Annotated in this window: 379 protein-coding genes, 3 rRNA genes, 28 pseudogenes and 3 riboswitches (1 of these 413 only partly in view); of the genes and pseudogenes, 225 read left to right on the forward strand and 185 right to left on the reverse strand. The window is 70.4% G+C overall.

All coding sequences use genetic code 11. From position 1 onward, the window contains the following. The 3 genes in view from K9S39_RS37090 to K9S39_RS37100 are tightly spaced (at most 27 nt apart) and all read left to right on the forward strand, a layout consistent with a single transcriptional unit that may run on beyond the window. Positions 1–350, forward strand: the end of a protein-coding gene (locus tag K9S39_RS37090; protein WP_248867694.1) for an acyl-CoA dehydrogenase family protein. Its footprint begins 850 nt before the window's first position; only the last 350 of its 1,200 coding nucleotides appear in the window; its start codon lies beyond the left edge, outside the window; it ends in the stop codon at positions 348–350. Positions 351–370: 20 nt separating this feature from the next. Next, entirely contained in the window at positions 371–1,285 is a 915-nt protein-coding gene (locus K9S39_RS37095; RefSeq protein WP_248867695.1) for an oxygenase MpaB family protein, read from the forward strand. Between the two features lie 27 nt (positions 1,286–1,312). Next, on the forward strand, positions 1,313–3,289 hold the full coding sequence (locus K9S39_RS37100) for a serine/threonine-protein kinase (RefSeq protein WP_248867696.1): 1,977 nt from the start codon (positions 1,313–1,315) through the stop codon (positions 3,287–3,289). A gap of 58 nt (positions 3,290–3,347) precedes the next feature. Here K9S39_RS37100 and K9S39_RS37105 read toward each other — a convergent pair whose 3' ends face one another. Next, a complete protein-coding gene (locus K9S39_RS37105) occupies positions 3,348–4,655 on the reverse strand; it encodes a glycoside hydrolase family 27 protein (RefSeq protein ID WP_248867697.1) in 1,308 nt (435 codons plus the stop codon). Positions 4,656–4,833: 178 nt separating this feature from the next. On the opposite strand from K9S39_RS37105, the gene K9S39_RS37110 reads away from it, so the two are divergent. From K9S39_RS37110 to K9S39_RS37125, 4 genes are all read left to right on the forward strand, one after another. Continuing rightward, complete coding sequence (locus K9S39_RS37110) at positions 4,834–6,423, forward strand: phytoene desaturase family protein (RefSeq protein ID WP_248867698.1); 1,590 nt, start codon at positions 4,834–4,836, stop codon at positions 6,421–6,423. A gap of 198 nt (positions 6,424–6,621) precedes the next feature. Next, positions 6,622–7,731, forward strand: coding sequence for an NAD(P)H-dependent flavin oxidoreductase (locus K9S39_RS37115; protein ID WP_248867699.1), 1,110 nt, complete (start codon positions 6,622–6,624; stop codon positions 7,729–7,731). Next, complete coding sequence (locus K9S39_RS37120; protein ID WP_248867700.1) at positions 7,728–9,278, forward strand: acyl-CoA synthetase; 1,551 nt, start codon at positions 7,728–7,730, stop codon at positions 9,276–9,278. Before K9S39_RS37115 ends, K9S39_RS37120 begins: the two co-directional genes overlap by 4 nt. 329 nt (positions 9,279–9,607) lie before the next feature. Beyond that, the gene (locus K9S39_RS37125; protein WP_248867701.1) at positions 9,608–10,408 is read left to right on the forward strand and encodes a VOC family protein; all 801 of its coding nucleotides are present in this window, start codon (positions 9,608–9,610) and stop codon (positions 10,406–10,408) included. Between the two features lie 129 nt (positions 10,409–10,537). Here the strand turns inward: K9S39_RS37125 and K9S39_RS37130 are convergent, their stop codons facing one another. The 3 genes from K9S39_RS37130 to paaK form a co-directional block, all read right to left on the reverse strand. After that, positions 10,538–11,155 (reverse strand): class F sortase, encoded by a 618-nt coding sequence (locus K9S39_RS37130; protein WP_248869126.1) that lies wholly within the window; start codon positions 11,153–11,155, stop codon positions 10,538–10,540. 47 nt (positions 11,156–11,202) lie between these two features. Then, positions 11,203–12,027 (reverse strand): hypothetical protein, encoded by an 825-nt coding sequence (locus K9S39_RS37135; RefSeq protein ID WP_248867702.1) that lies wholly within the window; start codon positions 12,025–12,027, stop codon positions 11,203–11,205. Positions 12,028–12,376: 349 nt separating this feature from the next. Then, positions 12,377–13,693, reverse strand: coding sequence for a phenylacetate--CoA ligase PaaK (paaK, locus tag K9S39_RS37140; protein ID WP_248867703.1), 1,317 nt, complete (start codon positions 13,691–13,693; stop codon positions 12,377–12,379). A 230-nt stretch (positions 13,694–13,923) separates the two neighbouring features. On the opposite strand from paaK, the gene aroQ reads away from it, so the two are divergent. Beyond that, complete coding sequence (gene aroQ, locus K9S39_RS37145; RefSeq protein WP_248867704.1) at positions 13,924–14,556, forward strand: gamma subclass chorismate mutase AroQ; 633 nt, start codon at positions 13,924–13,926, stop codon at positions 14,554–14,556. 49 nt (positions 14,557–14,605) lie between these two features. Here the strand turns inward: aroQ and K9S39_RS37150 are convergent, their stop codons facing one another. Then, positions 14,606–16,234, reverse strand: coding sequence for an acyl-CoA synthetase (locus K9S39_RS37150; protein ID WP_248867705.1), 1,629 nt, complete (start codon positions 16,232–16,234; stop codon positions 14,606–14,608). A gap of 163 nt (positions 16,235–16,397) precedes the next feature. On the opposite strand from K9S39_RS37150, the gene K9S39_RS37155 reads away from it, so the two are divergent. From K9S39_RS37155 to K9S39_RS37185, 7 genes are all read left to right on the forward strand, one after another. After that, on the forward strand, positions 16,398–17,228 hold the full coding sequence (locus K9S39_RS37155) for a crotonase/enoyl-CoA hydratase family protein (protein WP_248867706.1): 831 nt from the start codon (positions 16,398–16,400) through the stop codon (positions 17,226–17,228). A gap of 82 nt (positions 17,229–17,310) precedes the next feature. Then, complete coding sequence (locus tag K9S39_RS37160) at positions 17,311–18,291, forward strand: Zn-ribbon domain-containing OB-fold protein (protein ID WP_248869127.1); 981 nt, start codon at positions 17,311–17,313, stop codon at positions 18,289–18,291. Then, positions 18,291–19,415, forward strand: coding sequence for a thiolase domain-containing protein (locus tag K9S39_RS37165; RefSeq protein WP_406708079.1), 1,125 nt, complete (start codon positions 18,291–18,293; stop codon positions 19,413–19,415). Before K9S39_RS37160 ends, K9S39_RS37165 begins: the two co-directional genes overlap by 1 nt. After that, positions 19,408–20,595 carry a thiolase domain-containing protein gene (locus K9S39_RS37170; protein ID WP_248867707.1) on the forward strand — a complete coding sequence of 396 codons (1,188 nt, stop codon included), beginning with the start codon at positions 19,408–19,410 and terminating at the stop codon, positions 20,593–20,595. The genes K9S39_RS37165 and K9S39_RS37170 overlap by 8 nt, the downstream gene beginning before the upstream one ends. 79 nt (positions 20,596–20,674) lie before the next feature. Further along, positions 20,675–20,914 (forward strand): DUF397 domain-containing protein, encoded by a 240-nt coding sequence (locus K9S39_RS37175; RefSeq protein ID WP_248867708.1) that lies wholly within the window; start codon positions 20,675–20,677, stop codon positions 20,912–20,914. Positions 20,915–21,568: 654 nt separating this feature from the next. Then, the gene (locus K9S39_RS37180; RefSeq protein ID WP_248867709.1) at positions 21,569–21,964 is read left to right on the forward strand and encodes an ACT domain-containing protein; all 396 of its coding nucleotides are present in this window, start codon (positions 21,569–21,571) and stop codon (positions 21,962–21,964) included. 118 nt (positions 21,965–22,082) lie between these two features. Then, positions 22,083–22,583, forward strand: coding sequence for a hypothetical protein (locus tag K9S39_RS37185; RefSeq protein ID WP_248867710.1), 501 nt, complete (start codon positions 22,083–22,085; stop codon positions 22,581–22,583). Between the two features lie 119 nt (positions 22,584–22,702). Here K9S39_RS37185 and K9S39_RS37190 read toward each other — a convergent pair whose 3' ends face one another. Continuing rightward, positions 22,703–24,718, reverse strand: coding sequence for an N-acetylmuramoyl-L-alanine amidase (locus K9S39_RS37190; protein WP_248867711.1), 2,016 nt, complete (start codon positions 24,716–24,718; stop codon positions 22,703–22,705). A 367-nt stretch (positions 24,719–25,085) separates the two neighbouring features. After that, positions 25,086–26,219, reverse strand: a complete 1,134-nt coding sequence (locus K9S39_RS37195; RefSeq protein ID WP_248867712.1) for an aminoglycoside phosphotransferase family protein — start codon at positions 26,217–26,219, stop codon at positions 25,086–25,088. Positions 26,220–26,504: 285 nt separating this feature from the next. Between K9S39_RS37195 and K9S39_RS37200 the strand changes: the two genes are divergently transcribed. Further along, a complete protein-coding gene (locus K9S39_RS37200; protein WP_248867713.1) occupies positions 26,505–28,022 on the forward strand; it encodes a DNA-binding protein NsdB in 1,518 nt (505 codons plus the stop codon). A gap of 297 nt (positions 28,023–28,319) precedes the next feature. Here the strand turns inward: K9S39_RS37200 and K9S39_RS37205 are convergent, their stop codons facing one another. Beyond that, entirely contained in the window at positions 28,320–29,810 is a 1,491-nt protein-coding gene (locus tag K9S39_RS37205) for a PP2C family protein-serine/threonine phosphatase (RefSeq protein ID WP_248867714.1), read from the reverse strand. A 336-nt stretch (positions 29,811–30,146) separates the two neighbouring features. Here K9S39_RS37205 and K9S39_RS37210 point away from each other — a divergent pair, with 336 nt between their 5' ends. The 6 genes from K9S39_RS37210 to K9S39_RS37235 all read left to right on the forward strand — a co-directional run bounded on the left by K9S39_RS37210 (position 30,147) and on the right by K9S39_RS37235 (position 39,691). Next, complete coding sequence (locus K9S39_RS37210; RefSeq protein ID WP_248867715.1) at positions 30,147–31,571, forward strand: HEAT repeat domain-containing protein; 1,425 nt, start codon at positions 30,147–30,149, stop codon at positions 31,569–31,571. A 246-nt stretch (positions 31,572–31,817) separates the two neighbouring features. Then, positions 31,818–32,945: a glycosyltransferase family 4 protein gene (locus K9S39_RS37215; protein WP_248867716.1), complete on the forward strand. Its 1,128-nt coding sequence runs from the start codon at positions 31,818–31,820 to the stop codon at positions 32,943–32,945. Further along, a complete protein-coding gene (locus K9S39_RS37220; RefSeq protein WP_248867717.1) occupies positions 32,942–34,291 on the forward strand; it encodes a glycosyltransferase in 1,350 nt (449 codons plus the stop codon). Before K9S39_RS37215 ends, K9S39_RS37220 begins: the two co-directional genes overlap by 4 nt. Further along, a complete protein-coding gene (locus K9S39_RS37225; RefSeq protein WP_406708185.1) occupies positions 34,288–35,298 on the forward strand; it encodes an SGNH/GDSL hydrolase family protein in 1,011 nt (336 codons plus the stop codon). Before K9S39_RS37220 ends, K9S39_RS37225 begins: the two co-directional genes overlap by 4 nt. Then, entirely contained in the window at positions 35,295–38,933 is a 3,639-nt protein-coding gene (locus K9S39_RS37230) for a hydantoinase B/oxoprolinase family protein (protein WP_248867719.1), read from the forward strand. Before K9S39_RS37225 ends, K9S39_RS37230 begins: the two co-directional genes overlap by 4 nt. Before the next feature lie 200 nt (positions 38,934–39,133). Continuing rightward, entirely contained in the window at positions 39,134–39,691 is a 558-nt protein-coding gene (locus K9S39_RS37235) for a hemerythrin domain-containing protein (RefSeq protein ID WP_248867720.1), read from the forward strand. Positions 39,692–39,740: 49 nt separating this feature from the next. On the opposite strand, the gene K9S39_RS37240 is transcribed toward K9S39_RS37235, so the two are convergent. From K9S39_RS37240 to K9S39_RS37250, 3 genes are all read right to left on the reverse strand, one after another. Further along, positions 39,741–40,067, reverse strand: coding sequence for a plasmid stabilization protein (locus K9S39_RS37240; RefSeq protein ID WP_248867721.1), 327 nt, complete (start codon positions 40,065–40,067; stop codon positions 39,741–39,743). Between the two features lie 240 nt (positions 40,068–40,307). Beyond that, entirely contained in the window at positions 40,308–41,180 is an 873-nt protein-coding gene (locus K9S39_RS37245) for an isocitrate lyase/PEP mutase family protein (protein WP_248867722.1), read from the reverse strand. Positions 41,181–41,408: 228 nt separating this feature from the next. Further along, entirely contained in the window at positions 41,409–42,071 is a 663-nt protein-coding gene (locus K9S39_RS37250; protein ID WP_248867723.1) for a LuxR C-terminal-related transcriptional regulator, read from the reverse strand. A 572-nt stretch (positions 42,072–42,643) separates the two neighbouring features. Here K9S39_RS37250 and K9S39_RS37255 point away from each other — a divergent pair. Further along, a pseudogene (locus tag K9S39_RS37255) lies at positions 42,644–43,102 on the forward strand (DJ-1/PfpI family protein); the annotation flags it as partial. A 105-nt stretch (positions 43,103–43,207) separates the two neighbouring features. On the opposite strand, the gene K9S39_RS37260 reads toward K9S39_RS37255, so the two are convergent. Next, entirely contained in the window at positions 43,208–43,510 is a 303-nt protein-coding gene (locus tag K9S39_RS37260) for a hypothetical protein (RefSeq protein WP_248867724.1), read from the reverse strand. 444 nt (positions 43,511–43,954) lie between these two features. On the opposite strand from K9S39_RS37260, the gene K9S39_RS37265 reads away from it, so the two are divergent. Continuing rightward, positions 43,955–45,073, forward strand: a complete 1,119-nt coding sequence (locus K9S39_RS37265) for a ligand-gated ion channel (RefSeq protein ID WP_248867725.1) — start codon at positions 43,955–43,957, stop codon at positions 45,071–45,073. Positions 45,074–45,344: 271 nt separating this feature from the next. Here the strand turns inward: K9S39_RS37265 and K9S39_RS37270 are convergent, their stop codons facing one another. Both K9S39_RS37270 and K9S39_RS37275 read right to left on the reverse strand, forming a co-directional pair. Continuing rightward, on the reverse strand, positions 45,345–46,466 hold the full coding sequence (locus tag K9S39_RS37270) for an amidinotransferase (RefSeq protein WP_248869132.1): 1,122 nt from the start codon (positions 46,464–46,466) through the stop codon (positions 45,345–45,347). Between the two features lie 236 nt (positions 46,467–46,702). Next, entirely contained in the window at positions 46,703–47,461 is a 759-nt protein-coding gene (locus K9S39_RS37275) for a macrolide family glycosyltransferase (protein WP_319949609.1), read from the reverse strand. 80 nt (positions 47,462–47,541) lie between these two features. On the opposite strand from K9S39_RS37275, the gene K9S39_RS42550 reads away from it, so the two are divergent. Then, on the forward strand, positions 47,542–47,694 hold the full coding sequence (locus K9S39_RS42550; RefSeq protein WP_319949610.1) for a hypothetical protein: 153 nt from the start codon (positions 47,542–47,544) through the stop codon (positions 47,692–47,694). A 418-nt stretch (positions 47,695–48,112) separates the two neighbouring features. Here the strand turns inward: K9S39_RS42550 and K9S39_RS37285 are convergent, their stop codons facing one another. The 3 genes from K9S39_RS37285 to aceA all read right to left on the reverse strand — a co-directional run bounded on the left by K9S39_RS37285 (position 48,113) and on the right by aceA (position 51,992). Further along, a complete protein-coding gene (locus K9S39_RS37285) occupies positions 48,113–48,982 on the reverse strand; it encodes a 3-hydroxybutyryl-CoA dehydrogenase (RefSeq protein ID WP_248867727.1) in 870 nt (289 codons plus the stop codon). Then, positions 48,979–50,574 carry a malate synthase A gene (aceB, locus tag K9S39_RS37290; RefSeq protein ID WP_248867728.1) on the reverse strand — a complete coding sequence of 532 codons (1,596 nt, stop codon included), beginning with the start codon at positions 50,572–50,574 and terminating at the stop codon, positions 48,979–48,981. Before aceB ends, K9S39_RS37285 begins: the two co-directional genes overlap by 4 nt. 134 nt (positions 50,575–50,708) lie before the next feature. Further along, complete coding sequence (aceA, locus tag K9S39_RS37295; protein ID WP_248867729.1) at positions 50,709–51,992, reverse strand: isocitrate lyase; 1,284 nt, start codon at positions 51,990–51,992, stop codon at positions 50,709–50,711. Positions 51,993–52,357: 365 nt separating this feature from the next. On the opposite strand from aceA, the gene K9S39_RS37300 reads away from it, so the two are divergent. Next, a complete protein-coding gene (locus K9S39_RS37300; RefSeq protein ID WP_248867730.1) occupies positions 52,358–53,770 on the forward strand; it encodes a short-chain fatty acyl-CoA regulator family protein in 1,413 nt (470 codons plus the stop codon). Between the two features lie 75 nt (positions 53,771–53,845). Here K9S39_RS37300 and K9S39_RS37305 read toward each other — a convergent pair whose 3' ends face one another. Next, positions 53,846–54,742 (reverse strand): 5-oxoprolinase subunit C family protein, encoded by an 897-nt coding sequence (locus K9S39_RS37305; protein ID WP_248867731.1) that lies wholly within the window; start codon positions 54,740–54,742, stop codon positions 53,846–53,848. Between the two features lie 43 nt (positions 54,743–54,785). Between K9S39_RS37305 and K9S39_RS37310 the strand changes: the two genes are divergently transcribed. After that, a complete protein-coding gene (locus K9S39_RS37310; RefSeq protein ID WP_283113178.1) occupies positions 54,786–56,156 on the forward strand; it encodes an IS110 family RNA-guided transposase in 1,371 nt (456 codons plus the stop codon). Here the strand turns inward: K9S39_RS37310 and pxpB are convergent. Beyond that, positions 56,140–56,898: a 5-oxoprolinase subunit PxpB gene (gene pxpB / locus K9S39_RS37315; RefSeq protein WP_248867732.1), complete on the reverse strand. Its 759-nt coding sequence runs from the start codon at positions 56,896–56,898 to the stop codon at positions 56,140–56,142. The genes K9S39_RS37310 and pxpB overlap by 17 nt on opposite strands. 146 nt (positions 56,899–57,044) lie before the next feature. Beyond that, positions 57,045–57,845, reverse strand: a complete 801-nt coding sequence (locus K9S39_RS37320) for a LamB/YcsF family protein (RefSeq protein ID WP_248867733.1) — start codon at positions 57,843–57,845, stop codon at positions 57,045–57,047. Between the two features lie 313 nt (positions 57,846–58,158). Between K9S39_RS37320 and K9S39_RS37325 the strand changes: the two genes are divergently transcribed. From K9S39_RS37325 to K9S39_RS37355, 7 genes are all read left to right on the forward strand, one after another. Next, positions 58,159–58,902, forward strand: a complete 744-nt coding sequence (locus K9S39_RS37325) for a GntR family transcriptional regulator (RefSeq protein WP_248867734.1) — start codon at positions 58,159–58,161, stop codon at positions 58,900–58,902. Between the two features lie 269 nt (positions 58,903–59,171). Next, positions 59,172–59,879, forward strand: a complete 708-nt coding sequence (locus K9S39_RS37330; protein ID WP_248867735.1) for a DUF969 domain-containing protein — start codon at positions 59,172–59,174, stop codon at positions 59,877–59,879. Next, positions 59,876–60,844, forward strand: coding sequence for a DUF979 domain-containing protein (locus tag K9S39_RS37335; protein WP_248867736.1), 969 nt, complete (start codon positions 59,876–59,878; stop codon positions 60,842–60,844). The genes K9S39_RS37330 and K9S39_RS37335 overlap by 4 nt, the downstream gene beginning before the upstream one ends. A gap of 75 nt (positions 60,845–60,919) precedes the next feature. Next, positions 60,920–61,564 carry a pyroglutamyl-peptidase I gene (pcp, locus tag K9S39_RS37340; RefSeq protein ID WP_248867737.1) on the forward strand — a complete coding sequence of 215 codons (645 nt, stop codon included), beginning with the start codon at positions 60,920–60,922 and terminating at the stop codon, positions 61,562–61,564. 254 nt (positions 61,565–61,818) lie between these two features. After that, the gene (locus K9S39_RS37345) at positions 61,819–63,357 is read left to right on the forward strand and encodes a hypothetical protein (protein WP_248867738.1); all 1,539 of its coding nucleotides are present in this window, start codon (positions 61,819–61,821) and stop codon (positions 63,355–63,357) included. A gap of 361 nt (positions 63,358–63,718) precedes the next feature. Beyond that, entirely contained in the window at positions 63,719–64,657 is a 939-nt protein-coding gene (locus K9S39_RS37350; protein WP_248867739.1) for a hypothetical protein, read from the forward strand. 67 nt (positions 64,658–64,724) lie between these two features. Next, positions 64,725–69,560 (forward strand): coiled-coil domain-containing protein, encoded by a 4,836-nt coding sequence (locus K9S39_RS37355; RefSeq protein WP_248867740.1) that lies wholly within the window; start codon positions 64,725–64,727, stop codon positions 69,558–69,560. Here the strand turns inward: K9S39_RS37355 and K9S39_RS37360 are convergent. From K9S39_RS37360 to K9S39_RS37380, 5 genes and pseudogenes are all read right to left on the reverse strand, one after another. Continuing rightward, a pseudogene (locus K9S39_RS37360) lies at positions 69,547–70,659 on the reverse strand (aromatic ring-hydroxylating oxygenase subunit alpha); the annotation flags it as partial. The gene K9S39_RS37355 and the pseudogene K9S39_RS37360 overlap by 14 nt on opposite strands. Continuing rightward, positions 70,656–71,879 (reverse strand): N-methyl-L-tryptophan oxidase, encoded by a 1,224-nt coding sequence (gene solA, locus K9S39_RS37365; protein ID WP_248867741.1) that lies wholly within the window; start codon positions 71,877–71,879, stop codon positions 70,656–70,658. The gene solA and the pseudogene K9S39_RS37360, both read right to left, overlap by 4 nt. A gap of 9 nt (positions 71,880–71,888) precedes the next feature. Then, positions 71,889–74,396, reverse strand: coding sequence for a GcvT family protein (locus K9S39_RS37370; RefSeq protein WP_248867742.1), 2,508 nt, complete (start codon positions 74,394–74,396; stop codon positions 71,889–71,891). After that, on the reverse strand, positions 74,393–75,481 hold the full coding sequence (locus tag K9S39_RS37375; RefSeq protein WP_248867743.1) for an S-(hydroxymethyl)mycothiol dehydrogenase: 1,089 nt from the start codon (positions 75,479–75,481) through the stop codon (positions 74,393–74,395). Before K9S39_RS37375 ends, K9S39_RS37370 begins: the two co-directional genes overlap by 4 nt. Before the next feature lie 265 nt (positions 75,482–75,746). After that, entirely contained in the window at positions 75,747–76,553 is an 807-nt protein-coding gene (locus K9S39_RS37380; protein WP_248867744.1) for an IclR family transcriptional regulator, read from the reverse strand. A 162-nt stretch (positions 76,554–76,715) separates the two neighbouring features. Here K9S39_RS37380 and K9S39_RS37385 point away from each other — a divergent pair, with 162 nt between their 5' ends. After that, positions 76,716–77,048, forward strand: a complete 333-nt coding sequence (locus tag K9S39_RS37385; RefSeq protein WP_248867745.1) for a bifunctional 3-phenylpropionate/cinnamic acid dioxygenase ferredoxin subunit — start codon at positions 76,716–76,718, stop codon at positions 77,046–77,048. Further along, on the forward strand, positions 77,045–78,397 hold the full coding sequence (locus tag K9S39_RS37390; RefSeq protein WP_248867746.1) for an NAD(P)/FAD-dependent oxidoreductase: 1,353 nt from the start codon (positions 77,045–77,047) through the stop codon (positions 78,395–78,397). The genes K9S39_RS37385 and K9S39_RS37390 overlap by 4 nt, the downstream gene beginning before the upstream one ends. On the opposite strand, the gene K9S39_RS37395 is transcribed toward K9S39_RS37390, so the two are convergent. Next, positions 78,303–78,755: a hypothetical protein gene (locus K9S39_RS37395; protein WP_248867747.1), complete on the reverse strand. Its 453-nt coding sequence runs from the start codon at positions 78,753–78,755 to the stop codon at positions 78,303–78,305. The two genes, K9S39_RS37390 and K9S39_RS37395, sit on opposite strands and share 95 nt — an antisense overlap. 384 nt (positions 78,756–79,139) lie before the next feature. Between K9S39_RS37395 and K9S39_RS37400 the strand changes: the two genes are divergently transcribed. The 4 genes from K9S39_RS37400 to K9S39_RS37415 all read left to right on the forward strand — a co-directional run bounded on the left by K9S39_RS37400 (position 79,140) and on the right by K9S39_RS37415 (position 83,797). Beyond that, positions 79,140–82,109 carry a nitrate- and nitrite sensing domain-containing protein gene (locus K9S39_RS37400; RefSeq protein WP_248867748.1) on the forward strand — a complete coding sequence of 990 codons (2,970 nt, stop codon included), beginning with the start codon at positions 79,140–79,142 and terminating at the stop codon, positions 82,107–82,109. Beyond that, the gene (locus tag K9S39_RS37405; RefSeq protein ID WP_248867749.1) at positions 82,106–82,558 is read left to right on the forward strand and encodes a roadblock/LC7 domain-containing protein; all 453 of its coding nucleotides are present in this window, start codon (positions 82,106–82,108) and stop codon (positions 82,556–82,558) included. Before K9S39_RS37400 ends, K9S39_RS37405 begins: the two co-directional genes overlap by 4 nt. A 19-nt stretch (positions 82,559–82,577) precedes the next feature. Next, a complete protein-coding gene (locus tag K9S39_RS37410) occupies positions 82,578–82,994 on the forward strand; it encodes a DUF742 domain-containing protein (RefSeq protein WP_248867750.1) in 417 nt (138 codons plus the stop codon). Positions 82,995–83,185: 191 nt separating this feature from the next. Next, positions 83,186–83,797, forward strand: a complete 612-nt coding sequence (locus tag K9S39_RS37415; RefSeq protein ID WP_248867751.1) for a GTP-binding protein — start codon at positions 83,186–83,188, stop codon at positions 83,795–83,797. Between the two features lie 79 nt (positions 83,798–83,876). Here the strand turns inward: K9S39_RS37415 and glpK are convergent, their stop codons facing one another. The 7 genes from glpK to K9S39_RS37450 all read right to left on the reverse strand — a co-directional run bounded on the left by glpK (position 83,877) and on the right by K9S39_RS37450 (position 93,644). Beyond that, on the reverse strand, positions 83,877–85,406 hold the full coding sequence (glpK, locus tag K9S39_RS37420) for a glycerol kinase GlpK (RefSeq protein WP_248867752.1): 1,530 nt from the start codon (positions 85,404–85,406) through the stop codon (positions 83,877–83,879). A gap of 73 nt (positions 85,407–85,479) precedes the next feature. Beyond that, positions 85,480–86,247 (reverse strand): MIP/aquaporin family protein, encoded by a 768-nt coding sequence (locus K9S39_RS37425; protein WP_248867753.1) that lies wholly within the window; start codon positions 86,245–86,247, stop codon positions 85,480–85,482. Positions 86,248–86,547: 300 nt separating this feature from the next. Further along, positions 86,548–88,263, reverse strand: a complete 1,716-nt coding sequence (locus K9S39_RS37430) for a GGDEF domain-containing protein (RefSeq protein ID WP_248867754.1) — start codon at positions 88,261–88,263, stop codon at positions 86,548–86,550. A gap of 133 nt (positions 88,264–88,396) precedes the next feature. Further along, positions 88,397–89,587, reverse strand: a complete 1,191-nt coding sequence (locus K9S39_RS37435) for a lipid-transfer protein (RefSeq protein WP_248867755.1) — start codon at positions 89,585–89,587, stop codon at positions 88,397–88,399. A gap of 16 nt (positions 89,588–89,603) precedes the next feature. Next, positions 89,604–90,068: a Zn-ribbon domain-containing OB-fold protein gene (locus K9S39_RS37440; protein WP_248867756.1), complete on the reverse strand. Its 465-nt coding sequence runs from the start codon at positions 90,066–90,068 to the stop codon at positions 89,604–89,606. A gap of 328 nt (positions 90,069–90,396) precedes the next feature. Continuing rightward, a complete protein-coding gene (locus tag K9S39_RS37445; RefSeq protein ID WP_248867757.1) occupies positions 90,397–91,200 on the reverse strand; it encodes a M15 family metallopeptidase in 804 nt (267 codons plus the stop codon). Positions 91,201–91,259: 59 nt separating this feature from the next. Beyond that, positions 91,260–93,644, reverse strand: coding sequence for a glycoside hydrolase family 31 protein (locus K9S39_RS37450; RefSeq protein ID WP_248867758.1), 2,385 nt, complete (start codon positions 93,642–93,644; stop codon positions 91,260–91,262). A 303-nt stretch (positions 93,645–93,947) separates the two neighbouring features. Here K9S39_RS37450 and K9S39_RS37455 point away from each other — a divergent pair, with 303 nt between their 5' ends. Next, positions 93,948–95,978, forward strand: a complete 2,031-nt coding sequence (locus tag K9S39_RS37455; protein ID WP_248867759.1) for an acetoacetate--CoA ligase — start codon at positions 93,948–93,950, stop codon at positions 95,976–95,978. Between the two features lie 82 nt (positions 95,979–96,060). After that, positions 96,061–97,032, forward strand: a complete 972-nt coding sequence (locus K9S39_RS37460; protein WP_248867760.1) for a hypothetical protein — start codon at positions 96,061–96,063, stop codon at positions 97,030–97,032. Between the two features lie 95 nt (positions 97,033–97,127). On the opposite strand, the gene ptsP is transcribed toward K9S39_RS37460, so the two are convergent. Next, on the reverse strand, positions 97,128–98,798 hold the full coding sequence (gene ptsP, locus K9S39_RS37465) for a phosphoenolpyruvate--protein phosphotransferase (RefSeq protein WP_248867761.1): 1,671 nt from the start codon (positions 98,796–98,798) through the stop codon (positions 97,128–97,130). 77 nt (positions 98,799–98,875) lie between these two features. Continuing rightward, a complete protein-coding gene (locus K9S39_RS37470; RefSeq protein ID WP_248867762.1) occupies positions 98,876–99,325 on the reverse strand; it encodes a PTS sugar transporter subunit IIA in 450 nt (149 codons plus the stop codon). Positions 99,326–99,916: 591 nt separating this feature from the next. On the opposite strand from K9S39_RS37470, the gene K9S39_RS37475 reads away from it, so the two are divergent. From K9S39_RS37475 to K9S39_RS37535, 13 genes are all read left to right on the forward strand, one after another. Next, a 16S ribosomal RNA gene (locus K9S39_RS37475) occupies positions 99,917–101,445 on the forward strand. Positions 101,446–101,745: 300 nt separating this feature from the next. Further along, positions 101,746–104,866, forward strand: a 23S ribosomal RNA gene (locus K9S39_RS37480). Positions 104,867–104,943: 77 nt separating this feature from the next. Beyond that, positions 104,944–105,060, forward strand: a 5S ribosomal RNA gene (rrf, locus tag K9S39_RS37485). Together the 16S, 23S and 5S rRNA genes form the textbook arrangement of a ribosomal RNA operon. 157 nt (positions 105,061–105,217) lie before the next feature. Next, positions 105,218–105,826: a CDP-alcohol phosphatidyltransferase family protein gene (locus K9S39_RS37490; RefSeq protein ID WP_248867763.1), complete on the forward strand. Its 609-nt coding sequence runs from the start codon at positions 105,218–105,220 to the stop codon at positions 105,824–105,826. Between the two features lie 115 nt (positions 105,827–105,941). After that, the gene (locus K9S39_RS37495; RefSeq protein ID WP_248867764.1) at positions 105,942–108,437 is read left to right on the forward strand and encodes a mannose-1-phosphate guanyltransferase; all 2,496 of its coding nucleotides are present in this window, start codon (positions 105,942–105,944) and stop codon (positions 108,435–108,437) included. A gap of 76 nt (positions 108,438–108,513) precedes the next feature. Then, the gene (locus K9S39_RS37500) at positions 108,514–109,449 is read left to right on the forward strand and encodes a DUF881 domain-containing protein (RefSeq protein ID WP_248869136.1); all 936 of its coding nucleotides are present in this window, start codon (positions 108,514–108,516) and stop codon (positions 109,447–109,449) included. Continuing rightward, on the forward strand, positions 109,446–109,778 hold the full coding sequence (locus K9S39_RS37505; protein ID WP_003984969.1) for a small basic family protein: 333 nt from the start codon (positions 109,446–109,448) through the stop codon (positions 109,776–109,778). Before K9S39_RS37500 ends, K9S39_RS37505 begins: the two co-directional genes overlap by 4 nt. Before the next feature lie 5 nt (positions 109,779–109,783). Beyond that, complete coding sequence (locus K9S39_RS37510; RefSeq protein ID WP_248867765.1) at positions 109,784–110,728, forward strand: DUF881 domain-containing protein; 945 nt, start codon at positions 109,784–109,786, stop codon at positions 110,726–110,728. Between the two features lie 118 nt (positions 110,729–110,846). Then, complete coding sequence (locus tag K9S39_RS37515) at positions 110,847–111,692, forward strand: FHA domain-containing protein (RefSeq protein ID WP_406708186.1); 846 nt, start codon at positions 110,847–110,849, stop codon at positions 111,690–111,692. 17 nt (positions 111,693–111,709) lie between these two features. Further along, positions 111,710–112,459, forward strand: coding sequence for a transcriptional regulator FtsR (gene ftsR, locus K9S39_RS37520; protein ID WP_248867767.1), 750 nt, complete (start codon positions 111,710–111,712; stop codon positions 112,457–112,459). A gap of 53 nt (positions 112,460–112,512) precedes the next feature. Next, positions 112,513–112,986: a bifunctional nuclease family protein gene (locus tag K9S39_RS37525; protein WP_006606439.1), complete on the forward strand. Its 474-nt coding sequence runs from the start codon at positions 112,513–112,515 to the stop codon at positions 112,984–112,986. Between the two features lie 183 nt (positions 112,987–113,169). Then, positions 113,170–113,772: a MerR family transcriptional regulator gene (locus K9S39_RS37530; protein ID WP_248867768.1), complete on the forward strand. Its 603-nt coding sequence runs from the start codon at positions 113,170–113,172 to the stop codon at positions 113,770–113,772. A 128-nt stretch (positions 113,773–113,900) separates the two neighbouring features. Next, positions 113,901–115,361 (forward strand): DNA polymerase IV, encoded by a 1,461-nt coding sequence (locus tag K9S39_RS37535; RefSeq protein WP_248867769.1) that lies wholly within the window; start codon positions 113,901–113,903, stop codon positions 115,359–115,361. Here K9S39_RS37535 and K9S39_RS37540 read toward each other — a convergent pair. Next, the gene (locus tag K9S39_RS37540; protein ID WP_248867770.1) at positions 115,265–115,654 is read right to left on the reverse strand and encodes a PRC-barrel domain-containing protein; all 390 of its coding nucleotides are present in this window, start codon (positions 115,652–115,654) and stop codon (positions 115,265–115,267) included. The genes K9S39_RS37535 and K9S39_RS37540 overlap by 97 nt on opposite strands. Positions 115,655–115,769: 115 nt before the next feature. Continuing rightward, positions 115,770–115,867: riboswitch (glycine riboswitch) on the forward strand. A 191-nt stretch (positions 115,868–116,058) separates the two neighbouring features. Between K9S39_RS37540 and gcvP the strand changes: the two genes are divergently transcribed. Beyond that, complete coding sequence (gene gcvP / locus K9S39_RS37545) at positions 116,059–118,944, forward strand: aminomethyl-transferring glycine dehydrogenase (RefSeq protein WP_248867771.1); 2,886 nt, start codon at positions 116,059–116,061, stop codon at positions 118,942–118,944. 90 nt (positions 118,945–119,034) lie between these two features. Here gcvP and K9S39_RS37550 read toward each other — a convergent pair whose 3' ends face one another. Next, positions 119,035–119,241, reverse strand: coding sequence for a DUF5999 family protein (locus K9S39_RS37550; RefSeq protein WP_283113597.1), 207 nt, complete (start codon positions 119,239–119,241; stop codon positions 119,035–119,037). Between the two features lie 342 nt (positions 119,242–119,583). Beyond that, a complete protein-coding gene (locus K9S39_RS37555; protein ID WP_248867773.1) occupies positions 119,584–120,177 on the reverse strand; it encodes a hypothetical protein in 594 nt (197 codons plus the stop codon). 564 nt (positions 120,178–120,741) lie between these two features. On the opposite strand from K9S39_RS37555, the gene K9S39_RS37560 reads away from it, so the two are divergent. The 3 genes from K9S39_RS37560 (at position 120,742) to K9S39_RS37570 (ending at position 123,649) form a co-directional block, all read left to right on the forward strand. Then, complete coding sequence (locus K9S39_RS37560; protein WP_248867774.1) at positions 120,742–122,289, forward strand: glutamate--cysteine ligase; 1,548 nt, start codon at positions 120,742–120,744, stop codon at positions 122,287–122,289. Positions 122,290–122,500: 211 nt separating this feature from the next. Beyond that, positions 122,501–122,773: a hypothetical protein gene (locus K9S39_RS37565; protein WP_248867775.1), complete on the forward strand. Its 273-nt coding sequence runs from the start codon at positions 122,501–122,503 to the stop codon at positions 122,771–122,773. 108 nt (positions 122,774–122,881) lie between these two features. Continuing rightward, complete coding sequence (locus tag K9S39_RS37570; protein WP_406708080.1) at positions 122,882–123,649, forward strand: CPBP family intramembrane glutamic endopeptidase; 768 nt, start codon at positions 122,882–122,884, stop codon at positions 123,647–123,649. 68 nt (positions 123,650–123,717) lie between these two features. On the opposite strand, the gene K9S39_RS37575 is transcribed toward K9S39_RS37570, so the two are convergent. After that, entirely contained in the window at positions 123,718–124,539 is an 822-nt protein-coding gene (locus K9S39_RS37575; RefSeq protein ID WP_248867777.1) for a PhzF family phenazine biosynthesis protein, read from the reverse strand. Positions 124,540–124,797: 258 nt separating this feature from the next. Between K9S39_RS37575 and K9S39_RS37580 the strand changes: the two genes are divergently transcribed. The 4 genes and pseudogenes from K9S39_RS37580 to K9S39_RS37595 all read left to right on the forward strand — a co-directional run bounded on the left by K9S39_RS37580 (position 124,798) and on the right by K9S39_RS37595 (position 128,139). Next, the gene (locus tag K9S39_RS37580; protein WP_248867778.1) at positions 124,798–125,421 is read left to right on the forward strand and encodes a PadR family transcriptional regulator; all 624 of its coding nucleotides are present in this window, start codon (positions 124,798–124,800) and stop codon (positions 125,419–125,421) included. A gap of 189 nt (positions 125,422–125,610) precedes the next feature. Beyond that, positions 125,611–126,138 carry a Clp protease N-terminal domain-containing protein gene (locus K9S39_RS37585; RefSeq protein WP_248867779.1) on the forward strand — a complete coding sequence of 176 codons (528 nt, stop codon included), beginning with the start codon at positions 125,611–125,613 and terminating at the stop codon, positions 126,136–126,138. A 49-nt stretch (positions 126,139–126,187) separates the two neighbouring features. After that, a complete protein-coding gene (locus K9S39_RS37590; RefSeq protein ID WP_248867780.1) occupies positions 126,188–127,357 on the forward strand; it encodes an EamA family transporter in 1,170 nt (389 codons plus the stop codon). A gap of 214 nt (positions 127,358–127,571) precedes the next feature. After that, a pseudogene (locus K9S39_RS37595) lies at positions 127,572–128,139 on the forward strand (EamA family transporter). 149 nt (positions 128,140–128,288) lie between these two features. On the opposite strand, the gene K9S39_RS37600 reads toward K9S39_RS37595, so the two are convergent. From K9S39_RS37600 to K9S39_RS37610, 3 genes and pseudogenes are all read right to left on the reverse strand, one after another. After that, complete coding sequence (locus K9S39_RS37600; protein WP_248867781.1) at positions 128,289–129,062, reverse strand: maleylpyruvate isomerase family mycothiol-dependent enzyme; 774 nt, start codon at positions 129,060–129,062, stop codon at positions 128,289–128,291. 37 nt (positions 129,063–129,099) lie between these two features. Next, positions 129,100–130,431 carry an aldehyde dehydrogenase family protein gene (locus K9S39_RS37605; protein WP_406708187.1) on the reverse strand — a complete coding sequence of 444 codons (1,332 nt, stop codon included), beginning with the start codon at positions 130,429–130,431 and terminating at the stop codon, positions 129,100–129,102. Next, positions 130,405–131,091, reverse strand: a pseudogene (locus tag K9S39_RS37610) (type 1 glutamine amidotransferase domain-containing protein); the annotation flags it as partial. The gene K9S39_RS37605 and the pseudogene K9S39_RS37610, both read right to left, overlap by 27 nt. 267 nt (positions 131,092–131,358) lie before the next feature. Here K9S39_RS37610 and K9S39_RS37615 point away from each other — a divergent pair. Both K9S39_RS37615 and K9S39_RS37620 read left to right on the forward strand, forming a co-directional pair. Then, on the forward strand, positions 131,359–131,826 hold the full coding sequence (locus K9S39_RS37615; RefSeq protein WP_248867782.1) for a MarR family winged helix-turn-helix transcriptional regulator: 468 nt from the start codon (positions 131,359–131,361) through the stop codon (positions 131,824–131,826). A gap of 326 nt (positions 131,827–132,152) precedes the next feature. Next, positions 132,153–133,280 (forward strand): NADH:flavin oxidoreductase, encoded by a 1,128-nt coding sequence (locus K9S39_RS37620; RefSeq protein ID WP_248867783.1) that lies wholly within the window; start codon positions 132,153–132,155, stop codon positions 133,278–133,280. 304 nt (positions 133,281–133,584) lie between these two features. Here the strand turns inward: K9S39_RS37620 and K9S39_RS37625 are convergent, their stop codons facing one another. Then, positions 133,585–134,445 carry a pyridoxamine 5'-phosphate oxidase family protein gene (locus K9S39_RS37625; RefSeq protein ID WP_248867784.1) on the reverse strand — a complete coding sequence of 287 codons (861 nt, stop codon included), beginning with the start codon at positions 134,443–134,445 and terminating at the stop codon, positions 133,585–133,587. A 207-nt stretch (positions 134,446–134,652) separates the two neighbouring features. On the opposite strand from K9S39_RS37625, the gene K9S39_RS37630 reads away from it, so the two are divergent. Further along, complete coding sequence (locus tag K9S39_RS37630; RefSeq protein WP_248867785.1) at positions 134,653–135,984, forward strand: aminotransferase class I/II-fold pyridoxal phosphate-dependent enzyme; 1,332 nt, start codon at positions 134,653–134,655, stop codon at positions 135,982–135,984. Between the two features lie 245 nt (positions 135,985–136,229). Here the strand turns inward: K9S39_RS37630 and K9S39_RS37635 are convergent, their stop codons facing one another. Further along, positions 136,230–137,426: a DMT family transporter gene (locus K9S39_RS37635; protein WP_406708081.1), complete on the reverse strand. Its 1,197-nt coding sequence runs from the start codon at positions 137,424–137,426 to the stop codon at positions 136,230–136,232. A 74-nt stretch (positions 137,427–137,500) separates the two neighbouring features. On the opposite strand from K9S39_RS37635, the gene K9S39_RS37640 reads away from it, so the two are divergent. After that, positions 137,501–138,412: a LysR family transcriptional regulator gene (locus K9S39_RS37640; protein ID WP_248867786.1), complete on the forward strand. Its 912-nt coding sequence runs from the start codon at positions 137,501–137,503 to the stop codon at positions 138,410–138,412. 178 nt (positions 138,413–138,590) lie between these two features. Here the strand turns inward: K9S39_RS37640 and K9S39_RS37645 are convergent, their stop codons facing one another. From K9S39_RS37645 to K9S39_RS37655, 3 genes are all read right to left on the reverse strand, one after another. Next, on the reverse strand, positions 138,591–140,129 hold the full coding sequence (locus K9S39_RS37645) for a carboxyl transferase domain-containing protein (RefSeq protein ID WP_248867787.1): 1,539 nt from the start codon (positions 140,127–140,129) through the stop codon (positions 138,591–138,593). Beyond that, a complete protein-coding gene (locus tag K9S39_RS37650; RefSeq protein ID WP_248867788.1) occupies positions 140,122–141,582 on the reverse strand; it encodes an acyl-CoA synthetase in 1,461 nt (486 codons plus the stop codon). Before K9S39_RS37650 ends, K9S39_RS37645 begins: the two co-directional genes overlap by 8 nt. A gap of 298 nt (positions 141,583–141,880) precedes the next feature. Further along, the gene (locus K9S39_RS37655) at positions 141,881–142,360 is read right to left on the reverse strand and encodes a pyridoxamine 5'-phosphate oxidase family protein (protein ID WP_248867789.1); all 480 of its coding nucleotides are present in this window, start codon (positions 142,358–142,360) and stop codon (positions 141,881–141,883) included. 228 nt (positions 142,361–142,588) lie between these two features. Here K9S39_RS37655 and K9S39_RS37660 point away from each other — a divergent pair, with 228 nt between their 5' ends. Further along, positions 142,589–143,233: a cysteine hydrolase gene (locus K9S39_RS37660; RefSeq protein ID WP_248867790.1), complete on the forward strand. Its 645-nt coding sequence runs from the start codon at positions 142,589–142,591 to the stop codon at positions 143,231–143,233. 92 nt (positions 143,234–143,325) lie between these two features. On the opposite strand, the gene K9S39_RS37665 is transcribed toward K9S39_RS37660, so the two are convergent. Together K9S39_RS37665 and K9S39_RS37670 are read right to left on the reverse strand one after the other, a co-directional pair. After that, positions 143,326–143,862, reverse strand: coding sequence for a Rieske (2Fe-2S) protein (locus K9S39_RS37665; RefSeq protein ID WP_248867791.1), 537 nt, complete (start codon positions 143,860–143,862; stop codon positions 143,326–143,328). Positions 143,863–144,022: 160 nt separating this feature from the next. Then, positions 144,023–146,200 (reverse strand): prolyl oligopeptidase family serine peptidase, encoded by a 2,178-nt coding sequence (locus K9S39_RS37670; RefSeq protein WP_248867792.1) that lies wholly within the window; start codon positions 146,198–146,200, stop codon positions 144,023–144,025. A 154-nt stretch (positions 146,201–146,354) separates the two neighbouring features. Between K9S39_RS37670 and K9S39_RS37675 the strand changes: the two are divergent. The 6 genes and pseudogenes from K9S39_RS37675 to K9S39_RS37700 all read left to right on the forward strand — a co-directional run bounded on the left by K9S39_RS37675 (position 146,355) and on the right by K9S39_RS37700 (position 151,956). Beyond that, positions 146,355–147,178: pseudogene (locus tag K9S39_RS37675) on the forward strand (HipA family kinase). A gap of 151 nt (positions 147,179–147,329) precedes the next feature. After that, complete coding sequence (locus K9S39_RS37680; protein ID WP_248867793.1) at positions 147,330–147,725, forward strand: DUF3037 domain-containing protein; 396 nt, start codon at positions 147,330–147,332, stop codon at positions 147,723–147,725. 313 nt (positions 147,726–148,038) lie between these two features. After that, entirely contained in the window at positions 148,039–148,800 is a 762-nt protein-coding gene (gene fabG / locus K9S39_RS37685) for a 3-oxoacyl-ACP reductase FabG (protein ID WP_248867794.1), read from the forward strand. 29 nt (positions 148,801–148,829) lie between these two features. After that, complete coding sequence (locus K9S39_RS37690) at positions 148,830–149,600, forward strand: SDR family oxidoreductase (RefSeq protein ID WP_248867795.1); 771 nt, start codon at positions 148,830–148,832, stop codon at positions 149,598–149,600. A gap of 980 nt (positions 149,601–150,580) precedes the next feature. Beyond that, positions 150,581–151,249, forward strand: coding sequence for a uracil-DNA glycosylase (locus K9S39_RS37695; RefSeq protein ID WP_248869141.1), 669 nt, complete (start codon positions 150,581–150,583; stop codon positions 151,247–151,249). A 134-nt stretch (positions 151,250–151,383) separates the two neighbouring features. Beyond that, entirely contained in the window at positions 151,384–151,956 is a 573-nt protein-coding gene (locus K9S39_RS37700; RefSeq protein ID WP_406708082.1) for a hypothetical protein, read from the forward strand. A gap of 751 nt (positions 151,957–152,707) precedes the next feature. Here K9S39_RS37700 and K9S39_RS37705 read toward each other — a convergent pair. Continuing rightward, positions 152,708–153,313 (reverse strand): TetR/AcrR family transcriptional regulator, encoded by a 606-nt coding sequence (locus K9S39_RS37705; RefSeq protein ID WP_248867796.1) that lies wholly within the window; start codon positions 153,311–153,313, stop codon positions 152,708–152,710. A gap of 98 nt (positions 153,314–153,411) precedes the next feature. On the opposite strand from K9S39_RS37705, the gene K9S39_RS37710 reads away from it, so the two are divergent. Together K9S39_RS37710 and K9S39_RS37715 are read left to right on the forward strand one after the other, a co-directional pair. After that, complete coding sequence (locus tag K9S39_RS37710; RefSeq protein WP_248867797.1) at positions 153,412–154,653, forward strand: FAD-dependent monooxygenase; 1,242 nt, start codon at positions 153,412–153,414, stop codon at positions 154,651–154,653. A 3-nt stretch (positions 154,654–154,656) separates the two neighbouring features. Continuing rightward, positions 154,657–155,562 (forward strand): Gfo/Idh/MocA family protein, encoded by a 906-nt coding sequence (locus K9S39_RS37715; RefSeq protein ID WP_248867798.1) that lies wholly within the window; start codon positions 154,657–154,659, stop codon positions 155,560–155,562. Here the strand turns inward: K9S39_RS37715 and lnt are convergent. Both lnt and K9S39_RS37725 read right to left on the reverse strand, forming a co-directional pair. Beyond that, on the reverse strand, positions 155,534–157,183 hold the full coding sequence (gene lnt, locus K9S39_RS37720) for an apolipoprotein N-acyltransferase (protein WP_248867799.1): 1,650 nt from the start codon (positions 157,181–157,183) through the stop codon (positions 155,534–155,536). The two genes, K9S39_RS37715 and lnt, sit on opposite strands and share 29 nt — an antisense overlap. Before the next feature lie 205 nt (positions 157,184–157,388). Further along, positions 157,389–159,371 carry an ABC transporter ATP-binding protein gene (locus K9S39_RS37725; protein ID WP_248867800.1) on the reverse strand — a complete coding sequence of 661 codons (1,983 nt, stop codon included), beginning with the start codon at positions 159,369–159,371 and terminating at the stop codon, positions 157,389–157,391. 613 nt (positions 159,372–159,984) lie between these two features. On the opposite strand from K9S39_RS37725, the gene K9S39_RS37730 reads away from it, so the two are divergent. Continuing rightward, entirely contained in the window at positions 159,985–160,530 is a 546-nt protein-coding gene (locus K9S39_RS37730) for an STAS domain-containing protein (protein ID WP_319949611.1), read from the forward strand. Positions 160,531–160,648: 118 nt separating this feature from the next. Here the strand turns inward: K9S39_RS37730 and K9S39_RS37735 are convergent, their stop codons facing one another. Both K9S39_RS37735 and K9S39_RS37740 read right to left on the reverse strand, forming a co-directional pair. Further along, complete coding sequence (locus K9S39_RS37735) at positions 160,649–161,137, reverse strand: glutathione peroxidase (protein ID WP_248869148.1); 489 nt, start codon at positions 161,135–161,137, stop codon at positions 160,649–160,651. A 445-nt stretch (positions 161,138–161,582) separates the two neighbouring features. Continuing rightward, entirely contained in the window at positions 161,583–162,395 is an 813-nt protein-coding gene (locus K9S39_RS37740; RefSeq protein ID WP_248867801.1) for a TetR/AcrR family transcriptional regulator, read from the reverse strand. A 75-nt stretch (positions 162,396–162,470) separates the two neighbouring features. Here K9S39_RS37740 and K9S39_RS37745 point away from each other — a divergent pair. Beyond that, positions 162,471–163,656 (forward strand): annotated as a pseudogene (locus K9S39_RS37745) (excinuclease ABC subunit UvrA); the annotation flags it as partial. A 109-nt stretch (positions 163,657–163,765) separates the two neighbouring features. Further along, positions 163,766–164,674, forward strand: a complete 909-nt coding sequence (locus tag K9S39_RS37750; RefSeq protein WP_248867802.1) for a siderophore-interacting protein — start codon at positions 163,766–163,768, stop codon at positions 164,672–164,674. Positions 164,675–164,902: 228 nt separating this feature from the next. On the opposite strand, the gene K9S39_RS37755 is transcribed toward K9S39_RS37750, so the two are convergent. Then, positions 164,903–165,955 (reverse strand): SMP-30/gluconolactonase/LRE family protein, encoded by a 1,053-nt coding sequence (locus K9S39_RS37755; protein ID WP_248867803.1) that lies wholly within the window; start codon positions 165,953–165,955, stop codon positions 164,903–164,905. A 177-nt stretch (positions 165,956–166,132) separates the two neighbouring features. Between K9S39_RS37755 and K9S39_RS37760 the strand changes: the two genes are divergently transcribed. The 3 genes and pseudogenes from K9S39_RS37760 to K9S39_RS37770 all read left to right on the forward strand — a co-directional run. After that, positions 166,133–166,576 (forward strand): MarR family winged helix-turn-helix transcriptional regulator, encoded by a 444-nt coding sequence (locus K9S39_RS37760; protein WP_248867804.1) that lies wholly within the window; start codon positions 166,133–166,135, stop codon positions 166,574–166,576. An 839-nt stretch (positions 166,577–167,415) separates the two neighbouring features. Further along, a pseudogene (locus tag K9S39_RS37765) lies at positions 167,416–167,767 on the forward strand (thiolase family protein); the annotation flags it as partial. Positions 167,768–167,956: 189 nt separating this feature from the next. Continuing rightward, positions 167,957–168,459: pseudogene (locus K9S39_RS37770) on the forward strand (dioxygenase family protein); the annotation flags it as partial. Positions 168,460–168,720: 261 nt separating this feature from the next. On the opposite strand, the gene K9S39_RS37775 reads toward K9S39_RS37770, so the two are convergent. Continuing rightward, a complete protein-coding gene (locus tag K9S39_RS37775) occupies positions 168,721–169,170 on the reverse strand; it encodes a hypothetical protein (RefSeq protein ID WP_248867805.1) in 450 nt (149 codons plus the stop codon). Position 169,171: 1 nt separating this feature from the next. After that, positions 169,172–169,525, reverse strand: a complete 354-nt coding sequence (locus K9S39_RS37780; RefSeq protein ID WP_248867806.1) for a hypothetical protein — start codon at positions 169,523–169,525, stop codon at positions 169,172–169,174. Between the two features lie 668 nt (positions 169,526–170,193). Here K9S39_RS37780 and K9S39_RS37785 point away from each other — a divergent pair. After that, positions 170,194–172,590 (forward strand): Orn/Lys/Arg family decarboxylase, encoded by a 2,397-nt coding sequence (locus K9S39_RS37785; protein WP_248867807.1) that lies wholly within the window; start codon positions 170,194–170,196, stop codon positions 172,588–172,590. Positions 172,591–172,869: 279 nt separating this feature from the next. Here the strand turns inward: K9S39_RS37785 and K9S39_RS37790 are convergent, their stop codons facing one another. Continuing rightward, positions 172,870–173,286 carry a VOC family protein gene (locus K9S39_RS37790; RefSeq protein WP_248867808.1) on the reverse strand — a complete coding sequence of 139 codons (417 nt, stop codon included), beginning with the start codon at positions 173,284–173,286 and terminating at the stop codon, positions 172,870–172,872. Between the two features lie 289 nt (positions 173,287–173,575). After that, a riboswitch (cobalamin riboswitch) is annotated at positions 173,576–173,823 on the forward strand. Between the two features lie 198 nt (positions 173,824–174,021). On the opposite strand from K9S39_RS37790, the pseudogene K9S39_RS37795 reads away from it, so the two are divergent. The 5 genes and pseudogenes from K9S39_RS37795 to K9S39_RS37815 all read left to right on the forward strand — a co-directional run. Beyond that, positions 174,022–174,354: pseudogene (locus K9S39_RS37795) on the forward strand (acyl-CoA thioesterase); the annotation flags it as partial. Between the two features lie 654 nt (positions 174,355–175,008). Continuing rightward, positions 175,009–175,887, forward strand: coding sequence for a hypothetical protein (locus K9S39_RS37800; protein ID WP_248867809.1), 879 nt, complete (start codon positions 175,009–175,011; stop codon positions 175,885–175,887). Positions 175,888–175,905: 18 nt separating this feature from the next. After that, on the forward strand, positions 175,906–176,586 hold the full coding sequence (locus K9S39_RS37805; protein ID WP_248867810.1) for a hypothetical protein: 681 nt from the start codon (positions 175,906–175,908) through the stop codon (positions 176,584–176,586). A gap of 160 nt (positions 176,587–176,746) precedes the next feature. After that, positions 176,747–177,142 (forward strand): Rv0361 family membrane protein, encoded by a 396-nt coding sequence (locus K9S39_RS37810; protein WP_248867811.1) that lies wholly within the window; start codon positions 176,747–176,749, stop codon positions 177,140–177,142. A gap of 455 nt (positions 177,143–177,597) precedes the next feature. Then, on the forward strand, positions 177,598–178,713 hold the full coding sequence (locus K9S39_RS37815) for a M20 family metallopeptidase (protein ID WP_248869150.1): 1,116 nt from the start codon (positions 177,598–177,600) through the stop codon (positions 178,711–178,713). 389 nt (positions 178,714–179,102) lie between these two features. Here the strand turns inward: K9S39_RS37815 and K9S39_RS37820 are convergent, their stop codons facing one another. After that, positions 179,103–180,002 carry an aminoglycoside phosphotransferase family protein gene (locus K9S39_RS37820; protein WP_248867812.1) on the reverse strand — a complete coding sequence of 300 codons (900 nt, stop codon included), beginning with the start codon at positions 180,000–180,002 and terminating at the stop codon, positions 179,103–179,105. 508 nt (positions 180,003–180,510) lie between these two features. On the opposite strand from K9S39_RS37820, the gene K9S39_RS37825 reads away from it, so the two are divergent. Continuing rightward, on the forward strand, positions 180,511–181,167 hold the full coding sequence (locus K9S39_RS37825; RefSeq protein WP_248867813.1) for a maleylpyruvate isomerase N-terminal domain-containing protein: 657 nt from the start codon (positions 180,511–180,513) through the stop codon (positions 181,165–181,167). Positions 181,168–181,656: 489 nt separating this feature from the next. On the opposite strand, the gene K9S39_RS37830 is transcribed toward K9S39_RS37825, so the two are convergent. The 3 genes from K9S39_RS37830 to K9S39_RS37840 all read right to left on the reverse strand — a co-directional run bounded on the left by K9S39_RS37830 (position 181,657) and on the right by K9S39_RS37840 (position 185,414). Beyond that, positions 181,657–183,864, reverse strand: a complete 2,208-nt coding sequence (locus tag K9S39_RS37830; RefSeq protein WP_248867814.1) for a DUF6114 domain-containing protein — start codon at positions 183,862–183,864, stop codon at positions 181,657–181,659. Between the two features lie 40 nt (positions 183,865–183,904). Further along, complete coding sequence (locus tag K9S39_RS37835) at positions 183,905–184,564, reverse strand: DUF6230 family protein (protein ID WP_248867815.1); 660 nt, start codon at positions 184,562–184,564, stop codon at positions 183,905–183,907. 217 nt (positions 184,565–184,781) lie between these two features. After that, complete coding sequence (locus tag K9S39_RS37840; protein ID WP_248867816.1) at positions 184,782–185,414, reverse strand: DUF6230 family protein; 633 nt, start codon at positions 185,412–185,414, stop codon at positions 184,782–184,784. A 203-nt stretch (positions 185,415–185,617) separates the two neighbouring features. Between K9S39_RS37840 and K9S39_RS37845 the strand changes: the two genes are divergently transcribed. Further along, positions 185,618–186,199 carry an anti-sigma factor antagonist gene (locus tag K9S39_RS37845; RefSeq protein ID WP_248867817.1) on the forward strand — a complete coding sequence of 194 codons (582 nt, stop codon included), beginning with the start codon at positions 185,618–185,620 and terminating at the stop codon, positions 186,197–186,199. Between the two features lie 116 nt (positions 186,200–186,315). Here K9S39_RS37845 and K9S39_RS37850 read toward each other — a convergent pair whose 3' ends face one another. The 3 genes from K9S39_RS37850 to K9S39_RS37860 form a co-directional block, all read right to left on the reverse strand. Next, positions 186,316–188,118, reverse strand: a complete 1,803-nt coding sequence (locus K9S39_RS37850) for a serine/threonine-protein kinase (RefSeq protein WP_248867818.1) — start codon at positions 188,116–188,118, stop codon at positions 186,316–186,318. 264 nt (positions 188,119–188,382) lie between these two features. Next, on the reverse strand, positions 188,383–188,982 hold the full coding sequence (locus K9S39_RS37855) for a hypothetical protein (RefSeq protein ID WP_248867819.1): 600 nt from the start codon (positions 188,980–188,982) through the stop codon (positions 188,383–188,385). Between the two features lie 399 nt (positions 188,983–189,381). Then, positions 189,382–189,984 (reverse strand): CGNR zinc finger domain-containing protein, encoded by a 603-nt coding sequence (locus K9S39_RS37860; RefSeq protein WP_248867820.1) that lies wholly within the window; start codon positions 189,982–189,984, stop codon positions 189,382–189,384. A gap of 21 nt (positions 189,985–190,005) precedes the next feature. On the opposite strand from K9S39_RS37860, the gene K9S39_RS37865 reads away from it, so the two are divergent. After that, positions 190,006–190,458 carry a VOC family protein gene (locus K9S39_RS37865; protein ID WP_248867821.1) on the forward strand — a complete coding sequence of 151 codons (453 nt, stop codon included), beginning with the start codon at positions 190,006–190,008 and terminating at the stop codon, positions 190,456–190,458. 75 nt (positions 190,459–190,533) lie between these two features. Beyond that, positions 190,534–191,049, forward strand: a complete 516-nt coding sequence (locus K9S39_RS37870) for a LysR substrate-binding domain-containing protein (protein WP_248869155.1) — start codon at positions 190,534–190,536, stop codon at positions 191,047–191,049. Here the strand turns inward: K9S39_RS37870 and K9S39_RS37875 are convergent. Next, entirely contained in the window at positions 190,985–191,473 is a 489-nt protein-coding gene (locus tag K9S39_RS37875) for an Lrp/AsnC family transcriptional regulator (protein ID WP_248867822.1), read from the reverse strand. The two genes, K9S39_RS37870 and K9S39_RS37875, sit on opposite strands and share 65 nt — an antisense overlap. A gap of 161 nt (positions 191,474–191,634) precedes the next feature. Here K9S39_RS37875 and K9S39_RS37880 point away from each other — a divergent pair, with 161 nt between their 5' ends. The 3 genes from K9S39_RS37880 to K9S39_RS37890 all read left to right on the forward strand — a co-directional run bounded on the left by K9S39_RS37880 (position 191,635) and on the right by K9S39_RS37890 (position 195,028). Next, positions 191,635–192,606, forward strand: coding sequence for a DMT family transporter (locus K9S39_RS37880; protein WP_248867823.1), 972 nt, complete (start codon positions 191,635–191,637; stop codon positions 192,604–192,606). Then, complete coding sequence (locus K9S39_RS37885; RefSeq protein WP_248867824.1) at positions 192,599–193,804, forward strand: amino acid aminotransferase; 1,206 nt, start codon at positions 192,599–192,601, stop codon at positions 193,802–193,804. The genes K9S39_RS37880 and K9S39_RS37885 overlap by 8 nt, the downstream gene beginning before the upstream one ends. A 600-nt stretch (positions 193,805–194,404) precedes the next feature. Continuing rightward, entirely contained in the window at positions 194,405–195,028 is a 624-nt protein-coding gene (locus tag K9S39_RS37890; protein ID WP_248867825.1) for a GNAT family N-acetyltransferase, read from the forward strand. Here K9S39_RS37890 and K9S39_RS37895 read toward each other — a convergent pair. The 5 genes from K9S39_RS37895 to K9S39_RS37915 are packed head-to-tail and all read right to left on the reverse strand — an operon-like array spanning position 194,977 to position 200,220. Beyond that, complete coding sequence (locus tag K9S39_RS37895; RefSeq protein WP_248867826.1) at positions 194,977–196,836, reverse strand: TIM barrel protein; 1,860 nt, start codon at positions 196,834–196,836, stop codon at positions 194,977–194,979. The genes K9S39_RS37890 and K9S39_RS37895 overlap by 52 nt on opposite strands. Before the next feature lie 29 nt (positions 196,837–196,865). Then, complete coding sequence (locus K9S39_RS37900; protein WP_248867827.1) at positions 196,866–197,198, reverse strand: hypothetical protein; 333 nt, start codon at positions 197,196–197,198, stop codon at positions 196,866–196,868. Then, positions 197,195–198,010: an ABC transporter ATP-binding protein gene (locus K9S39_RS37905; RefSeq protein ID WP_248867828.1), complete on the reverse strand. Its 816-nt coding sequence runs from the start codon at positions 198,008–198,010 to the stop codon at positions 197,195–197,197. Before K9S39_RS37905 ends, K9S39_RS37900 begins: the two co-directional genes overlap by 4 nt. Then, positions 198,003–199,103 (reverse strand): FecCD family ABC transporter permease, encoded by a 1,101-nt coding sequence (locus K9S39_RS37910; protein ID WP_248867829.1) that lies wholly within the window; start codon positions 199,101–199,103, stop codon positions 198,003–198,005. The genes K9S39_RS37905 and K9S39_RS37910 overlap by 8 nt, the downstream gene beginning before the upstream one ends. Beyond that, complete coding sequence (locus tag K9S39_RS37915; protein ID WP_248867830.1) at positions 199,084–200,220, reverse strand: ABC transporter substrate-binding protein; 1,137 nt, start codon at positions 200,218–200,220, stop codon at positions 199,084–199,086. The genes K9S39_RS37910 and K9S39_RS37915 overlap by 20 nt, the downstream gene beginning before the upstream one ends. 176 nt (positions 200,221–200,396) lie before the next feature. Further along, positions 200,397–200,599: riboswitch (cobalamin riboswitch) on the reverse strand. A 291-nt stretch (positions 200,600–200,890) separates the two neighbouring features. Between K9S39_RS37915 and K9S39_RS37920 the strand changes: the two genes are divergently transcribed. From K9S39_RS37920 to K9S39_RS37935, 4 genes are all read left to right on the forward strand, one after another. Next, a complete protein-coding gene (locus K9S39_RS37920; RefSeq protein ID WP_248867831.1) occupies positions 200,891–202,009 on the forward strand; it encodes a serine hydrolase domain-containing protein in 1,119 nt (372 codons plus the stop codon). A gap of 289 nt (positions 202,010–202,298) precedes the next feature. Continuing rightward, on the forward strand, positions 202,299–205,028 hold the full coding sequence (locus K9S39_RS37925; RefSeq protein WP_248867832.1) for a heavy metal translocating P-type ATPase: 2,730 nt from the start codon (positions 202,299–202,301) through the stop codon (positions 205,026–205,028). Continuing rightward, positions 205,025–205,384, forward strand: coding sequence for a metal-sensitive transcriptional regulator (locus tag K9S39_RS37930; RefSeq protein ID WP_248867833.1), 360 nt, complete (start codon positions 205,025–205,027; stop codon positions 205,382–205,384). The genes K9S39_RS37925 and K9S39_RS37930 overlap by 4 nt, the downstream gene beginning before the upstream one ends. 235 nt (positions 205,385–205,619) lie before the next feature. After that, on the forward strand, positions 205,620–206,018 hold the full coding sequence (locus K9S39_RS37935; RefSeq protein ID WP_248867834.1) for a DUF4345 domain-containing protein: 399 nt from the start codon (positions 205,620–205,622) through the stop codon (positions 206,016–206,018). A 167-nt stretch (positions 206,019–206,185) separates the two neighbouring features. Here the strand turns inward: K9S39_RS37935 and K9S39_RS37940 are convergent. Continuing rightward, positions 206,186–206,368, reverse strand: a pseudogene (locus K9S39_RS37940) (RidA family protein); the annotation flags it as partial. A gap of 113 nt (positions 206,369–206,481) precedes the next feature. Between K9S39_RS37940 and K9S39_RS37945 the strand changes: the two are divergent. Next, complete coding sequence (locus K9S39_RS37945) at positions 206,482–207,711, forward strand: serine hydrolase domain-containing protein (protein ID WP_248867835.1); 1,230 nt, start codon at positions 206,482–206,484, stop codon at positions 207,709–207,711. On the opposite strand, the gene K9S39_RS43205 is transcribed toward K9S39_RS37945, so the two are convergent. After that, a complete protein-coding gene (locus K9S39_RS43205) occupies positions 207,705–207,839 on the reverse strand; it encodes a hypothetical protein (RefSeq protein WP_406708083.1) in 135 nt (44 codons plus the stop codon). The two genes, K9S39_RS37945 and K9S39_RS43205, sit on opposite strands and share 7 nt — an antisense overlap. Positions 207,840–208,233: 394 nt before the next feature. On the opposite strand from K9S39_RS43205, the gene K9S39_RS37955 reads away from it, so the two are divergent. The 3 genes from K9S39_RS37955 (at position 208,234) to K9S39_RS37965 (ending at position 211,160) form a co-directional block, all read left to right on the forward strand. After that, positions 208,234–208,824, forward strand: a complete 591-nt coding sequence (locus tag K9S39_RS37955; protein ID WP_248867836.1) for a toxin — start codon at positions 208,234–208,236, stop codon at positions 208,822–208,824. Positions 208,825–208,929: 105 nt separating this feature from the next. Beyond that, on the forward strand, positions 208,930–210,150 hold the full coding sequence (locus tag K9S39_RS37960) for an MAB_1171c family putative transporter (RefSeq protein WP_248867837.1): 1,221 nt from the start codon (positions 208,930–208,932) through the stop codon (positions 210,148–210,150). Between the two features lie 8 nt (positions 210,151–210,158). Next, the gene (locus K9S39_RS37965) at positions 210,159–211,160 is read left to right on the forward strand and encodes an aldo/keto reductase (RefSeq protein WP_248869156.1); all 1,002 of its coding nucleotides are present in this window, start codon (positions 210,159–210,161) and stop codon (positions 211,158–211,160) included. Positions 211,161–211,368: 208 nt separating this feature from the next. Here K9S39_RS37965 and K9S39_RS37970 read toward each other — a convergent pair whose 3' ends face one another. Both K9S39_RS37970 and K9S39_RS37975 read right to left on the reverse strand, forming a co-directional pair. Continuing rightward, entirely contained in the window at positions 211,369–212,265 is an 897-nt protein-coding gene (locus tag K9S39_RS37970; RefSeq protein ID WP_248867838.1) for a sulfatase-like hydrolase/transferase, read from the reverse strand. Positions 212,266–212,508: 243 nt separating this feature from the next. Then, the gene (locus tag K9S39_RS37975) at positions 212,509–213,708 is read right to left on the reverse strand and encodes a polysaccharide deacetylase family protein (RefSeq protein WP_248867839.1); all 1,200 of its coding nucleotides are present in this window, start codon (positions 213,706–213,708) and stop codon (positions 212,509–212,511) included. A 232-nt stretch (positions 213,709–213,940) separates the two neighbouring features. On the opposite strand from K9S39_RS37975, the gene K9S39_RS37980 reads away from it, so the two are divergent. Beyond that, positions 213,941–214,126, forward strand: coding sequence for a hypothetical protein (locus K9S39_RS37980; protein WP_248867840.1), 186 nt, complete (start codon positions 213,941–213,943; stop codon positions 214,124–214,126). Positions 214,127–214,624: 498 nt separating this feature from the next. Here K9S39_RS37980 and K9S39_RS37985 read toward each other — a convergent pair. Continuing rightward, positions 214,625–215,062, reverse strand: a pseudogene (locus K9S39_RS37985) (sensor histidine kinase); the annotation flags it as partial. Between the two features lie 601 nt (positions 215,063–215,663). Next, positions 215,664–218,081 (reverse strand): collagenase, encoded by a 2,418-nt coding sequence (locus K9S39_RS37990; protein ID WP_248867841.1) that lies wholly within the window; start codon positions 218,079–218,081, stop codon positions 215,664–215,666. A gap of 341 nt (positions 218,082–218,422) precedes the next feature. Between K9S39_RS37990 and K9S39_RS37995 the strand changes: the two genes are divergently transcribed. The 9 genes from K9S39_RS37995 (at position 218,423) to K9S39_RS38035 (ending at position 227,926) form a co-directional block, all read left to right on the forward strand. After that, positions 218,423–219,838 carry a cellulase family glycosylhydrolase gene (locus K9S39_RS37995; RefSeq protein ID WP_406708084.1) on the forward strand — a complete coding sequence of 472 codons (1,416 nt, stop codon included), beginning with the start codon at positions 218,423–218,425 and terminating at the stop codon, positions 219,836–219,838. A 107-nt stretch (positions 219,839–219,945) separates the two neighbouring features. Beyond that, a complete protein-coding gene (locus K9S39_RS38000) occupies positions 219,946–221,124 on the forward strand; it encodes an NAD(P)/FAD-dependent oxidoreductase (RefSeq protein WP_406708085.1) in 1,179 nt (392 codons plus the stop codon). 154 nt (positions 221,125–221,278) lie between these two features. Beyond that, positions 221,279–221,593: a (2Fe-2S)-binding protein gene (locus K9S39_RS38005; RefSeq protein ID WP_248867843.1), complete on the forward strand. Its 315-nt coding sequence runs from the start codon at positions 221,279–221,281 to the stop codon at positions 221,591–221,593. Beyond that, the gene (locus K9S39_RS38010) at positions 221,574–223,133 is read left to right on the forward strand and encodes an FAD/NAD(P)-dependent oxidoreductase (RefSeq protein WP_248867844.1); all 1,560 of its coding nucleotides are present in this window, start codon (positions 221,574–221,576) and stop codon (positions 223,131–223,133) included. The genes K9S39_RS38005 and K9S39_RS38010 overlap by 20 nt, the downstream gene beginning before the upstream one ends. Positions 223,134–223,204: 71 nt before the next feature. Then, positions 223,205–224,113, forward strand: a complete 909-nt coding sequence (locus K9S39_RS38015; RefSeq protein ID WP_248867845.1) for a dihydrodipicolinate synthase family protein — start codon at positions 223,205–223,207, stop codon at positions 224,111–224,113. 78 nt (positions 224,114–224,191) lie between these two features. Next, positions 224,192–225,196: a proline racemase family protein gene (locus K9S39_RS38020; RefSeq protein ID WP_248867846.1), complete on the forward strand. Its 1,005-nt coding sequence runs from the start codon at positions 224,192–224,194 to the stop codon at positions 225,194–225,196. 161 nt (positions 225,197–225,357) lie between these two features. Beyond that, entirely contained in the window at positions 225,358–226,080 is a 723-nt protein-coding gene (locus K9S39_RS38025) for a GntR family transcriptional regulator (protein ID WP_248867847.1), read from the forward strand. Positions 226,081–226,285: 205 nt separating this feature from the next. Beyond that, positions 226,286–227,557, forward strand: a complete 1,272-nt coding sequence (locus K9S39_RS38030) for an alpha/beta fold hydrolase (protein ID WP_248867848.1) — start codon at positions 226,286–226,288, stop codon at positions 227,555–227,557. Between the two features lie 78 nt (positions 227,558–227,635). Then, on the forward strand, positions 227,636–227,926 hold the full coding sequence (locus tag K9S39_RS38035; protein ID WP_248867849.1) for a hypothetical protein: 291 nt from the start codon (positions 227,636–227,638) through the stop codon (positions 227,924–227,926). A 345-nt stretch (positions 227,927–228,271) separates the two neighbouring features. Here K9S39_RS38035 and K9S39_RS38040 read toward each other — a convergent pair whose 3' ends face one another. From K9S39_RS38040 to K9S39_RS38050, 3 genes are all read right to left on the reverse strand, one after another. Continuing rightward, positions 228,272–228,583: a hypothetical protein gene (locus tag K9S39_RS38040; RefSeq protein ID WP_248867850.1), complete on the reverse strand. Its 312-nt coding sequence runs from the start codon at positions 228,581–228,583 to the stop codon at positions 228,272–228,274. Between the two features lie 424 nt (positions 228,584–229,007). Then, a complete protein-coding gene (locus K9S39_RS38045; protein WP_248867851.1) occupies positions 229,008–229,436 on the reverse strand; it encodes a VOC family protein in 429 nt (142 codons plus the stop codon). Between the two features lie 219 nt (positions 229,437–229,655). Next, positions 229,656–230,624, reverse strand: coding sequence for a LysR family transcriptional regulator (locus tag K9S39_RS38050; RefSeq protein ID WP_248867852.1), 969 nt, complete (start codon positions 230,622–230,624; stop codon positions 229,656–229,658). A 72-nt stretch (positions 230,625–230,696) separates the two neighbouring features. On the opposite strand from K9S39_RS38050, the gene K9S39_RS38055 reads away from it, so the two are divergent. Beyond that, positions 230,697–231,626 carry a dihydrodipicolinate synthase family protein gene (locus K9S39_RS38055; RefSeq protein WP_248867853.1) on the forward strand — a complete coding sequence of 310 codons (930 nt, stop codon included), beginning with the start codon at positions 230,697–230,699 and terminating at the stop codon, positions 231,624–231,626. A gap of 154 nt (positions 231,627–231,780) precedes the next feature. Here K9S39_RS38055 and K9S39_RS38060 read toward each other — a convergent pair whose 3' ends face one another. Next, positions 231,781–232,977, reverse strand: a complete 1,197-nt coding sequence (locus tag K9S39_RS38060; protein WP_248867854.1) for a baeRF2 domain-containing protein — start codon at positions 232,975–232,977, stop codon at positions 231,781–231,783. 41 nt (positions 232,978–233,018) lie between these two features. Beyond that, positions 233,019–234,764, reverse strand: coding sequence for a DNA polymerase/3'-5' exonuclease PolX (gene polX / locus K9S39_RS38065; RefSeq protein ID WP_248867855.1), 1,746 nt, complete (start codon positions 234,762–234,764; stop codon positions 233,019–233,021). Between the two features lie 588 nt (positions 234,765–235,352). Here polX and K9S39_RS38070 point away from each other — a divergent pair. Beyond that, positions 235,353–235,505 carry a hypothetical protein gene (locus tag K9S39_RS38070; RefSeq protein WP_248869250.1) on the forward strand — a complete coding sequence of 51 codons (153 nt, stop codon included), beginning with the start codon at positions 235,353–235,355 and terminating at the stop codon, positions 235,503–235,505. A gap of 414 nt (positions 235,506–235,919) precedes the next feature. Here the strand turns inward: K9S39_RS38070 and K9S39_RS38075 are convergent. Continuing rightward, positions 235,920–236,693: pseudogene (locus K9S39_RS38075) on the reverse strand (CDP-alcohol phosphatidyltransferase family protein); the annotation flags it as partial. 109 nt (positions 236,694–236,802) lie between these two features. Here K9S39_RS38075 and K9S39_RS38080 point away from each other — a divergent pair. The 5 genes from K9S39_RS38080 (at position 236,803) to K9S39_RS38100 (ending at position 241,414) form a co-directional block, all read left to right on the forward strand. Further along, positions 236,803–237,786: a zinc-dependent alcohol dehydrogenase gene (locus K9S39_RS38080; RefSeq protein ID WP_248867856.1), complete on the forward strand. Its 984-nt coding sequence runs from the start codon at positions 236,803–236,805 to the stop codon at positions 237,784–237,786. 184 nt (positions 237,787–237,970) lie between these two features. Then, entirely contained in the window at positions 237,971–238,369 is a 399-nt protein-coding gene (locus K9S39_RS38085; protein ID WP_248867857.1) for a 6-pyruvoyl trahydropterin synthase family protein, read from the forward strand. Continuing rightward, positions 238,366–239,481 carry a glycosyltransferase family 4 protein gene (locus tag K9S39_RS38090; protein WP_248867858.1) on the forward strand — a complete coding sequence of 372 codons (1,116 nt, stop codon included), beginning with the start codon at positions 238,366–238,368 and terminating at the stop codon, positions 239,479–239,481. The genes K9S39_RS38085 and K9S39_RS38090 overlap by 4 nt, the downstream gene beginning before the upstream one ends. Before the next feature lie 14 nt (positions 239,482–239,495). Beyond that, positions 239,496–240,404, forward strand: coding sequence for a class I SAM-dependent methyltransferase (locus K9S39_RS38095; RefSeq protein WP_406708086.1), 909 nt, complete (start codon positions 239,496–239,498; stop codon positions 240,402–240,404). Then, positions 240,404–241,414: a lysylphosphatidylglycerol synthase transmembrane domain-containing protein gene (locus K9S39_RS38100; protein WP_248867859.1), complete on the forward strand. Its 1,011-nt coding sequence runs from the start codon at positions 240,404–240,406 to the stop codon at positions 241,412–241,414. The genes K9S39_RS38095 and K9S39_RS38100 overlap by 1 nt, the downstream gene beginning before the upstream one ends. Positions 241,415–241,516: 102 nt before the next feature. Here the strand turns inward: K9S39_RS38100 and K9S39_RS38105 are convergent. From K9S39_RS38105 to K9S39_RS38115, 3 genes and pseudogenes are all read right to left on the reverse strand, one after another. After that, positions 241,517–242,185 (reverse strand): annotated as a pseudogene (locus tag K9S39_RS38105) (RibD family protein); the annotation flags it as partial. A gap of 81 nt (positions 242,186–242,266) precedes the next feature. Further along, positions 242,267–242,455: pseudogene (locus K9S39_RS38110) on the reverse strand (ATP-binding protein); the annotation flags it as partial. A 135-nt stretch (positions 242,456–242,590) separates the two neighbouring features. After that, the gene (locus K9S39_RS38115; protein WP_248867860.1) at positions 242,591–243,334 is read right to left on the reverse strand and encodes a creatininase family protein; all 744 of its coding nucleotides are present in this window, start codon (positions 243,332–243,334) and stop codon (positions 242,591–242,593) included. A gap of 135 nt (positions 243,335–243,469) precedes the next feature. Between K9S39_RS38115 and ribA the strand changes: the two genes are divergently transcribed. After that, complete coding sequence (ribA, locus tag K9S39_RS38120; protein WP_248867861.1) at positions 243,470–244,213, forward strand: GTP cyclohydrolase II; 744 nt, start codon at positions 243,470–243,472, stop codon at positions 244,211–244,213. A 114-nt stretch (positions 244,214–244,327) separates the two neighbouring features. Here the strand turns inward: ribA and K9S39_RS38125 are convergent, their stop codons facing one another. Both K9S39_RS38125 and K9S39_RS38130 read right to left on the reverse strand, forming a co-directional pair. Next, positions 244,328–245,092, reverse strand: a complete 765-nt coding sequence (locus K9S39_RS38125) for a CbtA family protein (RefSeq protein WP_248867862.1) — start codon at positions 245,090–245,092, stop codon at positions 244,328–244,330. 15 nt (positions 245,093–245,107) lie between these two features. After that, on the reverse strand, positions 245,108–245,323 hold the full coding sequence (locus K9S39_RS38130; RefSeq protein WP_248867863.1) for a CbtB domain-containing protein: 216 nt from the start codon (positions 245,321–245,323) through the stop codon (positions 245,108–245,110). Positions 245,324–245,633: 310 nt separating this feature from the next. Between K9S39_RS38130 and K9S39_RS38135 the strand changes: the two genes are divergently transcribed. Further along, positions 245,634–246,218 carry a histidine phosphatase family protein gene (locus tag K9S39_RS38135; protein ID WP_248867864.1) on the forward strand — a complete coding sequence of 195 codons (585 nt, stop codon included), beginning with the start codon at positions 245,634–245,636 and terminating at the stop codon, positions 246,216–246,218. 205 nt (positions 246,219–246,423) lie between these two features. Beyond that, complete coding sequence (locus K9S39_RS38140) at positions 246,424–246,867, forward strand: SPW repeat protein (protein WP_248867865.1); 444 nt, start codon at positions 246,424–246,426, stop codon at positions 246,865–246,867. Between the two features lie 139 nt (positions 246,868–247,006). Here the strand turns inward: K9S39_RS38140 and K9S39_RS38145 are convergent, their stop codons facing one another. Then, positions 247,007–247,324, reverse strand: a complete 318-nt coding sequence (locus K9S39_RS38145) for a hypothetical protein (RefSeq protein WP_248867866.1) — start codon at positions 247,322–247,324, stop codon at positions 247,007–247,009. A 216-nt stretch (positions 247,325–247,540) separates the two neighbouring features. On the opposite strand from K9S39_RS38145, the gene K9S39_RS38150 reads away from it, so the two are divergent. Beyond that, positions 247,541–248,626 carry a methyltransferase gene (locus K9S39_RS38150; protein WP_406708088.1) on the forward strand — a complete coding sequence of 362 codons (1,086 nt, stop codon included), beginning with the start codon at positions 247,541–247,543 and terminating at the stop codon, positions 248,624–248,626. Between the two features lie 271 nt (positions 248,627–248,897). Here the strand turns inward: K9S39_RS38150 and K9S39_RS38155 are convergent, their stop codons facing one another. Beyond that, positions 248,898–251,312 (reverse strand): ATP-binding cassette domain-containing protein, encoded by a 2,415-nt coding sequence (locus tag K9S39_RS38155; RefSeq protein ID WP_248867867.1) that lies wholly within the window; start codon positions 251,310–251,312, stop codon positions 248,898–248,900. A 122-nt stretch (positions 251,313–251,434) separates the two neighbouring features. Continuing rightward, positions 251,435–251,557, reverse strand: a pseudogene (locus K9S39_RS38160) (VOC family protein); the annotation flags it as partial. 272 nt (positions 251,558–251,829) lie between these two features. Here K9S39_RS38160 and K9S39_RS38165 point away from each other — a divergent pair. From K9S39_RS38165 to fes, 5 genes are all read left to right on the forward strand, one after another. Then, the gene (locus K9S39_RS38165; protein ID WP_248867868.1) at positions 251,830–253,653 is read left to right on the forward strand and encodes an alkyl/aryl-sulfatase; all 1,824 of its coding nucleotides are present in this window, start codon (positions 251,830–251,832) and stop codon (positions 253,651–253,653) included. A gap of 85 nt (positions 253,654–253,738) precedes the next feature. Continuing rightward, complete coding sequence (locus K9S39_RS38170) at positions 253,739–254,569, forward strand: 2,3-dihydro-2,3-dihydroxybenzoate dehydrogenase (RefSeq protein WP_248867869.1); 831 nt, start codon at positions 253,739–253,741, stop codon at positions 254,567–254,569. A gap of 66 nt (positions 254,570–254,635) precedes the next feature. Next, on the forward strand, positions 254,636–255,319 hold the full coding sequence (locus tag K9S39_RS38175) for an isochorismatase family protein (protein ID WP_248867870.1): 684 nt from the start codon (positions 254,636–254,638) through the stop codon (positions 255,317–255,319). Continuing rightward, the gene (locus K9S39_RS38180; RefSeq protein WP_319949612.1) at positions 255,316–256,662 is read left to right on the forward strand and encodes a condensation domain-containing protein; all 1,347 of its coding nucleotides are present in this window, start codon (positions 255,316–255,318) and stop codon (positions 256,660–256,662) included. The genes K9S39_RS38175 and K9S39_RS38180 overlap by 4 nt, the downstream gene beginning before the upstream one ends. A 200-nt stretch (positions 256,663–256,862) precedes the next feature. After that, entirely contained in the window at positions 256,863–258,179 is a 1,317-nt protein-coding gene (fes, locus tag K9S39_RS38185) for an enterochelin esterase (protein WP_248867871.1), read from the forward strand. A 19-nt stretch (positions 258,180–258,198) separates the two neighbouring features. Here fes and K9S39_RS38190 read toward each other — a convergent pair whose 3' ends face one another. The 6 genes from K9S39_RS38190 to K9S39_RS38215 all read right to left on the reverse strand — a co-directional run bounded on the left by K9S39_RS38190 (position 258,199) and on the right by K9S39_RS38215 (position 263,100). Continuing rightward, positions 258,199–259,230: a serine hydrolase domain-containing protein gene (locus tag K9S39_RS38190; protein ID WP_248867872.1), complete on the reverse strand. Its 1,032-nt coding sequence runs from the start codon at positions 259,228–259,230 to the stop codon at positions 258,199–258,201. Beyond that, entirely contained in the window at positions 259,230–260,150 is a 921-nt protein-coding gene (locus K9S39_RS38195) for a DUF6895 family protein (protein WP_248867873.1), read from the reverse strand. The genes K9S39_RS38190 and K9S39_RS38195 overlap by 1 nt, the downstream gene beginning before the upstream one ends. A gap of 53 nt (positions 260,151–260,203) precedes the next feature. Beyond that, the gene (locus K9S39_RS38200) at positions 260,204–261,148 is read right to left on the reverse strand and encodes a DUF6895 family protein (RefSeq protein ID WP_248867874.1); all 945 of its coding nucleotides are present in this window, start codon (positions 261,146–261,148) and stop codon (positions 260,204–260,206) included. After that, positions 261,145–261,843, reverse strand: a complete 699-nt coding sequence (locus tag K9S39_RS38205; RefSeq protein WP_248867875.1) for a hypothetical protein — start codon at positions 261,841–261,843, stop codon at positions 261,145–261,147. The genes K9S39_RS38200 and K9S39_RS38205 overlap by 4 nt, the downstream gene beginning before the upstream one ends. 11 nt (positions 261,844–261,854) lie before the next feature. Further along, a complete protein-coding gene (locus K9S39_RS38210; RefSeq protein WP_248867876.1) occupies positions 261,855–262,040 on the reverse strand; it encodes a hypothetical protein in 186 nt (61 codons plus the stop codon). Between the two features lie 637 nt (positions 262,041–262,677). Continuing rightward, positions 262,678–263,100, reverse strand: coding sequence for a TOBE domain-containing protein (locus tag K9S39_RS38215; protein ID WP_248867877.1), 423 nt, complete (start codon positions 263,098–263,100; stop codon positions 262,678–262,680). Positions 263,101–263,349: 249 nt separating this feature from the next. On the opposite strand from K9S39_RS38215, the gene K9S39_RS38220 reads away from it, so the two are divergent. The 3 genes from K9S39_RS38220 (at position 263,350) to K9S39_RS38230 (ending at position 266,831) form a co-directional block, all read left to right on the forward strand. Next, complete coding sequence (locus K9S39_RS38220; protein ID WP_248867878.1) at positions 263,350–263,745, forward strand: TOBE domain-containing protein; 396 nt, start codon at positions 263,350–263,352, stop codon at positions 263,743–263,745. Positions 263,746–263,893: 148 nt separating this feature from the next. Next, complete coding sequence (gene modA, locus K9S39_RS38225; protein ID WP_248867879.1) at positions 263,894–264,703, forward strand: molybdate ABC transporter substrate-binding protein; 810 nt, start codon at positions 263,894–263,896, stop codon at positions 264,701–264,703. A 145-nt stretch (positions 264,704–264,848) separates the two neighbouring features. Next, positions 264,849–266,831, forward strand: a complete 1,983-nt coding sequence (locus tag K9S39_RS38230; protein ID WP_248867880.1) for an ABC transporter permease — start codon at positions 264,849–264,851, stop codon at positions 266,829–266,831. A gap of 82 nt (positions 266,832–266,913) precedes the next feature. On the opposite strand, the gene K9S39_RS38235 is transcribed toward K9S39_RS38230, so the two are convergent. The 10 genes from K9S39_RS38235 to K9S39_RS38280 all read right to left on the reverse strand — a co-directional run bounded on the left by K9S39_RS38235 (position 266,914) and on the right by K9S39_RS38280 (position 276,183). After that, a complete protein-coding gene (locus K9S39_RS38235; protein ID WP_248867881.1) occupies positions 266,914–267,381 on the reverse strand; it encodes a nitroreductase family deazaflavin-dependent oxidoreductase in 468 nt (155 codons plus the stop codon). 170 nt (positions 267,382–267,551) lie between these two features. After that, positions 267,552–268,034: a hypothetical protein gene (locus tag K9S39_RS38240; RefSeq protein ID WP_248867882.1), complete on the reverse strand. Its 483-nt coding sequence runs from the start codon at positions 268,032–268,034 to the stop codon at positions 267,552–267,554. A 212-nt stretch (positions 268,035–268,246) separates the two neighbouring features. Then, on the reverse strand, positions 268,247–269,701 hold the full coding sequence (locus tag K9S39_RS38245; protein WP_248867883.1) for a SulP family inorganic anion transporter: 1,455 nt from the start codon (positions 269,699–269,701) through the stop codon (positions 268,247–268,249). A 16-nt stretch (positions 269,702–269,717) separates the two neighbouring features. Next, entirely contained in the window at positions 269,718–270,320 is a 603-nt protein-coding gene (locus K9S39_RS38250) for a carbonic anhydrase (protein WP_248867884.1), read from the reverse strand. A 134-nt stretch (positions 270,321–270,454) separates the two neighbouring features. Beyond that, positions 270,455–270,853: a hypothetical protein gene (locus K9S39_RS38255; RefSeq protein ID WP_248867885.1), complete on the reverse strand. Its 399-nt coding sequence runs from the start codon at positions 270,851–270,853 to the stop codon at positions 270,455–270,457. 244 nt (positions 270,854–271,097) lie between these two features. Next, positions 271,098–272,411, reverse strand: coding sequence for an MFS transporter (locus K9S39_RS38260; protein ID WP_248867886.1), 1,314 nt, complete (start codon positions 272,409–272,411; stop codon positions 271,098–271,100). 82 nt (positions 272,412–272,493) lie between these two features. Next, complete coding sequence (locus tag K9S39_RS38265; RefSeq protein WP_248867887.1) at positions 272,494–273,003, reverse strand: glycine-rich domain-containing protein; 510 nt, start codon at positions 273,001–273,003, stop codon at positions 272,494–272,496. 32 nt (positions 273,004–273,035) lie between these two features. Continuing rightward, a complete protein-coding gene (locus tag K9S39_RS38270; protein WP_248867888.1) occupies positions 273,036–274,274 on the reverse strand; it encodes a phenylacetate--CoA ligase family protein in 1,239 nt (412 codons plus the stop codon). A 151-nt stretch (positions 274,275–274,425) separates the two neighbouring features. After that, positions 274,426–274,581 carry a hypothetical protein gene (locus tag K9S39_RS38275; RefSeq protein WP_248867889.1) on the reverse strand — a complete coding sequence of 52 codons (156 nt, stop codon included), beginning with the start codon at positions 274,579–274,581 and terminating at the stop codon, positions 274,426–274,428. 546 nt (positions 274,582–275,127) lie between these two features. Next, on the reverse strand, positions 275,128–276,183 hold the full coding sequence (locus K9S39_RS38280) for a UbiA family prenyltransferase (RefSeq protein ID WP_248867890.1): 1,056 nt from the start codon (positions 276,181–276,183) through the stop codon (positions 275,128–275,130). 142 nt (positions 276,184–276,325) lie between these two features. On the opposite strand from K9S39_RS38280, the gene K9S39_RS38285 reads away from it, so the two are divergent. The 3 genes from K9S39_RS38285 to K9S39_RS38295 all read left to right on the forward strand — a co-directional run bounded on the left by K9S39_RS38285 (position 276,326) and on the right by K9S39_RS38295 (position 279,290). Further along, the gene (locus K9S39_RS38285) at positions 276,326–277,420 is read left to right on the forward strand and encodes a type III polyketide synthase (RefSeq protein ID WP_248867891.1); all 1,095 of its coding nucleotides are present in this window, start codon (positions 276,326–276,328) and stop codon (positions 277,418–277,420) included. A gap of 197 nt (positions 277,421–277,617) precedes the next feature. Further along, positions 277,618–278,175 (forward strand): isoprenylcysteine carboxyl methyltransferase family protein, encoded by a 558-nt coding sequence (locus tag K9S39_RS38290; protein ID WP_248867892.1) that lies wholly within the window; start codon positions 277,618–277,620, stop codon positions 278,173–278,175. Next, positions 278,172–279,290 (forward strand): NAD(P)/FAD-dependent oxidoreductase, encoded by a 1,119-nt coding sequence (locus K9S39_RS38295; RefSeq protein WP_248867893.1) that lies wholly within the window; start codon positions 278,172–278,174, stop codon positions 279,288–279,290. Before K9S39_RS38290 ends, K9S39_RS38295 begins: the two co-directional genes overlap by 4 nt. Before the next feature lie 102 nt (positions 279,291–279,392). On the opposite strand, the gene K9S39_RS38300 is transcribed toward K9S39_RS38295, so the two are convergent. The 5 genes from K9S39_RS38300 to K9S39_RS38320 all read right to left on the reverse strand — a co-directional run bounded on the left by K9S39_RS38300 (position 279,393) and on the right by K9S39_RS38320 (position 286,496). Further along, a complete protein-coding gene (locus K9S39_RS38300; RefSeq protein WP_248867894.1) occupies positions 279,393–280,892 on the reverse strand; it encodes a SulP family inorganic anion transporter in 1,500 nt (499 codons plus the stop codon). Positions 280,893–281,422: 530 nt separating this feature from the next. Further along, positions 281,423–281,965 carry a winged helix-turn-helix domain-containing protein gene (locus K9S39_RS38305; RefSeq protein WP_319949613.1) on the reverse strand — a complete coding sequence of 181 codons (543 nt, stop codon included), beginning with the start codon at positions 281,963–281,965 and terminating at the stop codon, positions 281,423–281,425. A 613-nt stretch (positions 281,966–282,578) separates the two neighbouring features. Further along, positions 282,579–283,403 carry a polysaccharide deacetylase family protein gene (locus K9S39_RS38310; protein ID WP_248867895.1) on the reverse strand — a complete coding sequence of 275 codons (825 nt, stop codon included), beginning with the start codon at positions 283,401–283,403 and terminating at the stop codon, positions 282,579–282,581. A 284-nt stretch (positions 283,404–283,687) separates the two neighbouring features. Beyond that, positions 283,688–283,891, reverse strand: a complete 204-nt coding sequence (locus K9S39_RS38315; RefSeq protein WP_248867896.1) for a hypothetical protein — start codon at positions 283,889–283,891, stop codon at positions 283,688–283,690. A gap of 163 nt (positions 283,892–284,054) precedes the next feature. Beyond that, positions 284,055–286,496, reverse strand: coding sequence for a SpoIIE family protein phosphatase (locus K9S39_RS38320; protein ID WP_248867897.1), 2,442 nt, complete (start codon positions 286,494–286,496; stop codon positions 284,055–284,057). A 142-nt stretch (positions 286,497–286,638) separates the two neighbouring features. Between K9S39_RS38320 and K9S39_RS38325 the strand changes: the two genes are divergently transcribed. After that, positions 286,639–287,448 carry a VOC family protein gene (locus K9S39_RS38325; RefSeq protein ID WP_248867898.1) on the forward strand — a complete coding sequence of 270 codons (810 nt, stop codon included), beginning with the start codon at positions 286,639–286,641 and terminating at the stop codon, positions 287,446–287,448. Between the two features lie 232 nt (positions 287,449–287,680). Here K9S39_RS38325 and K9S39_RS38330 read toward each other — a convergent pair whose 3' ends face one another. Further along, positions 287,681–289,216, reverse strand: coding sequence for a S1 family peptidase (locus K9S39_RS38330; protein WP_248867899.1), 1,536 nt, complete (start codon positions 289,214–289,216; stop codon positions 287,681–287,683). Between the two features lie 464 nt (positions 289,217–289,680). Between K9S39_RS38330 and tdh the strand changes: the two genes are divergently transcribed. The 3 genes from tdh (at position 289,681) to K9S39_RS38345 (ending at position 292,959) form a co-directional block, all read left to right on the forward strand. Beyond that, a complete protein-coding gene (gene tdh, locus K9S39_RS38335) occupies positions 289,681–290,709 on the forward strand; it encodes an L-threonine 3-dehydrogenase (RefSeq protein ID WP_248869166.1) in 1,029 nt (342 codons plus the stop codon). A 94-nt stretch (positions 290,710–290,803) separates the two neighbouring features. After that, positions 290,804–291,997 carry a glycine C-acetyltransferase gene (locus K9S39_RS38340; protein ID WP_248867900.1) on the forward strand — a complete coding sequence of 398 codons (1,194 nt, stop codon included), beginning with the start codon at positions 290,804–290,806 and terminating at the stop codon, positions 291,995–291,997. A 50-nt stretch (positions 291,998–292,047) separates the two neighbouring features. Continuing rightward, complete coding sequence (locus K9S39_RS38345; RefSeq protein WP_248867901.1) at positions 292,048–292,959, forward strand: LysR family transcriptional regulator; 912 nt, start codon at positions 292,048–292,050, stop codon at positions 292,957–292,959. A 14-nt stretch (positions 292,960–292,973) separates the two neighbouring features. Here the strand turns inward: K9S39_RS38345 and K9S39_RS38350 are convergent, their stop codons facing one another. Next, positions 292,974–294,011: a PHP domain-containing protein gene (locus K9S39_RS38350; protein ID WP_248867902.1), complete on the reverse strand. Its 1,038-nt coding sequence runs from the start codon at positions 294,009–294,011 to the stop codon at positions 292,974–292,976. Between the two features lie 812 nt (positions 294,012–294,823). On the opposite strand from K9S39_RS38350, the gene K9S39_RS38355 reads away from it, so the two are divergent. From K9S39_RS38355 to K9S39_RS38385, 7 genes are all read left to right on the forward strand, one after another. After that, complete coding sequence (locus K9S39_RS38355; protein ID WP_248867903.1) at positions 294,824–295,045, forward strand: type A2 lantipeptide; 222 nt, start codon at positions 294,824–294,826, stop codon at positions 295,043–295,045. Between the two features lie 235 nt (positions 295,046–295,280). Continuing rightward, positions 295,281–296,090, forward strand: a complete 810-nt coding sequence (locus tag K9S39_RS38360; protein WP_248867904.1) for an HlyD family efflux transporter periplasmic adaptor subunit — start codon at positions 295,281–295,283, stop codon at positions 296,088–296,090. Then, positions 296,075–298,441 (forward strand): NHLP family bacteriocin export ABC transporter peptidase/permease/ATPase subunit, encoded by a 2,367-nt coding sequence (locus tag K9S39_RS38365; RefSeq protein WP_406708089.1) that lies wholly within the window; start codon positions 296,075–296,077, stop codon positions 298,439–298,441. Before K9S39_RS38360 ends, K9S39_RS38365 begins: the two co-directional genes overlap by 16 nt. A gap of 1 nt (position 298,442) precedes the next feature. Next, positions 298,443–301,364: an NHLP bacteriocin export ABC transporter permease/ATPase subunit gene (locus K9S39_RS38370; RefSeq protein WP_248867905.1), complete on the forward strand. Its 2,922-nt coding sequence runs from the start codon at positions 298,443–298,445 to the stop codon at positions 301,362–301,364. A 141-nt stretch (positions 301,365–301,505) separates the two neighbouring features. Beyond that, positions 301,506–302,570 carry an ABC transporter substrate-binding protein gene (locus K9S39_RS38375; RefSeq protein WP_248867906.1) on the forward strand — a complete coding sequence of 355 codons (1,065 nt, stop codon included), beginning with the start codon at positions 301,506–301,508 and terminating at the stop codon, positions 302,568–302,570. 53 nt (positions 302,571–302,623) lie between these two features. Then, positions 302,624–303,670 (forward strand): FecCD family ABC transporter permease, encoded by a 1,047-nt coding sequence (locus K9S39_RS38380; protein WP_248869168.1) that lies wholly within the window; start codon positions 302,624–302,626, stop codon positions 303,668–303,670. 106 nt (positions 303,671–303,776) lie between these two features. Beyond that, positions 303,777–304,607, forward strand: coding sequence for an ABC transporter ATP-binding protein (locus K9S39_RS38385; RefSeq protein ID WP_248869169.1), 831 nt, complete (start codon positions 303,777–303,779; stop codon positions 304,605–304,607). A gap of 18 nt (positions 304,608–304,625) precedes the next feature. Here the strand turns inward: K9S39_RS38385 and K9S39_RS42555 are convergent, their stop codons facing one another. The 3 genes from K9S39_RS42555 to K9S39_RS38395 are packed head-to-tail and all read right to left on the reverse strand — an operon-like array spanning position 304,626 to position 306,990. Next, positions 304,626–305,108: an L-tyrosine/L-tryptophan isonitrile synthase family protein gene (locus K9S39_RS42555; RefSeq protein ID WP_319949614.1), complete on the reverse strand. Its 483-nt coding sequence runs from the start codon at positions 305,106–305,108 to the stop codon at positions 304,626–304,628. Between the two features lie 47 nt (positions 305,109–305,155). Further along, a complete protein-coding gene (locus tag K9S39_RS42560) occupies positions 305,156–305,668 on the reverse strand; it encodes an L-tyrosine/L-tryptophan isonitrile synthase family protein (RefSeq protein ID WP_319949615.1) in 513 nt (170 codons plus the stop codon). Further along, positions 305,665–306,990: a cytochrome P450 family protein gene (locus tag K9S39_RS38395; protein ID WP_248867907.1), complete on the reverse strand. Its 1,326-nt coding sequence runs from the start codon at positions 306,988–306,990 to the stop codon at positions 305,665–305,667. Before K9S39_RS38395 ends, K9S39_RS42560 begins: the two co-directional genes overlap by 4 nt. Positions 306,991–307,145: 155 nt before the next feature. On the opposite strand from K9S39_RS38395, the gene K9S39_RS38400 reads away from it, so the two are divergent. The 3 genes and pseudogenes from K9S39_RS38400 to K9S39_RS38410 all read left to right on the forward strand — a co-directional run bounded on the left by K9S39_RS38400 (position 307,146) and on the right by K9S39_RS38410 (position 310,385). After that, the gene (locus K9S39_RS38400; protein ID WP_248867908.1) at positions 307,146–307,397 is read left to right on the forward strand and encodes a hypothetical protein; all 252 of its coding nucleotides are present in this window, start codon (positions 307,146–307,148) and stop codon (positions 307,395–307,397) included. Next, positions 307,394–309,906: pseudogene (locus tag K9S39_RS38405) on the forward strand (heavy metal translocating P-type ATPase). The gene K9S39_RS38400 and the pseudogene K9S39_RS38405 overlap by 4 nt, the downstream one beginning before the upstream one ends. Before the next feature lie 8 nt (positions 309,907–309,914). After that, entirely contained in the window at positions 309,915–310,385 is a 471-nt protein-coding gene (locus K9S39_RS38410; protein WP_248867909.1) for a copper chaperone PCu(A)C, read from the forward strand. Between the two features lie 188 nt (positions 310,386–310,573). On the opposite strand, the gene K9S39_RS38415 is transcribed toward K9S39_RS38410, so the two are convergent. Further along, positions 310,574–311,203, reverse strand: a complete 630-nt coding sequence (locus K9S39_RS38415; RefSeq protein ID WP_248867910.1) for a sigma-70 family RNA polymerase sigma factor — start codon at positions 311,201–311,203, stop codon at positions 310,574–310,576. A gap of 49 nt (positions 311,204–311,252) precedes the next feature. Between K9S39_RS38415 and K9S39_RS38420 the strand changes: the two genes are divergently transcribed. Beyond that, on the forward strand, positions 311,253–311,519 hold the full coding sequence (locus K9S39_RS38420; RefSeq protein ID WP_248867911.1) for a zf-HC2 domain-containing protein: 267 nt from the start codon (positions 311,253–311,255) through the stop codon (positions 311,517–311,519). A gap of 248 nt (positions 311,520–311,767) precedes the next feature. Here K9S39_RS38420 and K9S39_RS38425 read toward each other — a convergent pair whose 3' ends face one another. Beyond that, positions 311,768–312,487 carry a PE-PGRS family protein gene (locus K9S39_RS38425; RefSeq protein WP_248867912.1) on the reverse strand — a complete coding sequence of 240 codons (720 nt, stop codon included), beginning with the start codon at positions 312,485–312,487 and terminating at the stop codon, positions 311,768–311,770. Positions 312,488–312,825: 338 nt separating this feature from the next. Between K9S39_RS38425 and K9S39_RS38430 the strand changes: the two genes are divergently transcribed. Beyond that, entirely contained in the window at positions 312,826–313,161 is a 336-nt protein-coding gene (locus tag K9S39_RS38430) for a YciI family protein (protein ID WP_248867913.1), read from the forward strand. After that, complete coding sequence (locus K9S39_RS38435) at positions 313,158–314,459, forward strand: RNA polymerase sigma factor (protein WP_248867914.1); 1,302 nt, start codon at positions 313,158–313,160, stop codon at positions 314,457–314,459. Before K9S39_RS38430 ends, K9S39_RS38435 begins: the two co-directional genes overlap by 4 nt. 155 nt (positions 314,460–314,614) lie before the next feature. Here K9S39_RS38435 and K9S39_RS38440 read toward each other — a convergent pair whose 3' ends face one another. From K9S39_RS38440 to K9S39_RS38455, 4 genes are all read right to left on the reverse strand, one after another. Further along, the gene (locus K9S39_RS38440) at positions 314,615–315,280 is read right to left on the reverse strand and encodes a hypothetical protein (RefSeq protein ID WP_248867915.1); all 666 of its coding nucleotides are present in this window, start codon (positions 315,278–315,280) and stop codon (positions 314,615–314,617) included. A 273-nt stretch (positions 315,281–315,553) separates the two neighbouring features. Then, complete coding sequence (locus K9S39_RS38445) at positions 315,554–317,959, reverse strand: glycoside hydrolase family 65 protein (RefSeq protein ID WP_248867916.1); 2,406 nt, start codon at positions 317,957–317,959, stop codon at positions 315,554–315,556. Positions 317,960–317,961: 2 nt separating this feature from the next. Beyond that, positions 317,962–318,720 (reverse strand): HAD family hydrolase, encoded by a 759-nt coding sequence (locus K9S39_RS38450; RefSeq protein WP_248867917.1) that lies wholly within the window; start codon positions 318,718–318,720, stop codon positions 317,962–317,964. A gap of 613 nt (positions 318,721–319,333) precedes the next feature. Further along, complete coding sequence (locus K9S39_RS38455) at positions 319,334–319,912, reverse strand: Rv1733c family protein (RefSeq protein WP_248867918.1); 579 nt, start codon at positions 319,910–319,912, stop codon at positions 319,334–319,336. Between the two features lie 218 nt (positions 319,913–320,130). On the opposite strand from K9S39_RS38455, the gene K9S39_RS38460 reads away from it, so the two are divergent. Continuing rightward, positions 320,131–320,835 (forward strand): response regulator, encoded by a 705-nt coding sequence (locus tag K9S39_RS38460; RefSeq protein WP_248867919.1) that lies wholly within the window; start codon positions 320,131–320,133, stop codon positions 320,833–320,835. A gap of 125 nt (positions 320,836–320,960) precedes the next feature. Here the strand turns inward: K9S39_RS38460 and K9S39_RS38465 are convergent, their stop codons facing one another. Further along, on the reverse strand, positions 320,961–322,679 hold the full coding sequence (locus K9S39_RS38465) for a sensor histidine kinase (protein WP_406708090.1): 1,719 nt from the start codon (positions 322,677–322,679) through the stop codon (positions 320,961–320,963). A 255-nt stretch (positions 322,680–322,934) separates the two neighbouring features. On the opposite strand from K9S39_RS38465, the gene K9S39_RS38470 reads away from it, so the two are divergent. The 3 genes from K9S39_RS38470 to K9S39_RS38480 are packed head-to-tail and all read left to right on the forward strand — an operon-like array spanning position 322,935 to position 324,853. Further along, positions 322,935–323,399, forward strand: coding sequence for a cyclic nucleotide-binding domain-containing protein (locus K9S39_RS38470; protein ID WP_248867921.1), 465 nt, complete (start codon positions 322,935–322,937; stop codon positions 323,397–323,399). Between the two features lie 54 nt (positions 323,400–323,453). Beyond that, a complete protein-coding gene (locus K9S39_RS38475; RefSeq protein ID WP_248867922.1) occupies positions 323,454–324,329 on the forward strand; it encodes a universal stress protein in 876 nt (291 codons plus the stop codon). A 44-nt stretch (positions 324,330–324,373) separates the two neighbouring features. Next, positions 324,374–324,853 carry a CBS domain-containing protein gene (locus K9S39_RS38480; protein ID WP_248867923.1) on the forward strand — a complete coding sequence of 160 codons (480 nt, stop codon included), beginning with the start codon at positions 324,374–324,376 and terminating at the stop codon, positions 324,851–324,853. 48 nt (positions 324,854–324,901) lie between these two features. On the opposite strand, the gene K9S39_RS38485 is transcribed toward K9S39_RS38480, so the two are convergent. The 4 genes from K9S39_RS38485 to K9S39_RS38500 form a co-directional block, all read right to left on the reverse strand. Then, positions 324,902–325,201 (reverse strand): DUF1876 domain-containing protein, encoded by a 300-nt coding sequence (locus tag K9S39_RS38485; RefSeq protein ID WP_248867924.1) that lies wholly within the window; start codon positions 325,199–325,201, stop codon positions 324,902–324,904. Between the two features lie 185 nt (positions 325,202–325,386). After that, a complete protein-coding gene (locus K9S39_RS38490; protein ID WP_248867925.1) occupies positions 325,387–326,067 on the reverse strand; it encodes a helix-turn-helix domain-containing protein in 681 nt (226 codons plus the stop codon). 103 nt (positions 326,068–326,170) lie between these two features. Then, positions 326,171–327,061, reverse strand: a complete 891-nt coding sequence (locus tag K9S39_RS38495) for a universal stress protein (RefSeq protein WP_248867926.1) — start codon at positions 327,059–327,061, stop codon at positions 326,171–326,173. Between the two features lie 392 nt (positions 327,062–327,453). Further along, the gene (locus K9S39_RS38500; RefSeq protein WP_248867927.1) at positions 327,454–328,305 is read right to left on the reverse strand and encodes an SDR family NAD(P)-dependent oxidoreductase; all 852 of its coding nucleotides are present in this window, start codon (positions 328,303–328,305) and stop codon (positions 327,454–327,456) included. Positions 328,306–329,038: 733 nt separating this feature from the next. Here K9S39_RS38500 and K9S39_RS38505 point away from each other — a divergent pair. Further along, the gene (locus tag K9S39_RS38505; protein WP_248867928.1) at positions 329,039–329,830 is read left to right on the forward strand and encodes a VOC family protein; all 792 of its coding nucleotides are present in this window, start codon (positions 329,039–329,041) and stop codon (positions 329,828–329,830) included. A 49-nt stretch (positions 329,831–329,879) separates the two neighbouring features. On the opposite strand, the gene K9S39_RS38510 is transcribed toward K9S39_RS38505, so the two are convergent. Beyond that, positions 329,880–330,341, reverse strand: coding sequence for a DUF5709 domain-containing protein (locus K9S39_RS38510; RefSeq protein ID WP_248867929.1), 462 nt, complete (start codon positions 330,339–330,341; stop codon positions 329,880–329,882). A 295-nt stretch (positions 330,342–330,636) separates the two neighbouring features. After that, the gene (locus tag K9S39_RS38515) at positions 330,637–331,047 is read right to left on the reverse strand and encodes a DUF2795 domain-containing protein (RefSeq protein ID WP_248867930.1); all 411 of its coding nucleotides are present in this window, start codon (positions 331,045–331,047) and stop codon (positions 330,637–330,639) included. A 417-nt stretch (positions 331,048–331,464) separates the two neighbouring features. Here K9S39_RS38515 and crcB (K9S39_RS38520) point away from each other — a divergent pair, with 417 nt between their 5' ends. Genes crcB (K9S39_RS38520) through crcB (K9S39_RS38530) form a run of 3 tightly spaced genes read left to right on the forward strand, consistent with a single transcriptional unit; the run spans position 331,465 to position 332,602 of the window. After that, positions 331,465–331,866, forward strand: coding sequence for a fluoride efflux transporter CrcB (gene crcB, locus K9S39_RS38520; protein ID WP_248867931.1), 402 nt, complete (start codon positions 331,465–331,467; stop codon positions 331,864–331,866). After that, on the forward strand, positions 331,863–332,231 hold the full coding sequence (locus tag K9S39_RS38525; RefSeq protein WP_248867932.1) for a DUF190 domain-containing protein: 369 nt from the start codon (positions 331,863–331,865) through the stop codon (positions 332,229–332,231). The genes crcB (K9S39_RS38520) and K9S39_RS38525 overlap by 4 nt, the downstream gene beginning before the upstream one ends. Next, positions 332,228–332,602, forward strand: a complete 375-nt coding sequence (gene crcB, locus K9S39_RS38530) for a fluoride efflux transporter CrcB (protein ID WP_248867933.1) — start codon at positions 332,228–332,230, stop codon at positions 332,600–332,602. The genes K9S39_RS38525 and crcB (K9S39_RS38530) overlap by 4 nt, the downstream gene beginning before the upstream one ends. 378 nt (positions 332,603–332,980) lie before the next feature. Here crcB (K9S39_RS38530) and helR read toward each other — a convergent pair whose 3' ends face one another. Then, entirely contained in the window at positions 332,981–335,152 is a 2,172-nt protein-coding gene (gene helR, locus K9S39_RS38535; protein WP_248867934.1) for an RNA polymerase recycling motor ATPase HelR, read from the reverse strand. Between the two features lie 497 nt (positions 335,153–335,649). Here helR and K9S39_RS38540 point away from each other — a divergent pair, with 497 nt between their 5' ends. Both K9S39_RS38540 and K9S39_RS38545 read left to right on the forward strand, forming a co-directional pair. Then, on the forward strand, positions 335,650–335,778 hold the full coding sequence (locus tag K9S39_RS38540; protein WP_248867935.1) for a helix-turn-helix domain-containing protein: 129 nt from the start codon (positions 335,650–335,652) through the stop codon (positions 335,776–335,778). Between the two features lie 53 nt (positions 335,779–335,831). Beyond that, positions 335,832–336,353: pseudogene (locus K9S39_RS38545) on the forward strand (IS630 family transposase); the annotation flags it as partial. On the opposite strand, the gene K9S39_RS38550 reads toward K9S39_RS38545, so the two are convergent. From K9S39_RS38550 to K9S39_RS38560, 3 genes are all read right to left on the reverse strand, one after another. Continuing rightward, positions 336,336–336,656, reverse strand: a complete 321-nt coding sequence (locus K9S39_RS38550) for a hypothetical protein (RefSeq protein ID WP_248867936.1) — start codon at positions 336,654–336,656, stop codon at positions 336,336–336,338. The pseudogene K9S39_RS38545 and the gene K9S39_RS38550 sit on opposite strands and share 18 nt — an antisense overlap. A gap of 338 nt (positions 336,657–336,994) precedes the next feature. After that, positions 336,995–337,504 (reverse strand): mycothiol transferase, encoded by a 510-nt coding sequence (locus tag K9S39_RS38555; protein WP_248869170.1) that lies wholly within the window; start codon positions 337,502–337,504, stop codon positions 336,995–336,997. A 13-nt stretch (positions 337,505–337,517) separates the two neighbouring features. Then, on the reverse strand, positions 337,518–337,706 hold the full coding sequence (locus tag K9S39_RS38560) for a DUF6381 family protein (protein WP_248867937.1): 189 nt from the start codon (positions 337,704–337,706) through the stop codon (positions 337,518–337,520). 336 nt (positions 337,707–338,042) lie between these two features. Between K9S39_RS38560 and K9S39_RS38565 the strand changes: the two genes are divergently transcribed. Beyond that, positions 338,043–338,681: a molybdopterin-dependent oxidoreductase gene (locus K9S39_RS38565; RefSeq protein WP_283113246.1), complete on the forward strand. Its 639-nt coding sequence runs from the start codon at positions 338,043–338,045 to the stop codon at positions 338,679–338,681. Between the two features lie 334 nt (positions 338,682–339,015). Further along, the gene (locus tag K9S39_RS38570) at positions 339,016–339,642 is read left to right on the forward strand and encodes a DNA polymerase ligase N-terminal domain-containing protein (protein ID WP_248867939.1); all 627 of its coding nucleotides are present in this window, start codon (positions 339,016–339,018) and stop codon (positions 339,640–339,642) included. A 50-nt stretch (positions 339,643–339,692) separates the two neighbouring features. On the opposite strand, the gene K9S39_RS38575 is transcribed toward K9S39_RS38570, so the two are convergent. Beyond that, complete coding sequence (locus K9S39_RS38575) at positions 339,693–340,043, reverse strand: PRC-barrel domain-containing protein (protein WP_248867940.1); 351 nt, start codon at positions 340,041–340,043, stop codon at positions 339,693–339,695. Between the two features lie 443 nt (positions 340,044–340,486). Here K9S39_RS38575 and K9S39_RS38580 point away from each other — a divergent pair, with 443 nt between their 5' ends. The 3 genes from K9S39_RS38580 (at position 340,487) to K9S39_RS38590 (ending at position 343,453) form a co-directional block, all read left to right on the forward strand. Next, on the forward strand, positions 340,487–341,608 hold the full coding sequence (locus K9S39_RS38580) for an Orn/Lys/Arg family decarboxylase (protein ID WP_248867941.1): 1,122 nt from the start codon (positions 340,487–340,489) through the stop codon (positions 341,606–341,608). Next, positions 341,601–342,389 (forward strand): Fpg/Nei family DNA glycosylase, encoded by a 789-nt coding sequence (locus K9S39_RS38585; protein ID WP_248867942.1) that lies wholly within the window; start codon positions 341,601–341,603, stop codon positions 342,387–342,389. Before K9S39_RS38580 ends, K9S39_RS38585 begins: the two co-directional genes overlap by 8 nt. Positions 342,390–342,739: 350 nt before the next feature. After that, positions 342,740–343,453 carry a UdgX family uracil-DNA binding protein gene (locus K9S39_RS38590; protein ID WP_248867943.1) on the forward strand — a complete coding sequence of 238 codons (714 nt, stop codon included), beginning with the start codon at positions 342,740–342,742 and terminating at the stop codon, positions 343,451–343,453. Between the two features lie 104 nt (positions 343,454–343,557). Here the strand turns inward: K9S39_RS38590 and K9S39_RS38595 are convergent, their stop codons facing one another. The 7 genes from K9S39_RS38595 to tgmA form a co-directional block, all read right to left on the reverse strand. Further along, positions 343,558–344,367, reverse strand: a complete 810-nt coding sequence (locus K9S39_RS38595) for a uracil-DNA glycosylase (protein WP_248867944.1) — start codon at positions 344,365–344,367, stop codon at positions 343,558–343,560. 305 nt (positions 344,368–344,672) lie between these two features. Then, on the reverse strand, positions 344,673–345,104 hold the full coding sequence (locus tag K9S39_RS38600; RefSeq protein WP_248867945.1) for an SRPBCC family protein: 432 nt from the start codon (positions 345,102–345,104) through the stop codon (positions 344,673–344,675). Between the two features lie 265 nt (positions 345,105–345,369). Then, positions 345,370–347,034: an FAD-dependent oxidoreductase gene (locus K9S39_RS38605; RefSeq protein WP_248867946.1), complete on the reverse strand. Its 1,665-nt coding sequence runs from the start codon at positions 347,032–347,034 to the stop codon at positions 345,370–345,372. 268 nt (positions 347,035–347,302) lie between these two features. After that, complete coding sequence (locus K9S39_RS38610) at positions 347,303–348,601, reverse strand: acyl-CoA dehydrogenase family protein (RefSeq protein ID WP_248867947.1); 1,299 nt, start codon at positions 348,599–348,601, stop codon at positions 347,303–347,305. A 221-nt stretch (positions 348,602–348,822) separates the two neighbouring features. Then, positions 348,823–349,281 (reverse strand): RrF2 family transcriptional regulator, encoded by a 459-nt coding sequence (locus K9S39_RS38615; RefSeq protein ID WP_248867948.1) that lies wholly within the window; start codon positions 349,279–349,281, stop codon positions 348,823–348,825. Positions 349,282–349,349: 68 nt separating this feature from the next. After that, the gene (gene tgmB, locus K9S39_RS38620) at positions 349,350–350,282 is read right to left on the reverse strand and encodes an ATP-grasp ribosomal peptide maturase (protein ID WP_248867949.1); all 933 of its coding nucleotides are present in this window, start codon (positions 350,280–350,282) and stop codon (positions 349,350–349,352) included. 6 nt (positions 350,283–350,288) lie between these two features. Further along, positions 350,289–350,483: a putative ATP-grasp-modified RiPP gene (gene tgmA / locus K9S39_RS38625; protein ID WP_248867950.1), complete on the reverse strand. Its 195-nt coding sequence runs from the start codon at positions 350,481–350,483 to the stop codon at positions 350,289–350,291. Positions 350,484–350,933: 450 nt separating this feature from the next. On the opposite strand from tgmA, the gene K9S39_RS38630 reads away from it, so the two are divergent. Both K9S39_RS38630 and K9S39_RS38635 read left to right on the forward strand, forming a co-directional pair. Then, on the forward strand, positions 350,934–351,785 hold the full coding sequence (locus K9S39_RS38630) for a CAP domain-containing protein (protein ID WP_248867951.1): 852 nt from the start codon (positions 350,934–350,936) through the stop codon (positions 351,783–351,785). A gap of 32 nt (positions 351,786–351,817) precedes the next feature. Continuing rightward, the gene (locus K9S39_RS38635; RefSeq protein ID WP_248867952.1) at positions 351,818–353,335 is read left to right on the forward strand and encodes a sigma-70 family RNA polymerase sigma factor; all 1,518 of its coding nucleotides are present in this window, start codon (positions 351,818–351,820) and stop codon (positions 353,333–353,335) included. 329 nt (positions 353,336–353,664) lie between these two features. On the opposite strand, the gene K9S39_RS38640 is transcribed toward K9S39_RS38635, so the two are convergent. The 4 genes from K9S39_RS38640 to K9S39_RS38655 form a co-directional block, all read right to left on the reverse strand. Continuing rightward, positions 353,665–354,366, reverse strand: coding sequence for a bleomycin resistance protein (locus K9S39_RS38640; protein ID WP_248867953.1), 702 nt, complete (start codon positions 354,364–354,366; stop codon positions 353,665–353,667). Positions 354,367–354,524: 158 nt separating this feature from the next. Beyond that, positions 354,525–356,765 (reverse strand): xanthine dehydrogenase family protein molybdopterin-binding subunit, encoded by a 2,241-nt coding sequence (locus tag K9S39_RS38645; protein ID WP_248867954.1) that lies wholly within the window; start codon positions 356,763–356,765, stop codon positions 354,525–354,527. Further along, positions 356,762–357,757 (reverse strand): FAD binding domain-containing protein, encoded by a 996-nt coding sequence (locus K9S39_RS38650; RefSeq protein WP_248867955.1) that lies wholly within the window; start codon positions 357,755–357,757, stop codon positions 356,762–356,764. Before K9S39_RS38650 ends, K9S39_RS38645 begins: the two co-directional genes overlap by 4 nt. A 23-nt stretch (positions 357,758–357,780) precedes the next feature. Beyond that, positions 357,781–358,308, reverse strand: a complete 528-nt coding sequence (locus tag K9S39_RS38655) for a (2Fe-2S)-binding protein (protein ID WP_248867956.1) — start codon at positions 358,306–358,308, stop codon at positions 357,781–357,783. A gap of 543 nt (positions 358,309–358,851) precedes the next feature. On the opposite strand from K9S39_RS38655, the pseudogene K9S39_RS42565 reads away from it, so the two are divergent. The 10 genes and pseudogenes from K9S39_RS42565 to K9S39_RS38705 form a co-directional block, all read left to right on the forward strand. Continuing rightward, a pseudogene (locus tag K9S39_RS42565) lies at positions 358,852–359,046 on the forward strand (LodA/GoxA family CTQ-dependent oxidase); the annotation flags it as partial. A gap of 52 nt (positions 359,047–359,098) precedes the next feature. Continuing rightward, positions 359,099–359,515 carry a LodA/GoxA family CTQ-dependent oxidase gene (locus K9S39_RS42570; protein WP_319949651.1) on the forward strand — a complete coding sequence of 139 codons (417 nt, stop codon included), beginning with the start codon at positions 359,099–359,101 and terminating at the stop codon, positions 359,513–359,515. Between the two features lie 701 nt (positions 359,516–360,216). Beyond that, positions 360,217–360,516, forward strand: coding sequence for a DUF6480 family protein (locus K9S39_RS38670; protein ID WP_319949616.1), 300 nt, complete (start codon positions 360,217–360,219; stop codon positions 360,514–360,516). Positions 360,517–360,717: 201 nt separating this feature from the next. After that, entirely contained in the window at positions 360,718–361,338 is a 621-nt protein-coding gene (locus tag K9S39_RS38675) for an L-threonylcarbamoyladenylate synthase (protein ID WP_248867958.1), read from the forward strand. Positions 361,339–361,419: 81 nt separating this feature from the next. Beyond that, the gene (locus tag K9S39_RS38680) at positions 361,420–361,995 is read left to right on the forward strand and encodes a hypothetical protein (protein ID WP_248867959.1); all 576 of its coding nucleotides are present in this window, start codon (positions 361,420–361,422) and stop codon (positions 361,993–361,995) included. Next, the gene (locus K9S39_RS38685; protein ID WP_248867960.1) at positions 361,992–364,880 is read left to right on the forward strand and encodes a M48 family metalloprotease; all 2,889 of its coding nucleotides are present in this window, start codon (positions 361,992–361,994) and stop codon (positions 364,878–364,880) included. The genes K9S39_RS38680 and K9S39_RS38685 overlap by 4 nt, the downstream gene beginning before the upstream one ends. A 105-nt stretch (positions 364,881–364,985) precedes the next feature. After that, positions 364,986–366,161: an NAD(P)/FAD-dependent oxidoreductase gene (locus tag K9S39_RS38690; protein ID WP_248867961.1), complete on the forward strand. Its 1,176-nt coding sequence runs from the start codon at positions 364,986–364,988 to the stop codon at positions 366,159–366,161. A gap of 30 nt (positions 366,162–366,191) precedes the next feature. After that, the gene (hglS, locus tag K9S39_RS38695; protein ID WP_248867962.1) at positions 366,192–367,580 is read left to right on the forward strand and encodes a 2-oxoadipate dioxygenase/decarboxylase; all 1,389 of its coding nucleotides are present in this window, start codon (positions 366,192–366,194) and stop codon (positions 367,578–367,580) included. 25 nt (positions 367,581–367,605) lie between these two features. After that, positions 367,606–369,132 (forward strand): L-piperidine-6-carboxylate dehydrogenase, encoded by a 1,527-nt coding sequence (gene amaB / locus K9S39_RS38700; RefSeq protein WP_248867963.1) that lies wholly within the window; start codon positions 367,606–367,608, stop codon positions 369,130–369,132. A gap of 508 nt (positions 369,133–369,640) precedes the next feature. Beyond that, on the forward strand, positions 369,641–370,537 hold the full coding sequence (locus K9S39_RS38705; protein WP_248867964.1) for a YVTN family beta-propeller repeat protein: 897 nt from the start codon (positions 369,641–369,643) through the stop codon (positions 370,535–370,537). Between the two features lie 367 nt (positions 370,538–370,904). On the opposite strand, the gene K9S39_RS43210 is transcribed toward K9S39_RS38705, so the two are convergent. Further along, on the reverse strand, positions 370,905–371,258 hold the full coding sequence (locus tag K9S39_RS43210; RefSeq protein WP_406708188.1) for a beta-ketoacyl synthase N-terminal-like domain-containing protein: 354 nt from the start codon (positions 371,256–371,258) through the stop codon (positions 370,905–370,907). 128 nt (positions 371,259–371,386) lie between these two features. Further along, positions 371,387–371,995: a hypothetical protein gene (locus K9S39_RS38710; RefSeq protein WP_248867965.1), complete on the reverse strand. Its 609-nt coding sequence runs from the start codon at positions 371,993–371,995 to the stop codon at positions 371,387–371,389. Between the two features lie 196 nt (positions 371,996–372,191). Here K9S39_RS38710 and K9S39_RS38715 point away from each other — a divergent pair, with 196 nt between their 5' ends. Then, entirely contained in the window at positions 372,192–372,560 is a 369-nt protein-coding gene (locus K9S39_RS38715) for a hypothetical protein (protein ID WP_248867966.1), read from the forward strand. Positions 372,561–372,818: 258 nt separating this feature from the next. Here the strand turns inward: K9S39_RS38715 and K9S39_RS38720 are convergent, their stop codons facing one another. The 4 genes from K9S39_RS38720 to K9S39_RS38735 form a co-directional block, all read right to left on the reverse strand. Continuing rightward, entirely contained in the window at positions 372,819–373,547 is a 729-nt protein-coding gene (locus K9S39_RS38720; protein ID WP_248867967.1) for a universal stress protein, read from the reverse strand. A gap of 707 nt (positions 373,548–374,254) precedes the next feature. After that, a complete protein-coding gene (locus tag K9S39_RS38725) occupies positions 374,255–374,686 on the reverse strand; it encodes an Hsp20/alpha crystallin family protein (RefSeq protein WP_248867968.1) in 432 nt (143 codons plus the stop codon). 180 nt (positions 374,687–374,866) lie between these two features. Further along, positions 374,867–375,325 carry a pyridoxamine 5'-phosphate oxidase family protein gene (locus K9S39_RS38730; protein ID WP_248867969.1) on the reverse strand — a complete coding sequence of 153 codons (459 nt, stop codon included), beginning with the start codon at positions 375,323–375,325 and terminating at the stop codon, positions 374,867–374,869. Positions 375,326–375,329: 4 nt separating this feature from the next. Continuing rightward, positions 375,330–375,500: a hypothetical protein gene (locus K9S39_RS38735; protein WP_248867970.1), complete on the reverse strand. Its 171-nt coding sequence runs from the start codon at positions 375,498–375,500 to the stop codon at positions 375,330–375,332. Positions 375,501–375,777: 277 nt separating this feature from the next. On the opposite strand from K9S39_RS38735, the pseudogene K9S39_RS38740 reads away from it, so the two are divergent. Then, positions 375,778–375,873: pseudogene (locus K9S39_RS38740) on the forward strand (polyphosphate kinase 2); the annotation flags it as partial. A 28-nt stretch (positions 375,874–375,901) separates the two neighbouring features. Here the strand turns inward: K9S39_RS38740 and K9S39_RS38745 are convergent. Beyond that, complete coding sequence (locus K9S39_RS38745) at positions 375,902–376,603, reverse strand: CBS domain-containing protein (RefSeq protein WP_248867971.1); 702 nt, start codon at positions 376,601–376,603, stop codon at positions 375,902–375,904. Positions 376,604–376,811: 208 nt separating this feature from the next. Here K9S39_RS38745 and K9S39_RS38750 point away from each other — a divergent pair, with 208 nt between their 5' ends. Beyond that, the gene (locus K9S39_RS38750) at positions 376,812–377,714 is read left to right on the forward strand and encodes a universal stress protein (protein ID WP_248867972.1); all 903 of its coding nucleotides are present in this window, start codon (positions 376,812–376,814) and stop codon (positions 377,712–377,714) included. A 79-nt stretch (positions 377,715–377,793) separates the two neighbouring features. After that, entirely contained in the window at positions 377,794–377,988 is a 195-nt protein-coding gene (locus K9S39_RS38755; protein ID WP_248867973.1) for a CBS domain-containing protein, read from the forward strand. On the opposite strand, the gene K9S39_RS38760 is transcribed toward K9S39_RS38755, so the two are convergent. After that, positions 377,978–378,868, reverse strand: coding sequence for a DUF1918 domain-containing protein (locus K9S39_RS38760; RefSeq protein WP_248869172.1), 891 nt, complete (start codon positions 378,866–378,868; stop codon positions 377,978–377,980). The genes K9S39_RS38755 and K9S39_RS38760 overlap by 11 nt on opposite strands. 245 nt (positions 378,869–379,113) lie before the next feature. Here K9S39_RS38760 and K9S39_RS38765 point away from each other — a divergent pair. After that, a pseudogene (locus K9S39_RS38765) lies at positions 379,114–379,332 on the forward strand (BON domain-containing protein); the annotation flags it as partial. A 36-nt stretch (positions 379,333–379,368) separates the two neighbouring features. Here the strand turns inward: K9S39_RS38765 and K9S39_RS38770 are convergent. Then, the gene (locus tag K9S39_RS38770; RefSeq protein WP_248867974.1) at positions 379,369–379,668 is read right to left on the reverse strand and encodes a DUF427 domain-containing protein; all 300 of its coding nucleotides are present in this window, start codon (positions 379,666–379,668) and stop codon (positions 379,369–379,371) included. A 183-nt stretch (positions 379,669–379,851) separates the two neighbouring features. On the opposite strand from K9S39_RS38770, the gene K9S39_RS38775 reads away from it, so the two are divergent. Continuing rightward, positions 379,852–380,400, forward strand: coding sequence for an RNA polymerase sigma factor (locus K9S39_RS38775; RefSeq protein ID WP_248867975.1), 549 nt, complete (start codon positions 379,852–379,854; stop codon positions 380,398–380,400). Then, positions 380,397–380,702 (forward strand): anti-sigma factor family protein, encoded by a 306-nt coding sequence (locus K9S39_RS38780; RefSeq protein WP_248867976.1) that lies wholly within the window; start codon positions 380,397–380,399, stop codon positions 380,700–380,702. The genes K9S39_RS38775 and K9S39_RS38780 overlap by 4 nt, the downstream gene beginning before the upstream one ends. Before the next feature lie 181 nt (positions 380,703–380,883). Here K9S39_RS38780 and K9S39_RS38785 read toward each other — a convergent pair whose 3' ends face one another. The 6 genes from K9S39_RS38785 to K9S39_RS38810 form a co-directional block, all read right to left on the reverse strand. Next, positions 380,884–381,351 (reverse strand): hypothetical protein, encoded by a 468-nt coding sequence (locus tag K9S39_RS38785; RefSeq protein ID WP_248867977.1) that lies wholly within the window; start codon positions 381,349–381,351, stop codon positions 380,884–380,886. A 135-nt stretch (positions 381,352–381,486) separates the two neighbouring features. Further along, entirely contained in the window at positions 381,487–381,678 is a 192-nt protein-coding gene (locus tag K9S39_RS38790) for a hypothetical protein (RefSeq protein WP_248867978.1), read from the reverse strand. Then, positions 381,671–382,432, reverse strand: a complete 762-nt coding sequence (locus tag K9S39_RS38795) for a TIGR04283 family arsenosugar biosynthesis glycosyltransferase (RefSeq protein WP_248867979.1) — start codon at positions 382,430–382,432, stop codon at positions 381,671–381,673. The genes K9S39_RS38790 and K9S39_RS38795 overlap by 8 nt, the downstream gene beginning before the upstream one ends. Before the next feature lie 199 nt (positions 382,433–382,631). After that, positions 382,632–384,122 carry a radical SAM domain-containing protein gene (locus K9S39_RS38800; protein WP_248867980.1) on the reverse strand — a complete coding sequence of 497 codons (1,491 nt, stop codon included), beginning with the start codon at positions 384,120–384,122 and terminating at the stop codon, positions 382,632–382,634. Positions 384,123–384,153: 31 nt separating this feature from the next. Continuing rightward, entirely contained in the window at positions 384,154–384,363 is a 210-nt protein-coding gene (locus K9S39_RS38805; protein WP_248867981.1) for a hypothetical protein, read from the reverse strand. After that, complete coding sequence (locus K9S39_RS38810; protein ID WP_248867982.1) at positions 384,360–385,769, reverse strand: dihydrolipoyl dehydrogenase family protein; 1,410 nt, start codon at positions 385,767–385,769, stop codon at positions 384,360–384,362. Before K9S39_RS38810 ends, K9S39_RS38805 begins: the two co-directional genes overlap by 4 nt. A 291-nt stretch (positions 385,770–386,060) precedes the next feature. Between K9S39_RS38810 and K9S39_RS38815 the strand changes: the two genes are divergently transcribed. Next, complete coding sequence (locus K9S39_RS38815) at positions 386,061–386,954, forward strand: class I SAM-dependent methyltransferase (protein WP_248867983.1); 894 nt, start codon at positions 386,061–386,063, stop codon at positions 386,952–386,954. Between the two features lie 303 nt (positions 386,955–387,257). Further along, the gene (locus K9S39_RS38820; RefSeq protein WP_248867984.1) at positions 387,258–388,349 is read left to right on the forward strand and encodes a methyltransferase domain-containing protein; all 1,092 of its coding nucleotides are present in this window, start codon (positions 387,258–387,260) and stop codon (positions 388,347–388,349) included. A 460-nt stretch (positions 388,350–388,809) separates the two neighbouring features. Here the strand turns inward: K9S39_RS38820 and K9S39_RS38825 are convergent, their stop codons facing one another. Then, the gene (locus K9S39_RS38825; RefSeq protein WP_248867985.1) at positions 388,810–389,109 is read right to left on the reverse strand and encodes an anti-sigma factor family protein; all 300 of its coding nucleotides are present in this window, start codon (positions 389,107–389,109) and stop codon (positions 388,810–388,812) included. 149 nt (positions 389,110–389,258) lie between these two features. Here K9S39_RS38825 and K9S39_RS38830 point away from each other — a divergent pair, with 149 nt between their 5' ends. The 4 genes from K9S39_RS38830 to K9S39_RS38840 all read left to right on the forward strand — a co-directional run bounded on the left by K9S39_RS38830 (position 389,259) and on the right by K9S39_RS38840 (position 392,476). Beyond that, complete coding sequence (locus tag K9S39_RS38830; RefSeq protein ID WP_248867986.1) at positions 389,259–389,816, forward strand: RNA polymerase sigma factor; 558 nt, start codon at positions 389,259–389,261, stop codon at positions 389,814–389,816. Beyond that, on the forward strand, positions 389,813–390,124 hold the full coding sequence (locus K9S39_RS38835) for an anti-sigma factor family protein (RefSeq protein ID WP_248867987.1): 312 nt from the start codon (positions 389,813–389,815) through the stop codon (positions 390,122–390,124). The genes K9S39_RS38830 and K9S39_RS38835 overlap by 4 nt, the downstream gene beginning before the upstream one ends. A gap of 117 nt (positions 390,125–390,241) precedes the next feature. Continuing rightward, positions 390,242–390,517 (forward strand): DUF1707 SHOCT-like domain-containing protein, encoded by a 276-nt coding sequence (locus tag K9S39_RS43215; protein ID WP_406708091.1) that lies wholly within the window; start codon positions 390,242–390,244, stop codon positions 390,515–390,517. 594 nt (positions 390,518–391,111) lie between these two features. Further along, a complete protein-coding gene (locus tag K9S39_RS38840) occupies positions 391,112–392,476 on the forward strand; it encodes a dihydrolipoyl dehydrogenase family protein (RefSeq protein ID WP_248867988.1) in 1,365 nt (454 codons plus the stop codon). A 320-nt stretch (positions 392,477–392,796) separates the two neighbouring features. Here K9S39_RS38840 and K9S39_RS38845 read toward each other — a convergent pair whose 3' ends face one another. The 4 genes from K9S39_RS38845 to K9S39_RS38860 form a co-directional block, all read right to left on the reverse strand. Beyond that, positions 392,797–393,510: a Crp/Fnr family transcriptional regulator gene (locus K9S39_RS38845; protein ID WP_248867989.1), complete on the reverse strand. Its 714-nt coding sequence runs from the start codon at positions 393,508–393,510 to the stop codon at positions 392,797–392,799. Between the two features lie 118 nt (positions 393,511–393,628). Then, the gene (locus K9S39_RS38850; protein ID WP_248867990.1) at positions 393,629–393,862 is read right to left on the reverse strand and encodes a hypothetical protein; all 234 of its coding nucleotides are present in this window, start codon (positions 393,860–393,862) and stop codon (positions 393,629–393,631) included. A 424-nt stretch (positions 393,863–394,286) separates the two neighbouring features. Continuing rightward, entirely contained in the window at positions 394,287–394,916 is a 630-nt protein-coding gene (locus tag K9S39_RS38855) for a hypothetical protein (RefSeq protein WP_248867991.1), read from the reverse strand. Between the two features lie 31 nt (positions 394,917–394,947). Next, positions 394,948–396,663: a multicopper oxidase family protein gene (locus K9S39_RS38860; protein ID WP_248867992.1), complete on the reverse strand. Its 1,716-nt coding sequence runs from the start codon at positions 396,661–396,663 to the stop codon at positions 394,948–394,950. Positions 396,664–397,064: 401 nt separating this feature from the next. Between K9S39_RS38860 and K9S39_RS38865 the strand changes: the two genes are divergently transcribed. From K9S39_RS38865 to K9S39_RS38885, 5 genes are all read left to right on the forward strand, one after another. Further along, complete coding sequence (locus tag K9S39_RS38865) at positions 397,065–397,652, forward strand: DUF302 domain-containing protein (protein WP_248867993.1); 588 nt, start codon at positions 397,065–397,067, stop codon at positions 397,650–397,652. Further along, positions 397,649–398,410 carry a hypothetical protein gene (locus K9S39_RS38870; protein ID WP_248867994.1) on the forward strand — a complete coding sequence of 254 codons (762 nt, stop codon included), beginning with the start codon at positions 397,649–397,651 and terminating at the stop codon, positions 398,408–398,410. The genes K9S39_RS38865 and K9S39_RS38870 overlap by 4 nt, the downstream gene beginning before the upstream one ends. A 683-nt stretch (positions 398,411–399,093) precedes the next feature. Then, the gene (merB, locus tag K9S39_RS38875; RefSeq protein WP_248867995.1) at positions 399,094–399,735 is read left to right on the forward strand and encodes an organomercurial lyase MerB; all 642 of its coding nucleotides are present in this window, start codon (positions 399,094–399,096) and stop codon (positions 399,733–399,735) included. Between the two features lie 207 nt (positions 399,736–399,942). Beyond that, on the forward strand, positions 399,943–400,563 hold the full coding sequence (locus tag K9S39_RS38880) for a flavin reductase family protein (protein ID WP_248869173.1): 621 nt from the start codon (positions 399,943–399,945) through the stop codon (positions 400,561–400,563). Between the two features lie 285 nt (positions 400,564–400,848). Continuing rightward, positions 400,849–401,724 (forward strand): endonuclease/exonuclease/phosphatase family protein, encoded by an 876-nt coding sequence (locus tag K9S39_RS38885; RefSeq protein WP_319949617.1) that lies wholly within the window; start codon positions 400,849–400,851, stop codon positions 401,722–401,724. Positions 401,725–401,834: 110 nt separating this feature from the next. Here K9S39_RS38885 and K9S39_RS38890 read toward each other — a convergent pair whose 3' ends face one another. Together K9S39_RS38890 and K9S39_RS38895 are read right to left on the reverse strand one after the other, a co-directional pair. Next, on the reverse strand, positions 401,835–402,068 hold the full coding sequence (locus K9S39_RS38890; RefSeq protein WP_248869175.1) for a DUF2277 domain-containing protein: 234 nt from the start codon (positions 402,066–402,068) through the stop codon (positions 401,835–401,837). Positions 402,069–402,542: 474 nt separating this feature from the next. Continuing rightward, positions 402,543–403,159, reverse strand: a pseudogene (locus K9S39_RS38895) (transposase); the annotation flags it as partial. Positions 403,160–403,363: 204 nt separating this feature from the next. On the opposite strand from K9S39_RS38895, the gene K9S39_RS38900 reads away from it, so the two are divergent. Then, complete coding sequence (locus tag K9S39_RS38900; protein ID WP_248862330.1) at positions 403,364–404,566, forward strand: IS110 family RNA-guided transposase; 1,203 nt, start codon at positions 403,364–403,366, stop codon at positions 404,564–404,566. Positions 404,567–404,577: 11 nt separating this feature from the next. Here K9S39_RS38900 and K9S39_RS38905 read toward each other — a convergent pair. From K9S39_RS38905 to K9S39_RS38920, 4 genes and pseudogenes are all read right to left on the reverse strand, one after another. Then, a pseudogene (locus K9S39_RS38905) lies at positions 404,578–405,045 on the reverse strand (winged helix-turn-helix domain-containing protein); the annotation flags it as partial. A gap of 159 nt (positions 405,046–405,204) precedes the next feature. Beyond that, positions 405,205–405,633: a hypothetical protein gene (locus K9S39_RS38910; RefSeq protein WP_248867997.1), complete on the reverse strand. Its 429-nt coding sequence runs from the start codon at positions 405,631–405,633 to the stop codon at positions 405,205–405,207. A gap of 8 nt (positions 405,634–405,641) precedes the next feature. After that, positions 405,642–412,094 (reverse strand): RHS repeat-associated core domain-containing protein, encoded by a 6,453-nt coding sequence (locus tag K9S39_RS38915; RefSeq protein ID WP_406708189.1) that lies wholly within the window; start codon positions 412,092–412,094, stop codon positions 405,642–405,644. 255 nt (positions 412,095–412,349) lie between these two features. Further along, positions 412,350–416,651 (reverse strand): LamG domain-containing protein, encoded by a 4,302-nt coding sequence (locus K9S39_RS38920; RefSeq protein ID WP_248867999.1) that lies wholly within the window; start codon positions 416,649–416,651, stop codon positions 412,350–412,352. 261 nt (positions 416,652–416,912) lie between these two features. Between K9S39_RS38920 and K9S39_RS38925 the strand changes: the two are divergent. The 5 genes and pseudogenes from K9S39_RS38925 (at position 416,913) to ltrA (K9S39_RS38945) (ending at position 424,880) form a co-directional block, all read left to right on the forward strand. Beyond that, positions 416,913–417,722: pseudogene (locus K9S39_RS38925) on the forward strand (IS5 family transposase). 147 nt (positions 417,723–417,869) lie between these two features. After that, positions 417,870–418,184 (forward strand): annotated as a pseudogene (locus K9S39_RS38930) (transposase); the annotation flags it as partial. A gap of 602 nt (positions 418,185–418,786) precedes the next feature. Continuing rightward, positions 418,787–420,205: a group II intron reverse transcriptase/maturase gene (ltrA, locus tag K9S39_RS38935; RefSeq protein WP_248867575.1), complete on the forward strand. Its 1,419-nt coding sequence runs from the start codon at positions 418,787–418,789 to the stop codon at positions 420,203–420,205. Between the two features lie 1,204 nt (positions 420,206–421,409). Beyond that, positions 421,410–423,233 (forward strand): reverse transcriptase/maturase family protein, encoded by a 1,824-nt coding sequence (locus tag K9S39_RS38940; RefSeq protein ID WP_248861435.1) that lies wholly within the window; start codon positions 421,410–421,412, stop codon positions 423,231–423,233. 123 nt (positions 423,234–423,356) lie between these two features. Then, positions 423,357–424,880, forward strand: coding sequence for a group II intron reverse transcriptase/maturase (gene ltrA / locus K9S39_RS38945; protein ID WP_319949534.1), 1,524 nt, complete (start codon positions 423,357–423,359; stop codon positions 424,878–424,880). A gap of 174 nt (positions 424,881–425,054) precedes the next feature. On the opposite strand, the pseudogene K9S39_RS38950 reads toward ltrA (K9S39_RS38945), so the two are convergent. Beyond that, a pseudogene (locus K9S39_RS38950) lies at positions 425,055–426,736 on the reverse strand (ISAzo13 family transposase); the annotation flags it as partial. Positions 426,737–426,792: 56 nt separating this feature from the next. Here K9S39_RS38950 and K9S39_RS38955 point away from each other — a divergent pair. Then, positions 426,793–427,677: pseudogene (locus K9S39_RS38955) on the forward strand (IS701 family transposase); the annotation flags it as partial. A gap of 221 nt (positions 427,678–427,898) precedes the next feature. On the opposite strand, the gene K9S39_RS38960 reads toward K9S39_RS38955, so the two are convergent. Further along, positions 427,899–428,210 (reverse strand): DUF7660 family protein, encoded by a 312-nt coding sequence (locus K9S39_RS38960; RefSeq protein ID WP_248868000.1) that lies wholly within the window; start codon positions 428,208–428,210, stop codon positions 427,899–427,901. Between the two features lie 645 nt (positions 428,211–428,855). Continuing rightward, positions 428,856–432,701: a TreTu family toxin gene (locus K9S39_RS38965; RefSeq protein ID WP_248868001.1), complete on the reverse strand. Its 3,846-nt coding sequence runs from the start codon at positions 432,699–432,701 to the stop codon at positions 428,856–428,858. Between the two features lie 550 nt (positions 432,702–433,251). On the opposite strand from K9S39_RS38965, the gene K9S39_RS38970 reads away from it, so the two are divergent. The 12 genes and pseudogenes from K9S39_RS38970 to K9S39_RS43225 all read left to right on the forward strand — a co-directional run bounded on the left by K9S39_RS38970 (position 433,252) and on the right by K9S39_RS43225 (position 444,313). Beyond that, entirely contained in the window at positions 433,252–433,698 is a 447-nt protein-coding gene (locus tag K9S39_RS38970) for a hypothetical protein (protein ID WP_248868002.1), read from the forward strand. A 144-nt stretch (positions 433,699–433,842) separates the two neighbouring features. Then, the gene (locus K9S39_RS38975) at positions 433,843–434,439 is read left to right on the forward strand and encodes a trypsin-like serine protease (protein WP_248868003.1); all 597 of its coding nucleotides are present in this window, start codon (positions 433,843–433,845) and stop codon (positions 434,437–434,439) included. Positions 434,440–434,556: 117 nt separating this feature from the next. Next, complete coding sequence (locus tag K9S39_RS38980) at positions 434,557–436,692, forward strand: FG-GAP-like repeat-containing protein (protein WP_248868004.1); 2,136 nt, start codon at positions 434,557–434,559, stop codon at positions 436,690–436,692. Between the two features lie 253 nt (positions 436,693–436,945). Then, complete coding sequence (locus K9S39_RS38985) at positions 436,946–437,893, forward strand: hypothetical protein (protein WP_248868005.1); 948 nt, start codon at positions 436,946–436,948, stop codon at positions 437,891–437,893. After that, positions 437,883–438,659, forward strand: a pseudogene (locus K9S39_RS38990) (phosphotransferase enzyme family protein); the annotation flags it as partial. The gene K9S39_RS38985 and the pseudogene K9S39_RS38990, both read left to right, overlap by 11 nt. 111 nt (positions 438,660–438,770) lie before the next feature. Further along, positions 438,771–439,535, forward strand: a pseudogene (locus K9S39_RS38995) (transposase); the annotation flags it as partial. 268 nt (positions 439,536–439,803) lie between these two features. Further along, positions 439,804–440,019: a hypothetical protein gene (locus K9S39_RS39000; RefSeq protein ID WP_248868006.1), complete on the forward strand. Its 216-nt coding sequence runs from the start codon at positions 439,804–439,806 to the stop codon at positions 440,017–440,019. Positions 440,020–440,066: 47 nt separating this feature from the next. Continuing rightward, positions 440,067–440,777, forward strand: a complete 711-nt coding sequence (locus K9S39_RS39005; protein ID WP_248868007.1) for a hypothetical protein — start codon at positions 440,067–440,069, stop codon at positions 440,775–440,777. Between the two features lie 21 nt (positions 440,778–440,798). Then, the gene (locus K9S39_RS39010) at positions 440,799–442,130 is read left to right on the forward strand and encodes a putative T7SS-secreted protein (RefSeq protein WP_248868008.1); all 1,332 of its coding nucleotides are present in this window, start codon (positions 440,799–440,801) and stop codon (positions 442,128–442,130) included. A 138-nt stretch (positions 442,131–442,268) separates the two neighbouring features. Then, positions 442,269–442,745, forward strand: a complete 477-nt coding sequence (locus K9S39_RS39015; protein ID WP_248868009.1) for a hypothetical protein — start codon at positions 442,269–442,271, stop codon at positions 442,743–442,745. A 1,113-nt stretch (positions 442,746–443,858) separates the two neighbouring features. Next, the gene (locus K9S39_RS43220; RefSeq protein WP_248868010.1) at positions 443,859–444,056 is read left to right on the forward strand and encodes a hypothetical protein; all 198 of its coding nucleotides are present in this window, start codon (positions 443,859–443,861) and stop codon (positions 444,054–444,056) included. 89 nt (positions 444,057–444,145) lie between these two features. Continuing rightward, complete coding sequence (locus K9S39_RS43225; protein WP_248868011.1) at positions 444,146–444,313, forward strand: hypothetical protein; 168 nt, start codon at positions 444,146–444,148, stop codon at positions 444,311–444,313. A 147-nt stretch (positions 444,314–444,460) separates the two neighbouring features. Here the strand turns inward: K9S39_RS43225 and K9S39_RS39030 are convergent, their stop codons facing one another. The 3 genes from K9S39_RS39030 to K9S39_RS39040 all read right to left on the reverse strand — a co-directional run bounded on the left by K9S39_RS39030 (position 444,461) and on the right by K9S39_RS39040 (position 445,716). Continuing rightward, the gene (locus K9S39_RS39030; protein ID WP_248868012.1) at positions 444,461–444,898 is read right to left on the reverse strand and encodes an RNA polymerase sigma factor; all 438 of its coding nucleotides are present in this window, start codon (positions 444,896–444,898) and stop codon (positions 444,461–444,463) included. A gap of 412 nt (positions 444,899–445,310) precedes the next feature. Continuing rightward, positions 445,311–445,535: a CDGSH iron-sulfur domain-containing protein gene (locus tag K9S39_RS39035; protein ID WP_248861517.1), complete on the reverse strand. Its 225-nt coding sequence runs from the start codon at positions 445,533–445,535 to the stop codon at positions 445,311–445,313. Further along, the gene (locus K9S39_RS39040; RefSeq protein WP_406707858.1) at positions 445,519–445,716 is read right to left on the reverse strand and encodes a hypothetical protein; all 198 of its coding nucleotides are present in this window, start codon (positions 445,714–445,716) and stop codon (positions 445,519–445,521) included. The genes K9S39_RS39035 and K9S39_RS39040 overlap by 17 nt, the downstream gene beginning before the upstream one ends. Before the next feature lie 320 nt (positions 445,717–446,036). Here K9S39_RS39040 and K9S39_RS39045 point away from each other — a divergent pair, with 320 nt between their 5' ends. Then, the gene (locus K9S39_RS39045) at positions 446,037–447,572 is read left to right on the forward strand and encodes a bifunctional phosphatase PAP2/diacylglycerol kinase family protein (protein WP_248861516.1); all 1,536 of its coding nucleotides are present in this window, start codon (positions 446,037–446,039) and stop codon (positions 447,570–447,572) included. A gap of 240 nt (positions 447,573–447,812) precedes the next feature. Here the strand turns inward: K9S39_RS39045 and K9S39_RS42215 are convergent, their stop codons facing one another. Then, positions 447,813–447,935, reverse strand: a complete 123-nt coding sequence (locus K9S39_RS42215) for a hypothetical protein (protein WP_283113266.1) — start codon at positions 447,933–447,935, stop codon at positions 447,813–447,815. Positions 447,936–448,049: 114 nt separating this feature from the next. Between K9S39_RS42215 and K9S39_RS39050 the strand changes: the two genes are divergently transcribed. Beyond that, the gene (locus K9S39_RS39050; protein ID WP_248868013.1) at positions 448,050–448,613 is read left to right on the forward strand and encodes an HAD family hydrolase; all 564 of its coding nucleotides are present in this window, start codon (positions 448,050–448,052) and stop codon (positions 448,611–448,613) included. A 458-nt stretch (positions 448,614–449,071) separates the two neighbouring features. Here K9S39_RS39050 and K9S39_RS39055 read toward each other — a convergent pair whose 3' ends face one another. The 3 genes from K9S39_RS39055 to K9S39_RS43230 all read right to left on the reverse strand — a co-directional run bounded on the left by K9S39_RS39055 (position 449,072) and on the right by K9S39_RS43230 (position 451,692). Continuing rightward, the gene (locus K9S39_RS39055) at positions 449,072–449,938 is read right to left on the reverse strand and encodes a family 1 encapsulin nanocompartment shell protein (protein ID WP_248868014.1); all 867 of its coding nucleotides are present in this window, start codon (positions 449,936–449,938) and stop codon (positions 449,072–449,074) included. 5 nt (positions 449,939–449,943) lie between these two features. Beyond that, positions 449,944–450,708, reverse strand: coding sequence for a hypothetical protein (locus K9S39_RS39060; RefSeq protein WP_248869251.1), 765 nt, complete (start codon positions 450,706–450,708; stop codon positions 449,944–449,946). A gap of 87 nt (positions 450,709–450,795) precedes the next feature. After that, complete coding sequence (locus K9S39_RS43230; RefSeq protein ID WP_406708093.1) at positions 450,796–451,692, reverse strand: hypothetical protein; 897 nt, start codon at positions 451,690–451,692, stop codon at positions 450,796–450,798. Between the two features lie 970 nt (positions 451,693–452,662). On the opposite strand from K9S39_RS43230, the gene K9S39_RS39080 reads away from it, so the two are divergent. Together K9S39_RS39080 and K9S39_RS39085 are read left to right on the forward strand one after the other, a co-directional pair. Next, positions 452,663–453,514, forward strand: coding sequence for an endonuclease/exonuclease/phosphatase family protein (locus K9S39_RS39080; protein ID WP_248868016.1), 852 nt, complete (start codon positions 452,663–452,665; stop codon positions 453,512–453,514). Next, positions 453,514–453,963, forward strand: a complete 450-nt coding sequence (locus K9S39_RS39085; RefSeq protein WP_248868017.1) for a hypothetical protein — start codon at positions 453,514–453,516, stop codon at positions 453,961–453,963. Before K9S39_RS39080 ends, K9S39_RS39085 begins: the two co-directional genes overlap by 1 nt. Positions 453,964–454,456: 493 nt before the next feature. Here K9S39_RS39085 and K9S39_RS39090 read toward each other — a convergent pair whose 3' ends face one another. Further along, a complete protein-coding gene (locus tag K9S39_RS39090) occupies positions 454,457–454,894 on the reverse strand; it encodes a hypothetical protein (RefSeq protein WP_248868018.1) in 438 nt (145 codons plus the stop codon). A 407-nt stretch (positions 454,895–455,301) separates the two neighbouring features. Between K9S39_RS39090 and K9S39_RS39095 the strand changes: the two genes are divergently transcribed. From K9S39_RS39095 to K9S39_RS39110, 4 genes are all read left to right on the forward strand, one after another. Continuing rightward, positions 455,302–455,628 carry a plasmid stabilization protein gene (locus tag K9S39_RS39095; protein ID WP_248868019.1) on the forward strand — a complete coding sequence of 109 codons (327 nt, stop codon included), beginning with the start codon at positions 455,302–455,304 and terminating at the stop codon, positions 455,626–455,628. Positions 455,629–455,693: 65 nt separating this feature from the next. After that, on the forward strand, positions 455,694–456,473 hold the full coding sequence (locus K9S39_RS39100; protein WP_248868020.1) for an alpha/beta fold hydrolase: 780 nt from the start codon (positions 455,694–455,696) through the stop codon (positions 456,471–456,473). Continuing rightward, positions 456,470–457,864, forward strand: a complete 1,395-nt coding sequence (locus K9S39_RS39105) for a hypothetical protein (RefSeq protein WP_248868021.1) — start codon at positions 456,470–456,472, stop codon at positions 457,862–457,864. Before K9S39_RS39100 ends, K9S39_RS39105 begins: the two co-directional genes overlap by 4 nt. Positions 457,865–457,922: 58 nt before the next feature. Then, entirely contained in the window at positions 457,923–458,297 is a 375-nt protein-coding gene (locus K9S39_RS39110; RefSeq protein ID WP_248868022.1) for a DUF6221 family protein, read from the forward strand. 45 nt (positions 458,298–458,342) lie between these two features. On the opposite strand, the gene K9S39_RS39115 is transcribed toward K9S39_RS39110, so the two are convergent. Next, entirely contained in the window at positions 458,343–458,912 is a 570-nt protein-coding gene (locus tag K9S39_RS39115; protein ID WP_248868023.1) for a hypothetical protein, read from the reverse strand. An 89-nt stretch (positions 458,913–459,001) separates the two neighbouring features. On the opposite strand from K9S39_RS39115, the gene K9S39_RS39120 reads away from it, so the two are divergent. Continuing rightward, positions 459,002–459,766 carry an Fpg/Nei family DNA glycosylase gene (locus K9S39_RS39120; RefSeq protein WP_248861300.1) on the forward strand — a complete coding sequence of 255 codons (765 nt, stop codon included), beginning with the start codon at positions 459,002–459,004 and terminating at the stop codon, positions 459,764–459,766. A 201-nt stretch (positions 459,767–459,967) separates the two neighbouring features. Here K9S39_RS39120 and K9S39_RS39125 read toward each other — a convergent pair whose 3' ends face one another. Beyond that, positions 459,968–461,263, reverse strand: coding sequence for an alcohol dehydrogenase catalytic domain-containing protein (locus K9S39_RS39125; RefSeq protein WP_248868024.1), 1,296 nt, complete (start codon positions 461,261–461,263; stop codon positions 459,968–459,970). Positions 461,264–461,373: the final 110 nt, after the last annotated feature.

Consider the following 461,373-nt stretch of genomic DNA (forward strand, 5'->3'; position numbering starts at 1 on the left):
TGGGCTGGGTCCGTGGACGGCTGGCCCGTACCCACACCAGACTGGACGCCATGAAGCTGCTGAACTGGCAGATGGTCGACGCGCTCCAGCGCGGCACGCTCACCCCGCAGGACGCCTCCGCGGTCAAGGTCTACGGCTCCGAGGCCCGCAGGGACGCCTATGCCTGGCTGATGGAGATCGTCGGCTCGGCCGGCCCGCTCAAGGAGGGCTCCGCGGGGGCCGTACTCCACGGCGAACTGGAGCGCGGCTACCGCTCGGCCGTCATCTTCACCTTCGGCGGCGGCAACAACGAGATCCAGCGCGAGATCATCTCGTGGATCGGCCTCGGGATGCCCCGCGTACGGCGCTGAGACTTTCGGGAGGTGTGGTGATGGCAGGCGACCGAGGGCTCTTCGGCCCCCGCTCGGTGACCTGGCAGATGCACGGCGACCCGATGATGTGGATCGCGGGCGTCCGTGCGCTGTATCTCCAGGCGCTGCATCCGAGGGCGGTACGCGGAGTGCTGCAGAATTCGGCCGCTTTCCAGAAGAACAAGGGGGGACGACGGGATGCCTGGGGCCGGCTGATGCGGACCGCCGACTTCGTCGGCACCGTCACCTACGGTACGACCGAGGCCGCCGAACGGGCCGGTGCCACCGTCCGCGGCATCCACCGCCGGCTGTCCGCCACCGACCCGGCCACCGGCGAACGCTACGGCGTGGACGAACCGGCGCTGCTGCTCTGGGTGCACTGCGCAGAGGTGGACTCCTACCTGCACGTACTGCGCCGCTCCGGCTACCCCGTCAGCGACGCCCAGGCCGACGCGTACCTCCACGAGCACCGCGAGAGCGCCCGCCTCGTCGGCCTCGACCCGGACACGGTCCCCGGCGACCGGGACGCGCTCGCCGCCTACTTCGCGGACGTACGGCCCCACCTCGCGCTCACCCCCGAGGCCCGCCAGGTCGACGACTTCCTCCGCCGGCCGCCCACACCCACCGCGCTCGTCCCCGCACGGGAGCTGCTGTGGACACCTGTGGCGGAGCTCGCCTACGGCGCACTGCCCCCGTACGCGCACGAGCTGTACGGCCGTCCGGCACCGCGGCCCGCCACCGTCACCCGCAGACTGCGCGTCACCGGCGGTCTCCTCCGGGCCGTTCCGCCCGCACTCCGGTGGCGGCTGCCGCCCCGGCACATCCTGCGCGCGGTGGCGCGACTCGGCCCCGGCGCCCGCCCAGCGCCCTACAAGCTGTGCCGTTCCGCCGCCATACTGGGCCCACAGGACACGCAGGGGGAGCTGCGCGACTGAACGCGGGGACGGGGGCGGCGATACGCGATGGCGGACGACAGGTTGGTGCAAGGGCGCTACCGGCTGCTCGACACCATCGGACGTGGTGGCATGGGCGAGGTGTGGCGGGCCCTCGACGAATCACTGGGCCGCCAGGTCGCCGTCAAATGCCTCAAGCCGATGGGGCCGCGCCACGAACCCGGCTTCCTGCGGGTGCTGCGCGAACGCTTCCGCCGCGAGGCCCGGGTCGCGGCCGCGCTCCAGCACCGCGGCATCACCGTCGTCCACGACTTCGGCGAGGACGACGGCACCCTGTTCCTCGTCATGGAGCTGCTCACCGGCCGTAACCTCAGCCAGCTGATGGACGACAACCGGCATGCGCCGCTGCCCGTCCCCGACGTCATCGAGATCGCCGAACAGCTCACCGCCGCGCTCGCCTACACCCACGAACAAGACATCGTGCACCGCGACCTCAAGCCCGCGAACATCGTGCGGACCACCGACGGCACGGTCAAGATCTGCGACTTCGGCATCGCCCGCCTCAATCACGACATAGGCTTCACCGCCCGGCTGACCGGCAGCGGCGTCGCGATGGGCACCCCGCACTACATGTCGCCCGAACAGATCGGCGCCGGCACCGTCGACCATCGCAGCGACCTCTACTCCCTCGGCTGTGTGCTGTACGAAATCGCCACCGGCGCCCCGCCGTTCAACCAGGACGACCCCTGGTCGGTGCTCGTCGGACACCGCGACACCGCCCCGGACCCCCCGCGCACCCGGCGCCCCGACCTGCCCGAGCCCTACCAGCGGATCATGCTCGACCTGCTGGCCAAGGACCCCGACGACCGGCCCCCGGACGCGGATGAGCTCGGCAAACGCCTCGCCGACGCCCGGCATCGGCAGGGCGTCCGGGGCCCGGGCGACGCCACGGCGCCCACCGAGCGGCTGCCGCCCTGGACCCGGGGAATGACCCACGGGTCCCCGGCGAGCGGCGCCCGGCCGCCCCGCCGGACCGTGTTGGACCGGTCCGCCGCCGTCCTCACCGCCGCCTGGACCGGCGGCCAGGGCGCACCGCGACGCGAGGCGTCCCCGGCCGCGGGAACCGCCCAGCCGGCGCCGTCCGACGACGCCCCCGACTCCGTCGCCGCCCTCACCGCCCGCCTGGAGCGCAGCCACACACTGGCCAGGGCCGGCCGTCACTTCGAGGCGCACCAGATCGCCGCCGAGGTGCTGGCCGGACGCGAGCGGGTCCTGGGCCCGGACCACCCCGACACCCTGAGCTGCCGTCACCATCTCGCCTTCGGCCTCGCCCGGCTGGGCCGGCTGGAGGACTGCTGCGCCATGGCCCGTCAGGTGGCCGAGGCGCGCGCCCGGGTGCTCGGCCCGCACCACCCCGACACCCTCGCCACCCGCTATGAACTCGCCTACGTCCAGGGGCAGCTGGGGAAGTGGACGGAGGCGCTGTGGTCGTACCACGAGGTGGCGGCGGCACGTACCGAGACGTTCGGCGCGGATCACCCTGACACCCTCGCCGCCCGTTACGAGGTCGGCATCAGCCTCGGCCGGCTGGGACGCGGCGCCGAGGCCCTGACGGTCTACCGCGACCTGGTGGCGGCCCGTACCCGCGCCCAGGGCGCCGACGCCCCCGAGACGCTGCGCGCCCGGCACGGCCTGGGGGTGAGCCTCGGCCGGCTGGGCCGCTGGGAGGAGGCGCTCGCCGAGGCCCGCGAGGTGGCCACGGCGCGCGAGCGGGTGCTGGGGGCCGACCATCCCGACACCCTCGTCAGCCGTCGCGAGATCGCCGTGGCGCTCGGCTGGCTGGGCCGCTGGGCCGACGCCCTGAGCATCTACCGCCAGGTCGCCGACGCCCGCGAACGAGTCCTGGGCGCGGCCCATCTCGACGCCCTCGCCAGCCGCAGCGACCAGGCGCAGTGCCTGGACCAGCTCGGCCGCACGGCCGAAGCGGCCGCCCTCTACCGCCGGGTCGCGGCGCTACGGCGGGAGTATGCGGCGGGGCGGCGGTAGACGCCCGCATCCGGGCGGGGCGTCCACCCACCCCCTGCCTCCGATCAGCCCGCCCCGATCAGTAAGCCGCACTCACCCGATACAGCACCGTGGCATGCGGTGGCACGTCCTTCGCGACGATGTCCCCGCCGCTGTGGTGCGCGCGGCCGGTCACCAGATCGCGCACCAGGTAGGGACCGGCGTCCGGCAGACCGGCTGCCTCGGCCGTCGTGGACAGGGTGCGCGGTGTGTCGCCCGAGTTGAACAGGGCGATCACCCGGTCCCCGTTCGCCAGCGGTTTGGACAGCACCGCGAAGCCGTCACCCTTCCGTACGACCTCCCCCTGTACGCCGAGCGGGTCCTGGTCGACGGCGATGACCCGCTTGTTGCCCAGCACCTCGCGTGCCGCGGGGGAGAGGTCGCTCAGATCCGTACTGGAGATCAGCGGCGCGGCCATCACCGCCCACAGCGACATCTGGCTCTGCATCTCGTCCCGGGTCAGCCCGGTGCCGCCGGCGAGCAGGAAGTCCGGGTCGTTCCAGCGGCCGGGCCGCTGCAGGCCGGCCAGCCCCGCGTTGTAGCCGAAGTTGGTGACGATCGAGGACCACTTCTTGGCGGGTGAATCCGTCTCCAGTGCGATGTCCCGGCCGCTCCGCCACAGGTTGCCGAGCTCGGCGGACCAGCGGATGACCTTGTGCCAGACGCGGTCACCGGCGAACTGGAAGTAGGCCGGCGCGGACACCGAGAAGGTGATGTCCCGGCCGCTGGCCTCCAGGGCCCGGCTCTGCTGCCGGTACAGGTCGTGGAAGGTCTCTTCTTTCGTGCTCCCCGGGGGGACGGGCACATTGCAGCCGTCGGCCTTGAGGTAGTCCACCTTCCAGCGCGCGAACAGGTCGGCGTCCTGCTGGAAGTGCCCGAGGCTGCCCGGGTATTTCCCGCAGGTGAGGGTGCCGACGTCCTCATAGATCCCGAATTTCAGCCCCATCTTGTGCAGCTTTCGGCCGATGTACGCCATGCCGTGCGGGAACTTCTCCGGGTCCGGCACCAGTTCGCCGTCCGGACCGCGCTTCTTGGCCATCCAGCAGTCGTCGACGGTGACGGTGTCATAGCCCTTGTCCGCCAGGCCGGTGCGCACCAGCGCCCGCGCGTTGTCCAGAAGGACCTTCTCGTTGATGTCGCATCTGTAGTACGACCAGTTGTTCCAGCCCATCGGGGGTGTCGGGGCCAGATTCGGATACGTTGCGGCGCGCTTGGCGCCGGCTGCCCGGGCCGTATCGGGGACGGCGGAAGCGGGGCCGGTGAGCGCCAGCAGCGCCGCCGAGCCGGCGGCGACGGCGGTGATTCCGGCGAAGGTGCGGCCGATGCGGGGTACCGACGGGTGGGACACGGGTCACCTCACGGAGAAGCGGGACGGCCTGAGCGCCGTACCACGGGCGGTGCCGGGACGACGCACCGGCCGGACGCTAGAATCCGGCCCCGCCCCGATCAAGAAGCCCCACCGGCCGCGCCGGAGGATTCAGCCGCCTGCGCCTGGCACGGACGATCACCGCGTGCTACGAAGAGGCATGCCGGAACGGACTTCGTACGACGTGGTCATCGTCGGCGGCGGGCACAACGGACTGGTCGCCGCCGCCTATCTCGCACGCGCCGGACGCAGCGTGCTGGTGCTGGAGCGGCTGGACCACACCGGTGGTGCCGCCGTGTCGACCCGGGCGTTCGCGGGGGTCGACGCCCGGCTGTCCCGCTACTCCTACCTCGTCAGCCTGCTGCCGTCGAAGATCGTGCGGGACCTCGGGCTGCGCTTCGCGGTCCGTAAACGCACCGTCTCCTCGTACACCCCGGCCGTCCGCGAGGGCCGTCCCACCGGACTGCTGGTGGGCGGCGGCCCGCACCGCACCCGCCAGGCGTTCGCCGAACTCACCGGCTCCGACCGGGAGTTCACCGCCTGGCAGCGCTTCTACGGCAGTACGCACCGACTGGCGGAACGCGTCTTCCCGACGCTCACCGAGCCGCTGCCCACCCGTGACGCGCTGCGCGCCCGGATCGACGACGACGCCACCTGGCACGCGTTCTTCGAACGCCCCCTGGGCGAGGCGATCGAGGCGGCCTTCACCGACGACCTGGTACGCGGAGTGGTCCTCACCGACGCCCTGATCGGCACCTTCGCCGCCGCCCACGACCCCTCGCTGCGGCAGAACCGCTGCTTCCTCTACCACGTCATCGGCGGCGGCACCGGCGACTGGGACGTCCCGATCGGCGGCATGGGCGCGCTCACCGACGCGCTGGCCGACGCCGCCCGCCGGGCCGGCGCCGAGATCGTCACCCGGTGCGCGGTGACCGCTCTCGCGACCGACGGCAATACCGCCGAGGTGACCTGCGAACAGGGCACGGTCGGCGCCCGCCGGGTCCTGGTCAACGCCGCGCCACGGGAGCTGGCCCGACTGCTCGGCGAGGACCCGCCACCGTCCGCGGAGGGAGCCCAGCTCAAGGTCAATATGCTGCTCACCCGGCTGCCACGGCTACGGGACACCCGGGTGGACCCGCGCGAGGCGTTCTCCGGGACCTTCCATATCGCCGAGGGATACGGGCAGTTGGCGGCCGCCTACGAGCAGGCGGCCGCCGGTGAGCTGCCCGCCGCCCCGCCCTCCGAGATCTACTGCCACTCGCTGACCGACCCCTCCGTCCTCGGCCCGGACCTGGTCCGTGCGGGCTACCAGACGCTCACCCTCTTCGGGCTGCACACCCCGGCCCGGCTGTTCGCCGGCGACACCCCGGAGCACCCGGCCACCCGCGACCGGCTGCTGGCCGCCACGCTCACCCAGCTGGACGCGCACCTCGCCGAACCGCTCGCCGGCTGCCTCGCCGAGGACGCCGACGGCCGTCCGTGCATCGAGGCCCGGAGCCCGCTGGACCTGGACCGGGAGCTGGGACTGCCGGGCGGCAACATCTTCCACCGCGAGCTGGCCTTCCCGTATGCGGACCCGGAGGCGGGCGGTGCCGGTCTCCGGGACACGGCGCCCGGCCGCTGGGGCGTGGCGACCGGGCATGCCAATGTCCTGCTGTGCGGGGCGGGCGCGGTGCGCGGCGGGGGAGTGAGCGGGATCCCCGGGCACAACGCGGCGATGGCGGTGCTGGAGGAGCGGGAAGGCGGGTAGGGATCGGCTTGGGGGGCCGGCGGACCCTTAAGGGAAACCCCTTAGGGGAGCCCTTAAGGGTCCGCCGGCCCCCAGACCGATCCCTACCCGTCACGGGACTCACTCAACTGGCGCAGTTTGGGGCCTCGGGCCTCCCTTAACTGACGTGGCATCAGAAAATCTCTTCCCTCGTACGGCGCGCTGCGGCATCCTGCGCCCATGCAGACGGAGCTGAGCAACACGCTGGGAGTCGAGCACGCCGTCTTCGGGTTCACGCCCTTCCCGGCGGTCGCCGCGGCGATCACCCGGGCGGGCGGCTTCGGGGTGCTCGGCGCGGTCCGCTACAACGCGCCCGACGAGCTGGCCCGCGACCTCGACTGGATGCAGGAACACACCGAGGGGCTGCCCTACGGCCTCGATGTGGTGATGCCCGCCAAGAAGGTGGAAGGCGTCACCGAGGCCGACGTCGAGGCGATGATCCCCGAGAGCCACCGTCAGTTCGTCGCGGATCTGCTCGCCAAGTACGAGGTGCCACAGCTCGCCGAGGGCGAGGCGACCGGCTGGCGGATCACCGGCTGGATGGAACAGGTGGCCCGCAGCCAACTCGACGTGGCCTTCGACTACCCGATCAAGCTGCTCGCCAGCGCTCTCGGGGCACCGCCCCCGGACGTCATCCAGCGCGCACACAACCACGACATCCTCGTCGCCGCGCTGGCCGGGAGCCCCCGCCACGCCCTGCACCACAAGGCGGCCGGCATCGATATCGTCGTCGCCCAGGGCTACGAGGCCGGAGGACACACCGGCGAGATCGCCACCATGGTCCTCACCCCGGAAGTCGTGGCGGCCGTCGACCCGTTGCCGGTGCTTGCCGCGGGCGGCATCGGCACCGGCGCACAGATCGCCGCCGGGCTCGCCCTCGGCGCACAGGGCGTCTGGCTCGGCTCGATCTGGCTGACCACCGAGGAGGCCGAGCTGCACTCCCGCCGGCTGACCGCGAAACTGCTCGCCGCCGGCCCCGGCGACACCGTCCGCTCCCGCGCCCTGACCGGCAAACCCGCCCGCCAGCTGCGCACCGCATGGACCGACGCCTGGGACGACCCGAGCGGCCTCGGGCCCCTCCCGATGCCACTCCAGGGACTGCTGGTCGCCGAGGCCAACTCCCGTATCCAGCGCTATGAGACCGAGCCGCTGCTCGGCACCCCGGTCGGCCAGATCGTCGGCCGGATGAACCGCGAACGGAGCGTGCAGGCCGTCTTCGACGATCTCATCCGGGGTTTCGAGCGGGCCATCGACCGCATCGACCGCATCGCCGGAAGGAGCCAGCAGTGAGCCAGCCCCCCAACGGCTTCTGGGCCCAGGCCGCCGCCGACCCCGACCGCCGGGTGCTGATCGCCCCGGACGGCGAGGAGTGGACCGCGGGCCGGCTGCACGCCGCGGCCAACCAGCTGGTCCACGGGCTGCGCGCGGCGGGCCTGGAACGTGGCGACGCGTTCGCCGTGGTCCTCCCCAACGGCGTCGAGTTCTGCACCGCCTACCTCGCCGCCTCCCAGGCAGGTTTCTATCTCGTACCCGTCAACCATCACCTGGTCGGCCCGGAGATCGCCTGGATCGTCGCCGACTCCGGCGCCAAGGTCCTGATCGCCCACGAGCGGTACCAGGACGCCGCCCGGCACGCCGCCGACGAGGCGGAACTGCCGGCCACCCAGCGCTATGCGGTCGGTGCGGCCGACGGCTTCCGTCCGTACGGTGAACTCCTGGCCGGCAAACCGGTGTCCGCGCCCGCCGGCCGCACTCTCGGCTGGGTCATGAACTACACCTCGGGCACCACCGGACGCCCACGCGGCATCCGCCGCCCCCTGCCCGGCATTCCGCCCGAGGAGACCTACCTCGGCGGTTTCCTCGGCATCTTCGGCATCCGGCCCTTCGACGACAACGTCCACCTGGTCTGCTCGCCGCTCTACCACACCGCCGTACTGCAATTCGCCGGCGCCTCACTGCACATAGGGCACCGCCTCGTCCTGATGGACAAGTGGACGCCCCAGGGGATGCTGGCTCTGATCGACGAGCACCGCTGCACCCACACCCATATGGTCCCCACCCAGTTCCACCGGCTGCTCGCCCTTCCCGAAGAGACCCGGGCGGCCTACGACGTGACCTCGATGCGGCACGCCATCCACGGCGCCGCGCCCTGCCCCGAGCACGTCAAACGCGCGATGATCGACTGGTGGGGCGGCTGCGTCGAGGAGTACTACGCGGCGAGCGAGGGCGGCGGTGCCTTCGCCACCGCCGAGGACTGGCTCAAGAAGCCCGGCACGGTCGGCAGAGCCTGGCCGATCAGCGAACTCGCGGTCTTCGACGACGACGGCAACCGGCTGCCCGCGGGTGAACTAGGCACCGTCTACATGAAGATGAGCACCGGAGGCTTCAGCTACCACAAGGACGACGGCAAGACGAAGAAGAACCGGATCGGCGACTTCTTCACCGTCGGCGACCTCGGCTGTCTCGACGAGGACGGCTATCTCTTCCTCCGTGACCGCAAGATCGACATGATCATCTCCGGCGGGGTGAACATCTATCCCGCCGAGATCGAGTCCGCCCTGCTCGGCCACCCCGCCGTCGCCGACGCGGCCGCCTTCGGCATCCCGCACGACGACTGGGGAGAGGAGGTCAAAGCGGTCGTCGAACCGGCCGAGGGGTACCGGGCGGGGCCCGCGCTCGCCGACGACATCCTCGCGCACTGCGAGCGGCGACTGGCCCGCTACAAGCGCCCCCGGTCCGTCGACTTCATCGATGCCATGCCCCGCGACCCCAACGGCAAGCTCTACAAGCGGCGGCTGCGGGAACCGTATTGGGAGGGGCGGGGGCGGGCGGTGTAGGGCGCGCCCCGCCTCGTAGAGGCACGCACCGGGCCTCGTCGGTGGCACCCCGACTTCGCAGAGGCCCCATCCGGCCTCGTGGGCGTCATCCGGCCTCGTAGGCGCCACGCGGCGTTGTAGGGGCCGCCCTCTTCGCTCTTCGTCCCGGAAGGGTCCCCACTACACCCGCCTTCCCCGAAAGGTCCTCGAGCGTCAGGTGCGGGACCGGTTCGGTGCACCCTGAGCGGCGTCGGCGCTGCGCGAAGGGCGACTGTCAGTGCCCCCTGCCATGCTGTGAAACGGCGGGAGAACCCCCGCGCACACTCGATCCGTATGACGGAGGAGCACCCATGCTGACCACCGACTACGTTCCCGGGACACCGAACTGGATCGACCTCGGTGCCCCCGATGTTGACGCCGCGGCCGCCTTCTACTCGGCCGTGTTCGGCTGGAGCTTCCAGTCGGCGGGCCCGGAGGGCGGCGGGTACGGCTTCTTCCAGCTCGACGGCAAGACGGTCGGCGCCGCCGGCCCGTGCCACGAGGAGGGCGCGCGCCCCGCCTGGACGGCGTACTTCCACACCACCGACGCGGACGCCACGGCCAAGGCGGTGGAGCAGGCCGGCGGCAAGGTACGGGCCGCGCCGATGGATGTCTTCACCGCGGGCCGGCTGGCCCAGTTCACCGACCCGACCGGCGCCGACTTCGCCGTCTGGCAGCCGGGCGACGTCCAGGGCCTGGACATGGTCATGGAACCGAACACCCTCTGCTGGACGGAGCTCTACACCACCGACGCGGCCGCGGCGAAGGACTTCTACCGCTCGGTCTTCTCCTGGAGCTATCAGGACATGCCGATGGGCGGGGACATGGTCTACTCGGTCGTCTCCGCGCCCAGCGGCGGCACGGAAGGGGACACGGGGCAGGGCGGCATCATGCAGCTGTCGAAGGAGAATCTGGCGGCCGGTTCGACGTCCGAGTGGCACCCGTACTTCGGTGTGGCCGACTGCGACGCGACCTTCGCCGCCGCCACCGACAACGGCGCCACGGTCCTGATCCCGCCGTCCAACACCCCGGGCGTCGGCCGGCTCGCCATGCTCATGGACCCGTTCGGGGCGCCCTTCGCGCTGATCAAGGGGGACCCGAACATGACCTGAGCGACAGACGGACTGAGTGACAGTCGGGCTGAGCGAACTCGGCCAGGGGGCCGGGTCCAGGCCCCCTCGAACGGCCGGAGGCCGGCGTCTGGAAACGACGCCGGCCCCGGTACCGAATCGGTGGACGTGCTATTCCGCCCCGGCCAGCCTGGCGAACACCACCACATTGTCCCGGTAGTAGTGCCGCGACTGGTCGTAGTCGCCTCCACAGGTGATCAGTCGCAGCCCCGCGTGGTCGATGTTCTTGTAGACCTCGATGGTCGGGAACTTGTCCTTCGGGTACTGCGCGACGCGGCTGACGGTGAACGTGGCCGTCTTTCCGCCCGCCCGCGTGACCTCGATCGCGGCGCCGGCCTTCAGCGAGGACAGCCGGTGGAACACCGACGGCTTGCCGTTCCAGGTGACATGGCCCGCGATGACGGCCGGTCCCTTTTCGCCGGGTGCCGGGCCGGGGGCGTACCAGCCCGCCTTGTCGGGGTCGGCGGGCGTCTCCATCGTGCCGTCCTTCTTCCGCCCCAGCGACTCCAGAGTGGAGGAGACGTTGAGCGAGGCGATGGTGATCCGCTGCGGAGCCGCCTTCCGCGCATCCCCCGTCTTCCGCCCACCCCCTGGACCGTTCTCGGATTCCGTTCCTGCGGTGTCCGATCCCGTTCCTGCGGTGTCCTGGCCCGTCTGCGCGGGCTGTTGTCCGACGGGAGCGGCCTGCGACGCCGGAGTATCTCCCCCGCATCCGCCGAGCAGGAGCATCGCTCCCACCGCGACGCAGCATGCGGTCTCGCGCTTCCCGCGGGCCTTCACGCGATGCCCTGTCCGGTCGGCCGGGCGGAGGCGGTTGCGTGCCTCCCGCGGCGCAGGGCCAGTGCTCCGGCCGCCGCCAGGACGGCGAGACCTCCGGCGCCCGCCAGCGCGCCGGGGAGCCCGCTGCTGTCGGCCGTTCCGCCGCCCGTCTCCACGCCCCCCACCGGAATGGAACCGACCGCCGCGCCCTCGACCAGCCCGCAGACCGCCGGCGCGGTGGCTTCCTGGGGCAGTTTGGGATCCAGGTCGCTCTTGCCCACTCCGAAGTCGTACGTCTTGTCGCCGTTCGGGTCGATGCCGTGCTGCACGACATGGAGGTCCTGGATGTGGTCGGCCACATCCTGCGAGACGGTGAGGGTGCGCTCGTAGGAGAGCTTGCCCTCCGTGTCGGCCTTGGGCATCCGGTCGACGGCCAGGCCGCTGTCGGCGGAGGTGTCGCCTTGGGTGGTGAGCGCGATATTGACCTCACCGTAAACGGGCACGCCCTCGCTCGTGGTGACGATCCCGTCGCCGTCCTTGTCCGCACTGGCGTCCGGGCAGTGGAAGTCACGGCCGTCGGTGGAGCCGTGGATGTGCTGTGCGTGGGGCTGGCCCGGAACGAGCCCCTCCGACTCGATTTTCACGGACAGTCGGGTGCCGTCGAGGCTGAGCATCGCCGTGCCCCTGCCCCCCGAGTCGTTCAGCTGGTCCAGGTTGATCTGGTATGCCTTCTCCGCGGCGACGGCCGGAGTGGCGGCGGCCGGAGTGGCGGCGGCCGAGAGGGCCAGGACGACGGGCAGAGCAAGGAGGGCGGCGAGGCGAGTGGTGCGCTGGGCTGTCACTGTCGATCGTTCCCTTCCGACGGTCCCGTAGGGGATCGCCGCGGTCTCGTCCGGGGGCCCGTGCGACGGTGCCGCGCGCGGCCTGAGCGACCGCCGGCCGTGGCTCGGGCGCGAGTGGCCAGTAGTACGCAGCGCACCGAGGCAACGTTCAGTGGGGTCGGCCGATGCGACGTCAGGTGTGCGGATCGTGAGCGTTTTTGACACCCGGCAGGCTGGGGCAAGGGGCAGGATGGATCAACGGGCCGGGCCCCGGGCGGGCGGGGCTGGACGGGGAACGGTCCGCGTGAACAAGGCCGATCCCGGCGGAGCCCCGGGGAGACGGGGCCGGCCCCGGGCGTCGGAGCGCACGCTATCCCTTGTCCCGCGGCCGGGCGTCGACAATCCGCTTGATCTTGCCGACCGAGCGCTCCAGCGTCTCCGGCGCGACGATCTCGACCGCGACCGACACACCGATACCGTCCTTGACGGCGCGCACGATCAGGTCGACGGCCGCCGTGCGCTGCTCCGGGGTCGTGTCCGGCCGGGCCTCGGCGCGTACGGTCAGCCGGTCCAGCCGGCCCTCGCGGGTCAGCCGCAGCTGGAAATGCGGGGCGACGCCCGGCGTCCGGAGCACGATCTCCTCGATCTGCGCCGGGAACAGATTGACCCCGCGCAGAATGATCATGTCGTCGCTGCGTCCGGTGACCTTCTCCATCCGGCGGAAGGCGGCCCGCGCGGTGCCGGGCAGCAGCCGGGTCAGATCGCGGGTGCGATAGCGGATGACCGGCATCGCCTCCTTGGTGAGCGAGGTGAAGACCAGCTCACCGTGCTCGCTGTCCGGCAGCGCCGCTCCGGTGACCGGGTCGACCACCTCCGGGTAGAAGTGGTCCTCCCAGATGTGCAGCCCGTCCTTGGTCTCCACACACTCCTGGGCGACGCCCGGCCCCATGACCTCCGACAGGCCGTAGATGTCCACCGCGTCGATCGCGAACCGTTCCTCGATCTCCCGGCGCATCTCCCGCGTCCACGGCTCGGCGCCGAAAATGCCCACCCGGAGCGAGGTCGTCCGCGGATCGACGCCCTGCCGCTCGAACTCGTCGAGCAGGGTGAGCATGTACGACGGCGTGGCCATGATGATCTCGGGGCGGAAGTCCTGGATGAGCCGGACCTGACGGGAGGTCATCCCGCCGGACGCCGGTACGACCGTGCAGCCGAGCCGCTCCGCACCGTAGTGCGCGCCCAGACCGCCGGTGAACAGCCCGTATCCATAGGCGATATGGATGGTGTGGCCGGGGCGCCCACCGGCCGCGTGGATCGAGCGGGCGACGACATCCGCCCAGGTCGACAGGTCGCGTTCGGTGTAGCCGACGACCGTCGGACGGCCGGTGGTGCCGCTGGAGGCGTGCAGACGGCGCACCTCGCCCCGGGGCACGGCGAACATCCCGAAGGGGTAGGTGGCCCGCAGATCGTCCTTGGCGGTGAACGGGAACCGGGCGAGATCGCCGAGCGAGCGGCAGTCCTCCGGCCGCACCCCGGCCCGGTCGAAGGACGCGCGGTAGAAGGGGACATGGTCGTACGCGTACCGCAACGAGGCGCGCAGCCGGGGCAGTTGCAGCTCCCGCAACGCGTCCGGGGAGAGCCGTTCCGCCGAGTCGAACGTTTCGCCGCCCGTAGCCGCTTCCGGCATGCCGTGTCACCGCCTCGTCGCCCTACCGATCATTCGGTAGCTGAATGCGGATCCAAGTAATCAGCGCATGGCGAGCACGTCAAGGGGTGTGCCACTGCGGAGCGGCCTCCCGGTCGGGGCGGGTCTGCCGCCGGGCGGGAGTTCTACGACACACCGAAGGCGACACCCCGCAGGACGTCACCCCGTAGGCTCACCGCTATATGACGCCCCCGGTCCGAGAGAGGACGACCGTGCAGCTGACCGCCTCGACGCGCCGTGTGCTGATCGCCGGTGCCACCGCCACCGTCCTGTTCACCGGAGCGTACGGAACCGCCGGGGCCGTCGCGCCACCGTCGGCCACTCCGGTGGCGAAGGCCGTCGCCACCGGCTCCGCGCACTCCCCGTACGCTCGCCTCCGCCCGCTTGCCGCGCTGTCCGCCGAGCGGCTGGCGATCGGTGATCTGGTCGCCGCGGCCAAGTGGGGCAGTGGTGCCCCGATCGACGCCCCCGCCCGTGAGCGACAAGTGCTGGACGCGGTCGCGGAGCAGGCGCGGGAGCTGGGCGCCGATCCGGTGGTGACGGTGCGGATCTTCCGGGACCAGATCGAGGCGAGCAAGGTCGTCCAGCGCGGGCTGCACCGCAGGTGGGACGCGGACCCGTCGCAGGCGCCGGCCGAGCGCCCGGATCTCGACGAGGTCCGCAGGGAGGTCAATCGCCTCAACGGTGAGCTGGTGCGGGCCATCGCCGGTTCGGTGCGCGCCCGTTACGCGCCGTCCTGCGGTCCGGTGCTGACGGCCGCCGCCGTGCGCGTACGTTATGAACGGCGTCTGGACGGTCTGCATGCGGTCGCCCTGGCCCGCTCGCTGCGCTCGGTCTGCGGCTGACCCCGGAAGGCGTTCACCCTTTTTCCTCGCCCGCCACCACGCCCGTCGCTCACTCCTTCCGCCCGCCCGCCACCACCGCTCTCGCCCAGCGGTAGTCCGCCTTGCCGCTGGGTGACCGCTGGATGCGCTCGGCGAAGACGACGGTGCGCGGAATCTTGTAACCGGCCAGCCGGGTCCGGCAGTGTGCTTGAACACCTGCCAGGTCCAATGGCGCGCTCCCGTACCGTAGTTGGACGACCGCCGCGACACGGTTGCCCCACCGCTCGTCCGGGACGCCGGTCACCAGCGCGTCGTACACATCCGGATGGGCCTTGAGCGCCTGTTCGACCTCCTCCGGATAGATCTTCTCGCCACCGGAGTTGATGCACTGCGAGCCCCGACCCAGGACGGTGACGATGCCCTCCTCGTCGACGGTCGCCATATCGCCCAGCAGCACCCAGCGGTCACCGTGCGCCTCGAAGAAGGTCTCGGCGGTCTTCTTCGGGTCGTTGTAGTAGCCGAGCGGTACGTGTCCCCGGAGTGCGAGCCGGCCCGCCTCGCCCGCCGCGACCGGCTGGTGTGTCGCCGGGTCCACCACCGCTGTACGGGGGTTGACCCGTACGCGGAAGCCCTTGTCCGGGCCGGAGTCGTCGGTGGCGGTGCCGTTGAAGCCGGACTCCGACGAGCCGAAGTTGTTCAGCAGCATGGCGTTCGGGACCAGTGCGCTGAACTGGGCGCGTACCGTCTCGGAGAGGATCGCGCCGGAGCTGCTGACGCTGAAAAGGGAGGAGCAGTCGGTGCCCCTGAGCGGCCCGCTCAGCGCGTCGACGAGCGGGCGCAGCATGGCGTCGCCGACCAGGGAAACGCTGGTGACCTTCTCCCGCTCGACGGTCCGCAGCACCTCCTCGGGCACGTACTTGCGGTGGAGGACGACCTTCTGCCCGAAGTGGAAGGCGATGAACGCGGTGAGGGTGGAGGTGCCGTGCATCAGCGGGGGAGTGGGGAAGAAGACGAGCCCGGTGTCGCCCGCCGCGACCCGATCGGCCAGTTCCCGGGGCCGTTTCACCGGCTCGCCGGTCGGTGCCCCGCCGCCCATCCCGGAGAAGAAGAGGTCCTCGTGGCGCCACATCACGCCCTTGGGCATCCCGGTGGTGCCGCCGGTGTAGATGACGATCTGGTCGTCGGCGGAGCGCGGGCCGAAGCCGCGCGCGGGTGATCCGGCGGCCTCGGCGTCCGCGAATGGCACGAGCGGGAGATGGGGGTCATGCGTCCTTGGGGGCGGGGTGCCGACCCGTATGAGATGCCGCAGCATGGTCGCCTGTGGGAGGACGGCGGCGACCCGGTCGGTGAACTCCGCGTCGAAGACCAGCGCCACCAGGTCCGCGTCCCGGTAGAGGTAAGCCAACTCCTCCTCTACGTAGCGGTAGTTGACGTTCACCGGCACGGCGCGGATTTTCAGGCAGGCATAGACGGTCTGGAGGTATTCGATGCCGTTGTAGAGGTGCAGCCCGACGTGCTGGCCGGGGCCGATGCCGGCCTCGCCCAGATGGTGGGCGAGGCGGTTGGCGGCGCGGTCCAGCTCCGCGTACGTCAGCCGGCGCTCGGCCCCGGTGCCCGGATGGGCGAGGTGGACCAGTGCCTCCCGGTCGGGGACCGTGTCGACGATCGACTCGAAGAGGTCGGCAAGGTTGAACTCCACGGCTCCTCCAGACCGGACGGGCGTCGGCTTGGCCGTCATTAGAGCGCCGCCGGGAGGAGCAAGGAAGAGCCGCGGCGAAGAAAACTGACTGCCTGTCAGAAAAGCCTTGAAGTCGCGGTGCGGCTACTGCAACCTGTTCTACGTCGTGAGACGGGAGGACGGAATGGGCGGTACCGAAGGCGCCGGGGAGCACGCCGGCGGAACGGAACATCTCACCGTGGAGCGCTTCGACGCGACCCTGGTGCTCACCCTCAACCGGCCGGAGGCGAAGAACGCGCTCTCGCTGCCGATGCTGGTGGGCCTGTACGACGGATGGCTGGCCGCCGACGAGGACGACGACATCCGCTCCATCGTCCTGACCGGCGCGGGCGGCACCTTCTGCGCCGGCATGGACCTCAAGGCCCTCGCGGGCGACGGAATGGCCGGCGAGCACTACCGCGAGCGGCTGCGCGACGACCCCGACCTGCACTGGAAGGCGATGCTGCGGCACCACCGCCCCCGCAAACCGGTGATCGCCGCCGTCGAGGGCCACTGCGTCGCCGGTGGTACGGAGATCCTCCAGGGCACCGATATCCGGGTGGCCGGCGAGAGCGCCACCTTCGGACTCTTCGAGGTGCGCCGAGGCCTCTTCCCCATCGGCGGATCCACCGTCCGCCTCGCCCGCCAGATCCCGCGCACCCACGCCCTGGAAATGCTGCTCACGGGACGCCCCTACCCGGCGCGCGAGGCCGAACGGATCGGCCTCATCGGCCATGTCGTCCCCGACGGCACCGCACGGGACAAGGCCCTGGAGATCGCCGGGATGGTCAACGCCTGCGGACCACTCGCCGTCGAAGCCGTCAAGGCATCCGTCTACGAGACCTCCGGGATGACCGAGCCCGACGGCCTCAAGGCCGAACTCGCCCGCGGCCGGCCCCTCTTCGACACCGCGGACGCCAAGGAGGGCTCCCGGGCCTTCGCGGAGAAGCGCCCACCCGTCTACCGGCGCGCCTGACCCCCGGCGCCCGAGGAGCCAGAGCTCAAGGACCCAAGGAGTCCGTATGCCAGAGGTCATGCCAGAGGTCATGCCAGAGGCCGTGCCCGAGGTCCTCACGGCGCCCCTCGTCGTGGAATTCCCCTTCACCCGCTCGCTCGGTCCCGTCCAGAGCGCCTTCCTCACCGGGCTCCGTGAACGCACCGTGCTCGGCGTCCGGGCGAGCGACGGCCGGGTTGTCGTACCGCCCACCGAATACGACCCGGTCACCGCCGCCGAGATCCGCGAACTGGTCGAGGTCGGCACGGCCGGCACGATCACCACCTGGGCCTGGAATCCGGCCCCGCGCCGTGGCCAGCCGCTCACCACCCCGTTCGCCTGGGTGCTGGTCCGGCTCGACGGCGCCGACACCGCCCTGCTGCACGCGCTGGACGCACCCGGCCCCGACGCCGTACGCACCGGAATGCGGGTCCGGATCCGCTGGGCCGCCGAACGCACCGGAGCGATCACCGACATCGCCTGCTTCGAGCCGGGCGAGGAGATACGGGAGGGGGACGCGCCGGACGAACCGAACTCGGCCGAACCGGCCGCCCACAGCGGGGAGTTCCCCGCCCCCGTCACCGGCATCACCACCCCCGCCCGCCTCGACTACACCTACGCGCCCGGCCGGGCCCAGTCCCGCCACCTCCAGGCGCTCGCCGAACGGAGGATCACCGGCGAGCGCTGCCCGTCCTGCCGCAAGGTGTATGTCCCGCCCCGCGGCGCCTGCCCCACCTGCGGTGTCGCCACCGACACACAGGTCGAGGTCGGCCCCCGCGGCACCGTCACCACCTTCTGTATCGTCAACATCACGGCTCGTCATACGGCGAATCCGGACATCGACGTGCCCTACGTCTACGCGCACATCGCGCTCGACGGCGCCGACCTCGCCCTGCACGGACGCATCGGCGGCATCCCCTACGACCAGGTGAGGATGGGGCTCAGGGTCGAACCGGTGTGGACCGAGGGCGGCCGCTTCCCCGACCACTACCGCCCCTCCGGTGAACCCGATGCCGACTACGACAGCTACAAGGAGCTGCTCTGATGCACGAGGCGAGGCGGGACAGGACAGGTGAGGTGACACGGAAGGCCGTACACGGGACGGCGCGGGACCGGACCCGGGAGGTCGCCATCGTCGCCTTCGCCCAGACGGACCACCGTCGGCGTACCGACGACCTCTCCGAGGTGGAAATGCTGATGCCGGTGCTGCACGACGTACTCGGCACCACCGGCCTCAAGACCGCCGACATCGGCTTCACCTGCTCCGGATCGAGCGATTATCTCGCGGGCCGTGCCTTCTCCTTCACCATGGCCCTCGACGGCGTCGGCGCCCATCCGCCGATCTCCGAGTCCCATGTGGAGATGGACGGCGCATGGGCGCTGTACGAGGCATGGGTGAAGCTGCTGACCGGCGAGACCGACACCGCACTCGTCTACGCGTACGGCAAATCCTCGCCCGGTGAGGTGCGCGCGGTGCTCACCCGTCAGCTCGACCCCTACTACCTGGCCCCGCTCTGGCCGGATTCGGTCGCACTCGCCGCGCTCCAGGCACAGGCGCTGATCGACGCCGGAGACGCGGACGAGCCGACGCTCGCGGCCGTCGCGGCCCGGAGCCGTGCCGACGCGGCCGCCAACCCCCACGCCCAGCTGAGCGGTCCGGTACCGGCCGGGGACCATCTCGTGCGGCCGCTGCGCCCCGGTGACTGCCCGCCGATCGGTGACGGGGCGGCTGCCGTGATCCTGGCCGCGGGGGACCGGGCGCGCGAGCTGTGCGAGCGGCCCGCCTGGATCCGGGGCATGGACCACCGCATCGAGGCACACGGCCTGGGGGTACGCGACCTCACCGACTCCCCCTCCACCCGGCTGGCCGCGGAACGCGCCGGGGCCTTCGTACCCCCCGTGGACCTGGCCGAGTTGCACGCGCCCTTCACCTCCCAGGAGATCGTGCTGCGCAAGGCGCTGAAGCTGGACGGCGACGTCCTCGTCAACCCGTCGGGCGGCGCGCTCGCCGCCAACCCCCTCATGGCCGCGGGCCTGATCCGGCTGGGCGAAGCGGCGGCCCGGATCCACCGGGGCGCGTCCCACCGCGCCCTCGCCCACGCCACCTCCGGCCCCTGCCTCCAGCAGAATCTGGTCGCCGTCCTCGAAGGAGAGGTCTCCCATGGCTAAGGAGCCCGTGGCCGTCGTCGGCATCGGCCAGACCAGACATGTCGCCGCCCGTCGCGATGTCTCCCTCGCCGGACTCGTCCGGGAAGCAGCCCAACGCGCCCTGCAGGACGCCGAGCTGACCTGGACGGACATCGACGCCGTCGTCATCGGCAAGGCCCCCGACTTCTTCGAGGGCGTCATGATGCCCGAGCTGTATCTCGCCGACGCGCTCGGCGCGGTCGGCAAGCCGATGCTCCGGGTGCACACCGCCGGTTCGGTCGGCGGCTCCACGGCCCTGGTCGCCGCCAACCTCATCGCCGCCCGGGTCCACGGCACGGTACTCACCCTCGCCTTCGAGAAGCAGTCCGAGTCCAACGCCATGTGGGCTCTCTCCCTCCCCGTCCCCTTCCAGCAGCCACTCCTGGCCGGCGCCGGCGGCTTCTTCGCCCCGCACATCCGCGCGTATATGCGACGCACCGGCGCCCCCGACACCGTCGGCTCCCTCGTCGCGTACAAGGACCGCCGCAACGCCCTCAAGAACCCCTATGCGCACCTCCACGAAACCGACATCACCCTGGAGAAGGTCCAGTCCTCACCGATGCTCTGGGACCCGATCCGCTACTCCGAGACCTGCCCGTCCTCCGACGGCGCCTGCGCCATGATCCTCACCGGCCGTGCGGGCGCGGCCCGTTCACCGCGCCCGCCCGCCTGGGTGCACGGCGGCGCGATGCGCAGCGAACCCACCCTGTTCGCCGGCAAGGACTGCGTCTCCCCGCAAGCCGGCAAGGACTGCGCCGCCGACGTCTACCGGCAGGCCGGCATCACCGACCCGCGACGCGAGATCGACGCGGTCGAGATGTACGTCCCGTTCTCCTGGTACGAGCCGATGTGGCTGGAGAACCTGGGCTTCGCCGCGGCGGGCGAGGGCTGGAAGCTCACCGAGTCCGGCGTCACCGAACTGGACGGCGACCTCCCGGTCAACCCCTCCGGCGGGGTCCTCTCCACCAACCCCATCGGCGCCTCCGGAATGCTCCGTTTCGCCGAGGCCGCCCTCCAGGTACGCGGCGAGGCCGGCGCCCACCAAGTGCCGGGCGCCCGGATGGCATTGGGCCATGCGTACGGCGGCGGATCCCAGTTCTTCGCCATGTGGCTGGTGGGGGCCGAACCGCCGCCGGGCGCGGGGGAGGCCCCCTCAGGGTGAGCGACCGGGCGCGCCCTGTCCGTCCCCGGACACAGTGGCTAGGCTGGCCGCCGACGACCGACCAGGAGGAGCAGGGGACGTGGCCGAAAGCATCACCGAGCAGCGGCTCGCGGACGACACCAGGCCCGAGCTCGACCTGACCCATGCCGAGTGGCAGTCGAGCAGCCAGGGCGTGGGCGACGTCCAGATCGCCTTCGTCGAGGGCTATATCGCGATGCGCAACCGCCGCAGCCCGGAGATCCCGGCGCTGATCTTCACTCCCGCCGAGTGGCATGCGTTCGTCCTTGGGGCACGCGAGGGGGAGTTCGATTTGACATGACTCGCTTCTCGCCGTTTTCGGCTGTCCGCTGCGCTTTGCCTGGGCCGACTTGGTGGTCGCCTGCGGCGCGTGCGCCCCACGTTGTCGGCTGTCCCGCGGTGGGGGTTCGCCTGCGGCGGGCCTGTGCGTTTTCGGCTGTCCCGCCGTGAGGGGTTCGCCTGCGGCGGGCGTGGGTTTTTCGGGTGCGGTGACGGGCCTCCGGACTCCGTCCTGCGGCCCTCCCCCATAGCCTGAAGGGCATGGGAGGTACCCCCATCCTCCCGACGGTGGGTGGTAGGGGCCGGTGGGGGCACATGTGGTCTGTCGGGTGTCTGTGGTCGCGTCCACAGGTGCACATGACCGGCTACGTGTACCCCCACCCCTCTTCTCCCCACCCCCCTCGGGAGGTGCCGGGCCGCAGGACGGAGTCCGGAGGTCCGGCGCCGCTGCCGAACAGCCCCGCGCAGCGGCAACAGCCCACCGCAGGTACAACGGCGGGACAGTCGAAAACGGCGAGCAGCCATGCCGGCAACCGCCGAGCGCAGCGTCGGCCTCGGGGGCGCCCGGCAGTTCGTTCAACTCGGCCTCCTGCGCCCGCGGTTCCCTCAGCCCGGCCGGCCATGCTGCCCCTCGGGTCAACGGTGCCGGAGACGCCGGCGCCGTAGAGTGGCGATCATGACAGCTGAGAGGGATCTGCGGGCGTTGCTGAGCGGGATGCGGCCCGAGCTCCATGAGGGACGCTATGTGTTCACGACCGTGTCCGGCGAGGTCCCCGAAGGGCTGACGCCCGTGGTCACCGTCGCCGAGCAGGAGGGGCGCACGCTCGTCGTCCGCCAGGAGGACGCGGACCGGGCGGGCCTGGCGTACGACTACGTGGCCGGCTGGATCACGCTGCGGGTGCACTCCGCGCTGGACGCCGTCGGACTGACTGCCGCCGTCGCCACCGAACTCGCCGCCGCGGGGCTCAGCTGCAATGTCGTCGCCGGTTTCCACCACGATCACCTCTTCGTGCCGTACGACGCGGCCGGCGAAGCGCTCCGCCGGCTGACCGCGCTCGCCGCCAGAACCTGATCATGCGGGGCCATCATGGGGGAAGGCCCGCCCCGTCGGCCTGCTCGACGGGGCGCGCGGGTCGATGATGCCGATGTCCGCGCGCCGCGAGCGCGGCCCGGCCACGTACGATGGCGACATGTCCTTTCTCCGCCGCCGCAGCGCAGCCACGCCCGCCGGGCCTGACTTCGACGTCCTCGCCATGGACCCCGGTGACTGGCCGGGCAACCTCGGAGCCGGGCTGCTGCCCGCGCCCGACGGCAGCTGCCAGGGCGTTTTCCTCCGCTACGACCTGTTCGGCGGCCGCGGCCCCGCGATGATCATCGGCAATCTGCCGGAGGGCTCCCCGGCCCGGGAGCTCGACGAGGGCCAGGTGCCGTTCGAGGTCGCGCAGCTCCTGGAGGCGCTCGACAACGACGAGCCGGTGGTGGTGGTCGAGAGCGAGGACACCCCTGTGATGCACGAGGACAACCTGCTGATCGTGAAGCGCATCAAGTGTTCCGAGAGCCGTATCTCCTGCGTCCAGTTCGACCGCAGTGACGGGGTGCTGGTCACCATCGCCAGCTGGGACCGGCCGATCACCGACGATCTGTACGCCCTGCTCAAGCCGCTGCCCGCGGAGCTCTTCCAACAGGGCTGAGCGGCTCCCGAGTCCGGAGCGGAGGGACGTCGCGCCCGGTGGACGGTCCTGCCGTCCACCGGGCGCGACGCGTACCGTCCTCCGGTGCCGGAAGTCCTGCGCGCCGGAAGCCCTCCGTCCTAGGTGCGCGACGGCCGTACGTCGACGTCGGCCGCCCGCACATAGCCGACCCGGTGACCGGCCTGGATCTGGTAGTAGACGTCATTGCCGCGCACGATCACATGCTTGCTGACGTCGAATGTCGGGGCGTAGTAGTACTCGCCCTTCATGACCTGTCCGAGGGCGTACCGCTGCCCGGCGGCCAGCTTGTACGGCAGCGGGGAGATGGTCTGGTACGGCACCCCGGCGGGGTAGGCAGCCTTCTCCGGGTACGCCCGGCCGTAGACCGGGATCTCCTTCCTGCCCGGTTTCGGCGTGGCGACCAGGCCCTTCGCGTGTACCGCCGTCGGCCGGCCGGGCGGGTTGTAAAACCACGCCTTCTGCCCGAGGTACCAGATCGCCGTCCAGTCGCCGGAGCGGCCCGCCACCGCGAACCGCTGGCCGGTCGTGGCGCGCGCCCCGGTGTCATTGACGCCGGTCGTCGAGTCCTTGCCGTCCGGGTGCAGGCCGATGTCCTTCACCAACGGAGCGGTCGGGCTCGGCGCGGTGTGCAGCCGGACCGCGGCCGAGCCGTGCGGCGTGCAGGGCTTCCCGGGCTTCTCGCAGTCGGTGTAGACCGGCTTGTGCTTGTCGTAGTCGGGACGGATGGTCACCAGGCCGCCCCACGGGCCCGCGGTGCGGGTGAACGGTCTGCCCAGCAGCGCGAAGTAGTGCGCCCAGTCCCAGTACGGGCCCGGGTCGGTGTGCATGCCCTTGATCGAGGCGGTCGTCATGCCGGCGACGTTGTCGTGCCCCAGGATGTGCTGCCGGTCGAGCGGAATGTCGTACCTGTGGGACAGATACCGCACCAGCCGGGCCGAGGTGCGGTACATCGCCTCCGTGTACCAGGCGTCGGGCGCGGCGAGGAAACCTTCGTGCTCGATGCCGATGGAGTGCGCGTTGAGATACCAGTTGCCCGCGTGCCAGGGGACGTCCTTGGTCCGTACATGCTGGGCGATCAGTCCGTCCGAGGAGCGGATCGTGTAGTGCCAGGACACATACTTCGGGTCCTTGATCAGCTTCAGCGTGGTCTCCCAGGACGCCTCGGTGTCATGGATGACGATCGCGTCGATGCCCTGGTCGTCGGGCCGGTCCGCCCGGTCGTGATTGCCGTAGTCGTCGTCGCCGAACTCCTCGTACGGTGCCGGCCACGAGGTGCAGGCCACGCTCCACGGGCACTCCAGGCTGCTGTCGCCGCCCCGTGCGGAGGCCCGCCCCATTCCGGCGGGCGTCCGCTTGCCGAGACGACGCGCCTGGGCCGGGTCGGCGGCGAGCGAGGGCGCCGCGGCCAGGGCGACCCGCTGACCCGCGTCGGTCGTCCGCGTCTGGCCGCGACGCATCACGTCGTACACCTCGTCGGCGAAGACCTTGCCGGCCCGGGCGTCGTCCGCGCCCGCGTAGCGCGCCACCGCCGCATACCACTCGGCCGGGTCGGCGCTGCTCCGCAGGCCCAGCTTGCGCTGCTCCGCGGCGAGCAGCGCGGCGCCGCCGAGCACATTCGCCGAGGGGTCGGTACGCAGCTTCTCGGCGGGCAGCCCGGTCAGCTTGGCCGCCCGGTGCAGGGTCCGCAGCCGGGCGGGGAGTTCGGAGGGCACCGCCGCCCTCTTCCCGGAAGGCACCGTCTTACGGGGGCGGGAGGTGTCCCCGCGCGCGTCCTCGGTGCCGTCGCTGAACTCCGGCACACCGGCCAGGGCCGCGCGGGCATCGGTCAGATGCATCGGGCCGTAGCCACCGGAGACACTGGGCGCGCCGCCGTGCGCGTCCCAGCGGGACTCCAGATACGAGACGCCGAGCAGCACGCTGCGCGGTACGTGGAACCGTGCGGCGGCTTCGGTGAAGGCGCGCTGCAGAGCGTCCGTACGGGGCGTTCCGGCCCCGGCCGACGGCGTGGCCGAGACCAGCGGAAGCAGTAAGACCGCCGCGGCGACGGCGGTGCGGGGCCTGCGCAGGGCGAAGCGGGGGGTTCTCTTCTCGTCTTCCGGGGCGGATCCTCGCAAAACAGCCTCCTCAAGCCGGCCCGAGCCGGGGCGGTGTGACGGTTGACGCACAAACGGCCGTGCGGGGCGGGACCCGAGACCTGAGTCCCTGTCCGTTCAGCGCTATACGTTCACCGACGATCCGTCAACCACCGCACCAGGACGGGACCGCCGCATGTCAGGGCATATCCCGAGGAGCTTTCCCGGTCCCGGCGCCCGGACCGCGGCGCGTCAGTGGAATGGACCAACGGCCGCGGCCCGCCGACTGCGCACATGGGTGAGCGGCGCGCCCGCATCGGGCGCGCCGCTCACAGTCCCCCTAGGGGTGTCATCAAAGTCCCCGCCCGGATCATGTACCTGACGGGCCTTTGACGACCCCCCTCGGCGGTCAGCGGGTGCCAACCGCCGCCCTCACCGCACGCCGCGCCATCTGGCAGTCGTCGTGCAGCCTGCGCAGGAGCAGCCGCTGCTCCTCGCCCGCCGTGGGCGACCCGGGCTGTCCCGGCCCCGGTGTTCCCGTCGGCGTGGGCTCACGCATGGTCCGCTGGACCGCGGTCTCGTAGCGCCGGATCTCGCGGGTCAGCACCAGCATCAGATTCACCAGGAACGCGTCCCGCGAGACCGGCCCGGCGGCCTGGGCGAGCTGGCTGATCTGCCGGCGGGCCACCGGGGCGTCACCGAGCACCGACCACAGCGTCGCCAGGTCGTACCCCGGCAGGTACCAGCCCGCGTTGTCCCAGTCCAGCAGCACCGGACCGGCGGGGGACAGCAGCACATTGTTCAGCATCGCGTCACCGTGGCAGAACTGCCCCTGGGTGTGCGACAGACCGTGCAGCAGCTTCTGCAGATCGCCCAGATCGCGGTCGGTGAGCAGCCCCAGGTCGTGATACCGCCCGATCCGGCCCGCGTAGTCCAGCGGGGCGTCGAACAGCCCGGCCGGCGGACGCCACAGATTGATCCGGCAGATCGCGCCGAGCGCGGCCCGTACGTCCGCGCGGGGCGGTGCCTCGGACGGGTGCCGTGCCACGGCCGCGATCCGGCCGGGCATCCGCTCCACCACCAGTGTGCAGTTGTCGGGATCGGCCGCCACCAGCCGCGGCACCCGTACCGGCGGACGATGCCGGACGAACGCGCGGTAAGCAGCTATTTCCTGCCGGAACCGTTCGGACCACGCGGGGGAGTGGTCCAGTAAACACTTGGCGACCGCGGTCGTACGGCCCGTCGTGCCCACCAGGAGGACGGACCGGCCGGTACGCCGCAGCACCTGGACCGGGTTGAACTCCGGGCAGATGCGATGCACCGAGGCTACGGCGGCGCGCAGCTGGGCGCCCTGTGGGCCGGACAAGTCGAGTCTCCCGCTGAGCGGTTGGGTGCCCGTTCCCTGCGCCCGCCTCATACGGCCACCGGGAAGGCCGGTGACTCCCCCCGCGGAGGGGGAGGGGTCGAGATACGGCCCGCTCCCCGAGGGGTGCGCGCGGTACGGCCGGGTGGGGGCGGTCACGGGGGACGATGCTGCATACATGGGTGAAACAAATCCCTTCGTGCGCCGACGAGTTGCGTGCGCCCCCGGCCCGGCGGTGAGAACCCGGTGAACGGTCCCGTGCAGAGGGCCGGTCCAGGGGTCCCTGTGAAGGGCGCGCACCCTGGGGAATGCGGTCCCGCCACCGGGCCGGGGGCTGCACACCTACAGAACACGCGGGCGCGGGTGGCAGACCATGTAGCGCACCCTGGCGAAGCCTGGCGAATGCTCGCAGGCCCCGTCACGGGCCGTTACTGTCAACTCAGTCGAGGAACCTGGGGGCTTGACGTGAACAGGCAGCCGAACACCCGTCTCGCGGACCTTTTCGGCCTGGCGGGCTGGTCCAAGGGAGAGCTGGCGAGGCTGGTCAACCGGCAGGCGGCGGCCATGGGGCATCCGCAGCTGGCGACCGACACCTCGCGAGTGCGGCGCTGGATCGACATGGGGGAGACCCCCCGGGATCCGGTTCCCAAAGTCCTGGCTTCCCTGTTCACCGAGCGCCTCGGCCGTGTCGTAACCATCGAGGACCTCGGGTTCGCACGGACAGGCCGCTCGGGGAAGCGGCAGGCCATGGAGGGTCTGCCGTGGGCTCCCGAACGGACCGCCGCGGTCCTCACGGAATTCACGGGAATGGACCTCATGCTCAACCGACGCGGCTTGGTGGGTGCGGGCGCTGCGCTCGCCGCAGGCTCCGCACTCACCGGCGCCATGCACGACTGGCTGCACACCGAACCGGCCCACACCGCACGCCTCGACCATCCGTACGCCAACTCCTTCGACGAACTCGACCAGATCGGCCTCGACCGCTATGAGGCGGCCCCCGTGGGGTCGCAGGAGATCGACGCGCTGGAGCGGTCGGTCGAGGTCTTCCGCGCCTGGGACGCGGCCCGCGGCGGCGGGCTGCAGCGCAAGGCCGTGGTGGGCCAGCTCAACGAGGTCGGCGGCATGCTCGCCTACCGTCACCCCGATCATCTGCAGCGCAGGTTGTGGGGGGTGGCGGCCAACCTGGCGGTGCTCGCCGGCTGGATGTCCCACGACGTGGGCCTGGAACCCACTGCCCAGAAGTACTTCGTCATCGCCGCGCATGCGGCGCGGGAGGGCGGCGACCGGCCGCGCGCCGGGGAGGCGCTCTCCCGCGCCGCCCGCCAGATGGTCCATCTGGGCCGTCCCGACGAAGCGCTCGACCTGATGAAACTGGCCAAGTCCGGCTCGGGCGCAGCGGCGTTGCCCCGCACCCGCGCCATGTTCCACACCATCGAGGCATGGGCGCATGCGTCGATGGGCCGCAGTCAGGCGACGCGCCGCACCCTCGGTGAGGCCGAGGAGCTGTTCGTCTCGGACAAGGGCGATGTGCCGCCGCCGAGTTGGATGCAGCTGTTCAACGAGGCGGATCTGTACGGCATGGAGGGGCTGGTCTACCGCACCCTCGCGGAACACGACGCCTCGGTCGCGCCCATCGCGGAGCAGCACGCCAAGAAGGCACTGGCGCTGCGCGAGGACGGCCGGCAGCGCTCGACCATCTTCGACCACATCTCCATCGCGTCCGCCTGTTTCATCGCGGACGATCCCGAACAGGCCGACCGCTACGCGCGGTTGGCGCTGCTGTCCATCGGTGAGAACTCCTCGCACCGCACCTGGGACCGGCTGCGCGAGATGTACCGGCTCACCGGCCAGTACGCGAACTACGCCAAGATCCAGGACCTGCGCGCGGAGATCGAGCACGTCATGCCGAAGGCAAAGGGCAAGGGCTTGGGGCCGGGGCTGTCGGGCCCGGTGCCGGGTCTCGGCGGCAACCTCGCTACCTGACCGTCCGGGGTGGGCCGACCGGAACGGATCGGGCCGGTCGAATCGGGCCGATGACGCCCGGCGATCCGGTCAATTCCACCACTGATGGCAATGACTTCAGCCGACAACAACAGTCAGCGACAACGGCCGACATCGGCTGGCAACGACATCAGTGACGACAACTCCAGTCGATCCCGACAACCCCTCGAATCAACCCAAATCAACCTCGAACAATGACCCCGACTACTCCGAGTACCCCAACTATCCCTCATCCAGCGGCCATTGTCGTCCGGTCTGCTGTCGTTCGCTGTCCCTGTGTCAGCCGCCGACCCTGGCGATCAGTACGCATGCGTCGTCCTCGCGCTCGGTGCTGCCGAACTCCTCGACGACGATCCGGACGCTGTCCTGTGCACTGCGGGCCTCGGCGAACCGTGGCGCCAGCGCGAGGAGTCGCTCGGCTCCCTCATGGGCGGCGTCCGCGCCGTGTGTACGGCGGGGCGCGAGTCCGTCGGTGTGCAGGACGAGCAGATCGCCCGGCTCCAGCTGCTCGGTCCGCTGGGTGTAGGTCGCGCCCGTGGTCGCCCCGAGGAGGACGCCGTCGGGCCGGTCCAGCGCGCGCCCTGTGCCGCCGCGGAACAGCAGCGGTGCGGGGTGCCCGGCCTGGGCCCACTCCAGCCGGCGGGTGGCCGGGTCGAAGCGGCCGCACACCGCGCTGCCCAGCGCGGGCTGGGAGGTGGTGTCCAGCAGCTGGTTGAGGAAGCCCATCAGCGGTCCGGGCGGCTGGCCCGTGACGGCCATCCCGCGCAGCGCGCCGAGCACCATCGCCATACCGGAGGTGGCGGTGACGCCGTGCCCGGTGAGATCGCCGACGCTCAGCAGTGTCTGGCCGTCCGGGAGTTGCAGTGCGTCGTACCAGTCGCCGCCGATCAGGGTGCTGGTTCCGGCCGGGAGGTAGCGCCCGGCGAGGTCGAGGGCGACCGGGCCGCCCTGCGGGAACCGCAGGGAGCCGCGCCACGGCGGTAGCACGGCTTCCTGCAGCTCGACCGCCAGCCGGTGCTCGGTCTGCGCGATATGCCGTTGGCGCTGCAGCGAGTCACGGGTCTCGCGCACCGCCGCCTGGCTGCGGCGCAGCTCGCTGACGTCCCGCAGCACGGCCCACATGCAGGCGGTGCTGCCGTCGGCTTCGAGCACCGGCTCGCCCACCATGTGCACCGTGCGGATGCTGTGGTCGGCACGCACGATACGGAATTCGCCGTCGATCGGCCGTCCGTCCACCAGACAGTCGGTGACCATCCTGGTCAGCTGTTCCTGGTCGTCGGGGAGGATCAGGGACGGCAGTTCGTCGAGGGTCAGTGGTCCGTCGGAGGGGGTCCGGCCGAACATCGCGAAGAGCTCGTCGGACCAGCTCACGTCGTCAGTGAGCAGATTCCACTCGGCGCTGCCCACCCGGCGCAGCAGCGCGCCGCGCTCGTGGTGCTCCGAGGGCGGTTCCGCCTCGGGCGGCGCAGTCGGCAGCTCCTCGTACGGCGCCCCGATGTCACGGGCGTCGTCGCCGTCCTCGTCGGGCAGGCCCTCTCTCAGCTGGTCGAGGTGGCCGTCGAGGTCGTCCAGGTGGTGCACGGCGAGGTCGCACAGCGCCCGCTGCCAGCGCAGCTGCGGGTCGGCGGCGGCCTCGGCGTGCGCGGTCGACTCCCGGCGCACGGTGTCGAGGTCGCCGCGCAGGCGGCGGGCCTGCGTGATGAGTGCCTCGACCGTGCCGCGCTCGGGGGGCCGGTCGGCGGGGTGGTCCGCGAAGAGTGGGGACGGCATGACGTACTCCGTGATCGGGCGGCGCGCCAGGGCCAGGTCTGAGAGGAGGGCCGGTTACGACTGTTGCACAGGCTGCGACCGTCCGTAAGGGATTTGGCATTACCCGATACGGTGGTGCAGCGGGCATATGCCGCTGGCCTCCCTGGGCGCATAGCCCCGCCAACTCGGCGGAATCCCCGGTTCCACGCTAGGCTGCGGCCCGCCGTGACGCTGTCGTGCCCGCCGCTCCATGGTGGAAACGCAACGTACGGTGCATAGGGTCCGCGGACACCGGCAAGAATGCCGGTCAGCGGAAATCCCGTTGCCAGCCCGTCCCCCGCACCGGATGCTGACCTCATGTTCGATCCAGACATAGCGCCCAGTGGCACCCTGCTCGGCCTCCTTCAGCGCGGCCGCGGCGACGGGACCCTGCATGCCCTCGCGGCGCCGCGGGCCGAGGCGCTCGCGGCACTCAACGACAGCGTGCTGCGTGACCCCCGTCGCGACTGGCAGCTGGAGAACCGCTCGCTCTACTACGCGCGCCTCTACATGCAGCTCGACGGCGGGCTCGAAGAGATCGAACGCCACCTCTTCCACCCCGACGACCGCATCGACACCGGCGAGGAGCGCACCGGGCTGGCCCTGGCCGTCCTCGGCCACCTCGCCGCGTACGGCCGGGATGCCGCGCGCCTGCTGCTGCGCAGCTATGCCGCGGTCGGCAGCAGCTGGCGCTGGGCCCTGGACGAGCTCGCGCTGCGTGACGACGACGCCGGGCTGATGACCCTCGCCCCCGCCGTCCTCGCCCGCTTCCCCGAGACCGAGGAGGGCGAGGCCGCGCTGGCCGCCGCCGTCCGCGACGCCTTCGAGCCCCGGCCCTGGCGGCTGTGGGCCGAGGACCCCCGCTATGCCCGGCGGCTGGCCGCGGCCGGGGAACAGGGCTCCTTCGACCGCTGGCAGCGACAGCTGCGGCCGCGCGGGCCGCGCCCCGGCTGGAGTGTGGCCGAGGTCCTGGAGTGGGCCGAACAGGATCTGGACCTGCGCCCCGGGGAACGCCGGCACATCGCCGCCGCCCGCTGCCTGGCCGCCGTGGTCGGCCCCGAGGACCGCCCCGAGGTGCTGCGGGCCGCGCGCAGTGGCCCGGACGCGGCGCGCGCCGCCGCACTGCACCACCTCGCCGAGCGCGGTGATCCCGATGTCCTCGATCTGATCGAGATCGCGGCGGTCGATCCCGTCTCCTCCGCGTGCCTGGTCTCCGCGGCGCTCGCCTCCTTCGAACGGATGCGCAGCGTGGCCGCCGTCGAGCGGGCCCGGCTCTGGGCCCGGCACACGGACCGGCTCGGCTCGTCCGCCGCCGCGATGCTCGCCCGCCGGGGCGCCAAGCGCGACGCGGAACTGGTGCTGGCCGCGCTGCGCCGGACGGTACGGGAGGAAGGCCCGGATGCGGACGGCCTGTGGGAGCTGGTCGACGGCGTCGGCCGCCTCGGCGTCGGCTGCGCCGCCCCGGTGCTGCGCCACATCTACCGTGAGACGTCCTCGTCCCATCTCCGCGGCCGGGCGGCCGGCGCGCTCGCCGTCACCGACCCCGGATTCCCGTCCGGCTTCGCCGTCGAGTGTCTGTGGGACTGCGAGGAGACCACCCGCGAGCTGGCCGCCCGGCACGCCGCGACCGGCGACGACCGGGTCGTCGAACAGCTTCGCCGGCTCGCCGCCGACCCGGCCGAGGAGGCCGAGGTCCAGACGGCCGTACGCAGCAGATTCGGGCCGGACGCGTCGGCGGTGTGAGGCCCCGGGGGGGCGCGGGCCGAGGGGCCGGGGCCGCCGGGCCGAGGTCACCGGGGGCGGCCGCGAACCTCTTCGCCACGGCGTATGCGCCCAGGTCCGCACGACCCGCACGAGACGTACCGACCGCGCACGAGACATGCCAACCGCGCCCCGCGCCGTCGTGCGCACCGCAACGCTCATGGGACGTTTCCCGGCTGGAAAGATCCCCTTGGCCCCCTCCACGCACGGTGCGCCGACAACATCGGTATGCGTGTCGTCATCGTCACCGAATCCTTCCCGCCCGATGTCAACGGCGTCGCACACTGCGCCCTGGAGACCGCCCGGCACCTCGTCCGGCGTGGACACGATCCGCTCGTCATCGCCCCGCTCGGCGGCACTGAGCCGGCCGGCGGCACGTACGAGAGTCCCTGTCCCGTCATCCGTGTGCCGTCGGTGCCGCTGCCCGGGTATCCGCAGGTGCGGATCGCCCTCCCGGGGCGCCGGCTGGCCGCCGCGCTCGACGGACACCGTCCCGACCTGGTGCACCTCGCCAGCCCCTTCGTCCTCGGAGCGCGCGGGATGGCGGCCGCCGCCCGACGGCAGGTGCCCGCGGTCGCCGTCTACCAGACCGATCTCGGCCGCTACGCCCGTACCTACCTCGGCGGCGGCGCGGCGACGGCCTGGCGGCGCATCCGCACGGTGCACGCCGCCGCCGACCGCACTCTGGCGCCCTCCAGCGCCGCGCTGCTCGATCTGACCGAGCACGGTGTGCCACGGGTGTGTCTGTGGCCGCGCGGCGTCGACTCCGAGCGGTTCCACCCCGGGCGGCGCGACTCCGTGCTGCGCACCTCGCTGCTCGCGGGGCGGGAGCTGCTGGTGGGGTATGTGGGACGGCTCGCACCGGAGAAGGACGTCCGGCTGCTCGCCGAGACGGCCCAGCTGCCGGGCGTCCGTACCGTCGTCATCGGCGACGGCCCCAGCGCCGCCGGGCTGCGCGCCACCCTGCCGCGGGTGCGCTTCCTGGGCCGCCGCACCGGCGATGAACTGGCCCGCCTCTACGCGTCGTTGGACGTGTTCGTGCACACGGGGCCCTATGAGACCTTCTGCCAGACCGTGCAGGAGGCGATGGCCTCCGGGGTGCCCGTGGTCGCGCCGCGCGCGGGCGGTCCGCTCGACCTGGTGCACCACGGCCGTACCGGGCTGCTGGTGACACCCGGTGACGGCGGTGCGTTCCGGGACGCGGTGCGGTTCCTCGGGGGGAGCGCCGAGGTGCGCGTACGGTTCGGCACCGCCGGCCGCCGCGCCGTCCAGGACCGTACCTGGGAGGCCGTGGGCGACCAACTGCTCGGCCACTACGAGGAGGTCCTCGGCCACCGGACGGCGGTGGCGGCATGACGGCGGCCCGTGGGGATGTCCTCGGGGAGGCCGGGAGGAACACCGGAGGGGAGGTCAGGGCGGAGGCGCGGACCGCCGGGCGTCACGGGACGGGGCTGCGGATCGTACGGATCGCCAACTTCGTCACGCCGGCCTCCGGCGGGCTGCGTACCGCGCTGCGCGAGCTCGGCGCCGGGTACCGGGCGGCGGGGCACGAGCCGGTGCTCATCGTGCCGGGGGAGCCGGGGGCGGGCGAGGCCCGCGGCACCTCCGGCCCCGGCATGCGGGACGCCGGTATCCGTGACGCCGGCTCCGGTGTCCGCGACGAACTCACCGACCAGGGGCGGGTGATCACCCTGCCCGGCCCGGCAGTGCCCGGCACCGGCGGCTATCGCGTACTGACCGACCGCCGACGGCTGCAGCATCTGCTGCGGGCGCTCGCCCCCGACCGGCTGGAGGTCTCCGACCGTACGACGCTGCGCTGGACGGGGGAGTGGGCGCGCCGGGCCCGGGTCCCGGCGGTGATGGTGTCGCACGAGAGCGTGGACGGGGTGCTGCGGACCTGGGGTGTGCCGCGGCCGGTCGCCCGCGCCGCCGCGGATCGGCTGAACTCCCGTACGGCGTACGCCTACAGCCGGGTGGTGTGCACGACCGAGTGGGCGGCGGCGGAGTTCACCCGGGTCGGGGCGTGCAATGTGGTGCGCGCGCCGCTCGGCGTCGACCTGGCCGCCTGGCATCCGGACTGCCGCAGCGAGGAACTGCGGCGGCGCCATGCGGGCCGGGCGGCCGTACTGATGGTGCTCTGTTCCCGGCTGTCGCCGGAGAAGCGGCCGGGACGGGCGCTGGACGCACTGGCCGAACTGCGCCGACGCGGTCTCGACGCGGCGCTGGTCGTGGCCGGTGACGGTCCGTTGCGGGCGCGGTTGGAGTCCCGGGCACGCACCGAGCGGCTGCCCGCGGCGTTTCTCGGTCATATCGCCGACCGCTCCCGGCTCGCCGCGCTGCAGGCCGGTGCCGATCTCGCCCTGGCACCGGGACCGGCCGAAACCTTTGGCCTCGCCGCCCTGGAAGCCCTTGCCTGCGGCACTCCGGTGGTCGCCAGCGCGGCCTCGGCGCTGGCCGGACTGGTCGGCCGGGGCGGCGACACCGCCCTGGACGACGGCGCGTCCTTCGCCGACGCGGTCCAGCGGGTGCTGGCGCGGCCCGAGGGACCGCGCCGTGCCGCCGCCCGGCAGCGCGCCGAGTGCTACGGCTGGCAGCCCGCGGTGGCGGCGTTTCTGGCGGCGCATGACGCCCCCGGCCCGAGGCACACGCCGGCCGGCGCACCGGTACCGGCGTATCCGACGGGCCCCCTGGGCTGGTGGTGACGATGGGGACGGAAGCGGAGGGGCAGGCGTCGCCCTCCTCGGAATCACCCGCCCGCGCACGACGCTCCCCGGAACCGCCCGCCCCTGAGCCGCCCGCCCCGGCCCCATCCGCCCCACCCCGCTTCGTGGCCCTCGGCGACTCGCTCACCGAAGGGCTGGGAGACCCCCTGCCGGGCGGCGGCTGGCGGGGTTGGGCCGCGTTGCTCGCCGAGGCGGTGGGGGAGCGGCCGGGGAGCGTACGGCTGGTGAACCTGGCGGCGAGCGGGGCGCTGGCGGCCGATGTGGCGGAGCGGCAACTGCCCGTGGCCCGGCGGTTCGCACCCCGCCTCGCGTCGCTCGTCGTCGGCGCGAACGACACCCTGCGTGCCGGCTTCGACATCGCGAAGGTCGCGGCCGCGCTCGATCTGGCGCACGGCACGCTGAGCGCCGACGGGGCCGTGGTGCTGACGGCCTGTCTGCCGGACCCGGGCCGGATGCTGGGACTGCCCGCTCCGCTGGCCCGGCCGCTCGCCCGCCGGATGCGGGCCGTGAACACCGTCGTGCACGCGGTCACCGCCCGCTACGGCGGCGTCCATCTGCACATCGCCGACCACCGCTGGATCGCCGACCGCGGCTGCTGGAGTGTGGACCGGCTGCACCCCAGCGAGCGCGGCCACCGGCTGCTGGCACACGGTTTCCACGCCGCGCTCGCCGCCGCCGGCCGGCCCGTCGGACCGCCGCCCGCGCTCACTCCCGACGGACCGCCGCCGAACCGTGCCGCGTCCGCCTGGTGGATGGCGACCCGCGGGACGCGCTGGGTCGCCGACCGGTGCACCGATCTGCTGCCCGGCCTGCTGGCCCTGGCCTGGCAGGAGTGCCGGCACGGCCTGGCCGGCTCCGGGCGGCTGCTCGACACCGCCGCCGAGCGCGCCACCCGTACCGCGCTCGCCGCTCTGGGACACGTCCGCCACGAGTCACCCGTACAGGGCCTGTCCGACCCGAAGGGCGCTGCGACAATGGCCGGATGACGGGACGCTGGGAGTTCTGGATCGATCGCGGTGGCACCTTCACGGACGTCGTGGGCAGGCGCCCGGACGGACGGCTGGTCACCGGCAAACTGCTCTCGCACCATCCCGAGCGCTATCGGGACGCGGCGGTGGCCGGCATCCGGATGATGCTGGGCCTGGGCCCCGACGAACCGGTGCCCGCCGAGCGGGTCTCCTTCGTCAAGATGGGCACGACGGTCGCCACCAACGCCCTGCTGGAGCGCAAGGGCGAGCCGACCGTGCTGGTCATCACCGAGGGGTTCCGGGACGCGCTGCGGATCGCGTACCAGAACCGGCCGCGGATCTTCGACCGGCGGATCCTGCTGCCGGAGGCGCTCTACGACCGGGTGATCGAGGTGCCGGAACGGGTCGGCGCGGACGGCACGCTCGTCCGGCCGCTGGATGCCGACACGGTCCGCCGGGCGCTCGTCCGGGCCCGCGCGGACGGACTGCGCAGCGCCGCCGTCGTCCTGCTGCACGGCTACCGGCACGCCGACCACGAGAAGGCCGTCGCCGAGCTGGCGCGCGGCGTCGGATTCCGCCAGGTGAGCTGTTCGCACGAGGTCAGTCCGCTGATGAAGCTGGTGCCGCGCGGCGACACCACCGTCGTCGACGCGTATCTCTCCCCGATCCTGGGCCGCTACGTCGACGAGGTCGCGGCCCAACTCCCGGGCATCCGGCTGATGTTCATGCAGTCCAACGGGGGGCTGCGGGAGGCCTCGCACTTCCGCGGCAAGGACGCGGTGCTCTCCGGGCCCGCGGGCGGCGTCGTCGGCATGGTCCGTACGTCCGCCGAGGCGGGACCCGGCTACGACCGGGTGATCGGCTTCGACATGGGCGGCACCTCCACCGACGTGTCGCACTACGCCGGCGAGTTCGAGCGGATCTTCGGCAGCGAGGTCGCGGGGGTGCGGATGCGCGCCCCGATGATGAACATCCACACCGTCGCGGCGGGCGGCGGGTCCGTACTGCACTTCGACGGGCGCCGCTACCGGGTCGGTCCCGACTCGGCCGGCGCGGTCCCGGGGCCCGCCTGCTACCGGCGCGGCGGCCCGCTCGCCCTCACCGACGCCAATGTGATGCTCGGACGCATCCAGCCCGGCCGTTTCCCGGCGGTGTTCGGCCCGGACGGCGACCAGCCGCTGGACGACGGGACCGTCCGCACCCGGTTCGCGGAGCTCGCCGAGCGGATCGCGGCCGCCACCGGCGACCGGCGCGGCCCGGAGGACGTGGCCGCCGGCTTCCTGGACATCGCCGTGCTCAACATGGCCAACGCGGTGAAGAAGATCTCCGTCCAGCGCGGCCATGACATCACCCGCTACGCGCTCACCAGCTTCGGCGGCGCTGGCGGTCAGCACGCCTGCGCGGTCGCCGACGCCCTGGGCATCGACACGGTCCTGGTCCCACCGCTGGCCGGAGTGCTCTCCGCATACGGCATCGGCGTCGCCGACGCCACCGCGATGCGCGAACAGGCCGTCGAGGTGGCACTCGCGGGAGACGAGGGAGACTCGGCCATCGGACGGATCAGACAGGTCTGCGACACGCTCGCAGGGCAGACCCGTCGCGAGCTCCTCGACGACGGAGTGCCCGACCGGTCCATCACCACCCGCGCCCGGGTGCTCATCCGCTACGCCGGGACGGACTCCACCATCGGTGTCCCCCTGGCCGACGCCGGCACCATGGCCGCGGAGTTCGTCCGGGCCCACCGCACCCGCTACGCCTTCACCATGGACAAGCCGCTGGTGGCGGAGGCGGTATCGGTCGAGGCGCTCGGCGCGGCCGGCGGCGCCCGTGGCTATGAGGTCCAACACGGCGGCAGAGAAGGGGAGTTGAGACACGAGGCGCGGGTGCGGATGTACGCGGGCGGGCGCTGGCAGGACACCGGTCTCTACCGGCGCACCGAACTGTGTCCCGGCGACACCCTCACCGGCCCGGCCATCATCGCGGAGGAGGACGCGACAACGGTCCTCGACCCGGGCTGGCAGGCGGCCGTGGGCGAGCGCGGACATCTGCTGCTGACGCGCGCCGAGCCGCGCCCGGACCGGGTCGCGGTCGGCACCGGAGCCGACCCGGTGATGCTGGAGGTCTTCAACAGCCTCTTCATGGCCATCGCCGAGCAGATGGGCGTCCGCCTGGAGAACACCGCGCACTCCGTCAACATCAAGGAACGCCTGGACTTCTCCTGCGCCCTCTTCGACGCGGAGGGCAATCTCATCGCCAACGCCCCCCACATTCCCGTCCACTTGGGGTCGATGGGCGAGTCCATCAAGGAGGTGCTGAGGCGGCGCGGCGACGACATGCGGCCGGGCGATGTGTACGCGATCAACGACCCGTACCACGGCGGCACACACCTCCCGGACGTCACCGTCGTCACCCCCGTCTACGCGGAGACCTCAGCGGCGGACGCCGCCGGCGCCGGGAACGAGCTCCTCTTCCTGGTGGCCTCCCGCGGCCATCACGCCGAGATCGGCGGCATCACCCCGGGCTCGATGCCCGCCTTCAGCAGCACCATCCAGGAAGAGGGCACCCTCTTCGACAACTGGCTGCTGGTGCGCGACGGACAGCTGCGCGAACGCGAGACCCGCGAGCTGCTGACCTCCGGCCCGTACCCCTCCCGCGCCCCGGACGCCAATATCGCCGACCTGCGCGCCCAGATCGCCGCCAACGAAAAGGGCATCCACGAACTGCGCCGGATGACCGACCAATTCGGCCTGGACGTCGTCCGGGCCTACATGGGCCACGTCCAGGACAACGCTGAGGAATCGGTGCGGCGGATCATCGCCGGGCTCTCCGACGGCTCCTGCCGTTACGAGACCGACAGCGGCGCGGTCATCCAGGTCGCGCTGACCGTCGACCGCGCGCGCCGCAGCGCGGTACTGGACTTCGCCGGCACCTCACCCCAGCAGCCCGGCAACGACAACGCGCCCAGCTCGGTGGTGATGGCGGCGGTGCTGTACGTCTTCCGCACCCTGATCGCCGAGGACATCCCGCTCAACAGCGGCTGCCTCAAGCCCGTCGAGGTCCGTATCCCGGAGGGCTCGATGCTCGCCCCGGTCTTCCCGGCCGCCACGGTCGCCGGCAACGTCGAGACCTCCCAGGCCGTCACCGGTGCCCTCTACGCCGCGCTGGGCGTCCAGGCCGAGGGCTCGGGCACCATGAACAACGTCACCTTCGGCAATGACCGGGTGCAGTACTACGAGACGGTGGCGAGCGGCTCGGGTGCGGGCGACGGCTTCGACGGCGCGGACGCCGTCCAGACCCATATGACCAACTCGCGGCTGACCGACCCCGAAGTACTCGAATGGCGCTACCCGGTGCGCGTCGACAGCTTCGCCATCCGCGCGGACAGCGGTGGCGCGGGCCGCTGGCACGGCGGCTGCGGCGTCGAACGCCGGGTGCGCTTCCTGGAGCCGATGACCATCGCCCTGCTGACCAACCACCGCAGGGTGCCGCCCTACGGCATGGCGGGCGGCGCCCCGGGCGCGCTGGGGGCCAACACCATTGAACGGGCGGATGGTTCGACGGAGCAGCTGCGGGGGTGCGAGGTGGCCGAGGTCGGGGTGGGGGATGTGCTGGTGGTCCGGACGCCGGGGGGCGGGGGGTATGGAGAGGCTTAGGGGCTGTGGTGGGCCCGTTCATCGAAATGGGTGATCCGGATCCGGCCCGCGGGGACTGAGCGGGGCGGCCTGCCGCGTCGGAGCGCCAATTCGGGGCATTTCGGCCTGCGCCGCGTTAGCCGTCGGTCGATGCGGGGATTCCTCCCGCGATACCCCGGGATCTGGAGTACACCGCCACTACGCCGTAAGGGGCGCCCGGCATGGAGCCCAGCGTGAATGTCATCGCGGAGCTGACCGCTGATCACCGTGAGGTGGACGACCTCTTCGAGCATTTCTTCGACGCGGCGCCCGGCAGTGTCGACCGGAAATTCATCCTGGTCGCGCTGACGATCGAGCTGGTCCGCCACGCGGTCGCCGAGGAAGAACACCTCTACCCCGCCGTACGTGAGCATGTGGAAGAAGGCGTTGCCTTGGCGGACAAGGAAATCGCCGACCACCATCGCGTCGAACGGCTGCTCAAGGACCTCGAAGGACGCGAGGCCACCGACCATGACTTCGACCGGCTCGTGCGCGAGCTGCGCACCGAGGTGATCGCTCATGTCCGGGACGAGGAAGGCAACCTCTTCCCTCAATTGGACGATGCTGTCCACTCCTACGTCCTGGAAAGCCTCGGCCAAAAGGTCCGCGAGGCGAAGAAGAGGGCACCGACGCGCCCCCATCCCACAGCGCCCAGCACACCGCCGCTCAACAGGCTCCTGGCGCCCGGTATCGGGCTGGTCGACCGCGTCCGCGACTACGTCACCGGACGCGGCCAGTAACCATCGTCCAGTCGGCTCGGCAGACTAGCTTCCGGTCTCCTCGCCCGCCTCACTTGCCGAGGGCGTTGCGGAGCTGCTCCTTGCTCATGTCGGAGCGGCCGTGGATATTGCGTTTTCTGGCTTCCTCGTACAGCTGGTCCTTGGTCGGTCCCTGGGCACCTCTGTGGGATCGTTCGCCGCCGCGTTGCGGGGCGGACTTCGGGTCCTGGGTGGAGACCCTGCTCGACGTCCTCGACTCATCGGAGCGGGCGCGCTCCTTCTGCACGGTCCGGGAAGCGATCTCCTTCGCCCGCTTCGTCGACTCGCCCCGATCCTGGGCGCTTGCCTTGACGTGCTCGTACTGACGCTCACGCTTCTTGTTCGATCCTGCGGGCATCACAGCTCCTGGTTTCCGGTCGGCGGTCTGCCGGCACCGGGCGGACCGCGTGGCGGCGCGCCCGCCGGCCGCATTCCCAGTGCACCTCCACCCGCGGCCGCGCGCGAGACGGGTGGGCCGATCGGTCACACGACGAGGACCGCCGGCAGGGTGACGCCCGCGGCACCGCTCGTGGCCTCGGTGCGCGGCTCCCGGTCAGGCCGACCGGGAGCCGCGCACCGAGGCAGACGGCGGCGTCCGTCACCCGACGGACAGTTCCACGGGGGTGTCCGCCGGTTTGTGGTGTCTGCTGATGTTCTTCTCCAGCAGGGCCAGGGACTCGGCCACTCCGACGCTCTCCGTGGTGAACTCCGGAAGCCGGCCGTCGGTCTTCTTCAGGTCGCCCAGTGCCTGGTCGATCGCGGTCTGGGCGGCGAACAGGCACGGTGTGCTGTAGATCGCCACGTTCACACCGAGTTCACTCAGCTCGGACAGCGACAGCCGCGGCGACTTGCCTCCCGCGATCTGGTTGAACAGCAGTGGTTTGTCGCCGATGACCGTACGGATCTTCTGTATCCACTCCACACTGCGGACCCCGTCGACCAGGATGACGTCCGCGTCCGTGGCGGCCAGCGCCTTGGCGCGGCGCAGTATCTCGTCCTCCTCGGTGGCGTCGGTCCGTGCGACGACCACCAGGTCGCGGCGCGAGGCCAGGACCATGTCGAGCTTCTCCAGATACGCGTCCAGCGGCAGTACCTGCTTGCCGTCGACATGGCCGCAGCGCCTGGGCCTTTGCTGATCCTCCAGGATGACCCCCGATGCGCCGATCGCCTCCAGGTTCTGGACGACATGGCAGGCGGTCTCGGGGTCGACGTAGCCGTCGTCGATGTCGACGAGCAGGTGCTGGTGGGGGAAGGCCAGCCGCAGCCGCTGGACAAAGGCGAGGATGTCGGGCCAGGCGATGAATCCGATGTCCGGCAGGCCGTAGTGCGAGGCGGCGAAGCCGAAGCCGGAGACGAACATGCCGTCGTAGTGCTGGGCCGCCACCGACGCGGAGAACATATCGAAAACACCGATCAACGGAGTGGTGTCCTCTTGGGTAATCGCTTCGCGTAGTTGGTGCGCGTACTTCATGGAATATCCTCCCTGATGGGAACACCACGACCATGTCATGCACAGAAGTGAGGAAACATCCCCAATGGGTGATCCTGAAGACCGACTTCAGGATCGCCTTTCGACAACTGGTCTGCCGCATGCGTGCAAGAGGTCGGGAACCCCCTGAGCAGCGTGCCGAGCGGCGAAAGCGGCACGGCGTAACGCACAGACCAACTCCGGGGAAACGGAACGGGAACGGCGTGCGAGTCAGGTGAGTTGACCAAAGTCAACTCTGCTGGCGAGGAGCGCCGCCTGTGTCCTGTTGCTGAGGCCGAGGTTCACGAGGATTCTCGACACATACGTCTTGACGGTTGCCGGGGACAGGTTCAGGGATACCGAGATCTGCTGATTGGTAAGCCCCCTGCCGAGGGCGGCGAGCACTTTGCGTTCGCTCTCCGTGAGGGCGCTGAGCCGAACTTGAGGCACGCTGACGTTGATGGGCGGGCGGGCGACGGCGCGGTCCATGGCCGCGTCCATGATCTTCGGTGGGATGACCACGAAGCCCGCGGCGGCGGCCCGTACACCGGCGACAAGCTGTTCCGAACACATATCGGTGAGCAGGAAACCCGCGGCGCCGGACTCCAGCGCCCGCCGTATGCCGTCGGTGGTGCCGACGGGCACCAGCACCAGAAGGTGTGGCGGGCGATCGAAGCGCGCCATCAGAAGTGTGGTGTCACCGGCGGTGCTCGCATCGAGCGTGGGCAAGTCCGCTATGACGAGGTCGGGTTCGGCCGCCCCGATGTGACCGATGGCCGGAGTTCTGCCATCGCTGTCGCCGATCACCTCGATATCTCCCGCCAGCTCAAGCAGGGAGCGGACCCCTTCCCGAAGGAGGCAATTCCTGCATGCGATGACAACACGAATCTTCATGGCGCCTTCCGCATCATGTGCGTCACCCCTTAATAGGAGGGACCGTAATGGCAAATTAACAGGAACTTCATGAAATGGAGGAGGGCTCGAGCCGTACGAGTCCGGAGTCAGGAAGTTAGCGGCCGCGCCCCGTACGGTCGCTGCTGACTGCTGCCGACCCCATCGGACACCGGGGCTCATGACATCGCGGAGTGGCGTTGATCACTACCGTGTCGATGCCGTCGGGCCGGTCGCGTTCGAGAGATGGGGCGGGCATAGTGGCTCTCTCCTCATCGGTGGTCCCTGTTGCTGCCACCGCTGCAGTGCTTATGGAGCGACGCTAAACCCCACCTCTCCAAAGTTCAACCGACCACCGGTAGAGCTTTAATGCCGCCAGCACGGCGCATTCCTCGGACAACCCATGTGCTCGCCGGCATTGAGTGACGTATTTCTCTCCCGCGTCGAGCTGTCCGTGGGCGGGGAATTGGAGCAGGCGGCCAGGTCTGTGTGAAATCGCTGGGTCGGGGCTGTTACGACTACCGTCGGGCCAGGGGCCGCCTGCAAGCCCTTCGGGCCGCAGAGTTGGTGAAGCCGTGTCCGAGATCCACCACGGTGTCCTGATCGCGGTCTTCCCCGTAACGTCGATCTCCTCGACGTTACGGGGCCGGCCGGCGTCTTCGCGCTGGCCAACCGAAACCGGCGGCCGCGTGGGGTACCAGGTCCGTCCGGCCGGCCCCGGCCGCGCCGGCGGCGCGGTGACGACCTCGGCCGGCGTGCGGCTGGTGCCCGACCTGTCCTTCGACGAGGTCGGTACGGCAGCGGACACCCTGCTCGTGCCCGGCGCGGTGGATGTGCGACCCGGCGGGCCACTCGCCCGGATCGACCGCGACATCGTGGACTGAGTCAGGTCCACCGGTTCGTACGCGCGGCGGAATCGCGTTCGGTGTGCGTGCGCGCACCTGCCGGCCGCGGCCGGGCCGCTGGACGGGAGGCCAGCGACCACGCACTGGTCCGCCGCCACCCGCGCCCTGGCGGCGCCGGACGGCACCGTGCTGCCTGCCGCCGCGCTCCAGGCCGCCGCGTTGACCACGTCGGTGATCTGTTCGGCACCGTCGCACCCGAGGTGAAGGACCTCACGGCCCACCACTACGAGCTCGTCAGTGGTCGTCCCAGTGGCCGTCGTGGGACGCGTGCCGGTGTCCGTCGTGCACGTAGTCCATGTGGTCGCCGTGGGGAATGGCTACGTGGCCGCAGCCTTCGCCGTGCGCGTGGGTGTGGCCGGAGTGCTCCTTGTGCCCGCTGGGCTCGCACTCGTCCGCGTGGTCCTGATGGACGCGATGGATATGTCCGTCGTGCACGTAGTCCATGTGGTCGCCGTGCGGAACGGCTACGTGGCCGCAGCCTTCGCCGTGCGCGTGGGTATGGCCGGGATGGGGCTGGTGGGTCTCGGCTGTCGTCATGTTCTACTCCTCGGACTCTGTTGGGAAGGTGATTCACGTCGACGGGGCATCGAGTAATCCGAAGAGGAACAGCCTCTTCCGATTCCTGGTCAATTTCCCACAGATCAAGGAGTTCCACAAAAGGTCCCAAAGATGATGGTGTCGTGAATCCGATAACGACTTTCAGTTGGTGTGCATTGGCGCGCAACGGGATTCCTGTGGACGCGCCGCAGCGGCCAAGGCGGCGACGCGGCCGCCGTCACGACAGTGTCGGCGGACGGCGACCGGTGTCCGCGCCGAGGCGCTGGAGCAGGTTCCGCAGGCGGTCACGCCCTGGCCCGCCCGGCTGACCGGCAACTCCTTTGCCGTTGGGCGTCGTTGGTGACCAAGAGGTTTTGAATGCCCACTGTCACTCGATGGTGTGTCTCTGTATTGCTCCGGAACCGCGGGGGAATGGGCCGGAACATGATGCCCACTGCGGGAGGCGGACGGGCGACGTCCGATATCGGCCGCCGGGTGTGGCGGCTCCATGCGGCACTTCGGGTGGCAGCGGTGGCTGTGGTGGCTTGGCTATGGGTGAGCGCTGTTGGTTCCGCTCTCGCCGCCCCGGCATCGGAACGGCCGCACGCCCTTCAGACGCCGCCGATGTCTCCCGAGCGGCCGCGTATGGCTGAGACGTCCCAGGCGCATCGCTGGGTCACCTGCAAAGTGGGGGCCTATGTGACGGCCGTGCACGACATCAACCCCGTGGCCGGCTCCTTTCGCGCGGACCTGTGGGTGTGGAGTCTCTGTCCCGATAAACGGCAGGACCCCCTGAAACTCATGGAGTTCACCAATGCCAATGAGGTCAAGAAGAGCCTGGATACATCCGCCCCGATGGGCGGCGTCCAGTGGGGGAATACGAAGGTCACCGGGAGTTTTCGGGTCGATTGGGATACCCGGTCCTTCCCTTTCGACCGGCATCGTCTGGTGATCGCCATGGAACCGGTCGATGACATATCCGAGTCCAGGTATGTGCCGGACACCGAGAACAGCACCTACGCACCCGATGCGATCCCCGGCGAATGGAGGGCCACCTCCTTTCGTCTTGCCAAGAGCCGTCATACGTATCCCACGACGTTCGGTGACCCCACCCGCGAGCCGCGGCAGGGCAGTACGTACGACCGGCTGGAAGTGCGGATCGACGTTGCCCGGGCCGAGTACACCAGCTTCGTCAAGCTGACCGGCCCGGTTTATGTGGCTGCGACGATCACCCTGGTGATCTTCATTCCGGCACTGGACAGTGTCGAGGTCATGCTGGGGCGGCTGGGACTGCTCGGAGCGGTGGTGTTCGCCATCGTTCTCAATATGCAGCAGTCGTCGGCGACGATCGGTTCCGAGACCGCTCTGACCCTCACCGACGAAGTCCATATCCTGAGCCTGGTCTTCACCATCATCATGATCGGAATCAATGTCACGCTCTGGCGGGCGTCCAGCCACGGCGACGGCCCTCCGGACCACGAACGCCGCTGGGTGCTGATCACGGTAGTGACATACGTCCTGAGCAACCTCGTCCTGATTTCCCTGGCAGCGATCGCGGGGTGAGGGATCGTGTGGGGAAAATGGTGTCCTCACCCCGCGATCGTGGCCGCAGGCCGTGCCGTGCGGAACCCGCGGCTCAGATCTCGATAGCGTCGACGCCCTGCGGGGCGACCGCCCGGGTGACCCGCGTGACGTCGCCAAGATCCTCAGCAAACTGGGTGTCGCCTCCCGTGGCGAGGCGGCGGCGCTCCTCCGGGCTCGGGACCGGTGAGGCCGCCCGGAGTCCCGAGGCAACAAGCGGCACATCATCCCGTCAGCCGTCAGCCGTCAGCCGTCAGTCGAAATAGGATTCGAGCGTGCCCCGACGCCGGATATCGAGCGTCGCGCAGTGGAAGGAGCCGCCGAACGGCGCGTAGTGCAGCAGGTTGCAGGGGATCGGCTCGAACCCCCATTTTTCGAGTGCGCGCAGCATGGTGGTGTGGTGCCGCTCCGCGATCACCCGTTTTTCGTCGATCATGAGAATGTTCATGCTGAGCCACTTGCCGCACATCGAGGTGACTTTGAGCAGGCGCTCGTCGATCGGGTTGGGCTCGGGGGCGATCAGGATGTCCCACGAGCTCAGGACGTCGGGCAGGCGGTCGATGTCGATGTGCTCAGGATTGACCAGCACCTTGCCGGGCGAGAGCGGGAGGAATGTCGTGTCGATGTGCATGGGCGTACGGCAGCGGCTCTCGATTTCGTGGATGCGGTAGCCGGGTCCGAGATGGCGGCGCAACCAGTCGATGCCCATACGGTTGGTGACGTTGCTTCGGATCACGAACAGGTCGCGTCCCGCGCGCACGAAATCCGCCGCATCGAACACCGGCTCGAACTCGGTGAGGATGTAGCGCATGGGCTCGCCGGCTTTGGGGAGGCGGAAATCCGTCTCGAACAGTGCGTCGGTGAGCTGCGGCTTCGGCGCCGCGGTCCAGCGCGCGCCGCGCCGGAAGTAGTCCTTGAGGAGCGCGCGATAGGAGTGGGTCTCGAAATATCGGCACGGCCATGCCATCGGGGTCTCGATGATCTCGTCGCCGATCACGAGCATGCTGTCCCGCGGACAGGTGTTGCAAAAACCGCGTGACGACCAGTCGGGGGTGCCGAAGCGTCGTCTGTGGTGGACCGCGTCCGGGCGGGTGACCGTGATGCCGAGGGACTGCAGGAGGGAAATGAACTGATCGAGCTCTTGCTGCGCCGGCTCGATCAGCGTGCGCGGATATGTGAAGCCGGCGGCGAGCCGGTGCAGCCGCGCCGTCCATGGTGGGATGTTGCAGGCCACGACCGGATGGCCGGAGGGGATCGTCGCGCCGTCGAGACGCCCGACGATGATTTCCTCCAGCGGGTCCCACTCGTTGTGTGAATTCACCGGCGAAACGAGAGGGCCCGCCGCGTCGGCGGTCGTGGCCGAGGGCGGCGACATCACGCGCAGTCCCCAGCCCACGTAGGGGCGTCATTGTCCGACTGGGCGTCATTGTCCGTCGCCGCCGTCGGAATGCCGGGCCTCCGCACTGCCGCCATGCTCCACCGCTTTCGATCGCAGAAGTCAGTGACTCATCGGGTTCCCTACGTTACCCAGGGCGTGCGGAGTTCTCCGAAGAAGGCGCGGAGTTCTCTGAGGCGGCGTGCGGACTGGTCCGCGTCGACGAGCGGCTTCACTTACCCGGCGGACAGTTCGGCCTCGATGAGGTCGGCCGCCCGCCGGGTGCCGCCCTCGCCGGCCATCTCCTGCCGGATGGCCGCGAGGCGGCGCGCCACCTCCGGGTCGTCGACGAGCGCGAGCACCGCCGTGCGGAGCGTGTCGGCGTCCGCCTGCTCCGCCGGGAGGTGGCGGGCCACGCCGAGCCCCTGGAGCATGTCGGCGTTGCCGAACTGGTCGGCGGCCTGCGGGACGGCCACCATGGGCGTGGCGGTGGCCAGGCCCTCCTGGCTGCCGCCCGCGCCGGCGTGCGTGATGAACGCGTCGGCCTGTTTCAGGATCGCCAACTGCGGTGCCCAGTGGTGGACTTCGACGTTCCCGGGGAGCTCCCCGAGCTCGTCGGCGCTGACATGCTTGCCCACCTGGAGTACGACATGCCAGCCCGGCAGGTCGCCGAACGCCTTGACGCACTCGCGGTAGAAACCGGGCTGCTTGGTGAAGGCCGAGCCCAGCGAGACGAGCAGCACGCGCTCGGCGTCCGCGGGTCGTTCCCACTCGCCCTGCGCCGCGCGGTCGCCCTGGCAGGCGCCGACGAAGGAGTGGACCGTCTCGTCGACCCGGTCGGCATGCGGCTGCAGTGCCTTGGGGATGAGCACGATCGAGCGCCGGGGACGGCCGGCGAACGGGTCGGGTGCCGTGTGATCCCGTTCTCCGCGAGCCAGTTGGTGAACTTCTCGTAGTACGCCCTGCCGCGCTCGGTCGCCCTGGGCTCCGCCCACATCGGCTCGGCGACCTCCTCCTCGTACCCCTTCCATGCGACGAGGGTCGGGGAGAGGGAGATCGCGGGCACGCTCCAGCGGTGGGCGAGGACGCGCGCCGGGTACGAGGCGATGTCGTGCAGTACGAGGTCCGGCTCGTCCCCCTGGTACGCCTCGATGAGCTGCGGCAGCGCCTGGATCGCGTCGTCCAGGAACGGCTCGACGTTGTCGAGGAGTGTGCTCCCCCATGCTGACGGGTCGTCGTCGGGCGACGGCAGTGTGGTGCGGTACGGGACCGGCTCGGCGCCGGTCGCGGCGACCTTCTCCTTGAAGAGGGGCGGGATCGCGTAGGTGACGCGGTGTCCAAGGGCGACGAGCTCCCTGATCACTTCGAGACTCGGGTTCACATGCCCATGGGCGGCGATGGAGAACATCGCTATATGGGCACGTTTGCTGTCTTCCGGGTTCATCATGGCCTCACCGTAAGCGAGACGGAACGTCTCGTGCAACTTCTTTCCGGGCGCTCCGTCAGGACTTCGGGGCACTTCCTCCCGCATCCCGGACGGGCACGCCACCACCTCGTACGAGGGCGCGGGACGACCCTCAGCAGCCGCCCCGCGCCTCGCTCTCCGCGGCCGGGGTCCCTCAACCCCGGCGGCACCCCGGGGTCCCTCAACCCCGGTCGTAGGTGTGGAACCCCCGGCCGGTCTTCCGGCCGAGCAGCCCCGCCTCGACCATCCGTTGCAGCAGCGGCGGCGGGGCGTACAGCGGCTCCTTGAACTCCTCGTACAGCGACCGCGCGATGGAGGCGACGGTGTCCAGGCCGATCAGATCGGCGAGCTTGAGCGGTCCCATGGGGTGGGCGCAGCCGAGCTCCATGCCGGCGTCGACATCGGCCGCGGTGGCGAAGCCGGACTCCGCCATCCGGACCGCCGCCAGGAGATAGGGGATGAGCAGGGAGTTGACGACGAACCCGGCCCGGTCCTGGGAGCGGATCGCGGTCTTGCCGAGGGTCGCGGCGGCGAACTCCTCGACGGCGGAGGCGGTTTCGGCGGAGGTGTGCAGGGAGGTGACGATCTCCACCAGCGGCATCACCGGTACCGGATTGAAGAAGTGCAGGCCCAGGACACGATCGGCCCGGCCGGTGGCCATGCCCAGGCGCATGACGGGGATCGAGGAGGTGTTGGTCGCCAGGACGGCCCCGGGCTCCTCGACGATCTTGTCGAGCGCGGTGAAGATCTCCGTCTTGACATCCGGGTTCTCCACGGCTGCTTCGACGACCAGGTGCCGGTCGGCGAGATCGTCGAGGCTGCCGGTGAAGACCAGCCGGGCCAGGGCGTGCTCGGCGGTCGGCCGGTCGGTCTTGCCGCGGTCGACAGCGCGTTCCAGGGAAGCGGCGACCCGCTCGCGGGCCCGCCGCGCGGCGGTGGCGTCGACCTCGCAGACGAGGGTGTCGAGTCCGGCGCGGGCGCAGACCTCGGCGATACCGGCGCCCATCCGGCCGCCGCCGACGACGCCCACGCGTTCGATGCCGAGGGTCATGACCGCTCCGTTCCGTGCCGCACGAGGTGGCGGGCATAGGCGTCGGTGGTGAAGAAGGCGGGCAAGCCCCGGCCGAGTGCGGTGCGTTCGAGGATGCCGCGGGCCTCGTCCGCGAGCGCCGCCGGGTCCTGCTCGGCCAGGGCGGCCGTCTCCTCGTCGAGCAGCCGCCGCACCGTCTCGCGGTCGATGACGCGGTGCCGCAGCCACTGCCAGATCTGGCAGCGGGCGACCTCGGCGGTGGCGGCGTCCTCCATCAGCCCGTACAGGGCGACCGCCCCGCTGCCGCGCAGCCAGGCGTCGAAGTAGCGCAGCGCGACCGCGACGTTGGTGCGGACGCCGTCCGGCGTGGGCGGGCCGCTGATACGGCGTACGGACAGCAGATCGGCGGCGGTCACCGCCACCTCGTCACGGGTGCGGTCGACCTGGTGGGGGCGGTCGCCGAGGACACCGCCGAAGACCTCCCGGCAGAGGGGGACGAGTTCGGGGTGGGCGACCCCGGAGCCGTCGAAGCCGTCTTCGGCCTCGCGTTCCTTGTCCAGCCGGACCCTTGCCGTGGTCGCCTCGTCGGCCGCCGCGTCCCGGCTGGGGATGTGCGCGGCCATGCCGCCGATGGCGTGGGCACCGCGCTTGTGGCAGGTGCGTACCAGCAGTTCGGTGCAGGCGCGCAGGAAGGGGGCGGTCATGGTGACCTTGGTGCGGTCCGGCAGGAGGAAGTCGGTCCGGTGCCCGAAGGTCTTGATCAGGCTGAAGAGGTGGTCCCAGCGGCCCGCGTGGAGACCGGAGCTGTGCTCGCGGAGTTCGTAGAGGATCTCCTCCATCTCGAAGGCGGCGGTGATCGTCTCGATGAGGACGGTGGCGCGGATGGTGCCACGGGGGATGCCGAGGAGTTCCTGGGCGAGGACGAAGACGTCGTTCCACAAGCGCGCCTCGTACCGGTTCTCCAGCTTGGGCAGCGAGAAGTACGGGCCGTACCCGGCGTCGATCTGCCGCTTGGCGCAGTGGAAGAAGTACAGGCCGAAGTCGACCAGGGAGGCCGGGACCGGTCGGCCGTCGATGTGCAGGTGCTCCTCGGTGAGGTGCCAGCCGCGGGGGCGGACGACGATGGTCGCGAGCCGCTCACCGAGTCGGTACCGCGTTCCCTCCGGCGTGGTGAAGTCGATCCGGCGCTCTACGGCGTCGAGCAGGTTGAGCTGACCGTCGACGATGTTGTCCCAGGTGGGCGAGGTGGCGTCCGCGAAGTCGGCCATCCAGACCGTGGCGCCGGAGTTGAGGGCGCTGACGGTCATCCGCCGCTCGGGCGGCCCGGTGATCTCCACGCGGCGGTCGGTCAGCCCCGGCGCGGGCGGTGCGACCCGCCAGTCGGGGTCGGTGCGGACGGCGGAGGTGGCGATGGAGAAGTCCAGCGGGGAGCCGGTGGCCAGCCGGGCCGCCTGACGCCTGCGCTCCGTGAGGAGATCCCGGCGGCGGTCCGCGAAGGCGGCGACGAGACGGCCGACGAATTCCAGGGCCTCCGGCGTGAGGATCTCCTGGTGGCGGTCCCGTGGTGCTCCCGCGAGGACCTGCACTCGGTGCGTCAGTGTGTGGGTGGGCATAGGGGCCTCCTCAGGGGGAGCGGTGGGGGCCGGGGAGCGAAGCGGAGTTGGCCGGCCCCCACCTGCTTGTGGGGCTGCCTGGCACGAGGACGGCTCGGCCCGTGTCAGGACGGCCACGTGTCAGGACGAGGTGCCTAGTGGAACTGCTCTTCTTCGGTGGAGCCGGTCAGTGCCGTCGTGGCGGAGGCGGGGTTGACGGCGGTGGAGACCAGGTCGAAGTAGCCGGTGCCGACCTCGCGCTGGTGCTTCACGGCGGTGAAGCCGTGCTGCTGGGCGGCGAACTCGCGCTCCTGCAGGTCGACATAGGCGGTCATGCCGTGGTCGGCGTAGCCGCGTGCGAGGTCGAACATGCCGTGGTTGAGGGAGTGGAAGCCGGCCAGGGTGATGAACTGGAAGCGGTAGCCCATCGCGCCCAGCTCGCGCTGGAACTTGGCGATCTGGTCGTCGTCCAGCGCGGCCTTCCAGTTGAACGACGGCGAGCAGTTGTAGGCCAGCATCTGCTCCGGGTACCGGTCGTGGATCGCCTCGGCGAACTCCCGTGCCTGGCCGAGGTCCGGTGTGCCGGTCTCCATCCACAGCAGGTCGGCGTACGGGGCGTAGGCCAGCCCCCGGGCGATCACGGGAGCCATGCCGTTCGTCACCCGGTAGAAGCCCTCAGCGGTGCGCTCGCCGGTGCAGAAGCGGGCATCGCGTTCGTCGACGTCACTGGTCAGCAGGTTCGCGGCGAGTGCGTCCGTACGCGCGATGAGCACGGTCGGGACGTCCGCGATATCGGCGGCGAGCCGGGCCGCGTTGAGGGTGCGGATGTGCTGGGACGTGGGGACCAGGACCTTGCCGCCGAGGTGGCCGCACTTCTTCTCCGAGGCCAGCTGGTCCTCGTAGTGGATGCCGGCGGCGCCCGCCGCGATCATCGCCTTGGTCAGCTCGAAGGCGTTCAGCGGCCCGCCGAAGCCGGCCTCGGCGTCGGCCACGACCGGCGCCAGCCAGTCGGTGGTGTCGCCGCCGCCCTCGGCGCTGGCGATCTGGTCGGCGCGCAGCAGCGCGTTGTTGATCCGACGCACCACCTGCGGCACCGAGTTGGCCGGGTAGAGGCTCTGGTCGGGGTAGGTGTGCCCGGCCTGGTTGGCGTCCGCCGCCACCTGCCAGCCCGACAGATAGATGGCCTGCAGCCCGGCCTTCACCTGCTGCACGGCCTGGCCGCCGGTCAGTGCGCCGAGCGCGTGGACGTAATCCCGCTCGTGCAGCTGCCGCCACAGCCTCTCGGCCCCGCGCCGGGCGAGGGTGTGCTCCTCGCGGACGCTGCCGGAGAGCCGGATCACCTCTTCGGCGGTGTAGGTGCGCTCCAGGCCCTGCCAGCGCGGGTCGGTGGCCCACCGCTGTGCGAGCTCCTCGGCCGCCGTCGTCTGTGCCTGCGTCATGAGCGTCTCCCGGTTCGCGATTCTGTCAAGTGTGTGAAAGGCAGCATCCCCGTCTGTGGGGTGCGGCCCGCCGTGCCCTCACTCATCCGCGAGCGGTGCGATGCGCAGCGAGAAGGCTGACCGGACGTGCCAGGACCACCGACGTCAGGGCGTGAATCGTGCCCGGTGACCGGTCCGGTCGCGGTGGACTCCGGCGGGCCGCATGACGACTCTGGCACTGGCACTGAGTGCCATCAACCATGGCTCGTTGCCAACTTCTGCAAATCTTCCCCGCCTTGTTTGCCAAGATTGCGAAGCCCCACAGCGCCCTCTCGTCTTCTAGGCTGTGCACGGCGGCAGGAGCGGCGACAGAAGGGGAGGCCGCGGTGAGCAAGACCTACGCGGGTGCGCGGCTGCGGCGGCTGCGCGAGGAGCGGCGGATGAGCCAGACCGAGCTGGCCCGCGTCCTGGCGATCTCGCCGAGCTACCTCAACCAGATGGAGCACGACTCCCGCCCGCTGACCGTGCCCGTGCTGCTACGGCTGACCGAGGCGTTCGGCGTCGACCCCGGCTTCTTCTCCCAACGGGACACCAGCCGCCTCGTGGCCGACCTGCGCGAGACCCTGGCCGACGATGTCGCCGAACGCCGAATCTCCGCCTCCGACCTGCAGGAACTCGCCCACCGACTGCCCGCTGTCGGCGAGGTGTTGCTGCGCCTGAGCCGCCGCAATCAGGAGCTGGGCGAACAGCTCGCCCAGGCCGCCGACGGCCGCGGCACGGGCACCGGCGCGACGACGGCCCGCACACCGCACGAGGAGATCCGCGAGTTCTTCTACCGCCGCCAGAACTACCTGCACGAGGCGGACACCGCCGCCGAGGAACTCGCCCGGCGCATCGGCATCCGGCCCGGCGAAGTCCGCCAGACGCTCGCCGCCCGCCTCGCCGACCGGCACGGCGTACGCGTCACGGCCGACGGGGACCGGCCGCACCACTACGACCCGCAGGGCCGCACGCTGCACCTCTCACTCCGCCTCCGCCCGGGTCAGCAAGCCTTCCGCATGGCGACCCAGTTGGCCCTGCTGGAGTACGGCGATCAGCTCTCCCAGCACGCCGGCGAGGACTTCGACGAGGGTTCCCCGACCTGGAAGCTGGCCCGCATCGGCGTCGCCAACTACTTCGCCGCCGCGCTGACCCTGCCCTACCGCGACTTCCACACCGCCGCCGAGGAGATGCGCTACGACATCGAGCGCCTGACCGACCGGTTCGGCCTCGGCCACGAGACCGTCTGCCACCGCCTGAGCACCCTGCAGCGCCCGCGCCTGCGCGGAGTGCCCTTTTCCTTCGTCCGTGTCGACCGCGCCGGCAATATGTCCAAGCGGCAGTCCGCCACCGGATTCCACTTCTCCCGCGCCGGCGGCACCTGCCCGCTGTGGAACATCTACGAGGCGTTCGCCGCGCCCGGCCGCATCCACGTCCAGATCGCCGCCATGCCCGACGGGCAGCGCCATCTGTGGACCGCGCGCACGGTCACCCGCAGCCGCGGCGGCTGGGGCGAGCCCGGCAAGACCTTCGCCATCGGCCTCGGCTGCGAGATCCGGCACGCCTCACGGCTCGTCTACTCCGACGGGCTCGACCTGGACAACGCCTCCGCCGCCACCCCGATCGGCATGGGCTGCCGGGTCTGTGAGCGCCTGAACTGCCCCCAGCGCGCTGTGCCTCCCCTCGGACAGCCGCTCGCCATCGACGAGAACAGCAGCACCTTCGTCCCGTACCCGGTGTTCGGCGCCACGTCGCCCTGACTCGGCTTGCTGCGCCCAGGGGCCGGCTTCGGCCTGGAGGGCGGCTGCACCGTTGATCACCTGGCTCCCCAGATCCTACGAGGGGCCGTGTCGTCCCTGTCCGCTGCGTGCGCGTTGTCGTACGAACCGGACCGGTGTTCCGGGCACGGCCTGGGCGGCCGGGGGCAGACAGCGCTCGGGGACCACGCCGATGACCGGGTAACCGCCCGTGGTGGGGTGGTCGTGGAGGAACAGGACCGGGAGGCCGTTGGGCGGAACCTGGAGCGCGCCCAACGGCATGCCCTCGCTGGGGAGTTCGCCGGACCGGGCGCGTTCGAGGGGTGGGCCTTCGGTGCGCAGCCCGATGCGGTTGCTGGCGGCCGAGACGCGGAACCGGCCGGTGGTGAGGGTGTGCAGGCCATGGTCGGTGAACCAGTCGTCGCGGGGGCCGGGGAGAAACGGGAGGAGAAGTTCCGTTACCGGGCCCGGGTGGGGGACGGTGTCGGCGGCGGCGTACGGGCCGTGCGGGACGCCGAGGGGGAGGACCGCGCCGTCGGTGAGCGGGTCGGGGCCGAGGCCCGAGAGGAGGTCGGCGGCGCGGCTGCCGAGGACCGGTTCGGTGTCGACGCCGCCGGCGAAGGCGAGGTACGAACGCAGACCGTGGGTGGCGGGTCCGGCGTCCAGGACGGCACCCGCCGGGAGGTGGACCGGCGCGCCCCAGGGGGCGGGGCGGCCGTCCACTGTCACCGGGCAGGGGGCGCCCGTGACGGCGACGGTGGTGGCCGTGCGGACCCGGATGGCGCAGCCCGTCAGCGTTGTCTCCAGGGCGGCGACCGGCTCGGGGTTGCCGACGAGCCGGTTGGCGAGGCGGTGCGCCGGCTCGTCGAGGGCGCCGGCGCGCGGCACCCCGAGGTGGGCGTGGCCGGGCCTGCCGAGGTCCTGGACGGTGGTGAGCGCACCGGCCCGGACGACCGAGAAGGCGCGGTCGGTCATCGGGCGTTCCTTAAGAATTAGTGCCGGTCCGGGAGGACCGGGCGTGGCTGATCAAATGAGTGCCCTCGATGGCTCCAGGAGAATGGCCACCCGGTTCTCCGGGACGCTTCGTCCGCTGATTGAGAGCTGCGAAGCATCGCTGGTCAAGGACCTGACGGCGGAGTGTTCCTCGGGCCATGAGGCAGTGGTCACGGTGGAACGGAGCGGCAGGTCGAGCACAGCGGCAGGACGTGTCTGGGTCGGTATCGACGCAGGCAAGGGCCATCACTGGGCGGTGGCAGTCAACGCCGAAGGCGAGACGGTGTTCTCGCGGAAGGTGATCAACGATGAGACGGCGATCCTCGAACTGATCGCGCTGGCCTGCGAGTCGGCCGAGACGGTGACCTGGGCGGTCGACATCTCCGGTCGGTCCTCGGCCCTGCTGCCGGCGCTGCTGATCGCGCACGGGCAGCCAGTGTTCTACATTCCCGGCCGCACGGTTCACCGGATGTCCGGCGCCTACCGCGGCGAAGGCAAAACCGATGCCAAGGACGCCCTGGTGATCGCCGACACCGCCCGGATGTGCCGGGACCTGGCGCCGATCCGCACCGAGGACGACCTGGTCGTCGCCCTCCAGCTCCTGACCGCCCACCGGGCCGACCTGATAGCCGACCGCGTCCGGCTGATCAACCGGCTGCGGGACCAGCTCGTAGGCATCAGCCCCGCGCTGGAGCGCGCCTTCGACTACTCGGCGTCCAAAGGTGCCCTGGTCATGTTGACCGAGTACCAGACCCCGGCCGCGATCCGGCGCATCGGCGCCAAGCGGCTGACCACCTGGCTGGAACGACGCAAAGTCCGTAACGCCGCCGTCGTCGCGGCCACGGCCGTCGAGGCAGCACAGGCTCAGCACACCGCGCCGCCTGGACAGAAGCGGGCCGCCAAGCTGGTATGCGACCTCGCCCACCAGCTGTTGGCCCTGGACGAGCGGATCAAGGACAACGACCGGGAGATCCGCGAGACCTTCCGCCTGGACGAGCGGGCGGAGATCATCGAGTCCCTGCCCGGCATGGGCCCCATCCTGGGTGCCGAGTTCATCGCAGCCGTCGGCGACATGGCCGGCTACGCGAACCCCGACCGCCTCGCGGCAGCTGCCGGCCTGGCCCCGGTGCCGCGTGACTCCGGCCGTCGCACCGGAAACCTCCACCGGCCCAAACGGTACAACCGGCGCCTGCGCTGGTTGTTCTACATGTCCGCGCAGACCGCGATGATGCGGCCGGGGCCGTCGCGGGACTACTACCTCAAGAAGCGCGCCGAGGGCCTGATCCACACCCAGGCGGTCCTGTCGCTGGCCCGTCGCCGGGTCAACGTGCTGTGGGCGATGCTGCGCGACAAGAGGCTGTTCACCCCCGTCCCACCGGTCACGCAGACGGCTTGACACGATCATTGAGATTCTCCTGGGGAGGTCGGGGGAGTTGAGCGGGTTGCTGGGCGAGGTGGGGGGTTTCTCCGGGGTGTTGGGTGGTTTCCCGGGGGAGTTGGCTGGTTTCCCGGGGGAGTTGGGTGAGTTCCTGGGGGACGAAGCGGACGAGGGTGCCGGGGGCGAGCAGTGCCGCCGGTTCGCGTCGTGGGTCCCACAGGACGGTGTCGGTGGTGCCGATCAGCTGCCAGCCTCCGGGGGAGGAGCGCGGGTACACGCCGGTGTACGGGCCGGCCAGGGCTACCGAGCCGACCGGGACCTTCGTACGGGGAGTGTCCCGGCGCGGCACGTGCAGCGGCTCGGGCAGGCCGGTCAGATAGCCGAAACCGGGGGCGAATCCACAGAAGGCGACGTGGAACTCGGTGCGGGAGTGCAGCCGTATCGCCTCGTCGGGGGTGACGCCCCACAGGGCGGCGACATCGGCGAGGTCGGGGCCGTCGTAGTGGACCGGGATCTCGACGGTGGGGCGGTCGCCGGTGGTGAGGCGGGGGACGTCCCAGGTGGCCAGTTCGGCGGTGAATCCGCGGGGGTCCGCCAGGCCGTCGAGGAGGACCGTACGGGCGGCCGGCACGATGTCGCGGACCGGGGGCAGGGCGCGGTCGGCGGCCCGTCGCAGCAGCTCGGCGTGCAGCGCCTCGACGTCCTCGGGGCTGTCCAGCTCGATGAGCAGGCCGTGTTCGCCGACGGGGAACGGGGTCATGGGGAGCGGGCGGGGCGGGGGCGGTGCCAAGGGCTGCGGTTCGGAACGTGGTGTTTCGGAACGTGGTGTGGCGGAACGTTGGGGTTCGGGATGCTGTGGATCGGAATGCTGCGCTTTGGGAGACGTGGATCCGGGACGCTGCCGCCTCATAGGAAGCTCCGGATGCGCACGCCCGCCCCGCCGAGTTCGGACCGTACGCGGTGGGCCAGCTCCGCGGCGCCCGGTGTGTCGCCGTGCAGGCACAGCGAGCGGGCGGTGATCTCCACGCGCTGTCCGTCTACGGAGGCGACGGTGCGGTCGCAGGCCATGCCGAGGGCGCGCTTGACGACCTCGTCCGGGTCATGGATCACCGCGCCCGCCTCGCGGCGTGGGACGAGGGTCCCCTCGGCGGTGTAGGCGCGGTCGGCGAACGCCTCGCCGACGACGGGCAGGCCGGCGCCCCGCGCGGCCTCGTGCAGCCGGGAGCCGGGCAGTCCCAGGACCGGCAGGCCGCCGCCGGCGGTGCGGATACCGTCGATGACGGCGTCGGCCTGCTCCGCGTCGTGGACGCACCGGTTGTAGAGCGCGCCATGCGGTTTGACATAGCCGACGCGGGCCCCGGCGGCGCGCGCGAAGACCTCCAACGCGCCTATCTGGTAGGCGATTTCATCGGCCAGCTCGTCCGGTGGCACGTCCATGGCGCGGCGGCCGAAGCCGGCCAGATCGCGGTAGGAGACCTGGGCGCCGATGACCACCCCGCGCTCCGCGGCCAGCTCGCACACCCGGCGCATGGTGCCCGGGTCGCCGGCGTGGAAGCCGCAGGCGACGTTGGCGCTGGTGACGACGGACAGCAGGGCCTCGTCATCGGTGAGCTGCCAGCGCCCGAAGCCTTCTCCGAGGTCGGCGTTGAGGTCGATGACGGGAGGGGTCGCGGCCTCGGTCACCGAAGCCTCGCTGCACTCGGTCATGCGCCTTCCGTTCCAAAGGGGCTCGGTTCCAAGGGTGCTCGGTTCCTGGGGTGTGCTCCGGGCGCGCGGTGCGGTGGCCGGTTGTGGGCGGGGCGCGGCGGCGTCCAGGCCGGCCGGCCCGTCTCCGTAGTGGCTCTCCCCCGAGGTCACCCGAGCCGACCGGCATTGCGACCCAAAGTAAGGGATCGTTGAACGATCCGACAAGGGGTGTGCACGTTCGTCCCTTCGATGTGTTGTTTCGCCCTCCGGTCTGGGATTGACTGCCCGACGAGGGTGACTGCCGCACGAACGACACCGGGAGACGGGGAGCGCAATGGCCGGCGGAGTGACGAAGAACGATCAGCGGCGGCTGGCGGAGGTCTCGGGCCTGGAGACGGACCGCGCCCTGCTGGGGCGCTCCAGCACGGCCGAGCGGGTCGCCGCCATCCTGCGGGACCGGATCGCCGAAGGTTACTTCCCGCCCGGCGCGCGGCTCTCGGAGGAGAGCATCGGCGGTGCGCTGGGCGTCTCGCGCAACACGCTGCGGGAGGCGTTCCGGCTGCTGACCCATGAGCGGCTGCTGGTGCACGAGCTCAACCGGGGGGTGTTCGTGCGGGTGGTGACCGTCGAGGACCTGGAGGACATCTACCGGGTGCGCTCGCTGGTGGAGTGCGCGGCCGTCCGGGGCCTGGGGCAGGGGCCGTACGGCGCCCGGACGGTGGCGGCCGTCGAGGCGATCGAGGCGGCCGTGCGGGCGGGCGAGACCGCCTCCGCGGAACGGTCCTGGCAGGACCTTTCGACCGCCAATATCCGCTTCCACCAGGCCGTCGTCGCCCTGGCGGGCAGTCCGCGCACCGATGAGCTGATGCGCGGTGTGCTGGCCGAACTCCGGCTGGTCTTCCATGTCATGGACGATCCGCGGCGTTTCCACGCACCGTATCTGACCCGCAACCGACAGATCGTCGAGGCCCTGCAGGCGGGCGACGCGGCCGAGGCCGAGCGGCTGCTGTCGGCCTACCTGGAGGACTCGCGCACCCAGTTGTCGGGGGCGTACGCCCAGCGCATCGCGGAGGAATGAGGCGCCCGCCGAGGGCGCGGGGCAAGGCCGCTGAGGGTGTGCGCAAGACCTGCCGAGGGTGAGGCACAGGGCCCGCCGAGAGCAAGGCATAGGGCCCGCCGAGCAGTTCGCTTCTACAGACCTCTTGTCGGATCGTTGAACAAACGTCTAGCCTCCGCGGCAAGTTCGTTCAGTGTTCGTTCAGTGCTGTTCAAGCAGTCTCCTCAGCTTCCTCGGTCTCTTCAGCTTCCTCGCGGAACCCCGTGGGGCCGCACGCGGAAGGCGGATCCATGATCGTGCTCCTCGGTGTGCTCGTGGTCGTGATCGGCTTCGCCACGAAGCGCAATCCCCTCCTGGTCGTGGGGGTGGCCGGTATCGTCACCGGCCTGCTCGGCGGGCTGTCACCCGGCAAGGTGCTCGCCGCGTTCGGCGACGGTTTCGCCAACAGCCGGGCGGTGACCATCTTCGCGATCACCCTCCCGGTCATCGGTCTCCTGGAGCGCTACGGCCTCCAGGAACAGGCCCGCAACCTGATCTCCCGGTTCGCCCGGCTCACCACGGGACGCTTCCTCGCGCTCTACCTCGGCCTGCGGCAGATCGGCGCCGCGGTCGGTCTGACCAATGTCTTCGGGCACGCGCAGACCGTCCGACCGCTGGCCGTCCCGATGGCCGAGGGTGCCGCCGAACGCAGGTACGGCCAACTCCCGGACCGGACACGGGAGAAGGTCAGGTCGTTCTCCGCCAGCGCGGACAACGTCGGCCTGTTCTTCGGTGAGGACGTCTTCCTCGCGGTCGGTTCGATCCTGCTGATCACCGGCTTCGTCAACACGACCTACGGGACGCACCTGGAACCGCTGCACCTCGCACTGTGGGCGATCCCGACCGCGGTGTGCGCCTTCACCGTCCACGGCTGGCGACTGCTGCGCCTGGACCGTCAGTTGGAGCGCGAGCTGCTCACCGCCCATGCCGAGTCCGCCGCCGTGGAGGCCGTCAAATGATCAAGGCAGAGTGGTTCTACTGGCTGGTCGGCCTCAGCTTCCTGGTGATGGCTGCCCTGATGGTCACCGACCGCAGCAACCCCAAGCGCTTCGGCACCGGCGCCTTCTGGGGATTGATCGGCGCCGGATTCGTCTACAGCAGCTGGGTCGCCGCCGAACAGGCGCCCGCCGAGCCCCTGGGCGCCGCCGTCCTCCTGATGGCCTGTCTGGCCGGCTTCGGCTTCACCGGACGCGGCACCCCCCGCACCACCACCCCGGAGCAGCGCACCGCCAGCGCCGCCAAGCTCGGCAACAGGCTGTTCGTCCCCGCGCTCACCATCCCGGTCGTCGCGATGATCTGCGCCATCGGCGCCAAGTACATCTCCCTCGGGGGCGAACCGCTCCTCCAGGAGGGCAGCGAGACCATCCTGGGCCTGGGCATCGGCGCCGTCGTCGCCCTGGTCGTCGGCATGGTCCTGCTGCGCGAGAAGCGGGTGTCGGTGCCCGTGCAGTCCGGCCGCTCCATGCTGGAGGCGATGGGCTGGGCGATGCTGCTGCCGCAGATGCTGGCCACCCTGGGCGCCATCTTCCAGGTGTCCGGCGTCGGCGACCAGGTCGGGAGGCTCGCCACCTTTGTGTTGCCCGAGGACTCGCTCTACATCGCCGTCGTCGTCTACTGCGTGGGCATGTTCCTGTTCACCATCATCATGGGCAACGCCTTCGCCGCCTTCCCCGTGATGACCGCCGCCGTCGGCTGGCCGGTCCTCATCGGGCACTTCGACGGCAATCCCGCCGCCGTCCTCGCCGTCGGTATGCTCGCCGGATTCTGCGGAACCCTCATCACCCCTATGGCCGCCAACTTCAATATCGTCCCGGCGGCCCTGCTGGAACTGAAGGACCAATACGGGCCGATCAAGGCCCAACTGCCCACCGCGGGCGCGCTGCTCGTCTGCAACATCGTGATCATGGCGCTGTTCGCCTTCTGATCCCGGTACGCCTGCCGAGCCCGTCCGCTGCCGACGACGTCCGCCGACCGCCCGACCACCGCCGAGGAAGACCCTATGACCCGGGTACTGCTGACCGGATTCGAGCCCTTCGACGGGGAGTCCACCAATCCCTCCTGGCAGGCGGTGCGTGCCGCCGCTGCCGAACCGCCCGCCGGTGTCGAGGCGTTCGCCGTCGAACTGCCCTGTGTCTACGGGGCGTCGCTGGCCGTGCTGCGCGTCGCGATCGAGGAGACCCGGCCCGAGGTCGTGGTGTGCGTCGGCCAGGCGGGCGGCCGACCCGACATCACCGTCGAGCGGGTCGCCATCAACGTCGATGACGCCCGGATCCCCGATGCCGCGGGCGCCGAACCGGTCGACGAGCCGATCGTGCCCGGCGGGCCCGCGGCGTACTTCTCCACCCTGCCGGTCAAGGCGTGTGTGGCGGCCGTCCGGGGCGTGGGGCTGCCCGCCTCCGTGTCCAACACGGCGGGCACGTTCGTCTGCAACCACGTCTTCTACGGGCTCGCGCATCTGATCGCCACCGAATTGCCCGGTGTGCGGGGTGGCTTCGCGCATGTCCCGTATGCCCCGGAACAGGTCGTGGACCGTGCGCGGCCGTCGCTGCCCGTCGCCTCGGTCGCGCAGGGGCTGCGGGCGATAGCGGTGACGGCGGCGACCACGCACACGGACCTCAGGGTGGCGGGAGGGGCTGTGCACTGAGGGGCGGCCGTGCCTTGTCGGGGGCGGGTTCGGGGTGGGAGGGCGCTGCAGGCGGCCCCGGGCGGGCCGTGAACGTACTCCCGACCGGCGCGCCGTAGACTGACGCGTCGGCCGGTGAACGGTCCGTCGGTGGGTGAAACGGCCTGTCGGCGGGTCCGGCAGGTGGGCCGATGGCGGGGCGACCAGCGGCTTCGGCCGCGGCCGGGTCCGTGCCGTTTCGTCCGTTGTCAGTGGGACCGCCTACTCTGTGCGACGTGACTTTTCCAGCCCCGGGGGCCACTGCGCCCCAGCTCAACGGGCCGAACCGGCCCGCGCCGGGCCCGGCCGCCGACGAAGGTCTGGCGCGCCGACTGCGCGCCCTCGCGTGCACCGCGCCGCTGCACGACCTCGACGCGCGCAAGGCCAACCTCGCGGGCGAGTACGGGGTCTACGCGATGGCGGAGGTGGCGCTCGCCGTCATCGATCTCGTCACGCTGACGATGGACTTCGACACCGGCGCCGATCACGAGGAGATAGTGGCGAAGGTGCTGCCCCGGGTCGCCGCGCAGACCCCGGGCCGCCCCGCGGCCGAGCACGAGCGGGTGGCCCGCTGGGTGCTGGAGAATCTGATCAACGTCGGCAGCGTGGACCGCGGCTTCCGCGCCGTCTACGGCACCTTCAACACCGACGGTGAGTACGTCCGCCGCGACTACGACTTCAAGCTCATCGAGGAGGTGCCGGGCGCGGGCGGCAGCGTCTATCTCCGGGCCACCGACGAAGCGGTCAACGTCCTGGTCGGCGCACTCGACACGGACGTCACCAGCGCCCAGATCGCCGCCGAGGTCAAGCTGGAGGTGCTGATCGACCGCGGCCGGCTGGCGGACGCCCAGCTCGCCGCCGAGCAGGCCCGCTACCGCACGGTGCAGTACGCCGAGACGCTGCGCCGCACCCTGGACGCCACCCGGCGCAACGTCCGCGCGGTCGACTGGCTGGAGACCGTCCCCGACATGATCAATGAGGCGCTCGATCATGTCGCGGACCGCTATCGCCATGAGAACGCGATCCTCACCAACATCCGCAAGGCCCGTGACGAGACAGAGGCGGTGAATCCCAAGACGGGCGAGCACAAGCGCCGCGCCGCCGAGCTCGTCGACATCGTCAAGGACTGCATCCGCCGGCACACCCAGCTCCAGTCCCGGCTCCTGGAGGCCGGTCCGCTCTTCCGCGCCGAGCAGGACCGGCAGGCGTTCGCGGCCCCCACCGCCCGCTCCGGGCTCGACCTCTACGGCCAGCTCGTCGCCCCGCTGCTGCCGCTGCCCGCCCAGCGCGCCATCCGCGTCACGGACGCCTTCTTCGCCCGCGGGACGGGCCTGCGCACCCCGTCGGCGGTCCGCGTCGGCGATCTGGTCGACGTGCTGCTCACCCCGCCCATGGAGCGTGCGCACCTCGGCGCCGAGATGCCCGAGCCCGACCTCGTGGCGACGCCGGACGACAGCCGCTTCAGCGAGGAGCAGCTGGATGCCGCGATGGAGCTGCTCGATCTGCCCGCCGACGCGCCCCGTCGGCTCTCCGGGCTGCTCGCCGAGGCGCGCCGCAAGGATCCCGAGCTGCCTTATCTCGTGGCCCTGCTGGCGGTGCATGCGGCCAGCCCGCCGGTCGGTACGGCCTACCGGCAGGGGGAGCAGCAGCTGCTCTTCGCCGTCGACGACGGCACGGAGCTGGCCGACCCCGAGTTCGGCGGCGCCGATCTCATCGTCGGCACGGCTTTGCTGGACGCGGCCGGCATGGCCGCCGACCGCTCGGAGGTGACCTGATGCCCGGCGCCGAGCGGGAGCGGCGGCCGGTGTGCGGCCGGCCGCGTCCCGGTCCGGTGCGCCGACGGACCACGCCAGGGGGTGCGTCGTGTGGTGTGCCATGGGGCGCGCCGCCGTCGTCCGCCGGGCGGCCCGCACCGTCCGTGGGCCGGCCCGTCCCCTCCGGCGTCCGACCCGCCCCACCCGTGACATCCGGCGTCCGACCCGCGGCAACCGCCGGCCGGCCCGCGCCACGCCCGGCAGCGTCCGCCGACCGCGCCAACCCCGACCATCCCGCAACGTCCGCCGGTTCCCCCGATACCGCCGATTCCCCCGAATCCGCGGCGGTCTCCGAGCCCGTCCCCCGCAAGGAGCTTGTCCCGTGACCGAGTACGACGCCGACGAGGTGCCGCAGCCGGACCTGGCGCCCGGGGCGGGCGAAGCCGGCTGGAGCGCGCGCACCACCGACGCCGAGCCGGCAGCGGCGGCGCCCCCGTCGCTCACCCCCGCCGACGCCGCCGACGCCGCACGGCTGGTCTCCTTCGGGCTGCAGCCCAAGCTGCTGCCCGCCCGCGACGCCGCATACACCGAGCTGCTGCGCCGCTACCGGGAGGAGCCCGCCTTCGCCCGGCTCGCCGACGCCGTCGCCACCGGCCTCGGCCTGGTCGTCCTGGAGGTCTCCACCCGCGCCGGGATGGCCGTCACCGCCGCCGAGGACTCCGTCTTCGCGGTCCGGATGGGCGACTACGCCCGCCGCGCCTCCGCCGACTCCGCCGACCGCTTTCTGCACGGCCTGGCGCATCTCGCCGTCGCCGCGCTGGCCTTCCCGCGTCCCGAAGACCTCGCCGACGACGGCTACATCGGCCGGATCACCGTCAACGGCGTCGACGCCTTCGTCCGGCAGGCATGCCGCCGCCTGGAGGAGCGCGCCGAGCGGGACGGCGAGAACACCGACCCGGTCAGCGACGCCCCCGGCCTGGAATCCGCCTGGCGCGTCTACGCGCGTCGCAGCGCGACCGGCGCCACCAAGGACGCCCGGCGGCTGGCCGGTTCGACCACCGGCATCATCGCCAAGGCCGTCGCCTTCCTCGTCGACTCCGGTTTCCTGCAGCGCACCGGCGACGACTCCGGAGGCACCTACCGCACCACCGCCCGCTACCAGCTCCAGGTCCGGGACATGGCCGGCAGCGCCGCCATGGCCGAACTCCTGGAGCTGGGCGTCGTCCCGGTCACCGACGGCAGCGCCTCGCTGCTGCCCGGCGAGGACACCGACGACCTCGATCTGGTCGCCGACGCGGGCCTGCCCTTCCACTCCGGCTGACCGGCACGAACGACCGCCGCCCACCCCAACCGCCCCGCAACACCCGCCACAACAACGAGAGTCCGCCATGTACGAGCTGTCCAGGGTCCGCCTCTACTCCATCGGGCCCGCCGGTGCACGCTATGCCGACACCGTGCTGGACCTGCGCGGCGTCGGTGAGCCGGTGCCCCGGCCGGCTCCGGCCCAGGCGGACTTCTTCGAGGAGGAACCGGTCGGTCCGCCGCGCCGCCCGGCCCCCGCGGGCGTCCTCTTCCTGGAGAACGGCGGCGGCAAGTCCGTCCTGCTGAAGCTGATCTTCTCGGTGATGCTGCCCGGCCACCGCAACACTCTCGGCGGCGCCAGCTCCGGTGTGCTGCGCAAGTTCCTGCTCGCCGACGACTGCGGGCATGTCGCCCTGGAGTGGCAGCACGTCGTCACCGGTGAGAGCGTCGTCGTCGGCAAGGTCAGTGAATGGCGCGGCCGGCAGGTCTCCAACGACCCGAGGAAGTTCGCCGAAGCCTGGTACAGCTTCCGGCCCGGCCCCGGGATGAGCCTGGACTCGCTGCCCGTCGCCGAGGCCACCGTCGTCCGCCCCCGCCACGAGCAGGGCGAGGGCGTCTCGGGCGCGCAGGGCCGCCGCCGCACGATGAAGGGCTTCCGCGACGTCCTCACCGAGGCCGGGAAGAACTACCCGAATCTGGACGTGGTGTGGGAAGAGATCCACGAGCGGTGGAACGAGCACCTCGGGGAGCTGGGCCTGGATCCGGAACTCTTCCGCTACCAGCGGGAGATGAACGCGGACGAGGGCGAGGCGGCCGGCCTGTTCGCGGTGAAGAACGACTCGGACTTCACCGATCTGCTGCTGCGCGCCGTCACCGACACCCGTGACACCGACGGCCTCGCCGACCTCGTCCACGGCTTCGCCCACAAGCTCGGCCGGCGCGCCGAACTGACCGCCGAGCGGGACTTCACCGCCGGCTCGCTCGACCTGCTCCAGCGCATCGCCGAGGCGGCGGAGCACCGCGAACGGGCCCGCGAGGTGCACGCCGGCGCCGAGCGCCGCACTTGCGGCCTCGCCCAGCGGCTGCACGCCCGCGGCACCGAGGAGCGCGGCCGGGCCGCCGAGCTGGCCGAACAGGTCGCCGCCGCGTCCCACCGCGTCACCGACGCCGAGCGCACCCGCGAGCGCCGCGCCCTGGTCTCCGCCGAACTCGCCTACCGGCACGCCTCGCTGGCGCTCGCCGCCGCCGAGAAGGGCGCCGCCGCCCAGCGCCGCGAGCTGAACGACGCCCGTACGCTGCACAGCGCCTGGCAGGCCGCCGAAATCGCGCTGCGGCACCGCGCCGCCGCCGACCGCTCCGCGCGGGTCGCCGCCGCCATCCGCGAGGCCGAGCGGGACGCCGCCCCGGCGCTCGCCGCCCGCACCACCGCCGCCGCCGACCTCGTACGGGCCCTGCACGCGGCGGCCGAGGCGGGGGAACGGCTCGCCAACGAGGAGGAGGAGCGCTCCGCGGCTCTCCAGGAGACCGGCGAAGCGGCGCACCGCGACGCCACCGCCGCCGCCACCCACGCCCAGCGCGCCCGCAGCGAGGCCGACCACCTCAAGCAGCGACTCGCCGAGGTCGCCCAGGAGACCACCGAAGCCGTCCAGGCCGGCTGGCTGGACGACACCGCCCCGGACGCCGACCCGGCCCGCGCCGCACTCGCCGCCTCCGACGCCGAGAAGACCGCCGTGGAAGCGTGGGACACGGCCCGCGAGGCCGCCCGGCAGTCCGCCGACCGCGCCCGGGAGGCCACCGCGCGGCACTCCGCCGCGGAGCTGGCGGCCGCCCGTGCCGAGGACGCGGCGCAGGCCGCCGAGCGCGCGCACGACGCCGAGCGCCGGGCCGCCGAATCCCTCGGCGCGGAGGAGCGGCTGGCCGAGCTCCTCGGACTTCCGCAGTCGACGTCCAAGCGGCTGCCGGGGCCCCGTACGCCGTCCACCGGCGCGGATGAGACCGGGGCGCGCCGCCCCGCCGCCGGCCCGCTCACCGCCGAAGAGCTGGACCGCAACGCCGATGCGCTGCGTGAGCTGCTGGAGGAGGGCGTCGCCGCCGCCGAGCGGCAGCTGTTCGAGCTGCGTACGGCCGCCGCCGATGACGCGCGGATCCTGGGAGCGCTGGGCGACGGCGGGCTGCTGCCACCGGGGCCCGATGTACTGGCCGCCGTGGAGTACCTCGGTGAGCACGGCGTGCCCGCACTGCCCGGCTGGCGCTATCTCGCGCAGTCCGTCGACCCCGCCGACCACGCCCGGGTGCTGGCCGCCCGCCCCGAACTCGTCGACGGCGTCATCATCACGGACCCGGACACCCACGCGCGGGCGCGTGATGTCCTCGCCCAGGCCGCGCTGTTGCCGCGTTCCGCCGTCGCCGTCGGCACCGCCGCGGCCCTGCTCGCCCCCACCCCGGCCCCCGACGAGCAGGACAACGGCCGCTCCCAGGTGTTTCTCGTCCCGCCGAACCCGGCCATGCACGACGAGTCCGCCGCCGACGAGGAGCGGCAGGCGCTGCGGGCCCGCGCCATCGAGCGCGACGACGAGATCCGGGTGCTGGCCGCCCGGCTCGCCGGTGACCGCGCGCTGGCCGCCCGGCTCGCCTCCTGGCGCACCGGCTGCCCGGCCGGGCGCCTCGCCGAACTGGCCGCCGCCGCGGAGCAGGCCCGTACGGCCGCGGACGAGGCGACTGCCGGGCTGGCCGAGGCCCGTACGGCCCGCGCCGAGGCCGACGAGGCCGCCGCCGAGGCCACCCGGGTGCGGGACGAGCGCCAGGAGACCGCGCAGCGTGCCTGCCGGGTCGCGGACGTCCTCGCCGGGCTCGCCCACCGGCTGCGCGAGCGCGCCGGCTGGCAGTCACGACTGCGCGAACTCGCCGATGAGGCCGCCGAGTTCGAGGCCCGTGCCGAGGAATGGGTGGACCGCGCACGGGCCGCCGACGAGGACCGCAGGGCCGCCCAGCGCGCCGCTGACGACGCCCGCCGCACCGCCCGCGCCCTGCGCGCCGAGCGTTCCGAGATCGCCGGCGTGCCGGACGACCTCGGCGAGGTCCCCGAAGGCGCGAGCAACTCCCTGCCCGCGCTGCGCGAGGCCTACCGCGCCGCCTCCCAGCTCTACGAAAAGGTCGGTGTCGGCGCCGATCTGCGCGCCGAACAGGCCCGCGCCGAGGGCGACGAAAGCGCCGCCCTGGCCGAACTCAACCGCCTCACCAACAAGGTCCGCACCCGCGCCGAGCAGCTTCTGGAGAGCCCGGACGCCGCCGACGGCCCGTCCCGCCAGGCTGCCGCGGCCCGCGCCGAATCGTTGGTCCAGATGCTGGAGACCCGCGCGTCCGCCGCCAGCGAGCAGCTCGGCCGGCTGCGCGGCGAGGCCGAGCGGCTGGCGCCGGCCGACGGCGAGGCGCACACCGAGCTGCCCGAAGAGCTGGTCCCTGCGGACGCCGACCGCGCCAAGGAGCTGTTGCGCACCGCCAACGCCGAACGGGCCACCGCCACCGAGGCATTGGACGGCGCCCGCGCGCAGCACGACGAGCTGCTGCGCGCCCACCGCGCCGCCGAGGACGCGGCCGGCGGCTTCGACGAGACCGCGGCCCTGCTGCGCGATCTGCTCCGCGACCACCACGACAGCGAGGAAGCGGCCGCCGAGCGGCCCGAGCCGTACGCGGGCCGCCTGGAGGAGGCACGGCAGGCCGCCGCCGAATCCCGCCGTTCGCTGCGCGGCTGCGCCGCCGACCTCGCCGCCGCCGAGACCGCGGTCCGCGAGGCGAGCGACATCCTCGTACGGCACGCCAACTCCACCCGTTACGAACAGGTCCGCACCCCCGCCCGGCAGCAGATCCGCGAGCTGCCCGCCGCCGCGCTGCCGGACCACGCCGCCAAGTGGGCGGAGGCGTTCGCGCCCCGGCTGCGGGTGCTGACCGACGAGCTGGCGCAATTGGAGCGCAACCGCGACAGCATCGTCGACCGGCTCCGCGGCCTGGTGGAGTCCTCGCTGACCACGCTGCGCTCCGCCCAGCGGCTGTCCCGGCTCCCCGAAGGGCTGGGGGAGTGGTCCGGCCAGGAGTTCCTCCGGGTCCGCTTCGAGGACCCCGATCAGGCCACGCTCACCGAGCGGCTGGGCGAGGTCATCGACGAGGCGACCCGCTCGGCGGTCAAGAAGAACAGCGATCTGCGGCGGGACGGCATGTCCCTGCTGCTGCGCGGGGTACATGCCGCCCTCCAGCCGCGCGGGGTGGCCGTCGAGATCCTCAAGCCGGACGCGGTGCTGCGTGCCGAGCGGGTGCCGGTCGGGCAGATGGGCGATGTGTTCTCCGGCGGCCAGCTGCTGACGGCCGCCATCGCCTTGTACTGCACGATGGCGGCGCTGCGCAGCAACGACCGCGGCCGCGACAAGCAGCGTCACGCCGGCACCCTGTTCCTCGACAACCCCATCGGCCGCGCCAACGCCACCTATCTGCTGGAGCTCCAGCGTGCCGTCGCCGACGCGCTGGGCGTCCAGCTGCTCTACACCACCGGTCTCTTCGACACCACCGCGCTCGCCGAGTTCCCGCTGGTCATCCGGCTGCGCAATGACGCCGATCTGCGTGCCGGGCTGAAGTACATCAGCGTCGAGGAGCATCTGCGGCCGGGGCTGCCGCAGCAGGACCCGGCCGGAGTGCACGGCGAGATCACGGCGACGCGTATGTACCGCCGTCCGGAAGAGCCGCCGCTGCAGCAGGATCAGCAGGCGGTGGATCAGCGGCCGGCGGACGAGCAGCCGACGGAGCCGGCCGAGCGGTCGGAGCGTCGGCCGGCGACGGGGACGGACAGGACGGCGGATTCGGCTCCTGATACGGCTCTTGGGACCGCGCCGGAGACCACTCCCCAGTCCGCCCCGGACGGAGACGCTCACTGACCCACTCATGGAACGCGCCGATGTGGTGCTCGCTCGGGACGAGCACCCCGCCGGCGCGGTAGGCCCGGGAGCCCATCGCGGGCTGGGTCCGCTCGCAGGCCGCGAAGTCCTGCGCGTTGACCCGGTGGAACAGCTCGACGGAGCGGGAGAGATCCGCCCCGGAGGCGACGACGTCGGGTGTGTACAGCCAGTCGCATTCGACGACCGTGCGGTCCGCGGCCATCGGGAACATCCGGTGCACGATGACATGGTCGGGCACGAGGTTGACGAAGACCTGCGGGCGGATGGTGAGGGCGTAGTAGCGGCGGTCCTGTTCCTCGGCGATGCCCGCGAACGCCGGGAAGCCGCCGCTGCCGTCGACGGTGAACCCCTCGGCCTCCGCCGCGAACCGCGCACCGTGCCCCACGAAGTACTGAGCGGCGAAACCGTCCGCGAACTCCGGCAGCACGTCGGTCAGTTCGGGGTGGATGGTCGCACAGTGGTAGCACTCCATGAAGTTCTCGACGATCAGCTTCCAGTTGGCGGCCACGTCATAGCGGATCCGCCGGCCCAGTGCGAGACCGTCCACCCCGTAGCGCTCCACCGCCGCCGGATCGCCCAGCCGCTCGGTGACCGCGGCGATCACCGTCTCCTCGAACGACGGCGGCTCGTCGGCCAGGCACACCCACACATAGCCCAGCCACTCCCGCAGCCGCACCGGCAGCAGCCCGCGCTCCTCACGGTCCACATCCGGCATCCGCTGGAGATTGGGCGCGGCCACCAGCCGCCCGTCCAGGTCGTACGTCCAGGCGTGGTACGGGCATTGCAGGTTGCGCCGCACCTCTCCGGACTCCTCGGTGCACAACTGGGCGCCACGATGCCGGCACACGTTCAGGAAGGCCCCGAAGCCGCCCCGGCGATTGCGGGTGACCAGCACGCTCTCCCGGCCGACCTGGACCGTACGGTAGGCGCCGGGCCGTGCCAGATCGGCGGCGCGCACCGCGCAGAACCACAGCGACTCGAAGATCCGCTCCTGCTCCTGGGCGAACACGTCGGCGTCGGTGTACATCCGCCCCGCGAGCGTGGCGAGCAGGCTGGGGGATACGGGGGCGAGGGTCATCGGGCGCCTCCCTGGGCGGGTGTTGGTGGGGAGTAGCAGCCGGGTGTTGGTGGGGAGCAGCAGCCGGGCGCGGCGGCCAGCCGGGCGGGGTCGAACAGCTCGACGGGATGCCCGGTCGCGCCGGACAGCGCCAGATCGGCGAGGATCTCGCCGACCACGGGCACGAACTTGAAGCCATGGCCGGAGAAGCCGCAGGCGACGGTGACGGCGTCCGGGTGGGCGGGATGCCGGGTGATGACGAAGTGCTCGTCAGGGCTGTTGGTATACATACAGGTGCCGGCCTTCAGGAAGCGCCCCGGCAGGCCGGGCAGCCGCCGCCGGACCTGGCCGGCCATGGCCAGCACCTCGTCGTCGTGGACGGTCCGTTCGATGGTCTCCGGGGTGCAGACGGTGCCCTTGCGGAAGAACGCCACCTTCGCGCCGCCGTCCGGCCCGTCGATCGCCGGGAAGCCGTAGATCTGGACGCCTGCCGCGTCCTCCCAGATATAGACGGGGTGCCGGTCAGGGGTGTACGGGGCGGTGCCGCCGTCGGGTGCGAACCAGTACATGACCTGTCGCTCGATCAGGAACGGCACGCCGAGGTCCGCCAGCAGCCACGGTGCCCAGGCACCAGGGCAGACCACCAACTGGCCCGCCGTATAGGTGTCTTCGGGTGTATGGACGCGCACTCCCCGGCCGCCGGGCAGTGCTTCCCAGCGGGTCACCGGCTCCTGGAAGTGGAGAGCGGCGCCGCCACGGGTGGCGAGCTGGAGCTGCGCCGCGACGGTGCCCTCCGGCCGGACGAAACCGGCCCGCGCCTCGTACAGCGCGACCTCGTCCGCGGCCGGGGCCAGCGTCGGGAAGCGGCGCCGGATCTCCTGGGCGTCCAGCATCTCGTGCGGCAGGTCCCAGGTCCGCGCGGAGAGCAGCGAGCCGGCGACGGTACGGCTCTGCGGCCGCCCCAGCATCACCCCTCCGCACAGCGTCGCGACCCGGCGGCCGGAGTCCCGCTCCAGCCGGTCGTACAGCTCGTAGGAGCGCAGCAGGAGCGGGACATACGCGGGGTCCTCGAAATAGGACTGCCGGGTGATGCGGGAGCCGCCGTGGCTGGAGCCGCGCTGATGCACCGGGCCGTACTTCTCCAGGCCCAGCACACGGGCGTCGCGCGCGGCCAGCTGGTGGACGGCGGCGCTGCCCATGCCGCCGAGCCCGAGCACGATCACGTCATACGAGGGGGACATACCGGCTCCCTAACGGCGGATACGGTCCATGGACGGGTCGAAGAGCGGTTCGGCGCGGACCGTCGCCGGGACCTTCTCGCCGAAGTACTCCAGATGGACGGCCGTACCGGGCGCGGCCGCGGCGGCCGGCAGCCAGGCGTAGGCGATCGCCCGCCCGATGGAGTAGCCGTAGGCCGCGCTGGTGACATATCCGGCCGGTACGCCGTCCACAGACGCCGGCTCGTTGCCCAGCACGATCGCGGACGGATCATCGAGCGTCAGGCACACCAGGCGGCGCCGCGTGCTTTCCCGCGACAGTCCCTCCAGGGCCGCGCGCCCCACGAAATCGCCCTTGTCCCGCTTCACGGCCCAACCGAGCCCGGCCTCATACGGGTTGTGCTCGCTGGTCATGTCCTGGCCCCAGGCGCGATAACCCTTCTCCAGGCGCAGGCTGTTGAACGCGCCGCGCCCGGCCGCGATCACGCCGAGGCCCTGTCCGGCCCGCCACAGCGTGTCCCACAGCCGCAGCCCCAGGTCGGCGCTCGTATACAGCTCCCAGCCCAGCTCACCGACGTAACTCAGCCGCATCGCGGTCACCGGCACCTCACCGATGAACGCCTCCTTCGCCCTGAAGTAGCCGAAGCCACGGTGCGAGAAGTCGGTGCCGGTGAGCGGCTGGACCAGTTCACGGGCGAGCGGACCCCACACCCCGACGCAGCAGGTGCCGGACGTGATGTCGCGGACGTCCACTCCCCCGGGCGCGTGGTCGGCCAGCCACTCCAGGTCGGCGGCGCTGTTGACGCCGACCTGGAAGCGGTCCGTGCCGAGGCGGGCCACCGTCAGATCGCTGCGCACCCCGCCCGCCCGGTCGAGCAGCAGCGTGTACGTCACCGAACCGGGCTTCTTCGCCAGCTGGTTGGTAGTCATCCGCTGCAGGAACTCCAGCGAGCCCGGCCCGGTGACCGCCAGCCGGCGCAGCGGCGTCATGTCGTAGAGCGCGACCCGTTCCCGGGTGGCCCGCGCCTCGGCCGCCACGACCGGCGACCAGTGCCGCGCCGCCCACGCATCCCGCTCGGGAAGCTCCGGGCCATGGGCCAGCGGGGCGTTGGCCTCGAACCAGTGTGGGCGCTCCCAGCCGCCGCCCTCCAGGAAGTACCCGCCGAGTTCCTGCTGCCGGGCGTACCAGGGGCTGACCCGCAGCGGCCGTGGCCGGCTCGCCGGCTGCAGCGGATGGACGACGTCGTAGACCTCGATGAACTGCTGCGTGCCGCGCTCGCGGACATACGCCGGTGAGCGCTGGGCGCCCTCGAAGCGGGACACCTCGCAGCCGTGCAGGTCGATGCCGGGCCGGCCGTCCGTCAGCCACTCGGCGACCGCCTTCGCGGCACCCGCGGAGTGGGTGACCCAGACCGCCTCGGCCAGCCAGAATCCACGCAGTTCACGGGACTCGCCGAGCAGCGGCATCCCGTCCGGGGTGAACGAGAACACCCCGTTGAAGCCGTCCGTGACCCGGCTGCCGGCCAGGGCAGGCAGCAGCCAGGCGCCGTCCTCCCAGCTCGGCGCGAAATCCTCCGGGGTGAAGGGCAGCTTGGACGGCATCACCGACGCGTCGTCGTAGGCGGGGACGGCGAGCGAAGCGAGGTGGGGGTCCCCCCGGCCGAGGGCTGGGGGAGGGGCCACGGGCAGCGGACGGTGGGCGTAGGAGCCGATGCCGAGGCGGACACCGGATCGGCCCGAGCCGGTGTCCGCGTGCTCGCGGAAGTACAGATCGCGGTCCTGGAAGCGCAGGATCGGGCGCCCGCCGTCGAGGCCCGGCACCGGCGAGGTCGTCGCGTACTGGTGGGCCAGCGGCAGCAGCGGTACCTCGACGCCGGCGCCCGCCATCGCGCCGATCACCGGTCCCCAGAAGCCGGCGGCGGAGACGACGACATCGGCGGGGAAGCGGCCCCGGTCGGTGACCACGCCGGTGACCCGGCCGTCCGCGCGCTCGATGCCGGTCACGGTGTGCCGGTCCAGGAAGCGGGCGCCGCGTGCGGTGGCCCGCGCGGCCTGCACACGGGAGGCCGGCAGCGCACGGGCCAGCCCGTCGCCGGGCGTGTGGAAGCCGCCGAGCACCTTCGACTCGTCCAGCAGCGGCCACAGTTCGGCGCACCGCCGCGCGGACACCAGCTCACCCTCGATGCCCCAGGACGCCGCCAGACCCGCCTTACGGTGCAGATCGGCCCAGCGCTCCCGGCTGGTCGCGATCTCCAGACCGCCCACCGCGTCGAAGCAGGGCTCACCGTTGCGGCCGTTGTCCGTCAGCCCGGAGAACTTCTCCACGGTGTAGGCGGCGAGGCGGGTCATCGTCCGGCAGGCGTGGGTGCGGAACACCAGGCCGGGGGCGTGCGAGGTGGAGCCGCCGGGGGTGTGCAGCGGGCCCTGCTCCAGCACGGTGATGTCCCGCCAGCCGCGCGCGGTGAGTTCGTCGGCCAGGGAGCAGCCGACGATGCCGGCGCCGATGATGACAACGCGGGGCGCGCCCGCGGGGGCGTTCACAGGACCACCACCGAACGCAGCACCTCGCCGCGCCGCATCTTGGCGAAGGCCGCCTCGATGTCGCACAGCCCGATGGTCTCGCTGACGAAGCGGTCCAGATCCAGTTTGCCGCTCAGATACAGATCGATCAGGACGGGGAAGTCGCGGCTGGGCAGACAGTCCCCGTACCAGGAGGACTTCAGGGCGCCGCCGCGCGAGAACAGCTCGATCAGCGGCAGCTCGATCGTCATCTCCGGGGCGGGAACGCCGACTTGGACGAGCGTCCCCGCCAGATCGCGCATATGGAAACCCTGCCGGTAGGTCTCCGGGCAGCCCACCGCGTCGATCACCACATCGGCGCCGTGCCCGGCGGTCAGCGCTCGGACCGCCGCGACCGGGTCCGTCCCGCGGGAGTTGACGGTGTCGGTGGCGCCGAACCGTTCCGCGGCGTCCAGCTTCCCGTCGTCGATGTCGACGGCGATGACCCGGCGGGCACCGGCCCGGGAGGCGCCGGCGATGGCGGCGTTGCCGACGCCGCCGCAGCCGATGACGGCCACGGTGTCACCGCTGCCCACGGCCCCGGTGTGCACGGCCGCGCCGTAACCGGCCATCACCCCGCAGCCGATCAGCCCCGCCGCCTCGGGGCGCGCCGACGGATCGACCTTCACCGCCTGCCCGGCGGCGACCACGGTCTTCTCGGCGAACGCGCCGATGCCCAGGGCCGGGGCCAGCGGCATGCCCCCGTCCCGCAGTGTCATCGTCCGGCCGGCGGTACGGGAGTCGAAGCAGTACCAGGGGCGGCCGCGGCGGCAGGAGCGGCACCGGCCGCAGGGCGCCCGCCAGGCGAGCACCACATAGTCGCCGGGGGCCGGTTCCGTGACACCGGGCCCGACGGCCTCGACGACACCCGCCGCCTCATGGCCGAGCAGATACGGGAAGTCCTCGCCGATCGCGCCGTCGCGGTAGTGCAGATCCGTGTGGCACACCCCGCACGCCTGGACGGTCACGAGCACATCGCCCGGACCGGGATCGGGGACGAGGACCGGCAGCACCTCGACGGGCGCGCCCTTCTTGACGGCGACGACGGCGCGGGCTTCGTGCGGCATGACTCACTCCTAAACAGCGCCTGCCCATGCGGGCAGGGGCGGGTGCGCATGGAGTTGGCACGGATGCCTGTGAGGGGTTGTGGTGGTGCGTTGCGCGAAGATGCGGGGCCGGGGTGGACGGTGATCTAACCTGTCCCCCCGCCCCGGTGTTGCCCATGGCGCGCTGCGTTGCGCCATGAGAGACATGCTGGAAGTCCGCCGGGAATCCGTCAAGAGGCGATTCACCGCTGATGGCAGCGCCTTTCAGGCGGGACCGGATCCCGGCTCAACCCGCGTACCCCATACGGCGGGAGAGCTCGGCGGCCGCCTTCGCGGAGCGTTCCGCGAGTCCCGGCAGCAGCGACCGCTCCATGCGGTAGGCGGGCCCGGAGACGCCGATCGCCCCGATCACCGCGCCGTCGTGTGCCCGGACCGGCGCCGCCACCGCGTTCAGCCCGATCTCCAACTCCTCGGTGGAGCAGGCGAACCCGCTCTCGAAGGCGGCCGTCAGCTGCGCGCGCAGCGCGGCCGCCGTGGTCAGGGTGGTGTCGGTGAAGCGCGCCAGCTTGCGGGTCACCAGGGCCTCCCGCCGCCCGCGCGGCAGATGCGCCAGCAGCACCTTGCCGCTGGCGGTGGCGTGCAGCGGGGTGCGGCGGCCCAGCCAGTTGTAGGCGGTCACCGCGGCGGCCCCCCTGGCCTGCATGATGTTGACCGCGGCATCGCCGTCCAGCACCGCGATATTGGCGGTCTCCCCGGTGTCGTCGGCCAGCGCCCGGCACACCGGCTGGCCCTCCTGTGAGATGTCCAGCCGGATGGCCGCCGCGCCGGCCAGCCGCAGCACCCCGGCACCCAGGAAGTACTTCCCGCGCTCCTTCTCCTGCTCCACCAGCCCGCGGTTCTCCAGCACGCCCAGGATCCGGAACGCGGTCGACTTGTGGACCCCCAACTCATCGGAAATCTCCGTCACTCCGGCCTCGCCCATCCGGGCCAGAATCTCCAGAACGCTCACCGCGCGGTCCACGGACTGGACGGAACCCGCCCCGCCGCGCCGCTCCTCGGACCGGTCGTCCGCCGTCTCACTCGTGTTCGCCATGGGTCTTAGCGTCACCACCCGGTGGCCCCTGCGGGCACGTCTGAGGGGATGTCCCCGGGAAGCCCTTGACGGCCCGCTTCCCGGCTTGGATTCTGTTGCGCATCGCGCTCCGCGATGCGTTATTCAAAACGGCATGATACCGATCAGCGCGAGGGGGGCCAGATGATTCCCGTCTGCCGCATCGAGGACCTGCCCGAGGGCGAGTCCGTACGGATCGAGATCGACGACGCCACACCCGCCATCGCCGTCTTCCACACCGACGGCGCGCTCTACGCCGTCGACGACACCTGCAGCCACCAGGACGCCTCGCTCTCCGAGGGCTGGGTCGAGGGCTGCTTCGTCGAATGCCCGCTGCACGCGGCCCTGTTCGACCTGCGCACCGGCGCACCGGTCTGCCTGCCCGCCCGCCGGCCCGTGCGGACGCACGAGGTCAGTGTGGTGGACGGGATGATCCATGTCCGGCCCGCCGTACCGGAAGAAGAGGCCGTGGCATGAGGACCGTCACGGTCGTCGGGGCATCCCTGGCCGGACTGTACGCGGCCAGGGCCCTCCGGGCCCAGGGCTTCGACGGCCGCCTGGTCGTCATCGGCGCCGAACGCCACCGCCCCTACGACCGGCCGCCGCTGTCCAAGGACTTCCTGGCCCGCGCCCCCGGCGCACCGGCCATGGCGGCGGGCGCCCGGTCGCCCTCCGACGCCGACACCCTGGCCCTGTCCGACGCCGATGCCGTGACACTCTCCGACGCCGAAGCCCTGTCCCTCTCCGACGCCGACGAGGACGCGGAACTGGCCGCCGAATGGCTGCTGGGCACCCCCGCCGCCGGGCTCGACACGGCCGGCCGGGCGGTGCTGCTCGCCGACGGCCGCCGGATCACCACCGACGGTGTGGTGATCGCCACCGGGGCGACGCCCCGCACCCTGCCCGGACCACCACGGGCCGGTGTGCACACCCTGCGCACCCTCGACGACGCGGTGGCGCTCCGCGCCGAACTGCACGCCGGCGCACGGAAAGTGGTGGTCATCGGCGGCGGCTTCATCGGCGCCGAGGCCGCCTCGACCTGTGCGGAACTCGGCGCCGACGTCACGATCGTAGAGGCGGCACCACTGCCGCTGGTGCCCCAACTCGGCCGGGAAATCGCCCAGGTGTGTGCCCGACTGCATACCGGCCACGGAGTGCGCCTGCTGTGCGGCACCGGTGTCAAGGCGCTACGGGCGGACGGTCGTGGCGACGGCGACCGCGGGGACTCCGGCGCGCCACCGGGTACCACGACCCGGCGCGCGCCTCGTGTCACCGGCGTCGAACTCGCCGACGGCCGGCTGCTGGGAGCCGACACCGTCATCGTCGGCATCGGCGTCCGCCCCGCCACCGACTGGCTGGCGGCCTCGCCCCTCGCCCTGCGCGACGGCGTGCTCTGCGACCAGGGTGGGGTGACCGCACTGCGACAGGTCGTCGCCGCCGGAGACGTCGCGCGCTACGGCGAGCTCCGCGCCGAACACTGGACCAGTGCCACCGAACAGCCCGCCGTCGCCGTCCGCAACTTGCTGGCCGGCACCACCGTCGCCCGCCACACCGCCCCGCCGTACTTCTGGTCCGACCAGTACGGCAGCAGAATCCAACTCGCCGGCCACCGCGGCCCGAAGGACACCGTACGCATCGCCGAGGGCAGCCCCGAGGAGGGCAGCCTGCTCGCCGTCTACGAGCGCGACGGCGAGATCACCGCGGCCTTCGCCCTCAACCGCCCCCGCCCTTTCACGCGGCTGCGCCGCCGACTCGGGGCGGGCCGTCCCGCGGCTCCCGCCGCTCCTGCCGGCGCCCCCGCCGCCGCTCCCGGCGCAACGCCCTAGCCGTACTGCTCGGCTGCGACTGCACGCCGTACCGCTGCACCCACACCTGGCGGGTCACCCAGACGTCCAGCACCGCCCAGGTCGCGACCACGGTGCTGACGACGGTGCTGATCACGACGGGAAACGCCAGCCAGGACCCCGCCAGCGTGCACAGAAAGGTCACCATGGCCTGCACCAGCGTGAGCGCCACGATGATCACGGCACGCACTGCGGCCGTCCGCACCGGGTCGGCCATCCGGCGCCGGGTCGCCGGCTCCTCCACCCACAGGGGACGTCTGCCGGTGTCCATGAACGCGTCACTCCCCGCACTCTCCCACGTGTCCGACTCCTCAGTAGATGCCCGGATTTCACCGGACAAACGCCCGAGGTGTCGCAACCCCGTACGCTCTCATCGTCACGCAGCGACCCGGCGCGGAGTTCCCCGGGGCAGCGAAAACAGCGAGAAGCCGACGGACAACAGCGGGAAGTCGGTGGACAGCGGCGGGAAACGAACGGTCAGCCGCGGAATGCCGGCGGACGACCGTGAGAAGGGGGCGCGGCATTCCGATAACCCCGCCCTATCCCCGGCCGTAATCCCGGGCAGGTTGTCCGGGCATCGGCGGACAACCCAGGACGATCCCGCCCCGCAAGCATTCCCCAACGTCCGGGCAGCCCTTCGGGTTGGTGCCCCGACAGTAGTAGGCTCTCGCCGTTTGTTGACGGAACACCACCCCCGAGCGCCGGGGTTGACGTAGGGGAGGCCATGCCCTTTCGCGGGAAGTCGATCCGTCGGAAGATCGTGGCGCTGCTGCTCGTGCCGCTGGTGTCCCTGACGGCCATGTGGGCCTTCGCGACCTATATCACCGGGCGCGAGGCCAACCAGCTGCTCGATGTCGGCAACGTCGCACACCAACTGGGCGCACCGGTCCACGAGGTCACCCAGTCCCTGCAACGCGAACGCCGCCAGAGCCTGCTCTACCTCGCCGACCGGCGCGGCGCCGACGCCCTCACCGAACTGCGGCAGCGGACCCGCGCCACCGACGACGCCGTCGACCGGCTGCGCGCCCTCACCCGGGACCCCGGCGTACACGAGGACCTCAACGGCGACACCGGCCACCGGATGGACAGCATCGTCAGCGGGCTGGACGGCCTTCCCTCCCTGCGCGCCCAGGTCGAGCACAACACCGCCACCCGCGACGAGGTCATGGAGGCGTACAACGACCTCGTCGACCCCAACTTCGACTTCCTGCTCTCCCTCAACGCCGTGGACGACGCGAAGATGGACCGGCAGGGCCGCGCACTGGTCGTCGTCGCGCGCGCCCGGGAGTCCTTCGCCCGCGAGGACGCCCTGATGTCCGCGGCCCTGGTGTCCGGCAGCATGAGCAAGCGCGATCTGCGCGCCATCTCCGACCGGGTCGCCGAGCGCCGGATCCGCTACGGCGGCGGCCTCACCTCCCTGCCCGCCAAGGACCGCGGTCTCTTCGACGACTACTGGCGCACCGCCACGGCGCGCACGGTGATCTCGTACGAGAACCGTGCGATCGCCGCGGGCCCGCGGGCCGCACCCCATCTGCTCAACGCCGAACGCTGGAACGTGGCCGCGAAGAAGGTGCTCGGCGATCTGAAGGAGATGGGTGACGAGGCGGGCGCCCGCTACCGCGAGCGGGTGGCGCCGGTCGCCACGGCCGTCGTGCTCAAGGCCGGTATCGCCGGCGTGCTGGGCTTTGTGGCCCTGCTCGTCTCCGTCGTCGTCTCCTTCCGCATCGGCCGCCGGCACATCAAGGACCTCACCCGGCTCCGCAAGGACGCCCACGAGGTCTCCGGCGTCCGGCTGCCCAGCGTGATGCGCAGGCTGGCGGCCGGCGAACAGGTCGACGTGGAAACCGAGGCGCCCCGCCTGGAATTCGGCCAGGACGAGATGGGCCAGGTCGGCCAGGCGCTCAACACCCTCCAGCGAGCCGCCGTCGAGGCCGCCGTCAAACAGGCGGACATGCGCCGCGGCGTCTCCGAGGTCTTCGTCAACCTCGCCCGCCGCAGCCAGGTCCTCCTGCACCGCCAGCTGACCCTCCTGGACGCCATGGAGCGGCGCACCGAGGACACCGAAGAACTCGCCGATCTGTTCCGGCTCGACCACATGACCACCCGTATGCGCCGGCACGCCGAGGGCCTGGTCATCCTCTCCGGCGCCGCCCCCTCCCGGCAGTGGCGCAAACCCATCCAGCTCATGGACGTGGTGCGCGCGGCCGTCGCCGAGGTCGAGGACTACGAGCGCATCGAGGTACGCCGGCTGCCCCGCCTCGCCGTCGACGGCCCCGCCGTCTCCGACCTCACCCACCTCATCGCCGAACTCCTCGAAAACGCCACCGTCTTCTCGCCTCCGCACACCGCCGTCCAGGTGTTCGGCGAACGAGTCCCCAACGGCTTCACCCTGGAGATCCACGACCGCGGCCTGGGCATGGCCCCCGACCTGCTGCTCGACGCCAACCTCCGGCTCGCCGAAACCCCCGAGTTCGAACTGTCCGACACCGACCGCCTCGGCCTGTTCGTCGTCAGCCGGCTCGCCCGGCGCCAGGGCGTCCGTGTTTCCCTCCAGCCCTCCCCGTACGGCGGCACCACCGCAGTGGTCTTCATCCCCGGCGCGCTCCTGACCGAGACCTCCGACGACGGCCGGGAAGATCCCGAACTGACGGCCGGAGACGCGTCCGACGGCGTGGGCGGCAACGCCCTGGACAAATCCGGCCGACTGGACCACTCAGCAGGAAGGTTGGCCGCGCTCTCCCAGGTGCCGATACCCCTCCCCGAGGGTGAGACCCGCACCACCTCCGGCATCCTCGACGGCCCGATCGAACTGGAGGCGCCGCTGGGCCCGGACGAGCTGCGCTCCCTCGACGACGAGGAACGCCTCTTCGGCAGGGGCGATCCCGGCAGCGGCGAACGCCCGCGGGGCCGCGGCCGCCGGGGACCGTCCGCACCGACCGGCCCGGTCCCCTCACCGGCCGCCCCGCGCAGCATCGCGCCGGTCCCGCCCGTCCCGGACGGCGAGCAGCACCACCAGACCCGCGACCAGGCCCCGGCCGGCGGCCTCACCCCTCTGCCGCGCCGCCCCCGCCCGCCGGTCCTGGTCTCCGACCACGGCCGCACGGTCGACGACGGCGACACTCATGGGAGCGACGGCGACACCCACCGGGGCGACGGCGATACCCACGACGGCGACTCCCACGGGAAAACAGGACATACCGAGCACCCTGCCCCCACGCCCACCACGCCACGGGGCCTGCCCCGCCGCGTACGCCAGGCCAGCCTGGCACCCCAGCTCAAGGCCGCCCCCACCACCCGTCAGCCCACCGAGCCGGAGCGCCCGGCCGAGGACCCGGCGGACGCCCGGGACGCCGACACGGTCCGCACCCGGATGGCCTCACTCCAGCGCGGTTGGCAACGCGGCCGCCGTGACCACGAGGAGGCCCCGGGCGACGCCGGGACGGGACAGGAGAGAGCAGACGGAGCGGCCGACGCCACGACCGCCGTCGCCACGACGGACGGGAGCACACCACGCCCGACCGCCCTTGGCACGGCACGCAACGACACCTCCACGGCGCGCGTCGACACCCCACACCACGCGGACGGCCACCGAACGGATGACGCCCACCGCCCGGACGACGCCCGCGACACGGCCGCGCGCGACGGCGAGGGCACCACAGCACCAGGAACCACATCGGGAGGGGACGGTCCATGACCGCACCGAAGGCAGCAACGTCCACCGCGGCGTCCGCCACTGCAGAGTCTGCGAAGGGATCCGGCGAGCTGAGCTGGCTCCTGGACGAGCTGGTCGAGCGGGTCGGCAGCATCCGCAAGGCACTGGTGCTCTCCAGCGACGGGCTGGCCACCGGCGCCTCGAAGGACCTCAGCCGCGAGGACGGTGAGCATCTGGCCGCGGTGGCCTCCGGCTTCCACAGCCTGGCCAAGGGCGTCGGCCGGCACTTCGACGCCGGCCGGGTCCGGCAGACCATGGTGGAACTGGACGACGCGTTCCTGTTCGTCAGCGCGGCCGGCGACGGCAGCTGCCTGGCCGTACTGGCCGACGCCGACTCCGATATCGGCCTGATCGCCTACGAGATGACGCTGCTGGTCAAGCGCGTGGGTACGCACCTGGGCACCGCGCCCAGGTCCGGGCAGCCCACCTGAGGGCGACGGCGGCGATGGCATGACCGAGCACCAGGACGGCCGGATCGGGCGGGAGCGGGGGGAGGCCCGCTGGTTCGACGACGAGGCGGGCCCTGTCGTCCGCCCGTACGCGATGACGCGCGGGCGCACCCACACCCCCGCCGAGGGACGCCTGGACCTGATCGCGCAGGTGATCGCCGAGAGCCGTGCCGAAGAGTCGGTCGACGACCAGACGCTGTCGCCCGAGCATGTGGACATCGTCGGGCTGTGCCGCGAGGCGCCGCTCTCGGTCGCCGAGCTCGCGGCCGGACTCGATCTGCCGGTCGGGGTCGTGCGGGTGCTCATCGGCGATCTGCTGGACGCGGGCCTGGTACGTGTCAGCAGGCCCGTGCCGCCGGCCGAACTGCCGGACGAGAAGGTGCTGCGCGAAGTGATCGACGGCCTGCGCGCGTTATGAATCCGCTTTGCGGGGGTTGGCCACTTCTGGTGGTCACCCCCGTGCAACGATTCCGCACCGCAAGAGCACCGTGGGAGAGCACTCCGCCGCCCGCGTTGTAGCGTGCCTCGTCAGCTGCCGCCCCCCGATGGCTGGATTTCGAGGAACAAGCGTGAGCTGCACCTGCACACACGGCAATTCAGGAGAATCCCATGGTCTTCGGGCGTTCTGAGAGCCACGGCCGGTCCACCGCCGTCGGCCCGGTGTCGCTGAAGATCCTCGTCTCGGGCGGGTTCGGCGTGGGCAAGACGACGCTGGTGGGCGCGGTCAGCGAGATCAAACCGCTGCGCACCGAGGAGCGGTTGACCGAGGCGAGCCGGCCGGTCGACGACCTCGCCGGGGTGGAGGCCAAGTCCACCACCACCGTCGCGATGGACTTCGGCCGGATCACGCTCAACGACGAACTGGTCCTCTATCTCTTCGGCACACCGGGGCAGAACCGCTTCTGGTTCCTGTGGGACGAGCTGGCACGCGGCGCCCTCGGCGCGGTGGTGCTCGCCGACACCCGGCGGCTGGCGGACAGCTTCGCAGCGATCGACTACTTCGAGCAGCGTGACCTGCCCTTCACGGTCGCCGTCAACTGCTTCGACGGCGCCGAGGTGTACCCGCCGGAGGCCGTCCGGGAAGCCCTGGACCTGAACCCCGCGATCCCGGTGATGCTCTGCGACGCGCGGGTCAAGGACTCCGCCCGGGACGTGCTGATCGCCGTCGTCGAGCATGCGATGCACCTCGGCGCGCGGCGGCACGAGCCCGCGCTTCCCTGAGGGAGTGCGGAAGTACGGCCCGTACCCCGCCGTCCGGGGTACGGGCCGTACGTCTGAGTATCCGGCCCGAGCGCGGAATTCAGGTGGTCGCCCCGCCATCCTCGGCCAGCCAGCCGAAGCTCCGCTCGACGGCTTTGCGCCAGTTCCCGTACTCGCGGTCCCTGGTCCGCCCGTCCATGCGGGGTGCCCACTCCGCATCGCGCCGCCAATGGGACGTCAGCTCGTCCAGGTCCTGCCAGACACCGGTCGCCAGGCCGGCCGCGTAGGCCGCGCCCAGGCAGGTCGTCTCCGGGATCACCGGGCGGATCACCGGCACCCCCAGCACATCCGCCTGATGCTGCATCAGCAGACCGTTGGCGGTCATCCCGCCGTCGACCTTGAGCTGGGTGATCCGCACCCCCGAGTCCTGATACATGGCGTCCACCACCTCCCGGGTCTGCCAGCTCGTCGCCTCCAGGACGGCGCGCGCCAGATGCGCCTTGGTGACGAAGCCGGTCAGACCGGTGATCACACCGCGCGCGTCGGGGCGCCAATAGGGCGCGAACAGACCGGAGAACGCCGGGACGACATAGGCCCCGCCGTTGTCCGGGACGCTCGCCGCCAGTGGCTCGATCTCCTCGGCCGACGCGATGATGCCGAGCTGGTCGCGCAGCCACTGCACCAGGGCGCCGGTGACCGCGATCGACCCCTCCAGACAGTAGACCGGCGCCTCGCCGCCGAGCTGGTAGCCCATGGTCGTCAGCAGCCCGCTCTTGGACGGAACGGGCCGGTTTCCCGTGTTGAGCAGCAGGAACGACCCCGTCCCGTACGTGTTCTTGGCCTCGCCGACGCGGTAGCAGGTCTGCCCGAACACCGCCGCCTGCTGGTCGCCGAGCGCGGACGCCACCGGTACGCCGTGCAGCTGTCCGACGGCCGTGCCGTACACCTCCGCCGACGACCTGATCTCCGGCAGCATCGCCTCCGGCACCCGCATCGCGGAGAGAATGGCCGGATCCCATTGGAGGGTGGAGAGGTTCATCAGCATCGTGCGGCCCGCGTTGGTCACGTCCGTGACATGCACCCCGCCGTCGGTGCCGCCGGTCAGATTCCAGATCAGCCAGGAGTCGATGGTGCCGAAGGCGATCTCACCCCGCTCGGCGCGGGCCCGCAGGCCCGGCAGTTCGTCCAGCAGCCAGGCCGCCTTGGGGCCCGAGAAGTAGCTGGCCAGCGGCAGCCCGGTGGCGTCCCGGAACCGGTCCTGGCCGTCCGTGCCGCCCAGTTCGCCGCACAGCTGGGACGTACGGGTGTCCTGCCAGACGATCGCGTGGTGCACCGGTCTGCCGGTGGCCCGGTCCCACAGGACCGTGGTCTCCCGCTGGTTGGTGATGCCCAGCGCGCTGAGCTGGTCCGCGCGCAGCCCGGCCTCGGCCAGCGCGCCCGCCACCACGGCCTGCACCTTGGACCAGATCTCGGTGGCGTCGTGCTCCACCCAGCCCGGCTTGGGGAAGATCTGCCGGTGCTCCCGCTGGTCGACGGCGACGACCGATCCGCTGTGGCTGAAGATGATGCACCGGCTGGACGTGGTGCCCTGGTCGATGGCGGCGACGTACTTCTCGGTGTGCTCCGTCATGACGTGCTGTCTCCTGAGGTCGTGACGTACGGGTGCGTGGGCAACCGGCCCCGCCGGTACCAGAACGCCGGTGTCAGAAGGCCGCGTTGAAGACCAGACCGGAGAGCACCGCGCCGATCAGCGGTCCCGCCACCGGGATCCAGGCGTAACCCCAGTCGGAGGACCCCTTGTTGGGGATCGGCAGCAGTGCGTGCGCGATCCGCGGGCCGAGGTCGCGGGCGGGGTTGATGGCGTAACCGGTGGGCCCGCCGAGCGAGATGCCGATACCGACCACGAGCAGCGCCACGAGCAGCACATTGATGCCGGAGCCGTAGACGCCGACCTCCGCGCCGGGGACCTGGCCGATGCCGATCCCCTGGTTCCGGCCGAAGAACAGCAGCGGCAGCACCAGCCCGGTGGTGGCGATGATCTCGGTCACCAGGTTGGCGGCCGGTTTGCGGATCTCCGGGGCGGTGGAGAAGATCCCCAGCGTCGGCTGCGCCGTGTCCCGCTCCTTGTTGGCGGCGAACTGCGCGTAATACAGCGCCCAGGCCAGCACGGCGCCGATCAGCGCGCCGACCATCTGCGCCAGGACGTAGAGCGGCACCTTTGACCACTCGGTGCCGTCCGCGACCGCCGAACCGACCGTCACCGCCGGATTGAGATGCCCGCCGGACAGCGGCGCGGCGGTATAGGCCCCGGCCATCACGCCCAGGCCCCAGCCGAAGGAGACGGCGACCCAGCCCGCGGCCTTCGCCTTGGAGTAGTGCAGGTTGACCGCGGCGCACACACCGGCGCCGAACAGAATCAGAATCGCGGTGCCTATCACTTCACCGACGAAGATGTCCCCATGGGAATACATGGCGGCTCCTTGGCCCTGGCCCGGGGACGTCCCCCGGTCCTCCGTGCAGGGTGCGTGCCACCGGCGGGCAGCGGGCAGCCGCTGCCACCCGGCCGGGTGCCTGGTGCGGCGCTGCCGAACTGGCACCCGGAAGTTTTCACCGCAGGTGATCGGGCGTCAAGGTCGCGTGCGGAAGTGGCCGTTGGGACCCGAGGGCGGGCGTAACGGGCCTGCCACCGGAGAGTCCGTGGAGGTCCGCCGGGCAGTCCCGGGTGTTTGCAGCGCGTACCGCCGGACATGGCCGGGCGCCCGCCGCGCCCGTCACCCGCGGGCCGGTACGCCCTCCCGGCCGGCCGGGCCGCCACCCGCCGGACGCTCCCGGACCGGGCTGCCCCGCCGGACCTCGGTACGCTCCGAGCCCGGCCGGCCCAGCACCCAGCTCGCCCCCGGCAGCGCCTTCGCGGCCTTCTTCAGCGGCGCCAGGGCGGCCGCCGCCTGACGGTGACCGGTCACACTGCCGGGCGGGCAGACCACCGTGGCCAGCGACAGCGTCACCGGCAGCCCGCCCGCCGACCAGGCCGCATCCAGCAGCGCCGCGGCGAACGGATCGAGCCGCCCCGGCCCGGCCAGCACCAGGAAGTCGTCACCGCCGATATGCCCCACCCGGGCGGCCGGCTCGCGCGCCGCGACCTCGGCCAGCACCCGCCCCACCGACCGGATCAGCTCATCGCCCGCCGCGAACCCCGCGCTGTCGTTGACCTGTTTGAAACCGTCCACATCCAGCCAGCTCAGCGCGAACGCCCGGCCCTCGGCGATCCGCCGGTCGACCTCCCCGTTGACCGCGTCCGAGCCGGGCAGCCGGGTCAGCGGGTTGAGCCGTGCCGCCTCCTCCACCCGGCTCTCGGCCAGCGCCCGCACGATGTCGGCGAGATGCACCACGCCCATGCACCGGCCGCGCTCGTCCACCACCGTCACATCGTCACCGGCCCGGTCGCGACCGCCCTCCGCGATCACATCCAGCACCTGCCAGGCGGTGGCCTCCGCGCCGACCGTCCGCGGCCGGTCCGCGAGCCGCAGCGCCGGCCGGTCGGCGTACAGCGCGTGCCCGTAGCGCCCGGAGAGCGACAGCAGGAACCGGTCCCGGTCGATCGCCCGGACCGGCACCCCGTCGGAGTCCACCAGCAGGACGCCCGACACCGCGGGAAACCCGGTGAGATGGCTGCGTACCGCGCCCGCCGACGCGGACATCGGCAGCAGCGCGGCCGGCTGCAGGAACTGGGTGACGGGCGGCCCCGCGGGCGGCCCGTACGGTGCCTCGGGCCCGCTCACCTGCGGCGGGGGCGCGGCCGGGAGGAAGATGTCCGCGGCCGCCCGCCGGGAGGGCGGCGCGAACAGATGCCCCTGCGCCAGCTGCACCCCGGCATCCCGCGCCGCCGCGTACTGCCGCTCGGTCTCCACGCCCTCGATGGCCAGCAGCCCGCCCACCTGATCGCACAGCTGCCGCATCGCGGCGACCGCGGCCCGCCGCCCCCGGTCGGCAGCCAGCCCGGCGCACACCGACACATCCAGCTTGACCACGTCCGGCGCGAGTTCGCCGAGCAGCCGCAGCGGCAGATCACCGTCCCCGACCCCGTCCGCGCAGATCCGGTAGCCCTCGTCGCGCAGCCCCGCCACCGCCTCCAGCAGCGCCCGGCGCGGGACATGGGTGAACGGCCCGCCGATGTCCAGGGTGATCTCCCACGGCCGTCGGCCCCCCTCGTGTACGGCCTTGCCCAGCGCGGTCAGGCTCGGCAGCTCCGCGACGGTCGCCGCGAAGACATTGACATGCAGCGGCAGCAGCGGTTCCTGGCGCGTGGCGGAGCGTACGGCGAGCGCCGCGAGTTCGGCGTCCAGATCGGGGCAGCGGTGCGCGGACGCCAGGACGTCCATCCGGGCGTCCTCGGGGCGGGCGAGTATCTCCAGCGCGGCGACCGAGCCGGTCGCGAGGTTCACGACGGGTTGGTAGGCGAATCGGAGCTGGTCCGTCCAGGCAGGCACAACAGCAGAATGCCCGGGCGATGCCGCAGCGGACGGCGGTTCACGCACTGTTCACGCATCCTTCCGGAGCGTATGGGCCGCCGCCCGGCACCCTCACACGGTCTTCGAGAGCGGTCGTGCGCTGATATGCCCCTCACCGGACGGCGACCACCGCGGACCCATGCCCGAAGAGTCCCTGATTGGCAGTCACACCGACCCGTGCGTCGGGAACTTGACGCTCACCCGCCCGCCCCCGCAGCTGCCACGTCAGCTCGCAGACCTGTGCGACGGCCTGGGCCGGCACCGCCTCGCCGAAGGACGCCAGACCACCGCTCGCGTTCACCGGCAGCCGCCCGCCGAGCGCCGTCGCCCCGTCCCGCAGCAGCTTCGCGGCCTCGCCGGTGCCGCACAGCCCCAGATCCTCGTACCACTCCAGCTCCAGCGCCGTGGACAGGTCGTAGACCTCGGCCAGTGAGAGGTCCTCCGGACCGATGCCCGCCTCCTCGTACGCGCCCTGGGCGAGCGACGCCCGGAACCCGGCGGCCGGCTCCGCGACGGCGGCCGCGGAATCGCTGGCGATATCGGGCAGATCCAGCTCCGTCCGCGGATACCGCGGGGTGACGGCGGCGACCGCACGGATCCGCACCGGGTCCGCGACGCCGTGCCGCCGCGCCGCGTCCATGCTGCTCAGCACCAGCGCCGCGCCCCCGTCGGAGGTGGCGCAGATGTCCAGCAGCCGCAGCGGATCGGCGACCACCGGCGACGCCGCGACCTCCCGCGTGGTGACCCGCCTGCGGTAGCGGGCGTACGGATTGGCCGCGCCCGCCGCCGAGTTCTTCACCTTCACCTGTGCGAAATCGTCGACGGTGTCGCCGTACAGCGCCATCCTGCGGCGCGCGTACAGCGCGAAGTACGCCGGGTTGGTGGCCCCCAGCACCCGGAACCGCAGCCAGTCGGGGTCGTCGGGACGGTCGCCGCCCGCCGGGGCGAAGAACCCCTTGGGCGCGGCGTCGGCGCCCACCACCAGCACCACCTCCGCCATGCCCGCCAGGATCTGCGCCCGCGCGGTGTCGATGGCCTGCGCGCCGGACGCACAGGCCGCGTACACGCTGGTCACACGGGTGCCCTGGGAACCCAGCGCCCTGGCGAAGGTCGCGCCCGCGACATAGCCGGGGTAGCCGCCGCGCACCGTGTCCGCCCCGACCACGCTCTGCACCGCGCCCCACTCCAGCCCGGCGTCCGCGAGGGCCTCCCGGGCCGCCCTCGTCCCGTACTCGACAAAGCCGCGCCCCCACTTGCCCCAGGGGTGCATCCCGGCGCCCAGCACGGCCACTTCGCCGGTCATGCGGCCGGCTCGCCGGTCATGCGGTTGTTTCCGGCCCGGGGGCGGTCGTGACCGGCCGCCAGTGCCATGTCGTCCACGTGTGCTCGGCGTCCTCGTTGAGGATCCCCGGCACCAGCTCCACCTCCGCGCCCACCGCCAGATCCGCGACGCCGACACCGGGCGCGGCCTGCCCGAGGACCACCATCCGCTCCGCCACCAGCTCCACCGCGACCAGGGTGTACGGCCGCCACTCGGTGTCAGGGTCGGAGACATACGGGGCGGGTGGGCGATAGCGCCCGTCGGTGTACGACCAGACCGTGCCGTGCCGGGACAGCGGCACCTCCTCCAGGTCGTCGCCCGCGCAGCCCGGATTGCGGCAGAAGACGTCCTCGCGCGGGAAGAACACCGAGCCGCAGGACCGGCACCGCGTCCCCAGCAGCCGGAAGTCCCCGGTGTCCTGAGTGAACCAGCCCGGCACCACGGGTTTGCGTATGCGTGGCACGACGACCCCTCCCCGGCGACCGGCGATGCGATGACCAGAACTGACGGAACGTCAGGAGATTCTGGCATGTAGCCGGACGGTGGGGAAGAGCGGCCGCCGGGCAGGCCCTCTCACCCGCTCGTCCGCCACTCACTCAACCGGCCGCGGCCCGCTCGCGTCCCTCAGAGCAGGGTCCGGGGCACGGAACCGACGGGGGTGGTTCCGTGCCCCGCCCGCAGATCGCCCGGAGGTCGCGCGTGCCCCGGACCCCCCTCGCCTTCGGCCACGCCCGGATCGTCGCCGACGGCCTGGACCGCACCCGCGCCGCCGCCCTCGGCGGCCGGCGAAGTCACTCGACAGGGAAGTCGAAATAGGTATCCGGAAAGGTCTCCGGCTGGAAGGTGTAGTGCCACCATTCCTCCGGGAGATTCATGAACCCGGCCCGCTCCAGCCCGTGCTTGAGCAGCAGCCGGTTCCTCAACTGCTTCCCGCGAATACGCGGATCGAGGGTGTGCGAGAGCGTATCGAAGCAGTCGAACCCGGTCCCCATGTCGAGGGAGTTGTCCGGGAAGCGCTCGGCCTTCGGCCCGTAACAAGGCGTCAGCGGCTCACCCGGGACATACGGGCGAGTGGGCAGCGCGGGCAGCCTGACCAGCGTCACATCGAGCGTACTTCCCCTGCTGTGCCCGGACTTGGCGGCGATGTACCCGTCGTCGAACAGCCGCGACTTGTCCACGCGCGGATAGAACTCGGCCTTCATCCGCTCGTCGTCGAGATCCTTGGCCCACCGGACGAAATGGTCCACGGCGCGCTGCGGCCGGTAGCAGTCGTAGACCTTCAGCGTGAAACCTCGCCTGAGAAAGGAGAGTTGAGCACGGTGCAGAGCCTGAGCGGCGTCCCGCGTCAGTATGCATTTCGGCCTGCGATAGCCGTCCACCGGTACGCCCACGAAGTTGTGCGGCGTGAAGTAGCGCATTTCCTGAATGATGGTGGGGTCCACCTCACGCAGTGCGACGAACTCCTCAGGAGCCTTGGACGGGGACGCCGTCCGATGGGCGGCCCCCGCCGCCGCGCCCGACGGCAGCGCGGCGACGGTCATCAGGGCAGCGGCAGCGACGGCCAGGCCGCGCAGCGCGGCAGCGAGTCTCGGCATGGCCCTCGTCTACCAGGCGCGGCACGCGAAGGGGAAGACCGCCACCGGCGCCCGCTCCGCTACCCGCCCGCCGGCCCCCGCACCCGCACCGGATACCCCACCGCGCCCCCGTCCCGCCGCTCCACGACCACCCGGCCCCCCTCCAGCCGCGAGACGAACCGCTCCACCGTCGGCCGCTGCCAGCCGTCCCCCGCGTCCCGCACCACCACCCCGACGCCCCCGCGCCCGGCCACCGGCGCCCACGCCTCCAGCTCCGTCCCGCCGTCCGCGCCCGCCACCGGCAGCACCGCACCCGCCCGCGCCAGCACCGGAATCCGCGACAGTGGCGACTCGACCAGCACCTGCCCCGGGCCGTCATACGCCCGCCCGGTCGCGGTGTCGTACCACCGCCCGCGCGGCAGCCGCACCGCCCGCCGCCGCACCTCCGGCTCCAGCACCGGCGCCACCAGCAACGCGTCGCCCAGCAGAAAGGCGTCCTCGCAGTCCCGCAGCGCCCGGTCGCGCGGCGCGTTCCACCACACCGGGCGGACGTACGGCGCCCCCGTCAGCCGCGCCAACTGCGCCAACGTCCCGAAATACGGCAGCAGCCGCTCCCGTTCGCGCAGCGCCGCGCGGGCATGCGCCAGCACCTCGGGCCCGAACTCCCACGGCTCCCGCCGCCCCGCCCAGATCGCCGAATGGGTACGGAACAGCGGCAGATACGCGCCCAGCTGGAACCAGCGCAGATACAGCTCCCGGGACGGCACCGCGGAGAACCCGCCGATATCGGGCCCGCTGTACGGCACCCCGCACAGCCCCAGCCCCAGGACCAGCGACAGCGACGCCCGCAGCCCCGGCCAGCCCGTCGCCGCATCCCCCGACCAGGTGCCCCCGTACCGCTGCAACCCCGCCCAGCCGGACCGCGAGAACAGGAACGGCCGCTCGTCGGGCCGCAGCTCGCACAGCGCCTCGAAGCCCGCCCGCGCCATCGCCAGCCCGTAGACGTTGTGCGCCTCCCGGTGGTCGCCGCCCCGGCCCTCCAGGGCGTGCCGGGCCGAGCGCGGCAGCGTCGACTCGCCGAACGGCGCGAACAAGACCGGCTCGTTCATGTCGTGCCACACCCCCGCGAACCCCTGCGCCAGCCGCTCCGCGTACAGCCCGCCCCACCACTTGCGCACCCGCGCATCGGTGAAATCGGGGAACACCGACTCACCCGGCCACACCACACCGCGCACCTCCCGCCCGCGCGCGTCCCGGACGAACGCGGCGGCCGCCACCCCGGCGTCGTACACCGCGTCGCCCGGCTCCGCCCGCACCGCCGGATCCACGATCGACACCAGCCGCACCCCCTCGCCGCGCAGCTCCCCGGCCAGCCCCGGCAGATCCGGGAACCGCTTCCGGTCGACGGTGAAGACCCGGTGCCGGTCGTAGTGATCGATGTCCAAGTGGACGGCGGACAGCGGAAGTTCGTGCTCCTTGTAGCCGGCCACCACCCGGCGTACCTCCGCCGCGTCACCGAACCCCCAGCGGGCGTGCTGATACCCCAGCGCCCATCGGGGCGGCAGGGCGGGTGCGCCGGTCAGCGCGGTCCAGCCCAGCAGCACCCGGGCCGGGGTGCCGGCCAGCACCCAGTAGCGCAGCGGCCCACCGTCCATCCGCACCTCACAGGTGCCCGGCCGGTCGTGCCCGGAGCCGGCGCCCTCCGCGCCTTCGCGCAGCGTCACCCGGCCGTCCCAGGAGTTGTCATGGAAGACCAGATGCGTCCCGGCGTCCGCCACCACCAGCTGCACCGGCATCGTCAGCGACAGCGGATCGTCGCCCGGCTCGAACGCACCGCCCGGGTCGGTGTTCCACAGCCGGTACGCACCGTCCCGCAGCCGTGGTCCGTGCGCCCGTCCGCCCAGCCCGAAGAACCGCGCGTCGGCCGCCACCTCCGAGCGCTGCACCCACCGGGAGCCGCCCCCGCCCGGCTCCCGCCCCTCCGCGTGCTCGTCCGTACGGTCCCACCAACGGGGCGGCAGCTCCCGCCGCAGCACCGCACCGCCGGGCGTGCGCACCTCGACCGCGCCGTGCCGGGACACCGCCACCATCACCCGCTCCGAGACGATCCGCCAGCCGCCCTCCGTGTCCGGCTCCAGCACCGCCCGGGTGTCCGCCGCGGGACACGCCCCGGCCAGCGCGTACGAGGGCTCCGGCCCGGCACCGTCCCAGCCGCAGAACACCGCGCCTCCCGACGCGACCCGCACCCGCAGCGACGACCGGGCGAACCGGATCAGCCCGCCGCCCGGCCGCGATTCGGCGCCGCGCGCGGCCCCCGGCACCCGCGCCCGCTCCGAGACCCGCCGCGGCAGCGCCAGCGCGTCCGCCCTCCGCCGGCGCCACGCCGTCCGCACGGACCGCAGCCCCTGCGCCGGCCCGACCGCCTTGACCATCCGTACCGACCGCACCAGATCACGCCCGTCCATGCCGGTCACCCTGCCATTGACGCCCCCGTGTGCGGGCACCGTTCAACTCCCGTTCACCTGCGAGAGGTCACGCTCGGCCACCTTCAGGCCAGCGGATCGTCGGCCCATGGCCGAAACCGCCCTCGTCACCCGCCTCCGTCCCGGTCCCCCCTCTTCCGTCACTCCGAATGCCGGGGGCCGACCCTGGTGCACCAGTCGATCACATGGCATCGTCCTGGAAGCCGAGTCGTGCGCACCCGCCCCGGGAGACCCCCAACGCCGTGCGTCCGACGCAGACGACGCGTACCGTCCGGGAGCCGCATCATGACCACCGCACCGCAGTCCGCCGCCCAGCCGGAACCGCAGCCGCAACCCCTCTGGCAGCCCGGCCCGGACCGCGTCGCCGGCGCACGGGTCACCCGCTTCCACACCTGGGCCGCCGAACACCACGGTGCGCCCGCCCCCACCCCCGGCGCCCCGGCCGCGAACTACGCCGCCCTGCACCGCTGGTCCGTCGACGAGCTCGCCGCCTTCTGGCAGGCCACCGCCGAATGGTTCGACGTCCGCTTCACCACCCCGTACGAAACCGTCCTCGCCGACCGAACGATGCCCGGCGCGCGCTGGTTCCCCGGCGCCACCCTCAACTACGCCGAGCACGCCCTGCGCACCGCCGAGGACCCGGCCCGCGCCGACACCCCCGCACTGCTCCACGTCGACGAGACCCACGAGCCCACCCCGGTCACCTGGACGGACCTGCGCGCCCAGGTCGGTTCGCTGGCTGCCGAACTCCGCCGCCTCGGCGTGCGCCCCGGCGACCGGGTCGGCGGCTATGTCCCCAACATCCCGCAGGCCGTCGTCGCCCTCCTCGCCACCGCCGCGGTCGGCGGCGTCTGGACCTCCTGCGCCCCCGACTTCGGCGCCCGCAGCGTCCTGGACCGCTTCCAGCAGATCGAACCGGTCGTCCTGTTCACCGTCGACGGCTACCGCTACGGCGGCAAGGAACACGACCGGCGCGACACCGTCGCCGAGATCCGCCGCGAACTGCCCACCCTCCAGGCCGTCATCCACATCCCGCTCCTCGGCACCCCCGCCCCCGAAGGCGCCCTGAACTGGTCCGACCTGATCTCCTATGTCACCGAACCGGTCTTCGAACAGGTCCCCTTCGACCACCCGCTGTGGGTCCTGTACTCCTCCGGCACCACCGGCCTGCCCAAGGCCATCGTCCAGTCCCAGGGCGGCATCCTGCTGGAACACCTCAAGCAGACCGGCCTGCACTGCGACCTCGGCCCCGACGACCGGTTCTTCTGGTACACCTCCACCGGCTGGATGATGTGGAACTTCCTCGTCGGCGGCCTCCTGGTGGGCGCCACGATCGTGCTCTACGACGGCAGCCCCGGCCACCCCGACATCGCCGCCCAGTGGCGGGTCGCCGCCCGCACCCGCACCACCGTCTTCGGCACCTCCGCCGCCTACGTCATGGCCTGCCGCAAAGCCGGCATCCACCCCGCCCGCGACTTCGACCTGTCCGCCGTCACCTGCGTCGCCACCACCGGCTCCCCGCTCCCGCCCGACGGCTTCCGCTGGCTGCACGACCGCTTCGCGGAGGACGGCACCGACCTGTGGACGGCCTCCGTCAGCGGCGGCACCGACGTCTGCAGCTGCTTCGCCGGCGCCGTCCCCACCCTCCCCGTCCACATCGGCGAACTCCAGGCCGCTTGCCTCGGCACCGACCTCCAGTCCTGGGACCCCCAGGGCAAACCCCTCACCGACGAGGTCGGCGAACTCGTCGTCACCAACCCCATGCCGTCCATGCCCCTCCGCTTCTGGAACGACCCCGACGGCAGCCGCTACCACGACAGCTACTTCGACATGTACCCCGGCGTCTGGCGGCACGGCGACTGGATCACGCTCACCTCCCGCGGCTCCGTCGTCATCCACGGCCGCTCCGACTCCACCCTCAACCGTCAGGGCGTCCGCATGGGTTCCGCGGACATCTACGAGGCCGTCGAACGCCTCCCCGAGATCCGCGAATCCCTGGTCATCGGCCTGGAACTGCCCGACGGCGGCTACTGGATGCCGCTCTTCGTCCACCTCGCCCCCGGCGCCACCCTGGACGACGCCCTGCGCACCCGCATCAAACAGACCATCCGCGAACAGCTCTCCCCCCGCCACGTCCCCGACGACATCATCGAAGCCCCCGGCGTGCCGCACACCCTCACCGGCAAGCGGATCGAGGTCCCCGTCAAACGCCTCCTCCAGGGCACCCCCCTCGACAAGGCCGTCAACCCGGGCTCCGTCGACGACCTCGAACTTCTCCGCTTCTACGAGCGCATCGCCCGCGACCGCGCGAAGTAGGGCGGTTGTCGGACCCCTCGATTACTCTCAGTGACAAGTGATGTTCGAGCACCGCACTCACTGAGGCGGATCAGGGGGAGTCATGACATCCACATCCCGGAACACGTCCCGAAACACATCCCGAAACCCGTCAGGAAGAACCGCAAGGACCGCACTGCGCCGCGAAGTACCCAGCACCGCTGCCGTCTTGGCCGACGAGCGGGACTTCGCGGCCATGCGCCGCTACCGCACCTTCCCCTTCGACGACCACGCCGACTACCTCCAGCAGATGGAAGCCCTGCTGCGCACCCTCGCCTCCCAAGGCGTCCTCACCACCCTCGGCCTCTTCGACCCGGTCGCCTACGAGGAATACTGCGCGGACCTCGCCCTCGACCCGGACCGTCCCGACAGCCGCACGCGCTACACCGCCGAACTCGCCTGCACCGGCGCGACCCTGCCCTACGGCGGCGAGCCGCTCACCGAGCTGCTGCCGCTACTCGTCCAGGAAGCCGACCGCCGAGCGACCTGGGAGCAGGCATCCGCCCTCCTGGCCCGCGCCGGGACCTGCGCCGACTGCGGCGAGCCCCTCGCCCACGCCGCCTTCGCCCGCGCCAGCCGCGCCCTGCAACAACTCCTCGAAGCCCTCGGGGACGGCACCCACCACCTCGTCTGCAGCGTCCCGGCGTGCGAACCGCCCCTCCTGGCGGTCCTGCACGCCACGGCGGGAGCCGGCGACCAACGCCGGCCCGCCGAATCCGAAACCCTGGTCTTCTGCACGGTCCTCGCCGCCGGCCTCGCCCTCCACACCCCCGGCGGCATCGTCTCCCGCACCACGACCGAGGCCACCGACGACACCAGGGCCGTCACCCAGCACACCGCCCCAGAGACCGCCCACGACACCGTCCGCGGCTGGGCCCTCCGGGACTCCTGGCCACGCCCCCTCACCGCGGCCGAGGTCTTCACCGCCTACTGCACCGACGCCGACACCGGCGAGCCCATCCCACCCGAGCACGGCGTCGACTACGCCCCAGGACTCGCCCTCACACCCCCGCCGGACCGACACCGGCACCGCTGACGGGCCGCCCCTCGCGCCCAGAACGGCAGATGGCCGCCCTACCCCAAGGGCTGGACGGCCATCACCGCTCCTGCGACGCACCGCGCCGCGCGGGATCACTCCCCGGAGAGCACCGCCTGCGCGGCGGCCCGCGCATCGTCCGCGGTGTCCGCGGCCCGCGCCGCGGCCGCCGCACGCTCACACTGCGCCAGCGTGTGCTTGGCCAGCGTCGCCCGCACATACGGAATCGACGCCGCACCCATCGAAAGGCTGGTGACACCGAGCCCCGTCAGCACACACGCCAACAGCGGATCGGCTGCCGCCTCACCACACACACCACAGCTCTTGCCCTCGGCCTTCGCAGCCTCGGCCGAAGCCGCCACGAGATCCAGCAGCGCCGGCTGCCACGGATCCTGCAACCGCGACACCGCACCCACCTGACGGTCCGCCGCAAAGGTGTACTGCGCGAGGTCATTCGTCCCCAGCGAAAGGAACTCCACCTCCTGCAGAATCGACCGCGCCCGAAGAGCCGCGGACGGAATCTCCACCATCGCGCCGAACTTCGCCCGCAGACCGGCATCCCGGCACGCGTCCGCGAACGCCCTGGCGTCGATCCGGTCCGCCACCATCGGGGCCATGACCTCAAGGTAGACCGGCAGCCCCTCGACAGCCTTGGCCAGTGCCGTGAGCTGCGTCCGCAACACCTCGGGGTGGTCCAGCAGCGTGCGCAGCCCCCGCACGCCCAGCGCCGGGTTCGGCTCATCACCCGGCGTCAGGAAGTCCAGCGGCTTGTCCGCACCGGCATCCAGCACCCGCACGACAACCCGGCCCTCGGGAAAGGCTTCCAGCACCTTCCGGTACGCCTCGGCCTGCTTCTCCTCCGAAGGCGCCTGCTTGCTGTCGTCCAGGAACAGGAACTCGGTCCGGAACAGACCGACGCCTTCCGCACCCGCCTCGACCGCCGCCGGCACATCCGCCGGACCGCCGACATTGGCCAGCAGCGGCACCTTGTGCCCGTCCGAGGTGGCCCCCGGCCCGGACGCGGCGGCCAGCGCCGCCTTCCGCGCCGCCGCCGCCTGCTCCATCGCCGCCCGCTTCTCGGCACTCGGGTCGACGAAGACCTCACCGGTGCTGCCGTCCACGGCGATCACCGTGCCCTCGACCAGCTCACCCGCACCCGGCAGCGCGACCACGGCCGGCACCCCCAGCGCCCGCGCGAGAATCGCGCTGTGACTGGTCGGCCCGCCCTCCTCGGTGACGAACCCGAGCACCAGCGCCGGGTCCAGCAGCGCCGTGTCGGCCGGCGCCAGATCCCGCGCGATCAGCACATACGGCTCGTCACTGTCCGGCACCCCCGGCATCGGCACGCCCAACAGCCGGGCGACGATACGATTCCGCACATCATCGAGGTCGGCGACCCGCCCGGCGAGATACTCCCCGGCCCCCGCCAGCAGCGCCCGATAGGCGGCGAACGCGTCATACACCCCGCGCTCGGCCGTACTGCCAACGGCGATCCGCCTCTCCACGTCCGCCATCAGCTCAGGGTCCTGAGCCATCATGGCCTGCGCCTCCAGCACGGCCTGCGCCTCGCCGCCCGCCAGGTTGCCCCGCGCGATCAGATCGGCGGCCACGGCTTCCACGGCTTGGCGGGCACGCCCCTGTTCGCGCTCCGCCTCGTCCGCCGGAATCTGCTTGGCCGGCGGCTCCAGAACCGCCGTCCCCATGTGCCGCACCTCGCCTATCGCCACACCGTGGCTCACGCCGACGCCTCGCAGCGTTGTCTCCATGTAACCCGTCTCCGGTTGATGCGACGGCCCGTGCCGCCGCGGTGGATGTCGTACCTGCCGTCGCGGACGGCGCCCGGCTACTGCCAGGAGAAGAGCGAGTCGCCCGCCTTGACGTCGCCGTCCTCACGCAGATCACCCAGCGAGTCCGCCGTGGCCTCCAGCGCGACGACCGGGCACACCGCCGACTTACCGGCCTCTTCGACCGCGGCCGGATCCCAGCGCACGACGGCCTGGCCGCGCTGCACGGTGTCACCCTTGTTGACGAGCAGCTCAAAGCCCTCGCCATTGAGCTGCACGGTGTCGATACCGAGGTGGGTGAGCACGCCGTGCCCCTCGCCGTCGACCACGACGAACGCGTGCGGGTGAAGCGATACGACAACACCGTCCACGGGCGCAACGGCCTCGGACGGCTCACGAGTGGGGTCGATGGCGGTACCGGGACCCACCATCGCTCCGGAGAACACCGGATCGGGCACAGCCGCGAGTCCGATGGCGCGTCCTGCGATCGGGGACGTCACGATGGTCATGGGAAGCCTCCCAGGGGTGGAGATTCATCAGGCCGCCGTCACTACCTGTCCTGGACGGCGCACCGTTCAGAAGCGTAAGTCATGTGAACTGACGGTTCCGCATGAGCGACACCGGCAGAAGTCGCGATGTCGCGGCGAATCGATTTGCCTCGCCCCCGGCAGCGCTGTACTGTCTCAGACCTGCCCCGGACAGACAGGCCGCACGCAAACTGCGGTCCCGTCGTGGTGGGCGGCACTTCTCAGAGTCTTCATCGAGATTCTCGAATTGTGCGCTTCTGCATGTCTGCAGAAAAGCGGCGGTTCGAAAGCCCGAAAAGGCCTGATAGAGTGTGGAACACCGAAGGGAAGCGCCCGGCGGAAGCCCGAGAGGGAATCCAAAGGAAGCGTCCGTTCCTTGAGAACTCAACAGCGTGCCAAAAGTCAACGCCAGATATGTTGATACCCCGTCTCCTTTTGTGGAGATGAGGTTCCTTTGAAAGCCCACTCCGCTTTTGTCGGGGTGGCACACACAGCGAGGATGCTGTGAACCACCGGATTATTCCTCTGGTGGTTCCGCTCAACGCGAGTGTTCGACCGGATATCCGGTACACATTCACGGAGAGTTTGATCCTGGCTCAGGACGAACGCTGGCGGCGTGCTTAACACATGCAAGTCGAACGATGAAGCCGCTTCGGTGGTGGATTAGTGGCGAACGGGTGAGTAACACGTGGGCAATCTGCCCTTCACTCTGGGACAAGCCCTGGAAACGGGGTCTAATACCGGATATGACACACGGCCGCATGGTCTGTGTGTGGAAAGCTCCGGCGGTGAAGGATGAGCCCGCGGCCTATCAGCTTGTTGGTGGGGTGATGGCCTACCAAGGCGACGACGGGTAGCCGGCCTGAGAGGGCGACCGGCCACACTGGGACTGAGACACGGCCCAGACTCCTACGGGAGGCAGCAGTGGGGAATATTGCACAATGGGCGCAAGCCTGATGCAGCGACGCCGCGTGAGGGATGACGGCCTTCGGGTTGTAAACCTCTTTCAGCAGGGAAGAAGCGCAAGTGACGGTACCTGCAGAAGAAGCGCCGGCTAACTACGTGCCAGCAGCCGCGGTAATACGTAGGGCGCAAGCGTTGTCCGGAATTATTGGGCGTAAAGAGCTCGTAGGCGGCTTGTCGCGTCGGATGTGAAAGCCCGGGGCTTAACTCCGGGTCTGCATTCGATACGGGCAGGCTAGAGTTCGGTAGGGGAGATCGGAATTCCTGGTGTAGCGGTGAAATGCGCAGATATCAGGAGGAACACCGGTGGCGAAGGCGGATCTCTGGGCCGATACTGACGCTGAGGAGCGAAAGCGTGGGGAGCGAACAGGATTAGATACCCTGGTAGTCCACGCCGTAAACGTTGGGAACTAGGTGTGGGCGACATTCCACGTCGTCCGTGCCGCAGCTAACGCATTAAGTTCCCCGCCTGGGGAGTACGGCCGCAAGGCTAAAACTCAAAGGAATTGACGGGGGCCCGCACAAGCAGCGGAGCATGTGGCTTAATTCGACGCAACGCGAAGAACCTTACCAAGGCTTGACATACACCGGAAAACCCTGGAGACAGGGTCCCCCTTGTGGTCGGTGTACAGGTGGTGCATGGCTGTCGTCAGCTCGTGTCGTGAGATGTTGGGTTAAGTCCCGCAACGAGCGCAACCCTTGTTCTGTGTTGCCAGCATGCCTTTCGGGGTGATGGGGACTCACAGGAGACTGCCGGGGTCAACTCGGAGGAAGGTGGGGACGACGTCAAGTCATCATGCCCCTTATGTCTTGGGCTGCACACGTGCTACAATGGTCGGTACAATGAGCTGCGATGCCGTGAGGTGGAGCGAATCTCAAAAAGCCGGTCTCAGTTCGGATTGGGGTCTGCAACTCGACCCCATGAAGTCGGAGTTGCTAGTAATCGCAGATCAGCATTGCTGCGGTGAATACGTTCCCGGGCCTTGTACACACCGCCCGTCACGTCACGAAAGTCGGTAACACCCGAAGCCGGTGGCCCAACCCCTTGTGGGAGGGAATCGTCGAAGGTGGGACTGGCGATTGGGACGAAGTCGTAACAAGGTAGCCGTACCGGAAGGTGCGGCTGGATCACCTCCTTTCTAAGGAGCATCTAGGCAGCCGGAAGGTTGTCCAGGGCCATAACGCAGGCGAGTGTTCTGCGGTGGTTGCTCATGGGTGGAACGTTGACTATTCGGCGCACTTGGTTGGTTGTCACTAGTACTGCTTCGGCGTGGAACGTGGGGATTGATGAGGTGGGTCGGGCACGCTGTTGGGTGTCTGAGGGTGCGGACTTGATGTCTGGCCTTCGGGATGCCGGCCTCAGTGAACTCGTCTTGTGTGGCGGGGTGGTGGGTGGCTGGTCGTTGCTTGAGAACTGCACAGTGGACGCGAGCATCTGTGGCCAAGTTTTTAAGGGCGCACGGTGGATGCCTTGGTACCAGGAACCGATGAAGGACGTGGGAGGCCGCGATAGGCCCCGGGGAGCTGTCAACCGAGCTGTGATCCGGGGGTGTCCGAATGGGGAAACCCGGCAGTCGTCATGGGCTGTCACCCGCTGCTGAACACATAGGCAGTGTGGAGGGAACGCGGGGAAGTGAAACATCTCAGTACCCGCAGGAAGAGAAAACAATTGTGATTCCGGGAGTAGTGGCGAGCGAAACCGGATGAGGCCAAACCATGTGCGTGTGATACCCGGCAGGGGTTGCGCATGTGGGGTTGTGGGAGTTTTCTTGATCGGTCTGCCGGCCGGTCGGCGAGTCAGAAACCGTATGGGTAGGCGAAGGACATGCGAAAGGTCCGGCGTAGAGGGTAAGACCCCCGTAGCTGAAATCTGTACGGCTCGTTTGAGAATCACCCAAGTAGCACGGGGCCCGTGAAATCCCGTGTGAATCTGGCGGGACCACCCGTTAAGCCTAAATATTCCCTGGTGACCGATAGCGGATAGTACCGTGAGGGAATGGTGAAAAGTACCGCGGGAGCGGAGTGAAATAGTACCTGAAACCGTGTGCCTACAAGCCGTGGGAGCGTCGCACAGGGACTTGTTCCTTGTGTCGTGACTGCGTGCCTTTTGAAGAATGAGCCTGCGAGTTTGCGGTATGTTGCGAGGTTAACCCGTGTGGGGGAGCCGTAGCGAAAGCGAGTCCTAAGAGGGCGTTGAGTAGCGTGCCCAAGACCCGAAGCGGAGTGATCTAGCCATGGGCAGGCTGAAGCGCGGGTAAGACCGTGTGGAGGGCCGAACCCACCAGGGTTGAAAACCTGGGGGATGACCTGTGGTTAGGGGTGAAAGGCCAATCAAACTCCGTGATAGCTGGTTCTCCCCGAAATGCATTTAGGTGCAGCGTCGTGTGTTTCTTGCCGGAGGTAGAGCACTGGATAGGCGATGGGCCCTACCGGGTTACTGACCTTAGCCAAACTCCGAATGCCGGTAAGTGAGAGCGCGGCAGTGAGACTGTGGGGGATAAGCTCCATGGTCGAGAGGGAAACAGCCCAGAGCATCGACTAAGGCCCCTAAGCGTGTGCTAAGTGGGAAAGGATGTGGAGTCGCAGAGACAACCAGGAGGTTGGCTTAGAAGCAGCCATCCTTGAAAGAGTGCGTAATAGCTCACTGGTCAAGTGATTCCGCGCCGACAATGTAGCGGGGCTCAAGTACACCGCCGAAGTCGTGTCATTCATACAGGAGCCCTAACGGGTGTGTGGATGGGTAGGGGAGCGTCGTGTGCCGGGTGAAGCAGCCGTGGAAGCGAGTTGTGGACGGTTCGCGAGTGAGAATGCAGGCATGAGTAGCGATACAAGAGTGGGAAACTCTTGCGCCGATTGACTAAGGGTTCCTGGGTCAAGCTGATCTGCCCAGGGTAAGTCGGGACCTAAGGCGAGGCCGACAGGCGTAGTCGATGGATAACCGGTTGATATTCCGGTACCCGCTATGAAGCGTCAGCGCTGAGGCTGGTGATGCTAAGCCCGTGAAGCCGCCGTGGATCCTTCGGGTGAAGCGGAGTGGTGGAGCCGGTGAACCGAGCCAGTAGTAGGTGAGTGATGGGGTGACGCAGGAAGGTAGTCCATCCCGGGCGGTGGTTGTCCCGGGGTAAGGGTGTAGGTCGTGTGGTAGGTAAATCCGCTGCACATTTATGGCTGAGACCTGATGCCGAGCCGATTGTGGTGAAGTGGATGATCCTATGCTGTCGAGAAAAGCCTCTAGCGAGTTTTGTGGCGGCCCGTACCCTAAACCGACTCAGGTGGTCAGGTAGAGAATACCGAGGCGTTCGGGTGAACTATGGTTAAGGAACTCGGCAAAATGCCCCCGTAACTTCGGGAGAAGGGGGGCCATTTCTGGTGATGAGTTTTGCGCTCTGAGCTGGGGGTGGCCGCAGAGACCAGCGAGAAGCGACTGTTTACTAAAAACACAGGTCCGTGCGAAGCCGTAAGGCGATGTATACGGACTGACGCCTGCCCGGTGCTGGAACGTTAAGGGGACCGGTTAGTCAATCTTCGGGTTGGCGAAGCTGAGAACTTAAGCGCCAGTAAACGGCGGTGGTAACTATAACCATCCTAAGGTAGCGAAATTCCTTGTCGGGTAAGTTCCGACCTGCACGAATGGCGTAACGACTTCTCGACTGTCTCAACCATAGGCCCGGTGAAATTGCATTACGAGTAAAGATGCTCGTTTCGCGCAGCAGGACGGAAAGACCCCGGGACCTTTACTATAGCTTGATATTGGTGTTCGGTTCGGCTTGTGTAGGATAGGTGGGAGACTGTGATCTCTGGACGCCAGTTCAGGGGGAGTCATTGTTGAAATACCACTCTGGTCGTGCTGGATGTCTAACCTGGGTCCGTGATCCGGATCAGGGACAGTGTCTGGTGGGTAGTTTAACTGGGGCGGTTGCCTCCTAAAGGGTAACGGAGGCGCCCAAAGGTTCCCTCAGCCTGGTTGGTAATCAGGTGTTGAGTGTAAGTGCACAAGGGAGCTTGACTGTGAGACTGACGGGTCGAGCAGGTACGAAAGTAGGGACTAGTGATCCGGCGGTGGCTTGTGGAAGCGCCGTCGCTCAACGGATAAAAGGTACCCCGGGGATAACAGGCTGATCTTCCCCAAGAGTCCATATCGACGGGATGGTTTGGCACCTCGATGTCGGCTCGTCGCATCCTGGGGCTGGAGTCGGTCCCAAGGGTTGGGCTGTTCGCCCATTAAAGCGGTACGCGAGCTGGGTTTAGAACGTCGTGAGACAGTTCGGTCCCTATCCGCTGTGCGCGTAGGAGTCTTGAGAAGGGCTGTCCCTAGTACGAGAGGACCGGGACGGACGAACCTCTGGTGTGCCAGTTGTTCTGCCAAGGGCATGGCTGGTTGGCTACGTTCGGGAGGGATAACCGCTGAAAGCATCTAAGCGGGAAGCCTGCTTCGAGATGAGGGCTCCCACCCACTTGATGGGTTAAGGCTCCCAGTAGATGACTGGGTTGATAGGCCAGATATGGAAGCATCGTAAGGTGTGGAGTTGACTGGTACTAATAGGCCGAGGGCTTGTCCTCAGTTGCTCGCGTCCACTGTGTTGGTTCTGAAGTAATGAACTCGCCGTTGCCGGCTGGAGTTGTTATTTTCATAGTGTTTCGGTGGTTATTGCGTTAGGGAAACGCCCGGTTACATTTCGAACCCGGAAGCTAAGCCTTTCAGCGCCGATGGTACTGCAGGGGGGACCCTGTGGGAGAGTAGGACGCCGCCGAACTATTTTTGTGAAAGCCCCGCTGGAAACCAAGTTCCCAGCGGGGCTTTTCGCGTTCCCGGACGGAATCGGACGATCTCGGACCCGGGGCACGGGGCGGGCGGCGGGGCAGGTAAGGTCAGGGGGCATCATTGGCACATTTCCCACAGGAGGCTTCCGCGTGGAGGTCCAGGAGACGCGGGTCCAGACGGATCGCGTCCTCACCATCCCGAACATTCTGAGCATGGCTCGCCTGGTCGGCGTGCCGGTGTTCCTGTGGTTGGTCCTGTGGCCGGAATTCGGCGGTCCCACGGTCGACCACTGGGCGCTGCTCGTCCTCGCCCTCAGCGGTGTCAGCGACTACCTGGACGGGAAGCTCGCCCGGCGCTGGAACCAGGTCAGCAGCCTGGGCCGGATCCTCGACCCCGCCGCCGACCGCCTCTACATTCTCTCCACCCTCGTCGGCCTGACCTGGCGTGACATTCTGCCGATCTGGCTCACTGCTGCCCTGCTGGCGCGTGAACTGATGCTGTTGATCGCCATCGGATTCCTCGGACGCCACGGTTACGGACCGCCCCAGGTGAACTTTCTGGGCAAAGCGGCTACGTTCAACTTGATGTATGCCTTCCCGTTGCTCCTGCTGAGCGACGGAAGTAGCTGGCTTCACACGCTCGCTGCTATTTTCGGATGGGCGTTCGCCGGATGGGGTACCGCGCTCTACTGGTGGGCAGGGATCCTCTACGTGGTTCAGGTCCGCCGACTCATCAGGGCGGACACCACTGCCGACTGAGCTCGCCGAACCGGCGGATTGTGCCAGGGCCCGGCGCCCGTACACGCGAACAGTGGGCGAGCTGGGCAGGTGAAGTCGGCAAGACCGTCGTCTCTTCGAGGAGGACGCTTCCGACATGAAGGCCGTTGTGATGGCCGGCGGCGAAGGAACACGCCTTCGCCCCATGACGTCCAGCATGCCCAAGCCTCTGCTGCCAGTGGCCAATAGGCCGATCATGGAGCATGTGCTCAGGCTGCTGAAACGGCATGGTCTCAATGAGACCGTGGTGACCGTGCAATTCCTTGCCTCGCTCGTCCGCAACTATTTCGGTGACGGGGAAGAGCTCGGCATGGAGCTCACATACGCCAACGAGGAAAAGCCGCTGGGCACCGCCGGCAGCGTGAAGAACGCCGAGGAAGCTCTCAAGGACGATGCCTTCCTCGTCATCTCCGGTGACGCTCTCACCGACTTCGATCTCACCGATCTGATTCGGTTCCACAAGGAAAAGGGCGCCCTCGTCACCGTCTGCCTGACAAGGGTTCCCAATCCGCTTGAGTTCGGCATCACCATCGTCGATGAATCCGGCAGGGTCGAGCGATTCCTGGAGAAGCCCACGTGGGGCCAGGTGTTCTCGGACACCGTCAACACCGGTATCTACGTCATGGAGCCGGAGGTCTTCGACTATTTCGAGCCGGACGTTCCGGTGGACTGGTCCGGAGATGTCTTTCCGCAGCTCATGAAGGAAGGCAAGCCGATCTACGGCTATGTCGCCGAGGGCTACTGGGAGGACGTCGGTACCCACGAGAGTTACGTGAAAGCCCAGGCCGACGTTCTTGAGGGCAAGGTCGATGTCGAAATCGACGGCTTCGAGATCTCTCCCGGAGTGTGGGTCGCCGAGGGTGCCGACGTACACCCGGACGCCGTACTGCGCGGTCCGCTGTACATCGGGGACTACGCCAAGATCGAAGCCGATGCGGAGATCCGTGAGCACACCGTCGTCGGCTCCAATGTCGTGGTGAAAAGCGGTGCGTTCCTTCACAAGGCCGTGGTGCACGACAACGTCTACATCGGCCAGCAGAGCAATCTGCGCGGCTGTGTGATCGGCAAGAACACGGACATCATGCGGGCCGCACGGATCGAGGACGGCGCCGTCATCGGCGACGAATGCCTGATCGGCGAGGAATCGATCGTCCAGGGCAATGTGCGGGTCTATCCGTTCAAGACCATCGAGGCCGGTGCTTTCGTGAATACCTCGGTGATCTGGGAATCCCGGGGCCAGGCGCATCTGTTCGGCGCGCGCGGCGTGTCCGGGATCCTCAACGTCGAGATCACACCGGAGCTCGCCGTACGGCTCGCGGGCGCGTACGCCACCACCCTCAAGAAGGGCTCGACGGTCACCACGGCCCGGGACCACTCCCGAGGCGCACGGGCTCTCAAGCGGGCGGTGATCTCCGCGCTGCAGGCCAGCGCCATAGACGTCCGCGACCTGGAGAACGTCCCGCTGCCCGTGGCCCGTCAGCAGACCGCCCGTGGCAGCGCCGGCGGGATCATGGTGCGTACGACACCCGGAGTGCCGGACTCCGTCGACATCATGTTCTTCGACGAGCGGGGCGCCGACCTCTCCCAGGCCGGGCAGCGCAAGCTCGACCGGGTCTATGCCCGCCAGGAGTACCGCCGCGCTTTCCCGGGTGAGATCGGCGATCTGCGCTTTCCGGCCAGTGTGTTCGACTCCTATACGGGGTCCCTGCTGCGGGCCGTCGACACCAGGGGCATCAGCGAGTCCGGACTGAAGGTCGTCGTGGATGCCTCGAACGGCAGCGCCGGCCTGGTCCTGCCCAGCCTCCTCGGACGGCTCGGGGTCGACGGGCTGACCATCAATCCTGGTCTCGACGAATCCCGGCCGACCGAGTCCGCCGACGCCCGGCGCTCCGGGCTGGTCCGGCTCGGCGAGATCGTGGCCTCGGCGCGTGCGGCCTTCGGGGTGCGCTTCGACCCCGTGGGTGAGCGTCTTTCTCTGGTGGACGAGCGCGGCCGGATCATCGAGGACGATCGTGCGCTGTTGGTCATGCTGGATCTGGTGGCCGCCGAACGCCGCAGCGGCCGGGTGGCGCTGCCGGTGACCACGACCCGTATCGCCGAGCAGGTCGCGGCGTATCACGGGACGCAGGTGGAGTGGACGACCACCTCGCCCGACGATCTGACGCGGGTGGCGCGCGATGACGCCACGGTCTTCGGCGGGAACGGACTGGGCGGTTTCATCATCCCGGAGTTCAGCAGCGTCTTCGACGGTTCCGCCGCTTTTGTCCGGTTGATCGGCCTGGTGGCCCGTACGCAGCTCACGCTCAGTCAGATCGACGCGCGGATTCCGCGAGCCCATGTGCTGCGCCGTGATCTGGCGACGCCCTGGGCCGTCAAGGGCCTGGTCATGCGGCATGTGGTCGAGGCGGCCGGGGACCGTGACGTGGACACCACCGACGGGGTGCGGGTGGTGGAGGCCGACGGCCGCTGGATCCTCGTGCTGCCGGACCCGGCCGAGGCCGTCACCCATCTGTGGGCGGAGGGGCCGGATGACGCCTCCGCTCAGCAGCTGCTGGACGAGTGGTCCGCGGTGGTGGACAGCGCCGGGCGGTGATCGGTGACCCCACCGGCGTGCGGGGATTCGGCACGCCGGTGGGGCCATTGGGTGACTGTCAGTGCGACGTGGGACGATGTGCGGCATGTCGCAGCAGCGCCCCGATCGGAGCACCTCCCAGAAGCCGGCCGCGCGCCCTGATGCGTCCATGTCGCTGCTGACCAATGTGATGGATCACAGCCTCGACGACGGATATGCCGAGGCCGCCGCGCGGAAGTCCGCGGTGGGCGTGCGCGGTCTGCCGCGCACCCTCCGGGCGAAGTTGGGCCTCGCGGTCGGTCTGGTGCTGGCGGCGGTCGTGGTGACGGTTGGTGCCGCCCAGGCGCGGATAGCCGCGCCAACACTGGCCAAAGAGCACCAAGAGCTCATCAACCGTATCGAGAAGGGCACCGACGAGGCGGACGAGCTGCAGAAGCGGGTCGACGCGACGCGGGACGCCGTCAGCAGGATGCAGCGTGAGGCGCTGAAGAAGCACGGCGACGGCAAGGCCGAACTGCTGGCGCTGCTGTCCGGCTCGACTCGGGTCACCGGGCCGGGCGTGCGGCTTGTCGTGGACGACGCCAAGGGGGCCTCGGAGTCCAGCGGCGGCGGGCCGCGTGAAAGCAGTGGGTTCTCGGACACCGGCCGGGTACGCGACAGGGATATGCAGCGCGTGGTGAACGGCCTCTGGGAATCCGGAGCGGAGGCCATATCCGTCAATGGGCAGCGGCTTACGTCACTCTCGGCGATCAGAGCCGCGGGAGACGCCATACTGGTCGACAACAAGCCTCTGGTGCCGCCCTATACGGTGCTGGCGGTGGGGGACGGGCAGCGGCTCAGCACCGCGTTCCAGGACAGCGCCGACGGTCGGTATCTCCATGTGCTGCAGGAGAACTACGGCGTGCGCACCAGGATTTCCGCCGAGAGCGAGGTCACGCTGCCGCCCGCGCCCAGCTTGACCGTACGTACCGCAAAGCCGCAGGCCGGTGCCGCCGAGGCGGACGGCGCCGACACAGGGAAGGGCACATCGTGATCGCCGTACTGGGCCTCATCGTGGGAGTCGTGGTCGGACTCGTCGTCCGACCCGTGGTGCCGACGGTGGTCGAGCCCTATTTGCCGATCGCCGTCGTCGCGGCGCTGGACGCGGTGTTCGGCGGTCTGCGCGCGATGCTGGACGGCATCTTCGACGACAAGGTCTTCGTCGTCTCCTTCCTGTCCAACGTCGTCGTGGCCGCGCTGATCGTCTTCCTCGGCGACAAGCTGGGCGTCGGCGCCCAACTCTCCACGGGCGTCGTCGTGGTGCTGGGCATCCGGATCTTCTCCAACGCTGCCGCGATCCGCCGGCATGTCTTCAGGGCGTGAGGCGGATGGCCACGGACGAGACGCCGGAGCCGGAGACGAAGCCGGAGCCCGAGCAGGGACGCCGCCCGGCCGAACGACGGCCGATGCCACCCGAGAGCCGGCCCGTCCCCGGGCAGGCGACAGAAGGGGCATCGGCTCAGAAAGCGGACGGCGGAACACGGAATGGCGGTGACGCGGCGGATGCCTCCGCGTCGGACGCGACGCTGGAAGGAGGGGCCCCGGGACAGCCGGAGACCGGCCGGCAGCGGCTCGTCGCGAGCCTGTGGCCGCCGCAGCTGACCCGAGCTCAACTGATCGTCGCTGTACTCCTGTTCATTCTCGGCCTCGGGCTGGCGATTCAGGTACGTTCCACGAGTGAGAGCAGTGCGCTGCGGGGAGCGCGCCAAGAGGACCTGGTGCGCATCCTGGACGAGCTGGACAACCGCTCGGAGCGGTTGACGGACGAACAGCGGCGCCTGGAAAGGCAGAAGACCGAGCTGGAGAACAGCTCGAACCAGGCGGAGGAGGCCCGCAAGCAGACCGTGGAGAAGGAACAGCAGCTGGGCGTGCTGGCCGGGACCGTCGCGGCTCAAGGGCCCGGCATCAATCTGGCCATCGACGATCCCACGCACTCCGTCGAGGCGGACAAGCTGCTGGACACCGTCCAGGAGCTGCGGGCGGCCGGCGCCGAGGCCATTCAGGTCAATGATGTACGGGTCGTCGCGAGCACCTCTCTCTCGGATGTCCGGGGCGGTGTGGAGATCGACGGCAAGCGGGTCACGCAGCCGTACCGTTTCAAGGTCATCGGCAAGCCGCAGGACCTGGAACCGGCGCTGAACATCCCTGGCGGAGTGGTTCAGACCCTGGAAAAGGAGCAGGCCAAGGTGGCTGTGACCCGTGAGGAGAAGATCATTGTGGATGCCTTGCGAGTGGCGAAGCGGCCTGACTACGCTCGGTCGTCATCGCAGTGAGGCGTCCACGTATGGCGGTGGCCCGGGGAGGGCATGACGTAGCGGGGGGTCGACGCACCGTGTGTGTGGTGTGTGGTGGAAACTGTCTGAAGGCCACGGACGTTCACAGGATGTCCGGATCGGCCGGTGTGTGCATCGAGGGTTCGTCCTGCCCCACGGGCGGGTCTGTTTCGTTCAAGGGGAATCGCCCGTGAAGTTGTTTGCAAAACTGTTCGGCAAGAGCGCACGCCAGGAGGGCGGCGGCTCCGCGCGGCACCGTGCCCCGCGCCAGCCCGATGAGAGCGGTGCGGGTGAGGACCGTCCGCTGTTCCGTGATGAGGTCGGCGGTCCGTCCGGGGGGCACGGGGCGGGTTCTGTTGACCCCTCCGGGTCCGCCCCCATAGGTTCCCAGCAACCATCAACCTCACGCACGGGTGGAGGGTTGGCCTTGCCGGTTTGTACGAGGTGTGGGCACCGGAACGCGCAGGCGAGCCGGTTCTGCTCCAACTGTGGCGCGCCGCTGCGCCCGGGGGTGCAGGCCGAGCGCGCGTCGGAGACGACGTCGACCATCTCCATTTCGGGGATCGAAGCCTATGACGCGGAGGCCACGGGCCAGACCCCGTCGCCGGCGCTGTCCCCTGAGGCCCAGGCCGCGGTCGACGCCCTTCCGATGGGCTCGGCGCTGCTGATCGTCCGCCGGGGCCCGAATGCGGGCAGCCGTTTCCTTCTGGACAGTGATCTGACGACCGCGGGCCGGCATCCGCAGAGCGATATCTTCCTCGACGATGTGACGGTCTCCCGCCGCCATGTGGATATCCGTCGTGGCGAGGACGGAACGTTCACGGTCGCCGATGTCGGCAGCCTCAACGGCACCTACGTCAACCGTGAGCGGATCGATTCCGCCGCGCTCTCCAACGGCGACGAGGTCCAGATCGGCAAGTACCGCCTGGTGTTCTACGCGAGCCAGCGAGGCGCCGGTATCTGACGGGCCAGGGAAGGCATATGCGCCATACACCGACCGGTGGTGCCGGGGCTTCCGGCACCGCCTCCTCGGACGGCAAACCGGTGAGCATCGGCACGGTGCTCAATCTGCTGCGCGAGGAGTTCCCCGAGGTCACCATCTCCAAGATTCGCTTCCTGGAGGCCGAGGGGCTGGTCGAGCCGAAGCGCACGCCTTCCGGGTACCGCAAATTCACGCCGGAGGACGTCGAGCGGCTGGCGAACGTCCTGCGGATGCAGCGGGACCACTACCTGCCGCTGAAGGTCATCCGGGAGCATCTGGACGCCCTGGAGCGCGGTGAGCGGGTGCAGCTGCCCGCCCCGGCCACGCCCTCGTGGGATCTGCCGGAGGGCATGCCCGACCCGGAGGAGGAGCGGCCCATGGCTGCCCGGATCGGCCGGGCCGAGCTGCTGGCCGCCGCGGAGGTGGACGAGGACACGCTCGCCGAGTGGGAGTCCTACGGGCTGATCGTTCCGGATGCGGACGGAACCTATGACACCGAGGCTGTCACGGTCGCCAAACTGGTCGCGGATCTGGGTCGTTTCGGTCTCGAACCGCGGCATCTGCGGGCCGTGAAGGCCGCCGCCGAGCGGGAGGCAGGCCTGGTCGAGCAGGTCGTCGCCCCTCTTCGGCGGCACCGTAATCCGCAGACCAGGGCCCATGCCGAGGCCACCGCCAGGGAACTGGCGACGCTGTCCGTACGGCTGCATGCGGCATTGGTCCAGACCGCATTGCGGGTCCGGCTCTCATGAGGAAAAGGGTGCCCGACTACCCAAACCGGCCGGGCACGTCCTAGGGTTGCTGTGTGAACGAGCTCGATGTCGTGGGTGTCCGGGTGGAAATGCCTTCCAGCCAACCGATCGTGCTCCTGCGCGAGGTGGGAGGCGATCGCTACTTGCCCATTTGGATCGGGCCGGGGGAGGCGACCGCCATCGCCTTCGCCCAGCAGGGCATGGTCCCTGCCAGGCCGCTGACCCACGACCTCTTCAAGGATGTGCTGGAGGCGGTGGGCCAGGAGCTGACGCAGGTCCGGATCACGGATCTGCGCGAGGGAGTGTTCTACGCCGAATTGGTCTTCGCCAGCGGCGTCGAGGTCAGCGCGCGTCCGTCCGATGCCATAGCGCTGGCGTTGCGCACCGGGACGCCGATTTTCGGTACGGACGGTGTTCTGGACGACGCGGGTATCGCCATTCCGGACGAGCAGGAGGACGAGGTGGAGAAGTTCCGCGAGTTCCTCGACCAGATCTCGCCCGAGGACTTCGGCACCAACAGTCAGTGACCGGCCGCCGGACAACGGATTCCGGCCAATCTGTTACGTCTTCCCCGCGCGACGTCACGAGAAACCACTCGTAGGGTGATTATCACTCGGCGTGGCGAGCGCGGCGATCGTTGACGCACCCCGAGTGACTGCATACCGTCGATGTGGCAGGTCCCGTCCGGGACGTGGAGGACGGAGGGCGGCGTGGCAATCACCGGCGACGGTACGGCGGCGGAAGGGGCGTTGCCGCTCCACACGGGCGCGGCGAACCCTGCCCCGGTACAGGCCGCCGCGGTGTCGGGGGACCGCGAGGCGCAGAACATCGGCTACCGCGGCCCGACCGCGTGTGCGGCAGCGGGCATCACGTACCGGCAGCTCGACTACTGGGCACGTACGGGCCTGGTGGAGCCGAGCGTCCGGTCGGCGTACGGGTCCGGCACCCAGCGGCTCTACAGCTTCCGGGACGTCGTCGTCCTGAAGATCGTCAAGCGGCTGCTGGACACCGGGGTGTCGCTGCAGAACATCCGTACCGCCGTGCAGCACCTCCGCTCGCGCGGGCTCGCGGATCTGACGCGGATGACGCTGATGAGCGATGGCGCGACGGTCTATGAGTGCACCTCGCCCGACGAGGTCGTCGATCTGCTCCAGGGCGGTCAGGGCGTCTTCGGGATCGCGGTCGGCGTGGTGTGGCGCGACGTGGAAGGCGCGCTGTCCCAGCTGCACGGAGAGCGTGTGGACACCGGCGAGACGCTGATCGGGAAGAACCCGCACGACGAGCTGGCGCGGCGCCGCAACCGGGCGGGCTGAGCGCCCGTCTCCCGGCCTGTCGACCGGGTCCCGGGACACCTCCCCGCCGCTTCGCCGCTCCCCCTTGCGGGCCCGGTGCACGGCCCGGCGTCCGTCGATTGTCAGTGGCGTGCGGCAGCATCGGAGATGTGAGAAGTGCGCCGACGATCCTGCATCTGGACATGGATGCGTTCTACGCGGCCTGCGAACAGGCGGCCAAGCCCAGCCTGCGCGGCAAGCCCGTGATCGTCGGCGGGATCGGGCCGCGCGGGGTGGTCGCCACGGCCTCGTACGAAGCCCGGGTCTTCGGGGTCCGCTCGGCGATGCCGACGGCGCAGGCGCGTCGGCTGTGTCCCAACGCCGCCTATCTCCATCCCCGCTTCACGCTCTACCGCCAGGTGAGCGACAGGGTGATGGAGCTGCTGGCGGAGCTGTCGCCGCTGGTGGAGCCGCTGAGTCTGGACGAGGCGTTCGTGGATCTGGAGGCCGGCGATGTCGCGGCGGACACGGCCGCCGTACGGGCCGTGGGGGAGCGGCTGCGGCGGGACATCCGGGAGGTCACGGGCCTGACGGGTTCGGTGGGGCTCGCCGGGGCCAAGCTGCTCGCCAAGATCGCTTCCGAGGCGGCCAAGCCGGACGGCCTGGTGGTGATCGAGCCCGGCACCGAGCGGGAGCTGCTGGGGCCGATGACGGTGCGGACGCTGCCCGGGGTGGGGCCCGCGACGGCCGAGACGCTGCGGCGGGCCGGCATCACGACGGTGGCGGAGACCGCGGAGGCCGGTGAGGCGGAGCTGGTGCGGCTGCTCGGCAAGGCCCACGGCGCGGGGCTGTACGTGATGGCGCTGGGCCAGGACGACCGGCCGGTGGTGGCCGACCGGGACGCGAAGTCCGTCTCGGTCGAGGACACCTTCGAGGTCGATCTGACCGACCGGACGCGGGTGCGGACGGAGCTGGTGCGGCTGGCCGACCGCTGTGTGCAGCGGCTGCGGGCCTCCGGACGGTCCGGGCGCACGGTGGTGATCAAGGTGCGGAATTACGACTTCTCGACCGTGACCCGTTCGGAGACGCTGCGCGGGCCCACCGACGACCGCGGCGTCGTACGGGAGGCCGCGGTGCGGCTGCTGGAGACGGTGGACACGACCGGCGGGGTGCGGCTGCTGGGCGTGGGGGTGAGCGGGCTGGCCGACTTCACACAGGAGGACCTGTTCGCACAGCTGGCGACGGAGCGGGAGGCCGAGGAGTCGGCGCAGACGGCAGCGGAGCCGGCGGCGGAGGCCGAGGGCGAGCCGGAGCCCGAGGAGCAGCGGTCGCGCCGCTGGCCTCCGGGGCTGGACGTGGTGCACGACGCGTACGGCGCCGGCTGGGTGCAGGGGAGCGGGGTGGGGCGGGTGACCGTACGTTTCGAGACGCCGTGGTCCGCACCGGGCAGGGTGCGGACCTTCGCCGTCGATGACCCGGCGCTGCGGCCCGGGGAGCCCCTTCCGCTGGTGGTGGGCGCGGAGCCGGCGTCCGGTCAGTCCTCCGAGCCGGCGATCCGGCCGAAATCCTTGTCGACTGGTGGCGAGGACGGCACCGAGTCCGAGGCGGGGGAGGAGATATCCAGCCGGTAGTGGTGGTAGAGCTGAAGTTCCTGCTCGGGGGAGAGATGCCGGCCCACCCCGAAGTCCGGGGCGTCCTTGATCAGCTTGCGGTCATAGGGGATGCGGAGCCCCTCGTCGACGATTTCGCTCGGCTCCAGGGGGACGAAGGCGTCCCGGCTGAAGAGCCCGGTGCGGACGGCCGCCCATTCCGGTTCCCCCGTCGCATCGTCGAGATACACCTCGTCGATGGTGCCGATTTTGGTGCCGTTCCGGTCGAACGCCTTGCGGCCGATCAGGCTCCTGGGATCGATATCGGTTTGCACGACACCTCCAACTGCTCGCACTTGCGCTGTAGACAACTACGAAACGGCAGATTTCATGCCCCGGCCACTCGAACGAGCCTTCAGAGGGTGCGCTGGTAGGCTGGCGGATGGCCGCTGACCCCATGCGGGAGAGTCCTTTGTCGTTCGCGACGAGGGCGCCGAAGGAGCAACTCCTCCCCGGAATCTCTCAGGCACACGTACCGCATGGACGAGGTCACTCTGGAAAGCAGGGCGGGCCACCGACAGAGGCACAGCGCCGGAGCCCGTTCTCACCGACGGTGAAAGCCGGGCCGCGGCGCGCGGGCCGGTGAAGCTCTCAGGTTGAGATGACAGAGGGGGAGGCCGTCCGGGCACCCGCGCCGTGGTGCCCCTCGTAGGTCGCATCGACCAGGAGGCCCCCGCAGATGACCACCAATCGCATCTCCTTGACCGAGCTGGAGCGCGGCACGCCCTTCGAGCACCGGCACATAGGTCCCGACCACGAGGCGCAGGCGAAGATGCTCGCGCACATCGGATTCGGATCGCTGGACGAGCTCACCGCGACGGCCGTACCCGACGTGATCAAGAGTGCGGAGGCGCTCGGCCTGCCGCAGGGCCGTTCCGAGACCGAGGTCCTGGACGAGCTCCGCGGGCTCGCGGACCGCAACCAGGTCCTGTCGTCCATGATCGGCCTTGGCTACCACGGCACGTTCACACCGCCGGTGATCCTGCGCAACGTCATGGAGAACCCCGCCTGGTACACGGCGTACACGCCCTACCAGCCGGAGATCTCGCAGGGGCGTCTGGAGGCGCTGCTCAACTTCCAGACGATGGTCGCCGACCTGACCGGACTGCCCACCTCCGGCGCCTCCCTCCTGGACGAGGGCACCGCCGCCGCCGAGGCGATGGCCCTCTCCCGCCGCGTCGGCAAGGTCAAGCAGGGCGTCTTCCTGGTCGACGCCGACTGTCTGCCGCAGACCATCGCCGTGCTCCGGACCCGCGCCGAACCGACCGGCGTCGAGGTCGTCGTCGCGGATCTCACCGACGGCATCCCCGCGGAGATGGCCGAGCGCGGCGTCTTCGGCATGCTGCTGCAGTACCCGGGCGCGTCCGGCGCGGTGCGTGGCCCGCGCGCCCTCATAGCGCAGGCCCAGGAGCTCGGCGCGGTCGTCACCGTCGCCGCCGACCTGCTCGCGCTGACGCTGCTGGCCTCGCCCGGAGAGCTCGGCGCGGACATCGCCGTCGGCACCAGCCAGCGGTTCGGCGTGCCGATGGGCTTCGGCGGACCGCACGCCGGCTTCATGGCCGTACGCGAGAAGTTCGCCCGCAGCCTGCCGGGCCGCCTGGTGGGCGTCTCCGTCGACGCCGACGGCAACAAGGCGTACCGCCTCGCCCTGCAGACCCGCGAGCAGCACATCCGCCGCGAGAAGGCCACCAGCAACATCTGCACCGCGCAGGTGCTGCTGGCCGTCATGGCCGGCATGTACGCCGTCTACCACGGCCCCGAGGGCCTCCAGGTCATCGCACGGCGCACCCACCGCTACGCCACCATCCTCGCCGAGGGCCTGCGGGCCGGCGGCGTGGAGATCGTGCACGACAGCTTCTTCGACACGCTGACCGCCCGGGTGCCCGGCCGGGCCGCCGAGGTCGTCGCCGCCGCCCGCGAGGCCGGCGTCAACCTCCGCCAGGTCGACGCCGACCTGGTCGGTATCGCCTGCGACGAGACCACCGGGCGCGCGCAGCTGGCTGGCGTCTGGGGTGCCTTCGGCATCCAGGCCGACATCGAGCAGCTGGACGCGGCCGCCGCCGACGCGCTGCCGCGGGTGCTGCTGCGCACCGACGAGTACCTCGCCCACCCGGTCTTCCACCAGCACCGTTCCGAGACCGCGATGCTGCGCTACCTGCGCACACTCGCCGACAAGGACTACGCGCTGGACCGCGGCATGATCCCGCTCGGCTCCTGCACGATGAAGCTGAACGCCACCACCGAGATGGAGCCGGTCACCTGGCCCGCGTTCGGCGGGCTGCACCCGTTCGCGCCGGCCGCCCAGGCTCAGGGCTACCTCACGCTGATCCAGGAGCTGGAGGAGCGGCTGGCCACCGTCACCGGCTACGACAAGGTCTCCATCCAGCCGAACGCCGGCTCCCAGGGCGAGCTGGCCGGCCTGCTGGCGGTCCGCGCCTACCACCGCGCCAACGGCGACGAGCAGCGCACCGTCTGCCTGATCCCGTCCTCCGCGCACGGCACCAACGCCGCCAGCGCCGTGATGGCCGGGATGAAGGTCGTCGTCGTCCAGACCGGCGAGGACGGCGAGGTGGACACCGACGATCTGCACGCCAAGATCGAGGAGCACCGCGACGAGCTCGCGGTCCTGATGGTCACCTACCCGTCCACCCATGGCGTGTTCGAGGAGCACATCACCCAGATCTGCGCCGCGGTGCACGACGCCGGCGGCCAGGTCTACGTCGACGGCGCCAACCTCAACGCGCTGGTCGGCCTCGCCGAGCCCGGCACGTTCGGCGGCGACGTCTCGCACCTCAACCTGCACAAGACGTTCTGCATCCCGCACGGCGGCGGCGGCCCCGGCGTCGGCCCGGTCGGCGTACGCGCCCACCTGGCGCCGTATCTCCCCAACCACCCGCTCCAGCCCACCGCGGGCCCCGAGACCGGCGTCGGACCGATCTCCGCGGCCCCCTGGGGCTCGGCCGGGATCCTGCCGATCTCCTGGGCGTACGTCCGGCTGATGGGCGGCGAGGGCCTCACGCGCGCCACGCAGGTCGCGGTGCTCAGCGCCAACTACATCGCCAAGCGCCTGGAGCCGCACTACCCGGTGCTCTACACCGGCCCCGGCGGTCTGGTCGCCCACGAGTGCATCATCGACGTCCGGCCGCTGACCAAGGCGACCGGGGTGAGCATCGACGATGTCGCCAAGCGTCTGATCGACTACGGATTCCACGCGCCGACGATGTCCTTCCCCGTGGCCGGCACGCTGATGATCGAGCCGACCGAGAGCGAGGACCTCGGCGAGCTGGACCGCTTCTGCGATGCCATGATCGCGATCCGTGCGGAGATCGAGAAGGTCGGCTCGGGGGAGTGGGACGAGGACGACAACCCGCTGCGCAACGCCCCGCACACCGCGGACGCGCTGGCCGGCGAGTGGACGCACCCCTACAGCCGCGAGGAGGCCGTCTTCCCGGCCGGTGTCGTGGCCGCGGAGAAGTACTGGCCGCCGGTGCGCCGGATCGACGGTGCCTACGGCGACCGTAACCTCGTCTGCTCGTGCCCCCCGGTGGACGAGTACGACGGCTGATCCGTCCGGACAACGGCTGATCCGTCCGGACAACGTCAAGGGCCCCCGGCAGTGTGCCGGGGGCCCTTGACGTTTTGGGCTGTGCGCGAGTCAGGCCGCGGTGACGACCCGTGCGCCGCCGAGCGGCCGGTGCGGGGCGATGACCTGCCCGTTCGGCAGCAGCTCACCGGTGTCCTCGAAGAGCAGGACGCCGTTGCACAGCAGGCTCCAGCCCTGCTCCGGGTGGTATGCCACAGGGTGTGCGGCCTCCCGGTCGGAGGAGTCTGCGGACGGGCAGGGCGGTTGGTGCTGACACATGGAAGTTGTCTTTCGCTGCGGTGTGGTGAACGTCTCGCGGCTCGATGTGGTCGTCATGGCCGCTCCCCCGTTTCATCGATCGGTCCCAGTGTTGCCCTACGGAGGAGATTCCGCAGGGATTTCGCAGCAGCAGTACTCACTCGATAGGGACGCATCACCCGTGCGGGCGGTTGCTCCCCGATCCGTACCTCCCGTAGGCGGTCGGTAGTGGTAACCGTGGGCCGGCCCGCGCGGGTGAGAACAGCGGAGCGCCCCGCGGCCGGAAGGGGTCGCGGGGCACGCTCCTGCGAGACGGCGTACGCCGGGTGCGTCGGCCCGCGGGTCCGCGGCGGCACCGTGGGGTCAGGCGGCCGGTGAACCCAGCAGTGGGGCCGGAGTGAGACGGAGCGTCAGCTGGGGGAGCAGGTCGGCGACGCGCTGCGGGTGGTGGGCGGCGATGCCCGGCGGCGCGGGTGCCAACGGCACCAGCAGATCACCGGGGTCGGGCATGCCGTCGGAGCCGTCCGAGTCGATGTCGTGGTGCAGCCACAGGGTCAGCATGTAGAGCTCCGGTACGGACAGCAACCGCGGCTGGCACGGCACCGTCAGCGACTCGGCCTGCTGCAGGGCCCGTTCGGTCGCGGCGACATAGGGACCGCCGCAGATGTGCGAGAACGTCCAGCCGTCGGCGGTGAGCCGGGCCTCGGCGGTCGCCACGGCACGGTCCCCGCCGCGGATCTGGAAACGCCAGCCGACCAGACGGGTGCGCGGCGGGCCGTCCGTATGGCGCCGGACGTCGTCCCAGACGTGTACGGGCAGCGGGCGGTCCGGGCTCAGCGGGCCCTGATGGGCGCGCAGGCCGGAGACGGGGGCCTCGCGGACGGCGGTGGGCGAGCCGAGGGCGGCGAGAACGCTGCGCAGGGCGGGCGCGGGAGCGGGGGGAACATGCAGCGGCATGATGGGTCGCCTCTCACTTCGGAGACACGGTGGTGCTGGGCAGGTGCGGACGGCGCTGTCAGCGTGCGGGGTCAGAGCAGGGCCGGCCGGGGCTCCGGCGCGGCGGGGTCGGCCGCTGTGCCCCGGCATCGGTGAGATCACCGCGAACTGGGCGCCAAGTCTCTGCCTCGTGAAGGGAGATTATACGACGTATGTTCTCAATATGTTTCGGCTAGCTTCCGTGCGGATTTCCGACAAGGCGGAATCCGGACTCCTGGCCGAGGTGTTTTCCCCCTTTTTGTACGGGGCTTTTGAGGCGCCACCTCGTATTCTTTCGACGGTGTGGTAGGCCGGATCTCGCCGGCGATTTTCACCCGGGAAATGTGGGCGGCTATTGCCACCGAGATATGCCCCTGGGGCCGCTGGTAACTCCGTTGATTCGAGCCTATCGGTACCGGGCCGCCGGTGAGGCGTTATCGATCAGATCACCGGGGCATCATCGACCGTAGCGCGTGCCCCGGCGGCGCCGGGGCGGCCCCAAGCGGCCCGTGGCTGCGGGCCGTTCACTCAAGGAGGGACCCTTCGATGGGGGAGAAGGTCGCCGCGGACGGGATCGATCTGGCGGACCGGGAGCGTTGTCGAAGAAAGCTTCACGAGTGTCTTGAGGCCTTGCGCAGGATGCTGGCGGAGAAGCGGTTCGACCGGCCAAGAAACCTGATGGGCCTGGAGATCGAGCTGAATCTGGCGGGTGCCGACGGGCTGCCCCGCATGATGAACTCCCAGGTGCTCGACCGTATCGCCAGCCGTGATTTCCAGACCGAACTCGCCCAGTGCAATCTGGAGGTCAACGTCATGCCGCACCGTTTGTGCGGCCGTGTCCTCGACCAGCTCGCCGAGGAACTCCGTACCGGGCTCGCCTACGCCGACCGGAAAGCCCGCGAGGTCGCCGCCCGGATCGTGATGATCGGGATACTGCCGACCCTGACCGCCGCCGACCTCACCGCCGCCAGCATCTCCGAGAGCGACCGCTATGTGCTGCTCAACGACCAGATGCGGGCAGCCCGGGGCGAGGACTTCGCGATCGACATCCAGGGCGTCGAACATCTGCTGGCCCGCTCGCCGTCGATAGCGCCGGAGGCCGCCTGCACCTCGGTGCAGCTGCACCTCCAGGTGACGCCGGGCCGCTTCGCCGCCGTCTGGAACGCCGCACAGGCCGTCGCCGCGGTGCAGGTGGCGGTCGGTGCCAACGCGCCCTTCGTCTTCGGGCGCGAGCTGTGGCGCGAGTCCCGGCCGCCGGTCTTCCAGCAGTCCACCGACACCCGGGCGCCCGAACTCAAGGCCCAGGGAGTGCGCCCCCGCACCTGGTTCGGGGAACGCTGGATCGACTCCGTATACGACCTCTTCGAGGAGAACGTGCGCTACTTCCCGCCGCTGCTGCCGTTCTGCGGACCGCAGGAGCCGCTGCGGGTCCTCGACGAGGGCGGGGCGCCCGACCTGGCCGAACTGGTCCTGCACAACGGCACCATCTACCGGTGGAACCGCCCCGTCTACGCGGTCGCCGACGGCGTCGCACACCTGCGGGTCGAGAACCGGGTCCTGCCGGCCGGCCCCACCATCGCCGACGTCATCGCCAACACGGCCTTCTACTACGGCCTGGTGCGCGCTCTGGCCGATCAACCGCGGCCCGTCTGGACCCGGCTGCCGTTCGCCGCCGCGGCCGAGAACTTCGACACCGCCTGCAAGAACGGCATCGACGCGGCCCTCCGCTGGCCGCGCTCCGGGCGCGGCGGAGGCGTCGCCGAGATCCCCGCCGTACGGCTCGTACGCCAGGAACTGCTGCCGCTGGCCGCCGCCGGGCTGGACGCCTGGGGCGTCGAACCGGCCGACCGCGACCACTACCTGGGCATCATCGAAGGGCGCTGCGCACGCCGAGTGAACGGGGCGTCCTGGCAGGCCGCCGCCTACCACCACGCGGTGCACCACGGTCTCGGACGGGACGCCGCGCTCGCCGCGATGACGAGGCGCTACAGCGAGCTGATGCTGACCGGGGAGCCGGTGCACACCTGGCCGCTCGCCTGGGCGGTCGGCCGGCCGATGGTGCCGGAGGCGCGGCGGGTGGTTGAGGGGGCGTAGGCCGGGGTGCGGGGCGGGCTTCGCCGTACGGGTCAGGCTCCGTTGTGTGGGCCAGATTTCGCCCTGTGGGGCAGGGGCGCCTTGGCGCCGGGCTTTGGCTGATGCGCCCTACGGGGCAGGGCTGCTTTGGGACGGGCTTCGGCTGACGCGTACGGACCGACGCCTGCCCGGTGCCGGCACGTCAAGGGGGCCGGTCAGTCAAGCCAGGTCCGTGACCGGCCCGTACCGCCCTGGAGTCCTGGGGGCGGCGCCGATCTCGCCGATCGTGCTCCGCAGCGATCCTCCGGGCAGTTCGTCCTGGCAGTTCCTCGGACCGCCCGGCCGGTTCGGTCCGGAGCGGCTCGGTGCGGCGGCAGGCACCGGTCCGGCCCCCGTGTGCTCAGGTCCGGAGGCGTCGGGCAAGCTGGAGCGTCCAGCGTCCATTCCCGGCCTGTCGCGCGTGATCTTCGTACCCGCTGTCGAGACCCTGGCGGGGCGGTGGTGACGAAGCGGCGGTATCGCGGAAGTGGAGGAAGCCGTGCAGTCGGAGTCAAGTCCGGTGGCCGATGGGGATGTTCCAGGTCAGGGTCCTGGATCGGGGGGTGGCGCGGGGGTGGCCGAAGGGCCTGCCCGGCGCGTTCTGCGCAGTGAGACGCTGATCGTGCTGGCCCTCTCGCTGGGGGCCAGCGCGGTGTCGGCGGTCATCAGCTTCATCGGTTCGGTGACCGAGCCCGGTGGCCTCAAGGACCAGGCGGCGACGCTCAACGGGTCGCACGCGCCCGGCCGGCCATGGCTGGATCTCGCCTGGCAGCTGTTCGGTATCGCGACCGCGCTGGTGCCCGTGGTGCTGGTGGCGCATCTGCTGATGAGGGAACGGGCCGGTGGGCTGCGCGCGGTGGGCTTCGACCGGGGGCGTCCCGGCTTCGACCTGGGCCGGGGTACCGCGCTGGCGGCCGTCATCGGCGGCAGCGGACTGCTGCTCTATCTGGGCGCGCGGGCGGCCGGATTCAATCTGACGGTGGTGCCCGAAGCGCTGCCCGACGTGTGGTGGAAGATTCCGGTACTGATCGCCTCCGCGGTGCAGAACGCCGTGCTGGAGGAGGTCATCGTCGTCGGGTATCTGCTGCGCAGGCTGGGGCAGTTGGGGTGGGCGCCGATGGCGGCGCTGGCGGCCAGCGCGCTGCTGCGCGGCTCGTACCACCTCTATCAGGGCGTCGGCGGCTTCTTCGGCAACATGGTGATGGGCGTGCTCTTCGTGCTGCTGTACCGGCGATGGGGGCGGGTCGGGCCGCTGGTCGCCGCGCATGCCCTGATCGACGTCGTGGCGTTCCTCGGCTACGCGCTGCTCGCGGGCCGGGTGGGGTGGTTGCCGACGCCGTGAGGTGAGGGTGTGGTGAGGCGGGGCGCGCTTCGGGCCCCGCCGCCTGCCGGCCACGGGGACCACCCGGCTCACCCGGTGGCCAGCAGCTCCCCGTCGATGACGGTGACCGCCGAGCCGGTCAGCAGCGTACGTTCGCCGCGCAGTTCGACCCGTACGACGCCGGTACGGGCGCCGCCCTGCCGGCCGACCAGCGCGTTCCGGCCGATGCGCGGCGCCCAGAACGGGGCGAGCGCGGTGTGCGCGCTGCCCGTCACGGGATCCTCGTCGATGCCCACGTACGGGAAGAAGCCGCGCGAGACGAAGTCGTAGCCGCTGTCGGGGTCTTCGGCGCGCGCCGTGGCGATCACGCCCCGGCCGCCGTGCCCGGCAAGGGCCGTGAAGTCCGGGGCCAGCGCCCGTACGGACTTCTCGTCGGGCAGCTCGACGAGCAGATCGCCGACGTTCGGGCCGGTGTCGTGCGCACAGCGGATCTCGGCGCCCAGCGCGTCCGCGACGACCGGCGGCACCTCGACCGGCGTCAGCGGCGCGGTCGGGAAGTCCATGGAGATCGCTCCGCCGTCTCCGGCCGTCGTGGTCAGCACCCCGCTCCGGGTGCGGAAGCGGACCGTGCCGGTGTCCGTCCCGGTGGTGTGCAGGACGTGCGCGGCGGCCAGGGTGGCGTGCCCGCACATGTTCACCTCGGCGGCGGGCGTCAGCCAGCGCAGCGCCCAGTCGGCGTCGCCGCCTGCGGGCAGCGGGTGCGCGAAGGCGGTCTCGGAGAGGTTGACCTCGGTGGCGACCTCCTGGAGCCAGGCGTCGTCGGGGAAGGCGTCGGAGTCGAGGAGTACGACTCCCGCGGGGTTGCCGGCGAACGGACGCTCCGTGAAGGCGTCGACGATGCGAATTCTCATGGCCGGGAGCGTAGGGGCGGCACAAAACCGCAGGCCAAGGCCAATCTCGGGAAATTGGCCCCGGAAGGGGGTGCTCGGGATTGCTCGGCGAACAGTTGCGATATATCGTTGAGGCATCGCGATCGGTCAACGATGGTGGCCGATCGGTCAGGGGGTTGATCGCTTGGGCCCCTGGCCCTCTGGCTTTCGGCCACTGGAACATTCAGGACTCGGATCGACGCCCGGCCGATGAGGCCGGTCAATCAGAAGGAGGACGCCATGCGTTCCCAAGGACACGACCACGGACATGAGTACCGGCACGAGCACTGCGGACCCGGGCGCCACGGCGGCCGGGGCGACTTCGCCGGCGGCTTCGAGCGTCGGCGCGCCGCCTTCGGGCCGTTCGGTCCGCCCTTCGGGGGACCGTTCGGCGGTGGCCGGGGCCGCAGCGGCGGGCGCGGCCGGGCGCGGCGCGGTGATGTGCGCGCCTCGATCCTGGCGCTGCTCAAGGACCGTCCGATGCACGGCTACGAAATGATCCAGGAGATCGCCGAGCGCAGCGGCGGGGCGTGGAAGCCCAGCCCCGGCTCGGTCTACCCGACCCTCCAGCTCCTGGAGGACGAGGGGTTGATCACCAGTGCCAGTGAGGGCGGCAAGAAGCTCTTCTCGCTGACCGACTCCGGGCGCACGGAAGCCGACAGCGGCTCGGACGCGCCCTGGGAGGACGCCGGTCGCGGCGTCGACTGGGAGGCGATGAACGAGATCCGCAAGGCGGGCGGGGGCCTGGTGGAGGCATTCCGCCAGGTGTGGGCCACCGGCACTCCCGAGCAGCGGGAGAAGGCCATGGCGGTGGTCAACAAGGCGCGCAAGGAGCTGTATTTGATCCTGGCGGAAGAGGACTGAGGGGTCGCCTGCGGCGGGTCGGTCCGCAGGACGGCTTCCGGAGGCCCGGCGCCGCTGCCGAACAGCTCCGCGCAGCGGAACTCCTCCTTGAGGAGGAGATGCGGTGCGGGCATCCACAACCAGGGTGGGATGCGCAAATGCTTCCCTCCGGGGATGTTCGGCTCCCCAGGGGCTGGTGGGGTGGAGACCGTGCAAAACGGTACTGCGTACACCGGCGGAGGCTCCGCCCAGGACGACCTCGACGGACGGCTCACCGTGGAGCTCGCGTCAGTCGTCTCCGCCGCCCGCAGGCGGGCCACCCGCGACGGCGACCGACAGGTGGACACCGCGCATCTGCTGCACGGCCTCCTGGAATCGGACCCCGCGGTACGCGACACCTTCGACGGCGCGCCGCAGATCGCCCGGCTGCTCGGCTATCTCGTCCAGCGCAGCATCGGCTACGGACTCCAGTGGCACGGCACCGTCGAGGACTCCGGCGCCGTCCCCCTGGTCACCGAGGGCGGCGTGCCCGGCTGGTCGCCCGCCGCGGCCGCCGCCCTGGACGGCGCACTCGACCGCGCCCACGCCCGTTACGCGACCCGCGCGGGCTGTCTCGACCTGCTTGCCGCCCTGGTGGACGATCCCGAGTCCCGGGCCGTCGAAGTACTGCGCCGCGCCTCCGTCGATCCCGCCGTGCTCTCCGCGCGCCTCGACGGGAAGGCCTCCGGCCAGGAATGACAGGGGTATTGGGGGCGGCGCCGCTGACGGCGGCTGTCATGATGACCCGATGCACGCGTCTTCGGGGAGGCAGGCCGGTCCGGTGACCGCCATGGGCCACGGAACTCCAGGGTCCGTGGAGACCCAGCAGCAACGGCCCGTGCCGGGGGTGCCCGGCGGCGGTACGGCACGGGGGAGGGGCGGCGCCCTCGCCATCGCGCTGCTCTCCGCCTTCGCGTTCGGCGGCTCGGGCGTGGCCGCCAAGCCCCTGATCGCGGCCGGACTCGAACCGCTGCACGTCACCTGGCTCAGGGTGGCCGGCGCCGCGCTGGTCATGCTGCCCCTCGCCTGGCGCCACCGCGACCTGCCGCGCCGACGGCCGACCCTGCTCGCGGGCTTCGGACTGCTCGCCGTCGCCGGTGTCCAGGCGTGCTACTTCGCCGCGCTCTCCCGTATCCCCGTCGGCGTCGCGCTGCTCATCGAATACCTGGCACCCGCCCTCGTCCTGGGCTGGGTGCGCTTCGTCCAGAAACGGCCGGTGACCCGCGCCGCGGCGGTCGGTGTCGTGCTGGCCGTCGGTGGGCTGGCCTGTGTCGTCGAGGTGTGGTCCGGGATGGCCTTCGACGTCATCGGGTTGGCTCTCGCGCTTGGCGCGGCCTGCTGCCAGGTGGGCTACTTCGTGCTCTCCGACCACGGCGGCGACGGCGATGACGCGGTGGATCCGCTCGGTGTGAGCGCCTACGGACTGCTGATCGGTGCCGCCGTGCTGACGCTCATCGCCAGGCCCTGGGGCATGGATTGGACCGTGCTCGGCGGCAGCGCGGACATGAACGGCACCATGGTGCCCGCCGCACTGCTCCTCGGATGGATCGTGCTGATCGCCACGGTGCTCGCCTATCTCACCGGCGTGGTGTCGATCCGCATGCTGTCCCCGCAGGTGGCCGGTGTGGTCGCCTGCCTGGAAGCGGTGATCGCTACGGTCCTGGCCTGGGTGCTGCTCGGCGAACACCTCTCCGCGCCGCAGATCGTCGGCGGATCGGTGGTGCTGGCCGGCGCCTTCATCGCGCAGTCGGCCAAGCCGAAGTCGACGGAATCGGTGACGGTGGCCGGTTCCACCGCGCCCGGAGAGCCGCCCGTCCCGGGGAGCCGCGCCTCCTCGACGCGCCCCGGGCACCCCGCGTGCTCGGGGCACTCCGGGCACTCCGGAAACGACTTGTCGGCCGGCTCGCCCGCCCCGTAAGGTCACGATCATGCATGCGACTGTGCTGGTGCTGCTCCCTCCCGCCGCCTAGCGCGGGCGGCGGCCTCCGAGGAAGACCCTCCCCCAAGTTCTGGACGAGCAGGGGGATCCCCACGGGAAGGTTCCCGAGCCGGTCGACGCTGCCCGCACACGGGACCACGCGACCATCCCGCGGCGCACCGCGCCGTCCTGGATTTCCCGGAGCACCTTTCCCATGCATGCCACTTCCGCCTCCGCCCTGCCCGTAGGCCGGGGGCTGTTGTACGTCACGCTCGCCGCGACCGCCAGGGGTACCGCGGGCGCGGCCGCAGCGCTCCTCTACCGCGGCAGCGGACTCGGCCCGCTCTCCCTCACCTTCTGGCGCACCCTCGGCGGCCTGGCCCTGCTGCTCGCCGTACGCGTACTGCGCCTCGACGATCAGCGCCTTCGCGGTCGGCGCGCTGTGCCTGCTGCCCTTCGCGGCGGCGGAGGGGCTGTGGCCCCAGGCACACGACCTGGGCCGCAGCCTCCTCCTGATGGCCTATATCGCGGCCGTGCCGACGGCGCCGGCCTACGGGCTGTACTTCGCGGGGCTGGCCGCCGTGCGCGCCGCGACCGCTTCGGTGATCTCACTGATCGAGCCGGTGTCGGCGGCGGCCATCGCGGTGCTGTTCCTCGGCGAACGGCTCACGATGGCGACCGCGGCCGGAACCGCCGTACTGCTGACGGCCGTTGCTGCGCCGACGGTGACGGAGGCACGTGGCGCGGCGACGGCGGCCCGGTCGGCGCCGGTGGTGGGCTGAGACGGATGCCCGGCCGGGCGCGTCCGGCACGGTGAGTGCGCGGGGCGCGGCGGCCGGGCATGTTGGGGGCTGCAAGTCAGGGCCTGACCCGGGCTCGCTGCCGGTCATGTGTGTGCGACGCCTTCGCGCCCCACCCCTGAAACGACCGGTTAGAAGGCCGAGTTGGCGAACCAGTGCAACAGCAGGTCCTGGTCGCCCTCGTGCTCGACGGCCCCGGTGGTGTGGTGACGACGGCCGTAGAGCAGCAACAGGAGGTCGGCCGCGGTTGCCCGGACGGTCGCGTCCGCGGTGGTGTCCGCTGGTGCGCCGGCCTGTTCGATCCCGAAGCCGTCGGGGCTCAGGCTGACGAGCCAGTCGGCGTTCTTGTCGGTGGTGTGGAAGCGGATGGTCTCGCCGGTCCCGCGCAGGTTGGCCACCTTGGGTGCGAAGAAGGCGGCGAACGGCAGGTTGACGAGGAACTCGTCGATCCCGTCGACCGCGAGCGCGCGGTCGATCGCGGGCCGGAGTCCGAGGGCCAGCTCGGCGTCGGCCCGGTGCACCAAGGTCTCGAAGAGCATCCGGCGCGCCCAGAAGCGGACATGCTGGTCGGCGCCCCACGCCCACATCGGCAGGTTCGGTTCCGTGGCGGTGAACGCGTCGGCGGCCACGGCCGCGCTCTCGACCAGCCAGCCGGGGTAGGCGTCGGTCCTCGCCGGGAGCCGGAGTTCTGCCTCGTGGTTTTGCGGGGGGCTTTGGATGTGTGCGTTCAGCAGGGAGGCGAACCAGCGCTGCACGCTGCCGGTGTGCTTGACCAGGTCGGCCAGCGTCCAGCCGGGGCAGGTGGGCACGGGGGTCGCCAGGTCGGCCCCGTTGAGCACGGCGGTGAACGTGGCGGTCTCGGCCGCCACGGCCGCGCGGTGGCCGATGGGGTGGCAGGAGGTCATGGTGTCGTTCCTCTGGAAGGGTCGGCCGGCGGGGCGGTCAGTTCAGCGGCTTGTCGAGGATCGCCTTGGTGTGGCTGAACGTCTCGATGGAGTACTCGCCGTGGTAGCGGCCCATGCCGCTCTCCCCGACACCGCCGAACGGCAGCTCGGGCACCGCCAGGTGGGAGACCGGCAGGCCGAAGGCGAGGGCACCGGAGGAGGTTTCCTCCGTGAGCCGCTGCTTGGTCCGCTCCGAGCCGGTGAAGGCATACAGCGCGAGCGGCTTGTCGCGCTCGTTGATGAAGGCGATCGCGGCGTCGAGGTCGGGCACGGTGACGACCGGCAGGATCGGGCCGAAGATCTCCTCCTGCATCACGGGGGCGTCGGGGGAGACATCGGCCAGCACGGTGGGGGCGAGGTAGCGACTCGCGCGGTCGTGGTCGCCGCCGGTGACGACGCGTCCGGAGCCGAGCAGGGCGGTGAGCCGGTCGAGGTGCCGCTCGTTGACGATCCGTCCGTATTCGGGGGCGGCCGCCGGGTCGTCGCCGTACGCCGCGCGGACCGCGAGGGCCAGCTGCGTTTCGAGTTCGGCGGCGGTGTCGCCGACGGCGAGGAGGTAGTCGGGGGCGACGCAGGTCTGGCCGGCGTTGAGGAACTTGCCCCGGACGATCCGCTGGGCGGTGGCGGCCAGGTCGGCACCCGGCTCGACCACGACCGGGCTCTTCCCGCCGAGTTCGAGGGTGACGGGGGTGAGGTGCCGGGCCGCGGCCGTCATGACGATCCGCCCGACCGTTCCGTTGCCCGTGTAGAAGACGTGGTCGAAACGCTGCTCCAAGAGCGCGGTGGTCTCGGCGACGGCGCCCTCGACCACGGCCACGGCGTCCCGGCCGAGGTAGCGGGGCAGCAGCCGGGCCAGCGCGGCCGACGTGGCCGGGGCCAGTTCGCTGGGCTTGACCACGGCGGTGTTGCCGGCCGCGAGGGCACCCACCAGCGGGGTGAGGACCAGCTGGAGCGGGTAGTTCCACGGAGCGATGATCAGCACGACGCCGAGCGGATCGCGGACCACCCGGGCATCGGCGGGGCGGAAGGCGTCGGGAACCGCGGCCGGCTTCGGCCGCAGCCATTCCTCCAGGTGCTCCACCGTGTGGTCGAGCTCGTTGAGGGTGAAGCCGATCTCGGTCCGGTACGCCTCGGCGGGCCCCTTGCCGAGGTCGGCGTGCAGGGCGTCGAGGAGGACGTCGGACTGCTCGGTGAGCAGCGCGCGCAGGGCGCTCAGCCGGCCGAGGCGCCAGGCGAGCGGCTTGGTGCGGCCGGTGTCGAAGGTGGTCCGCAGGCGTGCCGCCACCGTCGCCGGGTCGGTGGACAGGGCGTCGACGAGCGTGCGGGCCAGGGCCGCGGAGGAGCCAGGGTTCTGACCGGTGTGCAGGTTGCGGTCGGTCACGGTGTGCGGGGTGAAGGGGGCGGCCTCCACGGCGCCGAGCTCGACCAGGCGGTCCTGGACCAGCCACGGGGCCTCGGCGGCGAGACCGACGGCGGCCTCCTCCGTGTTGGTGAAGGACGTCATCCGGTAGCCGGCGAAAGGCCAGCTGCCGTCCTCGCGGCGGGCGGCGAGGAGTGCGGCGGGGGCGTGGCAGACCACCCCCAGCGGCCTGCCCGAGTCGAGGGCGTGGGTGAGGATCCGGCCGGAGTGCTCGTTGACCGCGAGGTCCTCCATCGGGCCGTGGCCGCCGGGGTAGAAGACCAGGTCGTAGGCGTCGGGGTCGATGTCCTCCAGCTTGGCCGGAGCGTCGAGTCCCTCGCGGATCGCGTCGAGGTACGCGCTGATGGCGGCGGCGGGCTCGGTGCCGCCGTTCGCTGCCGCGCTCAGGCTGCCCTGGTCGACAGGGGCGGGGACACCGCCGGGGGTGGCGATGGTGATCTCGTAGCCCGCCTCACGGAAGATCCGGTGCGGCTCGGCCAGCTCCTCGGCCCAGTAGCCGGTCGGGTGCGGGGTGCCGTCGGCGAGAGTCCAGTGGTCGGCTCCGGTGACGACGAAGAGCGCGGAGGGCATGGTGGTGCTCCTGAATGACGTGTGGCGATGTGTGGTGACGTGGTGCGGGGGGCGGCGGACCGGGGTGGTCAGAGCTCGGCGTGAACAGCCTCAGCCGCCGACCGACGGGCTCGCCGGCGGCGACCGGGACGGTGGTGGCGAACGGCCCACCCGACCAGGAGGTCGAAGCAGAGATTGAAGCCTTACATGATTGAGGACCTCAAGCAATGAGATGAAGGTAGAATCTCAATGATTGAGCAGTCAAATAATTTCGCCTAGGCTGGAGCCATGAGTCGCCCGAAGCCGCCCGCACCGCCACCGGTCTCCCCGCCGACGGCTCCCGCGCCCACGCCCGCACAGCTGATGGACCAGCTCGCGCAGGCGGCGGCCCTCTACTACCGGAACTTCGCAGCCGTGGCGGCGGAATGTGATCTCACCCTGATGCAGGGCAAGATGCTCGGCCTGCTGCGGCGGCCGATGCCGATGCGGACCCTCGCCGACCTGCTGGCCTGCGATGCCTCGAACGTCACCGGCATCGTCGACCGCTTGGCGGCGCGTGGTCTGGTGCGCCGGGAGCCCGATCCTGCTGACCGGCGGGTCAAGAGGGTGATGCTGACCGAGCAGGGCGAGGAGACCGTTCGGCGCATCCGCTCCGAGCTGATGTCCAACCTCACGGGGCTGGAAAACCTCGGAGAGGAGGACCGGCGCTCCTTCCAGCGCCTGCTGAGCGCAGTCCTTCCCGTCACCTCCACCTGACGGACGCCGAAGGCGACGCCGCGTCGAGCGCGAGCTGACGACCGGGCGGCGGACTCGGATCGGCTCTGCACGCGCGCGGCGGACTCGGATCGCCGGATCGGCTCCGCACGGCAACACCCGCGACGCTCCTCGGTGTTCGGTGTTGGGTGGTAGGTGTTGGGTGTCCGGCCGCAGGAGCCCTGGCCGCCCCTGGCGCTGGGCGCGTGTCCGGGATCACAGAGCGACTCGCAGGACGGGCGGAATGCCGCGACCGCCGGGACGGTTGCTCCTCACGCGCATTCAATGCCCGTTGCACATACGGCCTGGTACCTACGAGGAGCACTCCCGTGACCGTCACCGCGTCCTCCGCCTCCCGCGTGGCCGAGATCCTGTCCCGGCCCGTCACGCTGAACGGCCTGACCGTCCCCAACCGCATCGCGATGGCGCCGATGACCCGCATGTTCTCCCCGGGCGGCGTCCCCGGTGAGGACGTGCGGTCGTACTACGCCCGGCGCGCCGCCGCCGGTGTGGGCCTGATCGTCACCGAGGGGACCTACGTCGGTCACGAGTCGGCCGGGTCCAGCGACCGTGTGCCGCGGTTCCACGGCGAGGAACAGCTCGCGGGGTGGGCGAAGGTCGCCGAAGCCGTACACGCGGCGGGCGGCACGATCGTGCCGCAGCTGTGGCACATCGGCATGGTCCGCAAGCAGGGCGATGCGCCCTGCGCCGACGCCCCCGCCGTCGGCCCCTCCGGCATCCGCGTCGACGGCACCGAGGGCACCGGCAAGGCGATGACCCGGCGCGACCTGGACGATGTCATCGGCGCCTTCGCCGAGGCCGCCGCGGCCGCCGAGCGCACCGGCTTCGACGGCGTCGAACTGCACGGCGCCCACGGCTACCTCCTCGACCAGTTCCTGTGGGCGAGGACGAACCGCCGCACCGATGCCTACGGCGGCGACCCCGTGGCCCGTACGACGTTCGCTGCCGAGATCGTGGCCGCGGTCCGCGAGACCGTCTCGCCCGACTTCCCGGTGATCTTCCGCTACTCGCAGTGGAAGCAGGAGGCGTACGACGCGAGGCTCGCCGAGACCCCGGAGGAGCTGGAGGCGATCCTGACCCCGCTCGCCGCGGCCGGCGTCGACGCCTTCCACGCCTCCACCCGCCGCTACTGGCTCCCGGAGTTCGACGGCTCGGACCTGAACCTGGCGGGCTGGACCAAGAAGCTCACCGGCAGGCCCACCATCACCGTCGGCTCGGTAGGCCTCGACGGCGACTTCATCCGTGCGTTCGCGGGCGAGGGTGCCGCGGTCGGCAGCATCGACAACCTCCTCGACCGCCTGGAGCGCGACGAGTTCGACCTGGTCGCCGTCGGCCGCGCCCTGCTCCAGGACCCGGAGTGGGCGGCGAAGGTCCTGGGGGACCGGTTCGAGGAGCTGAAGCCGTACGACGCGGGGGCGCTGAAGACGCTGGCGTAGCAGGAATGGCTGAAGTAGCCGGAGCAGCAGGAGTAACTGGAGCAACTTGCGTAGTTGGAGTAGCTGAAGCGCTGAAGTAGCTGAAGTGGTGTCCTGCCCAGGTAGTTGATGCGCCCGGGCGAACGGCTCCGGCCGGGCGGCCGCGCTGCCCGGCCGGAGGCTCGAACGCATCCGCCGCGAAGTCCTCCGGGGCGGACCGGACCGCAGTCAGCTCCCCGTCACAGGCACCCCGTGCCCACGTCCAACCGGGCATGGAGCTGCCGTCGGGCCGGAAGGGGTCCACAGTGGATCGGCCCGGGATGCCTCAACCGTCGGCGGCGGGGGAGAGCGGGGAGCGTGCGGAGGACGTGGCAGGCGCGGAGGACGCGGCGGGTGCGGAGGACGCGGCGATCCTGGAGAGGTACGCCGGGAGAGCGGTGCCGGGACCGAGGTCGTCGGACGGTATGGGGGTGCCGTACACGGGCGCCACGGGCAGCACGCCGCTCCAGTAGGGCAGCGCGAGGTCCTCCGGATCGTCGTTGGGGCCACCGGTGCGCATCTTGGCGGAGACCTCACGCAGGTCGAGACGGATCACGGCGGTGGCGGCCAGCTCCTTGGCGTTGGCCGGCCGGGAGTCCGCGGCGCGGCCCGGCACGACCTGGTCGACGAGCGCGTCGAGCGCGGTCGTCTTCTCGGCCGGATCGGTGACCTGGTGGGCGGTGCCGTGGACCACGACGCTGCGGTAGTTGAGCGAGTGATGGAAGGCGGACCTGGCCAGGACCAGACCGTCGACGTGGGTGACGGTGACACAGACCGCGAGGCCGGGGGCCGCCGTCCCGCCGGCCGTCCGCAGCGGGCGGGAGCCCGTCGAACCGTGCAGGTAGAGGCGCTCGCCGACGCGGCCGTAGAGCGTGGGCAGGACGACGGGGGCGCCGTCGCGCACGAAGCCGAGGTGGCAGACGTATCCCGCGTCGAGAATCGCGTGCACTGTTTCACGGTCGTAGGTGGCGCGCTGGCGGGCGCGGGTGGGAATCGTGCGATCGGTGGCCGCGTATGCCGCGTGCGCCCTGTACGACTCGTGCGACCCGTCCTCGTGCGACTCGTGCACCTCGCGCGTCCCGTCGTCTGTCGCCTCTGCCGGCCCCTTCACCATCTCGTTCGTTGATTCCTCCGTTGATTCCTTCACAGGTTCCTTCTCCGATTGCTGCGCCGGTGCCGCTGACGACGTCCGTGGCGATTCCCACGCTCCGTCCCCACGCTCCCCCTGCTCTGCCCGCTGCACGCGCTCTCGCCGCAGCGTCTGCTCTGCCGGCGTCATGTGCTCGACCTGCTCTGCCGGCTCGACTCGCTCGACCACTTGCCAACTCCATTGCACTAGTGCATAATCATGTTTGTGCTAGGAGAGTATCGGATTGAAGGGCGGCGTGCATCGGAGATTGCCGCCAGTGTCGAGCGAGCCGTCGGTGCGGGCGACCTCCAACCGGGCGAAGTGCTGCCCCCGCTGAGGGAGTTGGCCGTCTATCTGGAGGTCAATCCGAACACCGTCGCGGCCGCCTACCGCACGCTGCGCGACCGAGGTGTGATCGAAACCGCCGGCCGGCGCGGCAGCCGGGTGCGCCCGCGCCCCGCCAGTACTCCGCGGGAGGCGCTGCGGGTAGAGGTGCCGCCGGGACTCCGGGACGCCTCGGACGGCAACCCCGACCCGGCCCTGCTTCCCCCGCTGGAGCGGGCGCTGGCCGAGGCCGCGGCGCGCAGCGCCAGCCGCCCCGTGCTCTACGGCGCGCCCGCCGTCGATGACGATCTCGCGGCACTGGCCCGCTCGGCCTTCGCCACCGACGGTGTGCCGGACGGCCCCATAGCCGTCACCAGCGGCTCACTGGACGCCATAGAGCGCGTACTGGCCGCACACCTCCGGCCCGGTGACACCGTCGCGGTGGAGGACCCGGGGTGGGGCAGCCTGCTGGACCTCATCCCCGCGCTCGGCCTGCGCGCCGCACCGGTCGGGCTGGACGACGAAGGGCCGCTGCCCGGGCAGTTGGCGCGCACACTCCAGGACGGTGTCCGGGCCGTGGTCGTCACCGACCGGGCACAGAACCCCACCGGAGCGGCCGTCACCCGCTCCCGCGCCACCGAACTGCGCACCTTGCTCGCCGACCACCCCGGCGTCCTCCTCATCGAGGACGACCACGGCCACGGCATCGTCGATCTCCCGCTGCATCCGCTCGCCGGTGTCACCGACCATTGGGTGCTGGTGCGCTCGACGGCCAAGGCGTACGGTCCCGACCTGCGCCTGGCGGTGCTCACCGGCGACGCCGTGACGGTGGACCGGGTGCGCGGTCGTCAGCGCCTCGGGCCCGGCTGGATCAGTCATCTGCTTCAGGACGCGGTGGCGCACTTGTGGCGGACATCCGCGGTCGATCCGACGGCGGTCGCCGGGGAGTACGGCCGGCGGCGCGAAGGGCTGATACGCGCGCTGGCGGAGCGCGGAGTGCGCGCACGCGGGCGCAGTGGGATGAACGTCTGGGTACCGGTCCCGGACGAGACGGGTGCGGTCGCCCGACTCCTGCACTCCGGCTGGGCGGTGGCCCCTGGCGCGCGCTTCCGTATGCAGTCCCCACCGGGTGTTCGGATCACCGTGTCCGGCCTGTCCCAAGATGACATGGAGCCGATGGCAGATGCGGTCACTTCGGCGATGGGGGTGGGTGAGGCTCGACGGTATGAGTGAGGGGGTGGGGGCCGCGCTGTGCAGCTGGGTGGCGGGGGCTGAAGTGGGGTGCGGCGCCTGGTCGGTCGGGCGGCCCCAGGTCGGGCCAAGCTGAGTCGGGCAGTCGGTCGGCGGGGGCAGGGCCTCCTTCCGCGATGGCTCAGTGACGGTCGATTGGGGGCACTCGGTGGATGGGGGCTGGGTGAGGGAGAGGGCGGTGAAGTGTCGTCGCCGTTGGCCAGTTGGCTGCGCACCCCTGGAGTGGTCTACGTGTCGGCGCCGGGCTCGGCCGTGGTGCACGGGACCGTCGTAGACGTGGACTGGGCGGTCGTGGACGGTGCCGTGGCTGGGAGCTTGGCCCCTGGGAGCTTGGTGCCCGGGAACTCGGTGCGCGGGAGCTTGGTGCGCGAGGTCGTCGGGGTGGGGCTCATGGGGCGGGGCTTGCTTTGGGTGAGGGCGGCGCCGGCCAGGACGATGACGGCGCCGACCGGCGTGTTCCAGCTCAGCGGTTCGTTCAGGAGCGCCACACCGGCGGTGGTGGCGATCACCGGGATGAAGTAGGTGACCATTTGGGCATTGGTGGGGCCGACCTCGGCGACCAGGCCGTACTGCAGGAGGAAGGCGAAGCCGGTGCCCAGCGTGCCGAGCGCGAAGACGGCGAGTAGCGGGACGAGCGGGAGGGTGGCCGGAAGGGACGTGAACAGGGGTGTCGCGACGGCCAGTTGGAGGGTGGCCAGCATCAGCTGAGCGCTGGACATGGAGAGGTGGGAGTGCTTGGCGCTCGCCAGGGTGCGGCGCACGTAGATCCAGCCGATGGGGTAGCAGAGCGAGGCGCCCAGGGCCATCGCGGTGCCCGCCAGGTCCGTGCCGGCGAAGCCCTGCCAGGCGCCGAGCACGGTGAGTACGCCCAGGAAGCCGATCCCCAGTCCCGCGACGCGGCGCCGGGTGGGGCGGTCCTCGGAGAGTGCGACGACCGACAGCGCCATGCCCCACAGCGGGGAGGTGGCGTTGCAGATGCCGGCCAGTGTGGAGGGGATCGTCAGTTCGGAGTACGCGAAGAGGGAGAACGGGAGGGCGTTGAGGAGGAACGCGGCGACTGCCAGGTGGCCCCAGGTACGGGCGGAGCGCGGCAGTCGCTCGCGCTTGATAACCAGCATGGTCGCCAGCACCATCGCGCCGAATGCGACCCGGCCCAGCGTGACTTGCAACGGCGCGAAAGCGTGGGTGCCGAGCTTGATGAACAGGAAGCTGAAGCCCCAGACCAGGCACAGGGCGGCGAAGCGGACCGGCCAGGCGAGGGCCCGCCGTCGGCCGGGGCGGCTCCCGGATGCGGGGGAGGCCGGAGCATCCGCGCCGGCGGCCATAGCGGCTGTCGTCGCGCTGGTCGGGGTGGTCGTGGTGCTCACGGTCGGAGGGTTCGTGCTGTGTGCGGTGGCGTTGGACGGGCCGGTGGTGGTGCTCATGGCGTCTACGATGCGGGGCAGTACTTCGTAGCACAAGCGAGATTTTGTGGCCGGTATCGCTTAGCATTGCTTATGTGTTGAACCTTGATCGCCTCCGGACGCTGAGCGCGGTCGCCCGCCACGGTTCGGTGAGCGCGGCCGCCGACGGACTGCATGTGACGACCTCGGCCGTCTCGCAGCAGATCGCCAAGCTGGAGCGGGAGACCGGACAGCAACTGCTGGCGAAGAACGGGCGCGGGGTGCGGCTGACCGACGCAGGACGGCTGCTCGCCGACCATGCGGTGCGCATCCTCTCCCAGGTCGAGCTGGCGCAGGCCGACCTGGAGGCGCATCGCGGCCAGGCGGTCGGTGAGCTCCGGATGGGTGCGTTTCCCACCGCGGCCCGCGGGCTCTTCCCGGCCGCGCTCGCCGCGCTTCGCGCCGAACACCCGCAGATCCGCGCGCGGCTCTCGGAGCTGGAACCGGAGGATTCCGTACGGGGCGTGGTGCACGGCGATATCGATCTCGCGGTCGTCCTCGACTGGTACAACCGGCCGCTGTCGCTGCCCGACGGGCTGGCGAAGGCCCCGCTCCTCGACGACCCGGCCGATGTGGCGATGCCGTCGGACCACCGGCTGGCGCACCGGCGGTCGGTGGAGCTGGAGGATTTCGCGGACGATGAGTGGATCTCCTGGCCGCAGGGCGAGTTCTGCCACGACTGGCTGATGTTCACGCTGCGCAGCAAGGGCGTTGAGCCGCGCATCGCGCATATGGCGGAGGAGCACAACACCCAACTGGCGCTGATCGCCGCCGGGCTGGGGGTCGCGGTCGCCCCGCGTCTTGGTCGTGGGCCGGTGCCGGAAGGGGTGAGTGTGGTGCCCGTACGTCATCCGATGCGCCGTCACGTGTACGCCATCTGGCGCGCCGATGCCGACCGCAGGCCGTCGATCCGGGCCGCCGTCGGCGCACTCCGGGCAGCGGGGAAGCGCATCGCGGGCGGTAGCTGATCACCTGCCCGACTGCCGGCGGCGCTCGTCTGCGACCGACGCCGTCCGCCCGGCGCCCGGCGCCTGCCCTGACGGCCCGCCACGCCCGTCAGGCCCGTCGAACTGTCACGCCCGCCTGGCCGGTTCGACCAGCACGCCCGTCAGGCCGATCGCAATCGGCGGATCGTCCTTGGATCCGTCAGGCCGGTGGAACGATGTCCCGAACCACTCCCATTTCCAGCAAGTCTTGTGGCCGGATGCGGAGTTGGTCTGCGGTGTCCCGCACCTGCTGTTCGTCGCGTTTGAGGATGGCGGCGGCCAGTTCCGGGGCGATCACGGAGAAATAGCTGTCGGGCGTCGCCCAGAGCCGGCCCGGTGCGGCGAGGGCCAGCGCGCCTCCGGAACCGCCCTCGCCTATGAGCAGGGAGGTGACCGGTTCCCGGGCCGTAGCGAGCGCGGCGAACGCGTCGGCGATGGCCGCACCGGCGCCGGCACGTTCGGCCGCCGCGTCATTGGCGGCACCCGGGGTGTCCACGAGGGTGAGAACCGGTATCCCGATCCGGTCCGCGAGGCGGACGAGACGGGCGGCGGTACGGAACCCGGCCGGGCGGGTGGCGGTGCCGCACTGGGCCGCGAAGGCGATGGTCCGGCCCTCGCGATGGCCGAAGCCGCAGCGCATCCCGGGGTCGACGCCACCGCACCGGTCGCCGCTGAGCTCCTCCCAGTCGTCGAAATACGCACGCAGATACGCCTCGGCGCGCGGCCGCCGGGCATCACGGGCGCCGGCCACCGCATCCCAGCCACTCTCCGGCAGATCGTGCGTGCCCAGCGCGTACGGGGGAGGCGCCGGCTCGGAAGCCGCTTCGGCCCCGGACTCCCTTGCTCCGCCGAGCAGTTGAAGCCATCGCCGCAGGGTGGCGCGCAGGGCGTCGGGCGGGACGACGGCGTCGATGTGGCCGGCCGCGAGCTGACCCTCGGCCGAGTAGGCGTGGGGATCGGCATCGCCGGGGCGTACCCGCGAGCCCGCGAAGCCGACCTGTGCACCGGGCAGGGCGAGGATCACATCGGCGCCCGCGCCGAGCGTCGCCCAGCCGCCACCCGTCGTCGGATCGCGCAGTACGGCGATCTGCGGCAGCCCCGCGGCACGGTTCAGCGCGGACTGCCCGGCCACCCGCTGGAGCTGGGTCAACGCCCGCATACCTTCCTGCATCCGGCTGCCGCCCGTGGCGATCAGCGACACGACGGGCAGGCCCCGCTCGCGTGCCAGACCGTACGCGGCCTCCAGGCGGTCACCGGTGCGTTCGCCGATGGAGCCGCCCAGGTAGCCGAACTCGAAGGAGAGGAGGACGGTTGTGGCGCCGCCTATGGCGGCGAGGGCGGTGACCACCGACTCGTCCTCGCCCGTCCGTGCCTGGGCGCGTGCCCGGGAGGCGTCGTAGCCGGGCCAGCCGAGCGGGCCGTCCGGCTTGTCCCCACCGGGCCGGTGCGCGGTGCGGCGCCCTCCGGGACCGTCGGGGGTGGGCAGTTCGGTATACGTATCCGCCACCGCCGCGATGGCCTGACGGGCGGTCAGTCGCTGACAGGGCGCCGTGCCCCGCACGGCGTGCGGCGCGCTGCTCGCACGGGCCCGCGCGGAGCTCTCGCCGTCCCGCGCCGGGCTGCCGCCGTCCCGCCCGGGGCGTGTGCCGTCGCGCGTCGGGCCCCGGCTGTCAGGCGCAGCGCCTTCCCTCTCAGGCATGGAGCTCTCGTTTCAGGATCTTGCCCATGTCATTGCGTGGCAGCGCCGCCACGAAGTGCACGGTGCGTGGTCGTTTGTGCGGTGCGAGCTGGTGGGCGACGTGGTCGGCGAGCTCCTGGCCGGAGGGCGGCGGTCCGGCGTCCGGGCCGGTGTCGGCCACGATCCAGGCGACGATCCGCTCGCCGAGGTCCTCGTCCGGCTCGCCCGTGACGGCCGCCTCGGCGACCCCGGGGTGCGCCAGCAGCGTGTTCTCGATCTCGCCCGCGCCGATTTTGTAGCCGCCGCTCTTGATCAGGTCGGTGGCCTTGCGGCCGACGATGCGGTAGTTCCCCTGGGCGTCGCGGAGCGCCATGTCACCGGTGCGGAACCAGCCGCCCTGGAAAGCCGCGTCGGTGGCATCGGGGCGGTTGAGGTACTCGACGAAGAGGTTCGGGCCGCGGACCTCGATCTCGCCCACCGTCTCGCCGTCGCTGCTCTCGATGGCCTGGCCCGTGTCGTCGACGAGCCGGACGTACACCCCCGGCAGCGGTACGCCGACGGTCCCCGGGGCATCCGGGCCGTCCGCCCGCACGCTCGTGTTCATCAGCGTTTCCGTCATGCCGTAGCGCTCGATCACCCGCCGCCCGGTGGCCGCCGCGATCCGTTCATGATCGGTCAGCGGCAGCGCGGCCGAACCGGAGACCAGCAGCCGGGCCCGGGACAGCGCCTTGGCGAGCGCCGGGTCCCGGCCCGCCTCGACGGCCAGCCGGTGGTACATCGTCGGCACACCGAACAGCATCGTGCCGTTCGCCGACAGTTCCCGGGCGACGCCGTCGGTGCTGAAGCGCCTCAGATGGTGGACGCTGCCGCCGCGGCGCAGCGGGCCGAGGACGCCGAGGATCAGGCCGTGGACGTGGAAGAGCGGCAGGGCGTGGACGAGGACGTCGTCGGCCGTCCACTGCCAGGCGTCCGCCAGGGCGTCGAGGGTGTGGGCGATGGCGCGCCGGGGGATGACGACGCCCTTGGGCGGACCGGTGGTGCCGGAGGTGTAGACGATCAGGGCCGGTGCCTCGTCGCCCGGTTCGTACGGGAGCGCGACCGGCTCGGACTCCTCGGGGGGCTCGGCCGCCTCGACGTCGACGCGGGGGAGCGCGGCGAGGCCGGCCGGAAGGTCGGCGCCGGGCTCGGCGAGGACGAGCGACGGCGCGCTGTCCGCCACGATGTGCGCCAGCTCGCTCTCGCCGATCTTCGGATTCACCGGCACCGCGGGCACCCCCGCGAGCAGCGCGGCGACCACGCCGACCGAGGTCTCCAGCGTCGGGGTCGCCCAGATGGCGATGCGGGTATGGCCGCCGATCCGGTCGGCGAGCGGGCCCGCCACCGCGGCCAGTTGGTGATAGCTGAGCGCGCGGTCGCCGAAGCGCAGCGCGGGTGCGGGCGAAGCGTCCCACAGAGCGGGGAAGAGCACGTTCACCGGATCTCCTTCGTCCTCGTCGGCGCCCGGCCCGGCACGGCCGGAGCTGCCCCGTTCCCGCGGCCGTGGCGGCGGGGAACGAGCTGACGGATACCACTCTCGCAGAGACCACTGACAATGCGATCTCCGTGACCGGCGACGCGATCGCTTCGAGCCGATGAGGCAGGTCACTGCCCGACAGCGGCGCGATTCCCTGTCCGGCCGCCGCGCAATCCCCTGCCAGGTCGCCCCCAGCCACCGTCGGTCACCGCCGATGACCACACGGTTTCCGCCGTCGTCGCACCGTGCCCGCCCGCCCTCACCCCGGGATCTTGCGGAAGTCCCACGAGGCGACGGAATCCGGCGTCAGCCGCAGCCACGCGTGCCGCCCGTCGTGCGGCATCGCGTCCGTCCCGAAGTACTTCGCAGCGAACAGTCGCTCCGGGGCGTCCAGTTCGGGGCACGGCTCGCCCGTCCGGGGCGCCTCCCCGACGAAGGCCGCACGCCCCGCCAGCTCGGCCCCGCGCAGCTCCCCGTACTCGTGCCCGTCGTCGACGACCACCGCGATCCGCGGGTCCTTGCGCAGCTGCGCCCACCGCTTGCTACGGGTGATCGAGTACAGCCACAGCGCCGATCCGTCCCAGGCGAACCACAGTGCCCCGATGTGCGGCGCGCCGTCGCCGCCCACCGTGGCGACCCGGCAGGTCCGCTGCTCCGTCAGGAACGCGTCGAGCTCGCCCGGCGTCATCATGATCCGGCGTCCGCGCCGCTGTGTGCCGGTTCTTCGCGCCTCGGTCATCCGTTATCGCCCTCCGCCGTACGGCCGTCACCCGACATCAACTGACGCTTTGTCAGAATAACCCTCGGGGAATCAGTGGGGGCTCTTCCGCGCCGGGCGCAATGCCGGATACTCTCGCGCGCCTCGAACAGGTCCGCCGGAACGGGGCCCGTACGGAAAGGCCGGAATGGGGACCCGTACGGAAACGCTGGAACGGGAAGCGCATACGGAAAGGCCGGAAGGAAAGCGATGCCTTCGGACCCACGGCTCTTCGAGCAGCTGGACCCGGCCTCGACGGTGCTGCTCACCGTCGAGTGCCAGCGCGGCGTGGTCGGCCCCGACAGCGCGCTGCCCGAACTCGCCGACGCGGCCCGCAAGTCGGGGGCGCTGACGAATGTCGCCCGACTGGTCGCGGCCGCCCACGACGCCGGTGTCCAGGTGTTGCACGCGGTGGCCGAACGCCGTCCCGACGGTCGCGGCGCCAGCCACAACGCCCGCCTCTTCAAGGCGGCCGAGCGGCTGCCCGTCCAGCAGACGATCGGGTCCACCGCCGTACGCGTCGCCGACCCGATACCGGTCACCGAGGACGACCTGGTGGTGCGCAGGCTGCACGGGCTCTCGCCGATCGCCGGGACCGAGGTGGACGCGCTGCTGCGCAACGTCGGATGCCGGACACTGATCGTCACCGGGGTGTCGGCGAATGTGGCGGTACCCAACGCGGTGTTCGACGCGGTCAACCTCGGCTACACGGCCGTGGTGCCCGCGGACGCCATCGCGGGGGTGCCCGCCGACTACACCCCCGCGATGGTCCGCAACACCCTCGCTCTGGTGGCCACGGTCACGACTACCGATGCCGTTCTGACCTGCTGGAAACGGCCGCGCCGCGCCCGCTGACCCGGGGCGGGGCGGCGCGGTGCCGCTCCCGGCGAGGGCCGCTGCCCGGCCGGTTCGCCACCGATTCGCGGTGGCCGGCCGGGCGTGACCGGTCAGCCGAGCATGACCGAGCCGCCCTCGACGTTCACCTTGGCCGCCGGCAACCCCTTGGTCGCGGGCCCCTCCCGCACACTGCCGTCCGTGAGGTCGAACCTGCTGCCATGGCACATGCAGTTGATGGTGCCGCCGGAGACCTCGCCGACGACGCAGCCCGCGTGGGTGCAGATCGCGGAGAACGCCTTGAACTCGCCGTCCTGCGGCTGTGTGACGACGACCTTCTCGGCCTTGAAGATCTTGCCGCCGCCCTTGGGGATCTCCGAAGTCTTCGCCAGGCCGCTCCTGCCGCCCGCCGTGCCCCCGGTGGCACCTCCGTCGCCGCCGTTCCCTCCGGTGCCGCCCGCTCCGCCGGCTTCCGCGGCGGCCGGCTGCTCTCCGTCCGCGACCTCCGCGCCGCCGCCGCACGCCGCCAGCGCCGCCGTCAGCCCGGCCGCGCCGACCGCCGCGACCACGGTGCGCCGCGCCGTTCCGCCGCCCGCTCCCGTGGCCGCGTCGCTCTCGCCGGTCCGCTCCAATGGTGCCTGTCGAGCCATGGTGTGCCTCCGGTTCCTGGTGCCTTCGGTGCGCGCTGCGGCAGACGGCCACGTCGTCACGCGACTCCTCTGCCGTACGTCAGCCATACCGTGCTTCCTGCACGCCGTGTGCCAAGCGCGCTGCACCGGTTCATACGGATGCGCGGGGGCGCGCGTTCAATCACTCCCCGGACGTACGTTCCTCCGGGACCTTGAAGCCGCCCAGCGCATCTCGCAGGAAGTCCCGTTGTACGCGCAGCAGGTTCTCGTTGACCCCGTCGTCGGCCGGTGCATGAGTGGCACCGGGCAGCGGCAGCACGCTGTGCGGTCTGCCTGCGGCCAGCAGCTCCGCCGAGAAGCGCAAGGTGTGCGCGACCGCCACGTTGTCGTCCGCGAGACCGTGGACCAGCAGCAGCGGACGGCGCAGCAGATGGCCGTGACCGACCAGAGAGGAGCGCGCGTAGTTCTCCGGCTGCTCGTCCGGGTGGCCCAGAAAACGCTCTTTCCAATGCGTGTCGTACAGCCGCTGGTCGGTGGGCGGTGCCCCGGCGACCGCCGCGTGGAAGACGTCGGGTCGGTGCAGGACGGCGGCCGCCGCCAGGAACCCGCCGAACGACCAGCCGCGGATCGCCACCCGTGCCAGGTCCAGGTCGGGGAAGCGGGCACCGGCGGCCCGCAGGGCGTCCACCTGGTCCTCCAGGGCGGGCGTGAGCAGGTCGCCGTGGACGGCCTTCTCCCAGGCGGGCCCCCGCCCCGGAGTCCCGCGCCCGTCGGCGACGAGCACCGCGAACCCCTGCTCCGCGAACCACTGCGACACACACGTGAACCACGCGCGCGCCCGTATGGCGACCTGCATTCCCGGGCCGCTGTACGGGTCGAGCAGTACCGGCAGCTTCTCCGTGCCCTCCTGGTGCCACGACGGGAGATAGAGGGCGCCGCGCAACTCCCGTTCACCGAGTGTCAGATGGACGGGACGCGGGACGACCACCGGTTCTTCGGCGAGCGAGGCGATGACACCGTACGACGCACCGGCACCGGCACCGGCACCGGCACCGATGCCGTCCCCGCCGTCCCCATCCGGATCCGCCCGCACCACGCTCACCTCAGGGCCCCGCTCCGTCACCCCGTCCAGCACGACCGTTCCGCCCCGTTCCACGCCCGTGTACCGGCCCGGGGCGCGGCTCAGCCGACGGACGCCGTGGCCGGGCTCATGGCGCCACACATGGCTCTCCGTGGGGTCCTCGCCCGCCGTGAAGAGCACCTGTTCGTCCGCCGTCCCGAGGACCTCGCCCAATTGGAGCCCCTTCGGTGTGACCCGGAGCCCGCCGACGGTCAGGAAGCGGGTGCCGCCCGCGTCCTCGGGCAGCACCAGCGCCCCGGACGCGGTACGGGTCGGGGTGCCGGGCACCAGCTCCACCCAGGCGGGATCGGTCCGCTCGTGCAGCACCTGGGTGGCGCCGGTGGCCGGGTCGACCGTGAGTGTGCGTACGGTGCGCTGGTCACGGCTCTGTACGGCGATCATGGGACCGTGCGCGTCCCACCCGGCGTCGACGAGGTATTCGTACGCCTTCCGGTCCCACTCCACCTCGACGCGCTCCCCCTCAAGGCCGAGCAGCCACAGGGTGACCTCCGCGTTCGCGGTGCCCGCCGCCGGATAGCGCACCGCCCGGGGCGGCTTCGTCGGATCGGCCGGATCGCCGATGTAACGCCGTTCCACGGCCGTGATGTCGGCCCTGGCCACCAGGAGACGACGGCTGTCCGGCGCCCACCAGTAGCCGCGCAGCCTGCCCATCGACTCCGCGGCGGCGTACTCGGCGAGCCCGTAAGTGATCTCCGGCCCCTCCGCGCGGGCCAGTTGCCGGTCGGTGCCGGTCAGATCGACGACATGGCAGGAGCCGCGGCTCACGTAGGCGATATGCCGGCCATCGGGGGAGGGCCGGGGGTCGACCACCGGCCCGGCCGCCGGGACGGAGAACGGCGCGCCCCCGTCCGTACGCACCGCCCACAGGGCCCCGGACAACGCGAAGACCACGAGACGGCCGGCGTCGTCCGTCGCGTAGCTCACCACGCCCTCGGAGCGCTCGCGGGCCCGCTCCCGCCGCTGCCGCTCCTCCTCGGGGACCGCCCCGGAACCGGCCCCCACCAGGAGCGCCGGATCGGCCAGTATCCGTTCCTCCCCGGTGCCGCAGTCGTACTCCCACAGCCGTCCAACGGGATCGGTGCCCGACCCCGTACGCACAAACAGAAACCGGTCACCATCCGGGGAGACCGTGAAATGTCTCGGCACCCCGAGGGAGAAACGGCGGCTGCGCGCGAACTGACGGGGAAAGCCGTCGGAGTTGAGGGTCTTCCTGTCCAAGGTGTGTTCCTCCAGGGGCTGGCTGGCGGGTAGGGGCCATTGCGGCTGTACGTCAGGTACTGCCCTGCGCGGAACGCGGGCAGCACGAAGGGCCGGTACCGGACCGGGCGAAAATGGTGCGGGGGAGATCGTCGCAGGCACGTAGCCTGTGGGGATGTTGACCGAAGTCATCGCGACGCGCTATGTCACGCCCTTGCGTGAGGGCGGATCGCTCCCGGGAATCGTCGAGGCCGACGATCTCGGCACTTATATCATGAAGTTCACGGGCGCGGGACAGGGGCGCAAGACGCTGGTCGCCGAGGTCATCTGCGGCCTTCTGGGCCGCCGGCTCGGCCTGCGGGTGCCGGATCTGGTCCGGATGCAGCTCGACCCCGTGATCGGCCTCGGCGAGCCCGACGAGGAGGTCCAGGAGCTCCTGAAGGCCAGCGGCGGACTGAACCTGGGCATGGACTACCTCCCCGGGTCGCTCGGCTTCGACCCGCTCGCTTTCGAGGTGAGCTCCCGTGAGCGGGCCGCGTGGTGTGGTTCGACGCGCTGATCAACAACGTCGACCGGTCCTGGCGCAACCCCAACGCCCTGGTCTGGCACGGCGAACTGTGGCTGATCGACCACGGCGCCACGATGATCTGGCACCACAACTGGCCGACCGCCGAGCAGGCCGCGGTCCGGCCCTACGACGCCTCCGACCATGTCCTCGCCACCTTCGCGCCGGATGTCGCGGCGGCCGCCGCCGAGTTCACCCCGCGGATCACCGAGGAGCTGCTGACCGGCGTCGCGGCCGAGGTCCCCGACGAATGGCTGGTCGACGAGCCCGGCTTTGATTCCCCCGACGCGCTGCGCCGGGCGTACGTGACCACGCTGCTGGCCCGTGCCGGGACGATCAGCGACCGCATCACCATCGGGGAGCCCACCAAGGACAAGCCCTCCCAGGCGCCGGCCTGGCTGGCGGACAAGCTGCCGCGGAGGGCCGTGCAGTGAGTGAGTGCAGCGAGCGAGCTGTGGAAGGGGTGCGCGCCTTGCGAATGCGGGGCCGAGCGGAGCGAGGTTTCGGCGTGAGTGAGCGCAGCGAGGGAGCCGTCGAGAGGTGCGCGCCTCGCGAATGCGGGGCCGAGCGGAGCGAGGTTTCGGCATGAGCGGTGTGCACAACGGGCGGGACGTTTTCGAGTACGCCCTGCTGAAGGTCGTCCCGCGGGTCGAGCGCGGCGAGATGATCAATGCCGGAGTGGTCGTGTACTGCCGTGCCCGGAGCTTTGTCGAGGCCCGGACACATCTGGACGAGGCCCGGCTGCTGGCCCTGGACCCGTCGGCCGACGTCGAGGGCGTACGGGCGGCGCTTTGCGCCGTCGAGGGCATCTGCCATGGCGGCGCCGCGGCCGGACAGGCCGCGGGGGATGACGCGGGCCGCCGTTTCCGCTGGCTGATCGCACCGCGCAGCACCATCGTCCAGCCGGGGCCGGTGCACACCGGGCTGACCGCCGATCCCGCGGCGGAGGCGGAGCGGCTGCTGGAGCTGCTGGTGCGCTGAGTCGAAAATCGGGTGGAGCGGGCGGAAATCGGGCGACATGGGCAGAAAGCGGACAGAGGCGCGAGTGGAGAGCTGGCAGGGGTGGCCGGGGCGGAGGGCGGGATCACACCACGTCCCGGCCCGCCGCAGCTGGTGAGGTGGGGGACGGCGCGACGGTGGGGCGTTGACAGCGGATGGCCGGGCTTCTAGCGTCAGCCCTGCTGAAGCGACTAAGCGGTTGCTCACCTTCAGGACGAGGGACGACGACCGCTTGATGAGGTTTCGACGCTTCGACATTTCGAGGTTCGAGGTTTCGAGGGTGAGGAGAACCCGCATGTCCACCACCGAGCAGCGCGTCGCCATCGTGACGGGCGCGGCCCGCGGCATCGGCGCGGCCACCGCCGTACGCCTGGCCGCCGAGGGCCGTGCCGTCGCCGTACTCGACCTCGACGAGGCGGCCTGCAAGGACACCGTCGAGAAGATCACCGCGGCCGGTGGCAAGGCCATCGCCGTCGGCTGCGACGTCTCGGACGCGGAGCAGGTGGAGACGGCGGTGGCGCGGGTCGCGGCCGAACTCGGTGCGCCGACCGTGCTGGTGAACAACGCGGGCGTGCTCCGCGACAACCTGCTGTTCAAGATGAGCGACACCGACTGGGACACCGTCATGAACGTGCATCTGCGCGGCGCGTTCCTGATGTCGCGGGCCTGCCAGAAGCACATGGTGGACGCCGAGTTCGGCCGGATCGTCAACCTCTCGTCCAGCTCGGCGCTCGGCAACCGCGGCCAGGCCAACTACTCGGCCGCCAAGGCCGGTCTGCAGGGCTTCACCAAGACCCTCGCCATCGAGCTCGGCAAGTTCGGCGTCACCGCCAACGCCGTCGCCCCCGGCTTCATCGTCACCGATATGACCGCGGCCACCGCCGAGCGCGTCGGCATGGGCTTCGAGGAGTTCCAGGCCGCGGCCGCCACCCAGATCCCGGTACAGCGCGTCGGCCGCCCCGAGGACATCGCCAACGCCATCGCCTTCTTCACCGGCGACGCGGCCGGCTTTGTCTCCGGCCAGGTCATGTACGTCGCCGGCGGACCGCTCAACTGACCGCCCCACCGACTCCAGGAGTACCGAACATGACCGCACAGGACAGCGGGCGGCCCGAGCTCTCCGGCAAGGTGGCGCTGGTCACCGGCGGCAGCCGGGGCATCGGTCACGGCATCGCCGAGGCACTGGTCGCCCGCGGCGACCGGGTCGTCATCACCGGCCGCAACGAGGACGCCCTCAAGGAGGCCGTCGACAAGCTCGGCGCGGACCGGGTGCTCGGCGTCGCCGGCAAGGCACACGACGAGGCGCACCAGGCCGTCGCCGTCGAGCGCACGATGGAGACCTTCGGCCGCATCGACTACCTCGTCAACAACGCCGGTACGAACCCGGTGTTCGGCCCCATCGCCGACCTCGATCTCAATGTGGCGCGCAAGGTCTTCGAGACCAACGTCCTCTCGGCGCTCGGCTTCGCGCAGCGCACCTGGCACGCGTGGCAGAAGGAGAACGGCGGCGCGATCGTCAACATCGCCTCCATCGCCGGCCTCAATGCCTCGCCCTTCATCGGCGCGTACGGCGTGAGCAAGGCGGCGATGGTGAACCTGACGCTGCAGTTCGCCCACGAGTTGGCGCCGCTGGTCCGCGTCAACGCCATCGCCCCCGCCGTGGTGAAGACCAAGTTCGCGGCCGCGCTGTACGAGAACCGCGAGGAGGAGGCGGCGGCCGGTTACCCGATGGCGCGGCTCGGCGTCCCGGAGGACATCGGCGGGGCGGCGGCGTTCCTGCTGTCCGACGCCGCGGGCTGGATCACCGGGCAGACGCTGGTGGTGGACGGGGGGTTGTTTCTCAACGCTGGGGTCTGATGGGGGACCGGGCCGTCTGACGACGCGGCCCCCGCCGCATGCCCCCGCCGCCCTGCCCCGCCGCCCCGCCCTGGCAAAGCGGTGTGGCATGCGCCCTGTGGCGCGGCATGCGCCTGTGGGGCCGCGTCCGCCCCCTGTGCGCGGCATGCGCCGCGTGGCGTCGCATCGGCTGCGTGGCGCCGCAGCGCCCCGTGACGCCGCATCCGCTCCTGTGGGGGAAGCCGACGTACTACACCCGCCCACCCCCCCCCCCAAAAAAAGGTGCGGGTGGGCGGCGGGCACAGGCCACGGGGAGCGGCGCGAAATCGCCAAGCCTATGGGGCAGAGGCCAAGCCCATGATCAGGTGCCAAGCCGATGGCCAGGCCCCCGCCTTCTGGGTGCCCGGCGCCACCGGGGACGAGAGCCAGCTGCCGGTCGGCCGCTGGCCGCGCAGTCGGGGCGCGCCGGCCGTACGGTCCTGGCGACCGGGGCCGGCGCCCGACCGGGCCCGCGGCCCTCCAGTGGCCCGCCAACGCCGAGGGCCCGGGCCGGGCAGCCCTCCTGGGATCAGGAGCAGTCTGCGGTGTCCGGGCACCGACCGGGCGGATCTCTACCATGCGCACGTCGAGGACCGTGGCATCCCCTCGGAGGAGACCGTCGCGACGCTGGCCGGACTCGTCAAGAACGGCCGGGTCGCCCCCCTCGGGGGGCAGCAACCACCCGACGTGGCAGCTCGCCGAAGCCCGGCAGCTCGCCGCTGCGCGCGGCCTGCCCGGCTTCCGGGCCGTCCAGCAGCCTGGCGGCGCTCGACCTGGACCCGGATCCGTACCAGCGCGCCCGGCTCGACACCGCGTGACATGCTTCGGGGCGGGCGGACAGCGGGCCGGGCCCCGGTCCCGGCCGGCGGATTCGGCCCGTGGACGGCGTTGTCAGTGGTCGCCGGTAAGTTCTGGGACTGAGAACGCAACGCACACCGGAGGTTGTTGACGTGGTGACCGACATGCTGCCCGCATCCTGGCGCGGGGTCCTCGGCGAGGAGTTGGCGAAGCCCTATTTCAAGGAGCTCACCGACTTCGTCGAGCGGGAGCGGGCCCAGGGGCCGGTCTACCCGCCCCGCGAGGAGGTCTTCGCGGCCCTGGAAGCCACGCCCTACGACCAGGTGAAGGTGCTGGTCCTCGGCCAGGACCCATATCACGGCGCGGGGCAGGGACACGGCCTGTGCTTCTCCGTGCGGCCGGGTGTCAAGACGCCGCCGTCGCTGCGGAACATCTACAAGGAGATGAAGGAGGAGCTGGGCCACCCGCTCCCGGACAACGGCTGTCTGATGCCCTGGGCCAAGCAGGGCGTGCTGTTGCTGAACGCCGTCCTCACGGTCCGCGAGGGCGAGGCCAATTCGCACAAGGGCAAGGGGTGGGAGAAGGTCACCGACGCGGTGATCCGCGCCGTCGCTGCCCGGCCCGACCCGGCCGTTTTCGTCCTCTGGGGGAACTACGCGAAGAAGAAGCTGCCGCTGATCGACGAGGAGCGCCATGCCGTGGTGCAGGGCGCGCACCCCTCGCCGCTGTCGGCGAGGAAGTTCTTCGGGTCCCGCCCCTTCACCCAGATCAACGCCGCCATCGCCGCGCAGGGCCACGCCCCCATCGACTGGCGCATCCCCGACCTGGCCTGAGCCGCATGCCCGGGTGCGTCGTGCACACCGCGCGGGGCCTTCCCCTGGCGGTTAGCGTCGTGGGAAGGCCCGGGGCCCGGCCGGGACGGTCCGCGGGCCCGGAGCCGGGCGGCGAGCGAACGCGGGAGTGCGCGGTGGCGGAGGAGCAGCGAGCGGAGCGGCAGCACGAGGCACGGCAGCGGGACGAGGAAGCCGAGGGCGGTGTCCTGACCCGGATCGGCCAGGCGATCATCTTGCATCGCGCCGGGGATCGGGAGGAGGCGCGCAATCGTCTCTCGGAGCTCTGGCACGAGATCGGTCCGCACGGCGACGCGTTCCATCGCTGCACCCTCGCCCACTACCTCGCCGACACCCAGGACGACCCGCACGACGAACTCGACTGGGACCTGCGGGCTCTGGAAGCGGCCGAGGGCTCTGTGACCGAGCGTTCCGCGGACACCGGCCCCGTCCTCGGCACGACCAACGTCGCCGACAGTCCCTGCCCGCGCCACTCCCTCGTCGCGTTACGGGCGTTCTTCCCCGCACTGCATCTCAACCTCGCCGCCGATTACGCCGGGCTCGACCGGCCCGCCGACGCTCGCGCCCAGCTGCTGCGGGCACGCACGTGGGCCAACGCCCTCGCCGACGGCGAATACCGCCAGGGGCTCAAAGAGGCGATCAAGCGTCTGGAGTCCCGCATCGACGGGGCGCCGGGACGTTCCCCTTAGGGGAGACCCGTCGATGCCCCCTCGCATACCGCTCACTCGCATACCGCTCACTCGCATAGGGCGCACAGCCGTCCCGTCCAGGGGGAACAGGGACGGCCCGGCGATCCGGTGCCCTGCCGCCGCCGACCCGGTCGGGGGCCCGTTCGGGAGTCAGGCCGGGGACCAGGCTGCGGGCCTGAGATGCGGTGGCGCCACCAGGAACCGACTGCGGCTCGCCACGCCCGCCCCGGCGAGCACGCCCGCCACGGCGGGGCTCGTCGCCCCCTGCGTCCCCATCCCCGAAGGCGCCGGCAGCCCCGCGGACCTCGCCCTCCGCACCCTCCACGGCCGCATCCTCGTCCGCCCCCGCGCGGCTCCCCGCCCACGGCGACAATGACGAGGACAGCGAAGACGAGGACAGCGGCGGGGCCGACGACCGTGTCGCCGACTGCGACTGCGACTGCGACTGCGACTGCGACGGCGACGGCGCGGGCACCACCATCGCCACGCGTTCCTCCGCGGGAAGCCGGACGCGCGGGCCCAGTGGTTCGACGGTGAGTGAGTTCGGCCCGGGAGGGGGCGGCCCCCCGAGGACGGGGCGAGGGTCGACGGCCAGACAGCCGGTGACGGTCGTCGTGACCGCCGCCGCCAGGATCGAGACGGTGAGTAATCGGCGCACCCGCGCAACTGTCCTTGACACATGGGGGTTTAGGAATGCCCCCCCAGGGGTGAACGGCGGAGCGCTGAGGCGACGACCGGCGCACGGCTGGAGCTATCGGCTCATCAGGCCGTCGAGCAGTTCCGCGCAGGAGGCGCGCAGCGCTTCGCGGGTGGGGACGGCGGCGTGGAACTGCCCGGCCGTGCAGGAGAACAGCACTCCGTCGCACCAGGCGACCATGCTGAGCGTGTGCCGCTCGGGGGCGGTGGACCCGGCCGCCGCCAGCATCGCCGTCATCGGCTCGCGGAAGGCCCGGCCCGCCTGGTCGTAGATCGCCCGCAGTTCGGGCCGGCGGGTCGCCTCCAGCGCCAGCTCGTAACGGGCGACGAGCAGCTGACGGTGCCGGGACAGATAGCGGTGCAGCGCCAGCGAGACCGCGTCGGCGACGGCCGCCTTGGCGTCGGCCCCGTCGCCCGGTGCCGCCGGGGCGTGCGGCATCTCGCCCGGTGTGAGTACCGCCGCCTCGCGCTCGGACAGTCGCCGTACCGCCGTCTCCAGGAGGGCCGCCCGGGTGCGCTGGAGATTCGACGTGGAGCCCTGCGGCAGCCCGGCCGCCTCGTCGACGGCCCGGTGGGTCAGCCCGCGCATCCCGCGCTCGGCGAGCAGGGTCAGGGCCGTATCGGCGATCAGCTCGTTGCGGGGGGTGCTGCGGGCGGTCATGGCAGGTGAGCCTATCGCGTCGACTACGGATGTAGTGTTCGATGGAGGGACTACGGATGTAGTTTCGGAGGGCTGCAGAGGTCGGCATGGGAGGGATCATGGGGCAGCGCACCGCGATCGTGATCGGCGGCGGAATCGGCGGGCTCACCGCCGCGGTGGCACTGGACCGCCGCGGCTGGTCGGTCACCGTCCTGGAGCGAGCGGTCGCGCTGGAACCAGTCGGCGCGGGCATCGGTCTCGCGCCCAACGCCCAGCGCGCGCTGGACACCATCGACGCGGGTGACGCGGTCCGCGCCATGGCCGTCTGGCAGGCGGCGGGTGACCTCCGCCTGCCCAGTGGCCGCCGGCTGGCCCGTACGGACAACGCGGCGGCCGTCCGGCGCTTCGGCGGCCCGGTCGCCATCGCGTACCGCGCCGAACTGGTCGGCCTGCTCGCCGCCCGGCTGCCCGAAGGAGCGGTACGCACCCGGGCCGCGGCCGAACTCGTCGACGCGGGAGACCCGGAACGGGACGACCGCCCGGCCCGCGTACGGGTCGCAGCGGGCGGGAACGGCGACGAGGAGCTGACCGCCGATCTCGTCGTCGCCGCCGACGGCATCCACTCCGCCGTCCGCCGCACTCTCTTCCCCGGCCACCCGGAGCCCTGCTACGCGGGCTTCACCGCCTGGCGCTTCGTCGTCCCCGCGCCCGCGCGTCCGTACGTCGCGCATGAGACCTGGGGCCCCGGCAGCCTGTGGGGCACCGTGCCGCTGCACGACGGACGCGTCTACGTCTACGCCACCGCGACCGTGCCGCCCCGGGGGCGGGCCGCGTACGGCGAACGGACCGAACTCCTGCGCCGCTTCGGCGACTGGCACCACCCCGTCCCCGACCTCCTCGCCGCCGTCGACCCGGCCGCCATCCTCCGCAACGACGTCCACACCGCGGCCGCCCCGCCGCCCGCCTTCCACCGGGGACGCGTCGCCCTGCTCGGTGACGCCGTCCACCCCATGGCCCCGAACCTCGGTCAGGGCGGATGCCAGGCCATCGAGGACGCCGTCGTACTGGCCCACGAGGCCGCGCCGGACACCGCCCTCGGGCCCGCACTCGCCGCCTACACCCGGCAGCGGCTGCCGCGCACCATGGACGTGGTACGGCGGGCCCGGCGGATCGGCCGTCTCGCCACCTGGCGGTCGCGTCCGGCCCGCGCACTGCGCGCCGCCCTGATGGCCGCGAACGCCCGGCTCGCACCGGATCTCGCGCTGCGCGCCCTGGACGGCATCGCGGACTGGCGCCCGCCGGCCGCCACGTATGCTGCCGGGGCGCGGGGCACCCGGACCGCGGAACTACCCAAGGAGTAACGAGTGAAGGTCGGCTGCATCGGACTCGGCGATATCGCCCGGAAGGCATATCTCCCCGTACTGGGCACGCAACCCGGTGTCGAACTGCATCTGCAGACCCGCACCCCGCCCACGCTCCAACGGGTCGGCGACGCCTACAAGCTGACGGGGACACAGCTTCACACGGACCTGGACTCGCTGCTCTCCGCCGGCCTCGACGCGGCCTTCGTGCACGCGCCGACCCCCGCACACCCCGAGATCGTGACCCGGCTGATCGAGGCCGGCGTGCCGGCCTATGTCGACAAGCCGATCGCCTATGAACTCGCCGAATCCACGCGCGTGGTGCGGCTCGCCGAGGAGCGCGGAGTGGGGCTGGCCGTCGGCTTCAACCGCCGCTTCGCCCCCGGATACGCCCAGTGCCTGGAGCACCCCCGCGATCTGATCCTGATGCAGAAGAACCGGATCGGCATGCCCGAGGACCCGCGCACCCTGGTGCTCGACGACTTCATCCATGTCGTCGACACCCTGCGCTTCCTGGTGCCCGGCGAGATCGAGCACATCGATGTGCGCGCCAGGATCCGCGACGGGCTGATGCACCATGTCGTCCTGCAGCTCTCCGGCGACGGCTTCACCGCCATCGGCACCATGAACCGTCTCAGCGGCTCCTCGGAGGAGATCCTCGACGTCTCCGGGCACGACACCAAGCGCCAGGTGGTCAATCTCGCCGAGGTCATCGACCACAAGGGACAGCCGACCGTGCGGCGCCGCGGCGACTGGGTGCCGGTGGCCCGCCAACGGGGCATCGAGCAGATCGTCCTGGCGTTCCTGGACGACGTACGGGTCGGCCGGCAGCCGTCCGCCCGGGACGCGCTGGGCACCCACGAGCTGTGCGAACGGGTGGTCACCGAGGCGCTCGGGCAGGCTTCCTGACCGACCGCAGTCCCGCGACGGCGCCGGTCAGTCCGTAGAGGACCAGGGCACCCAGCGCGCCGTACAGCGCCCAGTCGCCGAACCGGGCGTACGGGCTGGTGCCCTCGGCCAGCGGCAGATCGTACACGGCGACGGCGCTGCGGTCGGTGCCCAGCCGCTCGCCGACCGGCTCGCCGCGCGGCCCGTACACCGCGCTGACCCCGGTGAGCGTGGCGTGCACCATGGGCCGCCAGGTCTCCGCGGCGCGCAGCGCGGCGAGCGAGGCGTGCTGGGCGGGCGCCCAGCTGTCCTGGAACGTCGAGGTCGCGGACTGGGCGACCAGGACCTGCGCACCGTCGCGCGCCAGATGGCGGCTCATGTCGGGGAAGGCCGTCTCGAAGCACACCAGCGGCCCGATGCGCAGTCCGCCCGCGGTGGAAACCGGCATCACCACCGGGTGGGTGCCCCGCAGACGGTCGGTGGCGGCGGCCTTGCCGACCCGGGTCGCCCAGCCCAGGACGGACCTGGCCGGTATGTATTCGCCGAACGGCACCAGCCGCATCTTGGCGTAGCGGTCACCGGTCGGCCCGTCCGGACCGATCAGCACCGCGCTCTTGAGGATCCCCGGCCGGCCCGCGCGTGGCGCGTCGGTGTTGACCAGCAGGTCGGCGCCCGTACGGTGGGACAGCGCGGCAAGACGGGCGGCGAGCGCGGGGTGTTCGGCCGGATCCCGGTAGAGGCTGCTCTCGCCCCAGACGACCAGCCGCACGCCGCGGTCGGCCACGGAGCGCGTCAGCGCTTCGCTGCGGGCCAGCCGTCCTCCGGGGCCGTCGACGAGGCCCGGTTGGACGACCGCGATGCGTACCGTGCCCACGGGCCGGGGGAGCGGTGCCCAGAACCAGGCCGCGGTGCCGGCGAGCGCGCACACCAGCAGTCCGGCGACGGCGGGCAGCCGGGCCGCCGGGCGGGCGATCAGCTCGGCCACCGCGGTGTTGACGGCCACGATCAGCAGGCTCAGCAGCCACACCCCGCCGACCGAAGCCAGCCGCAACGCGGGCGGCAGCTGCCACTGGCTGGCGCCCAGCAGGCCCCACGGGCCGCCCAAGTACTCCCAGGAACGGACCAGTTCCACCATCAGCCAGCCCGACGGCACCAGCACCAGTGCGGCGGCGTACCGCCCACCCGTCACCCCCCACCACCCTCCACCGGAAGCCCTTCGGGCTGCCCCCCTCTCCGTCACCCCCCACCACCCTCCACCGGACTCCGTCCCGGAAGTCCGCGCAGCCCCTCGCACGCCGCGGGTGTCGGACAGCAGTGCGCGCACCAGCAGCCCCCATGGTGCCCACAGCGCTCCGAGCAGCAGAGCCAGTACGAGGATGAAGACGTGCAGACTCGGCAGCAGCCAGTGATGCACGGCCAGCATGAAGCCGGTGCCGCCCAGCCAGCCGTCCAGCGCCGCGCGCCGGTTCGTCGGCGCCGACATCACCAGCAGCAGCCAGGGGACCAGGGCGACATACGCCAGCCACCACCAGGACGGCGAGGGGAAGACCAGGACCGGCAGCGCGCCGGCGAGCGCCGCGGTCGTGCCCCGTGTCCAGGGGGACGCGAGCCACTGCGCCCGGTGGCCGAGCGGTCTGGGCATACCATCTCCCCTCTTGCCGGATCGCCGGCGCGGAGGGCCAGTGTGCGCGGGCGCACCGGTCAAGAAAAGGGTGCGGCCGCGGCCGGTTCTCCGCGGTGTGTCCGCATCCGTACGGGGCAATGCGTCCGTGGTCCGAGGTCTGTCGTCCGCTTCGGTTCGGCATACGGCGGTCCCCGCCTGGGGGCGGGGACCGTCCGGTGCGCCGTCAGCGGACCAGCGCCGTCTCCCTGACGAAGTCCGGGCCGGTGTCCGGGCCGGAGCCGGTGTCCGGGCCGCTGCCGAGGGCGGCTTCGAGGCCCGCGTCCTCGGCGGCATCCGGGCCGGAATCGGACGTGGTGAACTGCGTCCGGTACAGCTCCGCGTACCTCCCGTCCGCTGCCAGCAGGGTGTCGTGCGTCCCGCGTTCCACGATCCGTCCGTCCTCGACGACGAGGATCAGATCGGCGGCGCGTACGGTCGACAGCCGGTGGGCGATCACCACCGCGGTGCGGCCCTCCAGCGCCTCGGTGAGTGCCTCCTGGACGGCCGCCTCGGAGGTGTTGTCCAGGTGGGCGGTGGCCTCGTCCAGGATCACCACCCGGGGGTGGGCGAGCAGCAGCCTGGCGATCGTCAGCCGCTGCCGTTCGCCGCCGGAGAGCCGGTAGCCCCGCTCCCCGACGACGGTGTCCAGACCGTCGGGGAGGGATCCCACCAGCTCCTTCAGCCGGGCGCGGTGCAGTGCGTCCCACAGCTCTTCCTCGGTCGCTTCCGGCCTGGCCAGCAACAGGTTCTCGCGAATCGAGTCGTGGAACAGGTGCCCGTCCTGGGTGACCATGCCGAGCACGTCACGGAGCGAGGCGGCGGTCAGATCGCGGACGTCGTGCCCGGCCAGCCGGACCGCGCCGGCATCGGTGTCGTACAGCCGCGGCAGCAGCTGCGCGATGGTCGATTTGCCCGCGCCCGAGGAACCGACCAGGGCGACCATCTGGCCGGGCTCGGCGCGGAACGAGATGTCGTGCAGGACCTCCTCGCCGCCCCGGGTGTCGAGGTTGGCGACCTCTTCCAGGGAGGCGAGGGAAACCTTGTCGGCGGACGGGTAGCTGAAACGTACGGAGTCGAACTCCACCGACACCGGGCCCTCGGGCACCGCACGGGCGTCCGGCTTCTCGGAGATCAGCGGTTTGAGGTCCAGCACCTCGAAGACCCGCTCAAAGCTGACCAGCGCGCTCATCACCTCGATATGCGCGCCGGAGAGCGCGGTCAGCGGAGCGTAGAGCCTGGTCAGCAGCAGGGCGAGCGAGACGATCGCACCGGCCTCCAGCTGCCCGCGCAGCGCGAAGAGACCGCCCAGACCATAGACGACGGCCAGCGCCAGCGCCGAGACCAGGGTGAGCGCGGTGACGAAGTAGGTCTGCACCATGGCCGAGCGGACCCCGATGTCGCGCACACGCCGGGCCCGGATGGCGAATTCCGCGGACTCATGGGACGGGCGGCCCATCAGCTTCACCAGGGTGGCGCCCGGCGCGGAGAACCGTTCGGTCATCTGTGTGCCCATCATGGCGTTGTGGTCGGCGCCCTCGCGCCGCAGCGCGGCCAGCCGCCGGCCGACCCGGCGGGCGGGCAGCACGAACACCGGCAGCAGCACCAGCGCGATCAGGGTGATCTGCCAGGACAGGCTCAGCATGACGCCGAGGGTGAGCAGCAGCGTGACGATGTTGCTGACGACTCCGGAGAGGGTGTCGCTGAAGGCCCGCTGGGCGCCGATGACGTCGTTGTTGAGCCGGCTGACCAGCGCCCCGGTGCGGGTGCGGGTGAAGAACGCGAGGGGCATCCGCTGGACGTGGTCGTAGACGGTGGTGCGCAGGTCCAGGATCAGCCCTTCACCGATGCTCGCCGACAGCCACCGGGTCAGCAGGCCGAGGCCCGCCTCCGCGAGCGCGATGCCGGCGATCAGCCCGGACAGGCCGACGACGAGGGGGGCCGGGTCGCCGCCCACGATGGCGTCGACCACCCGCCCGGCGAGCAGCGGGGTCGCCACCGCGAGCATCGCCGTCACGGTGCTCAGCACCAGGAACCACACCAGTCGACGGCGGTGCGGGCGGGCGAAGGCGAGGATGCGGCGCAGTGTGGCGCGGGAGAACGGTCGCCTGCCCTGCTGCGCGGTCATCGTGCTGTGCAGGGAATGCCAGGCGGTGACTTCCATGTCCATCGCGGCCTCCAAGGTGTCGTGGTTGTCACGGGATCGCCGTGGCCACCGGCGACATGAAAGGAACCTAGAACCTAAACCAATCTTGAGGTCAAGGGATTCCCGTCCGGTCACTTCCGGGGTTCCTCTGGGCGCCGCGATTCATGCTCGCAGGCCGGGCAGGGCGGGAGGGGACCGGTGCGCCCGGCGCGGCGGATGAGCCCGTCGTACCCCGTTGAGCCCACTGAAGGGGCTGCCGGACGGAGCTGAGCCCGCCGATGCGATGACCGGCGTACGAGCGCGTGCGCGCCGCCGGCCCGGTGTCGTGACCGCCCCGCCAGCGACCGGCCGCTCGTCCGGCCGAGCGCCCGCTGCCCCGGGTCGGGACGGTGCGGTCGGGCCGGGTGCGGGATGCCCGAGCGGGAAGGCCCCATGGGGCCGAGCGCCCAGAGCGCCTCCATGCGTCGTCGGCTTTGAGGAAACTCATATTCCTGACTCCGGACATGAATTGACACCCCGTCGGGTGGGTATGCCGTAGACGCGTAAGGGCTTATAGAGCCAGACGTCCCGGACGCGTCTGATCCGTCAGGATCGCGCCGGGCGCTCCCCTCACCTTCCGTACGCCTCCTCCGCACGCGTGGCGATATCCGCATCCCGCGCACTGGCACGAAAGTGGGTCGGGCTGATGATGGACGAGGGCCAGGACGTCGTGGGCCGGGATACCGAAGTCCCCGACCGCGCGGGCCAGGACTACCAGGGATTCGTCGGAAGCGTACGGGCGGCCGGCACCACCACCGTGCTCGAACTCCGCGGTGAGCTGGACATCTTCGCCGTAGCGGTGCTGTCCGACCGGCTGGACGGTCTCACCGGCACCCACCCGGATCTGCTGCTCGATCTGCGCGCGGTGACGTTCATCGACTGCGCCGGGCTGTCCCTGCTGGTCCGCGCCCGGCAGCGGACGCGGGAGCGGGGCGGCCGGCTGCGGCTTACCGGTGTCCCCGACCGGGGCAATATCGCGCGGCTGTTGCGGATGACCCGCCTGACCGGCCAGTTCGAGATCGTCCCCCACCAGGCCGTCGCCCCTGGCCTCATCGTCGAGGGCATCGTGGCCGACCACATCAGCATGATCGGCCGTGTCGCCCTCCCCGGTGTCACGGACGTGGCGGACGGCGCCGTGGTGTAGGGGCACACGGGTTGCGCGGTCTTACGGGCGGAGAGGCGTAACCGGCGCCGATCGCGCGCCGACGGGACGGCCCGTCCGCATGGGCGCGAGCCGCCCGGCGGCGCGCCTCCGGGGCCGGTCAGGAAGGCAGCGCCGCCTCGATGGCCGCGACCAGTTCCTCGGCCTCCGGCTCCGTACGCGGCCGGAACCGTCCCACGACCTCACCCGCGGGGTCGACGAGGAACTTCTCGAAATTCCACTGCACATCGCCGGACGCGCCCTCGGCGTCCTCGGCGCGCGTCAGCGCCTCGTACAGCGGGTGCCGGCCCTCGCCGTTGACGTCGGTCTTCTCGAACAGCGGGAAGCTGACCCCGTACGTCGTCGAGCAGAACGTGGCTATCTCCTCGGCGGTGCCGGGCTCCTGGCCCGCGAACTGGTTGCTGGGGAAACCGAGCACGCTGAAGCCGCGGTCGGCGTAGCGCTCCTGGAGCCGCTCCAGGCCCGAATACTGCGGGGTCAGCCCGCACTTGGACGCGACATTGACGATCAGCAGCGCCTTGCCCCGATGGTCGGCGAGCGAAGCGGGGTCACCGGTCAGGGTGCGCAGCGGAATGTCGTACAGGCTCACGGTCATGCTCCTCATTGGGGGTCCGCGGACGGGGAACGCTTTCTTCGGTCCCCACACCGGCGCTCACCCTATTCTTCCCCGGTTCGTCCACCGGCCAGGACACGACCGGCCGCAGCTCACCGGCGCGCCATTCCTTGAGCAGTTGATCGAAGATCGGTGTCTCCTCCTCCGCCCGGCGGGGCGCGGGCGGCGGGGGGTGGTGCGGGCCGGAGATGCGCTGGAAGGGGTAACCCGCGGTCGGTTTTACGTTCATGTCCGGACTCAACCCTAAATCGGCCGCCGAGTTGCGGGACCGGGCCAGGAGCGCTGTCAGATGCCCCTCCGGTGGTGACGGGCAGAAACTACGTTCCAGCGGGTCGCGACGGACGGTCGTCTGGGCGGGAAGGGACGGTCAAGTCCCGGAGAATCCAGCCCAGGAGCTCCGCCCGGCCTCGGCGGCCCGGTCCTACCGGCTCTTGTCGATGGCCGCCTCGATGCCGTCCAGGATGACGTCCAGGCCGACCTCGAAGGTCGTCTTCGCCTCGCGCTCCATGTGGGGCACTGCGTCGTCATCAGGTGCCGGACCGTCCGCGCCGTGGGAGGCGCCCTCGGTCTCCAGGCGGACCACGAGCGGGAAGCGGTCCGAGAAGTCGGGGACGACGTCGCACAATACGGTGGAGCGGGCCTGCCACCACTCCTCGTCGGAGACGCCCGTCGCCGCCGCGGCCAGCCGCGATTCCGTGACGGTCTGCGCGGAGCCGCGGACGAAGTGGAACAGCGTACCGACGATCCGGCGCAGCGCGGCGGACGGCAGTTCCGTCGCGTACAGCAGGCGTACCAGCGTCTCCAGGGCGACATATTCGTTGGGCCCCAGCACCGGCCGCGCCTGGGACACCTGGAGCACCCATGGGTGGCGGAGGTAGAACTCCCAGGTGTCCTCGGCCCAGGACGTCACGGCGGCCTGCCAGCCCCCGGTGAGGTCGTAGTCGGTGGGCAGTTCGGCGAGCGCGCGGTCGTACATCAGGTCCACCAGCTCGCTCTTGCTGGGGACATAGGTGTAGAGCGCCATCGCGGTACGCCCGAGGCGCTCGCCGACCGCGCGCATGGACAGTGCCGCCATGCCCTCGGCGTCGGCCACCCCGATTCCGGCGTCGACGATCGCGTCCACGCTCAGTGCCGGTTTGGGTCCGGGCGCGGAGCGCTTCCCCACGTCGTGTCCGGTGCGCCACAGCAGCGACATCGAACGGTGGGGGTCGCCCTGGCCGGCGAAGAGAACCACTTGCAACTCCTTACGGCATAAAGTAATCTCTCGCAGAGATAACTCTTTACATCGTAAGGATATCAGGGGGGCGGTATGGATCAGGGGAGTGCGGAGTCTCGGTGGTCCGCCGCGTCCGGTCATGCTGCGGACGGTCATGATGTGATCCAGGTCCGCGGGGCGAGGGAGAACAACCTCGCCGATATCTCGCTCGACATCCCCAAGCGTCGGCTCACGGTCTTCGCCGGCGTCTCCGGATCCGGTAAATCCTCGCTCGTCTTCGGGACCATCGCCGCCGAGTCGCGGCGGCTGATCAACGAGACGTATACCGCCTTCATCCAGTCGTTCATGCCGAGCCGGGGCCGGCCCGATATCGACGCCCTGCGGAAACTGAGCGCGGCGATCGTCGTCGACCAGGCACGGATGGGCGCCAACTCCCGCTCCACGGTCGGCACCGCGACCGACGCGCAGACCATGCTGCGCATCCTCTTCAGCCGCCTCGGCGCCCCGCATGTCGGACCCTCGACCGCCTTCAGCTTCAACAGCGCCGAGGGGATGTGCCAGCGATGCGAGGGCCTGGGGCGGGTCTCGACGGTCGACATTGACGAACTCGTGGACGTCGAACTCTCCCTCAGCGAGGGCACGATCACCGCCCCCGGCTTCACCGTCGGCTCCTGGCACTGGCAGAACGCTCGCCCACTCCGGCGTCGTCGACCCCGACGTCAAACTGAAGGACTACACCCCCGCCCGGTGGGAGGATTTCCTCCACAAGCCCGCCACCAAAATCAAACAGGGCACCTCCGACATCACCTACGAGGGCCTGTTGGTGAAGGTGCACGGCTCGCTGCCCCGGAGGGACGGCGTGATCGTCGCCGACCAGTCCGCGATCCGAGGCCCCCGCCGCGGCAACCCGGCCACCTACACCGGTCTCCTCGGCCCGATCCGCACCGCCTTCGCCAAGGCCAATGGCGTCAAGGCCGCCCTGTTCAGTGCCAATTCGGAGAAGGGCGTCATGTATGTCCTGGACGAGCCCACGACCGGACTCCATCTCGCCGATGTGGGCCAGCTCCTGGCCCTGCTGGATCGACTCGTCGACGACGGCAACACCGTCATCGTCATCGAACACCACCAGGCCGTAATGGCACACGCCGACTGGCTCATCGGTCTCGGACCGGGCGCTGGCCAGGACGGCGGCCGGATCCTCTTCACCGGCACCCCCGCCGAACTCATATCCCGCGGCGGTTCACTGACGGCACGCCACCTGCGGCTCTACCTCCAGGAACAGCCTGCGGAGTATCGGACGACGATCACTGGCCGCCCGTCCCACACCCGCCCGAGACCGCCACCCACCTACCCCCCCACCCACTTCCCTACCCTTCACGGAGGATTCGATGGCGGACGTGCCCGTCGCGCTCATCCAGGTCACCGACGTCCGGCGGATCACCCCGCGCATGGCCCGTATCACCTTCTCCGGGGACGGACTCGACGACTTCCCCACCTGGCCCGACCAGCAGCTCAAACTGTGCTTCCCCAAACCCGGCCAGACCGTGCCCCGCTTGCCCGACGAGAGCACGGACGGCGACGTCATGCGCTGGTACCAGGCGTTCCTCGCCATACCCGAGGATGAACGCCCCTGGATGCGCAGCTACACGGTGCGCTCCTACGACCCCGACCGCCAGCGGATAACCGTCGACTTCGTGCTCCACGGCACGTCCGCAACGGCAGCCGGCGCGGAGACCGGCCCGGCAACCCGGTGGGCGGCCTCCGCGTCCGTAGGAGACACCCTCGCCCGCTACGGCCCGGCAGCGGTCTACGCCCGACCGCTGCCGCTCGACACCGCCGACTGGCTGCTGCTCGTCGGCGATGAGACCGCCCTGCCGGCCATCGGCTCCCTCGTGGAATCGCTGCCCCCAGGGGCCCGCGCGATGGCCTACATCGAGGTGGCCGACGCGGCAGAGGAGCAGCACTTCACCACCCTGGCCGACGTGACCGTCCACTGGGTGCATCGCGACGGCCTTGCGGCCGGGCACGGTGACGCCCTGCTCAGCGCCGTACGCGAAGCCGCCCCGTTCCCGTCCGGCTCGGTATTCGCCTGGCTCGCAGGCGAGGCAGGCATGGTGCGCGGGCTGAGGCGACACCTGGTGGGGGAGCGCGGCATGGACAAGCGCCAGATCGACTTCACCGGCTACTGGCGCCGCAAACTCACCCAGGACGATGCCCCGACGGAGGAGGACTTGGCCGAGGCTGAGGAACGCATCGCGGCAGCAGAGAAAGCCGGAATGGCCGAGGAGAAGGGATAAGGCCGGGGAGGAGGGTAAGGGGGAGGCTTGGCCCGGTCCGCAGGCGGAAGCGACGGCGCGATCACCGCACACGCTGCGTCAGAGGGCCCAGGCTTACCCCTCACGACCGGAGCAACGCCCGAAGATCAACAAGCCTCTGCACATGCACAGAGAGGAGGATCGGCAGGACCTTCATAGAGAAGACGCGGGGGCGGCGCTCGCTGGTGTCGCCCGTCGCTCGTGTGGCCGTCAGATTCCCTTCACGACCGCCACCGTGAACGGCCGCTGCGGGGTTCCGGGGCCCATCGGTCCGCCCTTGTCGAACTGGGACCGTACGACGAGCGTGCGACCGTGGGTGCGGACCAGGGTGGTCGGGATCTGGAGCGCTCTGTCGGTGACCTTGCGCTCCAGGCGCGCCGATGCCCGGCCCTTGGAGACGTGCCAGCGGCTGACCGTGTTGGTGATGTTGTGGGCGACCCACAGCGTGTCGCCGCGCAGTTCCAGGCCGTCGCCGTTCAGGACGTTCGCGCCGTGCAGCGCGACCCGGCGCACCGCCCCGGACCCCAGGTCGACGCGGTAGAGGTTTCCGGCGGTCATGTCGACGGTCAGCAGAGAGCGGCCCGAGCGGTCCGCCGCGATACCGTTCAGCGTGACGTCATCGGCCGGGTGTGGGCCGAGCGCGCCGGTCAGGTCGTACGCCGTGGTCAGCTCGGCCCGTCGGCCGTGCGCCGCGGCCCGCGCCAGTTGCTGCGGCGTGACCCGGTACAGGACGGAACGGTAACTATCCGTCAGGTACGCGGTTCCGTCCGGGGTGATCGCAATGTCGTTCACGAACGACTTGGCCGGCCCTGTCACGTCGAACCGCGCGATCAGCGCGCGGGTACGCAGGTCGTACACGGCGACGCCGGTCGTCGAATCGGTGACCCAGAGGTGACCGGCTCGGTCCACCTTCAGGCCGTTGGCGGTGGTGCGTCCGTCGGTGCCGGCCGGCAGGAACACCACGGCGGTGCGGTGACCGGGCGTCGCCTTGTAGATGGCGCCGGTCGTGTACGAGCCGACGTAGAGATCGCCGCTGACAGGGTCGGCGGCGATGCCCTCCGGGTAGACGCGGTCACCCGGCAGGTCGTGCGCGACGGAGACCCGCGCGTGGGCCTCCGGCTGGACGGCGGGCCGGGCGACGGCCGGACGCGGGAAAGGCGCGTCCGCCTGCGCGGTGGCGGCGAGGGAGGCGGGGACTGCGGCGGTCAGGGCCAGGGCGGCCGCGGTCAGAGCGCGGCGCCGGCACCGGATCGTACGGGACATGGGGACGCCTCTCGGTGATGGATCCCAGAAGGGGAGATGGAGATGGCAGGAGTTCGCCGTATCGGATGCACACGAAAGTAAGTAAGAGTTCTAATCTTCGTCAAGGTACATATCAAACATTGAGGTCTCATTGATGGGGTTGGGGCTTCCGTTCTGTACGGCCGTTACGATGCGGAGATGACGTCCATGCCCGCGTCCGAGCGCCTCGGATCCTCCATCAAGCTCGCCGAGCGGGCACTCAACGGCGCCAAGCACGCGGCCCTCAAGCCGTCCGGTCTGACGGTTCCGCAGTACGCCGCCCTGCTCTGTCTCACGGAGAAGCCCGGGATCTCCGCGGCTGCGCTGGCGCGGGCCTGCGGGGTGACGCCGCCGACCATGAACACGGTGCTGAAGAACCTCCAGGAGCGCGGCCTCATCGAGCGCACCCCGCACGAGTGGCACCGGAACGTCCTGGAGACCCGGCTCACCGACCGGGGCCGGGCCGTCATGAAGGACGCGGACGCGCGCGCCGTGCGCGTCGAGCGCGCACTGGCCGCCGAGTTCACGGACGAGGAGAGGGCGACGCTGGTCGGTCTGCTCGGCCGGTGCGCCACCCTGCTGGATTCCGTGCGAGCGGACTGAGTCCGCTAAGTCTGCTCAGTCCGCCAAGGCCCCTACGGCCGCGTTCTGTGCGGCCAGTGGGAGATCCGACGGGAATGTCAGCCGGCCGATGGAGAGGTCTGCGGGTGGGGCGGTGCCGCAGAGAGGTATCGGTTGCGCGCGTCCATGGCGGCGAGCGCCGTCTTCGCCGCCTTCGGGGCGTGGGCTGTGGAGACCAGCCGGTAAGCGGCCCAGAGGAACGACGGGTTGAGCTCGGCGATCGGTTCAACGTGCCCGGGGCTCGGGTCCGCGCGTCAGTCAACGGCCCCTTCGGCAGTGATGCGAAGGGGCCGCTTCTGCGGTTCGGGCGGTCGTGCTCAGCCGGCTAGCGGCTTTGCGCCCACCACACTACGAAGCCGATGGCCGCAGTGCCGCACGCGTACGACGCACCCCGCACGAAGTGTGTGGCAGCGAGCCGGCTGTAGCGGCGCCAGCGCTGCGCGAAGCGGATGGTTGTTGTGGGACGCCTCTTCGTAGACTGCATGTGGACCCCTCTCGTGAACGCAAGGAACGGCGGTGGTTCCACGCAGGGAGCCCTTGTCAGCCCGAGGTTGGTCGCCGGACGGTTGAGCAGGGGCTCCTTCGCGTCGAGAACTAGCTTACGAGATTGTGCACTTGTGAATGCGCCGGGGGTGTCCTCGGGTGTGTCCGAGCGGGTGTGTGCGCAGGTGGGGCGCTCTGCCGTGATGTCTCCAGCGCCTCCTTCAGCCGCCGGAGCGTGACGTTCATGGCCTGCCGGTTGTGCGTGACCCGGTCGTGGACGCCGGTGCTGCTCAGTCCCGATCCGCGGTGATCACATCGACGTCGCCGTCCGCAGCGCCATGCAGGTCTCCGCCCGTGGCGACCCCGCCAACGGGGCCGTTTCCAGGGAAGGTGATCATCGGCATCGGTGGTGCACTGGTTCCGTTCACCCCGACGGCCTCGCCGCCCACGCGATCCGCGCATTGCTCGCCCGCGTCCCGGACTTGGCCCCGGCCCGGATCGACGACATCCGCCTCGGCGACGCCAATGGCGCGGGCGAGGAGAACCGCAACGCCGGCCGCATGGCCGCTCTGCCGGCCGGCCTGCGCAACCTCCGCGCCGCGCGTGACCGTCAACCGACTCTGCGCCTCGGGTCTCGAAGCGGTGACACAGGCCGCGCGGACGATCGAACTCGACGAGGCATGCGCCGCCCAGGTCCTCGGCTGCGTCGCCGCACGGCCCGAGTTCGACCCCGCGATACTCACCCCCAGGGCGGCTCCATCGTCCTGGGGTACCTGCTCGGCGCCTCCGGCGCCCGCCTCGCCGGAACCGTCCCCAACCAACTCGTCCGCAGGGCTCCTGAGTCGGCGCATCGCCGCGCACCGCATCGGCGTCACCCCAGGGGCCTCGCCCGGCTGGCGGACCACCGTCTCCGGCCGCCTCCTCGACCGGGCCGGTCGCCCCGTCCGCGGCCAGCGGATGGAGATGTGGCAGGCCAACGCGTCGGGCCGGTACGCCCATCCGCACGACCAGCACCGTCCCCGCTCGACACCGACTTCACCGGTATGGACCGCACCCTGACGGGCGATCAGGGGCGCTGCGTCTTCACCTCCGTCAAGCCGCGGGCCTACCCTTGGCGCAATCACACCAACGCCTGGCGCCCGGCCCACACCCACTCCTCCCTCTTCGGGACGGCGTTCGCCCAGCGGCTCGTGACACAGATGTGCTTCCCGCACGACCCGCACCGCGCGTGCGACCCGCTCCCGCGCTCGGTCACCGACCGGGCTGCCCGCGACCGGCTCGTCGCCACCTACCGTCACGACCTCTCCCGGCGGGAGTGCTTCCTCTGCCACGAGTGGGACATCGTCCTCGACGGTCCCTACGCCACCTGGACCGCCCCTGGAGCGACCCGCCCGCCCATCTGCGGGAGATCGCCGACGCCGGCCCCGGCGCCGCGCTCACCGAACTCCCCGGCGCCTCCCACCTGGCCCGGTTGGTAATCCGGAGGCGCGGTAGCGCGGTAGCGCGGTGGCCGTGGCCGTGAAGAAGTACGGTGCCGTTCCAGACGGCGGGCTCGTCGCGGTCGGCGGTCCGTCATGTACGCGGTGCCGGAGGGGAGTTTGCGGGCCTTAACAGGGCCTTTCCGGGCGGGGAGGCGGTCCCCGTCACGCGGCGGTGAAGCCTGCCGTGTAGTGCTCTCGGAGTGCCTCGCGGCGGTCTGGAGCGGCCAGGCGCTCGGCGACCCAGAGCAGGAAATCGTCCGCCAGCGTGTCGATCCAGTCGTACGCGGGGTCGAAGGGCTCCGGGCGCGGCGCGGGGTAACCGAGGCAGAGCTCCGTGCCGCGTGGACCGGTGACGGTGAACTCGCGGGTGCCGTCCGGCGCCGTGGAGTGCCGGACCGACACCTCCTCGCAGTCCCAGTGGCGGTCGCCGTACTGCAGCCACAGCCGTCCGGCGTCGGCGAAGAGGGCCGCGACGGGCTTCTTCGCCGAGGAGACTCGGACAAAGCCGTGGCACCGACCGGACCCGGTCGACAGATGCCCCGAGGGCGGATCCAGGGCCCACACGAGGTCGTGGCGGTCATAGTCCTGGAGCGGGATCCGGTGCGTCGTCATGTCACTGGTGCGGCTTGAGGCCGAGTTCGCGGTCGACGGCGGGGTTGCTCCTCATGGCGGCCTTGATGACCTCGCCCCAACTGCCGTACCGGGCGAACTGCTGGTCCGCCGTCGGCCCCAGCGGGTTGCCGTACTTCTTGACGTTGCGCTTCTCCAGGGCCTTCACGTCCTGGGGAGACATTCCGCTACGGGTGATGTCCTTGGCCTGATTGCGCATGTCCACCACCTTCCGCGCGATGTCCTCATCCGACCTGCCCTGTGCCCGCATCGTATCCACGGAGTCGTGCATACGGTCGATGAGCCGGTGGTACCGGATCCGTGTCTCGCGTGCCTTCGCACGCTCCTCCGGAGACATCGCGCGGATCTTGCAGACGAGGGGTTCGTCACTGGTGCAGGGCGTCGCCGAGGCCGAGACGGACGGCGGGGCGTGCGGACTTGTCGTGGTGCCCTCGCCTCTGGTCCCCGAGGGAGACGAACATCCGCTCAGCACGGACAGAACGGTTGCGAGCAGTACGGGAAGGAGGCGCGTGAGTGCCGTACGGGCGGTGTGCCCGACGGGCCTGTCGGACGACGTGGTGCAGTGCGGGTACGGCAACATGACCTCCGGTCTGGTGGGACGGCTCCCGGTCTGGCGGGACGGCTCCCGTGCCCAACGACCGTACGAAGCAGGGGGTGCAGCCCGCCGGTCAGAATCGGTCACCGTCGGTGTTCGCGGACCGGCCCCAGCGTCTCGTGGACGCCCGTCACCGGTCGGTCGTGTGCCGCCCCACTGACGCTCGTGTCCGTACGGGCCCTGGCGGCGCTGCTCGCCCTGACCTTCGGCCCCGCGACTACATCGACGCCGACGAGTACGGAGCCCTGAGGCGGCGCACTCCTCCTTGCGCGGTGTTTCCCTCATCGGGGTGGTTTCGACCTGGTTGGTGCGTTACTGACGGTGACCTTCCGGTTGTCTCTCCAGGGGTCACGCATGGTGCGGACCAGCAGACCATGCGCCGATACGCGCAGAGGGGCATGAGGGGCACTATGACACACGGGACGGTTCTGTTCGCGGTACGTGAGTTCCCAGAGAGCGGAGGTATCGGAGCCGAGCAACTGCGCCGGGTCCACAAGGAGTTGGAGAACTGCGGTTTCGAAGTGCGCTGGGCGTCCACGCGCGACGACGCCCAGGCGGTACTGCGTACCGAGGCGGGCCTGGCCGCCGCCGTGGTGGACTGGGATCTTCCGGAGGCCGGCAAGACCAGCGGCGAACCGGGCGGTGCCGATGTACTGCGCCAGGCCGGCCGCCGCTTCCAGAATCTCCCGGTCTTCCTGGTCACGGCCGGCGAAGACCTGGAGCACCTGCCGCTGTGGGTGGCCGAGACCGTGGTCGGGTACATCTGGCCGCTGGAGGACACCGCGCCCTTCATCGCCGGACGGATCGCCGGCGCCGCCCGCGCCTACCAGCAGGACCTGCTGCCGCCGTTCTTCACGGCGCTGCGCCGCTTCGACCATGCGCACGAGTACTCCTGGCACACACCCGCCCACTCCGGCGGTGTCGCCTTCCTCAAATCCCCGGTCGGCCGGGCCTTCCACGACTACTTCGGGGAACGGCTGCTGCGCAGCGACCTGTCGATCTCGGTCGAGGAGCTCGGTTCCCTGTTCGAGCACACCGGCCCGGTCGGCGCGGCGGAGCGCAACGCCGCCCGCGTCTTCGGGGCCGACCGCACCTACTTCGTACTCCACGGCGACTCGACCTGCGACCGGATGGTCGGGCACTTCAGCGTCACCCAGGACGAGATCGCGCTGGTGGACCGAAACTGCCACAAGTCGGTCCTGCACGGCCTGGTCCTCTCCGGAGCCCGGCCGGTCTATCTGATTCCCACCCGCAACGGCTACGGACTGGCAGGCCCCCTGCCGCCCGCCGAGATCCGGGCGGATTCGGTCGCTTCCCGGATCGCGCGCAACCCGCTCGCCCAGGGGGCGGTCTCGCCCGAGGCCCAGTACGCGGTGCTCACCAACTCCACGTACGACGGCCTGTGTTACGACGCCCTCCAGGTCGCCCGGGCCATCGCCCCCAGCACGCCCCGGCTCCACTTCGACGAGGCGTGGTTCGCCTACGCCCGCTTTCATCCTCTCTACGCCGGGCGCTACGGGATGGCGGTGGGCCCCGACACCTTCCCCGGCCCCGAACGCCCCACCGTTTTCTCCACCCAGTCCACCCACAAGCTGTTGGCGGCGCTGTCGCAGAGCGCCATGGTGCACGTCAAGCCCGCGCCCCGGGCGCCTGTTGAGCACGACCGGTTCAACGAGGCGTTCATGATGCACGGAACCACCTCGCCGCTCTACCCGATGATCGCCTCCCTGGACGTGGCCACCGCCATGATGGACGGGCCGCAAGGCCGCTGGCTCATCGACGAGGCGGTGACCGAGGCCATCCGCTTCCGCCAGACGGTGGTACGTGTCGGACGACGCATGGCGGCCGCCGGTGACCGGCCCGGCTGGTTCTTCGGCGTCTGGCAGCCCGGGACCGTGACCGACCCGGACACCGGCGAGCGGCTGCCCTTCGCCGACGCGCCGGCCGAACTGCTGCGCAGCGAACCGGCCTGCTGGCAGTTGGAGCCGGACGCCGACTGGCACGGCTTCACCGGCCTGACCGAGGGGTACTGCCTGCTCGATCCCGTCAAGGTCACCCTCACCTGTCCTGGCATCGACGCCACCGGGCAGATGGCCGACTGGGGCATCCCCGCCCGCGTCCTCACCGCCTATCTGGCCACCAGGAACATCGTGGTGGAGAAGACCGACAGCTACACCACGCTCATCCTGTTCTCCATGGGGATCACCAAGGGCAAGTGGGGAACCCTCATGGACGCCTTGATGGACTTCAAGGCGCTCTACGACGAGGACGCGCCGCTGGAGCGCGTGCTACCCGAGCTGGTCGCCGAGTACCACCAGCGCTACACCGGTCGTACCCTGCGCGAACTGTGCCAGGAGATGCATGACCACCTGCGCGAGGCGCACCTGGTCGAGCTGCTCGATACCGCCTTCCAGGACCTGCCCGAGCCCGTCACCCCGCCCCAGACGTGTTATCAGCGCCTGATCCGCGGTGGCACCGAGCGGGTACGGCTGGCCGACGCGGCCGACCGGGTGGCCGCCGCCATGGTCACCGTCACCCCGCCCGGCATCCCCGTCCTGATGCCCGGCGAGAACACCGGCACCCCCGACGGGCCGCTGCTGCGCTACCTGACGGCCCTGGAGTCCTTCGACCGGGGCTTCCCCGGCTTCCGCAGCGAAACCCATGGCGTCACCCTCGACCCGGACACCGGCGACTACCTCATCGAATGCGTACGCCGGATCCCGGCCCAGCAGGCCGGCCGCGCTGCCGACGAGCATCAGGAGACGCGGACACCGAGCCCGTCCGACGCCGGACTGTCCGCAGGCTGACGCCAGGGGGGAGCTCCGCAGCGCCCACGTGGACGGACGAGGACCCTGACCCGGTGTTGGTCAGGGTCCTCTCCTGGCCAGGGGCCTCGTCTGGTCCCAGTTGCTGCCGGGCAGCCCGTGGACCGGCCGGTTCGAGCGCTCACAACCTGCCGAGAATGGTGGCCCCTTGAAGCCGGAGCCTTGGCACGGTGCAGGGCACGGGGCTGCGGGCAGTGAGGCTTTTCGCGGAGGGATTCCATCCCCCATGCCGGGCAGCGGGCCCGCGCGGCCGCTGCCCGTTCAGGCCGGCTGCTCGCTGATGTTGACCAGCCAGGTGATTCCGAAGCGGTCCGTACACATGCCGAAGACGTCGCCCCACATCTGCTTCTCCAGCGGGACCGTGACCGTGCCGTCGCCGGAGAGCTTGTCCCAGTAGCCGCGCAGTGCGGCGGCGTCATCCCCGCTCACACTCACGGAGAGGTTGTTTCCGGGCTTGTACGCCATCCCCGGGGGGATATCCGCGCCCATGAGTGTGAACCCGCTGTCCGTTTCGAGCATGCTGTGCATGATCTTGTCGGCGGCGTCTCCGGCCTCCTTCTCGCCGAACTCTCCGTACGTGTTCATCCTCAGGGTGCCGCCGAAGACCTCCTTGTAGAATTCCATCGCTTGTCGGGCGTTGCCGTCGAAGCTGATGTACGGGTTGAGGCGAGAAGGCACGGAATTTCCCCTTCGTGACGTGACGTCATTTCTGGAAGATTAGGCGATATGGCGCCGATAACCGGGGCAACTCCCCGGCCGTCGGACATCGGCCTGTTGCCGCAGCGGGGTCGCGTCCGGCCCCAGCCTGACGCCGTCCACCATCAGGGAGGGTTCCGGGGCCGGACTGTTGGTGCCCGCCCTTCCGCCACCCGGCAGGACCCGCGTGCGATACCGCTCCGCCCACCGCGCGCCGGCGCTCTTCAGCCGGGGAACGGGGCCTGCGGACCACGCGGGAATCCGGCTGTGGTTACCCTGGCGCTGCAGCTGGTTCGCCCTGTCAGCCAGGCAGGCGCGTCGTAAGAGGGAACCTGGTGGGAATCCGGGACTGCCCCGCAGCGGTGAGCGGGAACGACCGCCGTCATACGCACTGGGCCCGCGCTCGGGCCCGGGAAGCGACGGCCAGTAGATGCCTCGTACGGACGACTCGTGCGAACGACTCGAACGTACGCGAGGCGTGCCCGTGAGTCCGAAGACCTGCCGCTGCCCGCATGCCACCGGGGCGTGCGGTGATCCCGACGGCTCGACGGGGCCGGCGGAACCGGGCAGGCCCCGTGCCTCGCCGCCCGCCACTCCTTCGATCCCCGGGCTGTTTTCCGCGACTCGCGAAGGAGAGTTGACGTGTCCGACCGAACCGCGACCCTGGATTCCGCCGCCAAGACGCCGGACGATTCCCAGGTGACGCTCGCGCACATCATGAGCGAGCACGACACCAACCTCTACGGCACCATTCACGGTGGCGTGGTGATGAAGCTCATCGACGACGCGGCCGCGGCCGCCGCCGGGCGGCATGCCGACGGTCCGGCGGTGACCGTGTCGGTGGACCGGATGACGTTCCTGGCCCCGGTACGCGCCGGCGATCTGCTCAGCGTGCGTGCCGAACTCGAAGGGGCGGGCCGGACGTCGATGACGGTGGTGGTCCGTGTGACGGCCGAGCGTTGGAATGCCTCGGGGCCGGTCGCCGAAGTGGCCACCGGCCGGCTGACGTTTGTCGCGATCGATGCCGAGGGGCGGCCCCGCCCGGTTCCCGGTCTCGCTTGGTGAGCTCCTCCAGGATCTCCTCCAGCCAGCGCACATGCGCGGCCAGGGTTCGGCTCTTGTAGTCGTGGACGTGGTCGAGGAGTCGTGGACATGGTCGAGGATCCACCATCCGGGCGCGGTCCACCTCCGGCAGCCACGGCTCCTCGCGGATCTCACGGGCGTGGGACCGCTCCACCTGTGCGCGCCGGGCCACCAACTCGGACTCCTCCGCTCTCCTTCGGCTCTCCCCGGCCCTTCGGCTCTCCTTCGGTGAGCCGACTGCCAATGCCCTCCCATCAGCGGATTCATTGCCGTACAAGCGGGATTTCATCGGACGTGGCTAGCGTCAGCCACGTCCGATGCAGGCACGGCACGTCTTACCAGGGAAATCCCGGGCAACGGGCGATGAGCGATGGGCCATGGGCAAGGTCGAAAACGAGCAGGCGTAGGCGGGCCATTGGCGGCCGACGGCTGCTGCGCGACTGCGCTGAAAATGGCCCGGCACCTGACGAGGCGTCCATAACCACTGAGCCGAGAAACGGAACCCGTCATCCCCATGCCAGGCATGTCTCGTGGGCTTAGCGGCTTAGAGGCTTAGCGGGCTCCGCAGGGTGAGCCGTTGCTTGACACGGCCAGATTCTGATTGATGGGGGAGGTATGGGTTTGCCACGCATATTCAAGCGGCTCCTGGCCGCGCTGGTGGTGCTGGCCGCACTCTTCGGGTTCATTTCCCCGGCGGAGGCCAAACCGGTCCGACCGGTTGACCTATGCGCGACACAGGTTGCGGCCGCCCGGCAGATCGGGGCGGAGATCCGTGCGCACAACGCCAAACCGCATGTATTCCGGATGCCGGCGCAATCGGCGGCCGCGGCGGCGTACAACGCGGAGAAAGCGTCCTTAGAGGCCCGCAGAGCCACGGTCGTCGCCCAACTGCGGGCGTGTTACCAGGCGATGAGGGCGCTCGAGGACGAGGACTCGGGCCCTCTGGGCCTTAAGGCGCCTACCCGGCGGAAGTTATCCGATCTTGAGCAGGCCAAGAAGCCCGTTTCGTCGAACTGGACCGCACCCCCGCCGCCCCCGAACGGCAAGAACTGGCAAGTCCCCAAAAACTCCCCGATACGCCAGGTGTACGAAGTCATCCGAAAGGGCAACCCGGGCAGGGTAGGCGACATCAGGCTCCGTGGCGTCGCGCGTCCGCAGGCCACGGACAGAGATACGGCGTATCCGGCGGCGTCCGGCCGTACGATCGGATCGTATAACTCCGGGAAGCCCAAGGTTTCGCCGGACCACATCGTCCCCTTGGCCGAACTCGTCCAGATGCGGGGCTTTATGAAGCTCACGCCCCGGAACATGTACGTGGTCGCGCGTGCCCCGCTGAACTTTCAGTGGCTGTCGAAGGCCGCGAACGAATCGAAGAAATCCAGGAGCGCGGCCTATGTGTCGGGCGCGGATCCGCGATGGATAAGAGAGCAGGTCGGGCTGGAGAACGAGACGCGCAAGAAGTTGCAGGAAATCATCGACCAGCTGCTCAAGAGCCAGTGACAGTGACGGAGGTTGGATATGGGCCCGGACGAAATCGCCGCTACGCTCGACGATTGGTCACTGACGTTTGTCGGCAACGACTCCGATGAGATCTCCCGGATCCCTGAAAAATGGCGGCCGATCGCGCTGTCAGCCGATGCGGAATCTCGTCGCCGAACCGCGTTGTCGCTCTGGAACCAGAGCTTTCTCGACCTTCTTCCCGAGTTCGCCGAGGTGCTGAACGCGCACTGCGTCGACGTGCGCGTCTGTATGACCGATGATTCCCCGGTGCTGGCTTACGTTCTGGAGACGGACGACGGCGAGCTGGTGTCCTGGGTCGGCTATGACCCCGGCACGTTCGAGGAGCCGGACTTCTGGGAGAGCTTCCCAGAACCGGTGCAGGTGTTCCTGCGTCAAGTCCATGCGGGGTTCGCCTCGGCGAGCACCGACTCGTTCGGTGTGGCGCGACCCATGGAAATGGGCACCATCGCCGAGCTGGCCGACTTCCCCGACGGCGTCCCCGGTTGGGACGACGACGCCCGTATCCCGTCGACGCGCCTGCTGCAGATCACGACAGACGGCGGCATTCTCAAATACTGCCTTTCCCCGGATATCGCAGTGGGGAAGATCGCCCTGGTCTACGAAGGGGACATCGACCCAAAGGATTTCGGTCAGGAGCTGGACGAGCTTCTGATGTCGCGCTTCGAGGACCCGTCCTGAGCAGAAAGGTGTTGGAGTGGTGTCACACCAGCCCGGTCAGGGGGAGTCTCCCTGGCCTCCGCAGGGAAACGAGCCACCGCCCGTTCCGCCTGGGGGCGGCCCGCAGCCGCCCGTGGCGGGGGAACAGCCGCCTCCCCGTCGGCCGTTCCGGCGGCGGAGGATGTGGTGGTATCTCGGGGCAGCCGCCGTTTTGCTCGCCGTCGCCGGAGGCGTCACGGCATATCTGCTCCCGGGCGAGGAGGAGAGCGAGGAGTCGAGGATCAAGAAGGTGGTCGCGGACTTCGCCCTCGCGGTCGACCGGGGGAACACGCACAAGATGATCGGCCTGCTCTGCCTGGAGGAGGCCCGCGGCATCGCCGACGAGGACGATGGCTCGGGCGATGACGAGCGCGATACCCATTCGAAGCCGATACCGATCGAGACATCGGATGTCCGGATCAAAGGAGATGTCGCCAGGGTCGTGGTGACCCGGCCGGCCCAGAAGCCGACACCCGTCTACCTGCGGAAGCAAAAGGGCACGTGGAAGTTGTGCGCTCCGGCCGGAGGGTCTCGTTAGAGCGTAGAGGCGTAGAGGCGTAGAGGCGTAGAGGCGTAGAGGCGTAGAGGCGTAGAGGCGTAGAAGGGGTGGCGGGGGTGGAGGGGGCGGTCACGGTAAAGCGGACGGTGGTGGTGCGAGGCCCCGCACCGGCCACGATGCTGTTGGTTAATTCGGGGTCCTGATCACTTCGCCCCGTCGATCGTTTGGTCGGCGGGGCGAAGTGCTGCGAAGCGGCTGGTGCGGGTGCGGGCCCTGGTTGTCCTGGCTCAAGACAACCGAGCTGGCCGAAGACCACTCGATGCCCGTGGCCTGCACTCCTATGTGCTCTCCTGTACTTGTACGTGACGGACACTCGTACGTGACCGACGCGCGCGCCGCTCCGCGCGATCTGCTGGGCCTGGGCGAGAGGCGCTTGCTTTGGGCAGGTTGGCTCCATTCCGTTACGACGTACCGAGTACCCTTGCATCGTGACGATGCACAAGACCGTCAATGTGAACATGAATATTGACGCGATGATCGAGGACCTCAGGACACTCGTCGAAGTCGAGTCTCCGTCGCGCGATCTCGACGCCTTGAGGGCATCGGCCACAGCTGTCGCCGCCGTCATCGAGAGACGCCTCGGTGGGCAGGCCGTCCTTGTGGAGAGCGAGGCCGGGCCGCACGTCCACTGGTCAGCCGGTGGCGATCCCCAGGTACTGATCCTCGGTCACCATGACACGGTGTTTCCGCTCGGCACCCTTGCACGCCGCCCGTTCACGGTCGCAGACGGGCATGCGACCGGCCCCGGGGTCTTCGACATGCTCGGCGGTTTGGTGCAGGCCGTTCATGGCCTGGCGACGCTCGACGACCGGTCAGGCGTCGAGATCCTGGTGACCGCCGACGAAGAGGTCGGCTCCCACTCCTCTCGACCTCTCATCGAAGAACGAGCCCTTGCATGCGGCGCTGTGCTTGTGTTCGAGGGAGCCGCTGAAGGCGGATCTCTGAAGACCGGCCGTAAAGGCTGCGGCACGTTCCAGGTCTCTGTCGCGGGCCGGGCGTCGCACGCAGGTCTTGAGCCCGCGGCCGGGGTCAATGCCCTGATCGAGGCAGCACACCAGGTACTGGATATCGCAGCGCTTGGTCGCCCCGACATCGGCACGACTGTCACCCCGACCGTCGCGTCCGCAGGAACCCTCGACAATGTCGTTCCCGCAGAGGCGACCGTCATCGCCGACGTCCGGGTCGAGTCGGCCGACGAGAAGGAACGCATCGAGTCCGCGTTCGCGGCGCTGGCTCCGCATCTCGATGAGGCGGAAATCGAGGTTCAGGGGGCTGTCAGCCGGCCCCCGATGCCTGAGTCGGCGTCGGCCGGGCTCCTCGCGGTGGCACAGCAGCTGCTTCCCGGCCTTGAAGGCAAGGCGGTCGGCGGCGGAAGTGACGGCAACTTCACGGCCGCGCTGGGGGTGCCGACACTCGATGGCCTGGGAGCAGTCGGGGGCGGTGCCCACGCCGACCACGAGTACCTGGTGATCGAGGCCATGGCCGAGCGGGCGAACCTCGTTGCTGGTCTGGTGAACGCGATCCGCAATCCCCGGACGCCCCTCGACTGACGTGCAGGGGGCGCCCCATCTCCACACCGTCCTGAGCTCACGGCGTCTGGTTCGGCACCGCTGGCGGTCGAGCGCACCAGGGCGCACCGCCACAACCACGCCCGGGGCGCGCTCCCAGGTACGGGTGGTGGGTGCGGGAGCAGCCGGTCCGGGGGGTGGGCTACGACGGTGTGCGTCAGTCGGCTCCGAGTAATCGGCCGGCGAGGTGCCGGTGTGGGTCTCGGAAAGCGGTCGGACGACCTGACCGTCCGCAACGGCCTCGGGTGGAAGTTCCGGCCGAGGTGGTCTGGCGTGACGTACCGGAGCGCCCGGGTCTGGTCGTGGGTGTGGTCGCGGTACGGGCGGCCGTCCAGGAGCCGTTCGCCCCTCCGGTACACCCCCCGGAGAACTCAGCCCTCGGCCAGCACCGCCCGGATCACGTGCCGGGCGGTGCACGCCATCGCCGGGTTCGTCCTGCGGTAGTACGGCAGCGTGATCAGCGCCTGTGAGAGCGTCCGCCCCCGGCCGCGGTTCCAGGTCGCGTCGTCCACGCCGAGCGCCGCGCGGAAGACCTCCCTTGCCTCGGGCGGCAGCAGATTCCACGCCGGGAACAGATCGCAGGCCGGATCGCCCACGCCCATGCACCCGAAGTCGATCACCGAGGTCAGCCTGTCACCGTCCACCAGCAGATTGCCCGGCATCAGATCGGCATGCAGCCACACCGGCGGCCCGTCCCAGCCCGGCGCCCTCAGCGCGTCCTCCCATACGGCGGCCACGCCATCGCAGTCGACGCCCTCCTCCGGCATCCCGCGCAGTTCCTCGATCGCCGCCCGGGTCGAGGCATCGAGCGAGGCGAGCGGCCCGCCGCGATGGGCCGTCGGCGCGCCCGGCAGGCTGATGCTCCGCATCGCCGCCACGAACTCGGCCAGATCCTCGGCCAGCAGCACCGGCTGGCTCAGCGCCCCCGCCTCGGGGTGCTTCCCCGCCAGCCACCGGTACACCGACCACGGCCACGGATACCCCTCGGCGGGCTCCCCGGCCCCGAGCACCTCGGGGATGCCCGTGGGCAGACGAGGAGCGAGGCGGGGCAGCCACTCCAGCTCCCTCGATACGTCCTTGGCTCCGCCCTTCACCAGCGGCAGACGTACGACCATGCCGTCGCCCAGCCGGTACATGGCGTTGACCGTGCCGCCGGACGGAAACGGCTCCACCGCGAGCCCGGACCACTGCGGGAACTGTCCGTCGATCAGCCGTCGTACGAGGTCGCCGTCGATGGGGCGTTGGCCGGGATGCATCTGCCCTGTGCTCATGGGCCGCCATCCGATCGCCGGGCGTCGGCGGGGGTCAAACGGTTTTCCGTCCAGGGTCTGTGTCTTCGGTCAGGTAGTGCGGTGCCCAGCCTTGCCAGTGGGTCGGTGTCGAGCCTTGCCAGTGGACCGACGTCATGGGCCCGCTTCGCCGTTACCGTTCCCTGTGGAGAACCTCGCTGCGGAACGCCTCCGCCTGACCCGGGCCCACCGCGATCGCCTCGACCGTCTGCCCGAGCCGGCGTAGGGGGTGGCGTCCCGGTGCGGCCGGTCATCCGTAGCGGAGCACTTCGGCTCGCCGTCCGGCGAATGCTGTGCGTGGAGTTGAGGGAGAGAGAATCCCACCGAGAGGCCTGAGCGTGGGACTCGCCGACGACCCGCGAGTGCCACGTTCGCGAGCCCGAATCCCGAGGTAGGAGCCCGAGTTCCACGTTCGCAAAGGCTAGTTCCACGTTCGCGGACCGGGGAAAGTCGGTCGCAGCCGGGGGCCGGGCGCTGCTAGCTTGCGGCGGTGGACCTCTTCTCACGCTCTTGGGCGGCGTTGCGCACAGCGGTCGCCGAACTCCCGGACGAGGACTTCGCGCGGCCTTCCGGCTGCACCGGCTGGCTCGTGCGGGACCTGGTGTGCCACCTGATCATCGACGCTCAGGACGTCCTGATCACCCTCGTCACCCCCGCCGAAACAGAACCGACCCGGGACGCGGTGACCTACTGGGACGTCGCCGCGACGCCGCCGACCGGCGATGACCCGCTCGACGCGCTGATCGTCCGCTTGGCCGCCGCGTACGAAGAGCCGCGGCTGCTCAAGTTCCACTTGGACGATGTCGGTTCCGCCGCCGGTCGCGCCGCCGAACTCGCGGATCCCGCTGTCCGGGTCGGCACCCGCGACGAGGTGCTCACCGCAGGCGACTACCTCTCCGCGTACGTCCTGGAATGGACGCTGCACCATCTCGACCTGATCGCGTACCTCCCGGACGCGGCCGAACCGCCCGCCGAGGGGCTCGCCCGGTCACGCGAGATGCTGGAGAAGATCGCCGGTGCGGCGTTTTCCCCGTCGTTCTCCGACAAGGACGCGCTGCTGATCGGCACCGGACGGCGTGCCCCGGTCGAAGCGGAGAAGGCCGAACTGGGGGAGCTGGCCCCGAAACTCCCGTTCGTCCTCGGCTGATCGGTCCGTCGGGGCGATCAGCCGGCCAAACGGCGAGCGTGGGCACCATGGCCAGGCCGCAGCACGGAGCCCGCGCCCTTGGTGACCTCCGTACGCAGCCGGACGGTGGCGAAGGGCGAGCGACTTGCCGGTGCACTGACGGACTGCTTCTGGCCGCCTTTCTGAAGCCGCACCTGCCCAACGTCGGCGTACGAGAGAGAGCGCAGCACACCGTGCACGCGGCAGCCGCCGAACCCGTCATGACCGCGGCCTCCGCGCACAGCGGCTCCCCCCAGGGCCGCGGTGACCGAGTCCTGGTGCGCACACACGATGCGCGCACACATGGTTTCCGTTGGACGAGCCGATGGCAGATCCACGAATGTGCTGTTCTCCGCCACCTGTTGTGCGCTTGCTGCATCCAGGCGACGACGACCTCCTCGGCCGCAACGATCGGACAGCCGGGCCATTGTTTCCATGATTCAACGGGGTCATTTCCATGGTTCAACGGAGTCAGCGGGACGCCGTCTGGTGGAAACCGGGAATGTCCAAATGGTCAGCGTGAAGGTACTGGTTGTACGCGGTGGCATGTGTGAAGAAGATCGGGATGGGGAGGGTGAGCCCCGGCGGAAGTGGGGGCGGCATGCTCGGGGTGAAAGTGATGGGGAGCAGGCCGAGGAGATTGCCGCTGAGGACCTTGGTCAGCAGGACCACGGGATGACCGGTGGCAACCGACGTGGCGAGGGGGGCGCCGTCCTGCTCCCACCTGCCCTGGCAGGGATACCAGGGACCGGGGGCGAACGGGTTCACGTGGCCGATACCGGGAATGCCCATGTCGAGCAGGGGCAACCGGAGGCCGGGCAGGCCGTGGTAGGGCGGACGGGGCGGCGGGGGCTGGTTGCGGCCGCACCAGGGGGCGAGGAGAGGCGAGGTCTGGCGCAGGCTCGCAAGGTCGGCCCGGGACACGGTGAAGACCAGGACCCGCTCGGGGCCGGACACTGTCGGCACCCTGGTGATGCCGTGATAGGTCAGGCCGGTGAGCACCATCAGTGGGGTGCGGACCTTGAACGGCTGGGGGGCGGTGGGTACGCGGTACGCGGCGGCGTCCACACCGAGGCTGAGAGAGATCGAGGGCCGCGGAAGGCACCAGTGGGAATGCTTGTCCCGCTTGGCGGGGTCGCCCAGTTTGATGCGCAGCGGCAGCAGCGACAACGGCCCGTCCATCCGCCCGTCGGCAGGCAGTGGCGGGATCTTCAGCCGCAGGACGGACGGCGGGATGACGTTGCCGGCGGCGATGCCGGACCGGCTCGGCTGCTTGTCTGACGTGCCCGGCCCGGCGGCGTGGTCGTGGTCGGGCCGACCGCGCTGCGGCGGGCCGGCAGGTCGGGTCGGGCGCGGCGTCGCCTGGTCGTGCTGGGCAGCCGGGGGGTTGTCCTGTTCATCGCGTGTATCGCGTGTGTCCTGTGAGCTGTTCAGGCCGAGCAGGCCGGTGACCGAGCCGAGAAGGCCCGCTCCGGATGAGTGCATGGGAGCGGGCGCGGGCTCGGCGGAGTCGGGTCCGCGTCTCAGCCGGTGTTCGTCGTGTTCCTCGGTACGCGGTTTCGGCACATGAGGGCCGAGGGACGCACGCAGGCCCAGCGGGCCGTCCACTGTGATGCCTGAGCTCTTGGGGTGCTGACTGTGCTCAGGCTGGGAGTTTGGTGTGCGGCCCACCTTGGCGCCCACCGAGATGCGGCTTCCGGTGCCGCGCGCGGTGGGTCCTGCCCCGGCCAGCAGTCCGTCGAGCAGAGAGCAGACGGTCAGGTGCGGGGGAGCGTTGCCGCGTGCCGTGCCCCTGGGCACGTGGGGTGGATCGGCGGGGCTCGGCACCGTCCGGGGGAGGTGTGCCGGGGCTGGTTGCAGCCCGCCGGTCAGCAGAGCCCCGACCGGAAGGACACCGAGCGCCCGCATACGGTTGGAGCGCAAGCTCATACGGCTCATACGGCTCATACGGCTCGTGCGCGAGCAGCTGCGGGCTTGTCGGCCGCCGACTTTACGACCTCCGGCGCCGCCTCCCCCGCCGCCCGGCCCACCGGAACCGTCCGGCCCACCGGAACCGCCGGGGCCAGCAGAGCCACCGGCCCCGCCGGGACCATCGGCCCCGCCGGGACCATCGGCCCCGCCGGGACCGCTCGAACCACCAGCGCCACCCGGATCCCCCGGACTGCCTGAGCCTCCCGGGCCCCCCGACCCTCCCGGCCCCTCCGATCCTCCGGGGCGGCCCGAGCCGTTCCCGCGACCCCAGTTCGGCCGGATCCGTGGCCGGGCCGGAGGCCGCTCATCCGGCACCCAGCTCACCGCCATCGCGCCGCCGGTGATGCCCAGCAGAAAACCGATCAGGAAGCCGCCGAAATTGGAGAGTACGAGTGAGGCGACAGCGAGCACCAGCGTCGCGATCCCAGCGAACACCCGGTACCCGGGCGCCAGCCACATGCTGAGCGCGAGGACCACCATGAAGATCCCCATGAGCGACCCCGCCACGCCGGCGATGCCTTCATGCACCATGATCGGCAACGGCGCGATCGGGATGGAGAGGATCTCGACCCCGGCCAGCAGCGTCCACACCCCTGCCCAGAACGGGCGGCTGCGCCGCCAGTCGTGGAAGGAGTTCCACCATCCCGGCCGCCACCCGTCAGCTCCTGCCTTCCTCTTGCGTCCCGCGCGCAGCCGCGCACTACTCACGTCGAGCTCCCCGAGTGTGGTGGGTTTACGTGACACGACATCAGAAACAGGGGTGGGAGCCGAGCTTCACGCTCAGGTGGAGTCCCGGCAGCCGGAACGTCGCCGCACTCACCGAACGCGTACGCTGCCGCAGCCCATCGATGGTCACGCTGTCGCCCTGCTGGCCGAAGCCGCCGGGCGCGCCGCGTACGCCGGGCACACCCTTCACGGTCGCGGCGTCCTGGCCGATGTTGATGTTGCGGAACACCGCGTCGCCTCGCAGGTCGTGACTGTCCGCGACGAGCCGGTCCGCGTGCGCGGGAACCTTGCTGCTGCCCGAGGTCAGCCGCATGGTGACGGGCCCGAGGACGGGCACGTCCTGCACGACGGACTGGCACAGGTTGTAAAGGTCCGCGGACCGGATGCCGGAAAGCGCTTCCGGGTACGTGGCATGAGCGCCGCGGTCCAGCACACCGAACTGGACGAATCCGCGCCCGTCGAGCTTGCTGGCCCCGATCTCGAAGCTCTTGCCGGAAACCGTGAACGAGTTGGCCGACACTCCGAAAGACGCGGCGAGGGCGCCACGCGCCACCGCTGTGCACAGTGCTGCGGAGGCCAGCAGAGTCGGCACCATCACCACGGCCATGCGCCTCCATCGGGTGCGGCCCGCGGGACGTGCGCGCTCGGTGGTCTGGCTGGCACTGTCGGCGTTGCTCGTCATCCCTCTCCCCGTCAGACAAGCGGGGGCCGGCCCACCAGCGGGCCGAGCAACCCCGATACCCGAGTCTCGGGTGGTACGCATCCCCAACCCCGGCGGGGGCGGCTGGTGACCCCGGGAATCAGCCAGGGACCCCAATGGAGGGACGCTTTCACCCGCTTGTCCCAAAGGGAGTGGAGGGGTGTTTTGTCGCTCGCCCCATAGGGAGGGGGAGGGCCGTTCAGTAGCAGGGCTTGTCTCCGGCCTTCACGCTCAGGTGCAGGTTTGTGAGTTGGAAGGTCCCCGCACTCACCGCTCGGGCCGTCTGCCGCAGGTTTTCGATGCGTACGGTGTCGGCCTGCTGTCCGAAGGTTTCCGCCGGGGCGCCGGTGCCATCTTTGAAGGTCGAGGCATCCTGCCCGATGGTGATATTGCGGAACACCGCGTTGCCGGCGAGGTCGTCGGTATGGACGACGAGATGGTCCGCGTGCGCCGGCTTGCTGCCCCCGCCCGCGCCGATCCGCAGCGTGGCCTTGCCGATGCCGGGGACGGGGACGACCACCGACTGGCACAGGTTGTAAAGGTCGGCCGACTCGATGCCGGAGAGGGCTTCCGGGTACGTCTTGTTCTTCGCCCGGTCCACCCCGACGTACTGGGTGAACCCGGTGCCTTGCAGCCGATCGGCGGAGATCTTGAGGTTCTGTCCCGAAAGCACCAGGGACTGCGCGGAGACCGCGAGCGAGACAGGGAGGATGCCCATGCCGATCGCCACCACGAGTACCGCGGATATCAGCAGCGTCGGCATGAGTACCAAGCCGAGCCGCTTCCATCGGGTGTGCCCCGCGGGGCGGGCACCGGCATCAGGGAACGTCATCACTGCCTCCCCGGCACTGGCGGGGCCGAGCGGGGGCGGGACAACGCCTGCGCCGCTGGTTGCGACCATCGGGCCGCAGACCTCATTGCACCCCGCGGTCCGGCGGTCGGCAACCGGAGCTCGTGCGGGACGCCCGGCAGCACGCACCCCGAGCGGGCCGCGGGCCGTCACTCCATCGGACCCGAGCAACGGAGATGGATGCCATGGACATGAACATGGGCGTGGCGCGAATGGTCGGCACGGGACCGTACCGGATTCTCACCGGCTTCCTGGTTCCCGTCGCGATCGTCGTCGGTCACGGCAGCCGACCAGTGCCCAAGGGGGACGCCGGTCGCCGGCTTCTCTTTCGGGCGGTCCGGCCCGCGCTGATGCGCTGGTGTCCTTCTCGGCGGGACGGGCGTACGGTGAGGGTACCGCCCGCTCCGCGACGCAACACCGCAGGCCACAGGGGGTCGGTGTACGACATGATCCAGGTCGATCTGCAGGCCACAGGACCCGGCAGCTGCCGGGTGACCATGGCGGGTGACCTTGATCTGTGCACCGCCCCCGCCGTCCGTGCCACCCTCCGCGACGCGGTGAGCTCTCACCAGCGGGTGGATGTGGACTGCGGGCAGCTCTGCTTCTGCGACTGCTGCGGCCTCGGCGCGCTGCTCGCCGCCGCCCGCGCAGCGGAGGCAGCCGGGGCAGAGCTGAGGCTGTGCGCGGTCCCGCACACCTTGGCCCGGGTGCTGCGGCTCTCCCACACCCGGAGCGCCTTCACGATCGAGCAGCCGAGCATACGGTGAGGCCATGGCCGGCCCCGCCCCGGTTCCGCGGATGAGACCGGGCCCGGACGGGGCCGGGCCGGCAAGCTGCTGGTGCGGATCGCCGTCGGCGCAGGCCAGAGCTGGGTCGGTACAGGTCAGAGCTGGTTTGCGTCGATTTTCAAGTTCTTCACGACGTCTTCGAAGAGCCGGTCGCCGGTCTTTCGGGCGTCGCCGGCGGCGGGCATGGTGACGGTCAGGATCCAGACCGTCTTGTCCTTGTTCAGGTAGACGTGGTCGCGGTTGGCGTAACGGGGATCGTCCTCGTCGTCGCCACTGTCCCGGTAGGTGGTGGTCAGGTCCCGCGCCTCTTCGCCCTGCTGGTTCGACCGCTTCGGCTTTTGGGGCTTCGCCGCCTTCATCTCGTAGTTGTTGTCGCCGGTGTAGTGCTCAGCGAGCTCCTTGGCCGCGCCGTCGAGCGACGTCGCATACGGGCCTTCGCTGTCCTCTTCGGACCGCCACAGAGCGATGGTGAAGACGCCACTGGGATCGTGGAAGGTGACTTCGGTCAGCCCGTCGCTGTCGTCATCCCCTTCCGTGACCTCGCGCCGGTAGTCCTTCGGCACCGCCAGGGACGCCGACAGCAGCTCCGGGTCCTCGCGGACCGTCCAGCCCGCCGGCATCGTCGGTTCAGTCGTAAAGGGGTTGGCCAGGGCCAGCACCAGCGCGCCGGTCACCATCAGCACTCCGGCGCCAAGGCCGAGTTGGGCCTTGCGGTTCTTGTGCAGGATCGGCGGGACGAAGCGGCTGCCGCCGCCGTCAGCGGGGGCGGCGGGAGCAGCGGCCGGCTTGGTCGCCGCGGGCTGCGGCGGCTGCGCGACCGTCTCCAGCGTCCGGCGCACCTCGGCCGCCGCCGGGCGCGCCGCCGGGTCCTTGCTCAGCAGCCGCATGACGAGGGTGCCCAGTGCGCCGGAGCCGCGTGCCGGCGCCTGCGGTTCGGCCGACAGGATCGCCTGGAGCGTGGCGGGGGTGTGCGAGCGGCGGAACGGCGACATGCCCTCGACCGCCGCGTACAGCACGACGCCCAGCGACCACAGATCGGACTCCGGACCCGGCCGCTGGCCCAGCACCCGCTCCGGCGCGATGAACTCCGGCGAGCCGATGAACGCGCCGGTCTCGGTCAGTCCCTGCTCGCCCTCGACCTGCGCGATCCCGAAGTCGGTGAGGACCACCCGGTCGTTGCGGCCCAGCAGGACGTTGTCCGGCTTGACGTCCCGGTGCAGTACCCCGGCCTCGTGGGCCGCGGTCAGCGCCCCGAGCACGGCCAGGCCGATGCGGGCCGCCTCACGCGGGTCGAGCGTGCCCTCGGAGAGCCGGTCGGCGAGCGAATGTCCGTGCACCAGCTCCATCACGATCCACGGGCGGCCGTCCTCGACCACCACGTCATACACGTTGACCACCGACGGGTGGTCTATCCGGGCAGCCGCTCGTGCCTCGCGCTGCATGCGCTGGTGGACGGTGTGCCGCTCGCGTTCCGGCACATGCTCGGGGACCCGCGGTTCCTTGACCGCGACCTCCCGGTCGACCACCTGGTCGTGCGCTGTCCAGACGGTGCCCATACCGCCGTGCCCAAGGCGGGAGATGAGCCGGTAGCGGCCGCCGATGACCCGTCCCGCTCCTGGGTCCTGCGGGGCGGCAGGGGTAGTGGGGGTGGCGAGGGTGCCGCTGTGGCCGGAGTGTGGGTCGTGCCCGTCGTATCCCGGGTGGTCTTGCTGCCCCGCGTGCCCCGGCCCCGCGTGCCCCCGCCCCGGGGGCCCCGACGGTGCGGTCATCTGTGTCGGCTCGTAGGCGGCCTGTTGCGGAACCGGCGTCGACGCGCCGGGCGGGTAGTGGCCACCGGGTGCCGGCGGCTGGAGCCCGTAACTGGTGGGCTCGTCCGCCCGTCCCCCAAGGTTCGTCATGCTCTTATCATTACCTGCCGCGCTGCGTCGTTCGCCACCCGGGTCGGCTCCTCCGGCCGGGCCGCGAGTACGTCGCGGTGGCGATGTCGGAATACCGCTTTTCCTTGCCCTTTTGCCCCAGGGGACTGTCCCATGGGAGGGAGACTCGCAGCGGCCGCCCCGTGCCCGCGTTCCTGGAGGGACTGCCGGCCGCGGGACACTGGCCTCGGGCACTTCAGATGGCTTGTGCCTGCCGTTTCCTGCGGTTGAGGCGCCCTGTTGACCTCACCACCGTTCGCGGAACGCGATGCCGAGGTGCTGAAGGAGCCCTTCGCGCTGCTCGGCCGTGGCCAGGACCATGATGTCGTCCAGGGTGCCGGGGGGATTCTTGGGCCCGTTGTCGACACAGCGGAAGGACCGGGGGTCGTCGTCGGGGCTGAGGGCTTCGATGGCGGCCTGGGCCGCGCCCATGTCGAGGTAGTCGTTCGACTCCTGCTCTATGGAGAAGGAGAGCGTCTCGCCGTTGCGGTCGAAGTGCAGCACTCCGCGGCCGTCGTCCTCGTCGTCCTCGTCGTCCTCGTCGTCCTTGTCGTCCTTGTCGAAACGGTAGTTGTCGACGGTGACTTTCCCTCCGGTGAGAGCTGCGGCTTCTTCCAGGAGCTCTTCGTAGTACACGTCGGCGAAATCGACGTCATCGGCGTGGATGCTGACGGCCACGCCGAATTCTTCGAGGGCGCCGGTTATGTGGTGACGCGGTGTCAGTTCTTCGTGCGCGAAGTTGCGGCAGTCGTCCAGCACGCTCCGGGCCTTGTCTTGGGTGATCATGCCGAGATCGGTGAGAACTTCGGCTATCCGTACGTAGTTGATCGGTTGAGTTTTCGCCACGGCCCTCATCCTGCCAGCCGGAGATCTTCCCAAGGGCGACCTCCGCCGAAGTCGCTCACCGTTCGAAGATGGCCCAGGACGAGCTGCCCTGGCGCAGCGAGCCGGCCATGGCGCGCGCCTGGCTGCCTCCAGGAATGCGCGCCATGAGGCACATCGGCAGCCCTGGCCGTGACCGCGTACCTCGCCCGGTCACGCCTGCGGTCGTCCGGTAGGGGGCGCCAGCGTTCCGGGATGAGGACCGCGCCGGGGCGGAGCCGGAGCCGTTCGGGCAGTGAGCCTCTCGGGGCTGCTGATGAAGTCCCGGACGACGGGCGCGGGGTGGGGGCGGCGTGCGGGACACGCCGCTCTGCCGGCCGGTGTCCTCGGGGAGTGCGGTGAGCATCGCGGGCTACCTCGCGGTCACCCTTCCTCGGAGTGGCGGGCGCGCAGCGCCCTCACCTTGTGGCGGTTACCGCAGTGCTCCATGGAGCACCAGCGGCGGCGGCCGGGGCGTGAGGTGTCGACGTAGACGAGGTGGCAGTCCTCGGCGGCGCAGGTACGGATGCGGTGCGCGAAGGGACCGGTCAGCAACTCGACGGCGTCCCGGGCGACGGTGGCCGTCAGGTGGGTGCCGCTGGGCGTTCCGGCCCACTGGCGCTTCCCCGTCGGTGTGATGGCGGGTGCCAGGGCCGGGCGGGCGGCTGCCTCGTTGATGACCTCCAGGTCGCCGGGCGGGTGCGGCTCGCCGCGCGTGTGGGCGACGACCACCCGGAACAGTGCGTCGCGCAGCCTTCGCGTGTCGGCCACCTCGGCTTCGGTGGTCTTCAGCGCGGGCGTCGGCGTCAGCCGCGACCGGTCCGCCCAGGCGACCAGGTCGGCGGGCTCGTACAAGACCTCGTACCGGCGGTAGGGGCCGGGGCCGCCGGTGGTCAGCAGTTCCAGGCACAGCGCCCCGGGGTCGAACCGGTAGGCCACGCCGGTAGGGGAGTGCAGCGTCAGCCCTGTGGTTGCGGAGGAGTCCATGTAACCAGTATAAACGGTTACATGACGTTGAGTTGGAAGTTGGTCATCGACAGCACGAACGCGCCCGACCTCGCGGACTTCTGGGCCGCGGCCCTGGAGTACGAGGTGGAAGACCCCGGCGCGCTCGTCGAACAGCTGCTGGCCGCCGGCCACATCGGCGAGGAGGCGGTCGTCGAGCATCGTGGCCGCAAGAACTTCCGTGGCTACGCCGCGATCCGCCACCCCGAGGACCCGTTCGACGAGACCAGCGGCGTCGGCCACGGGCGCCGGATGCTCTTCCAGGACGTGCCCGAGGGCAAGGTGGGCAAGAACCGCCTGCACATCGACGTCCACAGCGAGCCCGGAGGTCTGGACGAGCTGGTGGCCCGACTGCAAGACCTGGGCGCGACCCGCGTCCGCGAGGTGGACCAAGGGCCTGCCGGGCACTGGTGGATCATGCGGGACCCGGAAGGCAACGAGTTCTGCGCCGCGTAGGTGCGAGCGCGGGCCACTGGGGGAGCAGGCGTCCCGTTCGTAGTCGCCGAGCGGGTCGTTCACGTCGTCGCGGAGGTGCCGCGCCGCCGTGCGGGACCTCCTGCCGCGCTCACCAGCACGCACACGGAAGTCGCGGAGCTGTGCCGTGACGAGGCGCGGTCGGCCCTGCCGCCCGACAGCGCCGTCCGCGCATCCGAGCCGTCGGTCGCGCTCCGTGCGCTGTCCGGCCATCCGTGGGTCATGGAACCGGCGGGTACGGCGTCCCGGCGGTGGGCGACGACCGTGTGCCGCCCGGCCGGATTCGAGCCCGACGTACGGTTCGAGTCGCCCGATCTGCTGGTGCGGCTGCGGCTGGTGGAAGAGGGCCAGGCGGCGGCTCTCCTGCCCGGCTTGTCGTGGAGCGGGGGAGCGTCGAGCGTTCCGCTGCTCAATGCGCACCTGAAGGCGGCGTCCGGACCGAGGGACGCGTACGGCTGCAGACGCCGGATACCTTCCAGTCCGGCCAGGCCGCCCTGCTTCCAGCCTTTCAGCGCGTGCGCGCACGCGGGCGCGACGGGCCGCCCGGGCGCGGGTAGACCTTGGACTGCTTGACGCTCCCGAAGGCGAAGCTGGATTCGATCGACGCGATGCCGGGAATGGCGTGGATCTTTGTGCGTACGAGGACCTCGTACGCCTCCAGGCTTTCAATGACGACTCTGAGCAGGTAGTCGCTGCTGCCGGCCATCAGGTAACAGTCCTGGATGTGCTCGATGAGGCCGACGTGCTCCTCGAAGACGTTGACGGCCTCGGCGGTGTGCCGTTCCAGACGGACCCGTACGAAGACGGTGATCGGCAGGCCGAAGGCGACCTGGTCCACCGTGGCCGTGTAGCCGCTGATCAGGCCCGACTCCTCCAGGCGGCGTACCCGGCGGAGACAGGGCGAGGGGGACAGCCTGACCCGGTCGGCGAGGTCCTGGTTGGACAGCCGCCCGTCGGCCTGCAACTCGCGGATCATCTGGAAATCCACGTCATCCATCGAAACTCCGTCACTCCTTAGCAGATTATGCCCTCAGGCTAGGCCTGAAGGGCAGAAATGGCAATCGTCTGCCCTGCTGAAGGCTCTAGCGTTGCCTTCAGAGGAAGGGTCGCTGTCGGTTCCGCCCGAGCAGCTCCGAGCGGGAGGAATTTTCAGTGGTCGTGACGAACACGGCGCAGCCGTCGGCCGCCGGGGCGGGGAGTCGCTCCCCGGCCCGGGGCGGCGGGCGCGGGGTGGTCTCTCCGCAGGCGGTGGCCTTTCTGGCACTGCTGCTCACCGTCGGCATCTGGGCCGGGTTCGCGCTGAGCGCCCGTGCTCTGAGCGCTTCCACGCTGCTGCCCGCCGACGCGGCCCTGCTGCGCTTCGGTGTTCCTCTCGTGGTGCTGGCGCCCGCTCTGTGGCGGCGCAGGCGCCGGCTGGTCACGGTGCGGCCGGGACCCGCCGCCAAAATCATCTGCGGTGCGGGGGTGCCGTTCTTCCTCGCGGCGATGTACGGCGGTTCGCTGACGTCGGCCGCGTTCGTCGGGGCGATCGTCCCCGGGATGGTCCCGCTGTTCGTCTCCGCCCTCATGGTCGCGGGCGGCAGGAGTATTCCGCGCGGCACACAGTCGGCCGGGCTGGTGCTGATCGTGGCCGGAGTCGTGGCGCTGGTCTGGCGCTACACCGCGGCGCTGGACGAGGACGTCCTGCTCGGTTCGGGCGCGCTGCTCGTCGCCAGTGGGCTGTGGGCCCTTTACACGGTGGGGCTGCGGGAAGTGGACCTCGACCCCGTCGGGTCCATCGGACTGCTGTGCCTGCCCTCCTTCGCCGTGATCGCCCTCCTGGTCATGGCCGGAGTCCTGCCGACCGGTCTCGCCCGGGCGGCCGGCGGTGACATCGCGCTGTTCCTCGTCGTCCAGGGGCTGGGAGTCGGCCTGTGCGCCGGTCTGCTGTACGCGTTCGCCATCCGTCGGCTGGGACCGGAGCGCAGCTCGGTCGTCGGCAGCCTCAGCCCGGTCGCCGTCGTCCTGCTCGCCGTACCCCTGCTGCACGAGTCGCCGACCCTGCCCGTCCTGATCGGCGTCCCTCTCATCACCACCGGCGTCGCGCTCGCCAACCGACGCCCCCGACCCAAGGTTTCCCCCGATGCTTGAGCTCCTTCCCGCCCCGCCCGCCGACCCGCTGTGGGACTTGGCGGCCGAGTTCGCCGCCGACCCGCGCCCCGAGCGGCTGAACCTCGTCCTCGGCGTCTACCGTGACCACACCGGGGCCACCCCTGTCATGTCAGCGGTCCGGGAGGCCGAGATACGCCTGGCGGAACGCTCCGTCTCCAAGGAGTACCGAGGGCTCTCGGGGAACACCGCCTTCAACCGGGCCATGCTGTCCATGGTGCTGGGCACCGAGGCCCTGACCGGACGGGCGACGGCCGTGCAGACCGTGGCGGGCACCGGAGCCCTGCGCCTGCTGGCCGATCTCGTGCGCCGGACCCGCCCGGGCACCACGGTGTGGATCAGCGACCCCGCCTATGTCAATCACCGGCCGATCCTGGAGGCCGCGGGTCTCCAGGTCCGGACGTACGGCCGGCTCGACTCCGCGGGGCTCCCGGACACCGCGGGCCTGCTCGACGACCTGAGTGCCGCACGACGCAACGACGTCGTCCTTCTCCAGGGCTGCTGCCACAACCCCACGGGAGTCGATCCGTCCTTCGAGACGTGGGAGGAGCTGGCCGCACTCGCCGCGGCGAACGGCTGGGTTCCCTTCGTCGACCTGGCCTACCACGGGCTCGGCGACGGCCTCGACGCCGACCTGCGGGCCACCCGGATGCTGGCCGACCGGCTCCCCGAGGTGCTGATCGCCGTCAGCTGTTCCAAGAACTTCGGCCTCTACAGCGACCGCACCGGGTGCGCGATCGTCCTCGGATCGTCGCGGCAGACGCTGCGGCACGTCGAAACGGCACTGCAGAACGCCGCGCGGACGCTGTACTCGATGCCGCCCGAGCACGGCGCCGCCGTCGTCACCACCATCCTGGAGGACGAGGGGCTGCGGGCCGCATGGCGGGCTGAACTCGATGTCATGCGCCACCGGATCACGGCCAACCGGGCGGACCTGGTCGTCCATCTCGGCGCGCTCGGCTGCGGCGAGCAGGCGGCGTCGCTCGCAGGGCAGAAAGGCATGTTCTCGATGCTGCCGCTCACGCCGGACCAGATGCGCCGGATGCGCAGACGGTTCGCCGTCTACGGCACGGACTCGGGGCGCATCAACATCGCGGGCATCGCGGCGCACCGGATCCCACTCCTGGCACAGGGCATCGCCACCGTCCTCGAAACGGCTCGCGTCGCCCCGTCCGCCTGACGGCCCGTGCGCACTCAAGGGGAGCCCCTCTCCGCCGGGGCGGTGCATCAAGGCAGGCCCTGCCCCTGTGGAACGTCGCTGTCAACGGATGAGGGCCTCTTGGCACTCGGGGCTGAGGAACGATCCGAGCGCCAGGAGGCCCTTGGCGGTGCGGGGCACCCGCACCTTGGGAGTGCCGTTCCGCTGTGGCGCGGCTCACCCCGCCTCGGGGACGCCCTCCTACCGCGGCGCGGCCTCCCCGGACTCCGTGTCCTCGGCGGGGGTGAAGCGTCGGACCAGCCGCTCCAGGCCCACCAGGCAGTTGGCGGCCATGGTCAGGGCATGGGAGTCCCGGTCGGCCGTCGGTTCGTCTTTTCGGCGCGCGACCCCATACGCCGTCCTCCCCGTTCTCCCCGCTGTGATGCTTGCGGTCACCACGCTACGTGCTGCCACTGACAACGCCCGGTGCCCGGTCTCCGCGCAGCGGGCGCAGCGCGTACAGCGCGTCTACGAGGCCGGCGCGGGCGGTGCCTGCGGAGGCGGCGCGGCAGGAACACCACCGCCTGCCACCGGCCGGAAAACCGGTGGCGGGCCTGGCCCGCCCGCGGTGAGGATCGCGGCATGGACACCTTCCTGGAGACCGACCGGCTCATCCTGCGCGCGTTCACGACGGCCGACACCGACCACCTGCTCGCGCTGGACAACGACCCCGAGGTCGTGCGCTTCATCAACGGCGGGCGCCCCACAAGCCGTGACGTGATCCAAGAGCGGAGCCTGCCGCGCCTCGTGCACGACTACCCGTGCCTGGGGACCCGCGGCTACTGGGCCGCGCAGGAGAAGTCCACCGGCGCCTTCCTGGGCTGGTTCGAGTTCCGGCCGCTGGACGAGCACAGCCCTGCCGTGGTCGAACTCGGCTACCGCCTGCACCAGGCGGCATGGGGGCGCGGCTATGCCACCGAGGGGTCCCGAGCCCTGATCCACAAGGGGTTCACGGAACTCGGGATCGAGCGGGTCACGGCGAGCACCATGGCCGTCAACATCCGGTCCCGCCGCGTCATGGAGAAGTCGGGCCTGTCGCTCGTCCGGAGCTTCACCGGGGACTGGCCGCAGGCGATCGACGGCTCCGAGCAGGGCGAAGTTGAGTACGCACTCACCCGTGACGCGTGGCAACGGCTTCGCCAGGCGGCAACCGCTCAGTTGGGCGCCGGAGCCGCCGGAGCGCTGGAGTGGAGGGTGGCGTTGTAGCGCTGGACCTCGCCGGCGGTGCGGTCGCAGCCGATCAGGACCGGTTGCGGGCCCAAGGGGCGGAGGCCGGCGGTGTGGTGGTGGGTGGCGCCGGTGCGGGGGTCGTGGGCCGTGAGGGCGTAGTGGGTGTCGGTGGTGGGGTGCAGAGTGAGGTGGTGGGCGGGCCAGTCCCAGCCGTAGGTGCGGAAGAGCTCGCGTTCGAGGACCTGCTCGCCGGGGTGGCGCAGGCAGGCCCAGCCCCGGTAGAGGTCCATCAGGTCCGCCGGATGGCCGGTGCGGTCGACCAGTTGGGCCATGCGGCCCGGGGTGAGGTTGCCCCAGTAGCGGGCTTCGGGCAGGTCGACCAGGGTGGGGGCGAAGCGGTGGCCGCCGAAGCTGCTGATGCGCCAGACGCGTACCTTCCCCGTACTGCCGTGGGCTTCCCGGAGCTCCTTGTAGAAGGGGTAGCCGCGGGTGCCGCAGCAGGCGTCGACCGAGGCATGGGTGCAGACGACGAGGTCGCGGTGGGCGGTGGTGTCGCGGTAGGGGGTGAAGGGGGTCAGTGCGGTGGGTTCTTGAGCGGCGTCCTCGGTGGGTTCTTCGGGGAAGAGGGCATCGATCAGGGCCGGGGCCCGCTCGGCGGGGAGGTGGTGTTCGACGCGGGTGAGGGGGGCGGCGATCCCGGGAGTGCGGTCGAAGCGGATGATGCGCATCAGACCGGGGACGGAGTACTCCGGGTCGGGGGCCGCGGCGAAGGTCTTCATCGTCAGGCCGCGTTCCTCGGTGCGGCGCGTGGCGGTGCGCAGGGCGGTGCGCAGCGGTGCGGGGACCCGGTCGGTCTCCCATACCGGGGTGCCCATGCCGGGCGGCCAGGGCAGGGGGAGTTCGAGCATGAGGTACCGGTCGAAGGGGCGGGCGGTGCCGATGGGGTCCTCGGCCGCGGTGCGGGAGACCAGGGAGCAGGACTGCCGGGCCGGGATCGTGGGGTGCGGTTCCGGGCGGTCCGGGGTGCGCCCGGCCATCGCGTCCATCAGGTTGCGGCGGGCGCGGTCCGCCTCGGAGTCCAGTTCCTCGACGGTGCCGAGCCTGGTGACGCTCTCCACCGCGCTGGGCCCGGTGAAGCCGTGGGCGCGCAGGGTCCGGTAGAGCTCGGTGAAGTCGACGATGCCGTCGCCGGGGGTGATGGCGGGCGGCATCCCCCCGGTGGTAGTCGCCCGCCGCGCGCCACGGGCCGGGTGGTCGCGTACGCCGACCGCCGCGATGTACGGGGCGAGTTCGGCCAGCCCCCGGGCGGGCGGCTCGCCGCCGTAGTGCACCAGGTTGCCCGCGTCCCAGCAGGCACGGAAGGCGTCGTGGCCGACCCGCTCGACGACGGAGAGGGTGTCGGCGGCGGTACGGGTCAGGCCGCCGTGCGGCTTGACGGCGATGGTCACCCGGTGGGCGGCGGCGTACGGGGCGGCCGCCGCCATGAGCCGGAGGTAGCGGTCGCCGTGGGCGGGCTCGGGGCAGCCCATGTCGACCAGGGTCGGCACCCCCAGGCGCGCGCAGTGGTCTATCTGACGGTGCAGTGCGGCCGGCGTCGCGTCGTCGTCCCGATCGAGGTCGGCGGCGTGGCTGAGGACGAGGAGTTCGAGACCGTGGTCGCGGATGACGGCGCCGATCTGCTCGGCCCGGTCGGCCGGGGTGTCGGGGGTGATCACCTCGGTGACCCCGTGCACCGGCAGGGCGACCGCATCGTACCCGGCCGTACGGATGCCGCGCAGCGCACGCTCCAACGGGAACTGTGCCCAGGGGCGGACGGTGCAGGCGAGGCGGGGCGTGGTCGTCATGGCGGTGCCTCTCTTCAGGGTGGCGTGGGTCAGCGGCGGCGGGCGACCACGTCGTGCGGATGGCGGTGCAGCGAGGCTTCGACGCGTCGCCACGGTTCCGGAAACCGGTCTTCGGCGCACCAGCCCGGTGTCAGGCCGGCGTTGAGCAGATCGGCGCGCGGCCGGCGCTGGATCTGGTACCGGCCGAGCCGCGCCCCGAACCGGTCCCCGTGGCGTGCGGTGAGCTCGCACAGGAGCCGGCCGATGCCGTCCGGATCGGCGTCGAACAGGTCCAGGGCCGTGGTCGGGGTGGGCTCCGGCGGGGTGCTGGTGTGCCGGTCGTAGGAGGCGGTCCAGCCGTCGGGGAGTGCGGGCGCGTTCATGGGAACGGCTCCTGGTCGTAGCGGGTGACGATGGTGCGGCGGGGTGGACCGCCCTGGGCGGCGTCGAGGGAGAGGGTGTGGGCGCGGACGCCGTAGAGAGCGGAGACGGCGGTGTCGGTGAGCAGGGCGTCGGCCGGGCCGGTCCGGACGTCGGCGCCGCCGTACATCAGCAGTGCGGTGTCGGCGATCTCCAGGGCGTGGTCGGGGTGATGGGTCGTCAGCACGATGGCGCGGCCCTCGTCGGCGAGGCCGCGCAGCAGGTGCAGCACCCGGCCCTGGTTGCGCAGATCCAGCGCGGAGGCGGGCTCGTCGAGGACGAGTACGGGGGCTTCGGCGGCGATCGCCCGGGCGATCAGCACGAGTTGGCGCTCTCCGCCGCTGAGCGTGGGGTACTCGCGGTCGGCCAGCGGGGCGAGCCCGACCCGCTCCAGGGCGGCCAGTGCCAGCTCGTAGTCCCGGCGGCCGGGTGTGGCCAGCGGCCGCAGCCGCCGTACGCGGCCCATCAGCACCATGTCCAGCGCCGTGTAGGCGAAGGTGGTCCGGTGGCTCTGCGGGACGAAGCCGATCGCCTCACGGGCCCGTACCCGCCCCTCGGTGGGCTCGGCCAGCCCGACGAGACAGCGCAGCAGGGTCGTCTTGCCGCGGCCGTTCGGGCCGAGGACGGTGAGAACCTCGCCGGGGGCGAGCCGGTGCGAGACGCCGCGGAAGAGCCAGCGACCTGCTTCAGGGGCTCCATGGGCTCCATGGGCTTCATGGGCTCCATGGGCTTCATGGGCTTCATGGGCGAAGCCGAGCCCGTCGAGCTCAAGCATCGGACCACATCCTCCGGCGGCTGCGGTGCAGCAGGACGAGGAACACCGGGGCACCGACCAGGGCGGTCAGCACGCCCAGCGGGATCTCCGCGGTACTCAGATTGCGGGTGACGGTGTCGATGACGGTGAGATACGCCGCCCCCAGGCCCAGGCTCACCGGGATCAGCACCCGGTGGTCCGGGCCGACCCACAGCCGCGCCAGATGCGGCACCACGAGCCCCACCCAGCCGATGACCCCGCTCACCGCGACCGCCCCGGCGACGACCGCGGCCACCGCGGTGAGCAGCAGCCAGCGCAGCCGCCCGGGGCGCATTCCGAGCGTCGCGGCGTCCTCGTCCCCCAGCGACAGCACATTGATCCGCCAGCGCAGCGCACAGATCAGCGCCCCGCCGAGCAGCACCGGCACCCCGGCCACGGCGACCTTGCCGTAGGTGGCCGTGGCGAGGCTGCCGAGCAGCCAGAAGACCAGCGACTGCAACTCGCTGTAGGGGTCGGCGAGATACGTGAGCAGCGAGACCAGCGCCGCGAAGAACGCCCCGACGACGATCCCGGAGAGCACGATCGTGAGCGGCGGTGCGGGCCCCCGCACCCGGCTGGTCGCGAAGACCGCGCCGAGGGCGAACAGCCCGAACCCGAAGGATCCGAGCACCAGCGCGGCCGAGCCCAGACCGAGGACGATGGCGAGCGCTCCGCCGAAGGACGCGCCGGAGGAGACGCCGAGGATCTGCGGACTGACGATCGGGTTGCCGAAGACGGCCTGCAGCGCCGCACCGCAGACGGCCAGTCCCGCGCCGACCAGCATGGCCAGCAGCACCCGGGGGAGCCGGACGTTCAGCACCGCCGCCTCCTCGGTGGGTGTCCAGGTCCGTTCGAGCGGCAGCAGCTGCCCGAGCAGAATCCGTACGACCTGGTCGACGCCGACCGCATAGCGGCCCACGGCAAGGGCGGTGACGGCGACGAGCAGCACGCCCGCCGGGAGGACGAACAGCGCGGTGCGGCGGCGGAGTCCGGCGGCCGGTATCGGCGTGGCTCCCGGCCCGCCGGGTCGTTCCGGCCCGCGCCGGCCGCCCCGCTCAGCGGCCGAAGTCGTCATAGTCCCGGGAGCCGGAGTTGGCCTTCGTCCGCAGGATGACGTCCAGCTGGGCGGCGGTGGGCTCGGCACCGTAGAGGAACGCGTACTGGCGGACCACCTCGTCCCGCAGCCCCGGCGCCCCGGTGCCGTGCACCAGACCGGCGAGCCACTGCCACATCAACGGCGACTCCTGGCTGGGCGGGTCCCAGCGGTAGCCGCCCAGCGGCACCTTGTAGACGCGGCGCTCGCGCACCGCCCGCAGGGTCGCCAGCGCCGGTTCAGCGTAGAGATCCTTCGGGGCGGCCGGCCCGAAGTTGCCCAGCAGGATGATGTCGGGGTCCCATTTCAGGAGCTGTTCCCTGTCGATGGTGACCTGCTCGTCGTCGACCCTGGCCGCGGGGTTGCGGGCGCCGACGAGCTCGGTGACGTAGTGGTTGTAGGAGGCGCCGCCCCCGGCCTGCAGTCCGTCGGCGGCGCCGCGCAGATAGAGCACGGACGGCGCGTTCTCGGCGCCCGCACCGGACGCGGGAAGCCGGCCGCGCAGCCGCTTCAGGGCCGTACGCATCCCGTTCACCATCTTCTCGGCGCGTTGCTGCTTGCCGAGCAGCTTGCCGTAGAGGGTGATGGCGCCCTCCAGGTCCTTCTGGGTGCCGTAGGTGAGCCGGGCGACGGTCAGCCCGGCCTTGCGCAGTGGTTCGACGATGCCCGGACCGCGGTCGCCCCACTGGATCACCACATCCGGTTCCAGCGCGAGCACGCTCTCCACGTTGGGTGCGAACTCGGCGCCGGCGACCTCGGTGGGGACCTTGAGCAACTCGGGGTGGGCCGTGCCGAGGAAGCTGCCCTCGATCGCGGTGCGCGAGGCGGCGTTCATTCCGGCCAGCACCTCAGGCCCGCCGTTGACGGCCACCACCATGGAGGCGGCGGGCAGCGGGATGGTCACCACCCGGCGGGCCGGGCGCGGCAGTTCGACGGTGGCGCCGGTCAGGTCGGTGACGCGGAGTCCGTCACCGGTGCCGGCCGCGGGTTCGGCCCGCCCGCAGGCCGTGCCGAGAATGGGCAGGGTGGCTGCGGCGAGGGCGCCGCCCAGCAGTCGGCGGCGTGAGACGTCAGGGCTCGGCACGGTGGGTCCAGGCATCCGGGATCCTCTCCGGTCCGGAGCACGGGCCACCAGGGGACCGGCACCCGGGACCGCAACGCACTCCGGCCACGGCCCACTGGGCCGCCGGCCGCGCACGCCGAGCACCCGAACGGGTCTGCCGCGTCTGTCGCCGCCGCAGACCTCATGCACGCCTCCTGGGGTCCACGCCCCGTGGATGGTGTCCGCGACAGGTCAGTGTCCTGACTCCCGGATCGCCGCTCGCCCCGACCTTCCAGCATCGCTGCCGTGGTCTCCGTGGGGTCCGCTCCCCGGTCACAGTGGCGGGACCGTGCCGGATTCTCACCGGCTTCCTGGCTCCCGTCGCGCAGTTCGTCGGGCACACAGTAGCCAACCCGCCTGCAGGGGGAAAAGGAGAGCCCGTTCACACTGATGCACGGGGGGCGCGAGCCAGGGGGCGTGAGCGCGGGACGAGCGGGCGCGAGTCGCCGACGCGTACGGGCACGAGCGGGCACGAGTCGCCGCGTAGGGATGCCCTCGCCCAACACCCGGGCGGGAGCCTCGTCGGGCAGCTGTATCTTGCGGGGGATCTTGCGGGCGGCACAGTTTCCTTGCGTCAAGGGGCGGGGACAGGGTTCCCATGCCCGATCGTTCTCCTCAGTTTCGCCGTGTCCGCGCCGCATCGTCCGGGTCTCGGCGCGGGATCACGATGGCGGCTGTGATGGCTGTGGTGGCTGCTGCCCTGGCTGTCGGAGGTGCTCCGGCGCGGGCTGGTGGTTCGGCTGACGTCGTGCGGCAGGCTCTGGTCCACCTGGTGCGCGATGACGGGTACCCCGCCGCCTTGGCCGCGGACCGCGGCCGTCACGGTCGTATCCGCCACTACACCGCCGGTGTCGCGGACTTGAGGACCGGGGCGGAGGTGCCGGTCAACGGGCAGGTGCGGGTGGGGAGCAACACCAAGACGTTCACCGCCACCGTCGTCCTGCAGCTGGTCGGGGAGGGCAGGGTCGCCCTCGGCGCCCCGGTCGAGAAGTATCTGCCGAACCTGGTGCGGGGCAAGGGCATCGACGGTCGCCGCATCACGGTACGTCAGCTGCTGCAGCACACCAGCGGACTGCCCAACTACACCGACTTCATCGGCGACCCGACCGGCAAGGAGCGCCATACCTACGTCCGGCCCCGCGCACTGCTCGACCTGGCGCTGGCGCACAAGGCGCACTTCGCTCCCGGGGCCCGCTGGGAGTACAGCAACACCAACTACCTCCTGGCCGGCCTGATCATCGAGAAGGTCACCGGCCGCCCGCTGGCGGAGGAAATCACCCGCCGGGTCATCGAGCGCATCGGACTGCGCCACACCTACTTCCCCGCCGCGGGCGACGAGAGCATCCGGGAAGCCCACCCGGAGGGGTACGCCGCGAAGGGCGGGGGAGTGATGAAGAACATCACGGAGCTGGACCCCTCCTGGGCCTGGGCCGCCGGGCAGATGATCTCCACCCCCGGCGACCTGAACCGCTTCTTCTCGGCCCTGCTCGGCGGCAGATTCCTGCGGCCCGCGCAGCTCGCCCGGATGCGCACCACCGTCGCAGTCCCCGCCGGCCGTCTGTGGCCCGGTGCCCGCTACGGGCTGGGCGTGATCGGTACGCCGATGAGCTGCGGCGGTCTGATGTGGGGGCACGGCGGTGACATCCCCGGCTACGGGACGCGTACAGGGGTCACCGATGACGGCCGTGCCTTCACGGTCGCCGTCACCGCGGACTCGGACTCCGCACCCGTCAGACAAGGCCCCGCCGATGTCCAGGCCGCCGTCGACACCGCCTTGTGCAGGTGACGGGTGACAGCCGGCGCTCGTGGTGACGGTACGTCCGGTCGGTCCGGGCTGTACTGATCCGGGGATCGGGGCGCGCCGGGCTGCGGCCCGCGCGCGGCCGCGTGTGCGGGGGCGTGGCGGTGGGGCCGGGTGGGATGCATGGTGCACGCGGCGGCAAGGTCTCCGAGGGGGATCAGATGTGGGGCGCAAGGGCCACCTGTCCCGGGCATGGGGGCCGGTCAGCCCCTGCCCCGTAGGGGTAGCCGCGCGAGGCTGGAGGGGAGCGAACACGCAGGGAGGGCGATCCGCCATGGGAGTCGCCGATGTCGTCGTGGTGGTCTCCGCCGCCGTCCTGATCGCCGGGTTGGGCTGGTTCTTCTTCGGCCCGCGCCGGGCCCGTGCCGCACGGCTGGAGGGCGGGGTGCAGCGGGCCGAAGTGACGGTGCGCGGCGGCTACAGCCCCAACGTCATCAAGGTCCGCCAGGGAGTGCCGGTGGAGCTGGTCTTCGACCGGCAGGAGTCGGGGGAGTGCACCTCCCGGGTCGTCTTCCCCGACCTGCGGGTCAGCGCCGGACTGCCGGCGTACGCACGCACCGCCGTGCGCCTTCGCCCGTCCGACACCGGTTCCTTCGGCTTCACGTGCGGGATGAACATGATCCACGGCACGCTGCTGGTGGAACCGGACGGTGGCCAGGAGACCGATGCCGGCCCGGACGGTGGCCGTCCCGCAGCCCGCACGGCGGGGCCGGTGGACAGCGAGGCCACTGCGGCACAGGCCGAGGCCGCGGATGCCGCCGAGCGGGCGGCCGAGATCGCGGATCTGACCCGCCGGGTCGCTGTCGGCGCGCTGCTCACCCTGCCGGTGGTCTTCGCGGTGATGGCGCATGAGCTGTTCGGCGCCGACTGGGTGCCGGGCTGGCTGCTGAACCACTGGCTGCAACTGGCGTTGATCACGCCGGTGATGTTCTACACGGGGCGGCCGATCCACTCCACCGGCTGGCTGGCCCTCAAGCACCGCGGCGCGGAGATGAACAGCCTCATCACGCTCGGCACGAGCGCCGCCTACGGCTACAGCCTGCTGGTCACGCTCGCGCCCGGTCTGCTGCCGGAGGAAGTGCGCGAGGTGTACTTCGAGGCGGTCGGCGTGATCCTCACCCTCATCCTGCTCGGTCGGCTGCTGGAGGCCCGTGCGAAGGCCGGTACCGGCGAGGCCATCCGCGCCCTGCTCGGCCTGCGGGCACGTACCGCCCGGGTGCTGCGCGACGGCGCCGAGACCGAGATCCCCGTGGAAGACGTGGCCGTCGGCGACGAGGTGGTGATCCGGCCCGGGGAGAAGGTGCCGGTGGACGCCGAGGTGCTGTCGGGCTCCTCCGCGGTGGACGAAGCGATGGTGACGGGCGAGCCGATGCCGGTCGGCAAGCGGGCCGGGGACACGGTGATCGGGGCGACCGTGAACGGCACCGGCAGTTTGCGGGTGCGCGCGAGCAAGGTCGGCGCCGACACCGTGCTCGCGCAGATCATCCGCATGGTGCGGGCCGCCCAGGCGTCCAAGGCCCCGATCCAGCGGCTGGCCGACGCGGTCTCCGGCTACTTCGTGCCCGTGGTCATCGCCATCGCCGTCGTCACGTTCGCCGTGTGGTTCACCGTCGGCCCGGCCCCGGCGCTGACTCTCGCGCTGGTCTCCGCGGTCGCGGTGCTGATCATCGCCTGCCCGTGCGCGCTGGGCCTGGCCACCCCGTTGTCCGTCATGGTGGGCACCGGCAAGGGCGCCCAGGCGGGCATTCTGATCCGTTCCGCCGAAGCCTTGGAGACCGCGCACAAGCTCGACACGGTCGTGTTCGACAAGACCGGCACGGTCACCGCGGGCAAGCCCGTGCTGACGGACGTGCGGACGGCCGACGGCCTCGACGAGACGGAGCTGCTGACGCTGGTGGTCGCGGCCGAGGAGCTGAGCGAGCACCCCCTCGCGGCGGCGATCGTCGCCGGTGCCCGGGAGCGCGGCCTCACCTGGACCACGGCGGGCGACTTCGACTCGGTCACCGGCCAAGGCGTGCGAGCCACCGTCGACGGCCACGCCGTGCTCGTCGGCACCGCCCGGCTGCTCGACGACGCGGGGATCGACACCAGCGTCCTCGCCCCCATCGCGGCGGATCTGTCCGCCCAGGGCAAGACTTCCGTCCTCGCGGCCGTCGACGGCCGGCCCGCCGGAGTGCTCGCCGTCGCCGACACCGTCAAGGACGACTCCGCGGCCGCGATCGCCGCCCTGCACCGGCTCGGACTGGAGGTGGCCGTCATCACCGGCGACAACGCCGACACGGCGGCCGCGATCGCCCGCCAGGTGGGCGTGCGCCGTGTCCTGGCCGAGGTGCTGCCCGAGCACAAGGCCGACGAGATTCGCCGGCTGCAGCGCGAGGGCCGCACCGTGGGCATGGTCGGCGACGGCATCAACGATGCCCCCGCTCTGGCCGCGGCCGATGTCGGCCTCGCCATCGGCACCGGCACCGATGTGGCCATCGAGGCCGCCGACATCACCCTCATCTCCGGCTCGCTGACCGGAGTGGTCACCGCCATCCAGCTGTCGCGCGCCACGATGCGCAACATCCGGCAGAACCTGTTCTTCGCCCTGGTCTACAACGCCGTCGGCATCCCTCTCGCCGCCGGGGCGCTGTACCCGCTGTGGGGCATCCGCCTCAGCCCGATGGTCGCCGCGGCCGCCATGGCCCTGTCCTCCCTGTCCGTCGTCACCAACGCATCGCGCCTGCGCCGCTGGGGGCCCGCCACCTCATCGGCACCCGCCACGGTGGAACCCGTCGAACCCATGGTTGAATCCGCCGCCCAGCGACAGAGCGACGACAATCCGACGGTGGATCCGGTGTGCGGCATGTCCGTCGACCCGGCGGCCGCCGCCGCACGGCGCGATACCGCGACCGGCAGCTACTTCTTCTGCTCCGCCCCGTGCGCGAGCGCCTTCGACGACGATCCGGACAGTTACCGCACATCCACGACCAGCGATACGCACGACGGAGGTGGACCACAGTGACCACCGTCCCCGCCCACAACCGCACCGCGGACGCGACACCGAACCCGAACCCGCACTTGAGCCGGAACCCGCACCAGCCCGGATACGCCGAACACAAGGCCGACCACCTCGCCCGGCTGCACAAGGTCGAGGGCCAGGTGCGCGGAGTGACCCGCATGGTGACCGACGATCGGTACTGCATCGACGTCCTGACCCAGATCAGCGCCGTCACCCGCGCTCTGCAGGAAGTGGCGCTCGGTCTGCTCGACGAGCACGTGCGCAACTGCGTGGCCGATGCGGCGCGTTCGGACCCGGCCGAGGGCGCCACCAAGCTCGACGAACTCACCATCGCGCTGCGCCGAACGCTGCGCCTGTGATCCGTCGCGGCACCGGGGAGAGCCGGGACCGCGAGGGCGCCCCTTGGCCGGCGGCATCGCTCATGGCCGGCAAGGCAGTCGGCCGGAACGGCCCTCCTTGAGCAACGGCCGGATCGGCCATCCTTGAGTTCCGGCTCCGGCGGCAGCGTCCCCAGTGGCGCCATCTCCTCGTCGGTGGGGCCATTCGGGGGCGGGGTCCCTCGTCGAGGAGGGGCAGGGGAGGGGCGGTGGGTTCATGGCCAGGGTCACGGTGCTCCGGTGGCTCGGACTGGCAATGGGATACGCCTGCGTGGCGATCGGGCTCTTCCACGTACTGGCCGGGAACTCCTCGGTGCCGGGCGCGGGTTCGGCCGGCCCGACGGTCGACAGCCTGGGGCGGTTCTTCGGCGCGATCTTCGCCGGTTACGGCCTCGGCTGGCTCTGGACGGCCCGGCAGTCACCGATCCCCGCGACGGCGGTGCGGTGGCTGACCGGGGTGTTCCTGCTGGGTGCGCTCGGACGGCTGCTGTCGCTCGCCGTGCACGGGTGGCCGCACTGGTTCCAGGTGGTGCTGGCGGTCGTCGAACTGACGCTCTCGCCGCTGCTCTTCTGGCTGGCGGATGCCGAGGAGAAGGCTCTGCGAGTTCGGGGCTGAGGGCGCTCGGCCGGCCCGTCGGGGCAGTTGTGGTTGATTGCGCTGGACGCACCAAACGCCCTGACCTGCCGAGCTGCTGGTGAGTACCGGCGTCCCCCGCGCGGGCCGCGGCGGAGGCCGCCGTCATGCCCGCGACGCCGAGGCTGCCGAGGACGGCGGCGGCCTGTTCAGCCCATGACCGCGGTGGCTTCGACCTCGACCAGACGGTCGGGTACGTCCCGTGCCGCAACACCCAGCAGCGTGGCCGGCGGTACCGGGGTGACCCCGAGCTTCGCGGCCGCCCGGGAGATCCCCTCAAGGAGCAGAGGCATCTTGTCGGGGGTCCAGTCGACGACGTAGACGGGGATCTGGCAAGAACTGCCAGCCCCGCGCCCTCGCCCAACGATCAACCTTGAAGCTCGCGTTCGGCGTCTCCACCACCACAGGGGCAGGACCCTGCCCCTCGGCGACTGGAGGCACACCCATGAAGCAGCGGGCTACGCGCACCCCCTTACTCGCTCTGGCAGTGGCCGCAGCCGTGGGAGCGGCCACGCTCGCCCCGTCCGCATACGCGGCGCAGTCGGATCACGGCCACAACGCGACCCGGGCCGCACTGCGTGATCTGGTCGAGAAGGGTGAACTTCCCGGGGCTGCCGCCAAGGTCAGGGACAGCAAGGGGAGTTGGTTCGGAGCGTCCGGGTACGCGGACACCGCCACGGGCCGCAAGCGCTCGGCGGGTGACCACTTCCGCGGGGCCAGCATCACCAAGACGTTCGTCGCGACCGTCCTGCTGCAGCTGGAGGCGGAAGGGAGACTGAGCCTGGACGACACGGTCGAGTCATGGCTGCCGGGCTTGGTGCAGGGCAACGGGTACGACGGCAGCAAGATCACTCTGCGTCGGCTCCTCAACCACACCAGCGGCATGGCCGACTACACCGCGGACCCCGCATTCGTGCACAATGCCGCCGGCCCCGGCTTTCCGGAGCACCGGTACGACACCCATACGCCCGAGGAACTCGTGGCGATCGCGCTGAAGTACCCTCCACAGCCCGATCCGGAGCGGGCTCCGTTGTACTCGAACACCAACTATGTGATCGCCGGGATGGTCATCGAGAAGGCAACCGGCCATTCGTACGGGCAGGAGGCCATCCGCCGCATCATCCAGCCGTTGAAGCTGCACGGGACGTCGTTCCCCGGCACGGCGCCGGAGATGCCGGACCCGCACCCCGTCGGCTACTCCCGGCTCCACCAGGATGCCCCCGACGCCAAGATCCATGACGCCACCCGGCAGAACATGACCTGGCTGGGCGCAGCCGGCGACGTCATCTCCACCAGCGGCGACCTCAACCGCTTCCAACGTGCCCTGATGCGAGGCAAGTTGCTGCCCCCTGCGCAGATGAAGGAGATGCTCGACGAGGTGCCGGCGGGCGAGGGAATCGGGTACGGACTCGGGGTCGAGTTCGCGACGCTGTCCTGTGGCGTGAAGGTGGTGGGCAAGAGCGGCCGTACGAACGGCTCACTGTCCGCGATGGTCGGTACGGAGGACGGGAAGCACCAGCTGACGTTCCACATCAACGGTGACTGGCTGCGGGACGGATCGCTCTACGTCAACGTGATCGAGGCGGAGTTCTGCGGCGCAGTCCCGGCCACGACCGGCACGTCGTCGTCCCCGACAGGGCAGCTCCCCGGCTCCCTCGCCGCCTTCCCTCAATAGGCCACACCGACACGTCCGGCCACCGCGGCGCCCGACGGCTGCTGCTCGATGGGCAGTCGCCCGGACAGGTCGCGGTCGCGGCCGGCTTCTACGACCAGTCGTACCCGAGCCGGCATGTCAAACGGCACGTGGGCATAGCCCCGGGCGCGCTTTGCCCACGAGGGCGCGCCGGGATGGCGGCTCAGGCCCCACGGACCGAACTCGTGATGACGGCTGCCGCCCGGCGCGGAGACCGACGAGGCCCGCTACGGCCGACGCGCCGCGCTGTCACACCGGCTGTGCTTCGACGTCGAGTTGGCGGGCGGCGTACCTTGGGGCAGAGTCGGCGGGGACGGCTCCGGCGACGGATAGCATCGCCCTGTCGACGAGCAGGGGAAAAGCAGCGTCAAGGAAAAAGCAGCGTCAAGGGGAAGGCAGCGTCAAGAGGAAGGGCATGTCGCAGCGTTCATGGCTCCTTTGGGAGCGGGTCTTGGGGGAGATGACGAGTTCGGGGTGGGGAAGGAGCAGGCGTCGGCTGTGGACTTGACTTCCAGGACTCACAAGCAGCCCCGTGAGAAGGACCGCAACAAGGATCGCAACAAGGACCTCAAGCACCTGCGACGGGCTTCTGGTGAGGTACTGGCCCGCCTGGACCTGCCCGACGGATGCAGTATCGCCACACTGATGGAACGACTCAGCACCGATCGGGGCCGCCCGATCCGGCTCGTATCGCTTCCTCTGGGCGCGGAGACTCCCTGCGGTATGTGGCTGGCGACGGACACCTTCGACGTCATCATCGTCGAGGCGGAGACCAGCCGTCTGCACCAGGACCACATCATCGCCCATGAGCTCGCGCACATGCTGTGCAACCACTGCGACTCCGTGGGATTCGACATGGCGGTGATGCGGCAGCTGCTGCCGAGTCTGGATCCACGGCGGGTGCGGGAGATGCTGGGGCGCACCAGCTACTCCACCGAGGAGGAACAGGAGGCGGAGATCGTCGCCTCCCTCATCCTCGAACGCGTTACCCGGCCTCCGGTGGAGTCGGTGTGGCGGGTACCGTCCGCTGATGCCGAGACCGTCGCGCGTATCGAGAACTCGCTCAATCCGAACCCGGGGCCCCATGCACGCTAGTTGCTTCACGGCGCACCATCGCCCCAAGGGCCCAGGTGAGTTCTGCCGATTGGAAGTCCGCCGACGGGAAATCTGCCGACGGGAAATCTGCTTACGGGAAGTCTCATGACCGGCGTGAAGGCCGTCGTCTTCCCCGCATGCGCCGTCCTCTGCGCACTCGCTCTTCTCTATCGACTGCGCGACCTGCGCCATCAGAGAAACGATCCGGCAGTGCGCGCGCTGCTCATCGCGTTCCTCTGCAAGGGGATCTCCTTCACGCTCTCCACGCCCTCCGTCTCCCGGTCCGTGGACGCGCGCCTGGGAGTGGCCGATCTCGGGGCGCTCGGCATTCACCTCCTGGGCGGCGTCGCGTCCAGCGCTGCCTTCCTCGCGGCGATCGTCTACTGGGTGTACCCGCCCGAGGCCGCCCGGCGGCACGCCTGCGTCCGGCTGCTCGTCGCTGCCCTGTGCGCGGTCGCCATGCTCACCCTGTGGGCGGCGGCGGGAACGGGCGCACAACAGCGCAGCGCGCACTATCTGCTGCAGAACGCGCACCGCCCGCTGGTCGCCGGCTATCTGCTGCTCTACGTCGGCGCGTTCGGCGCCGGCATGATCGAGATCATCCGGCTGTGCCGGCGCTACGGGCGGGTGGCCGGCCGGCAGTGGCTGCGCAGGGGCCTGCACAGCACGGCGATCGGCGCGAGCGCGTGCCTCGTCTACGTTCTCAATCGCCTGCTCTCACTGATCGCGGTGCAGTGCGGACTGGACCCACTGGAATGGGAACTGCTGACCCCAGTGGCCAACGGGACCGGCATCTTCTTCCTGGTGGCAGGGCTCACCATGCCCTCCTGGGGACCGAGCGTCTCCGAGTTGCGGCGTCGGGTCCGCAACTTCGTCGCCTATCAGCGGCTGCATCCCCTGTGGAGCGACCTGTACGCGGCCGCTCCGGACATCGCGCTCAACCCGCGCCATGCCGGCCGCCTCGCTCGCTTCCTGCCCGGCGACATCAGCTATCGCCTCTACCGCAGGGTCATCGAGATCCAGGACGGTCTGCTGGTGCTGCGCCCGTACATGGACCCGGCTGTCGCCACCGGCGCTCGGGAGTCGGCCGAGGAGGCGGCGCTGTCGGGCGACCAGTTGCACGCCATGGTGCAGGCCAGATCGCTGGCTTCGGCTCTGTGCGCGAAGCACGAGAACCGTCCGCCGGTCGGGACCTCAGCGGCGCTCGGCCCCGAGGCCGCCAAGGGCGGGAGCTATACCGAGGAGGTCGCGTGGCTGCTGCAGGTCGCCCGCGCCTACACCGCCGTTCGGACCATTGTTCGGACCACTGAGAGGAAAGTTCGATGAAGCACGGCATGAAGTACCGCAAGCTGGGGAGCGACGGCCCCGAGGTGTCCGCGATCGGCCTGGGCTGCATGGGCATGTCCGTCGCCTATGGCGTTCCGGACGAGGAGGAGTCCCAGCACACGCTGGATCGCGCCCTGGAGATGGGCATCACCCTCCTGGACACCGCCGACGCCTACGGGCGGGGCGGCAACGAGGAGTTGGTCGGCCGATGGCTGCGCCGGCACGCTCACGAGCGGGACCGGATGGTCGTGGCGACCAAGTTCGGGCTCCGCCATGACGCGGCCACCGGCCGGGTCGGCGACGTCGACACCTCCGCCGACTACGTTCCTCTCGCCTGCCGGGCATCCCTGCGCCGCCTGGGGGTTGAGCACATCGACCTCTACTACGCGCATCGCCGCGACCCCGCCACGCCCGTCGAGGAGACGATCGGCGCCATGTCCCAGCTGGTGGCGGCCGGTCTGGTCCGGCACATCGGACTGAGCGAGGTCAGCGCCGCGACGCTGCGCAAGGCCCATGCCGTCCACCCGGTCAGCGTGGTCCAGGTGGAGTACTCCCTCTTCACCCGCGGCGTGGTGGAGGGCGAACTGCTCGCCACCTGCCGGGAACTGGGCATCGCCGTCGTCGCCTATTCCCCGCTCGGGCGCGGCATGCTCACCGGTGCCCTTTCCTCCCGCGACGACCTGATCCCGCAGGACAACCGGCGGCGCTGGCCGCGGTTCGACGACGCGAACATCCAGCACAACCTGGCACTCGTACAGGCGGTACGGGATGTCGCCGAACGGATCGGCTGCTCGCCCGCCCAGGCCGCGCTGGCCTGGCTGCTCGCCCAGGGCGAGGACATCGTGCCCATCCCCGGCACCAAGCGCCGCCGCTACCTGCAGGAGAACGCCGCTGCCGTGGCTCTCTCCCTGACCGAGGCCGACCGCGATCTGCTACGTCGGGCAGTGCCCGAGGAGGCGGTGGCGGGCGAGCGCTACCCGGAATCGGCCCTGGAGCGGCTGGGACACTGAGTGGCCACCGGCTCCTGGAAGGACGACGGATCAGATCTCCCCGCCCCTCGGGATCCGCCCTGCAGTCGGCTCGTGCCGCCTGAGCAGGGCCCGGATGCTGCGTTGACGACGGCGGTCGCACGGGGCACTCATCCGCTGTTCCGCGTCGAACTCATACGGCCGGTGCCCCTGTTCCCCGGTCGTCACCCTCGCCGGATACCCGCTACCGCTACCTGCCGAGGCGTCCGACCCACAGGGGGACGCGCAGAACTTCGGGTGTGGTGTTGCCGTGCCCGACCAAGCCCCGTTCGGCGAACGATTGACCATGGTCCGCGCACACGACCACCAGTGTGTCACGAGCTGCGCCGGCCAAGGCCGTGAACATGTCCGCAAGATGCCCGTCCACCCATTCCAGCGCCTGCACCTGAAGCTTGCGCACCGCCTCCAGGCGCCCTTCCTCCCATAGTGAGCTGTCACCGTGCAGGGGTGCTCTCCGGTGAATGTGCCGGCCCATCTCACGGAGAGCTTCCACCAATGCGTCGTCGAGGGTTCCCGCGCTCGGTGTGCAGTACGGAAAGTGTGTCTCGGGGAAGTTCACGAAGCCGAAGAATGGTTCGCCGCGGAGGAGTTGGTTGGTGAATTCTTCGAGCTGTTCTGTGGGGAGAGGGCGGTGCGTGGGAAGGTCGGGGTCGATGGCCGTTGTGGGGGCTCCGGCCCGTTCTCCTCGGTAGCGGAAGTGGGGGAACAGAGCCGGGAGGACGCTGGAAGGCATGGCGGGATCGAAGAACGGGACCCCGCCGAGCCCCGCGGTGAACACACCTGCGCGCGCATAGTGTTCGACGATCGTCGGGCTCTCGAACACGACATAGGTGCTGCGCTTCCAGGCGCGGCAGGCGTGCGACCACAACTGCTGGTAGCGGCCGAGGAATTGCTGACCATCCAGGGGTTTGGGAAGGAAACCGGAGAAGAACGCCCAGTGCGCCGGGAGCGTGAATGTTCCGGCGGTCTCGGCGACGACGAAGGGGCCGAGACGGTCCAGCGCGGGCGTCATGGCGCTGGCGGCCGTGTCGACGCGGCACGAGTCAATCGTGAGGAAGAGCGTGTTCCCGGTGGGCGTTGTCGACACCGCAGCTTCTCCGTTCCCTCAGCAGGACTCAGCGAATGGGAGTGCCGAACATGGGACCGTGCAGCCAAGGCCGGACGGTCCTGACTCGCAGGTTTTCGGCATACGGCGGCTTCGTCAACCCCGCGTCCTACTGCGATGGTTCGGCGATGCTGTGCTGAGCGCCGGCCGGTTCGGGTATCGGACAGTACGCGCAGTCCGGCCCCGTAGCCGTTCCTCCTGCCACGCCGGGCGCGCTCGGCGCCGTCAGCCGCGTCCGGTGAATTGCTGCCCGACCCCGAGCCCCCGCAGGCTGGCGAGGACTTTCGGGTCCTGCGCGTCGAGCCAGTCGCACAGCTGGCGGAAGGAGACCATCCGGACATCCTTGTGCTTCTCGTCGGCGATGTGCTTGACCGTCTCCTCGATGGCGTCCATATAGATGCCGCCGTTCCACTCCTCGAAGTGGTTGCCGATGAAGAGGGGGGCGCGGTTGGTCTCGTAGGCCCGCTTGAAGCCCGCGATGTACGCCTCGGCGGCCTCCTTGCGCCAGCCCGGGTAATTGGCCGTCGGGCCCTTGGTGGAGTTCTTCGACTGGTTGAACATGAAGTTGTAGTCCATCGAGAGAACTTGGAGGGAGCCGCCGCGGAACGGTATCGACTGGAGCGGAAAGTTCCACAGGCCCTGCTTCTTGTCGGGCCAGACCTGGAGACCGCCGGGGGAGCTGGCGTCGTACCGCCAGCCGCGCTTCCTCGCGGTCGGCAGCAGGTTGTCCTGGCCCAGCAGACAGGGGGTACGGCCGCCTACGAGCTCCTTGCTGTAGTCGAACGGCAGTGGTTCGAGGTCGGTGAAGCCGGTGTTGGTGCGCCATTTGGTGACGAAGGACATGGCCTGCTCGATCTCGGAGTCCCACTGGGCGGGGGTCCAGTGCTCGACCGAACCCCTGCCGCCGCAGAAGTGGCCGTTGAAGTGGGTGCCTATCTCGTGGCCCTCAAGCCAGGCCGCGCGCAGGTTCTTCAGCGTTTCCTTGATGTGGTCGTCGGTGAGGTAGCCGATGGCGGAGGCGCCGACGGGGTTGTTCGGCGGCTGGTACAGGCGCTTCTTCGACTCCGGCAGCAGATAGAGCCCGGAGAGGAAGAAGGTCATCGCCGCGCCGTGGTCCTCGGCGACCTTGCGGAATCGGGGGAAGAGGCCGTTGCCGACCTCGCCGGCGCCGTCCCAGGAGAAGACCACGAACTGGGGCGGTTTCTGGCCCGGCTCCAGCCGCTCGGGCTCGGGAGGCTGCTTCGGCTGCTTGCCGGTGTACGCGGTCGAGCCGTCGCCGATCGGTTTCGCCTTGCCCGTTGTCCCGGGTTCGGCCGTCACCTTGCCGGGTGCCGACGCCCCGGAAGAGGAGCAGCCGGCCACGGAGAGTGCCGCGGCCGCTCCTGCTCCGAGCCCGAGCATCCCCCGTCGGCTGAATTCGCGCATAGCGGCTCCCATCGCATTTCTTTGGCTTGAAGTCGTCGTCGGTTGCCCCGTGAGAGGGCGTACCGGATTCCGGGGTTCCGCTATGGCGGCGAGAATTCAGAGCGTGGACGGAGGGGGCTACGGAGGGTCTACGGGCTGTCTACGGATGGTCGACGTAGGGCACCGGCCGGTAGCCGGAGGGTCGCGGAACGGTTACACACTGGATCCGGCGGCAGGGTGCGGGAGGGGTCTCGTGAGCGCGGCCAGGCGGGGCCGCCAGCCGGGGGAGGGGGCGCGGGCCGCTGTCAGCCCGGCCGACGGCTTGAACAGCGGACTCCGGAGTGCGGAGCTGACGCCGCACCTCCGGCTCGCCGCCCTCTGCGCCGCGCTGCTGTGCCGCCAAGGCGCCGAATCCGGCGTACATGACAACCGTGATTGAGCATGCATGACAACCGTGCTTCCGCTTCTTCCTTTTGGCGGGGCGACATCGTTCGGTCATGGACACGATTCGGCCATGGACGCGGAGGAGTGATGAAAGCAGCGAGATCAGGCCAACTTGCCCTGGCGGGCGTGGTGTTCGCTGGGATGCCGCAATGGCGCTGTCAGTCACCTCGCCGGCCGCCGCGGTCGTCGCCGTCCTCACGCTCGACCGGCCCATGCCGCCCCATTGGACCGAGCAACAAGGAGATCGCCCAGCGCCTCCCCGTCGCTTCCGCCGGGAAATACGCCTTCCCGGAGCAGCAATGAGCAGATTCCCGTCTGCGTTTCATGCTGCGTTTCAGGCGGGAGTTCGCGCTGCTTTCCTCAGGCCAGGCAGTGCAGGGTCGTTGACGTAAAGCGCTGCAGCAGAAGTCTTCGGTTCACGAAGAACAGGCTGTGGGCGACCACGAGGGTCCACGGGAGGAACCACAGGAACAGCAAGGCCGATCCGCCCCGTTCAGGGCTCGATCGGGAGGCGGAGCGTGGCGACGGCTCCGCCGTCCGGGGCATTGGAGAAGTGCAGGGTGGCGCCGAGGACCTGGGCCTGGCCGACGGCGATCGTCAGGCCCAGGCCGTGCCCGGTCCTCTTGCCGTCTTCACCTGACTGGCTTCTGAACCGTTGGGGGCCCTGCTCCAGGAGGTACTCGGGATAGCCGTCACCGTGGTCCCGTACGGTGATGACCGGGGCGTCGACGGTCACCACCGGCGGACGGCCGTGCTTGTGGGCGTTGGCGACGAGGTTGCCCAGCACGCGTTCCAGCCGGCGCCGGTCGGTTTCCACGCGAGCGTCCCGTACGACGCGGACCTCGGTCGTCGTCCCCGTGGCCCGCATCGCGCGCTCGGCCAGCGGCACGAGCTGGTGGACGTCCAGGTCCGCCCGTTCGGCCTTCCCATCGCCCGTCAGATCGTGGTACACGGGGGCGCGTACCGGGCAGGGTTCCGGCTTCGGCTTCGCGGTGCACCGGGCGATCCCGGCTTCGGTGTCCGGTTCGAAGGCCGGCGCATCGGCGCGGGCGTCCGCGGCGATCTGCTCCTCGACCACGGAGAGCGTGGACAGGGTACGGATGTCCCCGGACGGCACCCGGCACAGCGCGGGCAGGGGGGCGGCCCGGCCTCGCCCTCCGGGTCCGGTGAGGGAGGCGGCGCGGGCGGCCGGTCGGGCCACAGCCGTGCCGGAGCGGAGGCGACACGGATGGCGCCGGCGCTCTCGGGGGCCCCGGTCCCCGCACACCCGCCGAGCAGCGCCGTCGCGCTCACCGTCACGACCGCCAGGGCCGTCGCCCGTGCGGGGCCGGGGGCGGGCAGCGAGCGGAGGAGCGACACGGTCATTCCCGACGGCGGGAGGCGGGGAGCGTACAGGACCGATCATGTTCGCTGCCCCACGCCGCGGCACCCCCGCCGGTTGTGTGACGGTGGCCCATGGCTCATCCGTGTGACGGAGGCGGGGTGGGGTGGGGTGGGAGCCCTCCCGCGGGACGGCTCCCACCCCGGGCGCGTCAGCCGCGCAGCGGGCCCTCGCAGGTGTAGTCCGCGGTGCCGGTGCGGCCGTCGGGTGCGATGTCCACCTCGCCGAAGGAGCAGTTCATGTCGGTGAGGTTGTTGTCGCCGGTGGCCGCCTTGCCGAGGACGGCGGAGTCGACCGTCTCGCTCATGTCCTTGAAGACCTGGTCGGCGTCGCCGGCGCTCGACAGGTCCGCGGTGATCTGCCCGGTGCACGCGAACCGCGGGCGCTCCGGCGCACTGTTGGAGCGGCAGCCGGGTGTCAGGCCGGTCGTGGCCGTGAAGGAAGCGCGGACCGCGTCGGCCGAGTCGTCGTCCAGCTTGTCGACGGGGATGTACTTCGTGTCGGGCACGAACAGGTCGTCGACATGCGCGATCTGCTCGTCCAGAAAGGCGTCGTACGCGCGCTGCAGGTTCTCGTCCCGGCCGAGGCGGTCGCGCCAGGCGTCGAACGTCGCGGGGTCGTCGGCCCGCAGGGAGCCGTACATCTCCTTGATCAGGGACGGGCGTTGGGTCCACAGGAACTCGAAGAACGTGCCCGCGTAGTCGTAGAAGCGGAAGCCGTCCCCGTCGTACGTGGCGTGCAGCAGCTGGTTGACGGTCATACGCGGCTTGCCGCCGGTGGTGTCGTCGATGATGCCCTGCACCAGGGACTTGCGGACCTTGACTCCGTCGTCGCGGGTGGCGCCGTCGAAGAACTCGGCGGTGCCCTCGTCCATCGCGGTGGTCCGGTCGCCCTCGTACCACGGTCCCTCGCCGAAGAGCCCGGGGACCGCCCACCTGCCGTTGAGGTAGTGGGTGTACTCGTGGCGGAACAGCTCCTCCAGCGTCAGCGTGGAGTCCTCCGGCACCCTCCGCTGGTACGTGTAGAAGGTCGCGCCCTTCTCGATGTAGATCCCGCCGTTGTCCGTGCTCAGCCCGGTGAGGATCGGCTGGTACGTCTCGTAGTCGGCGCGGGAGGCGTACAGCACGGTGTGCAGTGTGGTGTTGGTGTCGCCCTCCAGCGGCCGGTCGGTGCCGAGGACCCGGTGGAAGTGCGCTCTGACCTGCTTGCTCGCGTAGTAGAGCTGGTCGACGGTGGTCCGGTCGAGCGCGGTGCGGACCTTCATCGTGTCGTTGTCGTAGACGTATGTCTGCGGGAAGAGACGCCGCTCGATGTCCTCCTTGCACACCGCGTACGGCTTGCAGGCGTCGAACTCGATGAGCCAGGTGACGACCTTTCCCCAGGGCGGGCTGCCGTCGCCGAAGTTCTGTGTGACGGTGTCCAGCAGTGTGCCGAGATCGGTGACGATCTCGTCGCGCACCGCCTCGATCTGGCCGAACCGCCCGTACTCGCCGATCGCGTCGCGCACCACCCAGGCGTTGTCGGTGTCCTTCAGGTGCGTGTGGTCGGCGAAGGCGCGGAAGGCGGCGCGGTAGGAGGGGTCGGCGGTGACTGCCTCGTGGAAGGCGGTGTCCTCGTTGCCGGGGTAGACGCCGAGGTAGTTGAGGGAGAGTGCGGCGAGTGCCGCCCCGGCCCAGGAAGCGTCCTTGTTGGTGTCCGGATGGTCTGCGTCCATGGTGGCCAGCACCCGCTTGACGAGAGGAAGTTGGTGCTGGCGCAGGCCGGGAGCGCCCGCCGCGTAGAGCGCCTCGCGGAGGGATTCGGCGTTGCTGCGCGTGGCGTCGAAGGTGCGGTCGGCGGAGCCGAAGGCGTCGATGGCGCCGCGCATGGCGTCCACGGTCGGCTGGTCGGTGATGTCGATCTCGTCGTGCGAGAAGTCGTGGTAGGCGACGGCGTGGAGGTAGGTGAACATCTCCAGCAGATGGCTGCCGTTCGTGCCGTTGTGGGCGGGGGCGAGCTGGATGATCCGGCGGGAGACCGTCTGGACGTGGTCGTCCGACATGACGGGGACCAGGCGCTGGTCCCAGGTCCACAGGAGGTCGCGCAGGCAGCCGTCGGCGGTGACTGCCGGGTCGGCGAGGAAGCCGGCCAGCTCCTCGGGGTTCAGGCGCGTGATGCCGTCGAGGGTGCAGGGGACCGCTTTGCCGTCGACGGTGGCGCGGACCGCTGAGGTGTCCTGTGCCGGTTTCTCCGTGCGGGCACCTGGGAGGCGGCCGTCGGACAGGGCGCCGGGGCCGGCGGCGCTCCGGTCGCCGGGCCGGGGGGCCTCGGCGAGGCGGACGACCCTGTCGTGGGGGTTCTCGCCATGGGAGTTCTTGTCGTCGTGGTTCTCTTTGTGGTGGCTCTTCATGTGGGGGTCCGGTTTCGGAGTCGCCTTCGAGGGGGTGACGGCGCTCGGGTGTGCCGGGGCGGACGCGGGGTCGGGGGAGGCCGCGTGGCCGACTGCGGCGGGAGTGCCCACGAGCGCCACGGATATCGCGACCGCGGACAGAGATCTGCTGAGGGTTTTGAGTGTTCGGAGCTGATGCACCGGTGGCTCCTGTGTGTGGGGGATGAGCTTCTGGGTGTACAGAGCTTCGGTGTGGCCCGGCAGCAACCCCCGCCGGGTGACCGGCACTTGGCATCGAGCAGAGCGCGATCAGTGCCATGTGATGCGTAAAGTAGTAATGTGAAATGGCACTGACAAGACTTCAGTTCGGCCCGGGGGCCCGGTCGCGGAAGTGACAAGCCGCCTTCCGGCGCGCGTCGTGTGCCCAGACCCGTGCCGGCCGCCAACCGTTCGGCGTGCCGGGAGCCCGCCCGGGGTTTCAGCGGAAGGGCCGACGGCCATCTGTTCGGAAAGGGTGTCGGTATGAAGTCGGGGATGTGGCTGTGCGGGGATTCATCGGATCCATCGTCAAGGCGGGAGCAACTCTGGCCACTGTCCTCGCGCTGCTCTTACCAGGCGTGGCACGAGCGGATGCGGACGCGCCGCCGTCACCGCCGCCGCTCACCGACGACCGCGGGCGCACGCTCACCCTGCGCGGCTGGAACGTCGAGGACAAGACACACCGCGGCGCCGACGCGCTCAGCGCCGTCACCGAGCGGCACTTCCGCGACATGCACCACCAGGGTTTCAACTTCGCGCGCCTGCTGGTCTTCTGGGACGACCTGGAGCCGCGGCCCGGCCACTACAGCGTGCGCTATCTGCGGAAGGTCGAACGGATCCTGGACTGGGCCCACCGCTGGCGCGTCCAGGTCGTCATCGACGCCCATCAGGACGTCTTCGGCCCGGAGTTCGGCCATCGCGGCGTCCCGGAGTGGGCGACCCGCACCGACGGGCTGCCCTTCACCCCGCACCCGGAGGACTGGTTCGCGGAGTACTTCGAACCGGCCGTACAGGCGGCCTTCGAGCACCTCTACCAGGACCGGGACCTCCAGCGGGCGCAGACCCGCATGTGGCAGCTGCTCGCCCGGCGCTTCGCCCACCACCCCGCCGTGTTCGGCTACGACCTGATCAACGAGCCCATGGGGCGGCTCCGCGAAGGCGAGGACCTTCCGGCAGCCGCCCGCCGTATCGAGTCCGAGCAGCTGACCCCGATGTACAACCGGATCGCGGACGCGATCCGTACGGCCGACCGTCACAACTGGCTGTTCGTCGAACCGACCCCGATCGTCGGCGAGGGGCTGCCCACCGGCCTCGGCCGCATCCACGACCCCAAGGTCGTCTACGCACCGCACTTCTACAACGCCACGATGGAAGCGGGCGGCGACTACGACCCCTCTGCGCGCTGGATCGAGAACTATGAGAACGCCGTCACCGGCTACCCGAGCACCCAGCACATACCGGTCGTCGTCGGCGAGTGGGGTCCCCGAGACAGCTCACTGCCCAACATGGCGCGTTTCTACGGCGACGCCCTCACCTCCCTCGACCGCTACAGCTCCGGCTGGGCGGGCTATGTGTGGTGCTACGGCGGCGGGTACTGCGCCGTCGGCGAGGACGGCCGCTTTCGCGCCAACAAGGAGCAGACCGCGCGTCCCTATGCCCCCGCCGTCGCAGGCACGGTGCGCGAGCGGGGCTACGACCCCTTGGCGCGGACGTTCCGTCTCGTCTACGACTCCCCGGGGCGGTCCGATGTCAGCGAGCTGTCCACTCCGCCCACGGGGGTGGGGTGGCGGGTATCGGTTCGGGGCCCGGCGGTCGCCTGGCCGCGTGCCGTGCCGGCGGGGGAGCGGGGCACGGTCCGGGTGTGGGCGCAGCCGGGTGCCTCCGGGCGGGTCACGGTGACGGTCTCGGCACGGCGGTGAGGCTGTCCCCCCAGCTGCGCCCCGGTTCCCCGGCAAGGAAGCTGATGCCGATTCGGTCATTGACGGCCATGAAACCCTTGGCGTGGGTAGACCCCTTGGCGCAGGCAATGCAATGTGAAATATTACTGCCCGTGTTCACCAGAAACTCCGCAGACGTCATCGTCGTCGGGGCGGGTGTGATCGGCGCGGCCTGCGCGTACTACGCCGCCCGGTCCGGCCTCCGCGTCACCGTGCTCGACCGCGGCCCCGTGGCGGGCGGTACGACGGGGGCCGGCGAGGGCAACCTCCTGGTCTCCGACAAGGAGCCGGGCCCCGAACTCGAACTGGCCCTCCTGTCCACCGGGTTGTGGCGGCAGCTGGCCGAAGAACTCCCGCCGGACATCGAGTACGAACCCAAAGGCGGACTGGTCGTCGCTGCCGGCGAGGCCGGGATGACCGCGCTGCGGGACTTCGCGGCCGGGCAGCGCACGGCGGGCGTCACGGCGGACGAGGTCCCGGCCGACCGCCTGCACGACCTGGAGCCCCATCTCACCGCCGGCCTGGCGGGCGGCTTCCACTATGCGCAGGACGCGCAGGTCATGCCGGCGCTCGCCGCCGCGCATCTGCTGCGCGCGGGCGGCGACCGGGTCCGGCTGCACCTCGGCGAGGAGGTCACCGGCCTGCTCATCCAGGCGAGCGGTGCGATCCGGGGGGTGCGGACGACGGCCGGGGAGCTGCACTCCCCGTATGTGGTGAACGCCGCCGGGACTTGGGGCGGCGACCTCGCCCGTCTCGCGGGTGTCGAGCTGCCCGTACGGCCCCGCCGGGGCTTCGTCCTGGTCACCGAGCCGCTGCCGCGCGTCGTGCGCCGCAAGGTGTACGCGGCCGACTATGTCGCCGATGTGGCCAGCGGCTCCGCCGCGCTGCAGAGTTCGGCGGTGGTGGAGGGCACCGCGGCCGGGCCGGTCCTGATCGGCGCCAGCCGGGAACGGGTCGGCTTCGACCGCACGCTGTCGCCCGAGGCGCTGCGACGGCTGGCGGCGCAGGCCACCGCGCTCTTCCCGGTCCTGGCCGGGGTCCGGGCGATGCGCACGTACGTCGGCTTCCGCCCGTATCTGCCGGACCACCTGCCCGCCATCGGCCCCGATCCGCGTCTCCCCGGCCTGCTGCACGCCTGCGGCCACGAGGGCGCGGGGATCGGGCTGGCCCCTGCCACCGGGCTGGCCGTCGCACGGTCGCTGACCGGCGGCGAACCACCCCTCGACATCACCCCGTTCCGGCCGGGACGCTTCTCTCCGGCCGCCTGAGACCGCCTGCCAAGACGGTCAGGACCGTCAAGACGGCCAGAACCGCAAGGACCATCAAGACCGCCATAACCGCCATACCGCCAAGACCGCGATGAACGCCGTGACTGCCCGACAGCCATGAACCGCCTGCCCGGCAGTCGCGAGAGGAGGAGCCGTGGCCCGTACCCCCGCCGACCTGGTCGGCGCCCAGCCCGGTCCGCCGTTCCGGATCACGTTCGACGGGCGCGCCGTGACCGCTCTGCCCGGCCAGTCCGTCGCCGCCGCACTGTGGGCGGCCGGAATCCTGGCCTGGCGCACCACGCGCGACGGCGGGCGCCCGCGGGGCGTGTTCTGCGGCATCGGCCAGTGCTACGACTGCCTCGCCACCATCAACGGAGAGCCCAACCGGCGGGCCTGCCTGGTTCCGGCCCGGCCGGGGGACGCCATCACCACTCAGGAAGGACACGGCCGTGCCGCTCTCGGCGTCTGAACCGTACGACCTCGCGGTGATCGGTGCGGGCTCCGCCGGTCTCGCCGGAGCCGTCGCAGCCGGTGAACTCGGGCTGTCCGTCGCCCTGCTGGACACCGCCACGCACATCGGTGGGCAGTTCTACCGCACCCCGGCGCCCGCCCTGGGAGCCGTCCGGCCCGAAGCCTTGCACCATGACTGGTCCGCCTACGCCGACCTGCGCCGACGGCTGAAGCAGAGCGAGGTCCGCCACCTTCCCGGACACCACGTGTGGAGCGTGACGCACGACGAAGAGGCTGACGGGCCGTGGGCGGTGCACGCCGTCACCGGGGCCGACGGCGGCGGCGAGTGCCCCGTGCGCGTACGGGCGCGTGCGGTGCTGCTGGCGACCGGCGCGTACGAACGCCAACTCCCCTTTCCCGGATGGACGTTGCCCGGTGTCGTGGGCGCCGGGGGAGCGCAGGCCATGCTCAAGTCCGGCCTGGTACTGCCCGGACGGCGGGTCGTCGTGGCGGGCAGCGGACCCCTGCTGCTCGCGGTCGCCTCCTCGCTGGCAGCCGCCGGCGCGAAGGTGCCGGCCGTCGTCGAGGCGTCCGGCTATCTGCGGTACGCCCGGCGCCCCCGGGCGCTCGTCACCAACCCACACAAGGCGGCCGAGGCGCTGGTCCACGGCGCGGCGCTGCTGTGGCACCGGGTGCGGGTGCGGCTGCGCAGCGCGGTCACCGAGGTGCACGGCACCGACCGGGTGGAGGCCGTCACCGTCACGCGCCTCGATCGCGACTGGTGTCCCATACGGGGGGCCGGACGGCGGATCGACTGCGACGCGCTGGCCGTCGGGCACGGCCTCGTCCCCCGGATCGAACTGGTCACGGCGCTCGGCTGTGCCACCCGTCCGCTGTCCGACGGCACCAGGGGACTCGCCCTGGACGGCCTCCAGGAGACCTCGGTACGCGGTCTGTGGGCGGCGGGTGAGACCGGGGGAGTGGGTGGGGTCCAACTGGCCCGCGTAGAGGGCGAATTGGCGGGAGTTGCTGCTGCCTCCCGGATCCTTGGACGCCCTGCCCACGGCGGCCGGGTCCGGGAACTCCGGCGCCGCAGAGGACGGATGCGCGCCTTCGCCGACGCGATGACCGCCGCCCACGCGCCCGGCCCGGGGTGGTCGCGCTGGCTGACGGACGACACCGATGTGTGCCGCTGCGAGGAGGTCACCGCCGGGCGGATACGCGAGGCGATCGAGGGCCTCGGAGCGCGGGACGCCCGTACCGTCAAGCTGCTGACCCGAGCGGGGATGGGCTGGTGCCAGGGCCGGATGTGCGGTCCGTCCGTGGCCTGCCTCACGGCCCGCGAGCAAGCCGCCGAACCTCCGGCCGAACGCCGCCCGTTCGCCGTGCCCGTCCCGCTCTCGGCGCTCGCCGCGCTCCACGACCCCGTTGATCCCGACGCACCCGGAGCGCCCGACGCACCCGGCGTCAACGAGCTCGGGGGTCGGTCCGAGACCCTCTCCGAGGGTGCGTCCGAGGCTGTGTCCGAGCCCAACGCCGCGCCCGGCGGCGACGGCTGATTCCGAGCCGAGCCCCCGGGGTATCGAACCAGTGAGTAAAATGTCACATTCCGTAGAGAGGGTTTGCCGGTATGACCGCCACCATCTGGAACAAGGCCCGCCCCTGGCGCGGCATCATGGTCGCCACCGCCCTGCCCCTGCGTGACGACCTGTCCGTCGACCACGACGCCTACGGCGACCACGTCCGCCGGCTGCTCGACAACGGCTGCGACGGCGTCGTGCCCAACGGCTCGCTCGGTGAGTACCAGACCCTCACCGACGAGGAGCGGGCCCGCGTGGTCCGGACCGCCGTCGAGGCCGCGGGCGACGGGGCGCGGGTCATGCCGGGCGTCTCCGCCTATGGCGGCGGCGAAGCCCGGCGCTGGGCGGAGCAGGCGGCCGAGGCGGGCTGCGGCTCGGTGCTGCTGCTGCCCCCGAACGCCTACCGGGCCGGCGAGTCGGGCGTCCACGCCCACTACGCCGAGGTCGCCCGCGCCGGGATGCCGGTCGTCGCGTACAACAACCCCATCGACACCAAGGTCGACCTCACCCCCGGCATGCTGGCCCGGCTGCACCAGGGCGGCAGCATCGTCGCCGTGAAGGAGTTCACCGGTGACGTCCGCAGGGCGTACGAGATCGCCGAACTCGCCCCGGAGCTCGATCTGCTGATCGGCGCCGACGACGTGCTGCTCGAACTCGCCCTCGCCGGTGCCGTCGGCTGGATCGCCGGCTACCCCAACGCCTTCCCCGCCGCCTGCGCGACCCTGTACCACGCCGCCGTCGCCGGCGACCTGACCACAGCCCTCCCCCTCTACAAGTCCCTGCACCCCCTGCTGCGTTGGGACTCCAAGACGGAGTTCGTCCAGGCCATCAAGCTGTCCATGGACATCGTCGGACGGCGAGGCGGTCCCACCCGTCCGCCGCGCTCCCCGCTCACCGGGGAGACCGAGGCGGCGGTGCGGGCCGCCACCGAGAAGGCCGTCGCCGCCGGCCACCGCTGACCACACCACCCTGCCCACGGACCGATCCCCCCGCCCACTGACCGGAAGATCCCCCACCCACCGACCGAAAGGAAGCCCGTGCGTACCCGTCACGTCTTCCACGCCGTCGACTCGCACACCGAGGGCATGCCCACCCGCGTCATCACCGGTGGCGTCGGCGTCATCCCCGGCGTCACCATGGCCGAGCGGCGGACGTACTTCATCGAGCACATGGACCGTCTCCGGACGCTCCTGATGTACGAGCCGCGCGGCCACGCCGCCATGAGCGGCGCCGTCCTCCAGCCGCCCACCCGCCCCGAAGCCGACTACGGAGTCCTCTTCATCGAGGTCTCCGGGGTGCTCCCGATGTGCGGGCACGGCACGATCGGGGTCGCCACCGTCCTGGTCGAGACGGGCATGGTGCCGGTGACCGAACCGGTCACCACCGTTCGGCTCGACACCCCGGCCGGGCTGGTGACCGTCGAGGTCCAGGTGGCGGACGGCGCGGCCCAGTCGGTCACGTTCACCAATGTGCCCGCGTACTGCGTCGGGCTCGACCGCAAGGTCCAGGTGCCCGGCTGCGGCACGGTGACGTACGACCTCGCGTTCGGCGGGAATTTCTACGCCGTCGTCGAACTCGACGCGCTGGGGCTGCCGTTCGACCGTGAGCGCAAGGACGACTTGCTGGCCGCCGGACTCGCCGTCATGGACGCGATCAACGCCTCGCCGGGGCGTCCCGTGCACCCCGAGCGGCCGGAGATCGCCGGAGTCAAGCACGTCTACCTGGCCGCTCCCGGCTCCGGCGCCCGCCACTCACGGCATGCCATGGCCATCCATCCCGGCTGGTTCGACCGCTCCCCGTGCGGCACGGGCACCTCGGCCCGGATGGCTCAGCTGTACGCGCGCGGTCAACTGCCCCTGGGCCGCGACTTCGTCAACGAGTCCTTCGTCGGCACCCGCTTCACCGGCCGTCTGATCGAGAAGACCACCGTGGGCGCACTGCCCGCCGTCGTACCGACCGTCACCGGACGCGCCTGGATCACCGGCACCGCCCAGTACTTCCTCGACCCGGACGACCCCTTCCCCGGAGGTTTCCTCCTGTGACCAAGGCATCCGGCCACGGTGCGCGCGAGCAGGGCCGGGCGAACAGGGCCGGGCGGCGCCGGAGTTCTCCCGCGGGCCGGATCTGCACCCTGTCGCACTCTGGAGCAACGTGACATTGTACGGTGGTGGTCCAGGCCAGACCGAAGGGATCACGAACCGCTATGGGGCACCTGAAGCACCGCGACCTCAACGCCGGCCGGGAGCGGCTGCGCGATCAGGTGAGCAACGCCCTGCGGGCCGCCCTGATCTCCGGCGAACTGCGTCCGGGTGTGGTGTACTCGGCGCCCACGCTCGCCGAGGACTTCGGCATCTCCGCCACCCCGGTACGCGAGGCGATGCTCGACCTGGTCCGTGAGGGCCTGGTCGAACCGGTCCGGAACAAGGGGTTCAGGGTCACCGAGGTCAGCGAGCGCGATCTCGATCAGTACACCGAGATCCGCGCACTGATCGAGATCCCCATGGTCGGCCGGGTCACCCGCAGTGCCACACGGGAGGAGCTGGAGTCGCTGCGGCCGGTCGCCGAGGAGATCGTACGGGCGGCGCGTGACCACGACCTCATCGGCTACCTGGAGGCCGACCGGCAGTTCCATCTCTCGCTCCTCGCGCTGTGCGGCAATGACCGCCTCGTCGAGACCGTCAGCGACCTGCGCAAGCGGTCCCGCCTGTACGGGCTCACCGCCCTGGACGAGCGGGGTGAGCTGATCCCCTCGGCCGAGGAGCACCTGGAGCTGCTTGAGCTGATGCTCGCGGGTGATGCGAAGAAGGCCGAGAGGTGCATGGCCAAGCACCTGGGCCATGTGCGCTCCCTGTGGGCCGGCGGCGGCAGCGCTTCCCCGGCCGAAACCAAGGGAGCGGTGCGCCGTACCGGGAAGCGGTCCGCCTGAGGCGCTGAGGCACTCGGGTGCCGGGGTGCTTGGGGACTGAGGCACTCGGGGACTGAGCGCTGAGGCAGCACGGGCTCCTCATAACGCGGCGCCATACCGACGTGAGAGCTCCTCGCCCACGGCGGGCTGAGGCACGCTGACGATGCCATGTCGCACCCCACCATCGCCATCACACCTGACGATCCCTGTCCCGTGAAAGGGCCCCATGAACCCTGCCTACGCCACCACCGACCACGTCTTCACCGTCCCGCTGGACCACTCCCTCCCGGACGGCCCGACCCTCCAGGTGTTCGCGCGCGAGGTCGTCGACCCGGCGCGTGCCGATGAGCAACTGCCCTGGCTGCTCTACTTGCAGGGCGGTCCCGGCGGCAAGGCGCCCCGCCCTTCGGCGGGTTCGCCGGGATGGCTGCCGCACGCGCTGAAGACCCATCGGGTGCTGCTCCTCGACCAGCGCGGCACCGGTCGCTCCACGCCGGTCACCGCGCGCACGGCCGCCCGGTTCGCCTCCCCGTCCCAACTGGCCGCGTACCTTGCCCACTTCCGCGCCGACGCGATAGTGGCCGACGCCGAACGGGTTCGCCGTCAACTCTGCGCGGATGACGGCGAACCCTGGGAGACGCTCGGCCAGAGCTACGGCGGCTTCATCACCCTCACCTACCTCTCGCAGGCGCCCGAGGGCCTACGGGCCTGCTACGTCACCGGCGGCCTGCCCGGACTCACCGCGACCGCCGACGACGTGTACGCCCGCACCTACCCGCGCGTACGGGACCGGGTCCTCGACTTCTACGCCCGTTACCCCGACGACGCCCCTCGCCTCCGCGAGATCGCAGATCGCCTCGCAGCCGGAGACATCCGGCTGCCCGGCGGCGACCGCCTCACCACCCGCCGCCTGCGCACTCTCGGCCTCGCCCTCGGCGTGGCCGACGGCTTCGAGCGCATCCACTGGCTGCTCGACGAATCCCTGGACGCGGGCGGCGAGTTGACCGACACCTTCCTTCACCAGGTCGAGTCCCTGACCGGCTTCACCGACAACCCGCTGTTCGCCGTCATGCAGGAGACGCTGTACGGGCAAGGGGCCGGTCCGACCGGGTGGGCGGCCGCCCGGGCCCTCACCGCCGTCCCCGAGTTCGCCGAGGAGGCGGACCCCCTCCTCCTCACCGGAGAGATGATCTACCCCTGGATGTTCCGGGAGATCGGCGGCCTGCGCCCCTTCGCGGACGCCGCGGACCTCCTGGCCCGACGCACCGACTGGCCCCCGCTCTACGACCCTCAACGCCTCGCCGCCAACCGGGTCCCCCTCGCCGCGGTCGTCTACCACGACGACATGTACGTCGACGCCGGTCTCTCCCTGCGCACGGCGCGTGACATCGGCGCCACCCGCGTCTGGGTCACCAACGAGTGGGAGCACGACGGCCTCACCGCCTCCGGCGACCGGGTCCTCGCCCGCCTGATGGACCTGGCCGCGGGCCGCGCGTAATCCGTCGGTCCCTTACTGCCCGCAACTTCGCCCGACAGCTCTCCCGTCTCGACAGCCCTCCCACCCGACAGGAGTGACATGTCCGCCCTGCCGACGCATCTTCGTGCCGTCGCCGTCGCCGTCGCCGTCGCCGTCGCCGTCGCCGTGGCCCTCACCCTCACCCTCACCTCATGCCTCACCGCCCTCCCGACGGCGAACCCGCCCCCCGTCCGCTCCACGGCCCGACCGCGCAGCTCGTCCACGACCGGCACGGCGGCGGCCTCGGCGACCTCTTCGACGGTCAGGGCGGCGGATTCCAGCTCCTTGGTGCCGAGCCGGTGTCCGGAGACGTTGATGACGTCGTCGATGGGTCCCAGGATGCGGAAGTAGCCGTCGGCGGCCTCCACCGCGCCGTCGCCGCACAGGAACGGCGTCGGATCGCTGCCCGACGACTGCAACCGCGCCAGGAGCACGGATGTCTCCCCGACGAGGTACCGCTGCGTCATCCCGATCACCGCCCAACCGGCGAGCAGAGCAAGCCGTTGTCCGCCCCGGCGCACGGCCCGGCCACACTCCACGGCCGGGTGGCGCCCGTACTGCGCGGTGGCGCGGCTTTGCAGGTCAGCCAGGGCTGGTGTCAGCCTCGGGTGACGCGATCTTGCATCCGTTCACGATGACGCCAGTCGACACTGACCTGATCCGGGTGCCGATTAACCGCGGCAGTACCGGAGTTGATCAGTGGCCTCCTCGGTTCTCGACGCACGGCCCCGTTCCGGGCTGGGGCTCGGCGTAAGCGCCGTGCACCTTGCTGGTCACCTCGTCCTTCGCCACGCGCCCAGACACACACGCCACTCCCGTGTGGACGCTGTAGAACCCATGCCCGAGGTGGACGCCGTGGTCCCTGCCGCAGCCGAGACGCCGCAGCGCCGCCGCGATCCGCTCCTCGCTGAAGTCGCCTTCCTGCCGGACCTTCTCCAGCTCCTTCCGAATGAGCTTGGCCGACGCTTCCCCCCAAGCGCGCTTGTACGCGGTCATTGGCGCTTGCATGCGGTAAGCGTGATTGTCGGCGTAGTTCGGAGGAACGTCCTTGTTCTCCCCCTGACGATCGCGGTCCGCGCTCGGAACGGGCGAAGAAGGCCGAACGGTGGGCGCCACCGCAGGCTGCGCGCACTTCGGCCGGGGAGTGAAAGAAGGCCGAGGGCCGGCAGACCGCGTCTGCTCGCCCTTCTGGGTTCCACACGCGGTCATGGCGATGGCGATGAGTGCGGCTGCTGCGGTTGCTGCGGCTGATCGTCTGATGGGCATGGGCAAAGTTTCCTGCAGGGGACTGCGAGGCTCATGAGTGCGGGTACTCATCTCCGGCCGTCCCCAGCGGTCTTGCCGTCACTGCCCGGCAGATGACAGGCCGCGCATGCGGAAACGCCGGCGGATGTCCGCCGGGGTCAGGACATGCCCCCGGCGGACTGCTCGCTCAGGGGCGGGCGTAGGGCCGGGTCATGATCTCCATGTTGTGGCCGTCCGGATCGTCGAAGTACGCGCCGCGGCCGCCGAACAGACGGTTGATCTCGCCGGGCTCGGTGTGGCCGGGGTCGGCATAGTAAGTGACCCCGACCGCCTCCAGGCGGGCGATCATGGCGTCGAACTGTGCGTCGGGGACGAGGAACGCATAGTGCTGCGACTGGATCGGCTCGTCCCGCTTCTCGTAGTAGTCGAGCGTCACGCCGTTGCCGAGGTCGACGGGCAGGAACGGGCCGAACGGGGCACCGGTTTCGAGCCCGAGGATCGCGGCGATGAACTCGGCCGACAGGTGCCGGTCGCTGGCGTAGACGGCGATGTGGTTGAGCTGGACGGTGGTCGTCGGCAGCTCGGATGCGGCCGACTGCTGCTGGTCGTCTGGCATCAGTGGGGTATCTCCGGTCTTCGGATGTGCTGGGACGGGGCGCCGCACTCGGGCGCCGAGAGCGAAGACGCGGAGAAAGGGGCGGGCCGCGTGTCCTCCCCCACCCTCGGCTGCGCTCGACCGGGAGGACCCCCGCCGCGCTCAAGCCGAGGCCGGGAACCTCACTCGTGCATGGCCCATGGCCGACCCGGCAGTCACGCAGCGGACCTTAGTGACCCGTCACGGGCTGGGGCAACGCTGTTCCTCGATGCGGCATCGGTCGGGCACGTGGCGGCGTCCGCCCGCACCGAGCGCCTGAACTGAGCCGGAGGCGGTGCGGAGCGCGGCAGTGGCCGCGGCGACCGCGGGATGCCGGTCGGCGCCACTGCGAAATGCGATCTCGGTGCGTCTGTGGAGGGGCAACGGGGTCAGCGTCACCTCGGGGCGCGGTCCGACAACTCCGAGCTGCGGCACGAGGGCCACTCCTTGGTCCGCTGCGACGAGGGCCAGCACTGTGGCGAACTCGTCGGCCTGGTGCCGGACCCGTGGGGTGAAACCCGCGGCCTGGCATGCCCGGACGGTCATCGTGTGGCACAGCGTTCCCGGGGACGCCGTGATCCACGGCTGGTCCTTTGAGCGCGCTATCACAGAACCGTCAGCTGCCCCTGCCTGCAGGGGGGTTGTTGACGCGAGGTACATGGGCTCGGTGAAGAGCGGCTCGATCGTCAGGCCGGGTTCGACGGGCGACGGCACGAAGTCGTACTCGTGAATCAGCGCAACGTCCAAGTCGCCTGCGCGCAGGGCGTTGGCGACTCCTGCGGGGTCGATCTCCAGCCCCCTGGGTTCCAGGCGCGGGTGTTCGCGGGCGAGTGCGGTCAGCGCGGTGGGGACTATCGCGCGGCCGGCGGTGGGGAAAGCGCCGATCCGCAGGGGGCCCGACAGGCCGTGGCGCGCGTCGGCCAGATCGGCGGTGGCCTGTTCGAGGCGTTCGAGGATGGCCTCCGCATGGTGGACCAGGTTCTGCCCTGCCGGGGTGAGGACGACCCTCCGCCCGGTCCGTTCCAGCAGCGGAACCCCTGCTTCCCGTTCGAGGGTGCTGAGTTGCTGGGAGACCGCCGACGGCGTGAAGGCGAGCGCCTGGGCGACGGCGGCGATGGTGCCGCGCAGGGACAGTTCCCGCAGCAGGCGCAGACGTCGGACATCGAGCATAAGGTGAGCTTACGCTCAGCCTCGAAAACGCGAACTGGACCTATGAGATCTCGGAGGGCCAGGCTCGTACTCATGGCTCAGCAGATATCCCTGCGGGGGGTCCACGTACCGCTCGTCACCCCGTTCACCGCACAAGGACGGATCGCGCAGGACTCCCTCGAAGCACTCGCGCACGCCGTGCTCGACGCAGGCGCCACCGGGATCGTCGCCCTGGGCACGACCGCCGAGGCCGCCACGCTCGACGCGGAGGAGAAGACCGCGATCGTCGATGTGTGCGCCCGGGTCTGCCGGGAACGTGCGGCACCACTGATCGTCGGCGCCGGGAGCAATGACACCCGGGCCAGCGAACGCGCTCTCGCGGACCTCACGAGGTGGCCGGAGGCGGCGGCCGCTCTGGTGCCGGTGCCTGCCTACACCAGGCCCTCACAGGACGGTGTCCTCGCACATTTCTCACGCTTGGCGGAGGTCAGCCCCCTGCCGCTGGTCGTGTATCACATTCCCTACCGCACCGCTCAGGCGCTCGACGCGTCCGCTCTGCGTACCGTGGGGCGCCTTCCCGGTGTGCGGGGGGTCAAGCTGGCGACAGGCGGCGTCGACCGGGAGACCATCGACCTGCTCGGCGATCTCCCGCAGGACTTCGAGGTCCTGGCCGGAGACGACCTGTTCCTTTCCCCGCTGATGGCGCTCGGCGCGACGGGCGGCGTCCTCGCCTCCGCGCACCTGGCCACCAGCCGGTTCGTGGAGTTGGCCACTGCCTGGCACCAGGGCGATCTCGCACGGGCCCGGGACCTCGGGCATGCCCTGGCCCGGCTGTCGGCCGCGGCCTTCCGCGATCCCAACCCCACCGTGATCAAGGGGGTCCTGCACGCTCAGGGCCGTATTCCCACGCCGGATGTGCGTCTGCCGCTACTGTCGGCCCGACGCGACTCGGTGGGGGAGGCGCTCAAGCTCCTGTCCGATCTGGGCGCCCGGCCATGCTCGCCACCACAGGCATGCCGATGAACCGTGGCTGGTGTGCAGGGCTCCAGTTGAGGTCACGGTCGCACGCTTCCCCCGTGCGCCGGTAGCGGTCCATTCTCGGCCCGTACGAAGCCGAACCGAGCGGCGGCGTGGAGCCGCCGCCCGCGCTCGTGGCCCGCGCCGATGGCCCCGCGCCTCAAGCACTCCAGCGCAACACCGCGCCGAATCCGCCCGCCGGGCCGGGCGTGCCCTCCGGGACCAGCAGCACCTCGGCGTCGGTGGCAGTGGCGGACCGCAACAGGGCGTCGTCCGCGCGTGCCCGCTCCGGCTTGCCGACGCCCAGCGCCAGCGCCTGGCCGCGCTGCACGGCGACCTCGTCGACGCCGGGCCCGATCCAGACGTCGCGGCCCGCGTCGGACGCGTCCTGCCCGAGCAGCAGCGTGCCCACCTGGTGGCTGCGAGCGGCGTCCACGACGGCGGGCACTCCCTCCGCCGCGTCTCCGGGAACGCTGTCGACGCCGTGCGCACCGTGCGAGCCGGGGTGGCGGCGTCCGGCGCGGAAGCGGTCGAGGGCCTCTTCGAGGCGTGCCTGCGCGTACTTCTCGCGGGCCTCGGCTATCTGGCGGTCGAGCACGCTCGTGGAGGCGCCCGGAGACCTGCTGCCGTTCTCGGCCTCGACGGTGACGGCCCGGATCCGTTCGGGCAGCCGGTTGTGCACGGCCCGGCGCTCGCGGGAGTCGCCCGTCAGGACCAGCAGCTGTGCCCCGCTCTCCGGCCACTGCCGGGCGAGCTCGTCCGCGATGATGCCGGCGGTCTCGTTCCAGGTGTTCTCGACCTTGTTCCGGTAGTGCCACTCGTACCGGTCCGCGGGGATACTGCGGTGCCCTCGGCCCCGCCACTCCTTGCCGTTCGCCGTGGCCACGGTCCGGCTGCGCCGTGCGTCGCGCAGCTCGATATCGGCGCCGGTGCGGTCGATGTACGCGACCAGGCACGCCGGCTCTTCGCCGATCAGCCCGGGAAGCGGGGCGATGTGCGGCAGGAGGGACCAGGTCGCCTCGGAGCGGACCGGGGGCACGCCGAGCGGGATGTCGAGTACGACCTCGGCGCCCGCGGCGAAGAGGGCCCGGCCGGGAGGCGCCCCGGAGGCCGGCTCGTGGGCGAGCCGGTCCGTCACCGCCCGGCATGTGTACGGGTCGGAACCCGCGTCGATGAGCTGGGAGGCGACGGAGCGGGTACGGAGCTTCTGCCGCGACTGCGCGTCCTCGGTCGCGCGCGTGGTGTCGATATACACCGAGGCCCATGGGCCCAGACGGTCGAAGAGCGGCTTGAGAAAACCGAGTTCCATGATCTTCCCCCGGTTCGGGGACAGTGGGCACAACCAGGTGGTGACCATGACCAGATGGTGACTGCCACCAGGTGGTGAGTACTACCAGGTTAGGACGAGGAGGAGGGGCCGGCAGAGTCCTCCTTGCGGAGGAAACGGCGCAAGCGCGCCAGGGGCCAGGTGTTGATCACATCGTCCGCGGTCAGCCACCCCCGCTGGGCGGTGCCCACCCCGTAGCGCAGGTACTCCAGGTGGAGCGGCGCGTGGGCGTCGGTGTTGACGGCGAACTTCACGCCGTACCGCTTGGCACGCAGGATGTGCTCGTCGGACAGGTCGAGCCGGTCGGGGTGGGCGTTGATCTCCAGCGCCGTCCCGGTGCGGGCGCAGGCGGCGAACACCGCGTCGAGATCCATGTCGAGGCCCGGTCGCTTGCCGATGATCCGGGTGGTCGGGTGCCCGATGATGTTGACCCGCGGGTTCTTGCAGGCCGTGACGAGCCGACGGGTCAGGGCGTCCCGTCCCTGGTTGAAGTGCGAATGCACGGAGGCCACACAGAGATCGAATCCCCGCAGGAACTCCTGCGGCCAGTCCACCGTCCCGTCCGGACCGATATTGAGCTCGGTGCCGTGCAGCAGGCGCATCTTCCGGTGCTTACCGTCGAGTTCGTGTACCCGCTCGCGCTGGGCCAGCACTTTCTCGTCGGTCATCCGCTGCATGTAGAGATTCGGGGCGTGGTCGGTGACCGCGTAGTAGCGCAGGCCCCGCCGGGCGGCGGCCGCCACCATCTCGTCCAGCGGGGCGAGGCCGTCGCTGAGGTCGGTGTGGGTGTGCAGATCACCCCTGATGTCCGCCTCCGTGACCAGGTCCGGCAGCTCCCCGCGCAGCGCTGCGGCGACCTCGCCGCGGTCTTCGCGCAGCGTCGGCGGAATCCAGGGCAGCCCGAGCCGCGCGTACACCTCCTCCTCGCTCGCCGAGACGATCTTCTTCCCGCTCCTGGCGTGGAACAGGCCGTATTCGGAGAGTTTGAGCTTGTGGTGCACGGCCATCTCGCGGGTGCGGATGTTGTGCTGCTTCGAACCGGTGAAGTACTGCAGCCCCGCGCCCCAGGAATCCGGCGGCACGACCCGCAGGTCGATCTGCAGGCCCTTCGTGGTGCGGATCGAGCTCTTCTTCGTGCCGTGGGCGATGACCTCGGCCGTACCCGGCAGCTGGATGAAGGTGTCCATGAAGGAGGCGGAGCGGCCCGCCGCCACGAGGATGTCCACGTCCCCGATGGTCTCCCGCATACGGCGCAGCGACCCGGCGTACGCGCAGCTCTCGCAGCCGGACAGCGCGGACAGCTCGGCCACGATCTCCTCGGCGACCTCCATGGCGGCGTTGATCGGCACCCGGTCGCCCGCGGCCTGCATCAGCCCGATGCCGTGCAGGATGTTCTCCTCGGTCTTCGGACCGAAGCCCTTGAGGTCACGCAGCCGCTCCTCGTTGATGGCGTCGAGGAGTTCGGGCACCGAGGAGATGTGCAGGTCCTCGTAGAGCGTCATGGCCTTTCTGGGCCCGAGGGTGGGGATGGCCATCAGCTGGCGCACACCGGCCGGGATCTTCGCCCTGACGTCCTCCACGGCGGGCATCCGGCCGGTCCGCAGATACTGCAGCACCTTTTCGGCGATGGACCTGCCGACGTTCGGGATCTCGTGCAGGCCCTTGGCGTCGAGTTTCGACACATCGGTGTGGTAGCCGCCGATGGCACGTGCCGCCTTCTCGTAGGCGCGGGCCTTGAACGCGTCTCCGCCGGTGATCAGGGTGAGGTCCGCGTACTCCTGGAGCAGCGCCTCGACCTCCTCGTTGGGCCGAACCACATGTCCATTTTAGTGCGGTCCCGCGCCGGGGACCTTTCCGGCCGGGACCTTGGTTCCCGGACCAGCGTCGTCGGCGGAACGAGAACGACGGTCCGGAGCAGGTGAAGGCAGCAGCGTGCCGTCCGCCGTGGTCACCGACGCCTCGGGGTCACCCGGCGGCTCGTCCGCGGCCGGCGAGCTGTCCAGGGCCCCCGCCCAGAACCTGCCAGGCGGTGGGCGTCGGCGCAGTCGAATGTGAGGTGGCGTACCAGTGAAGTCCGGCTGACTATGCGAGCGCCGGGTCGGGCTGTCCAGCGGGTTCTCCGAGACCCTCGTGCCCCCCTGCGCCCCCTGCTCCGTCGTGCTGTGGTCCCTCGCGCACCTTATGGTTCTCTCCGCCGCACCCCTTCGGGCCGTCCGCCGTCGTCGTCTACAGTTGCAGAAATCCGTAATTCAACAGTGACGTGATGGACGGTCGGCCGGGACGCGGAGGGAATGCGTGGGCGGTTTCGCCGAGTCGGTACGGGAACGGGCAGGGGCGGCACGGGCAGCGCAGGCAGCGGACGCTCCCGCCTCACATTCGTTCGAGGTGGGGAGCGGAGCATCGGCGTGAACGGCGGGAACAGCGCGAACCGCGGGCGGGTACTGGAGCAGGACGGACCCAGGCCCGAACGGGACCTGCTCGCCGCGATCGAGGTGGAGCCGTCCGCGCCGACCCAGCGGGCCGAGGCCGGCGGCGTGGCGGCCATCGGATCCGGGTGATCGCGGATGGCCGGCGCAGCGCGACGTAAAGGACCGCCGCCCTGGAGAGCGGTCCGCTCACGCACCTGCATACCGAGCACCTCCGGGCCGGGCGGCGCACGGCCCTGCCCCGGGCGCCACCACGGGCGAGGGCCGCGGCGCTCCGTACGGCGTACCTGCCCGGACATCCTCGTCCGCCACCGGACGTCGCCGCGCTGCGGTCTCAGGAGGGCCCGTACGACCGCGGTCCGCCCCGGCACTCAGCTGGCGAGGGTGCCCAGCACGGTGCTGCTCACCCACCGGACGGCGCGGCGCAGTCCGTGGCAGCGGGTGCTTCTCTATCTCTTCATCGGCCAACTCCTGGTCGCTTTCCTGGTGTTGGTCGTCCACCTGGGGCGGCACGCCGGGACGTAGCGGAGGAGCGGGGAGGGAAGAGGGGAGGGCGGTCTGCCTCCTCCCCTGCCACAGCGATCCGATATCGCGCCCGAACGACCACACGAGCAGCGCCAGCGCCCCGGCCACCGCGGTGCTCGCCCACGCCCCCGGCACGATCGTGGCAGCGGCCACGACCAGCACGATTCCCTGCAGCGCCGCCACCGCTTTGCGGGCCGTGCTCGGCGGCAGCGGGCCGCGCAGCCACGGCAGCACCCAGGACGCCGCGACGAAGACGTATCGCATGACGCCGATGCTCAGCACCCACGCGCCCAGTGGCGTCGCGAGATGGACACACAGCACGAGGATCAGGAACGCGTCGACCTCCATGTCGAAGCGCGCGCCCAGAGGAGTCGCGGTCCCGGTACGCCGGGCGACCTGTCCGTCGACGGCGTCCAGGACCAGTGCCACGGTCGCCAGGCCGACCAGCGCCGCCACCGGCACCCGTCCGCCGAAGGAGTCGGCGACCAGCGCCGTCACCCCGCCGACGAGTGTGGCGCGGGCCAGGGTGACGCGGTTGGCCGGTCCGAAGGACCCGGTTGACGACCGGCGCAGCGCCCGGGTGAGCACGACCCCGGTGGCCACGGCGAACGCCGAACCGGTCAGCCACCCCGCGGGCCCCACCCCGACCACCAGGGCGAGCACCGCCAGCGGTGCGAGCTGCGCACCCAGCACCGCCAGCACCGCCGGCACCGCCGGCAGGGCGGGCTGCGCACCCGTTCCCGCGGCGGTGTACGCCGTGAATGGACCTGCCGCATAGCGTTGTTGTACGGCCATCACGCCTCCTGCGAGTTGTGGCGGAGCCGATGAGCGCCGCGTAGGGTGACGGCGTCTTCATGATCTCCAGCATTCATGAAGCCTCGCCGCAGCGTCCAGGAGGGGCCGCATGTCGCGTACCGCTTGTGCTTTTTGGCTAAGTGCTCCTGGACGGGGCGAGATCCGGCCGGTGACGGTGCCGAAGCCCGGAGCCGACGAGGTGTTGGTGCGTACGGTGTACTCGGGGGTGAGCCGTGGGACGGAGACTTTGGTCTTCCGTGGTGGCGTTCCTGTGAGCCAGCACACGGTGATGCGGGCGCCGTTCCAGGAGGGCGAGTTCCCGGCGCCGGTCAAGTACGGCTATCTCAATGTCGGGGTCGTCGAGGAGGGACCGCCCTCGCTGCGCGGCCGTACGGTCTTCTGTCTCTATCCGCACCAGACGTCCTACGTCGTCCCGGCGAGCGCTGTGATCCCCGTACCGGACGTCGTCCCCGCGTCCCGGGCCGTACTGGCGGGCACGGTGGAGACCGCGGTGAACGCCCTGTGGGACGCCGCACCGCTGGTCGGCGACCGGATCGCGGTGGTGGGCGCGGGGATGGTGGGCTGCGCCGTCGCCGCGCTCCTCGCCCGCTACCCGGCCGTACGGGCGCAGCTGGTCGACGCGGACCCCGCGCGGGAGGCTGTCGCCGCGGCGCTCGGCGTCGAATTCGCGTTGCCCGAGGACGCGTCGGGCGGATGTGACCTGGTGGTGCACGCCAGTGCTTCCGAGGAGGGGCTGGCGCGCTCGCTCGAACTGCTCGCGCCGGAAGGCACGGTGATCGAACTGAGCTGGTACGGCGACCGGCGGATCAGCCTGCCGCTGGGGGAGGACTTCCACTCCCGCCGACTGGTCGTCCGCAGCAGCCAGGTGGGTGCCGTCTCACCGGCCCGGCGCGGCCGCCGCACCTTCGCCGACCGGCTCGGGCTCGCCCTCGACCTGCTCGCCGACCCCGCCTTCGACGCGCTGATCACCGGCGAATCCGCCTTCGAGGAGCTGCCGCTGGTGCTGCCCCGGCTCGCCGCCGGCGAGCAGCCGGGCCTCTGCCATCGCATCCGGTACGAGCCGGAGGGATAAGACCGGGTAGCCGTAGCCGCAGCCCGCAGCCCGCAGCCCGCAGCCCGCAGCCCACAGCCCACAGCCCACAGCCCACAGCCCACAGCCCACAGCCCACAGCCCACAGCCCACAGCCCACAGCCCACAGCCCCTTGCCCATGAGGGGCGAGTCGAACACCACCCGACACCGACCCCTGGAGGACCGTTGTTCAGCATCACCGTCCGCGATCACCTGATGGTCGCGCACAGCTTCCGTGGCGCGGTCTTCGGGCCGGCGCAGCGCCTCCACGGCGCGACCTACGTCGTGGACGCCACCTTCCGCCGCACCGAACTCGACGCCGACAACATCGTCGTCGACATCGGACTGGCCACCCAGGAACTCAGCGGCGTCGTCGGCGAGCTCAACTACCGCAATCTCGATGACGAGCCCGCCTTCGCCGGTATCAACACCTCAACAGAGGCCCTCGCCAAGGTGATCGCCGACCGTCTCGCCGACCGCGTGCACGCCGGCAACCTCGGTGAGAGCGCGCGCGAGCTGGCCGGCATATCGGTCACGTTGCATGAATCGCATATCGCCTGGGCGACCTACGAGCGCGCGCTGTGACGCGGTCCGGCGCCGCCGCGCCGGGGGAGCGGGTGGTGCACTTCGTCGTCCCGGGTGACGTCGATGACCCCGCCGCGCCCAGCGGCGGGAACACATACGACCTCCGGGCATGCCGCGACCTCCCGGCGGCCGGCTGGCAGGTGCACCGGCACGCCGCGCACGGAAGCTGGCCGCAGCCCGATCAGGCCGCGCGCACTGAACTGGCACTTTTCCTGGGACAGTTGCCGAATGGCGCCGTCGTCCTCATCGACGGTCTGGTGGCCTGCGCCGTCCCGGAGGTTGTCGGCCACGCCGCCGAGCGGCTACGGATGGCCGTGCTGGTGCATCTGCCGCTGGGTGACGAGACCGGACTCGCCCCCGGTGCGGCCGCGGACCTGGATGCCCGGGAGCGGCGCACCCTGCAGGCCGTACGGGCCGTGGTGGCCACCAGCGAGTGGGCCGCCCGCCGGATCGTCGCGCATCACGGGCTGTCCGCCGCCCGCGTTCAGGTCGCCAGGCCGGGGGTCGATGCCGCGCCGCTCGCCCCCGGCACCGATGGCGCTACCGGGCTGCTGTGCGTCGCCGCGGTCACCCCGCGCAAAGGGCAGCTCCGTCTGGTGGAGGCTCTCGCGGCCGTCGCCGATCTGCCCTGGAGCTGCGTCTGTGTCGGCGGGCTGCGTCGTGATCCCGGATATGTCACCCAAATACGAGGGAAAATCAACCAATTGGGGATCGGGGGTGGGGAGCGGGTTCGGCTTGCCGGGGTGCGTATGGGTCTGGAGCTGGAGGCGAGCTATGCCGCAGCTGACCTGTTGGTGCTCACCTCGTTCGCGGAGACCTACGGGATGGTGGTCACCGAGGCGCTGGCGCGCGGGATTCCGGTGCTGGCGACGGCCGTTGACGGTGTCCCGGAGGCCGTCGGGCGCGCCCCCGACGGCACCGTGCCGGGGCTCCTCGTACCCTCTGACGACCCGGCGGCGCTGGTCGGCGCGCTACGCAGCTGGCTCGGGGATCCGGAACTGCGCCACGGACTGAGGAAAGCGGCGCGTGAGCGGCGTGCGATGCTGGAGGGGTGGGAGATGACATCGCGGAGTCTGGCCCGGGTGCTGGAACGGCTTCGGCGCGAGCTCTGAAGCGTGAGCTGCGCGTGGCCGACGGGAAGAGCGGGGTGCGCGCGGCCGGCGAGCAGCGCGGAGTGAGCGCGGGCGACGATTCCCGATTCGCTCCGGAATGGTTGGAGTTGCGGGAGCGGGCCGATGCCGCCGCCCGTGCACCGGGGCTGCTGCGCCCGTTGCGTACGTGGCTGTCCGGGCGGGCCGTTGCGCAGGACCGGGGGCTGGTGATCCGGGATCTCGGCTGTGGCACCGGCTCGATGGGGCGCTGGCTGGCCGTCCGGCTGCCCGGTCCGCAGCACTGGATCCTGCATGACCACGACGCCGCGCTGCTCGCCCGAGCCGAGTGCCGGCTGCCCGCTTCGGCCAGGGACGGCAGCCCCGTCACGGCCACGGCCGAGCACGGCGACCTCGCCCGGCTCACCGCCGACGCCCTCGTCGGCACCTCGCTGGTCACCGCCTCCGCCCTGCTGGATCTGCTGACGGCCGATGAGGTGAGAGCATTGGCCGCGGCCTGCGCCGGCGCCGGATGCCCGGCCCTGTTGGCGCTCTCCGTCGCCGGACGCGTCGAACTCACCCCGTCCGACCCGCTCGACGCCGAGATCGGCGCCGCCTTCAACGACCATCAGCGCCGCACCGACCGCGGTCGGCGCCTGCTCGGCCCGGACGCGGTCGCGGCGGCCACCGACGCGTTCGAGCGGCACGGGGCGATGGTTCACGTACAGCCCAGCCCGTGGCGGCTCGGCGGTCCGGAAGACGCGCTGACCGCCGAGTGGCTGCGGGGCTGGGTGGGCGCCGCCTGTGCCCAGCGGCCGGACCTGGCGCCCCGCGCCGCCCCGTATCTGCGAGAGCGGCTGTCGGCATGCGCGGTGGGGGAGCTGAGTGTCATGGTGCAGCACACCGACCTGCTGGCGCTGCCGCAGCCGCTGCCGGGGAGCGGGTGATGAAGCGGTCCGTTTGGGCGTGGCTCAGGATGCTCGCCGGAGTGGGCATCCTGGTGGTGCTGCTGTGGCAGCTGGGAACCAGCGCTTTCCTGGACGGGCTGCGCAGGATCGACACCGGGACGCTGCTGGCCGCGCTCGCCCTCGGCCTGCTGACCACCGTGTGCAGCGCCTGGCGGTGGTGCCTGGTGGCCCGCGGCCTCGGCCTGCGGCTGCCACTCGGCCGGGCCGTCGCGGACTACTACCGCGCCCTGTTCCTCAACGCGGCGCTGCCCGGCGGCGTCCTGGGGGATGTACACCGGGCCGTGCACCACGGACGGAATACGGGCGCCCTCGGCCGAGGCGTCAGCGCGGTGGTCCTGGAGCGGGCCGCGGGCCAGATCGCGCTGTTCGTCGTGGGTGCGGTCGTGCTGATCGCCCGGCCGTCGGCGGCCCTTGCGCCGATCGGCCTCGTCACCGCACCCGGTGTGACGGTGCTGCTCGCGGCAGTCGGATGCGGAGTGTTGCTCGTGACCGTCGGGTGGCTGTACTGGTCGAGCCGGAGAGCTTCGCGTACCGTCCGTGCCGTCCGCACCGCCCTGGCCGAAGCGCGCCGTGGCCTGCTCGCCCGCGGTGTCTGGCCGGGCGTCGCGGTCGCGTCCGTGGTGGTGCTCGCCGGCTACCTCGGGACGTTCCTGCTCGCCGCCCGGGTCGCCGGATCGACCGCGCCGGCCGCCGAGTTGGTGCCGCTGATGGTGCTCGCGCTGCTCGCGATGGCGCTGCCGCTGAACATCGGCGGCTGGGGCCCACGCGAAGGCGTCGCCGCCTGGGCCTTCGGCGCCGCCGGGCTAGGCGCCGCCCAGGGACTCACCACGGCCGTGGTCTACGGCGTGCTCGCCCTCGTCGCGAGCCTGCCGGGCGCCGGGGTCCTGGTCGTCCGGTGGGTCGTCGTCGGACTGCGCGCCGGGCGCCCGCAGATCGAGCTCGAAGAGCGTGTCCTCGCCGAGCCTGGCGCGCCGCAGCGGCGGCCGTAGCGCGTCCCGCATCACCGGCGTACCGGGAAACCGCAGGCCGGGCACGCCATCGCCGAGCAGCACCGGCGCGACGGTGACATACAGCCGGTGCAGTGCCCGCTCGGCCAGGAACCGCGACACGGTGACACCGCCGCCTTCGACCAGCACCCGGCCCAGGCCCCGTCGCGCGAGCGTGTCGAGCAGGCGCCCCGGCGCGAACGCCGCGGCATCCGGAAGCACCAGCACCTCGACGTGCGGGCCTACGCCACCATCCGCGCCTTCCGTTGCTCGCTGACCGTCCGGCCCCACCACCCACAGCGTCGGCGCCGCCCCATCGGTGAACACCCCGCGCTGCTGCGGCACTCGGCCCCGGGGATCGAGCACGACGCGTACGGGATTGCGCCCCGCGCAAGCGCGCACCGTCAGCCGTGGATCATCCGCCACGGCCGTACCCGCCCCGACCGCCACCGCATCGGCCAGCGCGCGCAGCCGGTGCAGATGCCGCCGGTCCTCCTCGCCGGTGACGTAATCGGCGTCGCCCGTACACGTCGCGATGAAGCCGTCCAGACTCTGCCCGAGCTGCGCGAAGGCGACGCGCGGGCCCGCCAGGCACAGCGGCAGATACCGCTCGGCCAGCCGCACCGCTTCGGGCGAGGCATCCCGCCCCCACCGCAGTCCGCCGTGTCCGTCCGGCACCAGCCCGGCGGCCTCGGCGTCCCCGGCGGTGCGGATGCGGCGCAGTTCGTCCCAGGCGGCTGCCGCGCTCAGTTCCTCGGCCGACGATCCGGTCACGTGGTGCCACCTCCCCGACTCCGGTCCACGGACCCTCGACTATGCATTGTCCAGTACGGACTTGGGCGGTGCCCCGTGGGATCACTGCCTGAGTGGATCACTCCCAAATGTCTGCTCGGCCCAGATCGCTTTTCCCGTGCCGGTGTAGCGGGTGCCCCAGCGCCGGGTCAGTCGGGCGACGGGGAGCAGTCCCCGTCCGCCTTCGTCGAAGACGCGGACCCGGCGCATGTGGGGTGAGGTGCTGCCGGCGTCGGAGACCTCGCAGATGAGCGGGACACGGCCGTTACGTTCCGTGATGTGGATGTACGTAGTGCAGGCCCGAGAAGGTCCCCGCGCTGCGGGGGAGGACCAGCGGTGGGGCGAGCAAAGCGGTCCCTCGGCCGGGCGTGCGCGGCGCGTATCCGGTCACGGGCTCAGCAGTGACGCGTACTCACCGAACGCCTCGACCAGACCGGCCAGCAATTCCTTTCCCTTCCGGGCGGAGGCCAGGGACGGGCGGCCGATCACCCCCGACTCGGTGTAGGCGGCCGTACCGAGCGTCAGCAGATGTTTCCGCTCATCGGCCACGTGATCGGCCGCTGCATATCCGGGCCGGACCAGTTCGGGATGGGCGTGCAGCAGGATGGACGTCTCCAATTCCCCCGCGTGCATATCACTGTGCGACGTCGTCCGGATACCGGCCCGTTCACGTGCCGCGTCCCAGTCCGCGGAACCGGGGAACAGGGCCATACGCGTCCCGGTCCCGGCGGATTCCTGAACCACGTTGCGCAGTACGTAGTTTCCGCCGTGGCCGTTGACGAGAATCAGCGTGCCGATACCGGACCGGCGGAGGGAATCGGCGATATCGGTCACCACGGCGTGCAGGGTCCGTGCCGAAATGCTGACGGTCCCCGGCCAGGCGGCATGCTCGTGTGAGCAGGAGATCGTCAGGGGCGGCAGCAGCTGGACGGGACGGGCCGCGGCGATTTCCGCGGCGATGGTGCAGGCGATAACCGTATCGGTGGTCAAGGGGAGGAATGCGCCGTGCTGTTCGAGGCTGCCGATGGGGAGGACGGCCATGTCCGCCCGGCGTGCGCGGATGTCCTCCGTGGTGTCCGCCGGCAGCAGGCCGCGGGCCGGAGCCGGAGTCCGATGTCCCGAAGCGTTCATGGTGCGAAGCATAGGCGGGGCGCCGGGCGCCGGGTGCCAACTCGCCAACCTGTCACACTCGCGGTTCTGTTGCACACCTTGTCGTGATGTGAGCGAATGCAGCGGTTCGTTTCCCCTGCTGGGTACGATCACGGCATGACCGACCCGGATGCGGACGCCGATGTCGATACCGTTCCTGATGCCACTGCCGGCCTGGGCGTGGAGGTCGCCCTGGGCGATGCCGCGCGTCAGGCGGGTGTGGAACGGGTGGTGCGGGTTCGACTGCCCACCGCCTACGGCGAATTCTTCGCCGTGGGCTATCTGGACCGCCGTCGTGGCATGGAGCAAGTGGCCTTGGTCCATGGCGATGTGGCGGGGGAAACGGCACTGACCCGGGTCCATTCGGAATGCCTGACCGGAGATGCCTTCGCGTCCACGCACTGCGAATGCGGCGATCAGTTGTCCGCGGCATTGACGGCGATAGTGGCGGAAGGGTGCGGCGTCCTGGTCTATCTCCAGGGGCATGAGGGCCGCGGCATCGGACTCCTGGCCAAGCTGCGGGCGATGCGGCTGCAGGAGAACGGGCTGGATACGGTCGAGGCGAATATCGCGCTCGGTCTGCCGGTCGACGCCCGCGAATACGGCGTCGCGGCCGAGATTCTGCGGGATCTCGGCGTACGGTCCGTGCGGCTGCTGTCGAACAATCCGCGTAAACGTGAGGCGTTGCTCGGACAGGGCATCACCGTCGCCGAACAGGTCCCGCTCCTGATGCCGCCCCGCGCGGAGAACATCCGCTATCTGATGGCGAAGCGGGAGCGGCTCGACCATGACCTGCCTCATCTCGACGGCGTCCGCGGACTGCTCCGAGAGACGAAGCCGCAGTGCGGCACCACGCCGTGACGCAGGCAAGCAGTGATGCAGGGAATGCGGTGACGCAGGGAATGCGGTGACGCGGCGAGAAGGCCCCGCGATCGGCGTCGCGGGGCCTCTCTTGCCAGTGCGGCGGGTGCCGCGTCAGGTTGCCGCGGGCGCGGCCTCGGCCTCGGCGGTGGTGCCGGCTTCCCCGGCCCGGTTCGCCAGGACGCGCTCCGCGAGGTGACCGAAGACCAGCCCGAAGGCGGTCCACAGCACCAGGTGGACGGCGAGTGTCGACAGCCGGAACTGCCAGAGCAGCGTGCCCGGGAACCCTTGCGGCACATTGTCGTAGGCCGGCAGGAAGGCGTAGGCGATCCCGATGGCGACGACGAACGCTGCGCCGCCCGTTACCGTGGCGTACCAATTGCCCAGTTTGGGTGCCAGACGCCGGCCGAGGATCGTCGCGCCGACAGTCAGCAGGATGCCGAGCAGCATCATCAGGAAGTACAGGGCGGTCCGTTGGCCGATGGTGTCGGGGTCGCCGACGGCCGGCGGGTTGGCCGGGTACTTCAGGAACGGTACGAGATAGACCAGCAGCGCCGCGCCGGAGAGCAGCACGGCCGTGGCCCGGACGCTGACGCGGCCGATTCGCCCCAGCAGGAAGCAGAAGACCAGGGCGGCGATTCCGCCCATCGCCACGCCGTAGACCAGTACGCCGGTCGCCAGCCCCGCTGTGGACTGCATGCCGCGGCTGACGACCTCCACCTCGTCGCCGTGGCCATGGCTATGGGCCTCTTCGAACGCGATGGCGGCGTCCACCCGCGGTTCGCCCAGGAAGTAGGCGACGACGAGGGCGAGGACACCGGCCGCCAGACCGGCGAGCATGCCGCGCACCAGAAGATTTCTGATGGTGACGGAGTTCATGGATGCGGCGTCCGATCAGTGGCAGGGGAAGCCGAGCAGGTGGCGTCCGTCGTGAACCCACTCGTGCACGCCCGTTCCGGCGAACACCGAGGTGGCGCCCTGCTCCGCGCCGATGAAGTACAGCAGGACCAGCGCGAGGACGCCGACGAACAGTGCCCAGGGGGCGAGCGCCTTGAGCGGGAGCGTGGCCGGGGTGACGCCGGTGGCCGGCGGAGCGATGGTCTGAGCCATGGCAGGACCTCCTGTGAAGGGGAACTCGCGTCCCTGTAGATGGAGTGCGTAACGACATGCCGGGTCTGGCTCGTCCGGTCCCGGCCCTGATGGGCTGCGTCAAAACCGGACATACAGTGGCGCGACCGCGCCGGGATCCCACCGGCTTCCGTCATGTCGTCGTCAATATCATCGGGAAGGTATCGCGAACCGGCCAGGGGGCCAAGGCCGCACAGGGGGCGGAGGGGCGCAGGACAGGGCGCGTTGTGCGGTCAACTCCCCTCCGGGGGTGGCTGGTTGTCGATGTCGGGGTGGAGTAAGGGGAGAGGGCATGACAACTCGGGTGATGTTGATCTCACCGGCCGCGGGTTTGGCGCAGCGCGAGGTGCGTTTCGATGACGACGGGCCGCTGAGTGAGGCCGGTCTGCGCCGGGCGCGTGCTGCCGCCGGAACGCTGCCGACCATGGGCCGGATCATGGTCTCGCCGTCCGCGCGGTGCCGGCGGACGGCCGAGGGGCTCGGGCTCCCGGCGGGGGTCGTGTCCGCTCCGGCCGGCTGTGCGAGGGGCCGCTGGCGCGGCAGGACCCTGGCCGAGGTCGCCGACGCCGAACCGGAGGCGGTGTCCGCCTGGCTGTCGGACCCCGGCTTCGCGGGTCACGGCGGCGAATCGCTGCGGCAGCTCTGCGACCGGGTCGGGGCCTGGCTGACGAAGCTGGCCGCCGAGCCGGGGCGGGTGCTCGCCGTGGCGGAGCCGGACGTCGTACGTGCCGCCGCGGTGTGTGCCCTGCAGCTCCCCGTGGAGGCGTTCTGGCGGCTGGACGTGGCCCCGCTGACCGCCACCGAGCTGAGCGGCCGGAGCGGGCGCTGGAACCTGGGGCTGGGCCGGCCACTGGACGGGTCGCCGGACCGCGGATAGGGGCTCGACCCGGCCCCACGCCGCGCCTGTCCCGGCTCCTGGCGCAGGTGGAAGCCCCCTCCGTCCAAGGAAACCTCCCGGTCCCCGCGGGGAAAATTACTCCTCCCACCATCTACACATAAATGCGACATAAGCGCAGAATAAAGGTGCGCGGCCCAATGCCACGCGAATACGGCCAGGCTTGCGGACGAAGGAGGCGAGACGCATGGCCGACGTCTCACACCCCAAGGGATCTCTCGCGGGTCACCCCGACGTTTCGGAGATGGCGGCTCGATACGACCGTGTCCTCGGCGGGCGTGACGTAGTACTCGTGGACGGCCCGGTGTTCCTGGTCGGCCTGTACTGCGCCGCATCACCGTGGATCGTCCACTACACGGCCTCGCAGCCTGCACTCCTGACGCACAACCTCATCCTCGGCATCGCGATCGCCCTGCTGGCGATCGGCTTCACCGCCACGCCGGACCGTATGTACGGCCTGAGCGGCGCGATGTGCGCGATGGGGGCGTGGCTGATCGTGTCGCCCTGGATCGTCGGCAGCGGTCCGGACGCGGGCGTCATCTGGAACAACGTCGTCGTCGGCGCCCTGACATTCCTGCTGGGAGCGATGTGTGTCGCCGTGGCAGCGAGGGCCCGCCGCACCACGACCTGAGGCGCCTTCTCGGGCGCGCAGGGAAAGGAGTGCTCTCTCGGGGGATGGAAAAGCCGCCGGCCCGCTCACCGTCCGTAGACGGTGGGCGGGCCGAGCAGTGTGTTCGGGGCGCCCCATGTCACCGAATGTGCGCGAAGCCCTACTCTTCGCTCCGGTCGGCGGCCCCCCGGGCGGTGCCCGTGCCGCGGGCGAAGTGCTGCCCGGACAGGCCGGCCAGCATCAACGCGCCCGCGATGACCAGGCCATGGGCGAGGGCGATGCCGGTGGCCAGTCCGCCGATCGCGGCGGCGAGCGCCAGCCAGGCGGCGCCGGGGCGGTCCACGAGCGGCCGGCGGGCGCGGCCGGTGACCGTCGGGCAGGCGCCGGCGCCGCGCAGCCTCATGCCACCCTCGCATCTCGCGTCGCGGCGGAATCTCTCGGTGAGATCGCGGAGTTGGCCTTCGTCGTCGGGGAACACGGGGGCGTCCCTCCTCTCTCCCGGCAGGCGGAACGGGCGTGCCGTACGGGCGGGTTGAGTGGGGACGTTGCCTCGGACCGCCGGGCGAACTTAGGCTTACCTAACCAAGGCGGGTCGGGGTTCGGGATGCGGGCCGGACGCACAACGTCACAGGCGTTGTGTGCCCTGCGGAGCCCTGCCTGTAACGCCGTTGAGTCGAGGGGAGAGGGGTACGTCATGCCGAGCAGGAGGCTGTCGGACGAGGGACTGCCGGACGAGGGTGTGCACGGGGACGGGGACGGGTCGGCCAACGGCCCCAGGGATGACCTGGTCCGGATGGTGATGGGGGCCATGGCGGCACAGACGGTGGGTGCCGCCGCCCGCCTGGGGATCGTCGATCTGATCGGGGGCGGGGAGCGTACGGCGGACGAACTGGCGGCGGAGTGCGCGGCTCAGCCGCAGGCCATGGGCCGGCTGCTCCGGGCGCTGACCGGGCTGGGGCTGCTCGTCGAGGGCGCCTCGGGCGGCTTCGCCGTCACCCCGGTCGGTGATCTGCTGCGCGGCGACGCGCCGCGGTCGCTGCGGTCGTTCGCCCGCTCGTTCACCGATCCGGCCATGCTCCGCGCCTGGGAGCGCCTGGACGACAGTGTGCGGACCGGCGAGACCTCCTTCGACGCGGTCTTCGGGAAGGACTTCTTTGGCTATCTCGCCGAACACCCGGAACTCTCCGCCGAGTTCAACGCCGCCATGAGCGAGGCCACGCGGGAGACGGCCGAACTGGTGCCGGCCGCGTTCGACTTCGGCTCGTACGCGACCGTGGCCGATATCGGCGGTGGCGACGGCACGTTGCTCGCCGCGATCCTGACGGCGCATCCGGAACTGTACGGCATCGTCTTCGACACCGCCGAGGGCCTCGCACAGGCCGGTACGAAGCTGGCGCGCGCGGGGCTGGACGGCCGTTCTTCCCTGGTGACCGGGGACTTCTTCGCCGCCGCTCCCGAGGGTGCGGACCTGTATCTGCTCAAGAGCGTGATCCATGACTGGAACGACGAGCAGTGCGTGGGCATCCTCCGGCACTGCCGGCGGGCCATTCCGGACGGCGGCCGGCTGCTGATCGTCGAGCCGGTGCTGCCGCCCGCCGTGAACCCCTCCGTCGCCGGTGTCTGTCTGAGTGACCTCAACATGCTGGTCAATGTCGGCGGCCGGGAGCGAACCCGGGACGACTTCGAGCGGCTGTGCCATGACGCGGGCTTCGAGGTCCGGACCGTCACACCGCTGCCGAAGCCCAATCGCTTCTCCGTCATCGAGGCCGCGCCGGTCTGATGCCGGGCGGTGGGGCACCGCGGCGGCGGTGCGCCGCGACCAGCCCGTGGCAGCCGGGCTGTCCCAGACCACCGGCTGCCTCAGGACATCGAAGCGGCCGTCCTCGACATCGCCTTCGCCCTCGACGATCCGGACGTTGGTGACGGTGACGCTGCCACCGGCGACCTTGGCGGCGTCTGCCGGCAGGCTCGCGTAGTCGTCGTGGATCGAGTCGATGTCGTCGGCGTGGACCCTGACCAGGGAGCGACAGCGGGCTTCCGCTCCTCTCGCCTCAATCGCTGGTGCCGACGTAGGCCGCGAGATGCTCGCCGGTGAGGGTGGAGCGGGCGGCGACCAGGTCGGCGGGTGTGCCCTCGAAGACGATCCGGCCGCCGTCGTGGCCGGCGCCGGGGCCGAGGTCGATGATCCAGTCGGCGTGCGCCATGACCGCCTGGTGGTGCTCGATGACGATCACCGACTTGCCGGCGTCGACGAGCCGGTCGAGCAGGCCGAGCAGCTGCTCGACGTCGGCGAGGTGCAGGCCGGTCGTCGGCTCGTCGAGGACGTAGACGCCGCCCTTCTCGGCCATGTGGGTGGCCAGCTTGAGCCGCTGCCGCTCGCCGCCGGACAGCGTGGTGAGCGGCTGGCCGAGGGTGAGATAGCCGAGCCCGACGTCGGCGAGTCGCCGCAGGATCTTGTGGGCCGCCGGCGTGCGCGCCTCGCCGGCGCCGAAGAACTCCTCGGCCTCGGCCACCGGCATCGCGAGCACCTCGCTGATGTCGCGGCCGCCGAGGTGGTGGTCCAGCACCGATGCCTCGAACCGCTTCCCTTCGCACTCCTCGCAGGTGGTGGCCATGCCGGCCATCATCGCCAGGTCGGTGTAGACGACGCCGGCGCCGTTGCAGTGGGGGCAGGCCCCTTCGGAGTTGGCGCTGAAGAGCGCGGGCTTGACGCCGTTGGCCTTGGCGAAGGCCTTGCGGATCGGGTCGAGCAGCCCGGTGTACGTCGCCGGGTTGCTCCGGCGGGAGCCGCGGATCGGGGTCTGGTCGACCGACACCACACCCTCGCGGGCCGCCCCCGACGCTTGACACAGCGACCCGTGGATGAGCGAGCTCTTGCCGGAGCCGGCGACGCCGGTGACGACGGTGAGCACCCCGAGCGGTATGTCGACGTCGACGTCGCGCAGGTTGTGCGTCGCCGCGCCGCGGATCGCCAGCTTGCCGGCGGGCTCGCGTACGGCCTCCTTGAGGGCGGCCCGGTCGTCGAGATGGCGCCCTGTGACGGTGTCGCCGGCCCGCAGCCCCTCGACGGTGCCCTCGAAGCAGACGGTGCCGCCCGCCGTACCGGCGCCGGGGCCGAGGTCGACGACGTGGTCGGCGATCGCGATCGTCTCCGGCTTGTGCTCCACGACGAGCACCGTGTTGCCCTTGTTCCGCAGCCGCAGCAGCAGGTCGTTCATCCGCCGGATGTCATGGGGGTGCAGGCCGATGGTCGGCTCGTCGAAGACGTAGGTGACGTCGGTGAGCGAGGAGCCGAGGTGGCGGATCATCTTGACGCGCTGCGCCTCGCCGCCCGAGAGCGTGCCCGACGCCCGGTCGAGGGAGAGATAGCCGAGGCCGATCTCCACGAACGAGTCGAGGGTGTGCTGCAGCGCGGTGAGCAGTGGCGCCACCGACGGCTCCTTGAGGCCGCGGAGCCATGCGGCCAGGTCCCTGATCTCCATCGCGCAGGCGTCGGCGATGGAGAGCTTCTCGATCTTCGACGACCGGGCGGACGCACTCAGCCGGGTGCCGTCGCACTCGGGACAGCGGGCGAAGGTGACCGCCCGGTCAACGAACGCCCGGATGTGCGGCTGCATCGACTCCCGGTCCTTGGCGAGGAACGACTTCTGGATCTTCGGGATCAGCCCCTCGTAGGTGAGGTTCACGCCGTTGATCTTCACCTTGGTCGGCTCGCGGTGGAGGAAGTCGTGCCGCTCCTTCTTGGTGTACTCGCGGATCGGTTTGTCCGGGTCGAAGAAGCCCGACTCGGTGATGACCCGCACCACCCAGCCGCCCCCGGTGTAGGTGGGGATGGTGAACGGGTCCTGGGAGAGCGATTTCGAGTCGTCGTAGAGCTGGGTGAGGTCGATGTCGGAGACCGAGCCCCGGCCTTCGCAGTGCGTACACATACCGCCGGTACGGCTGAAGGTCACCTTCTCGGTCCTGGTCTTCTCGGCGCCGCGGTCGACGGTGAACCCACCGCTCGCGGTGACCGAGGCGACGTTGAAGGAGTACGCGCCGGGCGGGCCGATGTGCGGCTGCCCGAGCCGGCTGAAGAGGATGCGCAGCATCGCGTTGGTGTCGGTGGCGGTGCCGACCGTGGAGCGGAGGTCGGAGCCCATCCGCTGCTGGTCGACGGTGATCGCGGTGGTCAGCCCGTCGAGTACATCGACCTCGGGCCGCGCCAGCGTCGGCATGAAGCCCTGCAGGAAGGCGCTGTAGGTCTCGTTGATCAGCCGCTGCGACTCCGCGGCGATCGTGTCGAACACCAGGGAGCTCTTGCCCGAGCCGGAGACGCCGGTGAACACCGTCAGCCGGCGCTTCGGTATCTCGACGCTGACGTCCTTGAGGTTGTGCACGCGCGCGCCGTGCACGCGGATCACATCGTGGCTGTCGGCATCGTGCAGCGCAGGCGACTGCGTGTCCGTCCTCGGGGCCATGCTCATCGTGTCTCCCTCTGCTACGCGGGCCGCCTTCGCGGTCTCCGTCGGCGTCGCCTGGCGCGATCCCACCAGCTTCGGGCAATACGGCTGGTGGCGCGGTGCGTCCGGCCCGGCCGGCGGCAGGTTCACCTGCCGCGGCGCTGGGCGAAGCGCAGCATATTGCCACTCGGGTCGCGGAAGGCACGGTCGCGGACGCCGTACGGCTGGTCCATCGGCTCCTGCAGCACCTCGCCGCCCGCGGCGCGGATGCTCGGCGTCATCGGACCGGCATCGCACGGCCGCCATGCGGTGCGGCGCCGTCCGCGCACGCCAACGGTCCCCCTGTGGGGACGCTGTCGGACATGCGACCCGGCCCGAATCGGCCAACAGCCTCACGGATGTGCGGGGGTGGGCCGCTCCCGACGGCGGCGGCGCGGGTGCGACTCCGTCCCCGCACACATGCAATAACCGGATGAATCTGGGTAAATCTCTCCTGTGGGTCATCCGACGGTGGCCCGACTCCCCGGAGAGGTAGCGCCCTGTGACTGCTCTTCCCGTCGACGACCACCAGGACTTCGCGGATGCCGACCGCGGCTTCATCGCCCTGCTCGACCCGCCGCAGGTCGTCGCGGGCGACGGCCGGGTCGTCTGGGACGCCGAGGCGTACGGCTTCCTCGCCGGAAACTGCCCGGACACGGCGCACGAGAGCCTGTGGCGCCAGGGCCGGCTGGTGAGCAGACAGGGCCTGTACGAGGTGATCGAGGGCATCTACCAGGTGCGGGGCCTCGATCTGTCCAATATGACGCTGGTCGAGGGGGAGCACGGCGTCCTCGTCATCGACCCGCTCGGCTCCGCCGAGACCGCGGCCGCGGCGCTGGAGCTCTACCGCAAGCACCGCGGCGACCGGCCGGTCACCGCCCTGATCTATACGCACTCGCACCTCGACCACTTCGGCGGCGGACGCGGGGTGCTGCCGGACGGCCACGACGCGGTACCGGTCCTCGCCCCGGCCGGCTTCCTGGAGCACGCGGTCAGCGAGATCGTCTACGCGGGCACGGCGATCGCCCGGCGCGCCGTCTACATGTACGGCACGGAGCTCCCCAAGGGGCCGGCCGGTCAGATCGGCTGCGGTCTCGGCGCCGCCCACTCCACCGGGACCCGCACCCTCATCCCGCCGACCGTGCACATCACCAGCACCGGGCAGGAGGAGATCGTCGACGGGGTGCGCATCGTCTTCCAGCTCTGCGCGGGGGCCGAGGCGCCGGCGGGGATGAACTCCTACTTCCCGGCGCATCAGGCACTGTGCACGGCCGAGAACGCCGTGCACACCATGCACAACATCCTGGCGCTGCGCGGCGCGGCCGTCCGCGACCCCAGGATCTGGTCCCACCACCTCAACGAGGCCCTCGACCTGTTCGGCGACGAGGCGGAGCTGGCGTTCGCCTCGCATCACTGGCCGACCTGGGGCAAGGACCGGGTCAGGGCCCTGCTGACGAACCAGCGCGACCTGTACGCGTATCTGCACGACCAGACGCTGCGGCTGCTGAACGAGGGGCTGACCGGCGCCGAGGCCGCCGAGGAGCTGCGGCTGCCCCCGGGCCTGGAGCGGGTGTGGTCCAGCCATGGCTACTACGGTTCGCTGAGTCATAACGTCAAGGCGATCCACCAGCGCTACATGGGCTGGTTCGACGGCAATCCCGCGCATCTGTGGGAGCACCCGCCGGTGGAGCAGGCCAAGCGCTACGTCGAGACCCTGGGCGGTGTCGATGCCACGGTGGAGAAGGGCGGACGGTACGCGGCCGCCGGCGACCTGAGGTTCGCGGCCACGCTCCTCAATCACGCCGTCTTCGCCGACCCCGGGCACTTCGGTGCGCGGGAGGAACTGGCCGCCGTCTACGAGCGGCTGGGCCACGGCTGCGAGAACGGCACCTGGCGTAACGTCTATCTGACCGGTGCGATGGAACTGCGCGGCACCGGCGCCCCGGTGCCGGGGGAAACCGCCGGCCCCGAGATCGCCGCGGCGCTGACCGTCGACCAACTCGTCGACGCGCTCGCCGTCCGTATCGACGGCCCCAGGGCCTGGGCGTCCGCGCTCTCCATGGACTGGTACCTCGCCGACGAGGACCGCACCTGGCATCTGACGCTGTCCAACGGGGCGCTCACCCACCGCAGTACGCCCGGAGCGCCGAACGCGTCCGGTGAGCAGCCGGATCTGACCCTGACGCTCACCAAGCCCCAGCTGCTGGACATCCTCGCCGGCCGGGGAACGGCCGGTGTCACCCAGGAAGGCGAGGCCGGCGCGCTGAACGAGCTGCTGGGTCTGCTCACCACGCCGGACCCCGGCTTTCCCATCGTCACGCCCTGACCGGATCGGCATGCCCGGCTGGTTTCACCATGGCCAAGTCCATTAGGTTAGGCTTACCTAAGTCAATTTGAGGAAGGGGTATGGCGTGCGGGAATTCGAGCCCTTCGAGCCCTTCGAGCCCTCCGAGCCCTCCGGGTCCTCCGAGCTCTCCGGGCGGACGGCGCTGGTCACCGGTGCGGGCCGGGGCATCGGCGAGGCCGTGGCCCGGCTGCTGGCCGAGCGGGGCGCACAGGTGGTCGCCGTGGACCGGGACGCCGACGGGATCGCCGCACTGGAGGCGAGCCCGCCGGCCGGCGCCGGGCGGATCACCGTCCGCACCGTCGACATCACCGACCGCGTGGCCGTCGACGCGCTGGTGGACGAGGCCGAACGCACCGTCGGCCCGCTGGACATCCTGGTCAACGTGGCCGGTGTGCTGCGGCCCGGCCCCGTCGTCGAACTCACCGACCAGGACTGGGCGGACACCTTCGCAGTCAACACCACCGGCGTCTTCCAGCTCTGCCGCGCGGCGGCCCGCGGCATGAGCGCCCGCCGGACCGGCAGCATCGTCACCGTGGGGTCCAACGCGGCGGGGGTGCCCCGTGCCGGCCTGGCCGCGTACGCCGCCTCCAAGGCCGCCGCCACCCTCTTCACCAAATGCCTGGGACTCGAACTCGCCCGCAGCGGAGTGCGGTGCAACGTCGTGTCGCCCGGCTCCACGGACACCCCCATACAGCGGCAGCTGTGGACCGGGCCGGACTCCCGCGACCGCGTCGTCGACGGAGACCTCGCGTCCTACCGCGTCGGCATCCCCCTCGGCCGGCTCGCCGAACCCGTCGACATCGCCGAGGCCGTCGGCTTCCTCGTCTCGGACCGCGCCCGCCATATCACCATGCACGACCTGTACGTCGACGGCGGCGCGGCGCTGCACGCCTGACCTCCGGGCCACGGCCGCCCCGCCCCTCCCGTATCCGCGCATCCCGTATCCGCGAAAGGCGCCCCCATGCCGCTCCCCGCCATCGCCCCCTATCCCATGCCCACCCCTGCCGCACTGCCCGAGAACCGGGTCGACTGGACCGTGGACCCCGGCCGGGCCGTGCTGCTCGTGCACGACCTGCAGAACTACTTCCTGCGCGCCTTCCCCCAGGATGCCGTGCCGCTCACCGAACTCCTCGGCAACGTGGGCCGGTTGACGAAGCTCTGCCGCGCGGTCGGCCTGCCCGTCGTCTACACCGCGCAACCCGGCGGCCAGACCCCGGAGCAGCGCGGCCTCCAGCAGGATTTCTGGGGCGATGGTGTGCCCGACGACCGGGACGCCGAGGGGATCGCGGCGTCCGTCGCCCCGCAGCACGGTGACACCCTGCTGACGAAGTGGAAGTACAGCGCGTTCGCCCGCACCGACCTCGCCGAGCAGATGTATGCCCTCGGACGTGACCAGCTCATCGTCGTCGGTGTCTACGCGCACATCGGCGTGCAGATGACCGCCTGTGACGCATGGATGCGGGACATCCGGCCGTTCGTCGTCGCCGACGCGGTCGCCGACTTCTCCGAAGCCGACCACCTGCAGGCACTGCACTGGGCCGCACGCACCTGCGCCCTGGTCACCACCACCGATGCCCTTGCTCAGGGCATCGACGAGGCCCTCGGTCTGCCCGGCAACGAGAACGCCGCGGGGGTCGCGCCATGAACGCTGTCCGGACGGTGGCCCCGGCCGGGCCCCGACCAGGTGCGCGCGGGGTGCCGCTCACCGCCGCCCAGACCGGCATATGGCACGCGCAGGCCGACGATCCCGGCAGCCCAGCGCACAACACCGCCGAGTGCGTCGAGATCCACGGCCCGCTGGACCCGGTGCTCTTCGCCGAGGCCCTGCACCGGACCATCGGGGAGGCCGACGCCCTGCGCGTACGCGTCGAGGAAACCCCCGACGGGCCACGGCAGTTCGCCCTCGCCATCGAACCGCCGGGGCACGGCTTCCCGCTGCATGCGACGGACCTTCGCGACCAGGGCGATCCGGACGCGGTCGCCGGCGCCTGGATGGGGGACGATCTCACCCGCCCCTTCGACCTCGCCGGCGGACCGCTCTTCCGGCACGCTTTGTTCCAGGTCGGGGAGCGCCGCTGGCTCTGGTACCAGCGCGTGCACCGCATCGTCCTGGACGGCTTCGGCTACGCCCTGGTCGCCCGCCGGGCCGCCGAGGTCTACACCGCCCTCGCCGCGGGACGGGAGGCCGGACCCAGCCCCTTCGGGCGGCTCGCTGACCTGCGCGCCGAGGAGACCGCGTACCGCGACTCCGATGCGTACGACATCGACCGCGGCCACTGGAGCGACGCCTTCGCCGACCGCCCCGAGGCGGCCACCCTCACCGGACGCACCGCCCGCCCGTCGCGCACCTTCCTGCGCCGCACCGCCCGCGTCGGCGCCGGTGCCGCCACCGGGATCGAGGCGCTGGCGGCGGCCATCCACGCCACCTGGCCCGAAGTGGTCATCGCCACCCAGGCGTTGTACGTCGCCCATGCGACGCACCGCGGTGACATCGTCCTCGGTCTGCCGATGATGGCCCGGGCGGGCTCCGCCGCGCTGCGCGTCCCCGCCACGGCCGTGAATCTGCTGCCGCTGCGCGTCACCGTCACCCCGCAGACGACCTTCGCGGAGCTCACCCTGCAGGTCACACTCGGTATCCGGGCCGCCCGCCGCCATCAGCGCTACCGCTACGAGGACATCCGCCGCGACCTCGGACTGGCCGACGCGCGGCGGGCGCTGGTCGGCCCCCAGGTCAACGTCATGCCCTTCGACTACGGACCGGAGTTCGCCGGTGCCCGCAGCGAGGCCCGCAGCCTCGCCGCCGGGCCGGTCGACGACCTGACCGTGCACGTCTACGGCCGGGGCGACGGAGCGGGGCTGCGGATCGACTACGACGGCAACCCCGCGCTGTACGAGGAGCGTGAGCTGGCCGCCCACCAGGCCCGGTTCCTGGACCTGCTCGGACGGATCGCGGACTCCGACCCGCATGCGCAACCGTCACGGCCGTAGATCCCGGGACACCGGAACCCGCCATAGGAATTTAGCTTAGGCTAATCTAAGTAATCTACCTCCATTCGTCGGTAAACCCGACAACACGTCCTGCCGTGCCGGAATGTGACGTCACATCAGCCATCCATTTCCACATCAGTGGATCGGCGGCCATCCATACGTGCACCACGGCACCTCAGCAAAACCGAAAGCGGGAATCCATGCGTGTCCTGTCCGCCGGGCCCCAGGGCGGCGTCACCACCAGCCCCCGAATCGCCCGGCTCACCACCCGGCTCGCGGCCGCCGGACCGGACGAACGCGCCGCCCTGGAAGCAGAGTTCTGGGCGTCGGCCGAACGGGACGGCGCACCCCTCGTGGAACCACTCGACGGCGACCCCGACCACCACGCCGTCACCTTCCTCTGGCGCGGCCACCGCGCCACCCGCCAGGTCATGCTGCTCGACCACCACCTCACGGACCGCGACCACCTCGCCGACTCCCTGCTCAATCGGGTGCCGGGCACACACATCTGGTACCTCACCCACCGGCTGCGCGCCGACCACCGGGGCTCCTACCGCCTCGTCGCCGATATCTCACCCGGACCGCTCCCGGCCGTCGGCGAACCGCTCCAGCGGCGCCTCCGCGGACTCTGCGCCCACGCGGCCCCGGATCCCCTCAACCCCCACACGATGAACGGCCGTTGGCAAGGACCCGACAGCTCGGTCTTCGAACTGCCACAGGCGCCGCCCCAGCCCTGGCGGGCACGCCGTGCGGACATACCGCGCGGCACCGTCGAGCGCCACCGGCGCCCCGGCGCCGCCCTCGGCGCCCCGCCCGACCTCTGGGTCTACATCCCTCCGGGCGACGCGACGGCCCCACTCGACGTACTGGTCCTCTGCGACGGCGACATGTGGCTCGGCGCGCTCGACGCGCAGCACACCTTCGACGCGCTGATCGCCGACGGCGCGATCCCCCCGCTGCTCGTGCTCGCGCCCGGCTCCGTCGACAACGCCGCCCGATGGCGCGAAGTCGGCGCCCGCGACCCGTACGCCGATTTCCTCGCCGAGGAGTTGCTGCCCTGGGCGGCACACCACTGGCCGGTCACCGCGGACCCGGACCGCACCGTGGTCGGCGGACAGAGTCTGGGCGGACTGGCCGCACTGTACGCCTGCCTCCGCCACCCCGACCGGTTCGGCAAGGCGCTGGCCCAGTCGCCGTCCCTGTGGTGGCGCCCCGGCCTGCCCCAGGGCGTACCGAAACCTCTGCCGGACGGTGTGCCCTGGCTGGCGCAGCGCTTCGCGGAAGACGCCACACTCCCCCACTCTCGACTTCGGTCGAGCGGGGAGACCCCCATTGTCCGCGTGCACCTCGAAGTCGGGCTGCACGAAGGCGGGATGGCCGAGCTGAGCCGTACGTTCCACGACGTGCTGAGCGCAGGCGGCCATGCCGTCACCGGTACGGAGTTCAACGGCGGCCACGACTACGCGTGTTGGCGGGGCGGACTGGCGGATGGGCTGATGGCTCTGCTCGGACGGTGACCCTGCCTTCCGGGGGCCCTCACCCCTTTGCTTCCCGGGCCAGCGCGTACAGCAGCTCGTAGGCGGTGGTCACCAGGCGGCAGGTATGGCCGCGGCGGGTGGCGGCGGCGGCCAGGCCCGTTCCGGACGCCGGATGGTAGCCGAGAAACGCCTGCTGGCCGAAGGTCGCCCCGGCGTGGAAGAGCAACGGCCCCCCTGCGGCGGGATGCTGAAACCACGACAGGGTGTGGGTGTTGCGACGCCGCCAGCCCCGGCGCAGCTGTGGGACCTGCACATCGCGCAGCGCCTGCGGCATCGGGGCGGTCTCGGGGGGGAGGAGCGCTTCGAGGTACGTGAGCAGATCGTCCGGAGTGGCGCGGACGGCACCGGCGGCGATGAAACCGCCCATGTCGATGGCGGGGACGGGCACGCCGCCGGTCTTGCGATGACCGATGGCATCGGTGCCGGTGGCGCCGGGGCCCAAGGCGGTGCCGGACAGCTTGAGGGGGTGCAGCACCCGTTCGCTGAGCAGCGTGGCGTAATCGGAGCCCGCGGCCTCGGACATGGCCGGGCCCAGAAGCGCCGAACCGAAGTTGGAGTAGCACCAGCGGGTGCCTGGCGGGTGCCGGGGCCGGGTGCGGGCGAAGGCGCGCAGCAGACGCTCGGTGTCGTACCGGGGGTAGCTGTTGGTGAACGGGTGCGGGAGGGCGACGGCCATCAGGCCGGTGGGGATGCGGGGCAGCCCGGCGGTGTGGGTGGCCAGATGCCGGAGCGTGATCCGGCGCGAGTTGGCGTAGGGGAGCGACAGGCCCGGCAGATGAGCGGCCAGCGGGTCGTCGAGCGACAGCACGCCGGACCGGGCCAGCTCGGCGAGCAGCAGCACGGTGTACGTCTTGGAGACCGAACCGAGCTCATAGCGCAGCGCATGACGAGGAGTGGGCGGTGCCAACGCGGTGCCGCCCGTGACGACGGTCCGCCGGTCGTTACGGGTGACGGCGAGTACCACGTCCGGGGCGTCGATCTTGGTGACCGCCTCCGCGAGGCGGTCCGCGAGCCGGCTGTCCCCGTTCATCACGCGACGTCGGCGGAGAGCGCGCGGGAGGTGGCCATCGCGGAGGCGAACGCGGCCACCAGGGTGGGGTGGTGGACGGCGTCGAAGACCTCCGCCGGATCGCCGTCCGGCATCCCTCGCTGGACGGGCATCGCACCGGTGTCGGACTGGGCGGCGGCGTACCGTTCCCAGTACCGCGCGTCCAGGGTGGGCCGTGGCAGGCAGGCATCGACGACGAGGAGTTCGCCGAGCAGATCCCAGTGTTCGAGCTCCGCCCAGTCGTCCATCCACGCGGGCAGGTACAGCTCCAGGTAGGACGCGATCGCGGGCGGGACACGGCCCGGCGCCTCGCCCCAGTTGGTGAGGTGGAAGACGGTGTGGGTGAGGTCGTAGGCGATATGCAGCTGCACCGTCCACGGTTCCGGCCGCCGGCCGAGCCAGGTGCGCTCCACCGCCCGGTCGAAGTCGGCGCCGGGCGACAGCCCCATCTTGCGTTCGGCGTTGAGCACACCGAGCCGCCGGTTGGGCACCATCTCCAGCGCCGCCCAGGTGGCGGTGCGCCGGCACACCTCCATGGCCGCCTCCAGGCCGGGATGCCGGTAGCCCAGTTCGTGGAAGGCCGCATAGACCTCGAACGGGACGGGGGAGAGCGGCTCGTCGTGCTGCAGGGCGGCCAGCACATTGCCGCCGTCCAGCAGGTCCCGCCAGGCGAAGTCCAGCAGCTGTCCGGCGCGTGCGTGCTGCCGGGAACCGGCCACGCCCTCCCGGAACAGCACCTGCATATTGATCACCAACTCCCCGATGGGCTTGATCCGTTCGATGAGGGTGCTGCCGGCGGCGCGGTCCTCGGGGGTCAGCCGGAAGTGCTCGCGGTGCTCGTCGAGCCAGGTCAGAGCCCGGTCGCCGACAGCGTGCAGCAGTGCGGGGGATGCGGCCGTCACGGTTACGGGGCTGTCTACGGTCACGGAGCTGTCTCGCTTTCACAGGGGATACGTCAGGCCACCGCCGCCCCGGCGCCGTCCCGGCCCCCGGCCTCGTCGGAGGCGATACGGGCCAGGGTGCCGGCGAAGGCGGTCACCAGGGTGGAGTGGTAGCAGGCCCGGAACGCCGCGGCGGGATCGTCCAAGCACGGTGGGGAACCGGTCTCGGGGACACTGCCGTCGACGGCCTGCGCATCGGCCAGCCGCCGCCAGGCCACCGGGTCGTACGGAGCGTCCGGCAGGCAGGCGGTCACCGCCAGCAACTCGCCCACCAGGTCCCACAGGTGTTCCGTCAGCCAGTTGTCCAGCCAGGACGGCAGCCAGAGCCGCAGATACCGGTCGAGCTCCGGGGGCAGGCGTCGGCGGGCGCGTCCCCAGTCGGTGAGGTGGAAGACGTCATGGGTCACGCCGTACGCGGCCCTGCGGTCCAGCGCCCAGGGCTCCGGCAGCCGACCGAGGCCGGTCTGCGCCAGTACGGCGCCGAAATCGGCGTGCTGCCGCAGGCCGATGCGCCGCTCGGCGTTGAGCACGCCCAGCGTACGGGTGTGATCGTCGCGGGCCACCCGCCAGTTGCGCAGCCGGGTCGTGGTCCGCACCAGCTCCTCCACACCGGTGTGGCGCAGCCCGGCCCGTGCGAACACTCCGTAGATCTCCACGGGATAGGTGGCATGCGGCTCACCACGGATCAGCTCGGCGAACAGCTCCCCGCCCCGCGTCTCGCGCCATGCGAAGGCGAAGAGCCCGTCCGCCAGTTCACGGAAGTCGGCGTGCGGATGCGCCGCCGCGATGAGATGCGTCAACTCGGCCAGTTCACCGAGGGGTTTGAGGGTCAGATTGGGGTCGGCGTCCGTCGTCACGTTCGGGGGCAGGCGGAAGGACGGACGGGCTCTCTCCAACCACCCCAGGCTGTCGCCGACCATCCGGTCCAGCAGCCGCGGGTCCCCCCGGTCGCCGGTCACCGACCCCGTCCGTAGAACCGCTCGGCGGCCACGACATGCAGCGCCACCCGGGCGTCGCCGCCGCTCATCTGACGGACGAACGCCAGCCCGTTGTCCAGCCCCAACGTCGGCGGCACCTCCGGGAGCCGGGCCAGCCAGCGGCCCAGCCCCGCCGCCTGCAGCCAGTCCCGGCGGCGTACCGCGCGGACGAACCCGCGGGCCAGGTCGTCGGTGCGTGCCGCCAGCGCGTCGGCGAGTGACGAGCCGAGTCCGGGCAGCGCCAGCGCGGCCAGTTGCGATACCCGATGGGAGAGCTTCGGCCATGGATCGGTGGCGATCCAGGCCGAGCCGGCCGGCGGTGCCGGCGGCCAGTGGTTCGCGCCACCGGGAAGAAAGGCGTGCGAAGCCTCGATCAGGCCCCGATAGCTCCACACCGACACCTCCGAGGCGTCCGCTTTGAGCGGAAAGGCCGCGAGGGCCTCCCGTACGACGGTCTCGTCCTCACTGCCGGGGCCCGCCCGGTGGTCCAGCGCGTACGGTGCGAGCGCGTCGGCGCCGAGCACCCGGATCGCGGCCAATGCCAGCGCGTCGCCCTGCCGCAGAACGCGGGAGAGCACATAGGGGTCGCTCCCACCCCGCAAGGCGAGGGCGACCCCGGATGCGGCATCGGCGATCACAGCACTCAGCGGGACTGCGCCCTGCGTCTGCTCGGCCAATGCAAAGCCCCTTAGCGGGTCTCGGTCTTCGGGCGGGGGGTCGGCGGCGAGATCAGCAGCAGGGCCAGCAACAGCAGCCCGCTCTTGCACTCGCGGGTGTCGCGGAACACACCGTCAGGTTCCGTTGGTTCGATCAGTCCCTCGACCTGGGTGGTCAGGGTGGCCATCTCGGTCCGGGCTGTGCGATCCGTAACCATTGGGACCATCTCCTTTGCGGCTGGGGAACCAGCAGACTCAGCCTTGCATCTACCACAAATGGCCGCAAGCCGTGTAAATGGGGCATATCGCTTTGCCAATAAGGCTCCGCCGTTCGCCCGGACGCTCGCCCGGTTCGCCAACTCCCCTGCGGGGCAGGGGGTATTGTCGCCTGCCCAGGATCTCCCGATCGTCACCCCGCGTATTCATCCGGTGTGGCATTCGGGTGAGCGGCCCCGTCCAGACAGGCAGAACGCGGCCTTCATGCCCCCGGGATCTGGTATCCCACGGCATGGCGCGAGGTCAGGGTGGGCCCATGTCGCATCGTCCGTAACTCGCGTCGTTTCAACGGAGTTGCCGCTGATTGATGTAGATGCCTCTGGGGTGGGGGTGGGTTGCTCTTGGGGGCGGGTTGGGGCTCTCGCCCGGGGCGGGTTGCAGTGTTCTGGGATAGGGGCGGGCTGGGTGGTTCTCGGTCCCGCGGGAACGCGCGGCAGGGGCCAGGTGGTGTTCCCGTCGCTCACCGCGTGATCGAGACAGCGCAACCGGGGTGGCGGTCAATCGGCAAGACGCAGCCTTGGGCGGCGGTCGATCGGCACACCCCGGCTTTGGGCGGCGGCTCATCGGCAAGACGCAACCTCAGGCGGCGGCGAGCGAGATCTCCGTCGACTTGATGAGTGCGGTGACCGCGGAGCCCGGGGCCAGCCCCAGGTCGCCGACCGCGTCTCGCGTGACTACGGCGGTCAGCTCGCCATCGCCGTCGACGCTGACCTTGACACCGGCCATCGCGCCACCCACGGCGACTTCGGTGACGGTGCCCGGGATCCGGTTGCGGATGCTCAGCCCGTCGACCGCGCCGGTGGCGAGGGACACCTCGGTGGCCTTGATCAGGGTGCGTACCGCGGAGCCCGCAGTGAGGCCCAGCTGCTCGGCCGACGCCCGGGTGATGGCGGCGGTGACCTCCTGGCCGCCCGTCAACCGGACTTTGACGGTCGCCATGACCTCGCCGGGGGTGACGGCGGTGACGGTGCCGGGGATCTGGTTACGGATGCTCAGACTCATGGAACGCCTCACCTGGAAGCCGTATATCGCGGGTTGGATATCTGGACTTTTCTGTTATGGAATATTCCGCCCGAGTCACTGTAGTCGGGGAGTGATGTGCGGATTGGCTATGACATTCGGGCATGACATTGCAGGGCTGGGGGTGCCTCGGCCACCCCTTCGGCAGTTTCTCCAAGGGGCCTGGCGTCTGCCATGTGGATAAGCCCTATGTATTGCAAATGAGAGTTGGTCCCTCATATCTTGGCGCATATGCAGTCCTACACAATCGGCCAGGCAGCCCGTCTGCTGGGTGTCAGCCCCGACACCGCCCGTCGCTGGGCGGACGCCGGCAAGGTCGCGACCCACCGCGACGACAGCGGCCGGCGTCTGATCGACGGCCGGGATCTGGCCGCCTTCTCGATCGAGGTCGCCCAGAACGGCGGCACCGATGAAGAGGCCTCGTACACCTCGGCCCGTAACGCCTTCCCGGGCATCGTCACCGCCGTGAAGCTCGGCGATGTGGCCGCACAGGTCGAGATCCAGGCGGGCCCGCACCGCCTGGTGTCCCTGCTGACCCGGGAAGCGGTCGAGGACCTGGGCCTGGAAGTCGGTATGCAGGCCACCGCCCGCGTGAAGTCCACCAGCGTGCACGTTGACCGCGCCTGAGAGCGCAAAGGCCGCATCCAAAGGCCGCGGCGGGAAGCACCCGCATGTGTCTCATCACCTCCCACGCAGCGGCGTCGCCGTCCCCGGCGCGGCTCTTCCCCACCGCTCAGGTGCCATCCGTCGCCCCGCGTCAGAAGGAGTCCCGCCCATGTCCCCTGCCTTCACCCGGCGTCGTGCCGCCGCCGCGCTGGTGGCCGCCGTTCTTCTCGTCCCGCTCGCCGCCTGCGGCGGCAAGGACGGTGCGAAGGACAGCGGCAACGACAGCGGTGCGCGGAAGTCCGGTGACGGCCCCACGGCGGAACTCACCGTGCTGGCCGCCTCGTCGCTGACCGATGTCTTCGGCAAGGCCGGTGCCGCGTACGAGAAGGAGCACCCGGGCACCAAGGTGACCTTCTCCTTCGCCGGCTCGCAGGAACTGGCCGCGCAGGTGCGGCAGGGCGCCCCCGCCGACGCCCTGGTCACCGCCGACACCACGACCATGGGCGGGCTGACGGCCGACACCGGCACACCGACCGTCATCGCCAGGAACCGCCTCGTCATCGCGACCGGTCAGGGCAACCCGAAGCAGGTGCACGGCCTCAAGGACCTGGCCGACCGCAAGCTGAAGGTCGTCCTCGCCGCCCCCGCGGTGCCCGTCGGCCGCTACGCCCAGCAGGTCCTGGACGCCCAGAAGCTGCATGTCCAGCCGGTCTCGCAGGAGCCCAACGTCCGCGCCGTACTCGGCAAGGTCGAGCTGGGCGAGGCCGATGCCGGACTTGTCTACGCGACGGACGCGGCCACCGCTCCCGACAAGGTCGATGCCATTGACATCCCCGACGCACAGAACGCCGTCGCCTCCTACCCCGCGGCGACCCTGAAGACGTCCCGGAACGCCAAGGCCGCGGCTGCGTTCGTGCGCTGGCTGAGCACGTCCGAGGCGCAGCGGATCCTGCGCACGGCGGGCTTCCAGAAGCCGTAAGCACCCCCGCAGGGAGACCCGTAACCGCCGCCGCAGAGATATCCGTAATCATCCGCGCAGAGATACGCGGACCCAGATACGCGGACGCGCATGACGCGGACCCGGATACGCAACCCGACCGCCCGACCCGATCCCAGGGACCCCGATGAGACGTCCCCGCATCCTCGCCCGGACCGCGGCGGGAACGCGCCCCGCGTCCGGCACCCGTACGCCGGTCGCCCTGGCCGTGCCCGCGCTCGTCGCGATCGGGTTCCTGCTGATGCCGCTGACCGGCATCCTGGCCCGCACCGACTGGCGGGACCTCGGCATCCACTTGAGCAGCCCCGGCGTCAGGGAAGCACTCAACCTCTCGCTGCTGGTGTCCTTCTGGGCACTGGGGCTCTCGCTCCTCCTCGGCGTACCACTGGCCTGGCTGCTGGCCCGGGGCTCCTTCCCCGGCAAGGCGCTGGTCCGCTCGCTGGTGCTGCTGCCGATGGTGCTGCCGCCGACCGTCGGCGGTGTCGCGCTGCTCCTCGGGTTCGGCCGCCGCGGTCTCCTCGGCCCCTGGCTGGAGGACGCCTTCGGCCTCACGCTGCCGTTCCACACCTCGGGCGCGGTCGTCGCGGCCACCTTCGTCGCGATGCCGTTCCTCGTCATCAGCCTGGAAGGCGCCCTCGCCGGACTGCGCCCGAGCTACGAGGAGACCGCAGCCTCCCTCGGGGCCTCACCCCTCCGCGTCTTCCGCACCGTCACCCTCCCCATGGTCGCCCCCGGCCTCGCCGCCGGCGCCGCGCTGACCTGGGCCCGTGCACTCGGCGAGTTCGGCGCCACGATCACCTTCGCCGGCAATCTGCCCGGCGCCACCCAGACCCTGCCGCTCCAGGTCTATCTGCTGCTCCAGGACTCCCCGGAGGCCGCCACCTCCGTGTCCCTGCTGCTGCTCGCCATCGCCATGGCCGTACTGGTGGCCCTGCGCGGCCGCTGGACGGGCGGCCCCACCGGCCGCACCGGCCGCACAGCCCGCGCCCCGTACCTGTCCGACGACCAGAGCCTGTCGACGCCACCGGGCACGAAGGCTCCTCACCACGACGTGCAGCCCTCCGCCCCCGAAGGGCGCTGGCCGCTGCACGCCGAGGTCACCGGCTTCAACCGGCTCACCCTCGACGCCGATCCGGGCACCACCATCGCCGTCGTCGGCCCCAACGGCGCCGGGAAGACCACTCTGCTGCGCGCCCTCCTCGGCCTCACCCCGCGCGCCCACGCCACCCTGCACCTCGGGGACACCGACGTCACCACCCGGCCCCCGCACCGCCGCGGCGTCGCCTGGGTCCCGCAGGACGGCGCGCTCTTCCCGCATCTGTCCGCGCTCGCCAACACCGCATACGGGCTACGCGCACACGGCGTCCCGCGTGCCGAGGCCCGCCGCACGGCGCGGCAGTGGCTCGACCGGCTCGGCGTCGGCCACCTCGCGCACCGCAAACCCGCCCAGCTCTCCGGTGGCCAGGCACAACGCGTCGCGCTGGCAAGGGCGTTGGCGGCCCGCCCGCGGCTGCTCCTGCTCGACGAGCCGCTCGCCGCCCTGGACCAGACCACCCGCGCCCACGTCCGCCACACCCTGCGCCGCCATCTCGCCGGCTTCGGCGGTGTCTGCCTGATCGTCACCCATGACCCGGTCGAAGCACTCTCGCTCGCCGACCGGGTCCTCGTACTCGACGAGGGACGCACCCTCCAGGACGGCCCGCCCGCCGACGTCACCCGCCATCCCCGTTCCCCCTGGGTCGCCCGGATGCTCGGCCGTAACGCCTGGCCCGGCACCGCCACCGGCGACGGACTCGCGCTCACCGGTGGCGGCCGTCTCGTCGTCGCCGATGCCCTCCCCGACGGCGACCGGGCCCTGGCCGTCATCGCCCCCGAGGCGGTGTCCGTCCATATCGACAAACCCGCCGGCAGCCCCCGCAACGTCTGGCCCGGAACCGTCCGGGAAATCACCTCGGCCGGCAGCCGGCTACGCGTCCTCATCACGTCGTACGAGGCCCCCGACCTCGTTGCCGAGATCACCCCGCAGGCGGCCCTGGAACTCGGCCTTGCCGACGGCGCGCCCGTCTGGACCAGTGTCAAGGCCACCGAGGTCACCCTGGTCACCCTCTGAGCGGGCGGGGCGGGGCGCGGAGCCTCCCGTCCCGCCCGCTGGCGTCCCGCCCCGCCGCGCGCTCAGTGCTCCGTGGCGCGGCTCAGTGCTCCGTGTCGCGCTCCGGGGGCTCTGTGGCCGCCGGCTCCAGCACGAACACCGGGATCTGACGGCCCGTCTTCTTCTGGTAGTCGGCGTAGTCGGGGTACGCCTCGACCGCGCGGGCCCACCACACCGCCTTCTCCTCACCCGTGACCTCGCGCGCCCTCATGTCCTGGCGCACGGGGCCGTCCTGAAGCTCGACCCGAGGGTCGGCCACGACGTTGTGGTACCAGACCGGGTGCTTGGGAGCGCCGCCCAAGGAGGCGACCGCGGCATACAGGCCGTCGTGCTCCACCCGCATCAGCGGAGTCTTGCGGATCTTGCCGCTCTTCGCGCCCCGGGTGGTGAGGATGATGACGGGCATGCCGCGCATCGTCGTTCCCTCCGTGCCCCCGGAGCGCTCGTACAACTCGACCTGTTCGCGCACCCACTGTGTCGGGCTCGGCTCGTACTCACCCTGAAGGGGCATGCTGCCCGTCCTCTCGTAGAGAAGTCTCGCGTCCTGTCGGTCACGGTCCGCCGGCGGCGTCCACCGCCCGTAGCCGCCCCGACTACCCTGCTCAACAACCTTGGCGGCGCCATCATTCCGTGATCTGCGCCGTGTCGGAGTGAGCCACGTCGCCCACCTCGGGAACCGCACTAACCTTGACCGTTCCCTATGTCGGCACGCATGGTCGAGCGCAGAGCGGCTAGCGCGTGGATATACACGCGGTGGGCACCTTGCCACTCGGCAGATCCAGGGTTGTTGTCCTCCGGCCTGCCGAGGTTGCTGACGGTGACCTCAGTCGTGCCTATGACGTTCCGCATCGCCCGTAGCGCGCCGTAGGCCGTGTCGGCAGCGGAAGCAACTGGTGTGGGAGCAACGAGCGCGATCTCATAATTCAGAGCAAGCAGGGAATGACTGCGCCAGGCGGCCCGAAGGTCGGCTTCGTCGACTGGGGTCCGATGACGGACGGCCAGCAACTGCAACTCGCTGTCTGTGCCGGTGAGAGCTTCGAGGTAGCGGGCGTACAGCTGCCGCCTGAGTTGGTGCAGCTGGTGTCCTCGATCACGTTTTGAGCGAACGGTCTCACTCAGCAGTGTCGAGCCGACTCCCACCATTGCGCCGATCAGCGTGCTCACGGGCGTAGTCCAGTCCATGAGCGGTAAGCGTAGGTCGAACGCGCCTACGGGACGGGCCGGGCCGTGTGTTCCTGCCCCCCCGTCGGCTCAGGAACACACGGCCCACCCCGAACGGGACCCGTCGGCCCGGACCAACCGCTGTGAACGAACGAGTCCTATGCCCCTCCTGGCAGGGGACATAGGACTCGTCCGTCAAGCGGGCGGATCAGGCGTCAGGACACCAGCTCCGCCACCCGGCTGCTGCGCCGGTGCTGCTCGGCCCAGTTCGTGAGCGCGGAGGCGCAGGCGTGGTCGAGATGCCGCAGACCGCTGATGTCGAGTTCGATGTCCCGGTCGGTGGGCAGTGCCTCCAGCTGGTCGAGGATCTTCGGCAGCCGCAGGAATGTGGCATTGCCGACGGCACGTACCTGTACCGGCTCCTCCGCGTCGTCCGGTGTCCGGACTTCGAGGTGGACGTGCGAGGTTTCCCAGGCGGTTTTCCCGACGGCCACCAGGAGACCGATGAGAACCCCCTCGAACATGCTGATCGTCACGATGGAGATGGCGGTGACCATCAGGACGACGGCCTCGCCCCGGTGTTCGCGCCACAGGGGACGCAGATCGCGCAGCGGGATGAGCTTCCAGCCCGAGTAGACCAGGACGCCGGCCAGCGCCGCGATCGGCACCACGCCCAGCGCGGCGGGGAAAGCGGCCGCGAACAGCAGGATCCAGCCACCGTGCAGCACACGGGAGAGCTTGGTCTTGGCGCCCGCGTGGACGTTGGCGGAGCTGCGGACGATGACCGCGGTCATCGGCAGGGCCCCGAGGACGCCGCAGACGGCGTTGCCGGCGCCCTGTGCCATGAGCTCCTTGTCGTAGTCGGTGCGCGGTCCGTCGTGCAGCCGGTCGACCGCGGCGGCGCTGAACAGGGATTCGGCCGAGGCGATCAGCGCGAAGGCGAGGACCGTGCCGATGGCGCCGACGCCGGCCAGCCGGCTGAGGTCGGCGAGGCCGGGCGGCTGGATCGCTTCGAGCAGACCGTTGACCTTGACGTGTGCGACGGGCAGGTTCAGCACCCACGCCGCGATCGTGGCCAGCGCGACGGCGGCCAGGGGCGCGGGCAGGACCGCCGCACCGCGCTTCCATCGGGGCCACAGCATCAGGACGGCGATGGTGCCGACTCCGATGGCGAGCGCGGACAGTGCGTGGCCGGAGCCGATCGTGTCGGCGACCAGGTCCGGCAGCGAACCGATGTTGGCGAGTCCGCTGCCGGGCGCCTTGGCGTCCGTGAGGGCGTAGAGCTGCCCGGTGATCAGCACCAGACCGATGCCGGCCAGCATGCCCTGCACGACGGCGACCGAAATCGCCCGGAACCAGCGCCCCAACTTCAGGGCGCCCATGGCGAGTTGGAGCACTCCGGCGGCCAGCACCAGTGCGCCGAGCGTACCGATGCCGTATTCCTTCACGGCCTCGAAGACGAGCACGGTCAGACCGGCGGCCGGGCCGCTGACCTGCAGGCTGCTGCCCGGCAGCAGACCGGTGAGCAGTCCGCCGACGATACCGGTGACGAGACCGAGCTCGGCCGGTACACCGGAGGCGACGGCCACCCCGACGCACAGCGGGACGGCCACGAGAAAGACAACGAGGGAGGCGGTGAAGTCCGCCCGGAAATGAGGGATTTTGTTCATGATGTGCGCGCCGGCCTTACAGAGGGAGGAACAGGTCGGAGTCGGGATGATGCGAAGCCACCAGGCCGGTGTGCACCTCGTAGAACCAGCCGTGCAGATTCACTTCGCCGGCGGCCAGCCGTTCTTGCACACAGGGGTAGCGGCGCAGCCGGTCCAGTTGTTCGCGTACATGCTGCTGGACCGCGGCGGCGACCGCCGGCTCCTCGTCCTTCGGCAGCGCGTCGGACAGCTGCTGTGTGAGCCAGTCCCGTACGGCCGGGACGCCGGTCAGGTCCTCGCCGCGGATCTTCGCGCCGACCGCGCCACAGTGTGAGTGACCGCACACCACGATGTCGGCGACGTGGAGGACGCGCATGGCGTATTCGATGGTGGCGGCCTCCGAGCTGGCCGCCATTCCTTCCTGGTATTCGGGTACAGCGTTGCCGGCCGTCCGCAGCTCGAAGAGTTCACCGGGACGCGCGCCGGTGATCAGGGACGGGATGACCCGGGAGTCGGAGCAGGTGATGAACAGGGCGAGGGGTGACTGTCCGGCGGCGAGCCGACCATAGGTCTCCCGTTCCTCGTGTCGGTCGGCGATACGGGCCGTCAGGCTCCGGGCATGCTGGATGAAGGTCTCCATGCGGAGGTCTCCTGTTGGTATGTGGTGCCATCTCGGGGATGGCGGGAACGTGCAAAGTGCGGTGCGGGCGGCCTCGGGGCAGCGATAGGCGACAGGTCCCCGCGCCGGGTGGGGCAGGCCACCCATGGCCGCGCTCAGCAGCGGAAGACGCAGTGCAGTAGGGGGAGTTGGAGTGGTCTCGATGCGGCCGCGGCGGGGCCGGGCGAGGGGGGAGCAGAACCCGGCGGGAGATCGTCCCGCTCCGGGGGCAGTCGCCTGCCGATGAGCTGCGGCGCGCCGAGCGTGCTCCGTGCAGCGCGGCGTAGCTGACCGCGCTTGCCTTCACGCTTTTCGTTGCTCTTTTTGTGGTCCTCTTCGTCGGCGTCATGGAACGCGCTGACGGGCGGAGGGCCACCCGAGGTCTTGAGGGCGGCGGCCGGCAGCGCATCGGGCGTCGTCGCCGCGCCGCCGAGCAGAAACGCCAGGAACACGGTGAGCGCGATGAGCGGGACGCGGCGCAGGCGTGTGGCCGGTACGGCCCGCCTGCCGTTCATCTTCCGCATCATCGCCCCCCGACGTGACGTGCTGAGGTGACGTCCGGCCCGGTGGTGCCCAACGGAGGCCGGCTCATCACGGTGGATTACTCGCCAGGCTAGGCGGATCGTCCGCCATGCCAAGGCAATCTCTTGATAAGACTAAAGGTTCTCTAACAGTGCAGCATCCAGGTTTCTGACGTGATAACGGAAAATGACGTCATGTTTTGAGATACCTGGCTTGACGTGCACCGACAGTTGGCCGTCATCGTGTGTGTCCCTGTTCCGCGCGCCCGGCGCGCTCGGTTGCGTTTGCCGGTGCGAGCGTGTTGCGCGCGGGGCGGGCCGTCAGCGCGAGTACGGGTACCAGCGCCAGCGCGAGAATCCCGCCCGCGAGCGCCAGTACCGGGTAGCCGCCCACCATCACGATCAGGCCCGACGACATCCCGCCGACGGCACCGGAAATCGCGATGCCGACGTCCACCAGCCCCTGTGTCGCGGCCCGGCGGGCGGGCGGCAGCGCGTCGGTGACCATGGCGGTGCCGCTGATCAGCCCGAAGTTCCAGCCGAGGCCCAGCAGTACCAGCGCCGTGGCGAGGACCGGCACGGAGTGCGGCGGTGCCAGGGCGGCGAGGACGCCGGCGGCGAGCAGGGTCAGCGCGGACGCGGCGGCGACCCACTGCCGGCCGACCCGGTCGACGAGCAGACCGGTGAGCGGGGAGGGCAGGAACATCGCGCCGACGTGCAGGGCGATGACGAGCCCGGCCGCTTGCGTGGAGTGCCCGTGCGCCGTCATGTGCACCGGCGTCATCGTCATGATCGCGATCATGACGAGCTGGGTGAGGATCATGACCGTGGTGCCGATGGCCAGACCGTGGCGGTGCGGCCGGTCGGCCGGCTCCGCCGTGCCGTCCTCGGCGCTCGCTGCCGGCGCGCCCTGCGCCAGCGCACGGGCCAGCCGCAGCGGATCGGGACGCAGCAGACAGGCCAGGACGATCGCGGCCGCCCCGAAGGCGACGGTGGCCAGCAGGAACGGCCCGGCGAGGCGGGGAATGCCCCATGCGTGGGCCACGTCTCCGGTGGCGGTCACCAGGTTGGGGCCGACGACCGCGCCGAGCGTGGTGGCGAACAGCACCGTGCTCACCGCGCGGCCGCGGCGCGCGGGCGGGGCCATATCCGCTCCCGCGTAGCGCGCCATCAGGTTGGTCGAGGTGCCCGCCCCGTAGACGAGCAGGGCAAGGAACAGCAAGGGGACGCTGCCGATGGTCGCCGCCACGACGACGCCGAGGCTGCCGAGCGCCCCGCCGCCGTAGCCGAGCGCGAGTCCGGGCCGCCGGCCCCAGCGCTGGCAGACACGGCCGATGGCGACGGCGCCTAGGGCGGACCCGGCGGTGAACAGGGTGCTGGGCACACCGGCCAGACCGGTCGAGCCGAGCATCTTCTCGGCGAGCAGTGCACCGACGGTGATTCCGGCCGCCAGGCCCGCGCCGCTGAGAACCTGGGAAAACACCAGCACGGCCAGAATCCTCCGCTGCGCGGCGGCTTCAGGCGGAGGCGGGGCACCGTTCTGAGCCCTCATGATTCCTTCCCAGGTCGGTCAGAGGCGTTGATGCTGCGGTCCTGCAGTTGATGCTGCGGGTCTGTGGTCGTGGTCGTGGTCGTCAGGCCGCCATCGGTTCGAGCGCCGCGATATCCGTGAGCGACAGGCCCATCTGCGCATGCAGGAATCGGACGATCGTCCAGTGCGGCAGCGCGCCCTCGTCAAAGGGACCGAATTCCTGGCAGTACAACGGTATCCAGCGCAGGGCCTCTTCGAGAGCCTGCTCACGGCCGGGCTCCTGCTGGTAGGCCTCGTAGGCGATGCTGCGGTGCTCGATGAAGAATCCGCCCGGCAGCCGTTCCTCGCACAGGGTGCGGTATTCGCGGGTCTGCAGGATGAGGTAGTGCCATATTTCGTCGATGTCCTGCTCGACCGGCAGGAAGAGTCCGCTGAGCCGGTCGCGGTGCCGGGAGACCAGATAGAGATAGCGTAGGCACTCGGTGACCTGGCGCTCCACGAACTCCCTTGGCGCATCGGTCTTTTCGGCGAAGTGCTCCACCACCTCGGCGTGCAGCGCGGCTCCGAGCAGCGCTTTGAGGTCGTCGGCGGATATCCGCGGCTGACTGGTCATGCTTCTCCTGTCCGGGGAAGTCCGGGTGGGGTTCAGGCGTCCTTGGTGAGCCAGGCGTATTTCCCCGACTTGCCGATGGGGATATGCGTACGGTGATCCAGCCGGCAGCGCCGTCCGGTCAGTTCCTCGATGCCGTGTTCCAGCGCGGCGGCCTCGCCCGGATCGACGGGCGCACCGTTGAACGTCGTATAGGCCAGCCGGGCTTCGGCGTCGCCCAGCAGCTGCAACTGATGCACAAAGACGCGGGAGGACGCCTCGCCGACGCAACGGTCCAGGTCGCCCTGTGCGACCGGCCCCTGCGGCGAGTCGAGCAACTCCTTTTCCCGGCCGCAGAATTGGGCGATCTTCTCGGGGTCGGGCGTGCCGTCCAGCGTGCGTACACAGTCCCCCGAGCGATACCGGATCAGCGGCATGTACGGATTGCGCACGCTGGTGACGATGAGGTGGTAGATCGTGCTTTCCGGGGTGACCGGGAGAAGCTCCACGCTCATTTTGTCGAGATGCGGACGGTATCGGCCCCGCCGGTCACTGAAGAACAGATAGCCGAGCTCGGTACTGCCGAACAGGTCGATGATCGGGCACGCGAAATGCTGTTCCAGGTAACGCCGGACGTTCACCGGAGTGTATTCGTAGGCGTGGATGATGCTGGCGGGCGGCGTGAAGTCGTCCCACAAGCCGTACTCACCCACCTTCCGCAGCAGATGCGCCAGGTGATATCCGGAACAGTCGAGGTGGTACCAGCCGCGCGGATGCGCCTGCGCGGCCGTCCGGATCTCCTTGAGCATCCGCGCCACCTCATCGCGCTCCCAGAGCGCGGGATCGAGCCGCAGATTGACGTAGCAGGTACGTGCATCCAGCCACCGGTCGTCCAGCGTCGGAACCGCATCCGCTTCCGCACCGCGCTTCTTGGCATTCACCCGGGCCACATGTTCCGTCGCCAGCACAGTGGTCAGTGAAACGCGTCGGCAGCCGGCTTCCCACGTGTCGGCGATATCGGGGTGTTCGCGCCACAACTGGTAGTAGGAATTCAGCAGGAAATACGGGGGCCGGATGATCTGCATACGGGCGTGGTTGGTGCCCGTGGACAGCACGAACTCGGCCTCGCCGGAATCCAGCGCGGCCGCGAGCTTCGGCGTCATCCAGTTGTCGGGAAAGCCCCGGGCGATCTCCGGCTTGTCGAGGATCGGGAAGTGCCCGCGCTCCAGCGACTCACGGTAGATCGGAATGTCGCGGATCTGCTCGATGACCTCGGCGGTCGGCTGACCGTCCATCAATCCCTCATATGTGTTGGAAACCGGGCGCGTTCAGGGTCCGGGTGCGTTCAGGGTGCGCTGTGCCGGAAGCGGCCCGACGGCGGCAACACGCCGTCGGGCCGCTCCCGTATGTTCACCGGCCGGCCATCGGCCGGTCAGCGGGCGACAGTCAGGAGATGCAGCCCGTCTTCTTGGCCACGCTGATGCATCCGGACTTCGGCGCGGCGCTGATGCAGCCGTCCTTCGCCGCCTGCTGCGCCGAGTTGGCGGCCAGCCAGCTCTGCCAGACGTTGTCCTGGGCCATCTTCTTGATGAGCTGCTCCATGTGGGACCTCCTGAAGAGTGTGGGGAGTGCGGCCGTGACCTGCGGTGATGCCGCACGCCACGAACGTAAAAGGCCGCTCAAGCCGATGTCAACGAAAGGCAATCCGACCGAGACCCGGATCACGTTCCGTGCGCCAAAATTGGCGTGATCTCGACGGGATGATCACGTGCGGGAACAAAATGACACGGGGTCAGTTGAGGGCGACATCAGTGCTCCCGGGCGGCCTTCGGCCGGATGCCGCACCGAGCGGGTCCGCAGGCCGGCGGCCGGTTGGCGGAACGACCGCCACCGGTTGACCGGTTGCAGGTCAACGGGCGCCTGACGGTCGCATTCCGCTCCTCACCGACGCGTTCAACAGCCGGCCCCGGCGCCCATACGCCGAATTCACCGCTAGAGGCAACCATGTGATCGCGGAACTGGCCACCCGTCGGACGCCGCTTTCTGCGGCCGTCGCCGTCGATGGCGGCCGCTGATCGTGGTGCCGACGCCCGCAGTATCCATTCCCCGGGAGGCCACCACGCCCTGCCCGGCGTCCACGCCCACCCCTCACCCCACAACCACGCCGCCACCCAGCAACATCGCCACATCCACCCCCGCGACGACGACCGCCCCGCCGAACGGCGCCCTCGGCATGGCGCGGCCCAGCATCGCCCCACCGATCGCCACGGCCACCGACGCCACGACGGCAAGTGCTCCGGCGGTGCCGACCGGACCGGGCCGACCGAACGCCAGCAGCACCGTGGCCGCCACAAGCGGCACCGGCAGCAGCAGGCCCGACCGGAGCGCGCCCAGCCGCTGCGGCCAGCCGTGCACCCCCGTGGCCAAGTCCGCGGCGATGTCCGGCAGCACATTGGCCAAGTGCGCGCCGACCCCCAGCAGCGCGGCGGCGGCCACGATCCACGAGCCCGGCCACGGCTGCCCCGGAAGCCCCAGCGCGACAAAGGCCGGGAGCGACGCGAACCCCACGGCGTAGGGCAGCCAGGACAGCACGGTGGCCTTCAGACCCAGGTTGTACGCCCAGCCCGCGGCGACGCCCAGGAGATGGACCGCGCCCGCGAGCCACCCGTAGGCGAACGACAGCGGCAGACAGAGCGTCAGGCAGACGATGGCCGCGGCGCGTACCGACCCCGCGGACACCGCACCGGCCACCACCACCTTGGTACGCCGTCCGACGGCGGCATCGCGCGCCGCGTCGATCGCGTCATTGCTCCAGCCGATCGACAGTTGCCCCGCGAGCACCGCGGTGACCGCCAGCAGCGACCTCGCCCCGCTCTGCCCGGCGGCCACCGCCAGACCGCCCACCAGGAGACTCACCACCACGGTCGGCCCCGGGTGGCACGCCCTCAGCAACGGGCCCACCGCGCGGAGCGACGGCACACGGGGTGCCCGCCCGGCGGTGCCCGGCTGTTCCATCGCGCCTACGCACGGCAGTCCCGTGGAGGCCACCTCCGCCTGCTGTTCCGTAGCGCCCGCATCCGGCTGGCGTTCCGTAGCGTCCACGTGCGGCAGTCCCGTGGAGGCCACATCCGCCCGCCGTTCCGTGGAGCCCGCATTCGGCTGCCGTTCCGTAGCGTCCGCATCCCGCCGTTCCTTGGCCTCCACACGATCATGCTAGGCGCGCGCTCGGCCGTCGGCCCCGCACCCGGCCTGCCGCCGGACGGGCGATTCGTCGGCGCCTCGGTGTCGCGCCGCAGCGCCCGCGGGCATCCCTGCAGGGTCCCCCCGTCCCCGACCACGGACCCAGATGACCCGCATCGCCGCCGTCCATGGCGTCCTCGCCCCGCACCGGCACGCCCAACGAGAGATCACGGACATGGTCGCCCGGACCTGTCTGCCCGGCGGGACCGACCGCGGGCTCCTCGACCGACTGCACGACCGGGCGGAGGTGACGTCCCGTCACACCGCCTTGCCGCTCGACCGCTATGCCGCACTGCACGACTTCGGCGCGGTCAACGACGCCTTCATCGCCGAGGCGGTGCGGCTCGGCACCGAGGTCGTCGGCGCGGCCCTGGACGCGGCCGGGCTCTCCCCGCGCGATGTCGACCTGCTGATGTTCACCTCGGTGACGGGCCTCGCCACGCCGTCCATCGACGCCCGGCTCGTCGGGCGGCTCGGGATGCGTCCGGACGTCAAACGCCTGCCCGTCTTCGGCCTGGGGTGTGTGGCCGGCGCCGCGGGCCTCGCCCGGCTGCACGACTACCTGCTGGGCCGTCCCGACGATGTGGCCGTCCTGCTGTCGGTGGAGCTGTGCTCGCTGACCTTCCAGCGTGACGACGCGTCAACGGCCAATCTCATCGCCACCGCGCTGTTCGGGGACGGGGCCGCCGCCGTGGTCGCGTGCGGTGCCCGTCATACGGCTGGGGAGCGAGCGACGGCGGAGGAGAGGGCGCCGGCGGCGCCCGCCGGGCCGTATGTGGTCGCCACCCGCAGCCACCTCTATCCGGGCACCGAGCGGGTACTGGGCTGGGACATCACCGCCTCCGGCTTCCGCGTCGTGCTGGACGCCGGCGTCTCCGACCTCCTGCGCAAGAACCTCGCCGGTGACGTCGACGCGTTCCTCACCGAGCACGGACTGCGCCGCGCGGACATCACGGCCTGGGTGTGCCATCCCGGCGGCCCGAAGGTGCTGGAAGCGGTGGCGGAATCCCTCGATCTGCCGGACGGCGCGCTCGACCTCACGTGGCGTTCGCTGGCGCGGGTGGGCAACCTCTCGTCGGCGTCGGTCCTGCATGTCCTGCGCGACACCCTGACCGAACGCCGCCCACCCGCCGGCACTCCGGGACTGCTGCTCGCCATGGGACCGGGGTTCTGCTCCGAGTTGGTCCTGCTGCGCTGGTAGGGACGGAGAGGGGCACTGTGAGAAGCCGGGAGAGAGGCACCGCGAGACGCCGGGAGAGAGGAACCCCTGAGACACCGGGAGACACCGGGAGAGAGGGAAATGGAAACAGGAAGGCATGGCCCCGGGAGCACGACGATGAGCACGGACGGGAGCACGGACGGGATGAGCATTGACGGGATGAGCACGGACGGGGCGTCATGATCTGGTACGCCGTGCTCGTCCTGGCCGTCGGCGCCGAGCGCCTCGCCGAGCTCCTCGTCGCACGCCGCAACGCCCGCTGGAGCCTGGCCCGTGGTGCCGTCGAGAGGGGACGCCGGCACTATCCGGTCATGGTGGCCCTGCACACCGGATGGCTCGTCGGCTGCCTGGTGGAGGTCTGGGCGGCAGAGCGGCCGTTCGACGCTCTTCTGGGGTGGACGATGACCGGGGTCGTGGCGGCGGCACAGGCGCTGCGCTGGTGGTGCGTCCATACGCTCGGACCCCGCTGGAACACCCGGGTCCTCGTCGTACCCGGACTTCCCCTGGTGAGCGCAGGTCCGTACCGCTGGATGAACCACCCCAACTATGTGGCCGTGGTGGCGGAAGGGCTCGCCCTGCCCCTCGTCCACGGTGCCTGGCTGACGGCGCTGCTCTTCGGCGTCCTCAATGCGGCGGTGCTCACCGTACGGATCCGCTGCGAGAATCAGGCGCTTGCCCCGGGACGCGCCCAGGGCGGCCGCGATCCCCTGCCCAACTCCCTGGGCCTGGGAGGGTGATCGACCTGCTGGTGGTCGGCGGCGGCCCGGCCGGGCTGGGCGCCGCCATCCACGCGGCGCTCGCCGGTATGGAAGCGGTGGTCATCGAACCGCGCGCCGCTCCGGTGGACAAGGCGTGCGGCGAGGGCATCATGCCGGGCGGCGTGTGCGCCCTGACCGCGCTCGGTGTCGATCTCACCGGCGGGTATCCGCTGCGTGGCATCCGCTACGTCGACGGGCACCGGCACGCCGAGGCGTCCTTCCGGGCAGTGTCGGGCCTCGGCATGCGCCGCACCGCCCTGCACACCGCACTCTCCCGGCGGGCCGCCGAACTCGGCGTCGAAGTCCTGACCGGCAAGGTCGGCGAGGTACGGCAGAGCGACGACTCGGTGACCGCCGCGGGCCTGCGGGCGCGCTGGCTGATCGCGGCGGACGGCCTGCACTCGCCCATCCGGCACGCCCTCGGCCTGGACCTGCCCGTCCGCCGTCCCCGGCGCTACGGGCTGCGGCGGCACTACCGCGTGCGGCCGTGGACCGACTGTGTCGAAGTGCACTGGCCGGGGGAGGGGACGCGGGCCGGGTCCGGCCCCGGGCGCGGAGCCCGGTCCGGCTCGGGGGCCGGGTACCGCTTCAGATCCTGGTACGGCTCCGGGGCCGGCTCCGGCCTCGGTGAGGTGTATGTGACGCCGGTCGGCGCGGAGCTGGTGGGCGTGGCCGTGCTCAGCAGCCATCGGCGAGGCTTTGACGCCCACTTGGCCGGTTTCCCCCGGCTGGCCCCCTTGCTGGACGGCCCGCCGGCCGGTCCGGTACGCGGCGCCGGTCCCCTCCGGCAGCGGGTCGCCCGCCGTACCGCGGGCCGGGTGCTGCTGGTGGGCGACGCGGCGGGCTATGTCGACGCGCTCACCGGCGAAGGCATCGCCCTCGCGCTGGCCTCGGCGGGAGCGGCCGTCCGCTGCCTGAAGGCGGGCCGGCCGCGTGCGTACGAGGGGGAGTGGCGACGGGCGACCCGCAGACACCGGCTGCTGACGGCGGGGCTGCTGCGGGTGGGCGGCAGTGCGGCCGGCGCCCGACTGATCGTTCCGGCGGCGGCCAGGATGCCATCGGTCTTCGGGGCGGCGGTCCACGCCCTCCAATGACTGCTTCCCTCCTCGAAGGGAGGGGCTCCTGGCTCAGGCCGCCCGCTGAGGCAGCGCCTCAGCGGGTCTTACGCCGTCAATACCAGCCGGTTCGGACCTGCCCTAGGCGCTTTCGACGATCCCCTTGAGCTCGCCTCGTTGTTCCTCGTCTTCGACGACGGCCTTGAGCTTGCCTCGTTGTTCCTCGTCCGCGAGTGCGGTCAGCCTGTTCTCGACATGCGGTGGCAGGTCTCTGATGTCGAGCTCGACGCCGGACTTGTGGGAGTGGTCGATGAAGGTCAGCAACGCCTTCGCCCCGGACATGTCCATGTAGGTCACGTCCTTCAGGCTCAGTGACAGGTTCGACTGGTCGTCGCGCAGTGTGGTGAAGACACGGTCGACGGACAGGAACGACAGCGGTCCCTCGATGCGATAGGTGTCGGTCTCGTCCTGGACGATCGAGGCTTTGTGCTGGCGCGACTGTACGACGTGCACGATGAGCGCCAGGACGACGCCGACGGCGACCGCCACGGTCAGGTCGAGGACGACGGTGACGATCATCGTCACGAACATCACGGCGACGTCGCCTCGCGGGGTGACATGCGCCTTGCGCAGGCTCTCCCAGTCGAACATGCCGATCGCGGTCAGGATCAGGATCCCCGAAAGGACGGCGAGGGGGATGTACTGCACGACGCCGCCGAGGCCGACCACGAGAGTGAGCAGGATGACGCTGTGCGTGGCCGCCGACACCGCGGTGCGGCCGCCGCTTTTGATGTTGACCACGGACCTGACGGTCGCGCCGGCACTGGCCAGGCCGCCGAACAGTCCGCTGGCGGCGTTGCCGATGCCCTGGCCGATCAGCTCCTTGTTGCTCTTGTGCCGGGTGCCGGTGATGTTGTCCATGACGACCGAGGTCAGCAGGGAGTCGATGGAGCCGAGCAGCGCGATGCTGAGCGCGGGCAGGAGGAGGGTGAGGACCAGCGACCCGCTGAAATCGGGGATGGTGATCGAGGGTATCGACTCCGGGATCTGGCCTATGTAGTCGATCGCCGAGTTGAGCGAGACCGGTCCGACGCTCACGTTCTGCAGCAGCGGGTCCGCGAACCGCAGGAGCACCGTCATGATCACGAGCGCGATCAGGCTCGCCGGTATCGACTTGATCACTCGGGTGGACACGAGCATGAGCACGACCGTGGCCGCCACCACCAGGAAACTGCTCTGCACCTGGTCCAGCTCGCCCAGGAAGATGATGAGCGCGATCCCGCCCATGAAGCCCGACACCACGGGGTGGGGTATGTAGCGGACGAGCGAGCCGAGCTTGCAGAGTCCGAACAGGACCTGGAACGCGCCGGCCATGATGAACGCGAGGAACGCGCCCTCCAGCCCGTGTGCGGCGATCACTCCGGTGGACACGACGGTGATGGGGCCTGTGGGGCCGGTCACTTGGCCGGGCGTACCGCCGAACACCGCCGCGAAGAGTCCGGCGAAGATCGCGCCGTACAGTCCGATGAGCGCGCCCTCGGAGGTGCCGGTGGCGGTGATGCCGAAGGCTATGGCCAGCGGCAATGCCACGATGGCGACGGTCAGGCCGGACAGGACTTCTTTTGCGATGCGCTGGAGCATCGGCCCCCACTTCGGTCGACAGACAGGAAAAAAGCTCGACCGCGTCGGGGCCGAGCTGCCGACCAGACTTCCCGGCACACCAGGAGTAAAGGTGCCGTATGAATTACTTCAAGGCAAGGTAAAAAGCCACCATGTGAAATCCGCCACGTGCTTCGGCGACCGGCGTCGGCGCCTTCTGAGGGGCTTCGTTACGCGATCAGCGGCCACTGGGGAGGTGCCGCGGGACCCGGCTGCGACGCGGTCGCGCCGGCCTGGTGAGTCGGCGGGCGCGGGCCGGGCGTGGAGTGCCGCGTGGGGAAGCGGCTGTGACCATCCGTGTGCCGGATCCTGCGCGATGACGGCGGTGTCGTGACCCGCCAGGCGCAGGCGACGTGACCGCTGCCATCTGGCCTCCTCCCGCCGGGGACGGCCGGCGGGAGGGGGGTGGGCGTTGCGTTTGTGGCCTTATGGGAGCGGGGGAGGCCGGCCCATGGCCTTACGGGGGGAGCGAGTTGCGGCTCAAAGGCGAAAGGGGGATGTGGTCCCTGGCCTTACGGGTGCGGCAGGTACTTGTACCCGATGCCGAAGACGGTGCTGATGGAGTCGCGTGCGCGCGGGCCCAGGCGCCGTCGCAGCCGGGCGATGTGCACGTCGACGGTGCGGGCGCTGGAGTGGCAGGTGGGCCAGACGGCGCTCATCAGCTGCTCGCGGGTGAAGGCGCGCTGTGGATGCAGGACGAGATGGGCGAGCAGATCGAATTCCAGCCGGGGCAGGCAGATTTGGCGTCCGTCGACGGATATCGTTCTGGCCGCCGTGTCGATCTGGATCGCGTCCTGGGCCGCGACGGGCCGCATGGGGCCCCGGGCGGGTGCGGGAGCGGCTTCACCGCCTGGTGGCGCCAGGATGATGTGGACCTCGTCCGAGGGGAGCCGGCGGAACGATACCGGTTCGAGGTCGTGCAGGGTGAGTTGCCACTTGCCGTCCGGAAGTCGGTCGACTGCCAGAGGTGGCCCTTCGCCCGGCCCGGCGTCCGCCGGCTGGCCGACCCCGGCCTCCGGTTGCAACGTAAGGGTCGTCGAGGAGTTCATGAACATGGTCTCGGCCCATTCCTCTTGCAAAGCAGGCGTGTACGGACAGACATGGCGGTGCTCGACGTTCGGTGTGCGGACCGGCTGCGGGGCGGTCGCGACGCGGTCCAGCGCCGAGGTGGGGCGCTCGCGTCATGCCCGTACTCAGCCATGACGTGATGGGCGCCACGGCTCCGGTCCAGACGAACGCTACATGTGATCACGTGCTTCCGGAAAGTAGCATCCGCTAATCCGCGTTGGTCTTTGAGCCGTTTTCAGGCCGAAGCGATGCGGTGTCAGGTGACGGTTGAACCATCCCGTCCGCGCACCCCCTGACCTTGGTTCAGTGGCTGTGTGACGAACTCGTGAAGGGCATGGGCCCGGCTGCGGAGAGGAAGTGAAAGGGCTCGATCGCGACCCCGGCGGCGATCTCGCGGCTCACCAGCCCCAGTCGGGCGTGGCTGAAAACCGACTGCGAACTGGCGTGGATCTATGAACAGTTGCTGAACGGAATGTGTCGGGGGGAGGTTTTCCGGCGTGGGAGGCTCACTGCGGGCCGTCGGCCACCACCGGATACGGGACATGGTCGCGCTGACGGCGCATGGCACCGGCGACGACCTCACGGCGTCCGGCAGCGAGCTCAGGGCATCGCACCGGGGCCCGGCGGGCCGTCGACCGGGTGGCCGAGCCGCGCGCGGGCCCTGCGGTACAGCCGCCAGCCTTTCGTCTGGAGGGATTCGGGCAGCGGCGCGGCAGGCGCGCCCATGCCGAGCGTCCACCGTGTGAAGCGCTCCGGCGAGGTGTCGGCGCGCACCAACAGGCGGGCGATACGCAGCGGCTCGTCGGTGACGGCGCTGAACGCGTTGCGGATGGCGCATCCCGACGTCCAGCCGGCCTTCTGTACGGCGCGGCGGACGGCGGCGCTGGAATAGCCGTGCGGGTAGGCGAAGGCGTGGACCCGGTGGCCGAGCGCGTCCTCCAGCTGCCGCTTGTTGTCGACGATCTCGTGCCATGCCTGCCGGGCGGGCAGGGTGTCCAGCTGCGCATGCGTGGCGGAGTGTCCGCCGATGTCGAAGCCCAGGGCGTCGAGGGTGGCGATCTGGCGCCAGGAGAGCATGCGGGCGGGCGGCAGCAGACTGCCTTCGGGGCGGCCGTCGGGCGCGGGGACGGCACCGGTGGTGACGAACACCGTCGCGGGCAGCGAACGGTCGGTGAGCAGCGGCGTCACCGCCGAGTAGAAGTCGGCGAACCCGTCGTCGAAGGTGAGCACGGCGCAGCGGGCCGGCAGCGGCGGGCCGCCCCGCATCGCGTCGACCAGCCGCCGCAGCGGCACCACGGTGAGCCCGGCGTCGGCGATCCGGTCGAGCTGCTCGGCGAAGACCCGCGGCGTCACCGCATAGGGGGCGATCCACGCGGCGGGATCGTCGCTCACCGAGTGGTAGAGGAAGACGGGCACGGCACTCATGCCGAAGCCTCGCTCCGCTCGGCCTCGCATTCGCGAGGCGCGCACCCTCCCATGATTCGCTCGCGACGCTCGCTCATGCCGAAGCCTCGCTGTGCTCGCTCATGCCGACCCCTTCGTTCGGCCTCGCATCCGCTCGGCGCCCGCGCCGGAGACCCCCACGGACCCGCCGCCGGGCCACGCGACAGCGGGCCGCGGAAGCCCGCGGCCCGCGGCGCCGTCACGCACCGGTACGGCACCCGGGCGGCGGGCCTTTCTCCTCCCTCAGGTGTCGGCTCTCGGGACCCTCACGGCAGATACCGCTCGATGACGCCGGGCCCTTCCTCGGCGATGAGCCGTCTGGCCCATTCGATGCTCGCGGGTGTGGGCTCGCGCCCGGAAGCCTTCACCAGGTCCTCCGGGTCATAAGGCCGCTCGCTGCCGGTGAAGAGCTCCGCCGGCCGCTGCGGCCGCTGTCGTTCGTCCGAACTCTCCGTGCTGTTCGTCGTCACAGATCCTCCTCTTTCCGCGCCCGCCGCGTCCCCTGGGACGGCTGCTTTGTTCCATCATGAGGCCGCCTCCGAACACCCGCACGATGTGCGACGGCCCGCTCCCTCCGGGGCCGTCTTTCCGGGCCCGTCGCTCCGGGGTTCCGGGCGAATCTCTCCGGGCCGGTCAGCCGACCGGGCGCGGCGCCCCCGGATAGCTCGGCGGGAACGCCTGCTCGGTCCAGATCGTCTTGCCGTGCGGCGTGTAGCGCGTGCCCCAGCGCTGGACGAGCTGCGCGACGATGAACAGCCCCCGCCCGCCCTCGTCGTCACTCGCGGCGTGGCGCAGGTGGGGCGAGGTGTGGCCGGTGTCCGAGACCTCGGTCAGCAGGGTCAGATCCCGCAGCAGACGCAGATGCAGCGGCCCGGCGGCATGCCGGACGGCGTTGGTGACCAGCTCGCTGACCGTGAGTTCCGTCGCGTACGACAGCTCCTCCAGCCCCCATTCCCGCAACTGCCCGGTGGCCAGCTCGCGGGCCGTGCCCACGGCGGTCGGCTCGGCGGGCAGCTCCCAGGCCGCGACCTGCCGGGCGTCCAGCTCGCGGGTGCGCACCAGCAGCAGCGCCGAGTCGTCCGGCGCCTTCCCGTCGGGCAGCAGCTCCGCCAGCGCGTGGTCGCACAGCTCCTCCAGCGGTCGGTGATGATCGCCGAGCACCCGGCCCAGGGTCGCCAGCCCGACGTCGATATCCCGGCTGCGCGCCTCCACCAGCCCGTCGGTGAACAGCGCCACCAGGCTGCCCACCGGCAGCTCGACCTCCAGGGACTCGAAGGGCAGACCGCCCAGCCCCAGCGGTGGTCCCGGCGGCAGCTCCGGGAAGTACATACCCCCCTCGGGGTCGACGACGGCCGGCGGCAGATGCCCGGCCCGCGCCATGGTGCAGCACCGCGAAACCGGGTCGTAGACGGCATAGAGGCAGGTCACGCCGGTGGCCGCGTCGTCCGGGCCGCCGCCGGTGCCGAGGGTGGTCGGCTGCCCTTTCGCGGACGGCCCCACCAGGTCGTCCAGTCGGCTCAGCAGCTCATCGGGGGAGAGATCCAGCGCGGCGAGCGCGCGCACCGTCGTACGCAGCCGCCCCATCGTGGCCGCCGCCTGGAGGCCATGGCCGACCACATCCCCGACGACCAGCCCGACCCGGGTGCCGGACAGCCCGATGACGTCGAACCAGTCGCCGCCGACGCCGGCCCGGTTGTCGCTCGGCAGGTAGCGGTAGGCCAGATCGACCGCGGACTGTGTCGGCAGGTGCTGCGGCAGCAGATTGCGCTGGAGGGTCAGTGCGGCGGCGTGCTCGCGGGCGAAGCGGCGGGCGTTGTCGAGGCAGACCGCGGTACGGGTGACCAGCTCGTCGGCGAGATCGATCTCTCCGCTGTCGAAGACGGACGGAAGCGTGCCGCGCACGAAGGTCACCAACCCCAGCAGGGTGTGCCCGGACCGCATCGGCACGACCATGGTGCTCTCCGAACGCACCCTGCCGCCGGAGGAGAGGCTGCGGTACTGGAGCGAGCCGGGCGGGTAGTCGACCCGGTACGGGGCGGGGTGCGGCCCGGCGGGCGCCGTCCCGGCACCCGTGCGCGGGTCGTCGGGCACGTGGACGGAGCGGGACGCGACACGGACCAGGGCGGGCACGGCGCCCTCGCCGGGTTCCGGCTCCTCGCCCTCCAGCACGGACTGCACCAGGTCCACGGTGACCGCGGCCGCGAAATCCGGCACCGCCACCTCGGTGATCTCCCGGGCGGTGACCGTCATATCGAGCGTGGTGCCGATCCGGGTACCGGCCTCCACCAGGAGGTTGAGCCGGCGCTGCGCCTGGTAGCGGTCGGTGATGTCGAAGGCGTCCTCGCACACCCCGAGCACCCGCCCGTCGGCGTCCTGCAGCCGGTAATAGGAGCAGGACCAGACGTGTTCGGTGCCCGGATCGGTCGGCAGACAGCCGACGAAGTGCAGATCGAGCATTGATTCACCGGTGGACAGCACCCGTCCCATCACCGCGCGCAGCGTCGTCGGATACCCCTCCGAGACGAACTCACCGGTCGGATACAGGTCCTCGGCCCGCTTGCCGAGGAGTGCTCGCAGCGGCAGCCCGACCTCCCGGGCGTAGGTCGCGTTGAACCAGGTCAGCCGCAGATCGGTGTCATAGATGGCCAGGCCCAGCGGGGACTGGGTGGCCAGTCCGTGCAGCATCGACTGCCGGGACTCCCACACCCGCAGACCGTCCAGCGCGGCCGCCACGAGCACCCGCGCGGGCGCCGTCCCCGCGTCGCCGCCGGCCGCGGTCAGTGGACAGGTCGTCGTCGCCACCCGCAGCAGCCGGCCGTCCCGATGCCGCGCCGTACGGGCCTCGCTGCCGCTGAACGGGGCCGGGGGCGACCCTGCGACGGGCACCGGACCGGGCGGCAGGAAGGTATCGACATGCTGCCCGACGATGTCCTGCGAGGAGTAGCCGAGCAGCCGCTCGGCGGCCGCGCTCCAGCCGATGACCCGGCCATGGGCGTCCAGAACCGCGGTGGCCGCCCTGGTGACGTCGAGGGGGCCACGGAAGTCGGCGCTCTCCGCCGCGTCCCATGCGTTCATGGCCTCAATCCAGCCGGTCCGGTAGTTACAGCATCGAGCCGGAACAAGACGGGCACAACCGCGAACCGTGCCCTGCCGCCCTTGTGCGGCCCCGCCTCCGCGCTGGCAGAGTGGGAAGGGGCGCTGAGCACAGGAGGCAGCCATGTCGGCCGAACGCCCCACCCCTGTTCCGCACCGCGGCGCTCCGTGCTGGGTCAGCCTGCTGGCCCGCGACCTCGGGGCCGCGCAGGACTTCTACGCCACGGTCCTCGGCTGGACCTTCCGCCCGGCCGCGCTGGGGGAGGAGTTCACCGTCGCGATGTCCGACGGCCAGCCCGTCGCGGGCATCGGCGCGGTCGTTCCGAACCTTCAGGTCGCGGTCGCCTGGACCGCCTACTTCGCCGTCGACAACGCGGACGCCACCGCGGCCCGGATCCGCGAGCGCGGCGCGACGGTCGCCGTCGGACCGCTCCGCATAGGCCCCGGCCGCGCCGCCCTCGCCGCCGACCCGCACGGCGCGGCCTTCGGCTTCTGGGAGGGGCAGACCCTGCCCTGGTCGGTCGGGCGGGGCAATGCGCCGGCGTGGCTGGAACTGCGCACCCGGGACGCGTTCGCCGCCGCCATCTTCTACGCGGAGGTCTTCGGCTGGGCCGCCGGGGAGCCGGGCGGCGTCGATGTGACGTACGAGGACGAGCAGGTCATCGTGCGCGACGGCGGCCACACGGTCGCCGCGCTGCGCGGCGGCGCCGTCGAGGCCGCCCCCGACCCGCGTATCCGCCCCCAGTGGCACGTCCACTTCCCGGTCCGTGACATCGATGTGGTGACCTCGGCGGCCATGGCCTCCGGCGGCACCGTCCTGCCCGTGGAACCGGCACCGGAGCAGGGGCGCGCAGCGGCACGACAGGCCGTCATACGTGACCCGGACGGCGGCCTCTTCACCGTCACGGAAGCGCCCCGGCAACACCCTTCCTGAAAATAGGGGCACTTGACCACTCCGGGGGACAGGCCGCTCAGCTCCGCGTACGACTCGTTGATGCCGTAGCGGCGCTGCCGGACCCGTACTGCCAGCGGTCCCGTCCTCCTTCGCCGTTGAGGGCCGACGGGACCGCTGACGCCCAGTCAATTCGGCTGCCACGCAGGGCTCGTGCGGCTTCGTATGGCTCGTACTGGCTCGCACGCGGTCGGTTCGACGAACTCGTACGCGGTCAGTTCAGCGACCCGGCACCGTTCATACCGGGATCGCCACCCGCTCCCGCGTCCCCTATTCCCGCACCGGCGTCCTCCGTACCGGGCTCTTCGGTGCCCGTGCCGGGCTCCCCGGCACCGGCGCCGGCGTCCGCGGCGCCGCCGTCACCAGGGTCCCCGGCACCCGCGACCGCACCGCCCGCGGCGGCGTCGCCGCCCCCGCCGGCACCGATCTCGGCACCCGTGGCCGCCAGCGCGTCGGTCACCGGCTGGAAGAACGTCTCGCCGCCCTGGGAGCAGTCGCCACTGCCGCCGGAGGTCAGCCCCACGGCCGACTCGCCGGAGAACATCGCGCCTCCGCTGTCGCCGGGCTCCGCGCACACATCCGTCTGTATGAGGCCGTTGACGATGTCTCCGTTGCCGTAGTTCACCGTCGCGTCGAGTCCGGTGACGGTGCCGTCCGCCAGTCCCGTGGTGCTGCCCGAGCGCTGCACCTTCATGCCCACGGCGGCCTTCTCGGCCCGGGTTATCCGCTGGGTGCTGCCGTTCTGCAGGTCGACCGCGCTCTCCGGCCGGGCGTTCGGGTCGTCGTAGGTGACCAGGGCGAAGTCGGTCTTGGGGAACTGGGAGTCCTGGACGGTGCCCAGCGGCTGGCTGCCCGCCTGATCGGCCGACCAGGTCGGGGAGTCGTTGCCGCAATGACCCGCCGTGAGGAAGGCCGGCGCGCCGTCGACCGTCACGTTGAAGCCCAGTGAACAGCGCGCGTTACCACCGAAGATCGCACTGCCGCCGATCGGCCCGGCGGCCGCGCCACCGCCGTCGCCCGCACCGCCGTCGCCCGCACCGCCGTCGGCCCCGCCGTTCTCGCCCGTGCCACCGGCCGCACCGGCTCCACCGTTCTCGCCCGCGCCACCGGCCGTACCGGCCCCGCCGTTTTCGCCCGTGCCACCGGCCGCACCGGCTCCACCGGCCCCTTGCTGCCCGATCCCGCCTTCGTTGCCGTTGCCGAGCCCCCCGCCGTTGCCGAGCCCCCCGCCGTTGCCGAGTCCCCCGCCGTCGTAGCGCTTGAACTCGCCCGCGGACCGCTTGACCGTCACCAGGTCGCCCATCCCGCCGGTGGCCTTGGTGAGGGCGGCCATCTTCGCGCCGGTGACCGTTCTGTCGGCGATCACCACGATCCTGTTCGTCTTCGGGTCGATGGACCACGCGGTGCCGGGCACCGTGGCGGTCTCGCGCAGCGTCCGCGTACCGGCCTTCAGCGCGGTCATGCTGTGCCGGACGACCCTGGCGACGGCCCCCTTCGCGGTGACGCTCTCCGCGTCGTCCTCCGACAGGACGTTCATGACCAGATGGCCGCTCTTGCCGTCCAGGTACCAGCCGGCGCCCTGGTCCCCGAGATCCGTCTTCAGGGCCGTCGCGAGCTGCGTCGCCGACTGGGCGGTGAAGGTCCGCAGGGCCGGCTTGTCGGTACTGGCGTTGGCGTTGGGGAGCAGGATCGCCGCTGCCGCGATGGCGGCCGCGGAGGCTCCGGCGATGGCGCCGGTCCTCTTGTTCACATGTCGGTGGCTCAATTCACTGACCTCCAGCTGGGACACACAGGAAGCGCACGGGAGCGGGCGGTGCACCACTCGGGCGCCCCGTGCGTTGCATGGGGTGCACGGAGCCCGGCCCAGGCGCCCGTGCGCTGTATAGGGGTGCACGGAGCCCGGCCCAGGCGCCCGTGCGCTGCACGGGGTGGACGGAGCGCCAACCCAGGCGCCCCGTGCGCTGTTGCCACTCAGTCCTACGCAGCCCGCCCCACCCCGGTCTCACGGCCACTCAAGGTGTGATGAATTCCGGCGCTCCGTGCGGCGACCGTTTACACTCGCGGGCCCTCGGGGCGTAAAGGGCAGCTGTGACCGTGGTTAAGAAAACCTCGATGGACCGGACGGCCTCCGTACGGAAGATTCTCTGCCGGAGATCGGGCGGCCGGGACGGCCCCCGTGACGTCACAGCACTCTTACGTACGGGAGCCGTCGCGTTGAAGGCACTGGTCAAGCAGAAGGCGGAGCCCGGACTGTGGCTCACGGACGTGCCGGAGCCGGCCGTCGGCGCGGGCGACGTACTGATCAAGGTGCTGCGCACCGGCATCTGCGGGACGGATCTGCACATCCGCGCCTGGGACGGCTGGGCCCGGCAGAGCATCGGCACGCCGCTGACGGTCGGTCATGAATTCGTCGGGGAGGTCGTGGAGACCGGCCGCGATGTGACCGGGGTACGGGCCGGCGATCTGGTCAGCGGCGAGGGACACCTCGTCTGCGGGACGTGCCGCAACTGTCTGGCCGGGCGGCGGCATCTGTGCCGGGCCACGGTCGGCCTCGGCGTCGGCCGGGACGGCGCGTTCGCCGAGTATGTGACGCTGCCGGCCGCCAACGTGTGGGTGCACCGGGTCCCTGTCGACCTGGACATCGCCGCCGTCTTCGACCCGTTCGGCAACGCCGTGCACACCGCGCTGTCGTTTCCGCTGGTCGGCGAGGACGTACTGATCACCGGCGCCGGACCGATCGGGATCATGGCGGCGGCCGTCGCCCGGCACGCGGGCGCCCGCCATGTCGTGATCACGGACGTCAGCGAACCGCGCCTGGCACTCGCCCGCAAGGTCGGCGTCAGCCTCGCCCTGAACGTCGCCGAGACCTCCATCGCGGACGGCCAGCGCGAACTGGGCCTGCGCGAGGGCTTCGACATCGGCCTGGAGATGTCCGGCCGGCCCGAGGCGATGCGCGACATGATCGCCAACATGACGCACGGCGGCCGGATCGCGGTCCTCGGGCTGCCGTCCCAGGAGTTCCCCGTCGACTGGTCCCGGATCGTCACCTCCATGATCACCATCAAGGGCATCTACGGCCGGGAGATGTTCGAGACCTGGTACGCGATGTCGGTCCTGCTCGAAGGCGGTCTCGACCTCGCTCCCGTGGTCACCGGCCGCTACCCGTACCAGGAATTCGAGGCCGCCTTCGACGACGCGGCGAGCGGCCGCAGCGGCAAGGTCATCTTGGACTGGAGTGCCTGACGATCCTACTGGGCCGCCTGACGCCCCTCATCCTTCTCGGATCCCCCCTCTCCGTCCGGATCGCCCCGGCCCCTTCGCACCCATAGGAGCCCCTGTGTTCGACTCAGTGCGCAACGACCTCCGCGCCACCCTCGACGAGATCCGCGCCGCCGGCCTGCACAAGCCCGAGCGCGTCATCGGCACCCCGCAGTCCGCGACCGTCGAGGTCACCGCCGGCGGCCGCCCCGGCGAGGTGCTCAACTTCTGCGCCAACAACTACCTGGGCCTCGCCGACCACCCCGAGGTCGTCGCGGCCGCCCACGAGGCGCTCGACCGCTGGGGCTACGGCCTCGCCTCGGTCCGCTTCATCTGCGGCACGCAGGAGGTCCACAAGGAGCTGGAGCGACGCATCTCCGGCTTCCTCGGCCAGGAGGACACGATCTTGTACTCCTCCTGCTTCGACGCCAACGGCGGCGTCTTCGAGACCCTGCTCGGCCCGGACGACGCGGTGATCTCCGACGCCCTCAACCACGCCTCCATCATCGACGGCATCCGGCTCTCCAAGGCCCGCCGCTTCCGCTACGCCAACCGCGACATGGCCGACCTGGAGCGGCAGTTGAAGGAGGCGGAGGGTGCCCGCCGCACCCTCATCGTCACCGACGGCGTCTTCTCCATGGACGGCTATCTGGCTCCGCTGCGCGAGATCTGCGACCTCGCCGACCGCCACGGCGCCATGGTGATGGTCGACGACTCGCACGCGGTCGGCTTCGTCGGCCCTGGCGGCCGCGGCACCCCGGAGCTGCACGACGTGATGGACCGCGTCGACATCATCACCGGCACCCTCGGCAAGGCCCTCGGCGGCGCCTCCGGCGGCTATGTCGCGGCCCGCGCCGAGATCGTCGCCCTGCTGCGCCAGCGCTCCCGCCCGTATCTCTTCTCCAACACCCTTGCCCCGGTGATAGCGGCCGCCTCGCTGAAGGTGCTCGACCTGCTGGAGTCGGCGGGTGACCTGCGCGAACGACTCAACGCCAACACCGCGCTGTTCCGCTCCAGGATGACCGAGGAGGGCTTCGACGTGCTCCCCGGCGAGCATGCCATCGCCCCGGTGATGATCGGCGACGCGGCCGAGGCGGCCCGGATGGCGGAACTGCTGCTGGAGCGCGGTGTGTACGTCATCGGCTTCTCCTACCCGGTGGTCCCCAAGGGCCAGGCGCGGATCCGCGTACAGCTGTCCGCGGCGCACTCCACCGAGGACGTCAACCGTGCGGTGGACGCGTTCGTGAGTGCGAGGGGCGCCCTGCGAGGCTGACGCCGGGCCGACCGGGAGACCGGGGGCGGCCGCCCTGCGAGACTGGAAGCATGATCGAAGCACGGCGGCTGCACATCCTGCGCGCGGTGGCCGACCACCGTACGGTCACCGCCGCGGCCGCCGCGCTCTATCTCACCCCCTCGGCGGTCTCCCAGCAGCTGGCCGCCCTGGAGCAGGAGACCGGCCACCGCCTGGTGGAGCGCAGTGCCCGCGGCGCACGGCTGACCGCCGCGGGCGAGATCCTGCTCCTCCACGCCAACGCCGTCCTCGCCCAGCTGGAGCGCGCCGAGTCGGAGCTCGCCGCGTACGGGTCGGGCGAGGCCGGCACGGTGACCGTCGCCGCCTTCGCGACCGGCATCGGGCTGGTCGTCGCCCCCGCGATCATCGAGCTCGCGGCCTCCTCGCCCGGCATCCGGGTCCGCGTCCAGGACGCCGAGGGCGACGCCAGCCTGCTGATGGTCCTCGACCGGCAGGTGGATGTGGCGGTGGCCGTCGAATACCGGGGCGCGCCGCGCGAGGACGACCCCCGGCTGACCCGGGTCCCGCTGTACGCGGAGCCGTTCGACGCGGTGGTCCCGGTCGGCCACCGTCTCGCGGACGCGGAACGGGTCGCGGTGGCCGATCTCGCCAAGGACCCGTGGATCGGCCCGTACCCCGGCAACCCCTGCCATGATGTGGTCGTCCTGGCCTGCGAGTACGCCGGATTCCAGCCCCGCCTGGAGCACTCTTCCGACGACTTCCGCGCCGTGGTCCACCTCGCCTCCGCCGCCGCGGGCGTGGCCCTCGTCCCACGCTCCGCGCTGCGCGGGATGGACCTGACGGGAGTGGTGGTCCGCCCGGTCGACGGGGTGGCGCCGACCCGCCGCGTCTTCGCGGCGGTCCGCCGGGGGGCCGAGGAGCACCCACTGCTCCGGCCGGTGCTGGCGGCCCTCAAGGAGGCGGCCGCCTCGCAGGGAGAGTGAGTGCGGCGCCCGGCCTACGCCACATGCGGCGGACGTCTCCCGGTGCCGGTCCACGCCGTCAGCTCCCGTGCCGTCCAGGTGTTGACGATCCGGTGCGCGGGCACCCCGCACTCCTCCGCGCGTGCGCACCCATAGATCTGCCAGTCCAGTTGCCCCGGCGCGTGGGCGTCGCTGTCGATCGAGAACAGCGTCCCGGCGTCGAGCGCCTGCCGCAGCAGACGGCGCGGCGGATCGAGCCGGTCGGGACGGCAGTTGATCTCCACCGCCGTGTCGTGCTCGGCGCACGCCGCGAACACTTCGTCGGCGTCGAAGCGCGACTCCGGCCGCGGTGTCCCGGTGATCTGCCGGTTGGTGCAGTGGCCGAGTACGTCGACGAGCGGATTGCGGACCGCCGTCAGCAGACGCCGCGTCATCGGCGCCGGTTCCATGCGCAGTGTGGAGTGCACCGACGCGACCACCACATCGAGCTGGGCCAGCAGCTCCGGTTCCTGGTCGAGTCCGCCGTCGTCGAGGATGTCGCATTCGATCCCGGTGAGGAGGCGGAACGGGGCCAGCCGCTCGTTCACCGCCGCCACCAGCGACAGCTGCTCGCGCAGCCGGTCGGCGGTCAGGCCGCGGGCGATGGTGAGCCTGGGGGAGTGGTCGGTCAGTACACACCACTCATGGCCGAGGTGACGGGCCGCCCTGGCCATCGCCTCCACCGGGCTGCCCCCGTCCGACCAGTCCGAGTGCAGATGGCAGTCGCCGCGCAACGCCCGGCGCAGCCGCGCGCCCCGTTCCTCCTCGACCAGCGGCCCGCCCGCCTCCTCCTCCAGCCGCGAGAGGTAGCCGGGGACCTGCCCGGCGAGCGCCTCTTCGATCACCCGGCCGGTCTTGGGGCCCAGCCCTTTGAGCCGGGTGAGCGAGCCGCTCGCCGCGCGGTGGCGCAGCTCGTCGTCGGACAGCCCGGAGAGCACCGCCGATGCCGTACGGAACGCCTGCACGCGGTAGGTCACCGCCCCCTGCCGCTCCAGCAGGAAGGCGATCCGCTCCAGCGCCTCCACCGGCTCCACGTACCGCTCCTTCCCGGGCCGACGGGCAGCCTTCTCCCACGGTGCCGCACGCCGTGACCGGCTGCCACCGAAGGCCGTTGGGACTCGGCGGGGCGCAGGGGGCGTAGGTACCTCGCCCGGCGGTACACGGCCGTTCATCGCGGACCGTACCGGGGCGCGGGCGGGAAATCGCCCATTTCCCCCGCATCCGATGCCGGGCTGTTATGCGGTTATGTCCGTTGTTCGGGTCGGCGATACGTTTCCGTCGAAATGGCGCAACGAGAAGCGCTGCGCATTCCCGGCAATACCGCCCAGTAGATCCGTGGAAAACACATATCTGCAAGAGTACGCAATATCTCCGACGACGAGACGGAAACCGTCGTATGGGTTCTGTTCGCGCTTGCCGCTAACACCCCGCAAAGATTGTTGCCGGTCTTCAAGAAACCTGCACATCGAATGCGCAGGGAGGGCACCACTCCGCATGCCGTCACGCAGCTCTGACCTGCTTATAAGTGGTTTGGTGCGGGAATGTCCAATTCCTGGCGGCACATGTGCGGGACGGCGGAAATTGAAACCGGAGGAGATGTGAAGAAGCTGCTACCAATCCATGGACGTGCGTGCACGTCAGGTAATTCAGCGGACAAACACGGTCCCGATCGGCCACTGTCGGATTGGCAGGGCAACGCGCCTGCATGCTTTGATCCTTGGCACTGCGGGAGTCGCCCAAGGGTTCCCGATTTCGGGTGCCCGACAACCGCTGTGCGCGGCCGGACTGCCCTGCCGGATTGTCCGGTCGCAGCCCTTTCACAGTTATTCTTCCGAAGGGAAACATCATGAACTCCACCCCCCAGGTCCAGACCCAGGAAATCGCCGACGCCGAGCTCGACAATGTGGCCGGTGGCCTCGTTCACGAGACGCTGGGCACCGCCACCGGTCTGGTCAGCGGCGCGACCGGCGTTGACGTCAACGGCACCGTCGGCACCGCCACCGGCCTGGTCGAGGGCACGACCGGTCTGAACACCGCCCCCGTCACGGGCATCGTCACCAGCCTCTGATTCGGCCGTGTGCCACTGAAGCGGCACACGCACCAACGGTGATGACGGTATGTCGGCGACCCCTCCTTGCCGACGTGCCGGGCCGCGTGCCCCGGAATCGCCAGGCTTCGCCGGGCCTCCGGGGCACGCGGCCACCGTCGCCCGGACGCGCACCGACAGGCTCCGCACCGACGGCCGAGCCGAGCGGGGCCGCGCCGTTCTTGATACAGACCGTTGCAGTTGAGGGAAGAGTGTCGTGCAGTTCCGCCAACAGGCGCTTTCCAAGCTGCAGTCGCCGGAGGAGATCGATCTTCCGGTGCGTTTCGCCCGGCCCCAGGGCTGGCTGGTCCTGATCATCACGGTCGTCGTGGTGATCGCCGCCTCCGTCTGGGCGGTGACCGGCACCGTGGCCTCCACCCTCGGCGCGCCCGGCATCCTCACCCACGGCCAGGGCAGTTACGTCCTCCAGAGCCCCGTATCGGGCCAGGTCACCGCCGTACTCGCGGAAGAGGGCAAGCGGGTCCCCGCCAACACACCGGTGCTGAAGGTCCGCACCGCCCAGGGCACCACCACCGTCGTCCGCACCCTCGCCGCGGGCCGGCTGACCACCATGGTCGCCACCATCGGCTCCGTCGTCACCACCGGTGCGGACGTGGCCGCCGTCGAGCGGGTCGCCGAACCCGACGACCCCCTGCTGGCCACGCTCTACGTACCGGCCGACAGCGGCTCCACCATCCCCGTGGGAGCCCCCGTCGACCTCACCGTCCAGTCCGTGCCGACCCAGCGCTACGGCGTACTCCGCGGCCATGTGAAAGCGGTCGGCCGCACCGTGCAGACCCGCCGGCAGATCACCGGCTTCCTGGGCAGCAGCCAGCTCGGCGAGCAGTTCTCGCAGAAGGGCCAGCCGGTGGCCGTACTCGTCCAGCTCGACCGGTCCCCCGGCACCAAGTCCGGCTACACCTGGTCCTCTTCGGACGGCCCGCCGTACGCGGTCGACTCCATGACGCCGGCCACCGGCGCCGTCCGCCTGGCCGAGCAGCATCCGATCGATTGGCTGCTTCCGTGACCGCGCCCCACTCCGGTACCGCACCGAACGATTCCGCCATACCCCGGCAGCAGCTGCCCCCGGCGGGGGGCCGCGGGCGGCACCGCCCGGAAGCCGCGCCGAGCGGACGCCGCCGCGCGCGCCGTGACACGCCCCCGCACACCCCGAAGAAGACCAGGAACCAGCCCAAGAAGCAGTCCAGGAACCAGCCCAAGAAGCGGAAGACCGTACGCACCCCCACCGTCCTCCAGATGGAGGCCCTGGAATGCGGCGCCGCCTCACTGGCCATGGTCCTCGCCCACTACGGGCGGCATGTGCCGCTGGAGGAGCTGCGGATCGCCTGCGGTGTCTCCCGCGACGGTTCCCGGGCCAGCAACGTCCTCAAGGCCGCCCGCAGTTACGGTCTGCAGGCCAAGGGCATGCAGATGGAGCCCGCCGCACTCGCCGAGGTGCAGGCCCCGGCCATCCTGTTCTGGGAGTTCAACCACTACGTCGTCTACGACGGCATGGGCCGCCGGTTCGGCCGCCGCGGCGTGCACATCAACGACCCCGACAAGGGGCGCCGCTTCGTGGCGATGGAGGACTTCGACACCAGCTTCACCGGCGTCGTCCTGGTCTTCGAGCCCTCCGACTCCTTCCGCAAGGGCGGCCGCAAACCGGGCGTCCTGGGCGCCGTACCCGCCAGGGTGCGCGGCACCACCGGCACCCTGCTGGCCGCCCTGCTGGCCAGCCTGCTGCTCGTCGCGGTCGGCGCGGCGGTGCCCGCGCTGAGCCGTACCTACATCGACATGTTCCTGATCGGCCATCAGACCTCACTGCTGGGGCCGCTCTTCGCCTCGATGGCCACGATGGTGGCGCTCACCGCCGTACTCACCGGCCTGCAGCAGGCCAACCTGCTGCGCGGCCGCATCATCTCCTCCACCCTCAGCAGCGCCCGCTTCCTGCGGCATCTGCTCAGGCTGCCGGTCACCTTCTTCTCCCAGCGCAGCCCCGCCGACCTGGTCCAGCGGCTCCAGTCCAACGACGCGGTCGCCGAGACCCTGGCCCGCGACCTCGCCGCAGCGGGCGTGGACGGCATCGTCGTCATCCTCTACGCCGTCCTGCTGTGGACCTACGACCCCCAACTCACCGTCATCGGCGTCGGGATCGCCCTGCTCAACGTCGTCGCCATGCGCATCGTCGTCCGGCTGCGCGCCACCCGCACCGCGAAGCTGCGTGCCGACAGCGCCCGGCTGACCAACACCTCGTACACCGGCCTCCAGCTCATCGAGACCATGAAGGCCACCGGCGGCGAGAACGGCTACTTCCGCCGCTGGGCCGGCCAGCACGCGACCACCCTGGAGGAACAGCAGCGGCTCGGCGTCCCCAGCGCCTGGCTGGCCGTCGTCGCCCCCACCCTCGCCACGCTCAACAGCGCCCTGATCCTCTGGATCGGCGGACTCCGGGCCGTCGAGGGCCATATCTCGATCGGTCTGCTCGTCGCCTTCCAGGCCCTGGTCACCCGCTTCACCGCACCCATCACCCGGCTCAACGGAGTCGCCGGCCGCATCCAGGACTTCGCGGCCGATGTCGCCCGGCTCAAGGACGTCGAGAACTTCCCCGTCGACACCCTGTACTCGCGCCGGGAACCCGACGCCAGCACCCGCAGGCTCAAGGGCCATGTGACGCTGGAGAACATCACCTTCGGCTACAGCCCGCTGGACAAACCCCTGCTCACCGGCTTCTCCCTGTCCGTCGGGCCCGGCCGCCAAGTCGCCCTGGTCGGCGGATCCGGCAGCGGCAAATCCACCGTCTCCCGGCTGATCTCCGGCCTCTACGCCCCCTGGGAAGGCGCCATCCGCATCGACGGACAGCGCCTGGAGGACATCTCCCGCAGCGCGCTGGCGGCCTCCGTCTCCTTCGTCGACCAGGACGTCTTCCTCTTCGAAGGCACGGTCCGCGACAACGTCGCGCTGTGGGACCCCTCGATACCGGACGACGCCGTCATCACCGCCCTGAAGGACGCCGCCCTCTACGACGACGTCATCGCCCGCCGCCCCGACGGCATCCACAGCCGCGTCGAACAGGACGGCCGCAACTTCTCCGGCGGGCAGCGGCAGCGGCTGGAGATCGCCCGTGCCCTGGTCCGGCGACCCAGCATCCTGGTCCTCGACGAGGTGACCAGCGCCCTGGACGCACAGACCGAACAGATCATCATCGACAATCTGCGGCGCCGCGGCTGTGCCTGCGTGGTGATCGCCCACCGGCTGAGCACGGTCCGCGACAGCGACGAGATCGTGGTCCTGGACCACGGCGCGGTCGTCGAACGTGGCCGGCACGAGGACCTGGTCGCCGCCGGGGGCGCGTACGCCGAACTGGTCAAGGAGCACTGACGTGTCATCGGTACACCCGTCCGCCGTCCTGGGACCGGGCGAGAGGGACGCGGTGACGCACGCGCTGGGCGGCCTCGGCGCGCCCGTCGACTGCACCGGACTGCGCAGCGTGCCCCTGGAGGGCCCGCATGTGCTGTGGCTGGTCACCGGCGGATCCCTCGACCTCTTCGCCGTCGACGCCGTCCAGGAGGGCCACTGGCACTTCCTCGGCCGGCTCGAAGCCGGGACGCTGCTGCTCGGCCCGGTCGACGGACCCCAGCACACTCTGCTCGGCAGGCCCGCGCAGGACTGCCTGCTGCGCCGGATCCCGCTGCGCGAGCTGCCCCGGCCCGAGTACACCGAATACGGGGAGTACGGAGATCACGGGGCGTACGGCGGGTACGGGGCCGGGCATCAGGGCGGGTACGAGACCGGCTACGGGACGGGGTACGACGACACCTATGGCGGGCAGGGCGCGGCGCCGACCCCGCTGGAGCACGCCTTCGCGCTCGGCACCGCCCGCAGCCTGGGCGTCCTGTTCGAGGCCCCGCTGGACGGCCGGCCCACCGACGAAGCGGTGGCCGACGACGACATCCTCTGGATGCCCGTCCCGCCCGGCAGTGTGCAGTACGGCGCCTCGTACAGCGCGGAGGCGGTCGGCGATCTGCTGGTCGACGGCGGGCTCTGGCAGCGGATGGTCAATCAGCAGTACCGGCTGCTGTCCGCGGTGGACCGCTGGATCGAGCAGCTGGAGCGCGCGCACGAGGACCGTACGGCGGCCGGGATCAAGGCGGGCGAGGCCGTCCGCGAGCGCGCCGACCAGGCCCTGCTGGCCTCCATCGGCGGACCGGACCGCAGCGGGCGGTCCACCGCGGACCGGGCCACCGACGACACGACTTTCGCCGTCTGCCGCCGGGTCGCCGAGGCGGCCGGGATCACCCTCACCGAGCCCCCCAAGGGCGGCACCGTCAACGATCGGGTCAGCCCCGTCGAACGCATCGCCGTCGCCTCACGGATCCGCACCCGCGCCGTCCGGCTCGGCGGCCGCTGGTGGCGCAGCAACACCGGCCCTCTCGTCGGCCACCGGGCCAAGTCCGGCGCCCCCGTCGCGCTGCTGTGGCGCCGCGGCCGGTACGAGGCGGTCAACCCGGCATCCGGGCTGCGGATACGCATCGGCAAGGACAACGCCGACGAGTTCGAGCCGCGCGCCGTGATGTTCTACCGGCCGCTGCCGGAACGGCCCATGTCCCTGTGGCGGCTGATGCGCTTCAGCCTCCGCGACAGCCGGATGGACCTGCGCAATCTGGCGCTCAGCGGACTGGTGACCGTCGGCCTCGGCGCGCTGGTCCCGATCGCGACCGGCCAGGTGCTGGGTGTGTTCGTACCGGCCGCAGAGAAGGGCCTCATCGTCCAGGTCTCCCTCGCGGTCATCATCACCAGCATTGTCACCGCCGCCTTCACCCTGCTCCAGAACCTCACCGTCCTGCGGATGGAGGGCCGTATCGAGAGCGCGCTGCAACCGGCCATCTGGGACCGGCTGTTGCGGCTGCCCACCAAGTTCTTCACCGAACGCTCCACCGGAGAACTGGCCAGCGCGGCCATGGGCATCAGCGCCATCCGGCGGGTGCTGTCCGGCGTCGGCCCGGTGGCCGTACAGGCGAGCACCGTCGGGGCGATGAACCTCGTACTGCTGCTGCTCTTCAGCGTGCCGCTCGCGCTGGCGGCGATCGGCATGCTGATCGTCATCGGCGCGGTGTTCCTCGGGATGGGCCTGTGGCAGCTGCGTTGGCAGCGGCGGCTGGTCAAGCTCAGCCACAAGCTCAACAACCAGGCATTCCAGACCCTGCGCGGGCTGCCCAAACTACGCGTCGCCGCGGCCGAGAGCTTCGCCTACGCCGCCTGGGCCCGGGAGTTCGCCCGCTCCCGCGAGATGCAGCAGCGGGCCGGCCGCATCAAGAACCTCACTACCGTCCTCGACGCCGTCTACCTCCCGCTCGCCTCGCTGACCATGTTCATGCTGCTGGCCGGCCCGGCCCGCGGCAGTATGTCGGCCGCCGCGTTCCTGACCTTCAACACCTCCGTGACCATGCTGCTCACCTCGGTCACCCAGATTTCCGGGGCACTGGTCTCGGCCGCCGCCGCGCTCCCCATGTTCGAGCAGATCAAGCCCGTCCTCGACGAGGCGCCGGAGGTCCGCGGCGCCAGTGCGCAACCCGGCACGCTGGCCGGGGGAATGGAGGCCCGCAAACTCTCCTTCCGCTACACCGACGACGGCCCGTTGGTCCTCGACGATGTCTCCCTCCACGTACGGCCCGGCGAGTTCGTGGCCATCGTCGGCCCCAGCGGCTGCGGCAAGTCCACCCTCCTCCGACTGCTCATCGGCTTCGACAAACCCGCCTCGGGCAGCGTGCTCTACGACGGCCAGGACCTGTCCGCGCTGGACCAGGCCGCGGTACGCCGCCAGTGCGGGGTCGTCCTGCAGAACGCCCAGCCGCTCACCGGATCGATCCTGGACTGCATCTGCGGCGCCGAGTCCTTCACCCAGGAGGAGGCGTGGCAGGCCGCGGCGATGGCCGGCCTGGCCGAGGACATCAAGCGGATGCCGATGGGCATGCACACCATGATCGCGGGCGGTGCCGGGATCTCCGGCGGCCAGCGGCAGCGGCTGATGATCGCCCAGGCGTTGGTCCGCCGCCCGCGCATCCTCTTCTTCGACGAGGCCACCAGCGCCCTGGACAACGAGACCCAGCGCATCGTCATCGAGAGCACCCGCGAACTGAGCGCCAGCCGGGTGGTCATCGCCCACCGGCTGACCACGGTCATGGACGCCGACCGCGTGATCGTCATGTCCGACGGCCGGGTCGTCGAACAGGGCCCGCCGGCCGAACTGCTCGCCGACACCGGCGGCCATCTGCACGAACTGGTGCGACGGCAGCTGGCCTGAGCCACACACAACCGGCACGCGCGGCGGGAACCGCACGCGGGGCCTGTCCGACTACCTGTGCCGGGCCGTGACCGCGGCCCGTCGGCCGGAGAGCCGTCATGGCGGCCGGCCGGTGAGTCGTAGTGGCAGGGAGAAAGTGGTATGCGCCGTTGGAAGATGAGTGGTGTCGCGGTGCTCGTCGCATGGGCCGTGACCGCGTGCGGGGGCGGTAGCGGCGGTACGGGGGCGGATACCTCGGGGAAGGGCACCGCCGGCTTCCCGCTCAAGGTCGCCGACTGCCACGGCGCCGAAACCACCTTCTCTTCCCCGCCCCGCAAGATCGTCACCAGCAATGCCGCCGCCCTGGAGATGCTGCTGCGGCTGGGCGCGGGCGACCGGGTCGTCGGGACCGGATTCCCGCCCAGGAAGGGCAGGTTGCCGGGCTCTCTGGGAGAACAGGCCCGGAAGGTCCCGGTGCTGGGGAAAACCGTGATCCCCAAGGAGAAGCTGCTCGGATCGGGAACCGATCTCTACATCGACACCTTCGCCTCGATGCAGAACATGCGCGGGGCAGGCGACGCGCCGACCGAAGAGGAATTCAAGGCGGCGGGAATCAAGCACATCTACCTGGCGTCCACCGCCTGCGCCTCGATGGCCAAGGGACCGCAGCGGGATCTGTCCGGTGTCGAGGGCGACATCACCAGGCTGGGCGCGGTGACCGGGACGGCGAAGCGGGCCCGGGAACTGGTCGCGGGCATGCGGTCGAAGGTCGCGGCGGTCCGCAAGGTCGTGGACGACGTACCGAGGGACAAGCGGCCCGGATACTTCTTCTTCGACTTCGACGCCGGGACCAGGCAGCCGATCGCCGTATGCAGTAAGCAGGTCGCGAACGCGGTGATCAACCAGGCCGGGGCGCGCAATGTCTTCGACGGCTGCGACGGCGACTTCAAGCCCGTCTCGTGGGAGGACGTGGTCGACAAGGACCCGGACTGGATCCAGCTCGGGGTGCGCGACCGGGGCGACGCGGCGGCCAACGCCACGGCGTACGAGGAGGCCGCGGCATTCCTGAAGGGCTTCCCCGCCACGAAGGGGCTCCAGGCCGTACGGGACGGGAAGTTCCTGCGGATCGGCTCGGAGCAGACGACGATCGCCGGCGTCGGCAACGCGGACGCGGTCGAGGAGATCGCGCACACGCTCTACCCGACCATGTTCAAGGCGGCCCGGTAGTGGGGGCGGTGGGGACGGCGGACTCCCGTGACTCCCATGACTCCCTTGACTCCATCGCCTCGGCTGATTCCCGGCGCACGGCGCGTACCGGGCTGCTGTCCGTCGGTCTCGCGGCCGCGCTCGCGGTGGCGTCGACCCTCGCCGTATCCCTCGGCTCCACGGACATCCCGCCCGGCGAGGTGTGGTCGGTGGTGCTCCGCCGACTGGGCGGCGCGGCGCCCCGGCCGGGCACCGACGACCTCATCGTATGGCAACTCCGTGTCCCCAGAGCCCTGTTGGCGGCACTCGTCGGCGCGGGCCTCGGCGTGGTGGGCACCGCGACCCAGGCCCTGGTACGCAACCCCCTCGCCGACCCGTATCTGCTGGGCATCTCCAACGGCGCCTCGCTCGGTGCGGTCGCCGCGATCGTGCTGGGGGTGAGCGGCGGCGGGGTACTCGGCCTGGGGCTGTCCGCGGCCGCCTTCGCGGGGGCGCTCGCCGCCTTCACACTGGTGTGGTTCATGGCACGGCGGGGTGGGGGATTCTCGCCGCTGCGGCTGGTGCTGGCCGGGGTGGGGATCGGCCAGTTCCTTTCCGGGTTCACCAGCTATCTGGTGCTGCAGGCCGGGGACGAACAACAGACCCGCAGCGTGCTGTTCTGGCTGATGGGCAGCCTGAGCGGGGCGACCTGGGACGTGCTGTGGCTGCCGGCGATCGCGGTCGCGGCCGGTCTGCTCGCGCTCCAGGCCCGCGCCCGCGCCCTGAACGCGCTGCTCATGGGCGACGAAACGGCCGCCGGGGTGGGTGTGGACGTCACCCGGCTGCGCCGCGAACTGTTCGTGACGACCAGCCTGCTGACCGGCGTCCTGGTCGCCGTTTCCGGGGCGATCGCCTTCGTCGGCCTGATGGTGCCGCATCTGTGCCGCCTGATCGTCGGCGGCGATCATCGCCGGCTGCTGCCGCTGTCCGCCCTCACCGGCGCCCTGCTGCTGGTCGTGGTGGACGTGGTGTGCCGCACGGCCATGGCCACCCAGGAACTCCCGGTGGGCGTGGTCACGGCGATGATCGGCGCCCCGGCCCTGCTGTTCGTCCTGGACCGGCGGCTGGCGGCGGGCGGATGACCGGCGGAGACGGCGAGCTGACGGCCGAGAACGAGGAACCGATGGCCGGGGAAGAGGCGCGCTGATGGCCGGGGATGAGGCGCTGAAGGCGGGGGACGAGTCGCTGATGACAGGGAACGCGGGGCGGAAGACGGGGGACGAGGAACGCAGGGCCGCCGGCGCCGCGCGTATCGACATCGAGAACCTGCAAGTCGCCTACGCGGGCCGGAACGTCGTCGCGGGTGTGCATCTGGTGGCGGCGGAGGGCGAGATCGCGGGACTGGTCGGTCCCAACGGCAGCGGCAAGTCCAGCGTGCTGCGGACCGTCTACCGGTATCTGCGGCCCGCAGCCGGCCGGGTACTGCTGGCCGGGGCCGATATCCGCGCACTGGCACCCGGTCGGGCGGCCCGCCAGGTCGCCGCGTTGCCGCAGGAGCGCGGCAGCGACTTCGAGCTGACCGTGCGCGAGGTGGTGACGATGGGCCGTACGCCCTACAAGCGGGCCTTCGCCCGGGAGGACCGCCACGACCGGGACCTCGTGGCCCGCTCACTGGCCGCCGTCGGCATGGCGGGACAGGAGGCGCGCCGGTTCTCCGCGCTCTCCGGCGGCGAACGCCAACGCGCCCTGCTGGCACGGGCATTCGCGCAGGACCCGGACGTATTGGTGCTGGACGAACCCACCAACCACCTCGACGTACGGCACCAGGTGGAGCTGCTCGGCCTGCTGCGCGCCCAGGGCCGTACGACGCTGATCTCCCTGCACGACCTGAACGCGGCGGCGTCCCTGTGCGACCGGCTGCATGTACTGAACGCAGGGCGGGTGGTGGCGTCCGGTACGCCGCGCGAGGTGCTGACGGCGGAGCTGCTCGCCGAGGTGTTCGGCGTACGGGCGGCGGTGACCGAACACCCGCTGACCGGCGATCCGTTGATCGCCTTCGATCACCGGCACTCGCTGTAGCGCGCAGCCGGCCCCACCTCACTCCCTCGCGAGGAAGTGGCTCGGTCGTCCCTGGTGCACCACCAGGCGGCCGAGTCGCTCGGCGTCCGCTCTGCGCATCAACTCCAGCCGTCCATCGGTATGTTGCAGCAGCGAGGAATGCCAGGGGGTCATCCACACATCCGGCGAGTCGAGCAGCCGGATCCCGAACCTGGCCGATCCGCGCGGCTGCGGATGAATGGAGAGCCGGAACGCCTCCGGCCAGTGCTCGGCGATCAGCTCGCCCCAGGCGCGGCTGCGCTGGATCACGCCGTACGCACGGCGCCGGCAGTCGCGTTGCCGTGCCGAACGGGTGCCGGGGAAGGCGGTGGTGTCCTCGAAGAGGAACCGGGTGATGCCCTGGTAGAGCCGCCGGGTGGCTTCGTCCGTGCGGGTCCGGGAGCGCAGGGTGTCCAGGGACGGGGCGTAGCGTTCATGGACGAGGGACCGTTTGGCGTCGTGCGACAGGCCGGTCCCGTACACATCCCGCAGGTCGAAAATCTCCAGATGGCGGAGGTCCGCATCGTGGATCAGCGAGCGCAGCGCAGCGCATCGCCGTAGGCGTCGATGTCGCGGTCGGGGACGTTGATGAGATCGCTGAAGACATGCCCGTCCGAGCAGATGACCAGCCGCGCCCCGGGCGGATGGATGGCCGTGATGCGGGCGCACAGGGCGTCGAGGAAGCGCAGCGCCTGCCGTTCGCCCTCGTCGGGGAGGGCACCCAGGACCTTGGCCGGGTTGGGCGACTTGCAGGGAAAGCCCGGCAGGACGAAGACGATCGGTTCGCCCGCCGCCACCGGCCCGGCGAGCTGCCGCAGTTGGGCGGGGAATGCGTCGGGAGTGTCGGGGGTGGGAGTGTCCTGGGCGAGAGGGCACGTGTCAGCGGGGCCGCGGGTGTCAGCGGTGTCCAGGGTGTCGGTGGTGTCCAAGGTGCGCCGGTACGGCAGGAGCACGGCGAGGATCGCGGCACAGACGTCCTCGTGGTCGGCGCGCCCGGCCGGACGGTGCGGGGTCAGGGTGGTCAGCGGGGTCACGGTGGTCATGCGACGGGGCACCCGCCCGACCGGTCGGCGTCAGGTCTGTACGCCACCGGGAGTTGGTTTCCGTACGCCACGGGAAGTTGGTCCCCGTACGCCACCGGGAGGTGGTTGACGCCGCGGGCGAGGACCGCCGGAATCCAGGTGAGTTCGTCCTCCGGGACGGCCAGCCGGAGGGCGGGCAGCCGCCGGAGCAGGGTGCCGATGGCTATCCGGAGTTCGACGCGGGCGAGCGCGGCGCCGGGACAGAAGTGGCTGCCGTGGCCGAAGGCGAGGTGCGGGTTGGGGCTGCGGTCGAAGTCCAGCGTGTCGGCGCCGGTGAACCGCCGGGGGTCTCGGTTGGCCGCGCACAGGGAGACGATCACGGAGTCGCCCGCCGGGATCCGGGTCCCGTGCAGCTCGGCGTCCTCGGCGAAGAACCGCCAGGTCGTCACCTCGAAGGCACTGTCGTGGCGCAGCAGTTCCTCGACGGCCCGGGGCAGCAGCTCCGGTCGGGCGGCGAGCGCCGTGAGGTGCTCGGGGTGGCGCAGCAGGGTGATCAGGGCGGTGGTGATCTGGTTGGTGACCGGTTCCTGTCCGGCGACCAGCAGCTGGAAGATCATGGAGTCCAGCTCTTCGGGGCTCAGCCGTCCGTCGTCGCGGGCGGCCACCAGACGGGAGAGCAGATCCTCACCCCGACTGCCGTTGTCTTGCTCGCCGCGCTTGTGGGCGACGAGGTCGGCGATGTACTGCTGAAGCCCGCACAGCCGCGCCTCGTACGCGGGACGGCCGGGGTCCTGCGGGCCGACGGGCTGTACGACCTTGCCCCAGTCGCGGTCGAAGCGGTCGGCGAACTCCCGCGGCAGGCCGATGACTTCGGCCAGCACCTGGAAGGGGAAGCGGGCGGCGAAGGCGTCGACGAGGTCGGCCCGGCCGGTGCCGGGGAGCGTGTCGAGCAGCGCATCCGCCATGGCCTGGAAACGGGGCCGGAGCTCTGCGACGCGCTGTGGGGCGAAGGCGTCGGTGATCAGCCGGCGCATCGAGGCGTGCTCGGGCGGGTCCTGGTGGAGGAGGTGCACCTGGAGCCGGGAGTGCTGTGGTTCCGGCATGATCGACGCGCGGGCCCGCCAGGCGGCGTTGCCACGCGAGTGGTGCTTGCCGAGGCGGGTGTCGGTCAGTGTCCGGTGGGCGGCCTCGTAGCCGGTGACGAGCCAGGCGCACACCCCGCTCGGAAACCGCACCCGGTGGACCGGACCGCGCTCGCGCAGCTCGGCGTACAAGGGGTAGGGGTCGCGTTTGTAGTCCGTCCCGTACAGCTCTACGGGAACGCGCTCGGGTGATGCGGCCATGGCTCTCCTTGTGTCTCTGCGGACGGGCATGTGAGAGGTCGGGTGCGAGCGGCGTTGAGTTCCCGCTGCATACAGGCGCGTGCACCGGAACTCATCCGCTCCCCGAACCGACTCACTGGACCCGACCTTCCGAAATCCGGAGCTCTGGAGCGGAGATGTCCCCTTTCCCGGCCGACCGCAGTCGGCCCGTTCTTCCCCAGGCCGTCCGACGGCCGCTGCCCGCACGGCCGGTCCTCGGCTTCGCCGTCCTGCTCGTGGCGCTGTTCGCGCTGTCGTACGCGGTCGGTACGGTCGCCGGACCGGTCGCTCCGGGCCTGCGTCCCGCCGATGGCGTCCGTACCGCGGACTCCGAGCCCATGGGTGACGGCGACATGGGCGGGATGCACGGGATGGGTGGGACGCGATGACCACGCAGCCGTGCGGCGCCGACACCACCCCCGCACCGGCGGCGCCCACCCTCACCACCACCCTGACCGTCGGCGGAATGACCTGCGCCGCCTGCGTGGGCCGGGTCGAGAAGAAGCTCGGCCGCCTCGACGGCGTATCGGCCACGGTGAATCTGGCCACCGGCCGGGCCCGCGTCAGCCACCCCGAGGCGGTGCCCGTCGGCGAGTTGATCGCGACTGTCGAGGCCGCCGGATTCACCGCCCGACCGAAGGAACCCGCAAGGGGATGGGAAGGGGTGGAGGGTTCCGCTACCCAGCCACCCCAGGCAGTCCGGGACGACTACGCCACCACCACTCACCACACCACCAACACCGCAACCGAGAGCGCCCCCGACACCAAGAGCTCCCCCGGCCCCGACCCCGCCCCCCCCGCGCCGAGCGCCGCCGGCTGCTGGTCACTGCCCTGCTGGCCCTCCCGGTCCTGGTCCTCTCCATGGTCCCCGCCTGGCAGTTCCGCGACTGGCAGTGGCTCTGCTTCGTGCTTGCCGCGCCCGTCGCCGTATGGGGCGCGGCCCCTTTCCACGCCCGCGCGCTGCGCGGCCTGCGGCACGGCGCCGCGACCATGGACACTCTCGTCTCCCTCGGCGTCGCCGCGTCGTTCTCCTGGTCCGCGTACGCGCTGTTCCTCGGCGGAGCCGGTGAGCCCGGTATGACCATGCCCTTCAGCCTGGTGCCCGCCGCCGGCGACGGGGCCGCCCACCTCTATCTGGAAGCCGCCGTCGGCGTTCCGCTGTTCGTGCTGGCCGGCCGTCGGATGGAAGCCAGGGCGCGGCGCGGCACGGGTTCCGCGCTGCGCGCGCTGGCCGAGCTCGCCGCCAAGGACGTCACCGTACGGGTGGACGGTGTGGAACGGCGCATCCCGGTGGATCACCTCCGCGTCGGCGATCGCTTCCTCGTACGGCCCGGGGAGCGCGTCGCCACCGACGGCACCGTGACCGAGGGCCGTGCCGCCCTGGACCTCTCCCTGATCACCGGCGAGAGCCGTCCGGTCGAGGCCGGGCCGGGCTCGGAGGTGGTCGGCGGCGCGGTCAACTCCGGTGGACTGCTGGAGGTCCGGGCCGGTGCCGTGGGCGCGGACACCCAACTCGCCCGGATCACCCGGCTCGTCGAGGACGCCCAGACCGGCAAGACGAAGGCGCAGCGACTCGCCGACGCGGTGGCGGGCGTCTTCGTCCCCGCCGTGCTGACCGTGTCCGTCACCGTCCTGGGGTTCTGGCTCGGCGCCGGGGCGGATGCACAGACAGCCGTCACCGCCGCGGTGGCCGTCCTCGTCGTCGCCTGCCCCTGCGCGCTGGGACTCGCCACCCCGACCGCGCTGCTGGCCGCCACCGGGCGCGGCGCCCAGCTCGGGATCCTGGTCAGCGGCCCGCAGGCGCTGGAGCAGCTGCGCCGTATCGACACCGTCGTCCTGGACAAGACCGGCACCCTCACTGCGGGCCGGATGAGCGTCACCGCACTCACTTCTCGTACGGACGGCCTCGATCCCGCCGACATCCTCCGGTCGGCCGCCGCCGTCGAGCAGGGCTCCGAGCACCCGCTCGCCCGCGCCGTCATCGACCGTGCCCAGCAGCTCCACCCCGGTCAACCCCTCCCTCCCGTAAGCGACTTCACCGCCACGCCCGGGTACGGCGTACGCGGCACGGTGGACGGCCATGAGGTGACGCTCGCTCGGCCCGGGGGCGTCGACGGCCTGCCCGCTCCGCTGCCGGATGCGGTACATACGGCGGAGGCCGCGGGCCACACCGCGGTCCTGGTCACCGTCGACGGGGCCCCGGAAGCGGTGGTCGCCGTCGGCGATCCGCTCCGCCCCGACAGCTACCGTGCCGTCGACCATCTGCGCCGCCTGGGGCTGCGACCGGTCCTGGCCACCGGGGACCGGGAGGCCACCGCCCGCGCCGTGGCCGGGCATCTCGCCATCACCGAGATCCATGCCGAGGCCCGCCCCCAGGACAAGGCGGCGCTGGTCGGCACCTTGCGGGAGCAGGGCGGCCGGGTCGCCGTCGTGGGTGACGGCGTCAACGACGCCGCGGCCCTCGCGCTCGCCGACCTCGGTATCGCCATGGGCAGCGGCACCGACGCCGCGATCGGTGCTGCCGATATCACCCTCGTCCGTGAGGACCTCCAGGCCATCGCCGACGCCGTACGCCTGGCCCGCCGCACGCTGGGCGCCATCCGCGCCAACCTGATCTGGGCCTTCGGCTACAACCTGGTCACCGTGCCGCTGGCCGCCGTCGGCCTGCTCAACCCGATGCTCGCGGCCGCCGCCATGTCCGCCAGCTCCCTGCTCGTCGTGGGCAACAGCCTCCGGCTACGGGCCTGGCAGCCGACGCGGGCGTCACAGCCGGCCCGTCGCACCAACAAGGCAGGCACGAGCAACGCAGGTACCAACAACGCGGGCGCCGGCCCTACAGGCACGAGCAACGCAGGCAGGAACAGCGCCCGGGGTCAGGGCACTTGGGAGACGGTATGAATACGAGCATGAACCGGCCGCGTAGGGCGGCGCTCGCCGTACCACTGCTCGTATGCCTGGCAACGCTAGGCATGCTCACCGCCTGGACCGCCACCGGCAACGCGGGGACGCCCGCGCGTCTCAGCGCTGCCGAGGGCCGGGTGCTGATCCCCTCCGCCCCGGAGGCCACCGCGGCGTTCTTCACCGTCCGCAACACCGGTACGGCGGACGACCAACTGACCGGCGTCACCGGTCCGGCGGGCCACCGCATCATGCTCAGTCGCATGGTCGACATCGGGCACAACGCCCGGAGCATGGAGATGGTCCGCGCCGCCACCGTCCCGGCGGGCGGCGTGCTGCGGATGACGGCGACCACCCTGGACGCCATGATCAGCCCGCCCCCGCGGCTGGCACCGGGGGACCGGCTCTCCTTCACGCTGCACTTCCGCGACAGCCCATCGCTGACCGTCCGGGCGAGGGCTGTACACCCAGGTCGGTGACCCAGAGGCCGGTGGTCCGGGGCTCGGGCCATTCCGACTCGGGCCATTCCGATTCGGACCGTTCCGGCCCTGACCCATCGGACACGTCCCAGGGCCCGGCACGGGGCCCGTGGACCGGCCGTCGCCCGTCCACGAGCCCCGTGATCCCGGAGCTTCCCCTCAGGAGCGGCCCTCGGGCTCGGCCCCCCTCAGGCCACCGCCCCCGCCAGAGCGCCCCGCGCGTCCTCCGCTTTCCCGGGTTCCACCTGCGCGGCTTCCACCTCCGAGGCTTCCCCCTCCGCTTCCGTCAGCCGTGCGATAAGCGTCTCCCGCGCCCGTGCCACCCGGGATCGTACGGTTCCCACCGGGCAGCCCATCACCCCGGCGGCCTCCGCGTAGGGCAGCCCCAGCAGCTGGGTCAGCACAAACGCCTCCCGCCGCCCCGGCACCAGTGCCGACAGCAGCTCCGCCAGCGCGACACCCTCGTCGAACCCGGGCAGACCACGCGGCTGCACCCGCTCCGCCGCCGTCTGCCAGTCGTCGGTCGCGGCCAGCCGGGGCCGGACCGCATGGGAGCGGATCCGGTCCGCCACCACCCGCCGGGCGATGGTCAGCAGCCAGGTCCGCGCCGATGACCGCCCCTCGAACCTCGGCAGGCTGCGCAACGCCCGTACATAGGTGTCCTGCAGCAGGTCGTCGGCCGCCTGCGGATCACCGCTCAGATGCGTGACATAGCGCCGTACATCGAGCTGAGTGGCCCTGACGAACTGTTCCACGGCCCGCTCGTCACCGGTACGGGCGGCCAGCGCCCACCCCGTCACCGCTTCGTCGTCACGCATACCGCGACCGCCCCTCGCCGCACGTCCGCGCTTCGGGGAGGATGGGCGCATGCTCTGCTCGCGCATCCGCACGGCCCTCTCCGCCCGCCAGGACGGCGAGCGAATGCCGCCCGGTATCACCATTCGCCGGCTCGACGACCATCTGGTGGGCTGCGCCGACTGCCGCCGATGGGACGCGCGGGCGCGACAACTGACGGCGGACACCGAGGCCCACCTGGCGCACACGGACGCCGAGACGGCGTCCGCTGAGACACTGCTCGCCCGTCTGCGGCAGGCGGCCGCGGCCGACGCATCGGCGGGGACACGCGCCCGGTGACAGAGGCAACGACGCGACCGGAGAAGGAAGTACCGACGCGCCCAGCGACAGAGGCAGGGACGCGCCCGGAGAAGGAAGTGCGGATCCGGGCAGCGCTGCCGCCGGCATCCGGACTGGAAAGATCATCTGGAGTCCTTCGCGTGATCCGGTCACCGCGAGCCGCGGGACCGGTGATGTCGGCCCCCGGGAGAGCCGGCGCATGACATCGGCGCCAGGCCGGCCCGGGAACCGGGAATTCGGCCGTGCTGTCAGACGACAGCCGGCCCACGCGGCGGACCCCGCAACGAGATGGCATGGGCCAGCAGGAGCGTCCGCGCCGCATGCCGCGGCTCCTTCCGGGAGGCGCGTACGGCGGGCGGCGCCTCGGGCAGAACGATCCGCAGGATCAGCACCAGCGGCGCGAACAACCGCGCCGACACGGTCCGTACGAGCCTGAAGGCCGCCCGTTCCCCGCCCCACAGCCACCACGCGCTCAACAGCGCGACCAGCAGGTGCGCGGCGAGCATGCCGCTCCCGCTGCCACTGCCGTGCATCGCATGCGACATGCCCGGCATCTGATCCATCGGCCCCAGCTGCTGCACCTGATGGATCTGCTGGGTCTGATGCACCTGCTGGAACTGCTCCAGCCGCGCGGACGGCATGCCCTCCGCCCCGCACAGCCACGTATTCGCCCACTCCCGCATGAGCGACAGTCGCCCACCACCGGAGTCGGTGACCGCCTGGCCGAACGAGAAGGCGCTGTGCAGCGCCGCCTGGGTGCCGACGGTCAGCAACCCCACCAGCATCGGCCCGCGTTCCCGCCCGGCGAAGCACCAGGCGACGGCCGTGGTTCCCAGCCCCGCGACGAGCAGCATCCACCCGGGCAGGGGCGTATCCGACATCAGCGTGTGCCCCAGTGCGGTGAGCAGCACACAGACCGCCGCGAACACCGCCGCGCGCAGTCCTCTGAGTACGTCCCCCGCATCCATGACGCGCCCATCGTCGCACCCCGCCCTGCGGGCCGGACGCGAGGGTCGGCCGGTGGGGCGCGCGCCGTACGAATACGCGGCAGCAGTACGGGACCCGCGGTAGCAGTACGGGAAAGGCGGCAGCCGTCCGGATCGCGGAGCCGTCCGGATGCGCGGTAGCAGTACGGATATGCCGCATCTGCGATCGGGTGGCACCGGCGACCCCTCGGCCTGTCGCCCGTCGAGAAGTATTCCGCGGGGTGTCGAATCGGCAGACCTGCGGCGTCGTCGTGGACGAGGCCGCGAGAAGAGCGGCAAGAGCCGCGGAACGCGCGGCGGATCCCTGCCGAGGAGGCGCAATGCCCAAGTACGTGATGCTGACCTATCTGCCGGCGGGCGGCGAGCCCGCTCCCGAGGAGGTGGGCGCCCGCTGGGGCGCCTACCACCAGGCCATCAAGGACGCCGGGGTGCTCGTCGCCAACGCGGGGCTGGCCAGGCCCGATGTGGCGACGACCGTGCGGGTCGGCGACGACGGGACGCAGCTCACCGACGGGCCGTTCGCGGAGACCGAGGAGTATCTCGCCGGGTTCTTCCTGATCGAGGTCGAGGACCTGGACGAGGCGCTGAAGTGGGCCGCGGAGATGCCGAACAGCCGCTACGGGCCCGTTGAAGTGCGGCCCGTCTGGGGCGCGTGAGCCCGCGCGACAACGAGCGGTGGCCGGGCCCGGACCCGGCCGCCACCGTCGAGCGCACCTTCCGCGAGGAGCGGGCCGCCGTCCTCGCGACGCTGATCCGGCACCTCGGCGACTTCCAGCTCGCCGAAGACGCCGTCCAGGACGCCTTCGCGGCCGCGCTCGCGACCTGGCCCGACGACGGGATCCCCGACCGCCCCGGCACCTGGCTCATGGTGACCGCCCGCCGCAAGGCGATCGACCGGCTACGGCGCGAGCGTGCCGTGACCGACCGGATCGCGCGGCTGGCGGAACTCGCCGGGCTCGACGCACCGGAGTACCCGCAGGAGCACCCACTGGAGACCGGCGCCGTCACCGACGACCGGCTGCGGCTGATCTTCACCTGCTGTCATCCCGCGCTCGCGCCGCCCGCCCGGGTCGCGCTGACGCTCAAGACGCTCGGCGGCCTCAGCACCGCGGAGGTCGCCCGCGCGTTCGTCGTCGGCGAAACGACGATGGCGCGGCGACTGGTGCGCGCCACACGCAAGATCGCCGACGCCCGGATCCCGTACCGCGTCCCCGGCGACGACGCGCTCCCCGAGCGTCTGAACGGGGTGCTGTCCACCGTCCACCTGATCTTCAACAAGGGCTATGGGGCAGCCGAGGACGGTGAGGGGGAGCGTCTGGTCCGTGGTGAGTTGTGCGAGGAGGCGATCCGGCTGGGGCGGCTGCTGTGCGAGCTGATGCCGCACGACGCCGAGGTGCGCGGGCTGCTCGCGCTGATACTGCTCCACGACGCGCGGCGTGCCGCCCGGGTCGATCCGCAGGGCCGGTATGTGCCGATGGACGCAGAGGACCGCGCGCGCTGGGACGCGGCGCGGATCGCGGAGGGCCAGGAGGTGCTCGCCGAGGCGCTCGCGCTCCGCCGCGCCGGCCCGTACCAGCTGCGGGCCGCGATCGCGGCGCTGCACGTCGAGGCGCCGAGCGCGGCGGAGACGGACTGGGAGACGATCGCCGAACTGTACGGGGCGCTCGGCCGGCTGACGCCCTCACCGGTGGTCGAGGTCCACCGCGCGGTGGCGGTCGCCGGGGCCCGCGGACCACGGGCCGGCCTCGCACTGCTGACCCCCCTGCTCGACGATCCTCGCCTGACCCACTGTCAGCCCCTTTACGCGGCCCACGCCGACCTGCTGAGACGGGCCGGCGACCGTGCGGCCGCGCGGCGGGCGTACGAGCGGGCGCTCGCGCTGACCGAGAGCGCCGTCGAGCAGGCCGAGTTGGCGCGTCGGCTGGCGGAGCTGGGGACCGAGGAGGGGGCGTAAGAAGGGCGTGCGATGCCGGGTTGAAGGGAGCTGCTGCGTTCCAGTGACTCCACGGTGGGTCGCCTGCCGGGGGCGGCAAACTAACTTATCGTCGCTTTTGCAGAGAATGTCCATTTTTCTGCTTCGAGCTGAGTGAAGGTGGAAGAATGATCCGTTCAATTCCTCGTGCGCTCGCACTGGCCGGGCTGACCGCGGCCGTTGTCGCGGTGCCGATGACAGGGGCTGCGATCGCCGTTCCCGGCAGCACCCAGACCGTCACATCCGACTCGCACTTGACGGGCCGTTGCCTCGCGGGTCACGACGGCCCGCGCCGTGCCGACTACCATCCCTGCACCAGCGGCCGTGATGATGATGGCTACGGCCGCGGGTACGGCCGTGAGCGTGACAACGGCCGTGATCGCGACAACCGTCGTGAGTACGACCGTCGCGACCGTGACAACGGCCGTGACTATGGCTACGGCCGTGACCGCGAGCGTGACAGTGGCTACGGCTCTTACCGCGACCGTAAGCGCGACGACGACCACGGCAAGGGCCATGGCGGCGGCCACGGCGGCGACGGTCATGGCGGTAAGTACGGCAATGGTGGTGGCCACGGCGGCGACGGTCATGGCGGTAAGTACGGCGATGGTGGTGGCCACGGCGGCGACGGTCATGGCGGTAAGTACGGCGATGGTGGCGGCCACGGCGGTGACGGCGGCCACGGCGGCGGTCACGGCGGTGACGGCGGCGGCCATGGCGGCTACGGCGGCGGCCACGGCGGTGGGTACGGCGATGACGGCGGCCACGGTCGTGGCGGCTATGACGGTGGCCAGGGTCGGCACAGTGACGTGTCTCCCTTCCGCGACTACAGCCGGGACCGCGCGCGGGTGCCGGCCGACACGCAGATGCCGGAGGACCGCAGCCTCCTGGGGCTCGGGAGGCTCCTGGACCGCCTCTGAGCTTTTTGCACTGTCACCCCCCTTGTGGGCCCGGGGATTTGTCGACACAACCCCGGGCCCACGTCTGTCCCGCCACGGCCGCCCGGCCCCATCCGCACCGACCGGCCCCCGGGACACCTCACCCGACGGCCCGCCACACGCGCAGCGAGCCCCGCGTCACGTCAGGTCGAGCCACCGCGTAGTCCCCGGCGCGACCGAGTACGACCGCCCGCGAAGCCTCACCCGTACCGCGGTGGTGTCCGATTCCGGCACCGCGATGCGTACCCGCCGTGCGCGGATGCGGAGATCGACATCCCAGTGCGGGCCGTATCGCAGGCGTACCCGGAACTTCGAGAGCTGGGGGAGTGGCGCCGGATCGAGCCACAGTGTGTGTTCGTGGGCCTCCAGGCCGGTCAGGCCGCGCTGGACGAGGTCCAGGGTGCCGGCCATCGCGCCCAGGTGGATGCCCTCCGCGGTGGTGCCGCCCTGGACGTCCGCCGCGTCGCCGGTCAGTGCCTCCTCGCAGTACTCCCACGCGTCCGCGCGCCGTGCACGGGCCAGCACCCACGCGTGGACGAGCGCGCTGAGCGTCGAGCCGTGACTGGTGCGGTGGAGGTAGTAGTCCACGGTGGCGCGCCAGACGTCGTCGTCGACGGCGTACCCCAGTTGCCGGAACACGGCGGCGAGCTCGGCCGGCGGGAACAGATAGCCCAGCATCAGCACATCGGCCTGCTTGGACGCCTGATAGCGGTTGACGGTGTCGCCCTCCGCCTCCAGGATCCGGTCCAGTCGCCGGATGTCGCCGTACCGTGTGCGGTACTCCTCCCAGTCGAGTTCGGCCAGGTCCGCATAGCCCGCGAACTGGCTGATGATGCCCTGGTGGTACGGCACATGGAGTCGGTGTGCGATCTCGCCCCAGCGCTCCGGCTCGTCCGGGGCGAGCTGGATCCGTTCGAACAGCTGCTGCCGGCGCGCCTCGGGGAGGATGCGGCACAGGTCGAGGGCCCGCATCAGCACCCATGCGGCCGTGACATTCGTATAGGCGTTGTCGTCCAGCCCCGGTTCCTTGGCCCCCGGATAGGCGTCGTGGTACTCGTCGGGGCCGACAACCCCACGGATGCGGTACCGGCCGAGATCCGTGTCCCAGGTCGCGCCCGCCGCCCAGAAGCGGGCGATCTGCAGCAGCATCTCCGCGCCCTTCGTGTGCAGGAACGTGGTGTCACCGCTGGCCTGGCAGTACTGCCACACGTTGTACGCCACCGCGGAGCCGACGTGGTGCTGGAGCCGGGAGTGATCGGGCAGCCAGCGCCCGGAGCGCGGGTTGAGGTGGAACTGCTGGGTTTCCTCACGGCCGTCACCGGCGCTCTGCCACGGGTACATCGCCCCCGCCCGGCCCGCTTCGGACGCCGCCCGGCAGGCGCTCGGCAGCCGCCGGTAGCGGTAGCCGAGCAGCGCCCGGGAGACTTCCGGGAAGTGCAGATTCAGGAACGGCAGGACGAACAGCTCGTCCCAGAAGACATGGCCGCGATACGCCTCGCCGTGCAGGCCGCGCGCCGGTACGCCGACGTCCAGTTCGGCGGTGTGCGGAGACAGGGTCTGCAGCACATGGAAGATGTGCAGCCGAAGGAACAGGCCGGACTCGCCGGGGACGTCCAGTTTCGCCTGGTGCCACAGGTGCTTCCACGCGCGGTGGTGGGAGGCCAGCAGCCGGGGATGATCCGGGGCCCGGCGGACGGCGTCGACGGCCGCGTCGAGGGGGTTGCCGATCGCCTGGTCGCGGGAGGTGTAGAGCGCCACGGTCTTGTCGACGACGACGGTGGAGCCGGGTTCGACGGGCAGCGTGAGGGTGTGGAAGGCCCGCTGCGGGGTGAGGTCGGCACGGGGAGCCCCGGCGCCGGGGGCCGTCACGCCACAGTCCGTACGGGTCCGTGCGGCCAGCGCGACACGGATGTCCGAGTCGTTGGTGCGGCAGCGCAGCCACAACGTGTCGTCCAGTTCGGAGCCGGTGTACCAGTCGGTCAGATGCCGGTTCTCCAGATCCCGGTAGCGGGCCACACCGGCGTTGCGGACATCGCCGTCGATCCCGGTCACCACCTCCACCTCGCCCGCCCATCCGGCCGCCGTGAACGAGGTGCGCAGCGCCGCCAGATGGGGGTCGCCCATATGCACCAGACGGCACTGTTCCACGCTCAGCCGCCGCCCCTCCCCGTCCTCGTATACCGACCAGCGGGTCAGCGTGCCGTGCCGCAGATCCAGCGTCTGCCGGTGCTCGGCCAGCTGCGGGTGGTCGGGGGAGAGCCAGGGCCCGGGGGCCGCGTCGACGGGCCGCATCCGATAGCGCAGGGGCAGCCAGTTGGGCAGATTGACCAGTTCCTCGTTGTCGATCCGGCGGCCCGCCACGGTGGACACCAGGCGGTTGTAGCAGCCCGCCACGTAGGTGCCCGGGTAGTGCGCGGGGCCGGGAGACGCCTCCGTGGCGGCACCGCGGGTGACGAAGTAGCCGTTGCCCAGCGCGCACAGCGCCTCGCGGAGCCGTTCCGCCTCCGGGGCGTAGCCCTCGTACGACCAGGTCCAGGCCACCATCGTCAGCCCTCCTCGGGGGCCAGCAGCTCGCCGGGATCGGTGACGACCACATCGGCGCCGCGCCGGCGCAGCGCGGCGGCGCCCGGCCCGGCCGTGCGGTCCACGCCCACCACGAGTCCGAAGCCGCCGCGCCGGCCGGCCTCGACACCGGGCAGCGCGTCCTCCACCACGGCGGTGTCCGCTATCGGGACGCCGAGGCGCCGGGCCGCCGTCACGAAGAGCGCCGGGTCCGGTTTGCCCGGCAGACCGAGTCGGCGTGCCTCGTTGCCGTCCAGCACGGCCTGGAAGAGGTCGCGTACGCCCGCGACGGACAGCAGCTCGGCCGCGTGCCGGGACGCCGAGACGGCGGCGCACGGCATCCGCGCGTCCCGCAGGGCCCGGAGCAGGCGCACGGTGCCGGGCCAGGTGGCGATGCCGTGGGTACGCAGACGTGCGGTGAACAGCTCATCCTTGCGGGCCGCGACCGCCCACACCGTGGCGCAACCCGGCGCGTCCCCGGGGTCGCCGAGCGGCAGATCCAGCCCCCGCGAGGCCAGGAACGCGGCCGCTCCGTCCAGCCGGGACCGGCCGTCGACATAGAGGCGGTAGTCGTCCGCCGGGTCGAACGGCCGCCGGTCGCCCGCGGCCGCCAGACAGGGGTCGAAGGCGCCCTTCCAGGCCGCGGCGTGCACCCGGGCGGAGTCGGTGATGACTCCGTCCGTGTCGAAGACCACGGCCCGCACGGAGCGCAGGCAGGCGGCCAGGCGTGGCGCGGCGGTCATGATCACGGGTCCCTTCGTGAGGGTGGGCAATTCCATCGCATCACGACCCTGGGTTGCTCGCCGTTTTCGGCCGTCCCGCCGTGGGGGTCGCCTGCGGCTGGCCTGAGCCGACGTTTTGGCTCTCCGCTGCGCTTTGCCTGCGCCGACGTTTTGGCTGTCCGCCGTTGCACCTGCGGTGGGCTGTTTGCCGCTGCACGGGGCTGTCGGATGCGGTGACGGCCCTCCGGACTCCGTCCTGCGGGCCGTCACCTCCCGTTGGGGGTGGGCAAAGACCGCCTGGGCTGAGGGGGTGTGCTTGTGCGTCGGCGGGTGCGGCGCCGTTCGGGGTGGCAAGGCGGGTGCCTGGTCTCGGGCATGTCAGGACGTCAGGCCGGTGGCAGCGCGCGTCGAGTGTCAGCCGCCTCTGATCGCTGCTACTGGGTGCACGTGACCGACTACATGTACCCCACTGGTTTTCTCCCACACTCCTCGGGAGGGGCCGGACCGCAGGACGGAGTCCGGAGGTCCGGCACCGCACCCGACAGCCCCGCGCAGCGGCAACGGCTCACCGCAGGCGCTACGGCGGGACGCTGAGTAACGGCGAGCACCATGTCGGCCCAAGCCCAGCGCAGCGTCACGCATCGCGACGGCGGCCCCGCTCAGGGTCTATCTCCGCCCACTCCCGCTCCCACTGCACGGCACGGCGGTGGTTGAGCAGGGCGGTGCCGGTCCGGGCTCCGATGAGCAGCAGCAGGGTGGTGCCGCTGGCGGCCACGGTGCCGCCGGCGATGCTCTCGGCCTTCGCCGCGGAGGGGCTGACGGGATCACGCAGCAGCACACCGTGCCCGTTGAGCCAGGCCGTGGTCCGGTCGCCGGCCTTCAGGTGCGGTGCCACCACCGTCTCGCCCGTACGAGTCGAACCGTCGGCCGCCGTCCACCGCACCCACGCGTGCACCCGGCCTCCGGAGCCGCCCGAGGAGTCGACTCCGATCCGGGCCGGTGGGTCCTCCGTCAGTACGGCCGACACGCTGTGCCGGCCCTGGAGCTGCCGCTCCGTGGCGTCACTCACCGTGTTCGCGGCCGAGACGCCGGCGACCGGCGCCGCCACCGCGATCAGCACGCCGGTGACCAGCACCAGCCAGGCTTCCGTCACGTCCGTACCGCGTCTGAGCGGGCCGCGCCGCCAGCGCGGCAGGATCACCTTGAGAGCCATGGCGCAACCTCTTTCACCCGTGCCCCGACGGTCGCACGCCCGAACGGTCCGGCAAGAGGGGCCGAACGGCCCTGCCCGCAGGCCGGTGGGCGCGCCTGCGGGCAGGGCCCCAGGTACCCGTTCGGCCCTGGCGTGCCCCTGGGGCCTCGGCCAGGATGGAATCGCCCGGTGCACGGGACGAACGCCCGGTGCACGGGACGGAAAGGTTGGAGAGCACCATGAGCGAGGCCGGTGAATTCTCGCCAGAGAACCCGATCCGGGTGTTCCTGCTCGACGATCACGAGGTGGTCCGGCGCGGTGTGCAGGACCTGCTCGACGCGGAGCCCGATATCGAGGTGGTCGGCGACGCCGGTACGGCCGATCACGCGCTGGCCCGGGGCCCGGCGCTGCGCCCGCATGTCGCCGTCCTCGATGTGCGGCTGCCGGACGGGGACGGCATCAGCGTCTGCCGTGAGCTGCGGTCGCGGATGCCCGGGCTGGCCTGTCTGATGCTCACCTCGTTCGACGACGACGATGCGCTGCTCGACGCGATCATGTCCGGTGCGGCCGGCTATGTCCTCAAGGAGATAAAGGGCTCGGACCTGGTCGCCGCGGTGCGTACGGTCGCGTCCGGCCGCTCGATGCTCGATCCGGCGACCACCGCGCGGCTGATGAACAGCCTGCGGGGCGAGGACTCCGAGGCGGAGCCCGAGGCGGACGCGCTGTCCGGGCTGTCACCCCGGGAGCGGGAGATCCTCGGCCTGATCGGCGAAGGACTGACGAACCGTCAAATCGGTGCCCGGCTCTATCTGTCCGAGAAGACGGTCAAGAACCACATCTCTCGGCTGCTGGCCAAGCTGGGCGTCGAGCGCCGTATTCAGGCGGCCGTGCTCGCGACCCAGACCGCCCCGCCGCACGCCGGCCACGGACCGCGTCGCACGTGAGGCCGGCGCGACGGACGGGCAGTCGACGCGATGGGGTGGGGGCCCGCGCGACGAGGTGATGCCCCGGTCGGCGCCGGACCGTAGTCAGACGGACGGGGCGATCCGCAGCCGGGCGAATGGGACGATCAGGCCGACGGAAGGGGCACGCACCACACCAGGCGGGTACCGCCCTTCGCCGGTGCCTCGATGGTCATCTCACCCCCCACGCTCTCGGCACGTTTGGCCAGGTTCGCCAGACCGCTGCGGCGGCCGCCGTCGGTCGGCATGCCCACGCCGTTGTCGGTGACGCTCAGCCGCAGTGTGCCGCCGCGCGCGACCAGCGAGATGTCCACCGCGGTGGCGTGCGCGTGCCGGGCGGCATTGCTCAGTCCTTCGGCGAGCACCGCCAGCACATGCTCCGCGATCTCCGCCGGCACATCGGTGTCGATCAGCCCTTCCATGTGCAGCGAGGGGGTGAAGCCCAGTGGGCGGGCCGCCTGCTCCACCGCCGTGACGGTCCGCACCCGCAGCCCGTGGGCGGCCCGGCTCGTTTCGCGGGCACGGAGACCGAAGATGGTCGACCGGATGATCTTGATGGTCTCGTCGAGGTCGTCCACCGCGCGGAGCAGCCGCTCGCTGGCCTCCGGGTGGTCCACGAAGCGCACCGCGCTCTGCAGCGTCATCCCGGTGGCGAACAGCCGCTGGATGGCCAGATCGTGCAGATCGCGGGCGATACGGTCACGGTCCTCCAGCAGGGCGAGCTGCTCCGCGGTGCGGCGCTGTTCGGCCAGCTCCATCGCGAGCGCGGCTTGGCCCGCGAAGGTCAGCAGCGGCGCGGTCTCCGGCTCGGTGAACGGGTCGCGTCCCTGGAGGCGGGCCAGCAGCAGCACCCCGCGGACCCGCTCGCCGGTGATCATCGGGACGGCGACCGCGGGCCCCAGGCCCGCCCAGCGCGGCCCCGCCGTGAACCGGGGCTCGTTCTCGACGTCCAGGCTGATCAGTGGCTTCCTCGCGTCGAGGGCGGCGCCGATGAACGAGCCCTCGTGGGGCAGGACCAGACCGCGGTGCGCCCCGGCGTCGACACCGGAGGCCAGCGCCACCCGTACCGTGTCGCCCTCGTCGGGCAGCGCCAGCACGCCGAGATCGGCGGCCAGGATGCGCAGCGCATGGTTGACGATCATGTCCAGGACCTGCATTTCGTCGGCCCCGGGGAGCAGCCCGGCGACGATCTCGCCGTTGGCCTCCAGCCACAGCTGGCGGTACCGGGCCTCTTCGTAGAGCCGGGCGTTCTCGATGGCCACCCCCGCCGCCACCGCGAGCGTCGACAGCACCGTCTCGTCCTCGGCGTCGAACTCGCCGCCGCCCCGCTTCTCGGTCAGATAGAGATTGCCGAACACCTCGTCGCGCACCCTGATCGGCACCCCGAGGAACGAGTGCATCGGCGGGTGGTGCGGCGGGAAGCCGTACGACGACGGGTGCTCGGACAGCTCGGGCAGCCGCAGCGGCCTGGGATGACGGATCAGCTCGCCCAGGATGCCGTGCCCTTCCGGCAGATGACCGATCGCGTCCTGCTGCTCCTGGGTGACCCCGACGGGCAGGAACTGGGTGAGCCGGGTCCCCTCGCCGACCACGCCCAGCGCCCCGTACTCGGCGTCCACGACCACCACCGCCGCCTCGACGATCCGGCGCAGCACCTGCGGCAGATCCAGCTCTCTGCCCACCGACAGCACGGCTTCGAGCAGCAGATGGACCGTCGCGCCGGAGCCCAGCTCGACGTTTTCGAGGCGCTCGTGAAGGTCCTCCGGCAGGGCATCCAGCCGCCGCCGGGCGTCCTCTCGCCGGCCGGTTCCGTCGTCACCCACCACATGCCTCCGCCGTGGCCCGCGCGCTGTGGCGTGGCCCTATGTCCACGGTAGTGGCCGTCGGCTTTGCGGCATCTTGGGAGACTTTGCCGAATACAGGCCGGACAGCCGGTCCGCAGGGACCTTCGGGCCCCGGTCCGTGCCGGTCAGCCCCTGCCCGCGCGGTACGCCGTACGCGCACGCTGGTGTCCACCGACGGTAGCCGAGCCGGCGCCCGCCCGTTGCCGGCTCCCGTCGGCGGACATCGGGAGGATTGTGATGACCACCACCGCACTGCTCCACGTGCTGCCACCGGGCGGGCGGGAACGCCTGATGGAGTGCGCCCGCGATGTGTCCTTCCCCGAGGGCGCCCGGATCTTCGAGGAGGGCGGTATCGCCGATCGCTTCTGGATCGTCCATACCGGCTCGGTCAATCTCGACGTCCAGATGCGCGGCGAGCCCCCGGCGACCGTCGCGATGCTGGGACACGGTGACCTGCTGGGGTGGTCATGGCTGGTACCGCCGTACACCTGGCGCCTGGGCGCGGAGGCGACCAGCCCGGTGCGGGCCCACGAGTTCGACGCGATCGCGGTCCGCGCGCTCTGCGAGGCGGACCCCGCCCTCGGAATGGCGGTGACCCACCAGGTCCTCGAAGTGGTCGCGCACCGGCTCCAGTCCACCCGGATGCGGCTGCTCGATCTGTACGGCCCGCCCACCGGGCACCGCATGCCGACCTGGGTGTGAGGCCGCGGCTCCCGGCCCCGAGAGGCGGCAGCGAGCGAGAAGGCGGTGGAGACGATGGAACTGCCCCTGGTCGTCGGCGTGGACGGATCGGGCTCCGCCGACCGGGCACTGGACTGGGCGCTGGACGAGGCCGCCCTGCACGGACTCCCGCTGCGCCTGGTGTACGCCTCCCGGTGGGAACGCTACGAGGGCGTGCTGCCGACCGAGAGCCCGAGCCGTCCCAGCGAGCAACTGCTCGCGGACAACATCGTCGGATCCGCCGCCCAACGCGCCCATGAGCGCAACCCGGACCTCCATGTCTCGGTGCAGGTCCTGGCCGAGGACGCGGTGACCGCGCTGCTGCGCGAGGGCCGCTACGCCTCGGCGCTGATCCTGGGATCCAAGGGCCGCGGCGAATTCGCCGACCTGCTGCTCGGCTCGGTCAGTCTCGCGGTGGCGGCCCGCGCCACCTGCCCGGTGATCGTGGTGCGCGGCGACCGGGCCGCCCTGGCGCGTTCCCACGAGCGGGTCCTGCTCGGCGTCGGGGATCCGGCCAAGGGGACCCAGTCGGTTGTGTTCGCCTTCCGGGAGGCCGAGGCCCGCGGCTGCGTCCTCGACGCCGTACGCGCCTGGCGCTGCCCCGCACACGAGACCGCCGACCATCCGCTGCTCGCCGGGGGCCCGGAGCGCTACCACGAGGAGCGGGCCTCGGCCCTCCTGGACAAGGCCCTCGACGGGGCTACCGGCGACCACCCGACGGTGTATGTGCGCCGTGCGACCGTGGAGGGCCCGCCGCACAAGGCGCTGGTGTGGCGCAGCGCCGCCGCGGATCTGCTCGTCGTCGGAGCGCAGCGCCGCCACGGCCATCTGGGCCTCCAGCTCGGCCGGGTGGGCCATGCCGCGCTGCACCACGCCGAGTGCCCGGTGGCCGTCGTGCCGCAGCCGGGATGACCGGGACGGTCGGGTGAAATCGCACCGGACGAGCGAGGTGGCCCATGAAGATCCGCGAGGTGATGCGTACACCGGTCGTGACCGTGGCCACCGACGCCACCCTGCGGGAGGCCGCGCGGCGGATGGGGCAGCACACCGTCGGCTGTGTCGTGGTCGTCGCCGGGGAGACCCTTGAAGGGGTGGTCACCGACCGGGATCTGGCCGTACGGGGCCTCGCCGTCGGCCTGGCCGCGGATGCCCCGGTCACCGAGGTCATGACGGCGCCGGTCGTCACCGTCCGTGCCGATGACGACGTGGACACCGCCTACCGCGCCATGAGCCGGTCCGGCGTCCGCCGGCTGCCCGTCCTGGACGGCACCCGGATCGTCGGCGCCGTCACTCTGGACGATCTGCTCATGGACGTCTCCCGGCGGGTCGGGGAACTGCTGGTGCCCCTGTCCTGGTGCGTGCTCGGGGACCAGCCCGCCCCGCCACTGTCGGGCCCGCCCCGGCCTCCCGGAACGGGCCGGGCGGCGGAACCCTGACGGCCGACGTGGCGACGACCGCCGGATCGCCGCCCCGGCTCAGGTGGCTCAGGCCATCGCGTTCGTCCAGCCGTACGCCTCCCGGTGCGGCTGGCCGGGCGGCAGCGCGCCGACCTCCTGCATGTCGTGGTCGGCCGCCCGCATCAGCTGTGCGCCGATGTGATGCATCGCGCGGGCGGTCGCCAGCTCGTCCCCGATCGCCGGGATGTCCACGTCCTCGGGATTGCACCTGGCGGTGCCGAGTCCGGTCATCGTCGAGGTCCCGGTATCCAGTACCGCCCGTGCCTTGGTCGTCCCGTCCTCCTCGAAGAGGTACACATGGACGGTCCATTCCAGTGTCCTAGCCATGATCGGCCTCCGCTCCGTCCTCGGCCTCCGCTCCGTCCGCCGGACGCGCCACCTCTCCGACGGAGGTCCGCGCCTGGGTACGCATACGCGCGCGGGCGCACCGTGCGGTCGGCCTCGTAGCTACCACTGTCCGACGCCACCGGCGCCGACGGGCAGGGGCCAAAGGTCCCGGTGCCGCGGCAGGCTCACCCCGGGACCTCGATCCGGCGCCCGGTGATCTGCGTCGGGCGGATGACGATCCACTCCTGGCGCCCGCTGCCCGCCCAGGGCGCCGTGAACGCGTGTTCCTCCAGCGTGAGCGATTCGTCGAGATCGGTGACCACATGGGCGGGCCCCATGACCAGCACGCTCCAGCCCTGCCGGAACGCGTCGTCGATGTGGTCGACCTCCAGCGCGGCCTCGTGCCCGGCGGCCGCGGCCGGCCCGGACCCGGGGAAGGCCCGGTAGCCGACCAGATCACCGACGACGGTGTAGTTCACGGGGAAGACGGCCGGCACGCCGTCCACCGTCACCGCCACCCGCCCCACGCCGTGCGAGGAGAGCCGTTCCCGGCATTCCGCGGTGCCGAGCTCCCGCATCTCGGGATGGCTGCCCGCCCGGTCGAAGCCCGGCGGCAGCTCCGCCGTCCCGCCGATCAGCTCGGCCACGGTGGTGTCCAGGGCGTCGGCGAGACGCAGCAGAAAGCCGATGCTGGGCGTGGCGGAGTGCTCTTCCACGTACTGGAGATAGCCCGTCGCGGCCCCGGCCCGCGCCGCCACCTCCGTACGGGACAGCCCCAGCTGCGCGCGGCGCATCGCGGTCCGGCGCCCCAGGTCGCCGTAGTCCGGCGCGGACGCGGGCCCGGAGCCGGTCTCGTGGCTGGTCATCGGGCACACATCCCTTCCTATCGTGCACACGTCCGGTCCTGGGGAGTGCCGCCGACCGGGTCACTGCCGAACGGGCCGCCGCCGACCGGCCCGGCCGGCACGTTCACTCGTGCGGCACCACCGCCACCGGACACGGAGCATGATGGACGGCCGCCTGGACCACATGCCCGATCCGTGGCGCCAGCACATGCAGCCGGTGCCGGCGGCCCACGGCGAGCAGCCCACCGCCCTCGGCACCAGTGAGCAGCCCATGCGCCGGGCTCTCCAGCACCACACGCTCGTCGACGGTCACCCAGGGGAACCGCTCCCGCCATGGTTGCAGCGCTTCCATGAGCTCCTGCCGGGCGTCCTTCGCCGAGATCTCCGCGACATACGGCTCCACACCGCCGCCCCGGTTGTACGCATGCGCCGGAAGGTGCCTGCCGTGCACGGCGCGCAGGGGGTCGCCCCGCCGCGCGGCGGTTTCGAAGGCGAACTCCAGCAGCGCCTCGCAGGGGTCCTTCAGGCCCAGCCCGACCACCACATCGCGGTCCTTCTCCACCGGCAGGGGAGCGTGCTGGTCCCGTACCAGGACCGTGGGGACGCCGGAGCGGGTCACGATCTGGAGCGCGAGCTCACCGACGACATAGCCCGCCATGGTGCCCAGCTCCCGGGTGCCGAGGACCAGCAGGTCCGACTCCCCGGCGGCGTCCGTCAGCGCGTCCAGCGGGTCCTGCGCCACCAGCGCCTCGTCCACCGGCAGGTCCGGATGCCGGGCCCGGACCGTCTCACGGGCCTGGTCCATGATCCGGTGGGGCCAGTAGTTCTGGTCCTGCTCGTCCGGACGGTGCGGATCCTCCGGCGCGAGCATCACCCAGGCATGCAGCAGCCGCAGCCGGGCCTGCCGCAGCCCGGCTTCGTGCGCCGCCCACAGGACCGCGGACCGCGACTCGGGGGAACCGTCCAGACCGACGGTGACGACGTCGTGCGCCGCCTGGCTGACAGCCTCGCTCATGGCCTCGCTCCATTTCTCCCGCCGGCCGCGGCCGGGACGGTCTCCTCCCCGACGGGACGGTCTCCTCCCTGACCGGCGCGGTCTCCTCCCTTCAAGGGTGATCGGATCCGGGCCGGTCGCGGCATGAGCCACTCGGCCCCATCGGGCATCCGGCGGGACCGGAGGGAGCCGCATGGTCGACGTGGCCTACCGGTGGTCTACGAGTGGTCTACCGGAAGGCCCTTCGGCCCTGGCCGCGGCACCGACCCCGCCCGGCGTCGTCCGTCATTCGTGGAGCCCGTCATGATCGGAGCCCCTCATGATCGGAGCCCGTGATGCCCAGGGTCCGGCCGGGTGCCGACCGGGCCCCGGGCCGTTCCGGTGATCAGTGGCAGACGATCACCGGTGACCGGTCAGCGCTGTCCGACCAGCTGCCCGGCCAGCTTGTTGAGGCGCTTGAGGGTGCGCTCGTCGGTGGCCGACCGGGCCGGATCGACACGCTGATCGCGGTCGTAGTAGGCGCCGTTGACGATCTCGGTGGCCGGGTCGCACAGCCGCACCACATGCTCGGCGCCCTCGGCCGCCGAGGCTCCCTTGAGCCCGTACAGCGACAGCAGGCCGGTCTCACAGACGCCCGGGTGGACGGAGACGGCGGTTACCCGCGGATCGGCGGCGAAGACCGTCAGCGCCAGCTGCGATTGGGCGTACGCGGCGAGCCGGGAGTAGCGGCGGGCCCGGTTGGGGTCGCTCCACTGGATGGAGGCGGTGCGGTGCAGCGAGGACGAGACGTTGACGACGCGGCCGCCGGGTTCGCTGGTGAGCGCCGGCTCCAGCAGACAGGTCAGCAGGTAGTGCGCGAGGAAGTTCACCTGGAAGGCGATCTCGTTGCCGTCCGCGGTGACGGTGTGCCGTTCGGGCGCCGCCACCGCTGCGTTGTTCACCAGGACGTCCAGGTGCGGGTGCTCCTGGACGACCCGGTGGGCCAGCGCCGTGACCTCCTCCAGGGAGGCGAAGTCCGCGGCGAACGGGCGCAGACGGGCGCCGTCGAGGCCCGCCCTGGCGACGAGCCGGTCGGTGGTGGCCTGCGCCTCCTCGGCGGTGCGGCCGTGCACGAGGACGGTCGCGCCCCGCTCGGCGAGCTGCCGTGCGGTCTCGTACCCGATGCCGGAGGTGGCACCGGTGACCAGGACGGTACGGGAGGCGCGATCGGCGGTGGACGCCGCGGACGTGGTGGCGGGGGTGACGGACGGGTCGGTGTGGGACATGGCTCTTCCGGAATACGAGCACGCGGCGCGGCCCGTACGCCACGAGGGCGGTACAGGGCGGGCACACGTGCGGGACAGACAGGGGAGGGAGGGGAGGGGCGAAGGAACGCCCGCTTCACCCGGCAGCGCGGCTCACGACGCGGCGGCTCGTATGGGGCGGCCGGTCGAGCAGGAGCCATGCGCTGTTCACAGCATTTATCCAACTCGCTTGCGTACAGGGCCTCAAGGGATACGGCGGGTTCTTGATGACGCCCTGATAGGAGGGCCGCCGCGACGGGGTGGGCCCTCGTCGGCCGGAGGGTGGGGCTGGGCGTGGTGTGCCGGTGCCTGGTCGGCCGACGCGCGTCGGTGGCCGGTGCGACGGCGGAGCGCGGTCCTGCCGGCGCCTGGGCCCCGGCGCCGGCAGGACTGCTCGGGGCGCGACGGTGAGGCGTCGCGCTGAGGGGAAATCTATGGGCTGATGGGGTGGGAGGTACGGCGTGCGGGGCAGGTATTTGCGGCTCTCTTACGGCGGAGCTGCGCTTCCTGACGGCGCCGATGCGCCGCCCCGCGTGCCATCGTGCTCTCCTGGGCGCCGTTGCGCTGCGTTGCGTGCCACCGTGCTTTCCTGGGCGCCGTTGCGCTGCCCTGGGCGGCTGTTCGCCGGGTCGCCCGTCCGCCGTTCGGCCCATGCGGGGACGGGCGGTCGCTGGCAGAGTGAAGACGGGGTGCCGAGCACAGGAGGCGGATTGCCATGTCGGCCACCGGCCCCACCGCTGCGGCACGGGGTGTGCCGTGCTGGGTGACCTTGATGACGCACGATCTGCCGGCCGCGCAGGATTTCTATGCGGCGGTCCTCGGCTGGCGCTTCCGGCCCGGTGGGCTGGGGGTGGAGTTCTCCATCGCGCTGGCCGACCGGCAGCCGGTCGCCGGCATCGGGGCGCTGTTGCCGAGTTGGCAGGTCGCGGTGGCCTGGATGCCGTACTTCGCCGTGGACAGCGCGGATGAGACCGCGGCCCGAATCCTGGAGCGCGGCGCCACCGTCGCCGTCGGCCCCCTGGCGGTGGGCGACGGACGCGCCGCCATAGCCGCCGACCGGGACGGCGCGGTCTTCGGGCTGTGGCAGGGCCAGACCCTGTCATGGGCCGTCGGGAACGGCAGCGCGCCCTCCTGCCTGGAACTGCGCACCCGCGACGCCTTCGACGCCGCCATCTTCTACGCGGAGGTGTTGGGCTGGGCGTCCAAGGAGCCGGGCTCGTGCGATGTCACGTACGAGCACGACGAGGTGATGGTGCGCGACGGTGACCAGACCGTGGCCGCGCTGCGTGGCGGGGGCGTCGAAGCCGCCCCCGACCCGCATATCCGGCCCCGCTGGCATGTCTACTTCCCCGTCGAGGACATCGAGAAGGTCACCGCGGCCGCCGTGGCGGCGGGCGGCACTGTCACCCCCGTGACGCCGACCACGGTGAGCACGGGGTGCCAGGCCGTCATCCGCGACCCGGACGGGGGGCTCTTCACGGTCTCGACTTCACCCGACGTGCTGTAGAGCCGGAGCCCGAGCGGGAGCCCGCCTTCGGCCGCTGTCGGCGGGCGCGTCAGTCGCCGGGTTCGGGAGTGATGTGGACCGCGGCCTCTTCCGCTGACGCGGCCCCGCCGTCGATTCCCACGTCGCGCGCGACGACGTCATTGCTGCTGCCCAGCGGGAAGCCCTGGTCCGAGCCCACAATCCGGCCCGCGCGGCGGTCACCGACCTCCTCGTCGAGCGGCTCGCCCTCGCCGCCGGGCTGGTCGCCGATGTCGTCGCCGTCGGGGACGACGATCTCCGGCAGCTCTTTGGCCAGCCGCTGTTCGAGGGTTTCGCCGTCGTGCTGCTCCCGCGCGGTGGTGCCCGGGTGATTCACCACGAAGGGTCTCTCTGGTGGTGAGTAGCCTTGGTCCAGCATCTGATCGAGCCCCGGCTCATCGAGGGCGTTTTCCATATCCAGGTCGTCGGGGTAGTCCTGCGGATCGGATCTGGACGGCTGGTATACCTCATCGCCCATCGCGTCGTCGGACATGGCCGCTCTCCTTCTGCGGATGCGATCGTGGGCTCAGACTGGGCTGCCGAGTCCGTGTGGAACGCTGAAGGCTTTCGCGTCCTTCACCTGCTCAACATTCTCGTCCACTTGCCCACGGCGCGGTAATCCTGAGACCGATGCACTCGACGGAGAGCGTCCTTTCTCCTGTTACGCGGCGGAGGCGGACGTGCTGTCGCATCCGGGAATGGACAGGCCCGAACGGGCGGGCCGCGGCTTCGGCCGCATGGGTGGCGGCCGCTCGCCCGGCAGCCCGTCCGCCAGGTGCCCGGAGTCGTCAGCCGCGGTGCTCTTCGGTGCCGAGCCCGAGGGACTGGGCAATGCTCTGTATGTTGCCGAACCGCTCGTCCTGGGGGAGCCGCTCGGCCAGTGCGACCAATTCGTCCGGTGCGTTATTGCGCCGGAGCGTCGCGATGATGGTGCTCTTGCCTGCGGGGTAAACGCTGCGGCCGAGGTGCTGAGCGAGCTCGGAACGCACACCGACATCCTGGGCGGTCATGCCGCGCGGCGGGGCGCCCGTGAACACCGTGTCGGGATTGGCCGGTGCCACCAGCGGTTCTCCGCCTGCCGGTTGAAGATCCCGCTCTTCCTCCGCCCGCACCGAGCGGTTTCCTGCCAATTCCCTCTGAATCTGCTTCTTCAGCAGGTCGTCCCGGGCGGGGCCGATCTTCTCCGTACCGTGTTCCATGACCATTTCTGCCCTCCAGGGTTATACGCCCCTACTAGGCCGGGCACCGCCGTGCCGGTCAGGCTCCTCCGGCGGAGTGCTCTGTCATCACGGAATGCCCATTATCCCTCCGCGACAACAGTCCGGCAGCGGAGATTCAACGGCTGGTACGGAGGACGTACGGCCGCATACGGTACGTGAGCGTAGCTGCCCGATTCAGCGGTCCGCACAGCGGACGGGCTATCGTGATCACCGCGGTTTCCTCTGAAAGGGGGCTGCGTGTCCATAGGGAAAGCTCGGATCCCCTTGCTCAACGAACCCACTGATTCCGAAACCCACACTCATGCCCATGCCACCGATGCCCATCCCGGTGCCGGCACCGGTGCTGACGGCCCTGCCGCTCGCCGGGTACCTGTGCCCGCCCCACGAGGTGCGTTGATGCGTGGCCAGTGGCCGGTGCTGGGAGTTGTGGCACTCGGCGGTGCGCTGGGGGCATCCGCCCGCTACGGCGCGTCGCTGCTGTGGCCGACGGCCGCCGGCTCATTCCCCTGGACCACGCTCCTCGTCAACGCCGTCGGGTGTGCCGTGATCGGTGTCTTCATGGTGATGATCACCGATGTGTGGGCCGCCCACCGCCTTGTGCGCCCCTTCTTCGGCACCGGCGTCCTCGGCGGCTTCACCACCTTCTCCGCGTACGCGGCGGACATCCAGCACCTGGTGACGGAGGGCCGCGCCCGGACCGGACTGGCCTACCTCGCCCTCACGCTGATCGCGGCACTGGCGGCGGTGTGGCTCGCGGCGGTGCTCACCCGTCGCGTCATTGTCTGGAGGCAGCAGTGAAGACCACCGGACCGGCCCTGCGCGCGACGATTTTCGTCGGTGAGAACGACACCTGGCACCACAAGCCGGTGTTCACCGAGATCGTGCACCGGGCGCACCGGGCCGGGCTGTCCGGGGCCTCGGTCTTCCGCGGCATCGAGGGATTCGGCGCCTCGTCCATGATCCACACCACCCGGCTGCTCTCGCTGAGCGAAGACCTCCCGGTCGCCGTCGTCCTCGTCGACACCGAGGAGCGGATCCGCGGCTTCCTGCCGCAGTTGGACGAGTTGCTGGGGGACGGCCAGGGGGACGGCCAGGGGGACGGTCTGGTCGTCCTCGACGTGTGCGAGGCCATCCGGTACGGCCGAGGCAAGGAGACGCGGTGAACTGGCTGTTGGTCATCGCCGGCGGGGCCGTCGGCGCGCCGCTGCGCTATCTCACCGACCGCGCCGTCCAGGCGAAGCTCGACGCGGTCTTCCCCTGGGGGACCTTCACCGTCAATGTCGTCGGATGCCTCGTCCTGGGCCTGATAACCGGCGCGGCGACCAGCGGTGCCGCGTCCTCGCAGGTCCAACTCCTCCTGGGCACCGGCCTCTGCGGAGCGCTGACGACCTACTCCACCTTCTCGTACGAAACCCTGCGCCTCGCCGAGGACGGCGCCCGCTTCTTCGCCGCGGCGAACATCGCGGCCAGCCTGACGGCGGGCCTCGGCGCCGTCTTCGCGGGGGCGGCGCTGGCGGAGGCGGTGTGGGCCTGATGCGTGTTTTCCGCACGCGGTTGCTCCGGTCACCATGGCACGTGCCGCAGAGCGGCAGCGCCCCATTGATCATCCGACAGGTCCCCACATGCCACGCACCTGATCATCCCGGGCTGACCTCGCCCAAGGCAGCCAGTTCCCTTTCCCGCGCGGCGCCGGCCTGACCACCGCCGAGGCGGTCGTGGGCCCACGGTCCTCGCCCACCGCGCCGCAACGCCCGAGAGCCTGCGCCCGCTCGGCCGGGTCGTCCGCCCCCACCGCACCCGAATCGTCAGCGGCACCCGACTCAGCCCGGTGCGGACCGCGAAGCCCGGGCAGCCCCCTGCGTCGATGGCCCTCGTGATCGGCGGGGCGGCGATCACATCGTCCCGGCCGGCGTCAGGAGCTCGCGAGGATGACGAGTTGCTGGGTCGCCCGGGTCATCGCCACATAGCGGTCGACGGCTCCTTCGATGCCCTTGCCGAACTCCTCCGGGTCGACGAGGACGACCAGGTCGAATTCGAGCCCCTTCGACAGCTCCGGGGTCAGCGACCGGACGCGGGACGTCGCCCGGAACGTGCCGATTCCGATGTCACCGGCGCCGATGACGCAGGCGATCCCGTCGGCATGCGCAACGAGCCAGGTGTCGAGGATCGAGTCCAGATCCGCCACAGAACCGTGTACGACGGGGACATCGCTGCTGCGGATGGAGGCCGGCACATTGGCGTCCGGGAGCACGGCCCGGATGGCCGGCTCGGCTTCCGCCATGACCTCTTCCGGCGTCCGGTAGTTGATGCTCAGGGAGGCCACGTCGATCCGGTCGAGCCCGATCCGCTTGAGCCGTTCCTGCCACGACTCCGTGAATCCGTGCCTGGCCTGGGCGCGGCCCCCGACGATGGTGAAGCTCCGGGACGGGCAGCGCAGCAGCAGCATCTGCCACTCCGCGTCGGTCAGTTCCTGCGCCTCGTCCACGACGATGTGCGCGAAGGGGCCGGCGAGCCGGTCCGGGGCGGCGCCGGGCAGGGCGGTCTCATCGATCAGGCTGTCCTGCAGGTCCTGGCCGCGCAGCATCGTCACCGCGCCTTCGCCGTCGTCATCGGCCGCGAGCACATTGTCGATGACGTCGGCCAGGCGTGCGCGTTCGGCGGCGACAGCGGCCGTGTGCCGACGCTTTCGCCGCGCCGCCTCCGGGTCGCCGAGCCGCTGCCGTGCCGCGTCCAGGAGCGGCAGGTCGGACACCGTCCAGGCGTGGGGGCTCTCCTTGCGCTGCAGCTTGCGCACCTCGTCGCGGCTGAGCCAGGGAGCGCACATCCGCAGGTAGGCGGGTACCGACCACAGGTCTCCGACGAGGTCGGCCGCTTCGAGCAGCGGCCACGCGCGGTTGAGGGTCGTGACCAACTCTTCGTCGTGCAGCAGCGACCTCCGGAACAGGTCAGGCGATACGTCGTCGCCGTCGTGCTTGTCCATCAGGATCGTGACCAGCTCCTCCCAGATCTGCTCGCGCGCCTCGTTGTGCGGAGTACCTGGTTCCGGTGCTTCGAACGCCTCGGCCCAGTCGTCGGCGCTCAGCCAGATGTCGGACCAGTGGGTGGTGACCGTCATCCCCTTGGTGGGCGGCTCTTCGTAGATGCCGACGGCCGTCTCGATCGCCTTCACCATGTTCGCGGACGACTTCAGGAGGGCCACGTCGGGGTCGGCCTCGATCGCTGCTCCGGCTCCCTCGGCGACGAGGTCCCGCAGGGTGCAGGTCTGCACGCCCTCCTCTCCGAGGCTGGGCAGGACGTCGGCGACGTAGTCCAGGTAGGGGTGGTGCGGACCGACGAACAGCACGCCGCCCCGGCGGTGGTGACGGAGGCGGGGGTCGGAGTAGAGGAGGTAGGCGGAGCGGTGCAGGGCGACGACGGTCTTCCCCGTACCCGGACCGCCGTCGACGACGAGCGCGCCGCGGGATCCCGCGCGGATGATGGCGTCCTGGTCGGCCTGGATGGTGCCGAGCACGTCGCGCATCCGGGCCGACCGGTTGCCGCCCAGGCTGGCGATGAAGGCGGACTGGTCGTCGAGCGCGGCGTGCCCTTCGAGCCCGTCAGCGGTGAACACTTCGTCCCAGTAGTCGCTGATCCGGCCGCGGGTCCAGCGGTACCTGCGGCGGCTTGCCAGACCCGTCGGGTTGGCGTGGGTCGCCGCGAAGAACGGCTCGGCCGCCGGGGAGCGCCAGTCGAGCAGCAGCCGACGGCCCGCGCTGTCCGTGAGGCCAAGCCGTCCGATGTACACCGGCTCGGGGTTGTCCGCGCTGACCATGTGTCCGAGGCACAGGTCCAGACCGAAGCGACGCAAGGCGCGCAGGCGACCGGTCAGCCGGTGGATCTCCATATCCCGGTCCATCGCCTGCCGGCCTATGCCGCCGGGCGCCTTGAGCTCGGCATCGAGGCGGTCGGACAGTTCGGCGATCGCCTGCTCAAGGCTCTCCGCGATAGCCGCGAAGTGCTGCTCGTCGCCGATGATCAGCGTCGGGTCGGCCTTGGGGGAGAGGCGGTCGGGAAGGTCGAACGCGCTGGTGGTCAGGGAGTTCACGTCATCAGCTCCGATCCGATGCCGCGCCCGCGAAGTCCAGCGGCGCGCACACCCGCCGCCCGGCGCCGAGCGCCCGCGACCGTAGCGCGAGTTCCGTCACCGGCTCGACGTCACCGCATGCCCCATAAAGCGACAACAACACACGCACTTCGTGAATCTCCCATTTCCGCAGGTTCTGGCTTCGGCCTGCGATTCTGCGGCACGACGGGGGCCTTGCCGCAAGCCCCCCAGTGCGCTATACGTTGAGAGTGGCAAGGAGTGGGTAACCTCCTTGCCTTTACCTTTGCCTTTCAGTGGGTAACCTCGTCCGCTGTGGACGGACAACCTCGTCGTCCGCCGTGGCCGCGGGCCCGCGGCCTCTAGCTGCGTGTCGTGCGCGGCGTCTGGCTGCGTCTCGCCGGTCACGCGGAGAGGAATGCCTTCCCAGGCCCCCGCCGTCGGAATGCCGCCCGAGCCTTCGCGTTGTGGCCTACAAGGGGCGCTCGCAACCCTTAGGGGTGCGTCGCAGGTCGACCGCGCAGGCTCTGGCCCAGCGGTCCCGCATCGTGCTGGAGTGCGCCGAAGGTCACTCGATCATGGAGGTGTCGCGCCGTCTCGGGATCGCTCCGGACACGGTCCGCACCTGACGCCGGCGGTTCCTCGACCGCGGTCTGGACGGTTTGTGTGACGAGCCGAGGCCGTGATGCCGGGAGCACCCGAACGCCGCAGTCACGACTACGTCCGCGCCGGCACCGCCACGTTGTTCGCCGCACTGGAAGTGGCGACCGGGAAGGTGATCGGCTCACTCCACCGCCGCCACCGGGCCGCTGAGTTCAAGAGGTTCCTGGCCAAGGTCGACAAGGAAGTGCCTGTCCACCTCCAGGTACACCTGATCCTGGACCACTACGCCACCCACAAGACACCGGCCGTCAAGAAGTGGCTGCTCGCGCACCCCCGCTTCCACCTGCACTTCACGCCCACCAGCTCGTCCTGGCGGAACCTGGTGGAACGGTGGTTCGCCGAGTTCACCCAGAAGAAACCCAAGCGTGGCGTCCACCGTTCCGTCCAGGCCCTTGAACGCGACATCCGTGCCTGGCTCGCCGACTGGAACGAGCACCCACGGCCCTTCATCTGGACCAAGACCGCCGACGAGATCCTCGACAAAGCCGCCGCTTACTGCCACCGAATCTCTGACTCAGGACACCTAGAACCTGTCCGGTAGATGCCTGATGAAAGTCGGCAGGTCGACGAAGACGGTTCTTCCTGTGTTCTCGTCGTAGCCGGTGATTCGGCCTGTGTCGAAGGAGACCTGGTCGCCGTCCCGGGAGACCGATTCGCCTGCCCGGGAGGCCGAGTCCTCCTGGGAGATCGCTGCGCCCTCCCGGGATACCCTTTCGCCTGCCCGCGTGGCCGAGTCACCCGTGTAGCCGTGCCCGTCGGTTCCCTGAGCATTCGCGATTCCTGCGGAGCCGAACAAAGCGGTGGCGGCCAGCGCGGCAGCGGTGATTGTGGTCCTCAGACGCATAAGTCCTCCTGTATTGCATAGCCAGCAGTGGCCGTAGTGATTCCACCGGGCTGTCTCGCTCATGCCGCGCTGCTGCCAGCTCATCCCATCGGGTGGGTGAGCACATTCGGCAATCCCCAGGAGATTTCGCGCCGAAGGAATTCGGCCCCGGTGAACCGAGAGAGTTATTGTTCGGCCCGCCCGCACACACCGAGTTCAATTCCGCCCCGGAGGCGGCCAAGGGAAAACATTCGCCGCCGGAAAGCGATGCTCCAGCGGCGGCTGCCGGGTGTCCGGTGTGTGTCCTGGCGTATGTCCTGGTGTGTCTCCTGGTCTGTGTAGGCCCGCCGGACCAGCGGCTACTCGCCCAGCAGCATTCCTCGGACGAACGCGGCCTGGCCCACATGCTGCAGATCGTCGGCGATGACACTGACCAGCCGGACCCCCAGCGTGACCGGCGGCGTCCAGGCGCGGTCGACGATGCGCTCCAGGTCCGAGTCCTCGACCCCGGCCAAGTACTGCACGGTGTGGTCGTGCACGGCCTCGTGATAGCCGGTGAGCAGCTGCGCGCTCAGGTCGCGCACCGCCTCCACATCCTCGGTGGAGTGCCCGTAGCCGGTGTCGTCGTCCGGGAACGGCAGCTCGAAGCGGTCTACCCAGTCCTGCGACGTCCAGATCTGCTCGGTGCCGGCCACTCCGGCGATGTGGTCGTCCTGGATGCGGGTGAGGTGCCAGATGAGCCAGCCGACCGAATTGGCGTCATCGACGCGGGTGGCGAGCTCGTCCGGGCCCAGGCCGTCGACCGCTTCCTCGACGGCCTCCCTGACCCGTCCGAAGGCATCGACGAGCAGATCCGTTCCGGCGGTCATCGTCATGGGGCCCTCATTCGGTGGGGTAGATGTCTCCGCCACGCAACATGCTCTCCTGCTCGCTCTGGCTCTGCAGCCTGCGGGCCTTTTCCTGGAGCCGTTTGCGCTCTTCGGGGTCTTCCGTCCGCTCCGCCGCTGCTTTCAGCTCCTGGGCCTTTTCCCTCATCTGCTGGATCCGTGCGCGGATTTCGTTTGAGCTCATAGTGGTGGTTCCTCCGACGCGGCATGAATGCTGGTGCCCTCAGCGAATCAGGGCCCGGGCGGCTCGGCATCTTGAGCGGCCACTTTGTGTGATGGCCCGAGTGGCGGGACACGGTGATGCCGCTGGCGAGCCCCTGCCCGGTGCTGCCTCATGCGTTTCGCCGGCCTGGCAGTTGCTGCTCAGCGTCGTCGGCATGACGCCACGTATGAGGACGGGCATGGGGACCTACACGGGGACGGGCATGGGGACACACACAGGGACGGGCACGGGGACACACGTGCGCGCCGGGGCGCCGGACTTCATCACCCCGGTCCAAGAGGTATTCGTCAGAAAGCAATGAGTGTTCCGCACGTGGACGCCTCGACCTGGTCACTGACCGTGGAAGGGCTCGTCGAGCATCCGTCGCGGCTGGACCAGGAGGCATTACACGCGCTTCCCGCGAGCCGGCTGACCGCCTTCCACGAGTGTTTCGGCAATCCGACCGCCCCCAATGTCCCGACGCGGGCGGTGGCGAACGTGGAGTGGCTGGGCGTCCCGCTGGCCCGGCTGCTGGATCAGGCGGTGCCGCGTCCGCACGCCGCGCACGTCTGGTTCGAGGGCGTGGACCGGGGCAGTTTCCGCGGCTCTCCGGAGCACAACTACCTCAAGGATCTGCCGCTGGATATCGCCCGCCGTGAGGTGCTGCTCGCCTACGAGATGAACGACGCACCGCTGGACGCGGAGCACGGATTCCCCGTGCGCGCCGTGGTGCCGAGGATGTTCGGCACCAATTCGGTCAAATGGCTCGGCCGCATCGTCGTTTCGGACTCCCGGCCCGAGCATCCGCGCCCACTTCCGCGGAGCGCTGAGCCGGCAGGACGGGCCGATCCCGGCAGTGTCGGCTGGGCCGGCCATGGCCGGGACCGCCCGCGCTTCACACCCTGCCGTGCGACTTCTGTGCGCGCCGCGACAGCGAGGCGATGGCCACGGCGATGAGCAGCACACCACCCGTGATCATGAACTTCACGCGGTCCGGATCCCCATGACCACGCCGGAGGCGATCAGGCCGGGCGAACAGGGCGGCGTCGAGCAGGAGGGCGTCCGCGTGGGCGGCCAGCCGGGGCACGGTCCGGCGGAAGGTCGTTGCTTTCCCCGGCACATGGCTTCAAGCCCGGCGTACGGCTTTGAGCCCGCGTTACGGGTTCGCTCGCTGCACGGGTTGAAGCCTGCCACTCCTGCCGTTTTGCTGGATTCATCACGCTTTTGTCGTGGCGAGTCTTTGGAGATTCCTCGGCGAATCCTCGGCGATTCCTGGGCGAAGGGAACGGTCGTGAGCAGCGAAAAAGACCTGACGGAGTACCGCGGTAAACGGCACTTCGACCGCACGGACGAGCCCCGGGGCACCGGCGATGCCACCGGCGGCGAGCCGTGCTTCGTCGTACAGATCCATGACGCGAGCACCCTGCACTTCGACTTCCGGCTGGAGGTGGACGGCGTCCTGAAATCATGGTCCGTACCGAAAGGCCCCTCCGCCGACCCGCACGACAAACGCCTCGCCATGCCGACCGAGGACCACCCACTGGAATACCGGGAATTCGAAGGCGTCATTGCGCCGGGGGAGTACGGCGCGGGCACCGTGATCGTCTGGGACCAGGGCACCTACCGCCCGCTCCCCGGCAAGCGCAAGCGCCGGACCGCCGGATTCGGTGAGGACCTGGAGAACGGGCACGCCTCCTTCTGGCTGGACGGGACCAAGCTGCACGGCGGCTATGCGCTCACCCGCTTCCGCACCGGCAGGGAGCCCGGCGACCGTGAGTCCTGGCTGCTGGTGAAGGAGAACGACACGTACGCGTCCGGGCACGGCACCCCGGACCCGGCCCGCGTCCGGTCGGTGCGCAGCGGCCGGACGCTCAGGCAGGTGGCGGCCGAGACGCCCGGCGACGGGGGCAGCGGATGACCGGGCTCCTTTGCGTCGGGACGCGCCACGCCGCACCGGCTGGGCCGTGCTCAGGTGTGGGGAGCGCCGTAGTGACCGGCGATCTGACGGTGATAATCGTCGTCTCCGATGTGCTTTGTTCTGTCGAATTCCGGGGCCTTCTTGATTTCCTCCTTGGTACGGGCGACATACAGCGTGGTGTTGTCGAAGTCGATCGAGGAGATGACGCCGGCCGGCAGCAGGACATGCTTGTCGAAGATCCATCCGCCTGTGTCGACGACGAGATATGCGGCGCCGACCTCGGCGGAGTGCTCGTCGACCGTGCCCACGGCGCCGTCGATGGCCTCGACCTTGAAGCCGGTCAGGTCGGTACCCGGCCGGTAGCCTGTGGTGTCCTGGTGGCTCCAGATGTTGCCCGTCATGGAAAGGGCTCCAATGGTGGATGGTGGACAGCGGCTCGAACAGGAATCAGCCGGTTGCCGGTGAAGACAGCGATATCGGCTACGTCAGTGGATTCATTGCTTTCGGCATCCGGCTGGGCGTGCTCCTTTCCCCAGATAATTATGCGCCCGGCACCGCCAGATTGCGGTACTCAGCGCGATACCGGCGGTACTGCCGGCGACGAGATGGCGCGAAGGCCATGCTGGAACGAATTGCTGCCGGAAGTGCGGGTCACCCGGACGGGTGTGCGGATCCTCCTCGGCTTTCTGCCGACGGTCGTCGTCCCCCGCGCCCGCGGCCGCTCCGCCGCGGAGCGGGACGGGGTGGGACGAGGTACCGTCGAGCCGACGCCGCGGCCGCTCCGACGCGCGTTCCGGAGCAGTGGCCCCGCTCTCGCCGGGCAGCCAGGACGGAGGTCTGCGCCATGCCTCCTGACCACCGCAGGGCCCCCCTACCGGAAGCGCTGGCGGACTGTCACGCGACGGGCCGGCCGGGCTTCAGCCCGCCCGGCCACAAGCAGGCGCGCGGCGCCGATCCGGAGGTCCGGGAAATCCTCGGCGATGCCGTGTTCTACGGGGACGTGCTGGCCTCCGGTGGTCTGGACGACCGGCGCACCAGGGACAAAACCCTCGAACGCGCCGAGAGACTCATGGCCGACGCCGTGCCCTTCCACCCCGATCTCCCGTCGTGGGCCAGGGACGCCGAGGCGGACATCTGCGTCACCAGCATCCACAAGATGGGCAGCGGCCTGGAACGGGGGTCGTCCGTCTTCCATCTGACGGGCGATCTGATCGAACCTGCCCTGCTCAAGAGCCGCGCCGATCTGCTGGGGACGACCAGCCCGTCCGTGCTGATCTACGCCGGACTGGACGGCTGGCGCCGGCAAATGGCCCTGCACGGCCGCGAACTTATCGGGCGTGCGCTGGACCGGGCGGCACGCGTGCGGGCCGCCGTCGAGGAGATCGACGGGCTGCATGTCGAGGGCCGTGCGGTCTTCTGCGGGCCGGGACTCGCCGACGACTTCGATCCGCGTCCCCTCGTCGTCGACGTCCGCGGCCCGGGGACGACGGGATACCGGGCGGCGGACTGGCTGCGCACGCACCGCCGGGTCGACGCCCATCTGGCCGACCACGGCGGAATCAACACCCAGCTCACCCACGCCGACGACCGGGCGACCACGGGCACGCTGCTGGCCGCGCTGGGCGAGCTGTCCCGTGCCGCGCCGGACCTGCCGCCCGCCCCGGTCGTGGAGGTGCCGCCGCCCGCCGGTCTGCGGCTGACCCAGAGCCGCCCGCCACGCGACGCCTGCTTCGGCACCGTCGAGGACGTGCCCGTCCAGGAGGCCGCCGGACGCGTCGCGGCGGAGATGATCAGGCCCGACCCTTCCGGCACCCCCGTGGTCCTGCCCGTCGAGCGGCTGAACGAGCCGGTACTGCGGTATCTGCGCTCGGGTACGGAGACGGGAATGCATCTCCCCGACGCCGGCGCCCCCCGGCTCACCACGGCCCGCGTCCTGGTGGAAACCGGGACGTCGGGCGATGCCTGAGCTGCCGGACGTCGAGGCGTTCCGGAAGGTTCTGGTCTCCTGTGCGCAGGGCAGGCCGATCCAGCGGATCGAGGTGCGGGACGCGGGAGTGCTGCACGGGGTGAGCGCGTCGCGGCTGCGCCGTCAGCTGGCGGGGCGGAGATTCGCCGCGCCCGAGCGCCACGGGAAGTGGCTGCTCGCCCGCACCGACCAGGGGCCTACGCTCATGATGCACTTCGGCATGACCGGGGAGCTGGTCTGCTGCCACCCCGCCGAGCCGCCCGGCCCCCATGACCACGTGCTGTTCACGGTGGGCCGGGACCGTCAGCTCCGCTACCGCGACCAGCGCAAACTCCAGGGCCTGTGGCTGGCGGACGAGTCCGGCGTGGCACGGACCCTGGAGGGCCAGGGCCCCGACGCGATGACGCTGGGCCGTACCCGCTTCGCCGCGGTGCTCTCCCGGCGCCGCGGCGGCATCAAATCGGCCCTCATCGACCAGTCGGTGCTGGCCGGGCTCGGCAATCTGCTGGCCGACGAGATCCTGTGGCGGGCACGGGTGCACCCGGCCCGTCGGGTCGGCGCACTCACGGCCGGCGAACGCGACCGGCTGCACCGGGAGATGCGCCGCACCCTGCGGTCGGCCGTACGGGCGGGACGCGTGCCACCCCGGAAGTCCTGGCTCACCGGCCACCGTGACGACGCCGATGCGCGATGTCCGCGCTGCGCCGAGCCGCTGCACAGGGACCGCATCGCGGGACGGGGCACCGTGTGGTGCTCCAGGTGCCAGCCGGAGAGGGCCTGATGCCCGATGCCTGATGCCTGACGCCTGACGCCTGGTCCGTCCGGACGCGGCGCGAGCCGTGGGCGTCCGCGCTGCGACGGCGGCGCGGGGCGGTGAAGATGGCCGGACGGGGGGAGGGCAGCGCGGGTGGCACACGGTGACGCTCCAGGAGGGGGGCATACGGCGGCACGCCAGGTGACGCCGCAGGAGACGAGCGAGCAGGAGACGGGAGAGCAGGAGATGGGAGAGCGACAAGCGAACGAGCAAAGAGGCGAGCTAGCAGGAAACGGACGAGCCAGGAGACGGACGACCGGGAACGGACGAGCGGGAACGGACGAGCCAGGAGACGACCGAGGCGGGAGACGACGCCGATGACCGGAGACGGCACCGAGGCCGCCGGGCAGCAGTACGACGCCACCCCTTACCTGCCCCGGCGCGGCGGACTCGCGGCGTATCGGCGTGCCGCGGCGGACTGCCGGGGCTGCCCGCTGTTTCTGGACGCCTCGCAGACCGTTTTCGGGGAGGGCAGCCCGACGGCACGTCTGGCGCTCGTCGGCGAGGAGCCCGGTGATCGGGAGGACCGCCAGGGGAAGCCGTTCGTCGGCCCGGCCGGGGGCCTCCTGAAGAAGGCGCTGCGGGACGCCGGCCTCGGCGAGGAACCGACGTACTTCACCAACGCGGTGAAGCACTTCAAGTTCACCACCGCACCGCGAGGCAAGCGCCGCATCCACAAGCCACCGAGCCTGCGGGAGATGACCGCCTGCCGCCCCTGGCTGAACGCCGAGTTGCGCCTGGTCGACCCCGAGGTCGTGGTGGCGCTCGGGTCGACCGCCGGCAAGGCGCTGCTGGGGCGGTCGTTCCGGGTGACGAAGGACCGCGGCGCTCTCATTCCCCTGCCGGAGGAGGGAGAGGAACAACGGGATGGGCACGGGGCGGGACGCTCGACCACCGACGGAAGAAGACTCGTCCTGGCGACCCTCCACCCTTCCGCGATTCTGCGGGCCGACGACGCGGGGCGCGCGGATGCGTACGCGGGGCTGGTCGCCGACCTCCGCGTGGCCGCCGGGGCCTTGCACGGCTCGTGAGCCACTCCTCACCCCATCCAGCCCCTTGCTGTGCCCGTCCCCGTGTCTTGCCGGTCCTGCGCCTTGCCCGGCCCGCGCCTTGTCCCGTCCCTTCGCCTCTTTCCTTATCCAGCGCTCCTGCCCTGTCCAGTCCCAGTCCCCTGGCTTCGCAGCCCCGCGAGCTCGGCAGCGCGAGTGAGCACATCGACGAGCATGGCGAACGTCAGACGCCCGGTGAACGTGTTCTGCTGGCTCGGGTGATAGCTCCCCAGGATCCGGAGCTCCGGCCGCTCGTCGGTCGCCTGCAGCGTCAGCTGCGCCCCGTGCCCGAACGCGGGCCGGGGGCGCGGCACCCGCCATCCCGCGGAGCCGAGAGCGGGCAGCAGCGCCTGCCAGCTGAAGGCACCCAGGGCGACCGCTGCGCGCAGGCTCGGAGCGAGGAGTGCGAGCTCCGCCGACAGCCATGGCCGGCAGGTGTCCCGTTCGGTGGGGGTGGGCTTGTTCTGCGGCGGGGCGCAGTGGACCGGCGCGGTCACCCGTACCCCGTACAGCTCCAGCCCGTCGCCCCGGTGTGTCGCTTCGGGCTGGGAGGCGAGGCCGACGGCGTGCAAGGCGGCGAAGAGGAAGTCACCGGAGGCGTCACCGGTGAACATCCGGCCGGTCCGGTTGCCGCCGTGCGCGGCGGGCGCCAGACCGACGACGGCCAGTGCCGCGTCCGGCGGACCGAATCCGGGGACCGGCCTGGCCCAGTACTCCTCGTCGCGGAACGCCCGCCGCCGGGTAGCGGCGACCTCTTCCCGCCAGGCCACCAGCCTCGGGCAGGCCCGGCACCGTGTCAGGTGGGTATCGAGCTCGTCCAGCCCCCCGGAGTGCTCCGCACAGTAGCCCGGATAGCCGCCATCATCGCTGGTCGGCGGGCCTGTCCCAGCGTTCATACGCGTCCTCCCACACTTCGCCGTCCGGCAGGTGTGCCGCTCCCCGCCGAACCGGGACTCGAACTCCTCCCGCTTTTCGTCCCGTTCGACGTTTCGGCCCGTTCGAGCAGCCGACCGGCCAGCTCACACTCGGCCGGCGCGCGCACCGCAGATTCAGCACGGGCAGCAGGTTCACCACGGTGAGATCGGCGGGACCGACGCCGACACTGTCGACGATGGCGACGGAAGTGCGTGTGACGTCCGCGGTGGGGGAGGGGGAGGGCAGGTCCACGCGCCCCGGTCACTGCTGTCATCTCCTGCTTCCGCTACTGCTTCCTCTCCCGTTCCACCAGCTCCTTGAATTGCTGCAGATCACTGCGGACGCCCCGCTCGATCGCGGCCGCCTGCGCGAAGCCCGACGGTCCTCCGAACTCCTCCTTGATGGTCTCCGGCTGGTACTCGAACCGGGCCTGGACCCGGGTGTGATCCCGGTCGATGGGCAGCAGCGAGACCGTTCCCGCCAGGTCGGGACCGCTTGTGGTGTGCCAGACCATTTCCTTCCCGCGGTCGCTGGTCTCGACGTCCAGCTCCCGGGCCCGGCCTCCCGCGGTGAGATCCAGGTGCGCCTTGTTCTCGCCCTCCGGGCGGGCCTCACGCACGCCGTTCACAAACGCGGGATAGCTCTCCACTCGGTGGAGAGTGTCCCAGGTTCTGTCGAGGGGGGCATCGATGTCTATCTGTTCTTCGAGAGTGCTCATCGGGCACCTCACAGCTTGGTTCAGGGCTACACGGTCACGTATCCAGAGTGCTCCGGGCGGGGGCCGGAAGCGACCCGAGTCACCGGGCCCGGTGCTGCCGGGCCCGGTGCTGCCGGGCCCGGTGCTGCCGGGCCCGAACCGGCTTGTTGCACATTCAAGCGTCCTGGGCTTGCCGTCATCATCACCGGCACCGGTGGTGGGCCGAGGTGACCGACGGTGACACGCCCCGGGGCCACCGCGAGCCCCCGGGCTCATTCGGTGCCGTTCACCGGGTGAACGGCTGGACGGACTGGGCGTGGCGGAAGACATTCCGGGGGTCCCAGTACTCCTTGGTCTCCTGGAGGCGCTGATAGTTGTCGCCGTAGTAGAGACGGTGCGAGGGCTGCCCCGAGGTGTTCCACTCGGGGTCGTCGAGGTCGGTATCGGGGTAATTGATGTAACACCCGTCGGTCACCGTCTCCTGGATAGCGCGGTCGCCGGTGTCATCCGGCGAGAGAATCGGCACGCCGCCGGTGTCCTCGTAGACATCGCGGTAGAACTCGCGGATCCAGCTCACATGCGGCGCCGCGATCGAAGGATCGACGGCGGCATCCAGATAGTCGGTGACACCGTCCTTGTTGGAGTCCTTCTGCCAGCTCCAGTACGTCTGATACTGCAGCTTCAGCACGGAACTGCGTTGGTAGACGGCCGTGTCGGCGCTTCCGGGGAGGTTGACGGCACCGCCGTAGGAGTCGACCTGGAGCAGCGCCTGCGGGTTGTCGTATGCGTCGCGCGTCAGGTGGTCGTGGATGGCGGTGAGCTGTGGCTCGGTGAATCCGCGTGTCATATACGCCGACTTGTACTTGCCGCACTGGTTGTCGCCGGAGCCGTTGAGCGTCTGGGTGGCGGTGAGCCAGGGCAGCCGGGTCGGTACGTGCAGTCCGGCCATGGGTGCGTGCTCACCCATGCGCCGGTCCATTGGCGTGGGGGCGACGCCCAGGTCCTGGGTGACCCAGTCGAGGAAGGCGTTGAGCCGCCGCACGCCGTCCGGCCTGGTGGCGTCGAGCTGGGTGATCAGACCCACCTTGCCGTTGGCCCAGTTGGTCAGCTTCAGCAGGGTGAACATATCGCTGAAGTCGCCGCGGAGGGGTTCCGGGAGCTCGGTGGTGTTCTCGTACTCGAAGAACAGCCCGTAATTGCGCACCAGCGACTTGAAGCTCTCCGGCTCGTCCTTGAGCTCCGCCCACGGCCATGCGATGGCATGCAGCAGGACTTGGGACGGGGGTTTGGGCAGGCCCTTGAACCAGTACCGGGTGACCACACCGAAGTTCCCGCCGCCGCCACCGGTGTGCGCCCACCACAGATTCCGCAGCTGCTCATCGGACGAGTCACGGCGCGCGATCACCACCTCCGCGTGCTGTCCGTCACGGACGACCACGACCTCCACCGCGTAGAGATAGTCGATGGTCAGCCCGTGCTGCCGGGACAGCAGCCCGTACCCGCCGCCGCACACATGGCCGCCGGCGGCGACGGAGTAGCAGGATCCGCCGGGGAGCGCGACGCCGAACGGGGCGTAGAGGTGGGTGGCGACACGCCAGTTGTTCGCACCGGCCTCCACGCAGTACGCGCCCGTCTGCTGGTCCAGGTAGGCCCGGTCCATCCGTCCCAGGTCGAGGATCACGCCCACGTCGTCGCCGCAGACGAAGTTCTCGTAGCAGTGGCCCCCCGACCGGACCGTGATCCGCCTTTCGGGACTCTCGTCGGAACGATGGCTCGCCAGATATTTGTTGAGTGCGCACACGACCTCGTCGGTCGAGGCGACTACCGACACATAGTCAGGAGTCGCGATGAAGCGCTGATTGAATCCCCTCCTCAGGGCCTGATAGCGGTCATCCCCCTGAACCACCTCGGTGCCGCACTCGGTTCCGGCGATGGTCTGCTCCGCGGTCATGTCTCTCCCCACCACAATGGCAACCTTGTGACTGCTGCTGCGCGTCTGCGTGCTTCACGCCTGCCATTGACGACAGCCACTTCCACCTCACGACTGCCGCTTCAAGGCTGCGACTTCATGTAACTGAACACCTACTCTTCGTGATTGGTTGCATGCGGGGGAAGAGTCGAGAGGTGTCGGCAGGCGGGCCCCGGGTTGACGACCGTCTCACCCGCCGCGTGCGGACCAGTGGTCACCGTCAGTGCGCGGACGCGCCGCGCGTCGGCACTCAGATATGCAGCGTCACGGGCGGTCGTGTGCCGTTCAGATAGTGGTCGCCGATGTCGCGGAGCCTGTGGGTGGGCGAGCCCTGTGCCGTCAGTACGCGCGCGTTGCGCCAGAACCTCTCGAACCCCGGCCCTTCGGCGGGGGAGTCGGCGGTGCCGTCCGCGAGTTCCAGGATGCGGGTCGTGATGTGCACGGCGGACCGGCTCGTCACGGCCTCGGCCGCGGCGACGAGAACGGAGATATCGGTGCGTTCGTCGACGCCGAGTTCCCGCCCCGAGAGGAGCCCTCGCGCCAGTGCTTCCGTCGCCGGTTCCGCGACGGCCGCGGCGGTGTGGGCGGCGGTCACCAACTCCCCGTAGGCGAGCAGGAGGTAGGGATCCCGGCCCGGCCGGTTCGGGTACCCGCGGTCGTCCGGACCGATCGTCGGCCAGGTGCGCGGCGTGGCGCGACTGACGTCCCGGGCCTCGGCCAGCGCCCCTTCGGTGATCCCCAAGGCGACGTGGACAAGGGCGAGCCGGAGCGCCAAGGGAGCGAGCGCGGCGAAGGGGGAGACATCGTGCTCGTCGCGCGGAACGGCGCCGAGTATCTGAGAATCGGCCACCGCGACGCCGTCGAAGCCAACGCTGCCCGCTCCGCTGAGCCGCTGCCCCAGGCGGTCGTGCGCCGGGTCGGTCGTCACGCCGGGACAGGCCGGATCCACGACTACGCTCAGCGACTCGCCCGTCGCGGTGCACACCGCGCCGAGCACCAGCCGGTCCGCCACGGCGGCACCGGCGGCGAGCGTCGTGCGCCCGTTGAGGACATACCCGTCCTCGCTCGGCGTGAGCCTGAGCTCGGGCCCGCGCTCCGCCCCTGTCCCGGCTCCCGCCTCCGCTTCCTCCTCCGTCCCCGTGACGTCGGTGCTCCCGGCCCACAGCCACTGCCCGGTCGCCGCACGGAGTTCGAGTCCGTCGGCCGTTTCCGGGGTGCCGAAGAACCGGGCGCTCCATGACAGGACGTAGTGCCGGGCCAGCAGTTCGCCGATGGAGCTGTCGGCCGCCGAAATCTCCCGGATGACCGCACAGGCCGTCCGCCAGTCACAGCCCCTCCCGGATGCGCCCGGCGGCATCAGCAGAGCGGGCAGTCCGGCTTCGCGCAGGCGGGAGACCTCGTCGAACGGAGCCTTGCCCGCCCGGTCGCGGACGGCCGCGTCGACGGCGAGATCATCCGCGAGTTCACGGGCGACGCGGGACCACATTCCGCCCTCCGACGGGGCGTTGCCCTCCGGGGCGGCGGGGGCCGCAGCGGACCGCTTCGGCATGGCGCCGTTCACCGTCCCCTCCCGGAACCGGATTCCCCGCGAGTCCCTGGTTTCGCGATTCCCTAGTTTTCCCACTTGATTGGTAGAGAATAGGGTGCGTCCGGAGCCGCCTTTGCGGCAAGGGGTGTTCAAATGATGGACAATGGCGTATCGGAATCCGGATGATGCTGGAGGGGCAGCAGGCGCGCCCTGAGGTGGGCGCACCGCGCCGGGGTGGCGTCCTACGGGTTCGTCCAAGAGGCCGGGTCCTCGGCCAGCGCGGTCACCCGGGAGGGCAGCTCGGCCGAGGCGACATCGGCCAGCGACACACCGTCCAGGATCTGGCGGACATTCGCCCGCAGCGCGACCCACACCGGCAGCAGCGACTCGGCGGGGCCGCTGTAGGACAACTCCGGCGGGCGCGCGCCGCGTACCGCGACCAGCGGCCCGTCCACGACGCGGATGACATCCGCGATGCTGATGGCCTCCGGGGCCTTCGCCAGCCGGTAGCCGCCGTTGCCGCCGCGCTGACTCAGGACGAGTCCGCCCCGGCGCATGTCGTTGAGGATGCCTTCGAGGAATTTGTGCGGAATGTCCTGAGCGTCGGCAATCGCCTCCGCCTTGAGCGGCCCCGCGTCCCCGGCGTCAGCGAGTTGCAGCGCGGCACGTACCGCATAGTCCGCTCTGGCCGAAATTCGCATGCCCGCATTATTCCTCAGGGGATGGCCGGGCTCTCCGTCGGCCGATGGGCGCCCTCGCGGGCCCGCCGTCAACCGGGCGGGGGCGCGGCTGCGAGCCAGGAGGCCACGGCCTGCGTGATGGGCTGGTCGGTGTCGAGCTGGACAAAGCCGAACTGGCCGCCCTGGTTGCACTCCAGGAACCACCATGTCCGGTCGGCGTCCTCGGCGAAGTCGAAGGCCCCGTAGGAGATGTGGGCGGAGCGCATATAGGCGTCCACCGCATGGCGGATCCGGTCGGGCACCTCGGTGGGCTCCCACAGGCAGTGCTCGGTGAAGCGGCTGTCGACCTCTTCGGGGTCGGACTTCTTACGGGCGGCGAAGAGCTGCCCGCCGACGCAGGTCAGCCGGATATCGGCCCGCTTGTGGATAAGCACTTGGAGCTGGGTCGGGCCGGCCGCCACGCCGGAGAAGTCCACGTCCGGGGTGATACGGGTGGTCGGCAGCACCATCGGCGGATCACTGGGGTGCTTGCCGGACACCGATTTCACCACGACATCCTGATATGTCCTGGCGAACTCCCGGGCGACCCCGGGGAACGAGGTGATGACCGTGGGGGGCACGGCGAATCCGCTGTGGTGGGCGGTGCGCAGCTGCCAGGGCTTACGGCGTGCTCGTGCGGCCGCGGCGGGATGGTTCATCCAGCGTGCCCGGGTGCAGTCGAGCACGCCGTACAGGGCATGCTCGGACTCGCCTGTGAGCCATGCGGACGGTTCCGGGGCATGGGCCCCGGGGGTGTCGGGGCGGCGGACCCACACCGACCGCAGACTGCTCAGACTCACCATGCGTTCGCCTGCCTTGAGGTATCCCTCGAAGTCGCCCTTGACGTACTCCGCCGACAGGGCGACCTCGCCGGGAAAGTCCGCGGGGTCGAGGCGGATGAGCGGAACGCCGAGTTCGTGCAGCCTCGCCACCACCATGTCCGCCGTCAAGTCCTCCTCGCAGGTGAGAATCAGGACGGTCATCGGAGCTCAGTCGTCGAAGTGGGTCTTGGAACCGGCCGTGGAGGTGGTGCTGCCGGTGGCCAGCAGCACCGCCCGGCTGGACGTCGCCGGGCGGCCGTCGGGAAGCACGTTCAACTGTCGTGTGGCGTCGTACGTATACGGAACGGTGGACGACGACGTCTGCGCCACCGGACGGGCGAAGCTCAGAGCGAACGGTCGCATACCTTCTCCTTCAGGGCTCACGGCGCCTCAACATCCGGTGGTCTGGGCGGGGATATGTAGCGCTTTCTGACTACTATCTACGGGAAACGTAATGAAGCTGATCGGTCAATGACTGTTTTTGATCGGTTCTGCGGGCGTTCTTGACGAAACTGTCATGAGGGCGTATCCGACGAGAAGGACGACTGAACTCCGGCTCGGGTTCCCCTGGCCGTTCAGGAGCACCGACTCCGCCGGGAACATCATGCTGGCCTCTCCGTCGGGAAACTCCACTCCGGCCGACGGCACCGGCCCGGCGCCCGGCACCAACCATGGTGAACCGCGTCGGCGAATTTTTGTTATCGGCGTCCGGCTGCCGGGTCTCCTGAGTGTTGGACCAACACGCAGGAAGACCCGTACCGGAGAGTGAACCCCCCCATGAACCGTGAACCGGCCATGCATCGTGACCCCGCGATGGCTCGTGAAGCCGAGGCCCCGGCCAACGACCCGCAGCAGCCCCGGCAGACCGCAGGCCGCCACGGCCGACGGCGCGGCGCACACCGGGGGCGGAGGCCCCGTTGGGTGGTCGCGGCGGGCGGTGTGGCCGCGGTGACGGTCGTGTTGGGTGGCGGCTACGGCGTCACCCGGTCGCTCGCCGACGACACGTCCGATGCTCCGCGTGCGGCAGCCGAAGCGGCACGGCAGGCCGAAACGGGGTCCATACCGGGCGCACGTTCCGCCGTGCCTGACGCGAGCCCAACGCCGTCCAAGGCACCGGCCGTCAAACCCCACAGAAAGGTCTCCCGGGAGCAGACCGCCGCCGGCAGGTCGCCGAGTCCCCGTACGACCGCCAAGCCCAAGACCACATCTGACGACGAGACCGGACGCCCCCGCACCGCACCTCACAAGAGCACCCCGCCAGGCGGATCCGGCGGTGCCACCGGCCGTTTGGCGCGGCAAGTCGTCGAGATGGTCAATGCGGAGCGCGCGAAGAAGGACTGTTCCCCGCTCACCGTCAACGCCAAGCTCCAGGCCGCGGCGCAGGGACACTCCGACGACATGGCCGACCGCGGCTACTACGGCCACACCACCCCCGAGGGCATCGGCCCCGGCGACCGGATCACGTCCGCCGGCTACCGCTGGAGTACGTACGGCGAAAACATCTTCAAGGGCCCCAAAGACGCGCAAACCGCCATGGCGGGCTGGATGAAGAGCCCTGGGCACCGTGACAACATCCTGAACTGCGCGTTCAAGGAAATAGGCGTCGGCATCAACCTTCGTTCGAACGGTCCGTGGTGGACCCAGAACTTCGGCGCGTCCTCCTGAAGCGCGGGACAACGGGACGAGAGCGGACAGACGTGGGCACAGGCGTAGGTGCGGAGCGGGAATGCGGAGCCGCGGTGGTCGCGGCGGCGAGGAACGGCGACGAACAGGCCCGGGAGCGGCTGATCGCGGAATATCTGCCCCTGGTCTACAACGTCGTGGGCCGGGCCCTCGACGGGCACGTGGACGTCGACGACGTGGTGCAGGAGACCATGCTGCGGATGCTGGACGGGCTCGGCGACCTGCGCGACCCGGCCGCATTCCGCTCCTGGCTGGTGGCCATCACGATGAATCAGGTCCGTCGGCGCTGGGCGGACCATGGCCGGTCCCGGGCCGTCGGGCTCGACCAGGCGCTCGATGTCGCGGACCCGGGCGCCGACTTCGTCGACACGACCATCTGGCGGCTGCGTCTGTCCGGTCAGCGCCGGGAGGCGGCCGAGGCCACCCGCTGGCTCAACGCCGACGACCGGGAACTGCTGTCCCTGTGGTGGCTGGAGGCGGCGGGCGAGATCGCCCGGAGCGAACTGGCGGCCGCGCTCGACATCACCCCGCGGCACGCGGCGGTCCGCGTCCAGCGTGTGAAGGAACAGCTGGAGACCGGACGGCTCGTGGTGCGGGCGCTGGCCGCCACGCCGCGCTGTCCCGGTCTGGAGACCCTCATCGGGCCGTGGGACGAGGTGCCGTCCGCGCTCTGGCGGAAGCGCATAGCCCGCCACATACGCAACTGCCGGACGTGTTCGCGGCACTCGTCCGACATGCTGCCCACCGAGGGACTGCTCGCGGGCCTCGGCCTGGTCCCGGTGCTGCAAGCTCCCGCTGCCCCGCACTCCTTGGGCGACATGGAGGAAACGGCCGCATCCAGCCCGGACCCCACCGACCCCGTCCAGCAGCTCGGCGCCGACGAGGCGATATCCCGTCCCCGGCGGCCCGGCGCCAGGGACGTCATCCTGGGGGGCACAGCTGCTCTGCTCGTCGCGGCCGCCGCCTTCGTCCTCCTGCCTTGGCTGACGCCGGACGAAGCCCCTGCCGCGCCGGACCCCACGGTGACCATGACACCCACCACCACACCGTCACCCCCTGCGCCATCTGCTTCCCCGGCCACCCCGCCACCCACCACCGCACCGCCGACGACGTCCCCGCCGCCCACCCGGACGGCTCCGGCTTCCCGGCCGCCCAGCCTCGAACAACAGGTGACCCGGCTGGTCAACGCGCAGCGGGAACGGAACGGTTGCCGCCCCGTGCAGGTCGACGCCAAGCTGCACACCGCCGCCCAACGGCACGCGGACGACATGGCCGCCCGCGACTACTACCAGCACGTCAGCCCGGACGGCGCCGGACCGGACGCCCGGATCTCCGCTGCGGGCTACGCGTGGAGCCGGTGGGGCGAGAACCTGCACAAGGGCCCGACGACCGCCGCCCGCGTCATGGCCGACTGGATGAGCGACGCCGCCCACCGCGACAACATCCTCGACTGCGCCTTCACCCACATCGGCGTCGGCGTCAACGCCGCCTCCGACGGCCCCTGGTGGATCCAGGACTTCGCCGCGCACTGACGGGACGAGCACGACCGGAGGCAACGTGGAACGGGGTGGAACGGGGTGCTATCCCGCACGCCGGCGCTACCGTGTCCGTGCGGGTCGTCACAAGAGCAGTGGCAGCTGTGAGAACCCTTAGGGGTTGCGGAGCGAAAACCCCTAAGGGTTGCGAGCGCCCCTTGCAGACCACAACGCGAGGGGTCAGGACGGTGTTCCCGCCGAGCCCAAGCGATCGGCAAGACGAGCGAGCCGCAAGACACCGCCGACGACACCGCCAACGACGCGGCCAACGGCACCGGCGATGACACGGTCGAGGACGCGGCCGACGGCACTGCCGACGACGCGGCCTACGTCCGCAACTCGGCGAGCCGTACCAGGGCATCGCCCGCCGACTCCCTGTCCTCCTCGGCGAGTTGGAGTTCGGCTGCCTGCGTCAGCAGCCGTGCGGCCAATGCTTCGTCGCCTTCCCGCTGGGCTATGTCCGCGCGCAGCACCAGCAGGCGCAGATGCTGTGCCGGGGTGGGGCGTTCGTCCCGCAGTCGCAGTACGCGGTCGATGATCTTCGCGGCGCCCTGCAGGTCCTCCTTGGAGTCGACGAACAGATCGGCCATGTGCAGTGCCCGCGCGAAGGTTTCCTTCGGGGCCGGACGGTGGTGCAGGTCCTCGCTGATCTTCTGGCCGATGCGGATGCTGTTGCCGCCCGGGTCGGACACGAGGAACTGTCGTACTCCGTAAGACGTGTTCTTCAACGGTCCGATGCGCGGCAGTCCGCGGCTCGGGATCTTCCCGTACGCCTCCTTGAGCCCGTCCCGGAACGTCGCGTACAGCCCGTCGACGTCGTCCGTGAGGACGTAGCAGCCGGAGTAGGACTGGCTCGGGTCGTACTTCCTCATGCCCATGAACTGCAACTCGATGGTGCCGCGCTGGACGACGGCATACGGGTAGGGGCTCTTCTGCAGGAGGGTCGTCTCGAAGCCCAGCGCGGTGTAGAACTCGACCACCGGCTGGATCGCATGGCAGGGGAGGATGGGGATGGTTTTCTCGGTCACACCGAGGAGTCTAGTCAAAGTTGAGTAGTGGTGAGGGGTGTTCGGAGGGGAGGAGGGGGAGTGTTCGGGGTGGTTCCAGTGGTGTCCGGAAGGACGGACGTCCGGGCCGCCTCCGTCTGCGGCCCGGACGTCCGCTCACATCAGCCCGGAGCGTCCGCTCACATCAGATCTTCGATGGTGATGGGCAGTTTGCGGACGCGTCGTCCGGTGGCGTTGTGGACGGCGTTGGCGATGGCCGCGGCGGCGCCGACCTGGCCGACCTCGCCGACGCCCTTGACGCCGAGCGGGTTGACGACCTTGTCCTCCACCTCGATGAGTTCGATCTCCACCTCGGGGGCGTCGGCGTTGACCGGTACGAGGTAGTCGCCGAGGCTGGACGCGACCCAGCGGCCACGGAGCGGGTCCATGGAGTTGGCTTCCAGGAGGGCCTGGCCCAGTCCCCAGAGCATTCCGCCCATGAGCTGGCTGCCGGCCGTCTTGCGGTTGAGGACCCGTCCGGGAGCGAAGGCGCCGACCATACGGCGGACCCGGGCGACCCCGAGGTCCGGGTCGACGGCCACCTCCGCGAACTGAGCACCGAACGTCATCATCCCGTAGTTGCTGCTCTGCGGCGACGGCGACCAGGAGCCGACGGCTTCGACGTCCGGCAGGAAATTGCGGTGGAGCAGCTCGCCGTAGCCCTCCCCGGTCCCGGGGTCGTCACGCAGCATCATGCGGCCGTCCCGGACGATGACGCCGGCGGGATCGGCGCCGTGCAGCGGTGACTGGGTGTCCGCGATGGCCTGCGCCACGAGCTGGTCGCGCAGCTGGGTCGCCGCAGTGTGGACGGCCGCACTGATCATCCCCGCTCCCGAGGAGCCGACCGCCGCGGCGATGGTGGGCAGCATGCTGTCCCCGCCCTCGAAGCGGCAACGGTCGAGGGGGAGACCGAGGGCGTCGGCGGCCACCTGGGTCATCACGGTGGTGACCCCGGTGCCGAAGTCGGGTGTCGCGGCCTGCACCACGGCGGTGCCGTCGGAGTACAGGCGGGCTCGGGCCCGTTGCGGGTTGCTCGGGCCGTAGACGGGGTAGCCCGCGGCGGCCATGCCGTGGCCGATGAGCCAGTTGCCGTCGCGCCAGGACCGGGGTTCGGGGTTGCGCCGATGCCAGCCGAAGCGTTCCGCGCCGCGCTGGTAGCACTCCTTGAGGCCGGTGCTGGACCAGGGGTTGCCGGTGTTGGGGTCGGTGTCCGAGTAGTTGCGCAGGCGCAGTTCGATCGGATCGATGCCCAGTTCGTGGGCGAGGTCGTCCATGGTGCATTCGAGCGCGAACATGCCGGACGCCTCGCCCGGGGCCCGCATGAAGGTCGGCGTCATGGTGTTGGCACGGATGAGCCGGTAGACGCCTTCGTAGTTCGGGCAGGCGTAGAGCTGGGACGCGACGCCGAGGGAGGGCTCGGCCCAGTCGTCGAAGTGCGAGGTGGGCGAGAGCTTGTGGTGACGCAGCGCGACGAGGCGGCCCTCTTTGTCCGCGCCCAGGGCGATGCTCTGCTCCTGCTCCTCCCGGTGGCCGACCGAGGTGAACATCTGCTCCCGGGTGAGGGTCAGTTTGACGGGGCGTCCGACGTGGCGTGCGGCGAGCGCGGCCAGGGCGGGGTGCGCCCAGATCATGGCTTTGCAGCCGAAGCTGCCGCCGACGTAGTGGGAGATGACGCGCACCTTGGAGGGCGTCAGGCCGAGCAGTGCCGCGACGGTGAGCTGGGTGGCCGCGACCCCCTGGGTGGCGTCGTAGAGGGTGAGCTGGTCATCGTCCCAGGCCGCGGTGGTGGCCGACGGCTCGATGGGGTTGTGGCTGTTCGCGGCGTAGGCGAAGGTGGCGTCGATCCGCACGTCCGCCTTGGCGAGCCCGCCCTCGACATCGCCGCGCTCCGTCCGGCCGGGGACGAAGCCCGCGAAGATCGCCTCGGGCTCGTAGGCGTCGTCCCGGGCCTGGTCGAGAGTCGTGACCGAGGGCGTCTCCGCATAGTCGACGCGGATCAACGCCCCCGCGTGCTGGGCGCGTTCGAGGGTGTCGGCGACCACGACGGCGACCGGCTGGCCCGCGTAGTGCACGACCGCGTCCTGGAACGGGAAGAAGGTCTGCCCCGGGGCGGGCATGCCCGCGAGCGAGGGAAGCAGCGGGGGCTGGGCGGCGGTCTTGGGCAGGTTCTCATGGGTGAGGATCGCGAGCACTCCGCCGGCCTGCAGCGCCTCGGTGGTGTCGATATGGGTGATCCGGCCGCTCGGCACGTGCGCGCCGACCAGGACGGCATAGGCCATGTTGGCGAAGAGCATGTCCGCCGAGTAGTGCGCGCCACCGGTGACCTTGTGGCGGCCGTCCACCCGGTCGGTGGGCTGTCCGATCGCGAGGGCTGTGGTCATGACGGACTCCCCGTGCTGGTGAGCGTCTCCAGAGCGCGGACCATGGTCCGCTGGGCCAGCTCGGCCTTGAAGGCGTTGAGCGGCAGGGTGCGGGCAGTGGCGAGCTCCTCGCGGGCGGCGCGCTGGAAGGTCTCGGTGCCGACGGGGGCCCCGCGCAGCAGCTCCTCCGCGCGGCGGGCCCGCCACGGCTTGGTGGCCACTCCGCCCAGGGCGAGCCGTACGTCCATCATGACACCGTCCGTCACGGTCACCGCGGCGGCGACGGAGGCCAGCGCGAACTCATAGGATTCGCGGTCGCGGACCTTGGTGTACTCGGAGGTACGGGCCATGGGCAGGCCCGGCACCTCGATGCCGACCACCAGCTCGCCGTGCTCCAGCGGGTGCTCCAGGTGCGGGGTGTCGCCGGGCAGCAGAAAGAAGTCGTCGATCCCGTAGACCTGCCGGCCGCGGGGGCCCTCCGTATGGATGCGGGCGTCCAGGGCCATGAGCGGTACGGCGACGTCCGACGGATGGGTGGCGATGCAGTGATCGCTGACGCCGAGGACGGCGTGGCCGCGGTTGAAGCCGTCGAGGGCGCTGCATCCGCTGCCCGGGTCACGCTTGTTGCACGGTGACATGGCGTCACGGAAGTAGCCGCAGCGCACACGCTGCATGATGTTGCCGCCCATGCTGGCCATATGACGGAGCTGTGCGGAGGCGCCGAGTTCGACCGCCTGCGCGATCATGGGGTAACGCTCCCGCACGGCGGAGGCCTCGGCCACGTCGCTCATACGGGCCAGTGCGCCGATGTAGAGGCCGCCGTCAGGACGGTCCTCGATCTGGGTCAGGGGCAGGTCGTTGATGTCCACGAGCCGGCGCGGCAGCAGCACGTTCTGCCGCAGCAGGTCGATCTCGGTGGTTCCCCCGGCGAGGAAGTCGCTGGTGGGGTCGGCGGAAACGGCGGTGACCGCGTCGGCGACGACACTGGCGCGGGAGTAACTGATGGGCCGCACAGCAGGGCTCCTTCGGTCTGGTCTCAGGTCTGGTCGCGAACTGCGCGGATGGCGGCCCGGATATGGGGGTAGGCGGCGCAGCGACAGATGTTGCCGCTCATCCACTCCCGGATTTCGGCGTCGTCCGAGGCATGGCCCTCTTTGAGCAGACCCACCGCGGACATGATCTGGCCGGGAGTGCAGTAACCGCACTGGAAGGCGTCCTGCTCGATGAAGGCGCTCTGCATGGGGTGCAGCTCGTCGCCCTCGGCCAGTCCTTCGACCGTGGTCACCTCGTGGTCCTCGCAGGCGATCGCCAGGGTGAGACAGGCCAGCACCCGCCGCCCGTCGACCCACACCGTGCAGGCGCCGCAGGTCCCCTGGTCACAGCCCTTCTTCGCGCCCGTCATGTCCAGGCGTTCACGCAACGCGTCCAGGAGACTGACTCGCGGCTCGGCTTCGAACGTATGGTCGGCGCCATTGACCGACAGGGTCATCTTCACCGGATCGGGGCCGCGCTCTCGAAGAACGGCGGCCGCGGGCGCCCGTGACGGTGTGTGTGGAGCGGACACTGCTGACCTCCTCTGGCTGGAGATTTCATCCTGTTCCATCTGCCAGGGGTCCGCGACTTGACACGAGGTCACGCCTGGGCGGCGGTCCGGGGTGGGGTGGCGGGCTCCTGGGGCCGGGGCGACCCGAAGGCGTGAATCCATACGTCCGTTGCGACGCCTCGATGCCGTGGCGTGCATGGGGATGATCCTACGGTTGGGCTTTCCAGTGGCATATGTCCGCATAGAAACCCGAGCAGGAGATCTCCGGCGTCGCCAACACCACGACCTGGTACGACGACATCGCCGACGGCCCGGTCACGGCCGAGGTCACCATCGATGGCGCCACCAAGACCGCGAGCCCCGGCGGGGACGTGGTCGCCCCGCCGCACTACACCCGGCGTGAAGACCGTCCGCGTCCTCTACGACCTGCTCTACGACGTCTTCGTCACCGAGAAGACCCTGAAACTGGAGCCGACGGTCTCGTACCCGGACGACATCGAACCGATTCTCCGCCGGTTCTGCGATCTGCAGTGGGTCAACCACGGCTTCGCCACCCAGGACCACATGCTGGCCCTCTGGGCCGAGGGCCACTTCACGCCCGGCCCGCCCCGCGAGGGGTACCGGGACGTGGACGAGGCGCCCATCACCGAACAGCCGGGCCTGCTGGACCGGGGCGCGCTGGAGAACTGCGCCGCCGACGCGTTCCACCCGGGGTGCGAGGTCACCTGGCCGATGCGGCACAAGACCATGTACGCCGAGCCGTTCCGCATCCTGCACCGCACCAAGGAGAACCCCGAACCCGAATACGGCGATGTGCTCACCCACGAAAGGGTGCACAGCAAGGACGGTCCCCTGTACGCGCAGGGGGCCGGGCGACCTCACCCGCTGGATGGCCGCCCCCTGGCAGTGCGACACGGCGAGCTGCCGCTCCGGCTACGAGGTACGGGCCAATCTCGGCCCCCGCTACAGCCCTTATCCGCCCACGTTCTGGCCCGCCCAGATGCCCAACCACGTACTCAAGATGGCGGACTTCACCACCGTCAACAAAAAGCCGACCGGCGACGACAGCGCCAGGGAGAAGGCGTTCGAGAACCGGGCGGTATGGCTGCGGGGCTTGACGGGCGTCCAATCCAACGACCAGCGCCGTCAGATGATCGCCGACCGCCCAGGAGTTCGTACCTGGAGGACCTCAAGAAGTACGAGAAAGAGCAGGTCTTCTACTCCCTGAAGTATCCGCACCACGTCGAACTCCCGGAGCTGAAGAACGGCAAGGAGTTCGGGGTCATTCTGGAGCGGGGTCGTTGTCAAGGAGGACGAACGCGCGACTTCCAGAAGATGACGACCACCGAGACCACGGTGTCGTGCAGGAAGGAAGACGTCCTCTCGTTCCGCAAGCTCGGTAGCATGCCCTATCCCGACTACCTCACCTGTCCGGTCTTCGGCGAAGGGGACGAGATCCACCTCGCCCACCAGCTCGCCGCCCGCCCCGACTGGGACGAGGCCGTCACCATCACCACCAAGCAGCCCGTCGACCCGGCGACGCTGAAGAAGGTCCCGGCCTTGGTCATCGAGGCGATCAAGGACCCGAACGGGGATATCACCGGCGCAGGAGCCGCGTCAGGTATCCGGCGCCCCGCCCGGCCGGCGTGAAGCCGCGTCGAAATCGCCGCCGTGCGATCAGCGAGCCGGGGCCGCGTCGGCGACTCGGCAAGGGTAGAAAGGCGGCGTGAACGATGATCTGGGGCCCTCCGGCGGGCCTCGTGTGGATCCGATGGCGTCATCGGCCGTTGCGCTCCTGGCATGCATCGTGACCGGGGTGAATCCACGCCGTCCCACCCACGTGACCTCTTCGCCGGCCGGCCGAGCTGCCGGCGCGCGGCGAGCCGGCGAGACCTCCGACGGCCCGGGAGACGTGGAGCAGTGCTGTGGGTGAGGGCCACCGGACCTCGTGGGTTCGCCGCTTGGATTGCGGCGTCGACTGATCCCTATCAAGCTGCCGATATGGACAGAAAAAGCCCGGATCCGGACAGCGACGAAACTCCTCATGTCATTCCTGGCGGCGTGCCACCTGGGGAAACTCCACCAGGTGAGGACGGCACGGGTTCCGAAACCGGCCCCCGTGAAGACCTCTCGCGCGGGTGGGCCAAGGCGCCCCTCATCATCATCGGCATCATCGTCCTCCTCTGCGCGGCATTCTTCATCGCCTACGCGGTGATCGTGGCGCTGTGAACCGCGGAGCGGACCACCGGGTGGACTACGGAGTGAACCGCTTCGTGCACCGCTACGTGGATCGCTGGGTGAACCGCTCGTGGAGTGCGCTCCGGGCACCGGCCGTTACGCCGTTCGGGTGTCCGCGCCCCGCTGACCCGCCGCCCGAGTGATGGCCCGAGCCACGTCCGGCACCATGTCCCGATCACCTAGAATCGGCGGATGGCGAAGTACCTCGACGTGCACCCAGAGAATCCTCAGCGGCGCACCATCAGCAATGTCGCTGACAGCATCCGCTCCGGCGCGCTCGTCGTGTATCCGACGGATTCCTGTTTCGCCCTGGGATGCCAGCTGGGCAGCCGTGACGGCATCGGCCGGATCCGGTCGATCCGCAATCTCGATGATCGTCACCACTTCACCCTCGTGTGCCAGAACTTCGCGCAGCTGGGCCAGTTCGTCCACATCGACAACGACGTGTTCCGCGCGGTCAAGGCGGCGACGCCCGGCAGTTACACCTTCATCCTCCCGGCGACGCGGGAGGTGCCGCGCCGGCTGCTGCACCCGAAGAAGAAGACGGTCGGAGTCCGGATTCCCGACCATCCCGTCGCCCAGGCGCTGCTCGCCGACCTCGGCGAGCCGATGCTCTCCAGCACCCTGCTCCTGCCCGACGAGGACGAGCCGCTGACGCAGGGCTGGGAGATCAAGGAACGGCTCGACCACGTGGTGGACGCCGTGGTCGACTCGGGCGACTGCGGCACCGAGCCGACCACGGTCATCGACTTCTCCGGCGGCGGACCGGAGATCGTTCGCCGAGGGGCGGGCGACACCGCGCGGTTCGAGTAGCCGCACCGGTCTTCCCGCTTCCGCCCGCGGTGCGGCGTGCTGCCATACTCTCAACACGCTTGGCACACAGGGGGGTTGCTGATGGTGCAGGTACGCGATGTGGTACGCGATGTGGTGGCGGAGCATGCGGCGCACGAGCTGCCGCTCGTCGACAGCCTGCGGCAGTTCGACGACGACCGGGTGATCCGCACCCTCGCCCGCCGCGGGCGGCGCCGCGAACCGCTCGGCTTCGGCTACGCCGAGGCGGCCGCCCTGGTCACCCCGGTGGTCTGGCTCGTCCTCGACCAGGCGGCCAGACGCGGGGTCGACGCGGCCACCGAGCGTCTGATGAGACGAGGGCGGACGAGGCTGCGCAGACTGCTGCGCCGCGCTCCCGGGACACCGGACCGGGTGCTGATCGAACTGGCACGCGACGAGCTGGCGCTGGTCCGCACGCACATCCTGGAGCGCGCCACCGAGCGGGGTATCGACCGCCGGGAGGCCGAGGCCCTGGCGGACGGCGTCGTGGCGCGGCTGGCGACGACGGCCCACGACGAGGGCGAGGGACACGGGGGCGGACGGGGCGAGACGCAGGGGGACGGGCAGAGCGAGGGGCAGGGATACGGTCAAGGCGAGGGACAGGGCGAGGGACCTGGTCGGCCCGGCACCGGCTCATGAGGCTCGCCCCCGGAGCCACGGGTGTCACAGGAACCGGAGCCCGCTTCGCGCTCCTGATGGTCGTCGTCACGGCATCGAGCATCGCCATGCTCGACTCCGTGCTCATGACCGCCTTCAGTCCCGGGCGCGTCATGCAAGGTCCGGTGGGCTGTCTGCTCGCCGCCGGGGTCGACCCCGGCGGAGACGATCTGGACAAACTCCTGGCGAGTATCAGCCGTATGGAGCCGCTGCGGGAGTGCCTCTCCAGCGCGCCGGGCGTGCCGTTCCTGGAGGGCATGGTCGCGACGCTCGTGCTGCTCGCCCTCGCCGGGCTCGTGTACCGGCTGACGCCGAGTGTGCGCGACCGGTGGCGCAAGACCCTGCCGGTCGAGGCCGTGGACGCGGACGGAGCGCTGGCGGCCGAACTGGCCGCGCTCCGCGAGCGCACCGGAATCCGCTCGCAGCTCCGCTTCCGCGTCGATCCGGCCCGGATGACCTCCGGCGCCAGCGCATACGGCCGCACCGGGCGGTACACCGTATGCCTGCACGCGGGCCTGCTCGCCCGGCGCGGAACCGACCCCGAGGGCTTCCGCGCCGTCGTCCTTCATGAACTCGCCCATGTGCACCACCGCGACGTGGACTTCGCCTACGCCAGCACGGCGCTGTGGCGGGTCTTCGTGCTCCTCGCCCTGCTGCCGTACCTCTTCCAGAACGGCAGGGTCCTCGCCATCGGCCTGTCCGGCAGCACCGGTTCGCCCTACTGGCCGGGGACCGCGTCCATGATCACGTACTCCGTGCTCTCCGGGCTCCTGCTGGTCGCCCTGGTCCATCTGGCCCGCGCCGACCTCCTGCGCCGGCGTGAACTGCACGCCGACGTACAGGCGGTGGCGTGGGGTGCGACGGCCGCCGGCTGGAACCCCTCGGCCCCGTCGGACAGCGTGGAACCCTTGCTGCACCGTGTCACGTCGCTGCTGCGGACACATCCCGGATGGGCGGAACGCCGGCGTGTGCTCGCCGATACCGCGGGGCTCTTCCGGGTGAGCCCGCTGGCGATGTTCCTGACCGGCGCATCGGCATCGCTTCTGATCTGGGCGGCGGTTCCCGGCCTGTCCGGGGGGCCGGGCACCGCCTGGCTCACCACCGCGCTCGTGGCTCCGGTGCTCTGTGCCGCCCTGGGCCTCTCGATCGTACGGACCTCGCGTACGGCGGCGGGGCATCCGGAGTCCGGCGTGCTCCCGGGCCTGTGGCTCGGCTGTGGTCTGCTGGTGGGGGAGTTGGTGAACAGCGGGCAGTACGGCGTCGACTGGCTGCTGTCGAAACCCGCCTATCTGCTGGTCTTCCTGCTCATCGGCGCCGTGCCCGCGGTGTGGTGGGCACAGTCCGTACGCCTCGCGCTCGGCCTCCCGAAGCGATGGCAGCGGAGGGCGGCGGCACCGATCTGCGCCGTGGTGACCCTGATCGTGCTGTGGGGCGGGCTGCGCTGGTGGCAACTCGGCGGCTGGCCCCACGCCATGGGGGGCGCCGACCTGGGCGGGGCGCTGCGCACCTACGTCGAGGCGGCACCGGGCCCCTGGCACGACTACGACGTCGACCTGTCGGCGATGACCACAGGCATCCCCTTGCTCTCACCCCTGCACAGGAACGGCCTGATCGGTGCCGCGGCGCTCGCGATGTGGCTGCTACCGCTGCTCGTCCAGCTGCTGCTCGTGCGTGTGCGCGCGGGCGGCGCAGGTCTCCGCCTGCGCAGGACTCTCCAGGCCGGCCTGGCGGGCGGTGCGGTGTCCTGGGCGGGCCTGGCCGTTGCCTCGTACGCCCTGCACGCGGGGCGGCCGACGACGCCGGCGGAGCGGCTCGGCGCCTTCCAGACCGTCCAGATGTGGTGGCTGGTCGTGACCGTACTGGCGGCCTGTCTGCTGACGGCCGCACTCGTCGCGGCCTTCTCCCGGCGGCACTGGCTGCTGCGTGCGCTGATCGCCTCGCAGGTGGTCCAACTGATGGCGTACGGCGGGATGTTGCTGCTCGTCTCGGCCGACGGCTGCTTCGGTCCGCTGAACGTCATCGGCGGTCGTTGCTCCTGGCAGCCCGAACTCGGCCTGGACACGAGTGAAAGGGTCATCGGGCTCACGCTTTTCCACGCCCCCTTGGGCGCGGCGTGCGCCGCCCTCGTCGGTGCGGGGGCGGCATGGGCGCTGCGCCGCTTGCGCGGACTGCCGACGGCGGACGGGGCCGGAATCCCGGCGCCGGCGATCACCTCCCGTCGGCGGCCGGTGCTCCTGGACGTCGGTACGGTCCTCGTCCTGGCCCTGCCCGCCGTGCTGCTCACCGTACTGATGCAGGCGAACGCGATGTCCGCCGCGCCATCCCCGAACGTCCGGCCAGGGGAGATCCGGGACCTGACCGGGCTGATCAGCTCCCCGCCGAGGGCGCGGGCGGCGAAGATCCGTGAGTGGCAGGCCGCGTACTGGCTCAGCAAGGGCGGACAGGCGCGTGTGCGGCGGATCAACGACGCCGTCAGGGCGGTCGACTTCGAGCTCCTGAACGCCGCCCGCCAGAAGCCGAACAAAGACGGGCTGGTCCAGCCGGACGAGAAGGCGTTCCACCGCGTCTGCGGGACCTTGGGCAAGCGGGTCGACGCGGCACGGAGCTACTTCCCCGTCCCCGACCGGGGCCTGCGGGAGTCATGGTCGGAAGCGCTGAGACTGCTGGACCGAGGGGCCCGAAGCTGCCAGGAGGCGATGGTCCCGGGCAGGGCCAACCAGCACGCGACGGACGCCGAGCTCTCGGCGCTCTTCCTCCAGTCCCTCGATGACATGCGCAAGGGGACCGACGCCCTCAGGCGCACGCTGCAGGACATCACGAAGCGGGCCACGACAGCCGGAGACAGCGGCGATAGTGGAGACAGCTGAGCGGCATCGTCACCCACTGACAGCCCGAGCCACGCCCCCGTCCGCCGGGCCGTCCGGACGGACGTCTCGGCGGCGTCGGCGTCGGCCTCTGGAAGGGATCGCCTCTTGTCTTCCTCATCAGCCTTCCGCACCGTTCCGCCGACGGCCGATGTCGTGATCATCGGGGGCGGCGTGATGGGCGTCAGTACGGCGTTCCACCTGGCCGAGGCCGGAGTCCGGAACATCGTGGTCGTCGAGCGCGGAGAGCTGGGCTGCGGCAGCTCGGGCAAGCCGATCGGCGGGGTGCGGGCGCAGTTCTCCGACCCGCTCAACATCGAGCCGGGCAGCCGGAGCCTGCGTGCCTTCCAGGACTTCCCCCGCCGCCCCGGCGCCGGCATCGAGCTGGCCACCGTCGGCTATCTCTTCCTGCTCACCAGCGACCGCCAGTCGGCGGACTTCGAGCGCGGCGTCCGTCTCCAGAACGACCATGGCGTCCCCAGCCGCATGATCAGCCCCCGCGAGGCACAGCGACGGTGTCCCTACCTCAGTACCGACGGACTCGTGGCCGCCGCGTTCTCGCCCACCGACGGTCATGCCCGTCCGGGACTGGTCGTCCACGGCTATGCGCGCCGCGCGGCGCAGGAGGGTGTCGCCTTCGCGACCGGTACGGCGGTCACCGGCATCGACACGTCCGGTGACCGGGCGACGGTCGTGCACACCGATCACGGCCGCATCGCCTGCGGCACGGTCATCTGCACCGCCGGCGCCCGGTCGGCCCGGATCGGCGACATGGCCGGCGTCCACCTCCCGGTACGGCCGGTGCGACGCCAACTGGCCTTCACCGTCCCGCTCGCGCCGCCCGCCCCTCGTATCCCGTTCACCATTGACTTCTCGTCGTCGGCGTACTTCCACAACAGCGACGACGGGCTGCTGTTCGGCCTGGCCGATCCCGACCAGCCGGAGGGCTTCGACACCACCTGGACCCCGGAATGGCTGGAGCTGTTCCGCGAGGTCGTACGCCACCGCGCACCCGCTCTGGCGGACATGGGGACGACCGGCGGCTGGGCCGGACTCTACGAGGTCACCCCGGACCACAACGCGCTGATAGGCCGCTCGGGCGAACCGGTCAACTTCCTGTACGCCACCGGGTTTTCCGGGCATGGCTTCCTGCAGGCGCCGGCGGTCGGTGAAATCGTTCGTGATCTCTGCCTGGACCGGACACCGTTCGTCGACATCGCTCCGCTGAGCGCCGACCGCTTCCGGACCGGAGCCGAGTCCCGTCCCGAAGCCCATGTGGTGTGAACCTCCCGGACCGGAAGGAAGAGCGAACCGATGACCAGCCAGTGGCAACTGCGTGCCGCCTTCGCGCAGCGGCTCTCGGACATGTACGGACACGAAGTCCCCGCCTACACCACGCTCGTGGACGTCTCGCGCGAGGTCAACGAGGACGTCCTGCGTGCGCGGGGCGCCGACGCCGAACGTCTGGGGTCCATCGGCCGGGTGACCGCCGAACGCCACGGCGCCATCCGGGTCGGTACTCCCCAGGAACTGCAGCAGGTCGCGCGCGTCTTCGGCGCCCTCGGCATGCACCCGGTCGGCTTCTACGACCTGCGCGAGGCCGCCGCCAGCGCGATCCCGGTCATCTCGACGGCCTTCCGTCCCGTCGACGGCACGGAACTCGCGCGCAATCCCTTCCGTGTCTTCACCTCCATGCTCACCCCCGCCGACCCCCGGTTCTTCGACGACGAACTGCGCGCACGCCTGGAGACCTTCCTCGCCGGCCGTGAACTGTTCCCGCCGGAGCTGCTCGAACTGGCCGACCGTGCGGAGGCCGAGCGGGAACTGCCCGAGGAGGATGCCGAGCGGTTCCTCCAACTTGCCGTGCACGCCTTTGAACTGTCTCCCGAGCCGGTCGACAAGGCCTGGTACGAAACCCTGGAGCGGGTCTCCGCCGTCGCCGCGGACATCGGCGGCGTACGCAGCACGCACATCAACCACCTCACGCCACGCGTGCTGGACATCGACGAGCTCTACCGGCGGATGACCGAGCGCGGTATCGAGATGATCGACACCATTCAAGGGCCTCCCGGCTGCCAGGGCCCCGACGTGCTGCTGCGCCAGACCTCCTTCCGGGCCCTCGCCGAGGCACGCGCCCTGCGCACCCCGGACGGCAGCGTCATCAGCGGCGCCCTACGGGTGCGCTTCGGCGAGGTCGAGGCACGCGGCATCGCCCTCACCCGCGACGGCCGCGCCCGCTACGACCAGCTGCTCGCCCTCGTCGACGAGCAGGCGGCCCGCCACCCCGGAGACCGGAGCGACCTCGCCCGCACCGTGTGGGAACAGCACATGCCCCACACCGAACAGGAGCTCGCCGCCCGGGGCCTGGGCTACTTCACCTACCACGTGGCACCCGACCGGCCGCGGGACGGAAACCACCCGCCCACCAGCATCACCGAGCTGGTGGAACAGGGCTGGGCGCGCGCCGAGCCCATCGTCTACGAGGACTTCCTGCCCCGCTCCGCGGCCGGCATCTTCCAGTCCAACCTCAGCGGCGAGGGCTTCCGCAACAACGACCGGGAGGGCGCCTCCTACGACGCCGGATGGCTCTCCGGCGCCATCGGCCGCGACGTCCTGGACCCCTACGCCCTGTACGAGCAGCAGCAGAACCACTCCCTCGCGCAGGTCGCCCGAGAGCTGGAACTCGACGGCGCCCTCAGCTGACCCGCCGCACCCCGCAAGGAGCCGCATGACCACCACCCTGCCCACCACCGAGGACCTGCGGGCCCGCGCCCGCGCCGGCCTGGAGCGCATCGGCGTCACCGTCCCGGACGGCCCCGACTTCCAGGCCCGCACCCCCATCACCGGCGAGCACCTTTTCGGCCTGGCGGCCGCCACCGCCGCCGACACCGAGGCCGCCCTCACCGCCACCCGCCGGGCTTTCCTCACCTGGCGCAGCACGCCTGCCCCGCGCCGGGGCGAACTCGTACGCCGCCTGGGCGAGCTGCTGCGCGACCACAAGAGTGACCTCGCCGACCTCGTCACCGTCGAAGCGGGCAAGATCCGCTCCGAGGCGCTCGGTGAGGTCCAGGAAATGATCGATATCTGCGACTTCGCGGTGGGACTGTCCCGCCAGCTCTACGGCCGCACGATCGCCTCCGAGCGCCCCGGCCACCGCCTCGCCGAGACCTGGCACCCGCTCGGCGTGGTCGGCGTCATCTCCGCGTTCAACTTCCCCGCCGCCGTGTGGTCGTGGAACACCGCGGTAGCCCTGGCCTGCGGCGACACGGTGATCTGGAAGCCCTCCGCACTCACCCCGCTGATCTCGCTGGCCTGTGACCGGCTGCTGGACCGGGCCGCCGAGGACGTCGACGCGCCCCGCGACGTGCACCGTCTGCTGCTGGGCGACCGCACCGTCGGCGAGAAGCTCGTGGACGACCCCCGCGTCGCGCTCGTCAGCGCCACCGGGTCGACCCGCATGGGCCGCGAGGTAGGGCCGCGTGTCGCGGCCCGCTTCGGCCGCAGCCTGCTGGAGCTCGGCGGCAACAACGCCGCCGTCGTCGCCCCCTCCGCCGACCTCGACCTCGCCGTCCAGAGCATCGTCTTCGCCGCGGCGGGCACCGCGGGCCAGCGCTGTACGACCCTGCGCCGCCTGATCGTCCACCGCGACATCGCCGACACCCTCATCCAGCGCCTGACCGCCGCCTACCACAAGCTCCCCATCGGCGACCCCTTCGACGAGACCACCCTCGTCGGCCCGCTCATTTCCACCACGGCCCTCGACGGCATGCAGGACGCCCTGACCCGCGCTCGGGCCCAGGGCGGCAAGGTCCTGGCGGGCGGCAACCAGCGGCTGGCCGACGCCGCGCCCCGGGCCGCGTACGTCGAGCCGGTCATCGTGCGCGTCGACGAACAGACCGACGTCGTCCGGGAGGAGACCTTCGCCCCGATCCTGTACGTCCTGACCTACGACACCCTCGACGAGGCGATCGCCCTGCACAACGACGTCCCACAGGGCCTCTCCTCCAGCATCTTCACCCGCGACCAGCAGGAGGCGGAGCTGTTCCTGTCCGCGGAGGGCTCCGACTGCGGCATCACCAATGTCAACATCGGCACCTCCGGCGCCGAGATCGGCGGCGCCTTCGGCGGCGAGAAGGAGACCGGCGGCGGCCGCGAATCCGGCTCCGACGCCTGGCGGGCGTACATGCGCTCGGCCACCAACACCGTCAACTACTCCGGCCGGCTCGCGCTCGCCCAGAACGTCAGCTTCCTCTGAACCGCACCTCATACGCACACGAGAGACCTGGCCGCCCTCGCCGGACCCGGCCCCGGACCCGCACCTGGACCCGGACCCGGCGAGGGCGGCCGCGTGCTCCCTGCGCCGTTCGGGTGGCGCGGCAGCGAGCGCCGCCCGAACGGCTCCGGCCGCCAGGAGGGGCAGTATCCGGGTGCATATGCCGACCGCCACGACGGCAGCGACCCCGAGGGTTCACTCTCCCGGGGCACGGGCGAGGGCTGGCTGGCCGGTAGCCCACCTGCGGGACCCCGAGATGCCTGCTCTTGTGGAACCCGTAGTAATCACAACTATTCAGGAGGCACCTGCTATGCACCGATTTCGCCCGGCCGGCGCCCCGACCGGCAAGGCGTCGGACCGGCACCGTCCGAGCCCACCGCCACGCTCCCGCCGCAGCCGTCGCCTCCGTTGGAGCTCGGCCGCCGCCGCATTGCTGCTGCCTTGCCTACTGACCGCCGCCGGCTCACCGCCGTCCCGCGCCCACAGCCCCATGGCCCGCTATCCCATGCGTATCAGCGCCTATGTGGCCAACAGCGGATCGTCGACCGTCTCGATCTACGACACGACGCTGGACCGCCGGGTCGGCGCCGCCCAAGTGGGCCGTGGCCCGTCCGGAGTAGGGGCTTCTCCGGACGGTGACGAGGTTTACGTCGCCAACAGCCGTTCCGATACCGTCACCTTCATCAACACCACCAACCGGCTGCCCACGGCCACGGTGCCGGTCGAGCACCGGCCCTTCTCGGCGGTGCCGACCCGCGACGGCCGCCATGTGCTGGTGGCCAACTTCGGCTCGGACTCGGTCTCGGTCATCAGCGTCCGGTCCCACGACGTGATCGCCACGGTGCCGGTGGGGCAGCTGCCGCACAGCATCACCACGGTGCCGGACGGCAGCGCCTACGTGACCGACAACGGCGATCGCGCGGTGACCGTGCTCGACCCGCACGGTCACGCGGTCCGGGACATCCGGGTGGGCGACTTCCCCAGCGGGATCAGTTCGTCGCCCTCCGGCCACCGGGTCTATGTCTCCAATACCGGTTCCGGCACCGTGTCGGTCATCGACACCGACAAGAACACCGTGGTGGGCACCCTGCCGGGCGGCCGGGCGCCGCTCGGCAACGCGGTCAGTCCCGACGGCAGACGCCTTTACGTCGCCGATTCGGGCCGGAACTGTCTGCTGATCATCGACATCCCCACCCGTCGCGTCGTCGCCCGCATCCACGTCGGCGTCAAGCCGCAGGGTGTCGCGGTCACCCCGGACGGCGGGCGGGTATGGGTGACCAACGAGGCATCCGACAGCGTCTCGGTGATCGACCCCGGCGAGCGGCGCGTCCGCCTCACTCTGCCGGCCGGGCACGAGCCCGAAGGCATCGCCATCACCCCCCGCTGACACCGCGACCAGCGCACGTGCCGTCACGGGGCCGCCGGCACCGGGCTGCCGTCACAGCGTTACGTGGAAAAGTGCCTTTCCGCTGGTTTGACAGACGTTTTGGGTAAGCCCTGTCGACCCAGGCCAGAAGGCACTTTCCCGTATGTCGACAGGTGTCAGTGGTCCTGCTTGACGCCGGGGACCGGGGTGCTGGAGGAGGTGGGCGGGCTCCAGTCCGGTGTCGTGGGTCGGCGATGTGGTTGCCCATGCGTCCGGCCGCACCCGGCGGTTTGTCGAAGACATGCTCCGGGCCGTGCCCGATCGTCTGCCGGTTGAACATCATCCACTGGAAGGGCAGTCCTTGATCCGCGGGAACCACAGGACGCGCTCATGACCGCCGCCGCACTCCGTGTGGGGGTCGACCTTGCCGTCGCCGCTCTCGTCGAAGCAGGTGTTCCCGTCGTGCGCCGGGGGCCGTGGGCAGCGAATTCGCCGCGGATTCGGTGACCCTGACGCCGATCATCTTCGGCGAACCGTCGGACTTGCGTGAAGAGACCGTCTCGATATGGCCCTTGCCGAGGGAGGTCCTGTCGGACACGGCCGGATCGGGATCCACGAAATCGCCGGGACCCCAGCGGCCCGGGGGAACGGTGCCGACCGCGTCCGTCCCCGTCCGCAACAACTCCCAGAATTCTTCCGGACTGTCGGCCTGCGGAAATCGGCAGGGTTGGCGCGAATCAATCGCTCAAAGCGAGGGAATGTAGCACGGCGTCGCGCTTCCGTAGTGAAGAACAGGTTAACGCGACGAAGTTGGGGCCGGCTACTTATGTGGACGATTCCTGAGCGGATTTGAAACTCACGTGGATTCCTTCACGCAAGAATCGCGATCGCCGATTCTGTCTGGAGTCCTGGCCTGGACGAACTCCAAACGGAATTCACCCTCCGGGCTGCATGCGCAGGCCAGGTGTACGCCTTCAAGGCGTCCCGCAGTCTCTCCTCCTCGTTCGGCGCGCGCAGGTACAGCCCGCACAGGGTGCTCATCGGGTTGCAGACGTGGAGATGGTCGTCGTCCTCCCAGCAGTCGTCATACTCGTCCTCGTCCTCGTCCGGAACGCGTTCGGGCCCCTGCACCATCGGGACGTCGTACGGGTTGTCGGGCTCCTCGGAGGGCTGTGGGCACCACCTCCACACGGCGCCGCACTGCCTGACCTGGACCTCCCCGAAGTACCAGGCCGCGCCCACCAGGAACGGCTCGTCCTGCGCGGCCGAGATCTCCTCGTAGGTGCGGAACACCCCACGCACCAGGTCTTCGAGCCGGTCGAGGGACTCGGGGGAGAAGTCCCACTCGGCGGTTCCGCCGCTGGTTTCCCTGCCCCAAGCAGGGAAGGCCGCCCGCCGTTCGGCGAGCCAGGTGTTCAGGCGATGGTTGTCCGTCCAGTCCGGCCCCTCCAAGTCGTCCGCCTCCTCCAGCTCCGTCAACTCCTCGACCGTGAGGGGCGGCAGGGCCGGCGTCTCCAGGTGTTCCGGGCGGGGCCAACACCTCCAGCACCTCGGGCCAGGCCGGCTCCCCCCGGACGTACTCACCCTCCGGCCGACGGTCCGGAAAGCGGTCCACCACCTCGCGCAGACTCTCTCCGGCGATGACGTCACGCAGCATCTCGGCGGGATGCTCGGCGTGACCGTCGTAGCGAAGCCGCTGGCTGACGAAGACGCTCCCGGTCCAGTAGCAGTCCTCGGCGTGCCACGTCCCGGGCGGGGCATCGGGGTTGACGGCGCGGTACTGCCACAGGGCGTCCTTGATCTCGACGACGTGCTGGCCGACATACCAGGCGGCCATGATCCAGAAGGGTTCGTGCGCGACCCGGTCGTAGTCCTCGACCGTCCGGAAGTTCTCGCGCAGCAGCGCCTCCATGGTGTCCAGGGACTTGAGGGTGAAGTTCCAGCGGTTGCGGCCGCCGGCTTCCTCGGCCCACCAGTCGAGGTAGTCGATCATGCGCGCGTTCCGCCAGCGGTCCGGCTCGCGGCAGGCCCGGAGAATCTGTAGGTAGCCGACCCACGGTGTCGGCACCCGCTGCGGCCACCACTCCGGATGCTCCTGCTGCCCGGTCCCTGACCGCCTTGCGCAGCAGGCGCGCCGCCGTGGCGAAGACCTTCCCCGTGTACTCCTTGAGTGCCTGACCGACGATGAGCAGCGGAACGACCGGATCGAGGCCGAGGACGGGGTCCGGACACACGACGGGCAGCCCGTCGGTTCCGGCGTTCTCGTCCCAGTCCCAGTCCCAGCGTCCGCCCGCCTCCTCGATCAGCGTCTCGCCCAGATAGGCCGAAGCGGACTCGATGAACATCGCGTTCGCGTCGTCGCTGCCGTCGTCACCACTGCAGAAGCCGAGCAGTTGCTCCTCCAGCTCCAGCTCCGGCAGCTGGCGAGCGCGGGGGCCGTGCGGGCGACCGGCGGCAGCGACCAGCCGTACACGGCGCGGAGGGCGCAGTCGCGCCGTGCGGCCTCGTCGAAGGCGAAGGCCAGGAGAGCGTCGCAGGGGTGGTGGATGTCCACGCCCACGACCACGTCGCGGGAGGGTGCGGGCGGGGCGGCGGCCGCGGTGTGCTCGCCCGGCTGCTTCGGCATACGCACCAGCACGACCGGCCGCTCGGTGGCCGTGATGGTCGCCATGCCGACCGACCCGAGGAGGAAGCCCATGATGCCGCTCAGCCCGCGCGAGCCGAGCACCAGCAGATCGGCGTCGGCGGCTTCGACGGACAGGGCGGCGGCGGGCGGCCCCCACAGCCGCCGTGTGCTGATCTCCAGGGACGGGTGCTCCCGCCGCAGCTCTGCCGCGATCTTGGCCAGCAGCCCGAGGGCCCGGTCGTCCCGCACATGGGGAGTGGCCGCCGGTACGAACGCCCAGGCCGGCCACTCGTCCGCGTGCACGAGGCGTAGCGGCACCTCACGCAGCAGCGCCTCCCGTGCCGCCCATCCGGCGGCGGCGGTGCTCTCCGGTGACCCGTCCAGACCGGCGATCACACAGGACATCGGGCGCACCTCCTCCGGGCCGCCGCCGCGACCACTGTCCAGCTTCCGGCGCGGCTGCCGCGTCGAGGAAGGGCCAACAGGCCCGTGCGGCCTTGTCCCATGCGGACCTTTTCCGGACGGCCGGGGGTATGGGGCTGCATGTGGTGTCCGGGGAACCCGCCTGGCAGGTGGGGCCGCGGACGGTGGCCGCACACCCCCCTGATGAGGTGCGGGCAGCGGTGGCCGCGTCGGGGCTGCGGGGGCGCGGCGGCGCCGGGTTCCCGGTAGCGCGAAATGGCCGGCCGCCACGGCCAGCCCGGCTTCTCGCCCGGGTCAGCGGGGACATGAACCCCGGTCAGGTCTTCTCGGCGTTCGGCTTCCCGGCGAGCGGAGAGACCTCGGACCACGCGGACACGGTCACGTCCTGCCCTGGGTACAAGGTCACCGCAGTCCGGGTGACGTCGCGTCGAGCCGCGTGCCCTTCGCGTCAGGGAGCCGCGCAGATCACCTCGACGAAGTGCCCGAACTCTTCCTCGTCGCTTTCAGCAGAGATCACCGGCCCTGGCCCGGCATAGGGCCCTGTCGGCATCCCGTGGCCCACGGGGCCCAGCTCTCCGTGCGGTGCGTGCCAGGGGCGGCTATCGCGGGGGCCGTCACGGGGCAGTGGGCCTGGTGCCCGCGGCCCACAGCACCGCCGGCGCGGCCCCGGCCCCGCCGGGGCGCGCGGTTCAGCTCGGCTTCCTGACCTCGATCCGCCGCGTGGTGGTCGTGCGTTCACCGAGTGGGGCCGTCACGGTCAGGATGCCCTTGTCGTAGCTCGCGGAGATGTCTTCTTCCTTGACCCCCTCGGGCAGGGTGACACTGCGCGTGAAGGAGCCGTAGCGGAATTCGGTGCGCTCCTTGTCCCTCTCCTCCTCGGCGCGCTCGGCGTGGATGGTGAGCAGCCCGGTCCGGTCCAGAGTGATCTCCACGTCCTTGTCGGGGTCCACCCCGGGGAGTTCGGCCTTGACGACATAGGCGTCGCCCATCTGGGACTCCTCGATCCGGATGGGGTGGGTTTCCGGGGCGAAGGGAAGGCCGAAGGGGAATCCCTCGAACCACTCCGCCACGTCCGGGCGGCGGGCCATGAAGGGGAACTTCCGGCGCTCGATGGTGTTCATGCCATGCCTCCTGGTCTGGTCTGTCTGGTCTGCTCCATGCCTCTGCCGTCGTCGGTCGCCGTCGTCTGTCGCGTGCCTCCGGTCGGTGCGGGGCCCATCCCCTCCACCGTCGCGCACGCACCGTGTGCCCGGCATGGGCCGGATGACCCCCGGGATGAGGTCCCGGTCGTCGCCGGTCCTTCACACCACGCCGGCCAGGGGCGGCGTGCCCCGCTCGTCCCCTCCGTGCCAGTGCCCCCGCAGCATGCGCCCGGAGACCAGCTCGGAAGGGATCCGGATGAAGGCTTCCTCCGTCATGGCCATCCATGAGCGGAGGCCGACCGCACGCAGCCGTTCCTGTTCCGTCGGATCGGTGACGACGGTGGCCCTTCCCGTCACGATCACGCTCCATCCGGTGTGCGCGGCCTCGTCGAACCAGTCCGCCTCGAAGGCCACGACGGCGCCGTCGACGGCGTGTGCCATCCGCGAGACGGCCGAGGTGCGCAGGACCACGGAGTGGTCGCGGTCCAGGGAGAAGTTGACCGGCAGCACAGCGGGCAGGGCGTCGTGCGTATACACGATGCGCCCAATGGGCACCAGCGACAGGAGACGCAGGCACTCCTGCCGGTCCAGTTCCCGGAATCCGTCCTGTCGGTCCATGTCCTCACCGTGCGCGCGCCGCCCGACCGGAGGTAGGGCCGGTGGTCCCTGGCCGTATGGGCGGTTCGGGCCGTCCCGCGTCGACCGGCTGATCGACGACCGGCTCGTGCCCGCGCACCCGGATCCGGTACGACTTCCCGTCCAGGTACGACACTTCGATCCCGTTGTTGCTCACTGCTGCCTCCGCTGGTGCGGTCACCTCACACGGTCACTTCACACGGTCACACCCACGGTGTCCCGGGAAATGGGCCCAACCAGCCAGCTCTGGGTCCGGACCGGCCCTTGTGCCGGACATCCGCGCCACCACACGACACGGGCGTGCGTGCCGCCACGGCTGCCGGTGCCCGCAGCCTCGTTCGGCCCTGACGCTCGGCCTGGGCCAGGGGATTCTTCGTCACGTCATCGCATGGCGGAAGAGCAGGGCGGCGACGGCCGCCCCGCGCCCTGCGCACCGTCTGCCCGCGGCCGGCGAAATCGTGCTGTTCGACCGGAGTTGGTACAACCGGGCCGGGGACGAGCGCGTGATGGGATTCTGCACGGAGCCACAACGGGAGGCTCAGGGGCCGAGTGACGTCGTCACGGCCACCCCGCAGCGTCCGGTGACGGCGCGTTCCCCGTTCGGGAGCCGGCCGAAGCCGGGCCGGTGACGTCGAAGGTGACGTCCACGACCCCCTCGACGGCCCGTATCAGGCGTGCCACCAGGGGGATGAGCGAGTTGTCGCGGAGGCGGCCGCTGAGCGTGGCCACCCCGTCGACGACGCTGACCTGCAGATCCTCGTGGGACACCGTGAACACATGGCGGACGATGTCCGTGCGGATCTCCTCCGCGAGCTCTTCATCGGACCGGAGGAAGACCTTCAGCAGATCGGCGCGGCTGACGATGCCCTGGAGCATCCCGCCCGCGTCCACCACCGGAAGCCGCTTCACCGACTCGTGTGCCATGGTCCGCGCCGCCTGGGCGAGGGTGGCATCGGCGTGAACGGTGAAGGCGGGCGTGCTCATGAGTTCCCCGGCCGTCAGAGCGCCGGCCTTACGCGTGTCGTCGAGGCGCCGCAGTTGTTCCAGACGGTCCGGATCGGACTCCCGGAACTCCTCCTTGGGCAGCAGGTCGGCTTCGGAGACCACACCGATCACCCGCCCCTCGCCCTCCAGGACCGGCAGGGCGCTCACCTTCCACTGCTGCATGGTCTCGACGATCTCCTTGAACCGGGCCTCCCGGCCGACCGCGACCACGGTCCGTGTCATCACATCGCTGACGACGCGCGGTGTGTGCCCCATGACGCCTCCTCAGTACGGGCCGCCGTCCCACCGCTGGTGTGACAGCTTCAGCGTGGAGCCCCCCGACGGCCCGGGACAGGGGCCGATCGGCCCGCGAAGGGGGCCCTGCGGCCCATCGCCGGGACCGTGCCGGCCCGGCAACCGTGGAAGCGAACGTTGAACAGCTCCCCCTCAAGGAGCGTGGAACAGCTCTCGCTGGAGGCGCACCATGACCCGCCCCGTGGCCGTCGGCCTCGACGGCTCGCCCGCCGCCTTGGTCGCCGCGGACTGGGGTGCCCGTGAGGCGCTGTGCCGGGAGCTGCCCCTTCGGCTCGTGTACGCCTGGGAGTGGCAGCCCTACACGTACGCACCACTCGCGGGCACGGACGCCCCCCGGCCGTGGTCGGAGCGCGTGCCGCGCGAGGCCGCCGCGGAACTGCGCAACCGCTACCCGGGCCTGGAGATCACCGCGGACCACCTCACGGGCCCGCCCCCGGAGGTGCTGTGCGAGGTGGCCACGGAAGCCGAGCTGCTGGCCCTCGGCACCGCGGGCTTCGGCGCCCTGGCCGGGTTCTTCCTCGGATCCGTCGCGATGTCCGCCGTCGCCCACACCGAGCAGCCGGTCGTTCTCGTACGGGCCGAAACGACCGCCGCCGACGAGTACTTGCCCGCGACGGACGGCCGGCCGCCGACCGCGATGGCCTACCGTCCGGTCGTCCTGGGCCTGGACCTGAGCCGCCCCTGCGACGAAGTGATCCGGTTCGCCTTCGAGACCACGGCGCTCCGCGCGGCCCCACTACGGGTGATCCGCGGGTGGAAACCGCCGGCCTACTTCCTCTACGGCGTCACCGGGGAGCCGAGCCTGCGGGACGACCTGGCGGAACAGGAGACCGAAGGGCTGCGGACCGTGCTGCTGCCGTGGCGGGAGAAGTACCCCGGTATCGACGTCACCGAGCACTGTGTGATGGGGGAGCCCGCGCACTTCCTGGCGGATGCCGGGGCCGACGCCGGGCTGGTCATCATCGGCCGCCGGAGCCGCCGTTCATGGGCCGGGCCGCCCCGCACCGGTCACATCGCCCATGCCGTCCTGCACCACTGCCCGGCCCCGGTCGCCGTCATCCCGCACGACTGAGCTGGAGACGGCCCACTGAGCCGGAAACCACCGACTGGCCGGAGACCACCGCGGGAGAAGGACCGGGAGGAGCCGGCACATGCAGCACAGCCGAGTCGGCCGACTGATGGCCGACGACGTGGTCACGATGATCGCGCAGACGCCGTTCAAGGAGATCGCCAAGCTGCTCGCGGTGCACCGGATCGGCGGTCTGCCGGTGGTGGACTCCGGCGACCGGGTGCTCGGTGCGGTCTTGGGAGCCTCCCTCGGCTCTCACCCACGGATCAGTCGGTGAGGATACGTCGCCCCGTCAGGCGCTCGGGTTCGATCAGCACCCAGAGCGGGTGCTCGCCGCCTGCCCAGGGCTTGGAGGGTGCTCGCTCGGAGAGTCGTCGCATCGCGTCGGGCTCGGTGACGGCTCGCGCCGGACCGTGGACGAGCACGCTCCACCCCTGGCTCATGGCCTCGTCCACGTGGTCGACCTCGAACGCGACCTCGGAACCCACGGCCGCCGCCGGAACGGTGCCGGGTGCGGTCCGGAAGGCGATGGCGTCGTCGACGATCTCGTAATTCACCGGGATCACCGCCAGCCCGTCCGGCCTCGACACGGCGACGCGCCCCACACCGTGCGTGCCGAGCCGCTCCCGGCACTCGTCGGGACCCAGCTCCCGTAGCTCGGCGCGGTCGGCGGCCTTGCCCTCGCCGGGCGGCAGATCGGCCCCGCCGCCGCGCAGCCGGGCCACCGACGTCCCGAGGGCGTCGGCGAGCGCCGTGAGCGTGGCGAGGTTCGGGTTGGCCGGCCGCTCTTCGAGGTACGTCAGATAGGCCGTCGCCATGCCCGCGCGTTCGGCCACCTCCGCGCGGGTGAGCCGCTGCCGCCTGCGTTCATGGGCCGCGCGTCGGCCGATGTCACCGGGATCGAGCCCCCGGTGGGACGGCTCCTCGGACCCGGGCGTCTTCGCCTCGGCGCGTTCGCCGTGGGGCCGGTGCTCGATGTGGTGGATATGTGCGTCGGGTCCCGGATACACGAGCGTCACGTCGTTCGTATCCGACCAGCGCACGTCATAGGGCGGCGTTCCGTCGTCGTGACGGACTCCGACGATTTTGCCGTCCCGCCTGGTCGCGCCCGTTGCCGGGCTTTCGACGACGAGCTGATCGCCGATGTGCGCCCGCATGGTCATCACCGCTCTCCGGCTCCGTGCTCTCCTTCCGGCGTCGCCTTCAACGTGACACGGCGGCACGCCGGCGGGATGGGGCCCAGAAGCCCCTATCGAGGGCCGAACGGTCCTGGTCCGCCGAAGAGGGGGCCCGTCGGATCATTCAGGAGAGCTGGAGCGAATCAGGATGGCGAGGCGGCCGGCCGCTCGCCCGCTGCCACGACGCGCCCAGAGGGAGAAGGCTCGCCCAGCTGGACCAGCCCCTGGGCCCGGCTCCTTCCGGGGGGACCGTCGAGGTCCGCGAAGGACAGGTCACGCTGGGCGGATCCGTCGAGGCCAAGAGCCTGATCCCGGTCATCGAGCGACTGTGCCGAATTGTGGACGGTGTGGTCTCGGTCTCCGCGCAGAACTTCCGTGCAGGCGTGGCGCTGTCCGTGGTCACTCGCGGGCCGCGTCGCGGGCCGGGCGGCCGACGCCGATGAGGGTGGCGGACGCGTGTCAGCGGGGCGGGCCGGCGGCTACTTCTTCTCACGTGTGCCTTCGACGGTGACGCCGTTCCAGAACGCCACGTGGTTCTTGATGCGGCGGGCGAAAGGGCTGGGGTGCGGGTAGTACCAGGCGGCGTTGGGGTTCATCTCGCCGTTGACGGTGAGTGTGTAGTAGCGGGCGACGCCCTTCCACGGACACAGCGACTTGCTGGGACTGTCGGTGAAGTACTCGCGCTCGAGGGACTCGGGCGGGAAGTAGTGGTTGCCCTCGACGCGTTTGGTGCGCGGGGTCTCGGCGATCACGACACCGTTCCAGATCGCTCGCATCATGGCTCCGGTCTCCCCTCAGGTGGTGGTGCGTGGGGTGTGGCGTAACGGTCGGTACGGTCAGGGAACCCGGTGGGGCCTGTGCAGTCTTCCCCTCCGGCGGGAGCGTCGCGGCCGGTAGGGTGGCGAAGCGTGGAAGAGCCATTGCCTCAGGTGGAAGAGCCATTGCCTCAGGTGGAAGAGCCCTTGCCTCAGGACGGACCGGGGCGTGAGAAGGTCTTCGCCGAGTATGTGCTGCCCGAGGTGGAGGTGTTGCTGCGGGTGGCCGTGACACTGACCGAAGACGTGGCCGATGCCGAGGGCCTGGTGCGGGACACATTGGAGCGGGCGTACCGGGCGGTGGACCGGTACGACGAGGTGCGTCCGCGGGTCTGGCTGCTGACGCTCATGCGGCAGGCCGAGGACGACCGGTGCCGGCGACGCAGGCCGCACACGCCGAGGCCCCCTCGCGTCCGCCTGGACCGGCCGACGCGAACGCCTCCCGCCGAGCCGCCGGAAGCACCGGCGGCGGGTGAGACGTGGGACGAGATGGTGGGGGTCGCGTGCGCGGGCCTGCCGGCCGGGCACCGGCAGGTGGTGCGCCTGGTCGACGTGGACGGGCTGTCGTACGCGGAGGCGGCTGTGCTGCTGGGCGTGCCGGTGGGCACTGTGACGGGCAGGTTGCACCGGGCGCGAAAGCGGATCAAGGGGCGGCTGGCGGCGGCCGGTCTGGTGCCGGGGCGAGGTGGACGATGAGTGCGTGGCTGCGACGGCGGGATCCGGCACAGCGCCGGATGAACTGTATGCAGGTGGCCCGCGTCCTGCAGGCGTATCTGGACGGCGAGAGTGACGAGGTCACCGCGCGGAGGGTGGCGGCGCACCTGGAGGACTGCCGCCGCTGCGGTCTGCAGGCGCGTACCTATCGCGAGATCAAGGAGGCACTGGCCCGTCGGGAACGGCCGGACGAGGACGCGGTGGCGCGGCTGCGCGGATTCGGGGAGTCCCTGCTGCGGGGCGGCGCACCGGAGGGGGGAGAGGGGCGGGCGCCGGGAGCGTGAGTCGCTCGGTTGTCCGGCGAAGTCGGCTGGACGGCGGGCGGCCGGTGCACACCGGTCCGGAAGGTGGGCGGCCGGCCCACACCGGTGGTGTGGGCCGGCGGGGTGCGCGGGATGAGAAAGACGCTGTCGGACAGGCGCTGTTCGAGGCCGGCGCTCGGGAGAGTGACGTGGGAGGGGCCTGTCACGACCTGGGCTGATCGCGGTGCATCACGCTGTGCACGCAGGAGTGGGCAAGGCCCAGAAGCAGGCCGAAGGTGAGGTGTCCGGCGAGGCTCTTCCAGGCCATCTCACCCACGTTGAAGAGCGGCATGCCGAGCTTGGCGGGCATCAGCACCAGGGCGCCGAGGACCCACCAGACGGCGCCGTAGGTCAGGCCCATGGCGGCGGCGGGCATCATCTTCGCGGCATGGTGACCGGCGAGCAGGGCGAAGGTGATACCGATGAACGCGGAGATCGCCAGATGGACGACCCAGGCCACACCGGTTGACTTGCTGCCCACCAGCATGGCGACCATCGGCATCATGCCCCAGAGCTGCATCATGATGCCGAATCCGGCGCCGCCGACAAGACCGCCCACCGCGCCGAACATGGCGTGAGCGGGGAGCGCGGTCAGCGTGCTGTGTCGCGGCGAAGCGTGAGTGGTGGCCATGGCTGTGGCCCTTCTGCTCGGGGACTGTTGGCCTCGACGCTAGGGGCGGGCCCGGGCACGGTATGTGATGGCGCTTATGTACGGACCGGTAAGGGATTTGGGACCGGGTCGCCACTCACCCGATACGCAACACCCCTATGGATACGTCGGGATAGTCCCCATCACCACGTCGACCTGTTCGTATCCGGTGCGCAGGAGGAAGGTGTCCAGGCGGCCGTAGGACTTGGCGCCGAGATGAAGAAGCCGGGTTCGGGTGTGCGGAGTTGGCGATGCCGAGCGGCCCGCGAGGGCCGATCTGCGGATGGCGTCGGCGAGTTCGTCAGTCATGGGCTGGAAACCCGGCGTCGCCGCTGACTTGTCCGTGTTTTCCGCGCCGTACGAGCCGCGGACCCGGCCGTACGAGCCGGGGCCCAGTGGCATAGCGGGCGCGGATCACCTCGGGGTCGACTCCCGCGAAGTACAGCAGTTTCAGATACTGCATGAAGACGATCATGCGCCACGTGCCGTGCCGGACCAGCCGACGCGCGGAGGCCGTGGAAGTGGCGGGCAGGACGGCGAGGAGCCCGCGCCGGTGCAGGCGGCGGGACATCTCGAGGTCCTCCATGATGGCCAGGTCCGGGAAGCCGCCGAGCTCGTCGAAGACGGTGCGCCGGATGAACATGGCCTGGTCGCCGAAGATGTGGTGCAAGCGGCGGGCGCGTGCGTTGGAGGCGTACGCGAGGTAGTCGAGGGCGGGGCTGCGGAGGTCGAAGCGCAGGGTGAGGCCTCCGCCGACCACCTCCGGGTCGGCGAGGGCGGTGCGGATCTGGGCGAGGGCGGCAGGGGCGATCCGTGTGTCGGCGTGGATGAACCAGAGCACGTCGCCGGTGCAGCGGCGGGCACCCTCGTTCATCTGCCGCGCCCGTCCCCGCTCGCTGCGCACCACGGTGGCGCGCGGAGCGGCGAGTTCGACGGTGCCGTCGGTGGATCCGCCGTCGACGACGACGAGTTCGCAGTCGGGGAAGTCGCGGCAGAGACGGCTCAGCGCGGGCTGGATCGCGTCCGCCTCATTCACAACGGGTACGACGATCGACACCTTCATGCCGTCTCCAACGGGTTCAGCAGGGCAGCGATACGCGGCGGCAGGATCGGGTCGTCACGCAGGACGTCGGCGTCCCCTTTGAGGCGGCCCTCGGTGACCGTGACCTGGCCGTAGGCGGTGGTGACGGTTTGTGGGGCCCCGCTTTCCCTGTGGGGCCGGTCATAGCTGCCCGATCCGGTGATGACGCCGATACGCAGGACTACTTCTTCTCCTTGGGGACGGGGCGGGAGGCGGGTTGGGAGGCGGGTTGGGAGGCGGGACAGTTGGCGGGGTTGGCGGGGTTGTTGGGGTTTTTGGTGGTGCGGGTGTCGACGAGGGGGAGCTGGGTGCGCAGCTGTGCGTTCTCGGCGGGGTCGAGGACGGAGTGCTGGACGCAGGCGGGTACCAGGGTGCCGTTGTGCGGGTGGGCCATGGAGTACTGGCAGGCGGCCAGTCGTTCTTGCGTCTCGCGCAGCTTCGGGTCCTGGCTCGTCTCGCCGCGCTTGGTCAGTTCCCAGGCCGGGGCGACGGTTTCGGCGTCCATGAACAGGTGCATGACGAACGTCACCGGCCGTATCCGGAAGCGGTTGACGAGCAGCCGTGTGAGGCCGACGCGGCCGGCCGTGCGGGCCAGCCAGCCCAGGGCGATGGCGAGGGTGGCGGGGTGCCGGGCGATGATACGGATCAGTCTGGCGGCGAGCAGGACGGGCGGGGTGCCGGTGAAGTTCACCTTGCCCAGGTGGCGGAAGAAGGCGTCGCGGACGGCGAGATCGCGGGGGTCGTCGCCGTCGAGGAACGGGAACCAGCGGTCGCCGGTGTAGAAGCCGTAGGCGGTGCGGTTGCAGCGCACATCGCCGTTGTGGAACACGTGGTGGTCGAGGCGGGTGCCGGCGCCGCGCTCGATCTGCGCCCACACCGCGTCCGGGGTCGCGGCGCGGTATTCCTCCTTCCAGCGGCGTTCGTCGCCCAGGAACGCGGCGGGCTGGAAGGAGAACATGCCAAAACCTGTATCGCGGTTGTCGCGGATGACGTCGGCGATCTCGTCGAGGTTGCCGGGGGTGACGGTCATGTTGTGGGCCAGGAAGTACCGCACCCCGTGCTCCCGCTTGAGGCGGGTGAACATGGCGGTGAAGCGCCGCCGGTAAGGGTTGAGGGCCTTCTCGTTGGGCGGGCGTTCGATGCCGCGCCGCCCGTACATGAACTTGTCGAAGTGCGCGGCGAAGGAGAGCCGTCCGAAGCGGGGCTTGCCGTCGGGGCCGAGGGCGAGCTGCTGCAGGTAGGCGTAGTCGAAGTCGCCGTGGGTGAAGCTCATCGGTTCGCGGCCGTGCTCGCGCATGATCTGCAGGGTGGCGGCGTGGTCGTCGGGCGGCAGCAGGCTGACCTCGCCGCCGATCAGCTGAGTGTGCGCCCGCGGCCCGCGCAGCCGGCGCAGCAACCCCATCTGAGCGGCGACCTGTTCGCGGGTGTGCGGGCCGTCGACGCGGACCTGGTTGGCGTCGCGGGAGTGGTAGCAGGGGGTGCACTTCAGGTTGCACTTGGGAAAGACGCCATGGGTGCCTTCGCAGCCCACGCCGTGCCGGCCGATGATCTGTCCCGGGGTTTTGGCCGTCCCGGGCAGTTGTGCCCAGCGGCGTGCCATGGCCTCGGCGAACTCCGGATCGTAGGGGCGGGTGGCACGCTCAACAGCGCGCAGTGTCGCCACGAGTCCCATCAGCTTGATTCCTGCTCTCTTGGTGCGGCGGCTATGCGGTCGAGTACCGGGTCGGTAGAAGCGGGGCCCGACGGCTGGTCCTGCGCAGCAGCCAGGCATACAGCACCACGGCCACGGTGACCGAGGCCGCGCCACCGGTCACCTCGTACGCGCCGAGGATGTCCCCCATCGCGCCGAAGGACGCGGCCTGTCCGGCCGCCATCGCGCTGAGCAATACACCGGGAACGAGCCGGAGGATCATCGCGCCACCTTCCTGCGCAGGCCCAGCAGCGCGCCGGTGGCCCACTGGTTCTTGAAGAGCCGGGCGTAGACGTCGCTGAGCGCGGCGTGCCAGGGCCCGTCCGCGTATGTCGGATACGGGTGCACGGTCTTGGCGTAGTGCGAGGCCGTCCAGCCCAGCCGTACCGCGGCCGCCAGATGGGCGATGGTCTCCCCGGCCCGCGGCGAGACGACCGTGGCACCCACGATCCGGCCCCGCGGGCCCAGGACCAGGGCGGTGAAGCCCTCGGTACGGCCGTCTGCGACCGCCCGGTCCACCCGGTCATGCTCCACCGTGCGCACCCGCACCACGTCCCCGTACCTGCTGCGCGCCTCGTCGGCGGTGAGCCCGACACGGGCGACCTCGGGATCGGTGAACGTCACCCACGGCACCGCCTCGTAGTCGATGGCCCGCCGCACCCCCAGCAGCGCATCCACGGCCGCCGCACCCCCCTGCACCCCACCCAGGTGCGTGAAGGCCGAGCGGCCGGTGACGTCCCCGGCCGCGTAGATCCGCCGGTTGCTGCTGCGCAGCCGCCCGTCCGTCATGACCTGCCCCTGCTCGCCCAGCCGCACCCCGGCCCCTTCCAGGCCGAGCCCGGCGGTGTTGGCCCGGCGCCCGGTGACCGCCAACAGCCGGTCATACACCACCGGGGCACCCACCCCGTACACCGCACCATCGGCGACCTTCTCAACGCGGTAGCCGGTCAGTACGGTGACACCTTCCGCCTCCAACCGCTCCCGCATCAGCTGCGAAGCACGAGGTTCCTCCCGCGGCAGCAGCCGGTCCAAGACCTCCACAAGCGTCACCTTCGAGCCCAGACGGGCGAACGCCTGGCCCAGCTCGCAGCCGGTCGGCCCACCCCCCAGCACCATCAGCCGCTCGGGCAGCCCGGCCAGCTCCCACACCGTGTCGCTGGTCAGCGGATTCGCCTCGGCCAGTCCCGCAACCGGCACCAGCACCGGAGACGAACCCGTCGCGATCACCGCATACCGGAAAGAGACCTCCCGCTCGCCGACGGTCAGGGTGCGCGGCCCGGTGAAGACAGCCGGCCCGTACACCACCTCCACACCGAACGGACGCAGCGCCTCAGCCGAGTCATGCGGCTCGATCGCCGCAATCGCCCGCCTCACCTGCTCCATCACCGCCGCAAGGTCGGCGGGACCCGAAGCGGCACCGAGCCCATACACGTCCGCGCGACGGGCGGCCTGCACCTCGGCCGCCACATGGAGCAACGCCTTACTGGGAACGCACCCCGTCCACAGACAGTCACCACCCAGCCGGTCCCGCTCGACCAGCAACGTGCGCGCGCCGAACCGCCCGGCGGTGCGCGCCGCCGTCAGCCCGGCACTGCCACCACCGATGACCACCAGGTCGTATGCGCTCATGCTGCAGTCTCACTCCGGCTCTCAGATGGGTGCCGACGGACTTGCCTGTGGCCGGCGGCATGGGAAGGAAACCCGCTACGACGCTTCACCCTTCCCCCTGGGCACAGATTTGCGCACGGGTTTTCGGTGGCGAGCCGCCGATCCGGCCTTCCTCCCTCGTACGGCGTGTCCCGGACGGAATGCCGTAAGGAACGGCCGGGTTCCTTGCGGGAGCGGGGTGGTGGAGGCCGATGGTGGAGGCCACTGCCCGAACCCGCGGACACCCCACGCATGTAGGGAAGGAGCGGCCCGATGGACGAACGGGACTGGCGCCGCTATCTCTCCGCCTACCACGACTCCCGCCCCGGCATCACCGAACGCCTCTTCCAACTGGCCGACACCTCCCCATACGCATGGTTGGCCGGGCCCCTGCGCGCCGTTCCGGGGACCGTACTGGACCTGGCTTGCGGATCAGCTCCCACCCGCGACTTCCTCCCAGGCAATGACTGGGTCGGCATCGATCTCTCGCAGGGCGAACTCGCCGAGGCGGCCCGGCGCGGCCGCGGGCCACTCGTCAGGGCGAGCGCCGACGCCCTGCCCGTGGCCTCGGGGACCATCGGTGCCGTCTGTGCTGCGATGTGCCTGCCCGTGCTCACTCCGCTGCCACAAGTTCTGGGCGGGATCCGGCGCGTGCTGCGGCCGGGCGGGATGCTCGCGGCGCTGGTGCCTGCCCAGTCGGGCCTTTCGGTGTCCGGACTGCTCGGCTGGGCCCGGGTGATGTCCGCCCTCGGGACGATGCGCCAGCCGTGGCCCAATCCGCAGGCCCGTGACGGCCTCGCCGCGCTGCTGCGGACGGCGGGCTTCCGCGTGTACTCCGACGAGCGCCGCATCTTCACCCTCGCCCTCGACTCGCCCGACGCCGCGGCCCTGCTGGGCGATGCCCTGTACCTGCCGGACCTCACCCCGCGCCGCACGGAACACGCCAGACGGACCCTCGCCGGATGGGCGCGCCCCGGCCGCCGACTACCACTTCCGCTGCGCCTCGTCGTGGCCGAACGCCCGGCCGATCACGCTGGACAGGAGCACGTCGGATCAGGAGCACATCAGACAGGAGCGCACGTTCGTCCACACCGGTCTCGGCGGGGCGCTCCGCGAGCTGGGCTCCCCCGGTGCTGTGGATCGCGCCGGCCGGGCGGGTGGTCCTGAGCGCGGGCGGCTGGTGGGCGGCGCGACGGGGCCGCTCCCGTATGCCGGACGGGTCCGCTCCCGTACGCCGGAGGTCAGCGCAGCGTGCGGTAGCCGGCGATGAGCCCGTGTGTGGTCACCGGCTGTCGACCATGGCTGATCCCGAGAACGGGAATGCTGCCCTTGGCGTGGCGGGTTTCCGTGCCACGCCATGCAGAGGCCCACCACGCCATGGAGAGACACGCCAACGCCATGCAGAGACACACGGCGAGGGCCGCTGCCGGCGCGCAAGACCCTCATCCAGATCAACATCCCGGGAGAGACATGGCGAATGACACAGCCGCAATCCGGCCCGCCCGCGCAGAAACGCCCCACACATCCTCGGTCGAGGCCACGGTCAAGGAGTACTACGGCCAGGTGCTCGCATCGACCGCGGATCTCAAGACCACCGCATGCTGCACCGACGCGGCACCGCCGGCCCACATAGCCGCCGCGCTCGCCCGTGTGCACGAGGAGGTCAAGGACCGCTATTACGGCTGTGGTTCGCCCATCCCGCCCGCCCTGGAGGGCGCCACCGTTCTTGACCTGGGGTGCGGCAGCGGACGCGATGCCTACGTCCTGTCCCAGCTGGTCGGCCCCACCGGCAAGGTCATCGGCATCGACATGACCGACGGGCAGCTGGAGGTGGCCCGCCGTCATCTGGACTGGCACGCCACCGAGTTCGGATACGCCAATGTGGACTTCCGGCAGGGCTATATCGAGGACCTGGCCACCGCCGGGATCGCGGACGGCTCCGTCGACCTCGTCGTCTCCAACTGCGTCCTCAACCTGTCCCCGGACAAGCCGCGCGTCTTCACCGAGGTTTTCCGGGTTCTGAAGCCCGGCGGGGAGCTGTACGTCTCCGACGTTTTCGCCGACCGTCGGCTGCCCGCCGCCTTGCTGGAAGACCCGGTCCTGGTCGGCGAGTGCCTCGCCGGGGCCCTCTACACCGAAGACTTCCGCCGCATCCTGGACCGGGCCGGCTGCCCCGACGCCCGTACGGTCTCCTCCGCCCCCCTCGCGCTCGGCGACCCGGCCATCGAGCGCAAGATCGGTTTTGCGGCCTTCACTTCCCGTACCGTCCGCGCCTTCAAGCTCCCGCTGGAGGACCGCTGCGAGGACTACGGCCAGGTCGCCGTCTACCACGGCACCCTGGCCGAGCACCCACACGCCTTCGACCTCGACAACCACCACCGCTTCCACACCGGCAAACCCATGCTGGTGTGCGGCAACACCGCCGACATGCTCTCCGCCACCCGCTACGCGCGCCACTTCACCGTGACCGGCGACAAGAGCACGCACCACGGGCTCTTCCCGTGCGTGCCGTCCGAACAGGACGGGGCGGCCAGGTCCGAATCCGGCTCCGGCTGCTGCTGACCGCGGGCCGATAGGCCGAGGGTGGGCGCCGTACCGCGCCCACCCAGGCGTCCCGCCCTGTCAGCCAGAGGGGCGCGGCCACCATGAGGCCCGCGCCCACGGTGGTGGCTGCCACGGCTTGGACCACCGCGGTGCGGTAGACCGCCATCCGCAATCCGGTGGACGTTCGTAGGCCGCCATCCGGAAGCCGGTGAGCGCAGGCGCGTTGCCTGCCGCACGGCCCGACGGGTCAGTGGTCGCCCCAGGACACGGCAACGCCGGGACAGCAGTCGTCCGGGCCCGCGCAGCACCACACCATCCGCCAGGCGCCGGCCACAGCGGTGAAGCCACCGCGCCGCCACCGCCACCTGTGCCGTTGCGGCGGGCGTGCGGAGGGCGCCGGCGGAGGCGAGCGGGTCGGCGAACCGGGTTCGGCATGGCTCCTCCGTTCAGCGGCCGGGCGAGGGGAGTCCCCTGCTCCTCAGGAGCTTGGAGGCGAGTGGGTGAGGCGGTCGGCGTACTGCCGTATCCGGACCTCGGCCAGCGAGACCGGCGCGCGGTGCGGACTGCGCCGTATCGACGCCTTGATCAGCTGCAGCGTCTCCAGACGGCCGCTGCAGATCCAGCAGCAGGCCAGATGCGCGGCCATCCGCACCCGGCGGTTACCGGACAGCTCCCCGTCCGCGTACGCCCCGAGATCTCCGTGCAGCCGCAGATGACGCGCCCGCTCCCGGCACTCGTCCCAGATCTCCCGCAGTCGCGGCAGGTACGGCTTCCTCATGCACCGGAAACCCGCACGGTGAGGCGCGTCATTCCGTACGCCGACAGGCATCCGTACACCGACGGGCAAGGGCATGGGGATGGATGGGTGTGGAATGCGGCGGACGAGCGCCGGGTTCCTTACCTGTGAGAGAGAGCGTGGCGAAACCGGTGGACACAGGAGACCGCGGGGCGCGGGACAAGGCGTTCGCCCAGTACGTGCTTCCCGAGGTGGAAGTACTGCTGAGAGTCGCCATGACGCTGACCGCGCAGGTGGCCGACGCCGAGGACCTGGTACAGGACACGCTGTTGCGCGCCTACCGGGCCGTCGACCGGTTCGACGGGGAGCATCCGCGGGCCTGGCTGCTGACGATCATGCGGCGGGCCGAGATGAACCGGCACCGCCGCCGGCGGCCGCACCTCCTGGACGACCCCGACACCGACCTCGACCGGCTCGCCTCCACCCCGGCGGGGCCGGACGCCGGCCCCGAGGAGATCGTGGTCGGCGAGGCCTTCGACGAGGTGGTCGACGCCGCGCTCGCCGACCTGCCCGACAAACACCGGCAGGTCGTCCGTCTGGTCGACATCGACGGTCTCAGCTACGCGGAGGCCGCCGGCCTGCTCGACGTACCCGAAGGGACCGTGATGAGCCGCCTGCACCGTGCACGCAAGCGGATACGAGCACGGCTGACCGCGGCCGGTCTGGCACCGAAACGAGGTGTGCTGTGAGCAGCTGGCTGTGGCAGCGCCGCCGGAGCCGCAGGATGAACTGCATGCAGGTCGCCAGGGTGCTGCAGTCCTATCTCGACGGGGAGAGCGACGAGTTCACCGCCCGCCGGGTCGCCGAGCATGTCGAGGACTGCCGCCGCTGCGGCCTGGAGGTCGCCGTCTACCGGGAGATCAAGCACGCACTGGCCCGCCACGACACCCCGGACGCCGCGACGCTGTCGCGGCTGCGCGGGTTCAGTGAGGCCCTGATGGGCTCGGGCCCGCCCGACGATCAGGTCAGCCGTACGCCATCCGGGGACGGAGCGTAGCCGCCGCGCGCCGGTGTCGAGACGTACGCGCCGGAAGACGTTGATCCGCGCCGTTCAGGACGTCTCCGTGGCTCTCGGCCACACCGGTGGGGGCCGGGACGAGGCACGCCACCGTACTTGAGGAACGAGGAGGTCACCATCTCATCCGCCTCGCCTCTTCCGTCGGACACACCGGACCCATCGCACACCTCGCTGCGCGTCGGCCATGCCGAACGCGAGGCCGCCGTCGAGCGCCTCACCCGGGCGTACGCCGACGGGCGCCTGGACCAGACGGGACCGGCGCGGTTGCGGCGACGGCGGCGACCCGCCCGTATTCGGCCAGACTCCGGAGCGTGTGTCCGAAGGAAGCGAGCCGGCCGACTGCCATCGCCCGTACCACGGCACCGAGCGTGATCCGCAGCACCACAATCCGAACGTTAGGCGGGGTGGCAGCCGAGAACTGTAAGCGCGCTCACCGAACAGGCACCTCATGTGCGGGTCCATGAGCGCCAAGGGAGCAGTAACCCTCATTTCCCGCGTGGTCAGAGGTGGTGCCCTGTGAACAGTCGGCGGCGTCCCCACCCCGACCGCCGGCAGGCCCTCAAGGGAGCAGCGGTGATCGTGGGGTCGTAGTGCTGGGTGCGGGCGGTGGCGTCGCCGCATGGCAGGCGTTCTCGGATCGTCCGCCGGGCGCAGGCTCGACGCTGCAGCCCGGTCAGGCGCCGTCGCTGGACGCGCTGGCCGGTGCCGCGGTCTCCGGCGGGCCGGGCGAGGACGGAATCCCCTCCATCGACCGGCCACGATTCGTCCCGGCGATCTCTTCTATCCGCTCACGCTTCTGCTGCTGACCGGCACGCTGGTGTGGGGCGCCTCCCGGATCAGCCGAGAGCCCGGACGGGCGAGACGCGCAGACGACGGAAGGTACGGGAACTTCCCGCAGGTTCCGGGTACGAAGTGATCAATAGCGATCAATATCCCGGGGCAAGCTGACCCATTGGAGGCCCTTTCATGGCGCAGGACACCGACGTCGTGGTGATCGGTATGGGCGTGGGGGGCGAGCACGTAGCCGAACGGCTGGCGGGGGCCGGGCTGGACGTTGTCGGGGTGGAGGCGGAACTGGTCGGCGGAGAGTGCCCGTACTGGGCCTGCATCCCGAGCAAGATGATGATCCGCGCCGGAAACCTGCTCGCCGAAGCCCGGCGCCTGCCCGGCATGGCCGGGCAGGCGCAGGTCGCCCCGGACTTCGCTCCGGTCGCCGCCCGGATCCGCGACGAGGCGACCGACGACTGGAACGACCAGGTGGCCGTCGAGCGGTTCACCGGAAAGGGCGGACGCTTCGTCCGCGGATGCGCGCGGCTGGCCGGGCCCGGCCGGGTCGAGGCCGACGGCCAGGTGTTCATCGCCCGGCGCGGCGTCGTGCTCGCCACCGGCAGCCGCCCGCAGATCCCGCCCGTGTCGGGCCTGGACCAGGTGCCCTACTGGACCAACCGCGATGCGATGGCGGCCAAGGAGCCGCCCGCCTCGCTGCTCGTGCTCGGCGGCGGCGCCGTCGGCCTGGAGCTCGCACAGGTCTTCGCCCGCTTCGGCACTGCGGTGACCGTCATCGAGGCGATGGAGCGGCTGCTGCCCGCCGAGGAGCCGGAGGTCGGCGCGCTGCTCTCGGACGTGCTGGGTGCGGAGGGGATCACTGTACGCACCGGCGCGCGGGTCATCGGCGTGCGCCATGCGGAGGACACCTTCCAGCTCACTTTGGACGGTGGCGAGGAAGTGACGGGGCAGCATCTGCTGGTGGCCACCGGGCGACGCCCCAACCTGGCCGGCCTCGGCCTGGAGAGCGTCGGCCTCGACCCCGACGCCCGCGCCTTGGACGTCGACGGGCAACTGCGGGCCGCGGCCGGCCTGTGGGGCGTCGGCGACCTGACCGGACACGGGTTCTTCACGCATGTGGCGGTGTACCAGGCCGAGATCGCGGTACGCTCCGTCCTCGGTGAGCCGGGCCCGGATGCGGACTACCGCGCCCTGTCCAGGGTCACCTTCACCGACCCCGAGGTCGGCTCCGTCGGTCTGGCCGAACACGCGGCGCGCGAGCGGGGACTCCGGGTGCGGACGGGCACCGCCCAGGTGCCGTCCTCGGCACGCGGCTGGATCCACAAGGCAGGCAATGAGGGCCTGATCAAGCTGGTCGAGGACGCCGAGCGCGGTGTGCTCGTCGGTGCCACCTCCGCCGGGCCCGCGGGCGGCGAAGTCCTCTACGGGCTCGCCGTGGCGGTGCAGGCCCAGGTCCCCGTCGACCGGCTCCGCCACATGATCTACGCCTATCCCACCTTCCACCGGGCCGTGGAGGACGCCCTCGCCGCCCTCCGCCATGGCTGAACGTCACTCCGGTCATCGTCGTCGAACGCGGATCGGTGACGGTCGCTCCGTCGCGCTGGTCGCTGCCGACGGGGCGGTGGACCGGCTCGCGTGGCCGGACCGTATCGGCAGGCGGGCAGGGGTGCCGTATCGGCGGGCGGGCAGGGGCGTGGGTCGCGTCGGCCGGGGTCGGCCTGCTCCACCCGGTGATCGTGGCCACCGCCATGGCCCCTCTCCTCGGTCCTCGCAGTCACCAACAGCCCGCGGCTGCGGAGCTTCCCCACGGCGATCCGCTGACACAGAACAGCGGTGTGCGTGTCGTGCCCGTGGTGAGGGGCGGTTCAGCTGTTGTCTTCCTGCGCGCAGAGTTGAAGTCGGTCCATGGCCAGTAGAGCTACGTGCCGGTATCCGACCGTCAGCAGTCCTTCGCGTTCGAATTCTTTGAGCACGCGGTTGAGTGTCGGTCGGCGGAGTCCGAGCATGGCTGCCAGTGTGCCCTGTGCGTAGTGCACGGTGCCGTTGTGTGCTTCGCGCAGCAGCAGGCGGGCCACCCGGCTCCTGGCGTCTCCTGTCAGGGTCTGGGCGAGTGTCTCTTGTGTCCGGGACTGGCGGCGGGCGAGTACCGTCAGCCAGCCCCGGGCCAGGGCGGGGCTGGTCTCCAGCAGGGTGTGGAACGCGGCGGCCGGCAGGAAGACGGCCTGCACGGTGGTCAGCGTCCGCACGGTGCACACCGCGGGGCGTCCCAGCAACAGCGGTACGTCCCCGGCGATTCCGCATGCCGACAGCACTCCGACCACCACACGCCGTCGGCCGGTGCCCGAGACCAGCTCCAGCGTTCCACTGCGTACGATCCACACCCCGTCGGGCACCTGCCCCTGAGCGAAGGCCACCGTGCCGGGCTCCAGCACACGCGACTCCACACGAGCCGCCAGCGCCTCGGTGTCCCGACGGCCGGGCGGGCGGCGGCCTCCCGGACAGCGCAGGGCCCATACCGCCGCGCGCTGCGCAGCCGGGGCCGGTGCTGCGGGCGGCCGGTCTGCATCACGGTGTGTCACGTCTTGTCATTCCTCTGACCAATGGGTCACCTGGTCGGCGCACTTGGCGAAAGCAGGGGACGGGGGCGGCATACCTGTGAGGCGGGGGCGGCGCCCGCCGCCCCTGCGGCGGCCACGGTCACCACGACTGCCGGGCGGGCACGGCGGCTACGGACATGGCGGGCATGGCGGCTACGGCCATGACGGCCATGACGGCCTTGGCGGTTACGGGTATGGCGGCTACGGCGGCGGCCTGCTCGGAGGGATCCTCGGACGCCTCGCCGCGGTCGTGTCCCACAGGCGGGCGGAGCGGCGCATCCCGCCCGGCGGCCGCACCGTGCCGTCGTCCTCCGGTCGGCACGGTGGGGTACATACCGGAATCGGGTGGGGGGCCTTGTTCTTCCACGGACCGGAAACCCCCAACCCCCACAACACATTCCATCCGTCATTGCGCAGAGCAGTTGACGGGCCCCCATGTGTCACGTAGCGACCAGCGGTTCACTCCTGCGGCAGCAGGCTGCCTCACCGACAGGGGAAGGGACTTCAGGGAAACGCCGCCGGAGCCGGAGCGCATGCCGAGGTGGAAGGGGACGGGATGGCGCAGCACCTCCGGTTCGTCTCGGCGGCTGAACCGGCAGGGCGCTCATGCGGTGGCGCGCAGCGCGGGAAGGGAGCAGGGCAGCCCGGAGCTCAGCGGCCCGAGTGGTCAACTATGGGGCGGATTCTGAGTGTTGAGTGCCCGGAGTCCATGCTGGGCCGTGTGTCAGGGGCTCTGCCTCGCTGGAAGGCCACGTGGGTCACCGCTGGGAGGACACACCGAGCTGAGGGACGCCGACCAGGAGGCTGAGGACGTACGGGTCGGCGGCTCCGTTGCCCAGGCCGATGTCTTCGGGGTGGGTGGGTGCGGGATCGGGGCGCAGACAGATCCGGGCGAGGCCGGTGCCGTCGACGGTGTAGTCGAAGTTCTGCAGGTTGCTGTAGCCGTCGATGCGGTCGGCGTTGGGTAGTTGGCTGCGGCCGAGGTACTGGACGCGGGCGGGCGACAGGCGGCGCAGTCCGGGGACGCGAGGTGTGCGGCAGTCGGGGCCGGTGTAGGGCTTCCACTGGACGGGGCCGCCGGGGAGCTGGATACGGACGTGGGCGCCGGAGGGGACGGACTGGGGCAGCCAGGCGCCGTTCCACCACCACAGGTTGTCGCGGTGTTGCTGGGTGAAGAGGTAGGGATGGTTGCGGGTGCCGGTGTCGGCGGGGACCCGCGCGACGGTGGGGGGCACGGGCTTGTATGAGGACGGCGGCGGTGGAGGCGGCGCGGCCTGGGCTGTGCCGGCGAGGTGAGCACCACACAGGAGCGCGGCGGCGAGGGCGGCGGCGCGGCGCGGCATGGATGGCCGGGAGGAGGGGCGGTTCGGGGACGAGGGCCGGTTCATCGTGGGTATCCGGTGGGCCGTGCGGGGTGGTTCATCGTGGGTTTCCGGTGGTGTGGGGCGGGCGACCGGGGATGCCGGGTGGGTTGATGAGGATGTTGCCCATCATGCCGTTGTCCTCGTGCGGGAGGACGTGGCAGTGGAAGACGGTCTTGCCAGGCGTGTCCGCACGGAAGTACGTGCGGAGGGTGAACTCGCCGTTGGGCGGCAGGCGGAAGGTGTCCCACCAGATGGCGGGGTCGGTCTGCCAGGAGGTGTCGCCTGCGGGGATGCCCTTGACGTCGATGACCTGGAAGGGGTTGACGTGGAAGTGGATGGGGTGCTGGAAGACGTCCTCGTTGACGAGCCGCCATTCCTCCACCGTCCCGGCCTCGACCTCCTGGTCGATGCGGTCGGGGTCGAAAGGGAGGTTGTCGATCAGGAAGCGGACGCCGGCGCCGTCCTTGCCGGAGATGTCTCCGGAGAAGGTGAGGGTGCGGCGTCGGGCGACCCGGAGTGCGGGAACAGGGGGTGGTGCCACCAGCTGCCGGGGGATGCGGCCGCTGGTGGCCGAGCCGGTGACGTGCAGGGTGGCCAGTTCGATGGTGGGGCGTTCGCCGCCGGGGTGGCCCTGGTCGTACCTGCGGGCGTAGATCCGGTACGTGCCCGGCTGGCCGCCGCGCAGGACGAACTCGGCGCGGTTCGCGGAGCCCAGCATGATCGACTGTACGGGGCGGGTGCGGCCGAAGGGGATGCCGTCCTGGCCGATCTGGTGCAGGGCGTGGTGCTCGATGTGCAGCCAGATCGAGCGATGCGGTGCCGCGTTGAGCACCCGCCACCGCTGGGTTTCCCCGGGCCGGATCGAGATGACCGGCCGCAGTTGCCCGTTGAGCGGGAAGAGCAGCTCGGAGGGGACGGCGGGGACGGTGGTGAACGGGTCGTCGCCGCCGGTGGGCAGGACCAGCGCGGTGGGGTTCTCCCCGTTTCCGTCCACACGCAGCGCGTTGATGACGATGGTCCGCTCCCGCATGTCCGCGATCTCCGGCACCTTGTCGATGTCGCCCTCGACGATGATCGGCCCGGCGAGGCCGGACCATGCCTGGTGGGTGGTGGAGCCGTGGAAGTGCGGGTGGTACCAGTGGAGACCGGCCGGTTGGTCCTTGGGGATGGTGTACGCGTAGGCGTGGGAGCCGAGCGGATCGATACGGATGTAGATGTTGTCGGCGTTGCCGGAGGGGGAGACCTGCAGGCCGTGGGTGTGCAGGTTGGTCGCGATGGCCTCCTGCACCAAGGTATTGCCGTCGGCGAGGCCGTGGACCGCCTCGGGGACGCACTGCGGCAGCCAGTCGTCCGGACCGCGGTGGCGCTGGGCGGCCTGCGCGTGGCCCGTGTCGGCGCACATCGGTGGCAGCGCGTTGGGCGGCAGGCCGGTCGTCACCATCTGGTTGCGCAGCCGGATACGCAGAAGCTCGCCCGGGCGGATACGCAGTACTTCGCCGGGGATCTGCCCGTTGTAGGTGTCCAGGTGCAGTCGCCGCCCGCCGATGACGGGGCGGGCCGCGGCGATCGTGAGCGTGTGCTCCAGCAGCCCGCCCCGGCTGCGGAACTCCGGCAGGTCGCGCAGCGGGGCCCCCACGTCGGTCGGTGCCACCGTCCGCATTGCGCGTCCGCCGAAGGCGTTGCCGCCCATACCCACCAGCACCACTCCGGCCCCAAGCCCCCCGATGCCGGACAGCAACCGCCTGCGCGACGGGCTCCTGCGATGGTCCATGCCTGACTGCCTCCTCATCTCGCTGCCATGAGAGGGGATGAGGGACCCGGACCAGCGCGGCGGCTTTCCGTGTGGGCGGTGTTTTCACCCATGGGAGGGCAGCCTGGAGGCGTATTCGGGTGCACACGGGCCCGTCCCGTGCGCGAGGTCGGTGCGCGGGGCCGGTGCACGGGGAAGGCCGCGCGGGGTCGCGTAATTCCCGATATGTGTCAGCTCCCTGACAGTTGCGACAGTCGACGCGGCGCTGACGGGTTTCTGATGGTGTGCCGCGCTCCTGCGCAGTGCCGTACGACTGCAGTACTTCCGTACGGCTCGCGAACAGGTCGCAGCGGCATACGGCACCGGCACGGCCTCCGGCACGGCGAGGCCGGCCTCCCGACACACTCATGGGGACCCGTCTCATGTCACTGACCCGCAAGACTCGCTTCCGTAAGACCCGCTTCCGCACCAAGCCCGTCCGCTACAGCGTGCTGACGGCGGGTGCGCTGGTACTGGCCCTCGGCGCCACTGCCTGCGGCTCGGACGCGGAGGAGACCACCTCCGGCAAGACCCCGAATCCGACGAAGGAGGCAGGCTCCCCCTCTCGGCCCGCTGAGTCGGTGCAGACAACCTTCATCTCCTACGCCTCGTCAAAGTCCTTCGCCGACACCCAGAGCGCGCTGAAGAAGGCCGTGGCCGACAGCGGGATGATGGTCCTCGGCGACCTCAACCAGGCGGGAGCCCTGAAGTCCACGGGGCTGGATCTGAAGGGCGCGCACGCCTACTTCGTGGGCAATCCGGCCAAGGGCAAGATGTTCTTCCAGCAGAACCCGGCCATCGGCGCGGTGATCCCGCTGCGCATGTACGTGTGGGCGGATGAGCACGGCACTTCCCACATCGGCTACTTCGACCCGGCAACGCTGTTCACCGCCATCGACGGCAAGCTCAGCGACGGTGGCAAGCAGATGAAGATGGCCGCCGAGAAGATCGCGAACGGCGCGGTCAAGTGACTGCGGCCCCCGGCAGACACCCGGCCCGCACTCTGCTCGATCTGGTGCTTACCGCCCTGGTGTTGGCCGGGGCGACCGCCGCCGGAGCGCTGCTGTTCGCCCTCGCCGAAGGCGGCTACGCGACGCTGCCCGACCTTGTGAGCGAGGTCGGGATTCCCGGTGCGATCACCGTTGTCCTCGCCCCGTTGATCGCCCTGGGCATCAGCGGGCCGCGACTGAGGCGCGCGGTGCTGCTGGGGGCGCTGGCGGGAATCGCGGGCACGGTGGTGCTGGAGCTGGTACGCGAGATCGGCTTCCGGGTCTTCGACTCGATGCCCGGCGACATCGCCATGCTGATGGGCGTCCTGCTGCGCGACCAGATCATGCGGGGCCCCGACACCGCGTCGAACATCACCGGATGGGCGGACCACGTCTGGAACGGCGCGATGTTCGGCGTCATCTACGCCGTACTCGTGGGCGGTTTTTCCTTCCGTCGCCACGGGGGTGCGCTCACCGCCACCGGGCTCGGCACGCTCTACGGGCTCGTGCTGGCGACCGGATTCCTGCTCAGCCCCGTGCCGAACGCGGTCGGAGCCGGCGTGCTCGGCGCCGACATGTGGCCGAAGTTCCAGATCACCGTCTATCTCGCACACGCCGGGTTCGGTGCGCTGACGGGCTGGCTGGTGCACCGCTTCGGTTCCCGCATCGCCCCGCTGTGGACCATCGCGTACGAGCTGCTGCCCGGTCACCGGCAGGTGCGGGACACGGCGGGGGCGTGAAGACGCCGCGGTGTGCGGGCCACCGCCTGCCGCACGCTGCGGACCGGTGAGGGAGAGCCGACCGGAGGGTACGTGTCCGGTACGCCGCCACGGGTCCCGGCCGGAGGCGTACCGGCCCGGCTCCCCTTCATCCGGTGAGGGGACACGAAAGGGGAAGGGACCACTTCCCCGACCGGGTCCCAGGGGCCGGCCGCTCCTCTCGCGTCGCGGCCGGCCCCGTCCGCTGCCCAGGCCGGCATCGCCACCGCCGGCCGGGTTCGGCGTCACCGCACAGCCCGCGCTCGCCTTCGTCAACGACGACGGCACGTTCGACACTGTCCTCGGCGGCCTCGGCGCCACTATCGGGCCATGCGGCGGTACGAAGAACGCGGGCTGCTGCCGTCCGCCAAGCGCACCGCGGCCGGGTACCGTCACCGAACCGGAGCCAGGCGACGGCGTCTGCCCGATCATCGAGCGTCATACGGCCGCTTCAACCCGCTGAGGCGCAGGGCCGGCGCCGCCCGCTCATCAGTCGATGATTCAGCCGGTCCGCGACGAACACCGGGAAGACCCGGCGAGGGCCCGCCGCCGCCGGGCCGGGGGCTTCAACGGAGGCGGCCCGCGGGCTTGACCCTCACCCCGGGGGCAGACCCTATGGTCGGCAGGCATCGGACCCATCCACACAGGGAACGGAGGGACCCGCTGTGAACACCGACCCCCGGAAGATCGCCGACCGCTTCACCGACACGGTCAACCGAGCCCCCGGCGTAAAGCTCCGGCTACTGCGCCCTCTGCTCACGCTCCTGGCGACCGGGGAGCCGGTCGCCGTCGGCCGGCTCGCCGCCCAGGCCGGCCGGACCGTGGACGAGATCCGCGAGGCGCTGGCCGACATGCCCGACACCGAGTACGACACCGAAGGCCGCATCATCGGCAGCGGCCTCACCCACAACCCCACACCGCACCGCTACCAGACCAACGGCCGCACCCTCTACGCCTGGTGCGCCATGGACACCCTGGTCTTCCCGGCCATCCTCGGCCACATCGCCCAGGTCACCTCCGCCTGCCGGGCCACCGGAGAGCCGGTTCGCCTGACCGCGACCCCCGACGGACCCGCCAACGTGGAGCCGGCCACCACCGTTGTCTCCCTCGTCACCCCCGACGCGCCGGCCTCGGTCCGCGCCTCCTTCTGCAATCTGGTCCATTTCTTCACCAGCGCCGACGCCGCCAAGCACTGGCTCGCCGAGCATCCCGACGCCCGGGTACTGCCGGTCGCCGACGCCTATGAGGTCGGACGACCGGTCATCGAGCAGATCCTCTCCGGCGGCGCCGGGAGCGGCTGCTGCTGAAGACACAGAAGGATGTCCCCGTCCGGGGCGTAGGGCCCCGGACCTGGCGCCTGGCGCGTCAGGCGGGCGCCGCCGTGTCGCCGGGCGGCCCGCGTCCCGCCGGGACGCCCCGGGCGCGCGATCCCGTCTTCGGCGCCACGTTCTGCTCCACGTGGGCCGGTGGATCCGCTGTACGACCCGCGGCCGCCCGTGTGGATACTGATCATCATGCGCATCGACTTTGATCCCGCTGACATGAGCCGCAACGAGTTCTACAAGCTGCTGACCGCGACGGTGGTGCCGCGGCCGATCGCCTGGGTGTCGACCTACGATCCACATAGTGATTCGGCGAATCTTGCCCCGCACTCCTTCTTCAACGTTGCCAGCGTGGCGCCGCCCGTCGTGCAGTTCAGCTCTGTGGGGCGTAAGGACACCCTGCGGAATGTCGAGGCGACCGGGCAGTTTGTGGTGAATCTTTCGCCCGAGGGGCTTTTTGAGCAGATCAATGACACTGCTACCGATTTTCCGCACGGGGTGAGCGAATTCGAGGCGGCGGGAATCGCTTCCGAGCCGAGTCTGCGGGTGAAGCCGCCACGGGTCGCTGACTCGCCCGTGGCGCTGGAGTGCGAGGTGCACAGCACCCTCGGGATCGGGGACTCCACGGTTGTGTTCGGGCGGGTGGTGCACGCGGTCGTTTCGCAGGCTGTGATGGTCGACGGACATCCGGAGATCTCCGAGATGCGACCCCTGTCGCGGCTCGGGAAGGACGAATGGGGCACGCTCGGCGATGTACGGAGGCTCGCCCGCATCCGGCACGCGGAGTGGCAGGGGGCCGCCGGCGACAGGTAAGGGGATAAGGGGGAAGGGAGAAGGGGCTGGGGGACAGGCAGGACAAGGGGGCGCGGAGACAGGGGGAGGGGAGGCGCGGGGAGTAACGGAGGCTTTCAAGTGGGTTCATTTGAGGGGTACTTCCGCCCTGCGGTGATATCCGGGACTCTGTGGTGAGCTTGTCAGCGGTGTCTGTCTCTGCAACGGACCACTGGAGTCGCTGTGTCGGATATGGCCAATGTGACCGCTCTTGTTTCCGCGTCCCGTCAGTCTCCCGGTATCCGTGCCAGCGCTGTGAAAGGGGCCTTGAGCAGGCGTTTCGCGCTGCGGGCGGCGGCCGCCACGGCGGTTGGCGCCCCCGTGGCGGCGTATGGGACCGGGACCGGGTACGCGGCCGACCGCGGGCGGGGTCTGCGGGTGATGACCTTCAATCTGCGGTACGCCGCCGAGACCCGGCCGAACTCCTGGGCCGAACGCCGGCCCGTGATGCGGACGCTGCTGCGCCACGAAGCTCCGCATCTGCTCGGCACCCAGGAGGGGCTGTACGGGCAACTACGCGATATCGCCGAGGACCTGGGACCGCATTACGACTGGGTGGGAACGGGCCGGGCCGGCGGAAGCAGGGATGAATTCGCGGCGGTCTTCTACGATGTCCGCCGCCTCGTGCCCGTCGAGTACGACCATTTCTGGCTGTCCGACTCGCCGTATCTGATCGGATCGGCCACCTGGGGAAACACCATCGTACGGATGGTGACCTGGGTCCGCTTCCGGGACGTGCGGGTGGGCGGTGAGTTCTATGCGCTCAATACGCACCTCGACCATCTCCATCAGTATTCGCGTGAGCGGTCCGCGGCGCTGATCACCGAACGGCTGCGCGCGCTGGATTCCGCACTGCCCCGGATCGTGACGGGCGATTTCAATGTCCCGGCTCACGGCAATCCCGTGTACGAGGCGATGCTTGACGGCGGGTCGCTCGTCGACAGCTGGGACACGGCCGAGGAGCGAAGCGCGCAGTACGCCACGTTTCACGGATACCGGCCGCTGGTGCCGGACGGGGAACGAATCGACTGGATTCTCACCTCACCGGCCGTGCGTACCCGCCGCGCCGCGATCAACACCTTCTCCGAGCTCGGTCAGTTTCCGAGCGATCACCTGCCGGTGCAGGCGTGGGTCGATTGGTGAGGGGCGGGAGGGCAGGTGGCGTCGGGCTGCCGTGGCAGAGATTCTGTCAGTGCTAGGAATGCTGCCGGTGCTGTCGAAGCCGCCGGTGGCTGTCCATGGTGTTGGCGAGATCAGTGTCGGCGGGTGGCGGAGCCGCGGATCTGGAGGCCGTCGAGGAGTTCCTGGGTCGCGGCCGCGACGGCGTTCACGGCGTGATCGAACACCTCGCGGTTGTGCGCGGCGGGCGCGCGGAATCCCGAGACCTTGCGGACGTACTGCAGGGCCGCGGCCCGGATGTCCTCGTCGGTGACCTCGGGTGTGATGGGCGGACGGAGCGTCTTGATGCTGCGGAAGAAACCGCTGATCTGGGATGCAGCAGGTCGGAGGGATGACCATCATCTGACCTGCGGCGCAGCATGCGTGTTCGGGTAGGTCGCTGCGTCTTCGTGCACTACGTCGGGGAGGTTTGCATGATCGTTTTCCCGTTGGTTTCCCAGTTTCCCGCCTGATCGGGCCGGGAGGCGGGAGACGTGAGCGCGGCTGTTACAGGGGCCGGAGAGCAGCAATGGTCTCCGGCTACTCGACCTCACCACCGAGCTACGTGATCGTGCTGTATCGAGTGCTGTTGATCGGTCATGAGTGACGTGGACGACCGGCTGGCGGTGTTGCGTTTCCGTGGCGATGTGATCGTCTGATCGTCGCGCAGGTGCTGCTCTGCGGACGAGGTACAGGCACCCATCCGGCCCCGGAGCCGCGGCGCCAGGAACCCCAGATGGCCCAGAACGCTGATGCAATCCCTCGCCGCGAACTTCCGCGCGACCATTACTGACTTCGGCTCGTCAGGGTGACGCTGGATCGTCGAGGGACAGGACGGTTCCGGCTATGAAGCCGTCGAGGGTCTCGGGTCGGTACTGGAGGCGTTTGAGGCGGTTGCGGACGAGTGTTTCCAGGCGGTCGAGGGCGACGACAGCGAGGTTGGCCAGGCTGCGTTTGACGTGTGCCCACACCGCCTCGACGGGGTTGAGGTCGGGCGCGTAGGCGGGCAGCAGGAACACCGTCAGCCACTCGCGCTGGGCGATCAACTCCCGTATGGCGTGAGAGACATGGGTGTTCAGCCGGTCCCACACCAGCACGATCGGCGCCTTGACCAGCTGGTGCACGCCGTCGATCAGCGCGACGAAGTCGCGTTCGCTCATGCTGCGGCGCTTGCCGGCTCCCGCCCGGTGGGTGCGCAGGCGGTGGCACAGCCGGGTGCGGGACCCGGGCCGCATCGCGATCAGCCCGGCCACCGACAGCCGCCCCGAGCGCCGCCCGCTGACCGTCACGGCCGGGGTGACGCCACGCCGGCCCCACGTGCGTCCTCGGGGCGGCCGACGGGTGAAGCCTGCCTCGTCCTCGAAGCAGATGCAGCCGCCGCAGGCCGCCCGGGCTCTTCTACCTCCGCCCAGGTCGCCTCCGTAAGTTGTTGGGCGGCCCGGGAGGGCCGGGTGTGGCTCAGGTTGCCTTGCCTGTAGTGGCTCGGAAGGAGTGGCCGCCCGGCTTTCCGGGGCGCCCTGGCTGCTGATTGAGATGTGCGCGCCTTGTGCGGTCGCTGATTACGGAGATGACAGCGGGGTGTTCCTCGGGCCGACAGCATGATGTTGGAGACGAGGAGGGGCGCGTGCGCAAGGAACGGGACCGGGTCTGGGCCGGCATCGACGCCGGCAAGGCTCATCACTGGGCCGCAGTGGTCGACGAGACCGGAGCCACCTTGTGGTCGAAGAAGATCGACAACGACGAGTCTGCCATCCTGGCTGCGCTCGGCGAGATCCTGGCCCTGGCCGACGATGTCCACTGGGCGGTGGACATCTCCGGCACGGCCTCCGCGTTGCTGCTGGCCCTGCTCGCAGCTCACGGCCAGCGGGCCGTCTACGTGCCCGGCCGCACGGTCAACCGGATGTCCGGCGCCTACCGGGGCGAGGCCAAGACGGACGCCCGCGACGCCTACGTCATCGCTGAGACCGCCCGCCACCGCAACGACTTCACCGCGATCGACGTGCCGGCCCAGCTGGCCGCCGACCTCGCTTTGCTCACCGCCCACCGCTCCGACCTGGTGGCCGATCGGGTAAGGATGATCAATCGGCTGCGCGACGTGCTGACCGGCGTCTTCCCCGCGCTGGAGCGGGCTTTCGACTACTCGGCGCACAAGGGTGCGCTGGTGCTCCTGACCGGCTACCAGACTCCTGCCGCCATCCGGCGCCGCGGCCGGGCCCGGCTGACGGCCTGGCTAGCCAACCGCAGCGTCCGGAGTGCCGATACGGTCGCCGCCACCGCCCTGGAAGCCGCTCAGGCCCAGCAGACCGCGCTGCCCGGCGAGGACATCGCCGCCCAGATCGTCGCCGACTTGGCGGCGCAGATCCTGGCCTTGGACGACCGGCTCAACCGGATCGACAAACAGATTCGCGAGACCTTCCGCAGTCACCCGCAGGCCGAGATCATCGAGTCCCTGCCCGGGATGGGGCCAATACTCGGAGCGGAGTTCGTCGTGGCGGCGGGCGATATGTCTGCCTACGCGGACGCCGGGCACCTGGCCTCGGCAGCCGGGCTCGTGCCCGTTCCCCGCGACTCCGGCCGACGGACCGGCAACCTTCACCGGCCCAAGCGCTACAGCCGTCGCCTACGCCGGGTGTTCTATCTGTCGGCGCAGACCAGCATCATCCGCGACGGCCCGAACCGGGACTTCTACCTCAAGAAGCGCGGCGAGGGCTGCAAACACGTTCAAGCTGTCATCGCCCTCGCCCGACGCCGGGCCGGGGTGCTCTGGGCACTCCTGCGTGACGGACGGCTCTTCACCCCCGCCCCGCCGGTCGCGCAAGCGGCTTGACTTCGTCATTGAGACTCCTTCCACAAGGTCACGGCCTGCTCGTCGCGCTCGGCCACCCGCCGTGCGGGCACCTGCGGGCTGAATCCGAGCCGGTGCATCAGCCTGGTGGCACCCGAGACGCTGTAGGAGACGTGGAACTTCCGCCCGATCAGCGTGGCCACCCGCGCGGCCGTCCACACCTGGTCCTCCACCCAGCCATGCGCGGCCGGCCCCTGCTCCAGGTACCCGGCCAGCTTCTCCAGACAGCGCGACGACAGACGGCACCGCGACCCGCTCGGACCACGCGAGGCCAGGGCCTGCACACCGCCTTCCCACCATATCCGGTACCACTGGTAGGCCGACTTCCGGCTCACCCGCAGCCGTTGCGCCACCTCCGGCGGCTTGACCCCCTCATCGAACAGCTCGGCCGCCTGCATGCGTACCGTCTCCCGGCGCTGACGTCCCGCAGCGGTGAGCCCGCCGCCATCCGCATACCTCACCCACCACGAAGTACAACCAACACCCCAGCCCCATCAGGGGAACCAGGAAAGATCACCCTGACGAGCCGAAGTCAGTAATGATCCTTATTTTTTCCGTGTGCACTATAGGCGTAGGGGCCCGTTCCATGTGGAGCGGGCCCCTACGCCTATGGATTTTCCTTATCGGAGCAGCTCTTCAGGTACGGGGTTCTCGTACCCGATCAGCATCTGCACCGTGTCCTTGCGGGTCTTCTCCCTCATGAAGGGGATGGCCCTCTCCAGCAGGTCCTCCTCTTCCAGGAGTGCATCCAGAACCTGGAAGTACACGGCTCCTGTGAAGTACTGGCTCGACGCGCGCGTCAGGATCTCCACGAACTCGAAGCACCTGCCCATGAGCTCCGCGTCCGGTGCCTCTTTCCGGAGCTCCGGTTGCACGATCGGCCTCGTGAAAGCTTCGTCCAGGAGCTGGTACAGGTCGTACCAGACGTCCTCGGTTCCGACGGCTTCGGACGCGGGCATCTCGTACATCTCCGCGATGTACTGCGCCGTCTCCGGCACCATCCGCAGCAGGAGCAGAGGGGCTTCTTGTACTTGGATCTCGCTCATCATGCCTCCCATCAGGCGCAGTTGCCGGACGAGGGGGCGCAGATGCCCCCTCCGCCCCTGCCGCCATTGTCCTCAGGGTAGAAGGAGTCCTGCCCCTTGGAGACGCCGAACGGGTCGACCACGTCCTTGAACAGTTCCCAGCCACCTCGCTTCCACCCGTACTCACCAACATAGCTGGGTGCCTGGGCGGCCGATGTCACACCGCCCGCGATGCCGAACGACTTGGCAAAGCCGCGCAGGCGTGTGGGCTCGCCGACCGGCTGGGGGCCCTTGTACTTGGTCGGCTCGAACTTCTGGCCCGTGAGGTCCTTGACGGCCGCCGTCTTCATGACGTTCCCCATGTTATTCCTGATGGAGTCCTTCATAACTGCGTCCGCCTGGACTGTCTTGTCGACCTTTCCGGTGACATCGCGGGAGCTGAGCGCGTTCCAGAGTTCCTTCGCCTCGGACTTGGCGATCGCCAGGTCGTGGTCGTTCAGCAGGTTCTTCATGTTCTTGCCCGTCTCCCGGGCCTTTCGGTCCAGCTCGAGGATCGAGGACATGTTCCGCAGTGCGCTCCAGCCCTTCTTGATGTGCCACTGCTCCTTGTTGTCGAGGCGCTTCCCGTTGTTGAACTCGTAGATGATCGCGGTCGCGGCCTTTCCGTCGCCGTAGACCTTCTTCGCCACGTCCTTGGCGTAGATGTTCATCAGGCCGTCGGCCAGTTTCGTGTTGGTGACCTTTGGCCGGTACGCCCTCGGCTTCGACGCGCCGGGGTTCTTGTTCTTGACCTTGAACGCGTTCTTGGTCGATTCAACGAGACTGTTCATGAACTGGTTGAAGAACCAGCCGAAGAACTTCCCGCTCGGATCCGCGTACACCAGCGGGTTGTTGTTCCCGTAGGTGTAGCCGTGCATCTGCTGGGCATCCGACGTGACCATCACCGGGTCGACGGAGAGGAACCGACCCGTGCCCGGGTCGTACTCGCGAGCGCCGAGGTGTGTGAACCCGGTGCGCTTCGTCTCGTCGGTGCCGCCGACGAAGCCCTTGGTGCCGGGCCATGACTTCGGGGCCTCACCGCGCGTGCCGCCGAAGGGCAGCACCCGGCGCTGGGAGAGGGCCATGTCACCGGCCGCGACGGCCAGGAGGCCCGTGCCGTGGTGGTCGCCGATCGTGAAGGAGAAGGAACCGTCGTCGGAGCGCACGGCCTGGTGGCCGCTGCCCAGGTCGACGTAGCGGGTGGCCTTCGTCTTGGTCGCGCCCTTGTCCAGTGTGACCTCGGTGTGGCCGAGGTGCAGCGTGGTCCGCTCGCCCGTGCGGGAGATCAGGCGCTGGCCGTCGGCATCGTAGAGGTATTCGGTGACCTTGTCGGGCTTGCCCTTGACCGGATCGGTCACCTTGGCGAGGTTGCCCTCCGCGTCCCAGGTCAGCTTCTGGTCACCGCGGCCTGTGGTGTTGCCGGTTTTGTCGTAGGCGTAGCCCGTCTTCTGTGTGCCGGCCGGTCCTTCGGTGGTGACCGAGGTCAGCGCGTGGGCCTGTGCGGTGCCAGGCTTGGGATAGGTGTAGGCGCGCTTGACGTCCTTCTTGCTGTCGCCGGTCGGGTCGTGACGGGTCTCCGAGAGGCGGTTGCCGGTCTTGTCGTAGGTGTACGAGTGCCAGTACGGGGCCGGGCCGCCGATGGCCCCGGCGGACGGAGAGTTCCCGCACGCCTTGTCATCCTGCGTCCAGGCCTCGGTCAGGCGCCGCAGGTAGTCGTAGCGGAAGCACTGGTTGTCCGTGCCCGTGCGCGAGACGTCCTTGATCGACAGGACGTTGCCCGCCTCGTCGTAGGAGTAGCTGGCCTGCTGGTCGACGCCCTTCTGGTCCTCGCGGTCCACGCGGGTGGTGGCCAGGCGCTGGGTGCCCCACTCATAGGTGTTGGTGACCCACGTCTTCTTGCCGCCGTCCGTCAGGCCCAGTTCGTGCTGCAGCGGCTTGCCGGTGTGGCTGAACTTGGTGGACGCCGTCATGCCCTGCCCGAACACGGACGTCGGGCGCAGCGTGTCGGCCTCGTAGCCATAGTTGACCGAGCCCCCGGGCAGCGAGCCCGCCGCCGAGTAGCTGATCGAGGCGACCTTGCCCGACGGCTTGTATGCGGTCCCGGTCTGATAGGTGCCCGCAAGCGCGCCCTCGGACTTCGGGATCACGACCGCGGTCCGCGCGGGGCGGTAGAGCCGGTCGTAGCCGGTGACCTTGGTGGTGTACTTCGCGTCGCCCACGTAGCGGGTGGACTCGGCGAGCTGTCCCTTGGCGCCGGGGATGGTGTCGTAGGTCCAGCTCAGGCGCAGCTTGCCGGTCCGCGAGCCCTCGCGGACCTCGGTCTTGCGGCCGCTGTCGTCGTAGACGTTGACGAGGGTGACGCCGCGGGCGTCGGTGCTGGAGATCAGCTGGTTGTGGTCGTCGTACGTGCTGGTCGTGGTGCCCTTGTCCGGGTCGCTCGATGCGACCGTGCGGCCCAGCTGGTCATAGGTGGTCGTCCAGCTGTTGCCTGCCGGGTCGGTGACCTTGGACGGCTGGCCGGAGGGCGTGTACTCGTACGTGGTGCTGTCGTACGCCGCGTCGGCCTTCCGTTCGTGGTGCTGGCGCAGTTCGACCGTGCGGCCGCGGACGTCGGTGATCGTGGTCGTGGCGGTCTCACCCGCCGGCGGGATGACGGTGGTCCGGTCGCCGAGGTAACTGGTCGTCGTGGTGTTCAAGACCTTGCCGCCGTCACCGTTCCCGGCGATCATCTGCATCTGCACCGGGCGGCCGAGGCCGTCGTAGGCGGTGCGGGTCTGTGACTCCACGGGCAGCGCGTCGGCGGGCTTGAACAGCTCGGTGACGGGCTTGCCGTCCGCGTAGTAGTCCGCGAACTTCTTGGTCACCAGGCCCCGTTCGTCGTAGAAGACGTCCGCGACGAGACGGCCGCCCTCCGGGCCGGGCGCCTGGGACTGTCGTTCCCGCAGGAAGCCGTCGTAGAGCTTGTACGAGGTGACCTGGCCGCCGTTGTTGTCGAGCAGCTTGGTGGCGACGGCCACCGGCTTGCCCTCGACGACACGGTAGGCGAATTCGTAGGTCGGCGTGCTGGAGGTCTTGCGGTCGGCGAGCCACACCTTGGTGGAGCGGCCGAGCGCGTCGTAGGCGAACTGCGTCACCTTGCCGTTGGTGTCCGTCTCCTTGAGTACGTGCCCGCGCAGCGGATCCAGCTGCGACGTCGTCGTCTGCGCGCTCTTGGGGTCGAGGCGCCTGGCCGGCGGGGATGCCGTCTTGGTCTGTGTGGGCAGGCCGGTGGCTGGGGTGTAACTCGTCGTCGTGGTCCGGCCGTCGGTGCGCTTGGTGCGCACCGGTGCGCTGTCGCCGATCGCCGTGACGTCGGCCGTGAGGTCCGTCGTCGTCAGCTCGCGGCCGTAGTTGTCGAAGGTCGCACCGGATTCCAGGTAGCTGGCCTTCGCGCCGTCGTGGCTCTTGAGCGTCGCCGTCGCGGTGGCATCACCCTTCGTCGGCGCCGCGCCGTAGGCTCCACCGTCATAGGCCGTGCGGACATCACTTATGACGTCCTTGCTGCGGTCGGCCGTGTCAGCGCATCCCTTGGCGACTGTCTCCACTCGGGAGGGGAGCTGAAGGATGTTCTTGTCGACGTTGGTGGCGTACGTGGTGCGAGTACACCGGTCGTCCGCGTCTGTCGTGTCCTCACCGCGGTCGTCGACCGAGGTCACGCGCCCGGCGACCGTGTCATAGCTGGTGACGGTGGATGCCGTCCGCCACTTGGCACCCGCGCCACCGTCGAGGGACGTCCATGCCCGGGTCAAGGAACTGCCGGTGAAGTTGGCGGTGACAGTACCCCAGTCGCGCACCTTCTTGGCCGTCTCGTGATGCCAAGGACGATTCACCGTCTTACCGACCGTATTGCCTCCCGGCTTGTCGAACTGGACGGTCTTGTAGGTGAACCCTGCCATCGCCGCGTCGTCGGTGATCGCAGAGCCCTCGCCGTCGCCGAGGGGCACACTCACGCTCTTGGTCCCGCCGGACGGTTCCTTGCGGTCGCCGTTCATGCCGCGCAGGAAGTAGGTGTCCGTCTGCGACTTCATGGCCGAAGCGCCGCCCTGGCCTCCGGCCTTGACCCGGACGTGTCCGTAGCCGCGCCACTGCGACCAGGTCTTGTGCTTCTCCTTGGTCAGGCCGTCGTCGTCGTTGTAGTGCCAGGCGCCGCCATCCAGATAGTCGTAGGTCGTCACCTGGTCCGGGGAGCCGCCGGTCCGGTCGGTCGCCACCACGGAGGTGACGACGTACTTGTTGAACCACTGCCGCACCGGGTCGTTCTTGGCGTCACCTCCGATGTACTGCGGGAAGCAGCGTGTGGTGTTCGACTGCGGTGTCGGCAGCTTGGCCGGGTCACAGGCGGGCGCCGAGTACCTGGCGTCGATCTGGCCGCCGGACTCGTCGGCGACCGTGGACAGCCGGGACTTGATGAACGGCGCGAAGCCGTCACCGGTCTTGTCCATGCGGTTGGCGAGCTGCGTGTACGCGAACGTGGTCTTCGGCAGCGTGATCGCCGGGCTCGCGGTGTGGCCCGTGTGCTGGACGCTGTCGAGCAGCAGCTGATAGTCCGTATCGGCCATGCCCCAGCGGTGGTCAAGCTTCCAGGAGTCGACCTTGCCGTAGCTGCCGTCGGCCTTCAGGACCTCCGTGCTGACCTCGGTCAGACGCTTGCGGGTCCAGAAGGAGGGGGCGAGGCGTGCGCCGTCGCACTTCTTACCGGCCTCGCAGTTGAGGTCCCAGGGCGTGTCGTACCAGTAGAACGACTTCTTGCCGATCGCGTCCGGCGTACACGTGACGCCGTCCTTCGGCAGGCACCGCTCGGAGTTGCCAAAGACGACGCGTGCCTCCGGCTTGGTGCCGTACATGGACGAGGACTTCAGGCCGTAGTCGATGCGCTTGAGGTAGCCGCCGCGGGTGTACGGGGTCTCGTCCTCAGCCCTGAGGTTGCGGCCGTAATGGTTGGTCTCCTTGCCGTAGAAGTAGGAGATCGCGTTGCCGTGCGTGTCGACCACATAGTCGAGGTTCCAACGCCAGGCCTGCTGGCACCAGGATTTGGCGTAGGAGCCGGCGTGGCAGGGTTCACCTGAGTTGTTGCCGAAGACCGGCACGGTCCAGGTGGAGTCCGTGGTCTCCTTGCCGTCCTTCCAGCCCGGCAGGCGGTGGTAGCCGAAGTAGTAGCGGGTGCCGTTGGGGTCGGTCACCCGCCAGTACTCACCGTCATTGTCGCCGTTGCCGCGGTTGGTGGACTTCAGCCGCTTGATCTTGGTGCCGTCGTCTTGCTGCAGCTTCCACTCGTCGTTGCCTGCGGGCACGAGCTCGCCGCCCTTGCCGTTGAACGAGACGAAGGCGTTGTCGTACTTCCAGCACAGGTCGCCCGGCTTGGTGCCGTCGGCGTTCTTCTGCCCGTCCTCGGCACAGGAGACGTACCGCCGCTCGATGAAGCCCGGGGAGAGGTCGAAGCCGTCGCCGACCCAGGATGCTTGGTTGTTGGTCGCGCCGGTACGCCCGTCGACGGTGCCGGAGTTGTAGCTCAGACCCACATCGGGAGCGAGGCCGCCGGGGACCTCCGGCACGGGCATGTCGTAGGCCCAGGTGAAGTCACCGGTATTGAGGTTCGTCTGCCAAGAGGCCGACGGTGACAACGGGGTGGCCTTGTAGTCGCCCTTGTCGCCCTTGGTGTCAGCAGCGGCGGCGAAGACGGTCGCCCGGCCCGCGCGCAGGGACACCGCGTCCGCAGTGAGGGTCTGCCGGGCGGTGTCGTTCTTCGCGTCGACCGGGGTGCCGGTCCGGCACTCGGTCTTGCCGGGATTGGTGAGGACACAGGCCGGGAGCTGGATCAGCTTGAGGCGGGAGGCGTAGCCGCCGCCGAAGGCGCCGGCGAAGTCCCCGTAGTCGACGGTGACGGAGACGTCGCCAGTGGTGGCCGCGGGCTCAGGCTTGGAATCGGGCTTGGGCTCGGGCGTGGGCTTGGGCTTGGACTCGGGCTTGGCTGTGGTCTTGAGGGAGCTCCTTGCGGCGAGGTGGCCGGCGGGCTTCGCGCCCCGGTCGTTCTTCGGCGCGAGGGTGAACAACAGGCCGTCCAGACCGGCGCGTTCGGAGTGGCCGCGGTCCAGGACCTTGGCTTCCACCGTGCCGTCGAGCGCGCCCTTCCCCTTGCCGGCCGGGGCCAGCCCGACGGGCAGGTCACCGGCGCGCCGCGCATGCTTGCCGGACTGCCGGGAAAGATCGACCGTCGCCGTTTGCGACTTGGGCCAGTCGGCCTTGGGTGCCTTTGCGGGCGTACGGGGCCCCGACGTGACCTTGCGGGGTTGGGCCTGGATGCCGTCCTGGCCTGGAACGGGTTTATCGGTCTTCAGCAGGCCCGGTCGGTCGCTGCCCTGCGCCGCGGACGGGGAGGCGGTGGCGCCCTGGATCAAGCCGCCGACCATGAGGACCGACAGGGCCAGAGCGACGCATTTACGTGCTGCGCCTGCACCGCCAGGCGGTGCGGGTATGGGATGCATGGGTAGTTCCGTCCATCGCTGAGAGGCACCACGCCATGGGTGGCGCGGTGCGGGGGTGGATGGGGTGATGTCGGCGGAGCCGACGGATGGGTGCCGGTCGGAGCCGACAGATGCCGGTGCGTTCCGCCTGAACAGCGAGCACACCGCACCGGCACACGGCCGGTCGTGGTGCCTAGAGGTCTAGGAGCCCGAGCCGGCCGGGACTTCGGTCGGCACGTCGAACCACGAGCCGGCCAGTTCCTCGATCTGGCTGTCGTTCAGAGCGCCTTGGAAGACCCAGACGTCGTCGACGGAGCCGCCGAAGTACTCGCCCCAGGCACCGTCGTTCTTCACACGGCCGACCTGCAGGGAGTCGGTCGCCTTGAAGCTGAGGACGTTGTCACCGGTGGCGGCCCGGTCCTCGCAGGCGACCCCGTCACCGTCCGGGCAGGCCACCTCCTGCAGGACCCCGTTGACGTACAGGCGGGCCTGCTTGGCGAAGCCGTCGTAAACCACCGCCAGGTGGTTCCACTCACGCACGTCGTAGAACTCGGTGTTCACGATGCGCTCGTACGCCCCCGTCGAACCGTCCTTGTCCGGCATCGCCAGCTCCCAACGCCCTCGCGCCTCAGAGTCCTTCGGGTCGGGTACGTAGCGCACCGCGAAGGCGCTCTGCTTCGCGCCCGCCGCGCTCACCACGGACACCCCGCCCTTCGGCATCGAGGCGGCCTGCACCCACGCGGTCGCCGTGAAGCTGGTGCCGGTGTCGACGGGCACCCCGGAGGTCGCGGCGTAGCCGGAGGAGCCGTTGAGGACAAGGCCGCTGTCGCCCATGTAAGCGCCCTCGCCGGACACCTCGGCGCCGCCTCCGAGGGCCATCGTGCGGCCCCAATCGGAGTCGTCCGGCGTCGTGACCGGGGAGCCGGTGCTGGCCGCGTCGAACTTCCAGCGGCCCTTGACCAGCGACCGCTGCTGGAACAGCTGCCGGACCTCCTCGGCCGACACGGGCCGATCGTAGAGGCGTACGTCGTCAACCTCGCCCGGGAAAAAGGCGCCGGGCTTGCCGCTGTAGTTGCCCGCGCCGATGTACATCGACCCGTCGGCGCGGAAGGCCCCGCCACGCTTGGTCGAACCGGCCTCCTGGCCGTTGATGTAGAGGGTCAGGGTGTCGGCGACGGTGTCGTGCACGCCGGTCAGGTGGACCCATTCGCCAACGGTCGCCGTGCCGCCCTTCGGGCCCATCGCACGAATGACGCCCGCGCCCGCCTTGTCCTCCGCGTACTGGTTGAACACCCAGCGGTCGAGGTCCCTGGAGTAGTACAGCTCGAAGCCGGGGCTCTCTTTGCCCGCCTGCGCAGTGATGATCGCCGCGCCACTCGGCTTCTTGTCGAGCTTGGCCCAGGCGGAGATCGTGAAGCTGCGAGAGGTGTTCACGTGCGGCCCAGTACTCTGGCCGATGCGGGCGTAGCCGTCGGTACCGTTGAACTTCACGGCGTTACCGGCCACACCCTTGCGGCCAGGGGTCACACCGCCATGGAACTTCGCGGGCAGCACGTCGCCGTGGCCCTCGACCCGCGTAGCCGACTCCGACTCGTCGAGCGGGAACACCGCGAGGGCCGGGCGGCCGGGGTCGCCGATCTGCTTGAGGTCATACAGCTTGGCGACCTCGTTCGCGGAGACCCGCTTGTCGAATATCTGGAGCTCGTCGACCGTTCCGGGAAAGAACGCGCCGGGCTTGCCACTGTACGAGCCCGCGCCGAGTTGCAGGCCGCGCCGGGCGTTCCAGGGCTTCGGCAGATCGGCCTCGCCCATCAACTTGCCGTCGACGTAGAGCTGCAGGCGCTTGGCGATGCTGTCGTAGGAGCCGACCAGCTGGGTCCACTCGCCGACCTTCACGCCGCCGGGCTCGTCCGCCATCGCGCGCACGATCTTCGCGCCTGCCTTGTCCTCCGCATACTGGTTGAAGACCCAGCGGTCGAGGCCCTTGGAGTAGTAGATCTCGAAGCCCGGACTGTGGTTGCCCGGCTGGGTCACGGCGATTGCCGGGGCGTCCGGCTTCTTGTCGAGCTTCACCCACGTCGAGACGGAGAAGCCACGGTCGGTGTTCACCACCGGGATGTCGGTCGCCGCGTACCCGGTGGAGCCGTCGAAGTGCACAGCCGTGCCTTTCTTCCCGGGGACGCCGGGCTTCGCCCCGCCGTGCAGGACGGCGGGCCGCGCCGGCGCCGATCCCTTCGCCTCCGTCGCCCCGGCGCCCTCGTCCATCTGCCAGGTGGCGCGCTCGGGCTGGCCTGCCTTCACGCGGTACTGATAGGTGCGGATCTCCGAGGCGTTGCCCGCCTTGTCGAAGGCCTGCGCGGTGACGAAGTTCAGGCCCGGCTTGCCCGGCAGGACCTTCGCGCTCTTGGCCGCGCCACCAGACGTGGAGATCTCGTGCTGGGAGCTCGGGTCGCCGTTGATGCCGTAGCGGTAGCGGGTGACATCAGTGGACGACGACTTCAGGGAGAAACTGCCGTACTGGCCCACCCCGTCGAACCACGGGTCATTCGGGTTCTCCGGATCGGAGGCCGGATACTCCCCGGAGGACACCGTAGGCGCCTTCGGCACGCTGGTGTCGTACACGAAGTAGCAAGCGGTCGGATCGCCCGCCCACGACCACGGCGAGTACTGCGCCCCGTCATAGGAGCGCACGTACCAGTGCACCTGCTTGTTCGACGGGATCGACTTGGGCAGGCTGAGGGAGAAGCTGGAGCCGGACTTCTTCGCCGACGTCCGCGCCGGCTTCCAGCGCGGGATCAGGCCCTTGCCGTCGCCTGCATCCCAGTTGGCCTGGAACTGCACCGACACGCTGTCCTTGTCGGGGTCGGTGACGTTGTTGGCGTAGATCTTGCCGAGTGTACGTACCCGCGATGCACTCCCAGGCTTCTTGCAGGTGCCGCCGTACTCCATCGTCAGCTGCGACATCTTGATCTGGGACGGCGGGCGGTTGTACTTCACACGCAGGTACGCCTTGTCGGAGAACCGCTTCCAGCCGTACTTGTCGCCCTCGGACGTGGCCTTCATTCCGAAGGTCATTGTCGGCCACTTCTTGGTGGCGGCTTCCTGCAGCGCGGACTTGATGTTGAATTCCGCGTCCCTGGCGCCACAGCCGGAGTAGCCGTAGGCGAAGGACTTCGACGCCAGCTTCTTGATCCAGAACCCGGACGCGTTCTGCGAGTTCCAGGTGGTCTTGTTGTTGATCCCCTTCGTGCGCCACAGCTGCACCTCGCGCTTGGAGCACGACGCCGAGTGCACATTGCGGACCACGAACTCCGCAGACAGGATCGACTTGCCCGCGAACCTTGAGGTCGGAATCTGGTAGAAGAGCCGCTTCGTGTCGTGCGGTGCACAGTAGCTCCAGCCACAGTAGCCCAGGCCCGCGTCGTGCTTGCCGTTGAACTTCCACTGCGGGGAGCCGGCCCAGTACTTGGAGGCCATCGTCCAGGTCGACGCGCGCGGCGAATACCACTGCGGGTCGATGAACACCGGGTACTGCGTGTCCTCGCCCTTCAGGACGTCCGCGTCCGGCTTGAGGACCAGCGCATCGCCCTTGGCAGGGATCTCCACGTCCACGGGGGCGAGCTTGCCGGATTCGGCGGCGCCGGGCTCGTCCTTGGCAAGCTCTGGGGTGCCGGCTTCTGCGGCCACTGCGGCACGTGCTTGAGGCGCCCCCGCAGGAGTTGCCTCGCCGGAGGCCACCGCCCCGCCGGAGCTTGAGTCCCACATCATCGGCTTCGGCGCCTCGAAGACGACGCCCTTGGCTCCCTTGTCGGCGGCCTCCAGGCCACCATCCGCCGTCTCGCGCGTGTCCAGGCCCTCGGTACGGAGCTTCAACTTCAGCTCCGCGAGCTCCGAACTTGCCGCCGCCTTCACGGACTTGACAACGAGGAGTTGGGAGAAGCCGTCCTCCTGTGCGCCCATCCGCAGGTCCACGTCCGGTAGTACATCGTGATATGTGGCTGTCGCACCGTTAAGCTCTGGCGCGGGCAGTGTCCCGGGCCAGGACAGCGCCAGTTCACGGCCCGCCTTCGTCATCCGCACCAGCGGGCGGTCGGTCCCGCCACCGGAGAACGCGAGTCCAGTGGTCGTCACTTTCGGCGCGACCATGCCGTCAGGGGACGGCGCCAGATCGGTGTCGACCGGCTTCCACTCACCACCTACCCGGGCCCGCACTGGTCGCAGATACTCACGGGCCTCCAAGTTCCCATCCGGCGTGGCCCAGACATCGCTGCTCTCACCGCGCAGCGATGCGATCTCCACGTTCTCACCTGTCAACTTGGCCTTGGCCCGTGCCTCTTCCTCGGAGAGCGGCGTGGAATACGAGCCGGTCCGCGCCTCCTGCCCGTCTGCAGCCGTCGCTTCCGTCGCGGGCAGCAGTCCCAAAGCCAGCGCACTGCTCAGCACGAGAGCACTAGCTCTCCCAGCAACGCCCCCGACGCGACGCACGCGCGTACGCGTCTCCATCGCCACACCTCACTCCAAGATGAAATTTTCCTAAAAAGCAATGGTCAGACCGTAACTGCCGGTCCGAGGGAAAGGGCAAACCGACAAAATTTCCAAATGGCTTCAAGTCGCCTTAAGTGAGTGTGATGAATGTCATGACCAAATATGGTTGCATGAACCGCAGGAGCAATCTGATAACTGATTGGCTACCTGGATATTTCTAAGAGAGCGTTAAGAGCTTGTCTCACGTGGTGTGAGCTGGATGCGGCATGATGCTTGGCCATGGGTGTCGATCTGTCACAGCGGTTGGTTCCTGACGAACTCTGGGCGCTGGTCGCTCCATTGCTGCCGTCTTTCGCGTCACGTCCGCAGGGCGGTGGGTCGGCCCCGTGCGATGAGCGAGCCGCGTTTACCGCTGTGGTGTACGTGCTGACCAGCGGGTGCGCATGGCGACATCTTCCTGAGACATTCGGGGTGTCTCCCGCTACCGCGCACCGCCGATTCTCCGCCTGGACCGAGGCCGGGCTCTGGAGACGGTTGCACCGGGCAGTTCTGGACGAACTCGGTGCCCGCGGTGAAGTGGACTGGACCTCGGCGATCGTGGATGCGGCCTCGGTCCGCGCGAGAAGGGGGGATCGCTGACCGAGCGCAATCCGGTCGGCCGGGGCAAGAAGGGCAGCAAGCTGCACGTCCTGTCCGATGCCCAGGGCTTACCCCTGGCGCTGGGCGTGTCCGGTGCGAACGTCCATGACAGTCAGGCTCTGCTGCCGCTGGTCCTGGGCATACCCGCCATCGTCGCGGCGCGGGCCGCGCCGACCCGGCAAGCTCCGCGCGGACAAGGCCTACCACTCTGCTGAGCACCTGAGGTGGCTGCGCAGCCGCGGCATCGTCCCGCGCATCGCCCGCCCGGGCATGGAGTCCAGCGAGCGACTTGGCCGGCACCGCTGGAAGAACGAACGGTCGATCTCCTGGCTCTTCGGCTACCGTCGCGTCACCGTCCGGTACGAGCGGAAGGGCACACACTTTCTCGGCTTCCTCGGACTCGCAGCCGCACTGACCTGCTACAAGAAGCTGACCAACCCCACCACATGAGACAAGCTCTTAGTACTCCAGTTGCAGTTTGCTATTCCTGCTGGTCAGGGATCTGTTTCTGAGTGTAGCGAGCTGACTGCCAGTCAGGTGGCGGGAGTTCGTGACCGGCTGAGTGTGATCGCTGTTGTGCTGATCGTGCAAGATGATGTGCAGCCCGAGGTGTGGGCCGGGGAGCTTGAGGAGGTGCTGCTGCGGGTTGGTCACCGGTTCGGCCGGGCTGATCTGCGGCGGCGGATGCGGGACTACGTGCGGGCCCTGCTCGGTCCGGTGGGGCGGAAGAACAGCTGGCAGCTGGCTGAACATGCAGGTCACGGCACACCTCATGGGCTCCAGAACCTCCTCAACCGGGCCCGCTGGAACGCGGACGAGATCCGCGACGATGTGCAGGCATACACCGCCGAACGCCTCGGCGAGCCTGGCGGTGTTCTGATCATCGATGAGACGGGCTGTGCGCCACGAGGCGCTGGTGCGCCGTGAGGCGCGGTGAATCGAAGGAGGTGCAAGACCTCCTCGCCAGGCTGTCGCAGCAGCCTGGTGGGAGCTGAGCGCAGTCCGACCCGGGAGACGCCGGGAAGGGCGGGAAGCAGCGCTGACAAAGCCGGGACGGCTCGGAACTGCCAGACGGGCCGGGTCCGGCGAGCGAGATCAGAGGGCATACGAGAGGAATCAGTGGTAAAGCTCCGTAAGCGTGGCACCGGCTCAAATCTGGTGGATATGGGCCGGGTTGCAGTGCACAGTCTGCCGATTTGGCAGGATGACTCCGTAGCTGACTTGGCGTGTCGGTGGGGAGGCCACGGCGAAAGCCTGGGGCGTAACCGTGGCGATGCTGCCGGGGCAAAGCTGGATGCCGGACTGATCGATCGATTCACCGTGAACACGGGAACCATCCCGCATCGCTCCCGCGATCCGAAAGCCATTCGGAGCTGTGGGATAGATGCGTCGTCCGTCGAAGGTGCGGGATGGGGCGGAGGCCCCGTAGTAGTCGGAGCGGACGAGAGGTCCGCACATGGCGAAGGGGGCCAGCAAGTCAGCAGTACGGACACTGGAATGCCGGGAGGACGTTGGTGAATACCGACGAACTGGAATACGCCTTACTCAAGGCGGAACGCCGGGTACTGGAGATCCAGACCAAGCTGCACCGTTGGGCCAATGACGACCCTCATCGCAGGTTCGATGATCTGCACAACCTCGTTGCCGACCCAGGCTTTCTGCTGGTTTCCTGGGATCGGGTGCGGAACAACAAGGGCACGCGCACGGCAGGGGTAGACGGGGAAACCGCCTACTACATTGAGTCCGAGCGTGGGCTGGAGGGGTTTCTGAAGGAACTGCGGGAAGATCTCAAGGCCCGCACCTTCCGTCCCCTTCCGGCGCGACGACGCGCGATTCCCAAGGCTGGCGGCAAGGTCCGCTATCTGGGGATCGCGACCATCCGTGACCGGGTGGCCCAGGCGTCCTTGAAACTGGTGTTGGAGCCAATTTTCGAGACGGATTTTCGCCCGTGCTCCTACGGGTTCCGTCCGAACCGCCGGGCTCACGATGCAGTGGCCGAGGTGCACCATTTCGCATCCCGCTCATACGAGTGGGTTGTTGAGGGTGACATCAAAGCCTGCTTCGACGAAATCTCACACTCTGCCCTTATGGACCGGGTGCGGGAACGTATCGGAGACAAACGCATCCTGGCTCTGGTGAAGGCGTTTCTGAAGGCGGGCATCCTCGATGAGGACGGCACGCTGGTGGATACCGATGCCGGAACTCCGCAGGGATCGATTCTCTCCCCGTTGCTGAGCAACGTGGCTCTCTCGGTCTTGGACGACCATGTCGCCCAAGGGCCAGGTGGGCCCGGAGCCAGCCCGTATGGAAGGGCCAAGCGACGCCGACAAGGTCTGCCGAACTACCGCCTTGTGCGGTATGCAGACGACTGGTGCTTGCTCGTTTCGGGCACCGAGGCGCACGCCGAAGCCCTGCGGGAAGAGCTCGCAGGGGTCTTGTCCACGATGGGCCTGCGCCTCTCTCCGGAGAAGACTCTGATCACCCACGTCGACGAGGGTCTTGATTTCCTCGGCTGGCGCATCCAGCGCCACCGGAAACGAGGCACCGGCAAGCAGTACGTCTACGTCTATCCGGCCAAGAAGGCCCTGGTGGCCGTCATGGCCAAGGTGAAGACGATCTGCCGGCGGAGCACGAACCTGCCGCTCGAAGACCTGCTGCATCAGCTCAATCGGATGCTGCGGGGATGGACCGCGTACTTCAAGTACGGATGCTCGAATGCGACATTCAGCTATCTGAGGGCCTATCTCTGGAAGGAGATCGTCAGATGGCAGGAGCGCAAGCACAGGCGTGTTCCTTGGAAGGTACTACGCCGACGCTACGGCATCTGGCCCGCCGCGGATGGAGTGGAGTTGTTCGACCCGGCAAGGGTAAGCGCCAAGCGCTACTACTACCGGGGAACACGCATCCCGACACCGTGGCCGAGCACAGCATGAGGTGAACACAAACCCACGGGACTTGTGGAGAGCCCGGTGCGCTTAGCGGTGCACGCCGGGTTCGGGAGGCGACCCGGAGAAACGGGCTGGCCGCGAGGCCAGCACCGCGCTCCGGGTCGACCTCACAGGAATCGAGCGGGAGGAGGAACCCGCCGCTGGTCATCGCAGTGACTGGTTGAAGCTGGAGGCAGGTGGATCCCCGGGTTGGGGGTGACGCCGGAAGCGGCCTCGACAACGTAGGGGCGAATCGACACCACCAGGCGGTTCGTGCCCGCAAGCGAAGACGGAATGGGTGTAAGGAAACTGAATCGGTGGTTGAAGCCCCGTGAGTCGTCAGCGGTCTGCCGAATCTGGTGGATGGGCCGCGCCGCAGTGCTGGAGAGTGCTCTATCCGGTGGCCTCTCCTCTTCCGGCGTCTTTAGCCTGTGGGCGCCGGGAGGCCCGGACCAAGACTGCGATATGCGGTCCGTGGCGATGCTGCCGGGGTAAAGCCGGGCACCGAAGCCGTCGCAGAGATTCTCAGTGAACGTGGGAAGCGATCTGGCATCGCCCTTCCCGTCCGGCAGCCGGTCGGACGGCGGGCAGGCGCAACGCCCGCTGATGATGCCAGATCGTGGCGGAGTCGCCGTAGTACTCAGAGTCCGGGAAAGCCGGTCACACGGGAAAGTTGCGCCGTCTAACTCGGCGTTGGATCACTCTCGCAGAGAGTAGAGGTTCGGAAGGAGAAGCCTCTGGACTACCCGCCTTACCTGGACGCGAAAGCGCGAGGGGACAACAGCATGGCGGGAAAGCGTGGAGCGTTGTGAAGGCGTTTATGGCGCTGCCGCGCAAAGTCCGTGTGATATGGCGAAGACCAAACTGTTTGAAGCCAAGTTCCCAGGGATGGAAATGTGCATCCTCCGACATACAACGCCCGGAGCGGAGTCATCAGCATCAGGCGAATCCCCTTTGCTTCGCCCCAACCCTTCCGGCTGGTGGACGGTGAGCAACGAGCTCACTCAAGGGAACGGACAGGCCGCCTACGTCACGCTCGATACGTCCAATGCAAGAGGAATTCGGGATCACCTAAGGGGCGCGAGCCCTATGGTGACGGGGTGTCAATAGTAGTCGTGGGAGTAACGCCCCACCGAGGAGAGCGGGAGAGCCGCTTACAGGGCCAAGTGGCACAGGTGTCCACGATATCCGGAGAGGCAAGGTACGCGTAATGCAGAGAGCCGAAGCCCTGATGGAGATCATCCACGAACGCGGCAAGAGAGGATTTCCACTGGAGAGACTGTACCGGCACCTGTTCAACCCGGAGTTGTATTTGCGGGCCTACGGCAAGATCTACCGCAACGATGGCTCTATGACACCCGGTTCTAACCAAGAGACCGTGGATGGTATGAGTCTGAAGAAAATTCAGACGATCATCGATGCTTTGCGACATGAGCGGTATCGGTGGACCCCGGTTCGGCGCGTATACATCGAGAAGAAAGGAACACCAGGGAAGCGCCGGCCTCTGGGTCTGCCTTCGTGGTCGGACAAGCTGCTGCAAGAAGTGATCCGCTCTCTGCTGGAGGCGTATTACGAGCCGCAGTTCTCCGATCGGTCCCATGGTTTCAGGCCAGGGAAGGGCTGTCACACAGCACTCGCGGAAGTTTCCGAGTCGTGGGGCGGGGTAACGTGGTTCGTCGAGGGAGACATCTCCCAGTGTTTCGACCGGCTGGATCATGGGGTACTGCGCTCCATCTTAGCCGAAGACATTCACGACAACCGTTTTCTACGGTTGATCGACGGGCTATTCCAGGCTGGATACTTGGAGGAATGGCGCTATCACGAAACACTGAGTGGTGCGCCACAAGGGGGTGTTCTGAGCCCACTGCTCTCCAACATCTACCTGGACCGCTTGGACAAGTACGTCGAGACAACGCTCTTGCCTGTCTTCAACCGGGGCGCCCGACGCAAGCCGTATCTGCCGTACATGCGGATACACAAGGCAGCTTGGAAACTGGAGAAGCGCGGACGGCGGGAGGAAGCACGGCAGTTGCGCCATCAGCTGCAACGACTTCCCTCGCGTGACCCAAACGATTCAGGTTTCCGGCGGCTGCACTACGTCCGCTATGCGGACGATTGGCTGCTCGGATTCTCCGGGACGAGGCAGGAAGCCGAGAACATCAAGGGACTGATCGGGAGATTCCTGCGGAATCATTTGAAGCTGGAACTCTCTGATCGGAAGACCTTGATCACCCATGGGCGGACACGAGCCGCTCGTTTCCTCGGCTACGAGATCGTGGTCCACCACAACGACGCCAAACGCAACCGACACGGCCATAGGTCCATCAACGGACAGATCGGCTTGAAGGTGCCAATGGATGTCGTGCGCGCCAAGCGCAAGCCCTACATGCGACGCGGCAAACCGGCCGCCAAACTGGAACGTGTCCACGACTCGAACTTTCAGATCGTGGCGCGGTACCAGGCGGAGTTCCGGGGAATCGCAGAGTATTACCAGCTGGCCTACAACCGGCACCGCCTCGGCTCGCTGAGGTACGTCATGGAACGGTCTCTGGGCAAGACGCTGGGGCACAAGAACAAGCTCAGCGTCAATAAGATCTGGAACCGTTTCCGGGCGACTTGGCAAACTCCTGGAGGTCCTCGCAGAGGGCTACAGGTCACAGTCGAACGTGCCGGAAAGAGACCGCTGGTCGCCCGTTGGGGCGGGGTACCTCTGGCGCGCAGGACCACGAGGGTAATCCTCAGAGACGAACTCCCGGCTGTATGGAGACAGCGACCAGCGGAGCTCATCGACCGGCTCATGTCCAGTCGCTGCGAGCTCTGCCGAGCGCATACAGACGTCGAAGTGCATCACATTCGACGTTTGGAAGATCTCCCTACCCGGGATCAGGCTGAACAGCCTGAGTGGGCACAGCGGATGGCATCACGTCGCCGCAAGACCCTCGTAGTCTGCCGCGACTGCCACGGTGAAATCCACAATGGACGCACCGACCGGCAGGGCTCGCGGAATTGGGCACTGGAGAGCCGGGTGCGGTGATAAGTCGCATGCCCGGTTCGGGAAGGGGCCGTCGGAAAAGGACCCCGCTGGGGCACCTCGCCGGCGGCCTACTTCACGGCGACAGCGTGATAGCAGCAGAGCTGCTGTCGGGGAGGAACGTTGTTGAACAACGACGCACCGCCGATATCTTGGCCGGGCAGTATGGCGGCCGAGCGGCGGGTACTCGATCATCAGCTCAAGCTGCACCGATGGGCAAGGAATGAGCCGCATCGACGGTTCAAGGATGTATTCAACTTGGTCTGTGACCGGGCCACATTGCTGGTGGCCTGGGAACGGGTGTCCGGCAACCGGGGTGCCAGGACAGCAGGCGTGGACGGGTTAACCCGTTATCACGTCGAGGAACGTCACGGAGTGATTCCGTTTCTGGAGGAGCTGCGCTCCTCCCTCAAAGACGGGTCCTTCACGGCGCTTCCGGTCAAGCAGGCGGTGATCCCGAAGAAGAACGGCAAGGTCCGTTACCTGGGTATCCCGACTCTGCGTGACCGGGTGGCGCAGATGGCCCTCAAGCTGGTTCTGGAGCCGATCTTCGAGGTCGATTTCTACCCGTCCAGTTACGGGTATCGGCCTGGCCGGCGGGCTCAGGATGCCATCGCCGAAATCCACCACTGCACCAGCAAGCCGTCAAACTACGAGTGGGTCATCGAGGGCGACATCAAGGCTTGCTTCGACAATGTCGATCACCATGTTCTGATGAACTTGGTGGCCGAGCGCATCAAGGACCGCAAGGTTCTGCGGCTGGTCAGCGTGTTTCTGCGGGCTGGGGTTGTCGAATTGCAGGGCGGGTTCGCGGAGTCCCTTACGGGTACTCCGCAAGGAGGAGTTGTTTCCCCGCTGCTGGCTAACATCTATCTCACTGTCCTGGACCGGCATTTCTCGCGGATCTGGGAGACCGAGATGACCCCGGCGTGGCGTCGGCAGCATCGACGTCGCAAGGGTCTGCCGAACTTCCGGCTGGTGCGTTATGCGGACGACTTCGTGGTGCTTGTTCATGGCACGAGGGATGACGCTGAGGCGCTGAAGGCGGAGATCGGTGAACTGCTGGCCAGCAGAATGAAGATGACCCTCTCGGACGAGAAGACCCGCATCACCCACATCGACGACGGGTTCGTCTTCTTGGGCTTCCACATCCAGCGCAGGTTCTGGGGCGGCGGCCGTCGTGTTGTGCTCACCATTCCGGCCAAGCAAGCCTTGGCATCGGCGATGCACAAGATCAAGAAACTGACAGGGCGAGGCACAACCTCGCTCTCGTTGAAGGAGGTGCTGCGGACGGTCAACCCGGTCCTTCGGGGCTGGGCGGCTTACTTCCGCTACGGCGTTTCGAAGAGAACGTTCTCGTATCTCGGCTGGTACGCGTGGCGGAGGATGAATCTCTGGATTCGTCGCAAGCACCCTCGTATGACCTGGAAACAGATGCGCCGCCGTTACTTTGCAGCGGACAGCATCGCAGAGGGTGGGGTCACCCTCTACAACCCGGCGAAGATGAAGGTCGAGCGTTACCGCTTCCGCGGAGCGAAGATCAGCACGCCATACAACATCGATGAGGTCGATCCGGGCGGGGCGCGTTTCCGCCGGATCAACCACGACGATGTGGCCTTCGTCGGCCAGGTCAGTGAATACCTCGCCTGATTCATCGGATCGCGTGGAGAGCCGGATGCTCGGCCAACGGGCACGTCCGGTTCGGCGGGCGGGGATGGGAAGACCGGCACCCGAGAAGGTGCACGGCGTCCCGTCCCCGACCCAACTCCTCAAGAAGGGCACCACCTCGGCCGGGGTGCAACGGCAGTACTCAGGCACCGCGGGGGCCTGTGTCTGAATAACTGTCAGGGTTGGTCTGCTCGGTGGTCTTCGTCGGGAGTCAAGCGGGCTCGGATCTGTTCCACGGTGCGGGCGGGTGGTCCGGGGAGCGGTGTGACGACTACGCGGTGCAGGTCCAGGAGTCGGTGGCCGTCCTGGAACTGGTTGGACAGGTTGGTGCGGCCGACTCCCAGCAGTTGGGCCAGGAAGGTGCTGGTGATCGCTCGGCGGCGGCGTAAGAGGGCCGCCAGGAGGCGGTGGTAGTGGTCCAGGCTGCTGGATTGCGGGTGGAGGTAGCTGCGCGGGCGGTGGAAGCGCCGTTGGAAGGCCGCCTCGGCCAGGGCATCCCAGTACGGCTCCGAGGCTGTGACGAGGTGTTCGAAGGCGGGCCGTGGCATGCCGGTCAGGGCCGGATCGGTGAGCATCGTGGTCACGGCGGGATCGATTCGTCGGATGGTCGCTGGTGCCTGCGGGGGTTGGGGCGGGATGGGGGCCACGGTGTAGTTCCAGTCGCCGTGGAACGCGTTGGGCGTGATTGGCAGGGCTTGGAACTCGGCGGGGGTGACGGTGCTGCCCAGGCAGTAGCTGCCCGTGTCCAACTCGGCGCCGATGGTCAGCCCGCTCCGGGTGGTCGTCGCGGCGATGGTTTCGATGACGACCTGGTAGCTGGTCAGTGGCCGGCCCCGCCAGTTCGCGGTGATGTGGCAGAACATCCGATGTTCTATTTTGTTCCATTTGGATGTGCCGGGCGGAAAGTGGCAGACCGCGATCTCCAGTCCGCTCTCCAGGGCGAAGGCGGCCAGGTGCTTCTTCCAGGTCCAGCGGCGGGGATCGTTCGAACCACCGGCGTCGGCGGTGATCAACAACCGGGTAGCGTCCGGGTGGACGACCCGTCCGCGGCTCTGCCACCAGCGGCGTATCGATTCCACCGCGAACTCGGCGGTGTCGTGGTCGGTCCCGACGTTGACCCAGCCGGTGTTGGTGGCGATGTCGTAGATCCCGTAGGGGATCGCCACCGGCTGGTCGCTGGTGGTGAAGGTGTGGCAGTCGACCCTGATCGGGTCCTTGCCCGGCCGCCAGGTGCGACCGGGTCGGTCGCGGTTGCCGAGCCATTCCTTGGCTTTGGTGTCGACACTGATCACCGGCTGCTCGTCGTCGAGGAAGGCGGTGGCCGTAGCGTTCAGATGAGCGAACTGGGCGTCGCGGTCCGGATGGCTGGCGCCTTCGGTGGTCTTGACGGTGCCCTGCAGGCTGTAACCCAGGCTGTGCAGCAGGCGCCCGACGGTTGCGGCACTGACCCGATGACCTTGTGACGTGAGGTTCAAGGCCAGGGCACGCAGTGACAGGGTGGTCCACCGCAACGGAGAGACGGGATCACCACGGGTGTGCGGCTCGATCAACGATTCCAGCGCCGGCAGCAGTCCGGGGTCGGTGACCGTCAACGGCTTGCGGCCGGCTCCCGGAGCACGAACCCTCCTCGTCGGCAGCGGGTCTCCCGCCAGTTCAGTGACGCCCCGCGCGACGGTGGCGGTGCTGGCCCCAGAGGCGGCAGCGACCAGAGTGATCCCACCGTGGCCGATGGCCGCAGACTCGCTTGCCAGGTAGAGCCGACGGCGACGCTCGTCGAGATGCGGCAGGATCCGATCGAACTTGGCCCGTAACACGGCAACGGGCGGACGCACAGTCATGGTCCACCCTCCCACCAACACCAGCTGAGCGAGCACTAATTGAAATACAGGCCCCGGGACGTACTGAGAACTGCCAGGTCGCGGTGTTCGCCGCGTACGCGTCCTCGCGGGGGCGGACGTTGGTGGACCGGGAGCTGTACCTGCCGAAGTCCTGGACGTCCGACCGGGAGCGGTGCCGGGCGGCGAAGGTGCCCGACGAGCGTGGTTTCGCCACCAAGACCGAGCTGGCCCGGGTCCTGATCGCCCGGGCCCTGTCGTCACCGCTGCCTATCGCGTGGGTGACCGCCGATGCCCTCTACGGCCAGGACTGGCACTTCCGCCGCATGCTCGAGGAGGCCGGGCTCGGATACGTCGTCGCGGTCCCGAAATCGCAGCAGGTCAAGTCGCTGGCCGGGTGCTGGCGCATCGACCAGCTCATCGGCGAGGCCCCCGACGAGGCATGGGAGCGGCTCTCGTGCGGTGACGGCGCCAAGGGTCCTCGCCTCTACGACTGGGCAGCTGCCCAGTTGCCGGCCGTCCCGTTCTTCGACGGCGACGAACCGGCCCACCGGCGCTGGGTGTTGGCCCGCCGCAGCATCGCGCGTCCTGAGGAGGTCGCCTACTACCTGGCCCACGCTCCCACCGGCACCAGCGTCGGCAAGCTGGTCGAAGTCGCCGGCAGCCGCTGGGCCGTCGAGTCGTGCTTCCAGAGCGCGAAGAACGAGTGCGGCCTGGACCAGTACGAAGTCCGCCGTTACCCCGCCTGGTACCGGCACATCACCCTGGCCATGCTCGCCCACGCCTTCCTGGCAGCCATGGCGGTTCAGGCCGGGACGGAGAGGGGGGCCGCAGAAACGGATCATCCCTCGCGTCCCTCACGCTGGCAGAAATCCGCAGACTTCTGGCAGCTTGCCGCCCCAGGGCAGCACACCACCACCGGCATCACACCGATCAGGCACTGAGGTGGTCCTGCTGGCGCCGCCGTCACCAGGCCACCGCCAGACACTGCCACTACAAGCGCCGCACCGCCGGTCACGAACTCCCGCCACCTGACTGCCCGTCAGCTCGCTACACTCAGAAACAGATCCCTGACCAGCAGGAATAGCAAACTGCAACTGGAGTACTAAGCTAAGAGGCCCCACCGCTTTCAGTAGGGCCTTTGTCGCTTCTCACTTAAATTCGACTACTCGTAAATGAAGGCCGCCGAAAATATCATGGCGATCATTTCCCAGCTAGGGTATTCGGGGATCTCTTCGCCACGGTTCAAGAAGAACCCCTTCATGGAGCGAACCCAGTACCCTGCAGCCCGGACATAGTCTACTGAGGATTCGTTCTCATTGGGGAATGTACCCGCATCGGTCCTCTCAGCCAAGGCGAGCAAGAATCTCGACAGATCCTCAGGCGATTGAACGGATGATGTATCTGGATCGAGCTTACTCATGGAGTCCACACCTCTCCCCGTTTCGCGGAGAACGATCGAATCATCGTTGGTCACCGTCGTGAATTTCTAGGATTCGGCAGCCGCCTCTTCCCGTGTGGCCATCCTGAACGGGGCTGGAATTCCAGCTTTCTGGAATGCTGTCAGGCGGCGTTGCCGTCAGCGTTGCCGCCAAGCGGCCAGGAGCCCCCGTCAATCACAAGATTGGCGGGGGCTCCCGTATGTGCGCCTATAAACGAGCCCAGAAATTCTCGACGTCATCTTCCTTCACGCCGATGATGTTTGCAAACCTCGAGGTCTATTGCACACTCCTTGAGTTGGGTGTCACGACGACCAATAGAACTCGAGCAACTACTACCCTGCGAGGCTGGAAAGTAACCCCGTCCTACTGCTGGACCTAGAGGTCCTGGAGGACCCAATCGCGGGCGCGCGTAAGGCAGGATTCGAGATCACCAGGTGATGCCAGTCGGCCGCTCCGTGTCCGAACCTGGCCTGCGTCCACATTCGCGAAATCTTCCTCGAATTCCCCCGTGTCCCACAGTACTACCTGGGCCATGAATTTTCCGCTGTCAAGGATCCAGCTCAGCGAATTGGCCCCCTGCTTAGAGGGGGATATTTCGATATTCGAAATGCCCTCTAGGGCCTCTGTGGTACGGATTTCCTGAAGGATCCATTCCTGGGCCGATGCTACCAACGTACTACCTAGAGACATCCCCATCCTCCCAACTTGACATTCTTCGCTTTGGGAAGTTCAGGAACGGGGTTCCCCTTCTTCTTTGCCAGCCGAGCAAAGATGGTGTCAGAATCTGACATCTTGAAGTCCCCCGGTCGACCGCCGGGAATGAGCGAAGATTTAGGTACGTCAAATTCGACGTAGACAGATCCCGGACGCGCGGATATGTATGCGTCTCGACTTGCCGGGTACACAACGTAGGTGAAACCACCTCCGCCGCGCTGAACCATTCCGGTCTCCATCATCGCCTGATGCTCTGCCGGCGACATCCAGCGGCCAACAGTGACCATCCCATTTTCTGGAGTGTGGCCTCCGCTGTTGTGAACGAGGACTGGCGTTTCGCCCGCAAGTACATAGTACGTGTGGAGGCCGTTGACCGTGAGGTTGTAGGTGCGTGCGTGTTTCTCGAAGGCGTGGTTGGCTTCGACTCGGACGGTGCTGCCGTCGTTGCTGCGGAGACTGGTGCCTGGTTTGAGGTCGCTTGCTGGGACCCAACGGTGTTCGGACGGGCTCCAGAAGGGATGTTCATACGTGGCGGTCAGCTTCTCCGGGCCACGGTGGGTTGCGATAGTGAGTTCATTGAAGCGCTTGTCATGTTCAGTGACGATCTTGTGGGTGGCTTCTTGGGAGCCTGTTTCACCGCTGATCGGGTCGGTTGAGAGGACCTGGTCGCCCGGTTTGATGTCCTCGATATTGCGTGTGGATCCATCGCCCATGAGCACCTTGGTGCCAGCCGGGAAGCACTGAATGCACCATCCTTTGGACAGGTGGTTTAGTGTCTCGTATGCCGTGCGCAGTGCCTTGAGCTTCGAGCTGATCAGGACGTCTTTGAAGAGGTCACCGCAGGTGAGGATGTCCTTGTCCTTCGCGCATGCCTCAAGCGATTCAAGTCCAAGGATCTTCTTTTCAACGTTCCATATCCCCCTCATCGCCTCCTCGATGTTGTCCGCATCCGCCAGGATGTCGCACATGAGGCGGTTTTTCGTGCACCATGTGGGGAAGTTGGGGGACGACACCCGGGCGTCGCAGCCCAGCATTCCGCAGCGGTAGAGCTCACTGGCCCTCCTGCCGGCCTCCTGGTGCGCTTTCTCCTTGGCGTCCGCCTCGGCCTTCCGCTGGGCCTTGGCCTCGGCCATGGCTTTTTCGACGGCTATTTTGAGGGCGTCCTTGGCGGCCTTATTGGCCGCCTTTGCATCCTTGCCCGCAGCCAGCGCCGATGCGCGGGCCTTTTTTGCAGAGGTCCAGGCAATGGAGGCAGAGACATGCGCCAGTTCGGCCGAGACGGAAGCATCATTAACTGAAAGGGCAGCATTTTCCGCAGCGCGGTTGGCATCGGCTGCGGCCTTGCGTGCAGTCTTGGCCGACTCCGCAGCGCGTGCAGCAGAGGCCTTAGCGTTCTTGGCGAAACCGCGGGCCTGGTCGGCCGACTTCTTCGCACTGGCCGCCGATTCCTTCGCCTGCCGGGCATAACTCTTCGCCTCCGCGGCCTTGTGGGCGGCAAGGGCGGCTGCCTTCTCGGCTTCGAAAGCGTTCTGCTGGGCAGTGGCTGCTGTGCGCGCCGACTCTGCGATCAGCTGCTGGACACGTGCCTTGTGCGTGGCAGCCAGCAAGTCCTTCCGCTTGGCCATGTACTGGCCGTGCCCAATGAAGGCGTGGAGCACATAGGGCGGGCTCTCCATGGCGATGCGGGCTGCGGCTTTGAGCTCCGGGCCACCGCTGTTGGCCAGCTGCGCCGCGCGAACCCGCTCGTCCTGATACCGGGCCGTGTACTGCCCGGTGAGGATGAACTTCCGGTACTGGTCCGGGGAATTGGAGTTCAAGGCCGCCCGACCGGCCTGCTGAACACCGGGACCGCCCTCGTTGATGATCTGTGCGATGTGCACACGGAAGTCACTGGCACCGGCCTGATACTGGCCGGTGGTCAAGAACTCCGAAATCTGCGTGGGGCCACCCTTAAGCGCCTTTTCCGCTGCTTGTCGGACCGCTGCTAGGGAACTCTCGCTGGCCAGCCTCTCGGCCTGGACACGCTCATCCTGCGCAGCGGCAAGCTTCCAGCCGTTGCGGATGTATTCGGCGACATCCTGGTCCGAACCGCCGAGGGCGGCTGCGGCAGCTGCACGCCCCCACGGACCACGAACCTTCATTGCCAGCAGCGCGGCCTTGCGGCCCTTGGTCGCCACGTCCTTCACATCGACACCAGGCTTGGCAGCCTCGGTGGTCAGCCGACGCGCCTGGGCCTCGAACTGCTCTTCCTGCCGGACGTCCGCGTCTTGCTCAGACTGAAGCTCATCGGCTTTGCTCTTGAGCTCCTTGGCCTGCTCGATCCCCTTGTGGGTCCGTGTCAGGAGCTCGGCGTCCTCGATCTTACGCGCCAGCTTGTAGGTGGCCTTCGCTTTGGCCACGGCTGAGCTGGCCTCGTTGGCGGCCTCCCGGGCGGCCTTGGCGTGAACAGCGGACCTTTCCGCAGCCTTACCTGCCTGACCGGCATATTTGGCGGCCTTCTCCGCAGCGTCAGCCGACTCCCGAGCGTGCTGCGCGGCCTTACGTGCCGCATCGCGTGCTTCCCGCGCCTTCGCGGCAGCTTGACGCGCGAGGCTCTCGGCCGTACCGGCTGCGCGGTTGGCCTCCTCGGCCTGACGGCGGGACTGTGCCGCCGCCCGCCTGGCAGCGGCAGCATGCGCATCAGCCTGACCGGCGTAACTGCTGGCACGCTCCGCGGACTCGGCGGCCATCAGAGCGTTGGCTCCCGCACTGGCCGCAGACTTCGCCGCCACCCCGGCCTGTGTAGCAGCCTTGGTGGCCTCATCAGCGGCATCCGCCGCCTTGTCAGCGCCCTTGGCCGCAGCCCTGGCATCTTCAGCCGCCTTACGTGCCGCAGCCGCGTTACGGGCATCGCCAGCAGCAGCGGCAGCTGCCTGACGGGCCCGCGACGACGCCTGAGAAGCACCAGCGGCAGCGGACGCAGCCTGCGCAGCCGCATTCGCCGCAACCCGAGCCGAGCGATTCGCCGCACGCGCCGCGTCGACCGCACGCCGCGCAGCGACGGCAGCCCCCTTGGCCGCATTCGCCGCGCCCCTGGCCGCGTCGGCAGCCTCCTGCGTGTTCTTGTGGGCCTTGGACGCGGCCTTGGCCGCCCGCTGGGCCTCCCGCTTGGCGTTGTCCGACGCGGTCACGGCTTGCGCCGAAGCCCGCTTGGCCGCCGCCGTCTCCGCAGCCGCACGACGACCCGCGTTGCGGGCCATCTCAGCCAGCTGGGCAACCGTGGTCTGTTCCTGATCCTGGGCCCGTGCTACGAACTGGCCGACCTCCAGGAACTCACGGATGTCCTGGGCGGTCCCGTTCAGAGCGGTCCTGCCGGCCGCGCGGACCTGAGATCCGCCCTCGTTGATGACCTGGGCTACTTCGACCCGGCCATCCTTCTCACGCTCGACGTACTGGCCCCGTTCAAGGAACTTCCGGATATCAGCTGCCGAACCATCGAGCGCAGCACGTCCGGCCTCCCGGACACCTGGCCCACCCTCGTTGATGACCTGGGCCACAAAGACCCGCTGATCCTCTTCAAGCGGAGTCTTCCAGTCATATTCAAGGAATGCTCGGAGCTTGTACGGATCGTTGCTGTTTAGCGCTTCGCGGGCAGCCTTCTGCAGGGCCGGACCGCCGATGGTGGTCTTCTGGCTTGCGGCTACCCGGTCGTCCTCATACTCCTCTTTTGGCCACACAGTGTCCAGGAAGCGCTGTACGTCTTCGTCACCGCCTGTCAGGGCAGCTTCCGCCGCGGCCTTCGTTCCCGGCCCCCCGGACTTCCAAGCAGCCACCACCCAAGCCCGTCGGGAGGCGGGTGCGGATTCTCCGGCAGGGGGCCCACTGTCGTGATCCGTGGCACTGGCGGGTGTGGGCCCCACCAGGCCGGCTATGACGGCCAAGGGCAACAGCAGGCTGAGGCACAGCACGCGCATAGCGCGAGTCGTCCTCCCCGTGATGCCCTTCAAACGTGCTCTTCGTTTCAAGGAAAACTCATCTCACCTACCTGGCGACTCCGTTGCCAGGTCCTGACTTTCAGCGTGGTGAGCATAGCTGTGACGATTGGCTATGCTCCAGGGCGTTATCGGTCACTGCAGGCCAGGGGCGGGCACTCAGGAATTTTCGATTTGACATAACGCCTATCGGTCGGCAAGAGAGTCCCGCCTCCCTGCAGGTTGCGGTCGCGTCGGCGGTGCAACCTGCCCGATGCCCCAAACATGCGTTGACTGCCGTTATGTGACGGGTGTTAATGTGACGTGCCGCGCCCTACGCTCGAAGGAATTATTTATGATATCTCGCCCCCGAGGACTGGCACTTGCCGCCGGAGTCGCCTGTACTCTTGGCGTGCTGATCGCAGGTCCAGCCCTGGCAACCGCCACCGAGTCGCCCGCCAAATCGGCGGCGAGTGACCGCCTGCCCGCCGCGGTAGAGGACTTCAGCTACCCCAATGCAGAGAAGATCCTTCAGGAGAAGGGGATCAAGCTGATCAGGGGCGACGGGCATCTCACGCTTGCTGACTGCGGCACCTCGCCTCAGCAGATCAAGGTCTGGACACGCAACGGGGACTTCTGCTTCCAGGCCACAGCCAAGCAGGCTTACCTCGATATGGAAGTCCCTAAGGTCTGGGCCTTGGAGACGGCGAAGCGTCCCATTAGCGCCGACCTCACTGCTGGGGCGAAAAAGGAGACCGTGAAGGTCACCAAGGAAGGCCCCCAGGACGGCTATCAGAGTGTCGGCGAAGGAACACGCGGCGCCGAGACCACACTCATTCGGCTGCGAGTTACTGGATGATCTGGAATGCCTAGGCCGCTGTTGGGTAATTGGATCTGATCTGGCTGCCCTACACGGCTAACTGCTGCTTCCTCGCATGGCCTGTAGCCGCCCCCTATGAACCAGGAAAGAAACATGCTCAGTAGACGTCCGCGCGCAGCGTGGATGACCGGACTCCTTACCACCGCGATAGCCGCGAGTGTGTTGACTGCCACGCCGGCGAACGCGATGATCGGCCAGTCCGTGAAGGACGGTATATACACCTTCGCTGCCGAGCTCAACATCGGGTCTGCCAAGCGCGGTTGCTCCGGTGCGCTGGTGGACAAGCAGTGGGTTCTCACCGCTGCCCGTTGTTTCAGCGACGATCCGTGGAAGGGCTTCGAACTCTCTGAGTCTGCGCCGAAGTGGAACACGACCGCCACCATCGGCCGTACGGATCTGACCCTCAAGCGTGGCGACAGTCACATCACGCTCACCGACATCACGGATGTCAACAAGTGCCGTGCAGACCCCGCGAACATCGCGGTCGAGTCCTGGCTCGGCGCTTTCTGCTTCCACACCAACGCCAAGAGCGGCTACCTGACCATGGAACTGGCCGACACCTTCAACCTCTGGACCGGTGACCAGCCCGTGAAGGCGACGCTCACCGCCGAGGGCAAGGAGACCGTCGTCGACGCCCCCGCCAACAAACTCACCACCGTCGGCCAGTCCGGCGACACCGGCAAGCGCTCCGCACTCGTCGAGATCCGCGTCAACGACTGACCCCCGCGCGCTCCCGACCCGCCGCAAAGGAGCGCCATACGGGGTAGACAACTCCGCCCGGCCGGCGCCGTGCCCGCCTCACCGCTTTCACCTGATCTTTTTGACAAGGAATTTGTTGTGCGTTCGTCCCATCGGCTACGCCGCCCGATACGTGCTGCGTCGGCCGCGATTCTGCTTGCCGCGCCCCTGACGCTGTCCGCTGCTCCCGCACAGGCCGTGGCCGGCGATCCGGTGCCTGCGGCCTCCTACGAGTTCACCGCCCGCCTGGATATCGGCGGCGGCCAGCGGGCCTGCTCCGGGGCCCTGGTATCGCCGCAGTGGATCGCCACCGCCGCCAACTGCTTCGCCGATGACCCCGCCACCGGCCAGGCCACCGCGGGCAAGCCGAAGTGGAAGACCACGGCCACCATCGGCCGCACCGACCTGACCACCGCCAAGGGGCAGGTCCGTCAGGTCGTCGAGCTGGTGCCGCGCCAGGACCGGAACATCGTCCTGGCTCGCCTCGCCCAGCCCACCACCGGCATCACCCCGGTCCCGTTCGCCACCGCCGCGCCGAAGGCCGGGCAGGAGCTGAAGACCGCCGGGTTCGGCCGCACCCAGGACGAGTGGGTTCCGAACAAGCTCCACACGGCCGCCTTCCAGGTGGACTCGCTGGCCGATGCCACCCTTAGGGTCAGCGGCAAGAGCGCCTCGGACGCGATCTGCAAGGGCGACGCCGGTGCCCCGCTCGTCCGCGAGACCAACGGGGCCCTGGAGCTGGTCGCCCTGGCCACCGGGACCAACGAAGCCGGCTGCTTCGGCTCCGAGACCACCGGCAACGCGGCGATCTCGGCCCGCCTGGACAACACCGTCGGCGGCAACACCCTCACCCCCGGTACCACGCTGCTGCCCGGCGACACCCTGACCTCGAATGCGGCCCGGCTGACCATGCAGGAAGACGGCGACCTCGTCATCGTCTCCAACGCCGGCAAGCCCCTGTGGTCCACCGGCACAGCCGGACGCCCCGGGGCGACCGCCCGCTTCACCGACCAGGGCAACCTCACCGTCCTCGCCGCCGACGGATCCACGCAACTCTGGGAGTCCAAGACCTCCGCCCCCGGCGGCAAGGCCGTGCTCCAGCACCGCGGCAACTTCGTCATCCACAACGCCAAGGGCGCATCCCAGTGGGCCAGCGGCACGGTCGTGCGCCACGACTACAACGGTGACGGCCGCAGCGACCTGGCCGACTGGTACGACTACGGCGACGGCCACGACGAGATCCACGCCTTCACCGGCAAGCCGGACGGCGGCTTCAACGCCCCGATCCACGGCTGGAAGACGGCCGCCGGGAACTACTGGGCCGAGAACATGAAGCGCACCACCGGTGACTTCAACGGTGACGGCATCGGCGACGTGGCCGCCGTCTACGGCTACTCCGACGGCCGGGTCAAGCTCATCACCTGGCTCGGCACGGGCGACGGACACTTCCGTGATCCGCTGCACTCCTGGAGCGTGCCCGCCGGGCAGTGGGTGTTCTCCCACATGAACGTGCAGGCCGGTGACTTCAACGGCGACGGACGCGACGACATCGCCGTCTGGTACGCCTACGACGATGGACGCGACAAGCTGTTCACCTTCACCGCCAAACCGAACGGCGGCTTCAACGCCCCCGCCGCCTCCCACTTCGCCCCCGCGGGCTGGTACAACGCGGCCAAGATGAAGTTCGCCACCGGTGACTACAACGGCGACGGCCGCGACGACCTGGCGGTCTTCTACGGCTACTCCGACGGCACGGTCAAGCTCCTGACCTTCCTCACCAAGCCCAACGGCGGCTTCAACGCCCCCACCAAGCAGGGCTGGGAATCCGCCACCGGCTGGAACTTCGACCAGGCCAGCGTGCACTCCGGCGACTTCAACGGCGACGGCCGCGACGACCTCGCCACCTGGTACGACTACGGCGACGGCCACGACTCCGTGATCGGCTTCAACCCCAGCGGGCCCGACGGCACGTTCGGCAACCGCACCGAGCTGTGGACGGTCAAGGCCGGAAGCTACTACCGCGAGAACATGAAGATCGCCACCGGTGACTTCAACGGTGACGGCCGCGACGACCTCGCCACCGTGTACGGCTACTCCGACGGCCGCGTCAAGACCATCACCTGGACCGCCAAGACCAACGGCACCCTCAACGGGCCCCTGCACAGCTGGGAAACACCCGCAGGCAACTGGACCTTCGACCGCATGCACGTGATCGAGCGATACAGCCCCGCCTAGCCACCACCTGAACACGCCTCGGGGGCTGGCACCCGCACCAGCCCCCGAGGCAGGCGCCATGCAGTCGCTTAGCATGCGCTAATCAACAGCAGATTGCGGAGCACTGCGTAACAAGGGGGGATCCGTGCGTTTGATCAGTAATTTCAGGATGGCTGCCGTGGGAGCGGCGGGGATAGTCCTGCTCGTGGGGTGCGCAGGTGCACGTGGCTCGGTGGAGTCGGAGGGGGAACCGGCTTCCGGGACAGAGCTGCCCGTGAAGACCGGCGCCCGGGATGTTGTCCACACCGCCCTCGATGAGAAGGAATACGGGATCCGGCTCGCGGTCAAGAGCCTGGCCCGTGGCTCGGAGGACGACCTCGACGGTGTGCGCGTCAACGACAGCCTGAAGGGCAAGATCCCCTACTACCTCACCTACGAGGTCACCAACACCGGCAAGAAGAAGATCCCCCACGCCTACGAGGTCTTCCGAAACCTCGCCCTGACCGGCACCGACTGGGCGCCCGGAACGCAGGTCACGACCTCCGGCGGATTCGGCACCGCGAACGCCTCCGTGCCCTGCGAGGACTCCGCACCGGACACGCTGGCGCCCGGCGACTCGTACACCTCCTGCGGGACGTACATGATGCCGAAGGGCGTCGGCGTGATGGCCGTGACGCACACCACCGGGGGCGGGTTCATCAGCCCGGCTGACCAGGTCACCTCCTGGCCAGTCGACGGCGGCCTGGCCACGGCCTCCAAGGAGATGGCGGACCCGGGCGACACGATCGCCGTCCGCTGGGACGCCGGCAAGGAGCACGGCGGCGTCCTCGAACTGCCCGCCACCCTGAAGTCCGTGCGCAAGGGCAGCCCGGCCGACCTCACCGGTCTCAAACTCGACGACGACCAGCGCCACCGCACCCCGTACTACGTGACGATCTCCTACCGCAATCCCGGCAAGACCGACCTCTACCCTGGCCAGGCGAGCAGCATCCGCGTGCTCACCGAGGGCGGCCAGCAGATCGGAGGCGCGCCGACCCTGGCCCTGGGTGGGCCGGAGATCGCCGCCTGCCCGTCCAGAGGGCCCCTCGACATGGTCCCGCCTGGTGGCAAGGTGACGCAGTGCACCGTCCACCTGATGGCGGACGGCGACAAACCGGTCGCGGTCGGCTTCGCGGACGCGGACGAGGGGGACCTCTCCGCCTGGCGAGCGCATGTCTCCTGACCCACCGGGCCGGGCCCGGCCCGGTGCCGGAGAAAGCAATCAGGCTGCCTTCGACGCGGACAGTGCCGAGGCCCTGCTCCGCCGGGCCTGCCGGGTCGCCGACCTCGATCCGGATGGGGTCGAGCTGCTGCGCCTCGGCGACCACGCCGTGTACAGGGTCGACGGCGGCAAGGTGGTCGCCCGTGTCAGTCGGAGCCCCGACCGGCTCCCCTCCGTACGCACCGAGGTCGCCGTCGCGCTCTGGCTGGCCGCCGAGGACTACTCATCGGCTCGGCTCGTCACCGAGGCCGAACAGCCCGTCGTCGTCGACGGCCACCCGGTGACCTTCTGGGAAGGGCTCGCCGACGGGGACACGTACGCCAGCATGCGCGAGATGGGCGAAGTGCTCCACCAGTTGCACGAGTTGCAGCCGCCGGCCTTTGCGCTGCCCGAACTGCACCCCTTCGCCAAGGTCGACGACCGCTTGCAGCGGGCCGTGGTCCGCCAGGAGACCAGGGCCTATCTCTCTCAGCTCGCCCAGGACCTGGCCGTGCAGTACCGCGAGCTGCGGTTCACCCTGCAGCCTGGCCCCATCCACGGGGACTTCAACATCGGCAACGTGCTGCGCGACAGCTCTGGGCATCCCAAGGTCATCGACCTGGACGGGTTCGTCACGGGCCCGCGCGAGTGGGACCTGATGCACACCGCGATGTACTACGACAGCTTCGGCTGGCACACCGAGGCTGAGTACGCCGACTTCGTCGCCGGGTACGGCTCCGACGTCCGTGAATGGTCCGGGTACCCCGTGCTGCGAGCCGTCCGCGAGCTGCTCGCGGACCTGTCGGCGGCGTTCGACCGCATCGAACACGACCACCTCATGGCCATGCTCGGCAAGTTCCCCGCCAGGGATCTCATCCGAGGCTGGCTGAAGGCGGGCGTGATCGACCGCGGCTGGTTCGCACCGACCGAGGAGGGAACTCCTCAAGAGGGGGCCGGGGCCCCGCAGTACTGCGGGGCACTGGGCAAACGGGCGAACTGCCAGGTCGCGGTCAGCGTCCACGCCGCAACCGATACTGCCTCCTGCCCGCTGCAATGGCGCCTGTTCCTGCCCCGTCAATGGGCGTCGGACACCGACCGCTGGACCCCCGCACCCTCAGTGGCAGCTCTTGCCGCCGACCTGGGACAAGAAGCCTTCACCACTCTCACCTGGCGGCAAGGCTCACGAGGGGCGTTACGCTCCCGCTTCGCCGCCGTGCGCGTCCGGCCCGCCGGCAAGGCAGTCGAGCGTCCGATCCGGGCCACTGCCTCAGCAGAACAGGGCTGGTGGGACGGGATCCTGCCCGACTGCTGGTTGCTGGCCGAATGGCCCGCGGACAGCGAAGCACCGACCGACTACCGGCTGTCCAACCTGCCAGCAGACACACCGATCGCCGACCTCGTCCGTCTCGCCAAGGTCCGCTGGCGCATCGAGCACGACTACCGCGAACTCAAACGCGGCCTGGGCCTGGACCACTTCGAAGGACGTTCCTGGCCCGGCTGGCACCACCACGTCACCCTCGTGACCGCCGCCCACGCCTTCCTCACCGAACAGCGCCTGGCCCCAAAAGTCCCCACGCCGGCCTCACCCTCTACCACGTCCTCGACACTCTCCAGGACGTCCTGAGGTGCTGGACCGGCATCTGCACCACCTGCCACCAACCCCTGCCCAGCAGGCCCCCAAGATCGAGACAGACCTAACGGAGTCCTACTAGGGGCCACCACATCAGCCCGGGCTGCTGCTGGCCGACGGGCCTTGGTACGGTTCAACCGCTCATATGTGCCAGGTACACAATCGTTGGGGGGATATGTCGGGGTACTACCGTGCTGAACTGGAGGGTATGGGACGTCTTGCCATGGACTTGGCGTCGAATGCGGGCAACATGCGGGGCGCCATGAGGCCGTTGAAGGAGTCGGCCGGTGAATCCGTCGGCCACCAGGAACTCCAGGAGGCTTGCGAGCGTTTCCAGTCGGCCTGGGGCTACGGCATCGATCAGATAGCCGAGGCAACCGACGGCATCACCGAAGGACTGCGCACCACCAGCCGTATTTACCGGGATCTGGAGGAGTCGGTCGCGCAGCTCTTCACCAGCGGGAAGGCCGCGAAGTGACGACCGCCACGGAAACGACCAGTTCATCCGATGCACCGGACGCACCCATGTTCCGGTTCCGGGTCCCGCACGGCTTCCACGAAGTGCCCTTGGGCGTCACGCCGGAGACGCACGCTCAGTTGCTCCAGGAGTTCGCTCGGGACTACTGGGGGGACGACGACAGGCTGGCACCGCTGCGTGCCATGACCGGCGCCCTGTACGGAGCGGCTCGACACGCCTTGGCAGTCCAAGGCGTCCGGTATCAGGCCGTGGGCATCTTCCCGCGAGCTGCGGATACGCAGCGGGACGGGGGGTATGAGGAGCTGTCTGATGAACAGGACGAGTCCCTGCCCTACGTCCGCAACTCACTCCTTGCGACGGTCCACGACCTGGACTCACCTGATCCGGACCTCGCGGCTGCCGGCATCGCTGAAACCCTCTTTCGCCAGCATCCCGATGACGAAGTCGTACGGGTCGACCTGCCCGCCGGCCCCGCCGTCCTCCACGTCGCCGCAACCCGTCTGCTGTGGGATGGCCCGGACGCACCAGAGCAGCTGGCCGGCACCGTACGCACGACCGCACGGCTGGAGCTGTGGATCCCCTTCCCCTCCGGCGACCGGATCCTGCTGCTGACCCTGACGACGCCCGACACCGAGGACCTCGACATCCATCAGACACTGCTGGCGGAGGTCGCGGGCACGGTCGCGTTCCCCATCGAAGGCGAGTTCCCGCCCGACGAGCCCGCTGACCCGCTCGCTCAGGTCAATCCGTTCGGCTGAATCGCAGGGGGGAGCAGACATATGGCCACCGAACAGTTCGAGGCGCTCGGATTTGATCCCGCTCCGGGCATTCCCGAGTCCGTGCAGCAACTCGCGTCCAAGCTCAGCCGGGCAGGCCAGCAGTTGGGAGAGACCCACTCCGCGCTCTCCAGGCTCGGAAAGAGCGGCGGAGTCTGGGAAGGGGAAGCAGCCACACAATTCGCTGGAACCGTCGGCAAGCTTCCCTCTCAACTAGGGACGGCACGGGACTCTCTCCTCCAGGCTGCCGGTGTGATGCAGCGCTGGGAGACCCGGCTCGGGGAGTACCAGTCTCTGGCCCACTCTCTCGAAACGCAGGCCAAGACCGCCCAGCAGAACCTGAAGAGTGCACAGTCACACCCGGATCTGGGTCTTGCCGGCCAAACCTTCGACACCGAGGAAGCCCTCGCCTCGGCACAGCAAAGACTGGATTTGGCGCAGAACCGTGTGAACAGCGCCCACGAGGAGCTAAATAGCCTCCGTCGCCGGGCACAGGATCTCCTGGGGAACCACAACGACACAGCGATCGCCACTGCGCAGGCACTCAACACTGCTGCCGAATCCGCCCCGGACAAACCCGGGCGCTTCGAGATGCTTCTGAACGCCATCAAGGACCTGGGCTCGAAGCTTGGGGACCTGGCGAGCGACGTCTGGGGATGGATCAAGGAACATGCAGATGTCATCTACGACATCGGCACCTTGATGGGCTATGCCAGCGCCGCGTGTGACCTGCTCGCGGTTGTCTTCTCGGAGACGGTTGTCGGCGCCGTCATCTTCGAGGTCGGTGCGCGGGCCTTCGGAATCGGAGCGCTGGGGTTCCACGCCCTTGGCGGGTTGGCCGGCTCGAAGAACTTCGCGTGGAGCGATCTCGCCCTCGACGGATTCGCGCTGGTGCCCTTCGGAGGACTGGCCAAGGGCGGAGTGGGAATCGCCGAGGGGGGTGCGGACCTTGTACGAGCCATCGACGGTGCCGGTCGGATCGGGCAGATCGCGAACAACATCTATGGGCTTGGCAACGCCACTAAGGAGAAGATCATCGACGTCGTCTCGGATTTGTGGACAGTCGATGATGACAAAAAGAAGACCGTTGCACCGGGCACGCCGGAGCCGGTGCAGTCGATGTCCCTCGCCAGCGCTGCTGGGATGGATGCTCCGGGTTCGGAGCAGCTGCTGCCGCGGACCGAAAGCGTTCCAGTCAAGGAGCTCACGGGGCAGGACAACGCAGTGATCAGCCGGACCACATGGGACATCCGGGAACCCTCACAGCGGCCCGCCCGCCCTGATGCCATGGTTCCCGCATCTGGCTCCCCGTCTGCCGCCCCTGCCTTCGGCTGACCGCAGCCCCGTCACCCTCTTCTTCCCCAAGGACTCGCCGTGCAGGTTCCCCCACCGGCAACACACACACCTGTCTCACCCAGCGTTTCTCGCCGAGGGTTTGCCTCTCTGAGCCGGGTGTGCGCGTGTGCGGTAATCTTGATCAGCTTCGGCGTAACGGCCTTCGGGCTGGTGAGTGTTGCCGCGTCGCTCGGGTACGCAGGGATGCCGGGCACGTTGACGGTGAAGGAGTGCCAAGATGTGGGGCGGGACAACGATCAAAGGAGTTGCCTCGGGCCGGTGCACGCCACGGATGGAACGCTTCTGGACGAGGAGAGCTCCGTCGATGACGAGTACCGGGTTGGTGACCGTGTGGCGGTTCGTCGTGTTGCCGCGATGTCGGTAATTGAGGGACGAAAGCACATCGGAATGCCAGGGCTGGTCGCCGGTATGGGGCTGCTAGTGGCCGGCTTTTGGATGCCCTACCTCACCACTGGCACCTTCCCATGGAGGACCACCCCGCCGCCCAGGACCGAGCTTCGCACACCCGGCCCACGCGCACGTCTCACGCGCAATGTGCTGTGCGCACTCGGCGCCTGCATGGTCGCGGCGTGCACGATCGCCTCGCTGCTCTGAGGGGGTGTTCTGCTAGACCCGTACTTCGCGGGTCGTTGATTCGTATGGTGTGACCGGTGCGGGGGTGTTCCGGGCCGGCTACTCGGCGCGGCCAGCTTGCTGCCTTCAACCGCGTGCGAGTGGCCTGTCAGGTCGTCGCCGGAGTTGTTCTGGTACATGTGCCCGTCGCCGGGGGCGTAGGCGAAGTAGCTCGGGTTGACCGCTACGTTCGCGTTCAGGCACATCAGCTCTTCCCCGGCCGCGGGGGTCATCTTGTCCTCGTCCTTGAAGAACCATTCGCACCAGGTACACGACCCTCGGTCTTCCAGGACGTACGCCCAATCACCGGACGTGCCGTACATACAGGGTGCGTGCCGGGCCGGGCGGAAGTCCCGGTACGGCGTAGCGCTTGATATCTCCTCCTCATCTGCGCCCAGCTTGACCAGCAGATCCCGGACAGGGACCCCGCGCATCGCGGTCATGGAGATCCCGCCGAGCATCCCGTCAGCCGCCGGTTTATCGAACGTGTGCTGCCCATCCACTTCAAGCCGTCCGTCACTGCGCTGCGCCTCCTCGGTGCCGTTGGGGTGCCGACCGTCATGATGCCCGGGCTTTCGGCCCGAGGCCGGGGCATCATGACAGTCGCTGGTCGCGGGGCTGGTGAGGGTCCGGCAAGGGGCACTCGGGCTGGTCGTGGCGGTGATGCTGTCTGCCGTGTCGGGAGTTGGCCGGAATCGCAGCGCCCTCGTCTGCTCTTCCTCCTACTGTCCCTGGAACACGGGGAGATGGCAGTGCGGGAAGGACCGACGGGTGGCGGAGATTCTGACGTGGGTGATGCAGCGGCGCCGGGTGCTTGCGGACCGGGCCGAGCCTTGCCGAGCACGGCTGGCTGACTGGATTGCGCCGTAACACCCGAACTCCCAGCGAGTGGTGTGCATCGTGAAGTTTGCAGGTCACGGGTCTGGCGTGCGTGTGGTTCTGGGTACTTACGCTGGTCGGCGGCCGGTGTCCATGGTGAAGATCGTCTGACCTGTCGGCCGGAGGTGTTGTCGGGTTCGGCTGCGCTCGCCGTTTCGCTGCTCTGACGAGCTGTCACCGGGTCGGTACGCCGGGAAAACGCGGGAGGGCGTGGGGATGCAGGAGCTGGAGCGGATCACGGCTCGCCGGAGTGAACTGGACACGCTCGCCGAGGAGCTGGCCAAGCAGCTGCAGGAGGTCCAGGCCGAGCGGGAGGAGCTGGTGATCGCCGAGCGGGTCCTGAACCGGCTGGCCGAGCAGGGCCGGGCTGTAGAGGGGGCCGCCGCGACCATTGCCCCGACTCCCGCCGGGTAGCGGGGCGGGCGGTCCTGCTGATCCCGCACCACGGCGAGAATCCCGACGGGGTCGCCCTGCCGGACGACTACCGCAGGATCCTGGCGATCGTGCGGGCCGCCGACGGCCCCGTCCAGGTCAGGGGCGTCGGCGAGGAGCTGGGTCTTGAGGTTGCGGTGCGTGGGAAGCTGGAGCCGCTGCGCGCGAAGATGACCAAGCTCGCCGATCGGGGCTGGCTGCACAAACGCCCTGACGGCCGGTTCACCGCACGCCGGTGACCGTGCTGGCGGAGGAATCCGGCAGGCCGTAACTGGCGCTCCTTCGACGGCAGTTGGGTTTGGTGTGAAGAAAAACAACGGGTCCGCCGAGGGCCCTGACGGCCTTGTCTGCACCGCCCGCCTGCCGCTGTCGAGCGCCACCCTGAACTATCTCGCCGCCTTTCGTCGCAGGCTTTCCGGCATCCCCTCGATCGCCGGGATCACCAGCTCCTGCAGCACCCTTGGCCCGTCATCCGCTACTGCCCGGGGCTCTGTCACAGCATCGAGTGCGTCGCCGCTCATCAGCACCAGCCGTCTGCCGCGCTGCTGCTCGCGGCACCGGTCGAGGGCGAGATTGCGGGCTGTCCGCCGCAGATACGCCATCACGTTCGTCCCCGGCGGCAGCTTTCCGGCGTCCGCCTTCGACCCCACCCGCAGATAGGCCTCCTGCGCGATGTCCTGGCACGCAGCCAGCGACAGCACCCGAAACGCCCGCCGCAGCGCCGCAGGCTCGGTCTCCATGAAGACCGGGTAGCAGTCCAGCAGCCGCTGCGCCACATGCCCTCCCAGCGCCACCGCCTCTTGGGACAGGCCGTCTCCTACCACGGGCCCGGCCCCTCACCCGCCGTCGCGGGACCAAGCCATGCGCGCCCTCACCTAGGGCGTCGATCCATGCGCCCTGTGCCGCCCCGACACCGAGCTCGGGATCTTCTAATCGCGCACGGCGGGATAACGGGGAGCGGCGCTGGCTGGGCCGGAGGTCGTGGTGCCGTGCTGTGACTGAGCGCTTCGCTTGGCGGATGAGCGTTTGAGCTGGCGGGGTTGAGCGTCCGAGTTGGCGCAGGCCGAGCAGGGCTGCAGATCGTCGCCGTACGGATCCGCAGCCCCGGCCCCGGGCGGCGGCGCGGGTGCCGCACCGGTCCGCAGCGCGGCCACGATGCCGGCGGAGATCTCGCCGCAGGGCTCAGGGCAGTGGCGGGCTGCTGTGGCGTGCCTCGACAGGGGCGGGCATCAGCGCCTACCCCTTGGCTTCGACTTGGGCATCGGGCTCGGTGCGGCGGCGGTGGCTGGTGTCGCACCACGGATAGGCCCGGCTGCGTCGACAGGTACAGACGGCGACGGCGAGACGCCGCGAGATGCGGACGCTGCCGTCGCCGCAGATGAATTCGACCGGCCCTTCCACGAGCAGCGGCCCGTCATAGTCCCGGGTGATGCGCCGCGGCCGGTCAAAAGTGCTCGGCACGGATAATCACCAGCCCTTCCTCGCTGTCGCTCAACAAGCCCTGCCGACGCAGCCATGCCTGCCGGCAGCGCAGTACCGGACCGAGTGGAATGACCGTGCGGTCGGCGACCTCGGGCCGCAGGCCCACCTCGGCGAGCCGGTGCAGGGTGGCGTCAACGCCGCACAGGGCGGAGTGCACCACGAGCAGCACCCTCCGGGCCCCAGAACGTTCGGCGCCGCGTCGCAGATCCGGTCCACCACCCCGCGGCCGTCGGGCCCGGCGTCCCAGGCGCGCGCCTGTGCTGAGGACGGGCCCGGGCAAAGCCGATCGACGGTGTACATGGTTCTCGTCGTAGAAGAACCCGACGGCAGCGGGGCCCCGCAGAGCTATGGCGGGCTTGCCCAGGAGCCGTGCGCGGACGGCGCCTGGCTCCTCACGGCGGGCCAAGTCGGGGAACGCCCCCAACGTCACCTCGAACTGATTGCCCTACACAAGCAATGATATTGGGTATAAGGAGGCACATGGATGAACAACCGACGAGGCACCCCGTCCGCACGCTGCTCAGGACCCTGGACCACGCCGTCTTCCGCCGCGTGGGCGAGCGTTCCTGGCCGATGGCCGAGCCGGTGCTTCCGCGTCTGAGCCGGAGCGCCAACCACGGGCTGCTGTGGGGTGGTGTCGCCGTAGGGATGTGGGCCCTGGGCGGTACGCGGGGGCGGCGGGCAGCCGTGCGCGGAGTCGCGTCGCTCGCGCTGGTCTCGGCCACCGTCAACACTTTGGGCAAGGGTGCGGTGCGCCGGAAGCGGCCCGTGCTCGACGCGGTGCCGGTCGTACGCCATCTGCCCCGCCAGCCTGTCACCAGCTCGTTCCCGTCTGGGCATGCCGCGTCCGCGGTGGCGTTCACCGTCGGCGTGGCCCTCGAGTCCCGTGGCTGGGGCGCGGCCCTGGCGCCCGTGGCCGCGTCGGTGGCCTTCTCCCGTATCTATACCGGCGTGCACTACCCCAGCGATGTCCTGGTCGGTTCGGCTCTCGGTGTGGGCGCCGCCTTCGCCGTGCGCGGCTTGGTGCCCTCGCGCGCGCAGCTACCGCCGCCGGCCCGACCTCGCACGGACGCGCCTGCGCTGCCCGACGGTGACGGCCTGTACGTGGTGGTCAACCCGTCCTCCGGGGCCCAGCCGCAACTCATGGACTCTGTAAGGCAGTTGAAGTCCGAGTTGCCCCGCGCTGAGATCATCGTCCACGAGGAGGGAGGCGGACCGCTGCCCAAGGTGATCTCCGATGCCGCACGCGAAGCAGCGCGCCGGGGCGGTGCCCTCGGTGTGTGCGGCGGCGACGGCACCATCAACGCGGCCGTGGCTCCCGCCCTGCAGTTCCAGGTGCCGCTCGTGGTCCTGCCCAGTGGCACCTTCAACCACTTCGCCGCCGACCTCGGCACCGAGACAGTGGCCGCCGCCTGCGCCGCGGTCGCGAACGGCAGCGCGGTCCGCGTCGACGTCGGCCGGATCACCCCCTTGGCCGCCAGATCGGCAGAGCCGACCTGCTTCCTGAACACCTTCAGCCTCGGCTCGTACCCTGATCTCATACGCCTCAGGGAACACTGGTCGCCGAAGATCGGCGACCCGGCCGCCACCCTCCTCGGCGTCGCGAAGATCCTGCACACCGCACATCCCTTGAAGGCCGTCGTCAACGGCCGCCGTCGCGCGATGTGGCTGCTTTTCGCGGGCAACGGCGCCTACCGCAACCTGGGCATCGCCCCGGTACGTCGCCACGATCTCACCGATGGCCTCCTCGACGTACGCATCGCCCACGGCGGCCGCTTCGCGCGCACCCGTCTGCTCGCCACGGTACTGGCCGGGGGAGTGGCCAGGACCCGCCTGTACGCTGCGGCGCACTCGCGGCAGCTGCTTATTTCCGGACTGCCGGAAGGTGCACGGATGGCATACGACGGGGAAGTCGTCGAAGCGCCCACCGCGTTCCAGGTCGACAAGCTCCAGGAGGCACTGACCGTGTACCGGCCGCTGGAGGAACGGCCGCGTGCTCGACCGATGAGCGGTTGACTGCGGACGGGTGAACCCGGGGAGGTGCGTTGCGGAGACGGGTCCGGTCTCGCTCGAACTGCAACACCCCATCATTCGCGCTTGCTGGTGATCGCCATATGGCGAAGTAGGTGCCGCGGGCGTCGAAGAGGCGTTGCCGGCTCTCGCCGAGGAGGTGTCCCGTCGGGCGTGCTGCGGCGCGGAGATCACGGACTTACGCGACTTCTCAGACACGCCCGAGTCTGGAGCGGGCTCCTGGGCCTACGCATTCAAGAATGGCAGCAGAAGGAGAACGAAAAGGCCGCCGAAACGAACCGCCGGACCGCTTTGCGCGAGGCCAGCCTTGAGCGCATCGCGGAAGAGCTCTTCGCTATCGTCCGCCATCAGGATTCGATTCCGTATCAACACACCCCAGTGCATGAGCACTTGGCCTGAGAGGGGACGCTGCGTGAGCACCTGCTCCGCATCCAGCTGACAGCCCTGCGCTTGGACGCGGCGATGGACGCCATGCTGAGCGGTCTGGAAGCCGGCCTGTCTGATCCTGACGTGGTCGAGGCCCAGCGGGCCAGGGACGTTTCCTCCGAGGCTCACCGGCACGCTTTCACCACCTGGTATGCATCGGTCCCCGAGCTGGCACCGGTCGCGGAGGGGCTCTATGGGCAACTGCAGACGCCTGAGCACTGGGTGCCGTATGTGGACACTGCGTCCACGCTGACCTGCTTGGCAGATCACGGCGTGGCCCTGGGCGTGGTCAGTGACGTGGGTTGGGATCTGCGCAAGACCTTCGCCCACCATGGCCTGGACGGCTACTTCTCCACGTGGGTGCATTCCTATGAACACAACACGGAGAAGCCGAACCCGCTGCTGTTCCACCACGCTTGTCGTGAGCTGGGTGTCGAGCCAGCCGAAACTCTCATGGTGGGTGATCACCCCGCCAAGGACGGCGGTGCTGTCGGCGCGGGACTGCGCTCGTATGTCCTGCCCGCCGGAGCTGCTCCTGGCTCGCACCGGGGACTGGATGCCGTGCTGCGGCTGGCCGGTTTCGACTCTTCCGGGCTCTGAACCAGGCTGGGCTGGACGGCCGTCGAGCTGGCACTCGCGAGCGGTGCTTGCGGTCAGCTGGCCTGGGCTTGTTCGGCAAGGGCCTTGGTGTGAGCGAGGCGGTAGGACTTGGTGCCCGGGCTTGGTACTGGTGGGCTCGCGTATTCAACTGTCGTGTATTGGTCCACCGGCAGCCTCGAACAGTGACTTTGGGTGACGGAGCTGGGGAGCGTTGAGTCCGGGCAAGCGGTGATGTGCTGGTGGAACGACGGCAGGCCTCTGCGGCAGGTGCGCAACGGCTCGCTGGGTGGCCGCTCTGTAGGCTGATCGTGCGATTCGATGAGGGGAGTTCGGGGTGGAGCAGCCGGTCCAGCGCGGTGCGGGCGCCGGTGTGGAGGTGGTCGTCCTCCCCGCGCCAGGCGCTGCGGCCATGACCAGGGAGGTCAGGGCGCCGGTAGAGACGTTGTGGCCTGGACCGGTCAAACCGGGGCAGCCACGACCGTGACGGTCAGGGCGGCGCTCGGCCGGGCCACCCGGAAGGTGAAGGTCTCCTCCAGATAGAGGCTGACGTCAGTGTTGCTGGTGGTGGGGAGGTAGCCGATCGACAGGTCCTGGCCGACAATGAGCAGGAAGTCCCCGCCGCGCTCGCTGAGCACGACCGCCTGCGTGTCTTTGCCCGTCTTCTCGTCGAGGCAGGGCATCAGGACGATCTTTCCGCCGAGGATTTCTGTGAGGCGTTCGGACAGCACATAACAGCAGCTGCCGGCATCCGCGATGATGCGTTGGTAGCCCGTCGTGCCGATGGCCAGCGTGTACGGGCCGACGACACCACTGGTCCGCAGCTTGTCCACCACCTTGGCGATGTCGGCGGGGTAGGTGTCGGTTGCCACCGGCAGCGTCACGCCCGAGGGTGATGCCTGATTAACGATTCCGGCGATGAACGCTCTGTCCCATCCGTTGAACACCGCGTAGTTCTCAAAGTCGGCAGCCAGTTTCGCGGCCTTGTCCAGCTGGGTGAGGTCGGGGTTGATGCTGCCGCGCTCGATTTCTTCGATGGCTTTGAGGGGGAGGGTGAACGGGATGCGGACCTGGGTCAGCGGCTGTACGACCCGCAGCGCCTTGACGTTGGTGCCAGAGGGGGTCAGCTTGTCGGGGTAGGTGTTGAGTTCGGTGGCTTTTCCGGTGGGTACGGCGTCTTGCTCCCAGCCGCCGGGGCCGGCGAAGCTCACGACCTGTCGTGCGGCGAGCAAGGGGATGAGCCGGTTGCGGGCCTCGTCCTCGATCACCTGCCAGACGCGGGGGGTGATGGGTGCCAGGCCGCGCAGCAGGTGGTTGATGGTGTCCATGGTGTTTATCGCTCCTTCAGGTTTCCGATGGCCAGTGACCCGTCGCCACCGGTAGATGTGGCCGCACCGTCCTCACGGGCTGAGGTGCCGCCTGCGGAGCCGGTGGCCGAGCCGGAACCCCCCGCAGCGCCGCGGCCTCCGCTGCCGCCGTCACCGCCGGGACCGGCCGCGCCTCCGCTGCCGCCGTCACCGCCGGGGCCGGCCGCTCCGCCGCGCCCGCCGGTACCGAAGTTGAGGGATCTGGCCCGGGCATTCCCGCCGTCGTTGCCGCCTTCCGCGCCGCCGGCCCCGCCGGTCGCGGTGGCCGCCGCGCCGGCTCCGGCGTAGCCACCTGCTCCCGCGTAGCCGCCCGTACCGCCGTAACCGCCGGCCCCGGCGTAGCCGCCCGTACCGCCGATGCCGCCGATACCCAGCGACCCGTCGCCGGCACCGCCTCCGCTTCCGCCGGTGCCGCCACCTCCGGCAGTGCCTCCGGAGCCGCCGGTTCCTCCGGACCCGGCGTCGCCGCCGCTGCTACCGGGCCCGCCGTCACCGCCGGTACCGAAGTTGACGGCCTCGGCATCGGCGCTACCGCCGCGGCCACCGCCTTCCGCACCGCCGACACCGCCGGTCGCGGTGGCCGCCGAGCCGGCTCCGCCGTAGCCGCCGACAGCGCCGTACCCACCGGCTCCCGCATAGCCGCCTGCCCCGCCATAGCCACCAGCACCGCCATAACCACCGGTGCCGGCAGCGGCGGTGGCCCGGGCACGGCCGTCGGAGCTGAGTTCCATCGCGAGCGTTACCTCTGCGGCCTGGTCCGGACGATGGGGCAGGGAAGGTCCAGCCGAACGGGGGGAAGTGTCATCCATCAGATCTCTCTAACGTTGCGGGCGGCTCGGGTGGCCCGTGGGGCCTATGGGTCGTGTTGTCAGGGCTTCCCCGCGGTGGCCGTCCGGCTCTGCGGGACATCGAGGAGGGTGGGCAAGATCGCCCGGGTATTCGATGACCACCCCGATGGCCTCGGGATCAACCGGATCGCTGAGGCAGCCGGGCTGACGGTGCCGCAGGTCGAGCGAGCACTGGCATGGCAGAGCGAGCGGTTCGCCGCGTGGTGCCGGCGGCACTGAGCCCGAACGGGGGTGAACCTGACGTCGGTCACTGAGCTGGCTTCGCCTGGCGTTCGGCCTCGGTGGCCTGGTATCGGTAGGACTCGGTGCGGTCTGGATCAGCGTGCAGCGGAAAGTGATCCGGTCGCCGATTGCCGCGCAGAGCCTCGGGTCGGCGAAGATCTTGTCCCATTCGGCGAACGGGGAGAACCGCCCGCCCTCGTGCTCGACCCCGCCCTTCTCATGTGCCCCTTCCTCACCAGGCCCGCAGTAAAGGGGCGAGAACGCATACCAGGACCTGAAGGCCACCCAGCGCGTCGTCTCCGTGCGGGAACGGCCGAACAGCACATGTTTCACCGCGGGCTTGAGGTTGTCGTAGCGGATATGGACCGAAGGCACCCCGCCCAGCGCCCGAAAGGCTTCCACATGTCCTTCGAAGAACGCCTCCTGCGAGGCGGTGGTATAGACGCGGTGGATGGCCTTGCCCGAGTACGACATCCGCAGCGTGAACAGCACGCACTTGCGGCGCTGCCCGGCCAGGTCCAGCCACACGTCCGCGAAGTCGACCTCGGCTTCCTCGCCGGGCCGCTTCTCCTGCGGCACTGTCCCCTCCAGATGCCGACGCCCCTCCTTGGCCTCCAAGACGATCTGCGGGCGCCGCTTGCGCACGTAGTCACGGATCGTGGAGTAGGACGCGTGCTCGAAATCGTGCTCGCCTGCCAGACGCTCCAGGATCCGGTCGACGGTGTGCTTCTGCTTCTTCCAGGCGGCTCCAGCACGCTCTTGCGCGGCGGCGGCTTCTTCCGCCAGAGGGCACCGGACACACCAGCGCCTTCGCCACGGTGTTCCGCGACACCACCTTGTACCGCTGCGCCAGCACCCGCCCCGTGACCGCCGGACCTAACCGGCGGTCACGACGGATCCGCTCAAAGATCCACTCACGCGACCTGTACACCCACGGGCTCCTGACATGACCGTGATCAACGCAGCACAGCGTGACCCGGCTAATCAGCCCAAAGCCCCCATTACGCCATCAGCGGCATGCCACACACCGTCAGGCAGGCTGGCTCTCAATCTCGTTGCCGAAGCAGTGGCTCTCGTTCTCAATGCCCCACTGGCTCTACTCCACCCTGTCGAAAACAGCAGAAGGGTATGCAGGCGGAAGAAGTCGTCGCGGAAGTCTGAGCCCGCCATCCCGACGCCGGCGAACAGCCGACAGGCCCGGGACGCCCCAATCGGGTACGGGCCTGTCGGCTGTGACAGCGCCCCGGTGCGGCGGTCGTGATCCGTCACACCCGCATCGGACCAGATCACTTGAGACTGGGACCAGGTCGAGTGAGACGGGACAGCAGGAATGGACAGCACTTCGACAGTGGTCCAGTGTTTCCTGCGCGTCGATGCCCCGTTCGTGCTCTGTCTCCCAGTCGAAGAACAGGCGGGCGTGTTCCATCGCGCGGTTCCACGATCCGTAGCCGTACCTTGCGTGATGCCGACTCTCCCACTCCACACCCGAACGCCACCTCGTCCCGCCGCGATGCCCCTTGGGTCAGATGGTGCTCGTCCCTTCTGTTCATGTCCGGTTCAGAGTGCGGGCCTGCGACCTATGGTGATGGCGTGGGACATGGGGAGAGGAGGGTCCGTGGAAATCGTCGCGATGTCGCAGAATTTGGGTCCGGGAGCTTGGCGGTCTCAGAACGGCATTTTCGAGGACCGTTGGCCGGCGCTCGCGGCGACCATTCAGCGGGTGCAGCCTGACATTCTGATGCTGCAGGAGGCGGAAGGCTGGCCGGCGGATGGTCACGCGCGGCTGATTCGGGCCGAAGCCGACCTTGAGATGGACGGGGTGCTCGCGCCCAGTCCGTCGGGGCTGGGCCCGGCGATCTTCTACCGTCGCGCGACGATGGGGCGGCGCACCTATCAGAACCACGACTACTCCGCCCACGAGACACATCACGGCTTCGAGACGCTCGGCTGGAACCTGCCCGTCCTGCCTGCCACGCTGCCCGCGGGCAGCGTGCACCTGACCCCGTACGGTGGCCCGCGTGCCGAGAGCCAGGTCAGCTTCATCGGCACCCGGGTCCTGCGTCCTGGTGTCGGCTACGCCATCCTCGGCGGTGACTTCAACTATGCTCCGGTGGCCGGTCCCCCGCCGCTGGTCGGGGCCATGCGCCCGTATAACAAGGGTTCCCGGCTGAAGGTCACCGATCCGGAGAGTCCCGGGCCGGACGAGCCTGATCGTGCTGTCGCCTGGCGGATCGCGCGCAAGGGTTTCGTGGACGTCGCCTGGCATCTCTACAAGCAGACCGGCGACGAAGAGCTTCTGCGGCGCACCGCCACGGACGACCGGATCGACTGGATCCTGATCAGCTTCGCCCTGGCGCCGTGCATCGTGGACTACGGCGTCGTCGAGGGGGGCTCGGACCACGCCGGGGTCTGGGCTCGTCTGGATCTGTCCCTGGCCGCGACCGACAACGTGTGGGAGTACAAGTAATGGCTGAGCCAATGGCTGCGGACGACATCCTGCGGGCCTGCGGGTACCTGGAGGCGGTGTGGATGGAGGACGCGACGAACATGGCCGCGCTCCTGAATCATCGGACCGGGGAGATACCTACGGCGATCCTGGTCACCGAGCTGGGCGAATCCTTCATGCAGCAAGCGCTTCCCGCCCAGTTCGGCGTTCACGACGACATGACGCCCCAGGAGTTGCAGGACGCGACCGAGAAGATGACCGCCGATCCGACCGTGCGCGTCTCCAAAGTCCTGATCGAGGCACTCAAGGAGATCGCGCCGACCGCGACGCCGCCGCAGGCCGAGACCATCGCCCGCGCTCTGATCACCTACCTCCTCGCCATCAGCGACGCCACCCAGGACGACGTGATGCCGATGCTCACCGCCCTGCGGCAGTCCGCGCTCCAGCGCTATGGAGGCCAGGGCACGTAACCGGTGGCGGCCCGTCATCCACGACGAGCCAGACCGGTCCGTGGCCTGGCGGATCGCTGCCACCGAATCAGGTCGGGGCCCGGCTCGCGAGCCTGTGCCCCGGTGTCCTTTTATCGGTTGATTGGATGTTGAAGGCCACGAGGCGGGGAGATGCAGATGAGCGGCGGGGCGGGCGAGGTACGGCTGACGATGGGGTGTGAGGTGCCCGTCACCCGGTGGCAGCCGGCCCTTGAGACGACGCTGATGGCTCCACTTCACTGTCCCGAGTGCCTACAGTCCACGGGCAGCGCCGAGCTTCAGCGCGTGCGGTCCGTGCACCCTGCCCACTCACGGATCTCTCCCTGGTCGTGTAGGGCGGTGCCGCTGCCCTGCCGGATGCGTACGCTGGCGACATGACGAAGCGCGATGAGCTGCACCGCCTGGTGGACCAGCTTCGGCCGGAGACACTGGACGACGCCGCGGCCGCCCTACCCGCGTTCAGTCGGCATGCTGATCATTTCATGAGGCAGCCCCGATGCCGGGGCTGCCTCATGAAATGAGTGGCCTCGGAGCGCAGATCGAGGCAGTAGCCGAACACCATGACGCGAAGCGGGGACCGCGGTTCCCACCAGGGTGCCCGACGGGAAGCCTCGGGGCAGTTGGCCAGCGGGGGGACCGAACCCGGTGCGGCGGTGGGGGATGACGAAGCACCGGCAGCGGGGGAGGGGCCGTGGTCGGAGAACACCGCCGCGACATGATCCCCCACCGTGCCGCCCGCGGGCTCTGCATCCGGCGTCCCCGCCGCCTGGTCCGTCCCGGCCGGGGCGGTGCGAGTCGGGGGCGGGGCGGTGTCCAGGACACGGCAGTTGGGGGTGGCGGCCGCGCAGCGCGCGCACATCTCCGCGATCCGCCACAACCTTCCGGTACGGTCCGCGTACACGGTCAGGACCACCGGGCCCCCGCACCGCACCCGTCGGCCGCGCGGCCCGCCGTCCGGCTTCGGGGTCGGGGGTGTGCCACGCGCAGCCCCCGGAGAACGGAACTTCCAGGCCCGGCGTCGCTTCCTGATCCGTACGGAAGAATTACTCTCCGGCCCGGCGGTCTCGGCGCCGCCGACGTACTTGGCTGGCCGGTCGCGATCGGCATCGGCGTCGGCTACGCCATCCTCCGACCCGAACGCGGGGCGCCTGGCGCCTCGTCCACGACCAGGCCCGCGAGCGCGTGACGCACGCGGGCCCACGATCGGCCCGCACGTCTCGCGCACGGCCGCGGTTGGAGGTGCACTGGGACATGTCCGTCGGGCGCCGTCCTGCGCCCTGCCCGATGGCCGCAGACCGCCGACCGGAACCAGGAGCCGTCATGCCAGCAGGTTCGAGCAAGAAGCGTGAGCGCCAGTACGAGCACATCAAGGAAGGCGCCAAGGAACGGGGCGAGTCGACGCAGCGGGCGAAGGAGATCGCCGCCCGGACCGTCCAGAAGGAGCGCGCCCGCTCCGGCGAGGTGAAGAAGTCCAGCAGGGTCTCCACCCAGGACCCCAAGTCCGCCCCGCAACGCGGCGGCGAACGGTCCGGCAAGGGAGCCCAGGGCCCGACCAAGGACCAGTTGTACGAGGAGGCCAGGAGACGCCACATCGACGGCCGCTCCAACATGACCAAGGAGCAGCTCCGTAACGCCCTCGGCAAGTGACGGACGTGTCCCGGCTCGCAGCCCGCTGAGCGAGCGGCACGCGCGGAACCCGTAAGGAACGCACCATGGAGCGGATCACGGCCACGGTGAACGGCCGGCCGATGGTGGCCTGGCGGAGTGCCGGACCGGAGCCGCCGGTGGTGTGCGTCCACGGCGCCGGCATCTCCAGTCGCACATTCCGGCCGTTCACCGAGGTACTCGGCCACGCACACGACGCATGGGCCGTGGACCTTCCCGGGTTCGGTGCCGGCGCCGGGCCCCCGCGCCCGCTGGTCCTGCGGGCGCTGGCCGACGCGGTCGCCGAGTGGCTGACCGCCGTCGGCCTGGACCACGCGGTGCTCCTCGGTGGCTCGTTCGGCTGCCAGGTGGCCGTCGACACCGCCGTCCGGCATCCGGCGCGGATCGCCGGGCTGGTGCTGGTGGGACCGACCGTCGACGCCGCAGCGCGCGGCTTCACCCGCCAACTGCTGCGCTGGATACGCAACTCGCCCCACGAACGGGCCTCGATGGCACCGCTCAACCTCGCCGACTACCGCGACGCGGGCGTGCGCGGCGTGGCCGGCGCGTTCGCCGAGTCGTTGCGCGACCGCATCGAGGACAAGCTGCCGCACGTCCTGATGCCCGCGCTGGTGGTCCGCGGGGCGGAGGACCGGCTTGTTCCCCAGGAGCGGGCGGAGGAGGTGACCCGGCTGCTGCCGGTGGGCCGCCTGTCCGTGGTGCCGGACTCCGGGCACATGGTGCCCTACCGGCGTCCGCATGCCCTGGCCGGGCTCGTCGGCGACTTCCTCACGCACGCCGGCGTGACCGACCCCGGCGAGCGATCGGCGGACCGGAGGACGGGGTGAAGGCGTCCAGGGCGGTCGCCTCGTTCGACTCGGCCACCGGGATGCTGCGTGCCCTGTCCCGCTTCCTCGCCGGCCGGGACATCCCGGCCCTCGGCCAGGTCCCCGCCGCCCTGGAGGCACCGCTTTCCGGCCTGCTCGGCGTCGTCAACCGGCTGCCGGACGCGGCCCGGGAGCGGATCTACGCGGCGGGCGGCTGGGCCGAGGCGACACCGCTGCGGCGCGCCGGAGAGGTGCGGGCGGAGGCACTCGCCGCGTGGGTCACCGGTCACTACCCCCGGCGCCGCTATCCGGTGATCTTCGTCGGGTCCGCCAACGGCGCCCTGGTCCATCTGGCCGCGGCGCTGGACGCGGCGTGGCTGCCGCAGACGCTGCTGCTGCCCGTCCGCCGCCGCGGGGTCGCCCCGGACGACCCGCGCGGCGATCTGCACGCGGTCCGTGACGCGGGCCGGGCACTGCTCGCCGCCAACCCCGGCCTCGTACTGCACCACATGCACGATCCCAACCAGGACCGGCTCATGATCGCCGGAATGACGTACTTCCGCGTCAAATGGCACCGGCTGCCCGCGGCCTACCGCCGGTTCATCCACGACCACCTGGCCCCCGGCGGCACCCTCGTCGCCGTCGACTGCACACTGCGCTGGCCCACCACCGACGTCGCCGACCGGTACGTGTTCCAGTTCGGAGCGCTGGGCGACGCCGCGCCCGAGGAATACCACCGGGGCGGCCCGCGGGTCGCCGACCTGCTCGCCCGCCACGGCTCCTCGGTGCGCCGCTGGGACCCGCCCGCCCCGAACGGCGAGAGTCCGGAGGCGGAATGGGGCCTGCACCCCGCGCTCCTCGCCGACGTCTCCGCCTTCGCCGCACAGCACCGGCTCACCCTGGACGTGCTGCGCTTCGACACTCCGCAACGGCTCAGCCCCGCCGTCGCCGGCCTCTACCGCTCCTGGTACGCCGACCGCGGTCTGCCCGCCGACCGCCTCCTGGTCGAGTCGTTCCTGCTGCTCGACCCCTGGCAGGCGCTGCGCACCGGCTCGGTGCCGTACTGGTCCGTCTTCGGCACCGAGACCTTCCGCGCCGGTCTGGAGGCGTATCTGGACAGCACCGATCCGTACGACGAGATCCGGGTCCTGCTGTTCAACCACGGCACCGCGTCCATCGGCCTGGCCGGCGCGGCGGACTGGCGGCGCACCGCCGCCCGCGCCCGCGAGATCGGCGTACTGACCGGCGCGGACGCCACCGCATACCCGCGTGACTTCGCCGGCCTGGTCCGGGCGCACCGGGAGCTGGGCAAGATCCGTACCCGCTATCCGCTGCCACTGCCGCCGCTGCACGCCGCCTATGCCGCCACGGCTCTCACCGGCCATGACGGGATCGTCTGGCGGCGGTGGTAGGCCGATGTCCCGTCAAGGGTGCTGGCAGCACAGCGAAAGGGGTAATAGCGTCACGCTCATGACCGACGACCAGTTCCCCGACATGCCCGCCGACTCGCTCGCGAAGAGCGAGGACCCGGAGGCGGCAGTCATCCGGCAGTCTCTCCTTCCCGACGCCGTGCGGAGCGGCGAAAACCTGGTGATGTTCTTGCGCAAGCGTCTTGCGGACGAGGCAACCGCCCTCCGTGAGGCTCTTGCGAAGGGCGCACCCCATGCCTCCGTGCGCGGCCTTGAGGACATTCAGGCCAAGCTGTATGTGCTGGACGAAGTCGAGTCGGCCGCGCTCGCGAGAGACAGGTCACCGGCCTATATGAAGGGGCTGATGTACGCCGTGCGGCAACTGGGAGCCGTGTACTCCGATCATCCGGACTACAAGGCGAATTGGCGCCCCTGACGGCCCGGTGCGGGCCGCCGCCCGGCCGGGCCGGGTTCCGTGCCGTCAGGCTGCCCGTTTGCGTTTCCGTAGGACGTCGACGAACCGGTCGCCGGTGGCGCCTGCGTCCTTACGGATTCTCGCCAGTGCCTCGCCGAACTCCTCCGGGCCGGCGGCACGCAGCGCCAGCTGGGAGGCGTACGACTTCACGGGCTTGAGCCAGACCGGGAAGTGTGTCCCGCGCGGCGGGGCGTCCGTCACGTCCGGGTCGATCAGCGCGAACCAGGGCATCCCGTCGATCACCTTGCGCTGCTCGATTGGGCTCCAGTACTTGTGCTCGCACTTCAGTACGGCCTCCAGGCTCGGCCGGCGCAAGCCGTGCCGCGCGCACAGCACCGGCACCATCATGCTGGCCGGAAGGTCCCGGTACGCGACGATCGCGTCGGGCTCGGCGTCCGCGGCGGCAAGGGCCCGCTCGGCCCGCATGAGCAACTCGGGTACTGGTGTCCCGGCATCCGGCAGCTCGGCCCGGGTGAGGAGACCGTGGAGCCGGTACTCCTCGGCGTTCGGGATCTTCCGGAGCGTCGCCGGGTTCTTGTCGTCGAGCCCGAGGACGAAGATGTGTGAGCTCGCCATGGAGACCGAGTAGCCGCGACGTGCGGCCCCGAAACCCCGCACTGCGCGTGGGCGTGATTCGGCCGGCCGGGCCAGGGGTACCCGGGGCCATGCCCGAGCTGCCTGACGTCGAGGGATTCCGGGAAATCCTGGCCTCCTGTGCGCGCGGCCGCCGGATCAAGCGGGTCGAAGTCATGGACGCCGACGTGTTGCACGGAGCGGGCGCCCGGAGGCTGGCCCGTGAGCTGACCGGCCGCCGCCTCGCCGAGCCGGAGCGGCACGGCAAGTGGCTGCTCGTCCGCACCGACGGTCCCACCGTGCTCCTTCACTTCGGCATGACCGGTCTGCTGCTCTGCTGCGACGCCGACGAGCCGCGCCACCGGCACGACCGGGTCGTTCTCACCGTCGACGGCCACGAGCTCCGCTACCGCGATCAGCGCAAGCTGCGCGGCCTGTGGCCCGACGATCCCGACCGCGTACTGAGCGACCAGGGCCCGGACGCGATGGACCTCGGCCTCGCGGACTTCAGGGAGCTGCTCTCAGCCCGGCGGGGCGGGCTGAAGTCGGCGCTGATGAACCAGTCGCTGCTCGCCGGGCTCGGCAACCTGACCGCCGACGAGATCCTGTGGCGAGCCCGGCTGCGCCCCTCCCGTGCCGCTTCCGGGCTCACCGGCGAGGAGGTGCGGCGCCTGCACGCACGGCTGCGCAGCGTCCTGCGCTCCTCGATACGCGTCGGCCAGATCCCGCCGAGGCCCAGCTGGCTGACCGGGCACCGCGACGACGCGGACCCGCACTGCCCGCGCTGCGACGGCCGGCTGCGCCGCGACCGCATCGCCGGCCGCACGGCGGTGTGGTGCCCGGCGTGCCAGCGCTGAACACGCATGGGCGGAGCGGTGGCGCGCTGCTCCACTTCAGTGACCGGTGACCGGTGCCCCATGGCCGGGCCTCCCCGGGCGGCGGGCGACCGGAAGTACCGACCACAGGTCCGGCAGGCACGGTCAGGCTCAGGTCAGGGCGCGCGTCCGCCGCGACGTGCACCGGTCCTGTCGTTCAGTCGGTCCTGTCGTTCTCCGGTCTCACCCGTGGGGTGCGCTGCCGCCGGTTGTGCCCGCGCCGGGGCCAGCGGACGCGCCCTCGCCGGGCGCCACGGCGTCCGCGCCGACCACCCCGAGGGCGACCTTGGTCCAGCCGTGCTCCCGGCGGTCGAACGACCGGTAGGCGCTGAGGGCGTCCTCCGTCGCCGACCAACGGGTGACCAGCGGCAGCGGGTCGAGCTCCCCCGAGGCCACCTTGGCGACGAGGCCGGGGATGTAGCGGCGGTGGTTGCAGTTGCCCATATGGAGCGTGAGGTTCTTCTGCATGGCCTCGCCGATGGGGAACCGGTCCGCCTGCGGCGGGTAGACGCCGACGATCCCGATCGTGCCGGCCTTGGCGGCCAGCTGGACGGACCAACGGGCGGCCAAGCTGGGCGCGTTGCCCGGCTGCCAGTCGGCGTCGGCGGGGGGACGGTGTCCGGCGGCGATCTCGTCGCGTTCACGGTCGAACCGCTCCTCCTGACCGGCAAGCGCCCGGGCGGCGGGCCCGCCCGCGGGCCGCTCGGCGTCCACGCCGACCGCCTCGATGACCCGGTCCACGCCGATGCCGCCGGTGAGCTCAAGCACAGCCTCGACGGGGTCCTCGGCCTGGAAGTCGATGATCTCGGCGTGCTGATCGCGGGCGAGGTCCAGCCGGTCCTGGACGCCGTCGACGACGATGATGCGGCCCCCGCCCTGGGACCGGGCGGCGGCGATGGCGCACTGGCCCACCGGGCCCGCGCCCAGGACGGCGACCGTGTCTCCCGGACTGACCTCGGCGAGCTTCGCGCCGAACCAGCCGGTGGGGAAGATGTCCGAGAGCAGGATCGCCTGGGCGTCGTCCACGGTGTCGGGCAGCGGCACGAGGCCGACGTGAGCGAAGGGCACCCGCGCGTACTCGGTCTGTAGTCCGTCGAGGCCGCCGACGGACTCGGGGCCGCCGAAGAAGGTGGTGCCGCCGCGGCGGCCCTGCGGGTTGGCGTTGTCGCACTGGGCGTAGTAGCCGGCCCGGCAGTAGCTGCACACGCCGCAGGCCACGGTGGAGGGGATGACCACCCGGTCGCCCGGGCGGAAGTTGCGCACGCCGGGGCCGGTCTCGGTGACGATGCCGACGGCCTCGTGCCCGAGCACCCGGCCCTCGGCCATGCCGGGGACGGCGCCGCGGACGAAGTGCAGGTCGGTGCCGCAGATCGCGCTTGTGGTAATGCGTACGACGGCGTCGTACGGGTCCTGGATGGTGGGTTCCGGCACGTCGTCGAGGCGGATGTCTCCGGGGGCGTGCCATACGACGGCCTTCATGCTTGTGCTCCTCTCTTGGGATGTGGGGTGCTGGGTGCGCTTCGTGGTACCCGTGGCAGGGCGGCCGAAAACGCGCCGCACGCTGTGCCTTCCATGAGCTGGGGCGTGCT

Origin of the sequence: Streptomyces halobius (assembly GCF_023277745.1) — a bacterium.
GTDB lineage: Bacteria > Actinomycetota > Actinomycetes > Streptomycetales > Streptomycetaceae > Streptomyces > Streptomyces halobius.

What these genes read in the sequence shown, in the direction of transcription:
- K9S39_RS37805 (WP_248867810.1), top strand. Translation starts at nt 175,906, where the DNA reads ATGGGCCCGGACGAAATCGCCGCTACGCTCGACGATTGGTCACTGACG.
- K9S39_RS37115 (WP_248867699.1), top strand. Translation starts at nt 6,622, where the DNA reads ATGCAGACGGAGCTGAGCAACACGCTGGGAGTCGAGCACGCCGTCTTC.
- K9S39_RS37305 (WP_248867731.1), bottom strand. Translation starts at nt 54,742, where the DNA reads ATGACCGACCGCGCCTTCTCGGTCGTCCGGGCCGGTGCGCTCACCACC.
- K9S39_RS37680 (WP_248867793.1), top strand. Translation starts at nt 147,330, where the DNA reads ATGAGCGGTGTGCACAACGGGCGGGACGTTTTCGAGTACGCCCTGCTG.
- K9S39_RS38060 (WP_248867854.1), bottom strand. Translation starts at nt 232,977, where the DNA reads ATGGTCACCACCTGGTTGTGCCCACTGTCCCCGAACCGGGGGAAGATC.
- K9S39_RS38705 (WP_248867964.1), top strand. Translation starts at nt 369,641, where the DNA reads ATGGCCCGCTATCCCATGCGTATCAGCGCCTATGTGGCCAACAGCGGA.
- K9S39_RS37380 (WP_248867744.1), bottom strand. Translation starts at nt 76,553, where the DNA reads ATGGCGAACACGAGTGAGACGGCGGACGACCGGTCCGAGGAGCGGCGC.
- K9S39_RS37165 (WP_406708079.1), top strand. Translation starts at nt 18,291, where the DNA reads ATGCACGAGGCGAGGCGGGACAGGACAGGTGAGGTGACACGGAAGGCC.
- K9S39_RS37845 (WP_248867817.1), top strand. Translation starts at nt 185,618, where the DNA reads ATGGACATGAACATGGGCGTGGCGCGAATGGTCGGCACGGGACCGTAC.
- K9S39_RS37820 (WP_248867812.1), bottom strand. Translation starts at nt 180,002, where the DNA reads ATGAGCACAGGGCAGATGCATCCCGGCCAACGCCCCATCGACGGCGAC.
- K9S39_RS37875 (WP_248867822.1), bottom strand. Translation starts at nt 191,473, where the DNA reads ATGGATGACGTGGATTTCCAGATGATCCGCGAGTTGCAGGCCGACGGG.
- K9S39_RS37215 (WP_248867716.1), top strand. Translation starts at nt 31,818, where the DNA reads ATGCGTGTCGTCATCGTCACCGAATCCTTCCCGCCCGATGTCAACGGC.
- K9S39_RS38805 (WP_248867981.1), bottom strand. Translation starts at nt 384,363, where the DNA reads ATGATCCTCCGGCTCGTTCCCGGTGTATTGCTCAGCGCGATGGCGGCC.
- K9S39_RS37265 (WP_248867725.1), top strand. Translation starts at nt 43,955, where the DNA reads ATGATGCCCACTGCGGGAGGCGGACGGGCGACGTCCGATATCGGCCGC.
- K9S39_RS38880 (WP_248869173.1), top strand. Translation starts at nt 399,943, where the DNA reads ATGCGCATCGACTTTGATCCCGCTGACATGAGCCGCAACGAGTTCTAC.
- K9S39_RS38675 (WP_248867958.1), top strand. Translation starts at nt 360,718, where the DNA reads ATGGCGAAGTACCTCGACGTGCACCCAGAGAATCCTCAGCGGCGCACC.
- K9S39_RS42560 (WP_319949615.1), bottom strand. Translation starts at nt 305,668, where the DNA reads ATGACCACCGTGACCCCGCTGACCACCCTGACCCCGCACCGTCCGGCC.
- K9S39_RS38425 (WP_248867912.1), bottom strand. Translation starts at nt 312,487, where the DNA reads ATGGATGCGGGGGACGTACTCAGAGGACTGCGCGCGGCGGTGTTCGCG.
- K9S39_RS37240 (WP_248867721.1), bottom strand. Translation starts at nt 40,067, where the DNA reads ATGCCCGCAGGATCGAACAAGAAGCGTGAGCGTCAGTACGAGCACGTC.
- K9S39_RS42215 (WP_283113266.1), bottom strand. Translation starts at nt 447,935, where the DNA reads ATGGCGGACGATAGCGAAGAGCTCTTCCGCGATGCGCTCAAGGCTGGC.
- K9S39_RS39115 (WP_248868023.1), bottom strand. Translation starts at nt 458,912, where the DNA reads ATGGCGAGCTCACACATCTTCGTCCTCGGGCTCGACGACAAGAACCCG.
- K9S39_RS38265 (WP_248867887.1), bottom strand. Translation starts at nt 273,003, where the DNA reads ATGACCAGTCAGCCGCGGATATCCGCCGACGACCTCAAAGCGCTGCTC.
- K9S39_RS38475 (WP_248867922.1), top strand. Translation starts at nt 323,454, where the DNA reads ATGGAACTGCCCCTGGTCGTCGGCGTGGACGGATCGGGCTCCGCCGAC.
- K9S39_RS39095 (WP_248868019.1), top strand. Translation starts at nt 455,302, where the DNA reads ATGCCAGCAGGTTCGAGCAAGAAGCGTGAGCGCCAGTACGAGCACATC.
- K9S39_RS38630 (WP_248867951.1), top strand. Translation starts at nt 350,934, where the DNA reads ATGGCTCGTGAAGCCGAGGCCCCGGCCAACGACCCGCAGCAGCCCCGG.
- K9S39_RS37905 (WP_248867828.1), bottom strand. Translation starts at nt 198,010, where the DNA reads ATGCTTGAGCTCGACGGGCTCGGCTTCGCCCATGAAGCCCATGAAGCC.
- K9S39_RS38410 (WP_248867909.1), top strand. Translation starts at nt 309,915, where the DNA reads ATGAACCGGCCGCGTAGGGCGGCGCTCGCCGTACCACTGCTCGTATGC.
- K9S39_RS38355 (WP_248867903.1), top strand. Translation starts at nt 294,824, where the DNA reads ATGAACTCCACCCCCCAGGTCCAGACCCAGGAAATCGCCGACGCCGAG.
- paaK (WP_248867703.1), bottom strand. Translation starts at nt 13,693, where the DNA reads ATGCCGGAAGCGGCTACGGGCGGCGAAACGTTCGACTCGGCGGAACGG.
- K9S39_RS38445 (WP_248867916.1), bottom strand. Translation starts at nt 317,959, where the DNA reads ATGGTGGCCTGGACCTGGTCGTACGAGGGCTACGCCCCGGAGGCGGAA.
- K9S39_RS37590 (WP_248867780.1), top strand. Translation starts at nt 126,188, where the DNA reads ATGCACGCGTCTTCGGGGAGGCAGGCCGGTCCGGTGACCGCCATGGGC.
- K9S39_RS38760 (WP_248869172.1), bottom strand. Translation starts at nt 378,868, where the DNA reads ATGCGGGCGCACATCGGCGATCAGCTCGTCGTCGAAAGCCCGGCAACG.
- K9S39_RS38505 (WP_248867928.1), top strand. Translation starts at nt 329,039, where the DNA reads ATGTCGGCCACCGGCCCCACCGCTGCGGCACGGGGTGTGCCGTGCTGG.
- fabG (WP_248867794.1), top strand. Translation starts at nt 148,039, where the DNA reads ATGTCCACCACCGAGCAGCGCGTCGCCATCGTGACGGGCGCGGCCCGC.
- K9S39_RS38850 (WP_248867990.1), bottom strand. Translation starts at nt 393,862, where the DNA reads ATGTACCCCACCGTGCCGACCGGAGGACGACGGCACGGTGCGGCCGCC.
- K9S39_RS38810 (WP_248867982.1), bottom strand. Translation starts at nt 385,769, where the DNA reads ATGAGCGCATACGACCTGGTGGTCATCGGTGGTGGCAGTGCCGGGCTG.
- K9S39_RS38815 (WP_248867983.1), top strand. Translation starts at nt 386,061, where the DNA reads ATGGACGAACGGGACTGGCGCCGCTATCTCTCCGCCTACCACGACTCC.
- K9S39_RS37470 (WP_248867762.1), bottom strand. Translation starts at nt 99,325, where the DNA reads ATGACCATCGTGACGTCCCCGATCGCAGGACGCGCCATCGGACTCGCG.
- K9S39_RS38825 (WP_248867985.1), bottom strand. Translation starts at nt 389,109, where the DNA reads ATGAGGAAGCCGTACCTGCCGCGACTGCGGGAGATCTGGGACGAGTGC.
- K9S39_RS37435 (WP_248867755.1), bottom strand. Translation starts at nt 89,587, where the DNA reads ATGACCGGCGAAGTGGCCGTGCTGGGCGCCGGGATGCACCCCTGGGGC.
- K9S39_RS38725 (WP_248867968.1), bottom strand. Translation starts at nt 374,686, where the DNA reads ATGAACACCATCGAGCGCCGGAAGTTCCCCTTCATGGCCCGCCGCCCG.
- K9S39_RS38345 (WP_248867901.1), top strand. Translation starts at nt 292,048, where the DNA reads ATGATCGAAGCACGGCGGCTGCACATCCTGCGCGCGGTGGCCGACCAC.
- K9S39_RS37170 (WP_248867707.1), top strand. Translation starts at nt 19,408, where the DNA reads ATGGCTAAGGAGCCCGTGGCCGTCGTCGGCATCGGCCAGACCAGACAT.
- K9S39_RS38685 (WP_248867960.1), top strand. Translation starts at nt 361,992, where the DNA reads ATGAGGCTCGCCCCCGGAGCCACGGGTGTCACAGGAACCGGAGCCCGC.
- hglS (WP_248867962.1), top strand. Translation starts at nt 366,192, where the DNA reads ATGACCAGCCAGTGGCAACTGCGTGCCGCCTTCGCGCAGCGGCTCTCG.
- K9S39_RS37235 (WP_248867720.1), top strand. Translation starts at nt 39,134, where the DNA reads ATGGAGCCCAGCGTGAATGTCATCGCGGAGCTGACCGCTGATCACCGT.
- K9S39_RS37410 (WP_248867750.1), top strand. Translation starts at nt 82,578, where the DNA reads ATGACCGAGCACCAGGACGGCCGGATCGGGCGGGAGCGGGGGGAGGCC.
- K9S39_RS37750 (WP_248867802.1), top strand. Translation starts at nt 163,766, where the DNA reads ATGGCGGACGTGCCCGTCGCGCTCATCCAGGTCACCGACGTCCGGCGG.
- K9S39_RS37645 (WP_248867787.1), bottom strand. Translation starts at nt 140,129, where the DNA reads ATGCCTGAGAGGGAAGGCGCTGCGCCTGACAGCCGGGGCCCGACGCGC.
- K9S39_RS38275 (WP_248867889.1), bottom strand. Translation starts at nt 274,581, where the DNA reads ATGGAGCAGCTCATCAAGAAGATGGCCCAGGACAACGTCTGGCAGAGC.
- K9S39_RS38220 (WP_248867878.1), top strand. Translation starts at nt 263,350, where the DNA reads ATGCAGTCCTACACAATCGGCCAGGCAGCCCGTCTGCTGGGTGTCAGC.
- K9S39_RS38045 (WP_248867851.1), bottom strand. Translation starts at nt 229,436, where the DNA reads ATGCCAGACGACCAGCAGCAGTCGGCCGCATCCGAGCTGCCGACGACC.
- K9S39_RS37555 (WP_248867773.1), bottom strand. Translation starts at nt 120,177, where the DNA reads ATGCCGCTGCATGTTCCCCCCGCTCCCGCGCCCGCCCTGCGCAGCGTT.
- K9S39_RS38460 (WP_248867919.1), top strand. Translation starts at nt 320,131, where the DNA reads ATGAGCGAGGCCGGTGAATTCTCGCCAGAGAACCCGATCCGGGTGTTC.
- K9S39_RS38175 (WP_248867870.1), top strand. Translation starts at nt 254,636, where the DNA reads ATGCCGCTCCCCGCCATCGCCCCCTATCCCATGCCCACCCCTGCCGCA.
- K9S39_RS37385 (WP_248867745.1), top strand. Translation starts at nt 76,716, where the DNA reads ATGATTCCCGTCTGCCGCATCGAGGACCTGCCCGAGGGCGAGTCCGTA.
- K9S39_RS37635 (WP_406708081.1), bottom strand. Translation starts at nt 137,426, where the DNA reads ATGAGCACCACCACCGGCCCGTCCAACGCCACCGCACACAGCACGAAC.
- K9S39_RS38470 (WP_248867921.1), top strand. Translation starts at nt 322,935, where the DNA reads ATGACCACCACCGCACTGCTCCACGTGCTGCCACCGGGCGGGCGGGAA.
- aceA (WP_248867729.1), bottom strand. Translation starts at nt 51,992, where the DNA reads ATGACGCAGGCACAGACGACGGCGGCCGAGGAGCTCGCACAGCGGTGG.
- K9S39_RS37775 (WP_248867805.1), bottom strand. Translation starts at nt 169,170, where the DNA reads ATGACGACGCACCGGATCCCGCTCCAGGACTATGACCGCCACGACCTC.
- K9S39_RS37330 (WP_248867735.1), top strand. Translation starts at nt 59,172, where the DNA reads ATGATCGTGCTCCTCGGTGTGCTCGTGGTCGTGATCGGCTTCGCCACG.
- K9S39_RS38510 (WP_248867929.1), bottom strand. Translation starts at nt 330,341, where the DNA reads ATGTCCGACGACGCGATGGGCGATGAGGTATACCAGCCGTCCAGATCC.
- K9S39_RS38080 (WP_248867856.1), top strand. Translation starts at nt 236,803, where the DNA reads ATGTCGCGTACCGCTTGTGCTTTTTGGCTAAGTGCTCCTGGACGGGGC.
- modA (WP_248867879.1), top strand. Translation starts at nt 263,894, where the DNA reads ATGTCCCCTGCCTTCACCCGGCGTCGTGCCGCCGCCGCGCTGGTGGCC.
- K9S39_RS37925 (WP_248867832.1), top strand. Translation starts at nt 202,299, where the DNA reads ATGGGAGTCGCCGATGTCGTCGTGGTGGTCTCCGCCGCCGTCCTGATC.
- K9S39_RS37810 (WP_248867811.1), top strand. Translation starts at nt 176,747, where the DNA reads ATGTGGTGGTATCTCGGGGCAGCCGCCGTTTTGCTCGCCGTCGCCGGA.
- K9S39_RS38680 (WP_248867959.1), top strand. Translation starts at nt 361,420, where the DNA reads ATGGTGCAGGTACGCGATGTGGTACGCGATGTGGTGGCGGAGCATGCG.
- pcp (WP_248867737.1), top strand. Translation starts at nt 60,920, where the DNA reads ATGACCCGGGTACTGCTGACCGGATTCGAGCCCTTCGACGGGGAGTCC.
- ribA (WP_248867861.1), top strand. Translation starts at nt 243,470, where the DNA reads ATGACCGACCCGGATGCGGACGCCGATGTCGATACCGTTCCTGATGCC.
- fes (WP_248867871.1), top strand. Translation starts at nt 256,863, where the DNA reads ATGCGTGTCCTGTCCGCCGGGCCCCAGGGCGGCGTCACCACCAGCCCC.
- K9S39_RS37270 (WP_248869132.1), bottom strand. Translation starts at nt 46,466, where the DNA reads ATGTCGCCGCCCTCGGCCACGACCGCCGACGCGGCGGGCCCTCTCGTT.
- K9S39_RS38235 (WP_248867881.1), bottom strand. Translation starts at nt 267,381, where the DNA reads ATGCCCCTTCAGGGTGAGTACGAGCCGAGCCCGACACAGTGGGTGCGC.
- K9S39_RS38150 (WP_406708088.1), top strand. Translation starts at nt 247,541, where the DNA reads ATGCCGAGCAGGAGGCTGTCGGACGAGGGACTGCCGGACGAGGGTGTG.
- K9S39_RS38975 (WP_248868003.1), top strand. Translation starts at nt 433,843, where the DNA reads ATGACCGGACTCCTTACCACCGCGATAGCCGCGAGTGTGTTGACTGCC.
- glpK (WP_248867752.1), bottom strand. Translation starts at nt 85,406, where the DNA reads ATGACGGAGCACACCGAGAAGTACGTCGCCGCCATCGACCAGGGCACC.
- K9S39_RS37445 (WP_248867757.1), bottom strand. Translation starts at nt 91,200, where the DNA reads ATGCCGAGACTCGCTGCCGCGCTGCGCGGCCTGGCCGTCGCTGCCGCT.
- K9S39_RS38260 (WP_248867886.1), bottom strand. Translation starts at nt 272,411, where the DNA reads ATGAGGGCTCAGAACGGTGCCCCGCCTCCGCCTGAAGCCGCCGCGCAG.
- K9S39_RS38140 (WP_248867865.1), top strand. Translation starts at nt 246,424, where the DNA reads ATGGCCGACGTCTCACACCCCAAGGGATCTCTCGCGGGTCACCCCGAC.
- K9S39_RS38455 (WP_248867918.1), bottom strand. Translation starts at nt 319,912, where the DNA reads ATGGCTCTCAAGGTGATCCTGCCGCGCTGGCGGCGCGGCCCGCTCAGA.
- K9S39_RS37655 (WP_248867789.1), bottom strand. Translation starts at nt 142,360, where the DNA reads ATGACCGAGGCGCGAAGAACCGGCACACAGCGGCGCGGACGCCGGATC.
- K9S39_RS38820 (WP_248867984.1), top strand. Translation starts at nt 387,258, where the DNA reads ATGGCGAATGACACAGCCGCAATCCGGCCCGCCCGCGCAGAAACGCCC.
- K9S39_RS37450 (WP_248867758.1), bottom strand. Translation starts at nt 93,644, where the DNA reads ATGGACGGGCGTGATCTGGTGCGGTCGGTACGGATGGTCAAGGCGGTC.
- K9S39_RS37425 (WP_248867753.1), bottom strand. Translation starts at nt 86,247, where the DNA reads ATGTATTCCCATGGGGACATCTTCGTCGGTGAAGTGATAGGCACCGCG.
- K9S39_RS38245 (WP_248867883.1), bottom strand. Translation starts at nt 269,701, where the DNA reads ATGAACAAAATCCCTCATTTCCGGGCGGACTTCACCGCCTCCCTCGTT.
- K9S39_RS39000 (WP_248868006.1), top strand. Translation starts at nt 439,804, where the DNA reads ATGAGGCCGTTGAAGGAGTCGGCCGGTGAATCCGTCGGCCACCAGGAA.
- aceB (WP_248867728.1), bottom strand. Translation starts at nt 50,574, where the DNA reads ATGCCCACCCACACACTGACGCACCGAGTGCAGGTCCTCGCGGGAGCA.
- K9S39_RS38790 (WP_248867978.1), bottom strand. Translation starts at nt 381,678, where the DNA reads ATGACTGACGAACTCGCCGACGCCATCCGCAGATCGGCCCTCGCGGGC.
- K9S39_RS38210 (WP_248867876.1), bottom strand. Translation starts at nt 262,040, where the DNA reads ATGGTTACGGATCGCACAGCCCGGACCGAGATGGCCACCCTGACCACC.
- solA (WP_248867741.1), bottom strand. Translation starts at nt 71,879, where the DNA reads ATGTCCCCCTCGTATGACGTGATCGTGCTCGGGCTCGGCGGCATGGGC.
- K9S39_RS37455 (WP_248867759.1), top strand. Translation starts at nt 93,948, where the DNA reads ATGACCACCGCACCGCAGTCCGCCGCCCAGCCGGAACCGCAGCCGCAA.
- K9S39_RS38325 (WP_248867898.1), top strand. Translation starts at nt 286,639, where the DNA reads ATGTCGGCCGAACGCCCCACCCCTGTTCCGCACCGCGGCGCTCCGTGC.
- K9S39_RS37110 (WP_248867698.1), top strand. Translation starts at nt 4,834, where the DNA reads ATGCCGGAACGGACTTCGTACGACGTGGTCATCGTCGGCGGCGGGCAC.
- K9S39_RS37835 (WP_248867815.1), bottom strand. Translation starts at nt 184,564, where the DNA reads ATGACGAGCAACGCCGACAGTGCCAGCCAGACCACCGAGCGCGCACGT.
- K9S39_RS37935 (WP_248867834.1), top strand. Translation starts at nt 205,620, where the DNA reads ATGGCCAGGGTCACGGTGCTCCGGTGGCTCGGACTGGCAATGGGATAC.
- K9S39_RS38590 (WP_248867943.1), top strand. Translation starts at nt 342,740, where the DNA reads ATGACCGGAGACGGCACCGAGGCCGCCGGGCAGCAGTACGACGCCACC.
- K9S39_RS37510 (WP_248867765.1), top strand. Translation starts at nt 109,784, where the DNA reads ATGGCCACGGACGAGACGCCGGAGCCGGAGACGAAGCCGGAGCCCGAG.
- K9S39_RS38800 (WP_248867980.1), bottom strand. Translation starts at nt 384,122, where the DNA reads ATGGGACTCGTGGCGACACTGCGCGCTGTTGAGCGTGCCACCCGCCCC.
- K9S39_RS37580 (WP_248867778.1), top strand. Translation starts at nt 124,798, where the DNA reads ATGCGTTCCCAAGGACACGACCACGGACATGAGTACCGGCACGAGCAC.
- K9S39_RS38490 (WP_248867925.1), bottom strand. Translation starts at nt 326,067, where the DNA reads ATGACCAGCCACGAGACCGGCTCCGGGCCCGCGTCCGCGCCGGACTAC.
- K9S39_RS37615 (WP_248867782.1), top strand. Translation starts at nt 131,359, where the DNA reads ATGAGTCGCCCGAAGCCGCCCGCACCGCCACCGGTCTCCCCGCCGACG.
- K9S39_RS37725 (WP_248867800.1), bottom strand. Translation starts at nt 159,371, where the DNA reads ATGGACATGGAAGTCACCGCCTGGCATTCCCTGCACAGCACGATGACC.
- K9S39_RS37095 (WP_248867695.1), top strand. Translation starts at nt 371, where the DNA reads ATGGCAGGCGACCGAGGGCTCTTCGGCCCCCGCTCGGTGACCTGGCAG.
- K9S39_RS37815 (WP_248869150.1), top strand. Translation starts at nt 177,598, where the DNA reads ATGCACAAGACCGTCAATGTGAACATGAATATTGACGCGATGATCGAG.
- K9S39_RS38305 (WP_319949613.1), bottom strand. Translation starts at nt 281,965, where the DNA reads ATGTTCATGAACTCCTCGACGACCCTTACGTTGCAACCGGAGGCCGGG.
- K9S39_RS38515 (WP_248867930.1), bottom strand. Translation starts at nt 331,047, where the DNA reads ATGGAACACGGTACGGAGAAGATCGGCCCCGCCCGGGACGACCTGCTG.
- K9S39_RS38730 (WP_248867969.1), bottom strand. Translation starts at nt 375,325, where the DNA reads ATGGACCGACAGGACGGATTCCGGGAACTGGACCGGCAGGAGTGCCTG.
- K9S39_RS38750 (WP_248867972.1), top strand. Translation starts at nt 376,812, where the DNA reads ATGACCCGCCCCGTGGCCGTCGGCCTCGACGGCTCGCCCGCCGCCTTG.
- K9S39_RS37335 (WP_248867736.1), top strand. Translation starts at nt 59,876, where the DNA reads ATGATCAAGGCAGAGTGGTTCTACTGGCTGGTCGGCCTCAGCTTCCTG.
- K9S39_RS37100 (WP_248867696.1), top strand. Translation starts at nt 1,313, where the DNA reads ATGGCGGACGACAGGTTGGTGCAAGGGCGCTACCGGCTGCTCGACACC.
- K9S39_RS37195 (WP_248867712.1), bottom strand. Translation starts at nt 26,219, where the DNA reads ATGTATGCAGCATCGTCCCCCGTGACCGCCCCCACCCGGCCGTACCGC.
- K9S39_RS38290 (WP_248867892.1), top strand. Translation starts at nt 277,618, where the DNA reads ATGATCTGGTACGCCGTGCTCGTCCTGGCCGTCGGCGCCGAGCGCCTC.
- K9S39_RS37355 (WP_248867740.1), top strand. Translation starts at nt 64,725, where the DNA reads ATGTACGAGCTGTCCAGGGTCCGCCTCTACTCCATCGGGCCCGCCGGT.
- K9S39_RS39045 (WP_248861516.1), top strand. Translation starts at nt 446,037, where the DNA reads ATGGATGAACAACCGACGAGGCACCCCGTCCGCACGCTGCTCAGGACC.
- K9S39_RS38575 (WP_248867940.1), bottom strand. Translation starts at nt 340,043, where the DNA reads ATGACGGGCAACATCTGGAGCCACCAGGACACCACAGGCTACCGGCCG.
- K9S39_RS38000 (WP_406708085.1), top strand. Translation starts at nt 219,946, where the DNA reads ATGCAATGTGAAATATTACTGCCCGTGTTCACCAGAAACTCCGCAGAC.
- K9S39_RS38310 (WP_248867895.1), bottom strand. Translation starts at nt 283,403, where the DNA reads ATGAGTGCCGTGCCCGTCTTCCTCTACCACTCGGTGAGCGACGATCCC.
- K9S39_RS37250 (WP_248867723.1), bottom strand. Translation starts at nt 42,071, where the DNA reads ATGAAGATTCGTGTTGTCATCGCATGCAGGAATTGCCTCCTTCGGGAA.
- K9S39_RS37690 (WP_248867795.1), top strand. Translation starts at nt 148,830, where the DNA reads ATGACCGCACAGGACAGCGGGCGGCCCGAGCTCTCCGGCAAGGTGGCG.
- K9S39_RS38375 (WP_248867906.1), top strand. Translation starts at nt 301,506, where the DNA reads ATGCGCCGTTGGAAGATGAGTGGTGTCGCGGTGCTCGTCGCATGGGCC.
- K9S39_RS38615 (WP_248867948.1), bottom strand. Translation starts at nt 349,281, where the DNA reads ATGCGAATTTCGGCCAGAGCGGACTATGCGGTACGTGCCGCGCTGCAA.
- K9S39_RS38430 (WP_248867913.1), top strand. Translation starts at nt 312,826, where the DNA reads ATGCCCAAGTACGTGATGCTGACCTATCTGCCGGCGGGCGGCGAGCCC.
- K9S39_RS38155 (WP_248867867.1), bottom strand. Translation starts at nt 251,312, where the DNA reads ATGAGCATGGCCCCGAGGACGGACACGCAGTCGCCTGCGCTGCACGAT.
- K9S39_RS38560 (WP_248867937.1), bottom strand. Translation starts at nt 337,706, where the DNA reads ATGAGCTCAAACGAAATCCGCGCACGGATCCAGCAGATGAGGGAAAAG.
- K9S39_RS37920 (WP_248867831.1), top strand. Translation starts at nt 200,891, where the DNA reads ATGGCGGCTGTGATGGCTGTGGTGGCTGCTGCCCTGGCTGTCGGAGGT.
- K9S39_RS38055 (WP_248867853.1), top strand. Translation starts at nt 230,697, where the DNA reads ATGGCTCAGCAGATATCCCTGCGGGGGGTCCACGTACCGCTCGTCACC.
- K9S39_RS38565 (WP_283113246.1), top strand. Translation starts at nt 338,043, where the DNA reads ATGAGTGTTCCGCACGTGGACGCCTCGACCTGGTCACTGACCGTGGAA.
- crcB (WP_248867931.1), top strand. Translation starts at nt 331,465, where the DNA reads ATGCGTGGCCAGTGGCCGGTGCTGGGAGTTGTGGCACTCGGCGGTGCG.
- K9S39_RS38795 (WP_248867979.1), bottom strand. Translation starts at nt 382,432, where the DNA reads ATGAAGGTGTCGATCGTCGTACCCGTTGTGAATGAGGCGGACGCGATC.
- K9S39_RS37865 (WP_248867821.1), top strand. Translation starts at nt 190,006, where the DNA reads ATGACGTTGAGTTGGAAGTTGGTCATCGACAGCACGAACGCGCCCGAC.
- K9S39_RS38040 (WP_248867850.1), bottom strand. Translation starts at nt 228,583, where the DNA reads ATGCAAGCGCCAATGACCGCGTACAAGCGCGCTTGGGGGGAAGCGTCG.
- K9S39_RS39085 (WP_248868017.1), top strand. Translation starts at nt 453,514, where the DNA reads ATGGCTGAGCCAATGGCTGCGGACGACATCCTGCGGGCCTGCGGGTAC.
- K9S39_RS37600 (WP_248867781.1), bottom strand. Translation starts at nt 129,062, where the DNA reads ATGACCTCCTGCCACCCCATCGGCCACCGCGCGGCCGTGGCGGCCGAG.
- K9S39_RS37860 (WP_248867820.1), bottom strand. Translation starts at nt 189,984, where the DNA reads ATGGACTCCTCCGCAACCACAGGGCTGACGCTGCACTCCCCTACCGGC.
- K9S39_RS38395 (WP_248867907.1), bottom strand. Translation starts at nt 306,990, where the DNA reads ATGGCCGCATCACCCGAGCGCGTTCCCGTAGAGCTGTACGGGACGGAC.
- K9S39_RS37260 (WP_248867724.1), bottom strand. Translation starts at nt 43,510, where the DNA reads ATGACGACAGCCGAGACCCACCAGCCCCATCCCGGCCATACCCACGCG.
- K9S39_RS38385 (WP_248869169.1), top strand. Translation starts at nt 303,777, where the DNA reads ATGACAGGGAACGCGGGGCGGAAGACGGGGGACGAGGAACGCAGGGCC.
- K9S39_RS38860 (WP_248867992.1), bottom strand. Translation starts at nt 396,663, where the DNA reads ATGGACCATCGCAGGAGCCCGTCGCGCAGGCGGTTGCTGTCCGGCATC.
- K9S39_RS37220 (WP_248867717.1), top strand. Translation starts at nt 32,942, where the DNA reads ATGACGGCGGCCCGTGGGGATGTCCTCGGGGAGGCCGGGAGGAACACC.
- K9S39_RS37550 (WP_283113597.1), bottom strand. Translation starts at nt 119,241, where the DNA reads ATGTGTCAGCACCAACCGCCCTGCCCGTCCGCAGACTCCTCCGACCGG.
- K9S39_RS37760 (WP_248867804.1), top strand. Translation starts at nt 166,133, where the DNA reads ATGACGTCCATGCCCGCGTCCGAGCGCCTCGGATCCTCCATCAAGCTC.
- K9S39_RS37130 (WP_248869126.1), bottom strand. Translation starts at nt 11,155, where the DNA reads ATGCTCCTGCTCGGCGGATGCGGGGGAGATACTCCGGCGTCGCAGGCC.
- K9S39_RS42570 (WP_319949651.1), top strand. Translation starts at nt 359,099, where the DNA reads ATGTGCTCACCCACGAAAGGGTGCACAGCAAGGACGGTCCCCTGTACG.
- K9S39_RS38270 (WP_248867888.1), bottom strand. Translation starts at nt 274,274, where the DNA reads ATGGACGGTCAGCCGACCGCCGAGGTCATCGAGCAGATCCGCGACATT.
- K9S39_RS37885 (WP_248867824.1), top strand. Translation starts at nt 192,599, where the DNA reads ATGCTTGAGCTCCTTCCCGCCCCGCCCGCCGACCCGCTGTGGGACTTG.
- K9S39_RS38865 (WP_248867993.1), top strand. Translation starts at nt 397,065, where the DNA reads ATGTCACTGACCCGCAAGACTCGCTTCCGTAAGACCCGCTTCCGCACC.
- K9S39_RS38420 (WP_248867911.1), top strand. Translation starts at nt 311,253, where the DNA reads ATGCTCTGCTCGCGCATCCGCACGGCCCTCTCCGCCCGCCAGGACGGC.
- gcvP (WP_248867771.1), top strand. Translation starts at nt 116,059, where the DNA reads ATGACCACCAATCGCATCTCCTTGACCGAGCTGGAGCGCGGCACGCCC.
- K9S39_RS38610 (WP_248867947.1), bottom strand. Translation starts at nt 348,601, where the DNA reads ATGCCGAAGCGGTCCGCTGCGGCCCCCGCCGCCCCGGAGGGCAACGCC.
- K9S39_RS38255 (WP_248867885.1), bottom strand. Translation starts at nt 270,853, where the DNA reads ATGAACGGCAGGCGGGCCGTACCGGCCACACGCCTGCGCCGCGTCCCG.
- K9S39_RS38050 (WP_248867852.1), bottom strand. Translation starts at nt 230,624, where the DNA reads ATGCTCGATGTCCGACGTCTGCGCCTGCTGCGGGAACTGTCCCTGCGC.
- K9S39_RS38720 (WP_248867967.1), bottom strand. Translation starts at nt 373,547, where the DNA reads ATGTCCTGTGTGATCGCCGGTCTGGACGGGTCACCGGAGAGCACCGCC.
- K9S39_RS37185 (WP_248867710.1), top strand. Translation starts at nt 22,083, where the DNA reads ATGTCCTTTCTCCGCCGCCGCAGCGCAGCCACGCCCGCCGGGCCTGAC.
- K9S39_RS38550 (WP_248867936.1), bottom strand. Translation starts at nt 336,656, where the DNA reads ATGCGTCTGAGGACCACAATCACCGCTGCCGCGCTGGCCGCCACCGCT.
- K9S39_RS39010 (WP_248868008.1), top strand. Translation starts at nt 440,799, where the DNA reads ATGGCCACCGAACAGTTCGAGGCGCTCGGATTTGATCCCGCTCCGGGC.
- K9S39_RS37695 (WP_248869141.1), top strand. Translation starts at nt 150,581, where the DNA reads ATGCTGCCCGCATCCTGGCGCGGGGTCCTCGGCGAGGAGTTGGCGAAG.
- K9S39_RS39005 (WP_248868007.1), top strand. Translation starts at nt 440,067, where the DNA reads ATGTTCCGGTTCCGGGTCCCGCACGGCTTCCACGAAGTGCCCTTGGGC.
- K9S39_RS37705 (WP_248867796.1), bottom strand. Translation starts at nt 153,313, where the DNA reads ATGACCGCCCGCAGCACCCCCCGCAACGAGCTGATCGCCGATACGGCC.
- K9S39_RS39060 (WP_248869251.1), bottom strand. Translation starts at nt 450,708, where the DNA reads ATGGAACTCAGCTCCGACGGCCGTGCCCGGGCCACCGCCGCTGCCGGC.
- K9S39_RS38480 (WP_248867923.1), top strand. Translation starts at nt 324,374, where the DNA reads ATGAAGATCCGCGAGGTGATGCGTACACCGGTCGTGACCGTGGCCACC.
- K9S39_RS37500 (WP_248869136.1), top strand. Translation starts at nt 108,514, where the DNA reads ATGTGCGGCATGTCGCAGCAGCGCCCCGATCGGAGCACCTCCCAGAAG.
- K9S39_RS38605 (WP_248867946.1), bottom strand. Translation starts at nt 347,034, where the DNA reads ATGACCGCGGAGCAGACCATCGCCGGAACCGAGTGCGGCACCGAGGTG.
- K9S39_RS37960 (WP_248867837.1), top strand. Translation starts at nt 208,930, where the DNA reads ATGACCGGCGTGAAGGCCGTCGTCTTCCCCGCATGCGCCGTCCTCTGC.
- K9S39_RS37850 (WP_248867818.1), bottom strand. Translation starts at nt 188,118, where the DNA reads ATGACGAACCTTGGGGGACGGGCGGACGAGCCCACCAGTTACGGGCTC.
- K9S39_RS38190 (WP_248867872.1), bottom strand. Translation starts at nt 259,230, where the DNA reads ATGAACGGGGACAGCCGGCTCGCGGACCGCCTCGCGGAGGCGGTCACC.
- K9S39_RS38580 (WP_248867941.1), top strand. Translation starts at nt 340,487, where the DNA reads ATGCCTCCTGACCACCGCAGGGCCCCCCTACCGGAAGCGCTGGCGGAC.
- ftsR (WP_248867767.1), top strand. Translation starts at nt 111,710, where the DNA reads ATGCGCCATACACCGACCGGTGGTGCCGGGGCTTCCGGCACCGCCTCC.
- K9S39_RS37915 (WP_248867830.1), bottom strand. Translation starts at nt 200,220, where the DNA reads ATGCCTGGACCCACCGTGCCGAGCCCTGACGTCTCACGCCGCCGACTG.
- K9S39_RS38840 (WP_248867988.1), top strand. Translation starts at nt 391,112, where the DNA reads ATGGCGCAGGACACCGACGTCGTGGTGATCGGTATGGGCGTGGGGGGC.
- K9S39_RS37945 (WP_248867835.1), top strand. Translation starts at nt 206,482, where the DNA reads ATGAAGCAGCGGGCTACGCGCACCCCCTTACTCGCTCTGGCAGTGGCC.
- amaB (WP_248867963.1), top strand. Translation starts at nt 367,606, where the DNA reads ATGACCACCACCCTGCCCACCACCGAGGACCTGCGGGCCCGCGCCCGC.
- K9S39_RS37415 (WP_248867751.1), top strand. Translation starts at nt 83,186, where the DNA reads ATGGTCTTCGGGCGTTCTGAGAGCCACGGCCGGTCCACCGCCGTCGGC.
- K9S39_RS38125 (WP_248867862.1), bottom strand. Translation starts at nt 245,092, where the DNA reads ATGAACTCCGTCACCATCAGAAATCTTCTGGTGCGCGGCATGCTCGCC.
- K9S39_RS38770 (WP_248867974.1), bottom strand. Translation starts at nt 379,668, where the DNA reads ATGATGCGAGCGATCTGGAACGGTGTCGTGATCGCCGAGACCCCGCGC.
- K9S39_RS37285 (WP_248867727.1), bottom strand. Translation starts at nt 48,982, where the DNA reads ATGACCCTCGGCATCGAACGCGTGGGCGTCGTCGGCGGCGGCCGGATG.
- K9S39_RS39055 (WP_248868014.1), bottom strand. Translation starts at nt 449,938, where the DNA reads ATGGACACCATCAACCACCTGCTGCGCGGCCTGGCACCCATCACCCCC.
- K9S39_RS38500 (WP_248867927.1), bottom strand. Translation starts at nt 328,305, where the DNA reads ATGTCCCACACCGACCCGTCCGTCACCCCCGCCACCACGTCCGCGGCG.
- K9S39_RS43220 (WP_248868010.1), top strand. Translation starts at nt 443,859, where the DNA reads ATGCAGGAGCTGGAGCGGATCACGGCTCGCCGGAGTGAACTGGACACG.
- K9S39_RS38025 (WP_248867847.1), top strand. Translation starts at nt 225,358, where the DNA reads ATGGGGCACCTGAAGCACCGCGACCTCAACGCCGGCCGGGAGCGGCTG.
- K9S39_RS37710 (WP_248867797.1), top strand. Translation starts at nt 153,412, where the DNA reads ATGGGGCAGCGCACCGCGATCGTGATCGGCGGCGGAATCGGCGGGCTC.
- K9S39_RS38320 (WP_248867897.1), bottom strand. Translation starts at nt 286,496, where the DNA reads ATGAACGCATGGGACGCGGCGGAGAGCGCCGACTTCCGTGGCCCCCTC.
- K9S39_RS39110 (WP_248868022.1), top strand. Translation starts at nt 457,923, where the DNA reads ATGACCGACGACCAGTTCCCCGACATGCCCGCCGACTCGCTCGCGAAG.
- K9S39_RS38215 (WP_248867877.1), bottom strand. Translation starts at nt 263,100, where the DNA reads ATGAGTCTGAGCATCCGTAACCAGATCCCCGGCACCGTCACCGCCGTC.
- K9S39_RS37975 (WP_248867839.1), bottom strand. Translation starts at nt 213,708, where the DNA reads ATGCGCGAATTCAGCCGACGGGGGATGCTCGGGCTCGGAGCAGGAGCG.
- K9S39_RS38285 (WP_248867891.1), top strand. Translation starts at nt 276,326, where the DNA reads ATGACCCGCATCGCCGCCGTCCATGGCGTCCTCGCCCCGCACCGGCAC.
- K9S39_RS37210 (WP_248867715.1), top strand. Translation starts at nt 30,147, where the DNA reads ATGTTCGATCCAGACATAGCGCCCAGTGGCACCCTGCTCGGCCTCCTT.
- K9S39_RS37405 (WP_248867749.1), top strand. Translation starts at nt 82,106, where the DNA reads ATGACCGCACCGAAGGCAGCAACGTCCACCGCGGCGTCCGCCACTGCA.
- K9S39_RS37460 (WP_248867760.1), top strand. Translation starts at nt 96,061, where the DNA reads ATGACATCCACATCCCGGAACACGTCCCGAAACACATCCCGAAACCCG.
- K9S39_RS37785 (WP_248867807.1), top strand. Translation starts at nt 170,194, where the DNA reads ATGACACACGGGACGGTTCTGTTCGCGGTACGTGAGTTCCCAGAGAGC.
- K9S39_RS37155 (WP_248867706.1), top strand. Translation starts at nt 16,398, where the DNA reads ATGGGCGGTACCGAAGGCGCCGGGGAGCACGCCGGCGGAACGGAACAT.
- tgmA (WP_248867950.1), bottom strand. Translation starts at nt 350,483, where the DNA reads ATGCGACCGTTCGCTCTGAGCTTCGCCCGTCCGGTGGCGCAGACGTCG.
- K9S39_RS38400 (WP_248867908.1), top strand. Translation starts at nt 307,146, where the DNA reads ATGTCCCCTTTCCCGGCCGACCGCAGTCGGCCCGTTCTTCCCCAGGCC.
- K9S39_RS38915 (WP_406708189.1), bottom strand. Translation starts at nt 412,094, where the DNA reads ATGGTCGGCGGCTTGATCCAGGGCGCCACCGCCTCCCCGTCCGCGGCG.
- K9S39_RS39100 (WP_248868020.1), top strand. Translation starts at nt 455,694, where the DNA reads ATGGAGCGGATCACGGCCACGGTGAACGGCCGGCCGATGGTGGCCTGG.
- pxpB (WP_248867732.1), bottom strand. Translation starts at nt 56,898, where the DNA reads ATGACCCCGTTCCCCGTCGGCGAACACGGCCTGCTCATCGAGCTGGAC.
- K9S39_RS37900 (WP_248867827.1), bottom strand. Translation starts at nt 197,198, where the DNA reads ATGAACGCGCCCGCACTCCCCGACGGCTGGACCGCCTCCTACGACCGG.
- K9S39_RS38600 (WP_248867945.1), bottom strand. Translation starts at nt 345,104, where the DNA reads ATGAGCACTCTCGAAGAACAGATAGACATCGATGCCCCCCTCGACAGA.
- K9S39_RS37910 (WP_248867829.1), bottom strand. Translation starts at nt 199,103, where the DNA reads ATGACGACTTCGGCCGCTGAGCGGGGCGGCCGGCGCGGGCCGGAACGA.
- K9S39_RS38250 (WP_248867884.1), bottom strand. Translation starts at nt 270,320, where the DNA reads ATGGAGACCTTCATCCAGCATGCCCGGAGCCTGACGGCCCGTATCGCC.
- K9S39_RS37325 (WP_248867734.1), top strand. Translation starts at nt 58,159, where the DNA reads ATGGCCGGCGGAGTGACGAAGAACGATCAGCGGCGGCTGGCGGAGGTC.
- K9S39_RS37840 (WP_248867816.1), bottom strand. Translation starts at nt 185,414, where the DNA reads ATGACGTTCCCTGATGCCGGTGCCCGCCCCGCGGGGCACACCCGATGG.
- K9S39_RS38645 (WP_248867954.1), bottom strand. Translation starts at nt 356,765, where the DNA reads ATGACCACAGCCCTCGCGATCGGACAGCCCACCGACCGGGTGGACGGC.
- K9S39_RS37660 (WP_248867790.1), top strand. Translation starts at nt 142,589, where the DNA reads ATGCCTTCGGACCCACGGCTCTTCGAGCAGCTGGACCCGGCCTCGACG.
- K9S39_RS39120 (WP_248861300.1), top strand. Translation starts at nt 459,002, where the DNA reads ATGCCCGAGCTGCCTGACGTCGAGGGATTCCGGGAAATCCTGGCCTCC.
- K9S39_RS38755 (WP_248867973.1), top strand. Translation starts at nt 377,794, where the DNA reads ATGCAGCACAGCCGAGTCGGCCGACTGATGGCCGACGACGTGGTCACG.
- K9S39_RS38785 (WP_248867977.1), bottom strand. Translation starts at nt 381,351, where the DNA reads ATGGCCACCACTCACGCTTCGCCGCGACACAGCACGCTGACCGCGCTC.
- K9S39_RS38030 (WP_248867848.1), top strand. Translation starts at nt 226,286, where the DNA reads ATGAACCCTGCCTACGCCACCACCGACCACGTCTTCACCGTCCCGCTG.
- K9S39_RS37495 (WP_248867764.1), top strand. Translation starts at nt 105,942, where the DNA reads ATGAAGGCCGTTGTGATGGCCGGCGGCGAAGGAACACGCCTTCGCCCC.
- K9S39_RS38230 (WP_248867880.1), top strand. Translation starts at nt 264,849, where the DNA reads ATGAGACGTCCCCGCATCCTCGCCCGGACCGCGGCGGGAACGCGCCCC.
- K9S39_RS37230 (WP_248867719.1), top strand. Translation starts at nt 35,295, where the DNA reads ATGACGGGACGCTGGGAGTTCTGGATCGATCGCGGTGGCACCTTCACG.
- K9S39_RS37965 (WP_248869156.1), top strand. Translation starts at nt 210,159, where the DNA reads ATGAAGTACCGCAAGCTGGGGAGCGACGGCCCCGAGGTGTCCGCGATC.
- K9S39_RS38035 (WP_248867849.1), top strand. Translation starts at nt 227,636, where the DNA reads ATGTCCGCCCTGCCGACGCATCTTCGTGCCGTCGCCGTCGCCGTCGCC.
- K9S39_RS38595 (WP_248867944.1), bottom strand. Translation starts at nt 344,367, where the DNA reads ATGAACGCTGGGACAGGCCCGCCGACCAGCGATGATGGCGGCTATCCG.
- K9S39_RS37400 (WP_248867748.1), top strand. Translation starts at nt 79,140, where the DNA reads ATGCCCTTTCGCGGGAAGTCGATCCGTCGGAAGATCGTGGCGCTGCTG.
- K9S39_RS38910 (WP_248867997.1), bottom strand. Translation starts at nt 405,633, where the DNA reads ATGATGAGCGAGATCCAAGTACAAGAAGCCCCTCTGCTCCTGCTGCGG.
- K9S39_RS38100 (WP_248867859.1), top strand. Translation starts at nt 240,404, where the DNA reads ATGAAGCGGTCCGTTTGGGCGTGGCTCAGGATGCTCGCCGGAGTGGGC.
- K9S39_RS38180 (WP_319949612.1), top strand. Translation starts at nt 255,316, where the DNA reads ATGAACGCTGTCCGGACGGTGGCCCCGGCCGGGCCCCGACCAGGTGCG.
- K9S39_RS38555 (WP_248869170.1), bottom strand. Translation starts at nt 337,504, where the DNA reads ATGACCGCCGGAACGGATCTGCTCGTCGATGCCTTCGGACGGGTCAGG.
- K9S39_RS38780 (WP_248867976.1), top strand. Translation starts at nt 380,397, where the DNA reads ATGAGTGCGTGGCTGCGACGGCGGGATCCGGCACAGCGCCGGATGAAC.
- K9S39_RS38495 (WP_248867926.1), bottom strand. Translation starts at nt 327,061, where the DNA reads ATGAGCGAGGCTGTCAGCCAGGCGGCGCACGACGTCGTCACCGTCGGT.
- K9S39_RS37375 (WP_248867743.1), bottom strand. Translation starts at nt 75,481, where the DNA reads ATGCCGCACGAAGCCCGCGCCGTCGTCGCCGTCAAGAAGGGCGCGCCC.
- K9S39_RS38855 (WP_248867991.1), bottom strand. Translation starts at nt 394,916, where the DNA reads ATGAACCGGCCCTCGTCCCCGAACCGCCCCTCCTCCCGGCCATCCATG.
- K9S39_RS37575 (WP_248867777.1), bottom strand. Translation starts at nt 124,539, where the DNA reads ATGAGAATTCGCATCGTCGACGCCTTCACGGAGCGTCCGTTCGCCGGC.
- K9S39_RS37245 (WP_248867722.1), bottom strand. Translation starts at nt 41,180, where the DNA reads ATGAAGTACGCGCACCAACTACGCGAAGCGATTACCCAAGAGGACACC.
- ptsP (WP_248867761.1), bottom strand. Translation starts at nt 98,798, where the DNA reads ATGGAGACAACGCTGCGAGGCGTCGGCGTGAGCCACGGTGTGGCGATA.
- K9S39_RS37895 (WP_248867826.1), bottom strand. Translation starts at nt 196,836, where the DNA reads ATGACGACCACGCCCCGCCTCGCCTGCACCGTCCGCCCCTGGGCACAG.
- K9S39_RS38940 (WP_248861435.1), top strand. Translation starts at nt 421,410, where the DNA reads ATGCAGAGAGCCGAAGCCCTGATGGAGATCATCCACGAACGCGGCAAG.
- K9S39_RS38745 (WP_248867971.1), bottom strand. Translation starts at nt 376,603, where the DNA reads ATGGGGCACACACCGCGCGTCGTCAGCGATGTGATGACACGGACCGTG.
- K9S39_RS38115 (WP_248867860.1), bottom strand. Translation starts at nt 243,334, where the DNA reads ATGAACGCTTCGGGACATCGGACTCCGGCTCCGGCCCGCGGCCTGCTG.
- K9S39_RS37560 (WP_248867774.1), top strand. Translation starts at nt 120,742, where the DNA reads ATGGGGGAGAAGGTCGCCGCGGACGGGATCGATCTGGCGGACCGGGAG.
- K9S39_RS37205 (WP_248867714.1), bottom strand. Translation starts at nt 29,810, where the DNA reads ATGCCGTCCCCACTCTTCGCGGACCACCCCGCCGACCGGCCCCCCGAG.
- K9S39_RS38485 (WP_248867924.1), bottom strand. Translation starts at nt 325,201, where the DNA reads ATGGCTAGGACACTGGAATGGACCGTCCATGTGTACCTCTTCGAGGAG.
- K9S39_RS38415 (WP_248867910.1), bottom strand. Translation starts at nt 311,203, where the DNA reads ATGCGTGACGACGAAGCGGTGACGGGGTGGGCGCTGGCCGCCCGTACC.
- K9S39_RS37390 (WP_248867746.1), top strand. Translation starts at nt 77,045, where the DNA reads ATGAGGACCGTCACGGTCGTCGGGGCATCCCTGGCCGGACTGTACGCG.
- tgmB (WP_248867949.1), bottom strand. Translation starts at nt 350,282, where the DNA reads ATGACCGTCCTGATTCTCACCTGCGAGGAGGACTTGACGGCGGACATG.
- K9S39_RS37180 (WP_248867709.1), top strand. Translation starts at nt 21,569, where the DNA reads ATGACAGCTGAGAGGGATCTGCGGGCGTTGCTGAGCGGGATGCGGCCC.
- K9S39_RS38450 (WP_248867917.1), bottom strand. Translation starts at nt 318,720, where the DNA reads ATGACCGCCGCGCCACGCCTGGCCGCCTGCCTGCGCTCCGTGCGGGCC.
- K9S39_RS37755 (WP_248867803.1), bottom strand. Translation starts at nt 165,955, where the DNA reads ATGTCCCGTACGATCCGGTGCCGGCGCCGCGCTCTGACCGCGGCCGCC.
- K9S39_RS37780 (WP_248867806.1), bottom strand. Translation starts at nt 169,525, where the DNA reads ATGTCTCCGGAGGAGCGTGCGAAGGCACGCGAGACACGGATCCGGTAC.
- K9S39_RS39050 (WP_248868013.1), top strand. Translation starts at nt 448,050, where the DNA reads ATGGACGCCATGCTGAGCGGTCTGGAAGCCGGCCTGTCTGATCCTGAC.
- K9S39_RS37665 (WP_248867791.1), bottom strand. Translation starts at nt 143,862, where the DNA reads ATGGCTCGACAGGCACCATTGGAGCGGACCGGCGAGAGCGACGCGGCC.
- K9S39_RS37890 (WP_248867825.1), top strand. Translation starts at nt 194,405, where the DNA reads ATGGACACCTTCCTGGAGACCGACCGGCTCATCCTGCGCGCGTTCACG.
- K9S39_RS38135 (WP_248867864.1), top strand. Translation starts at nt 245,634, where the DNA reads ATGACAACTCGGGTGATGTTGATCTCACCGGCCGCGGGTTTGGCGCAG.
- K9S39_RS38920 (WP_248867999.1), bottom strand. Translation starts at nt 416,651, where the DNA reads ATGGAGACGCGTACGCGCGTGCGTCGCGTCGGGGGCGTTGCTGGGAGA.
- K9S39_RS38585 (WP_248867942.1), top strand. Translation starts at nt 341,601, where the DNA reads ATGCCTGAGCTGCCGGACGTCGAGGCGTTCCGGAAGGTTCTGGTCTCC.
- K9S39_RS38130 (WP_248867863.1), bottom strand. Translation starts at nt 245,323, where the DNA reads ATGGCTCAGACCATCGCTCCGCCGGCCACCGGCGTCACCCCGGCCACG.
- lnt (WP_248867799.1), bottom strand. Translation starts at nt 157,183, where the DNA reads ATGCCCAGACCGCTCGGCCACCGGGCGCAGTGGCTCGCGTCCCCCTGG.
- K9S39_RS38300 (WP_248867894.1), bottom strand. Translation starts at nt 280,892, where the DNA reads ATGCTCCAGCGCATCGCAAAAGAAGTCCTGTCCGGCCTGACCGTCGCC.
- K9S39_RS37125 (WP_248867701.1), top strand. Translation starts at nt 9,608, where the DNA reads ATGCTGACCACCGACTACGTTCCCGGGACACCGAACTGGATCGACCTC.
- K9S39_RS38015 (WP_248867845.1), top strand. Translation starts at nt 223,205, where the DNA reads ATGACCGCCACCATCTGGAACAAGGCCCGCCCCTGGCGCGGCATCATG.
- K9S39_RS39125 (WP_248868024.1), bottom strand. Translation starts at nt 461,263, where the DNA reads ATGAAGGCCGTCGTATGGCACGCCCCCGGAGACATCCGCCTCGACGAC.
- K9S39_RS37320 (WP_248867733.1), bottom strand. Translation starts at nt 57,845, where the DNA reads ATGACCGAGTGCAGCGAGGCTTCGGTGACCGAGGCCGCGACCCCTCCC.